General features: G+C 47.6%; 451 protein-coding genes, 1 tRNA gene, 1 other RNA gene and 2 pseudogenes (2 of these 455 running past the window's edge). 200 read left to right on the top strand and 255 right to left on the bottom strand.

What is annotated here, in order from left to right; all coding sequences use genetic code 11:
* Nucleotides 1-475 carry the 3' portion of an alpha/beta fold hydrolase gene (locus tag ACJJIM_RS04720; protein ID WP_444912536.1) on the top strand. It extends 362 nt beyond the left edge of the window, so 475 of the gene's 837 nt are visible here — the last part of the coding sequence; its start codon lies beyond the left edge, outside the window; the stop codon is at nucleotides 473-475.
* A 72-nt stretch (nucleotides 476-547) separates the two neighbouring features.
* Here ACJJIM_RS04720 and ltrA (ACJJIM_RS04715) read toward each other — a convergent pair whose 3' ends face one another.
* Entirely contained in the window at nucleotides 548-1,819 is a 1,272-nt protein-coding gene (ltrA, locus tag ACJJIM_RS04715) for a group II intron reverse transcriptase/maturase (protein ID WP_444911611.1), read from the bottom strand.
* Between the two features lie 646 nt (nucleotides 1,820-2,465).
* Between ltrA (ACJJIM_RS04715) and ACJJIM_RS04710 the strand changes: the two genes are divergently transcribed.
* The 11 genes from ACJJIM_RS04710 (at nucleotide 2,466) to ACJJIM_RS04660 (ending at nucleotide 10,433) form a co-directional block, all read left to right on the top strand.
* Nucleotides 2,466-2,849 carry a hypothetical protein gene (locus ACJJIM_RS04710; RefSeq protein ID WP_444912535.1) on the top strand — a complete coding sequence of 128 codons (384 nt, stop codon included), beginning with the start codon at nucleotides 2,466-2,468 and terminating at the stop codon, nucleotides 2,847-2,849.
* A 132-nt stretch (nucleotides 2,850-2,981) separates the two neighbouring features.
* Nucleotides 2,982-3,329 carry a hypothetical protein gene (locus tag ACJJIM_RS04705; RefSeq protein ID WP_444912534.1) on the top strand — a complete coding sequence of 116 codons (348 nt, stop codon included), beginning with the start codon at nucleotides 2,982-2,984 and terminating at the stop codon, nucleotides 3,327-3,329.
* Between the two features lie 21 nt (nucleotides 3,330-3,350).
* Nucleotides 3,351-3,815, top strand: a complete 465-nt coding sequence (locus ACJJIM_RS04700; protein ID WP_444912533.1) for a hypothetical protein — start codon at nucleotides 3,351-3,353, stop codon at nucleotides 3,813-3,815.
* 1,085 nt (nucleotides 3,816-4,900) lie between these two features.
* Nucleotides 4,901-5,488 carry a GNAT family N-acetyltransferase gene (locus tag ACJJIM_RS04695; RefSeq protein WP_444912532.1) on the top strand — a complete coding sequence of 196 codons (588 nt, stop codon included), beginning with the start codon at nucleotides 4,901-4,903 and terminating at the stop codon, nucleotides 5,486-5,488.
* A 115-nt stretch (nucleotides 5,489-5,603) separates the two neighbouring features.
* Nucleotides 5,604-5,990 (top strand): tautomerase family protein, encoded by a 387-nt coding sequence (locus ACJJIM_RS04690; protein WP_444912531.1) that lies wholly within the window; start codon nucleotides 5,604-5,606, stop codon nucleotides 5,988-5,990.
* A gap of 247 nt (nucleotides 5,991-6,237) precedes the next feature.
* On the top strand, nucleotides 6,238-6,735 hold the full coding sequence (locus ACJJIM_RS04685; RefSeq protein ID WP_444912530.1) for a hypothetical protein: 498 nt from the start codon (nucleotides 6,238-6,240) through the stop codon (nucleotides 6,733-6,735).
* 172 nt (nucleotides 6,736-6,907) lie between these two features.
* Nucleotides 6,908-7,507, top strand: coding sequence for a thiamine biosynthesis protein ThiC (locus ACJJIM_RS04680; RefSeq protein WP_444912529.1), 600 nt, complete (start codon nucleotides 6,908-6,910; stop codon nucleotides 7,505-7,507).
* Nucleotides 7,508-7,600: 93 nt separating this feature from the next.
* Entirely contained in the window at nucleotides 7,601-7,912 is a 312-nt protein-coding gene (locus ACJJIM_RS04675) for a hypothetical protein (RefSeq protein WP_413664992.1), read from the top strand.
* Between the two features lie 339 nt (nucleotides 7,913-8,251).
* Nucleotides 8,252-8,710, top strand: a complete 459-nt coding sequence (locus ACJJIM_RS04670; RefSeq protein WP_413664991.1) for a hypothetical protein — start codon at nucleotides 8,252-8,254, stop codon at nucleotides 8,708-8,710.
* A 144-nt stretch (nucleotides 8,711-8,854) separates the two neighbouring features.
* Complete coding sequence (locus ACJJIM_RS04665; RefSeq protein WP_413664990.1) at nucleotides 8,855-9,712, top strand: AraC family transcriptional regulator; 858 nt, start codon at nucleotides 8,855-8,857, stop codon at nucleotides 9,710-9,712.
* Between the two features lie 91 nt (nucleotides 9,713-9,803).
* Nucleotides 9,804-10,433 carry a LysE family translocator gene (locus ACJJIM_RS04660; RefSeq protein WP_413664989.1) on the top strand — a complete coding sequence of 210 codons (630 nt, stop codon included), beginning with the start codon at nucleotides 9,804-9,806 and terminating at the stop codon, nucleotides 10,431-10,433.
* Nucleotides 10,434-10,447: 14 nt separating this feature from the next.
* Here ACJJIM_RS04660 and ACJJIM_RS04655 read toward each other — a convergent pair whose 3' ends face one another.
* The 3 genes from ACJJIM_RS04655 to ACJJIM_RS04645 all read right to left on the bottom strand — a co-directional run bounded on the left by ACJJIM_RS04655 (nucleotide 10,448) and on the right by ACJJIM_RS04645 (nucleotide 14,470).
* On the bottom strand, nucleotides 10,448-11,692 hold the full coding sequence (locus ACJJIM_RS04655; protein WP_413664988.1) for a cation:proton antiporter: 1,245 nt from the start codon (nucleotides 11,690-11,692) through the stop codon (nucleotides 10,448-10,450).
* A 50-nt stretch (nucleotides 11,693-11,742) separates the two neighbouring features.
* Entirely contained in the window at nucleotides 11,743-12,705 is a 963-nt protein-coding gene (locus ACJJIM_RS04650) for a hypothetical protein (RefSeq protein WP_413664987.1), read from the bottom strand.
* Between the two features lie 481 nt (nucleotides 12,706-13,186).
* Nucleotides 13,187-14,470 carry a hypothetical protein gene (locus tag ACJJIM_RS04645; RefSeq protein WP_444912528.1) on the bottom strand — a complete coding sequence of 428 codons (1,284 nt, stop codon included), beginning with the start codon at nucleotides 14,468-14,470 and terminating at the stop codon, nucleotides 13,187-13,189.
* Between the two features lie 318 nt (nucleotides 14,471-14,788).
* Between ACJJIM_RS04645 and ACJJIM_RS04640 the strand changes: the two genes are divergently transcribed.
* The 3 genes from ACJJIM_RS04640 to ACJJIM_RS04630 all read left to right on the top strand — a co-directional run bounded on the left by ACJJIM_RS04640 (nucleotide 14,789) and on the right by ACJJIM_RS04630 (nucleotide 16,797).
* Nucleotides 14,789-15,244 carry a hypothetical protein gene (locus ACJJIM_RS04640; RefSeq protein ID WP_413664985.1) on the top strand — a complete coding sequence of 152 codons (456 nt, stop codon included), beginning with the start codon at nucleotides 14,789-14,791 and terminating at the stop codon, nucleotides 15,242-15,244.
* A gap of 154 nt (nucleotides 15,245-15,398) precedes the next feature.
* A complete protein-coding gene (locus tag ACJJIM_RS04635) occupies nucleotides 15,399-16,490 on the top strand; it encodes a PA0069 family radical SAM protein (protein WP_413664984.1) in 1,092 nt (363 codons plus the stop codon).
* A complete protein-coding gene (locus tag ACJJIM_RS04630; RefSeq protein ID WP_444912527.1) occupies nucleotides 16,465-16,797 on the top strand; it encodes a GIY-YIG nuclease family protein in 333 nt (110 codons plus the stop codon). The genes ACJJIM_RS04635 and ACJJIM_RS04630 overlap by 26 nt, the downstream gene beginning before the upstream one ends.
* 19 nt (nucleotides 16,798-16,816) lie before the next feature.
* Here the strand turns inward: ACJJIM_RS04630 and tmpT are convergent, their stop codons facing one another.
* From tmpT to ACJJIM_RS04615, 3 genes are all read right to left on the bottom strand, one after another.
* Nucleotides 16,817-17,455 carry a thiopurine S-methyltransferase gene (gene tmpT, locus ACJJIM_RS04625; RefSeq protein WP_444912526.1) on the bottom strand — a complete coding sequence of 213 codons (639 nt, stop codon included), beginning with the start codon at nucleotides 17,453-17,455 and terminating at the stop codon, nucleotides 16,817-16,819.
* A gap of 240 nt (nucleotides 17,456-17,695) precedes the next feature.
* Nucleotides 17,696-18,205 carry a DUF1097 family protein gene (locus ACJJIM_RS04620; protein ID WP_444912525.1) on the bottom strand — a complete coding sequence of 170 codons (510 nt, stop codon included), beginning with the start codon at nucleotides 18,203-18,205 and terminating at the stop codon, nucleotides 17,696-17,698.
* A 360-nt stretch (nucleotides 18,206-18,565) separates the two neighbouring features.
* The gene (locus ACJJIM_RS04615) at nucleotides 18,566-19,261 is read right to left on the bottom strand and encodes an SDR family oxidoreductase (protein ID WP_444912524.1); all 696 of its coding nucleotides are present in this window, start codon (nucleotides 19,259-19,261) and stop codon (nucleotides 18,566-18,568) included.
* Between the two features lie 13 nt (nucleotides 19,262-19,274).
* Here ACJJIM_RS04615 and ACJJIM_RS04610 point away from each other — a divergent pair, with 13 nt between their 5' ends.
* The 5 genes from ACJJIM_RS04610 to ACJJIM_RS04590 all read left to right on the top strand — a co-directional run bounded on the left by ACJJIM_RS04610 (nucleotide 19,275) and on the right by ACJJIM_RS04590 (nucleotide 23,802).
* Entirely contained in the window at nucleotides 19,275-19,637 is a 363-nt protein-coding gene (locus ACJJIM_RS04610) for a DUF3301 domain-containing protein (RefSeq protein WP_413664979.1), read from the top strand.
* A gap of 8 nt (nucleotides 19,638-19,645) precedes the next feature.
* Nucleotides 19,646-19,867: a DUF1653 domain-containing protein gene (locus ACJJIM_RS04605; protein WP_413664978.1), complete on the top strand. Its 222-nt coding sequence runs from the start codon at nucleotides 19,646-19,648 to the stop codon at nucleotides 19,865-19,867.
* 406 nt (nucleotides 19,868-20,273) lie between these two features.
* Nucleotides 20,274-20,759 (top strand): phosphatase PAP2 family protein, encoded by a 486-nt coding sequence (locus tag ACJJIM_RS04600; RefSeq protein WP_444912523.1) that lies wholly within the window; start codon nucleotides 20,274-20,276, stop codon nucleotides 20,757-20,759.
* Nucleotides 20,756-21,829: an MJ1255/VC2487 family glycosyltransferase gene (locus ACJJIM_RS04595; protein WP_444912522.1), complete on the top strand. Its 1,074-nt coding sequence runs from the start codon at nucleotides 20,756-20,758 to the stop codon at nucleotides 21,827-21,829. Before ACJJIM_RS04600 ends, ACJJIM_RS04595 begins: the two co-directional genes overlap by 4 nt.
* A gap of 170 nt (nucleotides 21,830-21,999) precedes the next feature.
* Nucleotides 22,000-23,802 carry an acyl-CoA dehydrogenase gene (locus ACJJIM_RS04590; protein ID WP_444912521.1) on the top strand — a complete coding sequence of 601 codons (1,803 nt, stop codon included), beginning with the start codon at nucleotides 22,000-22,002 and terminating at the stop codon, nucleotides 23,800-23,802.
* 28 nt (nucleotides 23,803-23,830) lie between these two features.
* Here the strand turns inward: ACJJIM_RS04590 and ACJJIM_RS04585 are convergent, their stop codons facing one another.
* The 12 genes from ACJJIM_RS04585 to ACJJIM_RS04530 form a co-directional block, all read right to left on the bottom strand.
* Nucleotides 23,831-25,198, bottom strand: coding sequence for an ATP-binding protein (locus ACJJIM_RS04585; RefSeq protein WP_444912520.1), 1,368 nt, complete (start codon nucleotides 25,196-25,198; stop codon nucleotides 23,831-23,833).
* A complete protein-coding gene (locus tag ACJJIM_RS04580; RefSeq protein ID WP_282931897.1) occupies nucleotides 25,195-25,869 on the bottom strand; it encodes a response regulator transcription factor in 675 nt (224 codons plus the stop codon). The genes ACJJIM_RS04585 and ACJJIM_RS04580 overlap by 4 nt, the downstream gene beginning before the upstream one ends.
* Before the next feature lie 34 nt (nucleotides 25,870-25,903).
* Entirely contained in the window at nucleotides 25,904-26,221 is a 318-nt protein-coding gene (locus ACJJIM_RS04575) for a PepSY domain-containing protein (protein ID WP_282931896.1), read from the bottom strand.
* Nucleotides 26,222-26,286: 65 nt separating this feature from the next.
* Entirely contained in the window at nucleotides 26,287-26,850 is a 564-nt protein-coding gene (locus ACJJIM_RS04570) for a glycine zipper 2TM domain-containing protein (protein WP_444894508.1), read from the bottom strand.
* A gap of 142 nt (nucleotides 26,851-26,992) precedes the next feature.
* Nucleotides 26,993-27,694 (bottom strand): DUF3106 domain-containing protein, encoded by a 702-nt coding sequence (locus ACJJIM_RS04565; RefSeq protein WP_444912519.1) that lies wholly within the window; start codon nucleotides 27,692-27,694, stop codon nucleotides 26,993-26,995.
* Complete coding sequence (locus ACJJIM_RS04560) at nucleotides 27,687-27,926, bottom strand: hypothetical protein (RefSeq protein ID WP_444898060.1); 240 nt, start codon at nucleotides 27,924-27,926, stop codon at nucleotides 27,687-27,689. The genes ACJJIM_RS04565 and ACJJIM_RS04560 overlap by 8 nt, the downstream gene beginning before the upstream one ends.
* The gene (locus ACJJIM_RS04555) at nucleotides 27,910-28,296 is read right to left on the bottom strand and encodes a hypothetical protein (protein ID WP_413664969.1); all 387 of its coding nucleotides are present in this window, start codon (nucleotides 28,294-28,296) and stop codon (nucleotides 27,910-27,912) included. Before ACJJIM_RS04555 ends, ACJJIM_RS04560 begins: the two co-directional genes overlap by 17 nt.
* The gene (locus ACJJIM_RS04550; protein ID WP_444912518.1) at nucleotides 28,293-28,817 is read right to left on the bottom strand and encodes an RNA polymerase sigma factor; all 525 of its coding nucleotides are present in this window, start codon (nucleotides 28,815-28,817) and stop codon (nucleotides 28,293-28,295) included. Before ACJJIM_RS04550 ends, ACJJIM_RS04555 begins: the two co-directional genes overlap by 4 nt.
* 362 nt (nucleotides 28,818-29,179) lie before the next feature.
* Nucleotides 29,180-29,593: a hypothetical protein gene (locus tag ACJJIM_RS04545; protein ID WP_444912517.1), complete on the bottom strand. Its 414-nt coding sequence runs from the start codon at nucleotides 29,591-29,593 to the stop codon at nucleotides 29,180-29,182.
* A gap of 149 nt (nucleotides 29,594-29,742) precedes the next feature.
* Nucleotides 29,743-31,107, bottom strand: coding sequence for an L-cystine transporter (locus ACJJIM_RS04540; protein WP_413664966.1), 1,365 nt, complete (start codon nucleotides 31,105-31,107; stop codon nucleotides 29,743-29,745).
* A 162-nt stretch (nucleotides 31,108-31,269) separates the two neighbouring features.
* Nucleotides 31,270-31,731: a TlpA family protein disulfide reductase gene (locus tag ACJJIM_RS04535; RefSeq protein ID WP_444912516.1), complete on the bottom strand. Its 462-nt coding sequence runs from the start codon at nucleotides 31,729-31,731 to the stop codon at nucleotides 31,270-31,272.
* On the bottom strand, nucleotides 31,649-33,052 hold the full coding sequence (locus ACJJIM_RS04530; protein ID WP_444912515.1) for a YihY family inner membrane protein: 1,404 nt from the start codon (nucleotides 33,050-33,052) through the stop codon (nucleotides 31,649-31,651). The genes ACJJIM_RS04535 and ACJJIM_RS04530 overlap by 83 nt, the downstream gene beginning before the upstream one ends.
* A 172-nt stretch (nucleotides 33,053-33,224) precedes the next feature.
* On the opposite strand from ACJJIM_RS04530, the gene arsC reads away from it, so the two are divergent.
* The 4 genes from arsC (at nucleotide 33,225) to sppA (ending at nucleotide 36,499) form a co-directional block, all read left to right on the top strand.
* The gene (gene arsC / locus ACJJIM_RS04525; protein ID WP_282931887.1) at nucleotides 33,225-33,569 is read left to right on the top strand and encodes an arsenate reductase (glutaredoxin); all 345 of its coding nucleotides are present in this window, start codon (nucleotides 33,225-33,227) and stop codon (nucleotides 33,567-33,569) included.
* Nucleotides 33,569-34,189, top strand: coding sequence for an NAD(P)H:quinone oxidoreductase (gene wrbA, locus ACJJIM_RS04520; RefSeq protein WP_444912514.1), 621 nt, complete (start codon nucleotides 33,569-33,571; stop codon nucleotides 34,187-34,189). The genes arsC and wrbA overlap by 1 nt, the downstream gene beginning before the upstream one ends.
* Nucleotides 34,190-34,199: 10 nt before the next feature.
* Nucleotides 34,200-34,547: a DUF2069 domain-containing protein gene (locus ACJJIM_RS04515; RefSeq protein WP_413664962.1), complete on the top strand. Its 348-nt coding sequence runs from the start codon at nucleotides 34,200-34,202 to the stop codon at nucleotides 34,545-34,547.
* Nucleotides 34,548-34,633: 86 nt separating this feature from the next.
* A complete protein-coding gene (gene sppA / locus ACJJIM_RS04510; RefSeq protein ID WP_413664961.1) occupies nucleotides 34,634-36,499 on the top strand; it encodes a signal peptide peptidase SppA in 1,866 nt (621 codons plus the stop codon).
* A gap of 30 nt (nucleotides 36,500-36,529) precedes the next feature.
* On the opposite strand, the gene ACJJIM_RS04505 is transcribed toward sppA, so the two are convergent.
* From ACJJIM_RS04505 to leuC, 21 genes are all read right to left on the bottom strand, one after another.
* Nucleotides 36,530-36,823 carry a DUF3175 domain-containing protein gene (locus tag ACJJIM_RS04505; RefSeq protein WP_444912513.1) on the bottom strand — a complete coding sequence of 98 codons (294 nt, stop codon included), beginning with the start codon at nucleotides 36,821-36,823 and terminating at the stop codon, nucleotides 36,530-36,532.
* 339 nt (nucleotides 36,824-37,162) lie between these two features.
* Complete coding sequence (locus ACJJIM_RS04500) at nucleotides 37,163-38,383, bottom strand: MFS transporter (protein ID WP_444912512.1); 1,221 nt, start codon at nucleotides 38,381-38,383, stop codon at nucleotides 37,163-37,165.
* Nucleotides 38,384-38,407: 24 nt separating this feature from the next.
* Nucleotides 38,408-40,438, bottom strand: a complete 2,031-nt coding sequence (locus ACJJIM_RS04495) for a transglutaminase TgpA family protein (RefSeq protein ID WP_444913383.1) — start codon at nucleotides 40,436-40,438, stop codon at nucleotides 38,408-38,410.
* A complete protein-coding gene (locus ACJJIM_RS04490; protein ID WP_413664958.1) occupies nucleotides 40,438-41,448 on the bottom strand; it encodes a DUF58 domain-containing protein in 1,011 nt (336 codons plus the stop codon). Before ACJJIM_RS04490 ends, ACJJIM_RS04495 begins: the two co-directional genes overlap by 1 nt.
* A 4-nt stretch (nucleotides 41,449-41,452) precedes the next feature.
* Nucleotides 41,453-42,364 (bottom strand): AAA family ATPase, encoded by a 912-nt coding sequence (locus ACJJIM_RS04485; RefSeq protein WP_413664957.1) that lies wholly within the window; start codon nucleotides 42,362-42,364, stop codon nucleotides 41,453-41,455.
* Nucleotides 42,365-42,512: 148 nt separating this feature from the next.
* Nucleotides 42,513-43,694: an O-succinylhomoserine sulfhydrylase gene (locus ACJJIM_RS04480; protein ID WP_413664956.1), complete on the bottom strand. Its 1,182-nt coding sequence runs from the start codon at nucleotides 43,692-43,694 to the stop codon at nucleotides 42,513-42,515.
* A gap of 183 nt (nucleotides 43,695-43,877) precedes the next feature.
* Nucleotides 43,878-45,365 carry an amidophosphoribosyltransferase gene (gene purF / locus ACJJIM_RS04475; RefSeq protein ID WP_282931878.1) on the bottom strand — a complete coding sequence of 496 codons (1,488 nt, stop codon included), beginning with the start codon at nucleotides 45,363-45,365 and terminating at the stop codon, nucleotides 43,878-43,880.
* 45 nt (nucleotides 45,366-45,410) lie between these two features.
* Nucleotides 45,411-45,905 carry a CvpA family protein gene (locus ACJJIM_RS04470; RefSeq protein ID WP_282931877.1) on the bottom strand — a complete coding sequence of 165 codons (495 nt, stop codon included), beginning with the start codon at nucleotides 45,903-45,905 and terminating at the stop codon, nucleotides 45,411-45,413.
* A 241-nt stretch (nucleotides 45,906-46,146) separates the two neighbouring features.
* Nucleotides 46,147-46,791 (bottom strand): SPOR domain-containing protein, encoded by a 645-nt coding sequence (locus ACJJIM_RS04465; RefSeq protein ID WP_413664955.1) that lies wholly within the window; start codon nucleotides 46,789-46,791, stop codon nucleotides 46,147-46,149.
* Nucleotides 46,772-48,046, bottom strand: a complete 1,275-nt coding sequence (folC, locus tag ACJJIM_RS04460; protein ID WP_413664954.1) for a bifunctional tetrahydrofolate synthase/dihydrofolate synthase — start codon at nucleotides 48,044-48,046, stop codon at nucleotides 46,772-46,774. Before folC ends, ACJJIM_RS04465 begins: the two co-directional genes overlap by 20 nt.
* Nucleotides 48,047-48,123: 77 nt before the next feature.
* Nucleotides 48,124-48,978 carry an acetyl-CoA carboxylase, carboxyltransferase subunit beta gene (gene accD / locus ACJJIM_RS04455; protein ID WP_282931874.1) on the bottom strand — a complete coding sequence of 285 codons (855 nt, stop codon included), beginning with the start codon at nucleotides 48,976-48,978 and terminating at the stop codon, nucleotides 48,124-48,126.
* Between the two features lie 160 nt (nucleotides 48,979-49,138).
* Entirely contained in the window at nucleotides 49,139-49,948 is an 810-nt protein-coding gene (gene trpA, locus ACJJIM_RS04450; protein ID WP_413664953.1) for a tryptophan synthase subunit alpha, read from the bottom strand.
* 92 nt (nucleotides 49,949-50,040) lie between these two features.
* Nucleotides 50,041-51,264: a tryptophan synthase subunit beta gene (gene trpB, locus ACJJIM_RS04445; protein WP_108732438.1), complete on the bottom strand. Its 1,224-nt coding sequence runs from the start codon at nucleotides 51,262-51,264 to the stop codon at nucleotides 50,041-50,043.
* 576 nt (nucleotides 51,265-51,840) lie between these two features.
* Nucleotides 51,841-52,449, bottom strand: coding sequence for a phosphoribosylanthranilate isomerase (locus tag ACJJIM_RS04440; RefSeq protein WP_413664952.1), 609 nt, complete (start codon nucleotides 52,447-52,449; stop codon nucleotides 51,841-51,843).
* 125 nt (nucleotides 52,450-52,574) lie between these two features.
* The gene (gene truA, locus ACJJIM_RS04435) at nucleotides 52,575-53,468 is read right to left on the bottom strand and encodes a tRNA pseudouridine(38-40) synthase TruA (protein WP_413664951.1); all 894 of its coding nucleotides are present in this window, start codon (nucleotides 53,466-53,468) and stop codon (nucleotides 52,575-52,577) included.
* A 132-nt stretch (nucleotides 53,469-53,600) separates the two neighbouring features.
* Nucleotides 53,601-56,984 carry a FimV/HubP family polar landmark protein gene (locus ACJJIM_RS04430; RefSeq protein ID WP_413664950.1) on the bottom strand — a complete coding sequence of 1,128 codons (3,384 nt, stop codon included), beginning with the start codon at nucleotides 56,982-56,984 and terminating at the stop codon, nucleotides 53,601-53,603.
* Nucleotides 56,985-57,181: 197 nt separating this feature from the next.
* A complete protein-coding gene (locus ACJJIM_RS04425) occupies nucleotides 57,182-58,177 on the bottom strand; it encodes an Asd/ArgC dimerization domain-containing protein (RefSeq protein ID WP_413664949.1) in 996 nt (331 codons plus the stop codon).
* A 190-nt stretch (nucleotides 58,178-58,367) separates the two neighbouring features.
* On the bottom strand, nucleotides 58,368-59,483 hold the full coding sequence (asd, locus tag ACJJIM_RS04420) for an aspartate-semialdehyde dehydrogenase (protein WP_413664948.1): 1,116 nt from the start codon (nucleotides 59,481-59,483) through the stop codon (nucleotides 58,368-58,370).
* Nucleotides 59,484-59,582: 99 nt separating this feature from the next.
* On the bottom strand, nucleotides 59,583-60,641 hold the full coding sequence (gene leuB / locus ACJJIM_RS04415; protein ID WP_444908428.1) for a 3-isopropylmalate dehydrogenase: 1,059 nt from the start codon (nucleotides 60,639-60,641) through the stop codon (nucleotides 59,583-59,585).
* A 30-nt stretch (nucleotides 60,642-60,671) separates the two neighbouring features.
* Nucleotides 60,672-61,319, bottom strand: coding sequence for a 3-isopropylmalate dehydratase small subunit (leuD, locus tag ACJJIM_RS04410; RefSeq protein ID WP_444912511.1), 648 nt, complete (start codon nucleotides 61,317-61,319; stop codon nucleotides 60,672-60,674).
* Nucleotides 61,319-62,767 (bottom strand): 3-isopropylmalate dehydratase large subunit, encoded by a 1,449-nt coding sequence (gene leuC / locus ACJJIM_RS04405; protein ID WP_444912510.1) that lies wholly within the window; start codon nucleotides 62,765-62,767, stop codon nucleotides 61,319-61,321. Before leuC ends, leuD begins: the two co-directional genes overlap by 1 nt.
* A gap of 197 nt (nucleotides 62,768-62,964) precedes the next feature.
* Here leuC and ACJJIM_RS04400 point away from each other — a divergent pair, with 197 nt between their 5' ends.
* The 3 genes from ACJJIM_RS04400 to ACJJIM_RS04390 all read left to right on the top strand — a co-directional run bounded on the left by ACJJIM_RS04400 (nucleotide 62,965) and on the right by ACJJIM_RS04390 (nucleotide 65,920).
* On the top strand, nucleotides 62,965-63,837 hold the full coding sequence (locus tag ACJJIM_RS04400; protein ID WP_282931865.1) for a LysR family transcriptional regulator: 873 nt from the start codon (nucleotides 62,965-62,967) through the stop codon (nucleotides 63,835-63,837).
* 162 nt (nucleotides 63,838-63,999) lie between these two features.
* Nucleotides 64,000-64,737 carry a TIGR04219 family outer membrane beta-barrel protein gene (locus tag ACJJIM_RS04395; RefSeq protein WP_282931864.1) on the top strand — a complete coding sequence of 246 codons (738 nt, stop codon included), beginning with the start codon at nucleotides 64,000-64,002 and terminating at the stop codon, nucleotides 64,735-64,737.
* Nucleotides 64,738-64,867: 130 nt separating this feature from the next.
* Nucleotides 64,868-65,920, top strand: a complete 1,053-nt coding sequence (locus ACJJIM_RS04390) for an NAD(P)H-dependent flavin oxidoreductase (protein ID WP_444912509.1) — start codon at nucleotides 64,868-64,870, stop codon at nucleotides 65,918-65,920.
* A gap of 39 nt (nucleotides 65,921-65,959) precedes the next feature.
* On the opposite strand, the gene ACJJIM_RS04385 is transcribed toward ACJJIM_RS04390, so the two are convergent.
* Nucleotides 65,960-66,700 carry a carbon-nitrogen hydrolase family protein gene (locus ACJJIM_RS04385; RefSeq protein ID WP_444912508.1) on the bottom strand — a complete coding sequence of 247 codons (741 nt, stop codon included), beginning with the start codon at nucleotides 66,698-66,700 and terminating at the stop codon, nucleotides 65,960-65,962.
* Nucleotides 66,701-67,022: 322 nt separating this feature from the next.
* Nucleotides 67,023-68,372 carry a 3-carboxy-cis,cis-muconate cycloisomerase gene (gene pcaB / locus ACJJIM_RS04380; protein ID WP_444912507.1) on the bottom strand — a complete coding sequence of 450 codons (1,350 nt, stop codon included), beginning with the start codon at nucleotides 68,370-68,372 and terminating at the stop codon, nucleotides 67,023-67,025.
* Between the two features lie 673 nt (nucleotides 68,373-69,045).
* Here pcaB and ACJJIM_RS04375 point away from each other — a divergent pair.
* The gene (locus ACJJIM_RS04375; protein ID WP_444898081.1) at nucleotides 69,046-69,816 is read left to right on the top strand and encodes a class I SAM-dependent methyltransferase; all 771 of its coding nucleotides are present in this window, start codon (nucleotides 69,046-69,048) and stop codon (nucleotides 69,814-69,816) included.
* Nucleotides 69,809-70,744 (top strand): TauD/TfdA family dioxygenase, encoded by a 936-nt coding sequence (locus tag ACJJIM_RS04370; protein ID WP_444912506.1) that lies wholly within the window; start codon nucleotides 69,809-69,811, stop codon nucleotides 70,742-70,744. Before ACJJIM_RS04375 ends, ACJJIM_RS04370 begins: the two co-directional genes overlap by 8 nt.
* A gap of 378 nt (nucleotides 70,745-71,122) precedes the next feature.
* On the opposite strand, the gene ACJJIM_RS04365 is transcribed toward ACJJIM_RS04370, so the two are convergent.
* From ACJJIM_RS04365 to ACJJIM_RS04290, 16 genes are all read right to left on the bottom strand, one after another.
* Nucleotides 71,123-71,470, bottom strand: a complete 348-nt coding sequence (locus tag ACJJIM_RS04365; RefSeq protein ID WP_444898083.1) for a hypothetical protein — start codon at nucleotides 71,468-71,470, stop codon at nucleotides 71,123-71,125.
* A gap of 564 nt (nucleotides 71,471-72,034) precedes the next feature.
* The gene (locus ACJJIM_RS04360; protein WP_444898084.1) at nucleotides 72,035-72,529 is read right to left on the bottom strand and encodes a DoxX family protein; all 495 of its coding nucleotides are present in this window, start codon (nucleotides 72,527-72,529) and stop codon (nucleotides 72,035-72,037) included.
* A gap of 1,151 nt (nucleotides 72,530-73,680) precedes the next feature.
* Nucleotides 73,681-73,965 (bottom strand): hypothetical protein, encoded by a 285-nt coding sequence (locus ACJJIM_RS04355; protein ID WP_413664936.1) that lies wholly within the window; start codon nucleotides 73,963-73,965, stop codon nucleotides 73,681-73,683.
* 71 nt (nucleotides 73,966-74,036) lie between these two features.
* Entirely contained in the window at nucleotides 74,037-74,552 is a 516-nt protein-coding gene (locus tag ACJJIM_RS04350; RefSeq protein ID WP_444912505.1) for a ClbS/DfsB family four-helix bundle protein, read from the bottom strand.
* 443 nt (nucleotides 74,553-74,995) lie between these two features.
* Nucleotides 74,996-75,334: an energy transducer TonB gene (locus tag ACJJIM_RS04345; protein WP_444912504.1), complete on the bottom strand. Its 339-nt coding sequence runs from the start codon at nucleotides 75,332-75,334 to the stop codon at nucleotides 74,996-74,998.
* Nucleotides 75,335-75,455: 121 nt separating this feature from the next.
* Entirely contained in the window at nucleotides 75,456-75,800 is a 345-nt protein-coding gene (locus tag ACJJIM_RS04340; RefSeq protein ID WP_444912503.1) for a lipocalin family protein, read from the bottom strand.
* Between the two features lie 61 nt (nucleotides 75,801-75,861).
* Nucleotides 75,862-76,212: a hypothetical protein gene (locus tag ACJJIM_RS04335; RefSeq protein ID WP_444912502.1), complete on the bottom strand. Its 351-nt coding sequence runs from the start codon at nucleotides 76,210-76,212 to the stop codon at nucleotides 75,862-75,864.
* 264 nt (nucleotides 76,213-76,476) lie between these two features.
* Nucleotides 76,477-76,899: a hypothetical protein gene (locus ACJJIM_RS04330; protein ID WP_444912501.1), complete on the bottom strand. Its 423-nt coding sequence runs from the start codon at nucleotides 76,897-76,899 to the stop codon at nucleotides 76,477-76,479.
* A gap of 126 nt (nucleotides 76,900-77,025) precedes the next feature.
* Nucleotides 77,026-77,418, bottom strand: coding sequence for a hypothetical protein (locus tag ACJJIM_RS04325; RefSeq protein ID WP_444912500.1), 393 nt, complete (start codon nucleotides 77,416-77,418; stop codon nucleotides 77,026-77,028).
* Nucleotides 77,419-77,517: 99 nt separating this feature from the next.
* Entirely contained in the window at nucleotides 77,518-77,784 is a 267-nt protein-coding gene (locus tag ACJJIM_RS04320) for a hypothetical protein (RefSeq protein WP_444912499.1), read from the bottom strand.
* Nucleotides 77,785-77,890: 106 nt separating this feature from the next.
* Complete coding sequence (locus ACJJIM_RS04315; RefSeq protein ID WP_444912498.1) at nucleotides 77,891-78,277, bottom strand: Imm50 family immunity protein; 387 nt, start codon at nucleotides 78,275-78,277, stop codon at nucleotides 77,891-77,893.
* A gap of 97 nt (nucleotides 78,278-78,374) precedes the next feature.
* The gene (locus tag ACJJIM_RS04310; protein WP_444912497.1) at nucleotides 78,375-78,812 is read right to left on the bottom strand and encodes a hypothetical protein; all 438 of its coding nucleotides are present in this window, start codon (nucleotides 78,810-78,812) and stop codon (nucleotides 78,375-78,377) included.
* Nucleotides 78,813-78,924: 112 nt separating this feature from the next.
* The gene (locus ACJJIM_RS04305; protein WP_444912496.1) at nucleotides 78,925-79,407 is read right to left on the bottom strand and encodes a hypothetical protein; all 483 of its coding nucleotides are present in this window, start codon (nucleotides 79,405-79,407) and stop codon (nucleotides 78,925-78,927) included.
* 128 nt (nucleotides 79,408-79,535) lie between these two features.
* Complete coding sequence (locus tag ACJJIM_RS04300; protein ID WP_444912495.1) at nucleotides 79,536-80,108, bottom strand: suppressor of fused domain protein; 573 nt, start codon at nucleotides 80,106-80,108, stop codon at nucleotides 79,536-79,538.
* A gap of 216 nt (nucleotides 80,109-80,324) precedes the next feature.
* Entirely contained in the window at nucleotides 80,325-80,657 is a 333-nt protein-coding gene (locus ACJJIM_RS04295; protein WP_444912494.1) for a hypothetical protein, read from the bottom strand.
* Between the two features lie 113 nt (nucleotides 80,658-80,770).
* Nucleotides 80,771-81,151, bottom strand: coding sequence for a hypothetical protein (locus tag ACJJIM_RS04290; RefSeq protein WP_444912493.1), 381 nt, complete (start codon nucleotides 81,149-81,151; stop codon nucleotides 80,771-80,773).
* Nucleotides 81,152-81,309: 158 nt separating this feature from the next.
* On the opposite strand from ACJJIM_RS04290, the gene ACJJIM_RS04285 reads away from it, so the two are divergent.
* Nucleotides 81,310-82,251 (top strand): IS110 family transposase, encoded by a 942-nt coding sequence (locus tag ACJJIM_RS04285; RefSeq protein ID WP_444912492.1) that lies wholly within the window; start codon nucleotides 81,310-81,312, stop codon nucleotides 82,249-82,251.
* A 28-nt stretch (nucleotides 82,252-82,279) separates the two neighbouring features.
* Here the strand turns inward: ACJJIM_RS04285 and ACJJIM_RS04280 are convergent, their stop codons facing one another.
* From ACJJIM_RS04280 to ACJJIM_RS04130, 31 genes are all read right to left on the bottom strand, one after another.
* Complete coding sequence (locus tag ACJJIM_RS04280; RefSeq protein WP_444912491.1) at nucleotides 82,280-82,837, bottom strand: DUF6891 domain-containing protein; 558 nt, start codon at nucleotides 82,835-82,837, stop codon at nucleotides 82,280-82,282.
* Between the two features lie 111 nt (nucleotides 82,838-82,948).
* Nucleotides 82,949-83,551, bottom strand: a complete 603-nt coding sequence (locus ACJJIM_RS04275; RefSeq protein WP_444912490.1) for a hypothetical protein — start codon at nucleotides 83,549-83,551, stop codon at nucleotides 82,949-82,951.
* 149 nt (nucleotides 83,552-83,700) lie between these two features.
* Nucleotides 83,701-84,042: a ribonuclease E inhibitor RraB gene (locus ACJJIM_RS04270; protein ID WP_444912489.1), complete on the bottom strand. Its 342-nt coding sequence runs from the start codon at nucleotides 84,040-84,042 to the stop codon at nucleotides 83,701-83,703.
* A 78-nt stretch (nucleotides 84,043-84,120) separates the two neighbouring features.
* Nucleotides 84,121-84,666, bottom strand: coding sequence for a hypothetical protein (locus ACJJIM_RS04265; protein WP_444912488.1), 546 nt, complete (start codon nucleotides 84,664-84,666; stop codon nucleotides 84,121-84,123).
* A 776-nt stretch (nucleotides 84,667-85,442) separates the two neighbouring features.
* Nucleotides 85,443-85,724 (bottom strand): hypothetical protein, encoded by a 282-nt coding sequence (locus ACJJIM_RS04260; protein WP_444912487.1) that lies wholly within the window; start codon nucleotides 85,722-85,724, stop codon nucleotides 85,443-85,445.
* Nucleotides 85,725-85,861: 137 nt separating this feature from the next.
* The gene (locus ACJJIM_RS04255; protein WP_444912486.1) at nucleotides 85,862-86,152 is read right to left on the bottom strand and encodes a group II intron maturase-specific domain-containing protein; all 291 of its coding nucleotides are present in this window, start codon (nucleotides 86,150-86,152) and stop codon (nucleotides 85,862-85,864) included.
* Nucleotides 86,104-87,150: a group II intron reverse transcriptase/maturase gene (gene ltrA, locus ACJJIM_RS04250; protein WP_444912485.1), complete on the bottom strand. Its 1,047-nt coding sequence runs from the start codon at nucleotides 87,148-87,150 to the stop codon at nucleotides 86,104-86,106. The genes ACJJIM_RS04255 and ltrA (ACJJIM_RS04250) overlap by 49 nt, the downstream gene beginning before the upstream one ends.
* A 655-nt stretch (nucleotides 87,151-87,805) precedes the next feature.
* Nucleotides 87,806-88,261 carry a hypothetical protein gene (locus ACJJIM_RS04245; RefSeq protein WP_444912484.1) on the bottom strand — a complete coding sequence of 152 codons (456 nt, stop codon included), beginning with the start codon at nucleotides 88,259-88,261 and terminating at the stop codon, nucleotides 87,806-87,808.
* Between the two features lie 93 nt (nucleotides 88,262-88,354).
* Nucleotides 88,355-88,693, bottom strand: coding sequence for a hypothetical protein (locus ACJJIM_RS04240; protein ID WP_444912483.1), 339 nt, complete (start codon nucleotides 88,691-88,693; stop codon nucleotides 88,355-88,357).
* 93 nt (nucleotides 88,694-88,786) lie between these two features.
* The gene (locus ACJJIM_RS04235) at nucleotides 88,787-89,083 is read right to left on the bottom strand and encodes a hypothetical protein (protein WP_444912482.1); all 297 of its coding nucleotides are present in this window, start codon (nucleotides 89,081-89,083) and stop codon (nucleotides 88,787-88,789) included.
* A 112-nt stretch (nucleotides 89,084-89,195) separates the two neighbouring features.
* Nucleotides 89,196-89,501, bottom strand: a complete 306-nt coding sequence (locus ACJJIM_RS04230; protein ID WP_413662303.1) for a hypothetical protein — start codon at nucleotides 89,499-89,501, stop codon at nucleotides 89,196-89,198.
* Between the two features lie 88 nt (nucleotides 89,502-89,589).
* On the bottom strand, nucleotides 89,590-89,901 hold the full coding sequence (locus tag ACJJIM_RS04225) for a hypothetical protein (protein ID WP_444912481.1): 312 nt from the start codon (nucleotides 89,899-89,901) through the stop codon (nucleotides 89,590-89,592).
* A 103-nt stretch (nucleotides 89,902-90,004) separates the two neighbouring features.
* Complete coding sequence (locus ACJJIM_RS04220; RefSeq protein ID WP_444912480.1) at nucleotides 90,005-90,412, bottom strand: hypothetical protein; 408 nt, start codon at nucleotides 90,410-90,412, stop codon at nucleotides 90,005-90,007.
* A gap of 807 nt (nucleotides 90,413-91,219) precedes the next feature.
* Complete coding sequence (locus tag ACJJIM_RS04215) at nucleotides 91,220-92,569, bottom strand: IS4 family transposase (protein WP_444912479.1); 1,350 nt, start codon at nucleotides 92,567-92,569, stop codon at nucleotides 91,220-91,222.
* 180 nt (nucleotides 92,570-92,749) lie between these two features.
* A complete protein-coding gene (locus ACJJIM_RS04210) occupies nucleotides 92,750-93,088 on the bottom strand; it encodes a hypothetical protein (RefSeq protein ID WP_444911325.1) in 339 nt (112 codons plus the stop codon).
* Nucleotides 93,089-93,130: 42 nt separating this feature from the next.
* The gene (locus ACJJIM_RS04205) at nucleotides 93,131-94,480 is read right to left on the bottom strand and encodes an IS4 family transposase (protein ID WP_444912349.1); all 1,350 of its coding nucleotides are present in this window, start codon (nucleotides 94,478-94,480) and stop codon (nucleotides 93,131-93,133) included.
* 177 nt (nucleotides 94,481-94,657) lie between these two features.
* Nucleotides 94,658-95,026: a hypothetical protein gene (locus tag ACJJIM_RS04200; RefSeq protein WP_444912478.1), complete on the bottom strand. Its 369-nt coding sequence runs from the start codon at nucleotides 95,024-95,026 to the stop codon at nucleotides 94,658-94,660.
* 488 nt (nucleotides 95,027-95,514) lie between these two features.
* Nucleotides 95,515-95,925: a DUF6896 domain-containing protein gene (locus ACJJIM_RS04195; protein ID WP_413662318.1), complete on the bottom strand. Its 411-nt coding sequence runs from the start codon at nucleotides 95,923-95,925 to the stop codon at nucleotides 95,515-95,517.
* Between the two features lie 76 nt (nucleotides 95,926-96,001).
* The gene (locus ACJJIM_RS04190; protein ID WP_444912477.1) at nucleotides 96,002-96,397 is read right to left on the bottom strand and encodes a hypothetical protein; all 396 of its coding nucleotides are present in this window, start codon (nucleotides 96,395-96,397) and stop codon (nucleotides 96,002-96,004) included.
* A gap of 111 nt (nucleotides 96,398-96,508) precedes the next feature.
* Nucleotides 96,509-97,162 carry a LysE family translocator gene (locus ACJJIM_RS04185; protein ID WP_444912476.1) on the bottom strand — a complete coding sequence of 218 codons (654 nt, stop codon included), beginning with the start codon at nucleotides 97,160-97,162 and terminating at the stop codon, nucleotides 96,509-96,511.
* Between the two features lie 56 nt (nucleotides 97,163-97,218).
* Nucleotides 97,219-97,683 (bottom strand): hypothetical protein, encoded by a 465-nt coding sequence (locus ACJJIM_RS04180; protein ID WP_444912475.1) that lies wholly within the window; start codon nucleotides 97,681-97,683, stop codon nucleotides 97,219-97,221.
* 505 nt (nucleotides 97,684-98,188) lie between these two features.
* A complete protein-coding gene (locus tag ACJJIM_RS04175; protein ID WP_444912474.1) occupies nucleotides 98,189-98,470 on the bottom strand; it encodes a hypothetical protein in 282 nt (93 codons plus the stop codon).
* 110 nt (nucleotides 98,471-98,580) lie between these two features.
* Nucleotides 98,581-98,937 carry an Imm8 family immunity protein gene (locus ACJJIM_RS04170; protein ID WP_444912473.1) on the bottom strand — a complete coding sequence of 119 codons (357 nt, stop codon included), beginning with the start codon at nucleotides 98,935-98,937 and terminating at the stop codon, nucleotides 98,581-98,583.
* 51 nt (nucleotides 98,938-98,988) lie between these two features.
* Nucleotides 98,989-99,435, bottom strand: coding sequence for a hypothetical protein (locus ACJJIM_RS04165; RefSeq protein WP_444912472.1), 447 nt, complete (start codon nucleotides 99,433-99,435; stop codon nucleotides 98,989-98,991).
* Nucleotides 99,436-99,547: 112 nt separating this feature from the next.
* On the bottom strand, nucleotides 99,548-99,766 hold the full coding sequence (locus ACJJIM_RS04160; RefSeq protein WP_444912471.1) for a hypothetical protein: 219 nt from the start codon (nucleotides 99,764-99,766) through the stop codon (nucleotides 99,548-99,550).
* Between the two features lie 95 nt (nucleotides 99,767-99,861).
* A complete protein-coding gene (locus ACJJIM_RS04155) occupies nucleotides 99,862-100,155 on the bottom strand; it encodes a hypothetical protein (protein WP_444912470.1) in 294 nt (97 codons plus the stop codon).
* Between the two features lie 470 nt (nucleotides 100,156-100,625).
* On the bottom strand, nucleotides 100,626-100,958 hold the full coding sequence (locus ACJJIM_RS04150; RefSeq protein WP_413663471.1) for a hypothetical protein: 333 nt from the start codon (nucleotides 100,956-100,958) through the stop codon (nucleotides 100,626-100,628).
* Nucleotides 100,959-101,063: 105 nt separating this feature from the next.
* Complete coding sequence (locus ACJJIM_RS04145; RefSeq protein ID WP_444912469.1) at nucleotides 101,064-101,501, bottom strand: DUF4262 domain-containing protein; 438 nt, start codon at nucleotides 101,499-101,501, stop codon at nucleotides 101,064-101,066.
* A gap of 75 nt (nucleotides 101,502-101,576) precedes the next feature.
* Entirely contained in the window at nucleotides 101,577-102,089 is a 513-nt protein-coding gene (locus tag ACJJIM_RS04140; protein ID WP_444912468.1) for an immunity 53 family protein, read from the bottom strand.
* 190 nt (nucleotides 102,090-102,279) lie between these two features.
* Nucleotides 102,280-102,849 carry a hypothetical protein gene (locus ACJJIM_RS04135; protein WP_444912467.1) on the bottom strand — a complete coding sequence of 190 codons (570 nt, stop codon included), beginning with the start codon at nucleotides 102,847-102,849 and terminating at the stop codon, nucleotides 102,280-102,282.
* 114 nt (nucleotides 102,850-102,963) lie between these two features.
* Entirely contained in the window at nucleotides 102,964-103,170 is a 207-nt protein-coding gene (locus tag ACJJIM_RS04130) for a hypothetical protein (RefSeq protein WP_444911337.1), read from the bottom strand.
* 830 nt (nucleotides 103,171-104,000) lie between these two features.
* On the opposite strand from ACJJIM_RS04130, the gene mutS reads away from it, so the two are divergent.
* From mutS to ACJJIM_RS04110, 4 genes are all read left to right on the top strand, one after another.
* Nucleotides 104,001-106,652 (top strand): DNA mismatch repair protein MutS, encoded by a 2,652-nt coding sequence (mutS, locus tag ACJJIM_RS04125; RefSeq protein WP_444912466.1) that lies wholly within the window; start codon nucleotides 104,001-104,003, stop codon nucleotides 106,650-106,652.
* 139 nt (nucleotides 106,653-106,791) lie between these two features.
* The gene (fdxA, locus tag ACJJIM_RS04120; protein ID WP_108732342.1) at nucleotides 106,792-107,115 is read left to right on the top strand and encodes a ferredoxin FdxA; all 324 of its coding nucleotides are present in this window, start codon (nucleotides 106,792-106,794) and stop codon (nucleotides 107,113-107,115) included.
* Between the two features lie 62 nt (nucleotides 107,116-107,177).
* Nucleotides 107,178-107,873: a polysaccharide deacetylase family protein gene (locus tag ACJJIM_RS04115; protein WP_444912465.1), complete on the top strand. Its 696-nt coding sequence runs from the start codon at nucleotides 107,178-107,180 to the stop codon at nucleotides 107,871-107,873.
* A 45-nt stretch (nucleotides 107,874-107,918) separates the two neighbouring features.
* Complete coding sequence (locus ACJJIM_RS04110; RefSeq protein ID WP_282931841.1) at nucleotides 107,919-108,077, top strand: DUF1328 domain-containing protein; 159 nt, start codon at nucleotides 107,919-107,921, stop codon at nucleotides 108,075-108,077.
* A 25-nt stretch (nucleotides 108,078-108,102) separates the two neighbouring features.
* On the opposite strand, the gene ACJJIM_RS04105 is transcribed toward ACJJIM_RS04110, so the two are convergent.
* Nucleotides 108,103-108,645 carry a carboxymuconolactone decarboxylase family protein gene (locus ACJJIM_RS04105; RefSeq protein ID WP_444898118.1) on the bottom strand — a complete coding sequence of 181 codons (543 nt, stop codon included), beginning with the start codon at nucleotides 108,643-108,645 and terminating at the stop codon, nucleotides 108,103-108,105.
* An 82-nt stretch (nucleotides 108,646-108,727) separates the two neighbouring features.
* Here ACJJIM_RS04105 and dinB point away from each other — a divergent pair, with 82 nt between their 5' ends.
* The 4 genes from dinB (at nucleotide 108,728) to ACJJIM_RS04085 (ending at nucleotide 111,686) form a co-directional block, all read left to right on the top strand.
* A complete protein-coding gene (gene dinB, locus ACJJIM_RS04100; RefSeq protein ID WP_444912464.1) occupies nucleotides 108,728-109,804 on the top strand; it encodes a DNA polymerase IV in 1,077 nt (358 codons plus the stop codon).
* Nucleotides 109,805-110,077: 273 nt separating this feature from the next.
* Nucleotides 110,078-110,605, top strand: a complete 528-nt coding sequence (locus tag ACJJIM_RS04095) for an RNA polymerase sigma factor (protein ID WP_444912463.1) — start codon at nucleotides 110,078-110,080, stop codon at nucleotides 110,603-110,605.
* 13 nt (nucleotides 110,606-110,618) lie between these two features.
* Nucleotides 110,619-111,083 carry a hypothetical protein gene (locus ACJJIM_RS04090; protein ID WP_444898121.1) on the top strand — a complete coding sequence of 155 codons (465 nt, stop codon included), beginning with the start codon at nucleotides 110,619-110,621 and terminating at the stop codon, nucleotides 111,081-111,083.
* 75 nt (nucleotides 111,084-111,158) lie between these two features.
* On the top strand, nucleotides 111,159-111,686 hold the full coding sequence (locus ACJJIM_RS04085; protein WP_444912462.1) for a hypothetical protein: 528 nt from the start codon (nucleotides 111,159-111,161) through the stop codon (nucleotides 111,684-111,686).
* Nucleotides 111,687-111,775: 89 nt separating this feature from the next.
* Here ACJJIM_RS04085 and ACJJIM_RS04080 read toward each other — a convergent pair whose 3' ends face one another.
* From ACJJIM_RS04080 to ACJJIM_RS04055, 6 genes are read right to left on the bottom strand one after another with little or no spacing between them, the layout of a single operon-like run.
* Nucleotides 111,776-112,234, bottom strand: coding sequence for a MaoC family dehydratase (locus ACJJIM_RS04080; protein ID WP_444912461.1), 459 nt, complete (start codon nucleotides 112,232-112,234; stop codon nucleotides 111,776-111,778).
* A 49-nt stretch (nucleotides 112,235-112,283) separates the two neighbouring features.
* Nucleotides 112,284-113,060, bottom strand: coding sequence for an SDR family NAD(P)-dependent oxidoreductase (locus tag ACJJIM_RS04075; RefSeq protein ID WP_413664910.1), 777 nt, complete (start codon nucleotides 113,058-113,060; stop codon nucleotides 112,284-112,286).
* Between the two features lie 2 nt (nucleotides 113,061-113,062).
* Nucleotides 113,063-113,839: an SDR family oxidoreductase gene (locus tag ACJJIM_RS04070; protein WP_108732333.1), complete on the bottom strand. Its 777-nt coding sequence runs from the start codon at nucleotides 113,837-113,839 to the stop codon at nucleotides 113,063-113,065.
* 24 nt (nucleotides 113,840-113,863) lie between these two features.
* Complete coding sequence (locus ACJJIM_RS04065; protein ID WP_444912460.1) at nucleotides 113,864-114,916, bottom strand: phosphotransferase; 1,053 nt, start codon at nucleotides 114,914-114,916, stop codon at nucleotides 113,864-113,866.
* Nucleotides 114,909-116,141, bottom strand: coding sequence for an acyl-CoA dehydrogenase family protein (locus ACJJIM_RS04060; protein ID WP_444912459.1), 1,233 nt, complete (start codon nucleotides 116,139-116,141; stop codon nucleotides 114,909-114,911). Before ACJJIM_RS04060 ends, ACJJIM_RS04065 begins: the two co-directional genes overlap by 8 nt.
* Before the next feature lie 14 nt (nucleotides 116,142-116,155).
* Nucleotides 116,156-116,830: a histidine phosphatase family protein gene (locus tag ACJJIM_RS04055; RefSeq protein ID WP_444912458.1), complete on the bottom strand. Its 675-nt coding sequence runs from the start codon at nucleotides 116,828-116,830 to the stop codon at nucleotides 116,156-116,158.
* Between the two features lie 108 nt (nucleotides 116,831-116,938).
* Between ACJJIM_RS04055 and ACJJIM_RS04050 the strand changes: the two genes are divergently transcribed.
* Nucleotides 116,939-117,832 (top strand): LysR family transcriptional regulator, encoded by an 894-nt coding sequence (locus ACJJIM_RS04050; protein WP_444912457.1) that lies wholly within the window; start codon nucleotides 116,939-116,941, stop codon nucleotides 117,830-117,832.
* Between the two features lie 225 nt (nucleotides 117,833-118,057).
* Nucleotides 118,058-120,094: an oxidoreductase gene (locus ACJJIM_RS04045; protein WP_413664906.1), complete on the top strand. Its 2,037-nt coding sequence runs from the start codon at nucleotides 118,058-118,060 to the stop codon at nucleotides 120,092-120,094.
* Between the two features lie 84 nt (nucleotides 120,095-120,178).
* On the opposite strand, the gene ACJJIM_RS04040 is transcribed toward ACJJIM_RS04045, so the two are convergent.
* Nucleotides 120,179-121,444 carry an MDR family MFS transporter gene (locus ACJJIM_RS04040; protein ID WP_444912456.1) on the bottom strand — a complete coding sequence of 422 codons (1,266 nt, stop codon included), beginning with the start codon at nucleotides 121,442-121,444 and terminating at the stop codon, nucleotides 120,179-120,181.
* 638 nt (nucleotides 121,445-122,082) lie between these two features.
* On the opposite strand from ACJJIM_RS04040, the gene ACJJIM_RS04035 reads away from it, so the two are divergent.
* The gene (locus tag ACJJIM_RS04035) at nucleotides 122,083-126,852 is read left to right on the top strand and encodes a CapA family protein (protein WP_413664904.1); all 4,770 of its coding nucleotides are present in this window, start codon (nucleotides 122,083-122,085) and stop codon (nucleotides 126,850-126,852) included.
* A gap of 36 nt (nucleotides 126,853-126,888) precedes the next feature.
* Here ACJJIM_RS04035 and ACJJIM_RS04030 read toward each other — a convergent pair whose 3' ends face one another.
* The 5 genes from ACJJIM_RS04030 to ACJJIM_RS04010 form a co-directional block, all read right to left on the bottom strand.
* Complete coding sequence (locus ACJJIM_RS04030) at nucleotides 126,889-127,800, bottom strand: transglutaminase-like domain-containing protein (RefSeq protein WP_444912455.1); 912 nt, start codon at nucleotides 127,798-127,800, stop codon at nucleotides 126,889-126,891.
* A 12-nt stretch (nucleotides 127,801-127,812) separates the two neighbouring features.
* Entirely contained in the window at nucleotides 127,813-129,069 is a 1,257-nt protein-coding gene (locus tag ACJJIM_RS04025; protein ID WP_413664902.1) for an HlyD family type I secretion periplasmic adaptor subunit, read from the bottom strand.
* A gap of 21 nt (nucleotides 129,070-129,090) precedes the next feature.
* Nucleotides 129,091-131,295, bottom strand: coding sequence for a type I secretion system permease/ATPase (locus ACJJIM_RS04020; protein WP_444912454.1), 2,205 nt, complete (start codon nucleotides 131,293-131,295; stop codon nucleotides 129,091-129,093).
* A complete protein-coding gene (locus ACJJIM_RS04015) occupies nucleotides 131,292-132,722 on the bottom strand; it encodes a TolC family outer membrane protein (RefSeq protein ID WP_413664901.1) in 1,431 nt (476 codons plus the stop codon). Before ACJJIM_RS04015 ends, ACJJIM_RS04020 begins: the two co-directional genes overlap by 4 nt.
* A gap of 146 nt (nucleotides 132,723-132,868) precedes the next feature.
* A complete protein-coding gene (locus ACJJIM_RS04010) occupies nucleotides 132,869-136,282 on the bottom strand; it encodes a BapA/Bap/LapF family prefix-like domain-containing protein (protein ID WP_444912453.1) in 3,414 nt (1,137 codons plus the stop codon).
* A 275-nt stretch (nucleotides 136,283-136,557) separates the two neighbouring features.
* On the opposite strand from ACJJIM_RS04010, the gene ACJJIM_RS04005 reads away from it, so the two are divergent.
* Entirely contained in the window at nucleotides 136,558-138,117 is a 1,560-nt protein-coding gene (locus tag ACJJIM_RS04005; protein ID WP_444912452.1) for a carboxylesterase/lipase family protein, read from the top strand.
* Between the two features lie 10 nt (nucleotides 138,118-138,127).
* Nucleotides 138,128-138,676 (top strand): histidine phosphatase family protein, encoded by a 549-nt coding sequence (locus ACJJIM_RS04000; RefSeq protein WP_444912451.1) that lies wholly within the window; start codon nucleotides 138,128-138,130, stop codon nucleotides 138,674-138,676.
* A gap of 42 nt (nucleotides 138,677-138,718) precedes the next feature.
* Here ACJJIM_RS04000 and pepN read toward each other — a convergent pair whose 3' ends face one another.
* The gene (gene pepN, locus ACJJIM_RS03995; RefSeq protein ID WP_444912450.1) at nucleotides 138,719-141,349 is read right to left on the bottom strand and encodes an aminopeptidase N; all 2,631 of its coding nucleotides are present in this window, start codon (nucleotides 141,347-141,349) and stop codon (nucleotides 138,719-138,721) included.
* A gap of 517 nt (nucleotides 141,350-141,866) precedes the next feature.
* Here pepN and ACJJIM_RS03990 point away from each other — a divergent pair.
* The 3 genes from ACJJIM_RS03990 (at nucleotide 141,867) to ACJJIM_RS03980 (ending at nucleotide 145,570) form a co-directional block, all read left to right on the top strand.
* Nucleotides 141,867-144,857, top strand: a complete 2,991-nt coding sequence (locus ACJJIM_RS03990) for an intermembrane phospholipid transport protein YdbH family protein (RefSeq protein ID WP_444912449.1) — start codon at nucleotides 141,867-141,869, stop codon at nucleotides 144,855-144,857.
* A gap of 181 nt (nucleotides 144,858-145,038) precedes the next feature.
* The gene (locus ACJJIM_RS03985) at nucleotides 145,039-145,233 is read left to right on the top strand and encodes a YnbE family lipoprotein (protein WP_282931815.1); all 195 of its coding nucleotides are present in this window, start codon (nucleotides 145,039-145,041) and stop codon (nucleotides 145,231-145,233) included.
* Nucleotides 145,234-145,243: 10 nt separating this feature from the next.
* Complete coding sequence (locus ACJJIM_RS03980; RefSeq protein WP_282931814.1) at nucleotides 145,244-145,570, top strand: YdbL family protein; 327 nt, start codon at nucleotides 145,244-145,246, stop codon at nucleotides 145,568-145,570.
* Nucleotides 145,571-145,663: 93 nt separating this feature from the next.
* On the opposite strand, the gene rpoS is transcribed toward ACJJIM_RS03980, so the two are convergent.
* The 13 genes from rpoS to ACJJIM_RS03915 all read right to left on the bottom strand — a co-directional run bounded on the left by rpoS (nucleotide 145,664) and on the right by ACJJIM_RS03915 (nucleotide 158,775).
* A complete protein-coding gene (rpoS, locus tag ACJJIM_RS03975; RefSeq protein WP_413664895.1) occupies nucleotides 145,664-146,710 on the bottom strand; it encodes an RNA polymerase sigma factor RpoS in 1,047 nt (348 codons plus the stop codon).
* A 199-nt stretch (nucleotides 146,711-146,909) separates the two neighbouring features.
* On the bottom strand, nucleotides 146,910-147,671 hold the full coding sequence (locus ACJJIM_RS03970) for a peptidoglycan DD-metalloendopeptidase family protein (protein WP_444912448.1): 762 nt from the start codon (nucleotides 147,669-147,671) through the stop codon (nucleotides 146,910-146,912).
* 194 nt (nucleotides 147,672-147,865) lie between these two features.
* Entirely contained in the window at nucleotides 147,866-148,828 is a 963-nt protein-coding gene (locus ACJJIM_RS03965) for a DUF368 domain-containing protein (protein ID WP_282931811.1), read from the bottom strand.
* Nucleotides 148,825-149,496: a protein-L-isoaspartate(D-aspartate) O-methyltransferase gene (locus tag ACJJIM_RS03960; protein ID WP_282931810.1), complete on the bottom strand. Its 672-nt coding sequence runs from the start codon at nucleotides 149,494-149,496 to the stop codon at nucleotides 148,825-148,827. The genes ACJJIM_RS03965 and ACJJIM_RS03960 overlap by 4 nt, the downstream gene beginning before the upstream one ends.
* A gap of 54 nt (nucleotides 149,497-149,550) precedes the next feature.
* Nucleotides 149,551-150,513 (bottom strand): tRNA pseudouridine(13) synthase TruD, encoded by a 963-nt coding sequence (truD, locus tag ACJJIM_RS03955; RefSeq protein ID WP_444912447.1) that lies wholly within the window; start codon nucleotides 150,511-150,513, stop codon nucleotides 149,551-149,553.
* Entirely contained in the window at nucleotides 150,506-150,991 is a 486-nt protein-coding gene (gene ispF, locus ACJJIM_RS03950; RefSeq protein WP_444905990.1) for a 2-C-methyl-D-erythritol 2,4-cyclodiphosphate synthase, read from the bottom strand. Before ispF ends, truD begins: the two co-directional genes overlap by 8 nt.
* Nucleotides 150,991-151,710, bottom strand: coding sequence for a 2-C-methyl-D-erythritol 4-phosphate cytidylyltransferase (gene ispD, locus ACJJIM_RS03945; RefSeq protein WP_444912446.1), 720 nt, complete (start codon nucleotides 151,708-151,710; stop codon nucleotides 150,991-150,993). Before ispD ends, ispF begins: the two co-directional genes overlap by 1 nt.
* Nucleotides 151,707-151,994: a septum formation initiator family protein gene (locus ACJJIM_RS03940; RefSeq protein WP_282931806.1), complete on the bottom strand. Its 288-nt coding sequence runs from the start codon at nucleotides 151,992-151,994 to the stop codon at nucleotides 151,707-151,709. The genes ispD and ACJJIM_RS03940 overlap by 4 nt, the downstream gene beginning before the upstream one ends.
* Nucleotides 151,995-152,089: 95 nt before the next feature.
* Nucleotides 152,090-153,376, bottom strand: coding sequence for a phosphopyruvate hydratase (gene eno, locus ACJJIM_RS03935; protein WP_282931805.1), 1,287 nt, complete (start codon nucleotides 153,374-153,376; stop codon nucleotides 152,090-152,092).
* 129 nt (nucleotides 153,377-153,505) lie between these two features.
* Nucleotides 153,506-154,351, bottom strand: coding sequence for a 3-deoxy-8-phosphooctulonate synthase (gene kdsA, locus ACJJIM_RS03930; RefSeq protein WP_444912445.1), 846 nt, complete (start codon nucleotides 154,349-154,351; stop codon nucleotides 153,506-153,508).
* Nucleotides 154,352-154,406: 55 nt separating this feature from the next.
* Nucleotides 154,407-156,041, bottom strand: coding sequence for a CTP synthase (locus ACJJIM_RS03925; protein WP_252085084.1), 1,635 nt, complete (start codon nucleotides 156,039-156,041; stop codon nucleotides 154,407-154,409).
* Nucleotides 156,042-156,166: 125 nt separating this feature from the next.
* Nucleotides 156,167-157,477: a tRNA lysidine(34) synthetase TilS gene (tilS, locus tag ACJJIM_RS03920; RefSeq protein ID WP_444912444.1), complete on the bottom strand. Its 1,311-nt coding sequence runs from the start codon at nucleotides 157,475-157,477 to the stop codon at nucleotides 156,167-156,169.
* 68 nt (nucleotides 157,478-157,545) lie between these two features.
* A complete protein-coding gene (locus ACJJIM_RS03915; RefSeq protein ID WP_444912443.1) occupies nucleotides 157,546-158,775 on the bottom strand; it encodes a helix-turn-helix domain-containing protein in 1,230 nt (409 codons plus the stop codon).
* A 379-nt stretch (nucleotides 158,776-159,154) separates the two neighbouring features.
* On the opposite strand from ACJJIM_RS03915, the gene ACJJIM_RS03910 reads away from it, so the two are divergent.
* The 4 genes from ACJJIM_RS03910 (at nucleotide 159,155) to ACJJIM_RS03895 (ending at nucleotide 163,342) form a co-directional block, all read left to right on the top strand.
* The gene (locus tag ACJJIM_RS03910) at nucleotides 159,155-159,748 is read left to right on the top strand and encodes a gluconate 2-dehydrogenase subunit 3 family protein (RefSeq protein ID WP_444894562.1); all 594 of its coding nucleotides are present in this window, start codon (nucleotides 159,155-159,157) and stop codon (nucleotides 159,746-159,748) included.
* 11 nt (nucleotides 159,749-159,759) lie between these two features.
* Complete coding sequence (locus tag ACJJIM_RS03905; protein WP_444912442.1) at nucleotides 159,760-161,496, top strand: GMC oxidoreductase; 1,737 nt, start codon at nucleotides 159,760-159,762, stop codon at nucleotides 161,494-161,496.
* Between the two features lie 95 nt (nucleotides 161,497-161,591).
* Nucleotides 161,592-162,674 carry a sugar phosphate isomerase/epimerase family protein gene (locus tag ACJJIM_RS03900; protein ID WP_444912441.1) on the top strand — a complete coding sequence of 361 codons (1,083 nt, stop codon included), beginning with the start codon at nucleotides 161,592-161,594 and terminating at the stop codon, nucleotides 162,672-162,674.
* A 26-nt stretch (nucleotides 162,675-162,700) separates the two neighbouring features.
* Nucleotides 162,701-163,342 (top strand): DUF1349 domain-containing protein, encoded by a 642-nt coding sequence (locus tag ACJJIM_RS03895; RefSeq protein ID WP_444912440.1) that lies wholly within the window; start codon nucleotides 162,701-162,703, stop codon nucleotides 163,340-163,342.
* A gap of 129 nt (nucleotides 163,343-163,471) precedes the next feature.
* Here ACJJIM_RS03895 and ACJJIM_RS03890 read toward each other — a convergent pair whose 3' ends face one another.
* The 3 genes from ACJJIM_RS03890 to ACJJIM_RS03880 all read right to left on the bottom strand — a co-directional run bounded on the left by ACJJIM_RS03890 (nucleotide 163,472) and on the right by ACJJIM_RS03880 (nucleotide 169,335).
* Nucleotides 163,472-164,239, bottom strand: a complete 768-nt coding sequence (locus ACJJIM_RS03890) for an alpha/beta fold hydrolase (protein ID WP_444912439.1) — start codon at nucleotides 164,237-164,239, stop codon at nucleotides 163,472-163,474.
* Between the two features lie 787 nt (nucleotides 164,240-165,026).
* Nucleotides 165,027-167,618, bottom strand: coding sequence for a glycoside hydrolase family 3 protein (locus ACJJIM_RS03885; RefSeq protein WP_413664880.1), 2,592 nt, complete (start codon nucleotides 167,616-167,618; stop codon nucleotides 165,027-165,029).
* A gap of 385 nt (nucleotides 167,619-168,003) precedes the next feature.
* A complete protein-coding gene (locus ACJJIM_RS03880) occupies nucleotides 168,004-169,335 on the bottom strand; it encodes a sugar MFS transporter (protein ID WP_444912438.1) in 1,332 nt (443 codons plus the stop codon).
* Between the two features lie 524 nt (nucleotides 169,336-169,859).
* On the opposite strand from ACJJIM_RS03880, the gene ACJJIM_RS03875 reads away from it, so the two are divergent.
* Nucleotides 169,860-171,032 (top strand): sensor histidine kinase, encoded by a 1,173-nt coding sequence (locus ACJJIM_RS03875; protein WP_413664878.1) that lies wholly within the window; start codon nucleotides 169,860-169,862, stop codon nucleotides 171,030-171,032.
* Entirely contained in the window at nucleotides 171,029-171,868 is an 840-nt protein-coding gene (locus ACJJIM_RS03870; protein ID WP_413664877.1) for a LytR/AlgR family response regulator transcription factor, read from the top strand. The genes ACJJIM_RS03875 and ACJJIM_RS03870 overlap by 4 nt, the downstream gene beginning before the upstream one ends.
* Nucleotides 171,869-172,014: 146 nt before the next feature.
* On the opposite strand, the gene ACJJIM_RS03865 is transcribed toward ACJJIM_RS03870, so the two are convergent.
* The 7 genes from ACJJIM_RS03865 to ACJJIM_RS03835 all read right to left on the bottom strand — a co-directional run bounded on the left by ACJJIM_RS03865 (nucleotide 172,015) and on the right by ACJJIM_RS03835 (nucleotide 181,285).
* A complete protein-coding gene (locus ACJJIM_RS03865; protein WP_413664876.1) occupies nucleotides 172,015-173,277 on the bottom strand; it encodes a sugar MFS transporter in 1,263 nt (420 codons plus the stop codon).
* 553 nt (nucleotides 173,278-173,830) lie between these two features.
* Nucleotides 173,831-174,787 carry an acetyl-CoA carboxylase carboxyltransferase subunit alpha gene (locus tag ACJJIM_RS03860; protein WP_282931792.1) on the bottom strand — a complete coding sequence of 319 codons (957 nt, stop codon included), beginning with the start codon at nucleotides 174,785-174,787 and terminating at the stop codon, nucleotides 173,831-173,833.
* A 93-nt stretch (nucleotides 174,788-174,880) separates the two neighbouring features.
* The gene (dnaE, locus tag ACJJIM_RS03855) at nucleotides 174,881-178,399 is read right to left on the bottom strand and encodes a DNA polymerase III subunit alpha (protein ID WP_444912437.1); all 3,519 of its coding nucleotides are present in this window, start codon (nucleotides 178,397-178,399) and stop codon (nucleotides 174,881-174,883) included.
* A gap of 58 nt (nucleotides 178,400-178,457) precedes the next feature.
* A complete protein-coding gene (locus ACJJIM_RS03850; RefSeq protein ID WP_108732299.1) occupies nucleotides 178,458-178,673 on the bottom strand; it encodes a DUF1289 domain-containing protein in 216 nt (71 codons plus the stop codon).
* Nucleotides 178,666-179,202: a gamma carbonic anhydrase family protein gene (locus ACJJIM_RS03845; RefSeq protein WP_444912436.1), complete on the bottom strand. Its 537-nt coding sequence runs from the start codon at nucleotides 179,200-179,202 to the stop codon at nucleotides 178,666-178,668. Before ACJJIM_RS03845 ends, ACJJIM_RS03850 begins: the two co-directional genes overlap by 8 nt.
* A 98-nt stretch (nucleotides 179,203-179,300) precedes the next feature.
* Entirely contained in the window at nucleotides 179,301-179,822 is a 522-nt protein-coding gene (locus ACJJIM_RS03840; RefSeq protein ID WP_444912435.1) for a methylated-DNA--[protein]-cysteine S-methyltransferase, read from the bottom strand.
* Nucleotides 179,819-181,285 carry an AlkA N-terminal domain-containing protein gene (locus ACJJIM_RS03835; protein ID WP_444912434.1) on the bottom strand — a complete coding sequence of 489 codons (1,467 nt, stop codon included), beginning with the start codon at nucleotides 181,283-181,285 and terminating at the stop codon, nucleotides 179,819-179,821. The genes ACJJIM_RS03840 and ACJJIM_RS03835 overlap by 4 nt, the downstream gene beginning before the upstream one ends.
* Before the next feature lie 702 nt (nucleotides 181,286-181,987).
* Here ACJJIM_RS03835 and ACJJIM_RS03830 point away from each other — a divergent pair.
* From ACJJIM_RS03830 to ACJJIM_RS03820, 3 genes are all read left to right on the top strand, one after another.
* The gene (locus tag ACJJIM_RS03830) at nucleotides 181,988-182,737 is read left to right on the top strand and encodes a hypothetical protein (protein ID WP_444912433.1); all 750 of its coding nucleotides are present in this window, start codon (nucleotides 181,988-181,990) and stop codon (nucleotides 182,735-182,737) included.
* Nucleotides 182,738-182,943: 206 nt separating this feature from the next.
* A complete protein-coding gene (locus tag ACJJIM_RS03825; protein WP_444912432.1) occupies nucleotides 182,944-184,653 on the top strand; it encodes an ATP-dependent nuclease in 1,710 nt (569 codons plus the stop codon).
* Nucleotides 184,650-186,104: a UvrD-helicase domain-containing protein gene (locus ACJJIM_RS03820; protein WP_444912431.1), complete on the top strand. Its 1,455-nt coding sequence runs from the start codon at nucleotides 184,650-184,652 to the stop codon at nucleotides 186,102-186,104. Before ACJJIM_RS03825 ends, ACJJIM_RS03820 begins: the two co-directional genes overlap by 4 nt.
* A 704-nt stretch (nucleotides 186,105-186,808) precedes the next feature.
* Here the strand turns inward: ACJJIM_RS03820 and ACJJIM_RS03815 are convergent.
* Complete coding sequence (locus ACJJIM_RS03815; protein ID WP_444912430.1) at nucleotides 186,809-187,537, bottom strand: transposase; 729 nt, start codon at nucleotides 187,535-187,537, stop codon at nucleotides 186,809-186,811.
* 390 nt (nucleotides 187,538-187,927) lie between these two features.
* Between ACJJIM_RS03815 and ACJJIM_RS03810 the strand changes: the two genes are divergently transcribed.
* The 13 genes from ACJJIM_RS03810 to ACJJIM_RS03750 all read left to right on the top strand — a co-directional run bounded on the left by ACJJIM_RS03810 (nucleotide 187,928) and on the right by ACJJIM_RS03750 (nucleotide 196,768).
* On the top strand, nucleotides 187,928-188,353 hold the full coding sequence (locus ACJJIM_RS03810; RefSeq protein ID WP_444912429.1) for a hypothetical protein: 426 nt from the start codon (nucleotides 187,928-187,930) through the stop codon (nucleotides 188,351-188,353).
* Nucleotides 188,354-188,458: 105 nt separating this feature from the next.
* Nucleotides 188,459-188,902 (top strand): hypothetical protein, encoded by a 444-nt coding sequence (locus tag ACJJIM_RS03805; RefSeq protein ID WP_444912428.1) that lies wholly within the window; start codon nucleotides 188,459-188,461, stop codon nucleotides 188,900-188,902.
* A gap of 461 nt (nucleotides 188,903-189,363) precedes the next feature.
* The gene (locus ACJJIM_RS03800; protein WP_444912427.1) at nucleotides 189,364-189,729 is read left to right on the top strand and encodes a hypothetical protein; all 366 of its coding nucleotides are present in this window, start codon (nucleotides 189,364-189,366) and stop codon (nucleotides 189,727-189,729) included.
* A gap of 64 nt (nucleotides 189,730-189,793) precedes the next feature.
* Entirely contained in the window at nucleotides 189,794-190,192 is a 399-nt protein-coding gene (locus ACJJIM_RS03795) for a hypothetical protein (RefSeq protein WP_444912426.1), read from the top strand.
* Between the two features lie 137 nt (nucleotides 190,193-190,329).
* Nucleotides 190,330-190,761 carry an MAPEG family protein gene (locus ACJJIM_RS03790; RefSeq protein WP_444912425.1) on the top strand — a complete coding sequence of 144 codons (432 nt, stop codon included), beginning with the start codon at nucleotides 190,330-190,332 and terminating at the stop codon, nucleotides 190,759-190,761.
* Nucleotides 190,762-190,849: 88 nt separating this feature from the next.
* Nucleotides 190,850-191,230 carry a hypothetical protein gene (locus tag ACJJIM_RS03785; RefSeq protein ID WP_282931761.1) on the top strand — a complete coding sequence of 127 codons (381 nt, stop codon included), beginning with the start codon at nucleotides 190,850-190,852 and terminating at the stop codon, nucleotides 191,228-191,230.
* Nucleotides 191,231-191,323: 93 nt separating this feature from the next.
* Nucleotides 191,324-191,659, top strand: a complete 336-nt coding sequence (locus ACJJIM_RS03780) for a hypothetical protein (RefSeq protein ID WP_282931760.1) — start codon at nucleotides 191,324-191,326, stop codon at nucleotides 191,657-191,659.
* A 110-nt stretch (nucleotides 191,660-191,769) separates the two neighbouring features.
* On the top strand, nucleotides 191,770-192,096 hold the full coding sequence (locus ACJJIM_RS03775) for a hypothetical protein (RefSeq protein ID WP_444912424.1): 327 nt from the start codon (nucleotides 191,770-191,772) through the stop codon (nucleotides 192,094-192,096).
* 127 nt (nucleotides 192,097-192,223) lie between these two features.
* Nucleotides 192,224-192,469 carry a VF530 family protein gene (locus ACJJIM_RS03770; protein WP_282931758.1) on the top strand — a complete coding sequence of 82 codons (246 nt, stop codon included), beginning with the start codon at nucleotides 192,224-192,226 and terminating at the stop codon, nucleotides 192,467-192,469.
* Nucleotides 192,470-193,006: 537 nt separating this feature from the next.
* Nucleotides 193,007-193,471, top strand: a complete 465-nt coding sequence (locus ACJJIM_RS03765) for a hypothetical protein (RefSeq protein ID WP_282931757.1) — start codon at nucleotides 193,007-193,009, stop codon at nucleotides 193,469-193,471.
* On the top strand, nucleotides 193,468-193,773 hold the full coding sequence (locus tag ACJJIM_RS03760) for a hypothetical protein (protein ID WP_282931756.1): 306 nt from the start codon (nucleotides 193,468-193,470) through the stop codon (nucleotides 193,771-193,773). The genes ACJJIM_RS03765 and ACJJIM_RS03760 overlap by 4 nt, the downstream gene beginning before the upstream one ends.
* 806 nt (nucleotides 193,774-194,579) lie before the next feature.
* Nucleotides 194,580-195,350, top strand: coding sequence for an alpha/beta fold hydrolase (locus ACJJIM_RS03755; RefSeq protein WP_444912423.1), 771 nt, complete (start codon nucleotides 194,580-194,582; stop codon nucleotides 195,348-195,350).
* Nucleotides 195,351-196,129: 779 nt separating this feature from the next.
* Complete coding sequence (locus ACJJIM_RS03750) at nucleotides 196,130-196,768, top strand: glutathione S-transferase family protein (RefSeq protein ID WP_444912422.1); 639 nt, start codon at nucleotides 196,130-196,132, stop codon at nucleotides 196,766-196,768.
* A 301-nt stretch (nucleotides 196,769-197,069) separates the two neighbouring features.
* Here ACJJIM_RS03750 and csrA (ACJJIM_RS03745) read toward each other — a convergent pair whose 3' ends face one another.
* On the bottom strand, nucleotides 197,070-197,258 hold the full coding sequence (gene csrA / locus ACJJIM_RS03745; protein ID WP_444912421.1) for a carbon storage regulator CsrA: 189 nt from the start codon (nucleotides 197,256-197,258) through the stop codon (nucleotides 197,070-197,072).
* Between the two features lie 1,435 nt (nucleotides 197,259-198,693).
* Here csrA (ACJJIM_RS03745) and ACJJIM_RS03740 point away from each other — a divergent pair.
* Together ACJJIM_RS03740 and ACJJIM_RS03735 are read left to right on the top strand one after the other, a co-directional pair.
* The gene (locus ACJJIM_RS03740; protein ID WP_444912420.1) at nucleotides 198,694-198,999 is read left to right on the top strand and encodes a hypothetical protein; all 306 of its coding nucleotides are present in this window, start codon (nucleotides 198,694-198,696) and stop codon (nucleotides 198,997-198,999) included.
* Nucleotides 199,000-199,047: 48 nt separating this feature from the next.
* Nucleotides 199,048-199,458, top strand: a complete 411-nt coding sequence (locus ACJJIM_RS03735) for a DUF4288 domain-containing protein (protein WP_444912419.1) — start codon at nucleotides 199,048-199,050, stop codon at nucleotides 199,456-199,458.
* A gap of 169 nt (nucleotides 199,459-199,627) precedes the next feature.
* Here the strand turns inward: ACJJIM_RS03735 and ACJJIM_RS03730 are convergent, their stop codons facing one another.
* Entirely contained in the window at nucleotides 199,628-200,671 is a 1,044-nt protein-coding gene (locus tag ACJJIM_RS03730) for an AraC family transcriptional regulator ligand-binding domain-containing protein (protein ID WP_444912418.1), read from the bottom strand.
* Nucleotides 200,672-200,849: 178 nt separating this feature from the next.
* On the opposite strand from ACJJIM_RS03730, the gene ACJJIM_RS03725 reads away from it, so the two are divergent.
* From ACJJIM_RS03725 to ACJJIM_RS03705, 5 genes are all read left to right on the top strand, one after another.
* Nucleotides 200,850-202,766 carry a DUF3604 domain-containing protein gene (locus ACJJIM_RS03725; protein WP_444912417.1) on the top strand — a complete coding sequence of 639 codons (1,917 nt, stop codon included), beginning with the start codon at nucleotides 200,850-200,852 and terminating at the stop codon, nucleotides 202,764-202,766.
* Nucleotides 202,767-202,871: 105 nt separating this feature from the next.
* Nucleotides 202,872-203,786 carry a peptidyl-prolyl cis-trans isomerase gene (locus tag ACJJIM_RS03720; RefSeq protein WP_444912416.1) on the top strand — a complete coding sequence of 305 codons (915 nt, stop codon included), beginning with the start codon at nucleotides 202,872-202,874 and terminating at the stop codon, nucleotides 203,784-203,786.
* The gene (locus ACJJIM_RS03715; protein ID WP_444912415.1) at nucleotides 203,776-204,837 is read left to right on the top strand and encodes a HupE/UreJ family protein; all 1,062 of its coding nucleotides are present in this window, start codon (nucleotides 203,776-203,778) and stop codon (nucleotides 204,835-204,837) included. The genes ACJJIM_RS03720 and ACJJIM_RS03715 overlap by 11 nt, the downstream gene beginning before the upstream one ends.
* A 224-nt stretch (nucleotides 204,838-205,061) precedes the next feature.
* Nucleotides 205,062-205,520, top strand: a complete 459-nt coding sequence (locus tag ACJJIM_RS03710; RefSeq protein ID WP_444912414.1) for a GNAT family N-acetyltransferase — start codon at nucleotides 205,062-205,064, stop codon at nucleotides 205,518-205,520.
* A 542-nt stretch (nucleotides 205,521-206,062) separates the two neighbouring features.
* Entirely contained in the window at nucleotides 206,063-209,107 is a 3,045-nt protein-coding gene (locus ACJJIM_RS03705; RefSeq protein WP_444912413.1) for a thrombospondin type 3 repeat-containing protein, read from the top strand.
* A 460-nt stretch (nucleotides 209,108-209,567) separates the two neighbouring features.
* Here ACJJIM_RS03705 and ACJJIM_RS03700 read toward each other — a convergent pair whose 3' ends face one another.
* From ACJJIM_RS03700 to ACJJIM_RS03655, 10 genes are all read right to left on the bottom strand, one after another.
* Nucleotides 209,568-211,085, bottom strand: coding sequence for an MFS transporter (locus tag ACJJIM_RS03700; RefSeq protein WP_444912412.1), 1,518 nt, complete (start codon nucleotides 211,083-211,085; stop codon nucleotides 209,568-209,570).
* 620 nt (nucleotides 211,086-211,705) lie between these two features.
* Nucleotides 211,706-212,518: a NosD domain-containing protein gene (locus tag ACJJIM_RS03695; RefSeq protein WP_444912411.1), complete on the bottom strand. Its 813-nt coding sequence runs from the start codon at nucleotides 212,516-212,518 to the stop codon at nucleotides 211,706-211,708.
* Nucleotides 212,519-212,858: 340 nt separating this feature from the next.
* The gene (locus ACJJIM_RS03690) at nucleotides 212,859-213,890 is read right to left on the bottom strand and encodes a hypothetical protein (RefSeq protein ID WP_444912410.1); all 1,032 of its coding nucleotides are present in this window, start codon (nucleotides 213,888-213,890) and stop codon (nucleotides 212,859-212,861) included.
* A 33-nt stretch (nucleotides 213,891-213,923) separates the two neighbouring features.
* Nucleotides 213,924-215,018, bottom strand: coding sequence for a hypothetical protein (locus ACJJIM_RS03685; protein ID WP_444912409.1), 1,095 nt, complete (start codon nucleotides 215,016-215,018; stop codon nucleotides 213,924-213,926).
* Between the two features lie 106 nt (nucleotides 215,019-215,124).
* The gene (locus ACJJIM_RS03680) at nucleotides 215,125-216,216 is read right to left on the bottom strand and encodes a hypothetical protein (protein ID WP_444912408.1); all 1,092 of its coding nucleotides are present in this window, start codon (nucleotides 216,214-216,216) and stop codon (nucleotides 215,125-215,127) included.
* 106 nt (nucleotides 216,217-216,322) lie between these two features.
* The gene (locus tag ACJJIM_RS03675; RefSeq protein WP_413664842.1) at nucleotides 216,323-217,348 is read right to left on the bottom strand and encodes a hypothetical protein; all 1,026 of its coding nucleotides are present in this window, start codon (nucleotides 217,346-217,348) and stop codon (nucleotides 216,323-216,325) included.
* Nucleotides 217,349-217,458: 110 nt separating this feature from the next.
* A complete protein-coding gene (locus ACJJIM_RS03670) occupies nucleotides 217,459-218,547 on the bottom strand; it encodes a hypothetical protein (protein ID WP_444912407.1) in 1,089 nt (362 codons plus the stop codon).
* A 388-nt stretch (nucleotides 218,548-218,935) separates the two neighbouring features.
* Complete coding sequence (locus tag ACJJIM_RS03665) at nucleotides 218,936-219,730, bottom strand: right-handed parallel beta-helix repeat-containing protein (protein WP_444912406.1); 795 nt, start codon at nucleotides 219,728-219,730, stop codon at nucleotides 218,936-218,938.
* Nucleotides 219,731-220,223: 493 nt separating this feature from the next.
* Nucleotides 220,224-221,858, bottom strand: a complete 1,635-nt coding sequence (locus ACJJIM_RS03660) for a PepSY-associated TM helix domain-containing protein (RefSeq protein WP_444912405.1) — start codon at nucleotides 221,856-221,858, stop codon at nucleotides 220,224-220,226.
* A gap of 4 nt (nucleotides 221,859-221,862) precedes the next feature.
* Complete coding sequence (locus tag ACJJIM_RS03655) at nucleotides 221,863-222,234, bottom strand: hypothetical protein (RefSeq protein ID WP_444912404.1); 372 nt, start codon at nucleotides 222,232-222,234, stop codon at nucleotides 221,863-221,865.
* A 437-nt stretch (nucleotides 222,235-222,671) separates the two neighbouring features.
* Here ACJJIM_RS03655 and ACJJIM_RS03650 point away from each other — a divergent pair, with 437 nt between their 5' ends.
* Entirely contained in the window at nucleotides 222,672-224,732 is a 2,061-nt protein-coding gene (locus ACJJIM_RS03650; RefSeq protein ID WP_444912403.1) for a TonB-dependent receptor, read from the top strand.
* Nucleotides 224,733-224,822: 90 nt separating this feature from the next.
* On the opposite strand, the gene ACJJIM_RS03645 is transcribed toward ACJJIM_RS03650, so the two are convergent.
* Nucleotides 224,823-225,689 (bottom strand): hypothetical protein, encoded by an 867-nt coding sequence (locus tag ACJJIM_RS03645; RefSeq protein WP_444912402.1) that lies wholly within the window; start codon nucleotides 225,687-225,689, stop codon nucleotides 224,823-224,825.
* Between the two features lie 731 nt (nucleotides 225,690-226,420).
* Between ACJJIM_RS03645 and ACJJIM_RS03640 the strand changes: the two genes are divergently transcribed.
* Nucleotides 226,421-227,233, top strand: coding sequence for a NosD domain-containing protein (locus ACJJIM_RS03640; protein WP_444912401.1), 813 nt, complete (start codon nucleotides 226,421-226,423; stop codon nucleotides 227,231-227,233).
* A gap of 309 nt (nucleotides 227,234-227,542) precedes the next feature.
* Here the strand turns inward: ACJJIM_RS03640 and ACJJIM_RS03635 are convergent, their stop codons facing one another.
* From ACJJIM_RS03635 to ACJJIM_RS03600, 8 genes are all read right to left on the bottom strand, one after another.
* The gene (locus tag ACJJIM_RS03635) at nucleotides 227,543-228,355 is read right to left on the bottom strand and encodes a NosD domain-containing protein (RefSeq protein ID WP_444912400.1); all 813 of its coding nucleotides are present in this window, start codon (nucleotides 228,353-228,355) and stop codon (nucleotides 227,543-227,545) included.
* 293 nt (nucleotides 228,356-228,648) lie between these two features.
* The gene (locus ACJJIM_RS03630) at nucleotides 228,649-229,491 is read right to left on the bottom strand and encodes a right-handed parallel beta-helix repeat-containing protein (RefSeq protein WP_444912399.1); all 843 of its coding nucleotides are present in this window, start codon (nucleotides 229,489-229,491) and stop codon (nucleotides 228,649-228,651) included.
* A 223-nt stretch (nucleotides 229,492-229,714) separates the two neighbouring features.
* A complete protein-coding gene (locus tag ACJJIM_RS03625; protein WP_444912398.1) occupies nucleotides 229,715-230,536 on the bottom strand; it encodes a right-handed parallel beta-helix repeat-containing protein in 822 nt (273 codons plus the stop codon).
* Nucleotides 230,537-230,785: 249 nt separating this feature from the next.
* A complete protein-coding gene (locus tag ACJJIM_RS03620) occupies nucleotides 230,786-232,009 on the bottom strand; it encodes a VWA domain-containing protein (protein ID WP_444912397.1) in 1,224 nt (407 codons plus the stop codon).
* Nucleotides 231,997-234,300, bottom strand: coding sequence for a DUF5682 family protein (locus tag ACJJIM_RS03615; protein WP_444912396.1), 2,304 nt, complete (start codon nucleotides 234,298-234,300; stop codon nucleotides 231,997-231,999). The genes ACJJIM_RS03620 and ACJJIM_RS03615 overlap by 13 nt, the downstream gene beginning before the upstream one ends.
* 10 nt (nucleotides 234,301-234,310) lie before the next feature.
* Nucleotides 234,311-235,390 carry an ATP-binding protein gene (locus ACJJIM_RS03610; protein WP_444912395.1) on the bottom strand — a complete coding sequence of 360 codons (1,080 nt, stop codon included), beginning with the start codon at nucleotides 235,388-235,390 and terminating at the stop codon, nucleotides 234,311-234,313.
* 103 nt (nucleotides 235,391-235,493) lie between these two features.
* Nucleotides 235,494-236,993 (bottom strand): DUF5691 domain-containing protein, encoded by a 1,500-nt coding sequence (locus ACJJIM_RS03605; protein WP_444912394.1) that lies wholly within the window; start codon nucleotides 236,991-236,993, stop codon nucleotides 235,494-235,496.
* Nucleotides 236,987-238,375 carry an SWIM zinc finger family protein gene (locus ACJJIM_RS03600; protein WP_444912393.1) on the bottom strand — a complete coding sequence of 463 codons (1,389 nt, stop codon included), beginning with the start codon at nucleotides 238,373-238,375 and terminating at the stop codon, nucleotides 236,987-236,989. Before ACJJIM_RS03600 ends, ACJJIM_RS03605 begins: the two co-directional genes overlap by 7 nt.
* Before the next feature lie 365 nt (nucleotides 238,376-238,740).
* On the opposite strand from ACJJIM_RS03600, the gene ACJJIM_RS03595 reads away from it, so the two are divergent.
* Nucleotides 238,741-239,721 carry an alpha/beta hydrolase family protein gene (locus ACJJIM_RS03595; protein ID WP_444898203.1) on the top strand — a complete coding sequence of 327 codons (981 nt, stop codon included), beginning with the start codon at nucleotides 238,741-238,743 and terminating at the stop codon, nucleotides 239,719-239,721.
* An 83-nt stretch (nucleotides 239,722-239,804) separates the two neighbouring features.
* Here the strand turns inward: ACJJIM_RS03595 and ACJJIM_RS03590 are convergent, their stop codons facing one another.
* The 8 genes from ACJJIM_RS03590 to ACJJIM_RS03555 form a co-directional block, all read right to left on the bottom strand.
* Nucleotides 239,805-240,143: a YnfA family protein gene (locus ACJJIM_RS03590; RefSeq protein ID WP_444898250.1), complete on the bottom strand. Its 339-nt coding sequence runs from the start codon at nucleotides 240,141-240,143 to the stop codon at nucleotides 239,805-239,807.
* A gap of 20 nt (nucleotides 240,144-240,163) precedes the next feature.
* A complete protein-coding gene (locus tag ACJJIM_RS03585; RefSeq protein WP_444906055.1) occupies nucleotides 240,164-240,655 on the bottom strand; it encodes a hypothetical protein in 492 nt (163 codons plus the stop codon).
* 328 nt (nucleotides 240,656-240,983) lie between these two features.
* Nucleotides 240,984-241,640 (bottom strand): glutathione S-transferase family protein, encoded by a 657-nt coding sequence (locus ACJJIM_RS03580; RefSeq protein WP_444912392.1) that lies wholly within the window; start codon nucleotides 241,638-241,640, stop codon nucleotides 240,984-240,986.
* A 406-nt stretch (nucleotides 241,641-242,046) separates the two neighbouring features.
* Entirely contained in the window at nucleotides 242,047-242,871 is an 825-nt protein-coding gene (locus ACJJIM_RS03575; RefSeq protein WP_444912391.1) for a right-handed parallel beta-helix repeat-containing protein, read from the bottom strand.
* A gap of 219 nt (nucleotides 242,872-243,090) precedes the next feature.
* Nucleotides 243,091-244,812, bottom strand: a complete 1,722-nt coding sequence (locus tag ACJJIM_RS03570) for a dipeptidyl-peptidase 3 family protein (RefSeq protein ID WP_444912390.1) — start codon at nucleotides 244,810-244,812, stop codon at nucleotides 243,091-243,093.
* Between the two features lie 66 nt (nucleotides 244,813-244,878).
* On the bottom strand, nucleotides 244,879-246,696 hold the full coding sequence (locus tag ACJJIM_RS03565; RefSeq protein WP_444912389.1) for an ABCB family ABC transporter ATP-binding protein/permease: 1,818 nt from the start codon (nucleotides 246,694-246,696) through the stop codon (nucleotides 244,879-244,881).
* A gap of 225 nt (nucleotides 246,697-246,921) precedes the next feature.
* The gene (locus tag ACJJIM_RS03560) at nucleotides 246,922-247,833 is read right to left on the bottom strand and encodes an alpha/beta hydrolase (RefSeq protein WP_444912388.1); all 912 of its coding nucleotides are present in this window, start codon (nucleotides 247,831-247,833) and stop codon (nucleotides 246,922-246,924) included.
* Nucleotides 247,834-247,844: 11 nt separating this feature from the next.
* Nucleotides 247,845-248,222 (bottom strand): isochorismatase, encoded by a 378-nt coding sequence (locus ACJJIM_RS03555; RefSeq protein ID WP_444912387.1) that lies wholly within the window; start codon nucleotides 248,220-248,222, stop codon nucleotides 247,845-247,847.
* Nucleotides 248,223-248,333: 111 nt separating this feature from the next.
* On the opposite strand from ACJJIM_RS03555, the gene ACJJIM_RS03550 reads away from it, so the two are divergent.
* Nucleotides 248,334-249,218 carry a LysR family transcriptional regulator gene (locus ACJJIM_RS03550; RefSeq protein ID WP_444912386.1) on the top strand — a complete coding sequence of 295 codons (885 nt, stop codon included), beginning with the start codon at nucleotides 248,334-248,336 and terminating at the stop codon, nucleotides 249,216-249,218.
* A gap of 402 nt (nucleotides 249,219-249,620) precedes the next feature.
* On the opposite strand, the gene ACJJIM_RS03545 is transcribed toward ACJJIM_RS03550, so the two are convergent.
* Nucleotides 249,621-249,914 carry a hypothetical protein gene (locus ACJJIM_RS03545; RefSeq protein WP_444912385.1) on the bottom strand — a complete coding sequence of 98 codons (294 nt, stop codon included), beginning with the start codon at nucleotides 249,912-249,914 and terminating at the stop codon, nucleotides 249,621-249,623.
* A 396-nt stretch (nucleotides 249,915-250,310) separates the two neighbouring features.
* Between ACJJIM_RS03545 and ACJJIM_RS03540 the strand changes: the two genes are divergently transcribed.
* Complete coding sequence (locus ACJJIM_RS03540; RefSeq protein ID WP_444912384.1) at nucleotides 250,311-250,826, top strand: nuclear transport factor 2 family protein; 516 nt, start codon at nucleotides 250,311-250,313, stop codon at nucleotides 250,824-250,826.
* Between the two features lie 26 nt (nucleotides 250,827-250,852).
* Here ACJJIM_RS03540 and ACJJIM_RS03535 read toward each other — a convergent pair whose 3' ends face one another.
* The 3 genes from ACJJIM_RS03535 to ACJJIM_RS03525 all read right to left on the bottom strand — a co-directional run bounded on the left by ACJJIM_RS03535 (nucleotide 250,853) and on the right by ACJJIM_RS03525 (nucleotide 256,107).
* Nucleotides 250,853-251,464, bottom strand: coding sequence for a CoA pyrophosphatase (locus tag ACJJIM_RS03535; protein ID WP_444906063.1), 612 nt, complete (start codon nucleotides 251,462-251,464; stop codon nucleotides 250,853-250,855).
* Nucleotides 251,465-251,598: 134 nt separating this feature from the next.
* A complete protein-coding gene (locus tag ACJJIM_RS03530; RefSeq protein WP_444912383.1) occupies nucleotides 251,599-254,772 on the bottom strand; it encodes an efflux RND transporter permease subunit in 3,174 nt (1,057 codons plus the stop codon).
* Nucleotides 254,773-254,784: 12 nt separating this feature from the next.
* On the bottom strand, nucleotides 254,785-256,107 hold the full coding sequence (locus tag ACJJIM_RS03525; protein ID WP_444912382.1) for an efflux RND transporter periplasmic adaptor subunit: 1,323 nt from the start codon (nucleotides 256,105-256,107) through the stop codon (nucleotides 254,785-254,787).
* Nucleotides 256,108-256,176: 69 nt separating this feature from the next.
* Here ACJJIM_RS03525 and ACJJIM_RS03520 point away from each other — a divergent pair, with 69 nt between their 5' ends.
* Both ACJJIM_RS03520 and ACJJIM_RS03515 read left to right on the top strand, forming a co-directional pair.
* The gene (locus ACJJIM_RS03520; RefSeq protein ID WP_444912381.1) at nucleotides 256,177-256,716 is read left to right on the top strand and encodes an NUDIX hydrolase; all 540 of its coding nucleotides are present in this window, start codon (nucleotides 256,177-256,179) and stop codon (nucleotides 256,714-256,716) included.
* A 48-nt stretch (nucleotides 256,717-256,764) separates the two neighbouring features.
* A complete protein-coding gene (locus ACJJIM_RS03515; RefSeq protein ID WP_444912380.1) occupies nucleotides 256,765-257,304 on the top strand; it encodes a DUF4124 domain-containing protein in 540 nt (179 codons plus the stop codon).
* Here the strand turns inward: ACJJIM_RS03515 and ACJJIM_RS03510 are convergent.
* The 5 genes from ACJJIM_RS03510 to nhaA form a co-directional block, all read right to left on the bottom strand.
* Nucleotides 257,301-257,648 carry an NGG1p interacting factor NIF3 gene (locus tag ACJJIM_RS03510; protein ID WP_444912379.1) on the bottom strand — a complete coding sequence of 116 codons (348 nt, stop codon included), beginning with the start codon at nucleotides 257,646-257,648 and terminating at the stop codon, nucleotides 257,301-257,303. The genes ACJJIM_RS03515 and ACJJIM_RS03510 overlap by 4 nt on opposite strands.
* A 71-nt stretch (nucleotides 257,649-257,719) precedes the next feature.
* Nucleotides 257,720-258,574 carry a thioredoxin gene (trxA, locus tag ACJJIM_RS03505; protein ID WP_444912378.1) on the bottom strand — a complete coding sequence of 285 codons (855 nt, stop codon included), beginning with the start codon at nucleotides 258,572-258,574 and terminating at the stop codon, nucleotides 257,720-257,722.
* Between the two features lie 45 nt (nucleotides 258,575-258,619).
* Nucleotides 258,620-259,000: an MmcQ/YjbR family DNA-binding protein gene (locus ACJJIM_RS03500; RefSeq protein WP_444912377.1), complete on the bottom strand. Its 381-nt coding sequence runs from the start codon at nucleotides 258,998-259,000 to the stop codon at nucleotides 258,620-258,622.
* 2 nt (nucleotides 259,001-259,002) lie between these two features.
* Nucleotides 259,003-260,379, bottom strand: a complete 1,377-nt coding sequence (locus tag ACJJIM_RS03495; protein WP_444912376.1) for a hypothetical protein — start codon at nucleotides 260,377-260,379, stop codon at nucleotides 259,003-259,005.
* Between the two features lie 103 nt (nucleotides 260,380-260,482).
* Nucleotides 260,483-261,958: a Na+/H+ antiporter NhaA gene (gene nhaA, locus ACJJIM_RS03490; protein ID WP_282931697.1), complete on the bottom strand. Its 1,476-nt coding sequence runs from the start codon at nucleotides 261,956-261,958 to the stop codon at nucleotides 260,483-260,485.
* 126 nt (nucleotides 261,959-262,084) lie between these two features.
* Here nhaA and ACJJIM_RS03485 point away from each other — a divergent pair, with 126 nt between their 5' ends.
* Complete coding sequence (locus ACJJIM_RS03485) at nucleotides 262,085-262,846, top strand: TlyA family RNA methyltransferase (protein WP_444912375.1); 762 nt, start codon at nucleotides 262,085-262,087, stop codon at nucleotides 262,844-262,846.
* A 298-nt stretch (nucleotides 262,847-263,144) separates the two neighbouring features.
* Nucleotides 263,145-263,648, top strand: coding sequence for a thermonuclease family protein (locus ACJJIM_RS03480; RefSeq protein ID WP_444912374.1), 504 nt, complete (start codon nucleotides 263,145-263,147; stop codon nucleotides 263,646-263,648).
* A 375-nt stretch (nucleotides 263,649-264,023) separates the two neighbouring features.
* On the opposite strand, the gene ACJJIM_RS03475 is transcribed toward ACJJIM_RS03480, so the two are convergent.
* The 7 genes from ACJJIM_RS03475 to ACJJIM_RS03445 form a co-directional block, all read right to left on the bottom strand.
* Entirely contained in the window at nucleotides 264,024-265,061 is a 1,038-nt protein-coding gene (locus ACJJIM_RS03475; RefSeq protein ID WP_444912373.1) for an energy transducer TonB, read from the bottom strand.
* 423 nt (nucleotides 265,062-265,484) lie between these two features.
* Nucleotides 265,485-266,090 (bottom strand): tetratricopeptide repeat protein, encoded by a 606-nt coding sequence (locus tag ACJJIM_RS03470; protein WP_444912372.1) that lies wholly within the window; start codon nucleotides 266,088-266,090, stop codon nucleotides 265,485-265,487.
* Nucleotides 266,091-266,255: 165 nt separating this feature from the next.
* Nucleotides 266,256-266,672 (bottom strand): alpha/beta hydrolase-fold protein, encoded by a 417-nt coding sequence (locus tag ACJJIM_RS03465; protein ID WP_444912371.1) that lies wholly within the window; start codon nucleotides 266,670-266,672, stop codon nucleotides 266,256-266,258.
* Nucleotides 266,673-266,875: 203 nt separating this feature from the next.
* Entirely contained in the window at nucleotides 266,876-267,616 is a 741-nt protein-coding gene (locus ACJJIM_RS03460; protein ID WP_413664802.1) for an NUDIX domain-containing protein, read from the bottom strand.
* Between the two features lie 120 nt (nucleotides 267,617-267,736).
* On the bottom strand, nucleotides 267,737-268,132 hold the full coding sequence (locus ACJJIM_RS03455; RefSeq protein ID WP_413664801.1) for a GNAT family N-acetyltransferase: 396 nt from the start codon (nucleotides 268,130-268,132) through the stop codon (nucleotides 267,737-267,739).
* Nucleotides 268,133-268,214: 82 nt separating this feature from the next.
* The gene (locus tag ACJJIM_RS03450; RefSeq protein WP_444912370.1) at nucleotides 268,215-268,688 is read right to left on the bottom strand and encodes an OsmC family protein; all 474 of its coding nucleotides are present in this window, start codon (nucleotides 268,686-268,688) and stop codon (nucleotides 268,215-268,217) included.
* Nucleotides 268,689-268,843: 155 nt separating this feature from the next.
* A complete protein-coding gene (locus ACJJIM_RS03445) occupies nucleotides 268,844-269,188 on the bottom strand; it encodes a 4a-hydroxytetrahydrobiopterin dehydratase (RefSeq protein WP_108732232.1) in 345 nt (114 codons plus the stop codon).
* Nucleotides 269,189-269,396: 208 nt separating this feature from the next.
* On the opposite strand from ACJJIM_RS03445, the gene ACJJIM_RS03440 reads away from it, so the two are divergent.
* Nucleotides 269,397-271,220 (top strand): DUF885 domain-containing protein, encoded by a 1,824-nt coding sequence (locus ACJJIM_RS03440; RefSeq protein ID WP_444912369.1) that lies wholly within the window; start codon nucleotides 269,397-269,399, stop codon nucleotides 271,218-271,220.
* A gap of 42 nt (nucleotides 271,221-271,262) precedes the next feature.
* Here ACJJIM_RS03440 and ACJJIM_RS03435 read toward each other — a convergent pair whose 3' ends face one another.
* Together ACJJIM_RS03435 and ACJJIM_RS03430 are read right to left on the bottom strand one after the other, a co-directional pair.
* Nucleotides 271,263-272,771: a fumarate hydratase gene (locus ACJJIM_RS03435; protein ID WP_282931690.1), complete on the bottom strand. Its 1,509-nt coding sequence runs from the start codon at nucleotides 272,769-272,771 to the stop codon at nucleotides 271,263-271,265.
* A gap of 152 nt (nucleotides 272,772-272,923) precedes the next feature.
* Nucleotides 272,924-273,682, bottom strand: coding sequence for a hypothetical protein (locus tag ACJJIM_RS03430; protein ID WP_444912368.1), 759 nt, complete (start codon nucleotides 273,680-273,682; stop codon nucleotides 272,924-272,926).
* A 332-nt stretch (nucleotides 273,683-274,014) separates the two neighbouring features.
* Between ACJJIM_RS03430 and sodB the strand changes: the two genes are divergently transcribed.
* From sodB to ACJJIM_RS03415, 3 genes are all read left to right on the top strand, one after another.
* Nucleotides 274,015-274,596: a superoxide dismutase [Fe] gene (sodB, locus tag ACJJIM_RS03425; RefSeq protein WP_108732228.1), complete on the top strand. Its 582-nt coding sequence runs from the start codon at nucleotides 274,015-274,017 to the stop codon at nucleotides 274,594-274,596.
* 235 nt (nucleotides 274,597-274,831) lie between these two features.
* Nucleotides 274,832-276,709 (top strand): DUF885 domain-containing protein, encoded by a 1,878-nt coding sequence (locus ACJJIM_RS03420; RefSeq protein WP_444912367.1) that lies wholly within the window; start codon nucleotides 274,832-274,834, stop codon nucleotides 276,707-276,709.
* 427 nt (nucleotides 276,710-277,136) lie between these two features.
* Nucleotides 277,137-279,023 (top strand): DUF885 domain-containing protein, encoded by a 1,887-nt coding sequence (locus ACJJIM_RS03415; RefSeq protein ID WP_444912366.1) that lies wholly within the window; start codon nucleotides 277,137-277,139, stop codon nucleotides 279,021-279,023.
* Nucleotides 279,024-279,247: 224 nt separating this feature from the next.
* Here the strand turns inward: ACJJIM_RS03415 and ACJJIM_RS03410 are convergent, their stop codons facing one another.
* The 5 genes from ACJJIM_RS03410 to ACJJIM_RS03390 form a co-directional block, all read right to left on the bottom strand.
* Nucleotides 279,248-279,643 carry a cupin domain-containing protein gene (locus ACJJIM_RS03410; RefSeq protein WP_444912365.1) on the bottom strand — a complete coding sequence of 132 codons (396 nt, stop codon included), beginning with the start codon at nucleotides 279,641-279,643 and terminating at the stop codon, nucleotides 279,248-279,250.
* A 272-nt stretch (nucleotides 279,644-279,915) separates the two neighbouring features.
* Nucleotides 279,916-281,733: a DUF885 domain-containing protein gene (locus ACJJIM_RS03405; protein WP_444912364.1), complete on the bottom strand. Its 1,818-nt coding sequence runs from the start codon at nucleotides 281,731-281,733 to the stop codon at nucleotides 279,916-279,918.
* 127 nt (nucleotides 281,734-281,860) lie between these two features.
* On the bottom strand, nucleotides 281,861-282,793 hold the full coding sequence (locus tag ACJJIM_RS03400; protein WP_413664792.1) for a universal stress protein: 933 nt from the start codon (nucleotides 282,791-282,793) through the stop codon (nucleotides 281,861-281,863).
* Between the two features lie 273 nt (nucleotides 282,794-283,066).
* Nucleotides 283,067-283,780, bottom strand: coding sequence for a DnaA regulatory inactivator Hda (gene hda, locus ACJJIM_RS03395; protein ID WP_282931683.1), 714 nt, complete (start codon nucleotides 283,778-283,780; stop codon nucleotides 283,067-283,069).
* 1 nt (nucleotide 283,781) lies between these two features.
* On the bottom strand, nucleotides 283,782-284,879 hold the full coding sequence (locus ACJJIM_RS03390) for a DUF2066 domain-containing protein (RefSeq protein ID WP_282931682.1): 1,098 nt from the start codon (nucleotides 284,877-284,879) through the stop codon (nucleotides 283,782-283,784).
* A gap of 277 nt (nucleotides 284,880-285,156) precedes the next feature.
* On the opposite strand from ACJJIM_RS03390, the gene purM reads away from it, so the two are divergent.
* The 6 genes from purM to ACJJIM_RS03360 all read left to right on the top strand — a co-directional run bounded on the left by purM (nucleotide 285,157) and on the right by ACJJIM_RS03360 (nucleotide 291,914).
* Complete coding sequence (purM, locus tag ACJJIM_RS03385) at nucleotides 285,157-286,218, top strand: phosphoribosylformylglycinamidine cyclo-ligase (protein WP_282931681.1); 1,062 nt, start codon at nucleotides 285,157-285,159, stop codon at nucleotides 286,216-286,218.
* The gene (purN, locus tag ACJJIM_RS03380; RefSeq protein WP_413664791.1) at nucleotides 286,218-286,862 is read left to right on the top strand and encodes a phosphoribosylglycinamide formyltransferase; all 645 of its coding nucleotides are present in this window, start codon (nucleotides 286,218-286,220) and stop codon (nucleotides 286,860-286,862) included. Before purM ends, purN begins: the two co-directional genes overlap by 1 nt.
* Before the next feature lie 101 nt (nucleotides 286,863-286,963).
* Entirely contained in the window at nucleotides 286,964-287,668 is a 705-nt protein-coding gene (locus ACJJIM_RS03375; protein WP_444912363.1) for a DUF3108 domain-containing protein, read from the top strand.
* A gap of 244 nt (nucleotides 287,669-287,912) precedes the next feature.
* Nucleotides 287,913-289,316 carry an OmpP1/FadL family transporter gene (locus ACJJIM_RS03370; protein ID WP_444912362.1) on the top strand — a complete coding sequence of 468 codons (1,404 nt, stop codon included), beginning with the start codon at nucleotides 287,913-287,915 and terminating at the stop codon, nucleotides 289,314-289,316.
* 505 nt (nucleotides 289,317-289,821) lie between these two features.
* Entirely contained in the window at nucleotides 289,822-290,595 is a 774-nt protein-coding gene (locus ACJJIM_RS03365; protein WP_413664788.1) for a type IV pili methyl-accepting chemotaxis transducer N-terminal domain-containing protein, read from the top strand.
* A gap of 2 nt (nucleotides 290,596-290,597) precedes the next feature.
* On the top strand, nucleotides 290,598-291,914 hold the full coding sequence (locus ACJJIM_RS03360; protein ID WP_413664787.1) for a YlbE family protein: 1,317 nt from the start codon (nucleotides 290,598-290,600) through the stop codon (nucleotides 291,912-291,914).
* A gap of 110 nt (nucleotides 291,915-292,024) precedes the next feature.
* Here the strand turns inward: ACJJIM_RS03360 and ACJJIM_RS03355 are convergent, their stop codons facing one another.
* Together ACJJIM_RS03355 and ffs are read right to left on the bottom strand one after the other, a co-directional pair.
* Nucleotides 292,025-293,884, bottom strand: a complete 1,860-nt coding sequence (locus ACJJIM_RS03355; RefSeq protein WP_444912361.1) for a M2 family metallopeptidase — start codon at nucleotides 293,882-293,884, stop codon at nucleotides 292,025-292,027.
* 251 nt (nucleotides 293,885-294,135) lie between these two features.
* Nucleotides 294,136-294,233, bottom strand: an RNA gene (ffs, locus tag ACJJIM_RS03350) — signal recognition particle sRNA small type.
* Between the two features lie 134 nt (nucleotides 294,234-294,367).
* Here ffs and ACJJIM_RS03345 point away from each other — a divergent pair.
* From ACJJIM_RS03345 to ACJJIM_RS03335, 3 genes are all read left to right on the top strand, one after another.
* On the top strand, nucleotides 294,368-295,228 hold the full coding sequence (locus tag ACJJIM_RS03345) for a 6-carboxytetrahydropterin synthase (RefSeq protein ID WP_444912360.1): 861 nt from the start codon (nucleotides 294,368-294,370) through the stop codon (nucleotides 295,226-295,228).
* A 54-nt stretch (nucleotides 295,229-295,282) separates the two neighbouring features.
* On the top strand, nucleotides 295,283-295,999 hold the full coding sequence (locus tag ACJJIM_RS03340) for a 16S rRNA (uracil(1498)-N(3))-methyltransferase (RefSeq protein WP_444894666.1): 717 nt from the start codon (nucleotides 295,283-295,285) through the stop codon (nucleotides 295,997-295,999).
* 247 nt (nucleotides 296,000-296,246) lie between these two features.
* Nucleotides 296,247-297,602 (top strand): substrate-binding domain-containing protein, encoded by a 1,356-nt coding sequence (locus tag ACJJIM_RS03335; protein ID WP_444912359.1) that lies wholly within the window; start codon nucleotides 296,247-296,249, stop codon nucleotides 297,600-297,602.
* Nucleotides 297,603-297,907: 305 nt separating this feature from the next.
* On the opposite strand, the gene ald is transcribed toward ACJJIM_RS03335, so the two are convergent.
* Nucleotides 297,908-299,053 carry an alanine dehydrogenase gene (gene ald / locus ACJJIM_RS03330; RefSeq protein ID WP_413664782.1) on the bottom strand — a complete coding sequence of 382 codons (1,146 nt, stop codon included), beginning with the start codon at nucleotides 299,051-299,053 and terminating at the stop codon, nucleotides 297,908-297,910.
* Between the two features lie 195 nt (nucleotides 299,054-299,248).
* On the opposite strand from ald, the gene ACJJIM_RS03325 reads away from it, so the two are divergent.
* A complete protein-coding gene (locus tag ACJJIM_RS03325) occupies nucleotides 299,249-299,734 on the top strand; it encodes an Lrp/AsnC ligand binding domain-containing protein (RefSeq protein ID WP_282931670.1) in 486 nt (161 codons plus the stop codon).
* Nucleotides 299,735-299,784: 50 nt separating this feature from the next.
* Here ACJJIM_RS03325 and ACJJIM_RS03320 read toward each other — a convergent pair whose 3' ends face one another.
* The 3 genes from ACJJIM_RS03320 to putP form a co-directional block, all read right to left on the bottom strand.
* Entirely contained in the window at nucleotides 299,785-300,249 is a 465-nt protein-coding gene (locus ACJJIM_RS03320; RefSeq protein ID WP_108732210.1) for an Mpo1 family 2-hydroxy fatty acid dioxygenase, read from the bottom strand.
* A 107-nt stretch (nucleotides 300,250-300,356) separates the two neighbouring features.
* Nucleotides 300,357-300,869 (bottom strand): O-acetyl-ADP-ribose deacetylase, encoded by a 513-nt coding sequence (locus tag ACJJIM_RS03315; RefSeq protein ID WP_413664781.1) that lies wholly within the window; start codon nucleotides 300,867-300,869, stop codon nucleotides 300,357-300,359.
* Between the two features lie 152 nt (nucleotides 300,870-301,021).
* Complete coding sequence (gene putP, locus ACJJIM_RS03310; protein ID WP_282931667.1) at nucleotides 301,022-302,488, bottom strand: sodium/proline symporter PutP; 1,467 nt, start codon at nucleotides 302,486-302,488, stop codon at nucleotides 301,022-301,024.
* A 114-nt stretch (nucleotides 302,489-302,602) separates the two neighbouring features.
* On the opposite strand from putP, the gene ACJJIM_RS03305 reads away from it, so the two are divergent.
* The gene (locus tag ACJJIM_RS03305; protein WP_282931666.1) at nucleotides 302,603-303,304 is read left to right on the top strand and encodes a hypothetical protein; all 702 of its coding nucleotides are present in this window, start codon (nucleotides 302,603-302,605) and stop codon (nucleotides 303,302-303,304) included.
* Here ACJJIM_RS03305 and ttcA read toward each other — a convergent pair.
* A complete protein-coding gene (gene ttcA, locus ACJJIM_RS03300; protein ID WP_444912358.1) occupies nucleotides 303,189-304,106 on the bottom strand; it encodes a tRNA 2-thiocytidine(32) synthetase TtcA in 918 nt (305 codons plus the stop codon). The two genes, ACJJIM_RS03305 and ttcA, sit on opposite strands and share 116 nt — an antisense overlap.
* A gap of 120 nt (nucleotides 304,107-304,226) precedes the next feature.
* On the bottom strand, nucleotides 304,227-304,895 hold the full coding sequence (locus tag ACJJIM_RS03295; protein ID WP_282931664.1) for an arylesterase: 669 nt from the start codon (nucleotides 304,893-304,895) through the stop codon (nucleotides 304,227-304,229).
* Nucleotides 304,896-304,940: 45 nt separating this feature from the next.
* On the opposite strand from ACJJIM_RS03295, the gene ACJJIM_RS03290 reads away from it, so the two are divergent.
* From ACJJIM_RS03290 to ACJJIM_RS03275, 4 genes are all read left to right on the top strand, one after another.
* Nucleotides 304,941-305,663, top strand: coding sequence for an ABC transporter ATP-binding protein (locus tag ACJJIM_RS03290; protein ID WP_413664779.1), 723 nt, complete (start codon nucleotides 304,941-304,943; stop codon nucleotides 305,661-305,663).
* Complete coding sequence (locus tag ACJJIM_RS03285) at nucleotides 305,663-308,113, top strand: ABC transporter permease (RefSeq protein ID WP_444912357.1); 2,451 nt, start codon at nucleotides 305,663-305,665, stop codon at nucleotides 308,111-308,113. The genes ACJJIM_RS03290 and ACJJIM_RS03285 overlap by 1 nt, the downstream gene beginning before the upstream one ends.
* Nucleotides 308,114-308,120: 7 nt before the next feature.
* Nucleotides 308,121-309,425, top strand: a complete 1,305-nt coding sequence (gene bioA, locus ACJJIM_RS03280) for an adenosylmethionine--8-amino-7-oxononanoate transaminase (RefSeq protein WP_444912356.1) — start codon at nucleotides 308,121-308,123, stop codon at nucleotides 309,423-309,425.
* Nucleotides 309,426-309,829: 404 nt separating this feature from the next.
* The gene (locus tag ACJJIM_RS03275) at nucleotides 309,830-310,246 is read left to right on the top strand and encodes a DUF6746 family protein (protein WP_108732203.1); all 417 of its coding nucleotides are present in this window, start codon (nucleotides 309,830-309,832) and stop codon (nucleotides 310,244-310,246) included.
* 137 nt (nucleotides 310,247-310,383) lie between these two features.
* Here ACJJIM_RS03275 and csrA (ACJJIM_RS03270) read toward each other — a convergent pair whose 3' ends face one another.
* Entirely contained in the window at nucleotides 310,384-310,572 is a 189-nt protein-coding gene (gene csrA, locus ACJJIM_RS03270; protein ID WP_299583554.1) for a carbon storage regulator CsrA, read from the bottom strand.
* A gap of 1,808 nt (nucleotides 310,573-312,380) precedes the next feature.
* Here csrA (ACJJIM_RS03270) and ACJJIM_RS03265 point away from each other — a divergent pair.
* Nucleotides 312,381-312,629 (top strand): hypothetical protein, encoded by a 249-nt coding sequence (locus tag ACJJIM_RS03265; RefSeq protein WP_353376763.1) that lies wholly within the window; start codon nucleotides 312,381-312,383, stop codon nucleotides 312,627-312,629.
* A 110-nt stretch (nucleotides 312,630-312,739) separates the two neighbouring features.
* Nucleotides 312,740-313,267 (top strand): CbrC family protein, encoded by a 528-nt coding sequence (locus ACJJIM_RS03260; protein ID WP_413662316.1) that lies wholly within the window; start codon nucleotides 312,740-312,742, stop codon nucleotides 313,265-313,267.
* A gap of 85 nt (nucleotides 313,268-313,352) precedes the next feature.
* Here ACJJIM_RS03260 and ltrA (ACJJIM_RS03255) read toward each other — a convergent pair whose 3' ends face one another.
* On the bottom strand, nucleotides 313,353-314,624 hold the full coding sequence (ltrA, locus tag ACJJIM_RS03255; RefSeq protein ID WP_444911611.1) for a group II intron reverse transcriptase/maturase: 1,272 nt from the start codon (nucleotides 314,622-314,624) through the stop codon (nucleotides 313,353-313,355).
* A gap of 643 nt (nucleotides 314,625-315,267) precedes the next feature.
* On the opposite strand from ltrA (ACJJIM_RS03255), the gene ACJJIM_RS03250 reads away from it, so the two are divergent.
* From ACJJIM_RS03250 to ACJJIM_RS03150, 21 genes and pseudogenes are all read left to right on the top strand, one after another.
* Nucleotides 315,268-315,627: a hypothetical protein gene (locus ACJJIM_RS03250; RefSeq protein WP_413662315.1), complete on the top strand. Its 360-nt coding sequence runs from the start codon at nucleotides 315,268-315,270 to the stop codon at nucleotides 315,625-315,627.
* 74 nt (nucleotides 315,628-315,701) lie between these two features.
* Nucleotides 315,702-316,160 (top strand): hypothetical protein, encoded by a 459-nt coding sequence (locus tag ACJJIM_RS03245; RefSeq protein WP_413662314.1) that lies wholly within the window; start codon nucleotides 315,702-315,704, stop codon nucleotides 316,158-316,160.
* 109 nt (nucleotides 316,161-316,269) lie between these two features.
* On the top strand, nucleotides 316,270-316,731 hold the full coding sequence (locus ACJJIM_RS03240) for a hypothetical protein (RefSeq protein WP_413662313.1): 462 nt from the start codon (nucleotides 316,270-316,272) through the stop codon (nucleotides 316,729-316,731).
* Nucleotides 316,732-317,332: 601 nt separating this feature from the next.
* The gene (locus ACJJIM_RS03235; protein WP_157533280.1) at nucleotides 317,333-317,647 is read left to right on the top strand and encodes a hypothetical protein; all 315 of its coding nucleotides are present in this window, start codon (nucleotides 317,333-317,335) and stop codon (nucleotides 317,645-317,647) included.
* A 78-nt stretch (nucleotides 317,648-317,725) separates the two neighbouring features.
* Nucleotides 317,726-318,133 (top strand): hypothetical protein, encoded by a 408-nt coding sequence (locus tag ACJJIM_RS03230; protein ID WP_444912355.1) that lies wholly within the window; start codon nucleotides 317,726-317,728, stop codon nucleotides 318,131-318,133.
* Nucleotides 318,134-318,236: 103 nt separating this feature from the next.
* Nucleotides 318,237-318,587, top strand: a complete 351-nt coding sequence (locus tag ACJJIM_RS03225; RefSeq protein ID WP_444912354.1) for a hypothetical protein — start codon at nucleotides 318,237-318,239, stop codon at nucleotides 318,585-318,587.
* Nucleotides 318,588-318,737: 150 nt separating this feature from the next.
* On the top strand, nucleotides 318,738-319,100 hold the full coding sequence (locus ACJJIM_RS03220; RefSeq protein WP_444912353.1) for a hypothetical protein: 363 nt from the start codon (nucleotides 318,738-318,740) through the stop codon (nucleotides 319,098-319,100).
* Between the two features lie 90 nt (nucleotides 319,101-319,190).
* Nucleotides 319,191-319,775 carry a DMP19 family protein gene (locus ACJJIM_RS03215; RefSeq protein WP_444912352.1) on the top strand — a complete coding sequence of 195 codons (585 nt, stop codon included), beginning with the start codon at nucleotides 319,191-319,193 and terminating at the stop codon, nucleotides 319,773-319,775.
* 78 nt (nucleotides 319,776-319,853) lie between these two features.
* Entirely contained in the window at nucleotides 319,854-320,366 is a 513-nt protein-coding gene (locus ACJJIM_RS03210; protein WP_444912351.1) for a hypothetical protein, read from the top strand.
* Between the two features lie 103 nt (nucleotides 320,367-320,469).
* The gene (locus tag ACJJIM_RS03205) at nucleotides 320,470-320,862 is read left to right on the top strand and encodes a hypothetical protein (protein ID WP_444912350.1); all 393 of its coding nucleotides are present in this window, start codon (nucleotides 320,470-320,472) and stop codon (nucleotides 320,860-320,862) included.
* An 82-nt stretch (nucleotides 320,863-320,944) separates the two neighbouring features.
* Nucleotides 320,945-322,128, top strand: a pseudogene (locus ACJJIM_RS03200) (IS3 family transposase).
* A gap of 184 nt (nucleotides 322,129-322,312) precedes the next feature.
* A complete protein-coding gene (locus ACJJIM_RS03195) occupies nucleotides 322,313-323,662 on the top strand; it encodes an IS4 family transposase (protein ID WP_444912349.1) in 1,350 nt (449 codons plus the stop codon).
* Between the two features lie 39 nt (nucleotides 323,663-323,701).
* The gene (locus ACJJIM_RS03190) at nucleotides 323,702-324,001 is read left to right on the top strand and encodes a hypothetical protein (RefSeq protein WP_444912348.1); all 300 of its coding nucleotides are present in this window, start codon (nucleotides 323,702-323,704) and stop codon (nucleotides 323,999-324,001) included.
* A gap of 163 nt (nucleotides 324,002-324,164) precedes the next feature.
* The gene (locus ACJJIM_RS03185) at nucleotides 324,165-324,548 is read left to right on the top strand and encodes a hypothetical protein (RefSeq protein ID WP_444912347.1); all 384 of its coding nucleotides are present in this window, start codon (nucleotides 324,165-324,167) and stop codon (nucleotides 324,546-324,548) included.
* A 510-nt stretch (nucleotides 324,549-325,058) separates the two neighbouring features.
* Nucleotides 325,059-325,739, top strand: a complete 681-nt coding sequence (locus ACJJIM_RS03180; RefSeq protein ID WP_444912346.1) for a hypothetical protein — start codon at nucleotides 325,059-325,061, stop codon at nucleotides 325,737-325,739.
* 85 nt (nucleotides 325,740-325,824) lie between these two features.
* Nucleotides 325,825-326,124: a hypothetical protein gene (locus ACJJIM_RS03175; RefSeq protein WP_444912345.1), complete on the top strand. Its 300-nt coding sequence runs from the start codon at nucleotides 325,825-325,827 to the stop codon at nucleotides 326,122-326,124.
* A 111-nt stretch (nucleotides 326,125-326,235) separates the two neighbouring features.
* Nucleotides 326,236-326,517 (top strand): hypothetical protein, encoded by a 282-nt coding sequence (locus ACJJIM_RS03170; protein WP_413662308.1) that lies wholly within the window; start codon nucleotides 326,236-326,238, stop codon nucleotides 326,515-326,517.
* 184 nt (nucleotides 326,518-326,701) lie between these two features.
* Nucleotides 326,702-327,712, top strand: a complete 1,011-nt coding sequence (locus tag ACJJIM_RS03165; protein WP_413662307.1) for an alpha/beta hydrolase family protein — start codon at nucleotides 326,702-326,704, stop codon at nucleotides 327,710-327,712.
* 123 nt (nucleotides 327,713-327,835) lie between these two features.
* Complete coding sequence (locus ACJJIM_RS03160; RefSeq protein ID WP_413662306.1) at nucleotides 327,836-328,192, top strand: hypothetical protein; 357 nt, start codon at nucleotides 327,836-327,838, stop codon at nucleotides 328,190-328,192.
* A gap of 278 nt (nucleotides 328,193-328,470) precedes the next feature.
* On the top strand, nucleotides 328,471-329,136 hold the full coding sequence (locus tag ACJJIM_RS03155) for a hypothetical protein (protein ID WP_444912344.1): 666 nt from the start codon (nucleotides 328,471-328,473) through the stop codon (nucleotides 329,134-329,136).
* Nucleotides 329,137-330,536: 1,400 nt separating this feature from the next.
* Nucleotides 330,537-331,178, top strand: coding sequence for a hypothetical protein (locus tag ACJJIM_RS03150; RefSeq protein WP_444912343.1), 642 nt, complete (start codon nucleotides 330,537-330,539; stop codon nucleotides 331,176-331,178).
* A gap of 359 nt (nucleotides 331,179-331,537) precedes the next feature.
* On the opposite strand, the gene ACJJIM_RS03145 is transcribed toward ACJJIM_RS03150, so the two are convergent.
* Nucleotides 331,538-332,125, bottom strand: coding sequence for a hypothetical protein (locus ACJJIM_RS03145; RefSeq protein WP_444912342.1), 588 nt, complete (start codon nucleotides 332,123-332,125; stop codon nucleotides 331,538-331,540).
* Nucleotides 332,126-332,264: 139 nt separating this feature from the next.
* Between ACJJIM_RS03145 and ACJJIM_RS03140 the strand changes: the two genes are divergently transcribed.
* The 13 genes from ACJJIM_RS03140 to ACJJIM_RS03080 all read left to right on the top strand — a co-directional run bounded on the left by ACJJIM_RS03140 (nucleotide 332,265) and on the right by ACJJIM_RS03080 (nucleotide 341,081).
* Complete coding sequence (locus ACJJIM_RS03140; RefSeq protein WP_444912341.1) at nucleotides 332,265-332,531, top strand: hypothetical protein; 267 nt, start codon at nucleotides 332,265-332,267, stop codon at nucleotides 332,529-332,531.
* A gap of 281 nt (nucleotides 332,532-332,812) precedes the next feature.
* Nucleotides 332,813-333,277: a Tse2 family ADP-ribosyltransferase toxin gene (locus ACJJIM_RS03135; protein ID WP_444912340.1), complete on the top strand. Its 465-nt coding sequence runs from the start codon at nucleotides 332,813-332,815 to the stop codon at nucleotides 333,275-333,277.
* A gap of 2 nt (nucleotides 333,278-333,279) precedes the next feature.
* Nucleotides 333,280-333,525 carry a hypothetical protein gene (locus tag ACJJIM_RS03130; protein ID WP_444912339.1) on the top strand — a complete coding sequence of 82 codons (246 nt, stop codon included), beginning with the start codon at nucleotides 333,280-333,282 and terminating at the stop codon, nucleotides 333,523-333,525.
* Between the two features lie 552 nt (nucleotides 333,526-334,077).
* The gene (locus ACJJIM_RS03125) at nucleotides 334,078-334,371 is read left to right on the top strand and encodes a hypothetical protein (RefSeq protein ID WP_444912338.1); all 294 of its coding nucleotides are present in this window, start codon (nucleotides 334,078-334,080) and stop codon (nucleotides 334,369-334,371) included.
* Nucleotides 334,372-334,999: 628 nt separating this feature from the next.
* The gene (locus tag ACJJIM_RS03120; protein ID WP_444912337.1) at nucleotides 335,000-335,242 is read left to right on the top strand and encodes a hypothetical protein; all 243 of its coding nucleotides are present in this window, start codon (nucleotides 335,000-335,002) and stop codon (nucleotides 335,240-335,242) included.
* 786 nt (nucleotides 335,243-336,028) lie between these two features.
* Nucleotides 336,029-336,433 (top strand): ester cyclase, encoded by a 405-nt coding sequence (locus tag ACJJIM_RS03115; protein WP_444912336.1) that lies wholly within the window; start codon nucleotides 336,029-336,031, stop codon nucleotides 336,431-336,433.
* Between the two features lie 64 nt (nucleotides 336,434-336,497).
* Entirely contained in the window at nucleotides 336,498-336,830 is a 333-nt protein-coding gene (locus ACJJIM_RS03110; RefSeq protein WP_444912335.1) for a hypothetical protein, read from the top strand.
* Nucleotides 336,831-336,922: 92 nt separating this feature from the next.
* Nucleotides 336,923-337,390, top strand: coding sequence for a hypothetical protein (locus ACJJIM_RS03105; RefSeq protein ID WP_444912334.1), 468 nt, complete (start codon nucleotides 336,923-336,925; stop codon nucleotides 337,388-337,390).
* Between the two features lie 246 nt (nucleotides 337,391-337,636).
* Nucleotides 337,637-338,164 carry a hypothetical protein gene (locus ACJJIM_RS03100; RefSeq protein WP_444912333.1) on the top strand — a complete coding sequence of 176 codons (528 nt, stop codon included), beginning with the start codon at nucleotides 337,637-337,639 and terminating at the stop codon, nucleotides 338,162-338,164.
* Nucleotides 338,165-338,290: 126 nt separating this feature from the next.
* Nucleotides 338,291-338,806: a hypothetical protein gene (locus ACJJIM_RS03095; protein WP_444912332.1), complete on the top strand. Its 516-nt coding sequence runs from the start codon at nucleotides 338,291-338,293 to the stop codon at nucleotides 338,804-338,806.
* Nucleotides 338,807-338,914: 108 nt separating this feature from the next.
* Entirely contained in the window at nucleotides 338,915-339,250 is a 336-nt protein-coding gene (locus ACJJIM_RS03090; RefSeq protein ID WP_444912331.1) for a hypothetical protein, read from the top strand.
* Between the two features lie 104 nt (nucleotides 339,251-339,354).
* Complete coding sequence (locus ACJJIM_RS03085; RefSeq protein ID WP_444912330.1) at nucleotides 339,355-339,696, top strand: hypothetical protein; 342 nt, start codon at nucleotides 339,355-339,357, stop codon at nucleotides 339,694-339,696.
* A 527-nt stretch (nucleotides 339,697-340,223) separates the two neighbouring features.
* Nucleotides 340,224-341,081 carry a PA4780 family RIO1-like protein kinase gene (locus ACJJIM_RS03080; protein ID WP_444912329.1) on the top strand — a complete coding sequence of 286 codons (858 nt, stop codon included), beginning with the start codon at nucleotides 340,224-340,226 and terminating at the stop codon, nucleotides 341,079-341,081.
* 745 nt (nucleotides 341,082-341,826) lie between these two features.
* On the opposite strand, the gene rho is transcribed toward ACJJIM_RS03080, so the two are convergent.
* Together rho and ACJJIM_RS03070 are read right to left on the bottom strand one after the other, a co-directional pair.
* A complete protein-coding gene (rho, locus tag ACJJIM_RS03075) occupies nucleotides 341,827-342,765 on the bottom strand; it encodes a transcription termination factor Rho (protein ID WP_444912328.1) in 939 nt (312 codons plus the stop codon).
* A 1,103-nt stretch (nucleotides 342,766-343,868) separates the two neighbouring features.
* Complete coding sequence (locus ACJJIM_RS03070) at nucleotides 343,869-344,312, bottom strand: SRPBCC family protein (RefSeq protein WP_444912327.1); 444 nt, start codon at nucleotides 344,310-344,312, stop codon at nucleotides 343,869-343,871.
* Between the two features lie 102 nt (nucleotides 344,313-344,414).
* Here ACJJIM_RS03070 and ACJJIM_RS03065 point away from each other — a divergent pair, with 102 nt between their 5' ends.
* Entirely contained in the window at nucleotides 344,415-345,305 is an 891-nt protein-coding gene (locus ACJJIM_RS03065; protein WP_413664753.1) for a LysR family transcriptional regulator, read from the top strand.
* A gap of 688 nt (nucleotides 345,306-345,993) precedes the next feature.
* Complete coding sequence (locus ACJJIM_RS03060; protein WP_444912326.1) at nucleotides 345,994-347,046, top strand: hypothetical protein; 1,053 nt, start codon at nucleotides 345,994-345,996, stop codon at nucleotides 347,044-347,046.
* Nucleotides 347,047-347,557: 511 nt separating this feature from the next.
* Here ACJJIM_RS03060 and ACJJIM_RS03055 read toward each other — a convergent pair.
* On the bottom strand, nucleotides 347,558-347,785 hold the full coding sequence (locus ACJJIM_RS03055; protein WP_444912325.1) for a hypothetical protein: 228 nt from the start codon (nucleotides 347,783-347,785) through the stop codon (nucleotides 347,558-347,560).
* Nucleotides 347,786-347,986: 201 nt separating this feature from the next.
* On the opposite strand from ACJJIM_RS03055, the gene ACJJIM_RS03050 reads away from it, so the two are divergent.
* From ACJJIM_RS03050 to ACJJIM_RS02955, 20 genes are all read left to right on the top strand, one after another.
* The gene (locus ACJJIM_RS03050) at nucleotides 347,987-348,157 is read left to right on the top strand and encodes an IS3 family transposase (RefSeq protein WP_444912324.1); all 171 of its coding nucleotides are present in this window, start codon (nucleotides 347,987-347,989) and stop codon (nucleotides 348,155-348,157) included.
* A 44-nt stretch (nucleotides 348,158-348,201) separates the two neighbouring features.
* The gene (locus tag ACJJIM_RS03045) at nucleotides 348,202-348,609 is read left to right on the top strand and encodes a hypothetical protein (RefSeq protein WP_444912323.1); all 408 of its coding nucleotides are present in this window, start codon (nucleotides 348,202-348,204) and stop codon (nucleotides 348,607-348,609) included.
* 109 nt (nucleotides 348,610-348,718) lie between these two features.
* Nucleotides 348,719-349,138, top strand: a complete 420-nt coding sequence (locus ACJJIM_RS03040) for a hypothetical protein (RefSeq protein ID WP_444912322.1) — start codon at nucleotides 348,719-348,721, stop codon at nucleotides 349,136-349,138.
* A 66-nt stretch (nucleotides 349,139-349,204) separates the two neighbouring features.
* Nucleotides 349,205-349,597: a hypothetical protein gene (locus tag ACJJIM_RS03035; RefSeq protein WP_444912321.1), complete on the top strand. Its 393-nt coding sequence runs from the start codon at nucleotides 349,205-349,207 to the stop codon at nucleotides 349,595-349,597.
* Between the two features lie 47 nt (nucleotides 349,598-349,644).
* Nucleotides 349,645-349,992, top strand: a complete 348-nt coding sequence (locus ACJJIM_RS03030) for a hypothetical protein (protein ID WP_413664748.1) — start codon at nucleotides 349,645-349,647, stop codon at nucleotides 349,990-349,992.
* Nucleotides 349,993-350,382: 390 nt separating this feature from the next.
* Entirely contained in the window at nucleotides 350,383-351,528 is a 1,146-nt protein-coding gene (locus ACJJIM_RS03025; RefSeq protein ID WP_444912320.1) for a hypothetical protein, read from the top strand.
* A 422-nt stretch (nucleotides 351,529-351,950) separates the two neighbouring features.
* The gene (locus ACJJIM_RS03020; protein ID WP_413664746.1) at nucleotides 351,951-352,286 is read left to right on the top strand and encodes an Imm8 family immunity protein; all 336 of its coding nucleotides are present in this window, start codon (nucleotides 351,951-351,953) and stop codon (nucleotides 352,284-352,286) included.
* An 817-nt stretch (nucleotides 352,287-353,103) separates the two neighbouring features.
* Entirely contained in the window at nucleotides 353,104-353,871 is a 768-nt protein-coding gene (locus ACJJIM_RS03015; protein WP_413664745.1) for a hypothetical protein, read from the top strand.
* Nucleotides 353,872-354,341: 470 nt separating this feature from the next.
* A complete protein-coding gene (locus ACJJIM_RS03010; RefSeq protein ID WP_444912319.1) occupies nucleotides 354,342-354,866 on the top strand; it encodes a hypothetical protein in 525 nt (174 codons plus the stop codon).
* Nucleotides 354,867-355,008: 142 nt separating this feature from the next.
* Nucleotides 355,009-355,266, top strand: a complete 258-nt coding sequence (locus ACJJIM_RS03005) for a hypothetical protein (RefSeq protein WP_413664743.1) — start codon at nucleotides 355,009-355,011, stop codon at nucleotides 355,264-355,266.
* Nucleotides 355,267-355,397: 131 nt separating this feature from the next.
* The gene (locus tag ACJJIM_RS03000) at nucleotides 355,398-355,856 is read left to right on the top strand and encodes a DUF2314 domain-containing protein (RefSeq protein ID WP_413664742.1); all 459 of its coding nucleotides are present in this window, start codon (nucleotides 355,398-355,400) and stop codon (nucleotides 355,854-355,856) included.
* A gap of 617 nt (nucleotides 355,857-356,473) precedes the next feature.
* Nucleotides 356,474-357,358 carry a hypothetical protein gene (locus ACJJIM_RS02995; RefSeq protein WP_444912318.1) on the top strand — a complete coding sequence of 295 codons (885 nt, stop codon included), beginning with the start codon at nucleotides 356,474-356,476 and terminating at the stop codon, nucleotides 357,356-357,358.
* 1,399 nt (nucleotides 357,359-358,757) lie between these two features.
* Nucleotides 358,758-359,171 carry a putative signal transducing protein gene (locus ACJJIM_RS02990; RefSeq protein ID WP_444912317.1) on the top strand — a complete coding sequence of 138 codons (414 nt, stop codon included), beginning with the start codon at nucleotides 358,758-358,760 and terminating at the stop codon, nucleotides 359,169-359,171.
* Between the two features lie 885 nt (nucleotides 359,172-360,056).
* Entirely contained in the window at nucleotides 360,057-360,737 is a 681-nt protein-coding gene (locus ACJJIM_RS02985; protein ID WP_444912316.1) for a DUF6629 family protein, read from the top strand.
* Between the two features lie 948 nt (nucleotides 360,738-361,685).
* A complete protein-coding gene (locus tag ACJJIM_RS02980) occupies nucleotides 361,686-362,102 on the top strand; it encodes a hypothetical protein (protein WP_444912315.1) in 417 nt (138 codons plus the stop codon).
* Nucleotides 362,103-362,196: 94 nt separating this feature from the next.
* Nucleotides 362,197-362,595 carry a hypothetical protein gene (locus ACJJIM_RS02975; RefSeq protein WP_444912314.1) on the top strand — a complete coding sequence of 133 codons (399 nt, stop codon included), beginning with the start codon at nucleotides 362,197-362,199 and terminating at the stop codon, nucleotides 362,593-362,595.
* 145 nt (nucleotides 362,596-362,740) lie between these two features.
* The gene (locus tag ACJJIM_RS02970) at nucleotides 362,741-363,067 is read left to right on the top strand and encodes a hypothetical protein (protein ID WP_413664736.1); all 327 of its coding nucleotides are present in this window, start codon (nucleotides 362,741-362,743) and stop codon (nucleotides 363,065-363,067) included.
* 163 nt (nucleotides 363,068-363,230) lie between these two features.
* On the top strand, nucleotides 363,231-363,542 hold the full coding sequence (locus ACJJIM_RS02965; protein ID WP_444912313.1) for a hypothetical protein: 312 nt from the start codon (nucleotides 363,231-363,233) through the stop codon (nucleotides 363,540-363,542).
* Nucleotides 363,543-363,590: 48 nt separating this feature from the next.
* Nucleotides 363,591-364,052: a hypothetical protein gene (locus ACJJIM_RS02960; RefSeq protein ID WP_444912312.1), complete on the top strand. Its 462-nt coding sequence runs from the start codon at nucleotides 363,591-363,593 to the stop codon at nucleotides 364,050-364,052.
* Nucleotides 364,053-364,179: 127 nt separating this feature from the next.
* Entirely contained in the window at nucleotides 364,180-365,223 is a 1,044-nt protein-coding gene (locus ACJJIM_RS02955; protein ID WP_444912311.1) for an ABC transporter ATP-binding protein, read from the top strand.
* Nucleotides 365,224-365,229: 6 nt separating this feature from the next.
* On the opposite strand, the gene ACJJIM_RS02950 is transcribed toward ACJJIM_RS02955, so the two are convergent.
* Nucleotides 365,230-366,915, bottom strand: coding sequence for an ABC transporter permease (locus ACJJIM_RS02950; protein ID WP_444894865.1), 1,686 nt, complete (start codon nucleotides 366,913-366,915; stop codon nucleotides 365,230-365,232).
* A 122-nt stretch (nucleotides 366,916-367,037) separates the two neighbouring features.
* Entirely contained in the window at nucleotides 367,038-368,069 is a 1,032-nt protein-coding gene (locus tag ACJJIM_RS02945) for a Fe(3+) ABC transporter substrate-binding protein (RefSeq protein WP_282931603.1), read from the bottom strand.
* A gap of 149 nt (nucleotides 368,070-368,218) precedes the next feature.
* Between ACJJIM_RS02945 and ACJJIM_RS02940 the strand changes: the two genes are divergently transcribed.
* The 4 genes from ACJJIM_RS02940 (at nucleotide 368,219) to ACJJIM_RS02925 (ending at nucleotide 371,160) form a co-directional block, all read left to right on the top strand.
* Entirely contained in the window at nucleotides 368,219-368,626 is a 408-nt protein-coding gene (locus ACJJIM_RS02940) for a hypothetical protein (protein WP_444894717.1), read from the top strand.
* A gap of 130 nt (nucleotides 368,627-368,756) precedes the next feature.
* Nucleotides 368,757-369,023, top strand: coding sequence for a PepSY domain-containing protein (locus tag ACJJIM_RS02935; RefSeq protein WP_282931601.1), 267 nt, complete (start codon nucleotides 368,757-368,759; stop codon nucleotides 369,021-369,023).
* Between the two features lie 236 nt (nucleotides 369,024-369,259).
* Nucleotides 369,260-370,705 carry a coniferyl aldehyde dehydrogenase gene (locus tag ACJJIM_RS02930; RefSeq protein ID WP_444912310.1) on the top strand — a complete coding sequence of 482 codons (1,446 nt, stop codon included), beginning with the start codon at nucleotides 369,260-369,262 and terminating at the stop codon, nucleotides 370,703-370,705.
* A gap of 149 nt (nucleotides 370,706-370,854) precedes the next feature.
* Entirely contained in the window at nucleotides 370,855-371,160 is a 306-nt protein-coding gene (locus ACJJIM_RS02925) for a hypothetical protein (RefSeq protein WP_413664728.1), read from the top strand.
* A 97-nt stretch (nucleotides 371,161-371,257) separates the two neighbouring features.
* On the opposite strand, the gene ACJJIM_RS02920 is transcribed toward ACJJIM_RS02925, so the two are convergent.
* The 3 genes from ACJJIM_RS02920 to ACJJIM_RS02910 form a co-directional block, all read right to left on the bottom strand.
* Nucleotides 371,258-372,256 (bottom strand): AraC family transcriptional regulator ligand-binding domain-containing protein, encoded by a 999-nt coding sequence (locus ACJJIM_RS02920; RefSeq protein WP_444912309.1) that lies wholly within the window; start codon nucleotides 372,254-372,256, stop codon nucleotides 371,258-371,260.
* A gap of 18 nt (nucleotides 372,257-372,274) precedes the next feature.
* Entirely contained in the window at nucleotides 372,275-373,048 is a 774-nt protein-coding gene (locus tag ACJJIM_RS02915; protein ID WP_444894871.1) for an SDR family NAD(P)-dependent oxidoreductase, read from the bottom strand.
* Nucleotides 373,049-373,179: 131 nt separating this feature from the next.
* Nucleotides 373,180-373,563, bottom strand: a complete 384-nt coding sequence (locus tag ACJJIM_RS02910) for a zinc ribbon domain-containing protein (RefSeq protein WP_444912308.1) — start codon at nucleotides 373,561-373,563, stop codon at nucleotides 373,180-373,182.
* Nucleotides 373,564-373,597: 34 nt separating this feature from the next.
* Here ACJJIM_RS02910 and ACJJIM_RS02905 point away from each other — a divergent pair, with 34 nt between their 5' ends.
* Complete coding sequence (locus tag ACJJIM_RS02905) at nucleotides 373,598-373,879, top strand: hypothetical protein (RefSeq protein WP_444894873.1); 282 nt, start codon at nucleotides 373,598-373,600, stop codon at nucleotides 373,877-373,879.
* A 201-nt stretch (nucleotides 373,880-374,080) separates the two neighbouring features.
* Here the strand turns inward: ACJJIM_RS02905 and ACJJIM_RS02900 are convergent, their stop codons facing one another.
* The 7 genes from ACJJIM_RS02900 to ACJJIM_RS02870 form a co-directional block, all read right to left on the bottom strand.
* A complete protein-coding gene (locus ACJJIM_RS02900; RefSeq protein ID WP_444912307.1) occupies nucleotides 374,081-374,497 on the bottom strand; it encodes a PaaI family thioesterase in 417 nt (138 codons plus the stop codon).
* Between the two features lie 33 nt (nucleotides 374,498-374,530).
* Nucleotides 374,531-375,181 carry a hypothetical protein gene (locus ACJJIM_RS02895; protein ID WP_444912306.1) on the bottom strand — a complete coding sequence of 217 codons (651 nt, stop codon included), beginning with the start codon at nucleotides 375,179-375,181 and terminating at the stop codon, nucleotides 374,531-374,533.
* Between the two features lie 95 nt (nucleotides 375,182-375,276).
* Nucleotides 375,277-375,768: an NADAR family protein gene (locus ACJJIM_RS02890; RefSeq protein WP_444912305.1), complete on the bottom strand. Its 492-nt coding sequence runs from the start codon at nucleotides 375,766-375,768 to the stop codon at nucleotides 375,277-375,279.
* Between the two features lie 63 nt (nucleotides 375,769-375,831).
* Nucleotides 375,832-376,287 (bottom strand): hypothetical protein, encoded by a 456-nt coding sequence (locus ACJJIM_RS02885; RefSeq protein WP_444912304.1) that lies wholly within the window; start codon nucleotides 376,285-376,287, stop codon nucleotides 375,832-375,834.
* 129 nt (nucleotides 376,288-376,416) lie between these two features.
* Nucleotides 376,417-378,057 (bottom strand): chaperonin GroEL, encoded by a 1,641-nt coding sequence (gene groL / locus ACJJIM_RS02880; protein WP_108732154.1) that lies wholly within the window; start codon nucleotides 378,055-378,057, stop codon nucleotides 376,417-376,419.
* Nucleotides 378,058-378,105: 48 nt separating this feature from the next.
* The gene (locus ACJJIM_RS02875) at nucleotides 378,106-378,399 is read right to left on the bottom strand and encodes a co-chaperone GroES (RefSeq protein WP_020412315.1); all 294 of its coding nucleotides are present in this window, start codon (nucleotides 378,397-378,399) and stop codon (nucleotides 378,106-378,108) included.
* A 215-nt stretch (nucleotides 378,400-378,614) separates the two neighbouring features.
* Nucleotides 378,615-379,100: an FxsA family protein gene (locus ACJJIM_RS02870; protein WP_444912303.1), complete on the bottom strand. Its 486-nt coding sequence runs from the start codon at nucleotides 379,098-379,100 to the stop codon at nucleotides 378,615-378,617.
* Nucleotides 379,101-379,244: 144 nt separating this feature from the next.
* Between ACJJIM_RS02870 and cfa the strand changes: the two genes are divergently transcribed.
* Nucleotides 379,245-380,393 (top strand): cyclopropane fatty acyl phospholipid synthase, encoded by a 1,149-nt coding sequence (cfa, locus tag ACJJIM_RS02865; protein WP_444912302.1) that lies wholly within the window; start codon nucleotides 379,245-379,247, stop codon nucleotides 380,391-380,393.
* A gap of 90 nt (nucleotides 380,394-380,483) precedes the next feature.
* On the opposite strand, the gene ACJJIM_RS02860 is transcribed toward cfa, so the two are convergent.
* Nucleotides 380,484-381,245 carry an SDR family oxidoreductase gene (locus tag ACJJIM_RS02860; RefSeq protein WP_444912301.1) on the bottom strand — a complete coding sequence of 254 codons (762 nt, stop codon included), beginning with the start codon at nucleotides 381,243-381,245 and terminating at the stop codon, nucleotides 380,484-380,486.
* Nucleotides 381,246-381,329: 84 nt separating this feature from the next.
* The gene (locus tag ACJJIM_RS02855) at nucleotides 381,330-382,361 is read right to left on the bottom strand and encodes a DUF481 domain-containing protein (RefSeq protein ID WP_444912300.1); all 1,032 of its coding nucleotides are present in this window, start codon (nucleotides 382,359-382,361) and stop codon (nucleotides 381,330-381,332) included.
* A gap of 241 nt (nucleotides 382,362-382,602) precedes the next feature.
* On the opposite strand from ACJJIM_RS02855, the gene ACJJIM_RS02850 reads away from it, so the two are divergent.
* Nucleotides 382,603-382,908, top strand: a complete 306-nt coding sequence (locus tag ACJJIM_RS02850; RefSeq protein ID WP_444912299.1) for an MGMT family protein — start codon at nucleotides 382,603-382,605, stop codon at nucleotides 382,906-382,908.
* A 20-nt stretch (nucleotides 382,909-382,928) separates the two neighbouring features.
* Here ACJJIM_RS02850 and ACJJIM_RS02845 read toward each other — a convergent pair whose 3' ends face one another.
* The 8 genes from ACJJIM_RS02845 to ACJJIM_RS02810 all read right to left on the bottom strand — a co-directional run bounded on the left by ACJJIM_RS02845 (nucleotide 382,929) and on the right by ACJJIM_RS02810 (nucleotide 393,410).
* Nucleotides 382,929-384,200 carry an AmpG family muropeptide MFS transporter gene (locus tag ACJJIM_RS02845; RefSeq protein ID WP_413664716.1) on the bottom strand — a complete coding sequence of 424 codons (1,272 nt, stop codon included), beginning with the start codon at nucleotides 384,198-384,200 and terminating at the stop codon, nucleotides 382,929-382,931.
* Between the two features lie 236 nt (nucleotides 384,201-384,436).
* Nucleotides 384,437-385,810 (bottom strand): AmpG family muropeptide MFS transporter, encoded by a 1,374-nt coding sequence (locus ACJJIM_RS02840; RefSeq protein ID WP_444912298.1) that lies wholly within the window; start codon nucleotides 385,808-385,810, stop codon nucleotides 384,437-384,439.
* 73 nt (nucleotides 385,811-385,883) lie between these two features.
* Nucleotides 385,884-386,456: a YbhB/YbcL family Raf kinase inhibitor-like protein gene (locus ACJJIM_RS02835; RefSeq protein WP_444912297.1), complete on the bottom strand. Its 573-nt coding sequence runs from the start codon at nucleotides 386,454-386,456 to the stop codon at nucleotides 385,884-385,886.
* A 15-nt stretch (nucleotides 386,457-386,471) separates the two neighbouring features.
* Nucleotides 386,472-387,458, bottom strand: a complete 987-nt coding sequence (locus ACJJIM_RS02830) for a threonine ammonia-lyase (protein WP_444894885.1) — start codon at nucleotides 387,456-387,458, stop codon at nucleotides 386,472-386,474.
* A gap of 113 nt (nucleotides 387,459-387,571) precedes the next feature.
* Nucleotides 387,572-388,999 (bottom strand): aldehyde dehydrogenase family protein, encoded by a 1,428-nt coding sequence (locus tag ACJJIM_RS02825; protein ID WP_444912296.1) that lies wholly within the window; start codon nucleotides 388,997-388,999, stop codon nucleotides 387,572-387,574.
* A 238-nt stretch (nucleotides 389,000-389,237) separates the two neighbouring features.
* Nucleotides 389,238-390,113 (bottom strand): regulatory signaling modulator protein AmpE, encoded by an 876-nt coding sequence (ampE, locus tag ACJJIM_RS02820; RefSeq protein ID WP_444912295.1) that lies wholly within the window; start codon nucleotides 390,111-390,113, stop codon nucleotides 389,238-389,240.
* Between the two features lie 89 nt (nucleotides 390,114-390,202).
* The gene (ampD, locus tag ACJJIM_RS02815) at nucleotides 390,203-390,760 is read right to left on the bottom strand and encodes a 1,6-anhydro-N-acetylmuramyl-L-alanine amidase AmpD (RefSeq protein WP_444912294.1); all 558 of its coding nucleotides are present in this window, start codon (nucleotides 390,758-390,760) and stop codon (nucleotides 390,203-390,205) included.
* Nucleotides 390,761-390,950: 190 nt separating this feature from the next.
* On the bottom strand, nucleotides 390,951-393,410 hold the full coding sequence (locus ACJJIM_RS02810) for a DUF1631 domain-containing protein (RefSeq protein WP_444912293.1): 2,460 nt from the start codon (nucleotides 393,408-393,410) through the stop codon (nucleotides 390,951-390,953).
* Between the two features lie 433 nt (nucleotides 393,411-393,843).
* Between ACJJIM_RS02810 and nadC the strand changes: the two genes are divergently transcribed.
* On the top strand, nucleotides 393,844-394,698 hold the full coding sequence (gene nadC, locus ACJJIM_RS02805) for a carboxylating nicotinate-nucleotide diphosphorylase (protein ID WP_282931576.1): 855 nt from the start codon (nucleotides 393,844-393,846) through the stop codon (nucleotides 394,696-394,698).
* A gap of 27 nt (nucleotides 394,699-394,725) precedes the next feature.
* On the opposite strand, the gene ACJJIM_RS02800 is transcribed toward nadC, so the two are convergent.
* The 10 genes from ACJJIM_RS02800 to ACJJIM_RS02755 form a co-directional block, all read right to left on the bottom strand.
* A complete protein-coding gene (locus ACJJIM_RS02800) occupies nucleotides 394,726-395,475 on the bottom strand; it encodes a sulfite exporter TauE/SafE family protein (RefSeq protein WP_444912292.1) in 750 nt (249 codons plus the stop codon).
* A complete protein-coding gene (ccoS, locus tag ACJJIM_RS02795) occupies nucleotides 395,476-395,661 on the bottom strand; it encodes a cbb3-type cytochrome oxidase assembly protein CcoS (RefSeq protein ID WP_108732140.1) in 186 nt (61 codons plus the stop codon). It abuts the gene before it with no gap.
* Between the two features lie 34 nt (nucleotides 395,662-395,695).
* Nucleotides 395,696-398,128 (bottom strand): heavy metal translocating P-type ATPase, encoded by a 2,433-nt coding sequence (locus ACJJIM_RS02790; protein WP_444912291.1) that lies wholly within the window; start codon nucleotides 398,126-398,128, stop codon nucleotides 395,696-395,698.
* Nucleotides 398,125-398,649 (bottom strand): FixH family protein, encoded by a 525-nt coding sequence (locus tag ACJJIM_RS02785; RefSeq protein ID WP_444891804.1) that lies wholly within the window; start codon nucleotides 398,647-398,649, stop codon nucleotides 398,125-398,127. The genes ACJJIM_RS02790 and ACJJIM_RS02785 overlap by 4 nt, the downstream gene beginning before the upstream one ends.
* Before the next feature lie 85 nt (nucleotides 398,650-398,734).
* Nucleotides 398,735-400,153, bottom strand: coding sequence for a cytochrome c oxidase accessory protein CcoG (ccoG, locus tag ACJJIM_RS02780; protein ID WP_444912290.1), 1,419 nt, complete (start codon nucleotides 400,151-400,153; stop codon nucleotides 398,735-398,737).
* Between the two features lie 139 nt (nucleotides 400,154-400,292).
* Nucleotides 400,293-401,201: a cytochrome-c oxidase, cbb3-type subunit III gene (gene ccoP, locus ACJJIM_RS02775; protein ID WP_444912289.1), complete on the bottom strand. Its 909-nt coding sequence runs from the start codon at nucleotides 401,199-401,201 to the stop codon at nucleotides 400,293-400,295.
* Nucleotides 401,201-401,434: a cbb3-type cytochrome oxidase subunit 3 gene (locus ACJJIM_RS02770; protein ID WP_413664702.1), complete on the bottom strand. Its 234-nt coding sequence runs from the start codon at nucleotides 401,432-401,434 to the stop codon at nucleotides 401,201-401,203. Before ACJJIM_RS02770 ends, ccoP begins: the two co-directional genes overlap by 1 nt.
* Before the next feature lie 18 nt (nucleotides 401,435-401,452).
* Entirely contained in the window at nucleotides 401,453-402,070 is a 618-nt protein-coding gene (gene ccoO / locus ACJJIM_RS02765; RefSeq protein ID WP_413664701.1) for a cytochrome-c oxidase, cbb3-type subunit II, read from the bottom strand.
* An 11-nt stretch (nucleotides 402,071-402,081) separates the two neighbouring features.
* On the bottom strand, nucleotides 402,082-403,536 hold the full coding sequence (ccoN, locus tag ACJJIM_RS02760; RefSeq protein WP_413664700.1) for a cytochrome-c oxidase, cbb3-type subunit I: 1,455 nt from the start codon (nucleotides 403,534-403,536) through the stop codon (nucleotides 402,082-402,084).
* A gap of 155 nt (nucleotides 403,537-403,691) precedes the next feature.
* Nucleotides 403,692-404,912, bottom strand: coding sequence for an argininosuccinate synthase (locus tag ACJJIM_RS02755; RefSeq protein WP_413664699.1), 1,221 nt, complete (start codon nucleotides 404,910-404,912; stop codon nucleotides 403,692-403,694).
* Between the two features lie 319 nt (nucleotides 404,913-405,231).
* Here ACJJIM_RS02755 and pyrC point away from each other — a divergent pair, with 319 nt between their 5' ends.
* The 3 genes from pyrC (at nucleotide 405,232) to ACJJIM_RS02740 (ending at nucleotide 407,429) form a co-directional block, all read left to right on the top strand.
* Nucleotides 405,232-406,263, top strand: coding sequence for a dihydroorotase (gene pyrC / locus ACJJIM_RS02750; RefSeq protein ID WP_444894895.1), 1,032 nt, complete (start codon nucleotides 405,232-405,234; stop codon nucleotides 406,261-406,263).
* Nucleotides 406,264-406,392: 129 nt separating this feature from the next.
* The gene (gene rnt, locus ACJJIM_RS02745) at nucleotides 406,393-407,064 is read left to right on the top strand and encodes a ribonuclease T (RefSeq protein ID WP_444912288.1); all 672 of its coding nucleotides are present in this window, start codon (nucleotides 406,393-406,395) and stop codon (nucleotides 407,062-407,064) included.
* A 170-nt stretch (nucleotides 407,065-407,234) separates the two neighbouring features.
* The gene (locus ACJJIM_RS02740) at nucleotides 407,235-407,429 is read left to right on the top strand and encodes a hypothetical protein (RefSeq protein ID WP_413664697.1); all 195 of its coding nucleotides are present in this window, start codon (nucleotides 407,235-407,237) and stop codon (nucleotides 407,427-407,429) included.
* A 105-nt stretch (nucleotides 407,430-407,534) separates the two neighbouring features.
* On the opposite strand, the gene secF is transcribed toward ACJJIM_RS02740, so the two are convergent.
* The 4 genes from secF to queA form a co-directional block, all read right to left on the bottom strand.
* Nucleotides 407,535-408,536, bottom strand: coding sequence for a protein translocase subunit SecF (gene secF / locus ACJJIM_RS02735; RefSeq protein ID WP_413664696.1), 1,002 nt, complete (start codon nucleotides 408,534-408,536; stop codon nucleotides 407,535-407,537).
* Between the two features lie 11 nt (nucleotides 408,537-408,547).
* Complete coding sequence (secD, locus tag ACJJIM_RS02730; RefSeq protein ID WP_444912287.1) at nucleotides 408,548-410,416, bottom strand: protein translocase subunit SecD; 1,869 nt, start codon at nucleotides 410,414-410,416, stop codon at nucleotides 408,548-408,550.
* Between the two features lie 219 nt (nucleotides 410,417-410,635).
* Nucleotides 410,636-411,754, bottom strand: a complete 1,119-nt coding sequence (tgt, locus tag ACJJIM_RS02725) for a tRNA guanosine(34) transglycosylase Tgt (RefSeq protein ID WP_444898252.1) — start codon at nucleotides 411,752-411,754, stop codon at nucleotides 410,636-410,638.
* 14 nt (nucleotides 411,755-411,768) lie between these two features.
* On the bottom strand, nucleotides 411,769-412,842 hold the full coding sequence (gene queA, locus ACJJIM_RS02720; RefSeq protein WP_444912286.1) for a tRNA preQ1(34) S-adenosylmethionine ribosyltransferase-isomerase QueA: 1,074 nt from the start codon (nucleotides 412,840-412,842) through the stop codon (nucleotides 411,769-411,771).
* Nucleotides 412,843-413,020: 178 nt separating this feature from the next.
* Between queA and ACJJIM_RS02715 the strand changes: the two genes are divergently transcribed.
* The 3 genes from ACJJIM_RS02715 to ACJJIM_RS02705 all read left to right on the top strand — a co-directional run bounded on the left by ACJJIM_RS02715 (nucleotide 413,021) and on the right by ACJJIM_RS02705 (nucleotide 415,832).
* Nucleotides 413,021-413,107, top strand: a tRNA-Leu gene (locus ACJJIM_RS02715).
* A 588-nt stretch (nucleotides 413,108-413,695) separates the two neighbouring features.
* Entirely contained in the window at nucleotides 413,696-414,214 is a 519-nt protein-coding gene (locus tag ACJJIM_RS02710; RefSeq protein WP_444912285.1) for a hypothetical protein, read from the top strand.
* Between the two features lie 484 nt (nucleotides 414,215-414,698).
* Nucleotides 414,699-415,832 carry a hypothetical protein gene (locus tag ACJJIM_RS02705; RefSeq protein ID WP_444912284.1) on the top strand — a complete coding sequence of 378 codons (1,134 nt, stop codon included), beginning with the start codon at nucleotides 414,699-414,701 and terminating at the stop codon, nucleotides 415,830-415,832.
* 79 nt (nucleotides 415,833-415,911) lie between these two features.
* On the opposite strand, the gene ACJJIM_RS02700 is transcribed toward ACJJIM_RS02705, so the two are convergent.
* Together ACJJIM_RS02700 and ACJJIM_RS02695 are read right to left on the bottom strand one after the other, a co-directional pair.
* Complete coding sequence (locus ACJJIM_RS02700; protein ID WP_444912283.1) at nucleotides 415,912-416,166, bottom strand: hypothetical protein; 255 nt, start codon at nucleotides 416,164-416,166, stop codon at nucleotides 415,912-415,914.
* Between the two features lie 30 nt (nucleotides 416,167-416,196).
* On the bottom strand, nucleotides 416,197-416,628 hold the full coding sequence (locus ACJJIM_RS02695; protein ID WP_444912282.1) for a hypothetical protein: 432 nt from the start codon (nucleotides 416,626-416,628) through the stop codon (nucleotides 416,197-416,199).
* 471 nt (nucleotides 416,629-417,099) lie between these two features.
* Between ACJJIM_RS02695 and ACJJIM_RS02690 the strand changes: the two genes are divergently transcribed.
* Nucleotides 417,100-417,531, top strand: coding sequence for a GFA family protein (locus tag ACJJIM_RS02690; protein WP_444912281.1), 432 nt, complete (start codon nucleotides 417,100-417,102; stop codon nucleotides 417,529-417,531).
* Nucleotides 417,532-417,771: 240 nt separating this feature from the next.
* On the opposite strand, the gene ACJJIM_RS02685 is transcribed toward ACJJIM_RS02690, so the two are convergent.
* The 3 genes from ACJJIM_RS02685 to ACJJIM_RS02675 form a co-directional block, all read right to left on the bottom strand.
* A complete protein-coding gene (locus ACJJIM_RS02685) occupies nucleotides 417,772-418,275 on the bottom strand; it encodes a hypothetical protein (RefSeq protein WP_413664688.1) in 504 nt (167 codons plus the stop codon).
* Nucleotides 418,276-418,312: 37 nt separating this feature from the next.
* Nucleotides 418,313-418,777: a hypothetical protein gene (locus tag ACJJIM_RS02680; RefSeq protein ID WP_413664687.1), complete on the bottom strand. Its 465-nt coding sequence runs from the start codon at nucleotides 418,775-418,777 to the stop codon at nucleotides 418,313-418,315.
* Nucleotides 418,778-419,098: 321 nt separating this feature from the next.
* The gene (locus tag ACJJIM_RS02675; protein WP_444912280.1) at nucleotides 419,099-420,028 is read right to left on the bottom strand and encodes a hypothetical protein; all 930 of its coding nucleotides are present in this window, start codon (nucleotides 420,026-420,028) and stop codon (nucleotides 419,099-419,101) included.
* Between the two features lie 872 nt (nucleotides 420,029-420,900).
* On the opposite strand from ACJJIM_RS02675, the gene ACJJIM_RS02670 reads away from it, so the two are divergent.
* Nucleotides 420,901-421,554: a hypothetical protein gene (locus ACJJIM_RS02670; protein ID WP_444912279.1), complete on the top strand. Its 654-nt coding sequence runs from the start codon at nucleotides 420,901-420,903 to the stop codon at nucleotides 421,552-421,554.
* A 239-nt stretch (nucleotides 421,555-421,793) separates the two neighbouring features.
* On the opposite strand, the gene ACJJIM_RS02665 is transcribed toward ACJJIM_RS02670, so the two are convergent.
* The 5 genes from ACJJIM_RS02665 to ACJJIM_RS02645 form a co-directional block, all read right to left on the bottom strand.
* Nucleotides 421,794-422,348 (bottom strand): hypothetical protein, encoded by a 555-nt coding sequence (locus ACJJIM_RS02665; protein ID WP_444912278.1) that lies wholly within the window; start codon nucleotides 422,346-422,348, stop codon nucleotides 421,794-421,796.
* A gap of 319 nt (nucleotides 422,349-422,667) precedes the next feature.
* Nucleotides 422,668-423,345: a DUF7822 domain-containing protein gene (locus tag ACJJIM_RS02660; protein ID WP_444912277.1), complete on the bottom strand. Its 678-nt coding sequence runs from the start codon at nucleotides 423,343-423,345 to the stop codon at nucleotides 422,668-422,670.
* A gap of 515 nt (nucleotides 423,346-423,860) precedes the next feature.
* Nucleotides 423,861-424,109: a hypothetical protein gene (locus tag ACJJIM_RS02655; protein WP_444912276.1), complete on the bottom strand. Its 249-nt coding sequence runs from the start codon at nucleotides 424,107-424,109 to the stop codon at nucleotides 423,861-423,863.
* Nucleotides 424,110-424,151: 42 nt separating this feature from the next.
* Entirely contained in the window at nucleotides 424,152-424,379 is a 228-nt protein-coding gene (locus ACJJIM_RS02650; protein ID WP_444912275.1) for a hypothetical protein, read from the bottom strand.
* Nucleotides 424,380-424,813: 434 nt separating this feature from the next.
* Nucleotides 424,814-425,311 (bottom strand): SMI1/KNR4 family protein, encoded by a 498-nt coding sequence (locus tag ACJJIM_RS02645; RefSeq protein WP_444912274.1) that lies wholly within the window; start codon nucleotides 425,309-425,311, stop codon nucleotides 424,814-424,816.
* 874 nt (nucleotides 425,312-426,185) lie between these two features.
* Between ACJJIM_RS02645 and csrA (ACJJIM_RS02640) the strand changes: the two genes are divergently transcribed.
* Complete coding sequence (csrA, locus tag ACJJIM_RS02640) at nucleotides 426,186-426,365, top strand: carbon storage regulator CsrA (RefSeq protein WP_299588813.1); 180 nt, start codon at nucleotides 426,186-426,188, stop codon at nucleotides 426,363-426,365.
* Between the two features lie 120 nt (nucleotides 426,366-426,485).
* Here the strand turns inward: csrA (ACJJIM_RS02640) and ACJJIM_RS02635 are convergent, their stop codons facing one another.
* Nucleotides 426,486-427,214, bottom strand: a complete 729-nt coding sequence (locus ACJJIM_RS02635; protein WP_444912273.1) for a helix-turn-helix transcriptional regulator — start codon at nucleotides 427,212-427,214, stop codon at nucleotides 426,486-426,488.
* Nucleotides 427,215-427,384: 170 nt separating this feature from the next.
* On the opposite strand from ACJJIM_RS02635, the gene ACJJIM_RS02630 reads away from it, so the two are divergent.
* From ACJJIM_RS02630 to ACJJIM_RS02605, 6 genes are all read left to right on the top strand, one after another.
* Entirely contained in the window at nucleotides 427,385-428,329 is a 945-nt protein-coding gene (locus tag ACJJIM_RS02630) for an alpha/beta fold hydrolase (protein ID WP_444912272.1), read from the top strand.
* 345 nt (nucleotides 428,330-428,674) lie between these two features.
* A complete protein-coding gene (locus ACJJIM_RS02625; protein WP_444894959.1) occupies nucleotides 428,675-429,148 on the top strand; it encodes a LabA-like NYN domain-containing protein in 474 nt (157 codons plus the stop codon).
* A gap of 177 nt (nucleotides 429,149-429,325) precedes the next feature.
* On the top strand, nucleotides 429,326-429,706 hold the full coding sequence (locus ACJJIM_RS02620) for a hypothetical protein (protein WP_444912271.1): 381 nt from the start codon (nucleotides 429,326-429,328) through the stop codon (nucleotides 429,704-429,706).
* A 41-nt stretch (nucleotides 429,707-429,747) separates the two neighbouring features.
* Nucleotides 429,748-430,320 (top strand): hypothetical protein, encoded by a 573-nt coding sequence (locus ACJJIM_RS02615; RefSeq protein ID WP_444912270.1) that lies wholly within the window; start codon nucleotides 429,748-429,750, stop codon nucleotides 430,318-430,320.
* Between the two features lie 20 nt (nucleotides 430,321-430,340).
* A complete protein-coding gene (locus ACJJIM_RS02610; RefSeq protein WP_444912269.1) occupies nucleotides 430,341-430,700 on the top strand; it encodes a hypothetical protein in 360 nt (119 codons plus the stop codon).
* Nucleotides 430,701-430,984: 284 nt separating this feature from the next.
* Nucleotides 430,985-432,001 carry a patatin-like phospholipase family protein gene (locus tag ACJJIM_RS02605; RefSeq protein WP_444912268.1) on the top strand — a complete coding sequence of 339 codons (1,017 nt, stop codon included), beginning with the start codon at nucleotides 430,985-430,987 and terminating at the stop codon, nucleotides 431,999-432,001.
* A 56-nt stretch (nucleotides 432,002-432,057) separates the two neighbouring features.
* Here ACJJIM_RS02605 and ACJJIM_RS02600 read toward each other — a convergent pair whose 3' ends face one another.
* The 3 genes from ACJJIM_RS02600 to ACJJIM_RS02590 form a co-directional block, all read right to left on the bottom strand.
* Nucleotides 432,058-434,004 carry an aconitate hydratase gene (locus ACJJIM_RS02600; RefSeq protein ID WP_444912267.1) on the bottom strand — a complete coding sequence of 649 codons (1,947 nt, stop codon included), beginning with the start codon at nucleotides 434,002-434,004 and terminating at the stop codon, nucleotides 432,058-432,060.
* A gap of 621 nt (nucleotides 434,005-434,625) precedes the next feature.
* Nucleotides 434,626-435,282, bottom strand: a complete 657-nt coding sequence (locus ACJJIM_RS02595; protein ID WP_444912266.1) for a class I SAM-dependent methyltransferase — start codon at nucleotides 435,280-435,282, stop codon at nucleotides 434,626-434,628.
* Nucleotides 435,283-435,627: 345 nt separating this feature from the next.
* The gene (locus ACJJIM_RS02590; protein ID WP_444912265.1) at nucleotides 435,628-436,023 is read right to left on the bottom strand and encodes a DUF4345 family protein; all 396 of its coding nucleotides are present in this window, start codon (nucleotides 436,021-436,023) and stop codon (nucleotides 435,628-435,630) included.
* A 59-nt stretch (nucleotides 436,024-436,082) separates the two neighbouring features.
* Between ACJJIM_RS02590 and ACJJIM_RS02585 the strand changes: the two genes are divergently transcribed.
* The 3 genes from ACJJIM_RS02585 (at nucleotide 436,083) to ACJJIM_RS02575 (ending at nucleotide 440,456) form a co-directional block, all read left to right on the top strand.
* The gene (locus ACJJIM_RS02585; RefSeq protein WP_413664670.1) at nucleotides 436,083-436,850 is read left to right on the top strand and encodes a helix-turn-helix transcriptional regulator; all 768 of its coding nucleotides are present in this window, start codon (nucleotides 436,083-436,085) and stop codon (nucleotides 436,848-436,850) included.
* 1,369 nt (nucleotides 436,851-438,219) lie between these two features.
* Nucleotides 438,220-438,669 carry a hypothetical protein gene (locus ACJJIM_RS02580; RefSeq protein WP_413664669.1) on the top strand — a complete coding sequence of 150 codons (450 nt, stop codon included), beginning with the start codon at nucleotides 438,220-438,222 and terminating at the stop codon, nucleotides 438,667-438,669.
* 632 nt (nucleotides 438,670-439,301) lie between these two features.
* Complete coding sequence (locus ACJJIM_RS02575) at nucleotides 439,302-440,456, top strand: serine hydrolase domain-containing protein (protein WP_444912264.1); 1,155 nt, start codon at nucleotides 439,302-439,304, stop codon at nucleotides 440,454-440,456.
* A gap of 272 nt (nucleotides 440,457-440,728) precedes the next feature.
* Here ACJJIM_RS02575 and ACJJIM_RS02570 read toward each other — a convergent pair.
* Nucleotides 440,729-440,971, bottom strand: a pseudogene (locus tag ACJJIM_RS02570) (helix-turn-helix domain-containing protein); the annotation flags it as partial.
* Between the two features lie 249 nt (nucleotides 440,972-441,220).
* On the opposite strand from ACJJIM_RS02570, the gene ACJJIM_RS02565 reads away from it, so the two are divergent.
* Nucleotides 441,221-441,538, top strand: coding sequence for a cupin domain-containing protein (locus ACJJIM_RS02565; protein WP_413664667.1), 318 nt, complete (start codon nucleotides 441,221-441,223; stop codon nucleotides 441,536-441,538).
* Nucleotides 441,539-441,730: 192 nt separating this feature from the next.
* Here the strand turns inward: ACJJIM_RS02565 and ACJJIM_RS02560 are convergent, their stop codons facing one another.
* On the bottom strand, nucleotides 441,731-442,279 hold the full coding sequence (locus ACJJIM_RS02560; protein WP_413664666.1) for a cysteine hydrolase family protein: 549 nt from the start codon (nucleotides 442,277-442,279) through the stop codon (nucleotides 441,731-441,733).
* Between the two features lie 115 nt (nucleotides 442,280-442,394).
* On the opposite strand from ACJJIM_RS02560, the gene ACJJIM_RS02555 reads away from it, so the two are divergent.
* From ACJJIM_RS02555 to ACJJIM_RS02530, 6 genes are all read left to right on the top strand, one after another.
* The gene (locus ACJJIM_RS02555; RefSeq protein ID WP_413664665.1) at nucleotides 442,395-443,357 is read left to right on the top strand and encodes a GlxA family transcriptional regulator; all 963 of its coding nucleotides are present in this window, start codon (nucleotides 442,395-442,397) and stop codon (nucleotides 443,355-443,357) included.
* Nucleotides 443,358-443,523: 166 nt separating this feature from the next.
* Nucleotides 443,524-443,883 carry a hypothetical protein gene (locus ACJJIM_RS02550; RefSeq protein WP_444912263.1) on the top strand — a complete coding sequence of 120 codons (360 nt, stop codon included), beginning with the start codon at nucleotides 443,524-443,526 and terminating at the stop codon, nucleotides 443,881-443,883.
* Between the two features lie 62 nt (nucleotides 443,884-443,945).
* Nucleotides 443,946-444,323, top strand: coding sequence for a hypothetical protein (locus tag ACJJIM_RS02545; RefSeq protein WP_444912262.1), 378 nt, complete (start codon nucleotides 443,946-443,948; stop codon nucleotides 444,321-444,323).
* A 465-nt stretch (nucleotides 444,324-444,788) separates the two neighbouring features.
* On the top strand, nucleotides 444,789-445,808 hold the full coding sequence (locus tag ACJJIM_RS02540; protein WP_413664662.1) for a cytochrome-c peroxidase: 1,020 nt from the start codon (nucleotides 444,789-444,791) through the stop codon (nucleotides 445,806-445,808).
* A 549-nt stretch (nucleotides 445,809-446,357) separates the two neighbouring features.
* The gene (locus ACJJIM_RS02535) at nucleotides 446,358-447,524 is read left to right on the top strand and encodes a patatin-like phospholipase family protein (protein WP_444912261.1); all 1,167 of its coding nucleotides are present in this window, start codon (nucleotides 446,358-446,360) and stop codon (nucleotides 447,522-447,524) included.
* A 205-nt stretch (nucleotides 447,525-447,729) separates the two neighbouring features.
* A complete protein-coding gene (locus tag ACJJIM_RS02530; protein WP_444912260.1) occupies nucleotides 447,730-448,836 on the top strand; it encodes an acyltransferase family protein in 1,107 nt (368 codons plus the stop codon).
* A 97-nt stretch (nucleotides 448,837-448,933) separates the two neighbouring features.
* Here ACJJIM_RS02530 and ACJJIM_RS02525 read toward each other — a convergent pair whose 3' ends face one another.
* Nucleotides 448,934-449,554, bottom strand: coding sequence for a LysE/ArgO family amino acid transporter (locus ACJJIM_RS02525; protein ID WP_282933969.1), 621 nt, complete (start codon nucleotides 449,552-449,554; stop codon nucleotides 448,934-448,936).
* 130 nt (nucleotides 449,555-449,684) lie between these two features.
* On the opposite strand from ACJJIM_RS02525, the gene ACJJIM_RS02520 reads away from it, so the two are divergent.
* Nucleotides 449,685-450,587 carry a LysR family transcriptional regulator ArgP gene (locus ACJJIM_RS02520; RefSeq protein WP_444912259.1) on the top strand — a complete coding sequence of 301 codons (903 nt, stop codon included), beginning with the start codon at nucleotides 449,685-449,687 and terminating at the stop codon, nucleotides 450,585-450,587.
* An 8-nt stretch (nucleotides 450,588-450,595) separates the two neighbouring features.
* On the opposite strand, the gene ACJJIM_RS02515 is transcribed toward ACJJIM_RS02520, so the two are convergent.
* On the bottom strand, nucleotides 450,596-451,471 hold the full coding sequence (locus tag ACJJIM_RS02515) for a nucleoside deaminase (protein ID WP_444912258.1): 876 nt from the start codon (nucleotides 451,469-451,471) through the stop codon (nucleotides 450,596-450,598).
* Nucleotides 451,462-452,331: a LysR family transcriptional regulator gene (locus tag ACJJIM_RS02510; protein ID WP_444912257.1), complete on the bottom strand. Its 870-nt coding sequence runs from the start codon at nucleotides 452,329-452,331 to the stop codon at nucleotides 451,462-451,464. The genes ACJJIM_RS02515 and ACJJIM_RS02510 overlap by 10 nt, the downstream gene beginning before the upstream one ends.
* A gap of 90 nt (nucleotides 452,332-452,421) precedes the next feature.
* Between ACJJIM_RS02510 and ACJJIM_RS02505 the strand changes: the two genes are divergently transcribed.
* Nucleotides 452,422-452,922 carry a lactoylglutathione lyase family protein gene (locus ACJJIM_RS02505; RefSeq protein WP_282933974.1) on the top strand — a complete coding sequence of 167 codons (501 nt, stop codon included), beginning with the start codon at nucleotides 452,422-452,424 and terminating at the stop codon, nucleotides 452,920-452,922.
* 100 nt (nucleotides 452,923-453,022) lie between these two features.
* Here ACJJIM_RS02505 and ACJJIM_RS02500 read toward each other — a convergent pair whose 3' ends face one another.
* A complete protein-coding gene (locus tag ACJJIM_RS02500) occupies nucleotides 453,023-454,228 on the bottom strand; it encodes a multidrug effflux MFS transporter (protein ID WP_444912256.1) in 1,206 nt (401 codons plus the stop codon).
* A gap of 280 nt (nucleotides 454,229-454,508) precedes the next feature.
* Here ACJJIM_RS02500 and ACJJIM_RS02495 point away from each other — a divergent pair, with 280 nt between their 5' ends.
* The gene (locus ACJJIM_RS02495; protein ID WP_444912255.1) at nucleotides 454,509-455,612 is read left to right on the top strand and encodes a glycosyltransferase family 25 protein; all 1,104 of its coding nucleotides are present in this window, start codon (nucleotides 454,509-454,511) and stop codon (nucleotides 455,610-455,612) included.
* Between the two features lie 11 nt (nucleotides 455,613-455,623).
* Here ACJJIM_RS02495 and ACJJIM_RS02490 read toward each other — a convergent pair whose 3' ends face one another.
* The 4 genes from ACJJIM_RS02490 to ACJJIM_RS02475 are packed head-to-tail and all read right to left on the bottom strand — an operon-like array spanning nucleotide 455,624 to nucleotide 458,977.
* Nucleotides 455,624-456,061 (bottom strand): ion channel, encoded by a 438-nt coding sequence (locus ACJJIM_RS02490; protein ID WP_192879377.1) that lies wholly within the window; start codon nucleotides 456,059-456,061, stop codon nucleotides 455,624-455,626.
* Entirely contained in the window at nucleotides 456,048-456,503 is a 456-nt protein-coding gene (gene tadA / locus ACJJIM_RS02485; protein ID WP_413664653.1) for a tRNA adenosine(34) deaminase TadA, read from the bottom strand. The genes ACJJIM_RS02490 and tadA overlap by 14 nt, the downstream gene beginning before the upstream one ends.
* A gap of 36 nt (nucleotides 456,504-456,539) precedes the next feature.
* Nucleotides 456,540-457,343 carry a putative RNA methyltransferase gene (locus ACJJIM_RS02480; RefSeq protein WP_413664652.1) on the bottom strand — a complete coding sequence of 268 codons (804 nt, stop codon included), beginning with the start codon at nucleotides 457,341-457,343 and terminating at the stop codon, nucleotides 456,540-456,542.
* Complete coding sequence (locus tag ACJJIM_RS02475) at nucleotides 457,340-458,977, bottom strand: GMC family oxidoreductase (RefSeq protein WP_282933980.1); 1,638 nt, start codon at nucleotides 458,975-458,977, stop codon at nucleotides 457,340-457,342. The genes ACJJIM_RS02480 and ACJJIM_RS02475 overlap by 4 nt, the downstream gene beginning before the upstream one ends.
* A gap of 84 nt (nucleotides 458,978-459,061) precedes the next feature.
* Here ACJJIM_RS02475 and ACJJIM_RS02470 point away from each other — a divergent pair, with 84 nt between their 5' ends.
* A complete protein-coding gene (locus ACJJIM_RS02470; protein WP_444912254.1) occupies nucleotides 459,062-459,751 on the top strand; it encodes a class I SAM-dependent methyltransferase in 690 nt (229 codons plus the stop codon).
* 26 nt (nucleotides 459,752-459,777) lie between these two features.
* Here the strand turns inward: ACJJIM_RS02470 and ACJJIM_RS02465 are convergent, their stop codons facing one another.
* Nucleotides 459,778-459,930: a hypothetical protein gene (locus ACJJIM_RS02465; protein WP_413664650.1), complete on the bottom strand. Its 153-nt coding sequence runs from the start codon at nucleotides 459,928-459,930 to the stop codon at nucleotides 459,778-459,780.
* Between the two features lie 165 nt (nucleotides 459,931-460,095).
* Here ACJJIM_RS02465 and ACJJIM_RS02460 point away from each other — a divergent pair, with 165 nt between their 5' ends.
* Together ACJJIM_RS02460 and ACJJIM_RS02455 are read left to right on the top strand one after the other, a co-directional pair.
* Entirely contained in the window at nucleotides 460,096-460,584 is a 489-nt protein-coding gene (locus tag ACJJIM_RS02460; protein WP_413664649.1) for a hypothetical protein, read from the top strand.
* Between the two features lie 88 nt (nucleotides 460,585-460,672).
* Nucleotides 460,673-461,167 carry an RDD family protein gene (locus ACJJIM_RS02455; protein ID WP_413664648.1) on the top strand — a complete coding sequence of 165 codons (495 nt, stop codon included), beginning with the start codon at nucleotides 460,673-460,675 and terminating at the stop codon, nucleotides 461,165-461,167.
* 13 nt (nucleotides 461,168-461,180) lie between these two features.
* Here ACJJIM_RS02455 and lptG read toward each other — a convergent pair whose 3' ends face one another.
* A protein-coding gene (gene lptG, locus ACJJIM_RS02450) for an LPS export ABC transporter permease LptG (protein ID WP_444912253.1) crosses the window boundary here: on the bottom strand, nucleotides 461,181-461,373 show its 3' portion. 869 nt of this gene lie beyond the right edge of the window; 193 of the gene's 1,062 nt are visible here — the last part of the coding sequence; the start codon falls outside the window, past its right edge — the gene reads right to left on this strand; its stop codon occupies nucleotides 461,181-461,183.

Here is a 461,373-nt window from a genome sequence, read left to right as displayed (position 1 = left end):
CGGAGGCCTAGTGGCAAGAGCTTTTACCAACCAAAAACCTGAAGTTGTTAAAGGTATCGTGTTTGTAGATGCGGCACACGAAAGCTGGTATCAGGACATGAAGTCATCAATGTCACGGGAAGGCTGGAAAACCATGGAGTGGATTATGGATTGGGAGCGTAATCATCACTCTTTCGAGGATTTCGAAGAGGCTTCATCACATACATCAATTTATTCAATTCCCAGTGACTTACCTATCACTGTCATGTCTAGAGGCATTCCTCACGTCAGTATTCGGCAGACGAAAATGAGCTATAAAGATGTAGATACATACACTAAATCATGGGATCGGTCTCAAGAAAAACTAAGGGCTATCACTCGCAATGCGGAGGCAGTTACTATGATGTATGCGTCGCACCTTTTTGACGAATCTGACCCATGGATAGTTATTGAGCACATCGAGAAAATGATCTCAAAAATTGAAAACGAAACTTAAATCGGGTAGCCGGTAGTTTCTAGCTACCGGCCCCCACACCACCCATCGTGCGGGTCCGCAATGGGCGGTTCCCTATCCGTAATGAATCTCTACCCAACGATCTCGCAATGAAATCAAACCCATCTCTTCGAAGAACTCATTATTGAGCGCAATATGAATACCCTCAGTTTTTGCGCTTCGCCAGTAACTTTTACCGGACGAGCCGCAGGTAACTGCCAGCGACCCTCTCACACCCATACGCAGTAAATTTCGAACTTTCGTTCTCACTCTGCGCCAATTCTTCCAATAGCTCATTCTTAATCGCCGCCGTATCCAGCAGTCAAGATCTATACATTTTTGATAGCCTTGCGCTATCCCAAAGTAGTTGATCCAACCACGGAGGTATACGGTAAGTTCTTTCAGTTTCTTTTCCATAGAGATACCACGAGATCGCCCTGTAATCTGGCGGACGCGGTATTTAAATTGGCGCAGTGACTTATCATGCCAGACAAGCTTTGCTCCACGGAAAGAAAAACCCAGAAACTTACAACGACTAACGGGGACTACTTGGCTTTTAGTATCGTTAACTTTGAGCTTAAGCTTGCGCTCAACAAAGCGTTTAATACTCGCCATTACCCGTTCACCCGCGCGCTTGGAAGCAACAACAATCACAAAATCATCCGCATAGCGAACAAAATCATGTCGGCGTTTTTCCAGCTCTTTATCGAGCAGGTCGAGTACAATGTTGGAGAGCAGCGGCGATAAAGGGCCCCCTTGTGGAACCCCCTCATGACAGGCTTTCCAGCATCCATCTTCTACACTTCCTGCACGCAAGTAACTTGCGATCAACTTGAGTAAACGCTTATCGCTGATTCTTTGGCCAAGTAAACTCATGAGGAAATTATGATTTACCCGATCGAAGAATTTAGATAAATCGACATCTACGGCTATTCGTTTCCCTCCCTCGATATACTTTCGCAGCTTTTTCACCGCATGATGCTGCGATCGCTTTGGGCGGAACCCATAGCTGAACTTCGAAAAGGTTTTATCGAAACTGGGACCGATGATTTGGGCGATAGCCTGCTGAATAACACGATCAAAGACCGTAGGTATCCCGAGACCACGCTGGCCACCATCTGGCTTGCGAATGTAGACGCGCCTGACGGGAAGCGGCTGGTAATGACCCTGTCGAATGGTCTCGATGAGGTCGTCGCCAACTGCCTTGAAGTGCTGCACAAAATTATCGACAGTAATCCCGTCAATGCCTGCGGCACCTTTGTTGCTTCGCACGTGTTTCCATGCAGCATTAAGATTTTCTTTGCTGAGGATGGCTTCAAGCAGATTTTCATTTGAGTTGAGTGTCATGGCAGTGCGCTACGTCAATTTTATATCCGGCTGGCAACATATCAGTAGGCTAGCCCTGTCTTTTAACTCGTGGATTTTGGGTTCAGGCCTTCACCGTATCCAAGGTGTTAATCTTGGCACTAGGCTACTATGCCGTCGGCTGACTTCTGTTCAATCACCTTGGCCATTACTGACCGAGGCGCTGCTGTGTTCCACCAATTTTGTTTACTCCCGCGATGGTGGCTAGCGGGCTGAGCCTACTTATGAGTCAGCGGCCAAGCTGACAGCTTTACAGCAGCAGGTTGAACAGATCTCCCCAGATAAGAACGTGAACTTTCACTACACAACTGCATCATTTACTCTACCCGTTAGACCACATGGCTTCGGTGTCCTTGGCCACCTCGCCTCCAGGCTAAGCCTTATATGATGTTTCTGTCCGTCAGCTCGTAGCTTTGCTAGCGGCTTCCTCCCCACAAGACCTCGCGGTATTGCAGTTGCCATTCGCTAGTAGTTAGCATTTAATGCAATCCATTAAACGGTGATCCTCCTACAGGGGACTTTCACCCCATTAATTCACGCCCATGCTGGGCGTACCAAGGCCATGCACCAGACTCCGGCGCTATCGCGCCTCCGCTGGTGATGGCGGCGTTATGCACATGGGATGTATATGAAGAAATATCTGACCGTCTTTGTAGTAGTGATATGTACGAATTCACTCGCTAGCATTCAAGAGCAGCTTACATATGAAGAAGCTCAAGACCTTAGTGCTAAACAGTGGAAAGAATATAAGGATAGTAATCTATACAGAGATTACTTTTCGATATGGACGAATTTCAATAACCAAAACAGAATCGATGAAAGAGGTGGTTGTTACAAATTTGGGCAAGAAACAGTAGATTTGGTTTCAATTCAAGGTTCGGATGGCATAATTCGCGAAGTAATCACGAAAAAAGATGATGAGAAGTCTGCCTGCTTTGTAAAGGCTTATAAAGGGGTGAAATTTCCTAAACCGCCTATTTCCCCCTTTTACCATAGGATGCAAATGAAGTAATGCATAACAAACGCAGGCAATCGGACAGTCAAAACTGTCACGCCTTTTGTATTAAAAGACGCGCCATTTTTTCCTGCCTTCGCTACGGGCGTTATGTGACCGAGCTGAACTCATAGATATGGAAATGGATGAATGACAGAAATTAATGTTAGTGTAGAAGCGGAGATGAAAAGCGATAGCGAAGCAAAGGTATTCGCTAAAAACATGAAGTCGGCAGCAAAGAGCAATGAATATGATTTCTATAAAACCATAAATAGTCTGTCTAGAAAATCTATAGAGAAAGATTATCAAGAGCTAACTATTGAAAATATAAGCCGAAGTAAAAATCTAGTGTATATAACCGCATATAGCGGACGGTCTTCATCAATAAATTGGCTAGGAATGTCTATCTCCAAACTAGGAGTAAAAAAGCTATATATGCGAGAGGGCTGGGATGAGGGTAGCTTTAACTACTATTATCTAAATGGCGATGCTGTTTGAAAGAAAACCTTCGATGGAAAAGTGGTACCAAAACTCTCGCCAGAAGATATCGAAATTAATAAAAGACTATTCCTACCTGAAGGCCGTGTGAAAGTTACTGCAACATTAGAGGCATATGAAGAAATATCAGGAGGTAAAGGTAAAAAATTATTGATGGAGTTCTTAACCTCTAGGAATGAGAAGTTCTACTACCAGGGTGAGGGTGAGTTAACGGATCTTGTTTCTGAAGACTATGAAAGCTTGACTGAGTTTAATGCGTCTTTTGAACGAGGAATGCTAAAAGGTGAATATGTGTCTTTTGCTAAACGACTATCAGAAATTGCATACTCATTTAATGAGGAAGTCATGAGACAGAAACACCCAGAAATGTTCCATAAAAGAGTAGAGGATCTACATACTGTAGCTAAATGTCCATTTTGTGGTAGCTCACTTAGGACAGAGAAGGCTAAACAATGTCCAAGTTGTTATAAAAGTTGGAGGGAATGAAATGAGTGAGCACATAAATCGGGTAGCCGGTAGTTTTTAGCTACCGGCCCCTACACCACCCATCATGCAGGTCCGCAATGGGCGGTTCCTATCCGTAATGAATCTCTAACCAACGATAGTGTCGAGCAGATCTTCATTTGAGTTGAGTGTCATGGCAGTGCGCTACATCAACTTTAACCGACTGGAAACATATCAGTAGGCTAGCCCTGTCTTTCAACTCGTGGATTTAGGTTCAGGCCTTCACCCTGTCCAAGGTATTAATCTTGGCATTTGGCTACTATGCCGTCTGCTGACTTCTGTTTAATCAACCTACTCATTACTGAGCGGAGCGCTGCTGTGTTCCACCATTTTTTTCTATCCCCGCGATGGTGGCTAGCGAGTTGGGCCTATTTATGAGTCAGCGGCCACGCTGACAGCTTCATAGCGGCAAGTTAAACAGATCTCCCCAGATAAGAACGTGAACTTTCACTACACAACTGTATCATTTACTCTACCCGTTAGATCACTTGGCTTCGGTGTCCTTGGCCACCTCGCCTCCAGGCTAAGCCTTATATGATGTTTCTGTCCGTCAGCTCGTAGTTTTGCTAGCGGCTTCCTCCCCACAAAACCTCACGGTGTTGCAGTTGCCATTCGCTAGTAGTTAGCATTTAATGAAGTCCATTAAACGGTGATCTTCCTACAGGGGACTTTCACCCCATTAGTTCACGCCCATGCTGGGCGTTATTGTAGCGATCGGTTTTATTGATTTTTCGTAGTAACTGAAGGTTTAGTGCCACTAAATAGCACTCAGTATTGCGCAATTTTACTGATTGCTATTCGAGCAGTTTCGCTCCTAGAGTGTTCGCTCAGGTATTTTAAAAAGAGGCAGTCCGCTGCAATTTTGTAGAGTGCCAGTAAGATAGGAATTGGTTGGGGAAGGTGCGGTATTCTTTCCTCGTAAATATTGGGCAGCGGCCAGCCATAACCAGTCCAGTCAAGCTCGCCCAACCCCTTCGGGGCTGGACAGCCTACGCTCCGCTTCGGCTGCCCTTGCTAGCAGCGTTATATGGCGGGGCCACTAATCAAGAATGTTCAGGGTTTAAAAAATGAACGTGAGTTATAAGCAAGGAACTAAAGTAGATTGTCAACGTATAGCTGAACTTGATTATTTGGCATCTGACGGTGCAGTTGAATATCTTTTTCGCGACTTGATACCGAGTTGTTCTGCTTTGCAGCTACTTTGTGATGGATTAGAACAAGACGTTTATCCTCATACTTTTTGCAGTGCTATTGTGGCTGAACTTGATCAAAAAGTTATCGGAATGGCCCTCTCATATCCAGCGCACTATCACTGCATAACTGATGAATTAACCAACTTTTTACCAGCTAATAGAATTGAAAGGTTCAGAGAGTTTTATACCAGTAGAGTTGAAGGAAGCTATTTTCTCGATGCTATGTGTGTTGAAGAATCGTATCGAGGATTGGGTATTTGTAAGTCATTGATAAATCATACAAAAGAAAAAGCGAGTAATGACGGTTACAATGAACTCAGCCTCATTGTGTTCGCTGACAACATTCGAGCTATTGGCCTTTATAAAAACCAAGGATTTAGCGTGGTGAAATATATTAAATTGGAACCACATGAGCTTATTCCTCATGAAGGAGGCTGTTTGCTCATGAAGGCTGAAATATAAAACCATATAATAAGGTTATGATGTTCGTTCCGGCCCTTTGGGCCTCCACCGGACGGTCGCCGCTTCGCAGCGCCCGTCGCATATCACGGCGTTACACTTCTATGAAGGAGAAAATGTGATCGTAGTATATGGAATCAAGGAGAATCTAAACCCGATAAAGGCAAAATTATCCAATGTCATTCACGGCTGCATGCGGTCCGTTCTTGGAATGCCCGAAGACAAACGTGCTCACAGATTTGTGCCATTGGAGAAAGAAGACTTTTATTATCCCGGTGGCAGAACTGACGCATACACCGTCATAGAAATAAACATGATGGCAGGCCGCAAACCCGAAACCCAAAGATCTCTTATCAAACCTCTCTTTCAAGGGCTTGAAAGCCAGCTTTCGTTAGCCCCAGCCGACGTTGAAATAACCATTAAAGAACAAGCGCCTTATCAATGGGGTTTCAGGGGTATTACAGGTGATGAGGCAAATGATCTCAAGTACAAAGTCAACGTGTAACAAGTCAATGGTGTGGGACTGCCAGTAAGATAGGAATTGGTTGGGGAAAGTGCGGTATTCTTTCCTCGTAAACATTGGGTAGTGGCCAGCCAAACGGTGGCTGGCAAAGAGCAAGTAGGTCGTTCAGTGCGCGCCAGCCATAACCAGGCTAGTCAAGCTCGCCCAAACCTTTTGGAGCTGGGCTGGACAGCCTACGCGTTGCTTCGACTGCCCTTGCTAGCGGCGTTATGCAACTTTAGGATTCGACATGCTAAGCAATGATCAAAAATTGGAGACATATCGAGTTCTAGGTCTAACGGCCATGTTTTCGGGTGGTTCCGAGTATAAGATCGCTTGGGCTATGTACCTACTTGAGTCTGGTATAGAGACAGAAAATTTAGCGGTCCTCGCAACTCTTCTAAAACCCGTTAATGAGTTTGAAGCGGAAGATTACTTTAATCGAGTTTTGTCTGAACTTCGCATAACACGCCCAACCTCGCTTACCGCTATCGAAGGTTATGCCAAAGTTCTAACCAAAGAAATTATTGAAGGTATATTGACCCCAGAAAAGGGGGTGGCAAAGATCTACGAAGCTATTATTCATTTAGATTACCCAGGTTCTCTAGGAGAGTTTACTGCTCTAGAGGATGAATGGTACTGTGAATGCATTAATGGCTGGTCACTAGAGCAAAGAGCCGAAGAAATTGTAAAGGCGAGCAAAGATGCTTATGGGATATTGCGATATCCTAGCTTGTCTGAGGCCTAACAAGTTGCTGCTGTACGTTCCAGCCCTTCGGCTTGCTTTCCTATGACCCGATATAAATATATAGTTAGGTTCGAGCAATCCACATATCCCAATATTTCGATATAAAATAAATAAGGCCAACCCCTATTTTTAGAAGCAAGATCCATATATAGAAAATACGAGACATCTAACTATGAAGTTTACCAATGCGCGAAATATCCAAATCATAGCTTTTCTGCTGTTGGCGCTAGTAGTTACACAGGCACTCTTTACCATGATGTATGTTGCAGAGATTAACCCCTCACGGAAACTTTTCTGGGGGCTGGAGGGCTTGCTATTTACCATTCTTTCAGCTTTTGCTGGAGCGGCCATGGTGCAGGCTAAAAACCACCATGTAGGGTGGTCCGCTATTGCATTCAGCTCTGTATTCAACGTGATGCAAGTGAGCATTGGCGCCACTATGTTTATGCCATTTCGGGAGGTCGCTAGCCAATTAGAGGCGCTTGGAGCTACAGCGGGGGCCGTTGTGGCTTTTTCATTTATGATCTATTACGCGGCGAAATTTTTGCTGGGCTTTGCTGCTCTTATTTTTGGAGTTGCCAAAATGAATGGGAACTCCAAAGTGCTGGGAGGTTTAACTGCCTCAGTTGGCGTTATTGCAATGTTTGCTAATGCTATTTCGATTGCGTTTGGACGTGATTCCTATTTACCCTCTTCCATTGCCGGAGCATCGGGTGTTCTTGCAACCTTACTCTTGGCGATTTGTCTTTTGACTATTGCCCGCGAGGACTGATATACGAAATTCAATCTAACAATCAAGTCAGGCGTGCCTTCACAACAGATTGCTCGGCCGCCCATTTAAGACCTATAGAAAGAGACCTTTATAGTGGATGAACTAATATATAGCAAAGAAGAGATCCTGTCGGTTCTTAGAGATATCAATGAATTCGTGGTCTCACTGGATCAAATGAATAAAGTACACCACGAGTTTGGTGAAGAGGCGTGGAAGAATGAAATTATTGATTATTTTCAGACTGCAAGGGTAAGTGATAGGCTAGCGCAAGTACGCTCGATGCTTTCAAAACCGTTTCCGAGTGAGATTGGACCCGATGATATGGATGAGCTGGAGAGAGAAATGCAGGGGGTACAGTATTGGACTTTTAAGGAGTACCTGGCAAAGAAAAATGGCAAGGCGTAGCGTAGGGCGTTTAGCAATGCATTCGATTACACTGCCCCGGCAATGAAAAACTCACCCTACTTTCCAAAAACCGCTTATCGAATGCGTTAAATTTCGGCAAGGTGATCGGTTGTTAATATATAAGAAAATCGTTCCCAGCCTATCATAGGCTTTCTTAAGGAGCCATCTACAAAAAAGAGGGGCATACTAGTAATGAAATTACTCAAGTAACATCGTTACACTTTACAAGACTAGTCAACGCCACCTACTATGAGGGTTGGATCTCCATTCTTGGGCTTCGAAGGCTTCAATTAAAGAACTCGCCTCCTCACGGGACCCAAAATCATGGCGTTAAGCAATATGAATAAAATTCGAAGAAAAATCCTAACCAAAATCACTTTAATTATTTTCCTAACAGGTATAGTTTTCTATATGTCAATTGTATTCAGGTCAAATAAACCTATAGATTACGCAAGGAAAAATCAATTTAGAGTAGTGCCAATAGATAACTTATTGGTAGATAAGCCAAAGTTATTTGGGCGAGATGAATTGCCAGTCTTTATTTATATTTCCTCTGCTACTGGTGATCCTGTGGTATTGGAAGCTTCTGTTAAATATGATGACTCCGAGTACTATAGATTGATCAGATACAGATCAGGAGTTTATTCAAATGGGAAGAAATATGCCTTCGTTGAGGAGGGTAAAGGTGGTTGGTTTTCTTTGGACGGAACAATGGTTTCAAATCCTGGCTGGTACACGGGTAGGATAAAACCAGTGAGCTATGAAGTAAGAATGGGCAATTTATATTTCGTAAGGTAAATACTTACCAAACAAAGGCACTCGACATCAAAAGTACCACTTCGAACCTCTCCACTATTCAATTGTTACACACCCATCTGTAACTTTGCCTTACCACCCTTTCTTTCTGTAAAGTGATGGTTATTTATCATACGAGGGTTATCAGTGCGAAAGGAATTCTCTAAGGCTTGGCGAAGTCCGAGTCATTGCGGCATAGAGCTTTTTCACGCCTACTTCCATAAGTTTTCCTTTGCCAAGCATTGGCATGATGAACTCGCTATTGGAATCTTCCTTTCTGGCGTAGAAAAGCTCGATTATCGCGGTGAAACAGTGACTATTCCTCAGGGAACCCTTGCTGCGCTTAATCCAGGGGAGATTCATACCGGTTTTTCCGGAAGTGACTCCGGTTGGTACTACCGTATGTTTTACTTTGACACGGCGCTCATTGAGGAAACCCTCAGGGAACACGCTCTACTTAACCAAACACCCGTACCATTTTTGAAGGGGCCACTATTGGATGATCCCGAGCTTTTTCAGCTCCTTTACAAGCTACATAGCAGTCTTGAAATGAACGCTTTATCCCTTTCAACAGACTCTCTACTCACCCTGGCAATTAGCCAGCTCTTTGCCCGTCACGGCGACCAAAAGATCTACCCGAAGTCATCGTCTAACAAACAAGGAGTCTTGAAGGCCCGCGCTTATTTACAGGAAAACTGGCAAAGAAATGTGACACTGGATGAGTTGTGCCAATTAACTGGCATGAGTCGATATCAGCTAATTCGTAGTTTTAATGCCCAGTTTGGCGTTCCTCCACATCAATTCCTAATCCTCCTAAAAACCCAAAGGGCCCGCGCATTATTTCGTACGGGAGCCCAGGTGGCTGAGGTGGCTATCGACTGTGGATTTTTTGATCAGAGCCACTTAAGTCGAAATTTCAAGCGTGCATTCGGTATCACACCTGCTCGCTACTTGAAGTCTGCTCAGCGCAATTTTGTACAAGAACCTTCCTTCTACTCTCTCTAAGCTCACCTATCTCTGGGAAAACAAAGCGCACCGTTAAACGGTGTGAAGCATTTCTCATAGCGATATCTCTTCTACGACATGAGTAATATATATGAGCTTAGAATTTCTATTAGCCTGGCTGGCAGTAATGTTCCCACTAATTTTTAGCCCGGGACCTGCCAATATCACCTTTGCAGCAGCCGGAGCCAGCTTGGGTATTCGTCGCTCCTTACCTTTACTGGCAGGCATAGACATTGTATTTCTAATGAAGGCCTTATTGGTTGGCTTCGGATTTATGAGCTGGCTAATTCACTACCCTATGGTAATGACCATCTTACAGTGGACTGGTGCCATCTACTTAATTTACCTTGCTTACGTTTTTATAAAGCCTAATAGAAAGCCTGGAAAAACTACCACTAAATCGGTAAGTATTTGGCAGGGAATGCTGATTCAAAGTATGAATATTAAAGCTTGGATGATAGTAATTACTATGTTCTCTGTATTCGCACCAAAGCAAGAGGAGAGCAATGAAAGCAGTGTTATCACCTTGATCATTATGATCACCATACTCAACTTTGTAACACATTTCTCATGGATCGCTTTTGGTCGGACCTTATCGAAAGCACTTATCAGCGATAAAAATAGAAATCTGCAAAACAAGCTTTTTGCACTCAGCCTGCTTCTTGTCGCTGTGTGGTTAATTGCTGATAACCCAACCGCTATTAGCCTAAAGGCTGTATGACTTGGAACCTTAGCTCAAAGGTTTAATTTATGAATCAAGCGGCCACTGGTAGTCCCCTGTACCAACAAGGAGAAAAGGACCACGCCAAATACCATAGATTGAATTGTCCACCAATAGGGCAATTCAACTGGAAGAGAAAGCACCAAAGCGACCGCAATAACCCCTCGGAGCCCGCCCCAGCTCATTAACAGACGCCAGGATTTAGGTATCGGGGGGCCAACAAAGCGAGTCAGAGGTGCCACTAAGAATACAGATAATGCTCTAGCTCCTAAAGCAGCCGCTGTAGCAATAAGCATTGCCAGCCATTGGTGGGTAAACATCTCAAAAGTTATCACCAATCCCATAATCACAAAAATAATGCCGGTAAAAAACAACCCCATCCACTCCCAGGTTGGACCCGCATGAATCAAATAGGTGTTATTTTGCTTGCTTAAGCACGCTCGAGCAACAATTGCACATATCATTACCGAAATGATACCTGATACATGAAAGATACTTTCCGCCAAATAGAAACTACCAAATGCAGCGATTACTAAAGTCATTAAAGCCGCACTGGGAGATCGTAGAAACAATATGACAAGAGTGGTTATCAAGCCAAAAATAAGCCCAATCGCAACGCCACCGAAAAATACCATGCAAAAATATAGTGTCACTGAAGTCGCGTCCAACGAAGGAGCTGCAGCCCCCATCGACGAGCTTTCTACAATACCATAGGTAGCTAGCCCTAATACTAACGAATAGAGCACTACAGCTGCAGCATCATTGAAGAGGCTCTCTCCATCCACCAAGGTTAAGAGATCTTCTCCTGTTTTTTCCTGACGCAACTTATTAACTACAGAAACAGGGTCAGTAGCCGCTAAAATAGCCCCGGTTAGCATGGCCGCTACCCAAGGAAAACCCTCCGGATGACCAATGCCGTAATAAGTAATTGCTGCAATAAGAACTGCACAAATAACCAAACCGAGTGTAGAGAATAACAGTACAGGTCCAATCCAGCGCTTTAAGACTTTGGGTTCCAGCTGCCAGGCGGACTCAAAAATTAATACCGGTAAAATGACAAAGAATACCAGCTCTCTGATACTGGTTGCACGCAAACCTGTATCATAGTCAATTATGGGAAGTAGCAAAGCCGCCAGCACTCCTGCGACAAGGCAGCCAAGTGTATTATCAATACGTAAGATCCTTGCAATGCCCAGTCCAATAACTGCAGCGGCAGCGAGATATAACCCCTGCCCTACAACAGTGACTATATCATTCACCTATCCACTCCCATTGCCAGTGCATTCGCACTTCGAATACAGACACACTCTCATTGAACACACTCATCTACAAGTAGAGACTTTACAAGTTTTAAGTATGACTCCACATACAAATGTGCACTCTCATGGCTAGTTAAGGGCTCACAGTATCCAAATACAAAAATGGTATTTCTCGTAATAACTATTAGTAAGTGGGTAACGTGGACTTGTACGACAATACCTGACTCATTTTCAAAGTATTTAAGCCCACCAGATAATCGCTGCATATTACAGGTATTAGAAACACAAATACCAACAGGGAATACAGTGACTTCAGGGAATGTAGGTATACATTGCGCAGCAAAAACGGCAATAGCTTCAGGGGATATCAATTTAAGTGTTGAGTATCCTTTTCTTCCTATAATGGGTACCGCTTGCTCTACTTTCCATTTACTACAGCTATTGGATTTCCGCACATTAAATAGATCGACACCCTTGAATCCAGACAAATTAAAATACTCACCCGTACTTTTTCTTAGTAGTTTAGGTTCTTGGTCAATATAGCCTCCCTCTCTCTCCTGAAACCTGTCTAGATCGCAAAAAAGTACCAATCTTGACTGGCCATCCAATGCAGTATGATTGCTAACAATGATGACCCACTCAACTTCATCATTCACGTTAACTTGCAAGGTAACCCCATAGGCGCAATTTTCTATGTCAACAAATTGATTTTGCTGCCAAAGGTATTCAATCTCATAGCCTAATGATTTATTTAAATGCTTTATGATTAGAGGTACTTTTTCAAATTCAACATCACAAATGCAAGAAGCCTTGGTGCCCTTCTTGGCCCTCGCCCGAAGCATTGGGTGTCTTCTATGGATAAAGGTAAAACCTCTGCAAAATTGCTCGAAAGTAACAGAATCGCGGAGGCGAACACACGATATTAGCTGAGTTCCACCGCGAGACTTATTAGTCAATTCAATAAATAGAGCTTCTTGGGGCCCCAACTCACGTGAGAGCGGCTCATTCTCCATGCAGGCCTCACATTTGCTAATAGGTAGATCACCTGTGATACAAGAAGCACTCTCCTCAGTATAGGAAAATAGTTAGAAACTGTTTGTTGATATTGGCTATTGATACAGAGAGCGGATCACTAAGACAGCCAGCACAATCACAATCTAGTTAACAGTCAATTGATTCCTTCGTCTATACAAATTAAAAGGTTAAAAATACATTGCTAATGGATAGATATCTTATTATCCCTCACTTAAATAGAATTCAACTAACCTTCGTATGAAAATCGATCATTAATAACCTCTACAAGGATTTCTTTTCACCAAACCGTCATCACTACGATGGAGAAACTCACCGCAACCGAGTACAAAATAGCAAATACGCTTAGCAAGCTATGCATTTAAATTGATATTATTAACAACACAATATAAGGAAAATTAAACTTTATTGTAAAACCCTTACATAAAAACAAAAAAGCATCCTAGAAACCCTGATTAAAAATCAACGAATTAGACCACTAATAATATCCATATACCGCTTTATATACAGAAGAGCACTATTTCGACTCAAAAGTGGTTCACAGTAACCAAACACAAAAACTGAATTCTTATTGGTTGTATACGAAATTACCATCAATGGGTTTATTCCATTAGTTTGAGTCACCATTCCTTTTTCGATATCAAAAAATTTCATCCTCCCACCTAATTTATTCAAACTTCCTACATTAGATATGCAAATACCAGCAAAGAAGGATTCAGAGCCAGAGATTGTCTCTCTTGCCATAGCCTCCACCTCAGCAACAGTGTATGCAGACACTATTTTTTTTGCCAACGGACGTTGTTTAGTTAATACCTTGTATATTTGGGACTGTAAATTTTCAGCAAAATCTATAATATCAACCGATGTAGGATCTTCAGGAATAGATAACTGAATAGTTTGCGAAAACGAACCAATATGCTCTAATGGAATCGGGGGGGTACATAAGCCTCTTCCATCCAAAGCTAAAATAATCTCCTCTCCCTTTTTATAGGTTGGTAGGACTACTGAAGCAATGGAAGCAATTGCACAAAGAATTGCGGTTAACTTTACTCCCCGGTCTTTACCTATTTTTGCTAGCTGATGGAGATCTTCAGGACACAATAGTCTCGCTATTGCACCAGCCTGCCGTTTACTTGCCGGTGCAACCTTCTCAACAGGCCAGTTTAATTTTTGATCATCCGCATCATGAAATATATGTTTTTCACCTGCATATCCAGCAGCTTCTAAAATTTTAGCGATACTTTCTCCAAGAGGTTGTGATTCATTGCCTATAAAGGGTTTATTTTTTTGCACTAACTGATCCAACTGTAAAAAAAGAGTCATAATAGAACGACCATCCATAATCGCATGAATGTTGTTGACAATAACCCACTGCACTAAACCTTCATGATTGCAAAATATACTTAGACAATATGCATATCTATCACTATCTATATATTTTCTGGCTTGATTTGAGTATTCTCTCTCAAAATCCATGTCCTCATCTAGCCGGTACACATCTATAGGGATTTCGGAAAAATCCACATCACAAACCCACCGATATTTATTATCTTTCTCGACTCGAGCTCGCAAGAGAGGATGATACTGATGTAGTATTTCAAGGCCAGAACGTAGCGTATCAATTGCTAGAGGCTCACAAATTCGAATAAAAGAAATAAGTTGCAGCCCCCCTTTTGACTGCCTAGACAGCTCTACATAAAGAGCTTCTTGGCGTCCCATCTCCCGAGAGGGTATCTCCGATTTCATGGTTGAAGCTACTGTACCTAAAAGGCATTCATACCAATTATAGAAAATAATAAAACTACATATAAATCAAACAATTACGACATAAAAAGTGAAGTGACACACTATCTCGTAGCTAAGCACACCTAGCGGCTTTGTAGATAAGCTTACTTTCAGTTGATATCATAATGATAGCTTTGAATCTGCTCACTAATGGCAGCGCTAAATATTCAAACAAGTCGCCATTGGTATTCTCAACATACAAAATATAATTAAATATTAACTCAGAGTCGCCAGCCAGATAATCAAAGCTCTCAATTGAAATTAGACAAGGATAAAAATATGAAAAATAATATGGAAATACAACAAGTTATCGATGCATTATATAGTGGAATCTCTGGCCCTTCAGGTTTCCAACGCGACTGGGAAACACAGGCATCATTATTTTCCTCTGATGCGAAAATGATTCGCACATTTGTGGATAGCAATGGCAAGCCCCAGTCTACGATCCTCAGCGTCCAAGAATATCCAGAAAATTTTGAAAATCTAATTGCAGATCGCCCTTTCTATGAAGCTGAAATACACAACATTATCGAGCAATTTGGAAATATTGCTCACGTCTTCAGTATTTATGAGGCCTGGAGCGATAAGGAGAAAACCCAATTCCTAAAAAGAGGGATAAATAGTATCCAGCTATTGAACGATGGCGAATCCTGGAAGGTAGTGCATATGATTTGGGATGACGAAAGACCCGGGCTGACAATGGAATCGAAATATAACCCCGCAGTCACCGCCTAAACAGTATTTACGAGCACAATTAGCCCCTAAGAGGCATTGCCTCTTGGGGAAACCAAATCCAGGCTTATTTTCCTCTCCAGGTAAATCCGCGAAGGCTTGCAATCCTTCAAAATTAAGGCGTAAACTGTACATTAATACAGTTATCGCTAAAAAAATGTCAGATCATCCTTCCACTAAAGCGCCATCCCCATGCAAGGGCCGAGGAACCGCTTCTAACCTCCCTGGGCGCTTTGCTGAACTTTCCAGCTCCCGTGAAACTGATGGCTGGCAAGTGGAGCCTGATCAGCCGGTGAGACTAATAACCTCATCCATTGAGGAAAAGGCGAAAACTATTATCTCGACTAATCAATCTCCAGATATCCCTTTCTCCCAATCGATAAACCCCTACAGGGGATGTGAGCATGGTTGTATCTATTGCTATGCCCGCCCAGCCCATGCCTACATGGATTTATCGCCAGGGCTCGATTTCGAGACCAAGATTTTCTACAAGCCAAATGCTGCTGAGCTTTTAGAGAAAGCGCTACGAAAGAAGAGCTACCAGTGCAGTCCCATCGCTCTGGGAGCCAATACCGATCCCTATCAACCTCTGGAACGAGAGAAAGAGATAACCCGTAGTTTGTTGGAGCTTATGCAGGAGTTTCGCCAGCCGGTAACCATTGTCACCAAAAGCCAGTTAATCTTGCGAGACCTCCCACTGCTGGCAGAAATGGCACAAGATAACTTGGCCCAAGTCGCCATTAGTGTGACCACGCTAGATAATGCCCTTAAGCGTAAGCTTGAGCCAAGGACCGCTGGCCCTGCTGCTCGTCTGCGAACAATTGAACAGCTGAGTACAGCGGGCATTCCTACCGCAGTACTCGCTGCGCCTATGATCCCCGCTCTCAATGACTGTGAACTGGAGTCGATTCTTGCAGCTGCGCGGGAATCAGGGGCTGTAAGAGCCGCATATATCCTATTGCGCCTCCCCTATGAAGTTGCCCCTCTATTTCGGGAATGGTTAGAGGTACACTACCCAGAAAGAGCAAAGCATGTCATGAGCCTGGTGCAGCAAAGCCGTGCAGGTAAGGACTATCAAAGTGAATTTTCCCAAAGGCGAACTGGCACAGGCATATTTGCTCAACTGCTCCAAAGACGCTTTCAAGTGGCTATGAAAAAGCTGGGTTTGGATCATCGGCGCCTTACCTTGGATTGTTCCCAGTTCAAGCCACCGCCTCGCACTAATGAGCAGCAGGATTTATTCTCTTGAATCTATGGGCTATATAAAAAAGAAGGAAGAGCTGAGGGTGAATTGGTTTCTCTACCTTGTTCGAACGGCCAGAGGAACACTCTATACCGGTATAACCAATGATTTGGAGAGGCGTTTTGCTGAGCACTGTAGTGATGGCCCAAAGGCGGCAAAAGCACTACGAGGTAAGGGGCCCCTTACGCTCGTATTCTCTGTGGGGCTACCCGATAAATCAACCGCCTTGAAAATGGAGATAGCCATTAAGAAGTGGCCAAAATCAAAAAAGGAAAAACTAATACTTGGCTCTCATTCCCTGCCAGAAATTTGACCTGCAGAGAAAGCCATTATCACTTTGGTGTTAACAACCATGCCTCTTCTCTTGCAGGAACCTTGCCTTTAAGTCCACCAACAACGTCTCTTGTCGCTAATACTTGTAGGCTATAATCGGCATCATAATATTCATAAATCAAACGGCTCCCAACAGAAAAAGGTGGGCCAGGCATCTGAGTTTGTTCATACTCGAAGGATACGAGGAGTTGAGGTGCGACCTGGGTAATAGCCATTAAGTGTCTGACATATTGCTCACGAATATCTGTGGGGAGGGCTACCAGTGCAGCCCGATCATAAATCGCTACAACCGGCCCCAACTCCTCTCTACCCAAATCGAATATATTGCCAACAAAAATATCGATGTTGGCACCAGAGTAGCACTTCAGATTACCAACCTGGCTTACCTTTGGGATTACTGCCATTTCACTGAAGAGCTGCTTCACGGCCGCCTCATTGAGTTCACAGCCAACGACTGAGATATTCTGTTCTAATAACCAAGCAATATCTTTCGTTTTGCCACATAGCGGCAAGAAAATCCGATCACCCGGAGACAGAGAGAGACTGGAAAAGAACTCTGTCAACAACGAATTGCCGGCCGCCTCGTGAAAGCCAATATCATTTCTTTTCCACTTATCGTGCCAAAATTCTTCCTTCACAACTGGCTCCTACAATCCAAGGTAAAAAAATAGATAAGAAACGAATTACATCAATGAAGAAGTGTTCTGTAGTATTCCATTTCGATACTACTTTCAGACCCATAGGGTTCAGTAAACGCCAAAGCCGTAACAAATACCATTGCTGTAGATAGCAATATACGTTTTACCATTGAACTATACCTCTATTCAATCTTACTGAACCCCTTACAACCCTTTCCCTCAAGCACTCAGATTAATCTTTCAACAAGTCCTTACTGCTCGTTGCTGACGCGGCCATAAAATATCAATCAGGCCGGCAAATACTGCACCGATAGATACCGTTGCAATCAGTTGAAAATAGGCATCCAAGGTAATGTCCAACTGCGCAAGAAACGCAATAATAATACCAATGGCATAGCTGGTGACATTCCGAATACCGGTCACCATTCCCATTGCCCATACACTGATAATCGAGAAAAGAAGTGCAATCGGCCCAACCAGAATACTTGGGTCAATTTGCCATTTATGTGCCGCTGTTTGAGCGCCCAACCCCAACCCCAGCCCGGTCACCACACATGCGAGATTGTAGGCACCTGCCCGCCAATCACGCCCTCTGGAGTAATAGGCAATAACACCCAACACCGCTACCCATATTGGCATTCCGCCCAGATAACCGACGAGTGCCGCAACAATGAGAATTGCAAGGATTGGTGACTTCAGTAACTGGGGGGACAAGCTTTTACGCTTGGTTAAAACACTGGGCCACTTCATGATTTCCACTCCTTCGAGGACACCCTGATAAGAGGTAAGATTCCTTGCCTAAAACGTAAAACCCGCCAACACTCTGAAAGGATCTATCAGAACCATTCCTTGATATGAAGCTATTTTCAGGTAGTTCCCACTCTGGGGGATAGAAAACTTCTTCCGTATTCTTGCCCAATCTTGCAATCAGCAGGCAGTAGCACGAAGCAGACAAAACAGACTCACCCACCGGCCAAATGCAAAAAAGTTGAAATGCATAAATTCGACTGATCAAGGCTACTCAAGCGACCTCGTATTCAGGCCGGCAGAGTGTGGGAGCTGCATTCTATTAGATTCTCAAAGGAGTTTTGTCACAGCCCATTACAAGCGTTACCAGGGAATTTCTGTCCCGTCATAGTTATAAAATCGACCCGTTTTTGCTGGCGTTACTGATAAAAGCAGCTTTTTTAGTCCGCCGACACTTTCCTCAGCAGAAATCAGTGCTCCGGGGCCGCCCATAGCCGTTTTTACCCACCCCGGATGCAAAGCGAGAACCGTGATTCCTCTCGGCTCTAAATCGATAGATAAGCTTTTGACGACCTGGTTTACGGCTGTCTTTGAAGTTCGGTAGATATATCCCCCGCCAGAGCGATTATCAGCGATACTCCCAACCTTGCTGCTCATCACCGCGATTAGCTTGTGCTCGCTGGCCGCAACATTGTCACAAAAAGTTTCTGCCATCATATAGGGGGCGATAGTGTTGGACTCTAAAACTCGACGCCACTCTGCGCGGTCAACAGCGCCAAATCCCACGCCCTTCGGCCCGTAGTAACCTGCATTGTTGAGCAATATGTCTATCGGCTCTCCTTGAAAGGCCTTACCTAGAGAGATCATCTGTTCGTAGTCGGTCACATCTAGGCGAATCAACTGTATCGAGGGGTAGCGTTCTTGCAACACCGCGAGCTCAGCGGCTTTCTTCGGTTCCCGGCAACAAGCCAGGACCTTCCAGCCAATTTCGGCAAACTGGGAACACAACTCAAGCCCAATTCCCCGATTGCAGCCAGTAATTAAAATCGTGCCGGACATTGGTGCTCCTTAAATGGTATTCTTGCGGGAAAGCGATCATAGCAACTGTATAGCAATGTATTACACTCTCAGCGACATACTGTGGCTTTCCCTGTTCTTTGTGGTTCTTTGGTATATCTGGGCCAGTATGGCCGCTAAAGAGCACGTCCGGCGAGCCGCTTCTGATCACTGCCGACAGCTCGGTGTCCAACTGTTAGACGACACCGTGCTTTTGGTTCGTACTCGAATCAAAAAGGATAAGAGGGGGTTTTTCAGCCTTCACCGCAGTTACAAGTTTGAGTTTACTTCTACAGGCGAACATCGCTATTCAGGCACCGCTGTACTTCACGGGAATCGCATCCAACAGTTACAGCTTGCCCCCCACCACGTAAGTTAGAGGTACCCATGCAACGCGGCCTATATCGTCACTACAAAGGAAATCTGTACGAGGTTTTACATACCGCAAAACATAGCGAATCCGAAGAGGTTATGGTTGTGTACCGAGCCCTTTATGGAAGCTATGGCGTCTGGGTGAGACCCCAAAGAACATTTAATGAAACAGTTTCTAAAAACGGCGTTAAATCTCCACGCTTTGAATTAGTCCAGGCATTTGACATAGCTGCCTGACCTGACTGAAATATAATTAATTTTGGAGGGGCCATGCTTCCTCCAAAGTCACTTTATCTGCCTATTATTTTTTCCAATAAGATAAGCAACTTTCTTCAGTTATATCTGCACCCAATCCAACTCAATCTTTTGTCTAACTTGCTGGTACTCAGGTGTACTATCAGCTTACAACTGACCCCGAAAACCCCCAGCGTTTATTAATCGAATTACTTATAATTTTGATTTGGAATAATTTTGCGCCAACTATTCGTTGGATCTTTCAGCCTTTGAAATAAGCTCTTTCATTCTATTCTTCCCGCCTGGTCAAGATTTCATTATTGCGACATAAATCGGTCAAGTCCGTGCAATAATCGATTTGTAACTTGTCGGCATGCGAGGCTTACCGATGAATCTAAAGAGTTTTGATGTGTCCATAGTGCTGTATATGGTTGAGCGGGCATCACGCCCCAGCTCTCGCCGGCGCTATCTGTGGCTATCTAAATCTGGGGATGGGTGGGCAGCCGGGGCACTTTTATTCACCTATGTATGGCTCAATTCAGCCATTCAACTGCTGTACTTAGCATGTACCGCAGTTGCCTTGGAGCGCGGATTGTACTGGGGGATAAAAAACACGACACGACGACTTCGCCCGCCCCAAGCAATCCCGGGCATGCGTCCCGTAATTGTGGCGCACGATCGTTTCAGCTTACCGTCGGGCCACACCTCATGCGCCTTCCTATTTATAACCGCGATGTCTATACAGGTGAGCCCTATGTGGAGCTTCGGTTATATCTGGGCCACCGGTGTCGGAGCCGCCAGGGTTGGCCTGGGAGTTCATTTCCCGTCTGATATTTGTGCCGGCGCTATTTTGGGGACCAGTGTCAGTTTAATTGTGAGTGCTGCCTTTTTATGAAGATACTTTACGGCGTTCAATCCACGGGTAATGGGCACATCAGTCGCTCCCGTGCGCTGGCTAAGCAATTCGAAAAGTATCCAAATCTCGAGGTCCAGTGGTTATTTTCAGGCCGTCCAAGAGAAAGCTTATTTGAGATGTCTTCTTTTGGAGACTATTGGTGGCGGGAGGGAATGACTTTTATCCACAGTCACGGCCGCTTGAATAGTTTCGCAACACTACGAAACATCAATGCAGTAAGATTCATCAAGGATATAAGAACACTGCCGGTTAATAATTTTGATTTAATTATCAGTGACTATGAACCTGTTACGGCCTGGGCAGCGAAATTTAAGAAAAAACGCAGCATCGGTATCGGCCATCAATACGCCTTTGAATTCCCGATCCCTGCGCCTCGAAATAAGTGGGCATCCCGCACAGTACTAAAATCATTTGCCCCAACACAAGAGAGTATCGGTTTGCATTGGCACCACTTCGGCAACCCAATACTACCGCCAATCGTCCCTCAGAAACCTGAACTCTCCCAGGAGTTGGGTGAACATATTCTAGTTTACTTGCCTTTCGAACAGCCTATTCCGATGCTGGACGAACTTTCCAGGCTGCCCTATCGGTTTATCGTTTACGGTATACCCCACAATTTACCTACCTCTAGTAATATTCAAGTTAAGGCCCCCTCAATTAATGGCTTTCAGAAGGATCTGGCAACCTCTAAAGCAGTAATCTGCAATAGCGGATTTGAATTATTGGCTGAAACCCTGGCTCTGGGAAAACCCATTCTCAGCAGGCCTCTCGCCAATCAATTTGAGCAGGAAGCCAATGCCAAAGCGCTCGATCAGCTCAAACTGGCCACAATCGTAAAACAGATAAATGCCTATACGATCGACAAGTGGCTAACCAACTGCCCCCCTCCACTTCGGATAGTTTGGCCTGATGTGGCTCAATCACTGGGCAACTGGATTGCTTCCGGGTGCCGACAAAGCCCAGCTGAACTATCCTCCCAGCTGTGGCGCAAGGTGGTACCAAAGCCCGTTGCAGACGCAGCACCAGTATTTCAAAGAATATCCGAGTAAAAGCACTCTAATAATCGCCAAGTCTATTCATAGAATCAGTCATTGCCCAGTGCACCCTCTCCACGTTTACATATACACTTGAATCGTAGTGTTCCAGCATAAAAATATTCAATGGAAAACTACCTGGAAATTAAACGGATTACCCAAAAAGAATAATGTAAGAGGTAAACATGGCCCATCAGCTGCTCAACGAGCGTGAAATCGATTTTTTGCTTTACGAATTTTTAGATACCGAGGCCCTAATCAATCGCCCTCGGTACAGTGAGCATTCCCGTGAAATTTTTGATGCAACACTGAATACTGCACACACCATTGCAGAAAAATTTTTCGCTAATCACAACGCCAAAGGCGATGAGATTGAACCGAGCTTTGATGGTGAAAACGTCAGCGTTATCGAAGAAACTAAACAGTCCTGGGATGCTTTTGCCTCTGCAGGATTTCTTGCCGCTCACTGTGATGCTGAGGAAGGCGGGCTGCAATTGCCAGAGGTTATTCTGCGCACAGCACTCGCTTACATGGCTGCAGCAAACGTTGCCAGTGCTAGCTACCCGTTCTTGACCATAGGCGCGGCCAATCTGGTACGGACTTTCGCCAGCGAGTCGCTTAAAAAGCAATTCCTTCCACAAATGTTGGACGGGCGTTTTGCCGGGACTATGGCTCTAACTGAACCGGATCAGGGCTCCGCGCTGTCAGACATTCGCACTAGCGCCCTACCAGAAGAGGACGGCAGCTACCGCATTCATGGGCAGAAAATGTATATTTCTGGTGGCGATCAAAACCTCACTGAGAATATCGTTCACCTGGTTCTGGCAAAAATTAAAGGCGCACCCGCAGGTGTGAAGGGAATATCGCTTTTTCTGGTTCCCAAATTCCTTCTGGACGAGCAGGGGAAACCGGCAAAACGCAATGATGTAAAACTCGCAGGCCTGCTACATAAAATGGGCTACCGCAATACCACATCAACGGTTTTGAACTTTGGTGAGGACAGTGGCGCTATAGGCTACCTGATCGGTGAACCCCACCAGGGCCTGAAGTATATGTTCCAGATGATGAATGAGGCTCGTATCAGTGTGGGAGCTGGCGCTTCTGTACTTGGATACCAGGGGTACACTTACTCTCTTGAGTACGCCAAAGGCCGCCCGCAGGGGCGTATGCCCTCTAACCGAGATCCTGAATCCAAACAGGTCCCTATCGTCCAGCATGCCGATGTTCGCCGTATGCTACTGATGCAAAAAGCCTATGCTGAAGGTGGCTTAAGCTTGAGTGTTTATGCCACCTCACTTTACGAGGATGAGCATACAGCCCCTACAGAAGAGCAGCGCAACAATGCTGCAACACTGCTCGATCTGCTAACTCCCGTAGTAAAATCCTGGCCTTCCAAGTACTGCCTAAAAGCTAATGAGTTGGCGATTCAGGTTTTGGGGGGAGCGGGTTATATTCGTGAATACCCGGTAGAGCAGTTGTATCGAGACAATCGCCTTAACGCAATTCACGAAGGTACAGAAGGCATCCATGCCCTGGATTTACTGGCCCGGAAAGTACCGTCAAAAAATCTTGCTGGCTACCAACTGTTACAGGCAGAGATCCGCAATACGATTATGCAGGCCAGGGATAAACCTAAGCTCGAATCGATGGCCAAAATGCTGGAAGAAGCCCTGGAAAAGTTGGATGAGACAAGTTTTGCATTATTCTCCCAGCTTCAGGAAGATGTGGATCGCGGCCTGGGTAATGCCACCCTATACCTGGATTTATTTGGCTGTACCGTAGTCGCCTGGTTGTGGCTACAGCAGGCAGTTATCGCAGAAAAAGCACTGGAAAAGAATCCTAATAGTGAAGCTCAGGATTTTTACCAGGGTAAATTACACACTGCTAAATACTATTTTGAATGGGAGCTACCAAAAACAGAGACAGCTATCGCACTGCTGAAATCAGGCAATAGCGTTCCTTTCGACATGCAGGAAAATTGGTTCTAGTTAAACGACTTGTCGAGCAAAACGGAAATTACAGTTGTACCGTAATTTCCGTACCTGCCTCAGGAAGAGGGACTGCATTTATTTGCCCTTCATAGCTCTCAACAATATCCACTACCACGGCAAGTCCAATACCCTGCCCAGGTTGCTGTTCATCGGCACGAACGCCCCGCTGGGTAACCGCTTGCCATTTCTCACTGTCCAGCCCTGGGCCATTGTCTTTAACCCGAATAGACAGTTTGCGAGTATCTTCCATATTCTCAACGGCAACCGATAATTTCCCCTCACCATATTTATAAGCGTTATCCAGCAAGTTACCCAGGACTTCCATCAGGTCACCTTCGTCACCATAAAACAGGGTGTTTTCAGCACAGGAACTTTCGACATCACACGGCTTACTGCGATACACCTTTTCAAGCGCATCCAGTATTTTATGGAGCAGTGGCGCGACCGGTGTCCCCCTTATAATGGATTTCGGCGAACTGGTTACTGCCCGCTGCAGTTGATAACTGATAATACTGTCCATCCGCTGCACCTGATCCGTTAGCGTCTTGCCGGCGGTTGTTGAATCTCCAGAAAATTTAAGACCTTTCAATACCGCTAATGGCGTCTTCAGGCTGTGGGCCAGGTCAGCTAATGTATGCCGGGTTTTTTCTCTCTGGCGGCGCTCATTTTCAATCAACAGATTTAAGTTATCTGTCAGTGGGCGCAGCTCCCGCGGAAAATTACCCTCCAATCGATCAGCACTCCCACGCTGCATTTCCTGAAGCGCATTAGCCAGGGCTGTCAGCGGGGCAAACCCCCAGCGCAGAACCAACCACTGTGCAAGGATTAATAACAATGCGCCCAACCCCAACCAGTGCCACATGGTTGAGCGAAACTGCCCCACTTGGGCCTGTAGCGGGGCCGCATCCTCGAGCACTGCAAAGGTAAACAAATTTTCATCTTCCAGCCCCCAGGCAACCCCTTGGCGGAAACTGCTATAACTTCCCTCTTCTCCCGGAACCGATACCTGCGAATAGGACTGCTGCCCCTGGGAAAGCGGATAGAACTCCAGCTGCGGCATTGCCAGGGCTGACTCCGAACGCCAGATAATCTCACCCTCCCGATCAATAACAGCGCCCACCAAGCCGGAATCAGGCTGGTTGAAGCGTTGCTCGGGCAAACTCGGGGGCAGAATCAGGGTTTTACCTTCCGGCTCAGCAACCGCCAGCAGGGTGTAAATGTAGACCTGCAGCTCCCGCTGCTTGGCTTCATTCAGGGAGGTGCGATAGGCGTGCTCGAGGACTCCAGAGATAAGAAGAATAAAGCCGACCAGCACAAGACTGGTAACCAGGGCCAGACGCCCCTTTAAGGAACCCAGAATATAGGAAAGCAGGGGGAAATTGATGGATCTCACTGCGGAATCACAAAGCGATAGCCGCGCCCGCGCAGAGTCTCGATAGGCTTAAGCTTGGCTGCCGCATCAATTTTTTTCCGCAGGCGTCCAATAAACACCTCTATCACATTGCTGTCCCGGTCACAGTCCTGTTCATAGATATGTTCTGTCAGGGTGGTTTTTGACACCACCTCATCCGGATGTAGCATCAGGTATTCAAGTACTTTGTACTCAAACGAAGTCAGGTCCAATTCAACTTCATCCACACTAACCCGTTGCGCACTGGTATCCAGAACGATAGGTCCGGCTTTAATCGTCGGCGATGAGAAACCTGCGGAACGGCGCACCAGGGCGTTCAACCGTGCGAGCAGTTCTTCAGTATGGAAGGGTTTTACCAGGTAATCGTCCCCGCCAGCTTCCAGGCCGGAGACCCTTTCCTGCCAGTGTCCCCGAGCCGTTAAAATCAGGATAGGAAAATGCTTCTCTTCACGGCGCAGTGTTTCAATAACCTGAATACCATCAATTTTGGGTAAACCCAGGTCCATTACTGCAACGTCGTAGGGATATTCCCTCCCCAGATAAAGTGCCTCTTCTCCATCGGGGGCTTCGTCAACAGTGTACCCGGCCGTACGCAGGGACTCTGCCAGCTGCTGCCGCAGTAATGCTTCATCTTCAACTAATAGTGCGCGCATAGTAATTACCTTATTGCAGCTCGCAATTATTCTGCTATCGGGATATACGGCCGCTCTGTTTATCGACAAACACCACATAAACCTGGCTTTTGGCCGACAGTCCTTTCACCCGATACACGGCTCGCCCCTGTTTCTTGGTCTCAGAAATGGCGAGAATTTTTCCACCAAAGCGTTGTTTTACGATTGAAGCAGCCCGATCCCTTGAGATTTCTCCCCCTTGAACACGAAGAAAGTGGGGCTGGAAACTCTCCCGCTCATAAGCGGGGTAGCTGTGTACCGTGGCACTGCAGAGCGCCGGCAAAAACACAGCGGTAAAAGCAATAAAGCCAAGTAAGGTACGATTCAGTTTCACGGTGCGGCTCCTGTGGATATCCAATTTTCCACCCTTTATAAACTCCCTGCCGCCCTCAACCGGGCTCAAAGAGCCGGTGAGACATCGACATGGACCCGGATTCTATCGCCCGGATGATGGTCAGTGCGAGTCAAGTAAACTTGCCCATTATACCGATAGCGGACATCGTATCCGACTAATTCCCTTCTTGTAGAGTATTCATCTACAACATGGCAACGGGACTCTGTTGCATAGTGGATTGGAGCATTGGCACGGCTGATCTGGTTACCTACCAGGGCGCCCACCAAAGCCCCTGCGATTGTGGCGCCGCCACGATTGTGACTGCGATGATAACCGTAGCGTCCACGGTGGCCGTGATCGCCTAAGTTATTGCCGATTGCAGCACCTATAAGTCCCCCCACTACAGTACCTGCCGGGGAAGTCGGCTCTCGATAGGCAACCTGTTCATCGCGACACTGAGTCGTCGGTGTAACAACCTGAACATCGGTGTAGACGGGAGTAACCTCGGTAACTCGCGCATAATCATAGCCACCCGCAGCATAGCCTCGGGGGCCCGCGCTGGCAGTAGAACTTAGACCCACCAGTGCCGCAACTGCCGCACCCGCGATTAGCTGTTTGTATAGTTGCACGATATATCTCCCGCTAGTCATCAACGGGAGCCAGATTACTTAAGATGATCTGAATAGACGCTGAATTACACTATCGTACCAGCGTAGCAGCGAGGTAAAACGATAAGCCAGCCTCTCAGGATTGGAATTTGAATGGCAGGCACTATTCAGGAGCCCCAGATGAACTATCAGTCTCCTCATCACCCTCTCGTCGGTCACTGGCCTCTCGATCACGCCTAGGCCGAGAATCCTGGTGCCTTCTCCCCCTTTCGTGCTCCCTTCTGGGCCTATCTCCTCTCGCCCGGTCGCCCCTTGGTCGGTCTTCTCTGTGCCGGTTTCCCCTAGGTCTATTCTCATCGGACCTATCCCTCCTAGGCCCATCTTCCCTGAGTCTATCCCCTTGCGCTCGCTCTCCCCGAGCCCTATCACCTCTGGGCCTTTGCGGTTCACTCCTATCGCCCCTAGCTTCCCGCCAGCGCTCGCGCACTTGCTCTCTCTGTTCGGGGGACATCTGCCGATATCTCTCACGAGCCTCACGGATACTCTCACGCCTGCCTTCCGGCAGGGCACGGTACTGTCGATAAGATTCCCGCAGCTGATTACGGCGTTCCTGGGGCAGAGACTGCCATTTTTCATAGCGCTGCCGAGCATTGTCACGCTGCTCAGGGCTCATTGAGTTCCATCGACGCGCACCCCGCAACAACCTCTCCTGCTGGCTATCAGACATGTTGGGCCAGCGCTCTTCCATGCCCTGTAACAGCTTGCGATCACTATCACTTAGGCTTTTCCACTCCACCGACCACGCCATACCAGCCCAAAGCAGTGAGGCTGCCATCAAACAAGTTGCGACCAGGGTTTTAATCATGACTGTCCCCCAGCCATATATCTTTGCTTTTGGTGCCTTCTTGGGTTTGCCCGGGACCTTGAACCAACTCGGGATCTTCAGGGATAACGACATCACCTTGTTCATCGACCCACTCTTCCAGGAATAACAGGAATTCCTCCGGCAGAGGCTCTGCTTCCTCCGCCTCGGTAGTACCTGGAAATACGAGCGCACACATAGATATGATGAATAAAACACTACGAAGAGTGCCCATCCAACTCCTCCGCCAACCACTGATAAAACTCCATATCCTCAATCATCTCGATATCCATATCTTCATCCAGCAGCCAATCACCACTCACTAGCAGCTCTGTACGACTTTCATTATTGATAACAGAACTGGGCCACCATAGAGCAAGAAATAGCACTGCGGCAGAAGCCGCTGTAACTGGAAGGTATGGATACAAGGTGTTGAGTGAAAAGTACCGTTTTTTATTATTTTGATCTTGCGCTGCGGAGCGGATGCGCCGCAACTCAGCCAGGGTTTCCGTATCGAGCGATCTCTCTCTACGTATAACAGCGGCACTGGCCGCTCCGAGTATACGCTTCTCGTTAGTCGATGAATTGTTTTCTAAATTACTCATTCCATCGCCTCCAAATGAACCCGCAGGCTGCGCAATGCTCGAGAGAGGTGAGTCTTCACACTTCCCTCGCTACAAGCCATAGCCCCTGCTGTCTCACTGACATTAAAGCCTTCAACGCAACGCAACAAAAAAGCCTGCTGTTGACGCAGAGGTAACTTTTCAATGGCGCGGTCAATGGCATCAATCGTACGTTCACCGATTAGGACACTATCCGGGCTGCGGCCGTTGGGGTCGGGAAATTCACTCAGATCCCATTCATCGCCTTCGCTATTAATAGGAAGTTTATCTTTCAACAGCTGCCAACGGGACAGGTTTTTCTTGCGACGATGCCAATCGGTTATGCGGTTATTAAGAATGGTAAAAAATAATGGGCGCCACTCCGCACGGTCTCGGCAGCTATAGCTTTTGACGAGTGCAAGCATAGAGTCCTGAACGATATCCAGCGCATCATCACGGTCCCCTACAGCATATTTCGCCATAGTGAATGCCCGCTTTTCTACTGAAGCGAGAAACTGATCCATAAAAGCCGATTGAGGTCCCTTGACGAGGATGCAATCCTTCTACGGCTATTGCGGAGCCTCTAAATAATTCCGTGATATTTCTTTGGCTGTCAGGGCAGCTCACAGTCTAGGCGCGGCTTCACAGGAGTGTTTAAACCTTTTGAGAAGTCGCAGCACAGAGTATGAACCACTCTGAAATCCCCGTAGGACAGACTTAGAAGGCCCCAGCTACTGCATAGCTCTTGCAAAGGACTAAGGCTTTTATCAGCAGGCTGCGCCTAGCGACTGCAGTCTTCCAAGACTATAGAAATATCACGGAATTATTCAGAGGCTCCTTAGTTTGCCGCAACCCACTAGATAATGCCTGCTAAAACCAACAATCACTAATCGTTATTGTTGTCACGGGATCTACGATGGTGCTTTTTTGTCCGCTCGCCGCGTTCGTTCTTCCGATCGTATCTATTATCTATTCGCTCGCCTTTTTTATCGAGGCGCTCGTTTATTTTCTCACCTTTGTTATCCAGGCGCCTATCGATACGATCACCTTTTTTATCTAAATGTGCAGCTAATTTATCTCTCCCATTAGCGGCAGCCTGCTCAGACCGCTGGTCCAGGCGCTCATTAATACGATCACCTCTATCGTCGAGGCGCTCTTCAATACGATCCCCCTTTCTGTCGAGACGATTTTCAATACGGTCGCCGCGATCATGTCCATCATCCTCACTGCTTTCAGCTTGCAGCGAGAGGGGAAAACCAAGGCTAAGCGCCAGTACTGACAGTCCTATCAGTTTATTCATAAGTTGCTCCAGTTCCGTGAACAAAAAACTCAATGCGTTAACAGCACTGACTATAACGTCAGGCACCAGAGCTGGTTGACAGGACTCCTATGAAAAATCGGCGAAATCAGAAGACAAAAATAATCGGTGCACAAAGTACCATTCTCTGTTCAACCCTCTACAACTTCCGGGCCGGGCACTTCATCGCCGAGCCAGCGTTGTGTCAGGGTGCCAGCAGTCATAGCGCCGTTAACATTCAGCGCGGTTCGCGCCATATCAATCAGAGGTTCAACAGAAATTAGCAGAGCTGCGATAGTAACTGGCAACCCCATTGCCGGCAGTACCACCAAGGCTGCAAAGGTCGCCCCGCCACCAACGCCCGCTATACCGAAAGAACTGATCATTACAACCGCCACTAAAGTAGCAATCCATACTGGGTCCCATACATTGATCCCCATCGGCACTGCCACCATTACTGCCAGCATGGCCGGATAAATACCGGCGCAGCCGTTTTGCCCAATAGTCGCACCGAAAGATGCAGAGAAATTGGCAATTGCTGGAGACGTACGCAGCTGGTCTACCTGAGTCTCGACATTCAGGGGAATAGTTGCAGCACTGGAGCGGGAGCTAAAGGCAAAAACCAGCACCGGCCATACCTTGGTGAAATAGTGCAGCGGATTGATACCATTAATAAGTAGCAACAGACCGTGCACCAGGAACATCAAACCAATAGCCGTAAAGGAGGCCAGCACAAAACTCAATAAGTTAAGAATATCCCCCATACTGGATTTAGCGATCAGGCCTGTAACCAGGGCCATCACGCCGTAAGGGGTAAAAGCCATCACTAGTCGCACCAGCTTCATAACCCAGACTTGAGCCACATGAACGAAGCGCTCAATCGCTGCGCCCTCTTCGGGAAATTCACGGCGAACCGCCAAGGCTGCCAACCCTAAAAGCACCGCGAATATAACCACCGCTATAACAGAAGTAGAGCGAGCCCCGGTCAGGTCCAGAAAAATATTGCGCGGAACAAAAGAGGTAATAATCTCAGGAATGGAAAGGTCCGTGACCTTGCCAATTCGCTCATTCAGCACTTCCACTCGCGCAGCTTCTCTGGAACCCTCAACCAATCCCGCAGCCGACAAACCAAATAGCTCGGCCATAGCCACGCCAATTAGAGCGGCCACCGCCGTTGTTCCCAATAGCACCCCCAGGACTGAAATACTGATTTTGCCCAGCGCCTGGGTATGACTGACTTTAACTACCGCCACTAATATGGAAGTCAGCACCAGGGGCATCACGAGTAAATACAATAGATTTACGTAACTGTCCCCTATCATCTCTACCCAAGGTATCACCTCTGCGGGTGCAGCCCCCCATCCGCGAGACAGTTGCAGGGTGCCTCCAAAGATAACCCCAAGAATCAGGCCAGCCAGCACTGCTGGTGCGAGGGAGTCACGGCCTCGCTGCCAGCGAAAAAGTCCGTATATAAAAACAATAAATAGAAGCAGGAAAGCAAATGAACTGATATGCATAAGGTCTGGGTCCCACCCGGAACAAAAGGGGAAAGTGGCGGCATGCTATCAGCGAACCGCCACAAGCCTATAGATGTGTTAGTTATAGTTTTATAAAGTTTGGGAGCTTCTAATAATCCACTGTTACCCCGCCGGCTTTTACCAGCACTCCATTAGTACTCGCTATAGATTGAGAGCCGAAATGAAGTCGTCTCTATCCTGCGGGCCAACCAATGTTTTATGCCAGCGACCATCGGTACCAATAATGAACGTAGAAGGCAGCACCTCCGGCTTCTCCTGCCCCCAGCGCCCTTGCGGTTCGGCCACTAGAACGGGAAAAGTAATACCCAACTTATCCGCCTGTTTTTGTATTTCCGCAATCGGTAAATTGTCGAAGTTCACCCCAACAACAACGACATTGTTGTTACCGTCGGCCAGTTGGTTAAGGACCGGGATCTCCTCTCGACAGGGCTTACACCACTCTGCCCAATAGTTAACCAGCAAAACCTTACCCGATACATCCAACTCTTCCCCATCAATGGCTAGAAGCGATTTATCGTCTTTAGCGCAGGCGCTTATTCCGCATACCAACAAAAGAAAGGTGACCGCTGCTGCTCTTGTCATCTTCACTTTGACTATTTTCATCAGGCCCACTTTCTCCCCCGGTTTCAGAGTTTGTTTGCTTATCATCAGTCCCGCCGTCGTGACCCAGCTCAAGGGGCTTATCTTCAGCTTCCTTTTGCTCGGCCTCCAGGAACAACTCCCCAACAGTAATACCTAATTGCTCTCGGGTTGACTCTCTGGCATTGGCAAAGCGTTGCTCTACCTCTCCATACCAGGGCAATCCATCCAGACTCGCAGGAATTCCACTGGGCATCCAATCCGAACTCAGCCAGCCTGCCAATTCAACCAGGGACACCGTATTCAGGTCCCTCAGCAAAACATAATCATTGCGATCAGTCTGGGTCACCATACGATTAGCCTGAAGGATATTCCGCAACCTTCGCCACTGAACAAACTTGATTCCCATACGGGAAATATCTCGCTCCTTCAGAGGCCTCCCCTTCGCGCATTTCTTATACATCTGCCAGAGAACAATAAGGAGGGCAACCAGGTCAGAATGCTCCCGCTCCTGGGTCGCAGCTTGATAAACCGATAGTGTGCGCACCAACACACAGCCGGCCAATACCAGTATCCACATCAGATAAATCCAAAGCAGGAACAGGGGAACAACAGCGAATGCCCCGTAGATTGCCTGGACCGAACTCCGCGCTACCAACAGGCCGAATAAGTACTTCATAACCTCGAAAACAATCGAAATTATGATCCCCCCCTCTATTCCGTGGCGCAACGGGACATAGCAATTGGGCACAGCGATGAACAGTAGGGTAAAAACTATGGAGCTGAAAACAAACGGCAGAACCCTGAATAACAACGAAGTTACCTCAAAGGAATCAGCTCCACCCAAGAAAAATTTTTGAGAAAAGACAAAAGTACTTGTCGCCAGTCCCGCCCCTAATAGGATTGGACCGAGACTCAATATCGCCCAGTACAAAAGAAAACTCGAAACGCCGCTGCGGCCTTTTTGGACATCCCAGATAGAGTTAAAGGTCCCCTCGATACCGCGAAGGGTCAAACCCGCAGTAATAATCAGCATCGCGATACCAACGCCAGTCAAACGCTGTGCCTGTTCGGAAAAACTGCTGATATATTTTTGGATCTCGCGCCCACTCTGAGGCAAAAAGTGGGTGAACAGTTGATCCTGTAGCCTACTCTGCAAGCCGGCAAAGTCGGGGAACAGTGACAACATGGCGTAGCTGACCGTCACCAGGGGAACTATGCCAAACAGTGTCAGGTAAGTGAGAGCAGCCGCGCGTTGCCGACAATCCTTTTCATCAAACAGCTTCCACAGCGACGTCGCAAAGCGCAGCCAGTGGTTTCCCCAATCCTTTACGGTGCTTCTCATTGTGATCTCTCTATGCCTGGACATCTCGCCCAGGCCGCAGTATTACTGCCCCAAATAGCCAAGGAACTCCCGAAAACCCCGCAGGACGTTGGGGGAATTATTCAGAAGCGCCTTAGAACTCCGCAACATTCTTCGGTTAGAATACGCCAAACAGTAACAGGATGCCGCCACAATGTGGACGATTTACCACAACCCCCGCTGCTCAAAATCCCGCCAAACCCTACAGCTATTGCAGGATAACGGTATTGAACCGGAGGTGGTTCTCTATCTACAAACCCCACCTTCTGCCGAGGATATTCAGCAGTTGCTGCACAAACTGGATATTGATGCACGACAGTTGTTGCGCACTGGTGAAGAACCCTACAAGCAGTTAAACCTGAAAGACAAAGATCTGGCCGAATCCCAGTTAATTGACGCAATGGCTCAAAACCCTATTTTGATCCAACGCCCGATCGTTATAAAAGGCGACAAAGCAGTGATAGGACGGCCCCCTGAAAATGTACTGGGGCTGATCTGATGGAACGGGACAACGAAGGCTATGTCCTCATCCTCTACTACAGCCGCACCGGTGCTACGGCGCGCATGGCCACCGAACTGGCTCGCGGCGTAGAGGCCAGCGGGATGACCGCTCGCCTGCGCACCGTGCCCGGCGTATCCCCAGACACTGAAGCCAGCGAGCCGCCGGTACCCACCGAAGGTGCCCCCTACTGTACAATCGAGGACCTGCGCAATTGCTCCGGTTTACTGATGGGCAGCCCTACCCGCTTTGGCAACATGGCCTCTCCGCTGCGCTATTTCCTTGACCAAACCAGTGATATTTGGCTCGATGGCAGCCTTACCGGTAAGCCGGCTGCGGTATTTACCGCCACTGGCAGTCTTCACGGTGGTCAGGAAACTACGCTGGTATCCATGATGCTGCCCCTGCTGCACCACGGCATGTTAATCGCCGGCATCCCATACTCCGAAGCCGCCTTAATGCGCACCCGCACTGGCGGCACACCCTATGGTGCCTCACACTGGTCCGGTGAACACGCCACATCGCTTTCCGATGACGAAGTAACCCTGTGCCGAGCACTGGGCAAGCGAGTCGGCAGCCTGGCACAGACGCTGGATAATACACATAACGGCGACAACTAGAGGATAAAGTGTGAACGATTCTGTACAGCGCAAGCTCAAGATAGCGCTGCGAATTAACTGGATTTGTTATATCGGCATGCTCGTACTGTTTGTCGTCTGGAATCTATTCCTCGAAGGCGGCTCATTGTTCCTGTGGTGCTTGCAGACCATACCACTGCTGTTGGTACTACCTGGGTTACTAAAGCAGCACTATCGTAGCTATCTGTGGCTCTGTTTTATTCTTTTGCTGTATATCACTGCCAGTATTGTCGACGTAATGATGCCTACACGCGGCTGGCAGGATGGCGTACTGGTAGTCCTTAGCCTTATCCTATTCTTTTCATCAATGATGAGCAGCCGCTGGCATCGCATGCAATAGCCACCGGCACTACTCACATTGCTAATGATTTTGTAACTGATAAATAGACAACGCTTGCCCCTCAGCGCACTAAGGAGTTTTGAGGTTTGACTGATTCATCCAATGAGAAAGGACTGTTCCGCAGCTTTTTTGGTGCCATTGGCGGCTCAATTACCTGGCTGAGGCGAGTGTTTACCAACCTGGTGTTCCTGTTAATACTGGTATTCCTGGGTATCGCAATTTTTGGCAAGGACGAACAGCTGGTAGTCCCACAAGGCGCGGCCCTGCGCGTGGCTCCGAGTGGATTTCTGGTAGATGAGCTCAGCCAGCCCAGCGGATTACCGATTTTCTTCGGCGGCTCCCAGGGGCCAGCGGAAATCAGGGTTAAGGATCTTGTCGACTCTATCGACAAAGCCGCACAGGACAAACGCATTTCCGCACTGGTGCTGGAGCTCGACAATATGGTCGGCGGCAGTCTCAGCAAGCTCGACGAGATTGGCGCAGCCCTGCAGCGCTTCAAGGCTGCCGACAAGCCCATTTACGCGGTGGGTGATAACTACACCCAGGCGCAATATTTCCTCGCCAGCCACGCCGATAAAGTGTACCTGAATCCAATGGGTTCCGTGATGCTCACCGGCTTTGGCGTCTATCGGAATTACTATAAAAGCGCCCTTGAAAAGCTCAAAGTCAATTTCCACGTGTTCCGCGTTGGCGACTACAAGGATTTTATCGAACCCTATACTCGCGACGACATGTCTCCGGCTTCTCGTGAGAATAACCAGCGCTGGCTGCATGAACTCTGGAGTGAATACACCGAACAGGTGACTGGCCTTCGCAACCTGCCAACTGAGAGCATCGATCTATTTATCGACGAGTTACCCCAGAAACTGCAGCAGCATGAGGGCGACTGGGCACGTACTGCTCTGGCCAATAAACTGGTCGACCAACTCGCCAACCGCAACTTGGCTGTTCAAGAGCTACGCAAAACCATTGGTGAAGATGAGAACGATGAACGCAGTTATAAGGCCATCGATGCCCTCACCTATTTACGCAGCCAAAAGCTCAGCGAAGTCGCCGCCAAGAAAGAACCCAATAAGATTGCCTTAATCACGGCAAGCGGTTCTATTGTCGATGGCCGCGCTCCCGCCGGCAGGATCGGCAGCGAAAGCCTGGGAGAACTAATCGCACAGGCGCGCAAAAAAGAAGTTGATGCACTGGTTCTGCGCATTGACAGTGGCGGCGGCTCCGCCTTCGCGTCAGAAGCAATTCGACAGGAGTTACTCGCTACCCGCGAAGCCGATATCCCTGTCGTTATCTCCATGGGCAGTCTGGCCGCATCTGGTGGCTACTGGATTGCTACCGGCGGCGATCGAATCTGGGCCTCTCCCGCAACCCTGACAGGCTCCATTGGCGTATTTGGTGCCTTCCCGACCTTTGAGGATTCCCTTGAGGCACTGGGTATTTATACCGATGGTGTGGGCACTTCAGACCTGGCCGGCAGCATGCGGTTGGATCGTGCCCTACCCGAGGCAGCCGCCAGTATCCTGCAACAGGGAGTGGATAATACCTACGCCAGGTTCCTGAGAATTGTGGCCGAGTCCCGTGGCAGCACTCCCAAGGAAGTGCACAAAATTGCCCAGGGCCAGGTCTGGACCGGGCGCGCGGCCAAAAACCTGGGGCTGGTAGACGATCTGGGCAATCTCAACGACGCCATTGCCGACGCCGCACAGCTTGCTGAGATCGAAGAATACGATGTAATAGAGATCCAGCGCGAGCTGACTCCCGGCGAAAGATTCCTGCGCGCCCTGAGCGATAATGTGGATGCACGTATCGCCGCCAGCCTTGAGGCAAACCTGCCACTCGGCGCCTGGTTAAACAGCTTACAACCGGTTTTGGCACCAATCGGCGAACTGCAGAGCTTCCGCGACCCGCGCGGACTCTACGTGCGCTGCCTGCCCTGCCTAGCCCCCTAAAAGACTTCATCGCCTCTACCCTGCGCCGGCTCAATGCCGGCGCGGACGCCCATAAAGCTCACGCAATTCATTTTTCGCGGCCTCCAGGATTCTGCGCCTGCGCGCAGGTAAATGGTGGCCCGCACGATTGATATAAAAAGTGAGCATAGACATGGCTGAACGGAAAGGCTCTGATTTGCGCTGCTGACTGGCCTCAGCTGCACTCTTCAGGGATTTGGCTATCGCTTTTGGATCATCCAGGCTAAATACACCGGCTTCAAGGTCCAGCGCATGGCTGTTTGTCGAGACTCTCTGTGACCATTTGGCACTTTTTACTGATACCAAACCCCACCTCCATATCCGCAGTTCCCTGTTAAATATATGGTGGCTCAACCGGATTTGGTCGTTACGGGAATCCTAAGGAGCCCCTGAATAACTCCGTAATGCCTCTGCGGGTCTTGAAGGGTGCAGATGTAAGGCGCAGCTCGCCGCGAATGGCCGTAGCCCTTTGCAAGAGCTGCAACGCAGCAGATGCGGCCTTCAAGGCCCGCCCTTCGGGGCTTGCAGAGCGATTCACACTCCGCGTTGCGACTTCTTGAAAGGTCTAGACATTCCTGCGAAGCCGCGCCTTGATTGTGAACCGCTCTGCATGCCAGAGGTATCACGGAGCTATTCAGAGGCTCCCTAAACCTCGCTATCGGAAATTTTAACCTGCCGTAGAGCCCCACTCAGGGCAACCAGTGCGAATGCCAATAAACTCAGGATTCCCGCCCACAACAGTGTCGTCAGAGGCGCTGCGACCTCGCTCAAAACACCCGCAGCCAGGGCCCCCAGCGCCGCAGAGCCAAATAGGGCAAATTGATAAATAGAGATAATGCGACTGCGATAATCCGCCGGCGCCATCAATTGCACAATGCCTCGCCCCAACCCTGCGGAGGCTGCCGCAACCGCCCCCCAACACAGACACAACAGAATCAAGCCAAACTTTGTTGGCCCCAGGCTGATAGCAATCAAGAGTGCAGCGCTGTAAAGCAAGCACATCAAAATTCCTCGCCCTGGCTCCTGCCCCTGGCCCCGTCTCAACATAGTCACCGTCGCGATCACCGTGCCCGCTATAAATGCCAGCTGCAGGGTCGCGTAGTAACCGGCACCGCGGCCGTAGTCCTCGGCCAGCAGCGGTAAGACCACCAGGAAAACCCCAATATGCACAAAGCCATTGAACGCCATCAATGCTGTCAGCTCCCGCAATACCGGATGTTTCCATGCCTGACTGAGACCATCCAGAATCAGGGTATGGGGTCGCTTCTCTGGTGCCTTTTGACGCTCTTGAGGCTGGCGCAAGGAGAAAAGCAATAATGAAGCCACTAGCACAACGGCAATCTGTACACCCAGCAAGTGCTGCAAGCCCCACTGGTCAAATCGACTCGCTAGCAGCATGCCCACCGCCTGGCCGCCGTACTGCGCCAACATCATCCAGGTTACGGTTTTTTGCACGCCTCGCTCAGTGGCCTGCCCCTTGCGGTTGCGGGCACTGCGCTGCACCAGGTTATCCCGTGCCGGCTGTAAAAAAGCGCTGCACACCCCCAGGCAAATTCCGTAAACCATCAAGGTGGATAAATTCAGGACATGGAAGGTGAAATACAACAACAATGCGGTATGACAAAGCGCCAGGCCCAAACAGGCCAGAGCCGACACCAGAGCCGGGTCTCGCCTATCCGCTAAAGCGCCGCCAAACAGCAGGAATACCAGGTTTGGCAGCAATACTGATGCCTGAATCCACCCCAATTGCAGGGCCGGAAGATCCACGATCGTCAGCGCAATCCAGGGCAGCAATATCACCTGCAACCCGGTTGCCAGGGAGGTGCCGCTATAGCCCAACAGAAACCTTTGCAATTGGGTTGGCATTCTAGATACGAAATAACTCAATGATTAATAACCTGCCAACTCACGCTTTTGCGGCGTCATATTTGCCGAGTGCCGCAACCAGAAATACCAGCTTGATAGCTTCCGAAGTGTTCTTAGCCCAGAGCCATCACCACCATAGGCGGCAGACTCAAAAGCCTCTGTCACTGCTGCGGCATAACCAGACATCTCCGGTTTTTCCTCGGCAATCCGGCGGGCATAGGATCCTGCAGTCTCACCGGAATGCCGCTGGACCCCATTGCGGGCCATGCGCCGGCAAAAGCGCTGGTAGAGCTTCTCTGCAGGCGCCAACTTGGGTCCTCCTGCGGAGCGGGCCGCCCACAAACTGATACCCAACAAAAGCACAAGAATCGGTGCCCCCAGTAATAGGGCGATACGCATTGGAGACAGATCACCAAATAGCCGCTGTAACAAATTCTGCTGCCGATCGGCATCAAAGCTCACTACGGTTTGATACCAACGGTAGTTGATCATATCCCACTGTAAGCGCAACTGGCTGAGAATGCCGATACGGTGTAAAGGAAATAGGGAGTCCTGCATAAACTCTTCACCCGCCGCACTCTCCAGACCGTCGCGCACCCGCTCCGGAGCTACTGCCGCTGTGGGGTCTACACGTTGCCAGCCTTGGTCGTCGAGCCAAATTTCAGCCCAGGCATGGGCGTCGTACTCTCGCACCAATAAGTACTCTTCTCCACTGACCCACTCACCGCCCTGGTAACCAGCCACTACTCGCGCCGGTATCCCCGCTGCGCGCATGGCAAACACATAACTACCGGCAAAGTGCTCGCAGAAGCCCTGCTGGCTATCGAAAAGAAACTCATCAATAGTATCGCCGCCCAGTGCTGGAGGCTTCAGGGTATAAGTGAAAGCACTGTGAAAGTGCGACAGCAGCTGGGAGGAAACCGCCTCAGCACTGAGCCCCTGGTCCCGCAGGGAAGCCATCCACTGACGAGTACGGCTATTGCCGAAACTGGGAAGTTGCAAATTCCTGCGCCGCTCCGCATTGCTGAGAGTAGCACTGAGCGACAGGGTTTCTCTCGGCCAGGAACTTACCTGGTAAGAAAAGCGGTTGAAAACCGGGGTACGTTTTACCAGGCGATCATCCGTTGTCTCTCCCACACCCGCGCTCTCTGAAGCCGGTTTTGCCATAGCGAATAGCCAGGGGCTGCGGCTCGCTTCCTGGATAACCTGGTAGCGATAACGGGGACCCACTTGCGGAAGCACCTGCTCACCACTTCTCCAATACACTCGCCCGCCATTTCGAGGGTCAACACCATAGCCCTGGCGCCAGGTACGCCCATCAAATTCCGAGTACACCAAGCCCCTCCAGTAGCGCTGCTCTGGCGGGGGCACTGGTCCATCAAAGGAGATACGCAAGGTCGGCTTGCTGGATTTGGAAAGCTCAGTAAAGTCTCCCGGGGCCATCGAATCACTGACACCGGTACGCCCAGCGGAGGTATTCTGTGGCACAGACCAAAGGGGCCCCAGCCTAGGCATAACCAAAAACAACAACACCATCAACGGCGTGGCCTGTGCCACCAACCGCAGGGATAATCCCAGAGCCCGGCGCGGGCGCGCACTATAGTGTCCCAGCTGCGCCGCCAGGGCTGCAGTAATTACCAACACACTCAGTAAACCGTAAAGTGCATAGGGAATGGTCTGCTCTTGCACAAACAGAGTGGCGGCTACGAAGTAGGCCAGCAGCAGACTGACAAAGGCATCCCTGCGGCTGACCAGTTCGAGATTTTTCAGGGTGAATGACAGCGCCAAGAGTGCAATCATCGGCTCCAAAGCAAACAAGCGCCGATAGGACAGAGCCAGTCCCGCCACCGTCAACAGGATCACCGTCAGTTTAAGAGCCCGACCGGGTAAATCCCTGCGCCCGCGAAAAACTTCCAGGCGCCAATAAACTGCAAAGGCCCAGGCAAAAGCCACCCACAGTGGCAGCATTGTGAATTGCGGCAATAGGGCGACAAACTGGGCGGCAAAAATCCACAGCAAACTCTCCCTGGGCAATAAATCCTTATTCGCAATCATCACTGGCCTCGCCCTGGGTACAGGGCCAATGCCTGCAAGACCTGCTGCTGATGCTCGGGACCGAGCGAAGGCTCTATTGAAATGCCAGGCAGGCACAAACCGTATGCAATGCCTTGCTTTTCCGCTTGTAGGGTCCAGTCACAGAGATTACTCAGGCGCATCTCTATATCCCTGCCATCGAGTAAACCCCAGTCGAGCCACAAGCGCGTGTCAGTTTTGCGCTCATAGTCCTTGCTGTAAAGATCGCGTCCGGCCGCGTATTGCTTCCAGGCTACATGGCGTAACGAGTCACCCGCTTGATAGGGTTTTAGCGCTGCAAAATCATCCCCCCCCCGCTTCACCTCACCAAACTCCCCCTCGGCAACAGTCTCTCCTAGCGGTAAAGGGCCCGCAGAAATTGGACGGGGGTAAACCAAAAATTCAACATCCAGGTCAATGCGGCTCCAGCAGCGAAATAACCCGAGAGGGAAACGACTTTCAACCCTCAACCGAGGTGCCTGCACTCGCCCACGTTTTACTACCGGCATAGAGATACAAATATCCGCACTTTTCTGCTCGCACAAATCCACGCGACTGCCCTGCTCCGGTGGCCAACTCAGCTCGAGCCATTCCCGCTCCCGCTTGCCCTCACAACTGACATTAATTTCCGCCTCGGCAAAATCACCAGCAAAAGCTGCTCGGGTATCCACAAGGCGCAAGTGCACGCCACTTAAATTGGCAAAGGTGTGTAGTGGTAGCACCGCCAAAATGCTGACCAACAAAAATGTCAGAGCGAAAACCAGATTGTTTTCATAATTGGTGCCCAGCAACCACAATAATGCCACCACTATTAGGAAACCTAAGCCTGCGCGCGTGGGCAGGATAAATAATCGGCTGTGGTTCAAGGTAATCGCTCGGGCCCGCGGTGCCCGGCGACTAAGCCAGCGCTGCATAAGGTTGCGCCAATATTCCACCAGCAGGTGTATCGGATTGCGGGAAGGGTTCCGACGTTGGGGGTGACTTACACTCATCGACTCAGGCCGCAATCACATCCACTTGGCGCATCAGACGCTCAACCAACTGCTCGCCGTTGCTGCCATCGCTCTGTAATCGATGTCCTGCCACCGCCGGCAACACAGCCTGGATATCCTCAGGCAAAACATGGCCACGATTGTGAATCAACGCCCAGGCTTTGGCTGCGCGCAAAAGGGCCAAAGCGCCTCGGGGTGATAAACCCACTGCGCAATCCGGGCTCTGGCGGGTTTGCAAAACCAGTCGCTCCAAGTAATCCAACAGACTGTCAGAAGTTTTCACCTGCGTAACCAGGTTTTGCATTTTTCCGAGTGTGGCGATATCGATTCTGGGCTTTAACTTTGCCAGCTGCTGCCTCGGATCGGCCCCCAAATACAAAGCTCGTTCCGCCTCCCGGGTGGGATAGCCGAGACTAATACGCATTAGAAAGCGATCCAACTGGGATTCCGGCAATGCAAAGGTGCCCGATTGTTGCATCGGGTTTTGCGTGGCAATCACAAAAAATGGCTGGGGCAGTGTGCGGGTCTCACCATCGACACTCACCTGGCGCTCTTCCATGGCCTCTAACAGCGCACTTTGGGTTTTTGGCGATGAGCGATTAATCTCATCCGCCAATAACACCTGGCTAAACACAGGTCCCTCGTGAAAATGAAATTGGCTGGACTCCCGATCAAATATCGAAACACCGAGAATATCCGCCGGCAACATATCACTGGTGAACTGCACCCGCTTATACGTTAGCCCCAGCACCTGGGCGAGTGCATGAGCCAAGGTGGTCTTACCCATACCCGGTAGGTCTTCGATCAATAGGTGGCCTTTTGATAACAAACAGGCCAACGCCAACTTCACCTGGCGCTCTTTACCCAATAAAACGCTGCCGATATCGGACACTATGGCGGAAACTATTTTTTGCACGGCAAATCCATTACTGCTCAATTTTTCTCAAGGGGGCTATTTCTACACACCGGCAGGGGCGCAACAAAATGCAAACGCTACCGGAAGCAGCGAACAGTATTTCACTGTCCGCTAATAATCATAGGTAGCTGGGCGCTTACGCCAGCGCTTATAGTTGGGATAATCCACGCATCAGGTCGCGCTTGAGATCCTCAACATTTTCCAGCCCTACCGAAACACGAATTAAATTTTCGGTAATTCCGGCGCGAGCCTTATCTTCATCACTAAGGCGGCCGTGGGTTGTCGTGGCAGGGTGCACAATAGTGGTTTTTGCATCCCCCAAGTTGGCGGTGCAGGAGAGGATTTTACAATTGTCGATCACTTTCCAGGCAGCTTCGCGACCACCGCGCACAGTAAAACTCAGCACTGCGCCAAAAGCGTCTTGCTGTTCCCGCGCTAGGCGGTGTTGGGGGTGTTTAGGCAAGCCGGTGTAATTTACCTTCTCAACCATCTCCTGCTCATCGAGCCACCAAGCCAAGTCGAGTGCATTGGTGCAATGCGCCTGCATACGCAGCTTTAAAGTTTCCAGGCCTTTGAGGAATACCCAGGCATTAAACGGGCTCATACTCGGTCCGGCAGTGCGCAGGAAAACCACCAACTCATCCATTACATCCTTGCGACCAACAACAACACCGCCCAGGGCCCGCCCCTGGCCGTCGAGGAATTTGGTTGCGGAGTGCACCACAATATCAGCGCCCATGGATAGAGGTCGCTGCAGTGCCGGGGTACAGAAACAGTTATCGACAACCAGCATGGCACCAGCGCTGTGGGCGACCTGTGCCAACGCGCGGATATCGGCTACTTCACACAGAGGGTTGGAAGGCGTCTCCATAAACAGCAGCTTGGTGGAACCATCTACGGCCTGCTTCCAGGCATCCATATCGGTCAAATCGACATAGCTCACCCGCACGCCGAACTTTTCCATATAGCGGCCAAATAAAGCCGTAGTTGTGCCGAAAACACTGCGGGAACAGATAACGTGGTCGCCACTTTTCAGTAGCGCCATACAAATACTGAGAATGGCAGCCATGCCACTAGCAGTGGCTACCGCAGCTTCACCGCCTTCTAGAGCAGCGATGCGCTCTTCAAAAGTGCGTACTGTGGGGTTGGTATAGCGGGAGTAGACGTTGCCGGAGCTTTCGCCAGAAAAGCGCGCAGCAGCCTCTGCAGCAGAGGGGAAAACATAACTGGAGGTGAGGTAAAGTGCCTCGGAGTGCTCTCCTTCCGGTGAGCGAACCTGGCCGGCGCGCACCGCCAGGGTTTCCAGAGCGTAACCGTCGTCTTCAAACATATACCGCTTCCTGGTCAGTATTTTTGGAAGCAGTCATCTTAACCGAAACGATCTTAACTGGCGCCCTCTTCTGCCGCGAGAAAAGGACGCTTACGCTTTTTTACTATTGGCAGGCTACAAAAACGGTTTTTTTGCCGCCCGCCAATCAGATGAAGGATATTTAGATATTCCCCCAAGGGCGAATTACAAAGCGTTGGCGTCGGCCTTTTTACGCTTCGCCGTATCATTGCGCTGAGCGTGCAGATCGTTCAGGTATTCCTCGTCCACATCACCGGTGATGTAATTGCCGTCGAATACAGAGCAATCAAAGCGGTCAATTTTTTGCTTGCCGCCGCTGGAGCTGACCACCAGATCTTCCAGCTCCTGGTAGATCAACCAGTCTGCGCCAATCTCCTCACAGATTTCCTCGGTGGTGCGACCGTGAGCCACCAGCTCAGTGGCGGAGGGCATGTCGATACCGTAAACATTCGGGTATTTTACTGCAGGGGCAGCACTGGCGAAGTACACTTTGGCAGCACCGGCATCGCGGGCCATCTGGATAATCTGCTTACAGGTAGTACCGCGCACAATGGAGTCATCTACCAGCAACACGTTCTTGCCACGGAATTCCAGCTCGATGGCATTGAGCTTCTGGCGAACCGACTTCTTGCGCTGCTTTTGACCGGGCATGATAAAGGTTCGGCCGATATAGCGGTTCTTCACCATACCTTCACGGAATTTCACCCCCAAGCGGTGGGCTACCGTCTGGCCTGCCGTGCGGGCAGAATCCGGGATCGGGATAACCACGTCGATATCGTGATCCGGGCGCATGCTGAGAATTTTGTCCGCCAGATGCTCACCCTGACGCAAACGCGCCTTGTGTACCGATACGCCATCCATAATGGAGTCAGGGCGGGCAAAGTACACATGCTCAAAAATACAGGGAGTCAAAGACGGGTTATCTGAACACTGCTCGGAGTGCACAGTGCCATCCAATTCGATATAGAGCGCTTCGCCAGGAGCGACATCGCGCACCAGGGTGTAACCCAGTACGTCCAGAGCCACGGACTCGGAAGCCACCATATATTCGGTGCCCTTCTCGGTTTCACGCTTGCCGTAAACCAGTGGGCGAATTCCGTTGGGATCGCGGAAAGCAACAATACCGTAACCGACAATCAGGGCAACGCAAGCGTAGGCGCCGCGCACGCGCTTGTGTACAGAGCGCATCGCACTGAAGATATCTTCGGCTTTCGGCTGCAGCTTGTGCAACTTGTGCAGCTCGTGGGCGAACACGTTCAGCAACACTTCCGAGTCAGAATCTGTATTGATATGGCGCAGGTCCTGCTGGAAGATCTCATCGACCACCTCATGCACATTGGTGAGGTTGCCGTTGTGAGCCATGGCAATGCCGTAGGGAGAGTTCACGTAGAACGGCTGAGCCAGCGCCGGGCCGGAGCTACCGGCAGTGGGGTAGCGGACGTGACCAATACCAAAATTACCTTTCAGACGCTCCATGTGGCGCGCGCGGAATACGTCGCGAACCAGACCATTGGCTTTCTGCTGGTTCAGGCGATCATCGTCACAGGTAACGATACCGGCGGCATCCTGTCCCCTGTGCTGCAGCAGAGTGAGCCCATCATAGAGCTGCAGATTGACGTCACTCTTACCGACGATACCGACGATACCACACATATATTTGACCCTATTGACTCGAGAAGAGCGCTTTTGGCGCTCTATTTAAAACAACTTTACGAAGAATTCCTTAACGGAGCCCGCCAGCTCCCGCGCACTATCCTCAAATTCGAGGAAATGGGGAATCAGAACAGACTGACTCCACCAACTGTCCTGTTCCACCGGCACCAATGCCGGGGCCAGGATCAACAGCGCCATCACGACAATGGCTCCCCGCACCAAGCCAAACGCCATTCCCAGCACTCTATCTGTACCGGATAGCCCAGTTGCCTCAACAAAGGCAGAGAGCACCATGTTGAGACCGGCGCCAGCGAGTAAGGTGCCGATAAACAGGATGCCAAAAGCTGCAATCATTTGGAGGGAGGGGGTGTCGACGAGGTTGGATAGCATTGGCGCCAGCTGGTCGCGAAACATCATGGCGACGATAAAGGCGGCAATCCAGGTAAGCAGAGACAAGGTTTCCTTGATGAAACCTCGACTAAGGCCGATAAGCGTGGAGATACCCACAATAGCCAGAATGATCCAGTCAGCCCAATTCATTCAATCCTACCTGCGTGGCGGCTGCTGCCGCGAAGAGCGCGCATTCTAACTGAAGGGACTAAGCGCGTGAAGCCGTAGGCCAACCGATTGGAATTTATTACTTGTAGTACCGCTTTCCCTGGACGTTTGGCACAGTGGCAATCGGTTAATTGCGAATAAAAATGCAAAGTGGAAATCTGCCAGCGAGTTACCACCATCCGCCTCGGGCTGAAATAGTGGCAACCTGAAGTCAAAGGCCCGATCAGGCCTTGAACTGAAGCACGAGGGTCTGGGCTTTCAGAAGGGTATCCAATTCTTTTTTCAGTTGATGGGCATCGGCCTTGTTGACCTTTGGCCCAACAAAGACCCGCACCAGGCGACCCTTGTCTGTATCCACTGCCCGAGTATAGGCACTGTAGCCCTCGTTCATCAGGCGCAAACGCAGCTTGTCCGCATTGGACTCATCCCGGTAGGAAGCCACTTGAACCACCCAGGCCACAGGCAGGCCATAGGCATCTACAAGGGGCGAGGCTCCCTTCTTCGGCGCGGCCAGTTTTTCCTCCGGCTCATCACTCTTGGCGATCTCTGACCGTTCCTCCCCCTCATCAGCTACTGGAGCCTTCGGGTTGGAGAAGTTCTCCGGCAGATCCGGCTGGAAAGCCTCACCGGGCGCCGGTGCAGGCACAGCATCCGCTACCGGTTGCGGCTCGGCAATTTCAATAGGGCGTATATCCGGCTCCGCCGGAATCTGGCTGGTTTCACTGATATTGCCTGCGGCCTCCCGGTCCAACAGGCTGGGCAAGAAAATAACGGCAAGCGCAGCCAAAACCAACGCACCGACAATACGCTGCTTAAATCCGTCGTTCAATCGCCCTCGGCGGGAGGGTTTACCCTCGCAATTCTCCATTACCTTCGTCTCGCATCTGCTGCAGAACCTCAGCCACAGTAAAGAAGGAACCAAATACAAGCAACCTATCTTGTGGACCAATGGTCGGCAGCAGCTGTTGTAAACCATCGGCGACGCTTGGACAGCGGCTATCGGCGTTCGTTGCCTCAACACCTGCTGCGGCCAGACCTTCCAGCAAGGTCTCTCCGCTCGCAGCGCGGCTATTGCCCGGTAACTCTGCGGGGTGCCAGGCATCCACCACATCCCGCAAAGGCGCGAAGAGTCCCGCCAAATCCTTATCGGCCATGGCCGCTACCAGCGCATGGGTCTCACCATCTACAGGGTGATCTGCAAGCCATTTAGCCAAGTGTTCGGCCGCTGCCGGATTGTGCCCCACATCCAACAGCAAGTTACACCCCTGCCATTGAACCTGCTGACAGCGCCCAGGCAGGGCAATTTCAGCCAGTGCAGATTCGACCTCACCTTGGGGCAATACATTGAGCAGAGCCAGCGCGGTAATCCCAGCAGCGATACTCGGGCGCGGCAAGTTGATCGGGGGAATAGCAAGTTCCAACTCACCAAAACGGTAAAGTTCTTTTTTACCCTCTCCCAAATTGAGAGAGAAATCCTGACCTATAAAGTAACTGGAACTGGACAATTTTTCTGCCGCAGACAGCACAGATTGGGTGGGATTGCTATCAGCACAGACAAAAGGCGCCCCAGCACGCAGGATACCGGCTTTTTCACGGCCGATTATTTCCCGGTCACTGCCAAGCCAGTCCTCGTGATCAATGGCAACGCTGGTGATAATAGCGAGATCCGCATCCACCAGGTTGACTGCATCCAGGCGTCCACCCAGGCCAACTTCCAGAAGTGCAAACTCGACGCCTGCCCTTTGAAATAACCAGAGCGCCGCCAGGGTGGTGTATTCAAAATAGGTCAGGCTGGTCTCACCGCGAGCAACCTCGATAGCCTCAAACGCCAGCACGAGATCTTTATCGGCAACCTCTTCACCCCCGATACGCACCCTCTCGTTAAAGCGCAGAAGGTGTGGGGAACTGTAAGCGCCTACGGAGCGCCCCCCCTTACACAGCAGCGCCTCCATAGTCGCCACGCAGGAACCCTTACCATTGGTGCCCGCCACAGTAATCACTGTCGGTGCCGGTTTCTGGATACCCAGTGCATCGGCCACAGACGCGACGCGCTCAAGACCTAATTCAATTTCGGAAGGGTGCAGCTGCTCCAGGCGGGAGAGCCAATCTTGCAGTGAAGGCATAGTTGAAAACATCGATGATGGGGGCTGCAATCAGCGGAAATTAAGCTGATCACAGCATTACCCCAAGGGAATGGAAATCAGTTGCCGGTCAGTTTACCCAATATGCGGGACACTGTAGAGCGCATTTCCTTGCGAGGAATAATCATATCAATTGCGCCGTGCTCCAGCAGGAACTCACTGCGCTGGAAACCTTTCGGCAATTTCTGGCGAATGGTCTGCTCGATAATATTCGGGCCGGCAAAACCAGCGCGCGCTCCGGGCTCCGCCGCGTTGATATCACCCAGCAGGGCCAGGGATGCGGAAACACCACCGTAAACCGGGTCGGTCATAATGGAGATATATGGCACGCCGGCCATCTTCATTTTTTCCAGCACCGCCGAGGTTTTGGCCATCTGCATCAGGGAGATCAGGGCCTCCTGCATACGGGCACCACCGGTAGCAGAGAAACAAACCAGCGGGATACGCTGCTCCAAGGCACGCTGAGCGGCACGGGTAAAGCGCTCGCCGACCACATAGCCCATGGAGCCACCGTGGAAAGCGAACTCAAATGCTACCGCTACCAGGGGGGCACCATTCAGGCTGCCCTGCATGGCGATCAGGGCATCCTTCTCACCAGTGGACTTTTGTGCCTGTACCAAGCGGTCTTTATATTTTTTAACGTCTTTAAACTTCAGGCGATCAACCGGCTGCACATCGGTGGCCAGCTCTTCACGACCTTCCTCGTCGAGGAAGATATCCAGGCGGCGACGGGCGCCGATTCTAAAGTGGTGATCGCACTTGGGGCACACATCCAGATTGCGTTCCAGCTCCGGGCGGTAAAGCATCGCATCGCATTTGACGCACTTCTTCCAAACCCCCTCGGGGACCTTGCTGCTGCCGGTGCGACGCTCTGTGCGAATTACCGCAGGGACAATTTTTTCTAACCAGCTCATCTCGTTTCCAAATCCGGAGGCTTTCTTTGGGCCGGCACATTTTACCGACCAGTGGGTTTCAGGCTAGGAATTAAAACACTAAGCTGAACAACAAACCCGGCCAGATCAGCCGCTATTTTTGGCTTTCTGGCCAACTTTGTGCTTAGACCTGTAGCTGCTTTTAGCGATCCAGGGCTTCGCGCATCTCGCTGACAATAGCTCCAACCGCCGTTTTAGCGGCTTCCAGGTCTGCCGCCGCATCTACTGCCGACACCAGCACGCTACCGACTACAGCACCGTCGCCATGGGCACTGACCTGGCGGGCCGAGGTACCATCTTTGATACCGAAGCCAACACACAGGGGCAGATCGGTAAACTGGCGAATATGGTCCAGATTGTCACGCACTGAATCCAAATCCAGGTGGCCTGCTCCGGTAACCCCCTTCAGGGATACATAGTAAACAAAGCCACTGGCGACATCGGTAATTTCACGAATACGCTCTTCAGTGGTGGTAGGCGTTAGCAGGAAGATATTGCGCAGGTTGCGCTCCGCCAAAAAGGCATTCAGGGAACCGGACTCTTCAGCTGGCAGATCTACGGTCAGGGCACCATCGACACCCGCAGTGGACGCCGCTTCAGCAAACTCCAATTCACCCATACGCTGAATAGGGTTGGCATAGCCCATCAGGATTACCGGGGTGTCACTATCCGACTGACGAAATTCTTTCACCAATGCCAAACATTTGCGCAGCGAAGCCCCATTGGCCAGTGCGCGCTCATGCCCTTTCTGAATTACCGGGCCCTCTGCCATGGGGTCGGAAAACGGCACCCCCAGTTCAATAACATCGGCCCCGCTGGCCACCAACTGATGCATCAACGGCACAGTATTTTCCAAGCCGCCATCGCCAGCGACAATATAAGTTACCAGTGCCTTGCGGCCCTCATCGCGCAACTTGGCAAAGCGGCGATCAATTCTATTTTGTTCTGTCACAGTTTATTCCCTGAGCTACTCCTGGCAAAAAGCCAGCTCAATTATTTGATCTTCACCCATTTTGCCCGCCTCAGAGGCGGGCGGTGATATTGCTACACCTCGATACCGTCGATAGCAGCAACGGTGAAAATATCCTTATCGCCTCGGCCGGAGAGATTCACGAGGACATTCTGTTCAGGGCTCATGGAAGCCGCCAACTTGAGCGCGTACGCGACTGCATGGCTGGATTCCAATGCCGGCAAAATGCCCTCAGTGCGAGTGAGTCGACGGAAGGCATCCAGGGCTTCATCATCATCGGCGGTGACATATTCCACCCGGCCGATATCTTTCAGCCAAGAGTGCTCAGGGCCAACACCCGGGTAGTCGAGCCCTGCAGAAACCGAGTGAGTCTCGATAATCTGGCCGTCGTCATCTTCCATCAGGTAGGTGCGGTTACCGTGCAGAACACCGGGAATACCATCATTCAGTGGTGCAGCATGCTTACCGGAAGCCAGGCCTTCACCGCCGGCTTCGACACCAAACATTTTCACTTCAGCGTCATTCAGGAACGGGTGGAACAGGCCGATCGCATTGGAACCACCACCGACGCAGGCCACCAGCGCATCGGGCAACTGGCCAAAGCGCTCCAAACTCTGGCGACGGGCTTCACGGCCGATAATAGAGTTGAAGTCGCGCACCAATTGCGGATAAGGGTGAGGACCAGCCACAGTGCCGATAATGTAGAAAGTATTATCGACATTGGTTACCCAATCGCGCATGGCTTCATTCATGGCGTCCTTTAGGGTCTTGGAGCCGGATTCCACCGGCACCACTTCTGCCCCGAGCAGTTTCATACGGTATACGTTGGGGGACTGGCGCTTAACGTCTTCCGCACCCATATAAACCGTACACTGCAAACCGAGACGCGCCGCCACGGTTGCCGTAGCCACACCGTGTTGACCAGCGCCGGTTTCGGCAATAACACGGGTTTTACCGCTGTGTTTGGCCAGCAGTGCCTGGCCCACCGTGTTATTTACCTTGTGCGCACCGGTATGGTTCAGGTCTTCCCTCTTAAGCCAGATTCGCGCACCGCCCGCCTGCTCAGTCAGTCGCTCAGCAAGATACAGCGGCGATGGCCGGCCTACGTAGTGCGCCAGATCGTGATCAAAGGCAGCGACAAAATCCGGATCATCTTTCAGGCGGCTATACATTGCCTGAAGCTCATCCAATGCGCTGATCAGCGTCTCCGATACAAAGCGACCGCCGTAGGGACCAAAATGTCCGCTCGCATCCGGGAAGGTGGAAAAATCGATAGCACCTGGCTTACTCACACTCATACTCCGTGGGTCACGTGGGGTTAAAACTTTCTTTCTGTTTACCTACTGTTTGAATAGTTCTCCTTGAACTATTCAAACGTCGCCAGAAAATACTGGCGCAGATGCGTTGATCTGCTGGTATTTGCTGACTCGCGCCGGCCAAGCCGGCAAGCGGCACTTCCCTGTGCCGCTTCAATACTATTAGCCGTAGTTCTCCCTGAACTATTCAAACGTCGCCAGAAAATACTGGCGCAGATGCGTCGATCTGCTGGTATTTACTGGCTCGCGCCGGCTAAGCCGGCGAGCGGCACTTCCCTGTGCCGCTTCAATACTATTAGCCGTAGTTCTTCCTGAACTATTCAAACGTCGCCAGAAAATACTGGCGCAGATACGTCGATCTGCTGGTATTTGCTGGCTCGCGCCGGCCAAGCCGGCGGGCGGCACTTCCCTGTGCCGCCTCAATACTATTAGCCGTAGTTCTTCCCGAACTATTCAAACGTCGCCAGAAAATACTGGCGCAGATGCGTCGATCTGCTGGTATTTACTGGCTCGCGCCGGCCAAGCCGGCGGGCGGCACTTCCGGTACCGCCTCTAAATCTATCTCTTCGCCGCGCTGACAAACGCAAAAACTTTTTCTCGATCCTTGCGTCCCGGCTGACGCTCTACACCTCCGCTCACATCCACCCCCTGTGGGCGCGCAGCTTCTACTGCTGCAGTTACATTAGCGGGATTCAAGCCACCGGCAAGAACGATCGGGCGACTGCTATCTTGGGGAACCCTGTCCCAATCAAAGGTCTCTCCGGTACCACCGGGGACACCAGGCCTGTAGGCATCCAATAGAAAACCCCGGGCTTTGGGGTGCTCAGTCATTGCGGCTTTGACATCGAGGTCAACTTTCATCCGCAACGCTTTGATATAGGGACGCCGGAATTGTTCGCAGAAACGGGCGCTTTCATCGCCGTGGAATTGCAACAGGTTAAGCGGCACCGATTCCAGTACAGCGTCCACCTCACTCTGTGCCGCATCGACAAATAACCCCGTCAGGGTGACAAATGGGGGAACTGCCGCTGCAACTTTAGCTGCCATATCAAGATCGATATAGCGCGGGCTCAGCTTATAAAATACCAGGCCCAACGCGTCGGCACCTGCATCTACAGCCATCAGAGCATCTTCTATACAAGTGATGCCGCATATTTTTACTTGCATCGTGTAACCTGGACTCAGCCGGCTGGCCGATCAAAAGAGGGAACGACGGATACTAGCAGATAGTCAGAAGGCGCGAAATGCACGCCCTCTCCCAGATTTGCTTTAGCCTCGAAAAATTCAGCAGTTTAACTGGATAGCAAAGCACCCAAAGGCTGTGGCACCAGAAGTGGCCCCGGCTCACACTGGGGAAGCTGGAAATGATCCGGGTAGCGCACATCAACGAGATACAGGCCAAACGGCGGTGCAGTCACGCCGCCGGCGGAGCGGTCCCGCTGATCCAGCACCTCTTTTACCCAAATTGGTGGGCGCTCCCCTCGCCCCACGGCCATCAAAACCCCGGTGATATTGCGCACCATATGGTGAAGGAATGCGTTAGCACTAATTTCCAAGGCAATCAGCTGACCCACTGGAGCAATATCCAGGCGGGTAATTTCGCGCACCGGGCTCTTAGCCTGGCACTGAGAGGCGCGGTAGCTGGTGAAGTCGTGGCGGCCGATCAAGTAGCTGGCTCCCTCACGCATCGCGTCCAAGTCCAGTGAGTGCTGGGTCCAGGTTACCTCAGCGGCGCTGTGTGCCGAGCGGGTTGGTGCGCTGTGGATCAGGTAGCGATAACTGCGTGCGTGAGCGGAAAAACGTGCATGGAACTGCGCCGGCATTTCCCGAGCCCAGCGCACCCGCACGGAATCCGGCAACTTGGTATTAACTCCCTGTACCCAGGCGCGGTCCGGGCGCTGCGCTCGGGTATCAAAGTGAATGACCTGGTTGGTAGCATGAACGCCCGCATCGGTACGCCCGGCACAAACCAAGGTCACATCCTCCGCTGCAATAGTGGATAAAGCCCGCTCCAGATGAGCCTGGACAGTCTCCGATGCAGACTTCTGCTTCTGGAAACCGTGCAACTTGGCTCCGCAGTATTCAACGCCCAGGGCTATACGGCGCAGCCCTTCAGGCAGCCCCTCACCTTCAGGGACCTCCCCATTTGGCTTGTAAATATATTCCCTCTGCGTCACCTGACTCATATCACCAAAACCACTTGCTCTCCCCGCTGCGACTGCGCCGGGTAAAAATCACTGCCGGGAACTTCCCGGTAAAAATAAAAAAACCTCGCAACCAGTGCGAGGTTTTTTTCAAAAACGGAATACGCTGCTAGCTTACACCATCCGCTCCAGCATTTCCTCGGCGCGGTCTTTGTGCTCACCGCCACCATCCTGGGCGACCTCTTTGAGGATATCCTTGGCACCCTCTTCGTCACCCATATCCATATAAGCTTGAGCCAACTCCAACTTGGTCGCCATCTCATCGCCGCCTTCCAGCAAACTCAACTCTGAATTGAGGTCGCTTTCCAGGTTGAAGTCAAGGTCACCAAAATCAGAATCTGACGGCTTTTCAACAATCGCCTCAACCTGCTCTGTCGCTTCAGGCTTAGCTTCAACCAGGGGTTCTGGCTCAAGAGTCAAATCACCCTCAGTGGATTCATCGATGAGAGCCAGCTCATCCTCCAGGGAGAACTCCTCTTCGATTGCATCCGCATTGAAGTCCAGGTCGCTAGCCCCGGCCAGCTCCATACCTGCAGCATCGAGAGTATCCAGATCAGCATCGAGGGATAAATCTGCTGCCGGCTCATTGCTGGCCGCGACTACCTCTGCCGAGGGCTGCTCAGTTGCGTTGAGATCCGCAGCAATATCATCCAGGTCGATACCGTCGAGATCCAGGTCGGAATCCAAGTCGCCGCCGATCATCTCCAGATCGCCATCAGAGAAGTCATCCATGGATAACTCTTCTGCAGACTCCTGGGCAGAGGAGACTCCTTCTGTCAGGGAGATTTCCTCGCTCAAACCGCTGTCAACGGAATCCAGTTCCAGAGCATCATCCAATTCAAAGGCCGTATCCAGCTCAACCGAAGTCTCTTCTTCTGTCTGGGGCTGAATCTCTTCCTCCATCATGGAAAGATCCAGCTCAAAATCCAGGCCCGGAACGGAACCACCGCTGGTAGTTGCCTTTTCTTCCAGCTGGGCCTCAACTGAGGCCTCAGAGTTTTCTTCTGCCGCCGGCTCCAAGTCGAGGGAATCCAGATCCAACTCAGAGGTATCGAATTCTATTGGAGCATCGACACTCTCTTCTGTGTTATCAGAAAGCTCAAGCCCCAAATCCTCTTCAATCAAAGCGGGCTCTTGATTACTTGAGCCCAGATCACCCAGGTCCAACTCACCCAAATCAAGTTCATCAAGATTTAAGTCGTTTTCAACTTCTGGTTCCGATACCTCAGCAGTAACTTCTTGGCTGTCTCCGTCGAGAGCACTGTCCAGGTCCAAATCATCCAGATTGAACTCGGTATCCAGCGACTCACTTTGATCTGCGCTCGCCTGCAACGGCTCTTCAAAGCTGCTATCCAACTCCAGGTCCAGGGACAGCTCTTGCTCAGAATCAGAGCTTTCCTGATCCAATGACAGATCCATAGTCAGGTCATCGAGGAGAGAGGTATCGGGCTCCAGCGCGTCACCGCTACCAACCAGTCCCGGCTCGGCGCTGGTGAAGTCATCGTCCAGGGCCGCGCCGATATCGTCGAGCTGCGCCGCTTCGAAGGACTCATTGGAAAGACCCATAGCCGGGGCTTCAAAATCCGGCGCACCAGCAATGGATTCACGCAGGCGGGCGGCGCGATCGGCAGCAGGACCGTCGCTGATGCTGAGCAGCTGGCGGTAGTGATCGTCAAACTTTTCAACGTCCTGGTTGTGGGCGTAAACCTCCATCAACATCAGGCGCGCATCGACTACCTGCGGGTCCTTTTCCAGGCCCAGCAGCAGCTTGCTTTCCGCTTCCTCATACTGCCCCAGGGACAGGTGAATCTCCGCTTCAGAAATTGGGTCATCAGTGCCTACATCGCCGAGATCGCCCAGATCGAAGGTATCGTCTGCCTCCATGCTCTCAACTGCAGCGAGAGTTTCATCGGGTTCGGCAATATCCTCAGGAATATCCAGCGGCTCTTGTTCCATAGCCATCTGCTGTTCAAGTTCCTGCTGCGCCTCTTGTTCAGCCTTGCGGCGACGCCAGGTGAACAGGCCAAATATAGCGGCCAGCAGACCCGCACCACCCAGGCCAATCAGCATTCCGTTATCGGCCAGCTGCTCCATAAAGGTTGGCTTGGGCTTAGTTTGAACTTCAACTACACGGTTACGCGTCTCTGCTGGAGCCGGTTCTGCTTCAACAGTTTCTTCTTCCGTATCAGCAGCAACATCAAACTCTTCGCTGTCTTCAACAGTCAGGCTGTCATCTAAAGACTCTACTTCAACGCCATCCGCCTCAGTGGGGTCGAGCAACACGTCTGACTGCTCCGCGGCGGCCTGCACCGCAGCCAGTTCCTCATTGGAAACATCAATCAGCGTATCCATGGTATCGATCTGCTCGTCGAGCTCGGCGATACGTTCACGCAATTCAGTGTTTTCGAGCTTGGACTTATCCAGCTCTTCCTCAGCTACTGTGAGATCGCCTTCCAGCGCCTCACTGTCATCAGTGCCGACTCCAGAACCGGAAGTAACGGACTCATTGTCCCCCGGTGCAGCCAGGCTAACGCGCCCTTCAACCGTTTCGCTGACATAGGACTCCTCCTCAACCGCACGGGCATCCAGCGGTGCGCCAGTAGCCACTTCCACTTCGGAGCGCTGGCGCCAGGAGTCATTCTGTTGAGCCACCTCAGAAATCGCCTCCGTCATAGTCAGAGTGCGCAAATCCTCGGTGTTGGGCAGGCGCAGCACGGCACCTTTCTTCAACAGGTTGATATTGTCATTAATAAAGGCTTCTGGGTTCAGCCTTTGAATCGCCAGCATGGTCTGCTGAACAGAGAACTCGCGACTGGCGCGATTTTGCAGCGCGATTTCCCACAACGTATCGGAGGAACTTACCGGGCCATATACCTGGCTGTTGCTCTCACTGGTGTCTGTAGTCGTATAACGTGGCTGCGGGCGAGCGGGCTCGCGAGTTTCCGGGGCAGTCCTTTCAGTTGGGGCTGGTTCGGCTGGTGCCTGACGAGCAGCCGGGGCCGGTGTTGTGCGAGGCTGGGGCTGCTGAACTGGGGCTGTGCGACGCACTTGCTGCCGCTCGCGCTCAGCTGCGCGCACGGGTTGCTGCGCAGCCGTTGGGGAAAACGCCGGCAGGTCCATCAGCAGCGTATATTCGCGCAGTAGACGGCCACTGGGCCAGCGAGTTTCAACCAGGAAATTCAAAAAAGGTTCGCGAATGGCATCGCGACTGGAAATGCGGATAACCGGCTTACCACCGGAGTAGTCCACTTCAAAACTTAAAGAAGTAAGGAGGTAAGAGCGCTCGACACCAGCGCGTTCGAATTCTTCAGGACCTGCGAGGCGAACCCTAATTTCGGTATCTTCCAAACCGCGAGTCTGCAGCAGTCCGATTTCCGCATCGAGAGGCTGGTTAAGGGTCGAGTTGAGCTTGATCTCACCTAGTCCAAGCGCCAGAGCCGCGTTGCTTCCCAGTGCACCGACTAGACCAACTGCAAGTGCCAACTTACGCACACGCATATCCGATTCCCTTTATTGTTAGAACCTTCCCAGGGTTTCCGAAAAGCGCGCCTTCAGAATATCCCCATTACTGAACGGTAATCGTTCAACTAATTAGCCGCCGTTTAGGCAGCCGCCAACTATGGCGAATTTTTCGCCAGTCTCAGCCAGGCCAAAGTTAAGATTACACCTTCACTATGGCCGCTAAGTATTAAATATCAGTAGTTTTTTAGCAACAAGTGGGCAATTTGTGCACAGTTTATTGCTACATCTTTACGCAGGTTGTCAGACACCGCACAAAGATTTAACTGTCGCTTGTTGAGTAGACTTTGGCGCAAGCGGCCGATGATTGTCACGTCACTGCCCACCGCACTTTCTGCCGAGGGCTGCTCCGCCATTTTGAGGCCAGCGCCATTTGCCAGCAGCGCACGCACTTTTTCCAGGTCGACATCTTCAGTTAAAGCGACGCCCAAATTAGCTAGCTGACCGTGGAAAACAGAGACCGTATTGATGCTGGTATCAACTGCTACCGCGTCTCCGAATAAGCGGCGCAGGTCGTGAACCAAAGTCAGCTCACTGAGGGTGTGGCCACTGGCGAGCAGAGCCTCGCAGGCACTGAGCTGGTTAAACGCCAATCGGTGGCCAATCTCAGGATCAATTTCTGCGTCCTGGCCGCTAAACATCCGCGCGGTTTGTGCCGCCATAGCATCAATTGCGGCCTTGCCCAGAGCAGACACCGGCTGATTGAGCTGTACCTCTACCGCTTGCAGTTTATCTTTCAGGGGCGCCAGGGCCTCCGCCACCATAGAGGCGCCGGCACTTGGCAGCGCAACAACACGGCGCTCGGCAGAAGCGAGTTCACCGCTGTTAAACATTGGGTGTACCAGGGCAACACTTTCATCGCCACGGGTGTTGTTGGCCACGTCTACAATCCAGGCGCCATTTTGCTCTGCTGCAGCCATGGCGGCTTCAACGGCATCACCGGCGCTCAGCAGAATCACGACCTGCTTATCGTTAAATGTAAATTTCTCCAGGGACTCCACCGGAATATTGCGATTGGCAAATACTTGGGGGTCCACTTCCCGTTCGTCAGTCTCCAGCAAACTCAGCTGCTCGGCGGAAATTACTTCACGCTCTTCGAGTACTTCCAGCAGGGGACCAAAGGCGGCGTTATCAACACCGACAATGACCAGTTCGCGGGTGGCTTCGGACATGGCAAATCACTTCATTGAATTGGAAAGGGAAAAATGAGGGGCGATTATACCCGTGGGGAAAATTCGAAAAAGGCGCTATGACAAACAGTAGCCGTTTTTTACGCGAAGAAGTTCACAGCTTGGCAAAAAGTCCTCCACTAAAGTGGCCTATTTCCACTCTTAGTAGAGGACTTACTCAGGTTCGTACCAGTTACAGTTTGCCGAGTAAAATCAGCAGGATTCTGCGCAGGGGTTCTGCGGCGCCCCAAAGCAGCTGATCCCCTACAGTAAAGGCGTTTAAGTACTCTGGACCAACGCTCAATTTACGCAGTCGACCAACAGGAATATCCAACTTTCCGGTAACTGCTGTTGGCGTCAGGTTCTGCACCGTAGCCTCACGCTCATTGGGCACCACATTTACCCAGTCGTTGGCACCATTTAACAATTGTTCAATGTCGGCAAGTGGCAAATCTTTTTTCAATTTTATGGTGAAAGCCTGGCTGTGGCAGCGCATGGCACCGATACGTACACAAGTGCCGTCCACCGGAATCGGGTTTTCGGTCTGTAAAATCTTGTTTGCTTCAACTTGCGCCTTCCACTCTTCGCGGCTCTGGCCATTCTCCAACTGGGTATCGATCCAGGGCAACAAACTGCCTGCCAGTGGCGCGCCAAATTCTGCCGTGGGGAATTCTGCTGAGCGCATATCTGCTGCTACTTTGCGGTCAATCTCCAGAATGGCGCTGGCGGGGTCGGCCAGCTCTGTTGCCACACCATCGCGCAGCGCACCCATCTGCGAAATCAACTCGCGCATATTGCGCGCACCGGCACCGCTGGCCGCCTGGTAAGTCATGGCGGTAACCCACTCGACCATGCCCGCCTTAAACAGTCCACCCAGAGCCATCAACATCAGGCTCACTGTGCAGTTGCCACCGATAAAGTTTTTCTGTCCGGCATCAATTGCGCGATCAATCACATCGCGATTAACCGGGTCCAGCACGATCACAGCATCGTCCTGCATTCGCAGGCTGGAAGCCGCATCAATCCAGTAACCCTGCCAACCGGCCTCGCGCAAGCGGGTAAAAACTTCCTTGGTGTAATCGCCACCCTGACAGCTGACAATCGCATCCAGCTGGATCAGTGCATCAATATCGTAAGCATCGCCCAGTGGCGGCAGGGGCCTGCCGATGTCCGGCGCCGTGCCTCCGGCGTTGGAAGTTGAGAAAAAAACCGGGTCGGCGATATGGGCAAAGTCATCCTCTGCTCGCATGCGCTCCAGTAATACCGAGCCGACCATGCCGCGCCAGCCGATAAAACCTATTTTTTGCATTGCGGTGTCCTGTATGTGAGGTGGTCAAAGTGCGCCGCCGGGAAAGCGGCGCGATAGTGGAATCGAAAATTGCGGTTTCGAAACTTGTGGAATCGAAACTTAAAGTGCGGCTACAACGGCAGCGCCCATCTCTGCGGTAGAGACTTTCTGGCAGCCGTCGGTATAAATATCGGCAGTGCGCAAACCCTGCTCCAACACCTTGCTCACTGCTGCTTCAATCGCATCTGCGGCCTCATTCATATCGAGGGAATAGCGCAACATCATGGCAGCAGACAAAATAGTCGCCAGCGGGTTGGCGATACCCTGGCCAGCAATATCCGGAGCGGAGCCATGGCACGGCTCGTAAAGACCAAAACCGCTTTCGTTCAAGGAGGCGGAGGGCAACATACCAATGGAACCGGTAAGCATGGCGGCAGCATCGGAAAGGATATCGCCGAACATATTACCGGTTACCATTACATCAAACTGCTTGGGCGCCCGCACCAATTGCATCGCCGCGTTGTCCACGTACATATGGGACAGCTCTACATCAGGGTATTCCGGAGCCAGACGATCCAATACCTCGCGCCAGAGCACTGTCACTTCCAGTACATTGGCTTTGTCTACAGAACAGAGTTTGCCATTGCGCTTTTGTGCCGCCTCAAAGGCAGAGCGGGCAATGCGTTCAATTTCTGATTCGCTGTACACGTAGGTGTTAAAGCCTTGGCGCTCACCATTTTCCAGGGTCTTGATACCGCGCGGCTCACCAAAGTAAATGCCGCCGGTCAATTCGCGCACAATCAGAATATCCAAGCCGGCAACCACTTCAGGCTTTAACGAAGAGGCATCGGCCAGTTGTGGGTAGAGAATCGCCGGGCGCAGATTCGCGTAGAGGCCCAGGCCGCTGCGAATTTTTAACAGGCCTTTTTCCGGGCGAATTTCCCGCTCCAGGGTATCCCACTGGGGGCCGCCTACCGCACCGAGCAGCACCGCATCGCAGTCACCCGCCGCCTTCAGCGTTGCGTCGGTCAGAGGCTCACCGTGGGCATCGATAGACGAGCCACCAATCAGCCCCTGCTCAAAACTGAGCCCCAGATTGAATTTTCCCGATGCAACTTCCAGCACCGCCATGGCCTGTTCAACAATTTCCGGACCAATGCCGTCACCCGGCAGAATCATTACTTTTTTCGTCACAGGAATTTCCTTTAATTACTGAACCGCATCAAAAAGCCAGGGGGCTTTCTCTCGGCGCGCCTGCTCATAAGCGCGAATATCATCGGCGTGCTCCAGGGTCAGACCGATATGATCGAGACCATTTAGCAAACAGTGCTTGTAGAAGACATCCACTTCAAATGGAATCAGCTCGCCACAGGGCTTGCGCACATGCTGCTGTTCCAGGTCGATGGTGAGCGCATAACCCTCCTGCCCGTGTGTTTCCTCAAACAACTGGTGCACTACATCTTCCGCCAGGACAATTGGCAAAAGACCATTTTTAAAACAGTTGTTGAAAAAGATATCGGCAAAGCTGGGCGCGATAATTGCGCGGAAGCCGTGATCTTCCAGTGCCCAGGGTGCGTGCTCACGGCTGGAACCGCAGCCAAAATTCTCCCGTGCAATCAGCACTGAGCCACCTTGGTAGCGGGGGAAATTAAGGGGAAAGTCCAGATTGAGCGGACGGCCAGAACAGTCCTGCCCGGGAACCCCCTCATCCAGATAGCGCAACTCATCAAACAGGTTCGGGCCAAAGCCAGAGCGCTTAATGGATTTCAAAAACTGCTTGGGGATGATCAGGTCGGTATCCACATTGGCCCGATCCATCGGTACCACGAGACCTTCGTGCTGGGTAAACGCTTTCATCAAACCATCTCCTCTTCCAGCTGTACCGGTGCCATCTCTCGCACATCGACAAAGTGGCCGGCAATTGCAGCCGCTGCTGCCATACTGGGACTCACCAGATGCGTGCGGCCACCGTAACCCTGGCGCCCTTCAAAGTTGCGGTTGGAGGTGGAAGCACAGTGCTCTCCCGCCCCCAGCTTGTCCGCATTCATCGCCAGACACATGGAACAGGACGGTTCGCGCCACTCAAAACCGGCTTCAACAAAAATCTCGTGTAACCCCTCGCGCTCAGCCTGGGCTTTTACGGCCTGGGAGCCCGGAACAATCAGCACCTGCTTGACGCTATCCGCCTTGTAACGGCCCTTGGCAACTTCTGCTGCTGCGCGAAGATCTTCAATCCGGGAGTTGGTGCAGGAGCCGATAAATACGCGATCCAGTTTGATATCACTGATATTCTGCCCGGCGTTCAACCCCATATATTCCAGCGCTCGCTCCATGCCCGTACGCTTGGTGGCATCGCTCTCGTCACTGGGAGTAGGCACCTGGGCGCTGATCGGCGCCACCATCTCAGGGGAAGTGCCCCAGCTGACCTGCGGCTCAATATCCTCACCGATCAATACCACGACTTCGTCAAATACCGCATCGTCATCGGAGTGCAAGTGGCTCCAGGCCTCAACTGCCCGATCCCACATTTCGTCTTTCGGCGCGTAGGGCTTGCCTTTCACGTAATCGAGAGTGATCTGGTCTACCGCCACCATCCCCGCGCGAGCACCGCCTTCAATGGCCATATTGCACACGGTCATACGGCCTTCCATGGACATGTTGCGCATCACTTCGCCACCGAATTCAATCGCAAAACCGGTACCGCCAGCAGTACCGATTTTGCCAATGATCGCCAGCACCACATCTTTTGCCGTGACACCCGGGCGCAGCTGGCCGTCGACGCGAACCAGCATATTCTTCATTTTCTTCTGGGTAAGGCACTGGGTAGCCATCACATGCTCCACCTCAGAAGTGCCAATACCGTGGGCCAAGGCGCCGAGCGCCCCGTGGGTCGAGGTATGTGAGTCGCCACAAACCACCGTCATACCCGGCAGTGTCGCACCTGTCTCAGGCCCGATCACATGCACAATACCCTGCCCCGGCTCATTGATGCCGAACTGGACTACATCAAAGTCACGGCAGTTTTCATCCAGGGTCTGTACCTGGATTCGGGAGATATCATCACGAATACCACTGACGCCAGCGGCGCGCTCGGCCGCCTCGGAAGGCACATTGTGGTCGGGAGTGGCGACTAGCGAATCCTTGCGCCAAGGTTTGCGACCAGCCAGACGCAGGCCTTCAAACGCCTGGGGGGAGGTCACCTCGTGAATCAGGTGGCGGTCGATATAGATAAGTGAGGAGCCATCATCACAGTTCTTGATCAGGTGGTCCTGCCAGAGTTTGTCGTAGAGTGTTTGCCCTGCCACAGCCATTCCTCTCATTAGTTAAGAGCCTGAGTCTACCCAGACCCACCAAATAACACCAATTTATATTTATTATCTAAAGTATTCCTAAATGGAATTCGAAAGCCAAACTGGGGTAAGATCCATCTTCTGGCGTCTCGGCCATTTATACAGAGGCTCAATCGGGGCCTTTATCGACAAACCACTTCAGGGGAAACAGCTTGGAACTACAGTGGCTGCGGGCATTTCTGGCAATCGCCGAACAGGGCTCGGTATCCGAAGGCGCCGAGCTGCTACACCTGACCCAGCCCGCCATGAGTAAGCGCCTGGCTGCCCTGGAGCAGCAACTGGGCTCCCCGCTGTTTGACCGCATCGGACGGCGATTGCAGCTCACCGATGCCGGCCGCGCCCTGCTACCCCGCGCTCGCCATATACTTAATGAAATCAGCGACACCGAACGAGAACTCCGCGCATTGAGCAATTCGGTCAGCGGCAGCTTGCGTATCGCCACCAGCCACCACGTAGGTCTGCATCACCTACCCCCGGTGCTGAAAGAGTTCAGTTTCCGCTACCCACAGGTTGCCTTGGACATCGATTTTGTCGACTCGGAACAAGCTTACGAAGCCCTGATGGCCGCCAAATATGAATTGGCCGTGGTCACCCTGGCACTTAAGGAGTATCCGCACCTGAATGCCGAAGTGATCTGGCCCGACCCCTGTGTTGTGGTGGCGGCCCCAGATCACCCCCTGGCAAAGCTGCCGGAACTGGAACTCACCGACCTCGCCAACTATCCCGCCATACTTCCGGATATGAATACCTATACCGGGCGCCTGATCAAAAGAGAGTTTGATGCCCAGGGGTTAAAACTCACCGCGAAGCTGGCAACCAACTATCTGGAAACCATTAAGATGATGGCCTGTGTCGGTCTCGGCTGGAGTGTTCTGCCCCACACATTGGTGGACAGCAGCCTGGCTGTGCTGCCAGTCAAAAAGCTGCAAGTACTGCGAAACCTTGGCGTGATCAGTCACCGGGGACGAACATTGAGCAATCCCGCCAGCGCGCTACAACAGATGTTGTTCGAAGCAGCTATTTAGTGAGGCAGGAAAAAAGCGACCAATTTACTAACAGGCAATACCCAAACGCACCATTTTTACCAGTGCAAAACGTTAAAGATTTGTAAAAATGTGCAACTTAGCCACGGCACGGGAAAAATTTATCTGTAAACTCCGCGACAAATTCATCACGGAGTGAAGTCAATGAAGAAATCCGCACTTGCCTTGAGTACCCTCCTCGCCTGCGGCACCGCAAGCGCAGATACTATCCTCGGCCTTGATGCTACTGCCGGCGCATGGCTGCCAGGCTATAGCGGTAATATCGGTACCGACGAATACAAGCTGGATAACCTGTCCCTCTCGGAAGATAACATTACCTTCCTGCAGGTTGCCCTGGAACACCCCATTCCCCTGGTGCCCAATGTGCTTCTGGCCCACAGTAATATCGATACCGACGGTGACGATACCCTGGCCACCTCCGTTACTTTTGATGATGAAACCTTCACTGCCAATTCAGAAATCCGCACAGATCTGAACCTCACCCATACCGACGCCACCCTTTACTACGAAATTTTGGACAACTGGGTAAACCTGGATGTCGGTTTAACTGCGCGTATGTATGACGGTGAATTTACCGCAGTGAGCGATACCCAGGCAGAGACTGTCGACCTCACGGGCTACCTGCCAATGGCCTATGGCATGGCGCGCTTTGATCTTCCATTTACCGGCTGGTCTGTAATTGCCCAAGGCAATGCAACGGCCTACCGTGGCGATACCCATACCGACCTGACAGCTAAAGTGCGCTGGGATTTTGTACCGGCTGTCGACTTTGCTATCGAAGCTGGTTACCGCGTAATGACTCTCGACCTGGAAGAGCTCGACGACTTGCAGAGCGATATTGAAATCAAAGGACCATACATCGGTTTCAACCTGCACCTGTAAGCAATCCACCTAGGATTGCTGTTCGCGCTCCCCAAAAACTTTTGCAGCAGTAACGCCTGCGAGGTATAGCTACCTCGCACAATCTGCACTAAGGTGGCCCAGAAGGGGAGCGCAACTCACAGGTAGGGCCATGAATCCATTACTCGAAAAGCTCGGAATTTCCCATCCCATTTTTGCAGCACCCATGGCCGGGGTATCCACACCCGCTCTCGCCGCCGCTGTATCCAATGCAGGAGGACTCGGCTCACTTGGACTTGGCGCCTGCTCAGTAGAAAAAGCCGCAGATGAAATTCGTTGTACTCACGACCAGACCGAGCACCCCTTCAATGTAAACCTCTTTTGCCACCAGCCCCCAACAAAAGATCCCCAACGGGAGCAAGCCTGGCTTTCCCATCTCGCCCCACATTTTGCCGCCTTCGATGCACCGGTTCCCAAGCTGATCAATGAACCCTACTCAACATTTATCGGCAATAAGGCCATGCTGGAAGTTTTGCTCGAGCAAAAGCCACCGGTTGTCAGCTTCCACTTTGGCCTACCGTCAGAAGAGTTTATCGCCGCACTAAAAGGTGCAGGGATTATCTTGATGGCCACAGCAACTTCCCCTCAAGAAGCCAAACTTGCTGAGGATGCTGGTATCGATGTTTTAATTGCCCAAGGTATTGAAGCTGGTGGGCATAGGGGGGTCTTCCACCCAGAGGGCGACCAGGAAATTGGAACTCTGGCCTTGGTGCGATTGCTGTGTTGCCACAGCAGCCTACCAATCGTTGCTGCGGGTGGCATTATGGATGGCGCTGGCATTCGCGCTGCACTATCTCTCGGGGCTAGTGCCGTGCAAATGGGAACCGCATTTGTCCTCTGTCCGGAATCTGCGGCCTCCGACAGCTACCGCAGCGCCTTACAAAGTGAGCGCGCACAGCACACAGAGATCACCGCCAATATTTCCGGGCGCCCCGCTCGCGGTATCAGCAACCAATTCTATAAAGCGCTAAGTAAGGGCGCTCCTCCTCTGCCGGATTACCCGATCGCTTACTCCGCGGGCAAAGCCCTGGCTCAGGCAGCTACAAAAGCGGGCAATGACGAATATGCCGTTCAATGGGCCGGACAAGGAGCCCCTCTCGCACGAGCCCTGCCCGCAGCCGGATTGGTGACAGCTTTAGTAGCAGAGCTGGAAGCGAGTAAATGAAGGGAGCTATTGGCAACTACCATTTATAGAGCTGCACAATTAAAGAGATACAATCTCCGAACACCACCCTTCATCATCGCGCTCAACGCAAACTAGTTGGCTGGCTGTATCACTCGCACTGACAATCTCACCTTCGGGGCCCCAAGCTGCACTACAGCCGGCTGTGGAATAACCACCCGTCGGCTGATTAAAGTTCGCAATAGCCACCAATAAATTGTGCTCTAAAGCATAATTTGCCAACTGTTGACTATCCTCCGGGTATCCCATCGGAGTAATCAATACCCCTGCCACATAAACTGAAGCCCCCTGCTTTTCATAGGTGGCAACATGACCTGGGTTACACACATCTGCACAAATAGCCAGAGCTACGGTCTCACCTTCGATGTTCAGTGATAGATATTCAGATCCGGGAACGAACCATTTTTCTTCTCCTGGGTGCAAATGTATTTTCAAATAAACAGAAATCTCACCCTGAGGAGAAAATACGAGCGAACCGATCGCAATACCATCCTTCTGACGAATAGGCACACCCACAACTAGCCAAACACCACAGTCAGCTGCCAAGTCAGCTAGAGGGCTTAACTGTGGATCGTCGATCTTAAGCGCTAATTGTTCAGCCAGATCCGGCTCATATCCAGTTAATGAAAGTTCGGGAAACACCACAATAGAGGCCTTTTTCCTTACTGCGACTTTTACAGCATGGATATGTGACTCAATATTGCGTTCAATATTTCCTTTCACTGACGGCAACTGTGCCAATGCTAATTTAAACTTGCCCATCACCCCACCCTTCAGATCACCATTTAAATACAACATGAATCGACTAAATCATTGTATATGTTGCACCACAAGTAATAAGCATCGATTCTTGATTGTGTTAATTTTTAAGTTTCTTCCAGCTATAGAATCCCTATCTTTAAATAAATAACTTACATTTTCTTCAGGTATCTATTTAAAAATAAAATAGTTGACTGAAAAAATAACAACCAGCCAAGATAAATATTTAGACTCTAATCTTAGAGAGTTTGCATTTAGAGCAGCGGACACAAGAATCAATCCACGGCAGCTAGCACTAACAATTGGGAAACGGCAGGTTACTGAGTCAGCGCTCATTTCCAGCAAGCGTTGCATCAACCATCTCCCCGCATGATCCAAGATAGTTATGAGGGTCAAGAAGCTGATCTAACTCCGCATCAGAGAGAGCCCCTGACACCTTCTTATCTTCCTTTAACAAGTCAGAAAAAGGACGACCCGTCTCCATTGCCTGGCAGCAAATCTGGTAAACCAAATCGTGGGCATTCTCACGCCCCAGTTTAGGTCCCAGTCCCATCATTACAGCCTCAGAGAGCACTAAACCGCCAGTCATTTCCAAATTTCGCATCATTTTTTCTGGAAATACCTGAAGTCCTTCTAGCGCAAAACGTGCCTGGGATAATACCGATGCGGTAAGACAGAATATTTCCGGCAGAACAATCCACTCTATTTCCCACGGGCCCGTAGCCCGCTCATGGTCTTCAACCATCGCTTCCAGCAAAGAGGCAACCTGCTGTCTAACCACTGGGACAGTACCGCTGATAAGAACTGCTGATAGAGGATTGTGTTTTTGGGGCATTGTACTAGACGCTCCCCGGCCAGATATAAGAGGCTCCGCCACCTCCCCGACTTCTGTCTGTGCCATTAGTTTTATATCGAGGGCTATTTTTCCCAAGGTGCCAGTAATCAGCCCCAATAGACAAGCCACTTCGGTAACGCGATCTCTCATCGTATGCCAGGCGATACAAGGGACTCCGAGATCGAGTTCCTGCATGATTCCTCTTTGAACTTCTAGCCCCTGATACCCCAGGGAAGAAAGATTACCCGCCGCACCACCAAATTCCCCTACAAACGCCCGAGACTTTATCTCTTTTAAGCGCATTTGATGGCGATGAATACCAGCCAACCAAACAGCCGCCTTGTAGCCGAACGTTATAGGTACCGCTTGTTGAAGATTGCTGCGCCCAACCATAGGCGTATCCCTGAAACGCTTGGCCAGGCTCGCTAAAGCATCTGCTATCCCATTGACCTCCGTCTCAACAATTTCAAGCGCCGCCCTATTCTGTAAGACGGTTGCCGTATCCGTAATATCTTGAGTAGTAGCCCCCCAATGACACCACTGACCTAAATCTCGACTACACAGTGCCACTAGCTGCTCTACAACACCCAGCACTGGATAACCAATCAGCTCCGTTTGCTCCTTAAGCTTTACAAAATCTATCTGCTTGGCGTCACAGTGTTGAGTAATGTCCTCTGCAGCCTCTGCAGGGATTATTTTTAACCGGGCCTGTACTTTGGCCAGCGCCGCTTCAACATCGAGATAGCGCTGAACACGCTGTTCATCCGAGAAAATCTTCCGCATTGCTGAAGTACTAAAAATATCGCAAAAAACGACCGAATCAATCGCGGTTGCTCTCATATCAAATCACGCTCAACAAGATGCCTAGACGCCAGCAGAATCAAAACCACAATAACATCAGATTAGCCAAGGAAGAGATATCCTAAAAAATTAACCTAAGTATCGAGACGCCAAGAATATGGGGAACTAGAGGCGCCGTTAATCAGGCACAGCAATCCAACCTAAGAGAATTGAATACAACAAGCTAAAACATAACTCCTGATTACATCACCCCCTACCCAAACAGCTTCTTAAGGCGAATTTAATCCATTAAATTCAACCCCAAAAAATAAGTTTTATTTGACATATATCAATTCTAAAAATAACAGTACTGCTAACCTGAGCCGGCATGAAAAATATAAATAAAATATGAGCTATGAATATTCTATCTCAACAAAAAGACTTTGAGGATCCTCCTCCAGCTTTGCATACTCAACCAAGCAACAAAATCAAACAATAAAAAACTGCCAGCATGCCCACGCAAAACAAGCTGCAGAATACAACAAAACACCAAGTGGATTTCCTGGTAATGACTAACTTTATATATTTAAAATGCTAGCCTTATCAAAACAGCAATTAAACTTAAATAATTAAAGCCGCAAATACCTAAAATTTCACCAGCCATGTAGTAAACACTAATACACACACCACTGCATAGCATACTTTATCCCTAAAATTGAAGGAGCAGTTCGGGATGAACTTACCACTATCAACTGAAACCATCTATAACAAACAAGCTCACAGCTGGAACCGCTCGGAGAAAATCCTACTCAGTGATTTCACCGCTCGCCCCAAAGTTTTGGAGGCAATCGGAGATATCTCCGGGAAAAACATATTGGATATGGGCTGCGGTGAAGGCTATGTATCCAGGATGCTACTTGATAAGGGAGCAGGTTCAATCTTTGGTGTTGACTCTTCCTCAGAGATGATTTCCCAGGCAAAGAAAACGGCTTCTGCTGGAAACTTGACGAAAGCAGAATATGCAGTTGGAAATGCCGTTACATTTACAGAATTCCCTAGAGATAAATTTGACCATGCTATCGCTGTATTTCTTTTCAACTATCTAACCATAGAAGAAATGACAAAAGTGATAAGCAAGGTCAAGAATCTACTAAATAAAGGGGGTACCTTTATTTTTACAGTGCCTCACCCTTGCCTTCCGTTCATGAGGGAAGAAGTTCCTCCATTCTACTTTCAACACGGCAACATGACTTATTTAGATGGTATAGATCAAACATTTGAAGGAAAAATATGGCGCAGAGACGGCAAGCCAGTTTCAGTACGATGCGTGCATAAAAATTTTTCACACTATTTTGAAGCTCTGGCACAAGCTGGTTTTAAATCCCTGCCAACCGTTCAAGAACTCTCAGTGACTCAAGAGCACCTCGACCTAGATCCAGATTTTTTCTCACCACTAGCCGGCTATCCACTACACGTATTATTTAAGGTGCAAGTAAATGACTAACTTAGCCCCAAGTGAAGTAGTTCAAGCTCAAGCCTGGACTGCTAATGATATGACCGCAACTTCCAACTGGAAGTTTCTGTGGCCTTCAAACTGGAAATCTGAAGTCGAGGCTTTGGAGAGCTGGGCCAAACAACAAAACAACCCGATTGATAATCTGATCCAAGAATCAGTTGCCACACCTGAGTTCGACCAGCTTGCCAACCAGATAAAACATGAAATAGAACATGGTAGTGGTGTGGCATGGATACAGGGCGAGGAATCATTAAGCAAGCCAACGCTTAACCTACTATTTCTAAAGCTTAGCCTGGCAATGGGCAATACTATAGATACTTATGGCCGGCTTTATGGGATTCTCGACACAGGAAAAGACTACACTAGCGAAGCTATTCCTGTATCTCAGACAAATGCACCCACTGGCGTTCATACTGATAGCTCACAACGTACCGTACAACCAACGATACTTGGATTATGCTGCCTTACTCCGGCAGTTGAGGGTGGAAAATCGAAAATCGTCTCTGCGGCTCAAGTTCATGAAAACTTACGAAAAACTGCCCCACAAAAACTAGAGATCCTGTACAACAACTATATTAGGGATTTAGTTACTCCAGGCAGTGACAAAAACATAAAAAGCATACTTGAGAACTGTTTTCCTATTTTCGAATATTCAAACGAAAAGCTCAGTATTCGTTATATGCGGTACTGGATTGAGAAAGGCCATCAACGCGTGAACCAGCCTTTATCAAAAGAAGTACTTAAGGCTCTGGATATACTAGATAAGGAATTAAACAGTGCGGAGAATACATTAAGCTTCTACATGAACTCTGGAGATATGGTCTTCGTTGACAACACCAAAGTCCTACATGATCGGGATGGATTTATTGATACTCCGGATCAGAAGCGGGTTTATACCAGGGTATGGATTGATTAGGCTCCATCTAATCAACCCATAAACCATATACTCTTTAGCAGAACGCCATCACTTTGTGAGCTAATAATTTGCGAAATGCTGATTGGTAGCCTAAGAAAAACTGGAGAAGTACTTTAAACACTTCTCCAGCTTTAACGGGTGAAAGATTTCCCCGCAAAAATTTCAATTAACTTCCAATTAAACCTAACGATACCGGATACCTACTATAGGCAGGCTAGTCATTTTATTAACACCTCAAACACCGGACTTATGAAGTTGGAGGATTTTTTGGGCAAAACTAGGCCAGCTTTTCAAAGCTTCTTGTTTTAACTTACATGGCTTCCCTTGCCTGATTTTTACCCCTGCATGCAGCACTTGCTGATATGGAGCTACAAGGTATCACAAACGCTGTATTTGAACGTGCTGAATTTTACCGCCATATACAACCACATCTTCCAAGCCGGAATACTCTACTTTTTCTCCAGCATGTGTTTCACCTGTAAAGTTAAAATTGAAATGAACTATCCCGGGTTTGGTTTCTGTAACACTGCATACTTCCCACTCAAGCTTTGAAAACATACCATGATGAAGCCTCTGCATAGACATAATGTCATTCACACCTAAGAATAGATCTCCTTTTCCTGACCTGAATGTGGAGCTTTCACAAAATAGCTTTGTGATTTCATCAAAGTTACTTTCGTTTGAGAGTTTGAAATAATACTCTGCCACTTCCAAAGAACTCATCATCTTTTATTCCTCTCGATTACACATATCTGAGTTGTAGCATAGACCTACTCATAAGCGCAACGCTTTACTCAGGCCATCACCATGGTAAAGCTGCTTTGGTCTACAGCACAAAGCGAGCAGAACATAGGATTCAGCAATTTGTTATGCTTTACTCCAAATAATTGAAAAAACAACCCACATGAATATAGGAGTATTGATTCCTAGTGATAAAACACCAAAATGTTGAAAACATTTAAGCTTGGGCTTCCATCTGCTTTTGTAAATTTTACTAAATCGAAACGGTTCGTCAATTTCCTTACTTGAAATAAACATCGAAGTTATCATTATCAAAGCAGCGACAACCAATATGATTGATTTTATCAAACCACTCAGTTGAGTAAAAATCACAACCCACCAAGAAATCGGAACTACACACCCAACAAAAAAACCTAACGCAAATAATGCTCTATATTTCATCCGACCTTTTAAAAATATAACAATTCAAACACATGTGTGCGTTAGCACGTCTGTCAGATTTGATTTGATTTACTAAAGCTTGGGCAGACCTTACACACAACACCCCAATCAGCCGACTGAATTAGTGGTCGACAGCTTTAAATTGTTATGACCTTTCGCACACAAAAAATATGCCCACGCAATTAGTATGATTTGCAGTGGCGCACGTAATAACAAATAAACAGGCCCCCATTGATGCCCGCCAAGACCAATACCGTTTAATGCCGCATAAATATTTGCAGGAAAGAAAATAATGAAAACTACAATAGCAAGCCATGCAGCATGGAGTTGATATCTTGGCACAAAAAGAGCAATACCTATCAATAGCTCAATCAATCCAGTGAGATAGATTATCGCTAGGCGAAAAGGAACCCAAGACGGTAACATTTCCACCATGCCCTCCGTTTTAACAAAGTGCCCAACGCAGAAGAATATGAAGGTTATTCCCAATCCCCAATAGGCGTACTTTTTAACATTCAGAGGCATGCCGCTAAACTTTGAATAAATAAAAGAGATACCTAAGGGACTAGACAACAGTAAAAGAATAATTATTGGAGTTACCATAGTTTTCTCATAACGCTAAGCTCACCCACAGAGACGCATTCGCGCTGGAGCCGGTGACAGCGCCTTGTGTGGTTGTTCTTGCCCGATTCTGATATTGAAAGTACTTTTCGCTAACGGGTAAATTGGGAGCCATCTTCGGTGGCCACCGAAGACCTTGTTAGTCACAGTTCATTGCTAAACCGATTAGTTTATATAGACCATTAAAGAGTACGAACGTGACAGATATCCGCAAGGCACAACTAAGATAGTTATGTGTATCTCAAGCCCAAATAGCAAGGTAGAGATAGCTTATCGCATGGAACCTCAACTGATCAATATCGGAATTGATACCGGTAATAAATAACTCGATATTCATGTAAGATCTACAGGCCAATTCTTTAGTGTCACCAATATAAATTTCATTAAGTCATTAAGGACGCCTCTCAATCTCAAAGAATATTAGCAGAGTCTACAGAAAGACTCGAATTAGAGTTTATTTGCGCACGGAGAAAGCAGACTCCCCCCCCTAAATACGATCGTGAAAAATAACACCTACCGGGATAAAAGTATGGCTTAAAAAATTGACGAGCAACCATAGTCATTTGCTATGAGGGCCTCTCACTGCGATGTAATCCCAATGACCGAACTGATTGAGAGTGATTGTTTACAGCTGGGGGATACTCCCTCTGAGCAGCAATACTGGATAGTTATCGCCGTATAATAACCCGATGCGGGCATATGAAGTAAAACACTGGGTTGCTCACTGCCGACTTTATAATCCATAGAAGAGCTTGAAATTTTCTTTTTATCAAGCAATAGAAAGGTTTGAACCCGTCCCGCTAAGCAACTTTCGAGTTTGTTAGCAAACTCAAGCTGATATAGAAAAGTATTAACACTTCCAGAATCTATTTTTCCAACTTAATAGACAGCAAGTCAGCATTTACTCGTGTTACTTAAGTATTTTTAGGTGGGCAGAGGCCATACATTCGCCACAAAGCGCTAAAAATAAAAATTTTAGAACATGCTTAAACATAGCTGGTTTAGCTCATAATGGCGGATTCAGGCTCGCCAGGAGCGAAGCGCCACCTGTGTATTAAGGGGAGCGCAGCAACCTTACACTCAAAAGTACGTAGCTTTGGGTGTCGACTGGAACCCCTTGTTGTGTAGGAGGATTACCATATGATACTTGTAATTACTATTACTGCTACAATATACAAAACACCATTAATCGCAGTACGAATAGTTAACGGTGGGTCAGATTCTCTAGCGCTCAATTTCTTATATAGATAAATACTACTTAAGCTAACAAATACACATATCGTAGCAATTACATAATCTTGAACGCTAGGCACTGCCTTGTCTGTAAGAATATATGCAAAAAAAAGCAAAATACCTGATATAGGAAGCCCTATAGCTGTATATGCACTTAGCAGTACATTTTTTGTTTCACTGTTCATTCTTCACCTCGAACAAAACGCTTAAATTAGGTACTTCTTAGGCGTCATCTGGGTTTACAGGTTGTATGAATTCACTTGATATTATTTTGCTTTTTAAACCTGCGCACCTTTGTGCGGATATTTTTCATTGGAGATGAAGTATTAAACTGGATCATCCTCCCAAGGGTGTAACTTTTATACCAACTGTGTCCATAAAGTTCATCATTGCTCAACGAGTCTACAAGCTTCAGTATTTTTTGTATTGTAAACTGGAATTCTGTCAGCAACTGTTTATAAGACCAATCCTTATAGGATGCATGAAAGTGCTGCGCTAGCCTCCCAAGCTCATTCCACCTGTAACCTTTTTTTGGAAAATCTACTTCAAGATTATTTGCCCTAAGCTCATGCCACTTTAGGACAAGATTTCCCCAACCGATCAGGTATGAAATAGTATCAGAAACGCTTATTTCTGTATTTTTTATATTACCTTCGACACCAATCTCTCTCGAAAGCTCCTTGGGGACTCCCATATAATCAGCAAATAAATTTTCATAAGAATTTTCAATCGAGGAGATTAATTCTTCTTTATTTTTCGAAATTGAAGACATAGCTATCAATGGTTACTCGATTACAGAGTATTTACATAACATTCGCACTTGCAGTGGGTGAAGCGTGGCGTAAGCCATTCGACCGCGATAGCGGCAAATAATATGTGCTTGTTCAGTGATTTACACCCACCATCACGGCACCGCCATCTCCACCAAAACCTCCTATATCATCACTGCCAAGGTAAGCGCCAGAGCTAAAGCTAAAGCTAAAGTTCTGGGTTATTCCAAACTTTACAGCTAACCACAGTACACTGGAGATTAGGACGCCAGTAAATACTATCGGGAAAAAACTGAGTTAAGAAAATTTTCGGAAGTAAGATCGATCATATACCAAGATCCGACTAGGCCGAAAAAATTAATTATGAATGATTTCATTTGCTCCCCTTGTACCACTTAACACCTTGCGGAGACCCATAGGGCCGTAAACTCGCTGCCTGTGATTGTTATTTCCGTATACACTCGCCGTCCATATTGTAGCTTATTTTGAGCCTCACGCCATGAACTGGGGCAGTTACACCAATTAATTCCCTAGGCACTAACTTGTATTTCATAAGAGCTTTTCTAGCTGCCTCATCAAATACGCCTTCAGGATAAGAATCTATGATTTTAACATTTTCAAAAAAACCACCAGGCATTACCGTCACTTCGAACTCTACCCAACCCTCTATACAATTTTTAAGTGCCTCTAAAGGATAATTTGGCTTTACATAAATTATTGTTGCCGACGCAATTCCGAACATGAGAGAAATAGTGAGAGTGAATATTATTGGAATGCTCTTCATGTTCTTATTCTCACAACGTTAAGATCAGCGGCGGCTTGCTTAGTAAACATTTAACATACATATTGGAGCGCAGCAACGGTATAAAAAACGCACAAAATAAAACGTCAGCTACATTGCCTTGTTAAGGCTTTTGCCTGCTAAACGTAAATTTATTGCCATTTTCTACCAGCCTTCTAAAGAAATCCTTATCAATCTCGGCAATATGAGCCTTTACCATATAAGAACCATCCATGCGAAGAATGAGAGTGTTACCTATTAACTCCCAAGCTCCTTCAAAAGGTAAAACCAAACAGCCTAGTTTTGGATAGTTTGTACACTTAAAAGTGTTGTCATATCTAAACTCACACTCGTCCCAGCCTGACTCACCACCAAATATGTCCCCACTCCTATCCTCCCAGGTGCCTACTAGATCCTGAGCTAAGCAAGTATTGCTACTTAGTAATATTAGAGTGACGAGCTTATTCATGGAGAACCTTAACACCTTTAGTATGTGCGGCCGCGTAGCAAACGTCACATGTCTAATTTTATTATATGCATTTGCCTACTGCCTTAATTGAAAAATATACTGTACCTGCATGACTTGTCTTTTTGTATAGGCACAGCTCTGAGCCTATTTTTACTTGGCCAGGAGAGCTTACCCCCACATGAGCCAAGTTGCCGTTAGCTAATTTGACCAAGAGCTTAGGCTCATTTCCAGTTTGGCTGCCATCATAAACCTGAGCATGCGCGACACCTGAAACAAGCTCAGTGCTTTTAGGAAAACCGACATATAGGAAGAGCACTCCAATTCCTAGCGTAACCAAGATTGCGAACAGAATGCCTTTGTGTTCGCAATACCAGAGTTCAACTGTCGCAAATATGGCTCGTTTATCTTTCATAGTCTAGACAATGCTGCCATTGCTTGTTAGCTTTTTTACTGAAAGTCCCCACGAGCTTTTAAAATACCATTTTTCTTCAAAAGAAACAGCTTATCGATATAGTTGCCGTAAACTACTACAGCAGAACTTCCCTCTATTTTGCAGTAAGGCTCAGGGAACTCGATCTTCACTGGCTTGATCTTCGTGTTCTTATTATATGAGTGGGCATAGTCATAAGCGGCATATGGAAGCCACGCAGAGGCTGGAACGAACATCACCTACTTGTTAGCCTTTGCCACCAAGCTCGAACTTCTGATGCAACTCATAGATTTGCTCCGTAAGGATATTATTACAATTCTGAACCGAAATCCGAGCGCCTGACTTATCTCCGATAACCACATATCTTACCCCGACTTGAAAGTCGTATTTGCACGTACAGACTGTATCAAGCTTTAGATAGATTTTTTCAATCCTATTTCCATTAAGATCTTCGACCTTATCAAATAGAACTTCAATAGACTCTATTCTTTCTTCATGCCCCTTTTCTTGCGATACGATAGCCTTTCGATATTGAACCTCTCCACGAAAGATAAAATTCGACTCTTCTATTCTTTCAGATAATGTTTTCTTCGTATATTCAATCCAGCAGCTTGCCAGCCCACTTGGTGAGTATATCAATAGAGCTAAGACTACTAAGAATTTATTCATGGCTTAGAGGCTAACGCCGCGCTGAGCCGAGGCTAACTTTGGGCGCTTTATGTGCAAAAATGGGAGCGTAGCGACCGCGCATAAAGTGCACAAAGTTAGACGTCGGCCTGCAGCGCATTGTTAAATTTATTCTCCGCCGGCGCCTGAATCGGAGGCATCTGCACCGGCGGCCAGTATGCGCCCAGGAACCTTACCTACCAGCCACAAAGTATTACAACAATAACAATATTGGTAAATCGGATCTCCAGGGACTTTTCCATGTGGCTCTATCTTCCCTATACGCAATCGGCAATTTGGACACTTAAATACTTTAAATCTGAAATTGTTGATTGCGACCAGTATTGAGAAGAAAGATATTAACAGAAGTACCACCCCTCCAATAAATTTTCCTGCTTCTTGTGGGCCTACATGTGTATAAAGTTGACCCAACAAGAAAAAATGCAAAGCGCCAACAATTGCTATCGCCAGGAATATGGACCCATTACTTTTATTTGCCGTTTTTATTCGTGGTTCGTTCATGGTGGAATTTAACGCTTTGCTAAGGGACAGACAAACCAAAGATTTGGCTGTCCCGCGTGAGCCGCGCCTTTTGCGGCTGGAGTGCACTTCAGCAACTTGTTAAGTGTTGCTCTCAAGCCAATAAACTCCGTCATGTTGCCCAACTAAAATTTTATTGATTGATGGAATAAATATTTCAATATCACCACCAGGTTGATGCTCCTCTTCAATTGCCCCAGCGATAAACTCTTTAAGCTCTCTTCTATCCATTGAGGCTGATTTTCTAATTTCACCTTTATTATGTGGACGCACTCTATCAAAGCTAACAACATCACTACTCAAGGAATCTATTAGTTCGAAAATATCATCCTTATTCAAGTATTCCATATGAATTGACACTTAACGCCCAGCACACGGCCGACCGAAATAAAGCGAAGCGTAATGTAGGCCGTCCTGCCCTGCGCCTTTTGCCGGGCATTCGTGCTGCTGCTTGTTATGCATTTTGATACGCCGAAACCTTTGTAAAGAACAAAACATCGCAAACGCAGCTAAAATATGCACCAGAGGCAGATACAAATTTGAACGAATATAGATCACTTCCCTTAATTTCTTTTACTCTAAATTCGCCGATATTCTCTGACCCCCAATCTTTCATGTGAATCTCTGTACAGGCTCCCAGAACAATTGTTACTTGAACTGTATTAAATTTCTGATCGCTCCACTTTCTTGGGGCGTTCCCTGGCCATTCACGAAGATCAAACTCGATTTTGACATCTCGATCTTCAAATGACATCCGTATAAGCTCTACAACTTCTCCGAATACCTGGTCTTGAAAGATCCTGTCTAGTGCCTCTCTTGAATTAAGATAGTCTAACCACATATGATCACTCTATGGATTACATAATGCCGTTAGCAAGGGCAGCCGAAGCAACGCGTAGGTTGTCCTGCGGAGTGCCGAAGGCCCGTGCCTGGCTTTGTTAACCATTTTTACAATCTGAAGGTTGATGAGAAAGATTGAGGATTTGCTTGCCGGATTTTCCAAGGTATCTGAAATTTACGGTAACTCCGTGATCTACAAATTGCTTCAAATCCGAAGATGAGCAGTAATTATTAAGTACTTTTGGAGACAGATTCTGTTCTAGAACAGATGCATCAATTTCATCAAACGAGTAATTGGTAAGCGTATAAATATATGTGAATGTGTTATTTAAGCCGACAGTGCTGTCTAGGCGCGTTTCTGAATCTATGATCATCGGCAACAGCTTATTTGTCTCTTCGGCTACTTTCTTTAGGCGATCATTCTGATCTACATTTTCTTTAAATAGATCTTTGGCGGCAAAACTTCCTAAGGCAGAACCTATTGCGGTAGCTGCGGTTACTAGGATTATATTCTTTTTGCTTATCTTATTTTCCATTTTTTTCTAATTCACTCACTTCTATGATTAACGCCTTGATCTGCGGCAGGTTGCGCAAAGTGTGGACTGTTCGGTGGAGGCCCGTAGGGCTGGAACAAACAGCATCAACTTGTTATGCACTTTGAACCAATTCTATCCAGCAGTTTTGTTTGTGAGGGTGCTTAGTCAAAGCATCCATTTTTAGTTTTGCATCAGATTCCCAGCGGTAAGTACCAACCAAAAATTGGTTATCATTGTCATCGATACGACACAGTTTGTATTGCTTATGCCGAATAAATGGAGATTCCCAAACAATTGTTTCAGAACTCACTTTCAATTCATAGAGCATTTCTGACAGCGCTTCATAATCAGGTTCGGGATTGAATATCGAATAAACAATAGTCTCGTCTTTATTTTCAAGTAATACATGCTCAAAGCTGATTTGCTTACCAGATCCAAGTTTCGCGCCTGCTATTTTCGTTAGCCCTAATCCATCTTCTTCACAATCTTGAAATATAAAACCAAGCATTCTTTCAAGCTGTTCCCAGCTAAAAGGCAAAACTAAACTATGGTCGTAATGACCTCGAACCCATTCGCTTTCAGCGACCTGCTTCATGCTCTGTCCAATTGCATAACGCCTTTGTCACAGGCTTAATTGTAGTGAAGCCTTTTGCCGTATAATTGCGAAGCAATGGAAAAAGGTGTAACGGAAATTAAGTCCTGTGTACAAACTTGTTATGAGAGCTACACGCATGATTCTCGCCCAACATCAACAACACTTAGATCTGCTGTTTGAATAGCTTTATCGAACCTTTCTAGACCTTCTGCTTTTATTAATTCGTACTCAGAACTATGGATAGGCATAACCCATAATAGGTTGACGTGTTGCGCTCCTACATGGAAGCATGCAAGTTCTTCTGATTCTCCGTAAGGTTCATCAAATAAAATTGCGCTTGGCCAGCCTTTAGGAGCAATAGGGCTTTCAGGTATGGCCATTCCTGATTCAGCATTCCTTCCTAAACGACACAAAAGATAAGCTGAAATGTCGAAGATATAATTCTCTATTATTTCAGCTTGCTCATCAACAATATAACTTGGTACGGCTAGAAACAATTCATTTGTGCATTCTATTCCAGCAGTAGTTTTACAGGAAGAGAGCCCTATAGTTGCATATCGTTGAATCTTTTCACTAGAAAACGTATACAGCTCAACGAGATTGTCTTTTTTTGACATCACTCTTCGGGAATCAGGCATCCCCCATTCTTCAATATACCTAGACAGGAATATAGATCTGCGAATATCAAATTCTAAACTCATTCTCCAGTTTCCTGATTCTCATAACGCCCGTAGTAGGGAAACCCGGAGCGAACAGCGGAGGGGTTTTCCCCTACTACGATGGTTATGTGGGGTTTGTACTACCAACAAATACCATGCCATAACGCCCTGCACTACTACATAAATCGAAGAAACTATACGATAGGGAAATGCTTGATGGAGGTATATGCCGCTGATTTTCTTTTATGTGTTCTGAAATCACAAACACGTACCGTGCGCTTCGATTTCCTGACTCTCGAGCTGACCAGACTTGTCCAAGATGAACTTGGCTCCTACATGCCACTTTGAACACACAATACCATCACCATCTAGTGATTCAACTATTGCAAATAAATAATTATCACGTTCGTCGTAACTTAACTTGAAACCCTGTTTTTCTGCCCAAGTCTCTATATATTTTCGCTTCGCACCAACGGCGATCTCTTTGGATATCTTTTCTTTCCAGAACGAGGTTCTCTCTTCGGAATTCGAACTATTTGACTGACAACCAATAAGAGCGCCAAAAACAAGTAAAAATATAATTCTCTTCATTTGCTGACCATATTCACATAGCGACTACAACAGGGGCGGCTGGAGCGTAGCGTAGGCCGTCCCGCGAAAGGGCCGAAGGCCCGTAGCAACCTGCTTGTACTTGTTAAATGTTTTTACCATGCCCAACTCTCAATTACCTCGATAGCTTTTGGTTTTAAAGCCAATGACACCTCGATGAAGCAGGAGTCAATTGTTGATGTTAGGGTATGTTCAATGCTCTTCGCTTCCAGATATTTGGAAAGCATTTGAGTAAACAAATTATCTTTGTTTGCGATTGAGATGCAACATGGTTCATCTTCAATGGTAGTCACTACCTCAAGTCTATTTTCGAGATCCCAATACTCCCGACCTCCAATCACGTTGCTTTCAGTGGTTTTACGTAAGTTAGCCATGACATTTAACGCCGCAATCAAACGCGGCTTACTTTGTGTGGTTGTTCTTGCCTGATTCTGACGTTGAAAATCCTTTTCGCAAACGGGTAAATTGAGACCCACCTTCGGCGGCCACCGAAGGCCTTGTTTGTCACAGTTCGTTGCTGCGCCGATTTATAAAGACCGTTAACAAGTAGGAACGTGACAGACACTCACTAGGCATAACTCGGATAGTCATGTGGGCCTCGAGCCCGAATAGCAAGGCGGAGATAGCTTATCTTATGGAACCTCAAGAGATCAATGTCGGTATCGATACCAGCAGTAAACAACTCGATATTTATGTGAGACCTACTGGCCAATTCTTTAGTGTTGCCAATGATAAAAATGGCATTAAGGATGCCATTAAACAATTACAACCTCTTAAACCTCAAAGAGTATTAATAGAGTCTACAGGAAGACTCGAATTAGAGTTTGTCTACGCCGCTGACAAAGCAGGATTACCTGTTGTTGTTTGCAACCCTTCACAGATAAGAAGCTTCGCTAAATCCGCAGGGCGCCTAGCCAAAACTGACAAGCTAGATGCAATGGATATTGCACATTTTGGTGAGGCCATGAAGCCAAGACTATCGGAGCTAAAGCCAGAAAAACTTAGGGAGATCAGTGACTTACTGGCGGTAAGAAGTCAATGTTTAGAGATGAGCACAATGCAAAAGAATCGGCTTCAGAGGATGCCTAAATCAGTGCACAAACCTATACAGGCCATTCTAAACACCATCAAGAAAGAGTTACAAGGTATCGACAAGCAACTGGATAAACTGGTTAACAGTGTGTCTGAGTGGCGGCAAAGGCGGGACCTATTGTTGAGCGCTAAAGGGGTTGGAAATGTGTTGGCTTATACGTTGATGAGTGAACTTCCCGAGCTAGGAAAATTGAACCGTAAAGAAATCGCTGCACTTGTCGGTATCGCCCCGATGAACCGTGATAGCGGCAGCTTCCAGGGAAAGAGATATATTCGGGGTGGAAGGCATCGTGTACGAACGGTTTTGTTTGCTTCCATCATGTCGGCCATACAGCATCATCCCAAACTAAAGCCGATGTACAAGCGATTAGTCGACGCTGGCAAACCTAAAAAGGTCGCTCTGATTGCCTGCATGAGAAAGCAGATTACAATCCTGAATACGATGGTGAAAAATAACACCTACTGGGATGAAAGTATGCCTTAAAAACTTGACGAGCAACCATAGTCACTTGTTAGGCTGCTCGCTTTTGCCATTGTATCTCTGGCAAGAATATTCTCGTTTTAATGGTACCGTCCCAATCGACCTTAAAGCCTGCTTTGCTTAAGCTCTCTGCTACGCTTTTACCGGTTTGAATGCTTTTCCCATCGTCATTTTCAAGAGCACCAAATGCAATCATAAGACCTCTACCATTTACTGCACCTTCTACATCTTGTCCATGATAGAAGCAAAAGCTGTGATAATGACCTTTGGGAGCTTCATGAACGGCCTCACTAACATCTTCAAATCCGTCAGACATTGTGTATCCCGCGTTATGAAGAGCACAAATTCCTTCTTCATGTAGCTTATAGAATACTCCGTGAAGGCGATCGAAGTCTGTAACCTCTGGCCATTCCTTTTCCGCTAAATGCTTTTTCTCAATCTCGGGCTCGATTGAAGCCAGCAACATTTCTTCATCGCATCCTTCCTCGAGAATATCGTATATCATTTCACGAATATCGCCTTTGCTATAAAAGCCTGACCATACCCATCCTTTGATTGAATCTAGGATGTATTTTTCTTCTTTGTTCACTAAACTCTCCTTGGCGGCCTAACGCCGCGATAATCGGCTGGCGCTGCATAGCGGCGACAGTCCGGTGGAGTCCTGTAAGGCCGGAACGAAATTCATCGCCTTGTTACACATTCAGCACCAGTAGTTGAAGTCGGTACCATCGATGTCAATGCAATCACCAAAGTCAGATATTTCGAAATCAGTGATCTCTTCCTTTGTATTTTCTGAGAAGGAGAACAAGCGCTGAGATAGCAGTGTAGGTTCGATTTTTTGATCCGATTTAGTAATAGTGTTTGCAGCTTTCAGCAAAATTCTATTAATGTCGTCTTCGCCAGACTCTTCTACTGCATCATGGTAAGAATCGAAATCAACGATTTTTGGATATATAGCCTGGAACTCCGCTGATACCTCAAATAGATCTTCAGGCTCACAGATATTGCAGACAGACTCACCTTTATTCCAAATTTTCAATACAGGGCTTCCATCTGGTAGAAACAGCGAATAACCGACACATGTTTTAGAGCTAACTTCCTCAAGAAATTCATCAAGCACAAATTCATCATATGTATCTTCATCAAACACACACTCAAATATATGATTGTTCGCACCGTCAGCTTTGTAAGAACGCACCATAAAACGAAATTCAGATAACCCAATACTTTCTGACCCGTAGTCGAAGATCATATCTTTCAGCATTTCCGGTGTAGTATCTGACATTATTACTTGTGTTGACATAGTCCTTTACCTCTGAGGATTGTTTATCTTGTGTAACGCCTCAAACACAGGCTGGTGACGGAGCGCTTAATTTTTGCATAAAATGGCGAAGCCATGCAAAAATTGAGTGCGCAGTTACCAGTCCTTTTGTGCTTTGACTTGTTAAGAGTTTACTGGGCATAGCAACCCCAGCCGTCATTGTGGCCATTTAGATCTGATGCATATTTTTGCAATAGATTTTCGTAATCGGTGATTTCTTTGTGCGTTGGGACCATAGCAACTGTGGCAACTATTTCAAATGGGTATTCTTCAGAGTCTTCATTGTCGCAGAGCAATACTTGTTGTCTGTTGAAAAGAAGAATCTCTCCAAACTTTAAAGCCTCTTCTTCAGTTGAAAATATAACAGTAAATTCAATATCCCTCTTCTTGGACAGGTCATCACCTTGCTGCACCATATTCCATAGTGCATCACCATTTTCGTTATCTGGGTATGTGGATTTATCTCTAATCATCGATAACTCTTAACGCCAAGTTTTGCGGCTGGTTTGGAGCGCAGCGGAAAACTAGTCCGACAACAGCGCTTTGTTACATTATTTGGTTTCCTGAGGCAGAGGCCTAAAATCGAACTCTTTAAAATAGCCAGTGCCGTTAAAATCTACTGTATAGGTATGTAAATTAGGATCTAGGCTACAGCGACCAATCATTTCATGCTTATGCCTTTCTCGAGGTGGCGCACTGTGTATTTTGACAATACCCTCACAGCGGGGAAAGTTACATTGAGCGGTTTTTTCATACACCGTATAGTTCCCATCGCTTCCTTTATGCACATACTTTCCATCAATACATCTATCAACATCATCACTTTGTGGCAAGAAAAACATTTTGATAAATAAGCGATAGTTATTTAAATAAAAGCCGCCAATGAGTAACACAGGAAACGCCAAAATAATTAGGAACGGTTCGCGAAAATACAGCCCAACAGCAGCCACGCCTGCTAATGCTAAAATAAACACTATTGCAGACATTAAAAAGTAGCCAGCGTTTTTCATAACCTCTGAATTAGAGTATGAAAATACGCTTTCTTGTATCACCTCATATTCTATATAGTCCTTTTCAACTTTATCCTCTGGAGGCATCCGTGGTGGACCTTGCTGAGCTTTAGCCCTTTTTGGCTTTACCTGTAATCCTCTTTGTATAGCCGAATTTGAGCAGCATCCAATTTGCGATCAAACCCTCCTCTAATCTGCGTTTCCCAATGACAATCAAAACACAATATACATAGGTTTTCTTGACTATTGTTTGCTGGATTTTCATCGATATGATGTATCTGTATACGCAACTTCTCATTTCGGCAAACACAGCAAGTCCTATCGGATTCAAACAAAACTTTGGCAGCAACTTCTTTTGGAATAGGGATTCTTTTCTTACTCAAATTTGATTCCTTTCTATGACTAAATCTAACGAAAATAGATATGCGAAACCGTTAAGAAAGTTGGCAGCGCCTTTGCGCAAGCAAAGGGAATGACAACTTTTAGGTTTCCGCATAATCGGGTTGTTATTTGTTGCTCGTGGCACTGTGTACAAATTCACTACAAATATCTTTCTTTTATTGTCTACCACGATTCGGAGAGAGAAACTAGCAGCACTAGGTTCGCAGCCGCTTCGAAGCTTACATGAAGGTCGAACCGTTGACTATGGACTTTCCCGCCAATACTGTTTTTTTATACAGCAAACTAATAATTACCTGCTATCCTTTATTGAACCCCCGCAAAACTGGAGCGAGTGACCAATAACGCCCCGCTAACCAGCCGGAGCTGTGTTGATGGTTTTGCGGTAGCGTAGCGTGAAACCGCAAAACGAGCAACGCAGCGGAGGTCCAAGCTGCTTTAGCAGCTGATGGTTGAGCGGTTTGTTATGAGTTTTTAACACGCCGAACTAAGCCTTTATAAATAGCGCAAGCAATAAGAACCCCAAATACCACTAAAGAGATTAGAGCCAATGCCAGTGAAGATATTGAGCCTATTGCTGAAATTTTAAATATAAATTCGTAACTTGGATCTAGCATTACTTTTTCATATAGCCACTTCGGCGCTACACCGTCATAACCGCCGACACCACCCAAATCACCAAAGAACATACCGAGATAAGTGAAAAACAAGAAAAACGACAAGGATCCAATAATATATTTTTTCATCGTTGTATCTTATTGCTCGTCTAACTCAGTAGTGGTAGGACAGCCGGTTACCCTAACTGCCCCCACGCAGATCCGGACGTGCGGAACTACCGCATCCGGCTCTTCAGTAATATATTCGCTCGTGTAAAGCACGAACCCTAATACCAGTCCACAAGTATACTGCGTTTGTATACTCGCGGTGGCTTTAGCCCAAAATATCCCAGCATTTCCTTTAGACCATTCCAGTTGTAACTCTTGCGCTGACTCCGCCGGTTGAGCCATTTGTGTATGCTGTGTAAAACATAGCTGTACAAACGGGACAAGCTTCGACTGTTGTCTGGTAGACCGAAGTAGTTCTGGAACCCCTGTAGCTTGCGCTTCAGTGTGGGCAGCCATTCTCTCAGACGCTCACTGCGCTTGGCTTTGATCCAGTGGTAGAGCGCTTCCATTGCGCCCTTCTGTTTCTGTGCGGCAGTCCGGCGCCTGAGCCTGGGGCGTTTGTTGGGTCCAAGCTCCAGTAGAACTCAAAACCCAGAAACTGGAACTGCCGTTTTCGGCCCGGATGGAAGCGGCTAAAGCGCTTCAGGTGCGTTTTCTCGGGGGCTAACTGCAGGCCAAACTTGTTCAGACGCTGCGGTAGTACCCGGTAAAAGCGCTCTGCATCCGTTTTCAATTGGAAAGCCACTACATAATCATCGGCGTACCGGATTAGCATGGCTCTGCCACGCATACGCGGCTTAACCTTCTTCTCGAACCACAAATCCAGGACGTAGTGCAGATAGATGTTCGCCAGTACCGGACTGACCACACCTCCTTGCGGGGTGCCTGCTGCCGCTTTACTGAACTTACCATCTGGAGTTTGCACGCGTACTTTCAGCCACTGCTTAATCAGTGTCAGCAGGGCTTTGTCGTCGATACGAAGGGCTAGCATCCGCAGTAACCAGTCGTGATCCAGCTGATCAAAGAAGCCTTTAATATCGGCTTCAACGATGTAGCCGTAGCCTTTGAATTGCAGATTTAAGCCAAGACTGTGTACGGCTTGGTGGGCGCTTTTCCTGGGACGGTAACCGTAGCTGAAGGGCAGAAAATCCTGCTCCCAGATACTTTGCAGTAGCTGCGCTACGCTCTGCTGCACCAGTTTGTCTTCCACCGTAGGCAGCCCCAGTGGGCGCTGCTTGCCGTTGCCTTTGGGAATCAATACCCGCTTAATCGCCTGGGTGCGGTAGCGTTTGTCACACAGCCGTTGATGTAGGCATTGAATATTTTTCGGCAGTCTTTGCCGGTAAACTTCGGTAGTTACTCCGTCGATACCGGGGCGGGCCTGCTTATTGAGCTGGCCCCAGCTTTGATACAGCAGGTTGGAATTTAGCAGTCCGTATAAATTCTGAAACCTGTGTCTGGGGTGGCTCTGTGCTTTAAATGCGATGGCGTGCAAGGCGGTTGTCATAGTGTCTCCAGCCCTACTTTGTCCGGACTATGTTTCTGTTGCACACCGATATTACTGTCAGCCCCTTCGCCATGTAAGCGGCTTTCCCGCTCTCGGACTACTATGAGCTGATCCGACTTCCGAGTGGTCTTCGTTGGTTTCGCCATTAGGCTTAACGTCTCTACCTGCTCCTTCAGGAACCTGCTCGGATCTCTCAAGTTCTCAATACTTCTCTTTCTACATGCCACGGCTTAATAACCCCGCCGATCCGCAACAACCTTACCATTACGGTTGCATTGCCTGGACTTCGATGGCGTTACACATCTCGTCAATCGGAGCTCACTTTATTATCGGAGCGATACCAGCACTTGAGGATCACGATAATCCCTATGGCCTATAGAATTCTCTGTGTACGCTTCACATAGTTTGTTCACAGTTGAAAAAAAAGATAATTATATTTTCTTTCCCTTCTGTTCCGCCCTACGCGCAACACTCGATACAGGTGGCTGGTTAGGCCTTACCCGACAGGGACTTCCACCCTGCAAGAAGCATCAAGCTTAGCTTGACGCACTAACGCCAAGCTAAACGGCACAAATGGCTGTGGTAGAGTGAAACGAACCACGGCCATTTGTGTCCGGCGGAGCCCAGCAGGGGCGGAGCGAATTTAAGCGCCTTGTTATAAATTTTCACTTTCCAGTCTCAACTTAACAAGCTCTTTATCCTCAAAACTAAAATATGCATCTAGTATTTTACATTCTCCAGTAGATTCACACTCAAGCAGTGTGAATACTTTCCGTTGATCCTGTTGGGTACAGTTGGAGTCGTATGAATATTTATTCTTTTTTACACAGCCATATTTTGGGTTCAGTTTAAACTTCCATAACTTAGAGTTAGACAGCTTGATAATTATATCGGCATCATCGCTCAAGGCCTCGTACTCATATTTTTCCGAAGGTAAACCCAGACTCTCGACTATTATTTGACCATCGTTAACAATTAGGTAATTTTTGTTCCACGGCATTTTCCCTAAAAAAGCGTACGAAGGCTGCCAAACTCCATTGGGCACTTTAGCGGACCCGGCCCAAGAAACTGCTGCAAAAAAGGGTACTAGTATAGTCAGTAATATTTTCATCTTTCGCCTTGGTATTTATAACGCCTGGCGCACAGGCCGGAGCACGCAGTGCGGAGGTCCAGGCAGCTTTGCTGCCGATTGTGCCACCACTTGTTATGAATTTTCACTATTTTTTTTCCATTCACGTAAGACCTCAACAACCAACTGATTTCTTTGTATGTACTCTTTCTTGGCCACCAATGGGTCTTCTCCTTTTAGCAGTCTCGTAGCAGGGACAAGGAAATCACTAGACCACTCTTCATCAGCACTAGGTGCTTCGCTAGCGTATTTGCAGGCCAAACCCATTACCTCTGGGCATTCTTTTAAAAAGCATGCTATTTCGTCAATGGTTTCGCGATTCACTGTAGCAAACACAGTTTGAACCCAAAGTTCTATAGGTAGTTTTTTTCGATTTAGCCTTTCTATTTCTTGCTTAAATTCTTCGATGTTCATCTTGATTCATAACGCCTCAATAACCCGCAGCTGAAACGCAGCGAAGCGGAGTGTAAGCTGTCGGGCGTCGAAGGCGCGTAGTTAATTGATTTGTTAAATGTAAGACCACACTGCACCTATGATAAGTAGAACTATTATTGCCACTTGGGTTTTATTGGCTTTACTTTGTTCAGCTTTGGCTTCAGGTGTATCAGTCACTCCTACCTGATGATCGGACCCTCCTTCATCAAGATCTTCGTTGAAGATGATGAGGCTATTAATCAAAACAGCGATCATTACTAGTAACACTGCTGTTAGCCAGTAGAATCCCGTGAAGTACTGGATACCCAAACCAAATAGAAGGCAAAAAGTAATCATTATTGCTGCGGGCTTTAGGTCAATGCCTTTCATCTTCGAGTACATTTAACGCCGCCATTTGCGGCCGTAATGTAGGCGCGAAGCGCCGAAATGGAGGTCCAGCACCAGCTTGCTGGTGCGATGCAACATGGCCTTGTTATGTGTTTTAGGTGGCATATGCGTAGAACCAAAAACTAAGAGCCAAGCATAGAACAACCGGAACCAATATTAGGCCCACAACCTTAATTGGGATTTCAGCTACGGGATGTCTATATTTTTGCCGACGACCAAATACTTCTGTATGAGTTCGCAATCCAAATGGCGCGAACACCATGAAATATGTCGTAGAGCCAACTGCAATTGAAAAAGCTAGCCAGCCAAAGACATTGGAAACAGTTACCTCTTCAATTGAGTACATCCTGGCAATAAATATCACCGAGACAAAAATTAATGCAAGGCTAATGTTCTTCATCTGTACTTACACATAACGCAGAGTGCAGGGGCGGCAGGAACGAAGTGTAAGCCGTCCCGGCGCGAAGCGCCCTTGCTGCCACGATTTGTTAAGTGCTACTTTTAGCACACTTGGTCTCCGATTTCCCAGGGTGGCTTGTAAATACTAGTTTACTACCAGAATAAACGAAGAAGCTCGCCCCTTTTTCTGTGTTTAATGTGAAAGTTCCATTTTCATCCGTTTTGGTTTCTCCAAGTTTGCCAGGCAAGTGAAAAGGAACCCATTCGTTTTCCCATGCTTCTACTTCTGCTCTAGCAATCGGATTATCTTGGCAATCAGTTACCGTTCCGGTATAGGTTTGTGGTGTAGCGCAACCATTCAAAATTAATGCAAGTAAAGCAATTGCTACTGATGTCTTCATTCTCTCTTGCACTTAACGCCCGGCTCATCGGCGAGCGCAGCGAGTCCGGTGGAGGTCGAAGGCCGGAACGAAATGCAGCCGCTTGTTAGGCGAACAACCTATCTTAGCTACCATAGATTTCTCTGCACTTGCTGCAGTAAAGAACCTCTTTTGTCTTTGCATCTTCAACCCAGCAAGGCCCATAAGCCACAACATTAGCATAAGGGTAGTTTTCATTAATAGTTCTTCGCTCAGCTTTTGTAGGAGATCTTCTTGTACCATAGATGATTTCAGCATGATCCTGCTCAAGCTCTACTTGATGCAAATGGCAGTATTGAAACAACGACCATATTTCTTGGTATGTTTTGTAGCCTAGCCCATACTCACTAACGAATTTTTCCCATTCAAGTTCTTGTTTGAATTTAAGGCGACTATTTTCTTTGTTGGAGCAACAGATAGTAGCCAAAAAGTTCAAATATCTTTCTGTACCAACGAACTCTTCAAACGTTTTTCTAATATCGCTAATTTCCATTAGGGACTCAATCCTCTTGGACGCCTAACGCCGCCAACACGGGCCGAAATGGAGCAGCGAAGCTGCGGAATGTAGGTCCAGCCAGCTTTGCTGGCGATCGTGCTTGACTTTGTTAAGAGTTCTCATTTCCGAAGTGCCCAATAGAAGCAATACTAATTACAAGGAATACAAAAATTACTATGAGCCAAACATATGGTCTGAACCAAAACCAATAGTCCATGCGATTTCCAGTCAAATGAAGATACTTAAAGCCAAAAATATAAACAAGAGTGACGGCTGTTGCTAAGATTAAACTGGCCGGCAGAAACAGTACAACAGTGTCACTCACACCTTTTGAGTTAAAGAAACCCAGAATAAATAGCCCAAAATTCAGATAACCTAAGACCTTTACTACATGTAAAAATAACTCTTTATTAGTACTCATTGAATATCTATGTTTTGACTCTTAACGCCGCCAACACGGGCCGTAATGTAGGGGCGAAGCCCCGAAATGAAGGTCCAGCCAGCTTTGCTGGCGTTCGTGCTTGGCTTTGTTATGGCTTTTAGCTAGAAGCATCCTCGAACCTAGGCTTGTATATGGGGGCGTGTTTGTTGATTTTTTTAAAGCACTTAATGTGACAGAAGAAGCGCTGGAGATCTAGCTTGTCTGCGGGCTGATCAATGTTAGCGATAAGATCGACTGCACATGGATCTAGACCTCCTTGATTATCGATATGCTCACCACATAGAAAGCACTGATATCCTTTATCTTCACTCATAGATATTTATTCTTTAGGGCCATAACGCCGTGCCTGTGTTTTATACACATTACTTAAATCCATTTAACACCTCTGCTGCTTCAATATAATGGAGTAACTTAGCATATCCTTGCCAAACAGTTTTAACCCCTGGCTCGCCATCCCCTTTACGTCCTAGAAATCCTCCTAGACCTGCCAGCATACGCGTTATATCTCTTATGCTCGGAGGTATATTTGGCGGGGAGCTTTTATCTCGCATCATCCATACCATGCGCCATTCTTTTTCAGAGTAAGCACTCGTACATGGTTCATCAGGAAGACTTCTTGCTTGTGTAGTTATCGAATGTAGTCGCCATCCAATAATCATATAGATCGCAATACAGTTCAACATTCGCTGCTCTGTTCTAAAACGATTACTTTCTATCTGGCATCCGCCTTTTACCACCCGAAAATAGGTTTCAATTTCCCACCGGCTTCGATACCACTCAATGATAACTCTCGCCTGCTTATAGTCTTCAACTGGAAGATCAGTTAACAGCATCCACTCAATGCCTTTTTCACCCTCTGGTGGGTTTATTTCTTTAGCCAATACAGCATAGAGAGAAAGTGGTCGTTTAGATTTTCCTTTTCCAAATAGCCGTATCTCAGTAGTGGATACGCTGACTTTGGCTTTTCTTCCAGGTTCCCCATTCCGTTTGGGAATGTCTACCGTGTATAGACCAATAGATTTCTGCTCGTTCATATGATCCCAAAGCAAAACCGTTTCTTCTCCATCGAGCTCTAAAGTGCGATTGGCCTTAGCTCGAACGATATAGCTCGCCCGCCGCTGTTCACTTTGCTCTTCAGCCAGCTGAAACCACTCATGAATATCACCCTCTCTATCAGCAATACTCACAATTGTGCTTTCAGGGCAGTGCTCTTGTATCTGACAAGCCGTTTCGTAATGGTCTAGCCAGCGTCGACTCTCCTTATCCTTTATCGACTTGGTATAGCGGGAATTAGAACTGGACCCCTTATCTCTCTGCCACATACTACCTTCAACAACACCCAAATTAACCCTGGATGGTGTTATCGCGATGGAGGTGTGCAAGAGTTGTTGGTTGGTCTCTTTACGCCTAAGTGTTCCCATCTCTTTACTTTCTAGGTCAGTGGCAAAATTTAGAAAGGTAGTATCTTGTGGGATAAGAACAACAGGCTGCGCTTTGATTCTCTCAAGAGTTGCAGATTTATGGCCGCTCATAATAGAATCAAAATTGACTTTATCATTTTCGATAAAGCGATAAGCTGCAAACGTTTCTGCCCAAGTTTTGTTTGCACAGGGAATGCTATTCTTTGGATCTGAACTTAAACTACTAAGAATATTGGACAAGCGCTTATTCAAGCGTGTATCACCCATAACCTGATTTTTTACTTCCTCCATGACCCAGTCCTGCATAATTATCCAATCAAATCTGTAATTCATGCCAGGTCAAACTGTAACTTATTGATTTACATAATAAAACCGGAAAAACTTGTGTATAAAACTTAGCGCCGTGCACACTGGCAAGCGAAACGCAGTGTAGCTTGTCCGAGCGGCGCAGCCGCGCTGTGCTGCACTTTGTTATGTGTTGACTGAGTTATCATTTAAATACGCTTCTACTTCTAGGCTGATTAGCCCCGGACATCCAGCTTTTAACCAATTCTCGAACTCTTGGTAGCGTGGTGCGTATATTTTACCATTATCATTTACCACGCTTTGTACGAAACCATAGCTGATGACGAATCGCAAATGATCGATAGCACATCCACGCAACTCTTTTTCTTCTAACGTCAGCCTTGTTTCATCACCATCATAATCCCTCAAAGGAATCGTGTATTGGGATTCCTCTAGCAATAGATCAAGAAGGTCCTGTCTTCTTTCACTTTCGTACAAGGCTTTAATTTGGTTCGAATCGATCATGGGTGACCTTACACATAACGCCCGGCCTGTGTTTTATACACATTATTTAAGTCCATTTAGAGCTTCTGCTGCCTCTATATAATGAAGTAGCTTGGTGTATCCCTGCCAAACGGTTTTAACCCCTGGCTCGCCATCCCCTTTACGCCCCAAAAAACCTCCTAAACCTGCCAACATACGGGTTATCTCCCTCATGCTTGGGGGTTCATTTGGTGGAGTAGTTTTATCTCGCATCATCCATATCATACGCCATTCTTTTTCAGAGTAGGCACTTGTACACGGTGCGTCAGGAACTCTTCGTGCATGCGTAGTTATCGAATGTAGCCGCCATCCAATAATCATATAGATCGCAATGCAGTTCAACATTCGCTGCTCTGTTCTAAAACGATTACTTTCTATCTGGCATCCGCCTTTCACCACCCGAAAATAGGTTTCAATTTCCCACCGGCTTCGATACCATTCAATGATGACCCTTGCCTGCTTAAAGTCTTCAACTGGAAGATCCGTCAACAACATCCACTCAATGCCTTTCTCACCCTCTGGTGGGGTTAATTCTTTAGCCAATACAGCATAGAGAGAAAGTGGTCGTTTAGATTTTCCTTTTCCTAGCAACCGTATCTCAGTAGTGGATACGTTGACCTTGGCTTTTCTTCCAGGCTCTCCATTCCGTTTGGGAATATCTACCGTGTATAGACCGACAGATTTCTGCTCATTCATATGATCCCAAAGCAAAACCGTTTCTTCTCCATCGAGCTCTAAAGTGCGATTGGCCTTAGCTCGAACGATATAGCTCGCCCGCCGCTGTTCACTTTGTTCTTCAGCCTGCTGAAACCACTCATGAATATCACCCTCTCTATCAGCAATACTCACAATTGTGCTTTCAGGGCACCGCTCTTGTATCTGACAAGCCGTTTCGTAATGGTCTAGCCAGCGTCGACTCTCCTTATCCTTTATCGACTTTGTGTAGCGGGAATTAGAACTTGATTCCTTATCTCTCTGCCACATACTACCTTCAACAACACCCAAATTAATTCTGGATGGTGTTATCGCGATGGAGGTGTGCAAGAGTTGTTGGTTGGTCTCCTTACGCCTAAGTGTTCCCATCTCTTTACTTTCTAGGTCAGTGGCAAAATTTAGAAAGGTAGTATCTTGTGGGATAAGAACAACAGGCTGCGCCTTGATTCTCTCAAGAGTTGCCGATTTATGGCCGCTCATAATAGAGTCAAAATTGACTTTATCATTTTCGATAAAGCGATAAGCTGCAAACGTTTCTGCCCAAGTTTTGTTTGCACAGGGAATACTATTCTTTGGATCGGAACTTAAACTACTAAGAATGTTGGACAGGCGCTTATTCAAGCGTGTATCACCCATAACCTGACTTTTTACTTCGTCCATGACCCAGTCCTGCATAATAATCCAATCAAATCTATAATTCTTACTAGGCCAAACTGTAACTTATTGATTTACATAATAAAACCGGAAAAACTTGTGTATAAAACTTAGCGCCCGGCTCATCGGCGAGCGTAGCGAGTCCGGTGGAGGCCGCAGGCCGGAGCGTAATGCAGCCGCTTGTTAGGCATTTTCTTTATCTGGCAATGCGGTTTTAAAAGTTACGCCATATTTTTCACTTAAAACATAATTCAAAACACCATCTTGTTGCAGCGAATCTAATCTTTCCAACTTACTTATCGGTGAATTTTCTGTGATTCTCATAATTTGATGCCCGTACTTTTCTATTCGATCTTCATAGAAGACCATGCAGTCGTAAATCAATTCAGCATTATCGTTGTCCTTAATTAGGTCAACGGTCAAAGCATACATGATTTGGGCCCAACATATTTCCAAGACAAGGGTGCCCTCTGAGCAATCTCGCTCAGCTTTCAAATAGTAGGACTCGTCTGCGAACTTCCTTGGGATTTCTTTAACTATCTTCCACTGCATACAGATGCCTAACGTTGCCAGCAAGGGCAGCCGAAGCGGAGCGTAGGCTGTCCAGCCCAGCCTCCGGCTGGGCGATCTTGCCTGGCCTGGTTAAATTTTATGTCCATTGAGGCCACCCCAGCGATTTAAGCCATATTAAAAAACTGATACAGCTCAGATATGGTAAACATTTGTACAGTCTGAATCGCTGCTTGCGATACCACAGAAATAAAATAGCCAAATACGTCGCAGTAAAACCGGCAACTACATGGAGAGCTAGCCTTGCTACGTCACGAGACTCGTTTGAATGGACAAAGCCCATCTCAATGACATACCAGTTTACCCACATAGCCGATAACCATGGCAAAAGTGAAATCACAATGAGAGAGTTATCAATACGGCTCACTTGGAGATTGCCCTTAGAAATTTAACGCCCGCAATAACCGGCCGGAGCGAAGCGAAGGTCCGGCGGAAGCCACACAGTGGCTGGAGCGAAGTTAATTGCCTTGTTATGTGTTTTGCACGAGATAGTATAAATTTCCATATTCTCTCGAATCCAATCTTTCTATTTCTTTAGCCTCAATAGCTTCATGTAACCATTGTTTAATATCACTTTCTTGTACGTACGGATATTGCTTTCTACGAGTACGAATGAAGCCACATAGTCTCCATTCATCAAAGCCATCGGTACGTCCATTGACTCCGTAGTCGAAGTCAATTATGTCCTTCTTGCTAATTTGAACCTTACAGCCAACGCCATGGAAGAAGTATTTATGCTTGTCTCCGAGCGTACCGATTTGGTCAATCGGCGGGGCCCAATTATGAGGTTCGTCAGTTTCAAGATATTTCTTAAGCAGCTCGTTCGCCTCTTCGACTTTTTGCTGAAAGTCGGAAATAATTTTTCGAAGCTCAGTATTCATGATTTACACATAACGCCTTTAGCAGCGGCGGCCGTTAGGCCGTCCAGCCCCGAAGGGGCGATGCTGCCTAAACTTGTTAACTATCCCCCTCGATCCGGTCTATCACTTCAAGTCGTGCACTTTTTGGACAGTAAATCGTGAGGGTTTCTGAGTGAGGGTTTATTGTTCCCCAGTCTCTATCAATCCGCCACTCTGGCATATCATCTGAATTTTCACTTGAAGGGCTTACCGCAAATGACCAGTGGCCTGAGTAGAACACATGAACAAAGATACCTTGAATTTCGCTTGGGACAGTTATTTCAAGAGTACAAACATAACCACCTTCACATAGTTTAGGGTGAGAAGTTACGTTGAACTCATTTTGACTACAATCTATTCCTTTGCAGCAAACTATTCGATCACTTGCCCCCCAAAACACGGCCTTATTGCCGCTAGATTTGGTATCAGTAGATTCTTTCTTTTTGAAAAACACTCCAGATTCCCTAATACAGTTAACGCCTGCTTCAGCCGCGCGCCAACGGCGCGTCGGGTGGAGGGGCGAAGCCCCGGAACGAACTGGAAGCATTTGTTATATTTCGTGTTGCTACTTGGTCAATGCTGAACGCACTATTGTAAATCCTATCATGCCCAATATTGCACCTGTAACTTTATCAATGTAATAAGACAGCTTTGTAAATTGATTACGAACCTTATTGGCTGATAGGAGATATATTATTGCGGTATCCCAAACAAAAACCACTAGAGTCATCCAAATACCAAGCGCAAGCTTAAAATATAAACTTACATCGCTAGTCAGAACTACAGTGAACAAGCTGAGATAGAACAGTAGATTTTTCGGATTTAAAATACCTGACATAAATCCTGTAATGAACTCTTTCATGAAAGTGGTTTTAATAGACTCATTTTCATCATTTGATTCTATGGCTAAATTCGAATAATCACTTTTCTTAGCACGCAATGCCTGGACTGCTAAAAATATTAAAAACAAACCACCAATAATTTTTAAAGCAATCATAACCGGTACAGAGCTGGCTAAAATTGAGCCTACGCCTATCAAGCATAGGGCAATATAAAGAGCATTTGCGCTAGATATTCCAGCGGCTACACCAATTGCTTTACTCCTATCATTTCTTATTGCACTTTTTACAACCAGCACAAAATCAGGGCCTGGACTTAGAAGTGCTAGAAAATGAGCAACAGCTACAGTTACGAACATTCCTATAAGACTAATTTCCATACACAATCTCTCTTTTCTTTATTGTTGGTACGATGTTGAAGAAATATAACGCCGCGCTAATGGGCGCCGTTTTTTGGCGTCCCAGCAGGCGAAGCCTGCGAATTGAGCGCCTTGTTAAATTTTTTGTACAGGTAATAGCAGGTAACTGCTGAAACTATACCTGACAAAATGTAATACAAACCAACTATTGAGAACATTAGCCATTTCCCCGACAGCATAGATATAACCAGGCCACCGCCCACAGCCCCAGCAATAACCACAATTGGCAATGAAAATAGTCGGCTCTTGATTAGGGCAATACCCAGCAGGTAGGCAACTATCACGATGGTTGGCGTCATTACCATAAACAATATTGGCATCCATAAAAATACGGAGCTGAAATTGTAAAAATGAGTAACAACACCATCAGGTGTAATCGTTTTTCCATAGCCTGAAAAAAAAGCCATTACAACGGTGCTCACAATTGCTGAAATTAGCACCGACTTCAAGAGAGCTCCGTGATTAATATGAATATGGCTCATAGAAATTTAACGCCTTGCTAAGGGGCGTATTTGTAGTTGTTTTAATGTGTGGTATTTAACCACACATTGAAGCGACGGAGAATACGTCCCACTTGAGCAACTTGTTATGTGTTTTCATTTAGGCACTCGATTACGGTTTGCTCAGCACTTTGGATTAAGAAGTGGTTGTCAACAAGATAGCCGCCCCTAAAGGTATAAAGGTGGCCGAGCAAACCGCCCGCAACCTCAGTTGTAGTAACCAAGTTCGACTGAATGCAAGCATACCAATCCTTTCTGGGCCCAAGAAGGTCGGCTATTAAAGTTGTGGCCTCATTTTTAATATTGACAGGTGTCGCTGAGCTTAGAACTATTTCGGCTATTTTATGGGATAACTCTTCCATGTTTGATCTGGTATTACACATAACGCCCACAGCAGGGGCGACCGAAGCGAAGCGTAGGGCGTCCCGCGCAGGCCCTACGGGCCGGAGCATTCTGCCTGTGTTTGTTAAGTGAGCTTGCTTGCATCCTATTTAGAACCCAACCACATGATAAACACTGCAAAAATAATCACTAAAGACTGCAGTATGGTGCCCACCTTGACTGAAATACGCAGAGCAATGCCAGGAATCAATAAGCTTAGGGACCCTAGCAATGATACTGAGGCGATGATCCTACCAATACTATGCGGCTCTTGGTGGATTGGCTCTAGAGTAATATTTAGGAACAGCCACATGGAAATCAGCGCAAGTATAAAGCCAAGGCCAATTTCGACGCTCGATATATGCTTTAAAGCCTTTGAACTTTTCATCACAAGCTCACATAACGCTGAGCTAACTGGCAGCCAGTGCGGAGCACGCTTTTGGCTGTCCGACGGAGGCCGCTTGCGGCCGGAGTGTAGTTGAGCGTTTTGTTATGCATTTAGCGCACACCCTCATACTCCCAATGAAAGTGCTTAGCCAGTTGCTCGCTCATACCTGACCACCCTATGTCTTCGCATTCTGCGACAATAGAATGTAGTACATCAAGTACTTGCACCCAACTTTCGTAGTAAGGGACTACGACCATATATTTCTTGTCTTCAATCCTTGATAGGGCCTTGTTCGTTGCGATATGAACTTGGAAATTATCGGCCCCATTTTCTCCAGATAGCCCTATTGCAATGTTGCACCAAAATTCAACATCGGAAGGATCATCGGGAACCCATTCTTCTATGGGGTCATGATCAATACAATCCCAGCCCTTAATCTCAGGTGTCTTCATGACTTCCTTTTTCATAACGCCCGCCTCAACGGCCGGAGGTCCGTTTGCAGGCGCTTGTTAGGCGATTTACTGGCCATACACGGCCTCTATGTCTCGATCTAATGCTCCAGACCAAGATGTTACCCTTAGTTTATTGGCAAAATACCAATCGGTGTTTTTGTTTGTAATTGTTTCTGGACTAACAATATCGCCACCTTGATATTCAGGAATACCTGACGGTACATCTTGCCCCAATGTTTCTGCGAGCTTCTTATCGCAGTAATACTCGATGAATACCAAGTCATCTGAGACGATATCCTTCAAAGTATCGATTGATTCTGAAGCATGGAAAAACTCTAGATTTTTACGGCCAAACTTAATATTGATTCGATCTGAGATAGAAAAGATTAATTTGGCTTCACTTTCTGGTGACGTGACCACAAACTCCCATTCCTTGCCTGGAGTAGATTTCGACAAATCTCCTTTCCATTCGGGGAAAGCTTCTATCAGATTATCTAATGTTCCTTTGATCACTGAAATCTCTCGTAGCGCCTAACGTTGCCAGCAAGGGCAGCCGAAGCGAAGCGTAGGCTGTCCAGCCCAGCCCTCGGCTGGGCGATCTTGCCTGGCTTGGTTATAAACCGAATTACGCACTTGCTTGGCTACTATTACTAATATCTCGTTTGAACATCAAGACCACCACATACACAAGTCCGAACACGGGAACAATTGAGAGTGCAACGCCGATAAACGCTGCAAGTATTGGAGTTTCCGTCTTCCTGCGCCCAAGGTAGTAACTGATAATGCCGATAAAAATTGCAAAGATAGTAATAAACTGACCGATCAATGAAATATTAATGTTCACTCAGGTAATTCCCTTTAGGTTTATAACGCCCGCATTTGCGGCTGGTTTGGAGCGCAGCGGAAAACCAGTCCGACAACATGCGCTTGTTAGGTGGGTTACGCAATGTGATAAACCTCTTCTGGAAAGAGCTCGCCATTCTCAGCGCTTTTACGTATTTTGGAAAGAAGCGTAAAAATAACATGCTCTTCCGGACGGTTGCTAAAAAGCTTTACATCACCAGCCTTAGCCAAAATTTCATATTCTCGCTCTTGCTCGCCCACAAGGCTTGATGGTTTAACCTTAAATAAACCAACTGCCGACTCGTAAGATAGGTAATCAGGGTAATACTCGTAAGTCGCCCACTCACCATCTATAGAAACGAGCTTTCCTTTGTGATGATACGCTGACATTCTTTACACCTAACGTTGCCAGCAAGGGCAGCCGAAGCAAAGCGTAGGCTGTCCAGCCCAGCCACCGGCTGGGCGATCTTGCCTGGCCTGGTTATAGCTGGCGCGCTCTGAACGACCTACTTGCTCTCTGCCAGCCAACTTTGGCTGGCCACTGCCCGATAAATTTACAGGGAAAAATACCATACTTTCCCCACCAGTTAACTAGCTGATTGGCACTCCACAATGGTGCAGCTGGCTTGCAGAACTTGTTGGCTTTAAACGAAGGCACTTGAACGAAACTGCGGTACCAGTTTGAAGGAGAACTCTCTGGCGAAGCGTGTTCAGGTAGAGATTGTTACTTGCAGCAACTACAAACCATCTAAAAAATGACCGCCACAATAATGTCCGGCTTTGGGGAGGACTTGTAGCTGCGAAGCAGCGGAAAGGCCGTCCCAGCCTCGCAGGGGCGACAACAGCCGCTTGTTATGCACTTAGTCATACCACCATGCTTCAGATTGCATAAATGAACAGAACTGTGAAACATGATATTCACGCATAGTGCCTTGGCTGTTTAAGGCATCACGTCTAAGAACATACCCTTCAATTAGCTTTAGTGAGTTGGGCACAGTAATCCATTCATAAACCTTGTCTGTACCCGTAACAATCCCTTGTATCTTTTTGGATGCCTCTGCCGCTCGGTCCTTGGTGAAATATGATTCGGGCATTCTCATATCAGGTTCGACATTTTCGTTTACAGGGCATAAATCTTCTGCCCATGTAGAATGGGCAGATAAAGCCAAAATTATTGGAAGTAAATTTTTCAACTTATACTCCGTAAGAGTGCATAACGTCGCGATAATCGGCTGGCGCTGCGAAGCAGTGACAGTCCGGTGGAGCCCCATTGGGGCGGAACGAAATTCATCGCCTTGTTATACGATTGCAAGCGCTTCATTTTGAATAGTTAGCTCACACCCTTCTTCGGTGGGTAGAATATTAGCTTTGTCTGGCCAAAACATGACTTGTGCTCTAAAAGGCTTACCGTAGTAGTTAACAGCCGTACCTAAATACTCTTTGTACGCGCTGCTACTAATAGGCTTGAACATAACTTCAAAATCACCACCAATAACATTACCTAGCTTTTTGTTTGGCTCCATTGTGACACCGGACTTAATGTCTTCGACAATATCAGCAAGAATCGCGTGAGCGGAATCTTTCTTGAGACCAAATATCATAATCTCTGGATGCTCGAAGCTTTCCTCTAAACCTATGGTGTATGAAAAGTCTTGATGCTCTCCATTTGGATCAAAGACAAACAGGAAGTGCCATCCATATTCTTTGATATTTTCCTGTATTTCTTCTTTGCTCATACTCTTCTCGTATAACGCCTGCCGCACAGGCGAGCAACTTGTTGCGAGTCCAGTGCGCGATTGTGCCGGCACTTGTTAAGCATTTTTTACCCACTTTAGAAAGAGCTTTATCAGCTCGCTTAGTTTGTGAGGGCCACCATAGCCAACAAACTTACCGCCTTCTAGTTTTGTAATAATCCAGTCGTTCCCACTCGCTTCGGCGTCATCACCTACACCGTAGGAAAAACCTTCATATTTCTTTTCTTCTATATCTGTATCGGTGATATCTACCTTTAGAAACCATCCTGGATTATCAAGAGTACCGATTTCAATGCCATAGATATGTTCCCAGTCCTCATTGCACTGAGAAAAATACCATTCTTCAAGTTCTTTGAGAGCTTCCATGTTTTTGATACTTAACGCCGCTAGCAAGGGCAGCCGAAGCAACGCGTAGGCTGTCCAGCCCAGCCCCGAAGGGGTTGGGCGAGCTTGCCTAGCCTGGTTATGGCTGGCGCGCTCGGGACCGACTACTAGCACTTTGCCAGCCATAGTTTGGCTGGCCGCTGCCCAATATTTACGAGGGAAGAATACCGCACTTTCCCTAACCAATTCCTATCTTACTGGCAATCCGCGAAATTGCAGCGGACTGCCTCTTTTTACAACACCCGAGCGAACACTCTTGGAGCGAAACTGCCTGAATAGCAATCAGTAAAATTGCTCAATACCAGATGCTATTTAGTGGCACGAAACCTTCAGTTACCACGAAAAATCAATAAAACCGACCGCCACAATAACGCCGCTAGCAGCGGAAAAAATTACGTAGCGAAGCGAAGAAATTTTTGTCCGACTGCCTAGCTTTGTTGGGAGGTGGCGGCTTCGGAAAATCATTATTTCTGTACAATTTGATATAATCATGGACGCTCCCCCCTTCAAAACATCCATCATCTAAAAATGGCTCATCAATTTCTGGGCAATTCCCGGTAATGTAAAGCAATGTGGAAGCCCCCTTTTCATCCAGCCCCATAAAAACATCACCATTATCAGTTAATGTTTTAGTGAAAACCTCGATGCAGCCAAAATACCTAAGAAAAGCGGGCATATCATCCCAAGAGAAATCATTATTTTCCTCAAAGAAAAAAGATACTTCGGTATCAGATTGTACTGATATATTGTAGATAGACCACTCTGGATCAACATGATATCCCACATCAGATATATCTGATCCTAGCATCGCGAACAACTCAATCAGCTTGGATTTATCATAGCTTGATCCATTTGGAGGCGTTGGAAAATTATTTAAAATGGAGCAAAACCTCTCCTTTAGCTTGGCACCATCAAACTTGCAGTACACCTCAGTGGTTATTTCCATATGGCCTCCTAACGATTACAACAGGGGCGGCTGGAGCGAAGCGTAGGCCGTCTCGCGAAGGGCCAAAGGCCCATAGCAACCTGCTTGTACTTGTTAGAGCTTTTTGCCCCCATGCTAATTTTTAAACGATAATATTTTGAGACCAAAGCACACCAGTGCACCAATAAGAACACCCTGCCCAGCAGCAATGACCGGAACTAGAGGCACAGCCAGAAGCAGATTTTCTGGGGCATCAGGCTGAATTAGGGCAGCAATTAAGATTAGTGGTGTAAATATTACTGAGACACTAGCAGTCCAGCCTTTCCATACTTGTTTGAACATTAAATATCTCGATCCGATTGGAAGCTATAACAGTTAATTCAAAAGCAGCGTCTATATATCACCCTTCTCTATAATTCTACTGCCCTCAATCAAAGCCCGCTTAAAAACCCAATAAAATCAAAAAAATACATTGAGTGGCACGAAACGAAACAAGTAGATATAAAGCAGCGTCTTTATAATTCCGCGCTCTCCCTGCTTTATATCATTTTTCACATCCTTTAAAAATCAACAAGTTATAGAATTTTCCCCAGAAATAGGAGCAGCGTCTTTTGAATTCTGATATACGAAGCAGGACTTAGTTATCAGTGCTGTATTTCATCAGCCTACTATGCACATATGTCCCAGCTGGAGGGATGCGCTACCGCGTAAAGAATTGGCTTGCTTAGTACTCGACCTTACTGAGTCAGGAATCTTTTTTGTTGAGATCAGCAGCAGACTCATTAGAGCAAAGAAAAGTGACGGTCCTTACCTCAAAGAGGAAAACGTCCCGCTTCCCTACAAGGCTCTCATAAAATCACAGGGTCGCTGCAGGCCATCCCACTTGCAGTTGATAATCCATCCATAGTGGTTTGCCCCCCACTCTGCTATTCTGCGCCCCCTATAAAGAAGCCCTTCGAACTTTGGCCTGGACCTTTCTGTTCAGATCTTTCCCGATTGTATGCTTCAGGAACATCAGGTTTGGGCTTGCCGTTCATTATTTGATCGAACGCTTCAGCTTATTAAGCCCCCGAGGAAACCTGCCCCCTACCCCAATCTGAGCCGGCCGCCACTCCTGCGGGGCTCTTGGGGTTTGCGAACACTTTTGTAACTTACTGATTTTCTTAGAAAAAATGCCAAAAACCGCAAACAAGACCAAGGCCGCGAAACCCGAACACACCCCCATGATGCAACAATACATGCGCATCAAGGCCCAGCACCCCCAAGAGCTGGTGTTCTACCGCATGGGGGACTTTTACGAGCTGTTCTTTGATGATGCCAAGAAGGCGGCTGAGCTGTTGGATGTCACCCTTACTGCCCGTGGCAAGTCCGGGGGGGAACCTATCCCCATGGCCGGTATTCCCTACCATGCAGCTGAGGGCTACTTGGCGCGGCTAATTAAAGCTGGTGTTTCCGTTGCCATCTGTGAACAAATCGGTGATCCCGCCACTAGCAAGGGGCCGGTTGAGCGCCAGGTAGTACGTATTGTTACTCCGGGCACGGTCACCGACGAGGCACTTCTCAACGATCGCCGCGATAACCTCCTGGCTGCTATTTCACACTTGGGCGATGTATTTGGCCTGGCACTGCTGGACCTGGCAACCGGTCGTTTTGTGGTTCAGGAAACAGATACTCTGGAAGCCCTGGCCGAGCAGGTGCAGCGCCACAATCCCGCTGAACTGCTTGCGCCGGAAGAGCTTAGCCTGCCGGCTGAAATCGAACGCCGCGCGGGCGTGCGCCGCCGGGCACCTTGGGAGTTCGAGCTGGAGAGCGCTTTGCGTCTGCTCAACCAGCAATTCGGCACCATGAACCTGGAGGCCTTTGGTTGTAGCCATATGCACGGTGCTGTGATCGCTGCCGGCTGCCTGCTGCAATATGCACGGGACACCCAGCGTACCGAGCTGCCCCATATTCGCGGCCTGCTGACGGAAAGTGGTGATGAGACAGTCGCCTTGGATGGTGCCAGCCGCCGCAATCTGGAGATTGATCTGAACCTGAACGGTGGCGATGACAATACCCTCTTGTCGGTCTTCGATAGCTGTAAAACCGCTATGGGTAGCCGCTTGCTGCGCCGCTGGTTTAACAACCCCTTGCGCCAGCTGACTACCTTGCGCAACCGCCAAGATGCCATCGCAGCATTAATTGCCGATTATGGCTTTGAGCCTCTGCGTGATGCCCTCAAACCTGTGGGCGATATGGAGCGAATCCTGGGCCGTTTGGCACTGCGCTCTGCACGTCCTCGGGATTTGGCTCGCCTGGGCCAGTCCCTAGCTCAATTCCCAGAAATCCAGCAACAGTTAGCGGAATCTGACGCAACGTTATTGAATGAATTGTGCAGCCAGATCGGCGAGTGGCCAGAAACCGTAGAGCTACTGCAAGATGCCATTATTGAAAACCCTCCGGTAGTAATTCGCGACGGTGGCGTTATTGCTACCGGCTACGACGAAGAACTGGACGAGCTGCGCGCTATCAGTGAAAACGCCGGCGATTACCTGGTGCAACTGGAGCAGCGGGAAAAAGAGCGCACCGGTATTCCCACCCTTAAGGTGGGTTACAACCGGGTGCACGGCTACTTTATTGAAATCAGTCGCGGGCAAAGCGATAAGGCGCCAGCTGAATACATTCGCCGCCAGACCCTGAAAAATGCAGAGCGCTTTATCACGCCCGAGCTAAAGGAGTTTGAAGACAAGGCGCTCTCCGCCAAGAGCCGCGCGCTAGCTCGTGAAAAGGCATTGTACGAAGAGCTAATCAATCAGCTGAATGAGTCCCTGGCAGAGCTCCAAGCCGCTGCTGCGGGTATCTCCGAATTAGACGTGCTGGCATGCTTGGCCGAGCGCGCTGACGATTTGCGCCTGTGCCGCCCAGAACTGGGCACTGAGCCAGGCCTGCATATTACCGGCGGGCGCCACCCGGTGGTGGAGCAGGTATTGGGTGAGCCCTTTGTGGCCAACGATATTGAATTGCACGACGACCGCCGCATGCTGGTAATTACCGGCCCGAACATGGGCGGTAAATCTACCTATATGCGCCAGACGGCATTGATTGCCCTGTTGGCCCACTGCGGCAGTTACGTGCCCGCCGACAGTGCCCAGATCGGCTTGCTGGATCGTATCTTCACTCGCATCGGCAGTGCCGATGACCTGGCCGGTGGCCGCTCCACCTTTATGGTGGAAATGACCGAGACCGCCAATATCCTGCGCAATGCCACCGAGCACAGCTTGGTACTGATGGATGAGATTGGCCGTGGTACCAGCACTTACGACGGCCTGTCCCTGGCCTGGGCCTGTGCCCACTACCTGGCAGGGGAAGTGCGCGCCTTTACACTGTTCGCCACCCATTACTTTGAACTGACTGACCTGCCCAGCCAATGCTCTGAGGCCGCCAACATCCACTTGGATGCCACCGAGCACGGCGAGGGAATTGTCTTCCTGCACCGCATCCAGGAAGGGCCCGCCTCTAAAAGTTACGGGTTGCAGGTGGCCAAACTGGCCGGCATCCCCAGTGATGTATTGACCGAGGCCCGCGCGCGCTTGGCAGCATTGGAAGCCGGCGCCCAGTCGGTAGATGTGCCAGCTCCTATTGCTACGCCTGCACCGGCCCCCAAACAGGAGCCGGAAGAAGCCGCTGTGCCAATGGCCGCGGGCCCTGGTTCCCCCCAGCAGGTAGATCTGTTTGGCAGCCCAAGCCACCCGGCCGTGGATGCCCTTGAGGAGCTTGATCCGGACGATTTGACGCCACGCCAGGCACTGGAAGCGCTCTATTCTTTACGCAAGTTACTGAAGTAAAAGACCGGGCGACCCTGGTCGCCCAATTCATCCTGTTATAAACAGTGAACTAAATCGACTGAAAAGCCACTACAATTCGCGCCAGTAATTGATAAAATCCGCTGCACGAAGAATTCAGTGGCACTATCGAGGGACAAACATGACATTCGTAATTGGGGAAAACTGCATTAAGTGTAAATACACCGACTGTGTAGAGGTTTGCCCGGTAGACTGTTTTTACGAAGGCCCCAACTTCCTGGTAATTCACCCAGACGAGTGTATCGACTGCGCCCTGTGTGAGCCGGAGTGCCCCGCCAACGCGATTTTCTCTGAGGATGAGGTTCCGGACGATCAGCAGGAATTTATCGAGTTGAACGCAGAACTCGCCGAGGTATGGCCCAATATTACCGAGAAGAAAGACCCATTACCCGATGCCGAGGAGTGGGACGGCAAGAAGGGCAAGCTGGACCAGCTGGAGCGCTAAACAAGTTCAAAGAAAAAAGCCGTCATTGACGGCTTTTTTTCTATCTGTGGAAACCCCAAAAAATGAAAATAATAATTAATGCTATTTGCATTTGGCTTTTTGTATTTTCAATCTGTGCCCAGGCAATTACCGGCAAGGATAAATGGGTAGCGCTTATTTTTGATGAGGGGCCCTTCCCCGGCAAAACCGAGCCACTGTTAAAGCGGCTCGAGTCTTTGGAAGTGACCGCCACTTTTTTCCCTACAGGGCAGGAAATGGAAAGGTACCCGGAGCAGACCCAGGCAATCATTCAGGCTGGACATCAGTTAGGCAACCATGGTTACTCACACACAAACCTTTCCCAGATACCTTTGAGTAGTGCCAAGGAAGAGATTAAAAAAACCTGTCGGCTACTACAAAGTAATGGCTATACCAGCAAGCCCATGTTTCTCCCTCCTCACGGAAAGATGTCTGACGAGCTGGGCACGCTTTTAAGCGATCACCAGTTCAAGATTGCTCACTGGGATATCGATCCTACTGAGCAACTGCAAGCAGGCGGCGCCCAAGTCGCAGCTGACTATATATCCCAAAAGGCAAAAGACGGAAGTGTGATTCTGCTGCATCCCATGTATGGTCAGCACCATCAGGTAATGGAGGCCCTGCCCCTCATTACTGCGCAACTCAGGCAAAAGGGCTTCCAGTTTGCCACACTGGAGCAACTAACCCTGATGAAAGCAGGCGACCATTTGGAACCTGTGGAGCGGGACTCTATCAATTAACGGAACGGGAGCCCAAGGCTCCCTCCACTCTATTGGGAGCCTCTTATGTTGCGCTGGGCTGTCACCTTCCTGGTTATTGCGCTGATCGCCGCCTTCTTTGGCTTTAGTGGCATCGCTTCGACCGCAACTGAAATAGCCAAGATTCTCTTCTTTATTTTCCTTGTGATGTTTGTGCTGGCACTGATTTTCGGCAGACCCAAGTAGAACAGCCGCCCAAGGGCGCCTGTTATTACTTCTTGTGAGGCACTCGGGTCGGCGCCAGGCTGAGTACTTCAGCAATGTGATTGGCCCCCAGTACCATCTCCATTACGCCCAACGCCTCAAGAATCTCATCATCACCGGCACCGAGCTTTCGCGCAGCGGCAATCAGGTGCTCGCGATGGTCATCAGGGGCGCTGTTGGCATTGCGCGCCAAGTCAAACAGGGCGTGCTCTTTTTCAGAAAAGTGCACATGCTTGGGGTCAGTGCGAATCCGCATCACTTCATCCGTTTCCACCCCAAGCATTTGCAGGGACATACTGTGATGGTAAATGCCATAGTCACAGTGGTTATCGGCTGAGACTGCCAGGCCAATGGCTTCTTTCAGCTGCGCCGACAAACAGCCGTGAATCATCACCGTCTTAAACTTGTACCAGTTTGCCTCAAGCAATCCCGGGTGCTGGGCGTAGACACGGAACAGACTGGGGATTCCCCCCAGCTCGTCATCAATCTCAGCAAAAACCCTGGCTACATCATCGGAAGTTGGGTGCTCGACCAACGGAATACTGCTCATTATTCACCTACCTGTCATCGCCGGGTGTCCGAGTGGCATAAATTACTTTCTGGCACGACATAACACTGTATATAATCACAGCATGAGAAAGATTATCCACTGTGATTGTGACTGCTTCTACGCTTCGGTCGAAATGCGTGACGATCCCAATCTCCGTGGACGCCCCTTGGCCGTTGGAGGCAGTAGCGACCGCCGCGGAGTGATCTCTACCTGCAACTATGAAGCCCGCAGCTATGGGGTTCGCTCCGCAATGCCTACCGCCCAGGCCAAGAAACTGTGCCCTGATTTGATTGTAGTACCCGGCAACATGGCTAAGTACCGGGAGGTCAGCGGGCAGATACGGGAGATATTTCTCGACTACTGCGATGATATTGAGCCCCTATCCCTGGACGAAGCTTTCCTGGATGTCACCGACAGTGGCCGCTGCCACGGCAGCGCTACCCTAATCGCTGAGGAAATCCGGCAACGGGTGCGCGACACCCTGGGTATCACTATTTCTGCCGGGGTGGCCCCGAATAAATTCCTGGCCAAAATTGCCAGTGATTGGCAGAAGCCTGACGGATTGACAGTCATTACGCCGAGCGAGGTCGATCAATTTGTTTTGCGCCTGCCTATCAACAAAATACACGGCGTGGGACGGGTGACCGCAGAGAAAATGCATCGACAAGGCATTCGCACTTGCGCGGATTTACGCAATTTTTCGCAAGTTGAACTGAGTAAGAAGTTTGGCAAATTTGGCCGCCGCCTTTACGACCTTTGCCGTGGTGTTGACGATCGCCCGGTAAGCGGCGATGGCTCCCGCAAGAGTGTTAGTGTCGAGCGCACCTTTCGCGAAGACTTATCCAGTTTTGACGAATGGCTGGAACAGCTGACAGAGCTGTATATGCGTCTGCTGGAGCGGCTGGAAAAACTCGGCGATCGTTACGAAGTAAATGGTGCCACCGTAAAAGTAAAGTACGCGGATTTTACTACCAGCACCCACGAGCGCAGCAGCCGTGCCGGGCGTATTTCTGAATTCCGCCAGCTACTGCAGGAGTGTCGAGAAAAACGCCCTTCTCCCATCCGCCTTCTTGGGGTAGGCCTGCGACTCACAGACCTCCGGGCGGGGCAAGGCCCTGTTCAATTGCCACTACCTCTGCCGGAGCAAGCCTCTTTTTGACGTTTGATGGCTTAATTAGGCGCATCATCACTTATTGATAAATCTGGCGTTGGCCCTTACCCGAGCAACCACCTCTCAAACCAGGGGCAACTATACTTCGCAAGCCCGAAGATTCGTATCTGTCGTACCGTGACATCGGCTGAAATTATAAGTACTGGCCAGAGAATAATTGCGACGCAGAACCATACTACAATCTTCTTTATTGACGCCGCATAAACCAATACTCGGCCAGTGGTTCGAGGCGGGATAATTTGCGTACGGAGGCTCAAGACATTGTCTCTCAAAGAGTTACGCCAGCTATCTGACGAGGCGCTATTCCAATACTACAAGGAGTCGCGCAAACCTGCTGTGTTCCGTCAACTCTACGGCCGTCATAAAGATTCCCTGTATCGCTACTGTATGCAAATGGCGCCGTCTTCATCCACTTTACTCTTGCAAAAACTCTGGCGTGGTCTTTTGGAAAATCCGCCAGAATTGCACGGGCGCCTGCTTAAAAGTTGGCTTTACATCCAAGTCAATAAATTGCTCAAGCTTGAGGAATTTTCCAGTTCGAAGAAATCCGCGCAAGAGTCTCCACAGCAGAATAGAATTCTCGCAGCGATTCAAAATTTACCTTCTCAATTGCGCAATGTTTTATTACTGCATATGGAATGCAAGCTGCCACTGGCAACCGTGGCTGATATCGAGCAGCTATCTCTCAATAAATGCCGCACCCTATATCATCGCGCCCGAACCGCACTGGACGAAGCGATATACGGTTCGGAGAGAAGACCTTGGCAAGTAGAAGTTATCGAAGAGTAATCGAGTTAATGCTATGAGCAATTGGGAAAATCAATATTTTAAAGAAGCCGAGACGTTGACTTCCCCGCAGCAGCTGGATGACGATCTATATAAAACAGCCCAAACTTATAAGCCGAAAGTAAACGTCAATCATCTACTCTCTCGTGCAACAGTAAGTTGTAGCCTGGTAACCGCCTTGCTATTGCTTCTTCATCCAGCCCAACACCTAGGTGCCTTCACTCACAAAGCAAATTCCACCGAGCAGCATTTGTACGAGCCGGCGTTAAGGGATTGGAAAGAAACTGTGATGGCAGTTACCCCAGCGCCAGATCCCTGGCTCGCACTACGCAATCAGGTAAATAGTGGCGAGTATGTTGCCTTGTGCCACTATTGGCGGGCAGAACAGCAGGATGCAAGTGAAGAATCCCTACCCGATGAATTACGTAAAAGTGCTAAGCGTCACTGCCGGATTTTATCGAGCACGGCTTCAAGGAGCTAGAAACAACTGATATCAAGTTCAAGCGGCCAATTCGAATTCTCACTCCCTATACAGTCTCAACTTAGCCACTACACTGTGGTGGGCATCTACGGTGCCGGTGGTCCTTCTGCCGGAGAAAATCCAGTACTAAAGTCAGTAATCAACCAACTTCATGGGCGGATATTCTCCCACACACGAAAGCTCACTATTTACCGTTACCTTAAAAATGGGGTTTCGCGCAAAAAAGCAGCGATATTGTTTGGCTACAGCAGAGGGGGAAATGCTGCGATAAAAATCGCCAATGCGCTTGGCCGGCAAGGCATCTCTATACAATGCCTGGTGATATTTGATGCCCACAGCATCAATGACAAAAGAAAATTCAAACTCAAATATGACAATATCAAAAGGGCTTACAACTTCTTTCAAAGAAACCCCAGAACCGCCGGAAAATATGGCTGGTGGGGTATAAACCCCTACTGGGGATGCACCCTATTCTCACCATTTATCGAAGTCCAACAATTTAACTTTACTGGCGAGTACTACAAAAAAGGTATTCCCGCTTCTCACTTGAATATTGTTCGCATGGGTCTCAACACCCTTAAACAACAAGAAACATTTATGTAAACTCGCCTTAAACAACTCTCAAACAGATCGAAACCACCACTTTCCATCACGACTTAGAAAAATGGTGGTCCGGCCTTATACTGACACCACTAGGTAATCTGCAGAAAAATCCACTCAGCAACTAAAGCTGGCTTCGCCTCACCCTCTATTTCCATAGTTACCATCAGCTTAATTTGATACTGGGACTCTTTTTTCTCTGTAATATCCAGTATTTTCCCGGAGACGCGCACCCGGCTACCGGTCTTTACAGGGTTGATAAAGCGGACTTTATCCAAACCATAATTCACCCCCATATAAGCACCTGTAACCGTTATCTGTAGAGCACCTACAAAATAAGGCAGCAGTGACAATGAGAGAAAACCATGGGCAACCGTTCCCCCAAAAGGTGTTTTCGCAGCGGCCTCCGGGTCTACATGAATAAACTGTCGATCCAAGGTGCACTCAGCAAAGCTATCAACTCTCTGCTGGTCAATTTCAAACCAGTCTGTGGGCTCTGTTTCAAAGCCAATGTAATAGCCGAGGCTATCAGGTGAAATTTCTACAGGCATCGAAGGCTCCTTTTCGATTCTCTATTCGCTTTCTCAGCGACTCCCAACCTCAATAGGCCGAGAGGCCGCCATCTACCGCCAATGCCTGCCCGGTAATGTAAGTCATTTTTGGGGAAACCAGCATCAACATGGCCGCTACGACTTCTTCCGGCTTACCCAGGCGTTTCATCGGGCAACCCTCAGCGAGAAACGCTTGAACTTGTTCAGGGCTGGCATCTTCAGTTGCAATATCGGTAACCATCGGGGTCAGACAATAGAAGGGGCAAATCGCGTTTACACGGATACCGTACTTGGCGTTTTCCATCGCTGCCGTTTTGGTCAGGCCGATCACACCATGTTTTGCCGCTGCGTAAGAGGCTATCTTGGGAGCACCGCCCAGCCCCGCCATAGAGGAAACATTCAGTACAGCTCCGCTGGTCATCTTCAACAGGGGCAACTGGTGTTTAAGCCCCAGGAAAACCCCCTTAAGGTTAACGTTGTACTGAAGGTCCATCATGGCCTCATCGGTCTGCTTAAGAGACATCATCGGAGGCGCGATTCCGGCATTGTTAACAGCGATATCCAGCTGTCCAAACTCTGACTGAGCCAGTTGCGCCAAAGCAGCGCAATCAGACTCTTGGGAAACATCACAGCGCTGGGCGCGCACAGCAATATTTTGGCTTCCCAGTTTGTCCGCCAACTGCATCAAGGCCTCTTCATTGATATCTCCCAATACCAAACGAGCACCCCGAGAACCAAGTTCCTCTGCTAGTAATTTTCCAAATCCACTGGCAGCGCCGGTAATCAATGCGACTTTATCGCTAAAATCGAGAATTGGATCATGCATGGTTAAATCCCCCCACAAGAAGTCAAACCACCATCCACAACGACACATTCTCCAGTCGTATAACTGGAAGCATCGGAGACCAAGTACAAAACTGTACCTGCCATCTCCTCCGGCTCCGCATGACGGTGCATGGGAATATGGCCAACCGCAGTTTTATAAATATCCTCGTGGGAAAACAATGCCCCGGCGAATTTGGTTTTTGTAAGCCCTGGTAGTAGAGCATTCACCCGGATATTAAATTGCGCACACTCCTTGGCAAACGCTTTGGTCATATTGACCACCGCCGCCTTGGTAATTGAATAAATACCCTGCCCTACACCCGGTTGCAAGGCATTCACTGAGGCAGTATTTACAATAACGCCACCACCCTGCTCTCGCATCAATTTGCCGGCTTCTACCGACATAAAGAAATAACCGCGTATATTGACCTCTACCGTCTTTTCGAAGGCCGCTAGATCAGTATCCAGAATATGACCAAAATAAGGGTTGGTTGCCGCATTGTTGACCAAAATATCCAAGCGACCAAATCGCTCGCGAATATCGCCAATAACCTGCTGGATATTATCCATATTGCCGATATGACAGGGGATCGCATCGGCACAGCCACCGGCATCTACAATTGCATCGGCTACGGCCTGACACCCTTCAATTTTTCTGCTGGAAACCAAAACATGGGCACCCTGCTCAGCCAAAAGTTTTGCGATGGCCTCACCAATACCTCGACTGGCACCCGTCACCAGGGCAATTTTTCCCGTGAGATCAAAAATATTCTTTGCCATTTCTTATCCTTATAATTTAACAAGTTAACCGTTAGCAGCGATATCCAATGCAGCTTGTGCGAGGGGTTCTACCAGGGCTCCCAGTTTTGCAGCATTTTTATTGGAGGCATTGCCGTCTTTTGCACGCTTCACCACCCCCTGAACAATCGCTGCCAGGCGGAAGAAGCTAAATGCCAAATAAAACGGCCAATTATCAATCCCATCAATACCCATTCGCTGGCAGTATTTGGCCACATACTCTTTTTCGGAGGGGATGCCCAAGGCCTTTATATCCAAGCCTAATAGGCCGGACATTTTGTCTTTGCCAGCGGGCATTCGCATTTGCATACACTGGTAAGCGAGGTCGGCATAGGGATGTCCCAGTGTGGAAAGTTCCCAATCTAAAAGCGCTATGACCTTGGGCTCCTGAGAATGGAAAATCATATTATCGAGCCGGTAATCACCGTGCACCAACGCGATACGCCCATCATCATCCGGTAAAACGTCACCCAACCAGGCCATCAACTCATCCATTGCCGCAATGGGCTCCAGCTCAGAGGCTCGATATTGAGTGCTCCAGCGGTCCAGCTGCCGCTGGAAGTAATTACCTGGTCGGCCGTAATCCGAAAGGCCTACGGCATTAATATCCAAACTGTGCATGGCCGCCAGTACACGATTCATTTCATCGTACATAGCGCTACGCTGCTCGGCGTCAACTTCCGGCAGTGCCGCATTCCAGAATATCCGACCCTCACAATATTCCATTAAATAAAACATAGAACCGATCAGGTCCCGGTCCTCACAGAGGTGCAATACCCTGGGCACCGGCACATTAGTATCGGCGAGTGCCGACATTACCCGGTACTCCCGATCTACGGCATGGGCAGATTTCAATAACTTGCCCGGAGGTTGGCGCCGCAAAACATAAGATCGCGCCGGGGTCTGCAACTTGAACGTTGGGTTAGACTGACCACCGGGAAATTTGGTGACCGTTACAGGCCCATTGAAACCGTCGACTTTGCCGGACAAATATTCTTGCAGTCGCTCAACAGGCAGCTCTTCCACAGAGCTGCGCAAATTGTTTACCGTCTCAGTCACTGAGTCCTCCATGATTTTCCGCGGCGGCATAGTGAGCAGCCAGGTTTCTGCCCAACTGCATCATATGGACTTGATCGGGACCATCCGCCAGACGGATGGTCCGAGCATAGGCATAGTGATGGGCGAGGCTGTAATCCTGCCCCAATCCTGCGGCGCCGTGAATCTGTATGGCGCGATCTATCACCTTACAAGCCATCTGTGGCGCGACAATTTTTATCATTGCGATTAAATCTTTGGCCGCCTTATTACCCAACCGATCCATTTGCGCAGCGGCCTTCAGAGTCAGCAGGCGTGCCTGCTCGATTTCGCAGGCGGATTTGGCAATATCTTCCCGCACCGATCCCTGCTTGCTCATCGGGCGACCAAAAACAATGCGCTGCTCCGCACGTGCCGACATCATCTCCAGCGCTCTTTGAGCCTGGCCAATTAAGCGCATACAGTGGTGTATCCTGCCCGGCCCCAAGCGTCCCTGCGCAATTTCAAAACCGCGCCCCTCTCCAAGAATTAAATGGCTTGCGGGCACCCGGACATTTTCAAAAATCACCTCTGCATGCCCTTCCGGTGCATCGTCATAACCGAATACCGTCATTGGGCGAACTATTTTGACTCCAGGCGTATCGGTGGGTACCAGGATTTGCGATTGCTGCTGGTGACGATTGGGATTTTCCGGGTCGGTCTTACCCATCACGATCATCACTTTACAGCGTTTATTCATCAGGCCACTGATATAAAACTTGTGGCCGTTAATAACGTAACTGTCGCCATCGCGGGTAATCGACGTTTCAATATTAGTGGCATCGGAGGAGGCAACCCGGGGTTCGGTCATAGCAAAGGCAGAGCGAATTTTTCCATCCAGAAGCGGAGTTAACCATTGTTCCCGCTGGGCCTCAGAACCGTACTGAGCCAAAACTTCCATATTGCCGGTATCCGGGGCATTACAATTAAATACCTCCGATGCAAAAAGCACTTTCCCCATTTCCTCAGCCAGGGGCGCATACTCCAGGTTATTGAGCCCGGCACCGTAACGGGAATCCGGTAAAAACAGATTCCAGAGTTCCGCTTCCCGGGCTTTAATCTTTAATTCTGCCAAAATCGCCGGCTCTCCCCAGCGATCCTCCTGCAATTGCTGCATAAATATCGCTTCGACGGGATAGATATACTCCTGCATAAAATTTTGCAGGCGTTCCAGCAGTCCTTTTACCTTGTCTGAGTATTCAAATTCCATCGCTACCTGCCCAATCAACTGTAAGTGATATGTTCGTGACGCCCATCCCGATCCAGGTGCGGCACATGATTGAAACTGTGCAGACTGATATTTTCTGCACTAAAAAATAAACGGCTAACGGCTGTGTTTTGGATTTGCATATTGAGATTGGCGACGGTGGAAATTGAGCCACCCAATATTTGCGTCAACATCATGGCAATGGCACCGCCCGAACTAACAACCAGGGTTCGGCTGCCTTTGGGGCTATCGCAAATGTTTTTAAGCGCATCTGCAATTCTGGCTTCAAAATGCGACCAGGTTTCCGGTGGACTGATCTCACCGGCGGCCCAAGCCAGCATCCCCTGCTTCAGGAATCGATAAAAATCGGCGCGACTGGCACCTGCTCCCGGTGCCCGATCCGGGTATAGCTCGCTGTAATGCTTGGCAACTGCTAGAAAATCAAATTCATTAAGCTGGGGGAGTACACTGCGGGTATTTTCACTGGGGAGTTCCAGCCCCTCGCAAATACCGTCCAAAGTTTGCCGATGCCGGGTTAGGTTGCCACACAGCAGCCGGTCGAAACGAATACCCTTATCCCGCCAGTATTCACCCAACCAGCGCGACTGTTGCCAGCCGGTATCGGAGAGATTGTCATAGTCATCAGCCTCAAATGAAGCCTGTCCGTGACGTACCAGAATAAATTCAGCCACCTACTTCCCTCCCCTTTTGATCTCCCCAACCCTATCTCCAGCATTTGAATCATCAAAGTTTATTATGCGAATATTGAATCATTCATGAGAGTGATGATGGTGACAGCAATGCAATTACAGCGGATCGACATGAACCTCTTTCCCGTGCTGGAGGCGATATACACAACCCGAAACCTGACTCGTGCCGCTGAGCAACTGCATATCACCCAGCCGGCTGTCAGTAATGCCCTGGCGCGACTTCGCCGTACGTTAGACGACCCACTATTCACTCGCAGCCCCACCGGTATGGCACCGACGCCACTGACTGAGAGCATTATGCCGAAGGTCCAGGAAGCTCTTTCTCTACTGGGGGCAAGCCTTAGCGAGCAGCGTCATTTTGTGCCACAGGAAGCCAGAAAAACCTTGCGCCTCTCCATGAACGATATGGCGGAGACTTTCCTTTTACCCAGGCTGCTGGAAGTGCTGGAGCAGGAGGCCCCAGGTATTGCTGTCGAGTCTTTCCAGGTCCCAAGGGAGCAGCTGGTCAAGGAACTGGCCGCCAACACCCTGGACTTTGCCCTGGATGTTCCCGTACCCACTTCCCCACAGGTAAAACAACAGCGACTGATGAACGATCGCTACCTGTGTATGTTGCGCCAGGATCACCCCTTGGCGGATTCCGCCAGCCTTACCCTGGAACAGTACCTGAAGCTGGAACATATCCATGTCTCCAGCCGTCGGAGTGGTCCTGGCCTGGAAGATATTGCCCTGAACAAGTTAGGGCGCCGTCGCAATGTGAAATTGAGGGTCCAGCACTACCGGGTCGCACCGTTAGTGGTATTGAGAACCGACCTGGCACTGACAGTCCCCGCCAGCCTGGCGCGACAGTACTCAGCCCGATTGTTTGAGCTTCCGTTTCAAATACCGCAAATGGACTGGCACCTGCTGTGGCATAAAAATCAACACGACGATCCCGCCAATCAATGGCTGCGAAACAAGTTGGTAAGCTTGGTAGAGGAGTAAATGAGCCTCTGTATACGTCGAGACAGGGAACCCTTAAAAAACACTTTATTTATAGATGAGAATGGGACGCATCAAGGTTAGATGGGGCCCGTAATTGATCACTGAATTCGACCGGTTAAGTCACTGTTTCACAGTGGGCCGTCTTGTTATCCTGCTGGGCAACGATATGCACTTTTTTGCATATACATAAATGAACCCTAAAGGTTACAAGAAGAGAAATTTGCCATGTCCCAAGCCTACCCTAATATGCTTGCCCCCCTGGACCTGGGCTTCACCACCCTGAAAAACCGGGTGCTGATGGGCTCCATGCACACCAACCTGGAAGAACACCCCAATGGCTTCACCCGTTTGGCGGCCTTTTTTGCCGAACGTGCCCGCGGTGGCGTTGGCCTGATTGTAACCGGTGGTATTGCCCCGAACGAAGAGAGTGGCGTATTCCAGGGCGCTTCGAAGATGACCACTTCGGAAGAAGCCCAGCAGCACCGCGAAGTCACCGATGCTGTTCACGCTGAGGGCGGCAAGATCTGTATGCAGATCCTGCACACCGGCCGCTACGCCTACAACGAAAACCTGATCGCACCCTCTCCCATCCAGGCGCCGATCAACCCCTTCACCCCGCGCGAATTGACCAGCGAGGAAATCGAAGGCCAGATCGATGACTATGTACGCTGCGCCACCCTGGCTCGCGAAGCCGGCTATGACGGTGTGGAGATCATGGGCTCCGAGGGTTACTTTATTAACCAGTTCATCGTGAAACGCACCAACAAGCGTACCGATGAATGGGGCGGCTCCTTCGAAAACCGTATCCGCCTGCCGATCGAAGTTGTGCGCCGCGTACGGGAAGCCGTCGGTGAGAACTTTATTATTATTTACCGCCTGTCCATGTTGGACCTGGTAGAAGATGGCAGTGACTTCGATGAAGTAGTGGCTCTGGGCCAGGCTATCGAAAAAGCTGGCGCCACAATTATCAATACCGGCATCGGCTGGCACGAAGCGCGCGTTCCCACTATTGCCACCAGTGTTCCCCGCGCGGCATTTACCGATATCACCGCCAAGGTGAAAAAGCACCTGTCTATCCCGGTAGTCGCCAGTAACCGTATCAATGTGCCGGAAGTCGCCGAAGAAGTTCTGTCCTCCGGCCAGGCTGACATGATTTCCATGGCACGCCCCTTCCTGGCAGACTCTGAGTTCGTCAACAAAGCCGCCGAAGGCCGCGCCGACGAGATCAACACTTGCATTGGCTGTAACCAAGCGTGTCTGGACCACACTTTCCAGCTGAAACTGACCTCCTGCCTGGTAAACCCCCGCGCTTGTCACGAAACCGAATTGAACTACCTGCCTACCGACAACGTGAAAAAGGTAGCTGTAATCGGCGCCGGCCCTGCGGGCATGGCCGCATCTACCGTTGCCGCAGAGCGTGGACACGAAGTAACCCTGTTCGAAGGCAGCGATAAGATTGGTGGCCAGTTCAATATCGCCAAGCAGATCCCCGGCAAGGCAGAATTCCAGGAAACCCTGCGCTACTTTAAGCGCCGCCTGGAAGTCACCGGTGTTGAAGTAAAACTTAATACCATCGCCACAGCGGAAGATCTGCAATCTTTTGATGAAGTGATTATTGCTACCGGTATCGAGCCGCGCACTCCACCGATCCCCGGCATTGAGAGCGATAAAGTCCTGGGTTACCTGGATGTACTGAAGCACAAGAAGCCGGTTGGCGAGAAGGTTGCCATTATCGGAGCCGGCGGTATCGGCTTTGATGTAGCGGAGTACCTAACCCACGATGGGCCCCACTCCACAGAAGATGAAGTGGTCGCCAGCGATAAGGAAGAGTTCTTCAATGAATGGGGTGTCGATATTGCCCTGGAGAATCGCTCCGGCCTGAAGCCACGCGAAGCAGTAAGCTCTCCGCGCCAGGTATATTTGTTGCAACGCAAAACCACCAAAGTGGGTGCAGGCCTGGGTAAAACCACCGGCTGGATTCATCGCGGAAGCTTGCAGCATCGCAAGGTAGAGATGATTGCCGGTGCCCTTTACGACAAAATTGACGATAAAGGCCTGCATATCCGCGTTGGTGAAGAGGAAAAGGTACTGGAAGTCGACAATATTATTGTCTGCGCCGGTCAGGAGCCTGCACGCAAGCTATACGAAGCTCTGCAAGAACGCGGCGTAACCACCCATCTGATTGGTGGCGCTGATGAAGCCGCAGAACTCGATGCCAAGCGCGCTATCGACCAGGGCTCACGTCTCGCTGCCGAGATCTAATTTCCCGGCGATCACAAAATAAAATACCCCCGTTGACCAGAGTTGGCGGGGGTATTTTTTTGCCCTTAAATTCTGTATCCCGTGCTAGGAGACATTGGCGACTCGATCCGCGACTACCGTTCCCTCAGGCTCAGGCCACTCAGGGCGAGACAGATACTCGGTAAGGCGATAGAGCACGAACACAACTCCACATAACGCCACTAACAAGCCGTATAAGGCCGGGCCACTCCACCATTGAATAATCACTCCACCAATTAATGGCGCCATCGACCAGCCAATGGCATAAAAGGAAGAGGCCCCAAAATAGGTACCGCGTAAATGGGATGGTGCCAGCCGGTCAATTTGAATGCTCATGGTTGGAAACAAAATTGCCTCAGCCAGACTCAAAATAAAAGTCGCTCCGAGCCAACCCCAAAACCAATCTACCGGATTTAGGGCATACCAAATCTGGGAGATCGACAAAATACCCAACCCAATCACAATACGGGTGTTAATGGCCAGCGGCCCCATTAACTTCATAATGGGAAACTGCAGTAATACTATCGTCGACGCATTAACAAAGATCATGCTGGATATCAGCTCTACCAATCCCGGCGCTTCAGCGCGGGTGAGGTATTGCACCAAGCTTGAATCCATATGCGCGTAGATAAACAGCGTTAAAATATTCGCAATAATCACCACCAGAAATACCTGATCACGGCGCAATACCGAGAGCGTATTTCCCAGAGATACGCCCGCATCCCTTTGCTTACTCGCTAAACGCCCGCTCTCGGTTCTGGCAAAACCCCAAACAAAGGCCAGGGCTAAGAGTAAGTAGCTGATAGAGGTGAGCCCAAAAGTGGATTGCTGCGCACTCAAACCAGCCCAGACACCCACAATCGGCCCCAGCGCGGCCCCCACATTAATCAGGAAGTAGCGGAATTGCAGCGCCAATTCACGGCTGGCTTGATCGTCAATTAAGTCGCCTATCAGCGCACTCGCCGGCGGCTCCCACACCGCGCGACCAATAGCACACAGGGTCATCGCACAGATAAATCCTACCAAGGTTTGCGTCACAGCCAACAAGGCAAAGGAAAAAATACTCACAATGCAGCCGAGCAACAGCATATTGCGACGCCCATAGCGATCCGATAGCGCACCGGTAAAGAAGCCCAACACAGCAGCACCAACGGCAGATGCACTTAAGATCAAACCAATTTCAGCCGCGCCGAGGTGAAACTTTTCAAATAGAAGGATGGCCAGGAAAGGCCAGACCATAAAATAAGTTCCGCGGCTAAAAAAACTGCCAATTAAAATAATCCAAACTAACGGAGGGAAGCTCCTCAAGCTTCTCCACCACTTCCCATTCATGGTTACTACTCCAATAGATTCACTGCCAACAATTCGATAGAGGCACCTGTCCTGTATGGTTTAAGTTGACTGGTTCCAGATAAAAGAATGGCGCTAAGGCCACTCGGCGAGTCCCCGCAAGATATTGGTACAAATACAAACCCGGAAGGTTCTCTCACTATTCGGCCAAGGTGCCCATCTTTCGGGGGAGGGCAAGCAGCCTACCTCAGAAAATTAAGAGGCAGACAAAGAAGAGTTTCAGTAAGCAAGATGAATTTGAGACAAACAACCTATATTTACCGACAAAAAAACCCGAGATGATAAGATCCCGGGTTTCCTTCTTGGCAGAAAATGCTCCTGCCCTACGGCTAAACCTTGGTATTAATCCACACTGTTAATTACAGGTTAATAGAGAATGATCTGAGCGAGTTGCACAACAATCATTCTGAATACGGTTACCCAATACTATCCGACAAGATTTGTTTTGAAAACCCAAATTGACAGATAAAACAAAAAAAATATTTGCCACACCACCACCCCAGTACAAACCACTAAAAGCAGAATCTTCCCCCCCGTCTATACTCGTTCAGGAAAAGCACCCGAGCCGACCAGCAGAAAAAATACTGCCAAGCTTTTTTAATAGAGAGATAAGTCGCGACATGTCCCTATCCAACATGCTCGTTCAAGTGCGTGCTCAGGTTGAGCAGGCACTGGGTAAGCAACGCCCCCCCTATACCTTGTTTTTTTCAATTAGTGATGCCAAGCATCGCGCCATCGTGAAGCATAAAACGGCGGCGGATATTTCGGAAGCCTGGCAAGCCTTAGCAAAGACAATCCAAAGGGCAGCAAAGTCGCACAAGATGGAACCCTGTTGGTTACGTGTCGATTGGGTCACCCAAAAAAGCACAATGACATTTGCAGGCTTGGAAGAAATCCTTAAAGACACCAAGAGGTCGTATTTCCGCTATGGCCTCGCACTTGATATGGACTGCGAAATAGCATTCCTGGAGCAAGAGCTAAATGCTAATGCCATGCTCTATGGCGGAAATCAGATTGATCATGTCATTATTAATGAGAACAATTTTCTTGCCTACGCTAAGCAAAGATTCGGTATAAATACCGAGCTGGATTTTTCAGAAGAAAAGACTGTGCTTCTGCTTTCAACTCAGGGAGTTTTCTGTGAATCCAAGCGTCAGCCCGTTTGCCTCTACGGACCCGGTTTAGATGCCGGCCGACGTGTCATAGAAAAATTAGATACTAATACTGTCTCTGAATTGATTAGAAACAGCAGTAACTACTTAAGCTCTCAAGTCAAAAAGAATGGCTCCTTCCACTATGGTTGGCACGCCTGTTTCGACCGGAAGATCGACACCTATAACAACTTACGACATGCCAGTAGTACTTATTCGATGATTGAAGCCTGGGAGGTTACTGGCGACAAAGCTCTAATGAGCTCCATACATCGATCACTGGAACACCTTACAACAGAGCTAATTCAGACCGCCACCCTCCCCTCAGGTGCTGAGGGAGCTTTTTTGGTAGAGGCAAATAATGAAATAAAACTAGGGGGCAACGCAGTATCACTGTTAGCCCTGGTAAAGTACTCTGAGGCAACGAAAACCGACAAGTATTCCAAACTGATGGAGCAATTAGCACTTGGGATAGAGTATATGCAGGACTCAATCACCGGGCAGTTCTCCCATGTTCTTGAATATCCAGACCTTCAAGTTAAAGATAAACATAGGGTCATCTATTACGACGGTGAAGCTGCCTTTGGCTTGATGCGCCTCTATGGCTTTACTAAAGATTCACGCTGGCTAAATTTGGTTGAAAAGGCATTTGATTATTTCATTCAAGCCAATCACTGGCGCGCCCACGATCATTGGTTAAGCTACTGCGTTAATGAACTAACCCTTTATCGCCCCGAAGAGAAGTACTACCAGTTCGGTATTCGAAACTTCGCCAGCTATTTGGATTTTGTGGAGAATAGGATAACCACATTCCCTACTCTGCTTGAATTGATGATGGCAGCTGAAAAGATGGTAACTCGCTTGGGCAAAGAGCCCGAGTTCCAATATTTACTTGACCAGGTAGACCTAAAACACTTTTACAGGGCACTACATAAGCGTGCGATGTACCTTCTAAATGGGTATTTCTGGCCTGAATTCGCCATGTATTTCAAGAATCCCAAACGTATATTGGGAAGCTTCTTTATCCGGCACCATGCCTTCAGAATCCGTATTGATGATGTCGAGCACTATCTATCTGGTTTTGTCGCTTATCGAAAGTACCTGCTTACGCCCAAAAATGCACCCGAGGATATTGATGAGGCATACCAAGAGATGACCGTCGAGCCAACTGCCGACTCCCACAAGTCACTACCAGTGCTCGCTTGGGGAGGAGATGTTAACTTAGCCCGGAGGCAGCATTACCGTACGGCCCAATTTGGCACCGAAAAAGTACTCGGCACAGTCATTGCTTTAAAAAATGCAGATATAAGCGTCGTTAACTTAGAGTGTGTAGTCGGAACTGAGGGTGAGCAAGGGATCAGTAAAGGCGAATCGTCCCCATACTATTACCGAGCCCGGCCCGAAATGCTTTCGGTATTAATGGAAGCCGGTATTGATGTTGTTGTCACTGCAAACAATCACAGTGGAGACTATGGCACTGCTGCGTTAATGGAACAGCAGTATTGGCTCAACGAAACCGGTATCGGGCACACAGGCTCAGGCATCAATATCGAAGAAGCTCTGGCCCCAGTATATCGCCCAGCAGGCCGACTTAATGTAGCCATTTTTTCTCTTGATGCTACACAACCCCGATTTGCAGCAGGTCCAAATACTCCCGGATGTGCACACTTGCCACTAACCATGCCCAGTCTCTGGTTCGACAATTTGAAACCTCGAATTGAGGCCGCGCGAGAGAAAGCTCATATAGTGCTTGTCGCTGTCCACTGGGGAGGCAACAGAGAACCCGAGCCCAGCGAAGATGAAATCGCTATTGGACATGCCATTATCGATGCTGGGGCAGATTGTATTTTGGGTACCAGTGCGCATAACCTACAAGGTATTGAAGTCTATAAGAATCGGCCAATTATCCATGATGCTGGGGATCTATTATTTGATGCAGTTCGGCGAAGTTTGGCAGATAGCGGAGTCTTTCGGCTTTACTTAAGTGAAAAAGGAATAGAAAAGGTTGTCTTTGTACCTGTAGGTGTCGGATTTGGCTTTAGCAAGCAGTTGAGTGGAGATAGCGCAAAAGAGCTTACCCAACGATTTTCCAAATCCTGTTCAGCTCTGGGAACAAACCTAGTACCGAATTCAGATGGTAGCGGAACAATTTTGCTTTCGCCTCCAGATAGAAAATACCGTAAATTACCACATCTCTTTAAAACCCATTACAAGCGGGACCCGATTAAGCAGCAGCGTCCATTGAGTCCAAACTGGACAGTAGATCAAGTACCCCTGGATGCACAGATCCCTCCGCTTGAATGCGGACCGCTTAAATTATTAGGTGTCAGGTTTTATCCCCGTGAAATAAAAACTCGCCAGATGCTGTGGGTAGAATCCTTCTGGACTACTGACGAGAAAGTACAGGAAGATTTTCGCCTGGACTTTCGAGCTATCCCTATCAAGGAAACATCTATGCCTTATTGGGGAAAATCGATGGACCATGATCCCTGTGATTGGCAGGTACCCACCACAAAATGGCAGCCGGGGGTAATCTACCGAGACCTGTATGGAATAAGAGCACCGGCCAAGAATGAACTTCAACCTGTACATTTACATTTAGCCGTAGGCCTAATTTCAAACACCACCCAGATTAAACCCATACTCGTAGGGGGAATGATTACCCAACTGAATCTACTGGGGAAGAAGCCCTCCACACGTCCCAGAGTCCCCAATTATATGACCGAGTTCCCATCGGTTATTTATCAACATCATCCAGGTCAAACTTGGAACGAAGAACAAATTAATGCAATTGCAGGCGGCAGATGGTTGGTCCCTCCCCCAAAGGGATGGTTTGTCCGAAGCGTAATCTCAGGGAGTAGCTTTATAGAGGAGTCTCTTGACCCTATTCTATTCGTTGCACACACTAACCTTGATCGAGCTTACCATGAACAAAGCTCAAAAAAGCCAACCAAATTTTGGGATTTCCACCAGAAACTCCCTTCTTTTGCCGATCAAATTGCCGGAGTAATTGTATCCAAACCCGTTGCTGGACTTCCAAAAGATCTCCCTGTACTCCAAGTAAAAGACCCAATCAAAGTTATTGTCGAATTAGGTTTAGCGGCAAGGGAGCGATTTACTGGTGATGTAATAGCGATTACTGGCACTGCGGGGAAGTCAACAACACTCAAGATGATTACCCAAATGCTGGGAACAAGAGAAAAAATACTTTCCAGTATGGGGAACTATAACTCTCGCGTAGGTGCGCCGTCGATGATGGCTAGCCTGAATCAAGATCATGAAGTCGCAGTTATAGAAGTTGCTCAAAGTGCCCTATGGATGAAACGTGGCCCTATTACACATCAAGTAAAACCCACTATTGCCTTAATAACCGAAATTGGAATGTCTCAAACTAGTCACCACGTAAAATGTGTCGAAGATACTGCTCGTTGGAAGTCACGAATTTATGATGGTCTTACTGGCTCCGCTATCGCTATTGCTGGAGAGCATCTAAAGTGCTTTGACTATGTATTGAAGAAAGCCAAGAAACATGCAAAGCGAATCATCATCTTTGGGGAAAGTCCTAATGCTGAAGTTCGTATTCTGGGAGTACGTACCGATGAATCTGGTAGCTGGGTCCAACTGAAATTCCCTAAGAGGGAATTGGAACTTCGCGTTCCTGCTCCAAGTATCGGTATGCTACACAATGCTGTAGCCTCCATTTGCGCAGTCTATGCCTTGGGCAGAGATATCGATGCAGCGGCATTAAAACTACAAGAACTACAGTTAGATGACAGCCACCTACAGCGCACCCGCATAAAAGTACATGGGAAATCCATTAGTCTGATCGATGATAGTTGGAATGCTACGGTTAGCTCAATGCTTAATGCTTTTTCCGTATTTGCACAAACTGAAACTCAAGATAAAGGAAGAAAGATTGCCGTTCTAGGCCGAATCGTGCATCTAGGCGAAAAAGCCAAGGAACTTCATGAGAGCCTTGCTGGACCTCTTATTCAAAGCCAGGTAAATTGGGTAATAACCCATGGCGAGGAGATGGAGTATCTTCGCAAGGTGCTACCTGATGAATTATTGGGCCCTCACTTTTCCGAAGCTCCCGCCTTGGTAAGTTATCTAACAGACTTTTGTCAGGATTCAGACCTTATCCTTTTAAAAGGCTCAAGGCGGGATTCAGATTTTGGCTCTATTCCTGCACTGCTAGATAAACTCCAAAAAACAGGGCAGACCTTGAAAACAGAATAAAATTCAGTCTACAAAATATATCAGAACAAGTAGTCGCTATTGTAAGCTCCACTCAATAGCGACCTTTGTTTGGTCTACATTTCCCCTAAATTCTTTAGGCCACAAATTGGACCACACCCAAGTAAAATCGCGGGTAAGGGTAATTTTACTGAGCTGTCCTCTACCAAATCCATATCCAAATCGAGACTCCTGAGCCAAATTAGGATCTACCGGCATCCAGCGTCCATTCATATAGACCTCAGCAGCATGATGATTGGGTTGTTTAAATTGCTTTCTTTTGGTAAAAAGAAACTCAGACGTGATCCTTGCTGGATAGCCCATTGAACGGGCCAAAGCAACAAAGAGAGCTGCATACTCTGTACAATCGCCCTTTCTTGACTCGAGTGCCGCAAGTGCGCCTTTTGTCGGTTGGATTTTATATTCGATAACAGCTTGAGGTAAGAGAAATGCAGCTCGCAATCGCCCCTCTTCATCAGAAAACGTATTCTGAATTTCCAAGGACAATTTTTTTATTGCCAAAGCATCTGATTCAATATATTTTGCTGGCTGAAGATATTTTTTAGCCGGATAAGGCTCACGACCTCGAGAAATTTTGGCATAATCATAAGAACTCAACAAAAGGTCAAAATGAAATTTTCGCTTAACGACCTTTCCTGCAGGTATGTCTAGCCTTACTTCTAAATACTTGGAATCTCCCTTCTTATGATCCTTGATAACTAAATTTTCAGGGTATTCGTATCTTATCTCTTTTAATGACTGCTGCAATCCAGTTTCAACTGGCATCGACAATCTGTGAATATACCCTATGACATCACGTTCAGAGTGATTTTCTATAGTAACTTCTGCGGACAAGGTAACCTTCTTGCTATCAGCTACTGCACCGCGCCAAAGACCAAAAAGGCCGAGAAAAATACAAAACACCGAAAACGCGATTTTGCTACCAAGCATCAATTCCCACCGCTATCTCTCTCGCAAAGCTTCACTTGCTCTGTTAATCGGCTTTAACAGATAATCAAAGATGGTTTTTGATCCTGTTTTGATATCCACCGTAGCAATCATCCCAGGCACAATTGGGAATTTCTTTCCAACTTTATTTATCAAGGAATCTTTTTCAGTTAGGATAAAAACCCGATAATAATACTCCCCTGGTGTAAATTCATCTTGTATTGTATCTGGAGATATAGTCGTAACCTCACCATCTAAGCCTCCATATACTGCATACTCATAAGCTGTTATTTTTACCTTGGCAGCCTGTCCAGGACGGATAAATGCCACATCTCTAGGTGATATTTTTGCCTCAATTAAGAGCTGATCGTCCAGAGGAACTATCTCCATTAATTTTCCATTGGGTGGCACAACTCCGCCTATTGTTGTAACTTCAATAGCCTTAACGATACCCCTCACAGGAGATCGATGAGTCAACCGGGTCAAGGAGTCAGACCGCCCCTCTTTTACGGAAGAAAGTGACTCAACTTCTGCTCTAACATTGGCAAGCTCTTCTCGAGCCTTGACCATATAATCGGACTTGATTTCCAGAATTTTGGTTTCCAGCTCTGACTTCTGCCGTTGCAGACGCAACACATCGACACTACTAGCCGCCCCGGAATCAAGTAAAGAAGTTGTGATAGTTAGCTCCTTGTTAACCAACTCTAATGTTTCTTTTGAACCACGAAGGGATTCCGCCAGACCTCGCTGTCTTATATCAAATAACTTCTTTTCTGTAGCAATAAGTTCGGTGAACTCTGAAAGTTCTTCCGGGAATTTTATTGGTATTCCATTTACTTCGGCATTCAGGCGGGAAACGCTTGCAAGAGCAGCTCTATATCTTGCTGAAATTTCATCTACATTTGAGCGAAGCTTTGTCGGATCCAGTTGTGCTAACACCTCTCCTTTCTCGACAATATCTCCCTCAGATACTTTTAAATCAGCAAGTATGCCCCCCTCCAAAGACTGAATAATTTGTGAACGTGAAGTTGGCACTACTTTTCCACTACCCGATGACACTTCATCCACTTTAGCGAGATATGACCAAGTCACTGACGCTGCAAGAAGTAGGAAAAATACCCAAACAATTCTTCCAGAACGAACCAGAGATGCATCATCAACATCATCGCCATACTGCTTTTCGTCATTTTGAGAGTCTATATCTAGGAGGGCAACGCGTTTTGGTTCTCGCCGAGGGTGTGATAGCAAATCGTGACCATCTGCGTTTGACATGGCTACCTCGCCAATATTTGTCTATGAAACCTTCTCACCCTGTTGGGTATCTTTGCCTTTTTGTCGTGACAATATGGAAATCGCCTTATCTTTGGGCTCATCTAAAGCAACTCTGCCGCTATCTAAAACTATTACTCGATCCACAAAATGTAGAATACTTGTTCTATGAGTGGCGACTACAACTGTGCGCTCAGCACTCCACTGTGAAAGAGCATGAATAAACCGCTTCTCAGTAGCTTCATCCAGGGCTGACGTAGGTTCATCTAACAAAAGAACATTTGGTTGGCGTAGAAGCAGGCGGGCTAAAAGCAGAGATTGCTTTTGTCCTCCAGAAAGTCCAAAACCTCCTTCCTGGATCAAGCATCCCAACCCTTTTGGAAGCTTGTTAACAAAAGCCTTGGCACCAGTCATATCAAGCGCCCACATAATTTCCTCATCACTGGCATATGGGGCGCCGAGCACCAAGTTTTCATAAATAGTGCCATGGAAAAGGCCAGTTTTCTGACTAAGCAGGGAAACATCACGTCTGACATCAGCAGGATCTATATGGGCAAGGCTCACATCATCAAGCCGCAACTGCCCCCTGGCAGGCTCGATGTATCCCGATAAAGCATGTAAAAAGGTTGACTTCCCTGACCCATTTCTGCCCAGGATCGCAATTCGCTCACCTTGATGTATTTTTAAGTCGGAAATAACCAGTGCCGGTTCAGCAGCACTATCTCCGTAGTTATATACCGTTTGCTGAAAGTGATAATTGCCCTGGATAACTGATTTTTGTACTTTTTTTTCATTCTCAGGATTGTCAACTGGCAGCTGCATAATTTGATCAATACCCTGCATCGCAATCCTAGCCTGCTGCCACCGACTAAGAACTTGGGTTATATTTGCCATTGGCGCCATCATTCTGGAGCCCAGAATCGAGGCTGCTACCAAGGCACCGGTCGTCATACCCCCTTCCATTACCATCGGCGCCCCAAAAAGAACAACAACAGCAAAAACCGATGATTGAACATTGTGTGTCCAACTCAGTAACAGCCCTACCAAATACCGCAATTTAAGACTGGATTCGGCGGTAATTGCATTGAAGTGATTCCACTGCCCTTGAAATCTCTGCTCTGCCTGCATTGCTTTTATATCTTCAAGTCCCTGCACTGTCTCAATTAGCATGGCATTGCGCAGAGCCCCCTCTCTGATTGATTCTTTGGAGAGAGTCGCCAATTTTGGCTGAAGTAGCAAACCAGGAATTATCAGTAGGAAGACTGCTACCAAAGGAATTAATGCCAGGCTTCCTGCAATCCACCACATAACAAACAGAAAAAGTATAAAAAATGGAAGGTCCGCGAGTGCCAGTATTGTCGAGGACGTAAACAACTCTCTTATTCTTTCAAGATCTCTAATTTGTGAAATAAAGGTCCCTGTAGACTTTGGCCTTGCCTGATCTTTGACCCGTATGGCATGGCCAAAGACTAAATCTGACATACGAATATCCGCACGTTTTCCCAACAGATCCGTTACTCTGACCCGCATGGTTCTCATAATGAAATCAAAAACAATGGCAACTACAACACCACTAAAAAGGACATAAAGTGTTGGCAATGATTCGGCGGGAATCACTCGATCATAGACTTGCTTGGAAAAAATGATGCCTGCTAATGCCAATGAATTAGCGATTGTAGTAGCAATCATCACATGAAAGTAGGGTTTTAAGTCCCGTAATATAATACGTCGAAACCAATGTTTATCGTGGGGCTTAATATACTCATCAATTCTAGAATCAGTCGCTGTACGTCTAGGCCGGAATATTGCCAAACTTAAAATTTGACTCTTCAACTCACACAGAGGCACACTCGTTTTTAGGCCTTTATCGCCACAGTAGGTAACACTCAGTTGCTCTTGCTTGGATACAGAATCGATGACAATCAACTGTCCATCTATCGTTTGTGCTACAACAGGCAATCTCCAAGAATTAATCGCAGACTCTGTGAATGGGCAAAATTTAACCGTTAAGCCTGCTTGCCGCGACATCTGACGAATAACACCTTCTACCGAATCACAGCCCCCCCAATTTCCCGCTATTCGCACTCTCTCGGCCGAACAGTCGATACGATAATATCGTGCAATGGCAATAATTGCCTCACACCATGGATCAAAGTCAGATACCATATTGGAGGTATCTAAAGATGAACCCTCACCATCATTAGTACTTTCAATTTGGTTATTATTCAAGGCAACACCTCCACGCCCTGAATTTGAATACCTTCTAGCTTGAAGGCTTCACGCATACCGCCACGACTATGTAAGCAGTCAATTTTTAATAAATGCAAATCAAAAATCGTATTATTTTTTTCCAGGCGGGCAAGGTGTAATTCCTGCTCTGAATTGAGCAAATCAATTAAAGTTCTTGTTCCCAAGGTGGAGTATTGCTGCTTATAGAGATCCCTTGTTTCTGCAATTGCACTTTCCCTGGCACTAAGCGCCCCCAAACTTCGCATTAACCCTTCTGCCTCCTCTTGTGCCTCCCGATACTTTTGGGTTGCTGACAGCTGAGCTGAATCCCGAGCAGCATCCGCTGACTGTAAAGCATAATTAGCGCCTTCTCGACCAGCAGCTATTTTTCCGCCTTGGTATATAGGCATGGAAACATTTAGGAAGATGGCTTTTTCATTTTCATTGAGGGCGTTGGCATCTACATAGTTTTGATCCAAATATTGATTTACATTACCGTCCAAAGTGAATGTCGGCCAAGTGTTTGCTTTTGCCAACTTTAGTTTCGCTTCTGCCTCAGCTCTATCTGCTTCGGCAACCAGAACCTCTGGAACAGAGGACAGATTAAACGATTCAACGTCACAAGCTTGGGCGACATCTTCCGGAACATACATAGCAACCCGAAAAGGGGACTGAAAACCTGTTAATTTTTGTAGCGTGCTACGCCATCGACGCAACAGGGCTTCAACCTGTTGCTTGGCGGCGTGCGCAGCATCTACTCTAGACTGAGCTTGTAAAACATCTGAGCGAGAACTCACCCCTCGTTCTTTTCGAATTTGCACAAGTCTGGCAATAGCAGATACACCTTGAACTTGTGCATCAGAAGTAATTAGAAGTGACTGGTAACGTTGAACTTCAATTGCAGCTTTTGCAGTTCTCCTTGCAACTTCATCAATAGATTGGAGAACTTCAGCTTGCGATCTTTGCACCCCTGCTTGGGCAACAGAAACGCTACTGGATACTTTGCCAAAGTCGTAAACCATCTGTGAAACATTCATCTGAAATGCGTGACCATCACCTTCACGCTTATATTCAGAATCATGTCCAGCCACAACACCAGCACTCAACTGCGGGAAATATCCTGACCTTGCGGAACGGACGCCCTGCCTCTGCTGGTAAAGACTACCTATTGCTTCTGCAATTAGGGGGTGCCAACCCACCGCTTGATGCACGACTTCAAGGATATTAAGTTCATTTCGTTTAATTCCCCTTTCATACTCACTAAACGATAACTGCCTAAGTGAATCATTCACTTCGACATCCATTTTACTTGGACTAATTACTTCAGCTGTGGGAGACGAACCAAAGAGGTCAGCTTCAGCAAGGAGAGCCCAAAATGCCAGAGCAAATAGCATTGACATTTTCCATAGTCGTTTAAACACTTCCACTATGTTCACTTTTCACTGATTATTGGAGAGATAAAACACGCACTCACCGCTAGACATCAACGGTTTCGAAGAGTGGCTACGAAAGTCTAGCCAAAAAAAACCGGGCCTTGCGGCCCGGTAAATAAGTTAATGAAAGGCTATCTGATCTAGGTGTCACTCAAGCCATTTTGTTGCCACATATCTCCAACAGGATCTTCAAACGCCGCTGCATTATCTGTCGCTGTCAGGGCATCAGTGCCACCAACCATGCCACTGGAATCTAAGGTCGGGCTCACACCCTCCTCATTTTCACCCGACTCAAATACCTGAGCATCTTCACTCGTTGACTCAAGTAGCTCATCGATTGACAGGTTAGAACCGGCACCCAGCATACCTTCGCCCGCATCTGCAGTAACGTCGATATCGAGGAACCCATCAGATCCAACGGTTGAATCAGAACCGATATTGATGATGGTGATATCAATATCAATGTCGATATCAAGGTTGATATCTATGTCGATATTTATATCGATGTCTACATCTGCATCAGCGTCTGCATCAGCGTCTGCATCAGCGTCTGCATCAGCATCTGCATCAGCGTCTGCATCCGCGTCTGCATCAGCGTCTGCATCAGTGTCAGCGTCTGCATCTCCATCGGGCACCCAAGCGAACAACGCATCGGACGACGTTCCAGCTTCGCTATCGAGAGCTTCTACATCGCTGTCTTGAAGTTCACCAGGCTCTTGCGAATCCGATCCGATATTGATGATGATAATATCAACGTCAATATCAATATTGATGTCGATATCAATATCAATATTTATGTCGATATCGACATCTGCATCCGCATCAGCGTCGGCATCCGCATCAGCGTCGGCATCGGCATCGGCATCCGCATCCGCATCCGCGTCAGCATCAGCATCAGCATCAGCATCAGCATCAGCATCAGCATCAGCATCAGCATCAGCATCAGCGTCAGCATCGGCATCTGCATCTGCATCGGCATCGGCATCGGCATCGGCATCCGCATCGGCATCGGCATCGGCATCAGCATCAGCATCAGCATCAGCATCAGCATCGGCATCGGCATCGGCATCGGCATCGGCATCGGCATCGGCATCGGCATCAGCATCGGCGTCGGCATCCGCATCCGCGTCAGCATCGGCATCGGCATCCGCGTCGGCATCAGCATCAGCATCGGCATCGGCATCCGCGTCGGCATCCGCGTCGGCATCCGCGTCGGCATCCGCGTCGGCATCCCCATCGGGCACCCAAGCGAACAACGCATCAGACGGCGTTCCGGCACCGCTATCGAGAGCTTCTACATCGCTGTCTTGAAGCTCACCAGGCTCTTGAGAATTTGATCCGATATTGATGATGATAATGTCAACGTCAATATCAATATTGATGTCAATATCAATATCAATATTTATGTCGATATCGACATCTGCATCAGCGTCGGCATCCGCATCCGCATCCGCATCTGCGTCGGCATCGGCATCGGCATCGGCATCGGCATCAGCGTCAGCATCAGCGTCAGCGTCTGCATCCGCGTCAGCATCAGCATCAGCATCAGCATCTGCATCTGCATCTGCATCTGCATCTGCATCCGCATCCGCATCCGCATCCGCATCCGCATCGGCATCCGCATCTGCGTCGGCATCCGCGTCGGCATCAGCATCCGCATCGGCATCAGCATCAGCATCAGCATCAGCATCAGCATCAGCATCAGCATCAGCATCAGCATCAGCGTCAGCATCCGCGTCGGCATCCGCATCCGCGTCGGCATCGGCGTCGGCGTCGGCGTCGGCGTCGGCATCAGCATCCGCGTCAGCATCGGCATCCGCATCGGCATCAGCGTCGGCATCTGCGTCAGCATCCGCGTCGGCATCCGCGTCAGCATCGGCATCGGCATCGGCATCGGCATCGGCATCCGCGTCAGCATCCGCGTCGGCGTCGGCATCCGCATCCGCATCCGCATCCGCATCCGCATCCGCATCCGCATCAGCATCAGCATCAGCATCAGCATCAGCGTCAGCGTCTGCATCCGCGTCGGCATCCGCATCAGCATCAGCATCAGCATCAGCATCCGCATCCGCATCCGCATCCGCATCCGCATCCGCATCCGCATCAGCATCAGCATCAGCATCAGCATCCGCATCAGCATCTGCGTCGGCATCCGCGTCGGCATCCGCATCCGCATCGGCATCAGCATCAGCATCAGCGTCGGCATCCGCATCCGCATCGGCATCCGCATCCGCATCTGCGTCGGCATCCGCATCGGCATCCGCATCTGCGTCGGCATCCGCGTCGGCATCCGCGTCGGCATCCGCATCTGCGTCGGCATCCGCATCGGCATCCGCATCGGCATCCGCGTCGGCATCCGCGTCAGCGTCGGCGTCGGCGTCGGCGTCGGCGTCAGCATCAGCATCCGCATCGGCATCCGCATCGGCATCGGCATCGGCATCGGCATCGGCATCTGCGTCGGCATCGGCGTCAGCATCCGCGTCGGCATCCGCATCTGCATCCGCATCTGCATCAGCATCAGCATCAGCATCTGCATCTGCATCTGCGTCAGCATCCGCGTCGGCATCAGCATCGGCATCCGCGTCGGCATCCGCATCAGCATCTGCGTCGGCATCGGCATCGGCATCGGCATCCGCGTCGGCATCGGCATCCGCATCCGCATCCGCATCTGCATCTGCATCTGCATCTGCATCTGCATCTGCATCTGCATCCGCATCCGCATCAGCATCAGCATCAGCATCAGCATCAGCATCAGCATCAGCATCAGCGTCGGCATCCGCATCAGCATCGGCATCTGCGTCGGCATCGGCATCTGCGTCGGCATCTGCGTCAGCATCCGCATCCGCATCAGCGTCAGCATCTGCATCGGCATCGGCATCGGCATCGGCATCAGCGTCGGCATCGGCATCGGCATCGGCATCGGCATCGGCGTCAGCATCCGCATCCGCATCAGCGTCGGCATCGGCATCGGCATCCGCATCCGCATCGGCATCCGCATCCGCATCGGCATCGGCATCGGCATCGGCATCGGCATCGGCGTCAGCATCCGCGTCGGCATCGGCATCCGCATCCGCATCCGCATCCGCATCTGAGTCAGCGTCGGCATCAGAATCAGGAATAAAAAAACGATCGCCGTTATTGTCATCGTCATCACTAGCCGCGACAGCTATAACAACAACTCCAAGGGCAATTAATGCTGGAATCCACCAAGAAAAACCGGGATTGGCCGGCGCTGGTGCGGGATAAGATGCACCACCAGCCGCAGCAAAGGCGGAGATTAAGTCTCCATTAGAAGCTAACATAAGAGGCTCTTCAGCCCCTGTTAGCACTAGCTCACTATGGTCACCTTCTTCATCTAACAGGTAAAACCCTGAAATAATGATGATTTGACCGGACTTTAAAACAATAACAAGGTCTACTCCGTCCTTGGAAAAAGACGCAATATCCTCAGGATCTGCGGGCATTTCGACAAGACCAGGAGAGGTCAAAGATAGCCCCTCCAGTGATCGCTCGTCGATTGAGCCCGTGGATTTGTCAAAGATTTTCGCAATCATGCTCTCACCAACTTCAAACGGTGCAACTTCCTAAATACACAGTTCATGGCCTGAGCTTAAAGACGGAAAATACCCCACTTTGAGCCCATCCGTGACTAGATTCACTAATACATAGCCTTACTAATTTCCCTCCATAAAAAAACAATTACGCCAGTACGTTTTTACGCGCACTACTTTTGTATGGACGTAATTCAAAACGTTTTCAAGGAGGAGTTAGGCAGCGGCAGGAGAAAAACAGTTTTCGTGCTAACTTCAGCAAGATTAGGAAGTTACAAATGACTACAGACCCGGAAATTGGCAGGCACTTAAACAAAAAACCTACCCCCGTTGTTGATACGCCTGCCGGGCCAATCATCGGAACCACAGATGAGGAAACTGGCGTATATAAATTCTTGGGTATTCCCTACGCTCTCCCTCCTGTAGGGAATTTACGTTGGCTACCACCGCAAGAGTTAGACCGCTGGAAAAATCCTTTCCAAGCGCATAGCTTTGGTTCACCAGCAGCGCAAAACTCATCCGCCCTAATGGAAGTTCGAGATCAAAACGGGAATCTTCCTGAAAGGGAGGAATGCCTCTATTTGAATGTATTCTCTCCCGCAATGTCGCAAGGAAAAAAGCTGCCAGTAATGTTTTGGGTTCATGGCGGCTCTTTTTACATGGGATCAGGATGCCAAGAAATTTACAATGGTAAATACTTGGCAGCTAGCGGTCGGACAATTGTTGTCACTATAAACTACCGTTTAGGCGCCCTGGGATTTCTGCGCCTAAAGGATATTAGTGATATACCATCAACCGGCAATGAAGGGCTTTTAGATCAAATAGCCGCCCTACAATGGGTTCGGAAAAATATCTCAGCATTTGGCGGAGATCCAAACAATATCACTCTTTTTGGCGAATCAGCCGGGGCAATGAGTATTGCCTCCTTACTTGAAACTCCACAATGTAAAGGCCTTATACGGCGTGCAATTGTCCAAAGTGGGCACCCAAGAGCCTCTCACTCCCAGCAAAGCGCTAACCATGTTGGTAAGACTTTCATTCAACAATTTGAGAAAACCTCTGGTGGCATCTCACTAAAAAATTGTCCGACCAAACTTCTTCTGAAAACCCAAAAAGCAATACTCTCTGACACGTCTATGACAGCAAAATGGGGGCAACTGCCATTTAAACCTGTCGCAGACAGGGAACTTTTTTCCCCTAAAAAAAAGCTCTCCCCGACACACCAAACATCCCTTTTGTTAGGGAACAATTTGGAGGAATGGAATCTCTTCAGCGCGATAAACCCTGAAAGCTTTAACATGGACTACCGGCAAATATGCACTCATCTCGAATGGCTTATCCCAGAGTCCGAGTTAAAGCCCCTACTCAGACATTACTATCAACTAGCAAAAAAAATGACAGACAATCCCTGGCCAGAGTGGAGTCGAGCCTGGAACCTTTTGCTCACTGATATGGTATTCACCTTGCCTGGGCTGAGACACCTACAAAGTCATCAGGGGGAAAACTATCACTATCACTTTGCACAACCTCTCGCTGCACAGCCTTTACTAGGGGCCTGTCACGCCGTTGAGCTTGGCTATGTATTTGGAACCCATAGCGATCAGTCCTTGAAAACACTATATGGTGCTGAAGAAAACCCCCATTTATTAAGTGCCTCAATGCAACAAGCTTGGCTGAATTTTGCTGAAACAGGGAAACCCGGCAATGATTGGCCAGAGTTTTCAGGAAAACACAGTAAGCGATTTGGCAATCATCCCTCAGCCAGGGCGTTTAACTCACCAGAGCTTCTCAGTTTATGGCAACATATACCCGACGATAGGTTGAATGGTTATCTTTAGGTTGGCATAGATGGCAAGAATTTTTTTAATCAGGCATGGAGAAGCAGCGAAAGGGGAGCACATCCCCGATCCAATACTCACAAACGAAGGTTACAAGCAGGCAGAAGAGCTAGCCCTAAAACTTTCCTCTCTCGAGAAAGTTCAATTAATAAGCAGCCCCAAACTCCGTGCACAGCAAACAGCAAAGCCCTTGGCCGAAGCTTGGGATATAGAGGTTGTAATTGAAAATGCAGTGACGGAAATACCTACACCAGAGGAAATACCCAAAGCTCAACGCCTAACCTGGTTACGAACATTACTTACTGGAGAGTGGGACCCCTGCGACAGAGAACAAAAAGATTGGCGTGATGGAATAATCAGGTATTTGGAAAATCTTTCAGAGGACACCTTTATCTTCTGCCATTTTATGGTCATCAATTCAGTTGTTGCACATATCCGGAACCACCAAAAAGTACAACAGTTTAGGCCCGATTACACTTCAATCACTGAGCTAAAAAATGATGGAAACAAGCTACATTTAGTCCAGCTAGGCGAAGAAAAAGAAAACAAAATTCTATAAGAAAATGGGGTATGTGCAGCATACCCCAAGCAGGCATTTATTTTAAATCAAGCTTTTGCTGACTACCTCAAACAAATCCTTAGATAGGTCTCCCGAATCAGCAACCCTTTGCAGGGCAACTTTCATCTTCTCTCCCAGGCTACCAGAGTATTTTTTCCAACGAGTGATCGGTATAACCAGCCTTGCTGAAATTTGTGGATTTAGCTTGTCCAAGGCCAGAACCTGATCGGCAACAAACTCAAACCCGCTACCATCGCTCTTATGGAATTGCTTAAAATTACGATTAGCAAAACCGCCTATTACAGACCTTACTTTATTGGGGTTTTTCATTTCAAAAGCAGGGTGATCCATAAGTGCACGAATATTTTCCAATGTACCGCGCTTGGGACTACAACTCTGCTGGCTCAGCCATAGTTCTACGACTTGAGTATCGGTTTTCCAGCGCTCATAAAATTGCTCAATCAACCCCCTGGCTCGGTCTTCCGGTGCATGATTAATAATAACAGCGAGAGCCGCCGCACTATCTGTCATATTACTAGCGCTCTCAAACTGAACCTGGGCTATATTTAAGGCCTCCTCAGTTTCTGTTATGCACATATAGGATAAACAGGTATTTTTGAGTCGTCTTTTCGCAATATCTAACGCATTCGGGCTATAGGGCTTTGTCGTATTCAATTCTAGATAGCGCTTGCGAAATTCATCAAATAATTCACCTGCAATTACCTTCCTTACAAATTCCCTCGCAACAATTATTGCTTCCGCATCAATAGATGATGACTCTTCAGCGATAAACTGCTCACTGGGAAATTGCAAGATCTCTGCGACCAGCGCTAGATCGAGATCAACATCCTGTAAAACCTCTTTATAAGCACTGATTAAACTTGGTTGTACCTGTAGTTCCTCACCTTTACGAAAAGCCACCTGAAGCTCATACAAAGCATTTAATGCTAGGCGCTGACTTGCATCCCAGCGGTTAAACGTGTCCTTATCCTTCCTCATTAAAAACTGAAGCTGCTCATTACTATAGTTGTACTTTATTTTTACTGGAGCGGAGAAGCCTCGCAGCAATGAGGGTAAAGGCTTCTCCGCAAGTCCGGAAAACTCAAAAGATTGCTCATCTTCTGTTAACTGTAAAACAGTTTCAGTATCACCCTGCTCATTGAGTACAAGCTCTGCGCCATCAGCCCCCAGCAATCCAATTCTTATTGGTAAGTGGAAAGGTAACTTCTCTTCCTGACCTGGCGATGAAGGGCAAGACTGGCGAATAGTTAGACTATAAGTGCCATCAGTTTCATTAAAGCTATCTGTCACATCAAGTATCGGCGTGCCTGCTTGGCTGTACCAGTTGCGGAATTGCTTCAGTTCAACCTTGTTAGCATCTTCCATCGCCTTGACGAAATCTTCACAGGTTACCGCGCAACCATCGTGCTGCTGAAAGTACAAGTCACTTCCTTTGCGGAACCCTTCTGCACCTAAGAGTGTATGAATCATCCGTACAACTTCCGCACCCTTTTCATAAATTGTCAGAGTGTAAAAGTTTGAAATTTCTATATAAGAATCTGGCCTGATAGGATGGGCCATAGGGCCGGCATCTTCAGCAAACTGGGTAGTACGCAAAAGGGATACATCTTCAATACGCTTAACCGCTCGGGAATTAAGATCAGCGGAGAACTCCGCATCACGAAATACGGTAAAACCTTCCTTCAGGCTCAACTGAAACCAATCCCGGCAAGTAACCCGATTGCCGGACCAGTTGTGAAAATACTCATGTCCTACAATAGACTCAATCCGCTGAAAAGCTGAATCCGTTGCTGTTTCTGGGCTAGCGAGCACACAGGCCGAATTGAAAATATTCAATCCTTTGTTTTCCATAGCCCCCATATTGAAATGATCAACAGCAACAATCATAAAGATGTCTAGGTCATATTCCTTTCCGTAAGTTTCCTCATCCCAACGCATCGCATTTTTAAGTGAGCGCATAGCATGATCACACTTCCCAATATTTTTCGCTTCCGTAAAGATCTGTAACTTAACCTTTCTACCAGAGGCTGTTGTGAAGCTATCTTCCACATGCTCCAAGTCCCCGCCTACCAACGCAAATAAGTAAGCCGGCTTGGCGAATGGATCTTCCCAAGTTACAAACTGACGACCATCTTCATATCTACCCCTTTCAACTTCATTGCCATTTGAAAGTAGTACTGGGTGGTCCATCGGCGCGACGATGGTGGTGGTAAATTTGGACATAACATCCGGCCGGTCAGGATAGAAAGTAATTTTTCTAAATCCTTCAGCTTCACATTGAGTGCAATACATACCATTAGAGAGATATAATCCCTCTAGAGATGTGTTTTCCTCCGGATTTATCCGATTGCGGATTTCCAGCAGAAATTCTGGTTTCTCTACAGGGATAGACAGGCCCTCAGGTAGAACCTGATAATCAGATGTAGACAACAAAACTCCATCCAAAGAAACCGAAAGTAATTCCAGCTCGACACCATCCAGCACTAAAGGCGGCAGCCCTGCACCCGCTTGCGGATTTCTGCGAATATTCAAACGAGATTTGACCAAAGTTGCCTTGGGTTCCAGCTCAAAATGTAAATCAGTAGCATCCACCAGGTAATCTGGTACTTGATAGTCTTTCAGGTAAATGGTCTTTGGCCGGCTATCTTTCATTATTGAAACACCTTCAGTCATTCTATGCCCTTCCGGGGCAGTATGAATTCGATTAATTGGACCAACAATTTCGTTACCCGGGCTAATACTATTTATCACCCAAGTTAAAAACCGGACTATAGCTTCCCAGCGCGATTGGTGCCACGCATAGATAAGTTAGATTAATACTTGCCCTTGCAGCCTTGCCCACCGGCACTCTTGGTACGTCTGCCCCCACAGACGTGGCGGTAATAGCGGCGGAGAAATCAAAAGCTATCAGTGTAGCTATTTAAATAGATAAAAACTATTAATTAATAGTCGATTATCTATCCATATAAAGCACTTATTGTCTGCCCCGCCCCACAGCACAGTAGATACCCATCAACATGGCGAGAAATTGCAGCCAGTATAATTATCCAATCTGGTAAACTCGCCATAAGGTAGAAGTAAGGGATTAAAGTATTCCTACTCCGCCCTTTTGTAACGAATAATAGATTTAAGTTTGAGCTAATCTCTTGCCGGAACTCCGAGGTTCAGTGTGCGTAAACTCCGTATATCCATCATAACCCTATCTTGTTTTTTAGCTGCGCTCATAGCAGCTAGCTGGTGGAAAAAGGATATCGTTGCTTCTCAGCTAATCAATATTTTCTCAGGAGAGGTAGTTATTCAGGAGCTGACAGGACTACGACTGGGTTTTAAAGAAGTTTCGATCCAGGAAGTTCGCCTAAAGTCCAGTGTAAATAGCATTATCCTCCTTGAGGGAGTAAAAATTGTCTATCCTTTCCATATTATTTATGACCGAGATAACACTCAAAAAATTGAACTATCAATAGAAAAGCTAACCAGGAGCATGGAAGCTGAAGATATCGTTACCAAAGCCCATATCGACGAGCAGCTCCCGGAAAATAATGTCAAGACAAGTAATACATTATCGTTAAGTGCCCTAAGCCAAAGTCTAACCCGCTTTTTGCCAGGCAAGATATCCGTTAAGCAAATAGTACTCGATGGCCAATTGATTGGCGGCCCACTAAATATAGCTCGCGACAACACAAAAATTCATGCCGAAACTCCCCTTAAACACCCCCAGTTTGGCGAGCTTAATTTATATTTTGAGGCTTTTTTAGGTTTGTCAGAAATCAAACTAAAACCCAAAATACTAACTAACAACTCAAAGCTTCTGTCTGAAGCTGATATAACTATTGCTAAACTAGAAACTGATACATGGGTTTTAAACAGTGAACTTGTATCAGAGCTGGAATCTATAGCCCCACTGATAGAGATATTTGAACCTAAAGCTAGCTCTACAACTAAGCCGACAGTATCAGGCAAAATTATAGCTACCACCGCGATTAGCTTGCCAGACAATCTGCTATCTATTTCAAGCTACCGAGAAATTGACATTCAACTTAATGGCAATGATCTAAAGGCCACAATCCCATACGCTCAACTAAACTCCAATATAGAAGCCCAATTATCTATAAGTAATCCAATAAAAATAACACTTGACTCACTATTTCCATTTAAACCTCGACATATCAAGGGGAGTGGCGAGTTTGATATAGCTTTAGGTACTGATAAAAACACCAATACCCCGCTATTAAGTGCGGACTTTAGCTCGAGCACATCGGCGACATCTCCCGAATTAGATATCGAAGGTACTTTTCATCTAACAAGTGCAAATACTATAGTTAATTCCCCCCTATATCTCAGGCACTTGCCAGCACTACCTATAGATAGTGTTAATGGAGATGTGGCATTTAAGGGTAAACTTCAACTAAGTTCGCTTAACAATATTAACTCTCCAGAAGTAAATAGCTTTCAATTAGAATTGATACCAAACCAAACTATTCAATTGGATATTTCAGCTCCCACATCAGGAAAAAACTCGCCTTTAATTACTACCGGATTACATCAGAGCAAGATTCAGGCAAGCATTAAAGATCTTATCTCCATTACAGGTGACCTGACCAATCCCAACAAAAGAGATATTAAGGTCGAACAAGGATCTCTAACTGCAACAATACAAGGCTCCAATGGGGACTCGACAGTACAGTTAACCGCTAGCGGCATACAATGTCACTTCTCTGATATCAGTGCCTGTAACTTTGAGCTGAAGACAAAGGTACCCCAACTTTATGAGCGGGCCAGAGAATTAGCAGTTACCAATCTGAGCTCAACGGCCAAGGCAAAGATTGAAAGCAATCTTAAAGGTCAAAAATTTACTCTAGAGAGCATTAAAGTATCTGGAGAAAAAATAGCAACCAAAACATTGGCGGCTGACAGAGTAAACTTAGATATACCAACAGTACACTGCGAAGTAACAGAACCTACAATCTGCACTCTCCCAGAAATAAGCAGTCAGTTTGGAATTATCAATACCGAGCAATTTTCCCTTTCTGGAGACCTCAATTTTCTTGATAGTATTGTTACCATCAAAAATGGTGCTGCAGCGCTGGACAGTGAATTTAATAGTAACAATTTAGAGATTGAGACATCGAAAAAGTACAAGGTTAACTCTTCAGCCAAAGGCAAGCTATCTCTGCAACACAATAAGCTAACAAGTCATAGTCAAATTAAAGCAGGTGCAATTAAAATTGATTTAAGCGGCTCTTACGACTTAGCAAAATCCTCAGGTGGAGTTGAATTTTCCGTTCCTGAAGTTACCTTTAGTACGGATCCCTCTCTAAACGATACGATCCAGGGGCTTCCCCTCAATATCGTCTCGGGCAGACTTTCTGCCGGTGGTTCTGTGTCTTTGCCCCCCCGGTCCAAAGATAGTATCCATGTTTCATTGGACGATATTGCAGCAACCTATAAGGATAGTTTTGCCACCGGAATCAGTGGAGATCTAAAAGTAGAAAACGAAGATGGGCACTGGATCACACCTACACCATATCCACTATCGATAGAATCTATTAACGCCGGTTTACCAGTGAAAAATATCCAGTTATCACTGCAACTGGATAAACAGAAAGATATTACATTGCATAATTTTTCTGCTGACTTTTTGCAAGGCAAGGTTACTTCATCAGCCCTTATTTGGAATCTCGCTGAAGAGACTCGAAAAAGCATTGTACATGCACAAGGTATTTCTCTAGAGGCTTTAGCTCAGGAGACGGACTCAGAGAACTTTGAGGCCAGCGGGCTAGTTAATTTAGAAATCCCCATTGTAACGGGGCCTGAGGGTATCACTGTGGAAGCCGGTCACCTTCAGGGTGAAGCTCCAGGCGGACGTTTACGCTACTACGGAGCCTTTTCTCCGCAGATGCTGGCAAGCAACCCCCAACTTAAGTTGATAGCCAATGCACTGGAAGATTATGAGTTTCAATCACTGGAAGGCAGCATAGACTATCCAGCCAGCGGAGATCTCCAACTACAGCTAAAGCTGGTTGGTCGAAGTGAGGCTATCGATTCTGATCGAGACCTGGTGATCAACCTGAACCTTGAAAACAATATCCCAGATATGCTGCGTTCATTGCAAGCCAGTCGTGATTTGACTGAAACCCTGGAAAAGCAGCTGGACCAATAGGTCAGGAGTGAAGTAGCCTTTATTGGTATGTACAAGCCTGCTTGGTTCATCACCGGTTAAGGTTGACTCAATAAAATACTTGGGTCTGCCGGCATCCAACTCACCTGCTGAACCAGGCAGGTAACACGGGCTAGGTACAAAAAGTAAAAGGGTACCAAAGAGGTACTGTGAGGAGTGTCAGATGAAAGCCAGCCGACTGATTCCTATGGGGCTGCTATACGCTATGGTTGCTACAGGGTGTACACCCACTGTAGCGGTAAAGGCTCCCAGTGAGCCAATTACAGTAAACCTGAATGTGAAAATTGAGCATGAAATTCGGGTCAAGGTCGACAAGGACCTGGACAACCTGTTTGAAGACAAGGAAGGGATTTTCTAAGGAGGCAAATATGAAGACATTAATGAAAGCCTTTTTGGCACTGAGCTTATTAATCGCCCTGCCTGCAATGGCAATCTCCCTAAATGAAGCAAAAAGTAAGGGCCTGGTTGGTGAAGCCAATAGCGGATACATCGCTATCGTAGATGCCAGCTCACCAGAATTGGAAAAACTGGTCAAAGAAGTGAATGCCAAGCGAAAAGCTGCTTACGCTCGAATCGCTGAACGCAATAAAATTGATATAGCCCAAGTGGCAACACGCGCCGCTGAAAAGTTGGAAGCCCGCTTGTCACCCGGAGAATACTACCAGGACAATCTGGGACGCTGGGTAAGGAAGTGATTCGTAGCCCGAAGACCTCCGCTCAGCAAGGCGGAGTGATAAAAAAACCCCACAGCCAGAAACTGGCAGTGGGGTATTATCAAGGAGTAGAGGCTACAAATTGCCAAATAGTGAATGCCCGTCGAGCCCCTGCTTCTCCATAACCTCTCTTAAACGTTTCAGTGCATCCACCTGTATCTGCCTGACCCGCTCCCTGGTGAGACCGATTTCACGCCCTACTTCTTCCAGGGTACTCGCTTCAAAACCACGCAAACCAAACCGCCTAGAGACCACTTCACACTGCTTGTCAGGTAACTCTCCCAACCAGCGGTTGATGCTGTCAAAAAGGTCCCTGTCCTGTAAAAGCTCTGCTGGGTCAGATTCCTGCTGATCGGGGATGGTATCTACCAAGGTCTTCTCAGAAGAGGGCCCAATGGGAGTATCTACAGAAGTAACCCGCTCATTGAGCCCCAGCATACGCTCGACATCTTCGACTGGCTTCTCAAGGAGGGTCGCAATTTCTTCTGCGGATGGCTCGTGATCCAGCTTTTGCGCCAACTCTCGAGATGCACGCAAGTACACGTTTAACTCTTTCACGACATGGATGGGCAGGCGTATGGTCCGGGTCTGATTCATTATGGCCCGTTCTATCGTCTGACGTATCCACCAGGTGGCGTAAGTGGAAAAGCGAAAACCTCTCTCTGGATCAAACTTCTCAACTGCTCGAATCAGGCCCAGATTGCCTTCCTCAATAAGGTCCAGCAGTGCCAAACCTCGGCTAACGTAGCGGCGAGCAATCTTTACAACAAGGCGAAGATTGCTCTCGATCATTCGTTTTCTTGCCGCAGCATCTCCACGCAAAGCCTTGCGCGCGTAATACACCTCTTCTTCTGCGGTCAATAGGGGGGAGAATCCAATTTCATTGAGATAGAGTTGAGTAGCGTCGAGATTTTTCTGCAAATGGCCATCGCCATCCAATCTACAAACTCTACTTTTCTCTGCCTGGGAGGGTGCGGAACTCTTTTTAGCCGCAGATTTCCGCGTGCGACTAACACCTGCTTCAGTTGAACCTAATTTCTGCTCATCATTTTCAACGTCTAACTCAGGAGGAAAGTCTTCTGCCTGGCCAGCCATAGACTGGTCTTGCCGTTGTGCTTCCATTTCCCCTGCTCCTTGTACTTTGCCAATTTCAGCCGCACAACACACTCGGACATTGATAACACAACTATCAATGCCGCAGGTATGTGGCGACAGCCACTGAATCGGCTGACCCTGGGATGGCCACGATTACAGTGACTACCTCAAGTGGTACTAGTTAAAAGTCCATTTTTATTTGCAGAGCTTTACTGCGGCCGTGAACTTACGGTAAGTAGGCAAGAGGGTCTACTGGCTGACCGTTTTTGCGAATCTCAAAGTGGAGCTTGTTGCGGTCGGTACCACTCGAACCCAGTTCCGCTATCCTTTGCCCCGCCTTTACCCTGCTGCCCTCCTTTACGAGCAACCGGTGATTGTGTGCATAGGCACTGAGGTAAACCTCGTTGTGCTTGACGATCAGCAGCTTTCCATAACCTCTCAAGGCGCTTCCTGCGTAGATCACGGTGCCATCAGCCGCTGCCAGTACAGACTCACCCTTTTCACCCGCGATATCAACTCCCTTACGCAATGGGTCCCCAGAGCGGAAGTGACTAATCACTTTCCCCTTGGCGGGCCAGCGCCAGTTGACCGATCCGCTCCGGCGAGATGCTGTTGATTGGCGCTTTGGGCTTGGTGTTAAAGATTTTTTAGCAGTGGTCGTTTGTATTGTTTTCGGTTTAGCTTTTGCGACTGGCACTTTTTGCTTCTTTTGCGTGCTGGCAGTGCTCTTGGTTGGCACTGAACCCGTCAGCCTGATTCTCTGCCCAGGATATATTTGATAAGGGGAGCGGATACCATTTATCGCCGCCAATTGGCGAAAATCCTTGCCGTAACGCCAGGCTATCGAATAGAGGGTATCCCCTTTACCTACCGTGTGGTGGGTAATTTTGATACTCGGGGGCTGGCGTAGGGAGCTTGAGGGAGCCTTATGGCTGGAACAGGAGGAAACGGCCTGCAGCAGAACCAGCAAGCCTAATATTTTAAACACCCCCCACAAACAATGACCGATTTTAGGGAGCTTGTTCCGCCAACATCGGCGCTCAAAAGGTTGCAAAAGATGACATTCCATTATTCTCTTTTTACATCAGACCACGGCATTTATGGAAAAAGTGTCTAAAGAAAAGCTCCAAAAATCTCTGGAAAAGTTTGATAAAACGCTGCCATACCGAGATTTTCCAGATCTTATTGCGGAGTGGCGCAAGACTTCTCTCTGTGCACCTTGCCAAAGAAGTCTACAGCGAGAACTAAGAGCGCTGCCACTAGAGCCGCAACAATTGCGCCCCCCAAATGAGCACTGTCGCCGGTTTGCTCGACATAAGTTAGCGGAGAAGTGTTGGATAGCAAAGGGGCCAATTTGCTTGATGCTTCGATTTCCCCGGACATTGGCAGTTTCCAGGGCCAAATAATCTTCAAACTACCCAACAAAACCCCGGCAAGAAATGCCAATGTCCTGGCTACATATTTGTGCATCAGCCAAGACAACAAGCGGCTGAAGAGCATCAGCCCTATTGCCGCCCCTGCCGCAAAGCACAATAGGTTTAAAATTTGGAGTTCATGAACTGCAGCTAAAACCTTGGGGTATATCCCAATTAATAACAGCAGGAAAGCGCCGGAAATTCCCGGCAGTGCCATCGCACATATCGCCAAAGCACCTGATAAAAACAGTGTAAGTGGAGTTGCCGGTATCTCCGAAGGCCGCATCTCGCTCACTGTTACTGCAAGCGCAATACCCAGTGCGAGAAAAACCAAAACAGATGGCGACCACCGGGGGATATTTCTCACGATGGGAACAATTGAGGCGAGAACCAAACCGAAAAAGAAAGACCACACAACAATTGGATAATTTTGCAGTAAGCCACTAATCAGGTGGGCCAAGCTAAAAACGCTCAACAATACCCCAAGGAAAAGAGAGAGAAGAAAGCTCCCATTAATATAGCGCCAAGTGGATAGAAACCCCTCCTTCCGCCACACTGTAATACAATGCGGGCCTATTCGACTGAGGGAGTCCAAAAGCTCCTGGTAGATGCCGGTAATAAAGGCAATAGTTCCCCCGGAAACACCGGGCACCACATCGGCAGCCCCCATTGCCATTCCCCGCAGAAGTACTCCGGGGTAGCGACTTTTTAGAACCTCAGTAAATCTCATCGAACCACGCCACCGAGTAAAGGCACGAAACGTACCGCTTCCAACTTTTCCACATCAAACTTATTACTATCCTCACGACGAGTCACCATCGTCAGGTATTGCTGCTCAGCCCCCACCGGAATTACTAAAACTCCATTGGGAGCCAGCTGTTCTCGCAGCTCATCAGGAATCATTGCAGGTGCTGCTGCAGCCAGGATAGCATCGTAAGGACCCTCTTCTTTCCAACCAAAGCCCCCACTGCTGAGCTTATACTCTACATTGCTATAACCCAGCTCCCCCAACCGATGGCGAGCGGTTTCCAATAGAGGTTCGACACGCTCGACGGAATAAAGTTGTTCGACCAAGCGAGCAAGAATGGCCGTTTGGTAGCCAGAGCCCGTACCCACTTCCAGAACTCGGTGTAGAGACTTGGCTCTACTCAGTAGGAGTTCAGTCATACGGGCGACAATGTATGGCTGGGAAATAGTTTGGCCATACCCTATGGGCAAAGCAGTATCTTCATAAGCCCGAATAGCCAGGGCTTCATCCAGAAAGAGGTGTCGAGGAGTGGACGCCATTACATCCAGCACCTCCTCGTTGGATATCCCCTCTTCCCGCAATCGCTGGATCAAGCGATTACGGGTTCGCTGGGAAGTCATCCCCAGACCTTCTTGTCTCAAGCGATCCATATTCTTTTCTTGTCCATGATTTGTGCAACAGCGCCAGTCACCTAAATACAAATTTTATGTGCACTGTTTAACATTGACCAGCTGAGCTATCTCCCGTAGCAAAGCCGTAGCAAAAGTACCCGGTGGCAAGGCAAATTCGACGATTAAATGATCACCTTCCCACTCATAGCGAAATGCCTCCGGGGATAAAATCATGGCCCGGCGCTCCTGGCTAAGACCGCAGTGCTCCAGCCAGTTGCACCAAGGCTGCCACGGAGACAACACTTGCTCTTCCAACTGCCCCAGGGCATCCGTTGACAGGTTTCTGCCACGCCCCCAAAGAGGCCCGGTTGGGTAATCTTCAGGCTCTCCAACGAGGGGGCTCTGCCAGGTTCCGGTGTTGACTCGTTCAGCCAAAACCTGGTTGAACAGCCAGCTACGGGCAGCAGACATGGCGAAGGCCTTTTCGCTTTTGCGGCAACGACCGTCCTCTTCAGCTAAGTTTTTTGCCAAGCTAAGGTTATTGCCATCAATCCCAAAGCGCTGTTCACCGAAGTAATTGGGCACCCCTTTGGGAATCAGCTGAAGTACTTCTTCTGCTTTGTCCTGATCACCTTCTACATTGCGCAGACGAATCTTGAAGCGATTCCCCATATGCTCTCCGCGACGCAACTTGCGTGGCCCCCGGAAGGCCTGGAGCAATGAAATCTCATCGCTGTTAATTTGCGACCAGTCTGCTTCTGGCTTTTGTCCGAGCCATACACTGAACCATTGAGTGGTAACAGCATGTCGGTCTTTCAATCCATAAAAGCTGACATCCCGGCTTTGCACCCCGGCTAACTTCGCCAATTCCTTGGCAACCCAGGCGGTATTTGCCCCGCGCTTTTTAACCTGTAAGTAAACATGCTCACCATCTTTATCAGCCGGTGGCATAGCCAGTTCATCGACAATAAAATCTTCTGGTTCTGTGCGAAAATCGCCAGAAATTACCGCACCCCCAAGCGCTCGGGGCCAATCCAGATTCCAAACTTCAGACATCTTTGCGCTCTAATAAAACAGTAGCTTGCGCGGCGATACCCTCACCGCGACCAGTAAATCCAAGCTTTTCTGTAGTGGTTGCTTTGACACTGATCGCATCGCAATCAACACCACAGTCAGCGGCAATATTGATCCGCATTCCATCGATATGCGGAGCCATTTTGGGGGCCTGGGCAATCAACGTCATATCCGCATTAACCAGGCGATACCCTTTACTATCGATTAATCCAACAACATGTCGAAGCAGGTTTCTGCTATCCGCTCCGGCAAATTGTTCATCGTTATCGGGAAAGTGTTTACCGATATCTCCCAGGGCCAGAGCACCCAATAAGGCATCCGATAGGGCGTGCAGTAAAACATCCCCATCAGAATGAGCTACCAAACCATACCCATAGGGGATTTGTACCCCTCCGAGTACTACATGATCACCAGGGCCAAATGCGTGCACATCAAAGCCCTGGCCTATTCGAAAACTCACTATCGCTTATCCTCAGTCGGGGAGTAGCGCAGACGTAAAATAGTTTCTGCAATTATGATATCGGCGGGGTGCGTCACTTTAATATTGTCACTATCACCCGCAACCAATTGCGGTGAATGGCCAAAAAACTCCAGTGCACTGGCTTCATCGGTTACAGCGACCCCTTGTTCCAGGGCTTTACCAAGGCATGAGTGCAGAGTACTGAGAGGGGCCCGCTGTGGGGTTTGCGCCAACCAAATACTTTCGCGGTCAACCGTTTCTTCCACACAGGCTACACCGCCAGTCATATGACTGCGCTTTAATGTGTCGCTTGCGGGGCGCGCCAAAAGTGCCATCGGTGATACTTCGTCACTGAGTAAAGCGCAAATATCGCGCTCAGACACACAGGGTCGTGCAGCATCGTGGACTAAAACCGGAGTATCGCCGCTTTCTCGCTCCGCCAGGAAATCCAGGGCGGACTGAACAGAGTCTGCTCTCTCAGCTCCACCAATGACGGTGTGTACCAAGGGGTGGTTTGCTTCTTTCAGGTGAGGGAAGTAGGTATCCTGCTCCGATAGCGATACTACAACGCCAGCCAAACCTGGCCACCCAAGAATATTTTTTAAAGTCAGGGATAGCAGTGGTCGCCCGAGCAATGGCAGGTACTGTTTCGGGCGATCAGCCCCCATACGTTTGCCAACGCCGGCAGCGGGTACAATGACCCAATAATCCTTAATCAATTTTCAGCCTCTTCCTTATCCAGGAAGATAAACAGTGTTTCCCCTTCCTTGATCAGTCCCAGGTCATAACGGGCTTTCGCTTCCACACCATCAGTGCCAACTTTCAAACTGCGGACTTCCCTGAACAGTTGACGGTTTTCCCGCACCAGCGCGATATTTTTTTCTTGCTGTTGGGCTAATTGACGCTTGAGACGGGTAACTTCGGCGAGACTACCTTCACCAACCCAAAGTCGGTACTGGGTGGCGAGGAGCATAATGGTGAGTATTGCCAGCAGCCATTTCATACGAGATTACGATATTTCGCTTGTTCGTATTTATAGTACTACAAAGAGGGGCTAGCCCCTCTTTGTAGTACTTGCACGCTAATTCAAATAATGGATTACTTGAATTCAGCGCGGCCGCGATAAGGAGCGGAGCCATTCAGCTCAGCTTCGATGCGCAACAGACGGTTGTACTTGGCTACGCGGTCTGAACGGCAAAGGGAACCGGTCTTGATTTGACCAGCAGCAGTCGCAACCGCCAGATCCGCAATAGTAGTATCTTCGGTCTCACCGGAGCGGTGGGAGATCACAGCGGTGTAGCCCGCATCTTTAGCCATTTTGATCGCATCCAGAGTCTCGGACAGGGAGCCGATCTGGTTGAACTTGATCAAGATAGAGTTACCGACACCTTTCTCGATACCTTCCTTCAGGATCTTGGTGTTGGTTACGAACAGGTCGTCGCCTACCAGCTGTACTTTTTCACCAATTTTATCGGTGAGTACTTTCCAACCGTCCCAATCACTCTCGTCCATACCGTCTTCGATAGACAGGATCGGATAGTTGGCGGACAGATCGGCCAGGTAGCTGGCAAAACCTTCGCTATCGAACTGCTTGCCTTCGCCAGCCAGATCGTACTTGCCATCTTTGTAGAACTCGGAAGAAGCGCAGTCCAGAGCCAGGGTAATGTCATCACCCAGGGTGTAACCGGCCTTCTCTACCGCTTCAGCAATCACTTTCAGCGCTGCTTCGTTGGAAGGCAGGTTCGGAGCAAAGCCTCCTTCATCGCCAACTGCAGTGTTCAGGCTGTTGCTGGACAGTACTTTCTTTAGGGAGTGGAAGATCTCAGCACCTTGGCGCAGAGCTTCGGCAAAAGATTCAGCCTTAACGGGCTGAACCATAAATTCCTGAATATCCACATTGTTGTCAGCGTGTTCGCCGCCATTGAGGATATTCATCATCGGTACCGGCATGGAGTACTCGCCCGGGGTGCCGTTTACCTCAGCAATGTGCTGGTACAAGGGGATTTTTTTGGAAGCGGCAGCTGCTTTAGCGGCAGCCAGGGAAACCGCCAAAATAGCGTTGGCGCCGAAGTTCGCCTTATTTTCAGTGCCGTCGGCATCAATCATCGCCTTGTCCAGGGCGCGCTGATCGGAAGCATCCATACCCTTGAGCAGGTCGGCGATAGTAGTGTTGATATTTTCAACCGCTTTCAGGACACCCTTGCCCAAGTAACGGCTTTTATCGCCATCGCGAAGTTCCAGCGCTTCACGGGAGCCAGTGGAGGCACCGGAGGGAGCGCAGGCGGAGCCAATAGAACCATCCTCCAGGATTACATCGGCTTCAACGGTAGGGTTACCGCGAGAATCCATTACTTCAAAGGCTTTAACAGCGACAATCTTGCTCATTTACAATGGGCTCCGTATTGGTACTTACTGAAAATAGGTTTTCGTAAATCAGACTTTACGCACTTTTTGCTAAATAGCAGAGGGGAAAGTGCCGCGCGCCCAATCAGGGCGCGCAAAAGTATCTCTTTTTTATTTCGTATCCAGCGGCTCGAAACCCTTGATCAGGTCATCTACCGCTTTCATCTGCGCCAGGAATGGCTCCAGCTTTTCCAGTGGCAATGCACTCGGGCCATCACACAATGCTTTGTCTGGACTCGGGTGTGCTTCCAGGAACAGGCCGGCAATACCGATAGCCAGACCTGCGCGGCCCAGCTCAGTGACCTGTGCACGGCGACCACCAGAAGCTGCACCGGAAGGATCGCGCATTTGCAGTGAGTGGGTGACGTCAAAAATCAGCGGGGCACCGCCGGAGGCGTTGATCATGGTGCTAAAGCCCAGCATATCGACAACCAGGTTATCGTAGCCAAAGCAGGCACCGCGCTCACACAAAAGAATATTTTCGTTGCCACACTCAGCGAATTTCTCCACCACATTTTTAACTTGCGGCGGGCTCATAAACTGGGGCTTTTTGACGTTGATCACTGCACCAGTCGCTGCCATAGCGGCGACCAGATCAGTCTGGCGGGCCAGGAAGGCCGGCAGCTGGATAATATCTACGACTTCGGCAACCGGAGCAGCCTGGTGTACTTCGTGGACATCGGTAATCAAGGGAACCTTAAAGGTATCTTTGATTTCCTGAAAAATCTTCAGGCCTTCTTCCATTCCCGGTCCGCGATAGGAATTGATGGAAGAGCGATTGGCCTTGTCAAAAGACGCTTTAAAAACATAGGGAATACCCAGTTTTTCAGTGACTTTTACATAGTGCTCAGCCACCTGCATCGCCAGGTCGCGGGATTCCAGTACATTCATACCGCCAAACAGCGCAAAGGGCTTATCGTTGGCGACCTGAATATTTCCGACTTCAATTGTTTTCACTGTCAGCTCCCTGTCATCTCACCCCCAGTCACAGAGACCGGGGGCGGATTACTGATTAACCCTGGTTTTCACGCTGCTTCATTGCGGCGGCAACAAAGCTTTCGAACAGCGGATGGCCGTCGCGCGGGGTTGAAGTAAATTCCGGGTGGAACTGGCAAGCAACGAACCAGGGATGGTTCGGCAATTCAACCATTTCTACCAGGGTATCGTCTGCAGACCAGCCGCCAATTTTCAAACCAGCTTGCTGCAGGCGATCAACGTAGTTGTTGTTCACTTCGTAGCGGTGGCGGTGGCGTTCTACAATGACGTCTGCGCCGTAGATATCGCGAGCCTTGGTGTCTTTAGCCAAACGACACTCCTGGCCACCCAAGCGCATGGTGCCACCCAGGTCGGACTGCTCGTCGCGCTTCTCGATATTGCCTTCGCTATCGATCCACTCTGTGATCAGGCCAATAACCGGGTGCGGGGTTTTAGTATTGAATTCAGTACTGTTGGCACCTTCGAGGCCGAGCACATTGCGCGCGAACTCGATAACCACAGACTGCAAACCGAGGCAGATGCCCAGGTAAGGAATATTGTTTTCACGAGCGTAGCGAACAGATTCAAGCTTGCCCTCTAAACCGCGTTCACCAAATCCACCGGGAACCAGGATTGCATCGGCATCCTTGATCAGGTCAATGCCGTTCTCACCCTCAACGTCTTCAGCGTTGATAAAGTCGATATCCACTTTGCAGCGATGCTTGATACCCGCATGGGTCAGGGACTCGATCAGGGACTTATAGGCATCCAGCAACTCCATGTATTTGCCAACCATGGCAATTTTCACTTCGTGCTGCGGGTTCAGCTTGCCATCGACCACTTCATCCCACTCGGAAAGGTCTGGTGCCTGGCATTCCAGCTGCAGTTTTTCCACAACGATATCGTCGAGGCCGTAACTGTGCAGAAGACGCGGTACGCCGTAGATGGTCTTGGCATCGGGCAGCGGTACAACAGCGCGCTCTTCAACATTGGTGAACAGTGCGATCTTGCGGCGGGAGTCCTCATCGATCTCACGCTCGGAACGGCACAGCAGAATATCCGGCTGCAAGCCGATAGAACGCAACTCTTTAACAGAGTGCTGAGTCGGCTTGGTCTTGGTTTCACCAGCAGTGGCAAGGAAAGGCACATAGCTCAGGTGGATCAACAGGGCGCGATTGGTGCCCATTTCCACACGCAGCTGACGCACAGATTCCAGGAACGGTTGGGATTCGATATCACCTACGGTGCCACCGATTTCAACAATAGCGACATCGACATCGCGGCCACCTTCTACAACGCGGCGCTTGATCTCGTCGGTAATATGGGGGATCACCTGTACGGTGCCACCCAAGTAGTCACCACGGCGCTCTTTGCGCAGTACGGTTTCGTACACGCGGCCGGTGGTGAAGTTGTTACGCTTGGACATCCGGGTACGGATAAAGCGTTCGTAGTGACCCAGGTCCAGGTCAGTCTCGGCACCATCCTCGGTGACATACACCTCGCCGTGCTGGAAGGGACTCATGGTACCCGGGTCTACGTTGATGTAGGGGTCCAGTTTGAGGATGGTAACCTTGAGGCCGCGGGCCTCGAGAATGGCGGCCAAAGAGGCGGAGGCGATACCTTTCCCCAACGAGGAAACCACGCCACCAGTTACAAAAATATAGCGCGTCATGCAAAACCTTGGTCAGTTGAGCGCTCGATGAATGTCGAGCTTACAGGGCTGGCCCGGGCGGATAATCCAGCTTCTCCCGGTGCCTTTTAGACGGGGCGCCAGGGTAGCAGAAACCCCCTTAACACTCAATCGAAAAACCGCCAGCCGGGTGGTTCATCCGGGATGGCGCAGCCTGCTTTGCATGAAAAGAGCCCCGCGACAGCCACCAGATCATCCCCCAAAAATACCAATGGGACACGATCCCTGAGCCAGGGCTCAAGGGCCCACTCCTGCAAGAGCTTCTTAAGCGTTTGTGACCTGGAGCGATTTACCGGGTGCGCACGCTCCCCTCCTCTGCGATAACACACTCGATAATCGTCCACTGGCCAATCCGACGAGGACCGAAGAATGCCACCCGCTGGCAGAGCCAGATTAGAGCGGCCATCCCAGTGCCAACTTTTATCGGAGCTATTGGCAATTGGCGCCAGCTCAGGGGTCAGGTAAAGGCGATTCCGAAAACGTCGTACCACTCGCCCACCCATATTAACTTCAAGCTGTGCGTCCTCTGCCGCATGAGTCACTTGGAAAAGCGCCTGATTTAATAGGGCTGACTCTGGCGGCTGCCCCCCTTGGCCCAATACCCAATGCCGCATAAGGTTTTTACGGCGCCCCTCGCTAAGGCTGAAGAAGCGAGGCAGGGCCAGACTTTCGCCAAATCGCTCTGCCTTTAAGTCAGCCTCCTCCAGGTCAGCAAGTGCCAACTCAGACAGCAAGTCGGCAGACTCCCTCAGGTTCTCCGCTGCCCGAGCGATCTGGCGACTCACTCCCCAACGTTGGTTGAGCAGTGGAACAACTCGATGCCGCAAAAAATTACGCTCCAAGGCCTCATCCGCATTGCTGTCATCTTCAATCCAGCTCAATCCGTGAGCCTCAGCCCACTGCTCTAGCTCTTTTCGCCCCGCCCTGAGTAGAGGGCGCAGTAAGTACTTATTATCTCCGATAGTTCGACTCTCGGACATACTGGCCAATCCCAACACGCCCGCGCCCCGCATTAAGCGCAGCAGGAAAGTCTCAGCTTGGTCATCCGCGTGGTGACCGAGCAGAATTTGATCACCTTCGGACATCACCTGATTGAAGGCCTCATATCTCGCCCGGCGAGCCCCCTGCTCCAATCCGCCATCTTTGTAATCAACAGTAACCTGGGTGGCTGTAAAGGGTACCGCCAGATTTTCAGCAAACTCTTTACAGTGAGCCAGCCAAATGTCCGCATTTGTATTTAGGCCATGGTGAATATGAAGCGCACGCACGGGAACCTGGCAAGTTACCAGAAGGTGCAGGAGAACAGTGGAGTCCAGACCACCAGAAAACCCCACCCACAACTGGCCGCTGGCAGGGTGGGACTTTAGTAACCCCTTTATCAGAGTTGGGAGTTTTTCAGGGAGGTCTACGGGTTTCACAAGGGGTCGAGCCAGAATCAAATTTTCAAAAGTATACTGCCAAACCCAGCAAAGGCGGCTAGAGCCCTTTAGCTGGGCTCCATAGCACCCATCTCACTGCCAGCCCTGGCTTCGCAATTAAGCCGGCGGTACTCGGTCGGCGTCATACCCACCATTTTCTTAAAAAACGAGTTAAATGTAGCCTTGGTATTAAAGCCCGAGGACAACATTACCTCCATCACGGTGAGCCCCGCATTTTGCGGCTCCCGCAACATCCGTTTTGCCTCATCTATACGGTAACGGTTTACAAACTCGAAGAAGTTGCACTGAAAATGACGATTAATCGTCTGTGAAAGCAACCTGCGTGATACCTGTAACTGCCCTGACAACTGCTCTAGGGTAAGGGCTGGAACCAAGTAAGGTTTTTCTTCCCGCATATAATTTTCAATTTGGGCTGCCAACTCCAGATCAATCTCAGGCTCCCCATTAGCATCCTGTTCCTGGTCAGAACCTACATCTTCCCCGGACTTCTCCACTTTATGCCCATCGCCCTCAAACATTGAGGAGTAACTGAGACTAAAGAAGATCATGGCACTAACCAAAACAAATACGGCGTAGTTACTAAACAGCCCCATCGCTCCAATATCCAACTGGAGCTGCCACTCCTGCGCCAACCCTACCGCCAGGTTAATCATCAGAGCCCAAATACGAACCAGCAAGAAGCCCCAGATCAACACCAACAGCCAAGTCAGGTCAATTTTCTCAATACTGGAATGATTATCTCGAATCTGCCTGCGGCATCGACGCACCTCAAAAAGACACAAAACACCGAAAAGTACCCGAAGCGATTCACGAGCCAATCCCAACAAGTGATCGAACATTGAGCCAGTAGTTAAATTCTCCCCACGCAGCATGGCTGTCTTGGTTTCGCTATCAAATTGCCAGTAGGAGAAATATTCAAACACGACTGCCAGTAAAAAAGGCAGCAAGTACCAAAGGTCCCGCCTGGAAATCCTAAACCCCTCGCGAGTTAAGGAGCGGGTATACCAAAGTAACAAGGGACCTTCTAACCAGTAGGCTGCGCCAAATACAAAAAACAAGTTCGGGGAAGTCTCAATGGACCAACTGCGGAAACCCTCACCAAAATTAATCAGGATATCCAGGGGAATAGCGGCTTGTGAGAACAGAAATAGCGCCAACAAGGTGTTGCTGAAACGCCGCTCACGACGAATCACTAACAACAACAGTGCAAAAAGAGCGCACTGATAACTGGTCATTATCAGAACAATATCGTGGAAATTGAATAGTAAAGCGTCCATTGATACTCAAATAGCCCTTCTACCTAGGGAGCCTCTGAATAACTCCATAATGCCTCTGCGGGTCTTGAAGGCTGCAGATGTTAGGCGCAGCTCACCGCGAATGGCCTAGTCCTTTGCAAGAGCTGCAACGCAGCAGCTGTGGCCTTCAAGGCCCGCCCTTCGGGGCTTGCAGAGGCTCCCTAGAAAGATATTACCACTAAACCACCATCGGCCCGCCCAAATAAGGGTAAAGCTTTAGGTAATACCTGAATTTGTACGTCCAGATTTGGGTATTACCACAAATCAAGACGACGAGCTTGAGCCCCGAAGACAAAATCTCCCTACCAGTATCGATTCACTAGAAAAGAACTAACTCTTCAAGCAACAAGGGGAGACAGGGATGATAAACCGTCGGAAATTTATTCAAGGACTGGCCACTGTGGGCGGGACCTCTCTGGCCCTAACCTGCACAGAGCAGCAAGCTCTTGCGGCAGCAGATAATTTTTTCAAATCGCGAAGAACTGACGCCTACCGGGCACGGCTTTTCTCTATTGAACAACTCACCACCCTGCACAAAATCTGCTCCTACCTGATACCCGCAACGGATACTCCCGGCGCAGCTGAAACAGAGTGCCATTTATTTGTCGATCACTATTTAACCGACTGCATAGAAGAGCAGACCCAGCTAAAAACCAAAAAGCTCTTACATGAGTTGGATGAGCGTGCCACCACCCGGTATGGACACCCCTTTATTCATCTTGCCCCAGAACAATCGGTTGCTCTACTCGAATCACTCGACACCGGAATAGCCCCCTTTAACCCAGACTTACAACAAGATTTCAGGAATCTTAAATTCCTGGTGTGCCTTGGCTACTACACCAGCTTTACCGGAGCCACCCGTGAGCTTGCTTACCAAGCAATTCCCGGTGGGTTCAAAGGTTCAGTTCCATTGGATCAAACCGGGAAGGCCTGGGGTTCACTGCCACGTATTTAAAGGAAAGCACTATGCAAAATGATGAATTATTGGTCCAAAAAGAAAGCCAGATATTTGACGCGATTGTTATAGGATCAGGTATTAGCGGCGGCTGGGCAGCAAAAGAACTAACCGAACGGGGATTAAATACCCTGATGATAGATCGGGGCCGGATGGTAAAACACGGTCAGGACTACCCCACAGAAAACAAGGGACCTTGGGAATTCCCGCTCCGTACTAAAATGAACCTGAAAGAGAAAAAAGAAATCTATCCGATACAAAGTCGTAGTATTTTTCTCAATGAAAGCACCAAGCATTTTTTCTGCAATGACAACGAACAACCCTATTCCACAGAGCCCGGCTCAGACTTTACCTGGATTCGCGGCAATCAAGTAGGAGGCAAAAGCCTTCTCTGGTTCCGGCAGTCATATCGATTTAGTAACCACGACTTTCTCGCAAACAAACGTGATGGCGTAGGAGTTGATTGGCCCATTCGCTACAAGGATATTGCACCCTGGTACAGCAAAATCGAACGCTTTGCCGGAATCAGTGGCAATACGGACAATATTGAGCAACTGCCAGACTCCGAATACCAACCACCATTTGAGATGTACCAGTGTGAACTAGACATCAAGTCCAGGTTTGAAAAGCAGTATCGTGATAAGCATTTCATTATTGGAAGAGCTGCTCACCTGACCAAGCCAAACCGGGAACAGGTAGCCCTAGGCCGATACAACTGCCAGGCTCGTAACCAGTGCCAACGAGGCTGCTCATTCGGCGGCTACTTTTCTACACAAAGCGCCACCATGCCAGCCGCAATGAGTACCGGCAAACTACAAATTGCCAGTAATAGCGTGGTACACAGCCTTATTTACAACTCGCAAAAGAACCGAGTAGCTGGCGTAAGGGTAATCGACAGCGAAACCCTACAACAACGAGAGTATTTTGGCCGAATCGTTTTCCTCTGCGCATCCACATTGGGCTCAACCCAAATACTCCTCAACTCAGCCAACAAGCATTTCCCCAAGGGGCTCGCCAACAGCTCTGGTGTACTGGGCCACTACCTTATGGATCACAATTACAATGCCTCAGCCCACGGCTTTATTGATGGTTATGAAGATGAGTACTTCTCCGGGTGGAGACCAACCGGCATCCTGATTCCCAATTTCCAATATCGCCCCGAACTTTACCGAAAGCACTACAAGCGCGGCTACCAGATTTCAGGAAGCGCCTATCGGCAGGACTGGCGGACAATGGCTGCTTCCGAGGGGATTGGAAAATCTTTCAAAGAAAAACTGCAACAACCTGGGCGCTGGGGATTTTGGATCGGTGCACAGGGAGAGATGTTACCGAGGCACGAAAACCAGGTCAGCCTCCACTCCACCAAAAAAGATAAGTGGGGAATCCCGCAACTACATATCAATTGCCAATGGTCTGAAAATGAGCGCCTAATGATGGAGGATGCCTGTGAGACCATGCAAGCTATGCTTAAGAATTTGGGGCTAAGTGAAGTCAGTGGACAAGTCACTAGTGATAAATATCCCCCTGGAAGTGCCATCCATGAGGTAGGCACAGCACGAATGGGTAGTGATAAAACCAACTCAGTTTTAAATGGGTACAACCAATCGCACGATATACCCAACCTTTTTGTAACCGATGGCTCCTGCTTCACCTCTTCAGCAGTTCAAAACCCCTCTCTAACTTTTATGGCATTAACTGCTCGAGCCGCAAACTATGCAGCCAGCGAACTTTCTGCGGGGAGATTATAAAAGTGATAAGCCTACGAAATTTATCTCGCAATCTGTTTACAGCTCTTCTCTTGACAACTTTACCCACCTTAAAATCAGTCGCAATTGAAGTAAATATGACTACTAAGAAAATTGAAGCCCAACTCGGGGTTCAACTATGGTCTGTTCGCCATGAGTTAAACCGGGACTTTTCAGGCACACTAAAAAGACTAAAAGCAGCAGGTTTTAATGCGATAGAACTGGCTACGGAACTAGGTCCGTACAAAGAAAAGCCAAATGAACTCCGCTCTCTACTGGAGCAATTAAAGCTAAAAGTGAGCGGTGCACACGTTTCTATTACCCAGCTGCTCCCGGAATCAATTGATGCAACGGCCACTTATTACCAGACCCTGGGTGCCGAATACCTAATTGTTGGCTGGGACCCGAGAAGCTGGGACCCTAACGGGGTAGACAAGTTAATATCACAGCTTCGCAGTGCGCAATCCGTTCTTTCCAAGTACGGTTTGAAAATGGGATTTCATAATCACGATAAAGAATTTTCCACTTACCAAAACACAACTTTCTGGGACTATATATCCCAGTCTACTGATGACAATTTCATTTTGCAGTTAGACATCGGCTGGGTTTCTGCGGCAGGCAAAGATCCTATCAACTATCTAAAACGATATCCGGGGCGAACCTATACCACTCACTTTAAATCCTGGGTTCCTGATGAGAATATTAACAATAAAGCTAGGGAGCCTCTGAATAACTCCGTGATACCTCTGGCTTGCAAAGCGGTTCACAATCAAGGCGCGGCTTCGCAGGAATGTCTAGACCTTTCAAGAAGTTGCAACGCGGAGTGTGAATCGCTCTGCGAGCCCCGAAGGGCGGGCCTTGAAGGCTACAGCTGCTGCGTTGCAGCTCTTGCAAAGGGCTACGGCCATTCGCGGCGAGCTGCGCCTAACATCTGCAGCCTTCAAGGCCCGCAGAGGCATTACGGAGTTATTCAGAGGCTCCCTATAATCGGCATGGATCTAATAGATTGGCCTTCAATTATTGAGGCCAGTATCGAAGTCGGCGGCAGCCAGTGGATTATTCTTGAGCAGGAGACTGCGCCAAAGGGTATGGAAACAATAGAGGCGCTTATAAAATCAAAAGCAAATCTTCAGCAATACCTTTCATCGTATATGTCCACTAGAAAGGATATAAAATCATGAAATACCTATTCCCCGCCCTATTGACTTTGATACTTCAAGCCAGCAATTGCATAGCAATGACAGCCGCCCCAGAAATTTACAACTATTTAAGAATTCCTTATCCGCTGGAAAAACAGCACACCATTCAAGAACCAAGTATCGCACCTTCAAAAATCACCATCACCGCCACAAAAGGCAGCGATTTATTCACCAATGCCGACAACTCTTATCAAATAGACAATGCCCCAAGGTTACTTTTCGCACCGAAAACTGACTTTATTTTTTCCGCAAAAGTCTCTGTAGACCTTGAGAAAAACTTTGATGGAGCCGCTTTAATTGTTTATGCAGACGAGGGAAACTGGGCAAAACTTCTACTTGAGAGGTTTAACTCTGGCAAAAATGGCATAGCGTCTACCGTCGTTTATAAAGGTGGTGACGATGCCTACCATATAGAAACCCAGAGGGAATACAGCCATCTAAAAATTGCAAGGAAAGGAACTACATACTTTTTTTATCACTCAGAGGATAGCAGACACTGGTCATACCTTCGATCATTTTCCCTGCAGACCTCCAAGCCCACCAGGATTGGTTTTCTCGCCCAATCACCTACAGGCCCCAAAGTACAAGCTTTGTTTTCTGATATTAACTTTGAGGAAAAAACAATTACAGACTATATGCAGGGAACCTAACGACCCGACTATCGTCTCGAGGAAAAAACTTCGAGAGAACATTAATAACAGCCTTCGAGATACATAGCTATGACAAGCGCAACTTCTGTCATAGCTATGCATCTCGAGCCACCCGGGAAATGCTTGTCATCAAGCAGTCCGCGCCAAGGGCCTGTTTATACCAAGAAGATACCCAGAGAGAAGCTGATAAAATTCTTCAGGCTTTTCCAGCATAGGACTGTGCCCACAATCATACACTTCACAATAATCCAAATTATCATTCTGGGAGGCCAGCGACCGCCAGGATTCAGCCGGTGTTATTTGATCGAAGTCTCCCCATATTAACTTGATCGGGCATCTCACTTTCTTCAGACTGCCATAAACATCATACTTCCTACTTATATTCAGCCATTTAACCACTGATTTAAACGTTTCGTTAGTGGAGAAAATAGTATTGATATCGGCGACGCCCTTTTCGTAGTCCGGTTTCGGCAGGCGGTTAATATCTCGGAAGACCCGCTCACAAAGTATATTTGCTGCTCCAGGTACCGACCCGCGTAAATCAGAAAGGGAAACTCCTGCCTCCAACTCCTCAAGCCCCGGGGCTCCACTGATAACCACCCCAGCTACCAGTTCAGGATATTTTGCGGCAAAATCTAACGTAATAAGCCCACTCATCGAGTTGCCGACCAAAATATTATTATCCATATCTCCATTTAACTGGAGACACTCTCTAATCATTTCGTGCGCCGAATCCAACTTACCCATAAAAACCTCAGGGATAGATGGCTCGAAAACAGTTATTTTATGCCCCTGCTGCCGGCAAGCATCTGCAACCTGATTCCAGATCCATCCACGCGCGAAAAGTCCTGGTAAAAAAACGATATGACAAGGTGCCATTAGTTCCTCCAATTCCATTTCAAGTTAATTTATCCGCACCATCCCCGGCACCACCATGACCGAGGACCTCAAAATGCACAAAATCAAACAGGGAACCAACCCACCATAACCGCCATAATTCAATGGAAGGCCAGGTCTGAAAAGTAAACACTCGAAAAATAACCAGCAATAAGAATGCCAACTATCCAAGAGCCCTAATTTTGAGAGCGAAGTCATACTAACCAGAGTGGAATGGCAGCTTCATTTCAAATCAATTACCTTTCTGTTCCCGAGAAAATGGAACCTGCGCAAAGCCTACCCCACTCCAAAATTTAAATAAGATTAGAAAATAAAATTTATTGAATTATTTATTCGCCTGCACGTTTGCAGTGCCTGACAACTCAATGCAGCACCAACAGCGGCAATAATTTTGTGACAAGTAATACTATGAAGGCGTGAAATAACAAAAATCAGGAGAGGTAGATTTATCGAGGGATAACACTATCCAATATACTAAAGAAGGAAATAATACACTGCGCTCGGGACCCTATGAGGCATGGATGCCGATTAGGAGCTTACAGGGATGTATTCACAGCGTGTCTCGAGTGAAGTGTATTCTTTCCTTCCACCCCAGTAGTAAATCTATGGGATAAAAGAAATAGTAATGTCTGGAAAGAAGAGATTGGCGGGCAAAGAAGTGCCAACGGGATAGAACATCACACTGGCACCGTTCCTGTGAGAACAAATTGTTTCAGCCGCTAACCGGAACCAAAAAACAGGCTCCGGTTAGAACTGAGGGTAATTAGCCCTTTAAGTGTGTTGTAACTTAACCGTCACAACGAATATCAGCAGATACTCCAGCTTCCGGGGTCAACTTAACGTTGGCAACCGCAATAGCCATCGGAGCTTCACTCTCCAGACCAAAGGCACTAAAGACCTTGCCGAAATCCGCACCGGCTTTTACAAAACACTGCAGATCTACAGAAACCCGGGTCCAGCTTTTCTGTTCCATGGATTTCAGCGCAGACTCCAACGGTACCTTGGCAGAACAGCCATCACCACAGTTCATGGTAGCCACCACCGGCTTTTCAATTGGCTGATCGACACGGATATTCAGTGTCAGCGCAGATTTCTCTTCCAGGTAGACATTCAGGTCCTGCATATATTCAGCAGACAACTGAACTGCGCCAGGACGCAGGCCTTTCCAGGTAATCAGTCGAGCATCTTCCTGGGAAGACATATCGATGGAGCTGACAGTAATATTTTTATCGTCTCCACTAACCGCGAAGTTACCGTGTACAGGTACAACCTCTGCCCCAGCTTCAGCAATATTCAACACCCAGGGAGCTTGCGGGCGGGATACCAACAGCCAGGCTTCTTCCAAACCGCCACCGGCACTGGATTCACTGGTCTCCGGCAATTCGTTACTCACCAGGGATTCCTGTTCAGCAGCCAGGCCATAGCCCAACTCAAACAATGGCTCGTAATTCTCGTGGTATGGATTCAGGACATTCTGATAGCTGTGCATTGGCCAGCTGAATGGCAGCTTGCCGGTAAAGTCGTAACGGGCTTCCCCATTGGCGCCTTTAATCAGCACATCCGCAACACCAGCACCTTCAGAGCCAGGCAGCCAGGCGGCAACAAAGGCATCGGATGCATTCAATTCACTGTTAATCCAGAGAGGACGGCCTGAAAGGAACACACTGACTACCTGAACACCCTGCTCGCGTAGTTTTTTCAGCAGCGCCAAATCCTTCTTGTTACCGCGCTGGTATTCCAGGTTGGTAATATCGCCGTGCCACTCTGCATAGGGCTCTTCGCCAAATACAACAACAGCAACCTTGGGTGCCTTACCATTGGCAAAAGTGGCATCTGAGAAGCTGCCATCAGCACTCAATACCGCTTCACCGCCAGCGGCTTTAACCGCCGATGAAATGCCTTCAAAGATTGAAGTGGCACCGGGGAAATCAGCGCGCGTATTGCCGGTACCCTGCCAGGAAATCGTCCAGCCACCACTCTGCTTGGACAAGTTATCCGCACCATCGCCGGCAACCAGAATATTCTGGTCCGCAGCCAATGGCAGCAGCTTGTCATTGTTTTTCAGCAACACCAGGGATTTGCGTACCGCTTCACGAGCGATTGCGCGGTGCTCCGGGTTGCCCAGGATGCCGTCTTTGCCTGCCAGCGGCATATTGCGGTCAAACAGACCTGCACGGATCTTCACTCGCAGGATGCGGCGAACGGCATCATCGATACGCTCCGCACCGATTTCACCGCTTTTGGCCTGGGCCAGGGTGTTGTTGTACAGGGCTTTCCAGTCCGCCGGCACCATAAACATATCGAGGCCGGCATTAATCGCCGCTGCACAGCTCTCTACAGTGCAACCGGGCACGAAACCGTGGCCATTCCAGTCGCCCACAACAAAGCCATCAAAACCGAGGCGCTCTTTCAGAACGGTGGTCAGAAGGTATTTGTGGCCGTGGAGTTTTTCACCGTTCCAGCTATTGAATGAAGCCATAACGGTCTGTACGCCTGCCGGCAGAGATGTCAGGTAACCCGCCGCATGGACCTCTGCCAGTTCTTTTTCCGGAACCGCATTATCACCTCGGTCAATTCCTCGATTCGTACCACCGTCACCGACAAAGTGCTTGGCAGTGGCTACCAGATTTTCGCCGCGCAGGAACTCAGCGCTGGATTTTTCGCCCTGGAGCCCCTTCACCATTGCCTCGGCATAATCCGCAACAATCTTGGGATCTTCGGAATAGCTCTCGTAAGTTCTGCCCCAGCGGTCATCGCGCACTACCGCGACGGTGGGAGCGAAAGTCCAATCGATACCGGTCACTGCCACTTCGCGGGCGGTGGCGCTACCAATACGCTCAATCAGCTCCGGGTCTTGGGCGGCACCCAGACCAATATTATGCGGGAACAGGGTCGCACCGATCACATTGTTGTGGCCGTGAACCGCATCGGAACCCCAGATCAGGGGAATCGCAACACCGCCATCGGAAGTGTCCATAGAAGCCTTAAAGAAGGCGTCAGAAAGGGCCAACCAGTCTTGCGGCGTGGCAAACTTATCGTTGTTCGGGAAGGCGCCACCACCATTCAATACGGAACCCAGGTGATAGGTCTTCACATCTTCAGGAGTAACGCTGCGGATTTCCGCCTGGATCATCTGACCCACTTTCTCTTCCAGAGACATGCGGGACATGATTTCAGTGATTTGGGCTTCCAGCTTTTCATCGCGCGGTAAGGCTGGCTTGAGTTCAGGCCAGTTGTCGATGCCCTCGGCGGCACTGGTGCCAGTATCGGCCTGCGCTTTATCGGCTTTTGGCTCAGTTTGTTGGCTCTCGGAATGACACCCGGCCAGCACAGAAGCACAGAGCACAAAGCCCAGCGAAAATCGCTTACTAAAATTCACGAATAACTCCCAAAATTATTCCACGCTTGTTAACTGGCTCTACGAGTTGCGCTCAGACAAACTTCAGAGGAAATATCTCCAAAGCCCTACACCCAGCGCGACCTACTATCGCCATATTTATTATGCCGCACATCACCTGCCCCGGCAGTTGTGCACGGTCTGCCTCCACCGAGCTGAAATATTAGAGATAACTCCAGATCCAGCTCTCGTCGGAATCAAGTTCTGCTAATGCCGTATTCACCGATCGGCCATAAAACTGAGTCATGGCTACCCAGTGGGCACAGTTCGCAATGACAACAAATTGCAGTACTTGTCTCTACAGGCCAATAGAAATCCGATGGGCTGGTCCAAATTGCAGACAAGGCGGAAAGGATAAATGAAGGTTCTACTCCACTGCGCTACCGCGCAGGGTTCGTGAAAAAGCGCCGTAATAAACGATATAGCAGTAACACACCAGAGGCACCAAAAATGAATACTGTATACCGGCGCTATCAGCCAGCATTCCCTGGAAAAGAGGAATAATTGCACCACCTACAATTGCCATGCATAAGATACCGCTACCCTGGCTGGTATGTTTACCCAGCCCGCGCAAGGCCAGGCTGAATATAGTCGGGAACATAATCGAGTTACACAGACCCACCGCAACTATGGACCAGACCGCGATCGGGCCAGACGTCATCATCGCGATTGCAATAAGTACCACCGAACCCAGGCCACAAACCGCCAGGGTTTTTCCAGCAGAGACAAAGCGCAGCAAAAAGGCCCCGGCAAAGCGCCCAATCATCGCTCCGCCCCAGTAATAAGAGACATACTTTGACGCTTCAAAAGGAGCCATCTTTGCCACTGATGGTTCACCAAAGAAACTCACCAGAAAGCTGCCAATAGCCACCTCCGCACCCACATAGGCAAAAATACCTACAGCCCCCAAGGTCAAGCGGGGGAAACGCCACAGAGAAAACACATCGTGACCATCCGCTCCTCCACCCTGTTGGTGCTCGGGAATAGCCGGCAACCTGATCCAGGAAAAGAAAGCGACCATCACCAGTAGAAGCACTGCCAACCAGAAATAAGGGGTCTCCACCAAAGCCGCTTCGCGGGCCCTGAACTCAATAATACTCGCCGCTGTATCCGGGTCAGCGGTAATAGTAAGTCCCGCAAAGAAAACTGCGCCGCCAATCACCGGTGCCAAGGTGGTTCCCAGGGAGTTAAAAGCCTGGGTAAGATTCAGTCGACTGGGCGCCGTGCGAGCACTGCCCAGCGCGATAACATAGGGGTTTGCAGAAACCTGTAGCAGGGTAATCCCGGAAGCCAGAACAAACAGCCCCAGCAAAAACACTTCGTAGATTTGCAGGCGGGCAGCGGGGATAAAGACCAGACAACCCGCACAAGCCACCAAAAGCCCGAGCACCAGACCAAGCTGATAACCAACCCGCCTTAACAACATGCCTGCCGGCACAGATACCAGGAAATAGGCGGCAAAAAAGTAAAACTGCACCAAGACAGCTTTGGTGTAACTCAACTCAAAAACATTTTTTAAGTGCGGCACCAGCACATCGTTCAGGCCGGTAATAAATCCCCAAATTAGAAATAGGGACGTAAGTGCAATTAAATTGATATAACGCGGGGCAACGCCGGCCGCTACTCCGGCACGGGCATCAGTGTCATATTTAACCATCTCGCTCGAGGAGAACCCCGATTCGGGCAACATCTGGCTCATCGGAAACCGATCCCCAAATCTAAACTATTTCTTTCTAGCGGTTGGTCCATTCACCCGGAATTTTTTCCGCCACCACATCATTTTGCGCAAAAGTTAGTACCACCTCTGCGACTGTGGATTCACTCAAGCCGTTAAAGGCCCTGCACATTTTTACCACAATTATTGGCAACTACCTATCTACTCAACCAAATTTCAAATTACCATTTTTGACCAGATAGACAATCTAATAGTGTCGAGCTGGATAAACAGAAGTACCACTGAACTTTAGTCTCAAAGAAGTCCGGGCTGATTAACTCATGTTTAAAAATAGAGAGGAGTTGTCTTCTGAATCGAGATTGCCGAAAATTACTCGACTATTCACCCCGAAATCAGATAAAAAGGACTTTCTCGGGGACAAGCCGGAAGCGTGGCGCTATCCCCTCTGGCGGGTCACGTTTCTGCAAGGTAATATTCTGCGGATAATAATGAACGCGACGATGAGCGTCTATCCCGTCCTTTTCACAATACTAAATATGCGGGAAATCATGCAGTACTCGACCCGTCTAGATACGAGACCGAACACTGAAATTCAGTCGACCCGCTGGTTTTGGAAACTGCAGCTGGTCAGCTGGGTTGGCATACTGCTGGTCACTTTTCTTTCACTGACCCTGTGGCACTCCCCTACAGAGTGGCCTCACTTCGAGCCTGTCAATACAGTATTCCAGTGCGCTATTGCATTTTTATTATCCCTGTTTCTAAAACCGATTTTTGATGTCGCCTGGGAATCAGAGCTCGCCTTCCGCACCGTGATCTACCTTCTGGCTGTCGCTGTTATTTCGGGAATATGGACCCTGGTTCGAATGGAGGCCTATATACGCCTCAGTGGTGAACACTCAATCTGGTCTGAGTTCGGCGGCTGGTATTACGCTTCTTTATTTGTATTTTTATTCTGGAGCGCCCTGTACTGCGGGGTAAAATATCACTTCCTACTCAATGAAGAGCACAAGAAAATGCTGGAGGTTGCAGCAGTACATGAACGGGAGCAGCTCCGCAGACTTCAAGCAGAGGCCATTGCCAATGAAGCGCAACTAAAAATGTTGCGCTACCAGCTTAACCCCCACTTTCTCTTCAATACGCTCAACTCCATTAACGCCCTAATTCGATTCCAGCAAGCTGATGAAGCGCGGGAAATGGTTGTGCGTCTCAGTGATTTTTTAAGGCTCTCCCTAAAAGAAGACCCGATGCAGAAAGTTGAGCTTGAACGAGAGATCGAGGCGGTATTGCTTTATTTGGAGATTGAAAAAACCCGCTTTGCCGACAGGTTGTCCGTAGACCTGTCGATCGATGAAACCGTGCGCCGCGCACAAGTGCCCAGCATGTTGCTGCAACCACTGGTGGAAAACTCGGTAAAATATGCCATAGCCCCCAATGAAATGGGGGGCACTATCGGTATCCACGCACACAATACTGATGATCGCCTAGTGCTGGAAGTCTACGATACCGGTTGCCCAGATCACTTTGCCAGCGAATGTGACCCGGAATCCTCCTCAACGGGAGTGGGCCTCAAAAACGTACGCGAACGGCTATCGACGCTCTACCCGCAAGATTTCAAAATAGAACAAAACAAGACTCCTGATGGCGGTATGCAAGTACTCATCAATATTCCACTGGAAATTTCCAACCAATCAACCCACCTGACACAGGGAGAAGTTCAATGAGCAAGCTCAGCGTCGTACTGGTGGACGACGAGCCCCTGGCTTTAAGACTACTGAAAAGTATGCTCGAAGAACGCAAGGACCTGGATATTCTCGCCTGTTGTCGCAATGGCCGGGAAGCTGTCCAAGCAGTTTCAGAGCACAACCCAGACCTACTCATTCTCGATGTGCAGATGCCAGGAATGAACGGTTTTGATGTGGTGCGCAACCTGCAGGCTGACACCATGCCCTTGGTCATATTTGCCACAGCCTACGACCAATACGCCCTTAAGGCTTTTGAAGTCCATGCGGTTGACTATGTGCTCAAGCCACTGGACCCGCGCCGACTGGAAACAGCCCTCGATCGGGCCCGCCAGCGCCAGGCACAGATGATATCCAAAGGAGAGGATGGCCATCAGGAAGAGAAAAATCGCCTGATGCGATCTTTCGAAAGCAGTGCCGGCAAAGCATCAAGCGGAGAGAACGCCGCTACTTCAACCCAGCGTCTCGCCATTAAAGACCGGGGCAGTATCACCATGGTTAGCCAACCGGATATCGAGTGGATCGATGCGGCGGGTGACTATATGTGTGTGCATGCCAAAGGGGAAACCCATGTAATGCGCAGCACTATTAAAGACCTGCAAAAACAACTCTGCCCAGACACTTTTAAACGCATTCACAGGTCCACACTGGTTAACCTGAACTTTATTGTACATATCAAGGTTTTAACCAAAGGCGAGTACTTTCTCACCCTGAGCAGCGGTGCAAAACTGAAAGTAAGTCGCAACTATCGCTTACCGATCAAAGAGTTTCTCGACTCCAACAAACAGTCTGATCTAACTGCCCCCCAAGCTTCCTAACCCCCAACCTCTCTAAAACTGGCAGGGATCGCCGGTACCCCCTCCCCCCACAATCAAATACATTTCAAATTGGCCATTTATTCCGGACACAAAAAAGCCGGCATAAAAATGCCGGCAAACGAGCTCAGAAGAGAAGAAAAGAAAACTTAAGCGCGTTTATCTGTACGGTGTCCTGAGAGACCGTAGTAGAGAATATAGAGGTAACAGAAGATCGGCAAAACGAACGCCAATTGGATACCAATTTGGTCAGCCAGAAGCCCCTGTAACAACGGCACAATGGCACCGCCTACAATGGCCAGGCATAAGATTCCGGAGCCCTGACTGGTCGATGGGCCCAGCTTGGCCAGCGCCAAACTAAAGATAGTCGGGAACATAATAGAGTTGCACAGACCCACAGCCAGTACAGCCCACATCGCCAGATAGCCGCTACCCGTAACAGTAATCAACAGCAGTACACAGGAGCCGATAGAGCAGATTGCGAGCACTTTGCCAGCAGAAATAAAGCGCATAATTAACGCGCCGGCAAAGCGACCAACCATAGCGCCACCCCAATACAGGGAGATATAGAAGGCGGCTTCAGACTCTTCCAAACCGGCGATGGAATCCTCAGCGATAAAGTTCACCAGGAAGCTACCGATAGAGACTTCGGCACCCACGTAGACAAAAATAGCGATCGCGCCCAACACCAAGTGACGGTAGCTCCAGGCGGAAGCGGCTTCAGTATTGGAAACAGACTCAGAAGTTGCACTACTGACAATTGCCGGCAAATTCAAAAATGCGAAGACGATAGCCAGGATCGCCAGCGCGGAGGCCAGAATCAGGTAAGGCACTTCAATAACAGCAGCGCTGGCAGCACCCGCTGCAACACCGGCAGCGGGTAAAATCAGCAGTGCACCAAATTGAGGGGCGATAGTGGTACCCAGGGAGTTAAAGCCTTGGGTCAGGGTCAGGCGGCTGGGCGCCGTGCGCTCATCGCCCAATGCTGTCACATAAGGGTTGGCGGAAACCTGTAAAATAGTAATACCGGAAGCCAGAATAAACAGAGCACCGAGGAACAGTGCATAAACTTCCATTCTTTCAGCCGGGATAAATAGCAAACAGCCAACCACCGAAATACTTAAGCCGGTCACAATCCCTTTCTGATAACCAATTTTACTGACCAGGGCACCAGCAGGCAGGGAAACGAGGAAATAAGCACCAAAAAAGCAGAACTGCACCAGCATTGCCTGGGCATAGTTCAGCTCGAAAATTCCTTTCAAGTAGGGAATCAAAATATCATTCAAGCAGGTGATAAAACCCCACATAAAAAATAGTGAGGTCAGCGCCACCAGGGCAAACCTGTGCCCCGACTGGTCACCCGTCGGTATCTGCGCAGCATCCGTTGCTGTATTACTCTGCATTATTGCCATAATTATTAATCCTGAGACTTCAGCTCACAGGCCTCTCCGGTCGATATTTTTATCCGGGCAAACCTGTGCCTATTGCACCAATCTTTATTGTTGGTACTTTCTATCATGGAGGTAGCGCCGCCTCAGAGGGCTTTTCGATAAGGGGGTTCAAAATGGGGGCAGCGTGGACAATCAGCGGCCGCCAGGCTCCAGACTGTCTGCTATCGGGTCAGGCAAACCGCTTTCTCAACGGCTTCCCTCGAAAGAGTAGATCAACCTGTTTTAGTACTTTTTTTCCCTCTAAGGCTTCCCGGGAGTCCAATAACCTAGCTGTTTTGACGAGACTAACCACAAGGCAGCTCTGTAAATAGTGGTTTTTTCAGGCAGAGGGACAGCGAAAGGAAAAACTCAATCGCGCGGAAAATGACACACAAGCGCAAGCATCTATGAGTAGGGAAAGAAGGGACTAGGAAGGAAACACCAACCGCGCACACGGCAATAAATTTATACACTTGGCGCGGCAGGGAAAGGATCTAGGGAGCCTCTGAACAACTCCCTAGAGTAAAAAAGCAGCTTAGGAAACGATATTGCCGTAGCTCATCAGGCGCTGATAGCGCTTCTCCAGCAGCTCATCAATGGGGATGCTGCTCAGCTGGTCCAGCTGCTCGCTGAGACGGTCTTTGAGGTTATTGGCCATTGCATCTGGATCGCGGTGAGCGCCACCGAGAGGTTCGGGGATGGTTTCATCCACAATACCCAACTCTTCCAACACGCTGGAGGTCACCCCCATCGCCTCAGCGGCCAAAGGCGCTTTCTCGACCGTTTTCCAGATAATGTTGGCGCAACCCTCAGGGGAAATTACAAAGTAGGTGGAGTACTGCAGCATGTTCAGCTGGTCACCCACACCGATCGCCAGCGCACCACCGGATGAACCTTCACCAATCACGGTACAAATAATCGGCGTGCGCAGGCGGGACATCACTGCCAGGTTCTGGGCGATGGCTTCACTGATACCGCGCTCTTCACTGTCGATACCCGGATAGGCTCCCGGGGTGTCGATCAGGGTCAGAACCGGCATTTTAAAGCGCTCGGCCATTTCCATAACACGCAGAGCTTTGCGGTAACCCTCCGGCTTCGGCATACCAAAGTTACGCGCAACCTTCTCGTTTACAGAGCGGCCTTTCTCTTCACCAATCACCGCTACCGGCTTGCCATTTAAGCGCGCGATACCGGCGATAATCGCCTTGTCATCACCAAAGTGACGGTCGCCGTGCAGCTCATCCCAATCGGTAAATAAACGCTCGATATAGTCCTTTGAATAGGGACGTTGCGGATGGCGGGCTACCTGTACGACCTGCCACGGGCTCAGGTCGGAGTAGATGGACTCGGTCAAAGTTCTACTCTTCTCCCGCAACCGGGTAACTTCATCGGCGATATTCAGCTCGTTGTCATCACCCACAAGCTGCAGCTCTTTTATCTTGCCTTCCAGCTCTGCAATTGGCTGCTCAAACTCGAGAAAATTAAAATTCATGAAATCTGCGCCTTTAACTCTTTTTGTTACCACCGGGCTATCACAGCGGCATAGCTTAACTGTACAGAACCAGCCAGTCGAGCCCGGTAGATTTTAACGCCGTTGTGCGTATTGAAGCGCCACCTGCTCACGTCCCAACAGTTCCCTGAGGGACTGGACCATCTGGTCGTTTGGTTCTACGTTCCACTGCGGCGGCAGTCGGTACAAGCCCCGGGCATCGTGGCGGGAAACCTCAAGGCTGACCCCGCACTGACCACCGGTATAGGGTTGCAGGCAAGCGGCCAACCGCTTAGCCAACCCCGGTGCCACACTGCCGCTATCCACCCGCAAGCGCACCCCGGTCACCCGGCTCTGGCGCAACTCATCGAGCGTGGAAACGCTATTTACTGTCATCTTCAGGCCGCCGCTGTAATCGTCAGTGGCAACCGGTCCATCCAATACCAGCAGAGCATCCTTGGCCAACTTGTCTCGATGTTCGCCAAAGGCCTCGCTGAACATGGCCGCTTCAATACGGCCACTGCGGTCATCCAGGGTAACAATAGCCATGGAATCACCGCGTTTTGTTTTCATTACCCGCATCGCCACAACCAGACCCGCAACTTTTTGCGATTCCCGGCCGGGTTTCAAATCGGCGATTCGCGCCTTCACCAGGTGTTGTAACTCACCGGCATACTCGTCAATCGGGTGCCCGGTGAGATACAGACCCAGGGTATTCTTTTCACCTTCCAGGCGCTCGCGAATACTCCAGCAGCGTGTGCGGCGGAAATCCTCGTACACATCACCTTCGGATGCCTGGGGCACCACTTCGCCAAACAGGTCCATCATGCCCGCATTGGCATTGGCCTTTTGCTGTTCCGCCGCTTTTACCGCTTCATCCAGCGCGTTAAACAGCACTGCACGGGAATAATCCAAGCCGTCGGCACCATTGGTATCCGGGCCTATGCTGTCCAGTGCTCCGGAGCGCACCAGTGCCTCCAGCGCGCGCTTGTTCACCTTGCGAGGGTCAACCCGCGAGCAGAAATCAAACAAGTCGGTAAAAGGACCGCCCTCTTCCCGTGCCGCAATAATATTTTCAATCGGACCTTCACCCAGGCCCTTAATCGCACCGAGACCGTAGATAATGCGGTTGTCGATATCCACCGAGAACTGGAAGCTGCCCAGATTTACATCCGGCGGCACCAGCACCAGCTCCATGGCTCGGCACTCTTCGATAAAGGTCACCACCTTATCGGTCTTATCCATATCCGAAGACATGGTCGCCGCCATAAACTGGGCGGGATAGTGCGCTTTTAGCCAAGCGGTCTGGTATGACACCAGAGCATAAGCCGCAGAGTGCGATTTGTTAAAACCATAGCCTGCGAACTTCTCTACCAGGTCGAAGATCTTAATCGCAAGTTCGGGGTCAATTCCTTGCTCTTTTGCCCCGTTTTCAAAAGTGGCCCTCTGTTTGGCCATTTCCTCCGGTTTCTTTTTACCCATCGCCCGGCGCAACAGGTCGGCGCCACCGAGGGTATAGCCCGCCAACTCCTGGGCGATCTGCATAACCTGTTCCTGGTAAACAATAACCCCGTAAGTGGGCTCCAGGATCGGTTGCAGTTTTTCGTGCTGGTATTTGGCATCCGGGTAGGCCACCTGGGCGCGACCGTGCTTACGGTTAATAAAGTCATCAACCATGCCCGATTGCAGCGGACCCGGACGGAACAGGGCCACCAGGGCGATCATATCTTCCAGGTTGTCCGGCTGTAGGCGCTTGATCAGGTCCTTCATACCCCGGGATTCCAGCTGGAATACCGCCGTGGTCTCTGCCCGCTTGAGCATTTTGAAGGTTTCTTCATCGTCCAGCGGCAGCGCGGCAATATCCAGGGGCTCCTCACCCACGCGCGCACGGGTCTCGTCCACCATGCGCTTGGCCCAGTCGATGATGGTCAGCGTCCGCAGGCCGAGGAAATCGAACTTCACCAGGCCAGCATCTTCCACATCGTTTTTATCGAACTGGGTTACCAGACCCGCACCGGTCTCGTCACAGTAGAGCGGCGCAAAGTCGGTGAGCTTGGTGGGGGCGATAACCACACCACCGGCGTGCTTGCCCACGTTGCGGGAGACCCCTTCGAGTTGCAGGGCCATCTCCCAGATTTCCTGGCCTTCATCGTCGTGATCGAGGAATTCCCGCAGGATCTCTTCCTGATCGAAGGCCTTTTGCAGGGTCATGCCCACATCGGGGGGAATCATTTTGGACAGCTTGTCGGCGAGGCCGTAGGACTTGCCCTGTACCCGCGCCACGTCCCGCACCACCGCCTTCGCGGCCATGGTTCCGAAGGTAATAATCTGGCTCACCGCCTGGCGGCCATAGTTGTCCGCAACGTAGCCAATTACCCGGTCGCGCTTCTCCATACAGAAGTCGATATCGAAGTCGGGCATCGAAACCCGCTCCGGGTTCAGGAATCGTTCGAACAGCAGATCGTATTGCAGCGGGTCCAGATCGGTAATGTCCAGCGAGTAGGCCACCAGGGAACCGGCACCGGAACCCCGCCCCGGGCCCACCGGGATATCGTGGTCTTTGGCCCACTGGATAAAGTCCATTACGATCAGGAAGTAACCGGGGAATCCCATCTGGATAATGATATCCAGCTCAAAGCGCAGGCGGTCTTCGTAGATCTGGCGGCGCTCGGCATAGTCCGCAGCGGACTTGTCGAGGATGGTGGCGAGGCGCCGCTCCATACCTTCGTAGGAGACCTTTTCGAAGAACTGGTCTTCGGTCATGCCCTCGGGAATCGGGTATTCCGGCAGGAAGTATTTACCCAGCTGGATCGGTGCGGTGCAGCGCTTGGCGATCTCCACAGTGTTTTCCAGGGCTTCGGGGATATCGCTAAACAGCTCCCACATTTCTTCCGGTGTGCGGAAATACTGCTGCGCGGAATAGCGGCGTTCGCGGCGGGGATCATCGAGAGCGCGGCCTTCGTGAATACAGACGCGCACCTCGTGGGCCTCGAACTCGCTCTCGTCCATAAAGCGCACATCGTTAGTCGCGACCACTGGCAAGTTCAGGTTCTGGGCCAACTTCACCGCCGAGTGCAGGTAGTCCTCATCGCCGGCGCGCCCGGTGCGCTGTAACTCCAGGTAGTAGCGGCCGGGGAATAACTCCGCCCACTCCCGTGCCAGCTCCTCCGCCTGAGCGCGGCGCCCCGCCACCAGGGCACGGCCCACATCGCCGTACTTGGCACCGGACAGCATCAGCACCCCTTCGCTGTACTCCTTAACCCATTCGCGTTTGATATAGGCGTTACCGTGGTACTGGCCCTCCATCCAGGCGCGGGAAATCAGCTCGGTAATATTGCGGTAACCATCGGCGTTCATCGCATAGAGAGTGATCAGCGTAGGCTTGCCCTCGCCGCCTTCGCTAAGCCAAAAATCCGCTGCGGTAATCGGCTTGATACCGGAGCCCAAACAGGCCCGGTAGAATTTAATCTGCCCGTAGAGATTGCACTGGTCGGTAATCGCCAGGGCTGGCATTTCCAACTCCTGGGCGCGGGCGATGGCCGGCTTGATTCTTACCAGGCCATCGATCAGGGAAAATTCTGAGTGAATTCTTAGGTGGACAAAGGGTTGGGTCATAGTCGCATTTAGTTCCGGGCCCTGCGAGGCCCGGCCCCGACAAAGCGCTATCGATTGTTTACCAGATTCGGCCCATTTGCCGCGCGCGCTCAGTGCAGAGCTTTAACACTGCACGGCGCTCATCATTGTTCATGGAGCCCCAGCGGCTGATTTCGTTACCACTGCGAAAACAGCCCTCGCACAGGTCCTGCTCATTCAGGGCACATACGGAGATACAGGGGGATTTCACCGGGCGCTCTTTCGGCTCCACGGTTTTTACCGGTTGTTCAGACATCTTTAGCCTCAAGCGGGACCAGTTCACTGGCGAAATGTTTGCCGTTGGCCGCATAGTGATCGCTGCTGGCTTTGAGCAGCTCGTAGGTGGCGGGATCGAGAGATTTTACTACCTTGCCGGGAGAGCCCAGCACCATAGAGTAATCGGGGATTTCTGTGCCCTCGGTCACCAGCGCATTGGCGCCAATGATACAGCACTTGCCGATTTTGGCCCGGTTTAAGATCACGGCATTGATACCAATCAGGCTGTAATCACCAATGGCACAGCCGTGAAGCATCACTTTATGGCCTACGGTGACACCGGTACCGATGGTTAATGGCACACCCACATCGGCATGCAGTACCGAGCCATCCTGTACGTTGCTGTATTCACCGATAGTGATCGGCGCACAGTCGCCGCGCACTACCGCGTTAAACCATACGGAGCTGTGCGCGAGCATACGCACATCTCCAATCACATGGGCACCGGGCGCAATATAGTGGCCCTCACCTTCCAGTTGTGGCTGTTTATCCCCCAATCTGTACAGCATTTGGCCTCCGGCTCGATATGATTATGAACCGCTTATTATCTCGCGCCAAAGAGGCCGTGGCTAGGGAGAGATGATTGCGCTTTTCCCAATATTACCGGCTAGAGTAACTCGCCCTGCTGGACAAAGTTGGCACCCTCAAGAGTGAGCAAGCGCGCTTTCAAAGACAGGCCGCCGGCATAGCCGGTAAGGCTGCCATTGGCTCCGATTACACGGTGGCAGGGAATAACGATGGCAATCGGGTTCGCACCATTGGCCCGCGCTACCGCGCGAATAGCCCGTGGCTGATCCAACCACTGGGCTTGCTGGCTGTAACTGCGGGTTTCGCCAAAGGGAATTTGCAACAGCGCATCCCAAACTCGGCACTGAAATTCAGTACCCTTTGGCGCCAGAGGCAAATCAAAGCTTTTGCGCTGGCCAGCGATATATTCCCGCAACTGCTGGGCGGCCAAATCTGTCAGCTCCGAGGCGCCCCGCTGCCAACCGGCCCCCAAACGCAATGGTCGTTCATCGTCATAAAACTGGAGTGCAACTATACCTCGGGAGAGACCCTCTCCCTCTTGCTCGCAGGCCGCGATGGCAACATCCCCCAATTCCGTGGTGTAACTCTCATAGACAATCATTTTTTCTCTCCAGATTTCAGGGACTGCCACAACAAAATGGCTCCATATGCCCGCCAGGGCCGCCACTGCTCTGCCCGCTCCAGGGCCTGCTTGGGTTTTGCCTTTTCACCATCACTGCCCAAGGCTTGCAGAATACCCAAATCCGACGCGGGGAAAGCATCCGGCATCGACAGGCCCCGCATAGCAATATAATGCGCCGTCCAATCGCCAATACCCGGCAGTGCCGTTGCTTGGCTGCACCAGTCCTCCAGGGACTGATCGGCAAAACTCACACGGCCATCCAAAGTTGCGGCGACAAACTCCTGTAGGGTTTTCACCCGAGCCCGGGTCAAGCCCAGATCGGCAAAGTCCGCCTCAGCGAGACGCTCCGCCGTTGGGAATAAAAACCGCTCTCTGCCAGCATCGTCCACAAACGACTCCCCGTAGCGGGCCACGATACGTCCGGCAATAGTGGTCGCCGCCGCGACACTGATCTGCTGACCGAGAATCGCCCGCAGTGCATATTCGAATGGGTCCCAGGCACCGGGCAAGCGCAGGCCCGGATTCTTCGCCAACTGATCCGCCAGCAGTGGATCTTCATTTAATACCGTCTGGATCTCTTCAATATCCGCATCCAGATCAAACAACCGGCGCAGGCGCTGGTTCAGCAGATATAACCCTGCCCCACCTTCCTGGCCAAATATCTCCACTACCAGGCGATTGCGTTCCGGATCGTGGGAAACCTCCATCACGCCGCGACAGGCATCCAGCTCGAAACTGCGTGAATAGACCTCCCCCTCCACCTGCTCTACCCCGGCCAAAGCGCGAGTTCCCAAGAAAGCCAGGAGTTGTTGCCAATCTAACGGCGGGCGGTAATCCAGGTACAACCGCACCCGAGTCGCACTCGCCTTCTCCGCGCGTTCTGCATGCCCCTCCCTGCGCACCTCGGATGGGGTGCGTTGATAGATCTGTTTGAATACGCCGTTAAAGCGTCTCAGGCTGTTAAAACCAGACTCGTAGGCGATTTCAGCAATAGGCAGGTCCGTATCCCGCAGTAAACGAAAAGCAAACAGTGCCCGCTCAGTTTGCCAAACCGCCAAGGGGCTTACCCCCAGGTGCTCAGAGAACAGACGACGCAAATAGCGGCTGCTGACCCCGAGACGCTCTGCCAGTCGCTCCACGGATTGAGGCTCGCGCTCACTGTGCATCAGCTTTAAAGCGCGCTGCACGGTGGTCGACACCAATCCCCAAGCTGGACTGCCCGGCGCAGAATCGGGGCGACAGCGCAGACAGGGCCTAAAGCCCGCATTGGCCGCCTCCGCCGCAGTCTCAAAATAAGTGACATTGCGCTCCAGTGGTGGCCGAGCGGGACAGATCGGGCGGCAGAAAATGCCGGTTGTTTTCACTGCTGTATAGAAGCGCCCATCAAAGCGTCGGTCTCGGGCCAATCGCGCACTGGAGCAAACTGCTGCATCAATCTTCATAAGTCTCTCTCGTTTCTGACTACCAGTGTATGGATTGGACGGTATCGGAACTAGTCATAAACGGAACTGACCATTTTGGACTGTAGACTTATAAGTCAGGAAGGTGGGGCCCAGAGGGAGAGCAGCCAATTGGGCTCTCTTTAAATATCTCTCTAAGAACACCTCGGTTGAGAAGTCGCACCTAAGGAACCTCTGAACAACTCGTTGATGCCTCTGGCTTACAGAATTACGGTCAAGGTGCAGCTACGCAGAAATGCCTAGGCCGTTAAGAAAGTCGCAATGCGGAGTTGAATCGCTCTGTAAGCCAGAGGCACTACGAAAACATCCAGCGATTCTTTAGCTTTGCAAACAGCCAAGCCGTTGCTTTGCTCAACACCAGCTCTATATGTGTTAGCCCCAGCGGGTAATAAAAAGTTGTACAGAGATATTTTTGATCAGTTTGACTGTTATTTTTTCAGAACGGCTTTAATAGGCGAAAATTTGTTGAAATATAATTGGTTACAAGGTGAGTCTATATTTGAGATATGTAATCAAAGTGATCTTTTTTCACATCTGTCACGATTAATATAAAAGTAAGCAAGCTTTTAATTTGAATAGAATTTTTAAGGCAAGGCGTAAGATTGATTCCAGGGTAGTAATCAGGATAATAGTGATCAGAATGAGCACTATATAAATGTTAGATTCTTACACAGAAGAAGATATATGAATAAATTATCTTTAATCGCACCATATGCAGTCATAGTATCTGTGCTCTATCTTCTTGGATACTGGAGTGTGTTTAGAATAAACATCTTCGAATACGTCAATTTAACAGACATCCTTAAAGTGTCTATTTATCAGCTAGCCTACTATGGTTCATTCTTTGTTATCTCTGGGCTTATCTTTCATTTTTATACAGGAGAGATTCTAGAGCCTGGCGCAGGTGCAGGCACATCGAAAGGTAAATTTTTTAACAAGCATAAAAAAATAATTTTCTCTATAGTTCTTATTCTTGCATTGTATATTGCGCTATTTACTAGTCACCCCACACGCTGGTTTTTATCCACCTGCATTTTGACTCCATTTATTGGAGCATTTGCTTCTAGAGTTACCATTCTTGACCATGTAATCACCAATCATTCATTTCGAACTATGATAGTGACATTCATCATACAGATTCCTATTTTTGCTTTCGGCTGGGGTAACTTATCAGGTGTTTCAGCTAAAACCAGTGAGAGTAAGACTGTTATAATTAATCAAGGCAAAAGTTACCAGAATCTTGGAGTTGCAGGTTCATACATTTTTTTATGGGACAAAAATAGCTCTGAAGTACTAATTAAATCGCTATCTGAAATAAAAGAGCTTAAATATAAGTTGTCCGGTCAAGAGTCATTTTGGGGACAGTTGACAAAGAGTAATGAAGCTAACAAGTCAAGTAACACAAACAACGATAAAGCCGCTGCCGGCTCTTGAGACGTTATACGGTAGGCGTAGTAAGTCCGCTTTCGACCCAAAGCGGTCTCAGGCTCACGATGACTCTGACTCTAATGATTTGCGAATGATTCTCAAGTCAAAGAGGCTACATAAAGACTTTTTATGCATTTAAGTTTGTTTTAGCCTGCATTGTTTAGTGTTAACTTTGTGAGCATGATCACATACAATAACTACATGGAGTATAAATGTACATTCGTACGGTCGAAATTGAAAACTATCGAGCCTTCAAAAACTTCGAGATCCAACTTTCACCTCTCAGTCTAATAATCGGTGAAAACGAAGCAGGCAAAACCAACCTATTCGACGCGTTAGCCTTACCACTTAACAGCAACGACATTAGTTTTAATAAGAAACGTCTCTCAGTTTCGGATATCAACCGTGAAGCAATCAAAGACTTTTACCAAGCTATCATCAATGGCAACGAAGATGATGAGATCAAAGCTTTGATTCCAAAGGTTAGGGTTGAGGTCGAGTTCACTGAGCCAAAGGACTTTATTGAAGAAGGCGTTATTGGTAAGTGGATAATCGGTGGAGAAGCCGACGAAAGCTATAAGATTCGCTACGATTTCAGGCCCAAAGATGCAGACCAATTTGTCAAGACCGCCAAGGACTTACTCGAGGGCATCGAGAGCATCAAAGATACACGCTGGTTCAATCTACCTATAGAGCTGTACGACTACGACGTAACGCAAAGCAATAATGGGTTAAAAGTTAGCTATTCTGATCTAAGTCTTATAGCCATCAATTCGATAAACGCTGAGCGTGACGACTTTGCCGAAAGTAATGCTCAGAAATCAAACGACATTCTGACCAAAATGCTGATTTCCTCTCTCGAGGATTCCGATAAAGCCAAGATTAACAGTGCGTACACCTCTTTCTTTGATGCAATCGAAAGCACCGAGACATTCAATAAGATTGTTACACCTGATCCAGACTTCGAGAATTTCTTCGACGAGATTGTCGACAGGCTTGAATGTATCCCCAACCTACCAAATTTAAAGAGCATCCTATCCAACATCACCTTGAAGTCTGGTGAAAGTTACTTATATCAACGTGGCCTTGGATATCGTAACCTCGTATACATCTACCTGTTATTTGAGTTCTTCAAGGGCAACAAGAATGCTCTCAACCTTTGCTGCATCGAAGAGCCTGAAGCACATCTGAGCGTAAATAACCTGCGCTTCGCAACCGACTTCATCTATAAAAGCACTCAAAAAGGTGACTCTTCTCTTCAAACACTAATAAGCTCCCACAGCCCACAGGTCATCAACAAGCTGGAACTTACTAATGTAATCGTTCTGTCAGGTAATGATGCCATCCAACTAACTGATAGTAAGAAGCGTCTAACCAACTACCTTCGTAAAAGACCAAACTTCGACATTTTAAAACTATTGTTGAGCAACAAGACCGTCCTCGTTGAAGGCACTACCGAGGAAATGCTAATCAACGCCATCCTCTATCGTGACAACGATAACGTCAACAGCCTAGAAGTGATCTCCATCGAGCAAACCGGCTTTACAACATTTATGGACGTCTGGCTGCAAGTCAATAAGGGCAATACCAAGAAGAAGCTAAGTATCATTCGCGATTACGATGACAATGACTCGACCAAAGACAAACATCAAAAATACGATACCGATAACGGCAATATTCGAGTAAGAACCACCACCAAGTATACGCTCGAAGATGACCTTGCAGAGACAGATGGAAACCTTGGTCGCTTAAATACATTGTTCAATAAGAAGTACAAAACCTCTGACGAAATGGCTGAGTTCCTAAAGAAAAGTAAAGCTGAAAGGATGCTCAAGATAGCAGATTCCATCCTAGATAATGAGAACAAAGATCCGATCACGTTACCCAAGCACATTCAAGAAGCCTTGGATTTCATGAAATGATTGAAGTTCAAATAGCCGGAGCTGGCGCAGGTAAGACTTATGGCCTTGCTGAGAAGATCATCGCACACTACGATCCAGCGTCGTATAAAAAGATCTTTGCCATCACTTATACCAACAGTGCCGCGAAGAACATCTCAGAAGCGATCATCAAGCAACTTGGATACTTACCAGAAAATATCGTAGTTTGCACAGTTCATACGTTTCTATTGAATGAGATCATTTACCCTTACTCTCCTTTCGTCCTAAATGAAGTACACACTACATCTTCACGGTGCAAAACATTCTCAAACTTTCCTCCTGGCAAGTCAGTTGCGAAAAAACAAAGAGAAGCCAAGAGCACTATTTCAAGACTAAAGAGAATTGGGGTGATACACGTCGATGAAACCTATGCCGCAGCGTGGAGAGTTGTCGATGAAAACTACTCAAAACACAACAGCCAGAAAAAGAAGTCTAAAGTCAGGAAAATTCACAAGCTGATAAGTAGTGCGATTGATAAGATTTTCCTCGACGAGACCCAAGATCTTGATGACACAGCACTCAAGGCATTTCAGAAAATTGGAGAATATTCTGTTGACATCTACATGGTAGGCGATCCCAAACAAGCAATAGATTACCCAAACGCTTTCAAAGCCTGGTTAGCTGAGAACAAATCTAACGAAAAAGTCAAAGTGCTGGAAAATATAACGACTTCCCGCAGAGTCCCACAGAAAATTCTCGACCTATCAAACACCTTCTGCCCCAAAGGCCAAGAGCAGGAAAGCTTGTCTGAAGTTGAAGGACGCCTAACATACATCACATCAGAAGATGACCATTACGACGAAGTGCTCAGCTTCCACATTGAGAATGGAAGCTTAGTTAGCATCTTCAGAAAAGAAGGTAATTACTCAACCAAACAAGCAGGATCACTACCCGAGTTTGACCCAGAGGTAGAAGAGCTACTTACAGTGAAGTTTCCCAAATATGAAGAGGGCGTGGTCATATACTCATTACAGCGTTTCTTTGCCTCCCTGTTATCCAAGAATGACAACAACAAATCCATACGTAAATTTCTTGGTGAACTGGAGATTCCGTATAACAAAGAGCTGTTCAAAAAACTATGCCGATCAGCTGAGCAATACAGTTCATCCAGGGACAATTCGGCCAAGTACGCAATAAGCAGCATCCAACGAACTAAGGGCTTAGAGTCTAAGGTGTGTGTCTTAGTCCTAACGCCAGTGATTTTCAAGTGCTTAATGCAGGATGGTGTAACCAAGTTCAATAAGACTTGGAATATGGTTTATGTCGCATTAACGAGAGCTGAGTCAGAGCTTGTTGTCGCAGTAGACATGGATTTGCTTGGCAATAAATATAAGCACGATGACATTGTTCAGCGCCTTAAATCTATTGGGTTTGAAGAGCTAAACCCAAATCTTTCAAACCAAGAAACCGAAGAGAAATTAGAGGAAGCGTAATATCAACTAAAGCGAGAAATAGGACATCCATGAGCACAAATAAGCACAAATAGGACACCCATGAATCATACCCAACAGGGTTGGCGGCTTATGCTTTTTGTTCGGTGGGTGTCTAATTCTGCTTTGCTTAGCCATGCCCATGCCGTGCTTGAGCCCTGTTTGTCGGCACCGACAAGCAGCACTTTAGCGAAGCGCAGTCAGCGACATTAATAGCAATCATTGTTTTGCCAACGCCGCCTTTCTAATTGATAAACGAGATTACTGCACAAATAGGACACCCATGAATCATGGGAGAGGAAGAAATCGGCGGAGTAAAAATCCATACTCACCAGAGGGGCATAGAAACACGAATGTACGGAGTATTTTGTCTATTTGTGGCGTGCAGAGCTTTCAGCACACAGGGCGAACAGGTATCGATCGGTGGGATAAAAAATGATTCAATTTAGTTGAGATGAGGGGTAAGAGAGAAACTTCTGGCAATCAAGCACACCTTGAGCCCAGCGTTTATTCAATAAGTTACAGGCTTTCCGTACTGCTTCAACCGCCCCTACCAAACCCTTAAATCGGCTTTCAAAATTTCGGTTGAGGTAAAGCCAGTGCTCAGGTGAAATACCCAAGCGTTCAAGTATGGGAGGGGTATTCTCAGTGATAGTGCCGCGCTTTCTGGGATCTAGATGCCGACCGCTCCAATCCACCAACTCCAATTAATGGCCCAGCTGAAAAGGTAAACCTTTTGGCATATTTAAGCGCTCATCTCCCACAAACGGCAGTAAACTTTTGGGTTGCTCAGCGGTGATTGCAGAGCGAATACGCAGTTGAATAGAGGTGTAATCAGAGTCTTCAAGCGTTTTGGCAATATTAGCGCGGATAGGGTTTAGGTCTACATAGGCCATGCAAGCGGCGAGGGCTTTTTCATCCAACAAAGCCTGGGACTTAAATCGCCCCTCCCAAAAACGGCCTGTACACTTGTCTTCAGCATTGGCTTGTCGAGCAATAGACTCGTTTAAACAGCGCATAAACCAACTGATATCTATTAAGCGTTCCCTCCATATTGCGGTGACTTCTCTTAGCTTTTCCAGCTCACAGTGATCGAGGGTATCGCCTTTGAGATAGCGTAGAGCCAGAGAGGGAGCCCGAAACAGCTTCTCCCAACGGGTAATTACCTCTGTAAGAGACCACTTATCAAAAGCTTTTTTGTCGATGTAGAGTACTACATGGTAGTGATTGCTCATAACCGCAAAAGCAGCAATATCCAGCGCAAAAACCCCGGCCAATTGCTGTATACGATTTTCAATCCATTCGCGCCGATGTTCGTAATCTCTCCCAGATTCACTATCCCGACCACAAAGGAATGCTCGCCGCACACAGCGGGATACGCAGTGGTAATAAGGGGTTGCATCAAGAGATATCTGACTGCTTCGAGGTAGAGTCATCAGCTGAACACACATTAACCTGGATGAAAATCCAGTATTTTCTTGTGTTTCCACCCTTTGTCAATAGAGTTGGCGGCTTATACCTTCTGTTTGGTAGGTGTTTAGATCAACTCTTACTAGGCCACCTCGCCTCCAGGCTAAGACTTATATGATGTTTCTATTCGTCAGCTCGTAGTTTTGCTAGTGGCTTCCTCCCCACAATACTTCACGGTGTTGCAGTTGCCATTCGCTAGTAGTTAGCATTTAATGGAGCCCATTAAATGGTGATTTCCCTACAGGGGACTTTAACCCCATTAGTTCACGCCCATGCTGGGGGTACCAAGAAGCTGCTAGGGGCAGCATTACACTACGCTCCATGCAGCCCCGGGGCCATACGTTATGGTGACAATCATGCTAGCGAAACTTCGTACAAAATTTTCGGAAAACGGAAGTTTTGACTTGCCTACAAAAGAAAACGTAACAAAGTATATCCGTTTAAATAAAGTGCCCAACAGACCGGGAATATATTTAATTTTTGCTGGCCATGGTTGCAAAGGTAATCCAATTTATATTGGCAAAGCTGGGACGTTAACACAAGCGGGGCTTTTCAGGCCGCAAGGTATTGCAAAGCGCTTGGGTGCAAAGCAAAATGGGAAAACCCGCAATTGTTACTTCCAACAGATTATGTGGCAAAAATATAAACAAGGTCTTTCTTTTGCTTGGTTTGTTACATATGGCAATGGTCACTCAACTTTGCCAGCTCTTGCTGAGGCTGAAGAAATCCAAAAGTTTTTACAAAAAAATAGGTGCTTGCCAGCCCTTAATAAGGCGTTCTAGTCATGTCACCATACAAGCTTTTCAAACAACGCCACACATCTTTGGTGTTCCGCAGGACTCGCTCCTGCACCACTCGCCGTTTACAAAAGCGTTATGTGGTTAAGTATGAACAATAAGCGTACCCTGCTAGCTGTACTGCTATCTCCTATTGCATCCTCAGTCTTAATAGTTTCGATACTTGTAGATTCACTTTTCAACGGGCAAAGTTTGGTCTCATTTGAAGGACTTTTGGTTCTAACTTTGTTTGCAATTGGCTCTATAGCTGTATCATATGTATTCGTTTTGCTTGTCGGGCTACCTATTCATTTTGTATTTTCAAAACTGAATATTACATCCTGGCTGGCCTATACATTATCTGGAATAGTTGTCGCGCTTAGCTATCAATATATTCAATACCTAGCTGATGAGATGCCTGCTCAATTACAAGAAGCAGGATATGCGTTGTATGCAGGAGGTGGTTTGATTGTGTCACTCGTATTTTGGTACTTTGCAGTGAAACCACATAACAATAACAGGCAAAGCGACGGAAAAAATGCTCGCGTGCGATAAAGCATTATGTGTGTGCATGTATGACTATCAATGTATACATCAAAGAAACTAATATAGATAAGATTCAGAGCTGGATCTCCTCAGTCTTCGAATCTGTAGAGCAAGTAGACCACGAAGACGATTTGTATATCTATCACGGCAAATTTCACCATGACCGTGTTTTTGTAACCGTCACCATTGACCTAGATGATTTCACGGAATTTTCGTGCCTTTTTCTCGTGTTTGAAGGTGGTGCCAAATGGGGAAATGATCGAGAATGTGCGCTCGACCTACATAAACACTTTCATTGTAAAGTTGTTTGTTCCCACGGAACAAACCAGTACAATCCATATACGTGGCTTCATATCTCCGATAAAGGTGAGGAAATTAGTGATAAAGCTTGGTAAAACGTATAACAAGCATAGGCAAGGGGTGGACAAACCGCTGGTTTGCCCGCACCTAATACAGTCGTTAGGGACCTAATGAGAGTAATCGCACTTTATATAGTTTTATTTTCATCACTAGCAATGGCCACGGAATTTGCACCCCCTAAATGGTACCCACATAAAGACTATACACCGTCAGATAAAGTAATCCTAGCCTTCGATGCCGCTCAGGAATATTATGTAAAGAATGTAGCGAGCACAAACCAACCTATTGATTATAAGTTTCATGCTTATGCAACAGATGGTGGCTATATCGTTTCAATTATGGTGCTTTATCGAGAGAAGGATGGCAGGCATAGCGTGGCGATGGATGGCGAGCACTGTATCTTTTTGAATCAGCAATACATGATAAAAGGATCAAGGCAGTGCATAGCAACAGACCCAAATCCTTTAAAGCAGTGATATCTAACAACCCGCAACAATCGCTCCCGTTCGTTGCTGGACGTTAAGCATACAGAGAAATATCGTGCCACAGTTAAGAAAAATATATATTTATGTAATTGCTGCATGCTTTATGATCGGATGCATTAATCACGTAGCAGATATCGTAAATGGTGGCCCTTTTCCATATACCTTCGCGCCATTCGGTTTTAATGTATTCTGGACTGCATTGTCTGTAATTGATCTCCTTGTGGTGGTTTTGCTTATTGCTAAATTGCGAGCTGGCCTAATTTTCGCTGCCATAGTTATGGTGCTGGATGTTACCTTGAATTCATATGCAATTTACGGTGTAGGAGTGAAGCTTGCATTTTGGCCTGTACAAATTCAAACGATATTTTGTGGCTTTGTTCTTGGAGCGTTACCGGCATTGTGGGACATAGCTCCTCGCCATAGCATGGTGGAGGCCAATGAGATAAGTGCTTAACAACCATAGACACATTACTGCGGGACTTTGGCCCTTCACGGGATGGCCTACGCGATGCTCCAACAGCCCATTTTTGTAGCCGTTATCCCACGTTCAGCTCTCTAACATCAGTAAATAACAAAAAAAGGAATCAATGAATGATTGAAAGTGCCCAAATAATTCAGCCTGTAATTGCCTTGATAGCTTGGTCAATGGTTATGTGGTTGTGGATGTACGCAACACGATTGCCGGCAGTGAAGAAAGCTAAATTAAAGCTTGATCCGAATGCTCCTCGCGGAGAGCAAATGTCAACCCTGCCTCCCCATGTTCGTTGGAAAGCTGATAATTATAATCATCTCATGGAGCAACCAACTATTTTCTATGCATTGGCAATATCGCTTGCAGTCCTTGGCGCAGGAGATGGCATAAATTTTATTCTGGCATGGACATATGTCGCTATTCGAGTAATTCATAGTATTGTTCAAGCAACTTTCAACAAAATTGAAATCAGGTTTTTAATATTTGCTATATCAAACATTCCATTATTGGCCTTAACAGTGAACGCTGTGCGAATCACATTCATGCAATAAAACCAGTGGGCATAACAAGACGTCGGCGTTCGGCAGCAAACTGCCAGGGACGCCTACGGCGCCCCACAACTTCGTGTTAGCACCGTATATGAAAGTACATATACCTTATGAAGAAAGATCTGGAAGAAATCCGGATTTTGTAGTCAAGTACAAGATAGACTTATCTGAAGAGAATAAAAATGCCAAGCCGGGACAAGGAATGAGAGTGGATTTTCTTTATGACGGGGATGATCCGCAAGTTGAAGGTATACACATGATCTGGCCAGAGATTCTTGATGAAAATGGCAGAGTCATAAGAGATACTACTCCAGGTAATATTCCTAATGAAGGCTTTGCCAGTATGTGGATATTAAGTGAAGAGCGCCGTGAGTATCACCATAAAAGGCTTAAGATTGGTACAAAAGGGACTTGGTGGCGCGGTGGTCGCATTGCTAATGTCACGGTAGTTCAGATCAATGCTGTTAAGTAGTACTTACAAATTGTGGCACAATCGCCCACAAAGGATGCGGGATGGACTCGCTACACGTCGTTCCACTCGCCTGTGTATAAGGCGTTAAAAGTTATGAAAATAATCGCAGCATTAATTTTGACTGCCCTATCTTCTAGTGCCTTATCATATCAGGCAGTTTCAATAGCGGTCAGATCTCTATTAGAATCAGGGAATACAGATAGCTTCGTTCACGTCGGAAACAGCACACAGTCAGAATTCAACAAGCGGCGAAGCATTAGCTCGTTATGCACCCTCAACATTCTCGAAGGTGATGCCAAACAACCAATAGGTGCTGGTAGCGCTAGCAATCATGCTCTTATTATCTGCCCTGGCTTTAGAGCTCTCGGCATTCGTTTAAAACCTGAAGAGTCTGGCAAATACCATATATTGGGTTACTGGTCCCAGTAAGCTTTTAACAAGTTGCTGCATCCCACCACCTATACTCCGTTCGCTTTGTGCTGTACGCTACGCTAGCACAGAGCGGTGCCGGTGCAAGGCGTTATGTGTAAGGAAGAATTGTGGATGTAACTACACTGAGAGAAAAGCAGGAAGAGTTATTTCAGTCAGGTAAAATCAACAAGGCTGAATACAATGAGCTCTCATCGATTCACCAGAGGATATCTGAAATATCATCGAAGACTGAAATGAGCCCAGAGGAAGCTGAAAAGATAGGTGAACTATTGCAATCTAGCTCAAATATTCTATTAAAAGATGCTATCGAAACAGATACCACCTTTACTCAAAAGTTAACAAAACGAAGTAATCAAAGATTCAAACAATGTATCACTATATTACTTATATCCACATTTATTAGTATATCAATTATAATTATTAAAGGGCTTTAAACACATAGCAAGTTTAGGGAAAGGGCCGGCAAGCCTGTCACCTAATTTTATTTGCGATTACGCGCCAACTTCATCAGACCATATTCACGGCATTATACCTCATTTAACATAGAGTATTAATTGAAAAATGAGTAAAGATCAACCAAATAATCCGCTACACGGTATTACTCTTGAGAAAGTTGTTACACGTTTGCAGGAGCATTATGGCTGGGATGGTTTGGCAGATAGGATCAATATCAATTGCTTTAAGAGCGACCCATCAATTAAGTCTTCGCTCAAGTTTTTACGCAAAACCCAGTGGGCACGAGATAAAGTCGAGGATCTGTATATCTCAACTTTTGAAAATAACTCTCCGTGGGCTAATCGTAAATAAGCACTATTTGGTCACTACATAGATGTCGCTGTGACAAGGCAGGGACAGGCGCATAAATCGGGTAGCCGGTAGTTTTAGCTACCAGCTCCCACGCTACCCATCGTGCCAATCCGCAATAGCGGCTAGCTGGTCCTATTTATGAATCAGCGGCCACGCTGACAGCTTCACGGCAGCAAGTTAAACAGATCTCCCCAGATAAGAACGTAAACTTTCACTAAACAACTGCATTACTTACCCTACCCGTTAGATCACGCAGCTTCGGTGTCCTTGGCCGCCTCCCCTCCAGGCTAAGCCTTATATGATGTTTCTGTTCGTCAGCTCGTAGTTTTGCTAGCGGCTCCCTCCCCACAAGACCTCACGGTGTCGCAGTTGCCATTCGCTAGTAGTTAGCATTTAATGAAACCCATATAATGGTGACCCTCATACAGGGAGGCTATTACCCGATTAGTCCACACCTATGCTGAGCGTACCAAACACAGGTACGATCGCACACTGCGTGTGCTGGCAACGTTAAGATTTTAGACATGGAATGTGAATATGGAACAGTTTCGGATAATTCAAGATATTCGAGAGTACATTAAAAGTTATGATGCTTTTTTTGCACGACCAACACAAAGAGGTGAGCATCCGACTCTGTATATGGATGATAAACAAGGTAAAACATACAACAATATTCGAGAGAAAGATTACCTTTTTTCACAGTGTAAGCAATGGGTTATACCGCATTCTCAAATGGGGCTATCGTTTTCGGCTCATTGGCAGCACTTAAAGGATCAGTACAAACTAAAAAAGAAACATGCCAAAGGTAGTCCAGTCGATGTATTTTGGGTAATAGAAAAATGTGATTTACCAGAAGGACTTGAATTTATCGCTGACGAGAGGGATAAACAGCATTATTTCTTGACGGTCACTCGAAAAATGACCACAGCCCAATTACATCAAAAGCTCATTTGGCTTGCTGACAGAATGTCGGTTATTAGGGAGGCACAAGACGCTCTATGATCAAATATAGGTTCGAAGAAGAAAAAGATATTATTCTTCACTACGCAAACGTCCTCGACGATCAAAAAACAAGCCTTATAATTTCTAAAGGTATGGTTTCTGATAGAGACGAGGCGTTTCATTTAGCAAAATTCTTCTGGTCTATGGTTGACTTATCTGTAGAGGATATAGAGGAAGAAAGATTAGTTTGTGGCCATAAAGATCTTGAGGCTTGGAACGAATACATAATGAACTCCCTACGTTCATATCTACGCTCAAGTGGCTATGCAGATGAATGGGAAAGAGCTACGGACCAATCTTAAATCGGATAACCGGTAGTTTTTTGCTACCGGTTCCCACACCACCCATCATGCGGGTCCGCAATGAGTGGTTCCCTATCCGTAATGAATCTCTACCCAACGATAGTGTCGAGCAGCTCTTCATTTGAGCTAAGCATAATGGCGGTATCCTACCTCAACTTTATCCGACTGGAAGGCTAGCCCACTCTTTCAACTCGTAGAGTTTAGGTTCAGGCCTTAACTCTGTCCAAGGTATTAATCTTGGCACTTAGCTACTATGCCGTCAGCTAACTTCTATTTAATCATCGTGGTCAATGCTGATTGAGGAGCTACTGTGTTTCACTGCTTTTTGTCTATACCCTCGAAGGTGGCTAGCGGGTTGGGTCTACTTTTGAACTAGCGGCCACACTGACAGCTTCACAGCAGCAGGCTTAACAGATCTCTCTAGATAAGAACGTGAACTTCACCAAACAACTGCATCATTTACTCTACACATTAGATCACAATGCTTCGGTGTCCTTGGCCACCTCCCCTCCAGGCTAAGCCTTATAGGATACTTATATTCTTCAGTCCGTAGTCTTACTAGCGGCTTCCTTCCCACAAAAGTCACGGTGTTGCAGTTGCCATTCGCTAGTAGTTAGCATTTAATGAAGCCCATTAAATGGTGATCTTCCTATAAGGGGCTTTCACCCCATTAGTTCACGCCCATGCTGGGCGGGCGTACCAGGTCAAGGTGTCGGACGCTTCGCGCTGCAGTTTGAGGCATTAACTGCTTTATTAGCAATTTTACCTGTAGGTGGAAAATCAAGAATACAAAAAGAGGAATTTCATTGAAAACTATATTCTCATTAGTAATATTCTTAATATTTGCGACATTTGAAACTGTTGCTGAAGAAGTTGATACAAAAAAAGATTATCACACCTTTGTTTTGGTTCATGGTGCTACAGGCGGGGGGTGGGACTGGAAGGAGGTTGGTAAACACCTTAGCGCTAAAGGTCATACCGTCTACAGGCCAACACTGACGGGGTTAGGTGAAAGGCATCACCTTTCCACTCCTGATGTTAACTTAACCACACATATCAACGATATCGTTAACCTGATTATTTTTGAGAAGTTGAAAAATGTGGTACTTGTAGGTCATAGCTATGGTGGCATGGTAATCACCGGAGTTATCGATCGTATTCCAGAGCGAATTCATCATGTTACATTTTTAGACGCGAAAGTACCTGAGGATGGCATGTCAATGATGGAGGGGCAGACAATACCAGAGGAACATAAAGTGGTAAATGGTCAAGTTCACTTCTCATGGATTGATGTTAATTCCGAATTTCCACGAGATGTTACGCAGCCATTAAAAACACTTACGGAACCTGTATCGTATAAGAATCCTCTGGCCAAAAAACTCAATGTCACTTATGTAGCTTTTATTCCTGAGGGGGTGTCGAAAGCCGATAGAGCTAAAGATCCCTCTTGGCATCGGGCAGTAGAGCGGAAATGGACAATTCGTACATTTAATGGTGATCATGTGATTTATCGGGCCAAGCCCAAAGAATTTTCAGAGATGCTTGAAGAAACCGTAAACGATACAAATAATATTTAAATATTTTGTGGCACGCGGTTAAATCGGGTAGCCGGTAGTTTTTAGCTACCGGCCCCCACACCACCCATCGTGCGGGTCCGCAATGGGCGGTTCCCTATCCGTAATGAATCTTTACCCAATGACAGCGTCGAGTAGCTCTTCATGTGAGTTGAGTGTCATGGCAGTGCGCCACCTCAACTTATCCGACTGGAAACCTATCGGTAGGCTAGCCCTGTCTTTTAACTCTTGGATTTAGGTTCAGTCCTTCACCGTGTCCAAGATATTGATCTTGGCACTTAGCCACTATGCCATCTTCTGACTTCTGTTTAATCACCTTGGCCATTACTGACCGCAGCACTGCCGTGTTCCACCACTTTTCTCTATCCCCGCGATGGTCGCTATCGGGTTTGGCCTATTTTTGAATCAGTTGCCATGTTGACAGCTCCACAGCAGCAAGTTAAACAATAAGAACGTGAACTTTCACTACACAACTGTATCATTGACTCTACCCGTTAGATCACTCGGCTAAGCCTTCTAAGATGTTTCTGTTCGTCATCGCGTTGTTTTTCTATCAGACTCGTTCCCACAAGATCTCACGGTGTTACAGTTGCCATTCGTTAGTAGTTAGCATTTAATGGACCCCATATTTTCCTACAGGGGACTTTCACCCCATTAGTTCACGCCCATGCTGGGCGTACCAAGTTGCTGAAATTCGTTCCTGCCGCGAAGGGCACGCCCTCCACCGGACAGCCCACACTGTGTTCCGGCTGCCGTTTAGCAAACCTAGAAAGGAGAGTTCGTTGTACCATCTGTATTATTATCCTTTAAATGCCAGTATGGCTCCTCACTTTATCCTTGAAGAGCTAAAAGCTGATTTCGAATTAATTACAGTAGATAGAAAAAGTAATGCTCAAAAATCTCAGGATTATTTAGCCTTAAATCCATCTGGAAGAATTCCAACACTAATTGATAATGGACAACCATTATTTGAAAGTGCTGCGATTTGCATTCATTTATCGGAAACAAATCCATCCTCAAACTTAATACCTGAAATAGGCTCCCCTGATCGAGCTTTGTTCTTTCAATGGATGATGTATTTAACTAATACAGTTCAAGCTGAATTGATGGTCTACTTTTATCCTCAAAAGCATACTACAGATGAAAGAGGCGTTAAGAATATAACTCAGGCTCAAGAAATAAGAATTACAGAAATGCTGAAATTACTTGATAACGAGCTTGAGGGTAAAGATTATTTAGTTGGACGATCTATTAGCGCCTGTGATTTTTTCTTATTCATGCTACCAGTTTGGTCAGATGAATTTAAGAGGCCTCCCTTATCGTTTAAAAATTTAGCACGCTATCTCCGAAAACTAGCTCTGCGTGATTCAGTTGTAAGTGTTTGCAAGAAAGAAGGATTAAGCCTTACAGATTATGAGTAAGTTTTTTATAAATCAGGTAGCCGGTAGTTTTTAGCTACCTGTACCCATAACACCCATCGTGCGGGTCCGCAATGAATCTCTACTCAACGATAGTGTTGAGTAGGGATTCATTTGAATTAGAACAATCTTGAGCGCCCATAAATTGGACACCTATTGCATATTGGTAGGTGAGTTCAACACTAACCCAGTGATTACATCCAGCAATTAGGGGGCGCTAGCAAAGGCACCCTATATCAAAACCGCTACATCACCACGGTTTTGACATGGATGCTTTGGGAAATCTGTAGCCACAGCGGGGCTATCAACGATCTCCTCTTCGGAGTGCCCGTTCCTTTTGTACACGTATATATATTTCTTCACGGTGAACAGGTAGGGATTTGGGAGCAAGTATGCCTATCTTCACTTGATTACCTTTAACTTCCAGTACGGTAATTGAGACATTTGCTCCAATCCTTAAGTTTTGACCCGTCCGGCGCTTTAAGATCAACATATTTGTTTCCTCTAAGACTCAAACCATTTGTAGGCCACCCTTAATGGAAGGCTTTGTAAGTAACTTTTTGAGGAAATATGAGGTGGTGCACGAGAACGGTAGGCATAGAAGAAGAAAAGGCGGGTACTACGCTCCCAGAGCTTGGAGAACCTCTCCAAACTGCTCAATACTCTCCAATTTATTGAAGACGAGCGGGTTTCTAGCGTATGATCCATATAGCCATTTTGATAGTGTGTGTATCAATTTGGTTAGCTGGCCCTTGGTGTTCGAGCACCTTGGGTCAGCGCCTTTTACTTGCTTTTACGTCACAATACCGCTCTCCTTTGACGGGCTGATTCTTAGAAAATTATTGACTTGATTAAACTTCTTTGGTAGCTAGATTTTTTAAAAGGCAGCTCAACGCCGACCAAAATACCAATAAGTATCCATTGATTTTACGCAGCTTTGACACTAAAACAAACTTAATAAAATCCAATAAGATTATTTTTGTGCCTATATTTTTTAACTTCACACCGTGAATAATCTGAGCTATTCACAAAACAAATCATTTAGCCTGGTGCTTTTATTAAGATCACACGAAGGAACTAAAAAGAATAGATTACCAATGCTGCCACTTACCACAAGCTCCTTTCTTCTTACAGTCAAAATTTCTTATATGTTTTTAATGTATTACTGAGGGTTTTAGGTAACCATCCTATTAGGAATAGTAATGGCGTTATTTTTATACCCTTTAGGGATTGGACTTTTTGATGCGACACCCCCTAAAAATCTACTTCACTCAAAGGGTGAAACTGTAAATTCTAAATGTTCGTAGGGTATCTCAGAAAGTGGAGCCCAATCGAAATATACGTGTATCGAACCCGTTAATCGTGCCTTAATAGCCAACATACAAAACAGGGAAAGGTAATCCGTACTTTCACCTCCGTGCTTGATGCTAAGAAATTAATGTCACCACTACAGCGCCTACTGAAGAGCCCTCTCCACACCACGATTGAACTCGCTAGGGATGAGATTGTGGAGTAATTGAGGTGTAGCACAACAGTTAGCGGCTAGCGTTTTTATCACTTGAGTACACCAACTCTGGTGCCGCTCATCCAAGGGCAGTGAGCCGATATAAATTCCTATGGAATTCCTAGCTTGTTTGTGTAGGGTACGCCTGTCTACCGCTAGCTTCCATCACTACCACCAATTGTGTTGGTTAGTGTGGGAACTTAGGCTGCAATTGATCCTTTGTTTGGTCTAAAATTGGCTCCAAAGGTGGGGCCCTACCTATCCCCTCGCGATGGACGCGTTAAGATCAAGTTCGGATGAGAGCAACCATACAAGCTTGCGAGGACATGCACTACTTTAACAAACCGGTAAGCCCCCAAAGAAAAGCCCATCACTGGCAAGTTGCCTTAGTTGTTAGCCCGCACTAATTGGAACATCGTATTTTATGAGCAAGAAGGCATTTGGAATTAATGAATTTATTATCCTCACCACCCTGCTGGCAATGCTTGGTTTGTTGGCTATCCGGTTTGTAAACCCAGAGATGCTAAATCTGCCTATTTTCAACACTCGGGCAGGTTCCTTTTTACTTGGCTGCGCATTTTGTTATTTCACTCTAAGTGAGTTTAAGACGGCCATAGCTAAAGATGAGTGGGGCCCAAACAGAATTGCAGGCATTATTCGTGTACCCCTAAATCTCGCCGCTGCTTTATTCCTGTTTTACATGAGCGCAAGTGGAGGAATTAATGCATAATAAGAGATTATTAGCTTCCCCGTCACTGGTGAGTACAAGGCAGTTAAAATGAGTAACCAGAGAATCCCTGACAGAAATAAGAGCCCCTACGGCTGGTGGGTCGCAACAATTATAGAGAGGTTTCAATTTGATGATGAGGAACTCGACAATATGCGGCGGCGCTGCCGGGCATTCTCAAATGTTGTGATACTAAAAGCTGATGATAGAGAGCAAGCTTACCAGAAGGCCATTCAGTACGGGAAGTCCGGCATCGAAGACAAAAGTGACTGGACAAATGATAAAGGGCGTAGAGGTCGCTGGATTTTTGAGGGATTAAGCAGTCTTATTCCCATTTATGATGAACTTGATCCTGAAGGCACTGAAATCCTGTTTGACGATGATAATGGGATTACAGTTGGCAGAGTTAAGTCTTGGGTTCGAAGCAAGGAAGAGCTTGAGGCATTTGATGATACCGAATGAGAAATTCAAGTACTTTATCAGCCCCTTTAAAGCTTAGACCTCCCCTATATTCTCTCGATAACTATAGAATAGTCCAACCAAACCTAGCTGGTCGGTATGTAATATCCAATAGCCCTATAAGTAATTATTGCAAACAAATCGACTCCCCTATTGACAGATAAAGTCGCTCTTAATCTATACAGATTTCTATTGAGGCATCTCTACTATGCTTAGTCCGAAACTCTCGCGGAGATTGCCCAGTCCATTTTTTAAAGCTTCTGGAAAAACTACTGGTATCACCGAATCCCAGTTTGTAGGCGATTGACGTGATCGGAGTATCGTTTTGCTTAAGGTACTGCACAGCCTGATACTGGCGTATTTCATCTAGCACAGTTTGATAACTGGAACCTCTTTCTTTTAGTTTTCTATGCAAACCACGGCAACTAATACCAAGCTCCTTGGCCACGACCTCTTGTGAAAAATTACCTGTAGCCATCAGATCAACAAGCACTCTACTGGTCATGCTAACTATGTCATTCTTCTGCAAACGCTCCAAGTAACCAATTAGGGCTTGCTCGTTGACCCTGACCAGCTCATCGTTCCCCGAAGAGAGCTTTCGATCAACAAACTCTTGTTTAAATCTAATCTCACAAATGTCCGCCGAAAAGTTAATTGGACACTTATACATCAATTGATGCTGCTCAAGAGTGATAGGTCTGGGCCTCTCCAGATTAATTGAAATCAAATGAAGATGTACATCAGGGCATATCTTTCTGATGGACTTTATTAGCAAAGCCATAAAGGCATCTATCGCATGGATACTTGGATCATATGGAAAATTGTCAACTTTTTCCCAGGATACTACTACTTGTTGCCGCTCATCATGAACATTGATTCGCATAGCGGTGGTAACCACTTCTGAGAATCGAGCAGATCTTAGTAAACTCTCCCTGATGGAGCTACTGGCCAAGTGGGCATAACTCAAGGCATAAAGATTTGTATGATTAACATACTTTGTGACTTGCAGGCCGATACAATCATCACCTGATATAGATTCAGCGAGCCCCCATAGTTTTTTCATATTCTCTAAAGGGATTCTCTGGTTCGCATCCACTATGCATTTGGGGTCAATTTCTGCACGCTGCAAAATTTCTTGGGTAGAACAGAATGGTTTTAGGGCCTCAATAATAGGTAATACCCAAGTTGCAATGGTCGTGTGTCCATACTCAGCCATCTACAAGTGTGTCCTAATTGGTCAAGAGATTGGCTTTATTTGCAAAGAAACCTAAAAGCCAAATGATTAGCATCTAATCAATCACTTCCTTATTTACCAAGATTATCCTAACGATCCTGACATGTTAAGAGGATCTAGTCACCTAAAAGATAGCCAACCGACGTTGGTAATTGGAAATATGAAAAATCCCATAAAAAGAATAGCACGTCTGGTAGGGGTTACATTATCCATCACTCACCTTGGTGTTGCTGCTAGTGAGCCCACTCAGGTTTTCTGGGGAGATATGCACCTTCATACCTCCTACTCATTCGATGCCTTCTTAAGCCAAAATTATTCGGCAACTCCAGACACTGCTTATCGCTGGGCCAAGGGACAGCCGGTTATTCACCCCTACACTCATGCGAAAGTACGTATAGACACCCCCCTGGATTTTCTCGTGGTTTCAGATCACGCTGAAGGGCTGGGTGTTATGAGGGCAGTGGTGAATAAGACAGATGAGCTAGACAGCGATATGTCCTTATACCAGTCGATGATGCGCTGGTTTGCCAAGCAGCATATCCGATATAAAGTATCTATGAATGAAGGTATGGATATTTTCAATGAGTTACTGCCCGCTAAGGCTCTCGGCACAGTAGCTCCCACCGACCCTGTCCAGGACCCGGCTAACAAGTTCCCAGAGCCGGTTCTTGGTGATTTGGATAAAACCCGGACAAGTGCATGGAGCGCAATAGTCGATGCTGCAGAGCGCCATAACAACCCAGGCACCTTTACCAGTTTTATCGGCTGGGAATGGAGCTCAACCCCAACAGGGGCCAACTTACACCGGGTTGTGGTCTCCCCTGATGGGGCGGATAAAGCTAAGCAGTATCTTCCTTTTGGGGCTGATCAGAGCCAGTACCCAGAAGATTTGTGGCACTGGTTAGATGAGACATCTAAACGAACTGGCAGTGAATTCATTGCGATTCCCCACAACTCCAATGTATCCAAAGGCTATATGTTTGCAGAAACCACTCTGCGTGGTGAGCCAATTGATACCCAGTATGCACGTACACGCATGCGCTGGGAGCCCCTGGTTGAAATAACGCAAATTAAGGGGGACTCAGAAACCCATTCAACGCTTTCCCCGGACGATCCTTTTGCCGACTTTGAGAATTATCCATTTTACCTACAAGCTGACCCAGAGTCGTACCGTGTTGCCAAAGGTGACTTCGTCCGATCGGCCTTGCGCTCTGGGCTGGAAATACAGAAAAAAATTGGTGTAAACCCTTATAAGCTGGGGTTCATAGGGTCCACAGATTCACATACGGGTATGTCAACTGCGGAGGAGAATAACTTTTGGGGCAAGTTTGCCCACGACTCAGTACCAAGCAGCAAGCGAACTAACACTGTCATTGGCGGAACCAAGGCTACAGGTTGGAATATGTCTGCTTCTGGACTCGCCGCCGCTTGGGCAGAAGAAAATACTAGAGAAAGCCTTTTCGCTGCATTTAAACGCCGTGAAGTATATGCCACTACAGGCCCTAGAATACAGGTGCGTGTCTTTGCAGGCTGGGATTTCCCCAAGCATGCGATAGATGCAGAAAATATTGCTGAGCTGGGTTATTCCCATGGAGTACCTATGGGGGGTGATTTAGTCAAACCACAAGGAACTGACCAGCCAATTCAGCTACTTATACGCGCGACAAAAGATCCCAAAGAAGCAAATCTGGATCGAATCCAGGTGGTAAAATCTTGGTTGGACGCAGCGGGAAAAAGTCATGAGAAAGTAATTAATGTTGCTTGGTCTGGGGAGCGCACTCTTAATAACCAAGGCCAGTTAAAGCCAGTGGGTGATACCGTGAGTCGAGAAACGGGGCAATACACTAACAATATTGGTTCTATTGAGTTATCGACCTTGTGGCAGGATCCAAGCTTTAATGTAAACGAAAGAGCATTTTACTATGTTCGGGTATTACAAATCCCTACTCCTCGCCATTCACTTTACGATGCAGTGGCCGTAAAAGAAATTAACAACGGAAATATTCAGATACCCTCTGAAGGACCCGCTGTTATCCAGGAGCGCGCTTATACATCCCCAATTTGGTATACCCCCTGATACCGATAGGATACCTCGACGCTACAGCAAGCAAATAGCATATCTAAAAAAGTAGCTTGCATACTGATATCAATACTCTCTGCAGGTTTCAATGGAGGAAGCTTCATGCAGCGGAAATTAGAGATTCTGAAAAGGGAGCCTTTGGTACACTTTTCTATTATCGCTTTAGTACTATTCGTTGTCGCAGAGCTGTTAATAGAGGAAAATGGAACCAACTATGAAGATACCTTGCTTATCAGCGAGGACATACTAATTGAACACCTCCAATTCCAGAAAAAAACATTTAACCAGAGTTTTGCACGGCGTTATTGGGAGGGCTTGACTCAGCCAGAGAAGTACAACCTGATTAATGATTACATTAAAGAAGAAGTACTTTACCGTGAAGCCCTTAATCTAGGCCTGCAGAAGCATGATCAGATTATACGACGACGCCTTATTCAAAAGCTGGACTATGTAAATGGTGGCTTTTCCAGTAACACTGATATTAGTGAAGAAGACTTGGAAAACTACTTCCAACTTCATCTCGAAAAATATCGAATTGAAGCATCTATTACCTTCACTCATGTTTTCTTTGATTTTAGACATCACTCTAAAGAAAAGTTAGAGAAGACTGTTAAGCAGAGCTTGAACCACTTAATAAAGCAGTCAGTTCCATTCGAGGAGTCCGCCCTCTACGGAGACAGATTCATCTTTCATCGGAATTATGTAGATCGTACTCTCCATCTAGTAGCCAGCCATTTCGGAGATAATTTGGCAGAAAGTATCTTTCAACTACCATTGAATACCTGGTCCGGTCCATTTGAATCTCCATATGGCCTACATCTAATTTTGGTTAGTGAAAACAAAACAAGCCGTCTACCCAGCTTTAGAGAAGCCTCCCCCTTAGTACTTGAGGATTATCGACGAAATAAAATGGAGGAAAACAGACAACTTAGGATACAAGAGCTATTGGCAGGCTACAGAATAGAGAGGGATGCCTCGATACCATATGTTCCTGTGGACATCACCTATGCCAACTAAAAATCCCTACAAGATCATCAAACCCCTTCTATTCTTATTGTTACTTACAACAATTAGTAGTTTTAGTTTCGCCCATGATGGAAGACCGATATACATTGAGTTAAAAGAGGTCGCAGAAAGCAGATATATCCTTCGATGGAAAGTCCCGCCTATCATGCAGCCAGGCACTGAACCTGAGATACACTTAAAGGGCGAATTCTGCCAAATACAACCAGATATAACGGGGCCTGCCGGATCCAACGTGAAGAGTTACCTATGCAGGAACCCCCACCCAAACAATTTTACAAGGCTATATAATCCCCTAACAATAAAAATCACATACCCCATTGCCAATCCAGCCTTATCGAGCTTAATTCATTTTGAAAAATCAGACGGTGACACTATTAATCTCTTTAATGGCCCCAAGGTCTTAGAGATAAATTTACCTTCCCGCCTAACTATTTGGGATTGTGTCAAACAATATATTGAAGCAGGTTTCTTACATATATTAGAGGGCTATGATCACTTACTATTCGTATTATGTTTAGTCTTTATCGCCAAAAACTTTAGAAGCACTTTAATAGCGATTAGCGGATTTACATTAGGCCACTCCCTCACCCTGGGACTCGCAAGTTTAGACTTATTCACCATAAGAGTAGATGTTGTTGAAGTGTTGATCCCATTGAGCATTATGCTGTTAGCCGCAGAAATTGTATACGCGCATAATGGACAGAGTAAAACGAGCTTAACCCGACGCTATCCTGCGATTGTTGCCACTGGCTTTGGATTACTTCACGGGTTTGGGTTTGCCAGTGCACTAACGGAATTAGGCCTTCCTCACAGCCATAAAACCACCGCATTATTTAGCTTTAATATAGGTGTAGAACTGGGGCAGATATTATTTGTTTTGGTTTTGATTTTCTTATCACCTACAGTTCAGTGGATATTCTCGAACTGGAAGATCTCAATTTTGTATCAACACTTTCTAACACAATCAAAATACGCTATTTATCCAGTTGGAGTAATCAGCGGGTATTGGGCAATTGAAAGGACCGTTGGGCTAATTTCCTAAACAAACAAAGCTTGAATCACAAAAGCTGCTTCAAGACTTACAATCTGCTATCCTCACGCAATCACACAGATCACGGCCTGCAGTAGAGGCCAGATACAAGTATGAATTGACCGCCACTCAATAGAAATTTGTCTAGCTTTGTTAGCCCACACCAAAGTCAAATACAGGCCTTTGTAGAGTTGGAGCAGTTTTCATGACCAAATCTATCACCACTGAAAATAAAGATGTTAAATTTTAGAACAGCACTTATAGAAGACCTTCCTGATTTACTTAAGCTGGAACAGTGTCTTATCGGAGCCGAAAGGCCATACAATTCATCCATTAAAGCTGAATCAGCATTCTATTATGATATGGAAAAGTTGATACTATCTGATGACTCATATCTTCTGGTAGTTGAAATCGAAGGTGAGGTTATTGGAACGGGATATGCCCAGATTCGAAGCTCAAAAATATCCCTTGATCATGAGCGGCATGCTTATCTGGGATTTATGTATGTATCACCAGCGCACCGAGGAAAGGGCATTAACTCAAAGCTAATAGAAAAATTAATTGCATGGGGTAAACAGAATGGAGTTCAAGATTTCTACCTTGATGTTTACTCTCAAAATAGCTCAGCGATAAAAGCCTATGAAAAAGTTGGCTTCCAACCATCACTTATGGAAATGAAGTTAAATCTTAAATAGAAAGTTCACAGCTTATAAACCCAGGTGATGTCGATGCCCTTGGCTCACCTGATTTACACCAGGCGATTTCAAAGAGTGTTATTAAAAAAGCCTTAGCCAATATACTTCGATCTAAATACCTGCCTGCAAGATTTATAATCAACTTGATATGGCGGGGTAATTCCCCATCTTAGTAGCGGCTTAATCAGGCTCAGAATCAGATTCCACTTTAGAAAGAGTCAAGAGCAACAGCAAATTAAGCTGTCAAATTATTTATTCCATTATATTTTATGGCGTAAATTTGTCTTCACTAATTACACGCTTTATCACCCATAAATTATCCCGCCAAAATTTCGCCATTCATCACACTTTTAGTGAGAAAGAACGCATAGTTACCACACTTATAAACGGTTGTGCGCCATAACTTTAGTATTAGAAATATGCACAACCAAAATAATGACATCTATCTAAAAATTAGCCGGAGCCCATGTGCGTCAGCATAAATGATTTATTGCAGGCGTATTTTTTATAGGCCTACTGCGCTTGTCCGACAGATAACAAAAATGGATTTTGTTCGGGAGATTATGACCATGCGTCTACCTTCGCTTATTGCGATACTATTTTCATTGGTGCTTTTAAGTGCCTGCGGTTCTGATGGAGGCCGGGGCGATGCCGCCGATGACTTGCTCCCGCCCCCTGGCGTCACTGACTCAGATGGTGATGGTATCGATGATGATAATGACAATTGTCCGAGTGTTAGTAATTCAGACCAGGATGATTTAGATGGCGACGGCAGCGGTGATGCCTGTGACATTGATGACGATGGCGATTCCCACCCCGACACCTCAGACAACTGCCCACAAACCCCGAATTCAGACCAAGCCGACAGTGATAGCGACGGCATAGGCAATGCCTGTGACAGCGATCTGGATGGCGACAACGTCCCCAACGATTCTGACAACTGCCCTGCTGATTCAAATAGCGAGCAGGGTGATATTGATGGCGACGGCGTCGGGGATGTGTGCGACAACGACCGCGACGGGGACAACTACACCGACAGCTTGGATAACTGTCCGGATGTAGCCAACCCAGACCAATCAGATCAGGACAATGACGGTATCGGCGACGCCTGTGACGAAGATAGCGATACTGATAATGACGGCCACGATGATGGCCAGGATAACTGCCCAGCCGTATCCAACCCAGACCAAGCCGACCTTGACGGCGACGGCATTGGCGATGCCTGTGACAGCGATGACGACGGTGATGGCGTAGACGATCAAGACGACAACTGCCCAACCGCAGCCAACTCCTCACAAACCGACCAGGATGGCGATGGTATAGGCGATGCCTGCGATGACGATGCGGACAGTGACGGCGTCGATAACGAAGATGACAACTGCCCATCCACCCACAACCCAAACCAAGACGATAACGACGGAGATGGCATTGGCGACGCCTGTGACAGCGACGACGACAATGACTCTGTCGATGATGAGGCCGACAACTGCCCCAGCCATAGCAATACCGACCAAAGTGATATCGATGAAGACGGCGTCGGCGATGCCTGTGATAGCGACCAGGATGGTGACGGTATTGATAACGACGATGACAACTGCCCTGCTACCGCCAATTCAGACCAAAGCGATATCGATGGTGACGGGCAAGGCGATAGCTGTGACAGCGACGATGACGGCGATGGTATAGACGATAGTAATGACAACTGTCCGGCCGTTGCCAACGATGATCAAACCGATACCGACGGCGACGGCACCGGCGATGCCTGCGACAGCGATCGCGATGATGACGGCGTTGAAAATGAAAATGACAACTGCCCGCTGGTACCCAACGCAGATCAAACAGATACAGATGGTGATGGTTACGGAGATGCCTGCGATGACAACACCGATGTCGACGGCGATCAGGTACCTGACAGCGTTGACAACTGTGTACTCGTCCCCAACACCGATCAAATAGATCAGGATGGAGATGGTGTCGGGGATGCCTGCGACGAAGACCTGGATGGAGACGGCACCGATAACGATGCCGACAATTGCCCATCAATACCCAACTCAGACCAACTCGATACTGACGGGGATGGCAGCGGCGATATCTGTGATAGCGACGACGACAACGACGGCGTCGATGACACAGCCGATAACTGCCCCACGGCATCCAATAGTGATCAAACAGATACCGACGGGGATTCAGTCGGTGATGCCTGCGATCCAGACCTCGATGGAGACGGCATCTTTAATGACGACGATAACTGCCCCTATGTCAGCAATACACTACAGGAAGACAGTGATAACGACGGAATTGGCGATGCCTGTGACGGCGACAACGATAACGACGGAGTAGACAACGCCTACGATAACTGCCCGGATACTGCCAACAGCGATCAGTCCGATATCGATCAGGACGGCATTGGTGATGTCTGTGACAGTGATAAAGATGACGACAATGTGCCCAATATTTCCGATAACTGCCCGTCTATTCCAAATAGCGACCAAGCCGATCAGGATGGCGACGGCATCGGCGATGTCTGTGATGACGATAGTGATACCGACAACGATGGCCACGACGATGGTGAAGATAATTGCCCGACGACCCCTAACCCAGATCAATCAGACACGGATGGCGATGGTACCGGCGATGAATGTGATAGTGATGCCGATGGCGACGGCATAGACAACACCGATGACAACTGTCCACTAACGCCAAACGACCAAACTGATACTGACGGTGACGGTATTGGGGATGCCTGTGACGAAGACCTGGATGGTGACGGCGTTAATGATGACGTCGACAACTGCCCAATGATTCCGAATCCAGGGCAAGAAGACGGCGATAACGACGGTGCCGGAGACGTCTGCGATAACGACCGCGACGATGACGGTCTTGATGATACCGTCGACAACTGCCCCGCGATTCCAAATCCAAACCAAACCGATACTGATGGTGATGGAGTGGGAGATGTTTGCGATGCAGACCTGGATGGGGACGAGGTAGAAAACGATCTCGATAACTGTCCCCAGACTCCCAATCCCAACCAGGAGGACTCTGATAACGATGGTATCGGCGACGCCTGCGACCTCGAATCAGGCCTGTCCTGTGCAGCGTTTGAAGACTTGGAGATTGTTAACGGTGTAGATGCAGACCTGACTTACGGAATTGAACAGCCCTGTGATGGATGTTCTATTACTGCAGTAGAAAGGGTATTTAACGGTGTCCTATCTGATGCAGCCAGAATGGAAGTTGTCAGCGGTGCAGGCGGCTCTACTCATATTCAAATCAACCACCACTCGGTTAAAGAGGGACGCCATGTGGTCGGTTTCCTGGTAGAGCACACCACACCACTGCTGGATATCATCTACCTGAACACCATCACAATCAGCACTTACTTGGACGGAGTAGCTACAGGGGAGTCCACTAGTGGATATCGTCTCGCTCCATTCAAAGTCAACGGTGCACGCAATCACCGCCTGCTATTAGTCACCACCAATAGTGATTTTGATCAGGTCAGGCTATCTTTGAGCGGCTTGAGCTTTATAAACAACCAACTGGATGTTTACCTGGCCTGCTCAAAACCAGTGAGCCAGCCATAACTAAAAGAAGAAATAAAAAGTCCCGGTACGCCGGGGCTTTTTATTTACAATTAAATTGAAAGGAATAAAGCACATAAAGAAAACTAATTCCAACCATTAAAACAATAAAGAACGCAAACCAAAGAACTTATTTACCCCTCACCTATTGCCCACACACAAAAATTACAAAATCAAAAACCGTAAAAAATAATACTTTTTAAAACAATCAAGATAGGACTGATCAAATTAACAGCGGCGCACCTTGTAGTTAGTGACCAGTAAGTTAACTATATATTGGCCGGCTTATTTTTTAGGCATAATTAACAATTAAACTTATAGTTACTCGAACGCCTCTCAGAAACCATTTCAGCTGCAATTAGACTTTAGAAAATATGGGCTTGCCATTATCAATGGCATGCAGATGTATCTATAGATTCGGAGGTAAAATACTTGACGAGGAACTCCATGGCTTTTTCAATGATTAGCCAACGTCATCAAGTGACTTCCCTGTCATTTCTATCCGGTACCTCCAGGTTATTAATGCGCCAATCAAGGAAGTCACCGCTAGTGCACTAAGCAACATACTTGCGCCAATGTCGCTAAGTAAAATTGGAAAAAAAAATGCGATTGCGACACCCCCGAACTTTGAGACGGATGCGGCCAATCCCGCACCAGCACCACGATAGCGGGTCGGGAATACCTCCCCAGCGATTAGATAAGTCTGAGAATTTGGCCCCAGATTATTCATCAAGTTGAACAACATAAGCCCCCCAAAAATGAATGGTAACTGCTGGCTAGTGTTTAAAGACTCTCCATAGGCGGCAATAAGAAGGCCGAGTGCACAACCAAGGAAGCCAAGAACTTGCAATCGGATACGCCCCACCCTATCCACAAATATAATTGCTAGAATAACGCCAACTACCAGCATTACATCGATTAATGCTGCCCCTTTCGCCGCCTCGACTTTGTTATGGATTAATTCCGAAATGGAGTGTGCATGGGGTGACGCATATCCAAGCACATTCGCTAAAATTACTGGCGTGAAGATACCAACGCCATAGGTTCCCAAATCCTGCAAAAACCAGGGAATAGAAGAGAGTTTGATTGCTTTTCGAGATTTCTTATCCTGAAGTAAATGCTTAATACTCGATAGTTCACCTATCTTTTTCTCATTCGTCTCCGCTGTGGCAACACTCTTCAATAAGAATCTGGACGGGTATGGAGGATCTCTTTTCAACAGTTGGCTGATAGATTTCTCCGCCTCAGGCATCCGACCTTTAGCCAGAAGCCACATCGCACTCTCTGGAATATAGAAACGACCAATCGTGATCAAAATCGCTGGAACAATCGCCGCAGCATACATATACCGCCAAGCTTCCAGAGAGGGGTACCAAGAGAGGACCAAAAATGCGAGACCTGTCCCCACCAAAATTCCAACAGCCTGAAAACTAAAGGCTCCGAGAACTAGCCTGCCCCGCATCCTCGATGCCATGCTTTCAGAGATCATCATGTGAGCTGTGGGATAATCACATCCAAGCGCCAATCCCAGACCAAATAATGAAATAACAATCACGAGATAAGAATCTGCGAAGGTTAATATCACCAGGAAAAAGATAAACATGATCATCTCAGCGATGAACATTTTCCGCCGGCCATAATGATCGCTGAGCCCTCCTAGGGTTATCGCTCCAACCAGAATTCCAAACAATGTCGCCGATGTCACAAAGCCCATACTAAAGGCGGTCAAACCAAATTCTTTAGTAATTAAAGTGTGGGATACCCCAGTCATGAAGACGATCATTCCCTCGAAAAATTTACCAGCTGTCGCAAGCCACCAAATTCGCCACTGCATTGGCGTAAAAATATTCTGCGGAATCGAAGTTCCATCACACCAAACGGGAGTTTCGTCAATGTAATAGTCAGCCGAATGGTGTTCGCTGAACCGGGCATTTTCAGTCAATGACGGATTTGGAGTGCCATCGGGCTCATTTTTCTCCATAACTACTTCTTTAAATACCCCGGTGAATTATGGCGAACACTAGCATAAAGTGATGACAACTAAGTGATCGAAATATCAGCATTAAGAAAGGTTCGAAAGCATGGACTGTTACTACATTAGACTAAGGTGGTCGGTGATGCTTCTGTAGGTAAAGACATACCATAAGGCAGCTATTTATATCAGCCCTTGAAGTGTAGTAGTTCAGACTTGACCTGACAGTTACCGATTTTTCAGAAGGTGTTCTGCCAGGTCAAGTCTGAACTACTACAACTAATCATATAGTGGGCATACTATTATTCAGGTAATTAGTTAACTACGACAAACTACCAACATTAAGGGTTTTGAAACTTTACTAAAATTAAAGGTCGGCACGGTATGGCATCCAGACTGTTCAACTTTTCTTTTGCCTTCACTTCCGCAATTTACAGTTTCACAAGCATACACGGAAATACCATCAGTGAAATTCGTTCCCATATCAATGACAGTCTCATTTTGTCTTCTCCTGATATTAGCCATGGCGCTAAGACAAAAGAGGTTCTAATCAGAGCTATATATAGCTTTGGATGGCATACTTATTGAGCAAGCAACACGCTATTCTCCCACTAATAACAAGAATTCAATTATTCCAAGCAACTTGGGCTAGCTGTATCGAATATGTTACCAAACCAAGTATTACTGGAGAGGCAAGCATCAGGAGTCTCATCTACCAAATCACCTTCACCATTACTACCAGTCACCTGATTTCCAGAAATAATGTAGTTCATTGAGGGTGGATCCACTATATCAAAATCCATCATGATACCGCTATCTGAAGAATTCGATATCACATTCTGTATCACTAACCCATTAACACTTGGAGGCTCTATAATAATTCCAAAAATAGATCCATCAATGGTATTCTGAATAACCTGACTGAAACTACCCGCAATTACAATCCCTGCTATAGCATCACTATTACCACTTAGAGAGTTCCCTGAAATACGACTGAAATCCCCATTGAGTTGAAAACCAATGCTACCAGGGCCACCTGAAAGAAACATTGAGCCATTAATAGAATTGTTGTCACTCTCCACTATAAAACCCACCCCTGGACTATCAGAAATCAAACCTTGAACTGAATGAAATCCATCGCCTTCTAAAAAGACAGAAATTCCACAAGTGTCTATGGTACCTCCTACTAATACAGCTCCTAAACCTTCAAGAGAGATCCCTGCGCTATCACTATCTTCACAAGTAAGTACATAACCGTTCATGTCCAGGCTTCCGGAAGGCCCTTCTATTGTGACCTGTGTTTCAAGGTCACAGGAAATATCCTGACTGAGAATTTCTGCTGTCGTTATCGTATCTCCACACTGAACATCTGCCAGAGAGAAAATTGGCTTTGAAATAAAGATTGTTAATAATGCCAATGATGCACATACCTTCAGGTTCATCTTTTCCTCTAGAATAAATATTTGTCAAAGAGCTTTGATATACGAACAAGAATAACAGCCTATAAGAAATACTTTAAATGGCTCCGAAGACCAACAGAGGAGGATTTTAGTGAAGTGTTAAAGGCCTTCACTCCCTAACAGACTCCTTAAATTGCCAATGTGTACGCTAAAAATTCCTAGCCAAAAGAGTTCTCCGAAAAATTAAGCCAGGTGATGCGCCACTGAGAATCCCCGGGAAGAAAAAAGGCGCATCAGCTGACTAGTTTGATATAGAGCACGCTATTAAACAAAGTTCTTCACAAGCAGAAACCTACCCACCTCTACACATTGAGAGTAAAACTTATTGCAAGCCGAGCACGGTATTATTGTCCCCAAACTGGACGGCGGTGGCCAGATTACTAACCGTTGCCTGACTTAATCTCAACTGATTGGTATCACCATCCTGTATAGCCACTGCGGTATTAAAACTCTGTAGCTGTACTATCAAGGAATCATTAAGCAAACCACTTAACTGTAACGTTTCTCCAAAATTAAACTCATTGCTTTGCACAGTTTCCGCAGTATTAATCCCACCGCGCTGTTCAGTTAGCGCAGTATTAAAAGCACCAATCTGCTCATGTATCACCTCAAGGCTGGTACCCCTCTGCAGGATATAGCTGTCATGACCAAGATTCTCCTGAGTAGAATCAATAGAATTAGTATTCCCACTTTGAAGGGCAAACGAACTAGATCCCGAAGCAGAGTTTTGTGTAATCTCCAAACTCATAGAGTCACCTAACTGAATCCCTACAGCAGAATTATCTATTGCCGACCTTTGATTCATCTGGAAAGTTAAGCTTTCTCCAACTTGAAGCACGAACACCTCATTCTCGGAACTATTTTGAACACCGCCCTGATTGACGGTGCCTCCGTTAGCAACACCTAGCTGAGTAACCGTCGCTGAATTCCCAACTCCATTATTCTGCCCTATACTGACATCGTTACTTATCCCACCCTGAAAAACAAAAGTAGAGCTATCGTCGACATCACCCTGAACTGAAGTTGCCGTATTCCCCTCTCCAAACTGATACTGTACAGCTATTGAGTCAATTGCTGCCTCCAGCTGTTCCGCACTAGCGGATTGATTACTGCCAACCTGTCGCTGGATAATAGTACTGTTTTCAGCAAAAGGACCTTGAGTTGCAGAAGCCCCATTATTAACACCAATTTGTAGTTGAATAATGGTACTTCCATTTACACCAGGACCACTCTGATCAGCTTCTGCCGTATTACCTTCACCAATCTGTATGAGCTGATAGGTATTATCAGCTGCTATCCCTGCTGCACTGGAAATCGAAAACAGAACGCAGGCCATTAGAGAACTGTACTTCATGAGCGGTTACTCCCTTTCATCTGACAATATTGATTACTGAAGTCCTAAAACTGTGTTGTTGTCACCAAACTGGGAGGAATTAGCCAAATTCCCCACTGTAGCCTGACTCAAACGGGTAGAGTTCGTATCCCCAGCCTGTGTTGCAATAGCAGTATTGAATGCCTCCAGCTGCAAAACAAAAGCATTGTTACGAAATCCACTCAATTGCAGCATCTCTGATGTACTAAAATCTCCACTTTGAGCCAACTCAGCAAAATTTAAAGCTCCAAACTGCTGGACTAACCCAGCACTAAAATTACCTATTTGATCCTGCATGGCGTCTAGACCAATACCGTCCTGAACTCCAACACTTAAATTACCTATATTCTCTTGCCTAACTGCATAAGAGTTTGCGGTATTTTTTTGACTCACAAGTGAGGACGAACTCGCAGCTGCACTCTGAGCTACAAAAGAACGCAATTCATTACCCGACTGCACAACAAGAACACTATTGGCCACCCCTAAATTTTGATCAACATTCGAATCATTTCTAGACCCAAACTGAAAATTAACTACAGAATTCTCAAAACCAATATTTTGTGATACTCCACTTCTATTGGAATCGCCAATTATCGTTACTCTTATAGAGTCACTGACACTGCTATCCTGTGTTAAACTTGAGTTATTGCCGTCACCAATTAAAATTGCGCTAATATCTCCAGCTACCACGCCGGCTTGAGACGAACCAACATCGTTATTGGTACCAACTTGTGTAATAGCAATACTCGATTGTGCAGTACCCGTTTGACCGATATTTTCGGCACTATTGTTGTTCCCAATCTGTATAATGGTAATGGTGGACGATATAGCTGCGCTCTGGTTAGATTCGGTAGAGTTACTGGCACCCAGCTGTAACTGATAAATCTCACTAGACTCGGTAAACAACTGCTGCTCACCTGTCACCTCATTGTCATTACCAATCTGTATCTGGCTAATCAGGCTATTACTAACCGTTAAATCACCTTGCGCACCCGTTGCCATATTTCCCGATCCGACCTGTATCAGGTTATAGGTGTTTTCAGCAGCCACTGAAACCGTATTGGCCACAACAGCCAGAATTCCTACTAAAACAGGTTTCAATACAGTCATCATAATTCCCTTAAAAGATCAAACTCAGCTTAAAACCCTGAATCCAGACAACTTCCACAAGAAATGGAAGAGATAGATTTACTTAAGTTGCTTGAAATCAATAAAGTTATTGAAGTCCCAAAATAGTATTACCATCACCAAACTGTGCAGAGGTAGCAAAATTTCCTACTGTAGCCTGACTGAGACGTGTAGAGTTTGTATCACCGGTCTGTGTCGCACCGGCAGTATTAAATGCATCCAGCTGCACAACAACTGCATTATTGAGAATCCCGCTAAACTGCAAGATATCTGAAGTGCTAAAATCACCGCCCTGAGCAAGCTCAGCAAAGTTCAGTCCACCAAATTGCTGGATAAACCCCCTACTAAAGTTACCTATCTGATTCTGAATCCCTTCTAAGCTGGTTCCATTTTGGAATCCAATACTAACGTTACCCACATTTTCCTGACGACTTTCAAAAGAATTATTATTATTATTTTGATAGATGAATGAACGAGAACCATAAGCAGAAACCTGAAATGCCTGAGCATTTAGTGCATTTCCCGTTTGCACTGTAACCTCATTATTACCAGCCCCACCGTTCTGGGTAAGTGATAGAGTATTCATTGACCCAAACTGAAATCCACTTGCCGAACTGACCTGACCAGATTCCTGGGTAATTGTTATATTACTTGAATCACCTAAAGTTATTCCGCTGGCAGAAATATCCACACTGGAATTTTGTATCACATTAGCAGTATTACCATCACCAATGCTCACGATATTTATAATACTTCCTAAAGTGCTATCTTGAACAAGACCGTTGACATTACCGTCTCCTAGCTGTACGGAATCAATGATAGATAGTAAGACCCCATCTTGTGAAATACTTGAAATATTACTCGAACCAATCTGTGTAACTGTGACACTGGTTAAAACAGAAGCGCTTTGCTCAACTTCTGCAGTATTACCTTGACCCAACTGAACTACAACTATTTCGCTAGATTCGGTAAATGATTGCTGCTCTCCAGTAGTATTATTGTTATTCCCTATTTGCGTTTGGCTAATTAGACTATTGGTAACACTGGGATCGCTTTGCTCACCCATTGCTGTATTTCCTGACCCCACTTGAATGAGGTCATAGGTGTTATCGGCAGCTACAGAGGATATACTGACTATCACAAGTAACACACCTACCGAGAGAGGCTCAAATTTAGTCATCACTAAACCCTTTGGGAGGAAAAAAATCGTCTCATATTGTGAGTTTTAGACAGCCTCCCCATATAATAAGGGAGACTGGACCTCCTAATGAACTTAAATCAACAAGTTACTGAAGTCCCAATACCGTATTGTTATCACCATACTGGGCAGAACCTGCAAGGTTTCCGGCTGTTGTTTGGCTAAGCCTTGTAGAATTGCTGGCTCCTGTTTGAACAGCAGCCGCTGTATTAAATCCGCCAAACTGCAATATCAAAGATTCATTAAGTAAACCACTAAACTGGAGTGTTTCTGCAGTGTTAAACCCAACGGTCTGTATCGTTATAGCCGTGTTTATTCCACCAAACTGCTCCGTATACGCTGTACTAAATAGCCCCGTTTGCTCAGTTTCGGCTCCAAGGTTGGTTCCATTTTGAAAAATAAAACTATCATGTCCTAAACCTACCTGACTCGAAATCGCAATATTATTATTCCCACCTGCTTGAATCCCTACAGAATTAGATGCTGAGGCAAAATTCTGGCTAAGAGACATTGAGAGTAAGTTACCAGCCTGAAAACCTGTTGCAGTATTCATCGCACCAGCGTTCTGACTCATAAAAAAGCTGAGGTTTTCACCCGTCTGAACCATCACTCCCACATTACCAGATGCATCCGCCTGAGAGCCAAACCCATTATTATTAACCCCTACCTGGTTAATACTTATGGAATTATTAAAACTACTCGCTTGTTCAACGAACATGGTATTACTGGAACCCGCCTGGAAAATATCACTTACATCTCCCTCCGTATCAAACTGCTGGGAATTACCAGTATTACTTTCTCCATATTGAGCAACTGTAGAGGTCGTAGATATCGCACCTTCCTGCAGCACATCTGACATATTGGCGGTACCAACTTGTCGCTGGATAACTGTACTAGATATAGTCAAGCCTTCCTGTGTTACCTGAGCATTATTAGAATTGCCAATTTGTACCTGAATGACGGTACTGCCAACTACCGTTATCTCACTCTGATCCGCTGACGCGGTATTACCATTACCAATTTGGATAAGCTCATAAGTGTTATCAGCAGCCACTGAAAAAGCGCTAACCATCGCAGCTAAAATACCCACCGAAATAGGCTTAAACGAATTCATTACTAACTCCTTAAAGCAGCAGGCAATTAGGCTTGCCGCCGCTAATTTTTTGCAGAGCCAAAGAGCGTGACAGATATGCCCCTTATCACTTCAGCACTCGAACCTATCATTTACTGAGTCAACAGACCCACATTACCGTCCCCTACTTGAGTAGTAGACACAGTATTATTAGCGTTGGCTTGTGTAAGAGTGATCTGATTTGAGTTTCCTAGCTGGGAAGTGGAACTGGCATTAAAGCTAGCCAGCTGAGTGACCATTACAGAGTTTCCTGATCCCCCTAATTGCATAATATCTACACTATTAAAGGCACCTGCCTGATCGATTTCAGCAGTATTGGTGCTGCCATGCTGTTCCGTATAAACAACACTAAATTCCCCGCTTTGAGTAATATCTACACTGTTTGATTCGCCAAATTGCTGAGAGTATGCCTCGTTGTAGACACCAGTCTGAGAGTGCCAGGCATCCAGGCCTTCGCCTTCCTGGCGAATTTCACTGTAGTGCCCGATAGATTTTTGAAGAGTATTTGCGCTATTGCCTGTACCATCCTGAGTAACAATTGCAGTAGAGTCAAAGGCAAGAGTATGACTTATATTTAACGTATTGGAACTTCCATATTGCTCAGTGGTAATACTATTCCCTATACTTGCAGTTTGTGTCACTGCCGCACTCTGTGCACTACCTTCTTGATGCAAAGAGATAGAGTTTGCTGCTGAGCCAGTCTGCAATACATTCAGAACGTTAGTATCTCCCACCTGAACAATACCAATAAACTCATTCAGTGTATTTGTTTGAGTAAATGAGGCTTCATGATTATCCCCAATCTGCACTATCAAAATAGTACTTAACTCGGCAAACTCCTGCGCAGGTGTCGCTGAGTTATTATCACCAATTTGCTCTACGAGAATGCTTGAAAAAACTGAGCCGGCTTGGGTTGCCTCAATATAATTACTATCACCCACCTGTGATTGCTGAATCAAACTGAAGGAAGTAAATAGGTTCTGGGTTGCATTCACCTCATTATCATCACCCACCTGAACCTGGATAACCGTATCACCAACAGCAGAATTGTCACTTTGATCTGAGTTAGCGGTATTACCCGATCCTACCTGAAGAACATCATAGGTGTGGTCTGCGGCAAGAGCGGCAGTTCCAATCATTGAAAGTAAAACAGTTGCTGCAACAGGTCTGTACATGCTCATCTAATACTCCTTAAAGATGACAGGTCCAGCTCGAAAGCTTTTACGACAATTTTTTCAGGAAAGCAGCATCATTGAGTAAAACAAATATTGAGGTCGTGGCGCATTGCATGAGCCACTTAGGGGCGGGTGGTGACAGTTGAATGACTAGCTTCATAAGTCAAACTCATACTACTTCGCATACAAACAACAATATTGCGATACTTCTTGAGTGATAAAACGATGCTGAATACAGTATTGATAAGAAACAAAGGTTTTTCTATGAGAGATTAGTTGTATGCTAGTGGGAAGAAAGTATCCTGTTTACACAGGCGAGCAATCAGAGAGTGAGTATTTCTTACTAACAAATGAAGGAGCAGCCATACAATTCGACTACTCCATAGATTATTATTTACTCTAAACAACTCGGATCAGCCGTATCAAAAATATTTCCATACCATAAATTGGTAGACATACAAGCATCCGGATTTGAGTCAACTAAATCGCCATCCGGATTTCCTGTTGCTATATTTCCGGTAACCAAATAGTCACTTTGACCCCCTCCCTCCATTGATATTCCAGTCTGCCCATTATTTGTCACTATGTTTTGAACAACCAAGCCACCAGAAGAAGGGTCAATAACTATTCCCTCGCCATTATTGTTATCACAAATATTTTGAGCAACAAATGAGTTATCACCGTTAATCAATATCCCGCTAGAGGTTCCTCCTTGGTTATCTATAAGAAAATTACCAATTACTTGACTGTTAGAACCTTGAATTTCAATCCCTCGATTAAAGAAACCAGTAGCCGTAGAACCATTCACAATATTATTTTCGCTTATTAACCAAATACCGACGTCGATACCATCTTTCACAGTCATCGTTTGAATACTATGAAAGCCATCCCCTTCCACAAAAATACCTATTGCACAGCTATCCACCACTCCATTTGAAAGAACAGCCGCGTTGCCCAGGACGTCAATACCTCTAGAGGATCCACCGCCACACTCCAAGGTGAATCCATTCATATCTAAACTTCCAGTTGGCCCCTCAATCGTTAGCGCCGGCGTACCACTACAATTTAATAGATCTTCAGTGAGAATCTCTGCGCTTGTAATAGTATCTCCACACTCCACCGCAGCCACTGACACAAAGGGAAGAGCCAATATTGCTGACACCAGAAGCTTCACATCCATTAGTTTCATGAGCTAAACCTTTAAGTCTATAAAAACAACAATTAAAAAAAGTTCGCATCCGAAGATTTTACTTTTATCGGAGGCGAAGCATTTTTTAGTCTAGCTACGGTTATTAACTTAACGATAAGAATATTTTCTCATACCTTAAAGTTTGAAATTAAAACAAATTGGCACTGAATAATACTTTCGGCCTAGGGCCTAATAAAACCCAAGCACATCAAACGACGTAATGCCTTTATTTAAATTAGCGCCTTCTATTTAGCAAGTAGCGATGCAAAGCCTATTAGCTTTTAAACGCTCTCTGTCTACTCAGGACCAAAATCTAATAAAAAAGTAATGGGCAGGCTATTCAACTTATTCATAGGCGCATAAGCACAAGAATTAGAGTCAGCCTGTTTAGCAATACCTATAGAGGCATCAGGCATGAACTAAAGGTAAAATAATCATTCCAATAGTACCCATATATCATCAAAAAAGGGGCTCTGAATAGAGCCCCTTTTAATTATCCTGATGCCTGTGGATGGGTATCAGGTAAAGGATTTTGAATACTGCTCTCTACTGCGGGTTTCTCCACAAGTTCAGACCATACACTGTCCGCTTCGATTTTTGCCCGCCGCTTGCGAAGATGAATCAAGAGTAAAACAAATGATGCACCTATCAGTAGCGCAACAACGTCAACCGCCCATACCTGGGTAGCAGCCCCCAACAACTCACCTTTGATAAGTGAGCTAATTGGTATCAGGAAAATACTGGCAATACAGAAGGCAAGAAGCTGTCGAGCAGCAGCCATGGGACGACGTATAAATGCCCAGATCAGCGCAAATAAGAACCCTGTGTAATAAGCGGCTTTCTGCCAAAACTCAATATCCACCTGCGCATGGGGCAGCCATTTAACTGCCAGCATACTAGCGGCGACCCCCAAGATAGTGCCCAACCCAACCCCCACTGTGAGCTTTGCCATTACCACTGATGAGGTTGTTTGTACCGGCAGCGCCCCCTGCCCCCTGCGTTTTTTGCGCCGGCTTTCAATCCACAGTAGATTGCCGGTGAAGAAGATCAGTGCTCCCATAATGCCGAGAATGAAGTAGACCCAGCGCACGGCATTTCCACCAAAACTGCCAAAATGCAGGGAAAAAATGCTTAATACCGTGCCACTATAGCCATTGAAATTATTGGGCAGAATGCTGCTATAGGGAACTTCGCTCAAGTAAGGGTTGCCTAGCACATAAGCATACTCAGCACCTCGCACCACCTCACCATGCATGATTCCACCTACACGCATGCGCGGAGCGCGGGTATCCAGATTCAAATAGAGGATTTCCGCCATCTGGAATTTGGGCTCCCCCTTCTGAATCGCAGCTTCCAACTCTGTGACAGGCACCAACTCAGAGAAGCTCTTCACCTCTGCTGGCGCCGGGCGAGTGAACATGGGGGAATCACCGTAGACCGCCACGCGCAGGGCACCATAAAGCGGATCATGGAAGGCAAATACAAAGGCGGTAAAAGCAATAATCAGGTGAAACGGCAGAGAGGTGATACCCAGTACATTGTGAAAATCCAGCCAGTAGCGCTTGCGGTTCTTACCCTTTCTGAGTACCAATAAGTCCTTGAACCAAGTGGGCAGGAAAACAATCAACCCTGAAATCAATGCAACAAAATACAACGCCGCCACAACACCCAATACATAAGTACCAAAAGCATCGTGGCCCTCACCACCGGGAATACCGGCAGTGCGATGTAAATGATCGACAAATTCGCCAATGGCGGAAACCGTAAAACTTTGAGTGATCAGCTGCCCTTTTTCATCGAAGCTGGCATACCAGAGAGTATGGTCATGGGTTTCTTCATCCTCTATTTCCCAACTCACCGGTGCCGCCTGCAGACCCGCCAGTGGCAATTGGACGGTCATCTGTTTTGCCGCTTCCGGGTGTGCCTGCAGAACTTCGGAAATAAGGCTGTCATACTGATCGATAGAAATACTTGGCAGGGTGGTCTCAGGCTGCAGAGCCCATTGATTGAGGGGCCCTTTAAACATGGTCAGAGCGCCAGCGACAAAAGCGATATACAGAAACAAGCCCGCAAGAATACCGGTCCAGGTATGCACGCTTTTATAAGTTTTAATCAATTCAACGCGCATATTCTTAGACTCCGAATCTCGCTACCCACAACAGGGTAAACAGCACCAAATTTAGCCCCAGGTAGAGAGACAACATACGCCTGACACTAATGAACAGGTAAACCAGACTTACCAAAGTGAGCCAGACAGGTGTGATCAACCACATCACGAATTGACTTTTATCATCGACCACTACATCACCGGGGCCCCACAAAGCAATCAAACCAGCAACGGCAACTGCAATGGGCAATCCGAAGAAAACTGCACACAGGCTTTTTACCCACCAGTGGGGTTTGTAGCCTTCTAACCCTTTTTGAATTCGCTTCTTTTTCTTTGCCAAGACTTTGCCCGGCTTGTCCAATACACCGCTAAAAGGCAGCAGTCCCAGCGCTAACATAAAAGTGCTAAGAAGCGTAAAGGAAGCTGACGTTGCCGAAAAATTTTGGTGGAAAAGTGCCCAGGAAATGACAAGGAGCGCAAAACTGATGAGAAGAGCGGGGTAAAACTGGATTGGTCTCTGCTCACGCCACTGCTGATTGGGACAGCCTAAATAAAGGACAGAAGACGCAAGGAGACAACTCAATAGGCCGAGTCCCGTTAAAACTGAGGAATACATTTCTAGTTTCACTTAAGGGTTAGAAGCACTACCACTAAAGTGGTAGAAAATTGTTTGCCAGGCACTGATTAATCGGTGCAGCTAAGCCGTTGCCAGACCAAATAATAGTGAGAGTTTATTGCGGCAATTCCCTATTTGCAAATAAGAATGATTAGCATTATATTCGCTGCCGATCTTCCTTGTCGTCCTGACTTCTTTACCTTGCTAGGGATTACGCTATGTATAAACGCCACCTGCTCAGCAAAGCCGTTTCACTCACTATTCTTGCTTCGATTGGTGCGACTGCGATCGCCGCAGATGAGAAGAAAGAAGAGTATGCGCCGCAGGCAATGGAAAATGTCATTGTTATTGGCGAGAAAACAGAGCGCTCCCTCAAGGAAACCACGTCTTCGGTATCCGTGATTACCGAAGAAACCTTAAATAGCATGCAACACCTGAGCATTACCGATGCGGTGTCTAATATCTCTAACGTGGTGGTACTTTCCGGCGCTACTCCGGATATTCGCGGTGTGTCCGGTAACGGTTCAGCCACCGGCTTTAACTCCTTTACCGGTGGTGCCAAAGCCCGTGTCTCCACGTTAATTGATGGTGTCGCCGAGCCATTTGTTGCAGACCTCACGGGTGATTCCGGTATTTGGGATGTAGAACAAATTGAAGTATTTCGTGGACCCCAGTCCACCAGCAATGGCCGTAACAGCATTGCCGGCTCTGTATTTATCAAAACCAAAGATCCCAGCTTCGACTGGGAAGGTGCAGCTCGCGTAGGTTACCGCGACCAGGATGGCTACATCGATACTTCTGGCATGATTTCCGGCCCGATTGTTGATGATACCCTCGCCTTCCGCCTGACGGCCCAGCAACTCACCGGCGACACTATCAGTAATGCCCAAGAGTATGAGGGCAACCCCGCTGACTTCGACCTGAACACTCTGGAAACCGAGCGACTGAAAGGCAAGCTTCTGTGGACACCCACTGAAAAGTTAGAGGCATTATTTACTGTGTCCACTAACAGTGAAGAGGGAAATACCGGGCGTATGTACTACACCCTAACCGGTGTTGATGACTACGAAACATACTTCTATCGCGATATGGACACTGAATCCACAACTACCAGCGTTAAAGTGGATTACCAGATCAACGATTATATCTCTATTGAAGTCCTGGCAGCTTATATGGATTACCAGTGGGGCTTTGATTCCTATGAAGAAGAAGCCACCAGCCAACAGTATGTTCGTATGGACGAACAGAACACCACCATCGATGCAAAGTTAAACTTTGGTCTCACCAGTGACACCCTGCACGGCTTTATCGGCTTTGCACACTTCGAAAGAGAGCAAGACTTTAATAGCTCCAACAGCGTTACTTATTTTGGTGACGATGAAAGTACCTCCACCGCTATTTATGGTGAAGTTACCTATGCATTAACTGATAAATTAAATCTGATCAGTGGATTGCGTGTTGAAAATGAAGAGCAAAATCGTAATTTTAACTTCAATAATGGCTTCTTAATTGCAGGTTTGGATACTGATAAAACCATCACCCTCCCTAAACTCGCTTTGCAATACGACTTGACTGAGGACACTATTGTTTCTGCCAGTGCTCGTAAAGGCTACAACGCAGCAGGTGGTGCCCTAGATTTTAGCGCAAGTGACTATTACAACTACGACGAAGAAACCGTTAACACTTATGAGTTAGCAGTACGTAGCTCTTTGGCAAATGGCACCGTCAGCCTAAACGGTAACCTGTTTTTCAATGAATACTCCGGCTATCAGGCACTCAGCTCTACTCGCAAAATTGTTAATATGGATACAGTAGAGACCTATGGTGTTGAACTCGAAGCTATCGCAATGCTGACTCCGCAATGGGAATTACGTGCCGGACTCGGACTACTGGAGACTGAAATCACCGATGCCGGTGCTGATTATGCAGATGCTGACGGCAACGAACTCAATTCCGCGCCAAATGTCACCGCTAATCTAGGCACAAAATACTGGATTAGTGATGCGCTTAGCGTAGGTCTCTCCGCCAACTATGTAGGCGAGTACTACGGTGATTTCACCAATACTGAAGAGCGGGTTGCCGGCGATTACACTCTCGCCCGCCTGAATGTTAACTATGAAGGTGAAGATTGGAGCATCGCAGCCTATGTTAACAATGCCTTTAATGAAGAAGGATTTCTCACTATTGAACCGGCAGTAGAAGGTGGCCACTACCCAGATGGCTACGCAGCCATTGTTGAGCCACGCAATGTTGGTTTATCTGCTACCTACCGATTCTAATTAGCTCCTTTACCAACAGCTAAAAATCCGGCCCTGAATGAGTTTATCTCACACAGGGACCGGAATTCCGATATCGTCCTAAGCCTCGCCCTACTGCACAATTATTACCATATTGCTGTTTCCAATCTGGGAAACATTAGCATTTTGAAAATCGTTAACCTGGCTAACGGTAAACATATTTAAGTTACCCTGCTGTAATGCCGTGGCAACACCATTCGCTCCGCTTTGGATAGTCGAACCCATATTAGTCAAACCGATCTGAGTGGTACTTGCCAAATTAAAGCTGCCAGATTGAGCGTGGATAATAGTGTTAAATTCATTTTGCTGACTAATAGCACTGGTATTATTATTATCTGTTTGATTCACAGTAGCATTATTACTATTTCCCAACTGACTTAATGTGGAAGTGTTAGTGTCGGATACAAATTGCGACACGGTAGCCACATTCAAATTCCCTTGCTGGGCAGTTACCGCCGAGTTTGTCGTGCTGTTGGTTTGAACAACCGTACCGGTGTTGTTGTCACCCACTTGATTAATAACTGCTGTATCAGTAGTACTACTCGACTGTGTAACAGTGGCAAAGTTAACCAGATTGAACTGATTTATAGTTGCAACACTGGTTGTAGATGCCACCTGATTAATTACGCCAATATTAGTATTCCCATTTTGAGTAATAACGGCAGCCACAGTATCAGATGAATTTTGAGCAACAGTGGAAGTATTTAAATTCCCTGTTTGTATCTGATTAACTGTGCTTCCGGTATTTCCGTTTACCTGAGTGGCAGTGGCTGTATTAGTGTCTCCAGTCTGGGTTTGGCTGATAAAGTTAAATGTAACGGTTGGATCACTTTGATCTGCTGTCGCGTTATTACCTACTCCATTTTGGTTCTGAACCGCAACATTGTTGGAAGCAAAAACACCCTGACTTGCAACAGCAAGCAGGACCGCAGCCGCCAACGGGGCACACCTTTTCATATTTATCTCCTTAGAATATGAAATGTCGCTAAATTAAGATTCTTATACTGCATCAACACACAAAATTAATTAGCACCATATGCAACAACATTAAGAGAAAGCAATTTACGATCAGCTGCGCTTAATTTTGCTAAAACAAATACCGGAACTTCAGCATTTATGCTTATAAACTCTTGCTTCTCAAGGACTCAATCCCCAGCTTCCTTCAGGAATCTATGCTTGATGCTGTGTTGAGTCTTATCTCCGATGGCACTTTCAGCAATAGGAGAATAGTGCGGAAAATATAGGAAGAAAGTTCCCCCCCTATTTAGGAAAACAGCCATACTGTAGGCGAATCCATTATTTTTAACGCCATCACTACACACATACAACGAAACCTCTCAAACACACCCTCTCTTAATATCAACCAGGCCACAAACCACTCTAGAAAATCACGCCCTCACTAATTGACACGCCACCAAAGAACAATTATGGAAACACTACGCATATTTGAACCGAAAAGCCAACCTTTAAACTCATCTATAAAACACCAAATAATAAAAATCCAACTCCTCCAGCACATATCCCATCAACATAGTTAATCAATAGGAATTATTCTCCATAAATATGAGAACAACTTCCTATTGTCATCAACCAAACAAAGACCAAAATTCGAGATATTTACACCCTATCAACCACTTCAAATATCAGACAATCACAATAGGAATATATCAATGAAGGCGATTTTAAATATTAAAACATCAATAATCGCAGCAGCAGGTTGTTGTTTAATGAGCGCATCGGGTATAGCCTTATCCGTAAGTTGTGGAGACACGATCTCTACTCCCGAAGTATTAGATACAGATATATCTAACTGCGCAGCCTCACCAGCCATCACAATAATGGGCCCTACCGGTAGTCTCGATCTCAATGGATTTTCATTATCCTGTGATGGCCTGGCTGGCACAGGAATTCTACTGGAAGGAACTACAGCTGTACTTATTAATAGCCAAGCATCCAGTGGCATCATTACATCATGTGATATAGGCGTATCTGTAGAAGGCAGCGGCCTTCACAATGTCATCGGCGTTACAACGCAAGAAAATGGATCTTTGGGAATGTCAGTCAGTAGCAGTCGCAATATTGTCAGCGGCTCAATCAATGACTTTAATTTTGGTAATGGCATTATCGTTCTCGGCGACTGGAATAGTTTTTTTGAAGTAAGCGCCACCAGCAATGGGGAAGGTGGCATTATTATCTCAGGAGATAACAATCAAGTTTTCCAAAGCACCGCCAGAAATAATACTTTTTCTGGAATAGCAATCCAAGATGCAAACTACACCAACATTATACTAAACACTACATCAAGTAATAATGAATACGGTATTTCAGTAAGTAATTTTGGGCAAGTAGGGAATTTCGTAACAGGAAATACTGCTGAATCTAATGATATAGATGACCTGTTTGATGATAATACTCCTGCCTGTGTAGGAACCACATGGTACGGTAATATTTTCAGCTCATCAAATGACGCCTGCATTAACTAGCTTAAAAATAATTGCGGGATTCAAGGCATTAAACTTCTAGCTTTTGAATCCCGCATAAAAACAATTAACGCTTATCTATGCCTTACTTCTGAGAATATCCCTCTATAACTGAACCAGCCTAGCAAACCAAACTCTCCTCTCACTACATCAATCCACACTGGCCAACTGGATATCCCTCAGGAATAAATATGAAAACGAAAATCTAAAGGGAGATCAGGCTTTCAGCAATTACACTAGCTGCAGTATCCGTAATACTGTGGCGACACCATTAAACTGCCTGCAAGCCTATCAACTTATCGTAAAACGCTATTAGTTTGACGTTACACAATCTCCGGAGGTAGTAGCGTCAGGTGAATTCCCAACCCAGCTATTTAAACAGGGTGAACTATTATTATCTTGCAGATCAAAATCTATATTGCTGAAAACAGTATTCCCAACAATCACATTGCCAGACTGCCCCAAAAGTTCCAGTAAGATTCCAGCGGTATTCGCCCCTCCAATCCCACTCATTGAGACGGTATTTTGGGCAACCGTATTACCATCTGCTTTACCAATTAAGATACCATTTAATGTGCTTCGACTGATCTCATTGCTTACAATAAGATTGTTATTACCCTCTAACTGAATACCATTCTCTAAATTATCTAGGATCGAGCTAGAAGACACATTATTATTATCACCAGCTATAAATATGCCGGTGCCACTGTTTTTAAATATTCCTGACTGAATAACAGAGTTAAAACTACTATTAACAGCGATCCCTGATATATCTGTTCCATCTACTCTGATTGCCTGTATATTGTGGGCTCCAGTTCCATCCAACGATATTCCGATGTCACATAGTGTTACCACACCATTTGATAGGAAAGCCGCAACACCGTCAATCTGGATACCAACAGCAGAGCCATCGCACCTAAGGGTGTACTCTGCCATGTCTAGGCTACCCGTAGGCCCCATTATCGTTAGTGCGGGTTCTGTTGAGCACACAAGATCCTGATCAAGTACTTCAGGACTAGTAATTGTGTCACCACAATCAACCGCAAAGGCGGAACTACCTAAAGCAAAGTATAAAATACCAGGTATCACAAAGTGCCTAGCGGATCCCCTAAATTCATACACCATACAATCCTCCTTGAATCACCTTAACAATCATATCCCTCAGCCAACCAAAAGGCTGGGCTATCTCACGCAGACAAAATAACTATAGAATATATCCCTTGTAGACTTAGCTAACCTCACCAGCAAAAAATCACACACAATAATAAAACCTATGGGAAATAGAGATAGACGTAAGGCACCTTAAAAAGACTTGCGGCACGTCTCATGAAATTTTTGTAGAGTAAAGACATTAACTCTAGAGATCTGAAGGCAAATAATGAACTGCCTTCAGATCCAAATTTGCAACTAAATTAATGTTACTGTGATGTCACACATTCACCAGAGGTAGTCGCATCAGGAGAATTTCCTATCCAGTTATTCTCACAGGGTGCAGAGTTGTCATCTTGCAAGTCAAAATCCACATTGCCAGAGACAGTATTGCCTACGATATTGTTTCCAGTCTGGCCAAATAGCTCCATTAAGATTCCTGCAGTATTTGACCCTTGAGTGCCATTATTCTCCACCGTATTCTGGCTGATAAGACAGCTACTGGCGTTATTAATTTGTATTCCAGTTAAAGTATTATCCGATACTGTATTTGACGATATTATTGAACTGCTACCATCTACCTGTATACCCGTTATTTCATTTCGACTTATGTCATTAGAAAACAGATTATTTGTTCCCCCCGCGATTATAATACCTGTACCTGCATTATCCGATATATTTGATATGGTTAGCGTATTATTACTACTAACAAACTCAATACCAGAAGAAGTATTACCAGAGGTGTTCAGGCCGAACAAATTATGAATACCGGAACCTTCTACAGAAATACCTGTATTGCAATTAGATACAAACCCATCCTGTAACACCCCGCCCGATATTATGGCCGCAAAACCATCGACCAAAATTCCCACTGTAGTTCCATCACAACTCAGCGTATAACCATTCAAATCCAGATATCCGGTCGGCCCAGTTACAGTCAAAGCCGGGGTAACATTGCAGAGCAAATCTTGATCCAGTATTACCGGACTGGTTATGGTGTCTCCGCACTCAACAGCACCATTTGCTAGTGAACACAAAGATGCAGACAATAAAGAAGCCGCCAAAGAAGTTATCAATGCCTTGCTTATCACAGATCGAGATATAAAGCTCACGAGAGTCCTCCCAAATAAAGCTCAAATACAGAAAAGATATGTCATGCTGATTTTGAGTCAAAAACTGGTAACAGCCATGGGAAATTTGTCCACAAAATTTAGTAAAATAGTTTAAGCGGGGAATGGAGCATATTGATATACAAGCTACAGGAATATAAATTGTAAAAGATAACACCACTACCGAAGCCACCATAGTGGCACTATCTTTTTATATCCGTATATTTCAATCCAGGCAGCTAGGATCTACAGTATCAAAAGTATTATTTCGCCATAAATTTGTACCATTGCAGGGATCACTGTTTAAATCTTGCGCATCGAAATCTTCATTGAGAATCCCCACATTTAAAATGATCAAATTATATTGCTGATCAAAATCATTCATTAAGATTCCTGCCGTTCCCGCACCTGAAGTGCCATTATTTTCCGATGCATTTTCAACGATCCAGCTATTACTGGAATCATTAATCTCTATTCCTGAGCCCATATTCTCAAAACAGAAATTCTCTGTTATATATGACCGATCACCATCTATCTGGATACCACTCAGGGTATTTTCCTCAAAAGTATTCTGGAAGACATTATTTCTCTCCCCACTAACAATCAGTCCAACCCCTGTATTTTCCTGAGCGGTACAGGCTGTCATATAGTTGCTATTGCTCACTAACTGAAATCCAGCGCTGGCATTTGCCGTGGTCGATACCGCTTGAATATTATGGAATCCATCTCCATTCGCTAAAACACCCACCTCACAATCTGCAACCTGCCCTCCTCGAAGTAGCGCAGCACGCCCCTCTAACAGAACTCCAACTTCACTACCATCACATTGAACCTCGTACCCGGTCATATTCAGGCGTCCATCAGGGCCTATCACAGTTAAAGCAGGGCTGACATCACAAGTGAGATCCTCATCCAAAGTAACAGATGTGGTAATCGTATCCCCACATTCAACATCATCCGCAATCACTGGCTTGGAAATGGAAATGTTGGATATCCCGATCATTGAGACAATGGCGATTTTATAGAGACTTGAACGAGGGAGTTTCATCAAATTTTTCCTTAGCGCTGTGTTCGTTATTCATAGTCCAGGGTCATGCCTAGGTGATTTTGATCCAGCATTAAGAAAGAACCATGAGAAATTATTCCTAATAAAATGGGAATTTAGTTTGGGTTTTATGTTTAATATGCGCCAATACGGCTACGATTTTATGGATTTTATTAAAGAAAGGAGAGTTAGGGAGATGGCCAAATGATGGAGTAGGCGTCGCCCCTGCTCCATCATTTAGCGGATAAGAATTTAGGCTTTTGGCCGAACGGCTTTGATATCCTGATCTGCAGCCCAGTTAAGAACGTCTTCCCGACGCAGCGCCGTTGCCATCAGGTCCGGGAATTGATCCGGTGTACAGGCAAAAACCGGAGAGCCTATCGCAGCAAACTCTTCCGCCAGTGACTGGTCATAAGATGGACGCCCATCATCACTGAGTGCCAGTAAGGTAATCACATTTACATCCTGGCGAACAAGGTTAGCAACCCGTGCTTTTAACTCCTCTTCATTCCCCCCTTCATACAGGTCGGTAATCAGGATTAAATGCGTCTTGCCAGGCCGCTCAATTTTATCCTCACAATAAGCCACCGCCTGGTTAATGTCTGTGCCACCGCCCAGTTGCACGCCAAACAAAACACTGACCGGGTCTTCCAAGTCCTCAGTAAGATCTACTATTGCGGTATCAAAGCAGACCAGTTTGGTTTTCACTGCCGGTATTGAAGCCATTACTGCTGCAAAGATTGAACTGTACACCACCGATGTCGCCATGGAGCCGGACTGGTCGACACATAGAATGACTTCATCCAGGTCCGCAAGCCGGCGACTTTGCCGCATAAAACCAATCAACTTCTCAGGCACCACTGTGTGGTAGTCATGTTGGTAGTGCCTGAGATTTTGCTGAATAGTTCTGTGCCAATCGATATCAGCAAAGCGCGGCCTGAAACTACGTTTTGATTTATTGACAGCTCCCCTAACCGCTTCTGTGGTCTTTCGCTCCAAGCGCTCCATCAGCTCGTCGACCACTTTCTTGATGACCTGGCGAGCAGTCTCAATAGTCTTTTCAGGCATCACAGAACGCAGACTAACCAAGTCTGCGACCAGGTGAACATCCGCTTCAATCGCTGACAAAAACTCAGGCTCCATGAGCATCTGCTTGAGGCCAAGGCGTTCAAACGCATCGCGCTGGACAACTTGTACTACAGAAGTCGGAAAGAACTCGCGGATATCGCCCAGCCAACGGGATACTTGCGGAGACGAGCGGGACAACCCGCCTCGACCTTTTTTACCAGACTCTGAGTCCCCGCTGCCATAAAGCGCACTTAACGCTTGGGACAAACGCATATCCCGCTCAGAAAGCCCGGACTCACCTTCATCAGCCCCTAGCACCAAGCGCCAACGGCGTTCCTTTTGCTGGTCTTTATCGACCGTTATCTCATCGGGTTGTTGCTCTTCAGACACTTCGTTTACTGCGCCCATGTCTTGTCCTTGTGGATTAATTTGCCGATACGCAATAGATGCTCTGACCACAGCGGCAAAACTTCGGGATTAATGGCTTTGGATACCGAGGGATTAGACCGGGCACCGAGTACCAGCTCCATCATGCGCCGACGCTCCATCGCATCGAGACTGGAAAATACGCGTCTGAACAAAGGCAAATACTCAATAAATACTTCTTCGTCCAGATGCAGCAACCAGCGCTGTACCGCTCCCATCAATACCGGGTCGTACAGCAGGCGCTCAACCGCTTCAGCAAAAAAACCCTCGAAAAATCGTGCTGCATCGGCGGCAGCTACCGCTGGAGACAGTGATTTTTCCAGTAATTGCTGTAACCGATGCCCATCAATTCTCTCGGCCTGATACAAAAGACGCGCACAAAGGCCGCTAACTTGCAAACTGGAAAGAGAGCTGTCTACCAGTTGCTCGAAGGCTTGCCACCAGTCCTCCATAACTTCATCACCCAGCTCTGCCAATTGCAGTGCCTGGTGAGCGCTGTGAATACTGTTTCGCAGCCGTAGGGACTCTTCATCGTTAAGATTGCGACAGGCGTACGGCAGGGCCAGGGCAGATTGCATGGCTAATCGTTCTACCAGGCCGGCAACTTGCTCCAACGCTAATTCTCGCGCGGTACCATAGCGCTGAACCTGGATTAACGCCGGCAGGCTGTCGAGAAGCTCGATACCGTCACTGGCCAGAGCCGCTCTCTCGGCCAATCGCTTCAGGCCCGATTCAGAAGCCCGGTGCAACTGAGATTCGAGGGACAGCAAAACCACTTCTGCTAATTTGCCCAAATGACTCTCAGCGGTGATCGCCTCGATAAGTTTATTGTTAGCCGCTTGCTCAATGGTGGAACCGTAAACTAAGTTTTCCACCAACTTAACCGCATACTCCGGCTGCCAGCTGAGCACCCAGTTTTCCCGGAAAGTACCGCGACTTTTTCCGGTATGGGAGGGTTTACCCCAAGGCACTTCCAGCACAGCAAGACGGTGCAGTAACGTAGATTTATTCAGGCCGATATCACTGCGTAAATCCAGGGAAACTTCTTTATCCAGAGCGGTGGGCTTTAGCTTGGTCTTTTTCTGCCAGCGCTGTAGATCCTCCAGCAGGGGCACCAGTGGAGCATCCTCGGGGATAGCCCCAACTTGCTCACCCAGAAGCAACTCTCTCTCTACCTGCTGCCAAATAAGGCGCTCGCCAAAACAGAGGCAGGCCACAGCGGCTTCAATAATTTCTTCAAACCCAGGAGCTGGACGATTTCTTACGGCTGCCAAACTGCGGCTCAGACGCACGGCTTCAATAACCGAGGCCGTGGAGACCACTTGTCCACTTTCGCGCAATGCGCGCACCAGCCGCCCAAACCAAAGCTCCAGCCACTGCTCGCCGGTGCCCTCGCGCCAAATATGCTGATACCACATAGGTGCAGCAACCCCAGCCCCGTAACCGGAAGCCATCGCCAATCGCGGTGATGTCCAGGGAATCCAGGTGGTTTTCACTTTGCTCTTGGGCAATTTTGCCGGCAGCAGTTTAATCAGTGCGCGGTCATCTTTTGCTGTGTGCTTTTCACGAAATGCCGGTAAGTGCCAGGCCCCGCAGACTACAGCGACCTCACCTTCCACCCCTTTCTTTTCTTTGGCAATTTCCAGGCGCATATAGGCTTCGCGCAGTAAATCCCTTTGCGACAACGGCGTAGTTTCAGTTATTTCTCCACGCAGCGCGGTCATCGCCGACTCTACCCGGGAAAATATCTCCGCACTGTCATCGTTATTCTGCTCGATCAGGTCATTCCACCAGGCCTCACCATCTTCATAGCCCGCCAGCTTCGCCAAAAGGCCGATAGGATCAGAGGTATCAGATGGTGGCTCTGGCTCGCCTGCCACCGCAGGGGAATCAGACTCTCCGCCGTTTTGCTCCGCTTCAGGGTCCTGGGCTTCAGATTGGAGTAACTGCGCCAGCTGGATATTAATGGGCAGATCAATGAATTTAACTTCTACCCCCTGTTGTACAGCCCATAGGCAGGCCTGGTACTCAGGGGAGTATTCCACAAACGGGTAGTAAAGGCTGGAGCCGGGCGACTCTGCGGCATAGCCGAGTAGCGCTACCGGCGGCTGCATCTGTGCGCTAGCCAGCAGAGGCAGTAATTCACTGCAATCAGCGGGGCCCTCTATCAATACTTTTTTTGGTTTCAGCTGATCCAACGCGGCGACAAGTCGCCGCGCAGAACCGGGCCCGTGGTGCCGAATACCAAAATAATGACAATCCACCTTGGACACGGGATATCCCTTACAGTACTTCGTTCATGGTGTGGTAGTAACCGGCAAAGTCACGGCGCTTTTTCAGGACCGTTTCCAAATACTCCTCCAATACAGCTTTATCCTGCACTGGATCTTTGACAATGGCGCCGACCAAATTACTGGAAAGCTCTTCTGCACTGAATTTACCATCGCCAAACCAGTTCGCCTGGCTCAATCCACCCACCATTACCGCAATTGCCTCAGCCGTAGACAAGTTACCGGACGGTGTTTTCAGGGTTATTTTTCCATCCAGTGTTTCACCGCCGCGCAGCTCGCGGAAAATGGTCACTATCTTCTCGATCTCTTCGCCGGCATTTGCCGGCACTGGCAACTCCAGGCTCTCACCCATTTCTGCCACGCGGCGAGAAATAATACTGACCTCCTCATTCATATCATCGGGCAGCGGCAATACCACAACATTGAAACGTCGTTTTAGTGCAGAGGATAATTCATTAACACCCTTATCGCGGTTATTGGCTGTTGCAATCACATTAAAACCGCGCTGCGCATAAACAGCATCATTCAGCTCGGGGATCGGCAACATTTTCTCTGACAGCACGGTAATCAATGTATCCTGAACATCAGAACCCATACGAGTCAGCTCTTCCAAACGACACAAGGTACCCTGTTCCATAGCGCGATATAAAGGCGTTGGCACCAGGGCTTCTTTGCTGGGGCCCTTTGCCAGTAGCTGAGCGTAGTTCCAGCCATAGCGAATCTGGTTTTCGTCAGTGCCCGCCGTACACTGGATCACACGGGTACTATTGCCACAGATCGCCGCAGACAGGTGTTCAGACACCCAGGACTTTGCCGTACCCGGCACACCGAGTAACAGCAGTGCACGATCGGTGGCGAGGGTGGCAACGGCAGTTTCAATCAAGCGCCGATTGCCAATATATTTTGCACTGATCTCAGCACCTTCAGTCGTTGTGCCGCCCATCAAGTACTTCACGACTGCCTGCGGAGATAGACTCCAATTCTCTGGTTTTTTTCCGGTGTCTTCTGCTTTTAAGGCATCCAGTTCTGATTGATAGGTAATTTCAGCGGGTTGACGAAGTACGTCACTCATGGGGAATCCTTTTGTTTTACCTGCCCGGAAATTCACTGCTTATTTTATGAGTTTTGTCGGGCAACGATCGGTCTTAAAATTAAATCTGTGTTGGGTGTATGGACTAAAGCCCATCCACGCCGGCAAGCTCGCTATTAAATCGAAGACAGTCAGTTGCGGGGTCTGCCCGTAGCACACCCTGCTCAAAAAGCGCTTCCAGTAACTGCCGTGCCGTCTCTCTGGGTAACATCAAGCCCAATGCGGTCAACTCCCGCTGGAGATAAATAGACTGCAAATAACCGCTCTCACTTAATTCCTCGACAACGAGCTTTAACAGCGCCTTCCAGGGTGACGTTTTTTTCAAATCATCCCAGGAAAGCTCCGTTAACGGTTCGGGCAAAAACTTGAGTAGATCCTGAAAATCAACCTTGGCCTTTTTATTACGCAAAAGTCCAAACATCAATTCGGCACGGCGGGACTGTTCCAGGCGCGGCAATGAACTGTGTAAGAGAGACATACCGGCCTCACCGGTATCCAGGTAGCTCTCAATATTGGTGACCAGCAGGGCAATAGCCTTATCTGGCAAAGTATTTACCGCATTGGTAACAAAACTGTGGTTGTCATAATCGCGATTTTTATCGAGCTGCCAAGCCCCAGCTAAGTCAGCCACGCTGATATCCAGTGCTTCCGCAAGGCTTTGCAGAGATACCTTCTGCAAAAATTCCGAGCGAATGGCTTGCTGTTTTTTGCTCTTGAGCTTACGGGGCAATAGTTGCAACTGCTTCTTTACCAAGCCCACTTTTTTTAATTCGTAAAACTCAGCCAATTCCTGCGCAGAAGACTCTTCCTGAGTATTAGATTCAAGTTCCGATGACAATCCCAATCGGGATAAAAATTGGCTGGCAAGACGCGCCACCTTTTGTGAACGATCTTTAAGCAGGGACTGTAAATATTCCCCATCGGACTCACTCAGCCGGATAGCAAGAACTCGCACCATCCTTAAACGTTTATCAGCGGGTTCGCGCCCGGCGCAGGTCTGGATCAAATTCAAAGCGGCGGCGGGGTTACTGAAGCGCAACTCCCTGAGCTTTGCCAGGCGACCGGAGGGATACCAATCATCCCAGTTTTCCTCAGTTAACGCTTCAGAATCATCAATACTACCTCGCTCATTCGCGGCCCATTGTGACCAGGGTAAATAGACTTCCGGCAAGCCTTCATCATTACTTGAGGGAAGCCAGTCCGCAGGATGGGCAATAAATCCCCGCTGTAACAGCAACTTCAGGAGCAATCCGGTTTGCTCCATAGAGCGGGACTGAACGCTTTCAGTGACACGACGAAAATGGGCCCGCATTGGGTAGGGAAGCACGGGCTTATTCAACTCGGGCAACAAGGGAAATTCGCGTAATTCTGCTGGAGCCTGGGGCTGGTAGAGTGCGCTTTGATGCTGGCTGAGAAGCGCTACCGCCGCTGATGCCAAGCGCTCCTCTTCCAGGCCTTCAAACAATGGACGCCAGGACTCAGGTAAGGCGTCGAGCTCTACGGGCAAATCACTGCCCACCATCCAACGCTGCTGTAGGCGCTCTACCAATAACTGCTCTTCCTGGATTTTCTCAGGCGTTAGCATGCGATTGTCCCCCACTCATCTGTCCGCGCGCTGTGCAGTTCAGCACTGCTTCCATCCCACAAAATAAACGCAGCCTGTAATTTTGAACCCAGTAATAGAGAGGGAATCTGTTCATTGTTGAGCGGTAGCGTTTGCTGCCCAGTCGAGCAGCGCCACCAATAATTGCCGTTGGCACAGCGCAGTAGACGCCCCCCTTCAAGAAGGTGCGGTACCTGCTCTATCCAGGGTTGCTGAGACAACTGCTTTTGGTAGTGGGAGAACACGCTCTCTTGCTGGGCTGGCCATCTCTGATTCACACCATCCTGCACCACTTTAAACTCCACAGGGAAAGCTCTCAGAGGCATGCGACCGGGATAATAAACCAACTCCCCTTCTACACTGGCGCCGATACCAATGCCCACCTCCCTGCGCCCCGCAGAAGCCGGATAGTGATCCAACAACAGGGCAAATACTGGGGTGTCACTATCAAGCTTGAGCAACCAGGAAGCGTGGCTCACCAAACCATCGCGGCGGGTGCTCACTTTCTCTCCTACATTCTGCCAAATGCCCCTTTGTCGGGGGCTGGCTGGGTTTTCCAAGACCTGGTCACGGTTCTCGGCAACGGCAATAGCTCTGCGAGTATCCACATCTTCCTCATCGGTGAGCCAAGCACTGCTGAGCAACATCAATTGCCCCAGCTCCTTGAATACCACTTCCGCCTGTTTCTGTGGTGCAAGCCCCAGGGCCTTGGCTGGAAGCTCATCAACCCTGGATGCCAGGCCGGCGGCTTTGGCGTCTACCAAGCGCGCAGAGATATAGCGGCAGCGCTGGCGAAGTTCCTTGAGAAATCCCACCATGCCAGTACGCAATTGATCCTCAACCCACTGTTGGAATTCACCTAGCCCGGTGGCGATACTCTTGTTGGTTTTAGCGCGCGTCTGTGCTGCCCGCTTAGCCCTGGCCGCTTCCTTTTTTTCCTGTGCCTCTTTACTTTCCGAGGTTTCCTCAGAAATACCGTGAATGTTCTTATTGGTAGAAGCTTTTGTCTCAGCTTGGGCTTCAGGCTTACTCTTACGCCGCCGCCCCAACCACTCCACTACCCACTCCGGTGTTTCAGCCTCAATAAAGTCATCCGGGCCGTCGGCGAATTGCCACAAAAGGGCTAGAACATGCTTGCAGGGAAACTTACGTGAGGGGCAGGTACACTTGTAACCGTGATCTACTGTATCTGCCATGGTGTAATAGGGATTGGCCCCCGATCCTTGGCATTGCCCCCATATACAATTTACAGAAGCCGCTTTACCGCGCAAAGGCCATTTAGCCGGCTTCAACAGTTTTTTGGCTGCGTTTAAAGAAGCCTGGTCTGGGGCCAGTTCTTGTACAACCTCTAGGGAAATATTCATCTCTTGCCTTATACAGCTCAATACTGTACATAAATACAGCAATCGTATCTATGTAGCTATAGTGGCGCATAAAGTATCACGCAGCCCACAGAGATTAAAATCTAATTTCTCAAATTTTGATTTTGCCGTCACTCTTGTTGATTTAAGACAAAAAGTACACTCGGCGAGCATTTATTTGGCACGATCGAACAAGCTCTAAAGAAACAAGGAGTTCTCTCCTGCCAGCATTAGAGGGATTTCGCCTAGCCTCTCTAAATAAGTTACCATTTTCAGGAACTGGCTATATTGGCACCAATTCCAGCCAAACCTAATCGCAACAAGATATCCTTCTCTATACGATTAGGTCCATTGGATATCAACGGCCAGTGAAAAATGCAATTAAACTAAATACGATATTTGCTGTCATTAGCACATGCTTTAGCATGTCTAGCTTCTCTCAGAGAATTGCCAAACTTATTGAAAAATCTGAAAGCTTTCCTTTCAATGAGACAATAACCCAAGAACAAATTAAAGACTTAGGGTTTAAAAAAGGCAGCTATGATATAGAAAAAAGCAAAGAATACATCAGGTATTATCACGCTCCTGCTTCATCTAAAGACGGCATTCATTACTCAGTCAAATATGACACCGACGGCAAAGAAAGCACCGTTAAACTTGATTTACCAAAAGATGCACTGAAAGAAAAATATTCTGGAACAGTGATTTTATTACATGGATTCCGATCATCAAAAGAGTTCATGTTATTTTCTGCTCAATACTTTCGCTTTCTTGGATTTCAAGTTGTAGCTCCGGACCTCCTTGGTCACGGGGAATCGAATAGCACCAAAAAATATGGTGTAGGAGATAGTGAAATCATCAATAAACTTATTGATGCACTAATCAGTAAAGGGGACATCAAGGACAAGCCCTTATATATCGTAGGAAACTCTATGGGAGCCTTAACGGCTCTCTATATCTCAGCCATGAGATCTGACTTAAATGGAATTATTTTACTTGCCCCAATGGTCCCTTTTGATCAAGCCGTGTATAACTACGGTAGGCTCAATCATCCCATACTTAGCCGGGTTATACCCGAAAATAAAATTCGAAAAGGAGCAAATCTGGCTCTGGAGCAGTCTGGTATTGAACCGAGTGATACCAATATACTTCCCCTTCTCTATTCTTCCAAGCTCCCCATACTGCTAATATCCTCCCCCTCGGATCTAATTGCACCCTATGGTAATTATATAGCTTTAGATCAATCAAATATTAATTTGGTGAAAATTCCCAATAGAAGCCACCCAAGCATATCGACCATTGGAAATATTGAACACGAAGCAATTATCAGCTGGCTTAATAAACTGTAAGATATTTACGCGATCCAAGAATTTCTCAGCTTTAAGGATAAATCACAAAGTCACCCTTAAATAAGCGCATAGATTTATCAAATCTAATTGATCATCTGCCTCGGTGAAAACATAATGATAGCCATACCCAGCATTGCTACAGCGGCACCACTCACATCCCAAACAGTGGGTTTAACACCGTTAACCAGCCATAACCACATTATTGAGGAAAAAATATAAATTCCCCCATAGGCGGCATACACCCGGCCCGCTGGAGCCGGATGCAACGTCAATAACCAAGCAAATATCGCCAAACTTATACCGCCAGGTACTAGAAGCCAAATACTCTTGTCCTGCTTTAACCACAAGTAAGCCGTGTAGCAGCCTATTATCTCTGCAAGCGCCGTAGCCAGGAACAAAGCTATAGTTTTTATTTCAAACAGTAGCATGAACGTCTAGGTGTTTAGCTATTTACCGGACAAACATTTTCAAGACGCATTGTGAAGGCTCTTTTCATATATGAAAATTGTTCAATGGTCTCCATATGCTTACTCAGGGAGTTTCTTGCACGTGTGAATTTTCTCTTTTCCGCTGCATTCATTCCCTCGTTAAACATATATAAGCTTTGCAGTGGTGCCATGGCAGTTTTCTCTGTGCGATAAAAAACATCATCAGACATCGCCAAATCAACTTTATCCCGTATGGAGCCATCCGGCATAATTTGTACCGATACGCTGGGAACGTAATTCGCAATAGGGCCGTCAAAGTTAAGAACGGTGGATTCCTTCTCACTCAACTTCTTCGCCACATAAACCTTAAGCTTGTTATTGCGCACTTCCAATTTTACAAACGGTTTAATAATTTTAAACTTCTCCTTATCCTCCTCAAATAGTTTCACGGATGCTTCAAGCATTACCAGGCTTTGAGTATTGATAAAGCGTTCATATTCTTCCAAGTGGCACGATGCCTGTACCCCACTACTCAACAAGAAACATAGACTAAAGGCTAATCTTTTCATTGATCTAAATATTATCCTTAATATTTGATAAATTGATCGCCTCAAACATCAACTGGCGCACTGGTTAACCCAGCACAGTTTAGACCTCATTGGCATCACTATTAGCCAGTGATTGCGCTTGAAACTTTCTTACGATAAAAAATACGTACCCTGCTTCTTTTTCCGATTAATTTACGCCACTAATAGTAAAAAAGGTGAAGCTGGTTCAGCTTCACCTAACGGGTTTAGTCACTAAAGAAATCCTGATCTCTACGGAAGTTAGTCCCTACCGATAATCCGATAGTACTACCGGTGGCAGTTCAGCAGCCTCTGACATCCACTCTTTTACGCTGTCACGCCCCAGCAACCGGTCTATCCACTGTTTAGTAAGCGGCCAGGGCTGCAAATTTGGGGCGTGGGAGAAAATTCTTATCACTGTTGGCACAAAGGCTAAATCTGCCAGGGACAAAGCACCCATCAAGTAAGGGCCACCATTTTGCTCAAGCTCTCCTTCCCAGGCGGCAAATAGGCGCTCCGCATCCATCTCTTCTTCGGGGGTCATTGGGCGTTTGTCGGGGTAAAATGCACTTTCAAAGGATAGGCGTGGACACAACCCGGACAATCCAGAATGTTGCCAGCTAAGCATGGCCCGGGCTCGGGCCCGCATCAATGGATCTTGAGGTAACAGTTCACCAGAACCAATATCATTGGCATATTCCATAATGGCCAAGGAATCAAAAATAATCATATCCCCCTCTTCCAGTACGGGTACTGATCTCGCAGGGGATAGCTCACCGATACGCTGTAAGTTCTGGAATCGCTGTGGCCGGCGAATATCTACAACCACTTCCTCAAATTGAACATCCTGTTCACGCAATGCCAACCAAGCCCTAAAGGCCCAAGTGGATGCATTTTTAGTACCCGAGTACAGAACACGAGACATAATTAATCCATTGTTATAGTTGAATTATATTGATCAATTGGGAGCTTCAATTATACCGCTTAACCGCCAAACAATTAGAATATAGCATCAAATTTATTGTGCATTAACAGAACTACGATTCATAGCCATCAATGCCTCATCACAAACAGCTATTTTTTTGAATCGCCTCACAAACTTAAAGAAACCAAAAGGCGACTCAAGTTTAGGTTAGCTCTCACTATTCAATTGAATCGCCTAAGAGACACAACTTACTACTGGGGTGGAAGGAAAGACTACACCGCACTCGAGACACGCAGTGAACACATCCCTGTAAGCTCCTAATCGGCATCCATGCCTCATAGGGTCCCGAGAGCAGTGTAGTCTTTCCTTCTCCCTTTTTAGTAAGTTTCGAAAATCGCCAAAAAATTCAATCCAGGCAGCTTGGACTTTTAGTAATGGCAACATTAGCGTACCAAGTGTTGGTGCCACTACAATCGGGGTCAACCGTATCATATAAATCAAAGGAAAGATTAAGTTCAGAGAAATTTCCAGTTATGACATTATTAGTCGAACTCGTGAATTCCAAAACGATACCTCCACCATCATTACTTGCTATTAAATTTTGGGAGATTATATTACTGGATGAGCCCTCGATTAGAATTCCTGCTCCACCATTGGATGTGGATATATTATTGAACACATTTGAAAAGCTATCATCTACCTGAATTCCATCAGAGACACTGAGCGATACAACACAAGAAGAGAGAGTATTAAAATCATCATCCATATCAACGCCTACCCGACCACTATCAGTGATTATGCATCCACTAATATTGTTAAAGATACTGTCAATATCAATACCATCGTCAACACTACCAACTAGCTCAGTTCCGACGACCGTGTGATAACCCTCACCGCCTATAAAAATATTGTCAAAACAATCATTAATGGCACCGCCAGTCAACACCGCACCTTGGCCCAGGATACGTATTCCAGCACCGCCAAATCCCGCACCTGTAGCACAGGTCACAGAAAAATCTCCCATACTCAAACTGCCTTCAGGACCAACTATCGTAAGGGCATCAGGCTCAGCGGCAGTAAGGTCACAGAGTAAATCCTGTGTAAGCACTTCGGCGGTTGTAATAACATCACCACAGGATACCTGAGCGGATACTACAAAAGAGTATGACGCTGTAAATAGCCCCATTACGCCTAATATTAATAACTTAATAACTGACTGCTTAATATCCATGTAAAACCTCTGTCAATATTGTATAAGAGCTGGATTTCCTAGCCTGGGATGCAGACTGCCTCCTTAGTTTGGACGTGACTATTAATTCCGCCATAAGAAAAAGTACCTAAAGTACCAAGCTGCAATCAGCGGAGAAATAGCAAATCGAAGGGGGGGTAAAGTTTCGGGGCACAAAAAAACCCGGCAGGCGCCGGGTTTTTTAAACAAAAGGTAAGGAAATTACTTCAAACCAAGTACTTCTTTACCCTGAATAAAGGTAACGTCAACAGGAATATTGGCTTCGGCCAAACGATCCAAATCAGCCTGCAGTTCAGGGCCAATTACGCCTTTGGTCTCCAGCAGTGATTTGGCTTCCTCGTAATCGCCATCACCCTGAATAGTAATGATTAAACGAGACAAGTTGGTCATCGCCTGCTGCATCTTTTCAAAATCAACACTGTATTGACCAGTCTTGGGATCGCGAGTGAAGGCACCCTGCTCCTTAAAGTAGTTAAAGCGCATCATGTTGGCTTTACCGTGAGCACTGGCCGCACCAAAACGTACGCTGCGGAAGATACCCGCCAGGAAGGTCACATAGTTATCCATCAACTGGCCATCTTCCAGCTCACCTTTTTCATGTAAGCGGGTAACCATGTACAGACCCAGGATATCAGCCTTACCTTCTTCCAGGGCAGAAGAGGTTTCCTTCAAAGCCTGGCGAACATTATTACCGCCTTCTACGGTCTTTTTAATTCCCAAACCATGGGCCACTTCATGGAACATGGTATTGGCAAAGAATGCCGGGAAGGTAATATTCTTGCGCTGATCTTCTGCAATCAATACATCGCTAATCGGCACCAGGATCTTGTCAAACTTGGCCTGCATTGCATTCTTCAGCTGCAAACGGCGAGTGCCTTTGGCCAGCTGCACTTCCTCATCATTGGGAAGGTTAATGGCAATAGTCTTGGAGCCCGCGTTACTGTGGCCGGCGTAGAAGAGTACATCGTAGGCATTCAAGTCTGAATCAGTACCGGGCTCTTCAGATTTGTATTTTTCCTCAACTGGCAAACCTTTCTGCAACTCGGGCAGCAGAGCGGCAAACTTGGCCAGTTTTTGACTCCACTCTTTGTCTTTCAGCAGGACGTAGGACTCATAAGCGGTACGATAGGCAAACAGCTGGTCTTCATAGTTTTCAATAGGACCAATAACCACATCGATATCATTCTCCTTCATATCCATCCAGGCCATATCACTGGGGCGGAAATTATCGGAGAGAAGTGCATCGGCACGCATAGTGAGGTAGTTAGCAAATTCTTTGCTCTCAGCCAATTCAGCTGCCTGGCGCAGAATGCTGGCCGCCTTATTCAGGTCCGCATTGTAGGCTTCGTTGTAAGGCACCAGTTCGAGACTGCCAGACTCATTGCGGCGTACCAAGGAGTACAAGCCGTCTTTTCCTGCCTGGTCCCATTTCTCGAACTCTTCGCGGGTCATGTCCGCTGGGTAGAAATTAGCACCCAGGGGCTTATCTCCATAACCAACAATAAACGGCTTGTTGTCGTTAAGGCGATCCCAGGGGCCATAGTTGATATCGGCAAACTTACGAGCACGGTTGTCTTCAATATCCGGCAGCAATTCCTCAGCTGGGCCGTAGGATTGCAACCAGAACAGGCGATCCATAATCTGGCTGGCGTCGATCAGCAGGCCAATCATTTTGCGCTGGTTGTCGGAGAGACCACTCAGGTTTGCGGTAAGCTCAACAGGTACATAGATATCAAAACGCTTGTCCGCATCTTCTACCTTTTGGCCTGAGGGTACAGGTACAGTCTTGGACTCCACAATCTGCGCCTCAGCTTCCGCTTTGGCAACTTCTTCGGGCTGCTGCTCTTTTTTGGAACAAGCGCCAACAAGGGCCAGTGCCAACACTGCTGCCGCTATCTTGGTAGCCTGAAAAGGAATGGTCATATCGCTCTGCCTATCATTTTTTTGTATCGGCGCCACATTAGTCTGGCTGTAGGGATTTATCAACCGTCATGGCGTAGGCACCTCGGCTGCTTGGGTCTCAGTTCCACGCTCCTGTTGCTGCATACGCCAGAGGGCCGCGTAGTGTCCGTCAGCCTGCATCAATTCCCGGTGGGCTCCCTGCTCGACTATTCCGCCCTGATCCATTACCAGAATGCAGTCCGCATCCACAATTGTGGAGAGGCGGTGAGCGATCACTAACGATGTCTGCTCGCGGGCGATCTCCTGCAGGGATGCCACTATGCCCTGCTCTGAGTGGCTGTCGAGAGATGAGGTCGCTTCGTCAAAGATCATAATCGGAGGCTTTTTCAACAGGGCCCGAGCGATAGCAACCCGCTGCTTTTCCCCTCCGGACAATTTGAGACCCCGCTCCCCCACCAGGGTATCAGCCCCCTCTGGCAGTTGCTGAACAAAGCCTTCCAGCTGGGCGTGACGGATCGCCTCATCCACCTCAGTATCTGAGGCATCTACACGTCCGTACCGCACGTTGTCCCGAATCGACTGGTTGAACAACACTGCATCCTGAGGCACAACACCAATAGCCCTGCGCAGCGACTCCTGGGAAACACTGCGAATATCCTGGCCATCAATGGAAATGGAACCGCTGTTAGCGTCATAAAAACGAAACAGGAGCTTAAAGAGGGTGGATTTACCTGCACCGCTAGCGCCAACAATTGCCACTTTTTGCCGTGGTTCCACAGCAAAGCTGATGCCTTTGAGGATCTGGCGATTATCTTTGTAGCCAAACTGGACGTTATCAAACTCAATTCGGCCTTCCATCACGGTGAGGGGGGCCGCCTGGGGAAGATCTTCCACAGCAGGTTTTACCGCAAGTAAAGAGAACATCTTCTCAATATTTGCCAATGCCCCTTTCATCTCCCGGTACACAAAGCCGAGGAAATTTAGCGGTATAAAGATCTGCATCATAAAGGCATTCACCAATACGAAGTCACCGATGGTCATAGTGCCTTTGGTGACTCCTACCGCAGCGAGAACCATTGCTGCACACATAGCGCTGGCAATAATCAGCGCCTGGCCACTATTTAGGCCAAACAGGGACAGCCTGTTCTTACGCCGAGCCTTCTCCCAACTGGCCAGCTCCCGGTCATAGTGACCGGATTCATGTCGCTCATTGGCAAAGTACTTAACGGTTTCATAGTTGAGCAGGCTATCAACTGCACGGCTGCTGGCCTGTGACTCCGCCTCATTCAACTCCCTGACAAAGCGCGTACGCCATTCAGTGGCTACCACAGAAAAGCCGATATAAATAATCACTGCCGCCAGCACTAATAGCGCAAATAACCCGCTGTAATTCCACCAGAGCAACCCCGCCACCATAGCTATCTCTACCAGCGTGGGTACGATATTGAAGACCATAAACCGCATCAGGAACCCGATGCCGCTATTGCCCCGCTCAATATCCCGAGAGAGCCCACCGGTACGGCGGTTCAGGTGAAAATCCAGGTCCAGCTTGTGCAAATGCTGGAACACTTCCAACCCGATCCGGCGCTGGGCCCGCTCGGTGACACGGCCAAAAATCGTGTCTCGCAGTTCGCCAAACAGAGTGCTGGAAAGACGCACAGCCCCATAGGCCAACAGCAGCCCCAAAGGTAATGCCACTGCCTGGGCCATGCCCCCAGCACTATCCAGGTCATCGACAATATGTTTGAGTAAAAATGGCAGGGTAACACCCGCAACCTTGGCGCCAATCAGGCAGAGGATCGCCAAGATCACGGCGCGGCGGAACTCCAATAAGTAGGGGAAGAGGGTTTTGAGTGCACCCCAGTGCACCTCATCCAAAGAGACAGTGGATTTGGGTCTCGGCATAATCTATCCAGGAGGAGAAAACAGGCGCCCATTATAATTCGTCAATAGAACTTATATAGACGCTTGTCTCTAAAGCGCCGCCTCAAAGTAATACCTTGAAGCACCTATCCTCACACCCCTCTGGCAGGCCGTGACACTGATGATTTCGTCAAGGCTACAGCTTAAGCCACCAAATCACAAAACATCATTGCAGACCTGCCTAAGACACAAAGCAATAAATCGTTGTTAGTCTTTCATATGCTCCAGCATATAAGTTAAAACTTCGTCACGGTCATCGACCAACCTTTCTATCAGGTCAAGATGATCCCGATTGTTCGCTAATTTGAAATAACAGGGGTTATCCATTTTCAGCATCTTCTCTTGATACTCTTTGGTCTGCCGAAAAAACTCTGGCGTATCAAATTCAGGCACAATTAAATGCAGCGGGCATTCAGTTGTGTCAATACCAGGCTCTACCAGCTGGGGGCTTACCTTTTCGGCGGATTCCATCGACATATTGATGGCGTCATTGACAAAACTATTGACCAGTGGGCGAATGTCAAATAGTCCCGCCAGGGAAAATGCACCTTTAAACTTACTTTGAGCAGATGTCGGTACACCAAATTGACTCCAATCCGTTTGATGCAACAATGCTACCAGTTGGCCACCTGCCGAATGCCCCACGATGTAGACAGATGGAGCCCCTTTTTCCTCGGCCTCATTCAGCACGCTCGCCACTGCCCACTGTACCTGGGAGACAATAGACTCCATTGGAGTATCATTTTCCCAATCCGGGGCCATACGGTAACCCGGCATATAAACCGCAAATCCCTCTTTATTAAAAGGCTCAGCCAGAAAAGAAAACTGCTCTTTTGAAAACCACTGCCACCAGCCACCGTGAATATAAATTACGACCGGTGCATCCTCAGCAACTTCGTCTGACCTGAAAACATCCATCGAGCCAGCTAAATCACCTTCCCCAAAATTGACAGTTTGTAAACCGTCCTTAATCGCGTTGCGATATGCCGAGCTACGACTGCCAGTAAACTCAGCATGAGAAGGCAGCAGCAGATCGGTTGGAAGGCGGCGGGTCCACAACGTAGGGTTATATTGCTCGTCCGTTTTCTCACGGGTAAAGCTATTCCAAAATTCACTCACGGCTAGCACCTTTACTTTTCGCTAGGATTTATAGCTTCGAACTGGTCATCACGCAGTAGCATAGTACCGTCCTCCTGTAGGACCCAGAGTTCACGAGTAATGACACCTTCTGCGTTGTTCATTTTCCAATTACTTGAGAGTACGGTTGAGGCTTCATCCACTACTTCAATTTTTGCTCCAATATAGGCCACATCCGCAAAACCCTGATCTATCAGATTTTGCCAGAAAGCTTGTATATTCTTTCGACCTTCGAACAGGCCAAAGGGTTTGGCAGTCATCTGAGCCAGCTCTTCATACATGGATGCACACCCAGCTGCATTGCCACTATTGAAGTAAGACTTCCACTGTTCACTGGCAGCTTTTGTTTTCTCAATCAGAATGTCGCTCATATCAAAATCCTCTTCTGTAATAGGTAACGACCTTGTGCCTATAGATTGCCCCATGGCCATGGTTGTGATAAACATCCATTAATTGATATTAGTGTTTAGGGAAATTAAACAATGAAGCCAAGCCTGGAGGATATGCAGGTATTCCTAGCCGTTGTAGAGGCGCGCAGCTTCACACTGGCAGCCGACCGCCTGGAGCGCACCAAATCGGCAGTAAGCCAAGCAGTTACCCGACTGGAGTCTGATATCGGCACCCGCTTGCTTTACCGCAGTACCCGCTCCCTATCTCTCACCGAGGCCGGCTCAGAGTTTTACGCCCATTGCCGGGAGATCAAAGATATTTATAACTCAGCAATAGCGGGCCTTAGGAATAGCGGTGACAAATTGGCGGGCTCCCTATCTGTAACCGCGCCTCACGCACTGTGTGAGCCAGTAATTATTCCTGCAATCATTAAGCTGGCCGAGCAGCACCCGCAACTGAGAATCAGGCTGTTAGCCAATGACTCACCCATGGATTTGATTGAATCGCAGGTAGACCTAGCCATTCGCGTAGGCAATCTTGCACTTCAATCGGCAAAAGTTTCAAAGTTGGGATTGTTAGGAGAAAGTCTCTACGCCAGCCCGCAGCTTATTGAAAAGCTATGCGGCATTCCCTCAGACCTTACTGAACTACAAAATTGGCCGCATATCGCTAATGATTGGCAGGGCATGCCATTAAAGTATGAATTGAATAGTGGGATTCAGGTAAAAGCCACGCCTAAGGTTCGCTGTAACTCCCTACACGATATAGTACAGTTAACCGAAGCCGGAATTGGGATTGCCAGGTTGCCCGATATTATCGCACGAAAAAAAGTGGATACCGGCACACTTTGTCCAATAACATCTGTTGCCGCTGCACCCATTCATTATATGCATCTGTTTTCCAAAAGGCCGCCAACAAAAGTACAGACTTTTATTAAGGCTATTAAATCCGAATTACAAACCTGTAGTAAAAATTAATGGTAGAAGCCGGCTTAGTCTATTTAAAACCATCAAGTTAACCTTATAGCCATCCGAATAGACTTCCATCTCAAACTTTAGCAATGACGAACTTGTCATTTTACAAGGAGCTACAGATAGCCTACTAATTCAATAGGTACAAGGAGGGGCTTATCCATTTCACAAAGAAATGCAAGGCAAAATTGACGTTTGGACCGAGTAGATATTTTACCAAGCAAATCCACATTTAAATGACCAGAGCTGCAAGCTCCAGTCATTTAAACGACTGAGTTCTATTCTCAGTGCTAGCCCAGCCTCCACGCCCTCAGATTCCATATTCTGAACTGTAAGCTTGAGGAGTGGAGGGCTCTATGATTTTTATCTTATTATTTTTCAACTATTTTCAGCAGGCTTCAATTCCAATCAATTGCAGCGAAAGTACTTAAACGTAGAATCCTGAGTATAACGCACCAGTACCTTTCCGCCAGATGTCAGAGAGTACACCTCCTCTGACTTCCAAGCTTCTCCTTCACCCTGCATATTGAAAACCAGATGAAGATTGCCATCACTTTGGCTAGCAGACATCAACTGGCCTGAAGACTCCGTAAATTGAATACGACTATCCGCCAGTGTCATCGAGTCGGCCGATGAAGAAGCGTTACAGGATTCCTCGGTTCCAGCCCATTGTCCCTGATACTTAGGAGGTACAGTGGACATTGCACAAGCCTGGATTAATCCGATTCCCAGCAACACACAGAAAAAAGAGAGAGATCTCATTCAAGCAATCCAATAACGTATATAATAAGAAAAATTAAGGATATAAGAACCTTACAGTATATCTAGTACTTACGTCTCAAATAAATCCCACCATTAGCTAAAACCGTGAAATAGTCACCAAACGACAAAGGATTTTAGGGCTTGGTATTGCTTCACTTTACACAAACAAACACTTCCCGATTTTATTAATAATTCTCTCAAGGTTACTTACAGGATTCCGAGTTAGATAACGGGTTTTGATTAATACTCAATTAATATCCTAGGTGCGCCCCCAAAAACCATCACTAGAAACTATCCTCTTTAATAGCTACTGGCGATAAAGGTCAAGGTGAAGAAATGGATGAGATTCAACAGCTAAAAGATCGACTAGCGATTAGTGATCTACTCGCCCGTTATACATTAACTATCGACAGTAATGATGCCCGAGGCTGGGCTTCATTATTTACACCCAATGGCCGATTTGAGCACGGCAATATTATGATTCGAGGAAGAGAAAAACTGGAGCGCTACGCAGCGGTTCACAGCAAGTTGGGAAGCCGGCATATTACAAGCTCCCCCCTACATTTTATTTCTGAAGATGGGCAATCCGCCTCAGGGAAAGCAACGACCGTAGAAATCATAGCAACACGATCCGGCTATCGCATTTCTGCTGTTGGAGAGTATCGGGACAAACTCGTTAAAATCGATAACAACTGGTTAATCGAATGTCGACGAGGAGAAGAAGTTAAACTTCCTGAAGCCCCTGATTTCCCAATCCTCTGCGCCGACCCTGATGCCGGAAAAATAATGAAAATATTAATCGATGCTTGGGATGACTTAGGTGAGCCAATACCTGAACCTCCCCCAAAATAAAACTAAATCCTATTTAGTAAGCTGAGCTAATTAAGTGCACGCAGCGGCACATCATCGCGACGCCCTATTGATGCCCCTAATATTTTTACTAAAAATTCGGTTAATACCCCTGCAGTAAAGCCCCAGATTTCATAGTTTTCATACATATACGCCGGAAGGTATATTTCCTGGTTATCGATAATAATACGATCAGTGCGAATACGCGGGTCTGCAAGAAAGAAAGACAGGGGGACTCGAAATACCGCATCCAATTCTCCTGGGTTTGGGAACAATTGGATATCCGGTGAAATTATCCCTACCCAAGGAGTCACATGTACTTGCCAGCGAGTAGTGCGAGGCCAAAGGGGGCCGAGTACGCGCACGTCATCCATAGGTAGGCTGACTTCTTCTTCCGCCTCACGCAAGGCGGTAAATTGAAGCGATGGGTCTGTGGCATCCCAGCGCCCCCCAGGGAGAGAAACTTCACCGGAATGTGTTGAGAGATTTGCAGAGCGCTTAGTTAGAATTACTTGAGGGTCCGGCTCTTCTGTCAGGGCAATCAGTACTGCGGCATGGCCTTGCAGGTCAGGCCCTGCCGGAACCCTTGCTTCCAAGTCCTCAATTTGCCCTACGATTTTCTGTTCAATAATCTCTAGCATAAATCTGTGCCCTGCCCCGATCGCTTCGGGGGCTCCATAACATTCATCATACCGTTTTTCAGCGGTAACACTGAGCGATATGCCACAATATCCATTTGTGACTTACCACCCTACCACACAATCAACAGCTTGGCTCAGGTGGATTCAGACCCACCATTCGCGGTCTTATCCTCATCAATTTTGGGGGTATAGCCCCCTTTCAGCTTTTCCCGCACCGTTTGCACCAAGGCGTAATACACAGGCACTAGCAAAGTGGCGAAGAGACTCGCAGCCAACATGCCGCCAAAGACCACCAGCCCCAGGGAAACCCGGCTTACTGCGCCAGCACCGGTGGCGACCAGTAGTGGAATTACCCCTAAAATAAAGGACATGGCCGTCATTAATACCGCGCGGAATCGTAGGCGCGTGGCCGACAGAGCCGCATCCGCAATAGACCGTCCCTTATCGCGTTCCACGCAGGCAAACTCTACTATCAGAATCGCACTCTTTGCTGCCATCCCAATCAGTAATACCAAGCCGATCTGCGTATAGAGATTGTTGATAGACCCCGCGATAAATACCGTAAACATAGCGCCACCAATCGCAATGGGGACGCACAACATCACTGCAAAGGGGATAGTCCAGCTCTCATATTGGGCGACCAAAAACAAGTAGACAAATATAACGGCCAAAGAGAACAGGATTGGGGCCAGATTACCCGCGGTCACCTCCTGTAAGCTGATGCCAGTCCACTCGTATCCATAACCTTCTGGCAACTTTGATGCCAAGTCTTCCATAGCATCCATTGCCTGGCCACTGGAATACCCTGGTGCCGGTGATCCATTGATAGTGACGCTGTTATATAAGTTGTAACGCGTTATTGTTTGGGGCGCGACCACCGGAGTAATAGTTGAGATAGAAGTCAGCGGTACCAAACCGCCACTATTGGCACGAACATAAAAGCCAGCCAGATTTTCCTCTTTATCGCGAAATTGTGCATCGGCTTGAGCGATTACCCGAAATACCTTTCCATATAGGTTAAAGTCATTGATGTAATAGCCACCCAAAAAGGTTTGCAACGTTAAATACACATCCGGCAGGGGGACCCCAAGCACATGCGACTTTTCTTTATCCACCTTTAATTCAAGCTGCGGTGTAGCGGCCTGAAAACTGGTAAAGGCCTGAGAGATTTCACTGCGCTGATTGGCATTGCCCAGTAGGTCAAACAAGACCTGTGACAATTCAGTAATACTGCGCCCCTGTAGATCTTCGAGTACAAATTCAAATCCACCAACGGTGCCAATACCCGGAAGTGGTGGAATGACAAATGGCAGCACTTGCGCATCGGGAATTGCAGATAACTTTTTCTGTACCCGATCCATAATGGCAAACTGGCTATCTTCTCTATTCGTGCGGTCATCCCAGGGTTTTAACACAGCAAACATCATTGCCGTATTGGAAGAAACACTGCTGGTAAGCAGGTTGTAACCGGGCACTCCAACCACATGAGCCATACCAGGCTCTTCCATTAGAACATCGGTCACTTGATTAACAATGGGTCCGGTTCGCTCCAGGGAAGATCCATCAGGCAACTGCACGTGCAACATAAACGTGCCCTGATCTTCATCGGGAATAAAACCGGTGGGGATTCGGGTAAAGAGCAAATAACAGAATAATAAAATCAGAATAATTGAGGCGATACCGATAAGCGGTATTTTGATACAAGCCCTCACCATTCCCACATAAAAACCTGTAGAAATATGCAGAGCTTTATTAAAGAAACCAAAAATACCGGTCTCCTTAATACCGGCAACTTCCCCGTCTTTACTCGGCTTTAACAAGCTGGCACAGAGAGCCGGACTTAGTGTCAGTGCATTCAGGGAGGAAATGGCCACCGCCATTGAAATGGTGACAGCAAACTGCTGATACATTTTTCCCGTAATTCCCGGCATCAACATTACCGGGACAAAAACTGCAAACAAAACAAGGGTCGTAGCAATAACGGGGCCGGTAACTTCACGCATGGATTCCAGCGCGGCTTCCTTTGGCGGGAGGCCATCAGCCATTAACCGCTGGGTGTTTTCCACCACGATAATCGCATCATCTACCACTATGCCGATCGCCAGGATTAAGGCAAACAATGTGATGGTGTTAATCGTCATCCCAAATGCCAGCATTAAGGCAAAGGTGCCTATCAGGGATACGGGAATAGCAATGGCTGGTACCAGCGTAGAGCGCCAATCCTGCAGAAACAAAAAAACCACCAGGATTACCAGTATCAGGGCAATAATCAGTGTTTCCACAACCTCTTTAATTGAGGCCTCTACAAATAATGTGGTGTCGTAGAGAATCTCTGCTTCCAGCCCATCGGGGAAGCGCTTCGACAACTCAGCAACCTTGGCCTTAATGCCATCGGCCACTTCGATCGCATTTGCCTCCGGCAGCTGGTACACCCCAATCACTGCTGAAGCCTGGTTATCCAATTGCCCATAGGAAGAGTAAGATTCACTTCCCAGCTCCACCCTCGCCACATCCTTGACTTTTACCATGGCGCCATCGGGCTTGGCGCGGATGGTGATGTCCTCAAACTCGCTGGGAGAGACCAAGCGCCCCTGCACCAAAATATTGTATTGGAACTGCTGATCTTGGCGGATCGGTGGCGCCCCGATCTGACCGGCAGCTACCTCTACGTTCTGTGCCTGCACAGCAGAGATAACATCCTGGGCGGTGACATCTAACGAGGCCATTCGGTTGGGATCGAGCCAGAGGCGCATGGCGTAATTGCGAGAGCCAAAAATAACAACACTGCTCACCCCCAGTACCCGCGCCAATTCATCTTTTAAATAAATCTCGGCGTAATTTGCCAGAAATAATTCATCAAACTTTTCATCTGGGGAGAACAAATTGACTACTAGTAACAGCGTGGTGCTCTGCTTGGAAACTACCACCCCATCCCTTTTCACATCCTCAGGCAGCTGGGGAGTGGCCTGCTCCACCCGGTTCTGAACATTAACCTGGGCGATGTCATCGTCGTAGCCAGGCTTGAATGTCACTGTGAGACTGTAGGAGCCATCATTGCCACTGGTGGAAGACATATAATCCATGCCCTCCACACCATTAACTTGCGACTCAATCGGCACAGCCACACTATCGCGCACTACTTCAGCGCTGGCACCGGCAAACGTGGCGGCGACATTGATGGTCGGTGGCGTTATTTCAGGGAATTGCGACACCGGCAATTGTGGCAAGGAGAGTATCCCAGCGAGGGTGATCAGTATGGAAATAACAAAGGCGAATCGTGGCCGCCGGATACAAAAGGCGCTAATCATGGGCAGCGACAGCTATTTGTAGTCATCGTCATGCCCCTCAGATTCAGGGCTTGCTGGTGCCGCTTCCCCATCAGTTACCGGTAGCTCTCTCTCCCCTTGACTGTCAGTAGAGCCAGATTTCGCCGCAGAACTACTACTTTGCTCGGCGGGAGGGACTGGTGGCGCTTCAACATCGTAGGGATTTCTAGGGGTATTTTGCGGCGTCACCGGCTTTCCTGCGACAACCCTCTGCAAACCATTAACGATTACAGATTCACCGGCGACAAGCCCGCGATCTACAGCCCACAACTCCCCTTCCCTCTGCCCCAAGGTCAGGTAGCGCTTCTCCGCAATATTATCTTTGCCCAAAACAAAGACATAACGCCCCTGCATATCCTCCATGACCGCTGACTGGGGTACCAGCGGCCTCAGGGCGTCATTGCCGGTGTAGACGCTTATGGAAACTCGGGCAAACTGGCCCTGTACTAATAGTTGGCCTGGATTGGGAAACAGGGAGCGCACCGCTACCGATCCGGTATTGGGATCGATCTGATTATCGATAAATACGATTTTGCCCTTATGGGGGTAGTAATTGCCGTCGGGTAACTCAATGCGGACATCCAGGCGAGTGGGACTTAAACCCTCTCGCTGTCGCCTCTGGGAATCCACCTGCACCGCATAAAGTTGCTCTTCTGGCACTTCAAAGAGCACATAAATGGGATCCATTTTTACTATGGTGGCCAGGGGATCGGTGCTTGGCCCTACCAGGGAACCCACTGGAAATTCTGTACGCCCGATTCTTCCAGTGAGTGGCGCGTAAACTTTGGTATAAGAAAGGTCCAGCTCAGCGCTTTGCACTTTGGCGCGATTGGCATCGACTTGGGATTCCGCTTCCTCAAAATTACCTTCAAGCTCATCCATCTGTACCTGGCTGATAGCCCCAGTGGCCACCAACCGTCGGCCACGGTGGAAGTTACGCTCAGCAACTCTCAGGGAAGCTTGGGATTGTTCCAGGGTGGCGCGCTGATTCGCCAGTTCGGCAATAAAAGGGCGCGGGTCAATTTCAAACAGTAACTGCCCTTTCTGGACGGTTTCCCCCTCGGTAAAATTGCGGCTCTGGATATACCCTTGTACTCGTGGGCGGACTTGATATTCATCAGTTGCCTCTACCCGTCCGACGAATTCAAAGCGGGGGATAACAGGCTCCTCCCTAACAACCAGTACTTCTACTGGCGGGGGAGGTGGCGCCTTTTCCTCTTCGCCTTTACCGCCACAGGCGCAAAGGGCAAGGAGCACTAGTCCGAGCAGAAAAAAATGCGCCATCGTAGGGTAGATACCGCCTTTATACTTCAACATCACTAACAACTATAGGCGTCAACCGGTCCGGAAGCTGGCGCTCAAATCTCGCATGGGTATACTGACGCCATGAAATTTTGCAGCCAATGCGGCAGTAACGCCGTAACACTTTCCATTCCCAAGGGCGATGACCGCCCCCGCCACATCTGTGGCAATTGCGGCGCCATTTACTACATCAACCCCCGAGTTATTGTCGGAGTTGTCCCCTACGTCGGTGATAAGGTGATGTTGTGCAAGCGCGCCATACAGCCGCGCCTGGGGCTTTGGACTCTGCCTGCCGGGTTTATGGAGAGTGGCGAAACTAGCGAAGAGGGCGCTTTACGGGAGTCCTGGGAGGAAGCCCGGGCCAGTATCCGCGTGGACGAGCTCTACTCCGTCTACGATATTCCCCATATCAATCAGGTCTATATGATGTACCGGGGTGAATTGACCGATATGAATTTCGGACCCGGGCCTGAATCGCTCGAAGTTGAGCTATTTCGCGAAGACGAAATTCCCTGGAGGGAGATTGCATTTCCCATTATGCACCGCACTTTGGAGCACTATTTCGAAGATACCCGTATCGGGCAATTCCAGTTACACCGCGGTGTCATCAATCGAAAGCTGTAAACCACTTTACTTAGTTAGTTAATGACCCTGCATTAAAAGGATGTTTGCATGAAATACTTCCCAATGCTCGGTGCCTTGTTACTGGTAGGCGTTGTCCTGCCTATGATTTTACCGGGCCCAGATGGCAAACCCATCATGTCACCCTCCGACTGGCTGCCGCAAAAACCGGATATTTCAGCGATTCGCGAAACCGGTGAGCGAGCTATGCAAAGTGTGCGCGAAACCACCCAGGAATCAGTGTCAAAAATTGAAGAGTTGGCAACTTCCAGCGGGCTTGTATCTCAAGGGGATTCTGCCAAGCAAACATCTGAGGTTTTTACCTGGAAAGATAAAGACGGGAATTGGCACTTCTCAGACACTGTACCGGAGGGATTGGATTCACACGTGCGTATTCACCGCGTCAAGCCTCTAAATACAGTCACTGCCAATGACCCTATTGAGTTGAGATCCGACTCGATCGTTGAAGACAATAGCCCCGCCGAAAATAAACTGCCGACCCATCACACCAGCGTTTCAAAATTACTGGAAGATGCGAAAGCGATCGAGCAAAAAAGCCACGAACGACAAAAAGTACTCGATAGCCTTTAAGAGGCCTCTGCTTTATTTAAGCCGGCACTACTGCAGCGCTCATCCAATCGCCAGAGGTCAAACGCCGGTTCTTCATAGGGGTGGGCTGCTCGCATTGCATTGAGAGCAGCATCCACCAGCTCATCGGCACAGGCCATCTCCACACGGTATTCCATCACAGTCTCTACCAGACCTGACTGACCAATAAATGGCTGACTCCCATCCAGCGGCCTGAACTGCCCCTCTCCCAGGACTTGCCAACAACAACTATCGTAGTCGCCAATACGCCCAGCCCCCACGGAAAATAGCGCTTGCTTTACCGCTTCCAAGTGAGACTCGGGAATATAAACACAGAGCTTATACATAAATAATCGTCCCTCTCTCCCCCAAAAAACAAAGAGGCCTCTTGGGCCCCTTTGTTTACCGGCAGAGTATTTTAAAACATCATAGTCATTAACTTGCGCTGGTACTGAGTGGCAACAGGGTCGCCAGCACCCAAACTTTTTACAATATCCAGGAACGTCTGCTTGGCAGCACCATCGGCAAAACCCATGTCTTTACGCAAAATATCCAGTAATAATTGCAGTGCTTCTTCATGGCGGTTGGCTTGGCTGTACTGCACTGCCAATTGATAAGCAGAATCGCTATCCGCAGGGTTTTCTTCCAGCGCCTTTTGCAGAGCCTGAATTTCCGGAGTTTCCGCTGCCTGTTGTTTCAGCTCCAATTGAGCCATCAGCTGCTGGTATTCTGCATCCTGATCTGCCAGCAGAATTTTACTAAGCACAGCCTCCGCTTCTTGGGCACGGTTTTGATCGAGCAGGATAGCAGCCAGTTGTTTGGCGATATCAGTGCGTTCAGACGATTCCGTATAAGCCTGACGCAACAGAGGCAGGGCTTCCGCCACTTTATCTTCACCGATTAACGCCTGTGCCTGCTGCAACTTTATGTCCCAGGGTTTTGGCAGATACTTATCCAGCATCTCACGAATCTGTGTCTCTGGCTGCACACCGGCAAAGCCATCTACCGGCTGGCCATCTTTTAAAACCATTACCGTGGGCAAGCTGCGTACACCCAGCTGACCCGCCAGCATTTGCTCGGTATCTGCATTGACCTTGGCCAATAAAAACTGACCGCTATACTCATTGGCCAGTTTTTCCAACACCGGCATCAACTGCTTGCACGGCTCACACCAATCGGCCCAAAAGTCCACCACTACCGGGCGCTTCATGGACTCTTCAATCAGAATTTGCTGGGCGTTCTCTGCCGTTACATCGACAATAAATTCGTTCACATCCTCTCCTAGACTAAATCTGGGTATTTCTATTCACAGGGGCCTCTAGCGGTAGAGCAGCTCCGCTCCATAGGCCAGTTCCAAGGACTCCCGCTCAAGCTTGCGAAGCCCCTTAACTACCAGGCCATATGAGCGATCTACCATTCGCTCAATCTCATAATCGGGCACTGTGCCATCCAACAACACCGTATTCCAGTGTTTCTTGTTCATATGGTAACCCGGGATAACACCGGCAAAGATGTCCCTTAAAGCCTGGGCTTCCTCGGGATCGCACTTGAGATTACTGGCGTCCACTCCACGGTAACAGCTTAAGGTAGCAAACATGCGCCCCTTAATCTTAAATACCGCTACATCCGGGCCAAAAGGAAAATCCTCGATAGCTTCCGGTCGCGATAGTAAATACTCTCTCAAAGTGCCTTTTTGCATGATTACCAGTCCAGGGATGATGGCAGGCGCGGCGAGGATAATAAACGGGTAAAGCGCTGCCAGCGCTCTTCATTATTTTGACTGCCCTGCTCTACATAATCAGCAACCAGTGTCTTACCCCAATTGTAATTAATTACGTAGGCGCCGTAGGCATCTACAAAATCCTTCCGCTGTGCCGCCTTGGCGGGGCTCATCAAGGTATATTTCTCAAACAACGCAGGTACCTGCGCGCCCTCAATTTTCCCGTCGATATACTGGCGGGCAATCTCATTGCCGGCAAAGCCCAACTTATCTACCAGGGCCATTACCTGCTCATACTTTTCCGCCGTTTTCGGATCCAGGCCAGCTAGGGGGTAGAGAACTTCCATTTCAAAACGGGTTTTCTCCTCACCGGGGAAAGTCAGCTCTATCCCGTAGTTTGCACTTCCCTCAGCAATCAGTGACTGTGGACTGAAAAGCGGATAAACGCTGTACTCTGCCCAACCCCGTTCCTTGACCAGAGTTTGCTCCAACAGCGCGTTATAGGTGTGATGCCCCGGATACCCTTCGTGACACCCCAGATCAATAGCCCTATCTATCGTAATTGGCAGGCCATTGTTCACCTGTATAAGACTGTGCGAACGCCCCTTATACCAGTTGTAGCCACTCCAGGGTTTGTCGCTGACATACTCCAGAACAAAACTCTCATCCGCTGGGAGCGAAACATACTGCTTAGTGCGCGCGCGGCATTCTTTAATGGCGGCATCAAATACGGCCTGAAGGCGATCGGCAGGAATTTCATAAGCTTTGCGGAAGCTGGCTACCCTCTCACTTAAGGGCTGTTCACCTGGGAGTAATACTTCCAACTCCTCCAGCATGGGTTCAAAACTTTCCAAATCCTGCTGCGGGGGCTCGGTGTCGTAGAGGGTTCGAGCTTCATTGGCGAAGCTTCTCGGGCTCTCTCCTGCCAGACTACGAGCATGGAACACCAGGGCCCGCAACTGTGTCTTCAGGTAATGCATACGCAGGTTTTCGATAGAACCATCGCCGTCGATTACCGCTGGCAGCTCTGCCAGTAAAGATTCACCGCGCCGGGCAATATCTGCAGCGCTCGCCTTACTCTTGGTGGCAGTTTCACGCAATTCAGCCGGACCGTAATAGGCATCGACATAGCTGTCGTCATGATTTCCCAGTTCAAGTACTAGAAGGACATAAGCCTGGGCCAGACTATCCATCGCACTATCTCCATTATCGGATTTGGGATTGGTTGTAGTCGATTGGTTATCAACCCCGACTTCAGAATCGGCTTTTTTATTAGCTGTAGTTTGGCCATCACAAGCCCCGAGCAGAAGGGAAATAGCCAGCACTGATAGCGCCTGTGCCAGTGTTCTCAAATACATAATTCTTATTTCTCTCACGTACATTAACAATCGGAACTGGAAACTAATGGAATCAGGCCCCTCCCGGACCGAGACGCAGTGACATCAGGAACGCTAAAACAACTTAACCCTGGCGACTGGGCTGCTGTTCTACGTCTTTCCCTTCCCCAAGGCTATCGCTGCCACCTTCATCCAGGGGCTCCCCCTCCCCATGAACTTCAAACTCATCGGCCACCGGAGCTTTGCGCAATACCAGGAACCCAGCCACTCCAGCAATTACTGATGCCAGTAGGATACCCGCTTTAGCTTGGATCAACAGCTCATATTCAGAGCTAAAGGCCAGCTCAGCAATGAAGATCGACATAGTGAAGCCAATCCCGCCAAGGAGTGCAACACCGACAATATGTTGGAAATTGGCGGACTTAGGCAACTTGCCCCAACCAAGCTTCCAGCCAATCCAGGTGGCGCCAACGATACCCACCAGCTTGCCCACAACCAAGCCGGAAATGACCCCAAGGGTGACAGGATTTATCACTGCCGAAGAACTGGTAAAACTACTAAAGGGAATACCGGCGTTAGCCAATGCAAAAATAGGGATTATTACGAAACCCACCGGTGTGTGCAGGCGGGTTTCCATGCGCTGTAGCGGCGATTGCGCCAGGTTGACGCCATTTCCCAGCGCCATCACTCGGGCGCGCAACGCATCGTTAGCAATAATCTTATCTCCTGGACGGAAACAGCGGTCAAAGCTGCGAATAATATCCTTTACAAAGGTACTAAAGGCCACCGGGTCATATTTGGGTTTGGCCGGTAGTGCCATTGCCGTAATCACCCCCGCAATAGTCGCATGTACCCCCGCCAGGTAGAACTCATACCAGAGCAGCACACCGACAAATACATAGGCCGGAGAACTGCGAACCCCCGCCGCTTTTAGCAGCCACATAATCACTACCAGGCAACCCGCCGCAATCAGAGCAGTGATATTCACCTGTTCGGTATACCAGATTGCAATCACTAAAATTGCGCCCAAATCATCCACAATGGCTAGCGCAACCAGGAAAGTAACTACCGCACGAGGCACCCGATTCCCCAAAAGGGCAATACAGCCGACAGCAAATGCTATATCCGTGGCCATGGGAATGCCCCAGCCGCGTTCTGCACCACTATCCGCATTAAAAGAAGCGTAAATAAGTGCCGGCACCACCATTCCACCAATTGCCGCCATCACCGGAAGTACAGCCTGGCGAAGGTCGGACAGCTCTCCCACCATAAATTCGCGCTTTAATTCCAATCCCACCAGAAAGAAAAAGATCGCCATCAAGCCATCGTTGATCCAGTGATGTAAGGAGAGAGAGAATTCCCAGTTTCCCGCGCTGAGGCTGATGGGCATGTGCAACAGGTGTTTGTAAGCCTCCTGCAAAGGAGAGTTGGCAATAACCAACGCCGCCAGAGCTGATAGCATCAGCAAAATACCACTGCTGCTTTGGCGATGGATAAACTCTTCAAAGGGAGTTACCAAGCGCCCAAAGGCACCCTCAAGTGGCGCCTCAAAGACCTTTCCCTTGCGAATTTTGAACTTATCCAGAACGCTTTTTGCCATCAGCCAACATCCTCCTTACTAAAGATTAGTCCCACAATTTGCGGAGCCGCACTTCTACCTGCTGGAGCCAGAGGTTAGCATGGGCCCTGTATTCTCAATTATGTAAACAGGATTGCACCGCGAAACATGACCCGATTGGATCAACTGCTTGTACAGAGAGAGCTGGCAAACTCCCGCACCCATGCAAAGAAACTGATTGATGCCGGAAGGGTCATGGTATCCGATGGCGGTACCCTCCAGCCCGCGCGCAAGGCCGGGCAGAGCATTCCAGAAGATTGCGCCCTTGAAGTCACCCCCCTACCGGAAGACCAGTATGTTTCCCGAGCGGGCCTGAAATTGGCCGCCATCCTCGACCAGACAGGACTAAACCCCTCTGGGTGGCACGCACTGGATGTTGGCTGCTCTACTGGCGGTTTTAGCGACTGCCTACTTCAACGGGGAGCAGCATCAGTTGTCGGTGTTGATGTTGGGCGAGATCAGTTGGCGCAGAAGTTACTGGATGACCCCCGTATGCACCTATTTGAAGGGGTAAATGCACGCCACCTGGAAGCTTCCCAAATCTCCCCCCACGGAGACGCAGGTTTTGATGCCATCGTTATGGATGTCTCTTTTATTTCCCAAGCACACATTCTGCCGCAGTTACCCACCTTGCTTAAACCTTCGGGACAACTCCTAAGTCTGGTTAAACCGCAATTTGAAGTGGGCCCGGAGGGGATCGGCAAGGGTGGGCTGGTGCGTGATGCCAAATACTACCCGGAGGTGCGCGAGCGCATCACTGCCTTATGCGAAGATTTGGGACTTGAGGTGAAAGAGTATATTGACAGTCCAATAAAGGGTGGCGATGGCAACCGGGAGTTTTTACTTTGGGCAAGTCCACGCCAAACCTAAAGTACCTTTGAATATATCAACCCTATTTCCAACCCCGATAGTTCTAGAAGATAAGAGCTATCGGACCCGTCAAAATAAAAAATAACGCTACTATCTTAACGCTTACTACCGCTTCATATACTTTTTGCATAGTGCCCAGCAGATGTTTTACCAAATCGTTAAAAGCAACCCTCCCTATTAAAAGTGTGACTTCACTATCCATTTAATAAAAATCCATTTTTTATATCACTATTTATACATAGGGTCGTAACAACTCCTACCTATTCTCCGCCATGCAACTCTATCCAGGATAATCATAATGAAAAAACTACTTATCATGGCGGCCCTATCCACTTCTATACAGGCGGCTCCGCTAATAAACTATCAAGTTATTGATGGCGATACAGTTCACGGTTACGTCGACAGTGAGTACATAAAAATCCGTTTAAACTGCATTGATGCCCCTGAAACCAATCCCAACACCCAATCTTACGGATCCGAAGCCACTCAAACTCTCAGCTACTTATTGTCATTTGGTTCAGTTGATTTCGAATCTACCGGAAAAGATGTCTATGGCCGGGAAACGGGGTACCTGTATGTGAATGGGTACAATATCAATCAAGAAATGGTGATACGTGGGGCTGCCTGGAATTATGAATACTACTGCGGCAGCGAATTTGAACTAGAGCAGGAATTCGCCTACTACTACGGCCTTGGGTTATGGTCGGATGCTGATGCTATAGACCCCTACTGTTTTCGCAAGAACTTGGACTATGATTACTGTTACTACAACCCAGAGCACAACTTAACTTTAGATAACTAGATCAAACGCAATAAAAATCAGAAAAATACTGCATCAAATAACTTGGCGATCTGACTTTAGGAAAACAGTAGAATTTCAGATCACCAAGTTGAGTATAACCATTGAAAACAATAGCTACTTAACTTCTAAAGTAGCGATTCTAATTTGGATTAGTTCATATTTGATCTGACAGTTACTGGTTTTTCTGGAGGTACTCTGTCAGGTCAAGTCTGAATTACTACAATTTGCCAGAAATTTATTAGAGTAATCATTTGACAAACTATTACTATCTGGACCCCCGACAAAGCAGGGACCCTCTTGAATTAAGCCTCTATTTTACAGCGATATACAGCCAACAAAAATAGATACCCAAAGCAATCAAATTGCCCCGCCCTATTAACCTCTAAGCTCGACAATTTCAACTTTAGTGCCTTCCTCACCATAAACATACACGGTACATGCCCCCCAACTTTCCGGTACTTCCCAAGTATTATCCAGCAAAAACTCAAAGACCTGCCTATTCCTATCGCACCTTAATTCAAACTTATCAACACTACCAACTATATTTTGATAATAGAACTTTCTTCTATTGAGCTTATACGGCCAGTTTTCATGCTCGCCAATGGCACCACTAACAGCAATAGGACTATCACTAGCAAGAAAAATTTTGATCTTTTCTTCAATACTGCTTAACTCTAAGATCTTATCCTCATACTTGCCATCCGAAAATTCTTTCATCTTGGAAAAGGTATCCAAGGCATCCGCATAGTAAGCACGCTCAACTTGCGATAGAAATAAAATTTCCAGTGCAGTCATATAAAAATTATCAGGAAGATAAACGCCGTCATAAGCTATCGACTTTAACAGGTTCCCATAAGCTGCCTCTTTGTTCCCCTGTGCCAAATTGTATTGTGCCTTTAACCACCAAAACCAGGAATCCTCATAGTGATTCCATTTCTCACGCTTTCCCAGCTTTTTAATTTTCACTTCGGCCTCATCGAGACTACCATTCTTAATGAGAGAGGTCGCTTCCTTATACCTTAAAACAAAAGAACGCCTTGCCCCAGAGGGTGTCCTTTTCATATTAAAACTAAACTTGCTGCGAGTATAAATTTGCTCTACCGGATTCCCATTTAATGTCGCCGGCTCCCAAGTCCATGTTTTAATATTACTTAACGCACTCCTCTCAAATTGTTTATTGCCGCTAGAATCGACAACTATCGCATCAACTGCAACACCCTCAACCGAAACAACATAACTCAAAACAACCCACCCCTCTCTTTGGGAGCGAGCTTCTGAGGGCGGATACTTAAGCGGGGAACGCTCAATTAATTTTGCGCTAGTAAAAATATCTCCAACCGCCTCATCTTTACTTTCTCCAGAAAATACCCAACCAGAAAAAAGTAAAAAAAACGGGAGAATTATCCTTCTCATTAAACAACCTTACCATAATAAATTGCCCTGAAATTTAAATAGTCAGCTCAAGCTTTAGGGATACCTAGCCACAATCAACTACAACTTCCTTATGGGCACAAACAGAAAATATTCTTTTGCCGATACAATCAAACCTGATTATCACAAACATACTCACAGGTTATACTGAAATAATATCAAATAGATAAGACTACTTCCAGCTAACACAGAACTCATATTGAAAACTCAAATTACAGATCAGTGCACGACTTTTTGAGGACTTAGCTCAAACATTTCTCTTTGAGCGCCAACTGTCTAACCCTTACTCTCAAAAGAGTTTCCAACCTGCTTGTGCGGCAATCAATCGAGCCACTATCAACGAGTCTTTTTCACCACCAACCTAAGGGCAGCACTCGACTATAAGGAACTAGATTTAAATAAAAACTAATATATCAATAACTCAGACATTCTGCTTTTAGCATTTTCATTATCAGGATAAATTAACAATGATTTCCTATAGCAATTTACAGCAAGCTCTTTCTCCCCCTTAACCACATATGCTTCAGCCAAGTTAACCCATGCCTTATATGAACCTGGGTAGAACTGTGTATTCAATTCGAAAAATTCTATTGCCCTATCAACATCTACGCCAAACTGATCATTATAGAGGCGATCAAAGCCAAAAAAACTAATCGCATCTTCACTCAACATAAACCTCCCTCCGAGCTTCCTTGAAAACTCTTCGAAATGTTTTTTAACATTTACTGCTGGGCGAAATCTAGCTTGATCATCGATCATATAACCATCAAAAATTGATCGAAGCCCTCTATAAAAGCTAATAACGGGCATTGTATGATGATTTTCTTCTGTCCCATATGTTACTGAATCTACGTACAGCCCTTTCTTGGGCTTCTCATTTAGCAGCCTAATAAATTCTGCAACATAGTTTTCATCAGGATATACACCTTCCACTCTCTCTGAAGTAGCGATAAACAGCCTGCGCTTCTCAGTTGATTTACCTTGTAGGAATTCAGAATATCGCTTTATCATAATCTGCTCATCCCACCACATACTTGGATCAATAGCGATATACGCATTAAAAGCTTCAGGCGCCGAATATAAGCTATGGATAACAGGTAGACCTGTAAATGAGTAACCTGCAAGAATTTGATACCCGGATGTCGGATATTCTGCGTTTATCTCTGGGATAAGCTCCTATCTTAAGAACTCAAGGAATTGATCAGCGCCCCCTGTATTGGAAAGCGCCTGATTTTTACGCCCGCCATATTCAATTAGCGATCTAGTAGGTGAGCTATCTCTAACACGTTCTTGGCTTACGATACCTACGACAATCATTTCAGGAATTACTGGGGTGGCATCAGAGCTCAGCTGCCGAACCATACCTGTGAAGACATGAAAGAAGCTATTAAAATCTGCATCAAGTAAATAGAGAACCGGGTAATCTTTATATCCACCTTCTTTAAAGGATGTGGGAAGAGAAATCCAGTACTCCCTTTTCTCTTCAAGAGTTTGCGAGGCAATAACCTTGCGCTCACCAATAGTTAACTCTTTGGATTGAGCAGTTAAACTCCAAACTGCAGTAATTAAAATAGCTATAAGTTTGCTTTTCATAGGAACACTCCATCTTTCCACCAGCTAACCATTTAACCCACTAATAATTTAATAATCAGAAGAGGAAGAAATCATACGCCGCGTTCTGGACTCAATGAGAATGAAGAATTCACAATGTGTTTAGAATGCAGTCTAGTCTTTCCCTCTGCCCCCAAAGTAAGTGGTTAAACAGCAATATATACTCAACTAATCATTTGGCCCCTTCAGGCATTAGTCCAAAATATTTCCTGCTTTGCGAAAGGATCCTTGTAAGAGTCCTGGCTGACAGGAGTTAAACCAAGCCTCTGCAAGGACATTTCAGCAACATGTCTATTAAATGCTGAGATATGCCCTCCATTTAAGTAGTGGTCAATATCCACCCAGGAAGCATGCTTAATTTCTTCCGTATCTGTTATTGAAATATCCCGATTTAAGGCACTCAATTCACATACGAAGTAGATATCCGTGTAGCCTAAATTTGTAGGAAATCGGGTGGCAAATCCGAGTACTGAGGAAAACTCGCAGGACACACCGGTCTCCTCATAAACCTCACGAATCACCGCATCGGCTATCTTTTCACCCAGGTCAACGGTTCCTCCAGGCAGCTTCGGGCTCGATGCTGCACTGTGGCCCTGGACACAGAGCAGTTGCCCATCAAGAAGTACGAATCCCCCAACTCCCACCGTATGGGTTGGGTAGAAGGGAACATATGCATCTTCCTGAAGCTTAAGAACCAGCCTTGTAGCAGAATCCCGACAGCTATGAAATGTAAAACCATGCTTTAGGCATATCGGGATAAACCGGGTAAGTGCATCTCGGAGATCTATCCATATCAACTTTCGTCTGTTAACTCTGGATACTTCTATAATGGCTACCAGTTCAACCAAGAACTGATTTTCCGTACCAGAAAAATTCTCGAGATCCAAAGTAACGCAATTAAAGGAATCAACTGTATGATGAAACACAAGCAACCTATTCAACACCTAAATGATTTCAATACCATAAACGATATAGCCAACACTGAATCAATCATTCGTTCATTGATGTAAAGCCAACTTCGAATCCAAAATAATAGCTCTGTGCCATTATTTGATAAGATACATCCCTTCAGTATCTGGACGGCTCAATTCAAATCCAAATTTTCTATAAAGCTCGGGAACATCTGCCATCAACGTAATATATGCTGAAGGAAGGGCTTCTCGATCCAGGTAAGCCATAATGTGCTCCATGATCTGACGCCCCAGGCCAACACCTTGGAATTTGGGATCGACAGCAACATCCACTATCTCAAAATTAAGTGCGCCATCCCCCACTACCCGCCCCATAGCGACAGTTTCAGATTGTCTTTTTATATGGATACCATACAAACTATTTGGAAGGCCTTTTTCCGCTGCTTCACGGCTTCTGGGGGTTAAGCCTGTTATCTCTCGCAGTTTGAGGAAATCCTCGGTAGAAGCTACTTTCTCAATAATTGTGTACATACATCGCCGAAAAAAATAAACAAATTAATAGTGCCGCTAAGCCTACCTAGTACCCAGCGACAACCAAACCGCTATAGGCTCCTTAAATTGGAACTTCCTGGATCTCTGTCACCACTTCAGCTTTCACGGAGTTCGCAATAAAACACTGTTTGTGGGAAAGATGATGTATTTTTTCTAACTGCTCGCGACTGGGTTGTTTTTCACCGGAGAAGCGCACTGAAGGACGCAGGATAACTTTAGTCATAGCAATTCGACCATCCTTATCAGCCCCCATAATTCCTATAGCTTCATCGCAATATTCATCAACCACAAACCCTCGCTTGGCTGCAATCGATAGAAAAAACAACATATGGCAGCTGGAAAGAGCCGCTACAAAAGCTTCTTCTGGATCAACGTTTTCAACTACTGAATAGGGAATGGGTACAACATGGGGGGAAGAGGAGGCTGGGATAGATGCCCCACCATCAAATTGCCAGGTGTGGGCGCGACTGTATTGATTATCGGTGAAAATCTGCTCGTCGCGTTTCCAGGTCACCGTTGAAGTATACTCTGACAAGACTTATCTCCCTTTAGACGACACCCCTAGCCTTGGGGGAAAAGGGGCTAAATTGGGATGCTCACCAGCCCTAAGATTACCAAGAACCGGTGAGTGCTATTTCAAATGGTCCATCGCCTCCCAAAGCCGGATATAGGCGCCACAAGAAATACTAGTTAAGCGGCATCCACCTGCTCATCGGTGCGAGCAGCCATGATAAAGTCATTTTTGTGCAGGCCCTTAGCCTCGTGACTCCACCAGGTAACCGTAACCTTACCCCATTCAGTCAGCAGTGCGGGGTGATGCCCCACCTCTTCAGCAATCGCGCCGACACGGTTGGTAAACGCCAGAGCCTGCTTGAAGTTACGAAACTTAAACACGCGTTCCAGCTGCATAATTCCGTCACGGGTCATCGGCGTCCAGTCGGGAATCTGCCGTAGCAGTCCTGGCAGTTCGTCATCACTCACCAGCGGCGCATCGGCACGACAGGCTTCACATTGTTGTTGAGCTAGTTCGGTCATGAATCGGTCCTCAAAACCTTGTTTATTATCGGCTCAATTGGGCCGGCCTCACTCTACCCGCCCCCCCTTAACGAAACAAGTACAGGGCTCAAAAACGCATTTTATCCGGTTTTACCATCACAAAATGGAACCGCATGCTAAAAATATTGGACGATCTATGGCCACCGCAGCCTTGGGTCGACATCGGCAGATTAACGTGAGGATTGTCATGAAAGCACACCTCAGCCTATTACTACTTCTAGTATCTCTAGGAGCCTGTGAGCGCCAGCAAGTGGATAGAGAGCGCCTTCCTCCACCTGAGAAGGTTATCCTGGAGGAAATGCGCTCCGAGACAAACCTGGCATTCGAGCAGCTCTGTCAGCAATTTATACACGGCCTATGGAATCTATTCCCATCCTGGGCGCTCAGTGAAGGCTACTATGAAGTAGCCAAAGAGCTTCAGGTGCCCGATAAGAGTTATCGTGAATTTGTATTGGATTTTGCTCAAATCTATGAACGCAAATTTGCAGCCTTGGATAAAAGCCAGCTCAATATCAATTCACGCAGTAATCTCGCTCTTATAGAAAATTTTCTGCATCGACTGCAATGGCAATATACCCGCTTTAAGTCATACCAATGGGACCCATCCATATATAATGTTTCCCATTCTTTTGCCCTGATCCTAAACACCGACTATGCGCCACTTCTAAAGCGCCTACATACCGTTAGCACTCGTATGCTGCAAGTGCCCGAGTACTATCAGGCCGCTAAGGCCGCTATCTATCGTCCGGCAGCGCCACAGCTTGAATTAGCAATTCAACAGAGTACAGGCTCATTGGAAGTCTTTGGTGAAGAGCTGGAAAAAACGGTTAAAGAAAGTCAGATGCCTGCGGACGCAAAGGAGATTTTCCTGCGGCGAATGCACGATTCTCGCTTAGCGATTCAAAGCTATATCCACTTCCTACAAAACCTGCAAAAGAAATTGACTAAATCCGGAAAATTCCGTGATTTTCGTATCGGTGAAAAACTCTACGAAGAAAAATTCCAGTTTGATATCAATATTGGAATGAGCGCTGCTGAACTATACCAGCGCGCCATCATAGAGAAGCAGCTAACCCACGATAAAATGACCAAGCTTGCCGATCAACTCTGGCCAAAATACTTTCCTTCTGACTCCCCACCCAACGAGCCACTGGTAAAAATTGAAAAGCTTCTGAACAAGCTTTCCCAATATCATGCCACCAAAGAAACTTTCAAGGAAAAAGTAGAGCAACAGATCCCGGAGCTGGCAAAGTTCGTGACCGAAAAAAACCTGTTAAGCCTGGACAAGGAAAAGCCACTGGTAGTTCGAACAACTCCAGCCTACATGCAAGGCTTTGCTGTAGCTTCCATTAATGCGCCTGGCCCCTACCATAAAAATGCAAATACCTATTACAACGTGATGCCCATAGAGACCTACTCCGATCAACGGGCGGAGAGCTTACTGCGAGAATACAACGACTATATCCTGCAGATACTAAATATCCATGAAGCGATCCCCGGGCACTACACTCAACTGGTCTACGCCAATCAGTCCCCTAGTATCCTGAAAACTATTCTCGGCAATACTGCCATGATCGAAGGCTGGGCAGTCTATGCGGAGCGCATGATGCTGGATGCGGGTTACGGTAATTTTTCCCCCGAGCTGTGGCTGATGTACTACAAGTGGAACTTGCGCACTATCACTAATACCATTTTGGATTACGAGGTACAGGTAAAGGGTATCAGCCAAGCAGAGGCAATGAAGTTAATGGTCAGGGATGCCTTTCAACAACAGGCTGAAGCAGAGGGCAAATGGCGCAGGGCGACCTTAAGCCAAGTGCAGCTCACCAGCTATTTTGCTGGCTTTACAGATATTTTGGCCCTGCGTGAGGAAATCAAAAAGAAAATGGGCAACAACTTTAGTCTCAAGGGGTTCCACGAGATGTTCCTGAGCTATGGCAGTGCACCTATACCAATTATTCGCGAGCTGATGCTGGCGGACTTAGCCAAGCAAGACAATAAATTCCAATAAAAAAGGCCCCTGTTGGGGCCTTTTCTTTAAATGGCGGAAGCGTTACACCTCACCTTCGGCAATCTTGGCTTTCCAGATCAGCGGGCCAGTAGTGTGTACTGACTCACCCTGACTGTCGACAGCCACAGTTACCGGCATATCTTCTACTTCGAACTCGTAAATCGCTTCCATTCCCAGCTCAGGGAAGGCGATTACTTCGGAGCCTTTAATCGCCTGGGCAACCAGATAAGCAGCGCCACCGACGGCCATAAGGTATACCGCTTTATTATCGCGGATCGCCTCAATTGCCATGGGGCCGCGCTCCGCCTTACCGATCATCCCCGCCAAGCCGGTTTCTTCCAGCATAGTGCGAGTGAATTTATCCATACGGGTAGCGGTGGTTGGACCAGCGGGACCAACAACCTCATCGCGCACCGGATCTACCGGGCCTACGTAGTAGATAAAGCGGCCGGTGAGATCCACAGGCAACTTCTCGCCTTTAGCGAGGATATCTACCATTTTCTTGTGCGCCGCATCGCGACCAGTCAGCATCTTACCGTTCAGCAGCAGGGTCTCACCGGGCTGCCAGTTTTGGATATCTTCTGCGGTAATGGTATCCAGGTTTACCCGACGGGTATTGCTGCCCGCTTCGCGGGTAATTTCCGGCCAATCTTCCAGCTTAGGCGGAGTCTGGCGCGCAGGCCCGGAGCCATCCAGGGTAAAGTGGGTGTGACGGGTAGCTGCGCAGTTGGGGATGATCGCCACAGCCTTGTTGGCAGCGTGGGTGGGATAATCCTTGATCTTCACATCCAGCACAGTGGTCAGTCCGCCCAGGCCCTGGGCGCCGATGCCCAGTTTGTTGACGGAATCATAGAGTTCCAGACGCAGCTCTTCAGCGCGGTTAGAGGCTCCGCGCTCTTGCAGCTCCTGAATGTCGATGGGGTCGAGCAGGGATTCTTTGGCCAACAGCATCGCTTTCTCAGCGGTACCGCCAATACCAATACCCAGCATGCCGGGCGGACACCAGCCGGCACCCATCTGTGGAACCATCTTCAGCACCCAGTCAACCACCGAGTCTGATGGATTCAGCATGGCAAACTTGGTTTTGGCTTCACTGCCGCCGCCCTTAGCTGCCACATAAACTTCTACGGTATCACCGGGAACGATTTCATAGTGAATCACCGCCGGAGTATTGTCTCCGGTATTCTTACGAGCACCATCTGGATCTTCCAGAATAGAGGCACGCAGCACGTTGCTGGCATTTTGATAGGCCCGGCGCACACCTTCGTTAACCATATCGGTAACGCTCATGTCCGCTTCCCAACGCACATTCATGCCCACTTTCAACTTCACGGTGACAATGCCGGTATCCTGACAGATTGGGCGGTGGCCCTCGGCACACATGCGTGAGTTGATCAGGATCTGGGCCATGGCGTCCTTGGCCGCCGGGTTGACCTCTTTCTCATAAGCCTTGTTCAGGGCCTGAATGAAGTCCTGTGGGTGGTAGTAAGAAATAAATTGCAGCGCATCGGCCACGCTGCCGATCAGATCATCCTGGCGGATAGTGGTCATTGCCAACTCCGATTAACGTCTCGAGGCCGGCGATTCTACACGAAATGTAGGGTTATTGACCCAGATATTCCCAGAAATCCCATTCACCTAAAGGGAAAACGGAATAAAAAAAGGCGGACACCAGGTCCGCCTTTTTTAACTCAACCGGAAAACTACATGGATGAAGCTGTGGAATCACCGCTGGACTGCAGGGAGCGAATCGCATCGCGAAGCTGCACCAAATCCTTATTCACCGAACGGCGGTAAGCATCGATAGACTCTACAGCCTCTTCATTCGCACCGACACGCATAGTCAGGTCACTGCGCACTGAAGCCAGCTGGCGCTCCAGACGTGCAAGCTTGTCGGTCATCTCACGCTGGGAATCTGTATTGCCCTTGCGCAACTCTGCCAGCGAAGCCTCTACAGCGGCGATTTTCTTCACGCTGGACTCGAGGCCGCTGAGCTTTGTGCTAAGAGCGGCGACTCGCTTTTTGTTAGCCGCGACTGCTGTTTTATTGGCGGAGATACTCTTGCGGTTGGTGTCATAAGCAACACCCCACAGTTTGCGGATCTCCGAGGAGTTTTCCTTGGCTTTTGCATTCAGCACTTCGACCGATGCCGTAGATTCCTCATCGGAGAGGCTAAAGCGCTTCTCCAGTTCAGCAATACGGTTTTCCGCATCGGCAATACGAGTCTCTGCATCACTCAACAGGGTCCGGCTGTCCTGCCACTGCTGGTACAGGAAACCCGAGGCACCCAGGCCACCCATCGCCATAATCAGGGCACATAGCCCCAAGAAAGAGAAACCACCTCGGCGCTCCTCCACGATCACCTGGGGCTCTGGTGAATCACTCCTTTCTTCGCTGGTAGTGAGGTCCAGTGATGGTTCAAGAGCGGCGCTGCCGCCCAGTGTGGGCTCTTTGCGTTGCATGGTTCGATACACCCGATAACTGTGCTGATGAGTCCGGTACCCGCCAGTTCTATGCTGGTCTTTCCGGTACCGTATTTTCAGAAATATATGACAATAGAATCCATTCAGATTCGTCGAATTCTGCGGCAGTTATACCAAAAATTGACGAAAAAGTAAGCGGTCGTCAGTAATAATAGACGACAGTCGAATAGAGCTGACAGCAAAAGCTTCCCCCCTTGTGTTTGAGGAAATCGTCCCAAACTTCCCTAATCCACCGCGCCGGCTTAATTCTGAGATGCGGCACGTGTAGAATGCCCTCACCAATAACCCTCAGACAAAGGAAGGAAAACACCATGGCTTTCGAATTGCCTGAACTCCCCTACGCTAAGAACGCCCTGGCACCGCATATCTCCGAAGAGACTTTGGAGTACCACTACGGCAAACATCATAAAACTTACGTAGACAAGCTGAACGGCCTGCTGGAAGGCACTGCTGACGCTGACAAGTCCCTGGAAGACGTGATCAAGTCCTCTTCCGGTGGTGTGTTCAACAACGCAGCCCAGGTTTGGAACCACACTTTCTACTGGAACTGCCTGAGCCCTAACGGTGGCGGCGAAGCCACTGGCGCGATTGCCGAGGCTATCAACGCAGCCTTCGGTAGCTTCGACCAGTTCAAAGAAGCATTTACCACCAGTGCTGTAAACAATTTCGGCTCCGGCTGGACTTGGCTGGTAAAAAATGCTGACGGCTCAGTCGCTATTGTAAATACTTCCAACGCAGCAACCCCGCTGACTGAAGAAGGCGTTACTCCCCTGCTGACCTGCGATGTTTGGGAGCACGCTTACTACATCGACTACCGCAACCTGCGCCCGAAGTACATGGAAGCTTTCTGGGCCCTGGTGAACTGGGAGTTTGTAAACCAGAACTTCGCTTAATCCCGAAGTCACCAGAAAAAGCGGGTCATGTGCCCGCTTTTTTTATTTCTTTAATGCCCTCCTCCCAATCAAATTCTCCCCACTACTGGCCAAATGCTGCTCCAGTCAGCACAATACCTGCTGATCTGCACTACACATCCCGCATAAAGTGTGGGGGATTTAGGCAATCAACCTAAAGAATGCCACTGGAGTGGCACAAATTAGCAACGAAGAACCGAACACTGGGAATATGCTCATGAAGTTGAAACCAACCCTGATCGCAGCCGCCATAAGCGCGCTGGTAATCAGCGGCTGTGACCGCGGCGCCCCGAACACAGCCGAGCAGAGTGCAACCGCCACAGCCACGGAAAGCACGGCGACTCAAGAAGTCGCAGGAAAAGTGGACCCAGCCGCAGTCAAACGCGTAAACCAGATGTTCGAGGACTTCTTCCAGGAGCACCTCGCCCGCAGTCCAGAGACCAAAACTTTCCTGGGTAAAAAAGAAGACTACGATAAGTGGGATAACCTCTCCCCAGAATTTGCCAAGGAAACCCTGGAGCTCGACAAGCGTCAGCTGGCGGAACTGAATAAAATTGATCCTTCCACCTTGGATGACGCTACCCGCCTGAGCCTGCGCCTGGCAAAACGCAACTGGCAACAGGATATTGATGGCTACAAGTGGCGTAACCACGGCTACCCTGTTAACCAGATGTATGCCACCCATACCAGCGCCGCCACACTGTTGATCAGCCAGCACCGTATTGATGATGTCAGCGATGCAGAAGCCTATATCGCCCGCTTGAACGGCATGCCCAAGTATTTCTCCCAGTTGGAAGAACAACTGAAAGCCAATGCTGCAGTCGGCACAATCGTACCTAAGTTTGTATTCCCTTACGTTATTAGCGATTCCCGCAACCTGATCACCGGTGCACCTTTTAACGGTGAAAAAGACAGCCCACTGTTTGCAGACTTTAAAGACAAAGTAGAAAAGCTGGAAATCAGTGAAGATCAAAAGAAATCACTGGTCAATAAAGCCAGCCAGGCCCTGACTGCAAGCGCCGGCCCCGCTTACGAAAAATTAATCAGCTACCTGCAAGAGCTTGAGAAAAAAGCCAACACTGACGACGGCGCCTGGAAACTGGCAGACGGCGAAGAGTTCTATAAATTCCGCCTCGGTGTTTACACCACTACGGATATGACTGCCGATGAGATCCACCAAACCGGTCTTAAGGAGGTTGCCCGTATTCACGACGAAATGCGCGAGATTATGCGCAAAGTGAAGTTCGAAGGTAACTTGCAGGAATTCTTCGAGTTCATGCGCACCGACAAGCAGTTCTACTACCCCACCACTGAGGAAGGTAAAGCGGAATACCTGGAAAAGGCCACCGCAATTATCGACACCATGAAGGGCCGCCTGGATGAACTGTTTATCACCAAGCCCAAAGCCGATCTCGATGTAAGAGCCGTAGAGGCCTTCCGCGAAAAATCTGCGGGTAAGGCCTTCTACCAGCGCCCGGCTCCCGATGGTTCGCGCCCAGGTATCTACTACGCCAACCTGTACAATATGAACGATATGCCGTCTTACCAGATGGAAGCATTGGCCTACCACGAAGGTATCCCCGGCCACCATATGCAGCTTTCTATCGCTCAGGAATTACAGGATATTCCCAAGTTCCGTAAATACGGTGGTTACACTGCTTATACCGAAGGCTGGGGTCTCTACTCCGAGTTGGTACCCAAGGAATTGGGCTTCTATGAGGACCCCTACTCTGACTTTGGACGCCTGGCTATGGAACTGTGGCGCGCTGGCCGATTGGTGGTAGACACCGGCCTTCACGCCAAGAAATGGACCCGCGAGCAAGCGATCGACTACCTCGTAGAGAACACCCCGAACCCGAAAGGCGATGTGGTTAAAGCGATCGAACGCTATATCGTCATGCCTGGCCAAGCGACCGCATACAAAATCGGTATGCTGAAAATTGTCGAGCTGCGTGAAAAAGCCAAAACAGAACTGGGTGATCAGTTTGATGTTCGCGGCTTCCACGACACTATCCTGGCCAGTGGCCCAGTCCCCTTGGATGTACTGGAAGAACTGGTTAATGAGTGGGTTGCAAAAGTAAAAACCCAACAATAAATAATAGAAGCGACAGATAAGTACCTGATAACTACTTGTCTGTCTTTTTCTTATCGTCAGTAGAGCATTGCAGAAGTAAAAATTCTGTATAGTTTTTACAATACGGCATTTATTGTTTTACAGGGAAGTCCGGAATGACACTCCGGACTTCTTATTAAGCAATCACCAGCTCCCAGCATGATTGGCACTGTGGCCTTATTTCACCCCCCCTATTTTCAGCTCACCTTAGCCGCCACTGTCGTATAAAAGCACCAAAATAAAACATACCCAGTATTCCCCATACCAAAAAAGTGCACCGCTCTTATTTTCTGCTGAATTTATATCCACAAAACCAAATAATGGGATGCTTTTACATAAAAAAGTCCATTAACTGCAAAAATAATGATAAAAAAGTAAGAGCTACTCTTTGAACGCAAGGATTGTACTCATGAAGTTAAAAGTAACTCTGATTGCAGCGGCAGTAAGCTCACTCATCCTCACGGGCTGCAACGATAGTACCAACAATGCAGATGCACATAAGATTGCCCCCTTAGAGGAAAGTGCACTTAATCAGTCACCTCCCCCGAAAGTCAGCAAAGAAATGAGTGAGGCCAGCAAGAAGGTCAATTTGCTATTCGATAAGTTCTTCCAGGAGCATCTAGACCGCAGCCCTGAATTCAAAACATTCTTGGGTCTGAAAGAGGAGTACGGCAAATGGAATGATCTAACTCCTGAGTTTGCGCAAGAAACCCATGAAATTAATAAGCGTCAATTATCCGAGCTGAATAAAATTGATCCCGCTATATTGGATCGACCTACCCAACTTAATCTTCGACTGGCAAAACGCACTTTGCAACAAGAGATCGAAGCCTATAAGTGGCGAAATCATAATTATCCAGTCAACCAAATGTTCGCCACCCATACCGGCGCCGCTTCAACACTTATCAGCCAGCACCGTATCGATAACATCAGGGATGCCGAAGCTTATATTTCCCGCTTAAATAGAATTCCCCAGTATTTCGCACAGCTGCAAGACCAACTGGAAGAAAACGCCAAAGCTGGCACCACTATCCCAAAATTCGTTTTCCCCTATGTTATTGGAGATGCACAAAACCTAATTACTGGTGCTCCTTTTGACAGAAAAAAGGACAGCCCTCTATTTGCTGACTTTAAGGAAAAAGTAGAAAGTCTCGATATCAGTAAAGAGCAGAAAAAGTCCTTAATAGATAAAGCTAAAACAGCACTAAAAGACAACACTGGCCCCGCCTATAAAACCCTAATCGACTACCTGCAAGAGCTTGAGATACGCGCAACTACTGATGATGGCGCCTGGAAACTGGCAGATGGCAGTGACTTTTATAATTTTCGCCTCGGCTTTTACACATCTACCGATATGACAGCCGAAGAAATTCATAGGATTGGCCTTGAAGAAGTGACTCGCATCCATGATGAGATGCGTGAAATTATGCGTAAAGTAAAATTCGAAGGTAAGTTGAAAAACTTCTTCGAATTTATGCGCACCGACCAGCAATTTTATTACCCGACCACTGAACAGGGGAAAGCTGCATATCTTGAGAAGGCTACTACCATTATCGATACCATGAAGGGTAGGCTGGACGAGTTATTTATCACCAAACCTAGAGCGGACCTCGATGTGAGAGCGGTAGAACCATTCCGGGAGAAATCTGCCGGTAAAGCTTTTTACCTGCAACCTGCTGCCGACGGATCACGCCCAGGCATCTACTATGCCAACCTCTACAACATGGACGATATGCCCAGTTACCAGATGGAAGCACTGGCATACCACGAGGGTATCCCCGGCCACCATATGCAGCTCTCTATCACCCAGGAATTACAGGATATCCCTAAATTCCGCAAATATGGTCACTATACCGCCTATACCGAGGGTTGGGGCCTTTACTCTGAAATGGTGCCAAAAGAGATGGGACTCTACCAAGACCCCTACTCAGATTTTGGGCGCCTCGCCATGGAGTTGTGGCGAGCAGGACGCCTTGTAGTCGATACCGGAATTCACACCAAGAAGTGGACCCGAGAACAAGCCATACAATACCTGATGGAAAACACCCCTAATCCTGAGGGGGATGTGATTAAAGCAGTCGAGCGCTATATCGTATTACCCGGCCAGGCAACAGCCTACAAAATTGGCATGCTCAAAATTTTACAGCTCCGCGAGAAAGCCAAAAAAGAACTGGGAGAAAAGTTTGATATTCGCCAATTCCACAATGCAGTTCTGGCCAACGGCCCAGTACCACTGGATGCCCTGGAGGAAATTATTGACGAGTGGATAGCAAACACCAGAACTCCAAAAGTATAACTAAAAGGTTAAAACAGAATTAAAAAAGGCCACTATCTGTGGCCTTTTTTGTTTGAGCTATTAGTGAACACCTAACAATTCGAGAGCCAAATATACACGAGGACAAGCGATATACTTGGTTTACCTGCATTTTTAGAACCCTATAGCTCAAGGTTGAAAGCCCCAGCTAACAGCACGCACTCTTGTACTGCAAACCGCTGCAGCATGTAGAATGATCCTATTTCTTAAGTATCGCATGGCTTAGTGATACTGTGCTCAGTTGGCTGCGGGGTGATAGTCATAACTTTTACTTCGCCAGGTGTTTCAAATCGGTGCCAGATACCTTTTGGTATAACCAATATTTGCCCGGCTGATAATTCGTTCCGCTTCTCATCACCGTTAACGAGAAGAATTAGAGCTGTTTCCCCACCTATAACTTGAACAAACTCATCTCCATTGGTGTGTCTTTCCCACTCGCTATTCCCTGAATAGTGGGCTACGTATATTCCACCATCCCTATACTCGGACAATAAGGCAAATGCATCTTTAGCTTCCTCATCCGTTGTTTCGGGAGTTCTTCCTTTTAGAAATTTAACTCTAGAAAACCCATCATCTATCGTAATAGCTTTTGACTTCGGCACTTACCAACCCCTTACAAGTACTACTCTTACTACTGGGGTGGAAGGAAAGAATACACCGCACTCGAGACACGCTGTGAATACATCCCTGTAAGCTCCTAATCGGCATCCATGCCTCATAGGGTCCCAAGCGCGGTGTATTCTTCCCTTCTCCCTTTTTAGTTACTAAAACCACATAATCCGAGCACCTTCACCCTTTCTAGCGGTAAAGATGCTCAAACTTTTAAGTTACTCTTTTGACGATCCTATAGCCGAATACTCTGCAAAAGTGAACCCTAACTCTTGTTGGTTGCTATCCACTGATCTACCTGCTGCTCCAACACTGCCAATGGCAAAGCGCCATTGGTGAGAACTACATTGTGGAACTGGCGGATATCAAACTGGCTACCAAGCGCTTCTTTAGCGCGTTCACGCAACTCAAGAATCTTCAGCATACCGGTTTTGTAGGCCAGTGCCTGACCGGGCCAAACCATATATCGCTCGATCTCGGTGGTGACTTCGGACTCAGTCATACCGGTCTTTTCCAGCATATACTCAATCGCTTGCTCGCGACTCCAGCGCTTATAGTGCATTCCAGTATCCACGACCAACCGCACAGCCCGGAACATTTCCGCCTGCAACCGACCTAAATCATCATAGGGGTTTTCCTGGAAACCGGCTTCTTTAGCAAGCTTCTCGGAGTACAGTGCCCACCCTTCCGAGTAAGCATTAAACAACCCCATTTTACGGAAAGTCGGCACACCTTTTAGCTCTTGTGCAATTGCCAACTGGAAGTGATGCCCAGGTACCGCTTCATGGTAAGCCAAGGTACGCATTCCAAACTTTTTGGTTTCATGAACATCCCGCAAGTTTGCATAAAATACCCCGGGGCGAGACCCGTCCATTGCTGGAGGGTTGTAGTAGGCTCCCGCCGAACCTTGCTCTTTAAACTCTGGGACTCGGCGCACCTCAACACCCATTTTGGGTTTTAAATCAAAATAGTCACCCAGGCCTGCATCAATTTCATCAATCATTACCTGGTAATCGGCAATAATTTTCTCCCGCCCTAAATCTGAATCCTCATAAAGAAACTGGGGATCATTATTCAGTGCAGAGAAACGTTCGCTAATAGTGCCACTGGTTCTACCAACGGATGAAAAAATTTCATTCATTTCCGTTTCAATTCTTGCAACCTCTACCAACCCAATACGATGGAGTTTCTCCGGTGCAATATCTGTACTGGTAAAGTTGCGTACTTGATAGGCATAGTAGGCATCCCCATCCGGCAATGCCCAAACACCATTGTTCTCTCCAACTTTTAACCGGAGAGTACTGAAATAATCGATTAGCCCTTGATACGCGGCGTAAACTTCTGTACCAATCAGCAACTCAGCTTGGCTGAGAATACGTTCCCGCTCCTGTTTATCCAGCTTTTCAATTTTGTTAAGTCGCTCCAGTAATGAGGTATAAAGTATATTTTCTTTTACCGGCGCGGCGATAAAACCCTGCATTTCCTCTAAAACACTATCGACAACAAAGCGCGGGGGCAGGATATCTTTCTCTTCCCTTATCTTCAGACCATCCAGCAATTGATCAAACTTACGTCCGACCTCTCCCAGACGAGACAAGTAATAATCAGCTTCTTTTACATTGTTGATCTGATGTACTTCAGCGAGAAACTCCGGCAACCTATTCTGCTCACCCGACATTTGGTTAAGCGGGTAATCATGGTGCCTCCAGCGTTCAACTTCCGCCTTTATACTGAGAAGATGCTCTAACACATCATAGGAAATGGCCTGCTGCCCTTCCAAACTTTCGCGATCATAGCTGCGCAATACCGCCAGCTCGCTCTTCATCATTTCAATAACACGCAACTGCTCTTCTTCAGACAAATCATCGAGATGCGCATTGTGTCCATCAATTCCAAATTGTTCCAAAATTCTAATTTGTGAAAGAATTTCCGGACTGCTACTGCCGATTTTTATAAAGACACGTTCAAAAAATACATCTATAGACCAAGGCTTGAAATAAACTGCATTAATAGCAAAAGCAGAAACTGCCAAAACCCCCACAAAAAATAAGCCGCCAAACCATTTGGCAATAGTCTTAATCATTATATTTCTCCCGAATTCTTAGCTGTAATTTTGTCCCGGTATCAGGATCACCTCAACTCCCGCAGCAGAGAATTCCGATAGAGCGATCAGCGCAGGGGCCAAGCTGAATTAGACCCATAATTCACAACTATTTTATCGGCGATACAAAGTCACTGGGCTTCAGAGCCAGCAGGGAGCAACTGACCTTCTGCAATATATTCTCTGCAGTATTCCCCATAATGAAACCGGGAATACCCGCCCGTCCAACAGTGCCCATAACCAGCAAGTCGAGACCTTCTTCATCAATCAGCAATGGAATAAAGTTATCTGGATGGGCAACCACATGGTGAATACGTATTTCCCCCTCAATTCCGGATGCACGTATCAATACATCGAGCTTTGATCGGTGTTGGGCCCGCGCTGATTCAGTGGCCTCATCCAACTCTTCCTCAGAAGCGCTCAAGGGAAAATGGCGCCGCAAGTATTCATCGATATCGAAGTCCCAACAGGAAATAACGTTCAACACCCCACTGCAACTGTCAGCGAGTACTCGCGACCAACGCAGCAACCGGATCGCCAAGTCATAAGTGCTGCCATCCTCGCATTCAGGGTCGAGAGCTACAGCCACCTGAATCTTGTTGCGATGTTCCTTGATTGGGCGGCACAGCCATACCGGGCAGGGACACTTTCGCAGCAGATCCATATCCATTGCCTTGAAGCCCTTGAGCTGGCTGCGACCCTCAACATTCTTGATCACCAGGTCATAGCCCTCAGCCAATACCCGGCGGATCACCCGCTCGGCAGGTCGGGCACCACAATCTGACTCAATCTCCAAATTGGTCCTTTCCGCCGATAACTCCATATGTACGCGGGCCGACTCAATTTCACTCCTGACCCTATCAAGCATTGTCCTCACACAGAGCCGACTAAACTCCTCAAACCCCTCCGGCACCTTCGGACAGACCAGTAAAACCTTAATCTCCGCCTGATGATTGCGCGCCACTGCAAAAGCCTGCATGAGTCCGCTGCTTTCATCCTCAGCAGCATGGCTGACATACAGGATTTTATGAATGTTTGGCATAACGCTGCCCTCAACCAGAGATATTTGGGAGCAAACAGGGGCAAGACTCACCATAAACCCACTCGCTGCCTCAAATTGGTATCGTGAGTAGAGCAGATTTCACACGGAAATACACAGGTGAAGGAGATGGCGCAGGAGCAGATAGGGAAGGTGAAGTGAGTAAACACAAACCATATTAGACGGAAAAAGCGTCAAGTGTCGCTATAACACGAGACAGAGGAGCCCAAATGAGCTCAGGAGCTAAAGCAGGTCGGCCAGAGTCCAATGCTGGGGTCAGATATCCAAAACCTGCTTAACAAAAGGAATGGTGATTTTACGCTTAGCCATAAGTGAAGCCCGGTCCAGCTCCTCCAGACACAGAAAGAGTGCTCGAGTATCCCTCGGGGCGCGGTGCAATATGTACTGGGCCACATCTTCCGGCAGGTCAAAACCGCGCAGACGGCTGCGACGGCGCAGGGCGGCAACTTTATCGCTGTCATTCAGGGTTTTGAGCTGGAACACCAGGGACCAGTGCAGGCGTGACTGCAGATCAGCCAGGGCAATATCCATACCTCGGGGTGACTTGCGAGCCCCCATTAATAACTGCCGGCCGCCATCCTTAACTCGGTTATAGAGGTGGAAAATAGCAGTCTGCCACTCGGGCTGCCCCTCCAACAAATGAACGTCATCTATACAGACAAGGTCCAGTCGTTCGAGTCCGTCGAGAATAACAGCCGGGTCCATGTTCATTAGGTCTGCGAGAGGGAGATAATGGAAAGAGCGACCATTGGCCTCTGCGCACTGACAAGCAGACTGAAGCAAGTGGCTAATGCCACTACCCGCCTCACCCCAAATGTAAATTACAGACTCGGGATTCTCGCCACTGGCAAAAGACTGCAGCAGGGCAACTACCTGTCGATTTGGATCTGAATCCGACAGGTAGAAGTTATCAAAAGTGGCGTCATCCCGCAGGGATACCCCCAGCGGCAATTGTTGCGGAATACTCATCTCAATCCCAGTGATAGCGCAACGGATTCTCAGCGCTGCCCAAGGGTGAACGGTATCCATTCAGGTTAATGGCGTCTCCGTCCGCTTGTGCTCGCAATTTATGGTTTAGAGCCAGGGTATCACGCAAATTGCTCAACCCTGCCGAAGTGACCAGTGCCAGGCGCATTCGGTCCCCTTCAACAGAGAGCAGGTTAGCACTGCTGACCTGTGCCAACCCCTGTAGGTAACCAGATGCCTTGGCATAATCAGCAAAACTGTCGATACCAGATAACTCAACAATCACCGCGCCCAACTGATTGTCCTGGCCATTCGGGGACACCGCATAGCGCTGCGCAAGAATATTGGCCAGCTGGTTAACGCCGCGCAGAGCGACCTCTTCCAGCGAACCTCCGGCGGTATCGAAGGCATAGCTGCGACCGCCGTGAATTAGCAACCAATCTGCCTGCCAGCGATGGCCTGAAGCTTGAAGCACCCGGCCCATCAAAGTGGCATCGGGGCTATAGCGAAAACCCGCCTTCTCAGCTGCTTGCTCATCCTGGGCCCAGAGAGCTCCCAAAGGCATATTGCGCTGGTCATTGAGATCCATTACCGGGAAATCCAGGGGGACACCGCGCTCGATAGCCATTGCCTCAAGTACAGAGAAGAGCTCCGGGGTCGCTTCTTCACTCAGAGCACTGCGGCCCTCTTGCAGGGTATCTACTGCAAGCCACACCAAAGTGCCGGGGCGATTGTTAGGCCACATGGGCAAGTTCATTTGATTAACTTGCCGGGAGATCGCTTGGGGATCAAAGGAAAGGTGCAAGTAGAGCTGATTGTCCTCACGGGTATAGCGATACCCTTGAACAAACTGCTGTGCATTTTTTAATATCGGCTGCACATTTGGGTTACTACCGACAGCGGCATCTCCCGTAACACGTACGAACACCCGTTCCAGGCCGCGACTTCCGGCTGCTGCACGATCCGTGGCTCCGCGACTCGACACAGCCTCGACAACTTCGTACAAATCCGAGATGACTCGAGCTTGGACCGGTAGGGCTAGAACACTGATGATCAGAGCCAGCAACTGCAACACCAATCCCTGCCGGAGCAGCTTGTGCATAGGACTTCTCTCCAAACCTCTTATTTTCCGCCCCTGAGCTTGCAGAAATTATTATCGATGTGCAAGACGCCAGATTTTAGGGCGGACTAAAAATTGCGGCTATTGTATCAGCGTCAGACGTTTCTCTCAGCCCCGAGTTCTCACTATCGGAGTGATTTCACAGTTCAAATGGTGAGAAAATGCCGAAATCCCCCTTCGAGATGCCGTCTGGGCGTGGCTCCCGAGGCAAGACCCAGATAGAATACGCGCCCTTCGAATACCCACCGCAGGAAGAATCATGAGCGATTCCAAGCCGCAATCTACGCAAACATCCCTCTCTTATAAAGATGCCGGTGTCGATATCGACGCAGGTAATGCACTGGTAGAGCGCATCAAAAATGTCGCCAAACGCACATCCCGCCCCGAGGTAATGGGCGGACTGGGCGGATTCGGCGCCCTGTGTGAACTTCCAAGCGGCTATAAAGAGCCGGTTTTGGTTTCCGGCACCGACGGTGTAGGTACCAAGTTACGCCTGGCAATGGACTTGGGCATTCACGACAGCATCGGTATCGATCTTGTCGCCATGTGTGTGAATGACCTGATCGTAGCAGGAGCTGAACCCCTCTTCTTCCTCGACTATTACGCAACCGGCAAACTCAATGTCGATATTGCTGCAGAAGTAGTTACCGGCATTGGCAAAGGCTGTGAGCTGTCAGGCTGCGCACTGGTCGGCGGCGAGACCGCCGAAATGCCCGGCATGTACGAAGGCGACGATTATGACCTGGCAGGCTTCTGCACCGGTGTCGTAGAAAAATCTGAAATCATCGACGGCAGCAAAGTTAAAGCTGGCGACGTATTGATCGGCTTGGCCTCCAGTGGCCCCCACTCCAATGGCTACTCCCTGATCCGCAAGGTTCTCGAAGTCAGCGGTGCCGATCTCCAGCAGGACATCGGCGGTGAAACCCTGGCCAAGGCGCTGATGGCCCCGACCCGTATCTACGTTAAAAACCTGCTGCAATTAATGAAGACCTTCCAGGTGAATGCGCTAAGCCATATCACTGGCGGCGGCTTACTGGAAAACCTGCCCCGCGTACTGCCCGAAGGCTGCAGCGCGCGTATTGATGTCACCAGCTGGGAAATGCCTCCTGTATTTAATTGGCTGCGAGATGCAGGCAATATCGATAGCCGCGAAATGTACCGCACGTTTAACTGCGGTGTTGGCATGGTTATTTGCGTGCCTGCAGAGCAATCCGAGTCGGCACTATCCGCTCTCAAGCAAATGGGCGAAGACGCCTTTGTCGTTGGCACTATCGAAGATGCCAAAGAAGGGGCGGAAGCAGTAGAGCTGGCGGGGCTGTAATGTCTTGTAGAGTTGCCGTATTAATCTCCGGTAGTGGCAGCAACCTGCAGGCTCTGCTGGATGCCGCCGCACAAGAGGACGCGCCTTTTTCCGTGACTGCAGTTGTCAGCAATAAGGCAGATGCCTATGGTCTGACTCGCGCAGAACAGGCAGGCGTTCCCACCTCTGTGGTGAATCACCGGGATTTCTCCAGCAGAGAAACCTTCGATCACGCCTTGATCGAAGAGATCGACAAGTGCAAACCAGATTTGGTTGTACTGGCTGGGTTTATGCGTATTTTGACGCCCGACTTTGTGCGCCACTACAACGGCCGCCTGATCAACATTCACCCCTCCTTACTGCCGAAGTACCAGGGCCTGCATACCCATAAGCGGGCACTGGAAGCCGGAGACAAAGAACACGGCGTAACCGTGCATTTTGTCACCGAGGAACTCGACGGCGGGCCACCTATCGTCCAGGCCATTGTTCCTATTAAGGAGGGAGACACTCCTGAGCTACTGGCAAAGCGAGTGCAGGTTCAAGAGCACATCATTTACCCCATGGCGGTTACCTGGTTTGCCCAGCAGCGCCTGCAAATGGCGGATGATCGAGTTCAGCTGGATGGCGAATTACTACCTCACCACGGGGTTCAGGTTTCCGCATAAAACCAGCCCTTGATAGCTGGCGGGGTAAAAGTCCTTCAATGTACTTTGCGCGCCTCGCCAGCTAGTATTCAAAAGGGTTCAGTTTTTTGTGGGATATCACAGTGCGCCTTTTTGCTACCTCTCTGTTTCTTTTTTTAATTACCGGCCAGGCAATTGCTGCTGAGCTGGAACCTTTCAAAGCCACCTACGCCGCCCGATTTAATGGGATCAGCATTACCGCTACTCGGGAATTGTCCGGACAGGACGGCAACTGGCGCCTGGACTTCGATAGCAGCGCCCTTTTTGCCAGCATTAAAGAGTACTCTCGCTTTACCAGCCAGGATGGCCATATCACCCCCCAACATTACGAATATCGCCGCAAAGGCCTTGGTCGAAATCGCGCCACGGTACTTAATTTCGAACCGTCAAAAGGTATGATCTTTAACGTCCATAATCCGGAGCGGGATCTCAAAGACGCCCCACCCAATACTCTTGACAAGGTGAGCTATCAAATCCAACTGGCACTCGATGTCGCCGCAGGAAAAACAGACCTTCAATACAAAGTTGCCGACGGCAAAAAAATTCGCGATTACAAATTCAGTCAAGTTGGCACTGAAACCCTAAAAACACCTCTGGGTCCGGTGGAGACAATTAAAGTCGCTCGAGTGAGAGATAAAGACTCTGGAAGAGAGACAACTGTCTGGATCGCACCGCAATGGAACTACGCTTTGGTGAAACTTATCCAAAGAGAAGAAAATGGCAAAAGATATCAAATCAACCTGACAAATTTATCCATCAACGGCGAAAAAGTCGCTGCCAGCCAATAAATGGCCACATTTTCGACTGATGAAAAAAAATCCGTCGACTTGGATAGATTTTTGTCCCCATTGTCTTTATAAAGTCACTCCTCTCCCTCACTAGGGCAATGACGTATTGCTAGACTTTTTAGTAAGGGATTTGCTACGGAAGTGGAAGGTACTTATATAAGTCTAAAGGCCTTCCTGCCATGGCAGAGTTTATTCCAACCTGTTTATGGCTTTCAGTAATCAGCAGACTTAGAGATGGGTTCTCATGAATAAAAAATACCTGCGACACGCAGTTCTGGCCGCAGCTATCAGCTCCGTTTCCCAAGGCGCTATGGCTGCAGGTTTCTACTTGCAGGAAACCAGTGCAACAGGCCTTGGCCGCGCATTTGCTGCCGAAAACACTATCGGCGACAACGCTGCGATTCTGGCGCGCAACCCAGCCGGTTCAGCACTATTCAATACTTACACCATTTCTCTTGGTGCGACTTACGTTGACCCCGAAATCGATGTTGATGGTGATGTCACCTACTATGTCGGCAGTGAGGAAACTGGCTACCTGGGATTCGAAACTCCCGCGAGCGCCAAAGACTACGCCACCAGCGCAGTAATCCCCAACGGCTACCTGGCCGCCCCCATCAATGATGAGTGGTCCTGGGGCCTGGCCATGTACACCGACTTTGGCCTGGAAACAGATTTCCCGGATAACTTCCCCGCAACTACGATCGCTAACAAAACCTCTCTGCTGACTGTAAACATCCAGCCATCTGTTGCTTACGATTTTAACGATCAATTCAGCATTGGCCTGGCAGCGAATATTTTCTACGTTGATGCAGAACTGAACACCACCTTCCCCGATGACTTCCTGATCGGTGACGTTGTAGCACCCGCCTTTGGATTTAACCCCTCCGGCGCCACCGTGTTGGACGTAAAAGGGGATGCCTGGGACCTGAGCTGGACCATCGGCGGCCTGTGGCGCATCAGCGACAACACTCGCGCAGGTATTTCTTACCACGCTAAGTACGACCCCAAAATTAAGGGTGAAGTAAGCTCCGACATCGCTCCGAGCCCGCTGGATCCATTTGACGATACTTCCGGCAACCTGACCCTGAACCTGCCTGACACCCTGGAGCTGGGCTTCTACCACCGCTTCAACAATAACTGGGGTGTGGCAGTAGGCTACATGTGGACCAACTGGGACCGTTTCGAGCGCCTCGAAGCCTTTATCCCCTCCGCTGGTGAAGACTACAACCCGCTTCTGCTGAAAGAAGAAAACTTCCAGAGCGGTTCTCGCTTCAGCATCGGTGGTGAATACTACCGCAATGACGAGTGGACCTTCCGCTTTGGTTACGCTTACGACCAAGGTGCTGCCCGCGACGGTTTGAACCGCCATGAAACCGAAGAGCTTTCAGAGCTGGTAAACGAAGACCTTCCGATTACCTGGCGTACCCTGTCTATTCCCGACACTGATCGCCAGTGGCTGACTGTTGGCGGCACCTACTCACTAACTGACAAACTCACTGTTGATGGCGCTTTCGCCTACATCTGGGGTGATGACGAAGTTATCCAGGAAGCTAACAATATTAACGACTCCCTGATTACCTACTTCGATGGTGGCACCACCAAAACCGAAGCTTACCTGTTCAGCTTGGCTCTGAATTACCAGTTCTAAGTCACCTTAGATCTGATGAAAAGAAGGCTCTACCCCTGGTAGGGCCTTTTTTATTCCCAGCTATTATCCTCCTCACCTAAGCCTCCATTAACCCCACAACAATCCACTCCCCAGAAAACTCTCCCCGCCCCCAATCCAAATACCACCAAATCGTTAACATCGAAAAAAAGGGTTAGATATCTCCATCCTTAAATTTGATATAAGGAACGTCAAATCCTAAAACCAGATGAGTTTGCAAAATCATATATCTTAACAACGCATTTAAATTATTTATTTTTGCTCATTTAATGGAATCTGGAGCTTATTTGTTTAACTTATCAATATTGTTCAAAATCGCCTTATTCAGAAAGTAGGCCCCATAAGCTCACACCACTATTACTCAAGGATCTCTGAATAACCCCGTAATACCTCTGCGACCTCTCATTAACTGAGAGGGATCACGCATGCATTGCAAACATCAAACCCACTTAAATTGTGAAGTAAGTCAAACTACAAGAGTAAAATCATGAAGTTGTCAGCAGTATTTATCTTGTTAATTTTAAGCCTGGATGTCGCAGCCTTCTCTATGGGAGATGCCATCAATACGGCTGGTCGACAAAGAATGCTATCCCAACGCATCACCCAGACTTACATCTTGCGCGGCATTCAACCGGATGCAGAGCGCCACGAAAAAGTATTTACCCGATCAATTCATGAATTTAAAAAGAATCACGAGAAACTAAATAATTTTCATGGCGCAGAAAAGATCAGGGATCAACTTGTTAAAGTTGAAAGAGAATGGAAAGCGTTTGAGTCTGTCGCCTTACAACCCGTCAATAAACAAAGCGCCAGCGAATTATTTCAGCGCAGCAACTCCCTTCTTTCTGCTGCCCACACCTATGTAGTCCAACTCCAACAAGTCGCCAATCACAACAGCGCCGAACTCATTAATATCGCCGGCCGCCAGCGTATGCTCTCCCAGAGAATCGCCAAGAACTACGCTGCTAAACTTTGGGAAGTATCCTTGGATGATGCCGAAACCGGGTTGCAGGAAGATCTCTCCGAGTACTCCAACCGACTGAACCAACTATTGGAGAGCCCCCTCAATACACCAGAGATCAATGACAACCTGCGCAAGGCAAAAGATCACCTGAGTTATGCTAGCCGGGGGTTTGAGGGAGATATGAAAATATCTGAAAAGCGCCAGATTCAGGTAATCACCGGCACCACTGATCTGATGCTACGCAATATGAACATCGTTACTGAACAATATGCTGAGTTGTTAAATTCAGGGGAGTAGGAATGAGAACAGACATTGAATTCAGGCCCAGCACCGAAGAAATCCTCCATAAACTGGCAACCCCTGAGTTCCAAGCTCTCAATCAGCAAGCGAATGACGAATCCATTAAGCGCATGAAGCAGGCTGTCCCGATCTTGATCGGGATAGGTAAAGCTAGCGACAACATCCCCGGAATGCGGAAAAATTTAATTTTGCATGCCGGCCCTCCGATAACCTGGCAGCGGGCATCAGGCCCGTTAAAGGGCGCAATAATTGCCGGTCTAATTTATGAGGGGTTCGCTAAAGATAAAGCGGAAGCTGAACAGGTTATGGAGGAAGGCCAAGTTGATCTTGAGCCCTGCCATAACCACAGTGCCGTCGGGCCAATGGCAGGTATTATTACCTATTCAATGTCTGTGTATATTGTCGAAGATAAGCTATCTGGTAATCGCGCTTACTCCAATCTCAGTGATGATCGTGCCGATTACCGCGGCAGCTCTATCCGCTTTGGTGTCTACGATAAATCAGCAATCAATTACCTTCGCTGGATAGAGGACGAAATTGCTCCCGTATTAAATCAAGCAATTCTAGATGAAGGCGGGATTGATTTTATACCGATCATTGGCCGCAGCCTCCTTATGGGGGACGACTGCCATGTCATGACTAATGCCGCAACACTGATTTTCTCCAGAATTTTAATGCCGGGAGTTATTCGGGCTAGTAAAAAGCGAAAAGATATTGAAAAGATTGCGAACCAAATTTACAAGGATGAGACATTCCCGTTGAACCCAATCATGGCCACCTGCAAACTTGTTTCCGATGCAGGCAGCGGTATTCCTCACAGCAGTATTATCACAACCATGGCTCGCAATGGGACGGAATTTGGTATTCAAGTTTCAGGGCTGGACAAGGCCTGGTTTACCGGTTTGGCTGGGGTTGGCCATGGATTATTAATGCCGGGCATCACTCCTGCAGATGTCAATCGAGATATGGGAGACAGCGCCATCACAGAGACTATGGGTTTTGGCGGCACCCACAAAATATTCTCAGGAACATACCAAGATAACATCGACAACATACTGAAAATGTACGATATCTGTCACTCGGAAAGTGACTTTGTCGTTACTCCGGGCATCGAGGGGAGAGGCGCCCCTCTTGGATTCGACCTACTTAAAATTATCAGGACCGGTACAACACCAACAATTAATTCTGGCTTGGCCCACAAAAGCATGAACCGTTATCAAGTCGGTACCGGGTCTCTGCACCCCCCGCTGGAAGCATTTTTAAATGCTGCTGCCAGCTTTCTAAATTCTGAGGAAGAGCAACCCCCTGTCCACTAACAACTGAGCCTCACAACTAATAATATTCAAGAGTTCATAATTCACGTGAGCATAAAACAGAAAAAGGGGCTAAGCCCCTTTTTCTAATACCGACAAACTAAAAGCTCAGATTACCAACCGCACTGACGCCCTTGGTTCTGCTCTTCCAGGTACGCCATCAGCGGCTGGAAGTAATCGATAATGGCGGAAGCATCCAGGTCGCGCTGACCGGTGAGCGCTTCCATAGCATCCGGCCAGGGCTTGCTTGCACCCATTGCCAACATAGCGCGCAGCTTCTTACCAGCCTCATCATTCTGGTAGATGGAGCAGCGGTGCAGCGGTCCGGTTTCACCAGCGGCTTCACACAGCGCACGGTGGAATTGGAACTGCTGGATACGCGCCAGGAAGTAGCGAGCGTAAGGTGTATTACCGGGGATATGGTACTTGGCACCCGGATCAAAGTTCTCTTCGGAACGCTCTACCGGAGCGGCAATGCCCTGGTAATCTTCACGCAGTTTCCACCAGGCTTTGTTGTAGTCTTCCGGCTTCACCTCACCGTTGAATACCTGCCAGCGCCACTTATCAACGAGCAGACCAAATGGCAGGAAGGCAATCTTATCCAGCGCCTGCTGCATCAGGTAGCCGATATCTTTACTCTCATCCGGCACCTCATTCATCAAACCGATTTCCTTCAGGTACTTCGGCGTGATGGAAAGCGCGATGGTGTCGCCAACAGCTTCGTGGAAACCGTCGTTAGCGCCATTCTTATAGAGGAAAGGCTGATCTTTATAGATGCGCTGGTAGAAGTTGTGGCCCAATTCATGGTGGATGGTAACCAGGTCTTCACCCGTTTTATTGATACACATCTTGATGCGGAGATCGTCCTGCCCATCCATATTCCAGGCGCTGGCATGACAAACTACATCGCGATCGCGGGGCTGGGTGAACTGAGAGCGCTCCCAGAAAGTTTCCGGTAGAGGCTTAAAGCCCAGGGAGGTGAAGAACTTCTCCCCCACTTTAACCATGTCTTTTTCACTCATGCCGGAATCAACCACCAGCTGAGTCAGATCATAGGGCGCCTGCATATCGTCGTCTTTGACTATGTCATAGACGTTACCCCACTCCTGGGCCCACATATTACCCAGCAAGTGTGCAGGAATCTTACCCTGAGCCGGCACTACGTCATCGCCATAATGCTCATTCAACTTGGCGCGAACATGGCAGTGCAAAGCTTCGTACAACGGCTTCACTTTACCCCACTGGGTATCCATATCCTCAGCAAAGGCATCCGGGGCCATATCATATTTGGAGCGCCAGAAAACACTCAGGTTGTCATAACCCAGCTCTTTGGTACCCGCATTACCGATCTCCACCTGGCGCTCATACAGAGGCTTCATAGGAGGAGAAACTTTACGCCATCCAACCCACAGATCCTTGAGTAATTCAGGATCGCGATTGGTTGCCATCACCTGCCCCATCTCGGTCAGGGTGTAGCACTTTTCTTCACCGCCATCTTCGCGGCAGTATTTACCGGCACCGTACATGCCCTGCATTTTTGAGCCAATTTGCGCCAACTCAGAAGTTAGTGCCGGATCTTTCGGCGCCGGGAATACCAACCCCTGCTTCAACATGGTCAACTGGCGACGGGTATCCGGGTCCAGGTCCAGGTCGTTAAATTTGGCGGCCTCTGAAGCCAGCTCCACTGCCAGGGTGGTGTATCGCTCTGAAGCCAAAGCCTCTACATATTGGGAATCAATATTGATATAGGTAGAAGCAAGCCAAGCCGCATGACTTGCCTCTTGCCCCATTTTTTCCAAGCGAGCCTGGGCATCATTTAGGAAAGCTTGCGCATCTTTGGCTGTCAGCTGGGAATTATCAGCTGGGCTTTCCGCAGTCGCCTGGGCTACACCAACCGGTTTTACCGTTTGCTGCCCACTGTCACAGGCAGACAGTGCAACGGCAACCGCTATCGAGAGAGCAACTTTTTTCATTTTCTCCTCAAGAATCATTTTTAGATCTGCTTATAGTTGACGCCGTTTATAGCATAAGCCCCACACAATCAGCGACGGCAAGGCCGAAGATCGAGCCAGATCGACACAAAATCCCCTTTTATATCGTCTTTGCGGGAAAAAATTTGGTGAGGAAAAGAGTAAAAACCCAGGACACGGTCGAGCAAAACACTCTCAACGGGGATTTTTCAGGGGATGATTTTTGAAACGAAGAAGGGAGAGATTGGAGGCAGCCCAACCAGCAACACCCTCGGCACATGATACCACTGCTACCGTTGCTCCCTTCCGGGCCTGGCGGAGTTCACAGCTGCTCATTGCGAGGGGACCGGGAGGGCCGCCACAACGATCTTCGGTGCCAGTGCATCCGAAGAGGGCGCGATTATAGAGGCATAAACGAATAAGATCCAGCCCTATTAACAGGTTATAATAAACGACTACTATCTCACCCCCTGCAAAGAGTTACTCATGCACTTGTTTGTCGATAATTTAACCAACGTTGACTTCAGCTACCTCGACTCAAAACGAGGCATCGTAGGCGAGACCTGGCTGGCAAACGCAGCCCTCGATGGCGCCTTGGATGAACAGGGGATGGTTTGCGACTTTGGCATAGTGAAAAAGACCCTGAGGCATTGGCTGGATGATCAAGTCGACCACCGCCTCCTGGTACCTACCCGCTCACCCCAACTGACCCTGGAGCACAATAGAGACCAGGTTAACCTGACCTGGCTACTGGAAAACGGGGCTTCTATTAAAGTGTCAGGTCCAGAACAAGCTTTTGCCTTAGTGGACGCCGAGGTAATTACTCCTGAGAGCGTCGCCGTCTGGTGTGTCCAGCAGCTGGCCAGCCACTTTCCCGATAGCGTGGAGAAGCTCAAACTCAGCTTCCACTGTGAAGTCATTGAAGATGCCTTCTACCACTACAGCCATGGCCTGAAAAAACACCTTGGTAACTGCCAGCGTATCGCCCATGGGCACCGTTCACGTATTCAAATCATGACGGGTGGCCAACGCGATGCAGAGCTGGAAAAGTACTGGGCTGAACGCTGGGAAGATATCTACCTCGGCACTCGTGAGGATCTGGTTTCAACAACTGCCGATGATCGCGGTGAGGAAATGCATAACTTTGCTTACAGCGCACAACAGGGAAACTTCACCCTGTCCATCCCTGCCAAAGTTTGTGAAATTCTTGACTGTGATACCACGGTGGAGCAGTTGGCCCAATATATCGCCAACACCCTGGCGGCTAAAGAGCCTGGGAAAGCGATTACCGTAAGAGCCTACGAAGGTATTGGCAAAGGCGCGATTGCTTCAGCTCAAACCAGCTAGCCCAGCCCCATAGCACCGACACCGTTATAAATTGAAGTACCAAGGCGCCCGACTTTGAACCTGATTGTTTTACAAAAGCACGACTTTATTAGTCCCAATCGCGTCCGCCTTAGTGGACGCCAGCTGGAGCATATCACCAAGGTTCACAGAGCAGCTCCGGGACAACAACTTCGTGTCGGACTGCTCGACGGGCAAATAGGGAATGGCGAGATTGTTACGCTCGACGAGAAGTGCGTCGAGCTTGAAGTGGCATTCGCAATTGATCCGCCCCAGCCATTACCTCTCACACTTATTTTGGCCCTGCCTCGCCCCAAAATGCTCAAGCGGGTTATCCAGCACCTGACTGCACTCGGGGTCAAAAAACTGGTTTTGATCAATAGTTACCGGGTCGAAAAGTCTTACTGGCAAACCCCCTGGTTGCAGGAAGACAAACTCTTTGAGCAATGCCTGCTCGGACTCGAGCAGGCTGTCGATACGCAAATGCCGGAAATTCTGTTGCGCAAACGCTTCAAACCGTTTGTCGAAGACGAACTCCCTTCCCTCTCCAGTGACTCTCGTAAACTGGTGGCTCATCCAGTAGGGGGAACGGCTTGCCCTGTGGACATAAAGCAACCGACCACTTTAGCCATTGGCCCTGAAGGCGGCTTTATCAGTTATGAAGTCGAGAAGCTCCAGGAAGCAGGCTTTCAATCCGTTCACCTGGGTCCACGTATTTTGCGGGTAGAAACTGCACTGCCAGTACTGATTAGCCGGTTATTTCCCGCGTTTTAAATTATCGGACTTTACGAGGCTCTGCTGCATATCCACAGGAGCCTCTGAGTACTTACCCGACGTATTGCTTTTTAAGCTTTTACGAAAGCTTAACTACCCATACTTCAATTGTTCAAATAACCCCCAGTAAAGTTACCTATCTCTTGCGATGAGACAGTTGCACAATTCAGCAATCAATATTTCATCAATTTGTCACAATTAAGTCATATTTTGCGCCCTCGTTTTACCACCTTACGGTCGAATTACTATGAGCGTATTCTTAAGCCGGCTAAAGCAAACCCTTACCTTACTTCTTATTGGGGGGGCACTGGCTGCTGCAACTTCTACAGCCCAAACCCGTTTCCCTCCCGATACAACGGGCCTGCTTTTTACTCTACACGGCTCCAATACTGTCGGTGCAAAGCTGGCACCCAACCTGGTGAGTAATTACCTGGAATCCCGAGGTGGCAGTAATCTGGAGGTTATTCCTCTAGAGAAAGAAAATGAGGTTCGAGTACAGGGGGATCTGGGCAGCAATAAAATTTATGTCGATATTGCGGCACACGGTTCAAGCACTGGATTTAAAGGCCTTGAACGGTCCCAGGCAAATATCGCCATGGCTTCGCGACCAATAAAAGATGCTGAGCATGCAGCGCTGAGTCGCTTTGGAGATATGCGCGGTCAAGGTGCAGAACATGTCATTGCCATCGATGGACTCGCCATTATTGTTCACCCTCAAAACCCCATTACTCAATTAACCCTGCAACAAATAGCAGCAATATTTTCCGGGAAAATTACCGACTGGTCTGAAGTGGGCGGGCGGAAAGGTCGTATCAAAGTTCTGGCGAGAGATAATCAGTCCGGCACCTGGGATACGTTTAAAAGCTTGGTGCTCGGGAAAAAGTACTCCCTTATTACTAATGCAAAACGCTTCGAATCGAATGATCAATTGTCAGACCGTGTTTCGGCGAATCCCAACAGTATTGGATTTGTCGGCTTGGCGTCTATTCGACGAGCCAAGGCCGTATCGGTATCTGACCAGAACACCCAACCGCAAGCTCCAGAGCATCTGACAATTGCAACCGAGGACTACCCCCTCTCCCGCCGTCTATTTCTCTATACCGCAGCTTACAATTTAAAACCCGTCGCCGAAGAGTTCCTGCACTTTGTACAGAGCGAGCAGGGGCAGGAGCTGGTAAAGGCCACTGGATTTGTCGCGCAGACGCCAATGGGTGTAAAACCTGAAGCCAACCGGGAGGGGCCCAGCGAATACCTGAAATTAACGGAAAATGCAGAACGCCTGAGTATTAACTTCCGTTTCTCTGAAGGCAGCGCCTCTTTAGATAACAAGGCAAAACAGGATATACAGCGACTTGTCCGCTTTATGCAAAAGCCTGAGAACAGCCACAAGCGACTGCTATTGATCGGATTTGGCGATGAGAAAGTGAGCGAGGGACGCTCAATCGTTTTATCAAAACTACGCGCAGTTACCGTTCGCTCAGCTCTAAGGGATCACCAGATTAATACAGCACCGGTTCAGGGCTTTGGTGCCTATCTGCCGGTAGCCTCCAACAGCTCCAGCTCAAAGATAAAAAATCGCCGGGTAGAAATCTGGGTTATTTAACCCTAGCCCAAAACCCCTCTCCCTCGTGAGGCGACAAGGAAGTCCCTCAGCATCCTTTCTCTTTTTTCTCTTCCAATCCCCCTTCCCTTTCCCCGGTCTTTTTCCTAAACAACAAATCCAGCCTTATCCAAAGCATAAATAACGCGCATAAAAAAGCCGCGTAAATACGCGGCTATCAATTAGTGGCTATGCCACCAGGTCTCACAGAGAGGAACGCAAAGAGCGCTCCGGGGGAAACTTCCCAACAACAAGCGCGTTACCGCTTATTTACAATGTGGCCGCCCGCAGGCGGCCACCGGGGGCAATTAAGCTACAGCGTCTTCCGCTACTGCTTGTTTTTGCAGAGCCAGTTTGGGATCTACAAACTCGTAACCCAATACGTCGGCTACGGCTTGGTAGGTCACCATGCCAGCGTGAACATTCAGGCCTTCCAGCAGGTTGGAATCGTCCAACAGTGCCTGCTTGGCGCCTTTGTTTGCCAGGGCTACCGCGAAAGGCAGGGTGGCATTGTTCAGGGCCATAGTGGAGGTGCGAGCTACACCGCCGGGCATATTGGCAACACAGTAGTGAACCACACCATCAACTACGTAAGTAGGCTCTTGGTGAGTAGTCGCCTTGGAAGTCTCGAAACAACCGCCCTGGTCAATAGCAACGTCAGCTACAACTGCGCCTTTCTTCATGCGGCTGATAATGTCGCGGGTCAGCAGTTTGGGGGCTGCTGCGCCAGGAATCAGAACCGCACCAACAACCAGGTCAGCTTCCAGTGCGTGCTTTTCAATAGCATCGTTAGTGGAGTACTCAGTGCGAACCGCACCACCGAAAATATCGTCCAGCTGACGCAGACGCGGCAGGGAGCGGTCGAGGATAGTAACGTCAGCACCCATACCCAGGGCCATCTTCGCTGCGTTAGTACCAACAACACCGCCACCGATAATCAGGACTTTAGCGGGAGCTACACCGGGAACACCGCCGAGCAGTACGCCGAGACCACCCTGGGCTTTTTCCAGGTGGTGGGCACCGCACTGTACAGACATACGGCCGGCAACTTCAGACATAGGCGCCAGTAGAGGCAGGCCACCGAAGCGGTCGGTTACGGTTTCATAAGCGATGCAGGTCGCGCCGGATTTCACCAGCAGCTCAGTTTGTTTGGGGTCTGGAGCCAGGTGCAGATAGGTGTACAGAACCTGCCCAGGGCGCAGCATTTCGCACTCGTGGGGCTGGGGCTCTTTTACCTTGACGATCATATCGGCAGTGGCAAAAATCTCTTCCGGAGTATCGATAATCTTGGCGCCGGCTTGAACGTACATCTCGTCGGGGAAACCAATAGCGGCACCACCATCCTTCTGTACGATCACTTGGTGGCCGTGGCCAACCAGTTCGCGAACACTCGACGGCGTCAGGCCAATACGATACTCGTGGTTCTTAATCTCTTTAGGGACGCCAATCAACATTTTCCTTCTCCTCGCTCTGTGCGCTCGGTACTGCCTTAATCAAATAGGAGTACCTAATTTCTATGTTTTCCCCAGTATAAGAACAGATAAGAAGTGGATATTTAGTAGATTTTTGATAAAACTAGTGGAATCCACTAATAACCCTGTCGCCAAGTCTATTTTTTGACCATGTCGACCAATTCGGAGTCAGCAGTTATGCGCAAACGTGCGGGAGAGCTAAGTACCATCGACCGGAACATATTGCGTGTTCTACAAAAGAATGGGAGAACCAGCTATGCCGAGCTGGCCCGACAGGTGGGATTGACCGCGACCCCCTGCGTCGAACGGGTCAAACGCCTGGAAAGTGACAATGTTATTCAAGGCTACACCGCCCTGATCAACCCGGAGTATCTCGATGCTGCCCTGGTAGTTTTTGTGCAGATCAGACTGAATCGATCCGCACAGGACGCCTTTGAGGAATTTCGCAACGCCGTGGCCGCCCTGCCGGAAGTGCAGGAGTGTTATTTGGTATCGGGGAATTTCGATTACTTAATCAAAGCCCGAGTGGCGGATATGAGTGCCTACCGGAAGTTCTACGGCGAAACGCTTTTAACGCTGCCGGAGGTACAGGAGTGCACCAGCTATGTGGTGATGGAAGAAGTCAAAGAGACACTGGAAGTACCGGTTCACTACAACCGATAGCGGGATAGATCGATGAGTGGCCACAGCCACTCATCTGCACAAACCGGCAATCAGTATTGAATGCCCAGTTTCCGGTAAATAAAACCAATCACCCAGGCGGGGCCGATCAACAGGAATTGTAAGTCCTTAAAGAAAGAGGGTTTCTTGCCTTCGATATGGTGGCCAATAAATTGGAACACCCACATAATCACGAATAGGGCCAGTGCCGTCTGCCAGATAGGCACCCCCAGCCGCTCCAATACCGACCAAGCCCACAAACACAGAACAGTTAATCCCGTCATTCCCAGGGCAATGGGAAACGACATCGCGAAATAAAACAGAAGAATCGGGATTGTCACCACGACAGCCCAGTTCAGCCAGGGAATTGTCGCCATAAATTCCGGCTGCGGAACTGCCCACAAAAGTCCGGCCACAGTTGCATAAATTACGGGAACAGCAATCCAATGAATGGATTTGTTGATCGGATTCTGATGACTCTCACCATACTCGGAAAACCACTGCTGGGCACTGCGCATGACAATCTCCTCATTCTTATATTGTTATTGTCAGAGCAATAATAATCCCCAACCCATGGATATCAATCAATGGCCGAAAATACCACGAGGCCTACAAAACGTGGCTTTTAGCGCCTAACGTAGGCATCCAACTGGGATAGATAGAGATCCGCCATCGATTTATCGAAACAACAGAATACAACCTGCTGCGGCGCCCCCTCCTTCTCCTGAAATTGCTGCACCTGCTCTACAGCCACCTCTACGGCCAGCTCCGGGGGGTAGTCGTAAACGCCACAACTGATCGCCGGAAAAGCGATCGAGCGCATATTTTCGCGCCGAGCCAATGCCAAGCAGTGCCGATAACAGCTGGAGAGCAACTCGGGCTCACCCAAACTGCCGCCGCGCCAAACTGGCCCAACCGTGTGGTAGATACGTTTTACGGGAATGGAATAAGCGCCAGTGGCGCGCACTTCACCAACAGGACAGCCGCCCAGACTGCGACAGGCCTCCAGTAGATTGGGCCCCGCTGCGCGGTGTATGGCCCCATCGACACCACCGCCTCCCAAGAGACGGCTGTTGGCAGCATTGACGATTACATCGACGTGCAATCGAGTGATATCACCGAGATGAACTTTGATCACTCAGCATCTCCAACCGCTATTTGAATAATTGCTGCGGATGGAAATCCATTTCACTTCACAACAGTCGCACCTTTGCCAGAGATGCGTCCCTAGCGCGACTGGTCTGTCTCGGCCCGAGCAAGTCGCTCGGGCTCAAGTCCTGCCCTGCCCCCTCAACCAAGCAACTTGCGGTGCTGTGAGGCAACGGCTTCCGGGCACTTCGTCAGCGCGCTCACTAACACGATAGCAGCTGAAGAGAAAACAAAACCCGGCAACAGCTCATAAACATCAAAAATGCCACCGGAGAGTTGCTCCCACACCACAACGGTGAGGCCGCCAACGATAACACCGGCAATAGCGCCACTGCCCGTCATACGAGACCAGTAGAGACTGATCAGCAACGCCGGGCCAAAGGCAGCGCCCAGGCCAGCCCAGGCGTAACTCACCACATCCAGAACCTTGGAATCCGGGTCCATCGCAATCCACACAGCGACCAGTGATAAAGCAACCACCGCCCAGCGCCCCACTTTCACCATGGCTTCCGGAGTGGTTTCACGACCAAACCAAACGTGGTAAATATCCTCCGCCAGTGCAGCCGAGGACACCAACAGCTGGGAATCTGCCGTACTCATAATGGCAGATAGAATCGCCGCCAAAAGAACACCGGCAACTAGCGGGTGGAACAGCACCTGCACCATTTCCATAAATACAGTTTCGCCATCTGGCAGGCTCTGTTGGATTTCCAGGTGCGCAAACAAACCTACCGCCATTGCCCCCAAGAAGCCGGCCAGGGACCAAACCGCCGCAACTGTCGCCGCAACCGGAATATCGTTAGGGCTGCGCACCGCCATAAATCGCGCCAAGATATGCGGCTGACCGAAATATCCCAGTCCCCACGCAAGGGAACTGAGTATCGCCACCAGGCTTAAGGTTTGTCCGGTGTTATCGGTCATCCAGTGGGTCAGCTGTGGCATCTCCGTTTGCAGGCGAGTCCAGCTGGCAGAAAAACCACCCTGGTCAGAAATAACAACGAGAGGCACCGCAATCAGCGCCGCACTCATCAGCAGTCCCTGGAACACATCGGTCCAGGACACCGCCAAAAACCCGCCAAACAGCGTGTAAGAAATAACGGCAACCGCACCGATAATCACCGCCCAGCGGTAATCCCAGCCAAATACCGTTTCAAATAATTTGCCGCCGGCAATCAGGCCCGAAGCCACATAGAAAAGGAAAAATAACAGAATGAATATCGCGCAGACTGTGCGCAGATAGGGGTGCCCCATCTTAAACCGACGATCCAGATAGGCTGGCACCGTCAGGGAGTCGTCCAGCTCATAGGTGTAGATGCGCAGACGCCGGCCCATTGTCACCCAGCTCAGAACGATGCCGGAGAAAAGACCAATTGCGATCCAACCGGCAGAGAGACCCGCTGCATAGGCCGCGCCAGGCAAACCCAGAAGCAGCCAGCCACTCATATCCGAGGCTCCGGCAGACAGGGCCGCCACTGCCGGCGGCAGGGAACGGCCGCCGAGGAAATAATCACTGGCATTTTTTGTACGCATGTAAGCGTAAATACCGATAACAACAATCAACGCCAAATAGGCGACAAAAGTAAGGGCGATCAGCCACTCGGCGGCCATAAGGGATTCCTTCTGATCAAAGTGGGGTGGTACTTGGCGCGGGAATAGTCTGCGTTTTCCTGCTCAATTTTTCAGCGCATTGAGCTATGGAAAGAGCACCACCTAAAAATTGTTATGTTTATTGCGCGTAAATCTACCCATAAGGTGGCGCCGACTCAATCAGCAAACTACATATATGTTGGATACAACTACAGAAAAAAAGACAACACTATGGGCATTTGTCTGGACGAGCTCCGACTCCAGGTTATCCGTCCAACCCTCAAGCACTTGAGAGCCTGGAGCCAGGGCATGGAGAACCTCCTTCTGGGAACCGCCGCCCAGGAGTCGCAATTGGGCTTCCACCTCAAACAGGGACGGCGCCACGGGCTGGGTATTTACCAAATCCAGCCCCACACCCACCGGGAAATCTGGGATCAATACCTGATCGATCACCCAAGCCTCGCCTCAAAAGTGCGGGGGCTGGCGAGCCAGCGGGATTTTCTCGATCACCCCCACAGCGAACTGACCACCAACCTGCGTTATGCCACAGCCATCGCCTGGCTGATTTACCGGTCGGCCGAAGTGCACAAGATCCAGGACGAGGAAACCTCAGACGTGGCCAATATGGCGCGCCTCTGGCATCAGCACTTTCACCATGGACCCAGTGCCAGTCCCCGGGACTTTGAATGCAGCTACGCACAGCTGGTCAGCGGTGCCGATCCTACAGATTCAGCGCCTCGATATACTGGGGCTCCACTTCCTGAGCATCCTCAGGCTCCCAAGAATTCACCTGGCGCTGGATTGAATGGTCAGGACGCTCGACAGCCGACGGCGTAGAGCGATCCAGTTCCAGACTCTCAAAATCGTAGAGGTCCCTGTCCGCCAATTGTGACGGGGACACCCGGGTAATCGCGGCGAAAATATTCTCGCTGCGGCCTGGGAATTTCTTATCCCACTCCCGCACCATCTGCTTGATCGCCTGGCGCTGAAGGTTCTCCTGGCTGCCGCACAGGTTGCAGGGAATAATCGGAAACTGCTTGTACTCGGCGTACTGGGCGATGTCCTCTTCACGGCAATAGGCGAGCGGACGAATCACGATATTGCGGCCATCGTCGGCGCGCAGTTTGGGGGGCATCGCCTTGAGGCGACCACCGTAAAACATATTCAGGAACAGGGTCTCGACGATATCGTCTTTGTGATGGCCCAGTGCCACCTTGGTGGCACCAATTTCTTCAGCAAAGCCATACAAGGTGCCACGGCGCAGACGGGAGCAGAGCCCGCAAGTGGTCTTGCCCTCGGGCACCACTTCCTTCACGACCGAGTAGGTATCCTTCTCGACAATATGGTGGGGAACACCCAGGGACTGCAGGTATTCCGGCAGGATATGCTCAGGGAAGCCCGGCTGTTTCTGGTCCATATTGACCGCCACCAGTTCAAAGTTAACCGGCGCTGTCCTCTGCAAATTCAGCAGAACGTCCAGCATGGCGTAGGAATCCTTACCGCCGGACAAACAGACCATAATCTTGTCGCCCTCTTCAATCATGTTGAAGTCGGCGATGGCGCGGCCCACATGGCGGCGCAGGCGCTTTTGCAGCTTATTAAACTCGAGCCGCTCGCGGCGGTTTTCCAATTCGGGCATGGTGTCTCTCTAACTCATTCGCGACCAGTGACCGGGCCCAGAGTACCGGCACAAAACCTTAAACTTTGGGACCAGAGCCAGGCTTTCCTGTTCCTGGGGGCGCGATTGTACGCATTTCGATCACGGAGTACACGACTCACCAGCCGCCTTCTCCCCCAACAGGGACTTCACGCAGGGCCAGACATGATCCAGCAGGGCCGGCTGCGCCTTGGCGGTGGGGTGGATACCGTCGGATTGCATAGCGCCCTGCTCCAGGGCCACGGTTTCCAACAAGAAAGGCACCAGGGCGACCTCTTCGGCCTTGGCCACTTTGGGGAATACAGCGGCAAAAGCCTCGGTATAAGCGCGGCCGTAGTTGGGCGGGATACGCATCCCCAACAGCAGGACTTCGGCCCCGGAATCCTTAGCCAGCTTGACCATCTGCTGCAAATTGCGCTGCAAACTCTGGGGTGGGTAGCCGCGCAAACCGTCGTTACCGCCCAACTCGACAATCAGCCACTGGGGATTGTGCTCTTCCATCAGGCGCGGCAGCCGGGTCAGGCCGCCTGCGGAGGTCTCCCCACTGATGCTGGCATTGACCACCTTGACCGGGCGCCCCTTCTCCTGCAAGCGCTCTTGCAACAGGTTGACCCAGCCCAACTCCTCATCGATACCGTAGGCTGCACTTATGCTATCCCCTAATACGAGCAGAGTGCCGGGCTTGTTGGCACTCAGTGCCAGATTGGGGACCGACAGCATCAGCACCAAGCCGAACCGAGTCAGTAACTGCCGAAAAAAGGCTGTTGTCATGTCATACTCTCCAAAAATCTCGCGTATCCGCAAAGGGAATACAGTATGTCCGCCATTCTCACGGCAGAAAACCTCTATCACAGGGTCTCCACCAGCGAAGGGCCACTGACCCTATTAAACAATATCTCCCTGAAAGTCGCCCGTGGCGAGAGCCTCGCTGTGACAGGGGCCTCAGGTTCCGGCAAGTCCACCCTGCTCGGCCTGCTGGCAGGATTGGACAAACCTACCGAGGGCAAGATCTGGCTGGCGGGGGACGAGATCACCGCCATGGACGAAGAGCAGCGCGCAGCAGTGCGCGCCCGCTGCGTGGGCTTTGTATTCCAGACTTTCCAGCTGCTACCCGGCCTTACCGCCCTGGAAAATGTGATGCTGCCGAGCGAATTGCGCGGTGAGCGGGGCGCCGCCAAGCGGGCGGAAGAGTTTCTCGCCCGGGTGGGCCTGGAACAGCGACTGCGCCACTACCCGCGCCAGTTATCCGGCGGTGAGCAACAGCGGGTGGCCATTGCCCGGGCCTTTGCCAGCTTTAGCAGCAAAGATGCCATCCTCTTTGCCGACGAACCCACCGGCAGCCTCGACGCCGGCAACGGCGCCAAAATTATCGACCTGCTGTTTAAACTCAACGAAGAGTCTGACACCACCCTGGTGCTGGTGACTCACGAACAGCGACTGGCAGAGCGCTGTGCCTCCCACCTGCATATGTCGGCCGGTGCCGTAGATTCCTACGCTCCCCTTATCGACGGGGACAACCTGTCGGAGGTGTCCGCCTGATGCTGCCACTCAGACTGCTGTTCAGGGACTGGCGCGGTGGCGAGTTAGCGCTAATTGCCTCAGCCCTGGTTTTAGCTGTTACCTGTGTCACTGCGATCGCCCATTTTACCGACCGCCTTACCCGCGCCATGGAGCAGCAATCCCTCACTTTCCTGGCCGCAGAGCGGGTGCTGCGCAGCAGCAAACCCGTGGATAGCGCATGGCTGGAAGAGGCCGACAAAAAGGGATTGGAACAGGGCCAGATAGTCCAGTTTTCCTCCATGATCTCCGCCAACGACCAGTTCCAATTTGTCTCGGTCAAAGCCGTCGACAAAGGCTATCCATTGGTGGGGCAACTGGAAATCAGCAAGGCCCAGGGCGGCCCTAGTGAAGTGGCACCACAAGGACCTCCCCCTGGAGAAGCCTGGGTGGAGTCCCGCCTTCTACCTTTGATGGGAATCCAGCTCGGCGATCCTATCGCCCTCGGCGACACCCAATTAAAAGTGACAGCCATACTGGAGCGGGAACCCGACCGGGGCACCAGCCTGTTTGATATGGGCGCGCGAGTATTAGCCAATACCGCCGACCTGCCCGCCGCAGGTGTGATCCAGCCCGGCAGCCGAGTGCGCTACCGCTACCTGTTTGCCGGTGATGACCAAGTCCTGAAGGATTACTTTGACTGGCTCAAACCTCAACTGACTGAACATCAGCGGATACTGGACCTGCGCGAAGGCCAGCCCCGTGTTGCCTCAGCCCTGGATAGAGCCGAGTCCTTCCTGTTTCTCGCCGCCAGCCTGGCTGTACTGCTCGCCAGTGTCGCCGTCGGCCTGGCAGCAAGGCGCTACGGACTGCGCCATGGCGCCTACGTAGCCGTAATGAAAAGTCTCGGCGCCGGGCGCAATAAAATCCTCGGTATCTACCTGGGGCAGCTGGCCGCCCTCACCCTGATTGCCACTGCTATCGGGCTGGCACTGGGCACCTTTATCCAGAGCCAGGCGGTCAACCTGATGGAAGGGTTCTTCCCGGTTCAACCCCCGGCCACCAGCTGGAGCCCACTGCTGATTGGACTCGCTACCGGCCTCGCCTGCGCCCTGGGCTTTGCCCTGCCACCGCTGTTCCGTTTGGCGCGTACAGACCCGATGCAAACCTTGCGACATGACTGGAGTAATCCGGACAGACGCGAATGGCTCGGGCTGATTCTCGGCCCCAGCGCCATGCTGCTCCTGATCTGGTGGCTTTCCGGCAGCCTGCTTATGACACTCGCCCTGTTTGTCGGCATGCTCCTGTTGGTAGCGGGCAGCGCCCTGGTTAACCGACTCCTGGTGCGCGGCAAATTGGCTTCCCTGGGGGGCGCCTGGCGCATTGCCCTGGGTAGCCTGCAACGCCGAGCCGCGTTCAACACTTTATTGATTGCCGCTTTTGGCACCGGATTATTGGCCATGCTGGCCATGGTCTTTGCCCGCACCGCCCTGGTGGACGAATGGCGGATGCAATTACCGGAAAAAGCCCCCAACCACTTTCTCCTGAATATCGCCCCCCACGATGTTCCAACCATGGAAAACATGCTGGCAGAGGGCGAGGTAAGCAGCACCGAGTTTTACCCCATGGTGCGTGGCCGTTTAGTGGCGATTAACGGCGTCTCGATTAAAGAGAAAAAAGATCGCCCCGGTGGCGTTCGCCGGGAGTTAAACCTGAGCTACACCGACACCCTGGCGCCGGATAACCGCATCTTGGAAGGCGAGTGGTGGGACAAGGCCAGCGAAGGTGTTTCCGTAGAAGTGGAGCTGGCAGCCCAGCTGGAACTGTCACTGGGAGATCAGTTGCGCTTTTCCATCGGCGGACTGGAAGTAGAAGCCCCGGTAGCCAGCTTCCGCTCGTTGGACTGGAACAGCATGCGCCCCAACTTCTATATGATATTTGCGCCAGGCACTATCGATGATTTCCCGGCTACCTATATCACCAGTTTTTACCTCCCACCGGAGGACAAGTTGCTGGTCAACGATCTGGTTCGCGCCTTCCCCAGCGTCAGCGTGATAGAGCTGGATAAGATCATCCAGCGTATCCGCGACACCATTAACCAGGTGTCCTTTGCTATCGAATCAGTTATGGCCCTGATGCTGGTTGCCGGGGTCCTGGTATTAATCGCCGGGGTGCGCGCCAGTATCGCCGAGCGATTGCAGGAAGCGGCAATTATCCGCACACTGGGAGGCCGCAGGCGCTTGTTACTGAGAAGCCTGATACTGGAATTTGGCCTGCTGGGTTTTGCCGCCGGTTTGCTCGCGGCTATCGGTGCTGAAGCCACCTTGGCTGTGCTGTCTTATTGGGTCTTTGAACTGCCGGTGATATTGCACCCAGTCCTTTGGCTAACCGGACCACTCACCGGTGCAGTACTGGTTGGCACCGCCGGTACCCTGGCCTGTTACAGCTCGATCAGCCAGCCCCCGCTCAGAGTACTGCGCGAACTGGCCTAACTGATGAATGTCGGCTCTTGAGAATAAAGATGTAGTTTTTATGGACCTGGATTTCGATCGCAAACATATTTGGCATCCCTACTCCTCCCTGATCGACCCGCCCCCGGTGTACCCGGTAGCGCGGGCCGAGGGGGTAAGACTTTACCTGGAAGACGGGCGCGGCCTGATCGACGGTATGTCCTCCTGGTGGAGCGCCCTGCACGGCTACAATGTGCCCGAGCTAAACCAGGCCATGCGCGATCAGATGGACAAAATGTCCCATGTCATGTTCGGGGGATTGACTCACGAACCGGCGATCGAGCTGTGCAAGAAATTAGTGGAAATCACTCCAGCTGGCCTCAACCGGGTATTTCTTGCTGACTCCGGTTCAGTGTCTGTGGAAGTGGCTATCAAGATGGCCGTCCAATACTGGCACTCCCATGGCAAGCCCGAAAAGAACCGCCTGCTGGCCCTGCGCAACGGTTACCACGGTGATACTTTCGGGGCCATGGCCACCTGTGATCCAGTCACCGGAATGCATCATTTGTTTGCTGAGCATCTGAACCAGCACCAGTTTGCACCCGCTCCGCAAACACCATTTGGCAGTACCTGTAGTGACAGTGATATTGCCGAACTGCGTCAGCAAGTGGAAGAAAACCGCGATCAACTGGCCGCGATTATTTTAGAGCCCATCGTCCAGGGCGCTGGCGGCATGCGTTTTTATTCTGCCGATTATTTGCGCCGGGTGCGCGAACTCTGCAACGAGCACGACGTACTGCTGATCGCCGATGAAATCGCCACCGGCTTTGGCCGCAGCGGCAAAATGTTCGCCTGTGAGCACGCCGATATCACCCCCGATATCCTCACCCTGGGCAAAGCCCTCACCGGCGGCACCATGACCCTCGCCGCCGCCCTCTGTACCGATAAAGTGGCCGAAGGTATTTGCCAAGGGGAAGCCGGTGTATTTATGCACGGCCCCACTTTTATGGGGAATCCCCTGGCTTGTTCCGTCGCTAACGCCAGCATCCAATTGTTACTCAACAGCCCTTGGCAGGAGCGAGTAACTGCGATCGAACAGCAGCTGACCGAACAGCTGGCCCCGTTAAAATCCGCACCGGGTGTCGCCGATGTTCGAACCCTAGGCGCAATTGGCGTGGTGGAAATGCGCGAGCCGGTAAATACGGCAAAGGTGCAGGAAGCCCTAATCGAACGCGGAGTTTGGCTGCGCCCCTTCGGCAAACTGGTCTACGCCATGCCGCCCTATGTGATCTCTAAACAAGACCTTAGCCAATTAACCTCGGCAATGGTTGATGCACTGGGAGAGATTTCCTAGCCTCCGTACCAATTAGTTTGTGAAGCCGGTCTCAATAATCCCGAACTAACCGACTCATCCTATAAATAACCCTCTCTTTGCTACCGCGAAGAGAGGGTTAACAGATCAAATTCCATAACACGGGGGCGCCTCTTCCCGGCTAAAAACCTCCGTTGCCCCTCCCCTGTGCATCCTTTCCAGATTCAATTTTCTTATTCCTTACAAATTTCGATCAGCTTGATAGCAATTTTTACGCGAAGTGTTTTGAGCACCTAAAAATTCCTGTATCATGAATGTTAATGATAGTTATCCTCATTTACGATAGCGATCAAAGTGGTCAAAATGATCACTGATAAATGTTAGGCATTCACCTCGCCCGATCAATGCCTTACCAACCCTTAAAGTTTGGGCGTTAGAGAGGAAAGATGAGAACTTTAATTGCATTACTTTTTGCTGTTACTTTTGCTACCACTGCTCAAGCTAGCCCTGCATCAGGCGAAAAGCCCATCCAGCACTTTAAAGTAGCGAAAGTTACTTCTTTGAAGGATGCGAGAAAGATTTTTGTTGAAACAACAGAAGAAATTAAGGGCAAGAAAAAGCTTAACCCTGCTGAACTTCACGAGATTCATGTCATCACCTACAGACTCGAAAAAAGTGTTGAGTATTTCGCTGAGAACCTGAAGGGTGAAAGACAAAAGCTGGCAAAAGACATCGCCGTTGTTGTGGAAAACATCCACATTAACTCCGAAAACAACCGCCCAGAAAAAACCCGCAAGGATCTAAATCACTACTTTAAATTAGCAGACAAATTTGCTGCTGGATTTAAGCATAAACATCACTAATACAGATCACTTCCGAGCTTAACCTGTGGCACTATCCGCAGCGAAAGGCTCGACTGAAAGCGCTAACTATCAGCAGTTAGCGCTTTCATAGCAACATCACCCGCTTATGGCGACACACCACAATCCCGATCAGATTTTCAACGATTTCCACTGCCCATATTTCCTTCCCTTTTGATCCGCCTATAAATCTCCTCGCGGTGTACGGGCAGGGATTTTGGAGCAAGTATTCCCACCTTTACCTGATTGCCCTTAACTTCCAATACAGTGATTGAGACATTTGCTCCAATCCGTAAGTTTTCACCTGTGCGGCGCTTTAAGATCAACATATTTGTTTCCTACTGATACTCAAACCATGGATAGACCTTCCACAAAGGGAAAGTTTGGATAGAAATGTTTTGAGTAACTGCGAGGTGGTGCGCGAGAACGGTAGGCATAGAAAAAGAAAAGGCAGACGCAACGCACCCAGGGCTTGGAGAAACTCTCCAAGCTGCTGATCGTGCTCCACTTTATTGAAGACGAGCGGGTTTCTAGCGTACTATGCATATAGCCATCTTGATACTTTACCTATCAATTTGGTTAGCTGGCCCCAGGTGTTCCAGCACCTTGGGTCAGCGCCTTTTACTTATTCTTACTTCACGCTACCGTTCTCCTTTGAGGGGATGGTTTTTAGAGAATTCTTGGGTTCTTGATTCTCTCGGTACTCTTGAACCGAGCTGCTTTGATTGTTCCCTTTAGATGGCTTCTTAGTTAAGGCCAAACTACCAATAAATATCTATCGATTTTACGTGGCTTTGACACTAAAACAATCCTAATAAAATCTAATAAGATTATTTTTGTGCCTATATTTTTTGTTGCTCACGCATTAAAAATTTCGATTGCATATAAAAATGGCCGATTAGCTTAATATACCCACCGCTCCCACGCTGGAGTTCAGACAACAATAAATCATCAATGCTTTGATTTAATACGTACTCCACATGTCTACAGAAAAGATCTCTCCATAGACCAAAGTAACTTGCAGACTTTTAGGATATTACTGCGAGATTTAGGAGCCTCTGAATAACCCAGTGATGCCTCTACTTACAGAGTGGTTTAAATAAGAGCGCAGCTTCACAGGAATGACTAGACCTTAGAGGAAGTCTCAACACGGTGCATGAATCGTTATGGAAGCCCTCAGGCCAATCCTTGAAGGCCACATCTGCTGCGTTGCAACGCTTGCAAAGGGCTACGTCCATTCGCGGCGAACTACGCCTAACATCTTTAGCCTTCAAGATCCGCAGAGATATTACAGAGTGATTCAGAGGCACCCTGGATACCTTAATCACTCCCCAACTAATACCAGCCTGTAAAAGTTGGCAAGTGCTAGCTTAGGGATTTACGATCACATTGACCGTGATATTGGAGAACAAGAAGATAAACCCAAAAACAATCATGAAATCAATGGGTTACGGGCTAGCGTAAAAAATTGGGATAGTAGTCAAAGTGATCGTTTTTCCAGTTTGTACGGACGTATCAGAATGCTTTAAGTCTATGGTTTTAAATAAAAATTTAGGCCTTGGCGCAGAAATTGATTCTGAGATAACAATCAGGATAATAGTGGGCAGACTGATTACTATATAGCTGTTAAGCATATGTCCAAGAATATAGTGATTTTGGGGGTAGCGGTTCTTCTTACTCTTTCGGCTGTGTTATTTACACAAATACAAAGTAGTGAGAAGGTTATTGAGGAGGTTTCTTCTAATGACGCTGGTGCCTAGATGGGCGCTGAGGAAGCTAAATCAGATTTCGATCAAGGCTTCATAGTATTCAAAGGCCGTATTGAGAGTAATCGGCTCTATCTCTATGGCTTGGATCGTAAGGATGCACTCGAATTTCTACGCTCACTGGAAGGTGTCTCTGTAAAAATCGGGTATGTCACGGACCCTCTAGGGTGTAAATCTTTAGGGTTAAGTTTGGATCCATCTACGTGCTCTGAGAATGTACATTTTGCAGAAGCATATAACCGTCGAGCATTGGAGCTTGTTAGGTAGCCATGCTTAACAAGCTAATGAACTTCGCGCGCGAAAGGCGCGCGCCGGACAGCCTACGCGACGCTTCGGCTGCCGGTTATTAGAGCGTTATACGGATACTACCTATGGATAGAGAATTAGCTGAAAAAACAAGCTTGCTTGCACTTAAAATAGGGGCTGCAATGGATAATAATCTTGCTCTTATTAAGGATGGATGCTCTGAACAAGAGTTTAAAAACTACCAGCAAGCCACAGGAAAAGTGATGGGTGAACTACTTACTAGCTTCATGAACCCCATCTACGAGCAACACCCGAGCTTGAAGCCCAAGGAAATGGGTGGAGAATATGAAGTTGATCCCAAAATCTACAAATAGCCAGGGTATAACAAGTTTATTAAACATCGTTGCAGCCAGAAAACGGCTGCAACTGGACGCGCTGAAAACGCACGCCGTTTATAAAGGCGTTAACTTTCTGAGGGGAAATCGTGGAACTCCCGAAGTTCAAATATCACCCTGATCCAATTTCTACGGGTGCGATCAAGGAAAGCAGCGAAGTCTGCGAATGCTGTGAACAGGCTAGAGGGTATGTATATACCTCAAGCTTTTACGCTGAGGAAGAAATTGAGTTTATCTGTCCGTGGTGTATAGCAGATGGTTCCGCCGCTCAAAAGTTTGATGGCATGTTCTCCGATGACTACCCGTTACAAGAGGCCGGTGTACAAGATGAGGTGATCTCAGAAGTGTGCGAGAGGACTCCAGGGTATAACTCGTGGCAGCAGGAGGTATGGCAGACGCATTGCAGTACAGCTTGTGAGTTCCACGGAGATGCAGAGAAAGGAGATCTTGTTGAGTTGGCGGGCGAATCGCTCGAAAAGTTTCTACGTGATGAAATGATCAAGCCTGATGTTTGGCAAAATATTCTCGAGCACTACGAAAAAGGCGGAAACCCTGCTGTATACAAGTTTAGGTGCTCTGACTGTAGGGAAGTTATCTACACAATGGACTTTACCTAGTTTTAAAAGTTAAATCGGGTAGCCGGTAGTTTCTAGCTACCGGCCCCCACACCACCCATCGTGCGGGTCCGCAATGGGCGGTTCCCTATCCGTAATGAATCTCTACCCAACGATCTCGCAATGAAATCAAACCCATCTCTTCGAAGAACTCATTATTGAGCGCAATATGAATACCCTCAGTTTTTGCGCTTCGCCAGTAACTTTTACCGGACGAGCCGCAGGTAACTGCCAGCGACCCTCTCACACCCATACGCAGTAAATTTCGAACTTTCGTTCTCACTCTGCGCCAATTCTTCCAATAGCTCATTCTTAATCGCCGCCGTATCCAGCAGTCAAGATCTATACATTTTTGATAGCCTTGCGCTATCCCAAAGTAGTTGATCCAACCACGGAGGTATACGGTAAGTTCTTTCAGTTTCTTTTCCATAGAGATACCACGAGATCGCCCTGTAATCTGGCGGACGCGGTATTTAAATTGGCGCAGTGACTTATCATGCCAGACAAGCTTTGCTCCACGGAAAGAAAAACCCAGAAACTTACAACGACTAACGGGGACTACTTGGCTTTTAGTATCGTTAACTTTGAGCTTAAGCTTGCGCTCAACAAAGCGTTTAATACTCGCCATTACCCGTTCACCCGCGCGCTTGGAAGCAACAACAATCACAAAATCATCCGCATAGCGAACAAAATCATGTCGGCGTTTTTCCAGCTCTTTATCGAGCAGGTCGAGTACAATGTTGGAGAGCAGCGGCGATAAAGGGCCCCCTTGTGGAACCCCCTCATGACAGGCTTTCCAGCATCCATCTTCTACACTTCCTGCACGCAAGTAACTTGCGATCAACTTGAGTAAACGCTTATCGCTGATTCTTTGGCCAAGTAAACTCATGAGGAAATTATGATTTACCCGATCGAAGAATTTAGATAAATCGACATCTACGGCTATTCGTTTCCCTCCCTCGATATACTTTCGCAGCTTTTTCACCGCATGATGCTGCGATCGCTTTGGGCGGAACCCATAGCTGAACTTCGAAAAGGTTTTATCGAAACTGGGACCGATGATTTGGGCGATAGCCTGCTGAATAACACGATCAAAGACCGTAGGTATCCCGAGACCACGCTGGCCACCATCTGGCTTGCGAATGTAGACGCGCCTGACGGGAAGCGGCTGGTAATGACCCTGTCGAATGGTCTCGATGAGGTCGTCGCCAACTGCCTTGAAGTGCTGCACAAAATTATCGACAGTAATCCCGTCAATGCCTGCGGCACCTTTGTTGCTTCGCACGTGTTTCCATGCAGCATTAAGATTTTCTTTGCTGAGGATGGCTTCAAGCAGATTTTCATTTGAGTTGAGTGTCATGGCAGTGCGCTACGTCAATTTTATATCCGGCTGGCAACATATCAGTAGGCTAGCCCTGTCTTTTAACTCGTGGATTTTGGGTTCAGGCCTTCACCGTATCCAAGGTGTTAATCTTGGCACTAGGCTACTATGCCGTCGGCTGACTTCTGTTCAATCACCTTGGCCATTACTGACCGAGGCGCTGCTGTGTTCCACCAATTTTGTTTACTCCCGCGATGGTGGCTAGCGGGCTGAGCCTACTTATGAGTCAGCGGCCAAGCTGACAGCTTTACAGCAGCAGGTTGAACAGATCTCCCCAGATAAGAACGTGAACTTTCACTACACAACTGCATCATTTACTCTACCCGTTAGACCACATGGCTTCGGTGTCCTTGGCCACCTCGCCTCCAGGCTAAGCCTTATATGATGTTTCTGTCCGTCAGCTCGTAGCTTTGCTAGCGGCTTCCTCCCCACAAGACCTCGCGGTATTGCAGTTGCCATTCGCTAGTAGTTAGCATTTAATGCAATCCATTAAACGGTGATCCTCCTACAGGGGACTTTCACCCCATTAATTCACGCCCATGCTGGGCGTACCAAGCGCATGTTGTCGGACTGGTATTCCGCTGCGCTCCAAACCAGCCGCAAATACGGGCGTTAAGTGCTTATGATGGAATCGCGTAAAATTCTAGCTACAAAGTTAGTTGAGTATAAAGCTCCAATAGATGATATTTTGAGAAATCTCAAGTCATACGGCTGGGATTCAGAAATTGACTTGGTAACTTTAAAGCCATCTCACCTGGAAAATGTACTGGAACGTTTTATCTCCGGTGAATTAAGTGATCAAAAAGTCAGAGAATGGGCAAATGCGATCGAACATCGAGAGGACATTGGGCTTCTTAGTCAGTACAAGGATACATTGGATGAAATGATATTTTGGTTAGCTAATCCAGGTATCAATTATCCAATAACAAAAGGCTTAGCTAACCGTGTTATCAAAAATCTACAGTCAAATAATGTGCAGTAAGCACTTGGCAAGCGCCTGCAGTCGGACCTCTGGTCGCTAGGCGGGCGTTATATTTAAAAGAGAAAGCATGTAGCATGTTACGAGTATTATTTGTCACATATGTATTTATTCTGGTTACAGGTTGTACTGTTGTTGGTGAAGTTGATCCAGCAAAAGACATATCGCTTACGCATACAGGTAAAGCGCTTCTAAAAACAGATTCTGAATACAACAACAAAGTTCTAGTAGGATTTGATCAACGAATAAATATTACCGGGCTAGATGGAAAGTCTCTTTACAGAATGGGGCTATTTACTGATTATCCAACAGCACTAATCATTGAGCCTGGTAAACATGAGATAGAAGTGAAATTTAAAGTCACTCCACTTTATGCTTTTTCAAAGTTGTCATTTTTTGCTGAAAAAGAAGAGACATATATCATTCGTAAAGAAATGGATGAAGGTTTAGGTGTTGGTAAACCTATACGGTTCTGGATAGAAAATGCAAAAACCAATGAAATAGTTGGCCAGCAAATTGTAGATGTTAACAAATGATTACAACTATGGTTTTTCTGAGGCAATGTTTAACAAGGCCAGCAATAGCTAAAGATTTTTCCGTCTTTGGCTTCCAAATTTGCGCATTTTGGCAGTGTTATGTTTACTTATGAATAAAGTTTTTCTCGTGATTTTAAGCTTCCTCTCGGTTAGCTGTTTTGCTGTCGAAGAGCCCAATCCATGCCCTAGCCGAGTAGAAGGTACTGAGCATGGGTATAAAATGGATATAGACGCTTACTCAATAAAAAGTGAATTTGATGGCGAGCTTTATTATGTGTCTATTTCCTTGCCTCAAAAATACAATTCAAGAGATTTGAGCAGTATTAATCTGCATAAAAAAGAACAAGGAAAGGTTAAGCTAGCGTCAGAGCTAGCCGTAGAAAACGAAAGAGGTTTTTCCAAAGCAAACTTTTACGCAGCTCCATCTGAAATTGAAACACTAAGCATTAGCGCTGTATATTTTTCTTACTATGAGTGCCAGGGAGAGTTAGTTTGGGACACAATGAGAGGGTATGACCTACCCATAAATATAACAAGGCGATCAATGTCGCCTTCGGCTGGACAGCCTTAAGCGTGGCTTCGCCACAAGGCTGCCCATTACCTTGACGTTAGCTGTGGTAAAGAGAATTATGAGAAGAAAATATACAGCGTCGGAAATATACGAAGAAATTGGGCGGAATTTAGTGAGCTGCTGGATCACTTCATCCCTGATGGGAGTGTTGTTTCTTGGTTCTCTCGCTTCCACAATACTTGGTGGGATTGGTTACGATACGATATTGCTCGTTTTCTCGGGCCTAATTCTGATCCAGGCTATCCGTGGAATTGTAAAGCTAAGAAAACTGCGGGCAAGGCTACAAGCAGACCCTGAGTCAGTTCGTATGTCAGAGGTTTTAACAGCCCCAAGCTTCAAGGGTATATATGCCTTTGTGAGGTAGCAGTTAACAAACACAGGCAATATGCTCCGGCCCTTCGGGCCTCCGCGGGACGTCTTACCTTGTGCACCTTTTGCGCAGGTCGCTACGCTCCCAGTTTTGCGCAAAACGCGCACAAGGTAAGCCGCCCCTGCTGTGGGCGTTAAGCGAAAAATGAAGCACATCATACTGACCATATTAATATTGGCATTCTCTACTGCCAGCCACGCATGCATCATGAGTCCGTTCAAAAGAACCGCCATGGACTCTGATAGAATGCTCCAAGAATATGATGTGATGTTCTTTGGGCGTCTCGATTCAGAAGAGATGATCCAAGATGGGCGAAAACAAGTGGCCACATTCACGGTTATAAAGTCCTACAAAGGTAATGTTTCAGGGGTGGTGGTAATAAACAACAAGCTAAGTTCAAGTTGTTCTCGTGTATTTCAAATACCTAACAGTGCTTTTTATGTGTTTGCTAAATCCGCTGAAACAGAGGGTGTCTATGAAATCTCTGGATTCGCATCGTTTATTCCACTTGGTAATGCAATGGAGTACGAATGGTCACCCGAGTAAAATCGCTTCACAAACGCAGGCTGTCGGAACGCCTTTCCGCTCCGTCGTCGCTACAAATCGTCCGCAGCTGCGGGCGTTATGGCTTCTGAGATGAAAGTACTCTGCACACTGATTTTACTTCTAGCTATGCCAATTAACGGATTCGCCCGGAACTGGGATGAAACTGTTATTGATGAAGAATTCCTCAAAGCACACGAAATGAGCATCACGTCAACCGAGCATATTGTCACCTGCAAAGGAGTTAAGTTTCTTGAAGTTTTTGGCTATCCCAAAGAGTATCAAGGCAATAAGCTAAAGCAGGCAGTATTCCGTACATACAAAGGCTCCCAAGTTATCAGTGAGTTTTACCTAGAGTATGATGTTCCATCCATCATCATGTGCGCCTCAGAATCACAACTATTAAGCTCATCGCTAGAGCTACTGTATATTGGCAAAACCAAAAATAAGGTCTTACGTATAAATGACTTCAAACCGTATATCGAGTAAGGCCATAACAAAACGTGCAATGCACGCCCACTTCGTGGGCTGGACGGCCAAAAGCGTGGCTTCGCCACATGGCTGCCCATTCACTCTGCGTTAAGTTCCGGATATGAAAAAGCAATTAATTACATTTCTGGCAATTCTTTGCTGTTCGTTGTCCGCAAGTGGAGTAGAAAAATTGGATTGGCCATTTGATCAAGCAAAGAATGTTGCCGCGATAACGACCAAGCAGGTCGTTAAGGATTCACTCCCAGTATTAATGATAGTGCACTACGCGGATGATGATTCATGGGCGTTCACATGCGGTACCACTAATAAATCAGAAGATCTAATGATTGTGGGTATGGGCGAGATCACATCGCTTGATCCTACTTTGTATTCAATCGCAGATTTACCTCCTGGCTGGAGCGCCACAAGAACATCAATGAAGTCTCAGTGGGTTCGTACTAGAGAGGAGTGAACTTAACAAGCGCAAGCAGTTTGCTGCGGCCCTTCGGGCCTCCGCGGGACGCCCAACGCTATACACATTTTGTGCGGGTCGCTGTGCTCCCAGTATCGCACAAAATGTGCATAGCATTGGTCGCCCCTGTTGCGGGCGTTATAACTCCTAATGAAGATATTGACAGTAGCACTTTTCCTTCTCTTAACTAGCTTTGCCTCAGCTGAGGAGCTCGTCGTCATTGGAGATCTTGAGTTTCTAAAAGATACAGAAATCACGTCATCCGAGATTTGCTATGAAGACGATAAAGAGAGCTGCCATCCTTGGGCAACATTCTACTTATACAAAATGGAAGTAGTTGCGTCTGTGGATGAGCGTGTGACGCGGAAACAGTTTAATGTCATCTATGGCCGTCACGCCCTTATGAAGAATGACATCCACTCTGTTAAAGTGTCGCTAAAAGAACTACCTGTGGGGAACAAGTTTGGAGCGTCCTATCAGGTCATCGAGATCCATGAGGCTCCGGAATTATAACAAGCGCCGGCACAAATACGCGCTTCGCGCTTTGAACTCGCAACAAGTTGCTCGCCTGTGCGGCGGGCGTTATGCAATCAAGGCATCGAGATGAGTGAGAAAGTACCGTGCGCCGAATGCGGAGAAGCAGTATTACCAAGTACTGCTGAGCGTACTGGTGGATTATGCATGCCTTGCAAAAATGGCACTCGTAAGAATATTGAACAATCTAAAGAGTTTTACAAAAGGGAACGAGAGCTAGATAAAACCTGCCCCTTCCATGCACTGTGGAGGGTGCTTGTCGATAAAGTCTATAAACAACAAGGTGGTTTTGCAGCTCTGTGCGAAGATGAAAAGCTGTACTACTCAGTTAATACTCTCGGAGGCGAAGTCTATAACGGTGGCTTTGTTCAATATTTCGATAATTCATCGGGTGAGACCTATCGTTACGCAGAGCTTGGGCTAGTTCGTTTGGGCGCAACAAACTCTCTAAAGCTGTTGCGCAAAGCCAAAGAAGAGCTTCTCGGGTCAGGCTCTATTCCTAAAGACCAGGCTGAACGCTGGGCTGCAATAAGAAAGCACAGCGATGAGCCAGACTTAGATAGCCTGGATACAGAGTTTTACAAAGATCCAGATCAACTTGATAAAAAGTTGGAGAGCTTTGCAATCGAAGTTGGGCTGGTAAAAAATGCATAACAAAGCCAGCCAGAGGGACCAAAAAACCGCCGCTTCGCTCTGTTTTCTCGGCCCCTGCTGGCGGCGTTAACTTTCACTATGAATAAAGTCACTGCCACAATTTTACTGATATTCCTGAGTTTTGGTTCTCATGCCGATAGCCCTTTGCCAGTTCCCAAAGCAAAGAGGGTATGTAACATCTTCGTTACTTATTGTGCTTATTTGGAGCCTGCGAAAGACACTGTGGTCTACAGCGTGGAGGGTAATTTCGAAACTAAGGAAATATACAAAATAAGTGGCTGGCACAGGTCCTTTCATATTTCTCCAAGTGGTGAGTACGTAGTGGTGGGTTACCCTGGGCTAAATCTTGTTCCAAAATCAGTAACACCTAACCAAGTAATGTTATCCATCTACTTAAATGGTAAGTTGCAACATGCCATTACTCTTAAGCAACTCTTCCACAATTTAGAATCGCTGGAGCCAACAGTTTCACATTATCAATGGGGTTCCATTACAAATGTTTCCAATTACGATGTGCGCCTCGAAACAGTTGAGGGGATTGTCTCGGTAGCTCTAGAGAGTGGAAAGGTCTATCGTGCACCAAAAAGTTAACAAGAGCAGGCACGATCACAAATGCAAGCATTTGCTGGACCTCCGCCGCGTTGCGGCTCCGGCCCGTGCTGCAGGCGTTAGTTGCCCAAGATAGTATCGTGCTATGAAGATTAAAAATATATTGGATGAGCTAAGATTCGCTGACGAAAATGTACAGATGATCTGTGTTGCCCCGAGTGCTGACTTAAGATCGAGAATATACGTGGTAGGTCAGGTGCTAGAAAATATTCTTGGCGTTGTACTCGGAAAACGAGAGCCACACCTCCGAGAAAAAACTGTTGGCACGTTCAGAGAAGAATTGAAAACATTCGGGTCACAATTCGAGGAAAACGACTTTCTTATGGAGTCCATGCATCAGATAAATGAAGAAATATATGAGGTTCGATATTATAAATTAACCCATATAAGGCAAGAGGGCGGCGAAGTCGTGCTTTATTCTGAAATTGGAGAGCTACAAGAGCTAAGGGAAATCCATCAGGAGCCAGAATGTAAGTAAAGCAACTAACAAGCACATGTTGTCGGACTGGTGATCTTGCCCCGTTTTAACGGACACCAAAGTCAAACAGACGAGGCGTCTTATGCCGAAATACAAAAAACCTAGAAAGACTTGGCAGTATTCAAACGAATTCAAAGTGAAAGCGGTAATGCTTAGCTTGATAGAGGATATTCAAGTTAAAGAAGTGGCCGAAACTCTCGACATTCACCCTTTCATGCTGTCACGATGGCGAAAAGAGTTTCAGGAAGGGAAGATTGTGGCAAATAAACCAAGAAAGCTTACTGGTGTAGTCTCTAAAACAGAAAAGGAACTTTCTAGGGTAAAGCGTTTAGAGGCGGAGAATCGTAAATTGAAGCAGGAGCTTGATTTGCTAAAAAAGTGGCAACGGTTTCTTGCGGAGGAACATCAGCAAGATATCGATTCATCCAGAGGTTCGGATCAGAACTAGGTATCAAAAGAACTTGTCAGTGGCTAGGAGTATCACGTAGTGGCTATTATGGCTGGTTGAAGAGGCCGTGATCGCATCGAAAACACCAAGATGATCATCTGAAGGTTCAGATTCAAAAGATTTCAGAGGACTCTGCAGGGCGATATGGTAGCCCAAGAATTTGGAAAGCCCTGCTGACCAAGGGATATGAAGTTAGCCGTAAGCGCGTAGCCAGGCTGATGCAGGAATTAGGAGTTGTAGCCAGAATTACGAGAGTGACACGTAGGGCACCAGGTATAAAGCGTTTCCTAGCCTCTGGGGAGAATCTCAGACCTGATGGAGCTGTGCCTAAAAGCAAGAACCAAGTTTGGGTCGCTGACGTAACCTACCTTAAGGTTAAGGATCAATGGCAGTACTTGTCAGTGGTGATGGATTTGTACTCTCGCCGAGTAATCGGTTGGAGTTTAGATACAAAGAGAACAACAGAATTAACCCGAAGAACCCTGATGAATGCTGTAAGGAAAAGAGGATCACAACCGGGATTAATATTACACACGGATAGAGGTGTAGAGTACAGAGGGTCCGAGTATCAAAAAGAGTTGAGAAAATATGGAAGCCAGCATAGCTTGAGTAGAGCGGATAAATGTACGGACAATGCTCATATGGAGTCGTTCTTCCATAGCTTAAAAGCTGAACTGATTAGAGAAACTAGATTTCAGACAATGAGCCATCTAAAATATGCTTTGGCTCGATATATTAATGATTTTTACAACCGTAAGCGGCTGCATTCAGCTCTAGGCTATCAATCACCAATGGAATATGAGCGAATAGCAGTATGAAAATTAGTGTGTCCGTTTTATCGGGGCAAGATCACTGGTTTTCCGCTGCGCTCCAAACCAGCCGCAAATGCGGGCGCTAAGTTTTATACACAAGTTTTTCCGGTTTTATTATGTAAATCAATAAGTTACAGTTTGGCCTAGTAAGAATTATAGATTTGATTGGATTATTATGCAGGACTGGGTCATGGACGAAGTAAAAAGTCAGGTTATGGGTGATACACGCTTGAATAAGCGCCTGTCCAACATTCTTAGTAGTTTAAGTTCCGATCCAAAGAATAGTATTCCCTGTGCAAACAAAACTTGGGCAGAAACGTTTGCAGCTTATCGCTTTATCGAAAATGATAAAGTCAATTTTGACTCTATTATGAGCGGCCATAAATCGGCAACTCTTGAGAGAATCAAGGCGCAGCCTGTTGTTCTTATCCCACAAGATACTACCTTTCTAAATTTTGCCACTGACCTAGAAAGTAAAGAGATGGGAACACTTAGGCGTAAGGAGACCAACCAACAACTCTTGCACACCTCCATCGCGATAACACCATCCAGAATTAATTTGGGTGTTGTTGAAGGTAGTATGTGGCAGAGAGATAAGGAATCAAGTTCTAATTCCCGCTACACAAAGTCGATAAAGGATAAGGAGAGTCGACGCTGGCTAGACCATTACGAAACGGCTTGTCAGATACAAGAGCGGTGCCCTGAAAGCACAATTGTGAGTATTGCTGATAGAGAGGGTGATATTCATGAGTGGTTTCAGCAGGCTGAAGAACAAAGTGAACAGCGGCGGGCGAGCTATATCGTTCGAGCTAAGGCCAATCGCACTTTAGAGCTCGATGGAGAAGAAACGGTTTTGCTTTGGGATCATATGAATGAGCAGAAATCTGTCGGTCTATACACGGTAGATATTCCCAAACGGAATGGAGAGCCTGGAAGAAAAGCCAAGGTCAACGTATCCACTACTGAGATACGGTTGCTAGGAAAAGGAAAATCTAAACGACCACTTTCTCTCTATGCTGTATTGGCTAAAGAATTAACCCCACCAGAGGGTGAGAAAGGCATTGAGTGGATGTTGTTGACGGATCTTCCAGTTGAAGACTTTAAGCAGGCAAGGGTCATCATTGAATGGTATCGAAGCCGGTGGGAAATTGAAACCTATTTTCGGGTGGTGAAAGGCGGATGCCAGATAGAAAGTAATCGTTTTAGAACAGAGCAGCGAATGTTGAACTGCATTGCGATCTATATGATTATTGGATGGCGGCTACATTCGATAACTACGCATGCACGAAGAGTTCCTGACGCACCGTGTACAAGTGCCTACTCTGAAAAAGAATGGCGTATGATATGGATGATGCGAGATAAAACTACTCCACCAAATGAACCCCCAAGCATGAGGGAGATAACCCGTATGTTGGCAGGTTTAGGAGGTTTTTTGGGGCGTAAAGGGGATGGCGAGCCAGGGGTTAAAACCGTTTGGCAGGGATACACCAAGCTACTTCATTATATAGAGGCAGCAGAAGCTCTAAATGGACTTAAATAATGTGTATAAAACACAGTGCGGGCGTTATGAATAAAAACTATGTCTAATCTCAAAGACCGCCGATGGCGTCGAAAAGGCCTCGATAGAAAAATCGAGACTCCTTCATGGGGGGAGCTTGCTTTTGGGAAAAAGCTTTTCAATTTGCGGCATATGTTACTAGCTGTATTTACTAGTGGCTTCATATCTTTTGCAATGCTATACCAGCTTATAACCTATGGACATTGGGAGGCCAAAGGAGCAAAAGCAGATGGTGCCGTGGACTATGGTGTTGCCTTTTTCTTTCTAGTAATTTTCATAGCCCTACTTATTGCAACTATTAAAGACTGGCGGAGAGGCTAATGCATAACAAAAAGCAGCACGATTGCCCACAAAATATGTGGGCTGGACGGCCTACGCTTTGCTTCGGCCGCCCGTGTGCTAGGCGTTAAGTTTTAATCAGACTATGCGTAGATTTTTAGTTTTAATATTCTGGGTTTCTTTTTCCACTAATGCAGTAGAGGATGTGGCTCGCCCCATTACACATATTGGTATGTCTGGCGAATTTAGAGATCTGAGTTATAAGGTGAGCTTGGAGGTTTCAAGTGTAGAGATATCGACTTACCCGCACAGAGCTCACTATAAACTTGAGGGAGTGAGTTTTGAACTAGGCGGCAAAGAAATCCAAATACCAAAAATAGATTTTAAGCCGGTAACATATATTGATCTTGGCCAAGTATTCGTATTAGGTAGCGCAAATGATATTCTTTATTTGCAACTACCGGTATCACCAGATGATCGTAGTTACGTTCGTCTCGTGTTTCAACATGGTGAATACAAGGGAACCATTGAGCATCTGTATTCAGTTGAACACAAGAATAAAACCAAGGGCGTGAAGTGGTACCAGTAAAACTTAACAAGGCGTTGCAGTGGGACTCCCAAAGCGGTGCACCTTTTTGTGTAGTTCGCTTCGCTCATATTTTGTACAAAACGGTGCACCGCTTTGGTAGCCCTGAACGCAGCGTTATGCCTTATAAATTATGAATCGAATATTTTACGTAGTACTTATATCAATCTTACTCTCAGGGTGTCCCGCAACCTTTAATAGCATCGTCAAAAACGAGTCTGCCCACGAAATTGTAGTCGTATCACCATTCGAAACGGAATTCAGATGGGTAATTGAGTCGGGCTCTGAAGATAAGGTAAATTGGTATCAAGAGTGCGTTACTATAAAAAGCCAGAGTGGCATTCAATATTTTTCAGGCTGGCCAATTCCTGAGAACGTTGTTAGTAACGGTGTCTTTAGCTCTAACCTTGTGGCTGTTTATAAAAGTAACAAGCTGTTTTTTCAAACCAATGAGGGCCAGCTCATTGAAATTAACCAGGTCGCTGTGTGTGCAAAGGCATAACAAGATGCGCAATGTTCGTCCCGGAAAAACAACCGGGGCTGGACTCGCTCTGCTACGCGCCGCTCGCCCATTCGCAAGGCGTTATGGCTATAAGGCTGCATCGTATGAGTAAGCGGATTTCTATTTTTCTAATAGCTTTGTTTTTCTTGTCCATTAACACTGCGGCCACTGTTTATAAGTCGCCCAAAACCTATGGGGTTTTCAGTGAGAACACGGAGTTCATGTCGAGGATCATCCCTGCGTGGCCTGTAGACGATAAATATAAGCCCTATGCTAAAGCTGAGATATATCAACTTAATGGTAATACTTATGAACTTAAAAGGACTTTTCACCTGCTAAATGAGGTTTCCCCACAATCAGCTTACTTAAGCAATGAGGGAGTGCTAGTTACCATGCTAGACTGGGCAAACCCTTTTGCGGGTCATGATCTCGTTATCTATTCTGTTACTGGTAAAGTTTCATTTGAGTTCTCTGGGCTCAATTTCTTCAGTGAGTCAGAACTAAAGAAAATTCAAGATGTGGGCTCCGATGTTTTAAATGGCCCGCGCCCCTGGATATGCTGGCAAGATGAACCATTTCAATTTGAAAATGAGGTTTTTGAATTTACTGATTCCACGGGCCGTTATATATTGATTGATGTAAACACCGGAAAACACACTACTGAATCATCGGGCATAAAATGTGGCGAGTAAAAGCCATAACATGTAAAGGCACCCGACATCAAAACCACCGCTTCGCTTTGGTTTTGTCACAGGTGCTTTAAGCGTTAAGTGAAAAATGAATATCTGGGAACTATACAAAGAAGACGAAAAGTTGGCCGACTTAACACAAACAGACCTTGATCAGCCTTGGTTCATAGGTGTGTTGGTTCCAACTCCGGCTTTTGATGAATACCGTAATCTCTTTGAAAGAGCTCAGCGATTTATAGAAACCGAAGAATTCGATTCTGAAGCATCAGAAGATACCTTTGTCGAAATTGATAATTTAAAACTGCGATTGGTGCGCATGTCGGATAAACGTGTATTTAAAGACGTAATGCTATGTGTATCTGGTGATGAGGTATGGTGGCGTATTTAGTAAAAATATGTGGGTCACTTAACAAACGCAGGCACAATCGCACACTTCGTGTGCTGGACCTCCGGCCTGTGCTGCGGGGCGGCATGTGAATCAGGCCGCTGAGATATAGGCATGGAAGATCTATTGGGGTTTGTGTTAATTGGCTTGTTCTTGGATGTCATATTTTGGGGAATTAGCTATGCTACTGGCGCTGTATTAACTCTAATAATCTCTTTAGGAAGATGGAAGCCAGAAAGTATTAGCCTCAGTAGAGAGGGTGGAGGTAGGCGCAGTAAACAAAACGGATTCACTCTCATAGAAAAAGATGAAGAAGTTTATCTCGGAGCATTAGCAGTTGCGTTTATCGGTCTGGTTTTTTGGGTGGTAGTTATAATTCTGTTGTGTATCACATAACAAGTTTATGTTGTCGCCACTTCGTGGCTGGTAAAGTGCCAATAGGTAGTCCCGAGCGCGCCAGCCATAACCAGGCTAGTTAAGCTCGCCCAACCCCTTCGGGGTCGGGCTGGACAGCCTACACTCCGCTTCGGCTGCCGTTGCTAGCAACGTTAGAAGTTTCAATCACCGACATGGAGTTCATGTGAACAAATACCTATTAATTATCTCTATTGCTATTTCATCTTTTAGCACCCAAGCATCCAATTTGATCAATGATGAACGAATTAAAGATCAACAAAGCTGCTTTACTTGGATTTTCACTGATTACACATCATGGCGTAATGGCATGGAGAAAAAATTCAAAAGGAAAATAAAATCAGAAGAAAAGCTTAATCAAGCTTTATCTCGATTTGATTTGCGTTTCGGTAAGGAAAAGTTCGATTTTTATCAGAGAAATCTATCTTGTTCTACTTTTAAATATCTTGTCGATGGAAATATTGTAAATGGCTATGTGATAAAGCCCAAATCATCGAAAGGTAGATTACCTGTATTAATTTATAACCGCGGTGGAAATGGTAACTTTGGCGGTGTTGTTTTCGGCTCAATGATGCATAACTTGTTTCCTATTGCTAACGAAGGTTTTATTATTATCGGTAGTCAGTATCGTGGAACGTTCACCAAGAATTCTTCTGCTTACGATGAATTTGGTGGAAGTGATGTGAATGATGTCACTGCATTATTAGATTACATCCCACGTATTGAAGGTGCTGATGATCAACGTATTGGAATGTACGGTGCAAGTCGAGGGGGGATGCAAACTCATCTAGCCGTGAAAAAATTAAAAAATATAAAAGCTATAGCAACTATTGCAGGTAATTCTGATTTATTAAAAGGCTTAACTTACCGACCTGAAATGGAAAAAGTATACAAGCACAGAATCCCTGATTATGAGAAAAACAAAGTAGCTGAACTAGAAAAGCGTTCAGTATTAAACTGGACAGCTGATTTATCGCCAAATGTTCCTATTTTACTTCTACACGGCACTAATGATAAACGTGTATCAGTTAATCATTCTATTGATTTAGCAGCTTCGTTAAAAAAGAACAATATTCCACACAAACTTGTTTTATATCCTGACGATAATCATGGTTTAATGAAAAACAGAAAACAAGCAAATAAAGAGCTAGTTAGTTGGTTTCGAGAGTATTTATAAACAACTTCTAACAAGTTACTCAAACGGACGCTAAACAGTTGGCTAGTGCTCGTTCCTAGCAATTTTAGCCAACTATTTTTCGCCGCTTAGTAAGGCGTTAAGCACCTAAAGTATGGAGCAGCAATGCAGCGGAAAGTTGGATTAATTCATCTACTGCTTGCCATTTTCACGTTAGCTTACTGCGTGTTTGCTGTTGTGAGCGGCAAAGTAATTGGTTATAAACGAGCTGGGCTCTCAGAAACAATCAGTATTGATGTTGAACCAGAGAGATTTTGGGGTATCGTGTTGCTTTATGTAGGTATAGCAGTAATTATGGTTATACTGAGTATAAAAAAGTACTTCCCAAAAAAACTTTATGAACTCATTGATTTTGGTATCCACTCCAAACTATCAATTTTGCAAGTTATATTTATAATCAGCTTTACCGCTTTAATGTACATCACTATTTTTTGGTTAGCTGGGGTGTTAGCAAATGCTTAACTAGTGCAAACAGCTTGCTGCGGGCCTTTGGCCCTTCACGGGACAGCCTACGCTCCGCTTCGGCTGCCCTTGCTAGCAACGTTATTGTGGCAGTCGATTTTTAGATGTTCTGTAGCTGCTGCAAACATCAATATCTACCTGAGTACTTTTTTCTGAGAGTTTTCCTGCAATTTGGTACCGCAGTTTCGCTCCAGTGCCATCGTTTTAAGTCAGCAAGCCCTGCAAGCTAGCTACGCCATCATGGAGTGCCAATCAGATAGTTAACCGGTTGGGAAAGTATGGTATTTTTCCCTTTCAATTTATCGGGTAGTGACCAGCCAAAGTTGGCTGGTAGAGAGCAAGTAGGTGGTTCAGTACGCGCCAGCCATAACCAGGCTAGTCAAGCTCGCCCAACCCCTCTGGGGCTGGGCTGGGCTGGGCTGGGCTGGGCTGGGCTGGGCTGGGCTGGGCTGGGCTGGACAGCCTACGCGTTGCTTCGGCTGCCCTTGCTAGCGGCGTTAGATATAATCACTATGACTAAATATTTCACTTTTCTGGTAGCTTTTTTCCTCCTATATCAAGAGGCTAATGCGTGTTCATTTTCTCGTTCAAATGAACAAGAAACTTTCGATCGTGCAGAGCGAGTATTTCGGGCAAAGATAATTGCCACCAAATTAGTGGCGGAGAATCATGATGGAGATTCGCATGAGGTTGTAAATGCTACGTATCAGCTTGTCGAATCTTTCAAGGGTGATAATCCCAAAACGGGCTTGGTAAAAGAAATTCCCTTTTCTCCAGGAAATTGTATGCTTGGCTTGCTAACCGGTATGGAATACGTATTTTTTTTAAAGGACAACCTGTTTGTAACCATGCCAAATGGATCTTGGGCTTATTTCAATGCTGAGGGAACCCAAGTCAAACCTGAGCTGGAAAAGCTTCGCGGTTATGCCGGTAAAAACATGTAACAAGTTGCTCAAATTCGTTCCGGGCGCAAAAAACGCGCCCTCCACCGGACAGCCTACACTACGTTTCGACTGCCGTTTAGCAAGGCGAAATACATGAATGAGCTCCGAGCATGAACCCAAGGTTTCTTGAATGTACAGAATGTAGTGAAAGGCATTATTTCCCTTCAGAGGATAGGGCCTATTTGCTTACAGATGATACGTGTCAGAAAGCCGTTAAGGACTCCGATATATTAAGCATGTTATTAACTCCAGCATGGTGCTTCAGTTGTAACAAGCCATCTTGGGTAGAGGAAATTCCTTCTCTTCGATTTCTCGAAAATCTCTCTATAGTTATTAAATCCGGCGAAAAAATTGAATTTCCCTTTGACAATAGCTTTATGTCCGAACAAGAAGCACTTTCTCTATTAAGAGATTATTGTAGATGGCTCGCAAAGCGGCGCACTAAGGGGAAATGTGTAGAGTGCGCAGGGCAAAAATATTCGTTGCTTGGCGAAGAACATGAAATAAGACTGAAACACGAGCACTGTGATTATGGTGTGTTTAAGCCCGGTTACATGATTTTTAGTAGTAATGGTCCAATGCAAACACGAATGTATAGCGTTGAGGGTAACCCCCTTGGAAGGTTGTCCCATTGGGATGACAATCTAGGTGGGTGGTCCTTCATTAAGGATAATGGCATTGTATAACAAACGCGTGCATTTGACCTCCACTTCGCTGCGGCAAATGACGCGGGCGTTATTTGGCTTCTGAATATTAGATATTTTATGGGGGCTCGATCATTCAAAACCGAGACACAACGGCGGGAAATGCAATAAAAATGCTAACTCATGAAAGTGGGTTTGGTTATTTTGATTCTAAAATACGCACACTCTATCTCATGAAGCGGCATGATATCGATAAAAAATAATTTGGCTTTTTCAATACTTCCAAAGTGATCCGCGCAAGCAAGATTTATCTGATCTACAATATAAATACACCCGGCTCTATTACAGATCATATCAACAGGCGCATAGAAATTATAAAAAACGATGGGACCTTGAATATGATTATATTGAAGTACACCCAATGATGATTACAAACTAGGCAGCTATGGCGTCAATTTTAACTACTATCTATAGACTTGGAGGAATTCTTGTATACTTAGTCCTCTGGGAACGACAGCTGCGTATAATAATTCAAATTTGTATTTAAACATCCCTGTATTCGCTAAAACAAATATCGTAAAACCATCACGATTTTAATGCTTGTCTAAAATATGCTTGCTTGCTCTGCGCCAATCACTTGTGTTTTATTAGAGGTGCCAGTGCACAGGCGTGGCTATAGAGGTCCTAGGCAACGTCGATCAGGTAAAACCAGTCATCCGGATGACGATAGAAAATATCAAAGAAAGGGAAATTATTATGCCACATGTTGATGCAACAGATCTGAAGGTATTTGGCTATAGAGGCATTTCGACCGAAAATCCTTTTGGCTTTTTGCACAATGGTTTTTCTGCAAAACGGGACCCAGTCACTGGAGATCCCGCTCATATGTACTACTTATCTAAAGTCGATGAGGGGCCCAATGCTAGGGCTGGTGATATGCATTCGGGCAGCGCCAATTGTGTATCGAGCAACTTGAAGTCAGCTGCGCTGTTTCCCAACGATGTCAGAGTTAAAGAATGTTGGATATATGGTGTTTATGTGGACAAAGGGTTTAACACCTATGAGCAGCAACAAATGGATGCCTGGCATGCGCTAAGCCATGAACGCGCCGGTGTTTTCGGCACAGAAGCGATGTCTCTGGTCACCTGGCCACTATTTGCCGAGGAGTTTGCCACCGACTCAATTCCCGCCAAGCATGTGGTGGCCTGCGTGAAGTGTACGCGCACCTGGACCAGCACCGACTGGAAAGACGGCGGTACCTTTACGCTGAAAAAGCCCATTTTTTGGAATGTGCGCACTGACCCTGCCCTCCACGACAGAATAGAAGCCTTTAAGGAGCGGTTTACCGCCTCCGTCGAAGAGGTAGATGTGGGGTTACTGCCCATTACACCGGGCTAACCCAACTCGATTATCGACATATCGCCTGCCCGGCTTGAGACAAACACTGTTTCAAGCCGGGTTTTGGCAAAGGTCAGTAGAGGAGAGCCGCTGCGGTACTCAAATAGAAGAGACATAGTTCAAGACCACAGCTTATCCGATTCTAAAATAATTACTCATTTTCCTTTCCATTCAGCAACACTAAGACACCCACAGATTGAAATATGACACAGGAAAAAGTACAGGCCTTCCACCTTGACGGCCATTTCTCCTGATCAGGTATAGGGCAAAGTGAAATACTGAAAAATTATGCTTTAGGTTTAGAAATTGCGTGATTTTGGACAAACCAGAAGGAATAGTATCGAAAGGTTGGAAGGGAACTAGTGGGGCATTGCGGAAAGGAAACGTCGGCAGTCGCCTATGCCATGTACCCAGCGTTTATTGAGCTGAATACAGGCTTGCCGTACAGCCTCTGCTGATCCCACCAGGCCTTTAAAGCGGCTTTCAAAGTTCCGATTAAGATAGAGCCAGTGTTTTGCTGAGATTCCCAGCCGCTCAAAGATAGGCGGCGTCTTTTGAGAAATGGCACCGCGCTTTTTGGGGTCTAAATGCCGGCCACTCCAGTCTACTAACGCCAAATAGTGATCCAATTGAAAGGGCAACCCTTTCGGCATATCAAGGCGCTCGCCGCCCACAAACGGTAGTAGCTCTTTAGGCTGCTCACCTGAGATCACAGCGCGAATACGCTGCTGAATGGACGTGTGATCGGAGTCCTCTGGGGTTTTTGCAGTATCGGCACGGATAGGATTGAGATCGACATAGGCCATGCAGGCCGCCAAAGCTCTTTCATCCAATAGCGCCTGAGACTTGAAACGGCCGTCCCAGAAGCGGCCGGTACAGCGGTCTTCTTCGTTCGCTTGGCGAGTAATAGATTCATTTAGGCAGCGCACAAACCAACTGATATCCATTAATCGCTCCCGCCATAGCTCGATCAGCTCTTTAAGTTTGTTCTATTCACTGCAGTCCAGTTAGGCCTGAATGAAGCGCTGAGCCACATTATTAGCGGAAGAAGCAGAAAGGTTTAGATCAAGATTTTAGGAGGGTTTTATGCAAGAAATCGAATGGAAGGACGGAAACCCTTCACTAGAAGGTTTATATTTTGTAGCGGTTAAAATGGGACCAGCAGCGGGATGTTATGATTTCGCAAACTGGAACGGCGTGTCTTGGGAGAAGAGTATTGAGGGAAGTGTAATCGCTTTTTGTGACGCCGGCAGTTTTATACAACAAATTTCAATTAAATGGCCTTTTGCGGACAACGTGAATATAGACTTCAAACCGACACCTGGCGGAGAGTCGGAGTTTGAAGAAGTATAGCTAAATCGGATAGCAGGTAGTTCCTAGCTACCGCCCTCCACAAAACCTCATGGTGTTTGAATTGTCATTCGCTAATAGTTAACATTTAATAGGGTCCATTAAATGGTGATCTTCCTGTAGGAGACTTTAACCACATGAGTTCACACTCATGCTAGGCGTACCAAGTTAAGGCATGTTCAGCTTCGGCTGGTTCTCCGTCTCGGCACTTTGTGCCCACGCTGCGTGTCCATACTTAAGGCGTTAAAATAAAAACAATTTCAAATATTCAATGGAGTGAATTTATGAAAAAAAGCAAGAAGGAAGAAGAGTTCTTTATTAAAAAGAGGGAACTTGGTGAACTTTTTGACTCCGAATTTAATTTAGACGTAAATTTGTGGAGAGGGCAGCGTAAAGCTGATCGAGGATCGCCTGTTTTGTATCCTATACTAAAGTCTTTTAGGCTTTCTAACGGAAAAATTAGAAATCCTGATATAGACACATACTGGAGCAATGGTGAGTGGTGGGTAGACTGTACTTCAGGGGGTGTTTCATTATTTGATGTGCTGGGGGTACCGGTTTCTCGTTGGGATTATTATAGGCTATCACCAAACATTGTAATCCCTCATGGCCTAGTTATAACGAAGGATTCATATAATCGAAGTTATGAGGCTACACATTACTCAATCCGGCCTCATTGGGATATGCCAGTCGCTAAGTTTTGTATACTCTTAGATGAACTTACTAAAGAAATAGTATTCGAGAATTAATTATGGAACTAAGCCTTTCACATTTGTCACTCATGATCGAGCTAACTGAGTCAGAAATATATCGAATGAAATTGATAATAGATAACCCCTCTTCAACAGAAGAGGAAGTGGATGCCAGTGGAGAGCATTCCATGCAACTATTATCTCTTTCGACAGCACTTGCGGAGTTGTATAAACATAAGTGGAGCGATAACTGTAATTATCCTAGTTATGAAGATTTAGTTTCTTCAGTCCAACTGGAGAACTGAACTCTAAATCGGGTAGCCGGTAATTTCTAGCTACCGGCCACTACACCACCCTTCGTGTGGCTCCGCAATAGGCGGCTCCCTATCCGTACTGATTTTCTATTCAATGATAGTCTTGAGCAGATCTTCAGTTGAACTGAGTGTTATGACAGTACGCTACCGCAACTTTACCCGACTGGAAACATATTGGTAGGCTAGCCCTGTCTTTTAACTCATGAAGTTTGGCTCCAGGCTTTCACCATGTCCAAGGTAATATTCTTGGCGTTAGGTTACTATACCATCGGCTGACTTCCGTTTAGTCACCCTGGTCATTACTGGCAAAAGCGCTGCTATGTTCCACCACTTTTTTCTATCCCCGCGATAGTGGAAAGCGGTTTGGGCCTACTTAAAAGTCAGCGGCCACACACTGTTTCATAGCAGCGAGTTAAATAGGCCTCTCCAGATAAGAAGCACTACCTGATTGTGCAACCAAAAGAATGAGGGTTGAGACTTGGTAAGTAAGTTAACTTGGGTTGCTGATCAGATGTCAGTAATTAAAGAGGCTCAAGACGCACTATGATTGAACATAAATACCCAGAAGAACGCGAGATCCTTATTCACTACGCTGAAAAGATGGAGAATGAAACTGCACTAGATATTCTTAAGAAATGCGTAGTTTCTAATCGAGAGCAGGCATTAGCTCTTTCTCAATTCTATTGGGGAATGATAGACGTTGCTGCTGATGATCAAGGTTCTGGATTCCCTCTGCTGGAGAAAGAAGGAATCGAGCAGTGGATGGAGTATATTTTTCACTCTCTGAATGGCTACTTAGTGAGTAATGGCTATGCAGAAGAGTGGGATCAAGAGTAAGGCTCTGGATCGGGTAGCCGGTAGTATCTAGCTACCGGCCCCCACAGTACCCATCGTGCAGGTCCACAATGGGCAGCTCCCTATCTGTAATGAATTTCTACTCAACGATCACTACTGTTTTCAACCACATTTTTTAACCTACGATAGTGGCTAGCGGATTGGGCCTATTTGTGAGTCAGCGGCCACACTGACAGCTTCACAGCAGCATGCTAAACAGATCTCCCCAGATAAGGGCGTGAACTTTCACTACACAACTGTATCATTTACCCTACCCTTTAGATCACATGGCTTCGGTATCCTTGGCCACCCCGCCTCCAGGCTGAGCCTTATAAGATGTTTCTGTTCGTCAGCTCGCAGTTTTACTAGCGGCTTCTCTCCGCAAGACCTCGCGATGCTGCAGTTGCCATTCGTTAGTAGTTAGCATTTAATGGAATCCATTAAATGGTGATCTCCCTACAGGGGAATTTCATCCCATTAGTCCATGCCCAGGCTGGGCGTACCAAGGGCAGGCACGATCGTAAATGCTACGCATTTACTGGACCTCCGCCGCTTTGCGGCTCCGGCCCGTGCTGCCAGCATTAGGTGCCAGAGCAATCTGGAGCAATATATTTTAAACAAGGATTATAAAATGAAGAAAGGCTTACACATATCCAAGGGCTTTAACGTCAACCTAGAAAATGTAGCGGTTTGGATCATCGAGGAAAATTCGATTCAGCTACAGATGACCGGCATGCAAGAATTAGCCCTCATCGACATTCATCTTGAGTTGCCTGATACTAACCCAATTGATCGCCAATACGGTCATGTAGTGCCAGTGAACGAATTCAAGCGTATAGAGCGAGAAATATCCGAATATATGTCAAAGCCGTAAGCACCTAAATCGGGTAGCCGGTAGTTTCTAGCTACCAGCCCCCACACCACCCATCATGCGGGTCCCCAATGGGCAATTCCCTATCCGTAATGAATCTCTACCCAACGATAGTGTCGAGCAAATCTTCATTTGAGTTGAGCGTCATGGCAGTGCGCTACCTCAACTTATCCTACTGGAAACATATCGGTAGGCTAACCCTGTCTTTTAACCCATGGATTTTAGGTTCAGGCCTTCACCTTATCCAAGGTATTAATCTTGGCATTAGGCTACTATGCTATCGGCTTACTTCTGTATAATCATTCTGACCACCAGTGATCAAGACGCTGCTATATTCCACCACCTTTTTATATCCCCGCGATGGTGGCTAGCGGGTTGGACCTACTTATAAGTCAGCGGCCACGCTGACAGCTTCACAGCGGTAAGCTAAACAGATCTCCCCAGATAAGAACATGAACTTTCACTACACAACTGCATCATTGACTCTACCCGTTAGATCACCCGGCTTCGGTCCCTTGGACACCTCCCCTCCAGGCTAAGCCTTATAGGATATTTCGGTCCGTCAGCTCACATTTTGATAGCGGCTTCCTCCCCACAAGACCTCACGGTGTTGCAGTTGCCATTCGCTAATAGTTAGCATTTAATGGAACTCATTAAGCGGTGATCTTCCTACAGGGGACTTTCACCCCATTAGTTCACACCCATGCTGGGCGTACCAAGTCAATTGACAACGCGCCTTTGGCGCCCGACAGCTTACACGCCGCTTCGTTATGTTTCTGAGGATGAGTAGTGCACAAAAATCAAGTTCGAAGATTTTATGAGGTTCTTTGGGATGCCCACGATAAGAAAGCAATGCCATCGATCCTGCATCAGAGCTTCTCCTTCAGGGGATCATTGGGGCAGGAAAAGCGAGGTCACAAAGGTTTCGCTGAATATGTCGATATGATTCACAAAGCACTGGGTGATTACAAATGCATTATTGAAGATCTCGTAGAAGAGGGAAACAAGGTTTTTGCAAAGATGTCCTTTACCGGATTTCATAGAGATGAGTTTATGGGCTTTTTACCATCACATAAACGCGTAACTTGGAATGGGTGCGCCTTATTTACCTTTGAAGGTGATCGAATCTCTGATGTATGGGTGCTGGGTGATTTAAAGAGCCTTGAAAATCAGCTCAAGAAAAACGAGACATAACAATCTCAGTCAGCAGGACCGTCGCTACGTGCCGACTTCTACTGCAAGGCGTTATGTGTAAAAAATGAAAGAACACCAAATACAAAAAGTAATAGACGAGCTTCCTGATGATAAGAAGATTCAGCTGTTGTGTAATTACGGCCATCAATTAACAATTCATGCCCGTGGTGGCTATGAATTTCAAGGGTCGGGTGTTACCGATCCGAGACTACTGAGAGACTGCAACGAAATTCAACACCGCGTTTTTCAAGCAGTTCGCGAAGTGGCTCAAGATTCAGACAATCAATTTTGTCTCAATAACGTTGGCGGCTGGATATCAGCCGAAGAAAGAAATGAAACAATACGTACAGCTAGTGTTCAAGCTTTTCAAACAGCACTGGCTAAACTCAACACATAACCAGGCACGCAATGCTCGGCCAAGGAAACCTTGGCTTGGACTGTCACTGCTTCATAACGCCAGCCCATTCACTTGGCGTTAAATGTATTTTTATGGACCTATATACGATCAATTTGACAACCAACACACGCAAGATGGTAAATCCCTTTACTGAAGAGGTTTCCTATGCGTCTGTAGATGATCCTATTAGCGCTTCGGCAAAAAGTAACCTAAAGCAGCTCTTGTTAGAATTAGGTGCAACTTCTGAAGAAGAAGATACTTATGTTTATGTGCCACTAGAAAGTAACGCGACACTAAGATTAGGGATACTCAACTTTCTAGAAAATGAATCTCTGGTGGGTATTGCATTCGAGTACGATGATTTAGATATATCGCTTGCTAAGGCCTTGTTTCAAATTTGCAGAGCTGGTGAGTTGGTTATTCGGTCCGGTACTGATGAAGAGCCTGTGGCTGTAGTAGCAGAACTCGCTAATCCTTCGCTGCAATCGCGTTGGTTAAAGCTGGAAAAAATTGGGCGAGCCAAAGAGCTTTTAGCCTGGATGCAGACGAATTTAGAATGAAACAGTTGACAAGGCACTACAACTGATCGCTAACGCGCCGGTTGAGCTTGGCGTTCAGGCTGTAGAAAAACAAATTTATGTCTTTGCTTTCTTGGGTGTGATTGAATATTAAACATAAATGGTAATTCTAAGTGAATTCTGATCTAACTTTCACAGATAAGTAGGCTATTTTTCACGTAGAAGCACAATACGAAAAGAGGGGTGAGTTTTTCTACACCCTCGTTAACACCCTCAAGAGATTGATGTATGTTAGAATCATTACTAAATAAATTTAAAGCAAAGAATGAGAAACATTCTCCTGGAAATATGTCATTCGATTTTAAGTTGTTCTTTGTTTATCACATAGCTATGATGATTTTATTTGGTGGGAGACCTATAGAAAGCCCGTTAAATCAAGCTATGTTTGCAATGGCATTAGGCATAGCCTTAATTGTGGCATCAATCATATATAAAGCTAAATACAATTGGTCGTGGCCTGGACTTTCAGTAACTAGTTTTCCTATTGTAATATTCAATATTATTTTTCTGTATGCTTTTTTCGCTTTTTCAGCATACACAATAGTCTCAAATGGGAATATGCCAGATATTAAAAATACTGATATATTGCTTCTTATTCAAGAATCATGGGGTGTAATATTGCAAGCATTCAATCACCCTGCATTAACTCCTTGGTTCTTGGGTGGAGCGGGTATTATGGTATTCAATACTCTTTCAAGCTTAAATCTTGTTTGTAGTAACAAAGATGAATTTGAAGCTCAATGCAATGTCAGTTAACAAGTTTACCAACGACCACTCAACGGTAGGGCTGTTGGGCTGGACCTCCGTAAGCTGTCGCCAAAAAACAGAGCCATCTTACTCCGGCCCGTTACAAAGGCGTTAGTTTTCATCAGGCTTCAATCAATGAAAGTTATATATCTAACCTTATTAATCATCCTTTATTCTCAGCGAGCCATTTCGTTTGAATATGATCATAAGGATTTAAGCTTTGATTTGAATAATGCCACTGACATTGTTATTGCCAAGAAAATCTCAGGCCGCATCGCGTACGCAGATCTGACACATGAAATTAGCTCATATAACGCAAAGCCTATTGAGTGGCGTGACTCTCCAGCGTGGGAGAGATTGCAAGATCTGAATCGAGGTATCGACTCAACTTTTTTGGTATTGAATTCAATCAAGGGTAATTTTGAAACAGGGGATCGATTTACATTTAATGACTCATCGATACCTGTTGAATTGGGTTCAGTTCAACTGTATTTTCTTTATCGGAAAAACGATCAAATCCAGTCTAATCCGTGTCATCGAATACCAATCGGCGATAACAAACAATCAATCGTCGAGCTTTCTTCAGATCCTAATGGGATTATTGATTTGGTTTTACGTGACAAGCTATCATTTTGCGATTCAAAAAACTGACAAAGCAATGCACTGAACCTCCTGTGCATTGCTTTATTTTGTACTTTAATGGCATAAAATTAACCAACTACTTTCCGGCTAGTGCTTGGGACGTTATGACTTCCAAATATGAAAGAGATTAAAGAAAGAATTATAAACGCGGGATTAGGTGAAAAAGGGTTGCCGGTATTGGCCAGAATGGGTGAAGATCCAGGAAAAGAATATATAGAACAACTGCTGTCTGACTTGCATTCACTATGTCAAAATCTAAAAAGTTCAAGCAGTTTGAGCAAAGAGTTGTCGTACGTCTTGTACTGTATAGGCCACTATCCATATATTGAGTACTCAGCGTGGATTGATAAAGGTGCAACATTTAGAGGCCACCTGATTGACCCTCAGATATTTCAGTTAGAAATGGCCGTTGAAAGTATATTTTGTAATGAATGGTTGGAGTATGTTAATTAATCAAAGTAAAATAATAACAAAAAGCTCTTACGGAAAACCTACGGGTTGCTTCGGCGTCCGTAAAGCTTTGCATTAGTTATCAACAAGGACTAGAAATCAACGAGATGAAATATTTATTTGCAATAATATCTGGCTTAACTTTAATCTCATGCGCGACCCAAAAAACATATTGGGAACATCCTGAATACGGAAAGCTTGATGGGAACAGTCCGATTGTCTCGTCGGATAGAGATTCCTGTGGAGTTAAGGCATATAGTAAAGGAATTACAATGGATGGGACCTTATATACTGATCGAAGTAAAGTTATTTCCAAGGTGGTAGAAGATTCATTAGCGCGAATAAGAAGCGGAAGTCAAGCAGAGCCAGAGTATTGGAGTGAATATCAAGCACTAGAAAAAGAGTCGATTGAGTGCTTTAAAAACAAAGGGTGGACACGAAGTAAATAGCTAAATCGGGTAGCCGGTAGTTTTTAGCTACCGGCCCCCACCCCACCCATCATGCGAGTCATGAATGCTAACCAGTTGGACCTACTTACCAGCCAGTAGCCGCGCTGACAGAATCGCTGAAACAAATTACACACATTCCCCAAGATAAGAGCATAAAATTTCACAAATCAGCTGCATCATTAACCCTATCCATTAGATCACGTGGCTTTGGCACCCTTGGCCTACAGACTAAGCCATATAGGATGTTTCTGTTCGCCAACTCATAGTTTTGCTGGCGGCTTCCTCCCCACAAAGCCTTATAGTATTGCTATTCGCTGATAGTTAGAGGTCATTAAAGGTGATCTTCCTACTGGGGGCTTTCACATGTCAAGTGCTATTCTTATTGCCCCCATCCTTTACGCGGGCATTATAGGGCCCCATAATCGCTCTTTATCCATAAGCAGGATTAGATTTCTTGCCTCAAATACTCATAGAAATATGTCAATAGCATATATGATTAATTGCCGAACACTCGAAGCTGGTATCTAGTGAAAACTCCCAAACGTCTACAGCCTCTCATCGATGATGGCTTAATCGATGAAGTTATCAGCCGCCTAATGAGCGGCAAAGAAGCCGATATATTTATTGTCCGTTGTCGTGACGAAATTCGTTGCGCCAAAGTCTATAAAGACGCAACTAAGCGTAGTTTTAAAAAGGCCGCACAATACCAAGAAGGGCGTAAAGTTCGCAGTGGTCGTCAAGCACGTGCCATGCAAAAACGGTCGAATTATGGCCGCCAACAGCAGGAAGAGATTTGGCAAAATGCCGAAGTTGATGCTTTATCCCGTTTAGCACGCGCTCATGTACGAGTTCCCAAGACTTTTGGTTGTGTTGACGGTGTATTATTGATGGAGTTAATCACTGACGAAGCAGGCAATGTCGCACCACGGCTTGGCGATGTGACAATGTCAGAAGAGCAAGCAATTCAAGATCATGCATTAATGATTCATTACATCATGCTCATGCTTCACGAGGGAATTGTACATGGTGACTTATCCGAATTTAACGTCCTAGTGGATGATTCCGGCCCTGTGATTATCGATTTACCCCAAGCTGTTAATGCCGCTGCCAACAACAGTGCACAAGAAATGTTCACTCGCGACGTCGACAATATGCGTCGTTATTATGGCAGATTTGCCCCCTCTTTATTACAGACTCAATACGCCAAGGAAATGTGGGCACTGTTTGAAGAGGGTAACTTAACGACTAGCTCAACGCTCAGCGGCAAGTTTGATGATGCCGATGACAGCGCCGATGTCGACGCCGTGCTAGAAGAAATCAAAGCGGTGATGCAAGAGGAACTGGAACGGAAAGAGCGCATACGTGAATCTTCAGAAGATGCATAAATTTAGATGAAAGCACCCGGTATAGTAACCTTATTGGTTGCTACGGGTATTGTTTATTGCCCTATTACGCAAATTAGTGCACACACACATTAGGACACCCAAAGGCTGGAGGATGTTGTGAACTGTAGAGCAAGCTCTCTTTCTGGGGGCTCTTACCCTTTGATTTATAGGTAATAGAGATTAAGTTCTGGGAATTGATATACAGATTTTTAGAAGTGCTATTTTGGATAAATGAATGGTAATCGTGTTATAGAGTATTTGGGGTAGGAGTAGATTAGCAGAGTGTGGCTGATAGGGAACGCCGGCAATCCCTATTCCGTGTACCCAGCGTTTATCGAGTTGGATGCAAGCTTGCTTTACCGTCTCCACTGATCCCACCAAACCTTTAAAGCGGCTTTCAAAGTTCCAACTGAGATAGAACCAGTGTTTTGCTGAGTTCCCCAGCCGCTCAAGGATAAGAGGCGTCTTTTGAGAAATGGCAATGCACTTTTTGGGGCTAAATGCCGGCCACTCCATTCTAATAACGCCAAATAGTGACCCAGCTGAAAGGGCAACCCTTTCGGCATATTAAGGCCACATTTCCACTAAGCTCCTCATTGAGCGGTATCTTGTAAAAACACACCAGAGGATTGAGGTGTAAAGCCCTCAACTGAATAACAGCTGTCCTAATAAGGACTCGGTCGCTAAGCAACTAACTCCAAAAATGCTAAGCGGCTAAATACTACCCTTAAATTTAACTAAAAAATTAATGGTCAAGTAACTCCGCATTTGTCGGGTACTTTTCAAGGAGTTCAATAAGCTTTTTAGTGCCATCTACAGGCTTTAGGCTAGCAAGCGTTCTTCGTAAAGCTCTTATCGTTGCAATATCTTTCGAGTTGAACAGGATTTCTTCACGGCGAGTACTGCTTTTAGCAATATCCAAGGCAGGGAAAATTCGCTGTCTCGCAACTTCCTTTGACAATACTACCTCCATATTTCCCGTGCCCTTAAACTCCTCAAATATCACCTGGTCCATGCGGCTTCCGGTATCCACGAGTACCGTTGCCAGAATCGTAAGTGAGCCACCACCTTCTATCTTCCTCGCAGCACCAAACAGCTTTCTGGGTACCTCCATAGCCCTGGCATCGATCCCGCCAGACATCGTACGTCCCCTACCACTCCGCTGCGCATTGTGTACCCGTGAAAGCCTTGTCAACGAGTCAACCACGATCATCACATCCTGGCCCTCACCGGCTTCCTTACAGGCCCTATCATGGAGTTCATTAGCTACTCTCACATGCTCTTCATAGCTATGATCAGAAGAGGACGCATAAACTTCGGCCGGTACACTTCGCTTAAAGTCAGTAACCTCCTCTGGCCTTTCATCAATAAGCAAAGCGTACAGCTTTATTTCAGGGTAAGCCTCTCCCACTGCTTGGCAGATATGTTTCAGGATAGTGGTTTTGCCACAGCCCGGTGGAGCCACAATCAAGCCTCGTTGCCCCTTACCAATTGGCGTAATCAAATCCATCGCCCTTACCGTAAGTTGCTGAGAACCTGACTCAAGGCGAATAGGCTCAGATGGATTAATAGCTACTCCATTTAAGAACCGTTTCTTTGGATCAGAAGTATTCTCTTCCTTTTTATCAGCCTTCTTAGGCTCCGTATTTCTCTTTACCTTTAAGGATAATATTTTTCTGGACATAACATGCTCTTTATAAATCAGTCGAGACCGGGGAGATTATTAATGATTGTCGATGGCTGGACAAAAGGTTAGCGCTCCCCCAAATTGGATACTATAGCCAGAACTTGCGGCTAAGCGATTACCCTACCGAACCCAAGGCAGACAAATAGCCCAATTAAAACCCGAGAATACCGATTAACGTCAGCCGTAACCATCGAAACACCAATCAGAAGGTTGAAAAAAACGAAGAACCGCTACTGATTGAAGGTGCACACTAGGACACCCACAGATTGAAAGGTGACAATGGAAATGATACAGGCTTTCCACGTTAACGGCCATTTCTCCTGATCTGGCTCGGACGAAGTGAAATGCTGAAAAAATATACTTTAGGTTGGAGAATTGCGTGAATTAGCCAACCTAAAAGAATAGCATCGAAAAGCCGGGAGGAAATAGTGGCGTGTCACCAAAAGGAAGCATTGGCAGTCGCCCATGCCATGCACCCAGCGTTTATTGAACTGAATACAGGCTTGCCGTACAGCCTCTTCTGATCACAGCAGGCTTTAAAAGCGGCTTTCAAAGTTCAGATTGAGATAGAGTCAATGCCTGGGCGAAATGCCAAGCCGATCTAGGACAGGGGGCGTTTTTGTGCAATATAACCTCGTTTTCCGATGTCTAAATGTCGGCTACTCCAGTCCACTAGCTCCAAGTAGTGATCCAGCTGAAAAGGTAGCCCTTTCGGCATATTCAAATGTTCAGTGCCGACAACCGGGAGTAGATTTTGGGGCCGCTCATTTGAGGCTGCCGCACGGATACGCTGTTGAATTGAAGTGTAATCAGATTCTCAGGTGTCTTGGCGATATTGGCACGGATCGAGGAGGTCTACATAAGCCATAGAAGCAGCCTGGGCTCTTTCATCCAGTAAGGCTTGGGACTGAAACGGCCTTCCCGAAATCAACCTGTACAAGTGTCTTCAGCATTAGCTTGGCGAGCGACAGATTCATTTAAATATCGCATAAACCAGCTGATATCCGTTAGGCGCTCCCGCCATAGAGAGAGGATTTCTTTATTTCATCACTTCGCATCGGCGCCACTTAGTTAAGGAACAATTATTGGATCAAGTCAGACTAACTAAATCGCCGCTGTAAATTATCGACTGCAATTGAAATTCGCCCACCCAAATTTAATTTTATCTCTTTTATTACATCAGAGTTAGAATCGAGAATGTCACTTCGAGAAAAGTACTTCAGGTTGAACCTGGTTGACTTCGGTGTTTCAGCATTAAACTCCATTAGCATGGCGGGTAATAGAGGGAGAAGATCACCCTCAGTGTAGAAATCTTGATTCAATCGGCTTTTCTTAACTTCTATAACAAGGGTTGCTTCTCCTTCAGGCATGACGATCACTTCTTGATATGTTTTTCCGGTCATGCCATGGGGAAGTTCGTTGTGAGAGGCAATAGAGGTTACCCCTGGGAACCATTCTCCGTAATTTTCCATGTTGGTGACGTACTCAAAGAACGTGTTAATCGGACGTTTAACCGTGATCGCGACTTCCGCTAATAAAATCATTATTTACTCCGGGTTCGTTATTTACGAGTCCACTATATTGTTCTTTTTGAATGACAAAAAGTGACCTATAATGCGATCGGAGTTTCCATTTTGGAAAGTGATATGTCGAAGTTTACCCAGTATGAGTCTTTTGTGGCTGTTGTTGATTCTGGCAGTATTCGGCTTGCCGCTGACAGTCTAAACAAGACGCCATCAGCGCTTAGTAAGCAGATTACAAACCTGGAGTATGATCTTGGCGTGCAGCTATTTGATCGCTCCAATAAGCAAATGGTTCTTACAGAGCATGGCGCAAGCTTTTACAAAAGCAGTGCTGCAATACTAAGGCAAATCAGCGAATCAGAAAGGCGCATTCAGTATGATAACGAGCGCGTCGAAGGGGACCTCAAAATAACGTTATCCCGGTCTTTGGTTGACTCAAGCTTGTCTTCTTGGTTAAGTGAGTTTTCTGAGCGTTATCCAAATGTTAGATATCGGCTGGAGTATTCCGAATCCATTATTAACTTTAGTGATTCCGATCTTGATTTTGCTTTTAGAATTGGTGAGATTGCGGACAGTACACGTTTAATCTCCCGCGAGCTATGTGAGGTTCGACCCACATTTTTTGCAACGACAGAATATCTCGCGACCCATGGTACACCTACTCAAATCTCTGAACTTACTTCCCATCGCGTTGCCATGCCACCTCTCGAGGACCTTTCACCAGAAGTAAGAAAGTGGTTAAAGAACAACAAGTTTAATAATCAGACGTATGCTCACCATAGAATAAATGATGTTCACGCCATTCAAACCATGGCGCTAAAGAATATCTGTATTGGGTTCCAGTTGCATCAGAGTATTATTAAGCTAATTGAGTCGGGACTGGTAATACCTCTTTTCCAAAACAACAAGTTACCACCTAAGAAACTCAGCCTTGTATATCGTCAATCTCAATATAAAGCTAAGCAAATCGAAGTTTTTAAACGATTTATTTTCGAGAAATATAATAAAGAATAAGATGGCGGAGGAGCTAAATGATATTTCCTCTGCTCTAAATTCCCACGATAATCGATATATATCAGCCCACAATAGGGCAACCAAAGACTGGGGGATGTTGCCAACAGTGTCTTATATTATGCTTCTGTTCGTCAGATTGTAGCTTTGCTAGCGGCGCCTCCCCTCATGGATGGCTTTATCCTAGCGAGAGGCGTTGTGCAATTTTTTCCGGGTTCGATCAACTTTAGATGTATAACAAACACTGGTAGCTTTATTCGATCCCTCAGGCCTCCGAAGGAGACCCAATATTATGTATGTTTATGTGGCTCCCTGTGGTCTCAGTTTCGTAAAAAAAGGGACAGGTAATATTTGGTTGCTCTGCCTCAGTGGCCATCAATCAAAACGCAGAAAACCTCTATTCTATTTATTTATAAAAATTTTTTAAATTTAAGTATTTTATAAATTTTAAATTATTAAGTGCAAGTTCGATTTATTTAAATGGGAATCTACCCACTATCACCTTAAAGCAATTATTATTCGATATCGCATAACGTTATTCATCACCTTCCATACGCAAAAAAACACCATTGATACCCTTCAGTCTGCCTTAGGTTATGAGCCCTTGCTATTTTCATTAGCAAGCTTAGTAAGGATCTTAATTGCTTGATTAAGTAAAACTACAGAATATACTTCATGGGGTGGTTAATTTATGGAAAGGGGCTATAAAAATAGTTTTTTAAACACATCTAATAAGGCACTTATAAAGTGCTTCATTCTCACGTGTATGTGTTTGGCTCTAGGCTGCGATAATAGTGGTTCTGACAGCAATGACACACCCAAGGATACCACAACAGCAAGTGAATCGTTGCTGGCGCAATTTGGCGATGCTCAAGGCCGCTTTAGCGAAGAAACAATGCAGGCGCTATTGGAATATGAGGATACGTCGAAAACATTGGCTCTTGTGCAGCTTATCGCCATTAGTGATGCCTATAGTTTTAGCGACTACGAAAGTTCGATTGAATCAGTATGGTCAAGCGTAGGTGGAAGCACTGTCTTTAGGAGCACAGTAGCTGCAACCATGTTCGCTGAAAGAGAATTTAGCGCGATTCGTATCGCCGAATTTCCGAATGTTAATGCACTATTAGAAGCTATTAATTCAGACAATTTTACAACCGCTATTAATACACTATATGAAGCTTCAACTGGTCAAAGTTGGATATTAGGAATACCTGGGAATCTTCCGTTTGAACCTTCCGGTTCATTCTCTGACCCAAGCCTGGATAATCTTGATGAAGACAAAGCCATTGAACTACTTCTCAATACAGGCGCATTAGATGATAGCGGCGAAGCGGTATCGCTTTACACAAATATCGATGTCATGATCGATATGATTGTCAGTGACTCACCCTCCCCATTTTTTATAATGAACCTCATCGACTTTTATGAAACAGCACAATATTCTGACGGCCGAGAAACAGAACTAACTGGCGAAGAAGCTAATAGCATCTATGGTGAAACCATTGGGTTAATACTCTTTTCTTACAACAGCGGCCCTACCTATTCAATGGATGTTGATATTGTTTTGACTGAAGATACTATCGACTGGGAAAAGATTATGATTGTGCGCTACGCCAGTCGTGATGCCTTTTTAAATACTTTCTTAAACCCTGCCGCACAGGAGGCTTTAGAACATAAAGAAGCTGGATTAGAGAATACTTTTGTTTACGTAACAGAGCTAGCTGAAACCGGCACGGAAAATTAGCTATCCTTTTCAAGGCAGTTAAAACCATAACAGGAAAAGCTACTGGATACTTCGTAACAATACTTCCGGAGGGAAACCTCTCTCCATAGAGTAGATGCCTACTATTTGAGCAGGCTACACACTAGAACCCCCATAGATTGAAAGGCGACACCAGAAATAGTACAGCGCTTCTGTCTTAACGACTATTTCTCCTAGCCTGGTGTACGGCAAGGTGGAGCGCTAAAAAATTATACTTTAGGTTTGAAAATTACGTAACTTTGGCCAAGTCGGAAGGAGTAGCATCGAAAGGCTGGGATGCCGAAAGTAAACGTTGGCACTCCCCTATGCCATGCACCCAGCGTTTATTGAGCTGAATACAGGTTTGCCGTACAGCCTCTGCTAAACCCTCCAGGCTTTCAAAGATCCGCTTGAGATAGAGCCTGTGTTTGGCCGAGATGCCCAGCCGTTCAAGGATAGGCGTCGTCTATTGAGAAATGGCATTTCGCTTTTTGGAGGGGCTAGATGGCGAGTACTACAGTCTACTAGTGCCAAATAGTGATCCAGCAAAAAGGTAGCCCTTTCGGCATATTAAGACACTCGCCGCCCACAACGGGAGTAGGTCTTTAGGTTGCTCACCTGAAGTCATAGTGCGAATACGCTGTTGAATGGATATGTGATCGGAGTCCTCTGGGGTTTTTGCAATATCGGCACGGATAGGATTGAGATCGACATAGACCATGCAGACGGACAATAGATTCATTTAAGTAGCGCATAAACCAGTTGATATCCATTAATAGCTCTCGCCATAGCTCGATCAACTCTTTAAGTTTGCTCTCATCAGTGCAGTTCAGTGAGGCACCCTATATGAAGCGCTGAACCAAATTAGAAGCTTTGAGGAACTCCTGCCTGCGGAGAGTAACCTCAGTATTAGATTAAGTACTGGGATAATGCGGCAATAGAATTGCCTGTTATCAGGCTAAAAGTCGAGTTGGTCTGTGCTAGGACATTTGAAAGCAAAGAAACAGTAAAATCTGAGGTGTTAGAAAACATTGAAATTTTCTACAATAGAGTTCGTATGCACTCTGTATTGGGCTATGTAAGTCCAGCAGAGTATGAGCTTAAATATGTATAGTTAGAATGTCTACTTTTTGTGGGCAAGGCCAACGTAGAGAGAGTATGAACAAAAAACAGCTATTAGATAGAGTGATCCACTCCGATTTTCCTGCCAAGAAAGATTTATTGCAATTACTTTCCAAGGACGCGGTACTTGTTAACTCGAAGGATGACGTTCCGCTAAAAGTAAGATCTTTCCTTGGACCAATTAGAAGTAAGATAAAGGTCATGGAAGAGCGGTATGAAGCTACACACTATATTTGTAAGGCTCTGAGTCAGTCAAAGCATCTTATATCTATGTGGAAGGATATTAACGATCAACCGTGTGATACGATACGCCTAGAAAAAAATCAAGATTTTTACTATTTGGTTTTTTACAATCCAGAAAATATTGACGTGTACGGCGCTATTCAATACGTAAATAGCAAATCTAAAGAAGCTCATATTAGAAGGATCTCGCAAAATTTATAACAACTTGCTATGCACGATCACCCACACTCCGCTCGTTTTGTATTGTACGCTATGCTAGTAAAAAGTGGTTCCATCCCGGTGGCGGCTGAGCAAGGCATCATGGCAACTAGTGAAAGAACGTAAAATGGACAATTACAAAAAAGAAAAAGACATACTTAGGACTCTAGAAAGCAAAGAGAGTTTATGGGGCATGCTAATTGCCACCATTATTGGCTCTATTCCAACTATTGCCATCTTCTATTCTGCTCCAGAATTATTCATATCAGTACTTGGCTGGGTTATTCCTGGAGTAGTATTAGGCGGATTTGTCCGTCTGGCAATAAGTGTTCACAGCTTGAAATTACGCCTAATACCCGCCATTTTAATATTTCTACTTGGGCCCATGCTATTCTATGTAACCATGAATCCGTTTACACTATTCATTGGCTTGATGAACATGTTCATAGTTTTGCTGATAACTAGGCCTAATCTCTCAAAAGAGGAAGAGCGCGCACTTTGGTTGCAGAGGCAAGGGAAGCTCCAGCCATAACAATGCTAGCCAGTATACTACGAGCCATCGGCCTACGCGGGACAATAACCATAAGGTCGTTTTAGATTGAGAATCTATGTATTTTTAATAATTATGTTTTCTGCTCAGGCCGCGCTCGGTTGCTATTGCGTAGAATCTCCACTTAAGGAGAGATATCTGGAGTCTGACTATGTCTACCTTGGCCAGGTTCGCTCTTCTACTCTCGGCGACGATGGTGTCGTCACAAACAAATTAGTTGTACTTGAGAAATTAAAGGGCACTGCAGATACTTTGGTAGTAAAAAACACACTGTTTGCCGATGACATGTGCGCATCCCACATGGTGGTCGGGTACCAATATTTGGTTTTTGGAGAATTTGGCTCAACACCTAAGATTCACTCATGCTCACATACTCGTTTGCTCGGGGACATTGGCAAAGAAGGGTTGGCTCTAGTCCGAGAAATGTCTAGCAAGCAGTAAGCTACTATCGGCTGGGCCTTCGCATGACGTTACTTTTCAAGAGAAATATGAAATATATACCTCAGATTTTAGCTTTCGTAACAGGTATAGCTATTACTGTAGGATCAGGATTATATTTTCTTAAACGAGAAGTCGCTTCACAAGCAGCTTACATGAATGCTTTAGCGATCTACCAGATAATCGATGGGCTCGAAAAAGACAGAATTACAAGAGCTCCGAAAACTGAAGAGTGGTTATGTCATATCGCATTTAGAATGGAGCACAACCTAAAGTCAGTATGGCCTAAAGTGGCAAAAGAATATGTCTTTCCCGCTAAAGCCAAATTGGTATCACATAGGAAAAACGTGGGATTACAAAAGTGTGAGAATCAACAAAGCAATCAAAGCAAGTTATAGCTATGCCGTAAGAAGCCTTCCCCATCGAATAGATGCTTACCTTATTTGCTCTACCTACTAAAGCACATAGCTTCACCGCCTCTGAACGCCCCGCTTCCAGGCTGGGCCTTATAGGATATCTCTGCTCTTCAGCCCACAGCTTTTTGCTTGCAGCTTTCTCTCCACAAGACCTCTCGATGTTACAGTTGCCATTCGCTAGTAATTAGCATTTAATGGACTCATTAAACGGTGATTTTTCTACAGGGGAACTTCACCCCATTAGTCTCCGCCCGTATTGAGAGTACCAAGTGGTAGCAATCCGACATTTATTCCTATACATGTTTTTGCTCTATGTGGTTATGGTTGTGGTAAGCGTTAAGCGATTACGGTTTTGAATAGGATATATATAGAGTGAACTTATTAGATGATATAGAAGTTAGCGTATCTACAACTGGCATATACAAAGGATTCGAAGATCAAATCTTTGACATTGGTGAAGTAAATAAATTAGCTATAGCACTTAAACAAGGAAGAGAGCAAGAGTTAATTGAGTATATTACTAAAAAAATAGCTGAAAAGCCAAGTTATATACTATCTATACTCGATTGGTCACTCGATGCATGCGTCCCTGATATGGGTCACCTATCCCGTTGGATTTTTACGCAAGATAGTTTCTTCCCTATAAATAAGAATTTATTAAACTTCGGACTTCGCCTCTCTGTCGCAAAATGGAGTTCTGATGGAATCAAAAAATTCTTAAGCCTGGGTGCTTGCCCAAATCAAGAAGTAATTCCTGAGAGAAATTTATATGATATCTGTTTGAATAGAAGTCATCACATATATCGTTATCATTTTAGAGATAATGCCGATGTAGTTACTGATGCTATACAAATATTGGATGAATATAATGCGAAGAGATATTTGATTGAGAAATATGAAACAACAATACCATGCTTAAATACCCTAAACTCAATCTCAATCCACGACAGCTGGTGTGAAGTTTTTATTAAGAGCATTATTCATGATGATGATCGCACCCAAAATCTATGGTGCAGTTTATTAAATAAGTGCCTGAATAAGGCAAAGAAACCTAGTAAGAAATGGCTTAAAGATTGTAAAGAACTCGTTGAATCTATAGGTGTAAATTCATTTAGTGAGCGAGCTAAACTCATTTTAAAAGAGTCACACAATAGTAGAAGAACTATGATCTATGGCAAGCCAGAGGGCCTAAGCTCAGACTCCACAAAGGAGTCATTCGACCTATGGAAAATAACAGAAAGTAGTAGTTATATTCTTAAAAGTCTTATGTGGCTTCTGATGCACATTAATACCAAAGACAGTATCGAAACTGTTTTTGAAACTTGTAAAGTAATGTATCAAACACATTATCTTCTGGGTATAAGAGACATAAAATTAGCTGGCGCCTGCTTTTCATCTCTATTAGATTCAGAAAAAGGATTAACATTGGCCCAATCTTTATTTGACGAAGCAACACACAAACCAACGATTAACAAAATGAAAATACTTTTTAACGCAAATAAAAAAATAGCTGGGTAGTATGCTTCAATCCGGTAGCCTGTAGTTTCTATCTACCGGCTCCCACACCATCCATAGTGCGGATCCACAATGAGTGCCTTCCAGGCCCCAATAAATTTTTCCTCAACAATCACTACTGTGTTCCATCACTTCTCTCTATTCTCATGATGGCGGATATCCGATTGGGCCGACTTATGACTCAACTGACATGCTGATAGGGGCATAGCTAAACGGTTTACTCCAGGTAAGGGTGTGAATTTTCACTACACAACTGAATCATTTACTTTGCCCATTGATTCACATCGCATCCGTTTCCTTAGCCACACCTCCTACAAGAACTCGCGATATTGCAGTTGCCACTTGCTAGTAGATAGCATTTAATGGGGCCCATTAGACGGTGGTCTCGCCACAAGAGACTTTCGCCCCAACCTTTAAGAGAAATGATGAAAGCCACCATCAACAGCTATGATTGTGTTGACCATGATCCAATTGACCAGTGGGTGCCAAATGACCCATATGATGTGGATATATGGGTTAATTTTAGAATTGGGCCTGATACCGAAAGCGGGGATAACTTTCAAGTTCATATCGTTACACCAAACAACCTCCACGGCAAAGGTTCTACCAAATACGCCATCATTCTTTATGAATACAGTTGGAAGAAGGTGCTTCGCACGGTAGAGTCAATGCTTGAACAATGTCAATGTACAAGCTGGATAGGTATTAGCAGGCAATTGGCTAATCTTATGCACTGGGAATATGAAAATTACAAGCCATAAGTAAGGGCTTAGCCGTGTTACTGCATAACATAGCAGTGCATCATTTCCCACTACGTGGACAGGGTATCCATTTCACAGCTCCACTACTAAATAACAGCAGATGCTTACCGTACTAGGTTTTCAAATGTATCAAGAAAGTCATTCGCTATTAAGGAAAGTAATTTTCGATTGTGTGTTCCTAGCACTCAATTCAGTTTTACTTCTCTGTGGCTCACTACTCTCAATGAATTTCTACCCGGCGACAGCCTCAAGCAGGCCTTAACCATGTCCAGGGTAATAATCTCAGCATTAGGCTATTAGGCCATCAGCCAACGTCTGATTAATCACCTTGATCATAACTGACCTAGGCGCTGTTATGTTCCAGCACTTTTTTTATCCCTTCGATGGTGGCTAGTGGGTTGGGCCTATTTATGTAATCAGCAGTGACAACTTAATTGCAACAAGCTAAGCATAAATTCCTAGATAAGAGCGTGAACTTTCACTACACAACTACATCATTTACTTTACCCATTTTATCACTTGGCTTCGCTGTCTTTGGCCACCTCGCCTCACGGCTAAGCTCTGTATGACATTCTCTTTCGTCACTTCATAACTTTGCTAGAGACTTCCTTCCCATAAGACCTCACGGTGTTTCAGTTGCCATTCGCTATTAGTTGGCATTTAATACCCTCCTTAAATGGTGATCTTTCTACAACGGACTTTCACCTCATTAGTCCGTACCCATACGGCAGTACCAAGACAGCATACTGTGTGCCCTCGGCCCCGGACAGCTTACGCTTTGCTACGGGTTACTCAGGCGTTAAATGCTAAGGAAACTATGAATATTACATTACGCTCAACCGGGTTATTTGGAATTCTATTTTTTGGAATTCTATTCTCTATTACATTCTTGTCGCCTGAGAGCATAGAAGAATCAGCAAAAGGATTTGTAAAATACCAAATAGAGAAGGAGGTTCGAGAAAAACAGCATCTTGTAAGCGAATCTACAGTTGCAAATCAAGCGCTGAGCATTGCTAATAGACTTGGACTGGAGTCGGAAAAAATTAAAGAAGACTTAGATAACAATCTACCGCAAAAAATAGCAAGTGTAATTGCCTCTATGTGTGGTTATGACTGTGAAAGACAAAAGACTTTGGCTCAGTCTATCACAGCAGGCTACCTCGATCGCCTTAAGAGCATTAAAGTTGCGCAACATACACTCGGCGATCTTATTAAGGGAAAGTACCTTGAGATAGTGGGAAATTTAAAACTTGACCTTCGTATATTCCTTGGGTCAAATTTTCTAATGTTTCTTATCCTCTTGGCCGTATCTTTCGTCAAACCAAAAGCAATAGCTCACTTGTTCTTACCTGCAGTGCTTTTGTTTGTTGCTACCATCATATCTTCCGCCATATACACATATGGTCAAGATTGGTTTTATACCATCTTATACAATGACTATATGGGTTTTGGATACCTGGCCTATATCTCTGTCATTTTTGGCTTGCTGGTTGACATCGCACTTAATAAGGCACGAGTCACAACTGAGCTAATAAATGGTATAGCAAACGCCTTGGGCTCGGCGCTTTCAGTACTTCCGTGCTAAAAATGTATTAAAATCGGGCAGCCGGCAGTTTCCAGCTTCTGGCTACCCACTATCTATCGTTCGGCTCTATAGTGTGCGATTCTCTATCCACAATGCATTCCGACTCGCAGACAATTATCTGTTTTGGGATAAACAGGCATCCCCCCGAGTAAACCATGCATCCATGCGTTTATCCAACCCAGAACAGACTAAACGTTTGAATTGGCTTTTAGAATTTCTGATTTAGGTAGAACTGGAGATTATATGCCTAATCTGCTTGAACGTATTTTTGATAAAAGACTAAAAGGCCTGAAAAGCTTTTATATTACTGAGTGTTTAGGGACCGCTCATACACAAGGAATAGTAGCCAAATCGCTGTAATCGTACTTAACACCATCGCTACAATTTAGATATAACCCACTGATTCTTAATGGTTTTTGAGTGCTTTTATGGTAGATTGCCCCTTGAATAGTATAAAGCGGTAGTAAAATATGAAAAGTAAATTTTTGCTTTGTGGTTTAGCTGTTTTAGCTTTGCCTTTTGTTTTTCATCAGAAAATAATTGAATTTACCTTTGTAAATCCGTATGCAGAGTGGGCTGAAAAAATTGATACTGAAGGCCTTCAAGTTGGTCACCCTCTAGATCAGAAGCACCTTGATATTGCGAAAGAGATAGGCATTAAGAACCCTGAAAAAATAAGACTGGTTTATGTGGATGAAGTGCCATTTCCACGTGAGAATTCACTTCTAAAGTTTATTGGCGAGAAAGCCGGACTTATAGGCGACGGAGTTGTGAATAACGCACAAGTATTTGGTTATTCTATATACATAAGAAAGGGATTCCAGATGGATACTCCGGAGTTAGCACATGAGCTTGTTCATGTTTTGCAAGTAGAGCGAGCTAGCTTTAAGGACGTCCTTTCTGGTCATTTGTTAGGTGTGTTAGAGCATGGGTATGAGGATTCCCCAATTGAAGCCGAAGCATTTAAAGCAAATGTTAAATACAGAGAATACTAGTAAGAAATTATAGAAAGTTAATCCAGTGGATGCTTTGAGGTCCACTTTGTTTTGGGCGGGAATTTCTAGCGTAGCCAAAACTACGCTACCGTCCAATGAGCCGCTAAGCAATGCATTTTACGTATCAACAAGGAAGGTAATTATGGATGAGTTAATTGGGGAGATAGGTAGGGGATTTCTCCGAGGTATAGGATATATCTTAGCGGAAATATTCTTCGGCACCATCTGCTACTGGACTGGCTGGCCCATCTGTAAACTAATCACTCTCGGCCGCTACCCTTCACCAAAACAAACTGTCTATCTAGATAGTTATAACGGCAATAGTCACGGTTTTTGGTGTAGTGCCACCGGCCTTGTTGCAATAGTTATAGCGGGCTTATTTGCTGCTAGACAGTTTTAACACGTAAAAAATACATAACAAACAATAGCGCGTACACTCTTAAAAAATACTGAGTTGGACTGCCTACGTACTACTTCGCCCTGCTTTGGTCGCTGATATACTGGGCGCAAATAGGCAAGGAAAAATCGATAATGATCGAACCGTTATTCAAAATCACGCATAATCAAGATCAAGAAATGCTTAAGGCATTCGCTCAAGCATCGAACACTATTGCTGATTTCATCGATCTTGTGAAATCCGGTCCTAAAGCCATTTACGCAGCAAAGCTAAGGTTTAGATATCTGGATTTATCTGAAAAGCTTGGAGAAGACCGGTTTCTATACCTTTGGCTGTCAAATGTATATTTCCATGTCGAAGAAAACTTCCTTTCAGGAGTATTCTTCGAAGTCCCAGAAGAGCTTACAAAGTGGCATCAAGTAGGTGAGCGACTTGGTTTCGGTCCAGAAGATGTATTTGATTGGATAGTGATTGAAAACGGGCATGTAAAAGGTGCTTACACCTTGCGGGTAACAAGAGAGCAGCTTGGTTCGGAAAGAGAAAAACAGGAATATGACTCATATATTGGAATTTCATCATATGAGCCAATTTAGAAGGCAAGGGCCTAACTAGCGAATGTCGTTCGTTGCTATCGCGACCAGACAGCTTACGTCACACTCCAGCCGCAGCAAATTCTAACTTCATATCGGCCACCCAGTAATGAATCGTTAAACAACTAGCCATATTCGCCCAACGATTTCTCAGGACCTGATTTTTTTAGCTGGTGGTCGATTTACACCGATATGGCAGAGTTGAGTTTGGTGTGTTTAAAGCTTGGTGCTGGCGCTACAACATCCATAGTGGGTACTCTCGGCACAGCAGCGAGAGGCGACCTTATACCCTTGATGGCGGCACTATGCGATGCTCCAGACTAAAGATTTCAGTCTCGTAAGCGCTTCAATCTAGTATCCTTCTTTCAAGGACAGCTGGTTGGTACGGATTCCCACGATCTTACTGCCCTAGATATTTGAAAGCTGACCAGTCTACAGTGCCCAGCTGCCGGTCTTTACTTTTGCCAAGTGTGTTGGTTTTTGTGCACTTTAGATTTAAAAGTTTGGTGCCGTCAGCTCAAAATCATTTAAAAATCATAAGTACTTCAGGTGTTTTCATCTTGAACTGATTAAATTGTCCGCAGTTCATTTATTCGTTGATGTAAAAACAAGGACAAGCTGTGAAGCATTTTTGTAGTTTTATCATACTCCTGATCTCTCTTCTTGCGGTGAGTAGCCACGGTTGTAGCCAAGAAGCACTTCCCCTGCTGGAAGGCCCCTACCTTGGGCAAACACCACCGGGACTAACACCCCAAATATTCGCGCCGGGCTATGTCGCAACCCGGCATCGTGACTATAGCGGCTCTTTCACACCAGATATGACCGAGTTTTACTTTAGCCGAATGGATGTCGACACTGAAAAGTGGTTGCTCATTCGTTTCAAGCAGATAGGTAACCAGTGGCACGAATCCGTTGTTGGCCCAAGGGTCGGCCGCCCTCTACTCGCCCCAGATGGCAAAACCATGCACTTGGGGAACAAGTACATGGTGCGTACCGAATCAGGCTGGTCAGATATTAAAAGTATGGGGACGATGTTCGACCGCAAAGATTGGGGCATCATGCGTCTGACGTCTTCAGCTGATGGCACCATAGTATTTGACGACTACAAAAGCGATGACGTGCTACGTATTTCAACCGTTAGAAACGGCAAGCGGCAGCCACCTGTATTATTAGGGCCGCATATCAACTCTGGTAAGTGGACAGCCCACCCCTTCATTGCCGCCGATGGCTCTTACCTCATCTGGGACAGCGAAAAAGACGACGGTTACGGTGACAAAGATCTCTACATCAGTTTCCGCCAACAAGATGGTTCCTGGGGTAAGGCAATAAACCTGGGAGATACCATAAACACCGCCGGCAATGAGGCCAGCGCGTATGTGTCACCAGACGGTAAGTATCTGTTCTTCAATCACAACCCCATTAAGAGAGAAGATGATGTCGATCCTGAGGGCGATATCTATTGGGTAGATGCCCAAATCATCGAAAAACACAGACCCAAATTCTAATCCGCGCAATACAAAGATACAGCCAGCCTAAATCGGGTAGCCGGTAGTTTCAAACTACCGGCTCCAACACTACTCTCTTATGAGTCAGCGGCCACACTGATAGCTTTATAGTAGCTCGCTATATAAGAATATGAACTTTCACAATACAACCTCCGCATTCACGATCATATAGTTTTGGTGTCCCTTACCACCTCACCTACAGGTCAAGCCTTATATCGTTTTCTGTTCGTCAGCTCGTTACTTTTATAGGGTGTCTTTCCCTCAGAATCTCGCCGTCTTTTGGTTGCCATTCTTTAGTAGTTGGCATTTAATGGGAGTCATAAACGACGGTCTTGCTAAAGGGGATTTCATTCCATTAATCCAAGCTCAGCCAGAGGAAATTCCACTTCTCTGCGGCCACTGCTGGCGGGTATTATTCCGTTCTGTGGAGTATCAGATTTTGAAGAGAAGATATTGCTTACTAGTTACCGCTGTATTGCTGACTATTGGTGTTAGAAAGGCTTCTTTGGGGTGATGCCGAATGTGATGATCAAGAACCAAAGTGGAATATAGGTAGACTCGGCAGTTGTTCAGCTTCCAAGCAATAGACTTAGGTTTGGTGCTGTAGCACCAGATGAGTCCCGGACAATTTACTGGTCATTGAGCAAAATAATGGAAGCTACAAATACACAATTGCTTTGAACTCTGGTGTAAATTTGTCTGGGGAATGTGGTTACTTCACTGCGAGTGAGTTTTTCACCAACTTCGTATTTGTTGTTGGGGTGGCAAACGATGTGTCCAGTTCAAGCTGAGCGGCATTACAATCAAATGAACCAGGCATTCGTTGCTACGGTCCTTACGGTGGCAGGTACGATAAAGCTCTGGAGCCGCTGCACTTGCCCATTATATAGACGCTATGCTTCATCATAATTGGAACTAATTTTTATGCTCTTTAAGGGATCGTGTAAATGTAACCGTTGGCATATTGAAGTTCAGTTAGCAAAGCCGATCGAAGCTTTGAATCCGCGCATTTGCGATTGCAGTTATTGCCAAGCCAATCCTTCCCCAATTATAAGTGACCCAACTATGTCTGCGGTTTTCATTGGCGATGGAATTTCAACTAATCAAAATGGAGATCAGCTTGCAGTTTTCTACCATTGCAAAGGTTGTAATCAACTGCTAGCCGTAGGCTGCAATATAAATAGCCAGCTTCGCGGAGCAGTAAATCTCAACTTATTGAAAGGTGTAGATCAACTTGGCGACCCTATTCAAGTTCAGCCAAGGCTATTGAGCCCTGATCAAAAGCTAGAACGGTGGGGTAAGTTGTGGGGTTTCCTTAGTGGGCTATAAAAACATAACACGTCTAAATTTTCAGACACTTCGCTCCGCATCTCAAGACGTTAAGCGCTAAGGTGATCACTTGCTAGTAACCGTTGCTAGATTCTCATTTCCATATGAAGCGCAGATTGCAAAAGCACGACTTGAGTCTGAAGGAATACACGCTTTCATTGCAGATGAGCACACCGTCAATATGCAGTGGCTATATTCTAATGCTATGGGTGGAATCAGGCTTCAAGTGTCGGAAAGAGACCTTGATGAAGCCAATAAAATACTAAATCAAGACCGTTCCATTCTTGTAGACCAAGAATTAGGGCATGATGAAGAAAGAGTATGCGAGTCCTGCTCATCACGAAATGTCGAGCCGTTTACCAAGGGGAAAAAGCCCGCATTTTTGGTTTTCCTACTTTTGGGGATGCCTTTATTTTTCTATCAACATGGAGTTAAGTGCAAGGACTGCGGCCACTTCCAAAAGCTTGATAATCAGCGATCATAAAATAATGACCCATTAATGTTGAACACGACGTCAATGCCCCGCCCCATACTCTTTGTTAAAAGCCTATTGATTTGAATATGTGTTTTAGACTAAACAAATAAGGTATATCCATTCGGCCAAGCCGCTGATTTAGACATTGGCTGCCTCATTTACAATCAACGCGAACAAGACAACATCATTTTAAACACCCCAATCATTCTTATATGGCCGATCATCTGAAAAAATAAGGAATTAAATGGACGTGATTGCCAGCCCTATCCGCAATGTCCAAAGTGAGTCGTAAAGTATGGCAAGGATACCGAGGGCTATGGAATTGAAAACCTATGACTGTCAGTTCTAGTTTACGGTAGATAGGCTTATTCGTGGCACACATCTGAAATCTAAGATGTCTTGAGTAAAAGGCAATTACTCTGGTATCAACGATTTAATAGCGATCTCTGATAAATGTGCTCATCGTAAATGACCGGTGAGTATCGCTAGGATTAATACCCCCAATGTATTTAATTTAAAGGACGTATTAAGACTGTTAAGCGTAAATGCCAATCCCAAGAAGCAAAAGTGAGACCCACTTTGATTAGCTGAATAGATAATGCAACCACCACAGCAACATTACACTTGCTTATTTAACCCTTTCGGCATAGATTCTACGCATATAGGTATCGACCTCCATAAGTAAACTCAATATAGCTTTATTAGTCTTTTCAGCTTAACTCATAAGATGAATTGAAAGCATTGAAGTAGATTTAGTCTTCACAGATAAATTAAGTAGCTTAGTACAAATTAGCGAAGTCAACTGATTTTCTTGATTAAGGGTATTGTTATGTTGCGTATCAAGTTATAAGACCTTGCTTTTAATTAGAATATCTTACATATAGAGAAATCATTATGTGTTTTTCAGCCACGGCATCGTTCGGATCAGCAGCTCTGCTTATTGTCGGTGGTGCTTTGTGTACAACACATGCTATGAAAAATGATAAAACCTATTTATTACTCGCAGTTACCCCCCTCCTTTTTGCGTTACAGCAAGCAAGCGAAGGGGTAGTATGGATTGGATACAACGAAAATTTAGTGTCATTGACGGCAGCGTCTTCTATTTTTTACTTATTTTTTGCTCTATTTTTTTGGCTTGTCTGGATACCAACCGTTGCCTTTAGTCTTGAGACAAAAAAATGGAAAAGAATTTTCTTTATTACATTAATAATCATAGGTTTTATTTTTGGCTTATATCTTTGGGTACCGATCCTATTAGAAACAGGGCCAAGACACTTGATAAAAACGAGTGTATGCGGACATAGTTTATGCTATATCACTTCCGATTACAGCTTGTTCGCCATTACAACTGGACATATTATTTATTCTTTACTCGGATTTTTATTTTTATTGTCGAGCAATATGGTTTTTAGGAAGTTTTGGGCGCTTGTCATGGCACTCGGTGTTATCGTCTACTTTACCCAGCGTGAAACATGGGTATCAACCTGGTGTTTCTTTGCTGCAATATCAACTTTATGGATATATTTTCTATTGCGAAATAATCATAAAGCAAACATAACAAAACAAGCCTCATGATTACCACACAAAGCCAATATTAGTCACGACATTAGGAGAGATACAATTTTTCCATAGTTAGCAGTTATTATTGAATATATTCATATTGAATATCTATAAATGAAAACTTAAGAACCAATTTAAGTTTTCTTCTCAGAGAGTAATCCACCCAAACTCTAAACTAGCACTAATTCCAACGGACAAACATCAACTATCTATTTTCAAACTGCCTACCAAATCCCTATCCTCTTTTGGCATACTTAACCTCTGGGTCTTCAATAGCTCCGCAGGGATTGCAGATGCTAATTAATCTATAGTCACCCCTGCCGTTATTCAGAGGTCCGCGTAGGAATATGGGAAAATAATCTGAAGGTGAAAGAGTTACAGTTTGATATATAGAATGGGATAGCAGCCAAACTGATAGTTATTATATTCTTTACAACCGAGCTAGATAGATTCATCTCTATTACTTTAAAACAATGTTTTTGTTTAGCAGAGCGATTACTCCTGAGGTAGCAATTAAGATAATGGTGGTATCGTAAGGACAATCTTTTTATCGGAGATAAATTAGCCCCTTCGAGATCAATGATCGCACTCTTGTGACACTCTGTGAGACCCAAAGGTTGGTAGTAGCGAGTACAAAAACTTAGTTTTCTCTTTGTTCCGAGATAAATCATTGACTAATGACAATCTATCCGCTCAGCAACCTGAGAACTTGAAATATTTTATTTTCTTATCACAGAAAGGAGATATTTTTTCTCCCTTGTGATCCGATAACATTTCATGTACGCAATCACTCCTGAGTGAGAGCAAAAACATCTGAAATTAAGAGGCATCTCTTTATTTTTGGAGTATGTCACATTTGGTTTGTGAATTTTGAAGATAAAATAGGCTATAATTTTCACCACTTTGTAGCAGAATACTCCTACTGCTCCAAATATGGATATGTTCTTAGCTAGGATAGATAAATTGAAAGTAGCATTTAAAAGTTTAGTTGGTATATTCGTTGGATTTATTGTTGCGCTAGTTACAATAATGGTTCTCTCATTCTTTAGTATTTTTATATTCTCTTACCTTATTGTTGATAAGGCCCCAATGGATATACTGATGACCTCAGTTGAGCCTTTGGTATATTCATTGTTCACAATATTTGTTGGTATTGTTATTGGTATTTACTTGTCGGCTCAAATATCGGGAAGTCCAAATATAGTAAATGCGATATTAGTCGCAGCCATGTATGGTAGTTTTATGTACTATATTGGCCAATCTCCATCGAATCTAGATAAAGAGTACCCCATTTGGTATGAAATAGCATCGAATATAGTTTTGGTACCTTCGTTCATAGCAGGGTACTTTCTTACTCTAAAAGCAAAATCAAATACCTGATGAGGCGGGTTATGCCCAACCAATTCACTTCCTTGCCGCCCTGTACGTTAGTACGCCCTCGTATTAGTGCACTCGTACTATTTTGTGCATCGAAATGAAATATCGAAAAGCTGAAATAGAAAGACTCAACTTAAGTGTTCGATGGCTTAATTCTAAGAATGCCAAAAATGCTTACGATTTTACAGCCAAATACTGTGCGACCGACTTCTATGGGCTAAATAGTGAAGTCGTTGAATCAATTTTTAGACTTAAGATTGAGAGTAATACCATTACAGACGCTTGGCTAAAGAGTAATTTCAACACTGAGGGAACAGTTCAGGTGGTATTTAGCGAGAATGAAGTTTTTATTCTAGCAACCAGTATCTTCCTTGATGCTTGGCAGGATATATTTATGCCTGCCAGAGATGATGCAATAGTTCTGCACAATGATTCAAACAAAATTTTATTCTATTCTCATGAGCATGTACTTGAGATAGGACAAAGGGAAATATAATAGAAAGCTATATTGCAGCACCTAGTCACTTCGCGTTAAATATTTGGTCAAGTTTAATGCTGTATATAATTAGGCGGGGAACCAACCTCAAGGCCATATAAATCAAACCTGAAAACTGGAAACCTTAAACTAAAAGGAATATAAAATGAAGAAAATTGTACTAGCAATTATTATTGCTTCAACTTCACAAGTTACCAATGCCTACGAGGCAAATGAACTTAATGGTGCTTGGTGCTTTTACGAACAAGAAGCAGCAGGAAATGTCGCCGCTGAAAATGTCACAATTACTTTCAAGAAAGATGGCTCCTATAAGTGGGTCGATAGTTTTTGGAAGCAGGATGGCACTTGGTCTGTTGAAGACGACAAGCTGATAATGTCAAATGTTGGGACACATAAACTTTTATCAGTTACCCCAAGCAAAGTTGAAATGGTTCGCGGAAGTACAATGAGAATGCGTAAAGGTCCATGCTAATAGAAAATCAATAGGGTCGCCTTATAGCTTGCACGCGGATTTTAAATGCGGTCAGCGTGCCAACTACACTGGGCTTTGATTATCAGAAGCCCAGCATTTAGCTCGCTACTATGGTATATTGCTGGTAATCCTATACAGGCCAACACCTACCAGTAATAATTTTATGAAACTCGAATTTATTTTACCGAACATGAAGAGTTTATTTTTTATACTGTCCGTTTTATTTATTTCCGGGTGTGCCTCAACCCCAAACATATATGAAAGAAACGCGAAAGCTAACGAACTTGAAGCTCAAGCAGAGGAAGCTAGGGTCCGCAATAACTATTCTATGGCTACACAACTAGACAGAAAGGCCGAGAACCTAAGAGAAAAAGACATTATCAACAAAGAGGATATCGTTGCAGATATTTTCTCCGGGCTTTTTCGGCGATTGCTGGGGGGAAGTTCCAAGAGTGACAAAAATGCTTGGCAATAAAGCAACGCACTAGTACATATCGTTGTCAGTAAGCGCTAGGCAGTTCACTTGATAAAGTACCTACCTGTATTAATTTTTGCTATTTCACCTGCTATAGCGTATACAACTCAAGATCTCTATGCCGAGATTCTAAACACAAGAGTAAGCGGAAGTTTAATTAGCCCCTTCAAAGAATTTTCGCTGCAAATTTCCCTCACACCAGATGATGATTCCGTTAGTTATATCGACCTCAGTATTGATGAACGACCCGTGAAGATATCCCTCCCTGAAAAATTTAATGTAAGAAATGTATCGTTATCTTCTCTCGAGATCACTCATAGTCCGATACATGCACCAAATGCGGGGGCTGATGGTATAATCGGAGTTGGGCCGGCTTATCTTAAAATCAAATATCGTTACTATTCAGCTGAGCACTGTGAATCTGGAACAGGCGAGATTTCAATATCCACGAGAATGGATACCTTAGTATACGAGGTTGATGGCGAGTGTTTAGATAATTCACTCGTCTAAAAAACATCCAACACTACTGCACAGCTAAAAGTATACTTCACTCTGGACTGGCTACCGGTTAGTGTAGTGATAACTATGAACCCGAAAGCTGCCCTAATCGTTTACAGGCCAAACTACCGGAAGACCCGTGCTCCCTATACTCTCTATAGAAAACCTGCAATGCCGCTACGGTGAGCAGGTAGTTATCGAATCGGTTTCCTTTGCTTTACAAGCGGGAGAAATTGCCTGTTTGTTGGGCCCTAGCGGCTGCGGTAAGACAACTCTGCTACATGCCATTGCCGGCTTCCAGCCAATCGCTGAGGGGAATATTCAGCTATCTGGAGAAGTAATCTCTTCTCCTGAATTACAGATTCCCGCAGAGCAACGGAATATTGGGGTGGTATTTCAGGACTACGCCCTCTTCCCACATCTTACCGTTGAACAGAATATTGCCTTCGGTATCCAGTCAATGCCGAAAAGCAAGCGGCAATCCCGCACCCAGTCTTTGCTAAAGTTAGTGCGTCTGGAAGGCTTCGGGCAACAGTATCCACATCAGCTCTCTGGCGGTCAGCAGCAGCGTGTCGCTCTGGCTCGGGCACTGGCACCGCGCCCCAAGCTGTTACTCCTGGATGAACCCTTCTCCAACCTGGATACCGAGTTGCGCCGCAGTCTCGCCGCCGAAGTCCGCCATATACTGCGCGAAGAGAAGATCCCTGCAATTATTGTTACCCACGACCGCCATGAGGCTTTTATTGCCGGAGATAAGCTGGGAGTACTCAGCCAGGGACAATTACAGCAGTGGGACAGCCCTCAAGACACTTATCAAACACCTAGAAACTTGGCAGTTGCAAGGATTGTTAGTGAAGGGAATATCATTTCCGGTACTGTTGTGGGCAATGACCTGATTAGCACCCCTCTGGGGGAAGTGAAGGTGCCAACAGCTGCATACGAAAGTGGAGATCAGCTCGAACTGTTTGTGCGCAGTGAGGATATTGCCGCAGGCGAACATCCCGGTGCTGTGATGGCTCAGGTTGTGGAAAAGAATTTTCTCGGCAACCAGGTGAGCTATCGCTTTCAGCTAGCCGCAGGGGAAACTGTCGAGGCCGCTTTGAATGCAGATGTTCAAGCGGCTCCCGGTGATAAACTTCCCCTGCACCTTTCCTCTGCTCTGGTGTTTGACCAGGCCCGATAAAAGCTATCAGGACAGGGCGGGCGCTTCTGAGTCCGCCACGGCTGTGCGCTCCTCACCTCTGCGCCAACCAATGGAACGGCTTAGTAAAATCACCGGTATCAACCCCACCAGGACAATCAATAAAGCCCCCAGGGCCGAGCGTTCCAGCATCTCATCGGAAGCGAACTGGTAAACATAAGTCGCCAGGGTGTCAAAGCCGAAGGGGCGCAGTAGCAAAGTCGCCGGCAGTTCTTTCATACAATCCACAAAGACCACCAAGCCCCCCGTTAGTAGGCCTGTACGCACCAAAGGTAGATGTACAGCCCACAGGGTTTGCCAGCTATTGCGCCCCAGGGAGCGGGCAGCGCGATCCATTGAAGGGGTTACTTTCTCCAGGCTGGATTCTATGGCCCCTGTGGACACTGCCAGGAAGCGCACTGTGTAGGCAAAAATAATGGCGAAAATACTGCCGCTTAACAGCAGCCCTATGGAGATATCAAAGTGTTCACGTAAAAAACCATCCACCGCATTATCAAAAGCGGCCAGGGGAATCAGGACACCAATCGCCAGTACTGCCCCGGGCATTGCATAACCCAGCTTGGAAAAGCCGACCAAGACCCGTACGGATCTTTTGGGTTGCAGTCGCTTACCGTAAGCCAACAGCAGGCCCAGCAGTACAGAGACCAGTGCCGCTGCGATTGACAGTAACAAGCTATTGCTGGCGATCTGTATAAAATCTTCGCTCCAATAACTGGAGAAGTTGCTGAGTGCGTAACCTCCCAGAACCAGCAAGGGAATAATAAAACCGGCCACCAACAGTAACCCGCAGAACAATAGGGCTACACCGGATCGCCAGCCGCGCAAATCATAGCGTTCACGCTGGGAATTTGGCGATTGTACAAAGTGCTTCTGTCTCGCCCGCCCCATTCGCTCCAGCGTAATTAACAGAACAACAAAAATCAGAGTGCTACAGGCAATTTGCGCCGCGCCTCCTAAATTGCCGTGGCTCAACCAGGTATCGTAAATTCCGACACTCAAGGTGCGTACGGCAAAGAAGTCCACTGTGCCGAAATCATTCAGGGTTTCCATCAATACCAGTGATAAACCCACCGCAATTGCCGGGCGTGCCATTGGCAGGGATACGCGCAAGAAGCTCTGCCAGGGCGTACAGCCCAATGACCGGCTCGCGGCACGTATACTGCCGCACTGCTCGATAAAGGCTGCTCGCGCAAGCATATAGACATAAGGGAAGAGCACCAGTGACAGCATGGCAATCGCCCCACCCATGCTGCGGATCTCCGGGAACCAGTAATCCCTGGCTGTCTGCCAACCAAACCAGGCGCGCAGGGACTTTTGCACAGGGCCCGCATATTCCAGCAAGTCCGTGTAAACGTAGGCAATCACATAGGCGGGAACAGCAAACGGCAATAACAGCCCCCACTCAAACAAACGACGCCCGGGAAACTGGCACATGCTCACCAGCCAGGCACTGCCCACGCCTGTTATCAGCGTTACCAAACCGACACCGCCAGCCAGAATCAATGTGGAGGACACATAGTGAAACAACACCGTGTCCACCAGGTGCGGCCAGATATTTTCTTCAGGGAAAAATGCCAACCAAAAAATGGATAGCACTGGCAGAGCTACCAGTAGGGAAATAGTAGCTACCAGTAGCAGCCAGCGGGAAGCTGATAAGTTGGCTCGGTTTAGCATGGATTAAGGAATCAAAAGCTCATTATAAAAGAACGGCCCTGGTCTCTCGACAGGGCCGTTCGAATAAGGCTGAGATAGTGCTGCCAGTTTATTCTGCAGCAATTCCCATTCAGTTAACCATTCTAAAAGTCAAAGCGTACTTCATCAACCATACGGGAAGCCGCTGGAACGTAGGAACCGATCTCCGTGAGACTCAGATCGTCTTCCTTAAACTCACCCATATACTCCTTAATCAACTCAGAGCGGGCAGTGCCAGGGCGTACCGGGAACTCAAAGTTTTTCTCGGCGTAAGAGTATTGAGCATCGGCGCCGCTGAGGAATTCCAGCAGCTTAACGGCATTTTCACGGTTGGGGGCATGCTTGGTCAGCGCCGCACCGGAAATAAACATATGGGTACCGCGATCTTTCTGGTTAGGGAAGACCAGATTTACAGACTTGGCCCAATCCACCTGCTCCGGCTGCTCCTTATTGGTAATCATTTTACCGAAGTAGTAGCTGTTACCCAGGGAAAGGTCGCAGACACCTTCGCTAATCGCTTTAACCTGAGCGCGGTCATTGCCCTGGGGCTTACGTGCCAGATTCGCTTTCACACCTTGCAGCCACTCTTTGGTTTCTGCTTCACCGTGATGGGCGATCATGGAGGCGATCAGGGACAAGGTATAGGGGTGCTTGCCGCTACGAGTACAGATTCGGCCCTTCCACTTAGGGTCTACCAACTCTTCGTAGCGAGTAATTTCACCGGGCTTAACGCGGTCTTTGGAGGCGTAGATCAAACGCGCCCGGGTGGTCAGGCCGAACCAGTTGCCGGCCTTATCACGAAATTGTGATGGGATATTGTCTTCCAGGATTTCACTGCTTACCGGTTGGGTCAGCTGCTTATTAAGCAGATCCATCAGGCTGCTGGTATTGGAAGTCAGGACCAGGTCAGCGGGGCTATTGCGCCCTTCCCTTTGCAAACGCTCGTTCAAGCCTTTGCTGGCGTAGACCACTTTGGCCTCAATACCGGTTTTTTCGGTGAACTCCTTTAAGATCGGCTCTATAAGGAAAGGCTGTCGGTAGGAGTAGATATTTACCTGCTCGGCCGCACTGGCACCCACAGCACCCAACAAGCCGGCTACAGCCAGCACTTTTTGAAATAGAGCTCTGGTAGACATTATCGTAGATCACCCTTGGATTAAACGAGAAACATTCTCATTTGATTTAATGGCAATGTCAATAAAAATACATATGACCTAAGGCGATAAGGCAAAGTCGTCAATTTCCTCCTATGCTTAGGCTTGATACCGCCACCCATAGAGGTCCTATGTACCGCTTTGGCCCTTTAATAGCACTGATCTTTGTCCTCTGCAGCTGTGGGGGCCCGAAGGACTCCAAGTCACCTGCAACCCCTCCTGCAGATGAGTCGGCTACCAGCGCCATGAAGGAGCCCATTGCCCCACCGGGCAATGGAGCGGAAGCGGAAAAGAAAGCTGCAGCTATATGCACCCCGGAATGGTTTGCCTGGGTTCAACAGCAAGTGCTTGCCCAGCAAAATGGCGATATGGCGAAACTATACCCATCCGGTATGCCGACTACCGGTAGTGAGGAATGGTTCACAGCCATCACCCGGCTCAGCGGAGCCAATACCAACGGTCTCAAACCCGGAGGAATGGAGTGGTGCGAGGCTATCCAGAAGCATCTTACCGAGGGCAGTCCACAAAACCCGTTGTAAGTGCCTGGAGACCAAACGCAGACGCATCAGTTTTTATTTTACAGTTTGGAAATACCGTTCGCTCGGTTAAGGGAAGATTTGATTCATAGGATACTGCGATTTAGCAAATAGACAGCGAGGTAATAGCACCATGCAGCCTATCAGCAAGTTGTTGCTGGCCTTTATCGCCGCAACAGCACTACCCTATGCACTCGCCAAAGAAAAGCCCCCACCCGGAGCTATGGCCCTTTCCACCGTATTGACCAAATTGGAACAGCAGGGCTACACCCCAATTGTTGAGGTCGATCTGGACAAGGGTAAGTGGAAGATTGAGGCCTATAAGGGTGACCAGAAGTACGACTTGCACGTAGACCCCAACTCTGCGGAAGTTTTGTCGGAAAAACCGGACAACGATTAAGGATTAGCGTCCTCATTCCAGCTATCCTGCCTGGGCCGGCTGCCAAAGCCGGCCCTAACCTATTCTGCTTGAATATTGCGATGTAATCCGCGCCATAAATTGCGATGGCAAAACAAACTTGGCCATACCCCGGATAAAATTTGTTATCCGATCATCAAAGGAATTTACCGGATTGGTCAATCACTCCGATTCAATTTCGTTTAGTCTTTCTGAGATCAACGCCACAGGATAATAAAATGACAACACAAACCCTGACCCGGCAGGATGCAGACAAAGCGGTACTGCAAAACTATCTGGACAAACAGCGCAGTGCCTACCTGGCCAACCCGGCTCCCAGCTATCAGCAACGTGTGCAGGATCTTAGAACCCTTGCCCAGCTCCTGCGAGAACAGCAGGAACCCATTATCCAGGCGATCAGTAACGACTACGGCAATCGAGCCCGGGAAGAGATACTGCTCTACGATATCTACCCAGCGCTCTCCGGCATTAAAGAGACTATCAAGCGCTTAAAGAAGTGGATGAAACCCAGAGGGCGCCATACAGATTTTAAATCCTATCCCCTCTCTAAAAATCGTGTGGTCCCACAACCTCTGGGGGTAATTGGCGTCATAGTGCCGTGGAACTTCCCAATAAACTTGAGCTTTTCACCACTGACCAATATTTTCGCCGCAGGCAATCAGGCGATGGTCAAGATGTCCACCAATTCCAAGCACCTTGCAGAATTACTCAGTAAAGTCTGTGAACAATACTTCCCGGAAGAAAAGCTGGTTTTTATTCCCGATGCCGATGAAATAGGCCCAGTATTTTCCAGCCTTAAATTCGATCACTTAATCTTTACTGGCTCCAGTAATACCGGCCGTGCAGTAATGCGCTCCGCCGCAGAAAACCTGACTCCAGTCACATTGGAGCTTGGAGGTAAATCACCGGCAATTGTTGGCCCCGATTACCCGGTTAAGAAAGCCGCCGAGCAACTAATTTACTGGAAGCTGGTAAACGCCGGGCAGATCTGTGTCAACGTGGATTATCTTTTCTTGCCGGAGGAGCATCTCGAAGAGTTTATCGAGCACGCAAAACATTATGTTCAGAAGCGCTACCCCAACTTAGATGGCCAGGATTACACTTCTATTATCGACGACACATCTTACCAGAGAATCTGGGCAACCCTGGATGACGCCAAGGCTAAGGGTGCTAATACCATAGATTTAAGTGCTGGCAAATTGGATAGGGACAATAAACTGCGAAAATTCCCTCCGCATATCCTGACCAATGTAGACGGCGAGATGCTGGCAATGCAGCGTGAGATTTTTGGCCCTCTATTGCCGATTATCACTTACTCCAAGCCAGAGGAAGTTATTGATTATATTAATGCTCGCCCCAGACCCCTGGCGATTTACCCTTACACTCACGACAAAACCTTACAAGATTTATATATCAACAAAGTAATGTCTGGGGGCGTGTCGGTAAATAATTGTGTACTGCACGTTGGCCAGCACGATATTCCATTTGGCGGCGTTGGTGAAAGCGGTATGGGCCACTATCATGGCTACGAGGGATTTTTGACCTTCTCTAAACTTCGCCCCATCTTCTATCAGGGTCCAATCGATCTATTAAAATTACTGCGGCCTCCCTATGGTAAACTCTCAACTCGAGTTATCGACTTTATGCTAAAACTTACCCGCTAGTATTTTTATGGCCCGGCTACACCCTGTAGCTGGGCCATCCACTGCTATAATCGCGCTCAGGTAAGACCGAAATCACTACAGCCCGCTGGCACTGCGATAATCCCTAGTCCAAACTAAAACTATGGCTTGTTAGCAGTATGGAGCCGTAGATGATTTTTCTTACCGCCATAGCTTTAGTTGGCAATCTCACTAACCCAATCCCCCCCGGCCTCGATCCCAATAAACCCGCCCCCATCTACGACAGCCCCGACCTTTACGGAGCAGAACCCTCAGTCATTGCCTTGGACTTATCCACTATTAAAGCGAAACTGCATGGTCTAGGGTTCAACCCCATCACGCATATCGAATTTGTGGGCGGAAGATGGAAAATCCAGGCGGTCTACGGAGGAGAATTGAGGGCTCTGGAGGTGAATCCGGACAACGGAATAATTATTGCTGACCGACCAGCCAATTAATCGCTGTTTGAATGTTAAAACTAAACCTCTAGGTCCAAACGGGTCACAAAAATTTACAGTGATATGCAAACATTGGTTTTTTAACTAAGGGATCTATTCAGTGAATAGAGTCCCGGTATTGCAATGGTGTCATTCCTTTCCAGCCCCGGTAGGCCCGAATAAATGAATTGGGTTCTTTAAATCCCAACATAAAAGAAATCTCTCCCAGATGAAGGCTGGATTTGGCGAGGTAGTGATCAGCCAAACTTGACCTAACACCCTGCAATACTGTCTGGAAGGATTGATTTTCCTCCCCCAGTTTCCGCTGCAAAGTCCTTTTACTGATAGCCAAGCGTTCAGACACCGCTTCGACAGAACTCTCTCCGGCCGGTAGTAACTCCATCAATACTGAACCTACCCGCTCTCCCATTGTGGCTTCGCTATCCAGATCCTTGAGCTGTTGGCTCAATTTACCTTCAAAGAAATCCCACATAGGGGCATTGGCAGTCAGAAATGGCTTTTGTGCATCTTGCGCTGAGAAACAAATCCTCACCCGGTCTGACTGCTTAATTGAACAACCAAAAAACTCCCGATAAGGCGTTTGATCTTCAGGCAGCTGCGGTAGCGCCAATTCCAATGGTTGAATTTCCTCCCGGGTTCCCAACCGAACCAGGCGGATATAGAAAATTAATTCGCTCAGGCCCAAAGCTTCAGGAATATTTCCATCACTTCCATAGCACTCTAAATTGAGCTTGGTGTACTCATCAGTAATATCCAAGTGCAATTCCATGGGACCGATCAGTGGTTTGTATTGCTGTATCCGCAGTAGAGCTTGATTCAGATTTGCACTGCACAGGCTCGCAAATATGGGAGGGTCAAACGACTCAGCCGAAAGGTGCTCCGCCAGTAAAAGTGGTAATGGCCGATCCTTAGAGGCCCGATCAATACCACACCAAAAACGGAAATATTCCACCGGAGAGAGTGTCACAGCCTCCCGCTGTAACAGATCCGCAGGTAACCCGGCATAGGCAAGAGCCAGCGCTGTATCGATATTCATATCGTGTAATATCAACTTCCAGCTGGGAGGTACCAGGAATTTCGCTGCACGTTTGATCATTACCGGACCTGCCTGCAATTAAGACTTTTCCATCGTCTGACGGGAAAACTTCAGTACCATTTTACGTGGCAGTAAAGGCATTATCCAATTCAGAAACAACTTGAGCCGTGTCTCATTAAAAGCAACCAGATCTCCCCGCTCCATTGCCTGATAGCCACATCTGGCAACAGACTCAGCCGAACGGGCATTTTTCCAAATATCGACACCCTGAAGATCACCAGCGGCCACAAACCCTGTTGCAACAGCACCGGGGCACAAAGCCGTTACTGTTACACCTGTGCCTTTCAACTCTTCCGCCAGTGCCTGGCTAAATGAAGTTACATAGGCTTTAGTTGCGTAGTAAACCGCCTGTAAAGGGCCGGGAATAAAAGAGGCTGTAGATGAAACATTAAGAATATGTCCACTATTGCGGCCAACCATCCCCTTTAAATACAGGTGGGTGAGATTGGTAAGGGAAACCATATTCACCTGCATCATACCCTGCTCAGCTTCCAAATCCCTCTGATGGAAAAGACCATGACCACCAAAACCCGCATTGTTAATTAGAGTGCCAATCTCCACACCCTCACTTTGGGTTCGCTCAAAAATTCTCTGCGCGGACATGGGGTCAGAAAGGTCCTCGGCAATAACCATTGCCTGGATACCAAACTCCTTCTCCAGCTGCTGTTTGAGTGCTGAAAGCTTCCCTTCAGACCGGGCAACCAGAACCAAGTTGCCACCCTTAGATGCATGTATCCTGGCCAGTTCAAGGCCGATGCCACCAGAGGCCCCAGTAATAAGTGCCGTTTCCATCTATCTGTCTCCCAAGCGTTAATCTTGAAATCAGTATATGATCAGAAGGCGCCAACTAAGAATCCGATGATGCCAAGTGACTATCCAAGTATGCCAAAACCACATTGGTAGTTCTTTCATCAAGTGGGAAATTAATCAGTCCGCTTTGAGTCCATAAACGGGCTGGATAAAGTCAACTCCGTTCCACACCAGTAACAATTTGCCCTTTGCTTTCTCACCTTATGGCCACAGGAAGGGCACTCTTTCAAGTTACCCGTTGTTATTTTTCCATCGCGCTTACCATCTCGCAGATCAATCTGCCCCATCTTTTCAATAAGCTCAGCCTCGGTTACCCCTAATTTTTCCGATAGAAGCTCCCACATAGCCTGATTCGCCAACACTAATGTATCTATACGCCCCTGAATATCACCGACTTCCAGTTCCAGGTTAGCGGCCATCTGCTTTGCATTTTGAGCTCGATATCTCGCATCATCGATTTCTCGCTGCTGAAAATAATCCCAAATAGTGTCTAACATTTATTTCACTTTACTTAACAAATCAGAATAAAAAATGGATCAAATCTGCATTTACGATTTTCGTTTAATCAAAATTATTAACAGATATATCAAACCAAATAATGTCCCAAACGGAAAAGAGCCAATCCAAATCAGTGAGAGTATTAAAGAATACCAGAATAACCACTTAGCTCGAAAAGACGATAAAAACAAAGCAGTACAGGAAATCAACAAACCTGGAGCAGACAATAGACCTCCTATAACAAAATTAGAGATGGATTGGCTCATCATGCCTGCCATTACTTCAGGGGATGTATCAAGTGATTGGGCGATCTGAGAAGTTTCCCAAAAACTCAACATCCCCAAATAAAAGAACACAATAATCGGGGTTTGAAGAGCAGTACCCAATATAGAAAGAACGCTCCCCAACCTAACCCGCTTATTTCCCTCCGGGCAAAGCTCACTTTCCGGGGAGCTATATATGCCTTGTTCAAAACTCATTTTTACCTCAGAAAACATCACATCCTTCATCAAGGATTTATAAATTTTGTCCCTTTATTAAAGCGGTAGCGGTTGCCCTAGCAATTAGTTTCCCCTCTTGAAGAAGCTCTCCTTCCAGAAAGCAGACAGTTCCACCTCGAGATACAACTCTGCCAACACCCTCAACTGGCCCCACTTTAGCTGGGCGAACAAATTGAGTCTTTAGCTCTAGTGTCGGAGCAAACTGACCAATATTCAGTGAAAATACAAGTGCAGGACTCATTACGTCGTCGAGCATTGCACATAGAAACCCACCCTGTATTGTTCCCGCAGGGTTTAAGAATGACTCACTGGCAAAAAATCGGGCTTTGATCTCCATTTTTTCACGTGAATAGCTTATTAACCCAAATCCCAGAGTTTTCGCACACTCAGGTACTGGCAGATCTCCTGACTCTACCATTTCGTAGATGTCCATATTTCCTCACTAAGCCTATTCCATGTTTGCTACTTAAACTTCAATCGAGTTCACCATCGCCTGCCAGTCCTTCTCTACTCGATCCCGCCCTCGACTATTTTGGCCTAATGCTCCGGTATGGGCCTGACAGCAAACCCTGATACCGGCAATATCAAATGAAGATTGCAGCGCTTCCGCTAAATTTTTACAAGATTTTAGACCAACTGCTTTTCGTATGGCATTAAAGGTTTTCAACCCCAAGCATATAACAATTGTTGGTGCCACCACTTCAATCTGAGGAACTGCAAATTTCTGAGCAGCCCAGACCATATCTTTCGCTGGGACATCTGCACTTAAATTCCCATACTTAATTAGTGGAAAAACATTAGTTGCGTAAATATCGCTAAGGGATAAGCCAAAATGCCGCTGCAACAGATCCTTAAGTCTTTTATTCGTGGGCAACGAGGGAATCTGCCCGAGATCTACAGCATCCTGGATAATAGACCCGGATAACTTATCTACCCCCAACCAATCCTGTAAAAGAACCATAACAGAAGCATCGATATTATTAGCGGATTTCGTATAAGGAGAGACATAATCACAATCATAAATTCCATTATGGAAATCACCGATATTCTTATACCCCTCTTTCTTTACTTGCTGCCTTTCCTTTGCCAACGCGGCCAACCTTAACGATTTTTCCATATAAAGCCTACACTACAAAGCAATAAAAAATGCTCAATATATTTAAAACCACTAACTTAACAAAAATTGAAGAATTTCAACCTGAAAAAACCATCTCAGAATTCTAACACCAAGCGGATTGAGGAACGTACGGACATAAGGACTTTGCCCAACAAATTCTGCCCTCGCCAATTCGCCTCATCTAGAATTTCAACAGAATCAGAACTCCAACCAACGCCCCACACAAGATCATAAGGAGATGCTTCCACCAACGTCTTATCACCGGTATCTATTAATCGCTCTGCCAAATCAATATGCTGAGTAAATTTTAAGTAATTACCGTACCAAACAATACCAATCTTATGAAGGTTCCAAACACTAGAGTTATACCCGACAACATTTCGCCCTAATCGCTGCTGAACCTCTGGATCAGTTTCTACAAGAATTCTCTCTGAAGTCTTTAAATCACCGAACAATATCGCTTTCTTATACATCATATATTGTTCACAGCAATTAAACTTAACGCCATCTGGATCAGTAATATCTCGCTTAGTCCACTGTCCAAATTGGTGCTTCCAGAAGAAATAGTATTTCTCTGTTTCTCTCATGCTATTTCTTACCATCTGTAAGTCATAATTAATCAGCTGAAAGTAAATCGATCTACCATCGCACTAAAGTTTCTTTCCTATATCTCCCCCTGTAACCCTAACTCCAGCAACCGAGTATTGCTCAACTTCACCAGGAACATCATCGGTTGAGCGCCTAGGGAAGGGCTTTGGCTCCCCCAGAATCAGATTTGAAATCAAGAAATCCAACAACAATACATCATAGCGATTATCAGTCTCTCGATATTGACTCGGATCCCTGTTAACCCGCGTATTTTCTGCAGAGCAACCACTTTCAGTCTCCACCAAGTCAAGTTCATAAATACAAACACCCGTCCAACTTCGACAAAGATAAAAACGCCCATCATGAAAATAGCCGTTCCATTTCTCATCCATGCTTCTCGCAGTCAACCCCTGCTGTAATTGCTTATATTCACCATGAGAAAATTGGCGGTGGTATTCAATCAACTCACTTTTCCCAGAGAGCGTCTTGATACTAGAGAACCTATCGCTACCAGTCACTCGCCTACACCCTGAAGATAAAATTGAAAACTATATTGATAACTAAAAGCAGATCCTAGTAAACCACTTTCCACAAGGCAAAAAAAAGCCCCGCAATTGCGGGGCTTTTTAGATAGGCTTAAGGCCGGCTTACATCATGCCGCCCATACCGCCCATGCCACCCATACCGCTCATGTCAGGAGCAGCCGGCTTGTCTTCCGGGATTTCTGCAACCATGGCTTCGGTGGTGATCATCAGGCCAGCGATAGAAGCTGCCGCTTGCAGAGCAGAGCGGGTTACTTTAGCTGGGTCCAGGATACCCATTTCCAGCATATCGCCGTACTCACCAGTAGCAGCGTTGTAACCGAAGTTGCCTTCGCCTTGCTTGATCTTGTCAACAACTACGGAAGCTTCGTCACCAGCGTTGGAAACGATTTGACGCAGAGGCATTTCCATAGCGCGCAGGGCTGCTGCGATGCCGTGGTTCTGGTCTTCGTTGTCGCCAGTTACAGAGATAACCTGGGTAGCGCGAACCAGTGCGGTACCACCGCCAGGTACTACGCCTTCCTCTACTGCGGCGCGGGTAGCGTGCAGCGCGTCTTCAACGCGGGCTTTCTTCTCTTTCATTTCCACTTCAGTAGCGGCGCCTACTTTGATTACCGCAACACCGCCAGCCAGCTTGGCTACGCGCTCTTGCAGCTTCTCTTTGTCGTAGTCGGAAGAGGACTCTTCGATCTGTGCACGGATCTGGCTAACGCGAGCTTCGATGTCTTTAACATTGCCAGCGCCATCAACGATTACAGTGTTTTCTTTGGACAGGGTTACGCGCTTAGCAGTACCCAGGTGCTCCAGAGTGGTACCTTCCAGCTCCAGGCCAACTTCTTCAGAAATCACGGTGCCGCCAGTCAGGATAGCGATGTCCTGCAGCATGGCTTTACGACGGTCGCCGAAACCAGGTGCTTTAACAGCAGCAACTTTAACGATGCCGCGCATGCTGTTTACAACCAGAGTTGCCAGCGCTTCGCCTTCTACGTCTTCAGCGATGATCAGCAGCGGCTTGGAAGCTTTAGCTACTTGCTCCAGCAGGGGCAGCAGGTCGCGGATGTTGGAGATTTTCTTGTCTACCAGCAGGATGAACGGATTGTCCAGCTCGGCAGTCATGTTCTCTTGGTTGGTGATGAAGTAAGGAGACAGGTAGCCGCGGTCGAACTGCATACCTTCTACTACGTCCAGCTCGTTTTCCAGGCCGGAGCCTTCTTCAACAGTGATAACGCCTTCTTTGCCAACTTTTTCCATGGCTTCAGCGATGATGGTACCAACGCTCTCGTCGCTGTTAGCGGAGATAGTACCTACCTGAGCGATAGACTTGGTGTCAGCACAAGGAGTGGACAGGCCAGCAATGTGGTCAACAGCTGCGGTTACCGCTTTGTCGATGCCGCGCTTCAGGTCCATTGGGTTGAAGCCAGCGGCTACGGATTTCAGACCTTCGGTTACGATAGCCTGGGCCAGAACGGTAGCGGTGGTGGTGCCGTCACCAGCGGTGTCAGAAGCTTTGGAAGCAACTTCTTTAACCATCTGTGCGCCCATGTTTTCGAACTTGTCGCTCAGCTCGATTTCTTTCGCTACGGAAACACCGTCTTTGGTTACGGTAGGAGCGCCGAAGGACTTGTCCAGAACTACGTTGCGGCCTTTAGGACCCAGGGTAGTTTTTACAGCGTCTGCCAGGATGTTTACGCCTTTCAGCATTTTCTGACGAGCGTCGTCACCAAAAATTACGTCTTTAGCTGCCATGATTCTTATTCCTCAAATTCTTTTTGCGAGTAAAGTTAAAGGCTGGCCTTAGCCTTCCAACACGCCGTAGATGTCACCTTCGCTCATGATGATCAGCTCTTCGCCTTCCACCTTGAGGGTATTGCTGTCGGCATAGCGACCGAAAACAACAGTGTCACCTACCTTCACAGACAGTGCGCGAACGTCGCCATTGTCCAGCTGCTTGCCCTCACCCACGGCTACCACTTCACCTTGGTTCGGCTTTTCTTTGGCAGCGCCTGGCAGCACGATACCGCCAGCTGACATCGCTTCTTCTTCCTTACGGCGTACTACGACGCGGTCGTGTAAAGGACGAATTTTCATGGATAAGTTCTCCATTGAGTCGTTTTAATGGTTTCCAACATGGGCGGCACTGGCCCTTTGGGCCGGTAACCTCACCCCTCTCTGATCCTCAGAGGCGGGGCTTAATTCTCAGTTGAACCCTATCTATGGGCGGGAATAAGGATTTCAACACCATCAGGTGAAAAAACTGCAAAGCAAATTCTCACGACGGGCATTTTGTCCACTTTTTGATCTAATTAAGGCTTGGGGCGCTTGTCTTCAACGGAGTGTTTACCTTCTCCCGGACGCTTTTCATCCCGCGAATACTCCCCCTCGATAATGTCGTCACCACGCTTGTGATTTGGCGACTGGTTAAAATTCTGCGGGGGAACCACTTTGACATGGCGAAGGATAAAACCGAGCAACAGGTTCCTGAGCCCCGGTATCAAGCAGATAAAGCCGAAGAAATCAGTGATAAAGCCCGGGGTGAGCAACAGCACACCACCCACCGCGAGGAATATCCCCTCAACCATCTCTTTGGCGGGAATATTTCCAGCCTGCATCTTCTCCTGGGCCCGCATCAGGGTAGAGATCCCCTGGCGGCGAAGCAGTGTCACTCCTACCACTGCGGTCAAAATGACCAGGCCAATCGTTGGCAGGGCGCCAATTTCACTCCCTACGGCAATCAACACCCACATTTCGAGTACAGGTAGGGCTATAAATAGAAGTAATAATGGGCGCATTGCGGAAATTCCTAGTTAACCAGCTTCGCTGAGAGCCGGGACGATCATGGTTTTTTCAATATGCTGTAGTAAATGGAGTGGGGAGGCAAATTATTCAAGGGCGCCTTATTCCACCCCACAGTAACTGGAGAGAGGAAGGATTGAATGGCAAGCGAGCAACAGGATGCTATAGAAGTGCCAGCCATCGGACGCAGTCGCCACTTAGTGGACGATATATTGGCGAAAGCGGACATTCAAATTAACGGGGAAAGACCTTGGGACCTGCAACTCCACCGGGAAGCAGCCCTTGATGAGGTCATCGCCCGGCACAGCTTGGGCCTGGGTGAGTCCTATATGCGCGGCGATTGGGATGTCCAAGACCTGGATCAATTCTTCCACCGGTTACTCAGTGCTGAGATTCATCACAGTATCAAGAACTGGCGCTACTTTTGGCGCGCCACACGCAGCTATCTGATGAATCTACAGAGCAAAAACCGCTCGTTTAATGTGGGAGAGCAACACTACGACCTGGGCAACGAATTCTATAGTGCCATGCTCGACAATCGGCTTACGTACAGCTGCGGCTATTGGAAAGAGGCTGAAACCCTCGACCAAGCCCAGGAAGCCAAGCTGGACCTGATTTGCCGCAAGCTGGAATTGAAACCCGGGATGCGCTTGCTGGATATTGGCTGTGGCTGGGGTAGCCTGGTTAGCTATGCCGCGCAAAAGTATCAAGTGGAGTGTGTTGGGATTACGATTTCCCGAGAGCAAAAAGCCTATGTGACAGAGCGCTATGGTGAACTGCCAATTACTGTTCGCCTTCAGGACTATAGAGAACTCAAAGAACCCTTCGACCGCATCGCCAGCGTAGGGATGTTTGAGCATGTCGGCCGCAAGAACTACCGAACATTTATGGAAACAGCAGCGCGCTGTCTGAACAAAGATGGGTTGATGATGTTACATACGATCGGCAACAACCAGCGCACCGCATCTACGGACTTGTGGACAGAAAAATATATATTCCCAGGTGGTGAGCTACCTTCCGTAGGACAGCTGGGCGACGCGACCGATCGCTTGCTAGTGTGCGAAGACCTGCACAACTTTGGATACTACTACGATAAAACCCTAATGGCCTGGCATGAAAACTTTGAGAAAAACTGGCCGCGCTTTGCCGATCGCTACGGCCAGCGCTTCTACAGGATGTGGCGCTACTATCTACTATCTTACGCCGGTGCATTCCGGGGGCGCACACTTCAGCTATGGCAGCTAATGTATTCGAAGTTCCGCGCCGATGGTGTTACGCGTTTGAGTTAAAGCACTATTTGCTGTAAATCAAGAAACTAATTGCGGAATCAAAAAAGGGTGAACTCAGTTCACCCTTTTTATGCTGGGAAAGAGGGAAGCTTACAAGCGCGCTCCGCCATCAATATCTATCACTCGACCGGTGACGTAGTCGTTCTCCAGAATAAACGCTACTGTCGAGGCGATCTCATCCTGCTCACCCAACCTGCGCAGGGGCACTTGTTTTACCAGACTCTCAAGAATCTCAGGGCGCATCTGCGCAACCATATCGGTGCCGATAAAACCCGGGGCAATCCCGGCAACACGCACGCCGTAGCGCGCCAGTTCGCGTGCCCAGGATACCGTCATCGCTGCAACACCCGCTTTACTGGCGGAGTAGTTGGTCTGCCCCATATTGCCCGCACGGGACAAACTGGAGATATTGACCATCACCCCACCCTTACCGCTCTCCGCCATAATGCCCGCTGCAGCACGGCCACAAAGGAATACACCGGTAAGGTTCACATCGATCACAGACTGCCACTGTGCCAGGGACATGCGATCTGTCACTTTGCCGTCTTTACACTTGAGCAACATGCCATCGCGCATAATGCCGGCGTTATTAACCAGAACCTGGAGCCCGCCAAAGTCTGCTGCGATTTTCGCAAAACCGGAGTCCACCGCTTCCTCATCGGCAACATTGATCAAGTAGCTGCGAGCCTCAGCACTGAGCTTTTCACAAGCTGCAACGCTGTCTTTCAGGCCTTCCTCATTAACATCGATCAGGGCCAGGCGGGCGCCTCGCGCAGCCAGATACTCGGCCATAGCTCGGCCCAACCCCTGGCCCGCACCGGTAATCGCAACAATACTGTCAGCGATTTGCATATTGAACTCCTCGTCGTCGCTCGTTTTTTAGATTTATCGTTTATGACTGCCTTCGATCCTGCCCTATGCAGGCTCGAGGGGGAATTACCATTCGTAACCGACACCAACGGTCACTTTGGTATCTTCTTTTTCACTTTCCAGGGAGGGCGTATTGTCGTACTGCCACTCGTAACCGATCTCCATCAGCACGCCTTCAACCAGCGGTGTGCGCACCCCCAGCTTGGCGTTAGCTTCGTAGTCGTTACTGTGATCAAAGGATTGTAAGGTTTCCTGGTCGAAATAAATTTCCGGCCCAAGGGAAAACTTGTAGCGGTAGTTAAGTGCAATTCGACCGGCGACATAGCGCTCATCCTGGTCTTCACTCAACTCTTCATCGATAAAGCTCTCATGCAGGCTACTCACACCACCTTCGAGGGAAAAAGTGGTTTTACTAGTATCGTAAAACAGATAACCCATACCGAGACCGAGCGTAGTTCCCAGGTCTAAGTTCTGAGCCTCCTCCCTTTCCAGCTCACTATTAGCCGCGGCAAACCACTTCTCAGCAAATATCCAGCGAAGATCATAATTGAGCTGGTATTTTTCCAGGTCACCATCTTCTTCACTTTCCTGGTTCTGGTAAACCGCCCCCATCAAGTGGTTAAAATCTCCATGGCGGATATCCAAGTTTATACTGGCATCGAGGTCTTCACGCTCACGGTTACCGCTCTCAAATACGCCCCCGGCGGTAACATCACCGCTGAATAACACCGGACTGGTGGTAAATGTACTGTAGGGTTCTGCCCGCTCAATACCGGGGAAATCGATCAACCAACCGCGCCCTTCAGCGCAGTACACTTCCCAACGCTCCTGGCGGTGGCCGGCTAAGGTACAGGGTTCATCCCTGCCTGCAATTTTGATATCGGTATCGATGTCCATCGACACCACTTTGGATTTGTCGACTTTAACCTCACCAAAAGTCTCTGACTTCCAAGTAACCTGATCCTTCTCTACCAGCACCAACTCGCCCTGAATACGATCGCCATTTTCCAGGGTCAGCACACCGGCATAGGCCTGGAAGGGCACAAGAAATAAGAGAGTTCGAGCAAAGAACCTGGGGAGTCGTGTCGATAAAACCACTAAGAAACCTTGGACTTTTTAGGAGTATGAACGGTGCAAACAGCTTCAACAATCGCACCATGATGCCACAACTAGAATCATGTGGCACGCCGTCACAGCAGAGGCTTTCGCGCCCTGGGGACTGTGACCTTGCGAGCTGGTAAAGTATCCATAAATGGCGAATAAAAATCTCATTTTCTGGAGATTACAAAGTAAAAAATTGCGCCCAATTGGCGTGATTCGCCGATATTTAGAGCTTTTTATGGAAAAACAGAACTCCCTGGAAAGAATATGCCAAGCCTTGGCGGCAATCCCCAAAGGGCGGGTTGTCACCTACGGGGACTTGGCTGAGATGGCCGGCTACCCACGCGCTGCGAGACTTGCAGGTCAGACTCTGCGTAAATTACCCCGGGGTACCAAGCTACCCTGGCACCGGGTGATTAACGCCCAGGGGCGCATCTCCCTGCCGGAACCCGGCGCCAGCCGCCAGCGTGAAAAACTGGAAAGAGAGGGGGTCATACTGCTGAAAGGGCGAGTGGATATGGGCAAATACCGCTGGAAACCTTAGCCCCAATCGCAGACAGAAAACTACGCTACCTCATCAGCCCCCCAGGGCGCGACCCAAAATAACAGGATCATTCCAGGCACCGCCAGAACGGCACACAGGAGAAAGAAATGTGTCCACCCCATTCCCTCCACCAAATAGCCAGTGGAGGCATTGGCGAAGGTGCGCGGGAGCGAGGTCAAGGCAGTAAACAAGGCAAATTGAGTCGCGGTGTGCAACTTGCTGGTAGTTCGGGCGATAAATGCAATAAACACCGCTGTCCCCAACCCCACCCCAAGATACTCAAAGGCAATTACTATCGCCAATAGCCAGAGGCTCGGATTGAAATCTGGAGTGCCCACCAGCTCGCCATTCACTTCAGACAAAATCATAAATCCGAAAATTGAAACCAGCTGTACCACCCCGAAAATCCATAGGCACTTATTAATCCCGATCTTCACAATTAATAAGCCGCCAAAGAAACCGCCAATTACCGCAGGCCACAGACCGGCATTCTTTGCCACTATGCCGATATCCGTATTGGAATATCCCATATCCAGGTAATAAGGCGTCGCCAGTGCCGTAGCCATGCTATCGCCGAGCTTGTACAAAAACATAAAGGCCAGTACGAGCACCGCCTGTTTTACGCCATTGCGATTAAAGAATTCGACGAAGGGTAAAACAATGGCCTCGCGCAAAGATTTAGGACGACCTGCTGGATGGTCTGGCTCAGCGACCATCAAGGTCATAAAGACGGCAATCAACATAAAGGCCGCAGTAATCATAAACACCTGGTCCCAGGCCAGGTGGTCCGACAGGATCAAGCTGAGGGATCCCGGAATCAAGCCGGAAATACGATAGGCGTTGGCGTGAAAGGAATTGCCCAGGCCCAACTCCTGGTCTGGCAGAATCTCGCGTCGGAAAGCATCCAGGACTATATCCTGGCTGGCGCTAAAAAAAGCCACGGCAAAGCAAATTGCGGCAATTGACCAAATATCAAACTGGGGACTGAACATCCCCAGGACGCCAATGGAAACAATCAGTAACAGCTGCATTACCAGCATCCAGCCCCGCCGGCGGCCTAGCATCGGGAATGCGTAGCGCTCCATCAATGGAGACCAGATAAATTTCCACGTATAGGGCAATCCGAGCAATGCAAAAATACCGATAGTGGCCAGATCCACGCCTTCGGTACGCAGCCAAGCGGGCACCAACTGTATCAATACAAAAAGAGGCATCCCCGAAGAGAAACCGGTGCCAATACAAATCAGCATGCGCCGATTAAACACCGCCTCCCGGATGGTTTCGTGGGCCATAGTTTGTCGCTTTTATTCGCTGAGCATCATCTACCAGTGATACCCGACCCAACAGGCAACAGACACACAATCGAACATAAGGGCGAGTCTATGGAGGGGTGGGTTTCACCTTTACAACCACCATAGACACAAGCCGGGCAGAATGCCCGGCGAAGAGTTTTGATATGACATAGGGATTTAGAAAAGAGCTGAATTCGGGATGTACTCTTAGAGAGGAAATAGCATCCCTGTAAACCTTAGGTAGTGCCCGCTCCCGGCTGAACTTCTTCTCCCGGCCAGTCGCGCTGCTCGCGGCGCCAGAAATAAATGGACAGCACAATGGCTGGTATTCCCATAAGCGCCGCATAAATAAAGAAGTAGGCATAACCCTGAGCATCCACCACTATGCCGGAAAAACCACTGATAAATTTCCCCGGCAAGGTCATCAGGGAGCTAAACAAAGCATATTGAGTGGCGGTATAAGCTTTATTGGCAAGACTGGAGAGAAACGCGATCAGTATCGCATTGGCAATTCCTCCACTGATGTTGTCCGCACTAATTACCAGCGCCAACCAGGCTTTATCGGGACCGATCACAGCGAGTTGGGCAAATAACAGGTTGGTGCAGGCGACCATAACCGAACCCAGTATCAGCGGACGCACAACACCGTATCGCACCACTAACAGCCCGCCTAGAAAGGAACCGATAATGGTACAGAAGAAGCCAAACAGCTTACTGATTTCAGCAATTTCCGTTTTGGTAAAACCCAGATCCAAATAGAAAGGGTTGGCCATCACCCCCATCGCAATATCACTTAAACGGAAGATGCCGATAAATAACAAAAGAATGATTGCAAAGCGGCCATTGCGCTGAAAAAACTCGATAAAGGGGCAGGCCACGGCGCGAATAAACCACTGTTTCAAGCGACCGTGCTCCCCCTTGCCCAACAGACGCTGGGCCCACTCGCTTTGCAGCTCATCGGCTTCTTTGTTTACCTTGCTGTGATCGGGCTCGGCAATAATCAGGGTGGTAATCAGGCCCACCCCCATCAATCCAGCCATCGCAAGATAAGCACCGGACCAGCTAAAGATATCCGCAATAAACAGGGCGCCCGCTCCGGCTATCAGCATTGCCACCCGATAGCCAAATACATAATTGGCAGCCATAGCGCCCTGATAGTCGTCATCCATGGCCTCAATTCGATAGGCATCAATCGCCACATCTTGAGAGGCCGAACAGAAAGCCACCCACAGGGCCAGTAGGGCTACGTGCATCAGGGAGAGCTGGGGATTTACACTGGCCATACCTATCAGGCCAATCGCTATCCCGATTTGGGATACCAGCATCCAGCCCCGACGCTTGCCCAATTTGTCCGTGAAAAAAGGCAGACGCAGCTGATCGACAATAGGGGCCCAGAGAACCTTGATCGAAAAGGTAATCCCCACCCAGGCAAAAAACCCGATGGCAGTACGGCTGACACCGTAGTCCCGCAGCCAGGCAGTCAAAGTAGAGAAAACCAGCAGTAATGGGAGGCCGGCGGAAAAGCCGAGGAAAAACATGGTGAGTACACGGGGCTTCAAATAAGCGGCCAGCGCTTGCCCCCATGTCATTTGTTTTTGTAAGTTGGTCAAGCGCGGGCCTCCAGAGCCTCAGCCGCTGCAACAGGTGTTCCTGCACAGCGGAGTATTAAATTAGTTTATTTACTCAGTGGCCCCACAAAACTTCCAGCTCCGCTTCGGCCAACTTATTGGCATTGATATTGAAGCCAACTTTAGCAGGAGAAGTGTTTTCATCCAGCGGCAGGGATTCCACTTTCAGGGCATAGACACGAAAACGATAGCGATGATCCCCGTGCCCCTTGGGCGGGCAGGCACCACCGTAACCGGAATTACCATAATCATTGCGCCCCTGCACTGCTTCTGGAATCAGGCCGTTTTTCAGGTCACCGGCCCCTTCCGGAAGATTGGTAGTATCCACTGGGATATTAAATACCACCCAGTGCCACCAACCACTGCCGGTGGGCGCGTCGGGATCGTAAGCGGTAATAGCAAAACTCTTTGTGCCCTCCGGTACCCCACTCCAGCTCAATTGGGGAGACAGGTTCTCACCGCCGCAGCTGCCATAAACATGAGCCATGGGCATTTTCTTTCCAGCTTGTAAGGAGCTGGATGACAGTGTCAGCTTCTCAGCAATCGCGTTGGTTCCAGTCAGTGACAGCGCAGCAGCACAAAGCAACCCGGCCAAACCCCGGCCGCCCTTTTTCAATAAATGGCTCATATCCCAGTTCCCCTTTTAGTTTTCTTCACTGGACAGCAGTGGGCCTACTTTGTCCAGATCCATATTTCCGCCGGTCAGAACAACCACGACATTCTTATTGCGAAAGCGCGCGCTGTGCTCAATGATCGCAGCGAGACCCACCGCAGCCGACGGTTCTACCAGCTGTTTGGTTCGCGTCCACAATAGCCGCATCGCATTGACGATACCAGCTTCGCTGACTGTCACAATATCCCGCACCGTGCGCTCAATAACGGCGTAATTTTTGCCGCCCAATGTTGTGCGCAGACCATCGGCGATCGTATCGGGTTGTTGTGTGGTGATATGAACGCCACCGCGCAGTGAACGCTGGGCATCATCCGCTCCGGCGGGTTCCGCACCAATTACCAGGATATCGGGGGCAAGCGCAGCCATAGCCAATCCCACGCCGGACAAAAGTCCACCGCCTCCCACTGGCGCCACAATAACGTCTGGAGCAAAGCCCTGTTCGCGACTTTGCTTGAGCACTTCCATGGCTACAGTGCCCTGCCCTGCAATAATGCGCTTATCGTCATAGGGCGGGACTTCGTGCGCACCGGTTTCCTCAAGTACCTTTGCCAAAGTGGATTCGCGATCAGCCAGGCTGGGGCCCGAAGTCACCACTTTGGCACCATACCCCTCAACCGCCATGCGTTTTGTCTTGGGAGCCGTTTCGGGCATCACCACCGTGCAGGCCAATCCCCGCTGGGCTGCTGCCCAGGCGAGCGCCGCACCGTGATTACCGGACGAATGGGTGGCAACTTCCTCGACCCCGTCCGGGAGTAGCGAAAGCGCATTAGCCGCGCCCCGCGCTTTAAAGGCGCCCACTTTCTGCAAGTGCTCACACTTAAACCACAAATTGGCGCCCGTCAGCTCGTTCAGCTGCCGAGAGCTGAGCAGAGGGGTCTCGTGTACCATGCCTGCAATATTTTGTGCGGCACTAAATACATCCTCACTGGCAGGTATCTCGTTGCGATCCAGGGGCATAACACTGTGTATCCTTTTCGACTACATGGGAATAATCCAGCTTATCCACCGCCGATAACATCCAGTGTTCTACGGAGCAGGCACAGTGGAAAACCGTGCCTGTCGATAAGGAATTATTTGCTGAGCATACGCAGGAATTTCATTTTCCTGTCGTTGAAGGGTGCATATCGTATATCGATATCTAGGATATTTCTGCGCCGCATGACGGCCTTGTAATGACTGAAGGTGCGGAAGCCATGCTCTCCATGGTAGGACCCCATACCGCTGGCACCGACGCCTCCAAAAGGCAGGTCCTGGGCCAGCATAAACATCATACAGTCATTCACACAGGCGTTGCCGGAGCTGCAACGGGATAGAATCCGATCCGCCAATGCTTCATCCTGGGTAAATACATACAGGGCCAGGGGCTTCTCTCGCTCATTGACAAACTCCTCCGCTTTGGAGAAATCATCCAGTTCAATAATGGGGAGTATCGGACCAAAGATCTCCTCCTGCATAACTCCCGCAGAGAGATTGATGTTGCGCATTATGGTGGGCGCCATATAGCAGTCGTCCACATCGACTTCACCGCCAAATACCACCTCTCCATCCCCCAGGTAATCCGACAGGCGAAGGGTGTGCTGGCTGTTAACAATGCGCCCATAGTCAGCAGATTCTCGCGGATGCTCCCCATACATTTCCCAGAGCACCCGCTGCAACATGGGGGTGAACCGATCGGCTGTCCGCCGACTACAGAGAACATAGTCCGGGGCGATACAAGTCTGCCCCGCATTGGTAAATTTACCCCAGGCAATTCGCCGTGCAGCCACTTCCAAGTTGGCATCATCGGCAACAATACAAGGGCTCTTTCCGCCGAGTTCCAGGGTTACCGGAGTCAGGTATTTAGCCGCCGCACTCATTATGATTTTGCCGACCCGGCCACCGCCGGTGTACATAATATGGTCCCAGCGCTGCTCCAGCAGCGCCGTGGTTTCTGCCACACCACCTTCGACACACGCAAAGGCATCATTGTCGAGGTAACGCGGTAATAGTTCTGCGATTAACCGGGAGGTTGCGGGGGATAACTCAGAGGGCTTTACCACCGCACAATTGCCGGCGGCAATCGCCGGTACCAGCGGCGATAACAATAATTGCAGCGGATAATTCCAGGCACCGATAATCAGCACAACACCCAGCGGCTCCGGTTGCACATAGCTCTTGGCCGGCTGGGTCATCATCGGCGATTGGACCTTGCGCGGGCGCACCCATTTCTTCAGGGACTTCAAGGTGTGATCGATATCGTTGTAGAGAAATGAAATTTCAGTGAGGTAGCTTTCCTGGGGAGCTTTGCGCAAATCATCGTGAAGGGCTTGGACAAAATGTGCCTCGTTCTCGGAGATCATCTTGCGCAGCTGAGACAGTTGCTTGCGCCGCCAACTCAATTCAGTGGTGCTGCCGCTGCGAAAATAGGTTCGCAAGCCCGCCACTAATGTGGCTGCGTTCCAATCGTTTGCCCTAGCCAGATCTGACAACATTTGCGGTTCCAATACCGAAACTTCCAAACCTTACTTCCTCCAATGAGTATAAGCCGTCGCAGGCAATGACTAGCTTCGCTTTATTGATATGGCAAAGCACCGAAGTCCGGCCGCTGGGGCGCGCAATTTCGTAGGAAGGGGGGGATAAGTCAAGATAGGAAGGAGAGAAAATTTTGAAAATGGCGACAAATTCAACAATCGCCCCAAAAGACAAAAGTAGCTCTGGGGCGATAGTGCGGGCACTACGGAATTATTCAGAGGCTCCTTAGATAAACAGAACCAGAAGGGCCAAACCAGTGATCCACAGAAGCAAGGTTCGGGATAGCAGCGCTTGCAGCCCCTCAATCTCCGCACCACTTTGGCGCTGCATCTGAGACAGATCGGAGCCACCACTGCACTCACTGGCGTCAATACCACCGAGAGCCCCCTCCAGGTAAGCCTCGAGAACCTGATCGGTATGGCTCTCACGACACATCAACACCCGGCGCCAGGCGCGGTAACAACCGGCAAAGTTACCCACAATGGCAAAGCTCAGCCCCATCACACGGACCGGCAGCCATTCCAACAACCACAACCAACGCGCCGCCGTCGCTTCTTCGGAGGAGCCCCGGGTATTTTCTGCGTACAAAGCACTCAAGCGGAAGAGTACAGCCCCGGGAATACCCAGCAAAATAAACCAGAACAGCACGGCGAAGAGTCTCTCAAAGGCGCAGTAGGCAGCGCCGCGAAATACCTGCTCATGCAAACAAGTGTCATCGGAGGGCGCTTCGTGTAACTCGCGCAAAATGGGCGCCGCCGCTTTGGTGGCACCTTCCAGGTCTCCGCTATACCAGTGGCGCAGGTAGTTTGCGACGATATCGTTGAAGTTGCCGCGACCGAGACAATAGAGCAGCAGTGGCACCCCCAACAGCAAGTAGCCCAGACCGCCCGCAGCGCCCTCTGCCAGCGTCATCGCAATTGCAGAGATCAATACTGGAACCAGGATAGTGACACCAAGCAGCAGACCATTATTGCTATTAATGCTGGGCAACGCCTGTAAATACTGACTCCAGCGACTGAACCAACCATCGCGATGTAACGGAGCCCCTGAACCCCAGATTTGCACCAGGGCAACGGTGATCAGAACAATTAACAGAGTCATAAATAATCCGGGACTGTTTCAGTTATCAAAATCGTGCTGCGGCTTCTATTACAGAAACTCTTCCCACTTTTAAAGTCCGCTACTGGGTATCAGACGATTTCTTTCAGCTTGTTGAGGTAGCGCTCCCAGTCAAACCCCGGGCCCGGGTCCAATTTCCTTCCGGGAGCAATATCCGAATGACTGGCAATTCTATCGATATCAATAGCGGGATAAGCTTGCATAATCGCAGCACTCACCTCGGCAAGTGCGTGATATTGGGAGTCGGTGTAAATATCGGTATCCAAACCTTCCAGCTCAATACCAATGGAAAAATCATTGCAGTTAGCGCGACCTTTAAATTCGGACTTGCCCGCGTGCCAGGCACGCCGATCAAGGGGCACGTATTGAGTCACCAGGCCATCGCGGTCGATCAAAATATGCGCGGACACCTGTAACGCAGCAATATCGGCAAAATAGGGGTGTGCATCGATATCCAACTGCCCCAGGAAAAAGGCATCAATGTAGGGGCCGCCATACTGTCCGGGCGGCAAGCTGATACTGTGAATCACCAATAGATCCACCGCACAGTCTTCCGGGCGGCTATTGCAATGAGGACTCGGAACCCGGCGCGCGCCCGCCAACCAGCCAGACTCCACTTGATATTTCAATCTGCGATCTCCGCTGCAACCTATTGATAGCCCCGGTATCGCCCGAGGCTTCAGCAGTTACCATTCTATGGAAGCGTTGATCGATATGCCAATCTGATCGGAGCAGTATCGCGACATAACTTGCGGAAAACCACTGGCCACTGAGTATCCCTGCTAAATACTCAACGTCCGCTCGTTACATTCCTGAAAATTAGCGCTGCTCACTGCGCTTCTTGCGCACATTGCCAATTACGGACTGCAGCGCCCGCTCAAACAACATGCCGTCATCTAGCGGCAACAGTTGCGCCGAACGCAGCGCATGGGCCAGCTCTAGTCGGGCGAATTCAGCGACTTTGGCGCCATTGCGATTAACGAAGATAAATTGGTCGATATCGCGAATTACCGCCGCCAGACGACAACGGAACTGCTCGTCCTCAGAGCGCTTCAGCTCGAACCAACTGCCCTGTGCCAGGCGGAAGGTCATCTGCCAGTGGGGATCATCTTCGTCAAGGGGGGCCAGTCCACCCTGCTCCGGTGCAGCCACCTCTGCTTCAGCAACTGCCTGCTCAAGCTCTTCCATCTGCGGCACGGCCACTTCCTGGGGCTCGGCTTGGACAGCTTCAACAGGAACTTCAGCTGGCTCATCTGGAAGTTGGTCTTCGGCAGTGTCTGAAATCACTTCCTGGGTAACCACGGCTTCTGCAATAACCGCTTCAGTCACTGCAGCTTCATCAACCGTAGCTTCAGTAACATCAGCGAATCCAGCATCAGCAGCAGTTTCCTGCTCCACGACAGGGGCAACAGGCTTGTCAGCAACATTAGGCTCAGCAGATTTCGCTGCGCGCACTTCGCGGGCAACCTGCTCTGCCACTTCACGTTCACGCTGCTCCGCCAATTGCTGGGCCAGGGCAAAGCGCTCGCGATAAACTTCTTTGAGGCCGGTGAAAAGGGTACGCGCTTCGAAAGCGTTATAGGAAAGCGCCTCAATTCCCTCGCGCAATCTCTCCTGCAAAACAGGCAGTAAGCTCAATAACTGTTTGCGGGAATCCGGCATTGGGGCCTGCACACTCCACACGAGATCTCTCGCTGTGCGCACGTCGCGGTTCCAGGCGTCGCTCTCTGTCCCCTCTTTGACACAGGTCAGGAACAGCACGTTGTTCCAAACTTTGTTCAACCAATCCTGCACCACCTGTGGCAGATCCCGCTCTGCAACCAAGGCATCCATTACTGCGGCAACCCGTGCGCGGGCAGCTTGGGTTTTAGCCCGACCATCAGCCTCATCCACCACGCGGCGCTCCAACATCTCGGCACGCTTGCGCTCGCGGACGATAAATTCGCGCAGGGATTCCAGCAAAACGGCAAAGATATTGATATCCCGATCAAACTCATTAAGCACGCGCTCAACAATTTCGGATATCTCTTTGTACAGGGGATCGGATTCGTAGTTATCCCCCGCCTGCCATCCGGTAGCGGCATCGGCCAACTCGTTCAGCAATTTGCGCGCAGGGTGGCCGCCTTTACTGAAAAATGATTTGTCTGCAATGGCTACTTTCAACAGCGGCAGTTGCAGGCGGCCCAGAAGTGATTTGATTTGGGTGGCAAGGCTGCGGTCCTCCAGGATAAAGGAAAACAACATCTCTACCAGCTTGATCACATCGCTATCGACTTTTGCCAGCGAAGCAGCTTGGTTGGAATCCACCAAGCGCTGCTGTAGCAATTCGCCCACATTCAAAAGCTGTACCGCACTTCCACCTTGATAGTGGCTGCCACTTTGCAGCGCGCCCAAGTGGGAAAGCAGATCCCCTGCAGGCATTGGAGTAACACCTGCGGCTGCGGGCACCAATCCTGGAGGGAAGTGCCCCGTAGCTGCGACTCCACCTTGTACTGGCTGGCTGCCAGCCTCTACACCGCCGGCACTACCAGTGGGGGCACTGGCGGCGTGGGGAGCACCGTTGTAGGCCGAGCGCTGCCTGGCTACTCGCTGCTGCTCACGCAGAGATGGCAGTACGCCCTGCTCTACAAGTAATTGGTTACAAAATTCATAGAAGTCCCGCAGCTGCAGCATGACCACCTGCTCGAACTTTTTCAGCAGGGTGAGGCGAGCGCGGATAAAGAGGTCCAGATCCTGAATCGCCTCTACAAAGGCGTCACAGATTACGTCTGGCCCCAGAGGGTTGTTCTTGTCGTACACCTTGACGGAGTATAGCGTATCGAGCCTCATGCACAGCTCGGTAAGGGGCTCGGCGAAATCGCGCTTGGCATTGGCCACCATGGTATCGGCAGCGACCAACTGCTCCAGGTCATCGTTGTGAACCAGCGACAGGTTATCTGAGGCGAAACTGCTTTCCGTCTTTTCTTCCTGGCGGACCTGAAAAGCGCGGGAGACGTTCTGGATAAAGTGCTCGGCAATATTGCGGCGCTCAACGCGCAGCAGGCGCAGTGCCTGGAAAAGCCCATCCTGCTCCTCCTGGCCATGAGCTCGCTCGGCCATTGCAAACAGGGAATCATCCACCTTGCCAAACAGCGCTTTAATCCGCTCCAGCAGCTGTGCCGTCGCTTTGTCTTTCAGCATTGTTACTGCGGCGGGCAGAACAGGGGGCTTACCTGATGCAGAAATATTTCGCGCTCCACTTTTCTCTGAGAGGGAAACTACCTTTCTGGATTCACTCATTTCCAAGAGGTCCTTCGAATGCCGTCCGACTTGTAGCGCTGAGGCCAAAAGCAAAAATTAGTGAGTGGAAAAGTGGTCTCCCAAGCGGGAACGGGGGCTTTCTGTTCCCCGTTAACCACATTCCCAAACTGTTGAAATCCCGCCGCGATCATGCGCGAAAAATCTGCCGAAGTTCTTGATTTCACTCAAGTTTTGACCGCGAGAGAACAGCGTTTACCGGCCCTGCTCTGAAACAATTCAGGCTGCGATCAAGCCTAACTCTTCGGTCATTCTACTCGCGTTATAGGACTGTTTTACACAGTTCTGCGACATATTTGAGACACTTGTCACAGCTATTCGTAGAGCCAACTGCTACTTGCCAATGACTGAGTTGAGCAGTCAAAACCCCGAGTGTTTTGGTAAACTGCGCCGGCGTTAATTTCGAGGTTTCCCAATGCGACCACAAGACACGGCTATTCCCAATATCACTGCCGACCTGCAACGCTCAGTTCAGGTGGCCCTGGAAGAAGATATTGGTAGTGGCGATATCACCGCCCAGCTGATCCCAGAGGACCGCAATGCGCGGGCCCGGGTAATCACCCGCGAAGATTGCACTCTGAGTGGTCGCGCCTGGGTAGAGGCTGTATTCCACGCCCTGGACCCGGAGCTCGTCCTCACCTGGCACTTCGAGGACGGCGACCGTATCAGCGCCAATGCCGTTATTTTTGAGCTGGAAGGCAATGCCCGCGCTATCCTGACCGGCGAGCGCGCCGCACTGAATTTCCTGCAAACCTTATCCGGTACTGCCACAACCGCTGCGGAGTTCGCCGCGCGAGCTGAAGGCACTGAGGTGAAGATTCTCGACACCCGCAAGACCATTCCCGGTCTGCGCAGCGCACAGAAGTACGCCGTACTTTGCGGTGGCTGCCACAATCACCGCATCGGTCTTTACGACGCCTTCCTGATCAAAGAGAACCATATCTTCGCCGCCGGAGGCATTGAACACGCCGTCGCCCAAGCGCGAGTGATCAAGCCGGAAGCCCTGATTGAAGTCGAAGTGGAAAATATTGAAGAGCTGGAGCAGGCGCTCGCCGTCGGTGTGGACGTGATTATGCTCGACGAATTCAATGATGAAGACACTAGAACGGCCCTGAAACTGGCCAAAGGCAAAGCCAAAATTGAGCTTTCCGGCAGTGTCGACCGGGATCGCATCGCTCAGTTAGCCGAACTGGAAGTGGACTATATCTCTTCTGGTAGCCTGACCAAGCACCTGCGCGCTATCGATCTATCCCTGCGAATCGATCTCTAGCGCCCACAAGACCCATCATCACTGTACTTAGTGATGGTGATGATGGTGTCCCTGCTCTTCCGTGTCTTCGGCGGGAGTTTCCATCCCACTCATCTGCCCGTGGTTGGCGTGGTCTCCGTGTCCACCGTGGCCCATAGCCCCCCAAATGGTCCAGATACCAAACAGCAAAATCGCTGCGGCGAAACCATAGCGAACCCCCGGCTTTTGCACTATGCCGCGCACCTGCGCCGCCGCAGCACCAGTAGCCAGCATGGCGGGCACGGTGCCCAAACCAAAAGCAAACATAGCCAGGGCAGACCGCTCGGCACTGCCCTGGGCCAGGGCGAACGTCAGCGCGCTATAAACCAAACCACAGGGCAACCAGCCCCATAGGGAGCCCAGTGCTAATGCCTGCCCCGCTGAGCGAACCGGCAACAATTTGGCCGATAGTGGCTGCACATAGCGCCAAAGGTAACGGCCCCCTTTTTCAATCCAAGCCAATCCCTGCCAGATACCGCCGATATACAGCGCCATCAGGATCAGCATGATCCCTGCAGCAAATCGCAGTGGAGTTAGAGCGGGCAATATCGCCGCACCAAGGGCACCGGCGAGCGCTCCCATCAGCGCATAGCTACCCAGGCGACCCAATTGGTAAGAGCCCAGCTGCACCCAAGCAGTCTTTTTCCCCGGTGTCGCCATACCCAGCGCTCCGGAGATTCCCCCACACATACCGATGCAGTGACTGCTACCCAAAAAACCGATAGCTAGCGCCGCCGCTAAAAAACCCCAGTCCCCCACTTACTTCTCCTGCTTCCTTTCCGCGTCAGATTTATCCTGCTGAACATCATCGTCATCAAACAAAATGCGACGACCTTCCGTTTCCAGGTCATCGTACTGCCCGTTATTCACGGCCCAGAAAAAGAGCTTCACCGCAAAGCCAACCAAAATCACCGCAATGGGAATCAGGAAATACAGACTTTCCATCAGTTACACCTCCTCTCTTTCTGTGAGCACGGGATTAAGCCGCGGCGCCCACAGGGTTTTCGTCGACTTCCTGTCCACGGGACAGACGCAACGCATTTAGCACTACGATCAGAGAACTCAGGGACATACCGATTGCCGCAGCCCAGGGCGGCACCAGACCGCAAAATGCCAGCGGCAGGGCAATCACGTTGTAGCCCAGAGCCCATGCCAGGTTTTGCCGCACAATTCGGCGGCATTTGTGCGCCAGCTCTATAGCCTTGGGCAGCACTTCGAGATCTCCGTTCAGCAAAATGGCATCGGCGCGGGACTGGGCCAGATCCGCCGCTGACATCATCGCCACAGAGGCATCAGCACCGGAGAGCACTGGCACATCATTGATGCCATCCCCCACCATCAACACCTTCTCACCATCGCTTTGCAGCTGCTTCATATGGCTGAGCTTGTCCTCTGGTGAAGCACCGGCGCGGTAGTTGTCGATACCCGCTCGCCCTGCCAGCCGCTCAACTTCCGCAGACTGGTCACCACTGAGCAGTTCCACTGAAAGACCTTGCTCAGTCAAACCCTCAACAGCGGTGGTTGCCGAGTCCCGTAATTTATCCCCCAACGCAATCCAGCCAACAGGACCCAGGGAGTCGCCGAGCAGCAGCCACTGCCCCTCCCCTTCGGGCGTGGAAATTTCCTCACTGGAGACAAAGCTCGCCTTACCCAGCCGGTAACTGTCCCCCTCGATCTGCCCTTCCAGGCCGGCTCCGGTATGGACTTTCAGATCACTGGCGATGAGATTGCCACGCCAGGCGCGGAAGGCCCTGGCCAGGGGATGATTGGTCTGGGATTCCAGGGCGGCGGCAACATCCTTAACCCGCTGCTCGGTCCAGTTGGCCCGCAGCAAATCAATATGCAGGATTCTCGGTTCACCGCGCGTCAGGGTACCGGTCTTGTCGAACAGCACCCGGCCGATACCCGGCAGCGTTTCCAGTAGGCTGCCTCCAGCCACAAGAAGCCCCAGCTGCTGTAAACGCAGGGTGGCGGAAGCCAGGGCAGCAGGGGTTGCCAGCGACAGTGCGCAGGGGCAAGTCACCACCAGCACAGACAGGGATACCCAAAAAGCGCGACTGGGATCGATTTGCCACCAGACAACAAACGCCGCCAGTGCCGAGAATAAAACGACACCGACAAAAATACCCGCGACCCGATCTGCCAGGGCCACTTGATTGGGTTTATCTAATTGCGCCCGCTCTACCAGGCGCTCAATAGCGGACAAACGAGTCGACTGCCCCGCTGCCGTAATTCGAATAGTCAGGGTGGAATCGCCGTTGACACTACCGGCATAAACCGGGCTGCCTGCAGACTTCTGTTGCAGTGCCGATTCACCGCTGAGCAGGGATTCATCCACACCACTAACGCCCTCCAGCACCTCCCCATCGGCGGGGATAGTGTCTCCCGGGCGCAACAAGACTTTATTCCCAGCGACCAATGCGGCCACCGGTACATGGACAATATCGTCCCCTTGGTATTTGGCCGCCGTCATCGGCAACAACTGGGCCAGACCACCGCTGGCTAAGCCCGCCCGGTGGCGGGCACGCATCTCCACCGTTCGTCCCAACAACAGGAAGAAGGTGAACATGGAGATAGATTCGAAGTACACCTCGCCGGTGCCGAACACCGTGGCGTAAAAGCTGGCGACATAGGCCATACCAATCGCCAGGGACACCGGCACATCCATACTCAGGTGGCGGGCGCGCAGACTGCGCAAAGCGGCACTGAAAAATGGGCGCGCCGCGTAGAAAACCACTGGCGTTGCCACCAGTAGGGAAACCCAGCGGAAGTAGCGCTCAAACTCGCCGACGCCCTCTTCCGCGGCAGCACCGAAATACAGGGCGATGGCAAACATCATCACCTGCATGGTGCCGAGTCCGGCGACACCCAGGCGGCGCAGGGCGGCGCGGTGCTCGCTCTGGATCACACTTTCCTGGTTGGCCGCAGTAGCCGGGGCCGGCCGGTAGCCAATCCGTTCCAGTTCGCCAAACAGCTCACTGGGTTTGATCTTGTCGGGATTAAAACCGATCTGGGCACGCTGGGTACTGGCGTTGACAGAGACCTTCTCAATCCCGTCCAACTGCCCCAGGTGCTTTTCTATCAACCACACACAGGCCGCACAGGTAATACCGCTAATCAACAGCGAGGCAATCTTGTTGCCGTTATCCCAATCGTGAACAAACTGCTGCTGCACTTCCGGCAAATCGTATGCCGCCCAGCGGTCCTGGGGTTGAGCTTCCTCCGGCCTGTCACTCTCCTTCTCCCGGAAGCGATAAAAGCCATCCAGACCACCGGAAACGATAGCGCTGGCTACCGCCTCACAGCCTGGACAACACATATCCCGGGCGACCCCATCGATCACCACCGAGTGGTTGCTGCCGGGAGGGACTGGGAGTCCGCAGTGATAACAGGAGGAGGAAGACGAAGTCATTGAGTTACTGCGTTCAGTGGCGCGGCATTGCCGAGATCGAAGTTGATTTCACCTTTCAGGCGCCAGTTAGCGTCCTGATGCGCATCGGGATCAAGCTCCGGCATCAAGCGCAGATACCAGCGATTCCCAACGCCTTCAGGCAAGGTGCCCTGGTAGCGACCCACGGAGAGCTGGGAGAGCTCGATATGCTTGTCGAGGTCAGACTCCACCGGGTGGCTCAATGTGAGCAGTAAGGCCTTGGGGTAGTCGAGGTCGCCATTCAGCTCCACGACAACCGATTTTTCAGACGGCTGAAACTGGACCAAAGCGGCCAGACCCAGCTCTTTCGCGCGCAAGTCCTGCTCGGCGCTGAAGTGATACATGCGGCTGTCTTTGTAGTAAGTATCACTGACTTTATCGTCAGCGAAGCGCACCGCTATCGAGACTGTAATTGTGGAGACAACCACCACTGTAATCAGTGGGGCCAGTACCATCCACGCCCAAGGTTCCCGGTACCAGGGTTTTGGGGTTGGTTCATTCATCGCGTTACCAAAAAGTTACCGTTTGTGCACAAAAGTCGAGCCCGCCTGGGCGGGCCCGTACTTTGCAACGGGATTGGCGTCCCGTCTACTGCTTTGGACCAATAAACACCGTTCGGTGCTTATCAATCAGCTCAGGATTGTCGACTGCTTGGACAACAATCTCGATATCGTGCTTGGTATCCTTCAGCTGGTCTCTGGGAACGCTTACCCGAATGGGAACGGAGAACATCTCTCCAGGCACCAGGTAAATCGTCTTCGGCTTGCGAATGGAGTAATCGTATTCAGGCTTACCTTCCACCTTGATGGTGAATTCGTGGGGAGCCTGATCCATATTGTTGATTTTTACCGTGTAGACGTTTTGCACCTGTCCCTGGGACTCACGGAACATACGAGCACCGCGGTCGCGAGTGATTTCTGCCTCGATAGGGCTTCGAGTCATCACTTGCTGTGCAAACAGGCCGGTCATCGCAACCAGTATCAACGCGTAGCCAAATAAGCGCGGGCGCAGGAAGCGGGTCTTTCCACCCTGCAATTCGTCCTCAGAGGTGAAGCGAATCAAGCCCTGCTCATAGCCCATCTTGTCCATCACGCTGTTGCACGCATCGACACAGAGGCCACAGTTGATACATTCATACTGCATGCCGTCGCGGATATCGATATCCACCGGACACACCTGAACACACCAGTAGCAGTCGATACAGTCGCCCATACCTTCCGCCTTGTAGTCCACGTTCTTTTTGCGCGGACCACGGGTCTCACCCCGCTTGGCATCGTAGTAAACCGCCAGCGTATCCTCGTCGTACATCACCGACTGGAAACGGGCATAGGGGCACATGTATTTACACACCTGCTCACGCAGGAAGCCGGCGTTCATATAAGTGGCAAAAGTGAAGAAAGCGACCCAGAAAACACCCTGCGGGTGCGCGTTAAACGTCGCCAGATCTACGACCAGCTCGCGCACACCGTAGAAATAACCCACAAAGGCCAGTGCAGTTGCCAGTGAGATCAACAGCCAGATGGTATGTGTGCCGCCCTTGCGCAGAACTTTTTCCAGGTTCCAGGGGGCCTTGTCGAGCTTCATTCGCTTGTTGCGATCGCCTTCACAAACCCTTTCTGCCCAGATAAACATCATGGTCCAGACAGTCTGCGGACAGGTGAAGCCACACCACACCCTGCCCAGCAACGTGGTGACCGCAAACAGCGCGAAGGCGGCAATGATCAGCAGCCAACCTAGAAGGAAGCCGTCCTGGGGGCCGAAAGTAGTCCAGAAAATATGGAATTGGCGGGTGGGGAGATCAAAGAAGACCGACTGGCGCCCGTCGATATTGATCCAGGGTAGGAAGAAGAAAGCCAGCAGCAAAGGCAGGCCGGTATATTTGCGAACACGGGTGAAAACACCCTTGATATGTCGGATGTAGACTTTGTCTTCCGACTCATACAGCATGCGATAGCGAACTTCGCCATCACCTTCCTGTTCCTCACGGGTTGGAATTAAATCACTCACACAAACCTCACTCTCGCACGGGCACATCTTGTACGTGGGCCAGGTAGCCCCTTATGTTGAGGCTTTTTTCTCCGTCCCTGCAGCGCCCGGAGTCCCTTGATAAAACAAGGCCCAGCAAATGCCGGGCCTCAATAGTTAATTACTGCTTTTCTTCTTCCTGCTGCGACAGGCTGTAGACATAGGCCGCTACGAGGCGGATTTTGTCTTCACGCAGTTTATCTTTTTGCGCGGGCATCATATTTGTACGACCACCGCGAATAGTGTGTTGGATCTGTTCGCGATTGCTACCGTACAGCCAGATGTCGTCGGTCAGGTTCGGCGCACCCAGCATTTGGTTGCCTTTGGCATCCATACCGTGACAAGCCATACACACGGTGTTGAATACCTTCTGACCTTCGGCGGCCATGGCGGTGTCATGCTCCAGGCCGTTCAGGGAGAGAACATACTCTGTCGCATTTCTAACACCTTCTTCACCGATCACCGGACCCTGAGGAGGCATCATGCCCTGACGACCGTTGTACAGGGTTTCCAGGATTTTTTCCGGAGTGCCGCCGTACAGCCAGGCGTTATCAGTCAGGTTCGGGAAGCCGAAGTTACCGCCGGCATCTGCACCGTGACATACCGCACAGTTGTTAGCGAAGATCCGGGAACCCATCTTGAGAGCTTCAGGGCTCTGCGCAATCTGCTCGATAGGCATATTTTCGTACTTACCGAAGGTCTCGTGGAATCTCTCCTGAGCCTTAGCCTGGGAAGCTTCCAATGCACCGACAGAAGTCCAGTTGCCGACACCTTTGAAGTTACCCAGACCCGGGTAAACCACCAGATATCCCGCAGAGAACACCAGGGTGGCGACGAACAACATGAACCACCACTTGGGCAGCGGGTTGTCGTATTCCTCGATGCCGTCGTAAACGTGGCCCGTGGTTTTGTTTTCCGGTTCAGCCTGGTCATCCACCGCCACCTTTCGGTTGGCGAACAGCACCCAGGTAATCAACGCCAGATTGGCGAGGGTGAGCACAATTACCCACACACTCCAGAATGTACTCATTACTTATCCTGCCCCTGTTTTCGATTGGCTCCGGGTTTATCCCCGGAATTGGATTCGTCCTGCTGAGCGGCCGACTTGTCCTTGTCGGCTTGTCGCTCTTCATCGGCAAATGGCAAATTGGCATCTTCTTCGAAGCGCTTCTTGCGCTTCGGAGAGAAGGCCCACCAGCAGATAGCCAGAAAAGCCACAGAGCCCAGAACCAGACCGATTTCCCGCAAAGTTTCAATAGTCACGAGTTTCCTTCCTCGCTATTAGCGTTTTTGGGTAACCAGGGTACCCAGCTGTTGCAAGTAAGCGACCAGCGCGTCAATTTCCTTGACCTTGCCACCTTTGAAAGGCTCAGCGGCGTTGGCGATGTCGTCATCGGTGTAGGGCACACCGACGAAGCGCAGCGCTTCCATCTTACGTGCGGTGTATTCGCCAGTTACCACATTGTCGAACAACCAGGGGTAAGCGGGCATGATTGACTCAGGCACAACGCTGCGCGGGTTGTACAAGTGCGCGCGCTGCCATTCATCAGAGTAGCGTCCACCTACGCGCGCCAGGTCTGGACCGGTACGCTTGGAGCCCCACAGGAAGGGGTGCTCGTAAATGGATTCCTGAGCCATGGAGTAGTGGCCGTAACGCTCAACTTCCGCACGCAGAGGACGAATCATCTGAGTGTGGCAAACGTGGCAGCCTTCGCGAATGTAGATATCGCGACCTTCCAGCTCCATTGCTGTCAGCGGCTTCTGCCCCGGCAGCGGCGTGTAGTTATCCTTGGTAAAGAACTGCGGAACGATCTCAACCAGGGCGCCGAAACTGATGGCGATAATGGTGAAAAAGATCATCCAGCCGATGTTTTTTTCTACGAGGTCATGATTCTTCACGATCTAAACTCCTATGCCGCAGGCACTGCTCGAACGGTGTTATCGGCTTCGGCATCGTTTACCTTCTCGGTAATCGTGCGGTAAACGTTGTAAGCCATCAGCAGCATACCCACCAGGAACATGGCGCCGCCCAACCAGCGAACTACATAGCCCGGATGGCTGGCTACAACACTCTCTACGAAGCTGTAAGTCAGGGTGCCGTCGGCGTTAAATGCACGCCACATCAAACCCTGGGTAATACCGTTAACCCACATAGCGGCGATATACAGAACAGTACCTACAGTGGCCAGCCAGAAGTGCGCGTTGATCAGCTTGGAGCTGTACATTTCGCGGCGTTTCCACAGAACCGGAACCAGGTGATACAGAGCACCGATAGAGATCATGGCAACCCAGCCCAAAGCGCCGGAGTGTACGTGTCCAACGGTCCAGTCAGTGTTGTGAGACAGGGCGTTTACAGTCTTGATGGACATCATCGGACCTTCGAAGGTAGACATACCGTAGAAGGACAGGGATACCACCAGGAAGCGCAGGGTCGGGTCGGTGCGCAGCTTATGCCATGCGCCGGACAGGGTCATGATGCCGTTGATCATACCGCCCCAGGAAGGTGCCAGCAGAATCAGGGACATAACCATCGCCAGGCTCTGAGCCCAGTCGGGCAGCGCTGAGTAGTGCAAGTGGTGACCACCAGCCCATACGTACAGGGAGATCAGTGCCCAGAAGTGAACGATAGACAGCTGGTAAGAATAAACCGGACGACCAGCTTGCTTAGGTACGAAGTAGTACATGATGCCGAGGAAGGCAGCAGTCAGGAAGAACCCTACTGCGTTGTGGCCATACCACCACTGGATCATTGCGTCCTTAGTGCCCGAATAGATAGAGTAGGACTTGAACGGGCCAACAGGAATCTCCAGGTTATTAACGATATGGAGAACAGCAATAGTTACGATGTAAGCACCGAAGAACCAGTTCGCCACGTAGATGTGAGAAGTCTTACGCTTCATGATGGTGCCGAAGAACACCAGCGCGTAAGCAACCCAAACCAGGGCAATCAGGATATCGATAGGCCACTCGAGCTCAGCGTATTCCTTGGTGGAAGTGAAGCCCATCGGCAGAGTAATTGCCGCGGCGACGATAACGGCCTGCCATCCCCAGAAGGTGAAGGGGATCAGCCAGCCACCCCAAAGGCGGACCTGACAGGTACGCTGTACCACATAGTAAGAAGTGGCAAAGAGAACACTACCACCAAAGGCGAAAATTACCGCATTGGTGTGCAGGGGCCTCAAGCGCCCAAAGTGCGAGAAGGGCTGCCAAAAGTCGTTGAGTTCAGGCCAGGCTAGCTGGGCTGCGATCAATACGCCCATGCCCATACCAAAAATGCCCCAGACCACGGACATGATGGTGAACTGGCGCACGATATTGTAGTCATAGTCCGGCACAGGGCCGGTCTTTGCCACCGTTGTCGTCATGTTTTTACTTCCGTTGCTTTTAAGATTCGGTTCCACTGTGCGGGACTGGCCCACCACAGAAGGTGTGTAACCACAATGTGTGAGGCACTGTGGTTACTATTGGCCGGATAAGGATTTAAGCGCATCCTTGCCCGGTGATTGCTGATCTAAATCAACTAAATCAATTTTCTTCCTTTACCTGCGGCAATGCGCAGACGCAGGGCGTTGAGCTTGATAAAGCCCTCCGCGTCCTTCTGGTCGTAAGCGCCAGCATCGTCTTCGAAGGTCGCGATACGCTCATCGAAGAGGCTGTCCGCAGAGCGACGGCCCACAGCACTCACGCTGCCTTTGTACAGTTTCAGGCGAACTTCGCCGTTAACCACATCCTGGGACTCATCGATCGCAGCCTGCAGCATGCTGCGCTCCGGGGACCACCAGTAACCGTTGTAAACCAGCTCGGCGTAGCGCGGCATCAGGGAATCCTTCATGTGCGCAACTTCGCGATCCAGGGTAATGGACTCAATGGCGCGGTGCGCCTTCATCAAAATGGTGCCGCCCGGTGTTTCGTAGCAGCCGCGGGACTTCATTCCCACGTAGCGGTTTTCCACGATATCCAGACGACCGATACCGTTGGCTCCGCCCAACTTATTCAGCTTCTCAAGCAAAGTAGCAGGGCTTAAGCGCTCACCGTCGATAGAAACGGGATCGCCCTTCTCAAAACCCAAAGTAATGTAGGTGGGTTCTTCCGGAGCCGCCTCGGGGCTCACACTCCAGCGCCACATATCCTCTTCGGCTTCCGCCCAGGGATCTTCGAGGTTGCCGCCCTCGTAAGAGATGTGCAGCAGGTTGGCATCCATGGAGTAAGGGGATTTCTTCTTGCTGGAAGAGAAGTCCACCGGAATATTGTGCTGCTCGCAGTACTGCATCAGCTTTTCGCGGGAGTTCAGGTCCCACTCGCGCCAGGGAGCGATTACCTGGATGCCCGGCTTCAGCGCGTAAGCGCCCAGTTCGAAGCGCACCTGGTCATTACCTTTACCGGTAGCACCGTGGGAAATGGCATCGGCGCCAGTCTCGTTGGCAATCTCAATCAGGCGCTTGGCGATCAGCGGGCGCGCAATAGAGGTACCCAGCAGGTACTCCCCTTCATAAATCGCATTGGCGCGGAACATCGGGAAAACGAAATCGCGCACATATTCTTCGCGCAGATCGTCGATATAAATCTCTTTAACCCCGAGGGCCTCGGCCTTGGCACGGGCCGGTTCCACCTCTTCACCCTGGCCGATATCAGCGGTGAAAGTCACCACTTCACAACCGTAAGTCTCCTGCAACCATCGCACGATTACTGACGTATCCAATCCACCGGAGTATGCCAGTACCACCTTTTCGATTTTGCTCATTGCTGTCCTCTGCTGCCGGAAATACGCCGCCGCGACAAAAACGCGGAGACGGGGAATGCCACTACGCGAAACTAGTGTCGGTCTGGGGGAGTTATTCTTGGAGATATGCCCAGGATCGGTAAATTGCGGGCACAACAATACCCACACTCTTTGTCGGGGCGCGATTGTAGCGCCTAAGCTCGCGATCGACTAGCGCCAAGGCGCGAGTAAGCACAATTGATTGATTTTTAACCTTTTCGTGCATCGCAATTTTGTACAGCTTCGGGTAGCATTCGCGCCGCACAACGACTCACTACGCTAAGAAGCTTTACGGAGTACCATGACGGAGCAAATTACCCTTCGCGCCCCCGACGACTGGCACATTCACCTGCGCGACGGCGCCGCTCTCGGGCGCACCGTGCCCGATGCCGCAAAACAATTCCGCCGCGTGATTGTAATGCCCAACCTGGTACCCCCTGTGACCGATGCCGAAAGTGCAGTGGCATATAAGGAACGTATCAACGCCAATGTTCCCGCCGACACCCCTTTCGAACCCTTGATGGTGATCTACCTCACTGACAAGACCGACGCCGCCGTTATTCGCAAGGCCCATGAAGCCGGCGTTATCGCCGCCAAACTGTACCCAGCGGGCGCGACCACCAACTCAGATTCCGGCGTTACCGATATCGCCAACATCTACCCGGCCCTGGAAGAAATGCAGGCCTGCGGTATGAAGCTGCTGGTACACGGTGAAGTGACCACCAGCGATATCGATATCTTCGACCGCGAGCAGGCTTTTATCGAGAAAACCCTGTCCCGCCTGGTAGATGATTTCCCCACGCTGAAAGTGGTGTTTGAACATATCACCACCGCCCAAGCAGTAGAGTTTGTACAAGGCGCCCGCGAAGGCGTTGCCGCAACCATCACCGCGCACCACCTGCTGTACAACCGCAACCATATGCTGGTTGGTGGTATCCAACCGCATTTTTACTGCCTGCCAATCCTCAAGCGCGGCTACCATCAAAATGCACTGATCGAAGCGGCCACCAGCGGTAACCCGAAGTTTTTCCTCGGCACCGACTCAGCCCCCCACGCCCACCACAAAAAAGAACACTCCTGTGGTTGCGCCGGCTGCTATACCGCCTACTCCGCTATTGAGCTCTACGCAGAAGTATTCGAGCGCGCGGGCAAACTGGACAAGCTGGAAGGCTTTGCCAGTGAGTTCGGTCCCGACTTCTACGAGCTGCCGCGCAACGAGGGCACCATCACCCTGGTCAAGAGCCCCTGGACCCTGCCAGAAAAACTGGATATGGGTGGTGAAAATCTGATTCCCCTCGCAGCCGGTGAAACCTTAAACTGGCAACTTGCGTAATCGGCGAGTGCCCTGATTACAGCGCCTGCGGGAGAACACTCCCGGCAGGCGCCGCAATTCGAATACAATACCCTGCCCCACCAGCGCCAAATGCTGCTGGCCTGAAGACAAGATTTACAAGGAACCACCGTGACACCCGCCGAAGAACCCACAGGACCAAAAAGCCCTCTCGCCCAGCGATTCCGAGGCTTTCTGCCCGTGGTCATCGACCTTGAAACCGGCGGCTTTAACGCCCGCACCGATGCACTGCTGGAAATTTCTGCGGTTATCCTCGACATGGATGACTCCGGCAACCTCTTCCCGCTGGAGACCCACAGTTTCCACCTGGAGCCTTTTGAGGGCGCCAACGTTGAGCAATCCGCTCTCGACTTTATTGGCATCGACCTGGAATCCCCGGACCGCGACGCCTGGCCGGAAGAAATCGCCATCCCCGAGCTGTTCCGCAAGATTCGCAGCGCCGTGAAAAAGCACAGCTGCACCCGCGCCATCGTGGTTGCCCACAATGCCCACTTCGACCTGGGCTTCGTCAATGCAGCTGTTGAACGCACCGGCATCAAGCGCAACCCATTCCACCCGTTCTCCTGCTTCGATACCGCCAGTCTCGCCGGCCTCGCCTACGGCCAGACCGTATTGGCAAAAGCTTGCCAGGTTGCCGGAATCGAGTTTGATAACAACTGCGCCCACTCCGCCGAGTACGACGCAGAAAAAACCGCAACCCTGTTTTGCGGCATCGTGAACAAGTGGAAAGAGATGGGCGGTTGGCCGCTGGAAACCGAAGAAACCACAGAAGAAGCCGAATAACGCACTACCTTCCGGGCTGCCTCAAAGCGGCCCGATTTATCCAAAAACGACAAAATTATTCGAAAGCTGTCGACAAAACACCCGCTATGTGCAGACTCTGGCCACTTGGGTGATTTTTTGTGCAAGCCGTGCTAATATGGCCCGCTTACACATAAAAACCGGATAGCGCCGTGGCCAAGAAACCTTCCTCTTCCTCCAATCGCAAACAAGCCGCTCCCCTCGAGACCAGCGAAAGTATCGAGGAGCAGGTAAAGGCGTTCCTCGCCGGTGGCGGTGAGATCGAGCAGGTGCCCAAAGGGGTGAGCGGCCAGACCAATACTTCCGGCCCCAAGCACATCACCCTCGGCAAAAAGCCCAGAGCCTAAACTCCGCGCAATAAAAAACCCCGACGGCGCTCCGCTGATCTGCAGCAAAGCGCGGCCGGGGCCGCTCGAATATGGCCGCGTCAACGCAGCCACTTCTCATTCACATCAGGGCATTTCTTCCAGTTCCGCACCCTCTTTCACCGGCGGCATCAGATCTTCTTTGTTGATATTCAAAGCCATCAGCACGTTGGCAGCTACGTAAACAGAGGAGTAAGTACCCACAACCACACCCACGATCAAGGCCAGGGAGAAGTTGTGGATCAATTCGCCACCGAAGAACTGCAGCGCCCACAGCACCAGCAAGGTGGTGAAGGACGTCATAAAGGTACGGCCCAAGGTCTGGCTGATAGAAATATTGATAATTTCCTCAGACTCAGCCTTGCGCACCTTGCGGAAGTTCTCGCGGATGCGGTCCGATACCACAATGGTATCGTTCAGGGAGTAACCGATCACCGCCAACACGGCCGCCAGTACGGTTAAATCGAAGTCCAATCCCATCACCGCAAAGAAGCCCAGCACGATAATCACATCGTGGCCCAGAGCCGCTACAGCGCCGAAAGAGAACTTGTACTGGAAGCGCAGGGCAACGTAGATCATCACCATAAACAGGGCCAGCATCATGCCCAGGCCGCCGTCGTCGCGCAGCTCGGCACCTACCTGCGGGCCCACCATCTCGACACGACGCAGCTCAACATCACCCTCACTGCCCTCTCTCAGGAGAGCCACAACCTTGTCACCGATCGGTGTCGTTGTTTCCTGATCGGTAGCGCTGATCTGGATTTCCTCCTCGGTCACCACAGGGGGCAACTTGATCAGCAGGTCCTTTTCAGAACCAAAATTCACTACCGTGGCACCGTCGTAACCCGCTGCTTCCAGCTGATCGCGCACGTCGCTAATAAAAGGCGTTACCTCATAGCCCACTTCAACCTGGGTACCACCGGTAAAGTCCAGGCCGAACTTCAGGCCGTTCATTGCCAGTGCGGCGATGGAGGAAAGTACCAGCACCACCGAGACAATCCCGGCGATCTTGCGCCAGCGCATAAAGTCGTAGACGCGCTTGCCCATGTACTCGGTAATTTTGCCATTATCCACTTTGGTCTCACTCATGACCGTCTCCCTTAAATCCTGAGCTTCTGCACACGGCGACCGCCGTAGAACAAGTTAACAATTGCTCGCGTACCCATGATGGCACTGAACATGGAGGTGAGAATACCGATAGACAGGGTTACCGCGAAGCCCTGTACCGGGCCGGAGCCGATGGCATACAGGATCACCGCCACAATCAGGGTGGTGATGTTCGCATCCACAATGGTGCTGTAAGCATTGTCAAAACCGGCACTAATCGCTGTCTGGGGAGGCATCCCATTCCTGAGCTCCTCCCGTATTCGCGAGAAGATAAGCACGTTGGCATCCACCGCCATACCCACGGTCAATACGATACCGGCGATACCAGGCAGCGTGAGGGTTGCACCCAACAGCGACATCACCGCCACCAGCAGGATCATATTCACCGCCAGGGCCAGGTTCGCGGCCAAGCCAAATACGCGGTAGGAAATCAGCATACAGATAATCACGGCCAGCAGACCGATCTGTACGGATTGCACACCCACCTTGATGTTATCGGCACCCAAAGATGGGCCGATCACACGCTCTTCCACAAAGTACATGGGCGCAGCCAGGGCGCCAGCACGCAGCAGCAGGGCCAGTTCCTGAGCTTCAGCCGGGCTGTCCAGACCGGTGGTGCGGAACTGCTTGCCCAAGGCACTCTGTACCGTGGCCAGATTAATAATCTTCTTCTCTTCGGTGCGCTTCTGCACGGTAACTTCGTTACCGTTTTCGTCGATCTCGGTTACCGGCTCAAAGCGAGTCTCGATAAACAGGGTACCCATACGGCGACCGACATTTTTCCAGGTAGCGCGGTGCATCATCTCGCCGCCACGGGCGTCGAGGGTGATATTTACCTGCGGGAAACCGCTCTCGTCGTAACCGACGCGGGCATTGGTAACGCTGTCACCCTTGATAATGATCTGGCGCTCCAACCAGGCACCACCATACATCTGCGCCTGGCGATCATCGCGGTACTCGAAGTATTCCTTGTTGGAAACCAGCTCATCCGGGCGAGCTTCCATACGGTATTCGAGGTTGGCAGTTTTACCGATAATACGCTTGGCCTCTGCAGTGTCCTGTACACCGGGCAGCTCCACAACGATACGGTTGCGGCCCTGGCGCTGTACGATCGGCTCAGCAACACCCAGCTCGTTCACCCGGTTGCGCAGGGTGGTGAGGTTCTGGGTTACGGCGTAATCTTCCAGCTGCTTGATTTCCTGATCGGTCAGGGTTGCGCGGATCTCCAGGTTTTCACCGCTGCCGGACTCGCGCAGTTGGAGCTGCGGGAATTCCTTCCGCAGAGTGGACATCGCCCGGCTGCGCAGCTCATCGTTGCGGAAGCGGGCAATAATCTCGCGATCATCCACCAGCTCCACATTGCGGTAACGAGCCTTGGCTTCCCGCAGTTTGCTTTTCACTTCCTGCTCGTAGCTTTCCATGTTGTTCTTGACGATGGTGTTGGTGTCGACTTCCATCAGGAAGTGCACACCACCAGCCAAGTCCAGACCGAGCTTCATCGGGCTAGCGCCGATATCTTTCATCCACTGGGGCGTGGTGGAAGCCAGGTTCAGGGCGACAACATAGTTGGTGGTACCAAGCGCTTTTTGAATCGCCTCTTTAGCCGGCAACTGCTCCTCCATGGAGTTCAAGCGGATCAGTACTGACTTGTCCCCAACTTCGCCGCCGAAGTGAGCAATTCCCGCTTCATCCAGGGCTTTTTGTGCATTCGCAAGGACATCGGGGCCGATGGTGAGTGCACTGGATTGCCCGGAAATCTGCACGGCAGGGTCCGGCTTGTAGAGATTGGGCGCGGCGTACATCAGGCCAAAGGCCACAACCGCGAGAATCAGAAAGTACTTCCAGATCGGGTAGCGATTCATGCTGTTCTCATTGTTCTAGTGTGACCCCGAGGGCCGGTAAATCTTGGCAATCTGCCTAAGCAATTTGCCTGGATATGCGGGCAGTATACGCAGAATGCAAGGTACACCGCCCCCAATAAAAGTGGGGGCTGATTATACGGGGATCGTGGGAACGGACAAATTACAGGGGTGCCGCAATGAGACGGGCAGCACCCCAGGCAGGGTAAAAGCGACGCCTGATCAGGCCTCCAGCGCTGGAACCTCGCGCCCCAGACCACGGTAGAACTCGGCGACATAAGCCTCCAATTCATTGGCGGCAATGGCATCGCGCAGCTTTTGCATCAAGCGCTGGTAGTGGCGCAAATTGTGAATCGTATTTAGCTGCGCACCGAGAATTTCACCGCAGCGATCCAGGTGGTGCAGGTAAGCGCGGGAGAAATTCTCACAGGTGTAACAATCGCACTCTTCCTCCAAGGGACCCGTATCGTGACGGTGCCTGGCGTTGCGGATTTTCACCACACCTTCGAAGGTAAACAGGTGGCCGTTGCGCGCATTGCGAGTGGGCATGACGCAGTCGAACATATCCACACCGCGGCGCACCGCCTCGACAATATCCTCCGGCTTGCCCACGCCCATCAGGTAGCGCGGCTTATCTTCCGGCATCTTGTGAGCCAGGTGATCCAGCACCTTGATCATCTCATCTTTCGGCTCCCCCACAGACAGGCCGCCAATGGCATAGCCATCGAAACCAATCTCAGTCAGGCCGCGCAGTGACACATCGCGCAACTCCGGGAACATACCGCCCTGCACAATTCCGAACAGCGCCGACGGGCTATCGCCATGAGCTTTCTTGGAGCGCTCCGCCCAACGCAGGGACAACTCCATAGATTTGCGCGCTTCGTCAGTGGTGGCCGGATAAGGGGTGCACTCATCGAAGATCATGACGATATCGGAACCCAGGTCCCGCTGAACGCGCATGGACTCCTCTGGGTCCAGGAATACCGGGCTGCCATCGATAGGCGAGCGGAAAGAAACCCCCTCTTCCGTAATCTTGCGCAGTTCACCCAGGCTAAACACCTGGAAACCGCCGGAGTCGGTGAGGATCGGGCCGGACCACTGGGTAAAATCGTGCAGATCACCGTGGGCTTTAACCACTTCGGTGCCCGGGCGCAGCATCAGGTGGAAGGTATTGCCCAGAATAATCTGTGCACCGATCCCTTCGATATCCCTCGGCAACATGCCTTTCACGGTGCCGTAAGTGCCCACCGGCATAAACGCCGGGGTTTCCACCACACCGCGAGGGAAACGCAAGCGGCCGCGACGGGCCTTGCCATCAGTGGTATCCACTTCAAACTGCATAAAACATTCGCGGCTCACTGGGTATCTCCTTTCGCTGGTGCTACTTCTTCTTTTTTGGCATTGGGATCGCGGGTAATAAACATGGCATCGCCGTAACTAAAGAAGCGATAGCGCTCCTCAACTGCGGCCTTATAAGCGGTCATCGTATGCTGGTACCCCGCGAAGGCACTCACCAGCATCAATAAGGTGGACTCCGGCAGGTGGAAGTTGGTGATCAACTTATCCACAACCTGGAATTCATAACCGGGATAAATAAAGATATCTGTCTCCCCCACCGTGGCCTGTAACTGGCCACTGCGCGCCGCACTTTCCAGCGCGCGCACACTGGTGGTACCCACCGCAATCACGCTGCCATTGCGAGCGCGGCAAGCAGTTACCGCATCCACCACATCCTGGGAGACATCCAGCACTTCGCTGTGCATCTGGTGCTCATAAATATTGTCCACGCGCACCGGCTGGAAAGTACCCGCACCCACATGCAGGGTCACGAAGACAACCTCGACACCTTTATCCCGCAATGCACCGATCATTTCATCATCAAAGTGCAGCCCCGCCGTCGGTGCCGCCACAGCACCGGCATTGCGGCCGTATACGGTTTGGTAGCGCTCGCGATCGCTGGCATCGTCTTCACGATCAATATAAGGAGGTAGCGGCATATGGCCCAGGTGATCCAAAATCGCCAGCACACCCTCTTCTTTTGGGAAGGACAATTCAAACAGTGCGTCCTTGCGGCCGGTCACCTCTATACGGGTACCGTCCTCAAGAACAATGGTGGAACCGGGCTTAGGCGACTTACTGGAGCGCACGTGGGCCCAGATATCCGTCTCGTTGAGCACCCGCTCCACTAGGATTTCCAACTTACCGCCGGTCTCCTTCTGCGCGAACAAACGCGCCGGGATCACCCGGGTATCGTTAAAGACTATCAGGTCACCAGCTTGGACCTGATCGAGAATATCTGGGAACTGCCGATGTGCAATGGCCCCGCTGGGCCCATCCAGACACAAAAGACGGCTGCCACGGCGCTCCTCGGTGGGCGCGCGGGCGATCAGCTCATCGGGCAGATGAAAGTCAAAGTCCTGACGCTGCATGGAATCCTGGAAATCTAGAAACTATGGAGAGGTCGCGAAGGTTATAGGAAATTTTAGGAGCTGTTAACTGGGACGACAGAAAATGCGCTAAGTTATTGAAATCACTGGTTGACCCAAGCGAAAGCATTGCTATAATCACGCCCTCTTCGCACCGACCTCAAGGTCGAGCAGCGAAAGTGCCAGAGTGGTGAAATTGGTAGACACAGGGGATTCAAAATCCCCCGCCCTTAAAAGCGTGCCGGTTCGAGTCCGGCCTCTGGTACCATATCTCAAACCCGCGTCAGACCTAGCTTTCGCGGGTTTTTTAATTCTGATTTACCTTCCCTAAATTTTGAAGAATGGCGCTTAAAAGATCCAAAGTGTCCACATTGTGTCCACACAGGATTTTTTTGACTCTCCCCTGCCCACATGTGGACACCATCAATCTATTGCTTTCCTCCTGTGAAACTCCTCTTCATTTCTCTTCCAATCTCTTCAAAGTGTGAAATCCAAAGCATTCCCAAACCCCACACCAGCTCAGGCCCTGGCCGCTTATGCCATTTCATCAACTAAAAGAACGCCCAAAATCGGCAGGCGTGGGGAGGAGTGACCGAAAGCCCCTTTTAATGCGCAAATAATAGTCATCAAGATTTTAATTGAAGGTACACCGCTATTTATAAAGAGTTTTGGCCACCAACAGTCAACTAGTACGATCGTTCTGTAGTGGGTTAACTACGAACAGAAATGAAAAGCGCAAAGTCATTTTTTCTGAGGGTTTCCAAAGTGATATGAATGAATGAAAATATTAAAACCTACGGAAGCTTCTTGAATGAACCTTTACAAGTCTCTCTTTATTTGAATACGGATATTTTGAATGAAAGATTTTTTATTTGAATTTATTTCATCCAACTCAACGCTATTAGTAACCTGCCTCGGAATCTTAGCTGCATTATTTACAATATCAATAATGAGAAAGATTCATCAAAAAAACCTACGTGATAGATCCTATGATGAACTGAAATCAAGCAGCCTGTATCAAATTGAAGAAAATCTTAAAGACATCCAAAGAGTATTCGATAAGCCTATTAAATGTGAAAATGGCGATGGACTTGAAAGAACTCTTAGCCAATTGCTAATTGACCCTACCAGCCCTCGAAACGAAGAGGCCATTAAAGAAACGCTATCCAAACTGTCACCACTGTTTGCTGAGTTCTGCTCAAACCTAGATAAATACCATGACAACATAATGTCCAGTAAGGACTACTGCCCAATATTTCAAGAACACGGAAGGAAAGCCATAAAATATCTCAGGCTATTTGAGCAATCAAATTACGATGACATCCCTCTTCGTTTTGCTAAACTCCACCTTGAGAGTGCAGACATTACTTATTAAAAATCATAGGGGACTGGTTATGCGAATTCTTTGGAAGCTTTTATAGCTAGGACATGTTTGTCAGCCTCGACCAGCTGTCAAGACACAATGAAGAAATATGAAATCTATCCCGCAGCAGATACCCAAATGGAGATTGACGTTAACTGGCTAAAGATTATGGAAGCATGCAACCTCCATACGAGAACCCAAATCATCATCTGTGAATCCCCTAATCGCATTTGTAAAGTTTCTGTCGTCAACGCCAGCTAGCAAGACGAAATTGCACTCAACTCAATTGAGACTAAAATAGACTGATAGCCAAATATTTTTGGAATGACATGCGATATATTTAGGCAAGAAATTATCATACTACCGTAGCATTAAGTATGGGTAGAATTGCCACTATAGATCTGCAATTAATTGATACAAATAAAAGTAATAACTTAACCCTTACTGCAATACAAAAAATTAAAACTGTTTATTAAAATATTAAAGTCAGGTGGAAATGCTTCTCTCCAAAATAAAAGCCAAAATTAAATCCTTATTTGACCTAAAGCACTTAAAAGGCGCGAAGTGTGAAGCCCCGAAAGAGGAACAAACAGCTTCCAAGGAGGCTCAGACCCCAGAGTCAAAACCAAAAAAGGAAGTTACACTGTACGAATATAAGCCCTTTAAATATACTCTGTGGCTTGGGGGAGCATTACTATTAATCTTCCAAATAGCAATATGGATTTCACTTAAAGACTACGAAATTTGCCCTTCAAGCAAATGCTTAAACAACTACTTAATTTATCATCAACCAATAATCAAAGTCGCAACAGCTCTAATCGCCATTGCAACCATAATTGGATTAATATTTAGAACCAATCAAACAGCCTACCAAATGGAACATGAGCACAGGAAAACTATATTTAGCCATTATTTCGAACACAAAAAAATGTTTTTTGACGCTCTAAAAAATTTGGAAAAAGAACACGGGATAAGATTCAAAGAAAAAAATAGTCTATACAGCCTTTGGTTTACAAAAAATGCCATTGATAACTTTGACATATCTCTAATAGACTCTATAGGCCCATTGTATGTCGCAAATAGATTTGAAATCTTAAGGTATAACACTAGGAAGATATATAGAAATAGAATATTATCAGAAGAAGATCTGATGCTAACACAAAAAGAACTAACTATATTCCTCATAATTTTACGTATTGAATACGACAACCTACCAACACATGAACTGTATGAAAGCTTTGATAACTTTAAAAGAGTTACACGAGTGATTATCGATATAAGCAATACAATAATTTCACTTTCCGACAGTGATAAGACTGCAAGCCAATTTTCACGACCAATTTCCGATATTTTCTGCAAGGCAAACAGTTTTATTAAAGAAAAAAGAGCAAGGAGAAAAGATAGTATAAACCCACTTAGGGATTACCTTTACATATGTACATTCGGCGAGAAAAATGAAAATAATACCTACAAAGTATTAGGCATTAAAGATTACGGGATAAAGGTTCATCTTTGCCCATTCAAAGTACGAGATAAAGAACTTAATATAGAACTTAGACACCTATTCGAAGAAGAAGTGAAGAGAAATCGACCTGCAAACAGCAACAAACTAGAACCTTCCTTAACCTAAAATAAAAGTTGCCCTCTCCGACATCTCCTCTTAATTTATTGCGCATGAGAATGTCACGAGGGCAACAGTCATTAGCCACTCAACAAGTGTATTCTAGACATCGTTCTACCAATACCCCACCCCTCTCAATCGAATACTCAGTAAACTCACCCGTCACAATATCCAGAATTTGTAGCCAGGAATAAAACAGCGCTTTTTTAGATTTAGCAATTTTCTTTGCCAGTTCTTTTGCAGCCTCTTCAGTTGGCGCAGAGCCTCTAAAGCTCTTAGCTCCGCCATTCATCAAGTGAACCCGCTCCGCGAAAATGGCGTACCTGTTTACTCTATTATTCATAACTTCTCTCCTTTTAAGTGTATAACCAGCTTAAGCCCGCACCGCGCTAAGCTGAGATTTCAAAGTATCCGCACTGCTCTTGTGCCCATTAATTGCCGCCTCTTGGGTTGGCTTCTGGCCATTCCCTGGGTGCGAGTGCGTCGCCAGGGTGGCGGCCAGGGCAGACACTACGCCTATTAAATCCTCTAGCACTTTCAGTACGTTTAAAGATTCACTGCCTAACCAAACCTTGCCGCCGTCTTTTACTTTGATGGTTTGGCGAACCTTGGCCACTGATTCGCGAATGTTTCCGATTTGTTTCTTTATGTCGCGGCCCGCTGAAATATTAATATCACTGGCTGTTGTAATATTTAGATTATCCAGCGCGGATAAGTTCAGGCCGCCAGCAGATAAGAAACGTAAAGCTCCAGGGACTTCAATTATTTTTACGCCGGACACCTCTTCTACGGAGTGTTCCCGCACTTGCCGGTGTTCGCTATCGCAGCTCGCTTTGACTTCAGCAGACTTTGTAATTCTGCGTAACTAGTTCTCCCGTATATCACAGTGAGTTTCCCGGCTCCATTCTGCACTGGCGTCCACCATTTGCCGCAGTGATTTGCATTGCTGCCAAATTAAATCTTCACGGTCGAACGCTGGGAGTCCTACCCTGTGTGACAGCACCGTGCGAATAAATGGCTTATCCGCCATTGCCTGCATAGTGCAACGGTAACAGTATGAAAAATGGCAAGCGATCAAGTAACAAACCACTACCATCTCGTAACTTATATCGACAAAGAACTGATAAATAACTAGCCAAGCTATCAATATTTATGTTTACATCACTTAATTAGACTAGCATTTATAATTTAAACAAAAAATCTTATAGATGATAAAAAGGCATTCTTAATTTAGATTCTTATTTTTAAGTGAACATTTGCCTCTACAGGCCATTATATGAATAGCAAGAATAAAATCACTTCCGGTGGCTGCTTGTGTGGAGCTGTGCGATATGAGGTTAAAGGGCCACTACGCAACGTAGTTAACTGTCATTGTAGTATGTGTCAAAAACTACATGGAAGTTTCGGCCCGCATACCAAAGCTCGCAAGGTCAACATTAAAATAACAAAAGATGACGGGCTGGCGTGGTATAAAACATCAGAAGTAGCCCGCAGAGGCTTCTGCCAGCAATGTGGTTCAAGCCTATTCTGGGAACCATTTAATCTCGATGCAACTGGAATTATTGCAGGATCACTAGATGGCCCAACCGGGTTGAAAACTATGGGGCATATTTTCACTGGCGAAAAATCTGATTTTTACGAAATTGATGACGAACACCCTCAATTCAAGGAGTCATCTGATGGGCAACTAGTCAACGACTACAAGTAGGTTATTATTATTTGAAAGAGAGAAACAGGGGGGGGCAATGCTTCTTCCACGCAGTACTCAAATCTAATCAGAGGCCACTCCCTATTACCACTGCGGCACCCGCTGTGTGCTATGAGAGTTTTTATGTAACAGAGATTTACACTATTAGAAACACTGTGTAAATCTCCCTAGTCAGACTTACTAGTTTTTAGTTAAGCCCCGCCCCGGCAGGAGCCAGCCTTAATAATCTTCACAAAACTTTTATTCTTTTATCAAAAAATCACCATATCCTCTAGCATACTCAAGGGAAAGTATCATTCCAAATTTAGCACAACCTCCATTATTCTTTGGTGCATTTAGCTCCGCTTTCATATTTGAAAAGATCTTCCGTAATTTTCCAGATATATTATCATCATCAACTTCTAGTAACACTATTTTTTCAATTTTACCCCAATGATTAATCACTACTGAAATCCTGAATTCCATATTAGGAAAAAATGATTTATTTAATTCAAGCTCAAGCAGTTTCGGCAGCTTTGCTGCCGCATAAGCAAAATATTCTTGCTCATTTATAGTTTTTTCACTGAGGTGAGCAAACCATTTAACTGGGCATTTTTTTCGCAAATGCTCATATTGCAACCTCTGGCTCTCAAGCCGACTCTCTAAAGCACGAAGAGTTCCCAGTGAATCTTGATTGGAATCTACTGCTAAAACACTAACGTTTACTACACATAACAATAAAGTGACAATAATTTTCCTAGACACCAACGGCCCTCTCAACCTCAACGAGGCACATATCAAATCAACCTTTGCCGAGCAAATCCAAACCTTGCTTAAAATACGTATAAAGACAATCACTTGTCCCCATAAAACCACCGCGCCCAACATCTATATTTTTTTCAGGCCAAATTAATTTCATCGGCAGCCCCCCAAATTTTACGGACTCAATATTATGAACAAGCCCCACTTGTGCATAAAATATGCCTTCTGATTTCAGGTAGATATAAAATTCAACTACCTCCCCACCAAATGCCGTTCCTTTATTGTTTGCCTTATGAAAGCAATTCGCAAATTCAGCATAGTATTTAGGCAACAACTCAAATTCCTGACCTCTCGCTAAAAATACTACACCTTCTATGCTTTCAGCATCTATTAGTTTTGTATTATCAAAAAATACTTGCCGGGATTGCTTTGTCGACCAAGAAAGATAAAAAATAAAAGCAGAGAAACATAAAAACAAAGCGATCCTAAAATCCTTGCCACCCATAAAAACCTCTAACGTGAAAGGCTTGAAGATCACAATAATAGACCTTAATAACCCCTAAAGCACTTACCAAAGGTATACTATACAGTACTATTAATATTCAGCAAAGCCGCAAACTTGGATTGAATAACAATTCTGGATATCCACAAAATCAATAATTTTAATCGCAGGCCATATTGATATCAGACAAATTGCTATAGATAGGCTACTAGATAGAAGATAACAAATGCCACTTCCATGCGGCTCTTAAAATTCACTAGAACCTCCTATCAAATCTACGGATGCCCAATTTTTTCAGGCCCATATATTATTTAATTCGTATACCTAGTGGGCACTTAAGGATCTAACTGAGATAAACCCACCTCTTCTAATATCCTTCAAATTAGAACCTCCGCCAAATACAACCAGTAGAATTCCAGCCCCAAGTATTGGCAAATGCCCTATCAATTCATGAACACCAAGAATAGACGCGGTCAAAATGAAGAAACTCAATACCGTAATAGTTGCCAACCGTGTTGACCACCCGAGCAAGATAACCAAACCAAAGCAGAATTCAGCCATTCCCGCAGAAAAAACGAAGGTCAAATCGGAGAAAGAGTGCCACCCCAGATTAGACATGAAGTTCCAATGATAGTGCTGCAGAAATTCAAGACCCAAGTGAGGATTGAGCCACTTATTGTGAACTGCCAGAGTCATAAGCTGAAGGCCTAGCCCACAACGTAAAGCAAGCAATCCAAGACCTGGCTTTTGATACAATATAAATGCTAGTGAAAGCCCTAAAAATTCAAAGCCATAGTCAATCCAGATTGAGAATGGGTAAGTAGCCATTATTGAGAGCAAAAGCGCGAAGATTAGATATCCGGAGCTTCTTAGGCTGACATCTAAAATTAACACAATACCAATTACCAGCTGAAACTCATTAACAAGACTTTGCGTGGCAGAGAATTCCAGGTTTGGGGCCAGTAATACACCCGAAAAATAATTAAAAACAAAGGTCAACCCAATCAAGGCAGACGTGATATGCCAAATTTTGTGGCGGCCAATGTCGGACCAGAGGTTGGGAAATTTATTAGATACTCTGTGAACAGCTACTGTTTCAAGCGACTGTAAGGATCTATTCACCATACAGTATAGAAAGCCCCCCAAAAGAACTAACGCATATATCCAATTCCACTCAAACTCAACTGCATTACCATCGTTTTGTACAAACCAGCGTACATGAGACCACGCAGGAGGCGAAGCAAAGTAGCTCATAAAAGCTATAACCAGTAGAAAGCTGTAAGACTTCCTCCGTGTAAACATAATTATTACCTCAATGAATACTGCTTTTAGCCTACAAAAACCTATGCAGGCAGATCTTGCACCTGATCATATATAGTTCACGTATTTAGAGTAAATAAGGTAGCGTTCACATTGCTAGGTACTTAACAAATGTGAAAAAAATAGCATTCTGAGGGGATTCTTTGTCAACCAAAAAATTTCTTAGGATAACTTCACAGAAAATAAAATTATCGACCTTTGGTGGAACTACTTAGTTAATCTTAACTGAGTTTCATACTTCAAGAGAATCTAGTTGCTGTTCAAATTTCTACTGGATGTAAAATAAGATACTGATTATTTATCTTGATTTCGGATAATAAGTGCAGTTGGTAAGGGAGTACTCAACTGGTAGAGTCGGCGCCTTTACCAGCTAAGAGTCACGACACAACACTTGTTTGCTAGGGTACCACCCATGGCAAGCACATAAGCTTACTAAGCTTTTCTAACTATGATTGAACGCAAGTGGCACCTACTTTTATTATTACATTGATAGAAAAACGTTCAACCTTGCTGGCTGAAGTGCCTATTAGTTAGGCAAGGAGCTTCAAAGATTAAATCACAACAATTATCTTCGACAAACGTCTTGAATTGAGTTTACAGCATAAAAAGATTGCAGTTATTACTTGAAATCAAGGCATACACAAAAGTCGAGACTGTATGTTATCCACATCAATGAAATATAAACCTAAAGATAACCACATAAGCAGGCAATCGCTCTAGCCCAATTAGATGATTTAGATTACCATACTTATGTGCATACCTTTTAATCCGAGGTAATCACGTTTTGTATTCAAAGAGAAATATATATGAACTGGAAAATATTCTCAATTGCAGGATGGGTATCTTGTCTAGGCTTAGCCACCATTATCTACTTTAAAGACCCAGCTATTACAGCCAAGGAGGAATTTAAAGTTAATGCTCAACCAACCAAACTAGAAGGGCTTTCACCAAAGTCCATTAAGGCTGATAAGACCTACAATACAGGAAGCATTGCTGCCGAGGATGCCATAGAAATAGCAGTAAATGACCTTCAACTAGAGCCCGTTGCAGCCAAAGAAGTTATACATAAAAACATTTCTACATTTGAATCTACAGAGATCTTTGACCGAGTTAGGGAACAAATGTCTAACGAAGCACTATTTAGCTTAGACAATATTGAAAGTTTCGAATGTAACAAAGGCGAATGCAATTTTGTAACAAACTTTACTTCGGATGAATTGAACCTTACCTTTCATAGAGCAGAACACATACAAAATCTTGCCAGAGCATCTGCCAAAGAGGTTTTAGGACCTGAATACAGTCCATTTATAAGCATAGATAATATAGAAACAGCCGGCGATGGCAATACTCGAGTGGAGTATCGACTATTTGCCCATCGCTTAGTGGACCAAGATCATGTTCAGAATGTTTTGGATGCTCTTGAAGCCGCTCAAAAGCTAGAGGCAGCTAACCCTCAATAGTATACCCTTCGAATGGATAAGAAATCATAAGGCGACTTATATAAAGTATCATTGGCCACCACAGAAAGTTACAACCCCTAAGACACTCTACAGCCACAAAAGTACTAGATCAAAGACGGAGGTATTTATACTCAAAATACCGATTTTTAACATTTAAAATTTTTTAAATTAATTCAGCACCAGCTTAAAAAGCTCACCAATTACCACTGCGAAAAAGAAAGTTAAAAAGGGTGATCTCGCTATCCTCCAACCTTGACTGGATCAAGATTTAATTTCTTTATTCTTATGCTATCCAGTATTTTCTCTACCATATTTCTGTCTGCTTCAATTTCCCTATTGCTACGTTCCTCTATAACAATGAAAGACCGGTCTCTTGCATGAATAAGATACAAGGTAGTTCTCACAGTATTAACCTTATAAAAACCATCAGTTTTATAAATATTGATAATACCTGGAACCATCCTACCATCTATAGGGGTAATGGTTTTGCGCGTTTCCTTTTCAAGCACTTCTATTCTGCTGTATTCTTCTAGCATAACCCTACTAATATTTTCGGCTAGATCTGGCAGTGGCAATTCAACTGGATATGGTGTTACAGTAATAAATACTGACGTACGGTTTGGACCATCAACAAAGATCTCCTTGAATCCATCTTTATCTACCTCATAACTTACACTGAAGCTGTCAGGATAAAATAAAAATAGATGTTCGTCTTCGTACTTCTTTAACTTATCGGCAAGGGAATGGGCGCTAAACGCTAGCAACAACACTAGCACTAGAAGATTTCTAAACATTAAGTTTTACTGAAATGGTTTGTAGTTGATAGTGCTAAATAATATATGAATTTTGCACTTTAAGTTGTGAACTTTAGATGCCTGATGTCATCTTATGAAAAGTTATATAAACAATGTCGCCAAATGGTAACTTGACTGGGATTGGTATGGGATACCGGAAAGTTGGCTATTAATACCACCTCATAAGCACTATCAAGCAATCATCTTCATATCGACAAGAGTGAAGTGCTGAACCAATTCAATACATTTGGAAAGACACAGGAGCCTCTAAAACTAGCCCAGCATTTCTTTAAGTGGAAATAAGAGTTTCGATATTCAATTATTCAAGAGACTCTTCAAATTCCTTTTTGCTCTCTAATTCGTAATAAAGAACATCACTCCAATACAAACCCATCGGAGGCTCACTCTCAACGTTGTCAAATTTATCATTGAACTGGAGCCCATAAAATGGACTTAAAGCAGATTCTGAATTGTTTTCTGCCGCACTCTTTACAATATCAGCCGAGACCTCTGGGTCTTCAGGAAGTGCATCAATAGCTGCTCCAGCTTCACAGCAAGCGATAATTTCGGATTCAACGTAGCCACGCAGAACTGACTCTTCAGAGTCATCCATACAGTCCAGCTCGATAGTCTCAAGCAGTAGATACCTATCTTTATGCTCTTGAAGGAATTCTAACGTTTCATTTAGCATTGAATCCGGCAGATCCGTAATGTCTTTGCTAATAACTCGCAGAACTTCAACAAATTTCTTTAACCGCGCAAATCCTGCCTCAAAGTCACTACTAATAGCATAAAGTTGAGTTTTATCATCAGGTGAATCGTCCTCAAAGCCATCTGAGACCAATGACGCGCACAGATTGGGATTCCCGGACATTAGTACACGGTAGGTGAAGGGAATACTATATGGCCATTCAGATAAGCCTGAGATAGTCTCGGGGCGGTCTGAATAGGATTTAGGTTGATTACTAAGGCTATAAAGATAAGAACGATTTGCCATTTTGAGGCTCCCTATAAATACTGCCAACGGCACGACCTTATCGTTGTCATGCCTTTTTTGATTAAGAAAAATATTAGATGGAAACTTTCTGGGCCAAGAAAGTCGAGTGTAAAGTTAACTTTGTGTGCCAACCATCCAGTTAGTTGTTAATAACAATCGATTTGTTCGCAAAATTAAGTAGATAGATAAGTTAGGTACTGACCGCCAGAGTTCTATTTATGTTAGAACTAGACTCTACCACTACTGAGCCTGATTATGTACAAAGGGGCTTTATTTTAATGATATTTTTCAGAAATTGATTTTAATCAATTTCAGCTTGGAGTTTTTCTAACGGTGCTGTAGCCAGAGCTATTCAACTTTACCCCTGCAAATAGCTCTGGTCACTCGGGAGATTATCAAACCACAACCTGCCTTAACCTGAACTTTAAATTACTCACACTATACATGTAACTGTTACTTACTTTTCCTACCCTCTGTCTTCGTTCATTAAGTCTATCTTAGTTACCAGGCTCCTATTATTCTGGGCACTCCCTTTCTTCCAATACCCCACCCCTCTTGATTGAGTATTCTGTATAACTACCAGTCATTATATCGAGAATTTGTAGCCAGGAATAAAACAGCGCTTTTTCAGATTTAGCAATTTCTTCTGCCAGTTCCTTTGCGGCTTCTTCTGTGGGTGCAGAATCCCTAAAGCTTTTTGCACCTCCATTCATTAAATGAATCCGCTCTGCAAAAATTGCGAACCGATTGATTTTTCTTCCCATAATTTTCTCCTTATCCATAAAACAGCTTAAGCCCTTATACTCCTAAGCTGATACTTCCATCCAATTTATACTTCGCTCAACTCCTCGCATTTGCGCCAGGGTCAGTTCTAACTCCTCGCGTAGATTCATCTTCACCGATACCGAAAAGCTGCGCACGTATTTTGTATAGTTAAGGATACAGATAGCGTACATTGCCCGGTTGTTATAACCCGATCGGTAACGGCAGATCCGGATCGGCTCCCCGTCAATAGTGATATTTCTGGCTCCCATTGCTACCTCTACTCAAGATACTGTACATGCATACAGTATACGGTAAGAGGTTCAGGAACTGTCAAGTCACTATTGCCGCCAGTCCAGAGCCCACTCCGCCCATATCGCCCTTCTGCACGCGAAATTACCAGTGTTATCAAGGAGTTTGGTACGAGGGTAATCACCGTTTACGCCATAGCCGCAGATATACACTTCCTGTGTATTGGCAACCCAGTCGTATAAAGTGCTGGGACAAGCCATAGACTGTATAAGAAACGATCAGTGATCTATTTTTTGATTAAAAAATGATTAACAAAGCTTAAGGTGAGGGAACACCGGTGAGTAGTACATAGGCTACACCGCTCAACTCAATGCAAGGGAGAAGCAGAGGGGTTGTCGTAGAACAATGTGTATCCTGCTAGCTAGCAGGAGTATTTTGAGGAAAGCTGTGGTAGTCAGCCCTTAGGAGGGTTTTGCGGTACTTCTAAGCTCTCGATGCTTTTAGCCAGCCAGTCTTCATACCAGTTAAGATAGCTACTAGACCAAGGCTGTGGCTCCCGGTAACTCTGAGTAACCCATACTTCCCCACGATGAACACCGTTAATAACTAACATAAATTCAATACCACAGCCTATTTCTGCAATATCAATGGTGCCTTCTGACATCGGATATTCATCTTCATCATCCTGGTAGTAGTGCGGAAGACCCTCTACGTTAGCACCATAAGAATCCGCAGCCCCAAAACCAATCTCAAGAAGAAAGGCTCGAAACTCCTGCGGTAAAGAAATGTTGTACTGTTTCTCGATACCGTTAACTTCTTCCTCCGAAAACCGACGGAAGTTATATTTCCAGCGCTCTGCACCAAAGAGAGAACAATCCTTATCCAAACCACTCAGCTGTTTAAGTTGTTGTTTGATGCCCAGAAGTCGGCTTTCTATATCTTGCGTACTCATACCGTCTATATTTTAAATATTGATAAGTTTCAATTCTGTCTAGATTATAACTTTTAACTCAACAGCTGAAGTACCCACTCCACATCCTGCTGCACTGTAACCTAACGAAGAGTGAGATTACTTCACTTTGTGCCATTTCGTTAATCTAAATTCGCAGCCATAATTACTGCAATAAGAGCCCCACAAATAAAATAGAAAAATAAAAACCACCCTTGAACTAAGACACCTACGTGTATACAAAAATTAAAAGCAACATTTATGATTTAGACTATTGATTTAAGTCGTTTTGATCAATTCAATCTCGACCAACTATGACCCAACAATATCAAACTCCAACAGCAGCTAACATATTTTAAAATTGCAAATACAGCTAAAAAGATAGGCGCTGAAATGATCTTATTGGAATTTATTCAGATTGTTTTCAGCAACAAAACTGCGTAAGGTAAGTGAATATTTCTCGATATTTTGATCACTGCCGAGCAGCGTTATTTGTGAGTAAGTCGAATTCAAAATATTGCAGAACTTTATAAATAGCCTATTCCCTCAAAGGAGAACGGTAGCGTGACATAAAAGTAAGTAAAAGTCGCTGACCCAAGGTGCTACCAACACCAGGGGCCAGCTAACCAAATTGATACACTCACTATCAAGATGGCTGTATGGATGATACGCTAGAAACCCGCTCGTCTTCAATAAAGTGGAGCACATTCAGTAACTTGAGGCAATTACTCAGGTTCTGGCAGCGTTGTGTCCGTCTTTTCTACTTTTATGCCTACCGTTCCCGTGCCCCACCCCGCATTCACTCTTCAACTTTCTTTCTAAGCTTTCCCATTGCGGAAAGGCTATCCATGGTTTGAGTATCATTAGGGAATAACATATGTTGATTTTGACTCGCCGAATTGGCCAAAACCTCAGAATTGGGGCTAATGTCTCAATCACTGTATTGAACGTTAAAGGCAATCAAGTACAAGTAGGAATAAAAGCCCCCAAATCTTTAGCGGTTCACCGCGAAGAAATTTATAACCGTATCCAGAGGGAACAGAAGATAGGCAAGTAAAATCTGTGAGCGGAAAACCTGGACCAATTATTGGGGGCAGAGTCGAGTAAGCTAATGGGTTACACTGCCACCAATTAATGCCTTTCGCGGAAGCAATCATACTTACCGTCAAGAACCCAATCATCTTGAAACTTTGGGATTATCACGAATTGGAGATACGCCATCTTCGAAGACTATATGTCGTCTTCGAAACTTCTTGTCCTGAAGGTATTCAGGTTGGCTAATCCGATCCATTCGAAAATGACGAAAGTCATTGCGAGCAGGGTCCCAAGCTACCAGATACCATAAGGGTGGTAAGATCAACATAGCTTGCGGTTCAACAACCCGGCTAGTTACTGCCCCTTTCGCATCACGATATTGGAAGCTCAGGTACAGTCGCTGAAGAAAAGCCGTTTCAAATGTAGGCAGTAGTAAGGGCGACATCTCTCCAACATTAGATATGTCTACCTCCGGTGAAAGCTTACCGATGTACAGGCAATCCATAAACCTGCGTAAATCACGCACCTTATCAATGGGTAAAGCCTTCTCTATTTTTGCCAGCCCGGCATCCGCAAGATCCGAAAAGGGCAACCCCCCTGTTGCACGCACGGATGCAACGCTGATAAGCAGCGCAAAAATCTCAGCGACCGAGAGCCGAGCCGTAGTTTGAACCGATTGCGGATCAAGTTGCAGGCCGCCTCCAGGACCAGGTTCAGAACGGATAACAAAGCCCTCATCCCGCAACGAGCTGATATCACGCAGCACGGTGCGCCTGGATGCGCCAACTTCAGCGGCTAAATCGGCAATCGTCAAAGTGCCCTTTCGGCGAAGGCTTCGCACTATGGCGTCTTGTCGGAGACGTACATTCATTTTACACAGACATTAATAAATGGTGACAGTTTTTGGCACCATTAGATTCTAGCCTATGCACTCACGATCCAGCAAAGGGATGTTGAAGTTGGAACAACCCTTAAGGATAGAAAGCGGAGCCTGTTGGTAAATAGCAGCTCTCAAGACCTCCCCAAAAAAGAGGAAGTAAATTGTCTAGAATACCCGATTTCCCCACACCTACTCTTATCTCAGTGAATGGCATAGAGCTGGAGGTCTTTGAAGCGGGCCAACAGAACACAGGAAACCCCGTTGTGCTTTGTCACGGATGGCCGGAACATGCCTTTTCCTGGCGCCACCAAATACCCGCTCTCGCCGCAGCGGGCTACCACGTTATCGTTCCCAATCAGCGAGGCTATGGCAACTCATCCTGCCCAACGGAAGTAACCAGCTATGACATCGAACAATTAACCGGCGATCTAGCTGCACTTCTGGATCACTACGGATACCAAGATGCCACCTTCATCGGTCATGATTGGGGTGCAATGGTCGTTTGGGGAATAGCGCTATTACACCCAAACCGCGTAAATAAAATTATAAACCTCGCACTGCCCTATCAAGCCCGAACAGAGAAACCTTGGATCGAGTTTATGGAGGAATTCCTTGGGAGCGATTATTATTTTGTGCACTTCAATAGTCAGCCAGGTGTTGCGGACGCAGTGTTAGACAAGAACGCTTCCCAGTTCCTTCGCAATTTGCTCCGCAAAGACGTACCTCCTTCACCGCCGGAGCCTGGTATGGTAATGATCAATCTCGCGAGAGCAGCATCACCGCTTGGTGCCCCCTTGCTGAATGATAGTGAACTGGCTGTATTCGTTTCCGCATTTGAAAAAACGGGTTTTACAAGTAGCATAAACTGGTATAGAAACCTGGATCGCAATTGGCATATCCTGGCAGATGTAGACCCAGTTATCCAAAAGCCGACCCTTATGATTTACGGCGATCATGATTTGATACCTAGGTCTCCAGATATCAAAAATTTCGTTCCCAATGTAGATGAGGTGAACCTTAATTGCGGCCACTGGATTCAACAGGAAAGACCGGAAGAAACCACTCAATTGATTTTAAACTGGCTGGAACAACAATCCGCTACTTAGTATCCATTTCTCTAGGAAATTCCCTTTCAATTTATCCACACAGAACCCCGCAAAAAAAGGGCGTTCACGGTAGGATACCCACTGTAAAGTGGCCATCTGGGGATAGCATGTGCATATAAGCGAGACATGCTACTTCATAAGGCCACTGCTCAACACTATATATCTCGATACAACTCATCAGATACTGATAAATTGGCTTTGCTGCCGAGATGTTCCTCACCGCTAAATATGGCTGACAATCATCGCTTAAGTATGTAAAACTAGCGGCTTAATGCATCCACCCTGGTGCAGGCAGATCATAACTTCACTGTCAATTTTAGAATTTTATAATAACTGGATTCCCAAATGGAAAAGGTTGCCATATTTGTTGATGTGCAAAATGTTTATTACACATGTCGACAAATCTATAAACGAAACTTTGATTACAACAAGTTTTGGCGGGAGGTGACAGGGGGTAAAAAAGTTGTTAAAGCCATAGCTTACGCAATCGACCGTGGTGATAGAAAACAGTATGAATTTCAAAACATCTTAAGGTCGATTGGTTTTGAAGTGAAGTTAAAGCCCTTCACCCAAAGATCCGACGGATCAGCTAAAGGCGACTGGGATGTGGGCATCACTATTGATGCTATGGAATATTCAAGCTCGGTAGATACAGTGATTTTAGTGTCAGGAGATGGCGACTTTGACATTCTTGCCCATAAGCTCAGGTTAGATAGAGGCAAGAAGGTTGAAGTATATGGTGTTCCGGAATTGACGGCTGGAGCATTAATTAATGCGGCGAGCAAATTCACTCCAATTGAAGATAGGTTATTGCTGTAATAACTACCAAGGCTACTAACTGGTGTTCAGTGGCCTTAAAGAAATTTCGCTCAAAATAACCATCTAGTCACTTATGTGATTTTAGAACAAATACCTATGCTATTAGTCAACAGACAAGTCTATTATTGGCTTTTATACTATCTAATAACACCTTAGTAAGGCTCAAGGCGTCAACAAATGAAGAACTCATTAGTTATAATTTTGACCCTATTCTCTATGGCTTCTATAGCAAGAGGGGATGTAAATAATTGCCCTAAATTAAATCTCAACATTCCTGAATCTAAAGCCAACCCAGTAATAAAGGTCGCACCACTGCGTCCGATAGGCACTAACAGGAACTTACCCGTATGCGTAGTCGTATCCTTTAGACTGGTGGAGAAAACGACGTCTGAAGGTGGAGGTCTTGTTCCTGGGGAAATAAAGATCGAAGGTTCATCTGATAAAGCATGGGATACCCCCGTTAAAGTCGCCGTATCAAGATGGCTTTACCTTTCAGAAGGTATCGACTATCGTGGGCGTCAGTATGTGATCTATAAGATTCCCTCACAATCCCCATAGTCAAAAACTAGAAAAACTAAATGGTACCGTTTAGAGATTTTATGCGTATATTGGTACTCTTGATTACACTTATCCCCGCAGCAGTTTTTGCAGGAGGTATAAATTGTACTAGCGACGGAGATTCAGATCGCTATAAAAGTCAGCTCAAAAAATTCAATGCTCAGCTACTATGCGGCCTAAGTCCTGAGTATGTTGCAGGATTTCGTATTGTTTTTGCTCCATCATTCGGACAAGCCAAGATAACAACGGTTTACCAACGCCATGACGGGACACTAGATGTAAATGATAAATATCCTCTATCGTTATCCCAGTACAAAGACATGGTTTCCCAATTTAAGGATCTCAACCTCTTTAAATTAGAAAGTTATGATAGATTAATTGATTTGTACTGTGCCAAGCCTCCAAAATTATCAACGAAAATAGATTCCACCGAACCTAATAAATGCCCTTTGGGGTTCGATGGGGAGACCGTTTATATTGAGGCTGCCTATGGAGGCCAAAAAAGGACCGTTCAGCGCTGGAATGGACTAAGTGTTGCTCCCGATGTGGAAAGGGACTTTAGTAAAACTGCAAATTTTCTCCTAAATATACTTGACTCTGAAATTAAGGAATAATTTATTTTTATATATACTCAATGAGAACACTCAAGATTCTATTATTTTACTTTAGGGAGTGGAAAGGATTTAGCCTAATAGTTCTCCTTCTATTACTGGTGTTACTTCATGTTATTAACCTGGCCAGTAACACCGAGAAGGTTGTAAAGCAAAATGGTACAATCAAATCAAAATTTTATATTGGTCGCTCCAATGCCGCTCACATACCAAAATACCAATATCAAGTAGAGCTGAAGAATCGCAAGGTGATTGATGTGGGCAGCGATATGAACCTACACCCAGGTGATACGGTTTGTATTGCAAGCATCACTTATAAAAATAGCTTGAGAGTCGCCAAATATACCATAGAGACTTCAAACGGCTGCACCGGTGCACAGTAATCGGCGTTGTGTAAGAATCTAATTTTATGTTCCTACTAACTCCACGAGACTCTAGCCGTTGAGCTTTAGGCGTCAGCTCAGAGACCCGCTAATTCCCATGCCTATCAATCATTATATTAGTTTCTTTACCTTAACCATATTAATAAACTCAGCATGGTGATAGGTGCGCCTAACTTATTGATATTATATGCTTTTTTAGTGGTATTCAGGGTATATGAAGTATTACCCCTGTTACCAAATGCTATGTTTCTAGAGTCGCGTACAATCTACGGAACCAGAAGGCAATGGCTATCAGAATCCTTTCTATCGATGGTGGAGGAATCCGGGGAATCTTGCCTGGCCAGATACTGGTGTCCCTTGAGCACAAGCTAAAGGTGAAATCAGGCAATCCTGACGCCAGGATAGGCGAGTACTTCGACCTGGTGGCCGGAACAAGTACCGGTGCAATATTAGGTGCCGCCTACATCTGCCCTAACAAGCAAGGAAAACCAAAATTTTCTGCCCAGGATGCTGTCAGCCTCTACCTTAAGGAAGGCGAGAAGGTATTTGGCTCAGGCTCATGGCCTTTTCTAGAAAAGTTAAAGTTATTGAAGGAGGAAAAGTACTGTTCCATGGAGTTGGATAGGGTTTTATCGCAATTCTTTGGGAAAATGAAACTTAGTAATCTATTAAAGCCCTGCTGCTTTGTTTCCTATGATATCAAAAAGCGGGAACAAATCATTTTTAGGCAACATTGTGCCATAGTAAAGAATGAAGACTTTCTGGTTAAAGACCTTCTACTGGGAAGCACCGCGGTACCAACCTACTTTGAGCCAGCACGCATCTTTTCACTACCTCCATCCAACAATAAATATGTCTTAATTGATGGTGGCATGGTAGCTAGTGATCCTGCTTTATGCGCCTACTCCGAAGCCATCAAATTCAGCGGGGTCTCTGGGATGAAGGATATGGTTATTGTATCTCTGGGTACTGGCAGGCAACTTTCAGGATACAAATACAAGGAGGTTAAAGATTGGGGGATACTCAATTGGGCAAGGCCCGCCATTGATATCGCCGTAAATGGAAGCTCGCAAATGGTTCATTACTATATGAAGCAAATTTCTTCTACCGTAGAGAATTCAAATTACTACCGGATACAACCAAAGCTTTACGCTGCTGACTCATCTATGGACAATGCGACACCAGAAAACCTGAAGAAGTTAAAAAAAGCGGGAGAAAGGAATGCAGAGTATTTTGATAAAGAGCTGGAAGAAATAGCTACTATATTAGTCAACAACCAAGGGAGCCATAGGTATCAGTAATACTACCGATCGGGACCAGCGCTGACTTTATCAAATTACAGCTATAGAAAGTCATACTACTTATTAGAGCTTAGGTATTTTTCTCTTACCTGATTAATCATACCTCCTGCTTCCAACACTTCAATTTCGTCCTTAGCCAAATCACTCCGCAAGTTAATACATTCTCCTGATGATTTAATTATTAATTTAATTGAACTGCTTGACTTTATCTGTGCAATTGGATTGTCAATTTCAAGAGCTACCCCCTGTTGAAGAAGATTGTAATCATCAAAATTCTCAAATAGCAATGGCAGCACACCGAAGTTAATAAGATTACGCCGGTGTATACGGGCCATACTTTTTGCAATTATGCACCTTACCCCAAGAAAGCGTGAAGATACTGCCGCATGCTCACGGCTGGAGCCTTGTCCATAATTCTCACCACCGACAACAAAACAGTCTCCATTGAGCTTCACTGCCCGATCATAAAACGATTCATCGATTCGTGAGAATGTATAACGGCTGATGGCAGGGATATTTGAGCGCAGCGGTAAGATTTCTGCTCCAGCAGGTAATATTTCATCAGTGGAAACATTGTCCCCTGCTTTCAGCAATAATGGGCCAGTTAAAACTTCCGGTAGTTTTTCGAAATCAGGGAGGGGCTTGATATTTGGTCCTTTTATCAACTCAACTGCTACTGGGATTTCTTGAGGTGGCTGTAATAACGGACGTATATCAGGTAGATATTCCGGCTCATGGAAGCTGGGGTAGTCCATATCCAGGTCTCGAGGGTCAGTGATCACTCCTCTTAACGCACTGGCAGTGGCCACTTCGGGGCTGCATAAATAGACTTGATCGTCTGCGGTGCCTGAGCGGCCACGGAAGTTACGAGGGACCGTACGCAAGCTTATACCACCACTGGCAGGGGCCTGCCCCATGCCGATACAGCCACCGCACCCGGTTTGATGCAAGCGAGCTCCCGCTTGTAGCAATTTTGTCAGATCTCCACTCCGACTGAGCTCTTCGAGTAACTGACGTGAGGTTGGGTTGATGTCAAAGGAAACGTCATCGGCTATTCGGCGACCTGAAACCATGCGTGCAGGTATCGCAAAGTCTCTCAACCCTGGGTTGGCAGAAGAGCCAATATAGCTCTGATAGATAGGACGGCCTTCCACTTCACGGACCGTCACAACTTTGTCTGGGCTTGATGGGCAAGCAATTAGCGGCTCGAGATTTGATAAATCGATAGTATCTTCTTCGTCATAACCCGCGCCTTCATCGGCCTTCATTTCGACAAAGTCGTTTTCACGATGCTGCTGCTTTAGGAAAGCCCTTACTGCTTCATCGGCAGGAAAAACGCTGGTGGTAGCGCCCATTTCCTGCCCCATATTGGCGATCACATGGCGATCCATCGCTGTCAATTTAGCCAGGCCGGGACCGTAATATTCAACAATCTTGTTAACACAGCCCTTAACAGACTGCCGACGCAACATTTCTAGAATGATGTTCTTAGCGCTAATCCATGGCGGCAGCTCACCTTCGAGCTTCACACCGAGTATTTTGGGCATTTTCAGTGCAAAAGGGACGCCTGCGATGGCCATTGCTACCTGTAAGCCACCGGCTCCAATCGCCAGCATCCCCATAGAACCCGCTGCACAAGTATGGCTATCGGCGCCAAGTAATGTCTTACCAGGCACATCGAAACAAGCCATCTGTACTGGATGGCTGACACCATTACCGGGCCGCGAAAACCAAATTCCAAATTTACGACAGGCACTTTGCAGGAATATATGATCGTCGGCGTTTTTAAAATCCGTCTGTAACAGGTTATGGTCTACATATTGTGCTGAAAGCTCGGTCTTGATTTGAGACAAACCAAGCGCCTCAAGCTCCAACATGATAAGTGTTCCCGTCCCATCCTGAGCTAGCGTCTGATCGATCTTTATCTCTATTGGGCTGCCAGGCTCCATTGATCCACTCACGAGGTGGCTTTGGATAAGTTTCTGCGCAAGATTCATAGGCATAAAGGGATACCCGGTGAGTGAGCTGGAGCTTTCTAGTATTGATGTAACTAGATCTTGATCATTGTAGCTCTAGGGAGCCTCTGAATAACTCCGTGACACCTCTGGCATGCAGAGCGGTTCACAATCAAGGCGCGGCTTTGCAGGAATGTCTAGACCTTTCAAGAAGTCGCAACGCGGAGTGTGAATCGCTCTGCAAGCCCCAAAGGGCGGTCCTTGAAGGCCACAGCTGCTGCGTTGCAGCTCTTGCAAAGGGCTACGGCCATTCCCGGCGAGCTGCGCCTAACATCTGCAGCCTTCAAGGCCCGCAGAGCCATTACGGAGTTATTCAGAAGCTCCCTAGCTTCCTCGACTGAAGCACCGTTGTAGTTGCAGGACTATGTAAGCGCCAAGGCTATATCCCCGGACTCTTAGTAGCCCTACCATGCGCTAGCACTACCTGAACCGATTGCTTCCGCAGTTTTGTAATCTCTGACAAATGACAGAGTATATGCTGCTACATATACTCGATATCGGGGTAATCACTATTAGATAGGGATTTAATTAAATCCAGAACTTCTATTTAATTAGTCAAAATAAAAAGTGTTCTTCGGAAAGATACAATTTCCCAAGATTGGCTATTGCTTATGGATTCAGCTCACACACAACTATATTAAGTTTCTTCTCCACAAGCTGCCCTGTGTTACTTTCTCCATACTCACTATGCTTCCCGCGGGATACAACTTTAAATCCAGCGTCAGACAATTGGGCACAAATATCACCCTCACCAAACAGCCTGAATCCATATTGAGTGAATGGTAGATTTTGCATAAAAGATTTATCGCCAAAAGCCAGGCATAACTTTCCTTTAGGTGCTAGTACTCTGGAGATCTCTGCAAGATGAGTTTTTAGGGTGTCCCAAAAATATATTGTGTGTACGGCTAGAACCTTATCGAATTGTTTATCGGCAAATGGCAGGCTTTCTGAGTTACCAACTAAAAAATCCATTTGACCCGACTCTATATATTCAAAATTTAGACCCTTTGCGGTTGCAACCATATCGCTTGACCAATCAATACCGGTATAGCGGACACAAGATCCCTTACGAATTACGTCGACTGCAAATTTGCCATTGCCCGGACCAATTTCTAGAACAGAATCACCATCTACCACATTGAGAGCTGTTAAAGCGGCAAGATTCGTTGCTTCATTCGCTTTGTTCATTTGTTGCGCGGTTTCTGAAGCCAATGTACCAGATGGTTTTCTAAGCTGCTCAGCAATGAGCTTTGGATCTTTTGACATTTCTATTCCTTCAGCGTCAAAAATAAAGCACTAACCAGATAATTTATTCTTTAAATTAACCAATCACTTCCTAGTTAACCGTTTTGTTTTGAATACAGATGTAAAATACAACTTATCCTACCTACTATATTGCCCAATATCTATATCGATTATGTTAGGCAAAAAATAGGTACAGGCAGAATACTTATTAAGATATTCTGCCTGCGTATCTCAGTATTTCCTGCAATGCGGATTATTTCAATATGAAAATTTGTTTTTTAAGTATCCCTCTCCAAAATAGATTGCAAATTAAGCAAACTAGAACTTGTTATCTTTAATTTGGTTAGATTGTACTTAAAACGATATTTAAACATCCGCAGTATGTGCCATGAGCTTGCAAGCAATTATCATGATGACAGCGGCCACAATTGTTGGGACCACTGTAGGGATAAATTCTGGATAAGATCCATCAATAAAATAGCCTACTAATCGGCCAACTAGAACCAACATCAATGCAATAAATCCAACCATAATATGGTCAACGTTAGATCTTATCGCTCCAAGAAGAACAATTGCCCAAATTGCGATTGTTGTCCCACCCCAAAGAGAGCGAATACTCGATAGCCCACGCACAGAATCAATAGGCCCGATAAATGTGTGGGCCAGCATGACAGATGGACTAATCATAAGCACCAATCCAGTCCCCATAAAAAACAGGGCTAAGATACCTAAAATACAGCGTCCAATAGTTGCCTTCGCCATATACCCAAAACCTCCAATCAATTTGTAATCATTCAATATCACCGAACGAGACATAGGTTATGGATAAATATGCCACTATATGGCATATTTTGATAACTATGCGAACATCTACCCTCTCACGAATAGATAGACTTGAAGTTATCACCGCCCGATTAAAGTCGGACGAACCCATCACGATTGGTGAAATTGCCAAGGAAGTGGGCGTTAGCATTCGAACGCTGAATCGAGATATAGAGGTGTTGAGAAGCCGAGGCTTGCCGATTGAAACAGATGTGGGGCGCGGTGGTGGAATCCGTTTGGACCAGCGCTGGGGCGTTGGTCGTGTCAACTTAAACTATACAGAGGCTGTTGACCTGATGATCAGTTTGGCTATTGCTGAACAGATGAAATCCCCCCTCTTTATGGCACACTTAAGTAGCATCCGCCACAAGGTAATGGCTTCCTTTTCACCGTCCATGAAAAGTAAAGTGAATGGTATAAAGGCACGTATCATCATCGGAAAATCGGCTTCCGAGGTTGTGCTCTCAAATTTCTTAACTCCAAAGCGTAAAACTGTCGAGAAGCTCCACCAGGCTTTCTTAATGCTTCAACGCATAAAGATCACCTACTGTGACGAAAGCGGAAAAGAAACACTACGAACTATTGAACCCCACTACCTCTTTCTTAGTTATCCCGTATGGTACATCCTAGCCTGGGACAAGCTCCGTGAGGATATTCGGGTATTTCGCTGTGACAGGATTAGCAAAATTCAGGCTCTGAATGAAGACTTCAAGCTAATTCCACTTATTAAATTTAAAAATAAGAGAGATAAAATACCTCCATCTTAAGGTCATTTTGTTTGAACTTCATCGAAAACTATCTTAGAGCAGTATAAGTAATAAGCCTTATATTTAGCCAAGGGCGATAACAAATAAATTGTATACGTTACTATATGTACTGACGATACAAGTCCAAGAAACCCACAGAGTTGACCTATTAATTTGACTTGTAGCGAGATACATATTTGCATAGCTCTATAAGTATGGCTAGGATGGCTGCCAACCATTAACTCCATCGCCTAAAACAAAGAAGCCTCTTAATTTAGGTATAGGTACATGAGGATAGCCATTTGAATCCTAGGTCACTTTTCTTTTGGTTCTGCGGCTTATCGACAATCATTATTCTTGGATTCACACCAAGTTATGTTATGGCTTACCGAAACCTATCCACAATGCATCATATCCATGGAATAGTTTCCCTTCTATGGATTGGAATCATGTGCTTACAGTCTTATTTAATGCTCAAAGGGAGCACATCTCTTCATAAATATCTAGGTTGGCTGTCAGTTGTCGTTGCCACATTATTTATAGGCACTTCATACTGGGCATTTTTCAGCACTATTGAATCAACCTTAGAGAAAAGTGAAATATTTAAACTTGTATATTGGGTTGACCTATTCTTATTACCACTTTTTGTGTTCTCTCTGTTATCTGGGTTCCAATACCGAAAGTCTCCCCAAAAGCATATGCTCTGCATGATGCTGAGCTTGGTAGCTATACTACCGCCGGGACTAGGAAGGCTTATCTACGGTTTATTTCTATTTCCCTTCAATGCTCCTATTAGGTATTTTTACGAGCCTATGATGCTAACCACCATAGGAATACTAATCTACTTAGGAATTCGTGAGCAATGGAGATTTGGTCAAATAAAGGTAGCTCTTGGAGTAATGATATGCTCATTTATCACTTCCTATTGGGTAATCAACATGGGATTTTTTGAGAGTGGATTAAGATGGATTTTGAGCACTTAATTTTTATTCCATTTTGTTCCACTAACTATTTATCTCATTAAATATTTGGTTATTAATGGCAGCATGCTACTTCTTAATTAGACGGATAATTAGCACGCTATTTCCAAAACTCCGTCCTTTCGCATAGCAATAGAAAAGAACAAACCAAAAGAGCAATTACAAAGTTAGTAAAAATAGTCTTGGAACTATTAGGATGGTGATTTACTCTACCTATGAGACCTTTGGCCTAAAGCTATTTTATACGCACTCAACAAGGAAGCAGAGATGCCAGGCAGTTACCCAAGTAAAAGTAAGGAATTACCTCTCTACGATGGTCGCTTTGATACTTAGTAGCCTACAGTCAGCTGGCCTCTCTCGCTATTACCAAGTGTGCCAGTTGTTATGGAAATCTAGGGGCTGGTTAATTTATGCACGGTACTTTGCCGGCCATTTTTTTACTCTCAGCCATTATTCTGGCAAACGGTGGACGTCCGCTGGGGGTAGACTCACTGTTTAGCACTGATATCCCTAAGTATGCTTGTTCAATATGCCAATGCCAGGTAAAGGCTAGTAACTGGGCACTGAATCCAGAATTAGCCGTACGGAGTGAACTTCCAAGAGAAATTTGCCTGCTCTGCGCTGAAAGGCGCGACCATGCCGCAATAATGGCATCTCCACAAGAAGCGTTGTATGCAGCAACATTACGCTATAAGCCCCTTATTAAACAGCTGGGCAGTGAACCCCAAGCATCCTGGGCAACCACCGAGCAGGTAGTTCCTTCCTCTTGGCTTCCGCTGATCCAGAAACTGAAAACTCTGATAGGGCCGCCCAAGGTCTTTCAGGTGATCGCTCCGATAATTTTGGCCGTTTTAGCCTGACCCAGTATGAAACGTGCCATTATTGCTAATAACACCAAAGAATCAAAACTACGTTCTGACTACTCCGGTTGGCGCAAAGCCCAAATTGAGCAAGAACTGGGCTTAGACTGAGCAATTACTTTTTAGTGCTGCCTTCGGGCAGCTGGCTTTTACAAGCATCCGGCTTCCTCACTCTCAAAATCTATCAATAAGAAAAGTTCTAGAAGACTCTTAAAGTTGTACGCAGGTATTTCCTAGTGCGGCTTATCTGGTTTAGATATAGCAGACCATCAACAATTTACTATTTCCAATAATCTTATAAACGCATGACTTAAATGAATTATTTGATATTTTTTTAAAAGACACTCTATCAAATGCTTTTTTTCCTATTTATACCCTCAACTTCTTTTACAAGCTTTGTACAAACAGCTTCTTGGTATTGGAAGGTTATAAATATCATGATTACGGCATAAATTACTTAAAATAATTTTTTGTATAGATTTTTTCCCAACAATTACATATTTTTAGGAACTTAAACAAAACGGTCCAGTCAGAAATCGAAGTTGTACGTCAATAACTCGAAATTTCGTACTACTTTTAGCGGCAACTAAGATCTGACCCAGTTTTCAAGTTACTTTTAATACAGGCTTATCATGATACATAGTCGGCACACAAAAATTATTTCAAAAATTTTTCTTACAATCGCACTCTTAGCAGTAACCGTTGCTGTACGTGCAGACGAAGCGCTGCAGACATTTCTCGAGCAGACACTTACCACAGCACGTAACAAAAACGATCTTCCAGCCGTCGCCGCGCTGATTCAAATCGATGGCAAGACCGCTGCTATAGCTGCAGACGGTTTTCGTGCACATGGTCATATAGAACCAGCCACTATCGACGATCGTTGGCATATTGGATCGAATACCAAGGCGCTAACTGCAACAATGATCGCACGCTTAGTTGAGCAAGGTGTCATGCGATTTGAGGATACACTCGCTGATTCTTTTCCCGCTTTCGCAAAAAATATGGACCCCGCTTACCGCAATATTACGATCACGCAATTGCTCAGTCATACCGCAGGCTTACCATCTCTGACCGACGATAATGAATTTCCTCAATTTGAAGACTTAATTGAGTCGGTAGCCAGTATTTGGGCGCAGCGTATTGCTGTTGCACGCAGTTACCTTGCAATGCAACCTACATCCGCAACTGGTTCATTTAAATACTCCAATCTCGGTTACATTATCGCGGGTGCCATCGCCGAGGCACGAACAGGCAAGACTTGGGAGGATCTCATCAAGGAACAGGTCTTTACTCCGCTCGGCATAAAAAATGCTGGATTTGCTGCGCCCGGATCCTCTGGCAAGTTGGACCAACCGCGCGGTCATAAAAAAACCTGGTGGGGCAAGCTCGTACCACTCGATCCCGCTGACATACAAAGTGATAATCCTCAAGCGCTCGGCCCCGCCGGCACAATCAATATTTCTCTTAAAGATTGGATTCTCTTCGCAGAAGACCAACTCAATGGCGTACATGGCCGCGGTAAATTATTGAAGTCCGAAACTTATCGCAAACTACACTCACCCGTAAATGGTAATTACGCACTGGGCTGGGGGGCATTTTACGATCCAGAGTTATTGCTGCTTACACACACCGGTAGTAACCTCTATTGGCTCACCGAAGCACATATCATGCCGAAGAACAACATAATTTTTCTAATCGCGATGAACTCCGCTGATGATACTGCAAAAAAATCAATGGAAGATATCCGCAACCTTCTTATGGAGCGCCTAAAACCATTTGAGTGAACCTAAAAAGCAGACTTGTCTTGACATGTCCGCAATCCAGCGGCTACTGGGATATATATTTGATAATTAATTAAAGTCGGCAGCGCGAATCAGAAATATCTATGCGCTTTGGAAAAAGCTTTACGCCTGCATCAGAACTTGCCCGTTTACAATAAGATTTGGCTTTCCTTGGCAGACGTGACCTCCAGTTAAGTCGACGGATCCAGCGATAAATTGTTGAACAGCTAACCGCTTTAGTACACCGTTCAAGCCGCATTCGCCCAGTGATCTGTTCAGGGCTTGCATTTTTTTAGCTGGAAGTCGATTTGTACCTGCATGGCAAAGTCTAGCTTGCTGTGCTTAAGAGCTCCGTGCCACCGTTGCAGTGCCTGACGATGGGCACTCTCGGCACAGTAGGGGCTGCAACGATCAAGCTCGCGAGAGATGGTCTTATTGGATCTATGGAGGTGTTGTGCAATGGCTCGAGCTGAATAGCTCTGCCCATTAAGAGCCTCATTCTGGTATCGTTCTTTTAAGGTTAGCTGGTTGGTACGGGCTCCCTTGAGGTTCCTGGCTTGTTTGTGTGGAAGCTTACTAGACTACAGCCAGCTAGCCTCCCTCGCTTTTGCCAAGTGTGTCGGTTGTTATGGGAATCTAGGAACAGATCAAAAATCCAACTACAAAGATAATAAAGATAGTCTTGGAACTATAAGGGCGGTGATTTACTCTACCTACAGGACCTTTAGCCCAAAACTATTTTATACGCACTCAACAAGGAAGCAGAGATGCCAGGCAGTTATCCAAGTAAAATTAAGGAATTACCTCTCTACGATGGTCGCTTTGATGCTTACAAGCTTAAGGCAGAAAACAGTGATGTTCTTTTCGCATCATATCCAGCTGGAACGTTCATTCCACCCCACACTCATGACACAGATAATCATGGCGTTATCACAAAGGGGGAACTAATACTCACCATGAATGGTGCCACCCAACGGATTGGTATTGGACAGTGGTACCACGTACCGGCAAATGTAGAGCACTCCGCGACTTTTGAAGTCGAAACAGATGAAATTGAATTTTGGTTTAAAGATAAAACAAGCTAAATCTCTACACGCACATAAACTAAGAGCTTTAAAAGCCTAGTCGGAAACCTGTAGATGCAGTGTAATTTATCATGAAATAGAGCTGAACATGCAGCTTGAAGAAAGACTTTAGGCTTATAATGCCTAAAGTCCTTATCGATAAAGGTATAGCAGTATCGTGTGTGGCTTAACGCTAAAGTGCAGGCGAGTTAATTACTGCGTTAAGTATTCGTCAGCACTGATAACCTCTGCATAAGCAAATTGTAGTGCTGCCATATAAGCTGCATGTATATGTGCAGCGGGAACATCGACACCATTGAAGTACATGTCCCGACTAGCGCAGGCATCATGAATAACGGTATTTTCATATCCAAAGTCACTTGCCGCTCGGGTGATAGCATCGATACACATATGGCTCATCGCACCGACAATGACCAATTTATTAACACCTAGCTCATCCAAGTGCTTTTTAAGATCCGTACCTTTGAAGCTGTTAACTTCATTCTTGAGTACTACCGGCTCACCTTCAACAGGCAGAAGGCTTTTGTGAATTTTCGCACCCTCACTACCGGCAATAAAGAATGGAGCATCCTCACTGAGAAATTCATGGCGAACATGAATAACTGGCCACTGCTTTTTGCGAAACTCAGCCAGCACTTTTGCGGCTTGGTCTGATGCTTGGCCAATGCCTTCAAGAGTCCACTTTCCGCCTTCAAAGTAGTCGTTTTGCATATCGACGACGATTAGCGCTGTCTTGCTCATAAGATTGTCCTTTGGTTGTGTCTTTGAAATGTACAAGCGCATGTTAGGGCGATGGGCTAAGATACAGGCGTGGCAAGACCGACATAAAACAGGCAAGAACTGACAGGGGGGGCTAGTGACCCAAACAATCCACATTGCAATACTGATGATCCCCGGAGCCGCTCAGTCGGCAACTTATGGCCTAATCGACCTGTTCCAAACCGCAAATCACATCTGTCAGGAGTCAATCCCAGAACCCAAGGCCCTATTTGAGGTATCACGCTGGCTAATTAATGACGGAAAAGTCATACCCGAGAAAAAAGGGGCTGCTAAAGACCCAAATATCGTTATTGTACCGCCGGTACTGGAAGGTCAGGAGTACATGGAGCCACCGAAGGATGTCAGTACCTGGTTGTTAAAGCGGCACAAAGAGGGGGCCGTAACCTGTTCCGCTTGTGCTGGGGCTTTTATGTTGGCCGACGCAGGACTATTAGATGGACGCCAGGCGACCACTCACTGGCGACTGGCCGATGCTTTTAAGCAGAAGTTCCCGGATATAGAGCTGAATATCGATTCCATCCTGATTGCAGACCCGGATGTTGTCACCGCAGGAGGTGTAATGTCTTGGATTGACCTTGGGTTACACCTGGTCGGACGATACATGCCTCCCCATATAGTTATGGAGTTGGGACGTTTCTTGTTGGTGGATACGGGAACCCGTTACCAAAGTTATTACCGCAGTTTTCTACCCCCTGTAGATCATGGTGATAAAGCAATTTTAAAAGTACAGCAGCAAATTCACCGGGATTATCAACAACCAATCTCTGTTGCAGAGATGGCTCAACTCGCCAATCTGGGCGAGCGCACCTTTCTACGAAGATTTCAAAAGGTTACCGGCTATAGACCCGCCGAATATCTTCAACAGCAACGCCTGCAAAAGGCTCGCGAACTATTGGAAACGGGCACATTGCAAGTCGAACAGATCGCTTGGCAAGTGGGGTATGAGGATGTCAGCGCATTCCGGAAAATGTTTCACAAACAGACCGGCCTCTCCCCTAGGGAATATCGACAGAGATTTTCAGGTGGCTCTAAAATGTAATTCTCAGGAAAGGTTGAGTCTTGTACGTTCCAAATGCCTTAACTCACTGAGAAGTGATTAATTTAACCATATAGCATCGAGTTTAGAGGAGTACTTAAAAAAATCGAAAAAAACTTGAATCTGTAATATCCTATCAACAAACACCCATTATTAAACATGAGTAAATATGACAGTTGGATACTCACTTGTAAATAATACAAAAAAAGAGCAGATTATATTCCTTCATTTACCCGTCAATACTATGGGTGAAATTCTTAGTAACCCCTTATCTGCTTATATAGTAAAGTGGTACAAGGCTCAACATCACAATGATAACGTGGATTTTGTATCAGATACATACGACGACTGGTCTTTTATCAACGGATCGCGAAGCGACCTTAAGTACTATAAAGAAGTAACAAATAAAGTTGTTGATTCTTTGATAGCTCAAGGAATCATTCTTGATAAAGGCATTGCCTGGAGAGATGATGATGATCCAGATACAATATTCATCAGAGACCTTTCTCTTGTCAGTAGCCCTAAGTAATTCGACAAAGATAACTTTATCCATTTAAAGCAAAATAGAGTTATAAAATAACTTAGAAAGATATGTGGAAATTCATACTAAATTATATAAATGGTGCTCTAGGTATAAGTTCCATTGAAAGCGGCGAAAGAATATCCCCAGAGGAAGAACGCTTTCCAACAGACGGAATTGTACGCGCACCCTCTTTTGATTCGATTCCACACAAACAAGAACCTTTGACCGGCTCAGTCCGCCCAAAAGAACTTGGGGAGGTAGTAGAAGTCATGGTTGGTGTTGATTATCCAATTTACGGTGGACAAACGATACTCGTTGCTGATTTTGGAACTTACACAATTGAGCTGCCCAGCCCTTGTAGCGGAATAATCGAAGAGACTCTTATTAAGCCCGGTAGCTTGATAGGTAGCAAAACACCTCTATTTAGAGTGCGTAGACCAATATAAACTTTAACAAGATATAACAATAAGATTAATAGCTTCCTAAAATCTAAAAACTCTAACTAAGAAGTTAACCACATTCAGATAATTAAGGAGTCATTTACCGTTCAAGCAGATATTACACCGCCAACCGGTTAGCAGAAATACGAATCATTTCTCTTCAGAGATACTGATAAGTATCTTCCGTATCCTACACTTTCTCTCCATCTCAGAAATTGCCCTGCAATTTTCAAAGGCAAATAGCAAGACTTCAATCTCTCCAAATCCAGTGCACTCAATGTATAGTCCGAGTTCTGAATAATATCTGAAAAAGTATTTTGTGAACGATTCTGGATATTCTAAAAATACACGGCTTTTTTTGTTAAATCATGGTATCAGCCGAACGAGCTTCCCTATATAGTGGCGCCGCCTAACTTTGATTAAAAATAGGTTAGTTGTCATTGTTTTTTGAGATGTGGGAGAGATACCAAAGTGATTAAGAAAATTTTTTCGAAAAGAGATCTCAAGCTTCCAATCATTGGCGGCTTGATAGCGGCAGCAAGCTTACTATCAACAACTGTATCGGCAGCGGCCGAAGTTGATATAAATCAATTACGTCAGCAATCCAAAATTATGTTCGGCACTCTCTCAGAAACTATGCCAGGCAGTGAGAATGACACCCCAGCGATGGTTGAGCTTGGAAGAACACTGTTCATGGACGAACGGCTTTCAGTCAATGATAGCCAGTCCTGTAACAGCTGCCATCAAGTAGGGAACTACAACGGCTCGGGCGTTGACAATGAAGCGACATCACCGGGAGCCTTACCTGGCACCAAGGGTGACCGAAACTCTCCAACGGTCTGGAATTCCGGGTTCCAGGTGGCTCAATTTTGGGATGGTCGCGCAGAGGACCTGAAGGAACAGGCCAAAGGTCCAATTCTAAACCCTGTAGAAATGGGAATGCCTTCAGAAGAGGCTGTTGTGGCAAAGATTTCAAAAATTGCCGAATATCAAGAAAGTTTCAAACACGCCTTTGGTAAAGAGAATGCTATCTCTTACGACAATATTGCTGGGGCCATAGCTGCGTTTGAGCGCACACTGATTACAAATGATCGTTTTGATGATTTTATAAATGGTGATGATCAGGCTATGACAAAAAGCGAGTTAAAGGGCCTGCAAACCTTTATCAACACTGGTTGTTCAGCATGCCACAATGGAGCAACCTTGGGTGGAAACATGTACCAGAAGATGGGGCTGGTCAACCAATATCCACACCAAGAAGATTTAGGTCGTTATAAAGTTACAGGCCTTGAAAACGATAAAATGATGTTTAAAGTTCCAATGTTACGCGACGTAAGTAGAAGTGCTCCTTACTTCCACGATGGGCGTGTAGAAACCATTGAGCAGGCAATTTACGATATGGCTTGGTACCAATTGGGACAGAAATTGAGCACACAACAGGTAAACGATATTGCAACTTTCCTAAACGCTTTAGAACATCAAGCTCATTAAACTATTTCCCACCCTTCGGGGTGGGCATCTTTCGCTCTAATCAATTTTGGCTGAGCTCACGGGTTTCCAGTCACTAGCTCATTGATAACTTGTAACCATTCAACCCTGCGGTTACTTTGTGTATAAGACACAACAGTCAGTAGACTAAACGGTTTCCTGATTACCGACCAACTTATAATTTCTAGCGCTCCACCAATACTTATATCAAGCCCGTAAAATAAAGTCCGAAGGGAAATGTGCAGTCTTCAGCCGCCGACTTGAGAGAGTTCCATTAAATTACTGTTCAATACCTGGACATTCAGTCATCAGATTACTTTATGTGCTTTTCGCTTTATAGATAGTGAAATTTTCCATAAGTTACTAAGAGAATAGAAATTACGATTTTTTTTCTCATTCGAATAAGAACCCCCAATAGTGCTTAATTTCCTATCACAGTCCCAAAGCAAGATAAGAAAACAGCCTTAAGTAACTTTTAAATAACCCAAAGAAATAAAACTAATCTGATTTGCCACACTCACTGTATTAAGAGTTTAGCGTTCAGGAAGATCAATGAAACTTCGGCTAGCGTCAGCCCTCACCATACTAGTTATCGTAGCGTTTTTAGGCTTGGTGTACGTCTACAATTATCGACTGACCCAAAGTATTCAGTATGACGCCCACCCTGTTACTAAAGAGTTTATTAAGAGTAATGCTCCCCTTAAAGACAAAGATACTATCAACATCCTTATCATAGATGGCGGTGGAATACGTGGTTTGATACCGCTCTATGTTATTCAACATATTGAAGAGCAGACCGGCAAACCTATTGATGAATTGTTTGATGTTTTTAGTGGAGTATCCACTGGTGCCATTATCGCTACTGGCCTCAATGTGACTCAAGAATCATTTGACGATGATCATCCAGGGATTGAAAACCTTAAATCCCAAAGTGATAAAATTATTGATATTTATAAACAAGATAGTAGATACGTATTCTCCGTACCCTGGTATCACAAATTACTAACCTTTAATGGTTTTATCTCTCCTCGCTTTAGCGGTGAGCGTTTAAGCGAAACCATGGAAAAGCATTACACTGAAAAATTGAAGTTTACGAGTTTGAAGAACTACGTCATCATCCCCTCTCTCAATATTCATATGGGCCAGCTTCAACTATTCAAAAACCGTGGTGAAGCAGTCAGTAAACTACCCACAGACACACTGTATCAACTTGTAACAGCGGCAGCTAGTGCGGAGACTCTATACCCACCTGTCGAGTTCGTAACTACTGGACGGGACATTCATCAGCGCTATTATGCCGACGCTGGTATATATGCAAATAATCCAGCCAGTATTATTTTACGCGAAATTATTAGAGAGTTTCCTGAAAAAAACTACTATGTGCTAATTCTCGGGGCCGGAACTTCTCCACTGAGTACAATGGAAGCTAACTACAGAAACTTAAAAAACTGGGGAAGAATTAATTGGGTGAAAGACCTTATATCTAATGTACAGAGGTCCATGGATGACCAACAAGTATACACTTTGGAAATCGCACAATCCCTTAGCCCTAAAGGGCGAATAAAATATAACTACTTAAATGTAGAGCTTGTTAATCCATATGTTGACCCATTTGACTATAAAGCAAGTAAGAAGCTGAAAGTTCTAGCAGATAGGCTTCTTGAGGAAAATAAAACGGAGGTTGATCAGGTAGTAAACACCCTCAAGGACAAAGGCTAACTATAACGCTGGAGAATACTTCACCTATTCAGTTGAGCTCGCCATTCAGCGTTGCCTTGGATGAAAAGCCATTAATGGATTTGCATGCATGAAAGCCCGAAGATTTGAGTTGAATCACACAGAATACAGATAGTGTGTTCAACTTAGGCAAGGTAAGATCATGCCCATACCTTCTTGGATTGACCATGGATATAGGTCGTTAGCAATGAACACACGCCTTCTTAATCTCGATGTACTACGGGGGCTGTCTGCAACTTTGGTTGTCTGGCAACACAGTAGTGAAGTATTTATCCGCACCCCATCCATCGCCCAGCACGGCTCGGCACTGGCTGAATTTATCAGTCAACTGGATTTTGGCAGGATAGGTGTACTTTGCTTTTTCCTAATATCCGGCTTTGTCATTCCCCACAGTCTTCTTGCATCTAACCGTACTCTCAAGAGCTTTGCTATCCGCCGCTTCTTCCGCTTGTATCCCGCTTACTGGTTATCTCTGACTGCAATTATCGGACTTACATGGTTGCTCGCTGACCGAACATTCTCTGCATCTACTATTCTTGCCAATACCACAATGCTGCAAGGCCTAATGGGGTTTGAAAGTGTTCAGATTCTATATTGGACTCTCACTGTAGAGCTGCTTTTTTACTGTCTCTGCGCACTGATGTTCACCCTTCAACTACTAGGGAATCCCAGATATCTACTCTTAGTGTGCTGGGGGGCACTATCGGTATTTGTCAGCATGCAACTTTTAGGGCAATCATCCACTCCAATTTCCCAGCTTCCCGCCACCACTACTTACCTCCCCTTTGCTATCGCAGTTATGTTCTGCGGAACCCTACTCAGGTATTGCTACGAAACAAGGCGCGGTTATCGTTATATGCTTTGGGGCCTGGTTTCGACTTTCTCGATACCACTACTCGTTATGGCCATGCACCTACTAGGTAGGTCGATCAGCGAAACTCCCCTCCGCTTTGTATCATCTCATTTCATCGCTTTAGCTATCTTCCTCGTTTTTGTATTACTTCCACCAAAGCCAATACGACATTTAGCCACTCTGGGGACTATCAGCTATTCCATTTACCTGTTTCATTTAATCGTTGTCTTTCTCGTCAGCTGGGCCATAAGCCAACCTTGGGGACAAGGGATTATAAGTATTTCTCTATCCACGTTGCTTGTGGCAGTAACACTACTTAGCTTCGCTTTGGCGGCAGCCATTTATTGGTTGGTGGAGAGGCCTTGCATGCAATTTGGGCGCTTTTTGAGCGATCGAAACGGCGGGTTAAACAAGTCAGGGGGAATGTTAAGGGGGAGTTAGTGTGGAAAACTATCGGAATAAGTTAGGGGCCTGGAAGCAAAAAAATAGCCGTAGACTTATTAGTCTACAGCTATTTTTAGCAGCCATTATTGAGTGTCTACTGCGCCCACAACAAGCTGATAGCAATAGTCCACATCATAATGCCCACCAGTACATCGAGTACCTGCCAGGTTCTGGGGTTCTTAAATAGCGGCTGCATCATACTGCCACCCACTGAAAGAAGGGTGAACCATAGCAGGGATGCACTACATGCCCCCAGCACAAAAAACCAGGTTCCATTGCCAGCATACTGCGCCCCTACTGAGCCAATCAGTACAACCGTGTCCACATACGCGTGTGGATTAAGCAGGGTTAAGGCTACTGCGGTAATCAATGCAGAGCGGCGGGATTTCATCCACTCTTTTTGCTCTCCAAGACCTTTATTAGTGAAGGCCGAACGGAAAGCCATAGCACCGTAGGAGAACAGGAAAGCAGCACCGAGCCAGGTCAACCAGATCATCCAGTCGCCACCCGCTTGTGCGAGGTTTGCAACCAGGAACACACCGCCTGTGATCAAGGCAATATCCATCAGTACGCATAAAGCCGCGATACTAAAGTGATATTGTCGACGGATACTCTGCGTCAGCAGAAACGCATTCTGCGCTCCGATCGCCATAATCAAACTGATGGTAGTCAAAAAACCTTTTGCGAGCGGCGCCAGCAACAACCCTGAGAACACGATGCCTCCTGTGTTTCATTCTCTAATTTGGAAGTGCCCGCAGGGCTGCGGGCCTTAATAGTGGCGCGAGATTAAGAGTCAAACTAGAATAAGTAAACTTAATTATACTGATCCCTCATAAGAAATTCTTATGCTAGACCTAAAGCAACTCCAGGCCTTTGCCTTTGTCATAGAGGAGCGCAGTTTTGACAAGGCTGCCGCCCTACTCCATGTCAGCCAGTCTGCGATTTCCCAACGAATCAAAGCCTTAGAAAGCCAGGTTGGCCAAGCCCTATTGATACGCTCCAACCCTTTGCGACCCACTGAAGCCGGCCTCAAAGTGTTGGGGTACTACCAGCAAATGCACTTGTTACAGCAAGAGCTTCTCACTGATATCGATCCAGAGGGAGGCAAGACCCGCTATAGCAACCAGAATAAGGTTCGTATCGCACTGAATGCAGATAGTTTGGATACCTGGTTCCTGGCCGCCATCACACCATTGATTCGATCCCAGCAGTTGCTCGTGGATCTAAAGGTCGACGATCAGGACGCTACCCATGAACTGCTGAAGAATGGTGAAGTCATTGGCTGTATCAGTTCAACAACCAGTAACCTCCAGGGCTGCCAATCAGTACTGCTCGGTCATATGGCCTATTACCCGGTATGCACCAAGGCTTTTAAGAAGAAGTTTTTTTCAGACCCGATTAAGGTTGAAGAGCTCCACTACGCTCCCACAGTGGAGTTCAACTATAAGGATCAATTGCAGAGTCGTTACCTTAAACAGTTTTGGGGCGTGGAGACCGGTCAGTACCCATCTCATGAAATCCCCTCTTCAAAGAGCTTCCTCAGTTTCTTAACTCTGGGGCTGGGTTGGGGAATGGCGCCAGATATTCAGATAGCCAGCCTGCTAAAAAGTGGAAAACTGGTGAAACTCGCTGAAGACCAGTATTTGAAGATTCCTCTTTACTGGCATGTTTGGAATTTAAAATCGAAATTGATTAAAGAGATCACTATCAATCTCACAGAACATGCCCGAAAAGCACTAAACCAATAGTCGAATAGTTAGTGATGGTGCGACTGCCAGGATGGACAGTAATCCAGCTGCAGTTCACCAGTTTCCAGCTGTTTTAGGGTTGAAAGTGCTTGGCGATATATATACTGATTTTCCTTATGCCTAATATCCAGGTTTTTGAAGTTCCGAAAAGCTTCCTGATAAATTTCTTTAGCATCGTCACTCAATAGGAAGCTAACAATATAGTCTCCGTGTAGTAATTCATAATTAAAGTAAGCCCCATCCAGCTTCTCTTTCTGTAAAAGCTTCGATGGTTCTGAAGTTATACGGCGAGTGTAATAATTTCCCGGTTTATCTACGATACACTGAGAATGTTCATAGCCACAATTTTTGTCAAAGCTTTGCTTAAGTCGTTCGATGCTTTGACCATAATCTGGATCAGTTTGCCCGTATACAACACCTGAAACGCCCAAAAAAATCATCATTCCGCTACACATCATACAGGGCTCTAAAGATGTGTAGATCGTAACATTGGCCTTGGTCAAATATTGGCTTTTTTCTCCGAGACATTTCTCTGATAGACACTGCTGCATTAAACGCACTTCAGCGTGTTGAGTTTTGTCATCGCAACGCAAAACTGAATTTAGTTGGGCCCCGACTATCTTCCTGGCATCATTATCAAATAAAACCGCACCAATATTATGGCCTCTTTTATTTTTATCAGTAGGCCTGACCCAGTCCTGGAATACTATAGAATAAGCCAACAACATCAGTATCTTATCTTGCTCATCCTTAACACTCTCAGCTTTAGCTATTCCCACAAGAGAAAGTTGTGATAGAGCCAAAAATAACAGGAAGCGAAACAACCCGGTATTTTTACCAAAACTGTTCAGCTTTTTGATACTTAGGAGCCCGATTACAGCCATTTCTCCATTTCACCAATAATAAACCTGACTCTGGCGGGTACAAGTTGAGTGCGCCTAAGCGCCAAATACAGTGTCTCACTAACGGGATGTTCAAGGCTATGTGCCTTAATCAATTTCGGCTTTCGAAATGCACTTACCGCATAGGCGGGTAAAACTGTGAAACCCAAACCCATACTAACGGGCTCCAGTATTAAGCTTATCTGATTGGAGAACCCTTTTTGTTGAAAAGCTTCAAGACTTCTAAATTGTGGGAAGTTCGCTCCCAATAATAGACTCGCATGGTGTATACCGTCCGGGTGGCCTATGTAGCCCAGCACTAAAAGCTTCTCCCAGTCAGGAGTTTTTACTTCAGCCGGCGTCACTAGCAACAACCTTTCACTGGCGATCGGCCGACTATCAAGCTCCTCTGCTTGTGGCGGGCTGGTCATTAACCCAACATCAGCGCCGTTTTCTGCAATGGCCTTCTCCACATCCAGGTTGGGTGCGAAGCGGCAGCTCATCGATAAACCCTGGTGGATTTTCTGCAGGGATAGCAACTTAGGATAGAGCTTAAGCCCCACGCTTCCGGGGCACATTACTCGTACATCCCCATGGTGGGGAGGGTCTTCACCAACAATTTGCTCCAGGCTGGAAAGTTTCTGAATAATCCCCTGCCCTTCCCGATAGAGCCGATCACCAGCATCTGTTAGCGTGAAGTGTTTACCCTGCCTGACTAACAAAGCGACACCTAAGTACTCCTCTAACTTGCGTATATGCTGACTGACCCCAGACTGAGTCATATGCAAGCGATCCGCCGTACGAGTGAAGTGCCCCTCTTCAGCTAAAGTACAGAAGCTTCTTAACCACACTGGATTTATCATTACGAATGCTACTTGAAAATATTACAAATGATAATTATACGTAATGAATCAGAAGCTGTAACTTAACCGCATTCAACAAAGGAGACAGCTATGAGTAACGCATACCCGAGAACCTTTTCTCATATCGGTATTTCAGTGCCAAACCTTGAAGAAGCTGTGAAGTTTTACACCGAGGTACTTGGTTGGTACCTGATTATGAAGCCCACAGATATCACAGAGGACAAAAGCGCTATCGGTGAAATGTGCACCGACGTATTTGGCCCAAACTGGGGTAGTTTCCGCATTGCTCACTTATCGACAGGGGACCGGATTGGCGTAGAACTATTCCAGTTTAGCAATCAGGAAAACCCAGAAGATAATTTTGAATACTGGAAAACCGGGATCTTTCACTTCTGCGTACAAGACCCCAACCTGGAAGAACTGGCGGATAAGATTGTGGCGGCCGGTGGTAAAAAACGTATGCCGGAGCCCCGTTATTACTATCCCGGTGAAAAGCCTTATCGCATGATTTATATGGAAGATCCTTTTGGCAACATTCTGGAAATTTACAGCCACAGCTATGAGCTGATCTACAGTGCTGGTGCCTACTGATCTTAAGCACTCCAGAATTCACTCAGCATCACTCGAACGATGCTGAGTGAAATGCCAGCACAGAGTTATTCAGAGGCTCCCTAATTTATTTTGGTATTACTCAATCGCTCTGGTCTGCTGTGATGCTGACTACATTACGCAAAACCAACCAGGAAACCACAAAGGCCAAAATTCCACACACCGCAATTACCCCAGCAAGCGACCCTGGTGTTCCATTAAATACCAAACTGGTTATCAGGATAGCTACAGCCCCGATTGACAACTGCATAGTACCAGCCAGAGCAGAAGCCGTTCCCGCTATAGGGCCATGTCTTTCCATGGAAAGAATAAATGCCGTCGGAAGAACCAAACCAAGAAACATATTACATACGATAAGCATGCATATCAGTAGTACGAGATGATCAAAACCGGCCTCTATCACTAAATACATGGTAACCGAGCTTATTACAAATCCAGTCACACCCCACTTCACCAGCTTCACCATCCCTAAACGGGCACCGAAATTTGCCGAAAATTGACTCGACAAGAAGAAACTAAGCGCATTTAGAGCAAAAGCAAGACTAAATTCGGTTGGGGTCAATCCGTAGTAATTCGTATATAAGAATGAAGCTGCCGCAAAAAAAGCAAGTACACTAGCGAAGCCAAACCCTCCTATACAAGTAAGCCCTATATAGATGGGGTCACGTAGCAATATCGAATAAGACTCAAGCAGCGCACCTATTTTAAATGGTATGCGCTTATCCACTGGTAAGGTTTCGTGAAGGCTTGTAATAGCAAGTATCAAACTTAAAAAAGTAGCAATGGATATCCCCCAAAATATGCTGCGCCAACCAAACGAAATTAATAGCAGACTACCAATTAATGGCGCCAACATAGGAGAAATTGAAAGGACAAGAATTGCTGTGGTAAGAAGGCGAGTTGCTTGAGTACCCGTATAAGAATCTCGAATTATTGCTCGGGGAATCGACATTACCGAAGCGGCACCCACTCCTTGCAGGAAGCGAAAGGCAATTAACCACTCGATAGTGGTTGCCAGGGCACAACAAATAGATGCGAAAGTAAAAACCAGCAAACCAAAATAGAGCGGCGGTTTGCGGCCAAACATATCGGAAGCGGGGCCATAAAAAATCTGACACACCCCGAACGCAATAAAATAGGCCATCAGCGTATAAGACGCGACCTGGGTTGAGGTGTCGAGGGCCTTTGTCATCGCAGGCAATGCAGGCAGATACATATCAATGGCCATAGGACCAACAGAGCTCAAAAGCCCCAGGATCAACGCCATTTTTATAAAGCCTGAGTTCATCCACAGCCCCTATTGAACCAACTCCACCTTGGCACCTCTACAAGACACCTCTCACAATTACTAAAAAGGGAGAAGGAAAGAATACACCGCGCTTGGGACCCTATGAGGCATGGATGCCGATTAGGAGCTTACAGGGATGTATTCACAGCGTGTCTCGAGTGCGGTGTATTCTTTCCTTCCACCTCAGCAGTAAGTTCCCTCATCCTTTTCGGACTGGCAGGTCAAACCTTAACCTTCAATCGTAGCAACTTAATTTAGGACCATAAGATCAGGGGAGTTAATGGCCCATGACGCTTCTATACCGCCTGCAGACGGTATAACTAAAGGTGTTTCAGCCCTGACCTCCAAGCGTCCAGGAGGCTCCTGTGGTGCCCGGCTCTTCTTCAACACCTCTTGGTGGAAAAGCCCTGTCATTCTAGCAACTGTGATAGCTCAGGAATTTTTGCCTGGCCTGCTGGCTGCTACCAGCCACAAGCCCAAGCGACACCCGCTTTCCCCACCAACAAGACCACGTCGCCGCCTCCCTTTAAGCTCCAGACGCCCAATTACCTCGCGTGGCCGCCGTCAGCGACCCTATATCGCCAATACCCCCTGTTGGATTATCACTCTGCAACCAAACAGTGATGACGTTGACCTATTACTCAGCGCCGGGAAAATGCAGCGACTGCATATCAACACAATTGAAGGGATTGATGGGCGCTCAGGCACCCCAGAACTGGAAGAAGGTGAGCATATCGCGAGTAACGTCACCCGGTGGCGCCACTTGTGCGAACTCAAGAACTCCGAAATTGGGTGCTATCTCGCCCATTTGAGAGCAATTCGCCGGGCATACCGCTCCGGCTTGGACCGGGTCTGTATTCTGGAAGATGATGTACAGCTAGAACCCTCATTTGGCCGCGTCTTAGCGGAGTTAGAGCAACTCCCTGAAAATATCGAGATGATTCGACTGATGGGACTTAAAGTCCGCAAGCGAAAAGTCGTGCAAACCTTGAATGACGGTGTTCATCAGTTAGTGCGGCCAGAGCGGGGGTGGTGTGGAGCACAGGGATATTTGATTAACCGGCGCGGTATGGAGAAAGTCTTAAAATATGCCAGCCGTATTTTCGAACCCATCGACAAGGTATTCGATCACTTCTGGCAATTTGACCTAAAACTATATGGCGTTGAGCCCCACCTTTTGTGGGAAAACGAACACATCTCCAACATTGTTAAATCCAATATCCACCGCACGAAAGTCGCCCGGTGGCTCTATTGGCTGCACCCTTTCGGAAAACTTTGGCGCAGTGTGGGCAGGCACTTTTATTTAAGGCTCCACTCAAAAGAGTTCTATCCAGCAGAAAAACCCACACAGCGCACAGGGCGTACGGCGCGAATTAAATCTTAAGAACCCTGCGATCAATTCTCCCAATAACGCTGCATTTTTAAAAACATAAAAGAAGCGGTCCAAGTAATCATTACCAGTCCCGTAAGGGCTTCAAGGCCAGCGGTAAAACGCAGATGCCCCAGGGGCTCAATATCACCGAAACCCAGAGAGGTATAAGTGGTGAATGAGAAATAGGCGCAGTCCAGCAGGCTGCCATTAAAGTTGCCCACCAAAGTACCAAAATAAGGCGAATTCACCATAAAGTAGTAGCAGTAGGCAAACAGCCATATTTCAGCCACGTGGGCGATCAGAGCGCCAAACACCCCCAAGACAATCGCCAGGTTATGCTTGATCGGAATCCAGCGGCCAATCCGGGCAAGGGCACTCAATACTTCGTGGTGAATCAGGACGACGGTGGCGACAACTATTGAGTTCACCACAAAAGCAAATGCCAGATCAGCGTCGATCATGAAAGAACTCGCGCACTAAATTGCTTGCCTCTTCCGCCATGACTCCCGACTCCACCGTAATCTTGTGATTGAAAAAGTTGGCTTGTGCCAATTCCAGCTGGCTCTCAACAACACCGGCCCGGGGTTCGGTAGCGCCGTATACCAGCCGCCCTACCCGCGCATGTACCATTGCGCCAAAGCACATAGTACAGGGCTCAATCGTCACATATAAAGTGGTGTTTGGCAGGCGGTAGTTTTGTTGTTTATCTGCCGCTTGCCGCAGGGCTACGATTTCCGCATGGGCACTGGGGTCACAATTCCCAATCGGGCGATTACTGCCCTCCCCTATGATTTTTCCATCCTGGACTAAAACCGCACCCACCGGTACTTCACCGCGCTCAGCAGCGAGTTGTGCAAGCTCCAGGGCTCGCCGCATAAATCCAAAGTCTCTGGGAGTCGCCATAACGCTGCTCTATTACCTCTACCTAGCAAATGCCTGTTATTTATGTTTAATAAAACGACGAATAACAAAGTCCGCTTCCAGCTCCAGGCTGTCGCGCTCTTCGAGTTTCTGTCGTTCTTCACGGTTGCCCTTCCAGGCAAAAGGCGTCATAGCGAGAAAATCTGCAATGGCCTGCTTGCCCTTCAATACGAAAGGGAAACAGCAACGCATATCGACTTCCGGGGTCAACTTCTCAATCACTTTTGGTGCGGGATGTTTACGCGGCTCTTTATAGAGGTACTTCTTTAGTGACCACAAGTGATCGGGGCCAGGGGATACGTCTACCAAATGGCCACCGGTTTTGATTACCCGCTCCATTTCATGATCGGGGGCTGGGGCAAAGATCTTCAGCAGGTTATCCACCGACTCCGAGACCACCGGCAAATTCACATTGCTGGCAACCACAAACTGAGCGCCACTGTCGCGCTTGGCCGCCATACGCACGCCGGATTTTGAAATGTCGATACCGGAAAGGCCGTGGCCATGCCAGCCAGCGGACTCAAGCTCTCGCAGGTAATACCCCTCACCGCAACCGATATCCAGTAAACGGCGGCCGGGCTTGTAGGGCAAGAGCGCCGAAATACTATCAACCAGAGGCCGATAGTAACCGGCGTGAAGAAAGCGCCGCCGCGCGTGAAGCATCTCCGAAGAGTCACCGGGATCTTTGCGGCGCTTGCGATAAACGGGCAACAAATTGACGTAGCCCTCACGCGCGCGATCAAAACTATGTCGATTGGTACAGTGCCAAGTATCTTTTCCTAAAGTTAAGGGGGCAGCACAAAGCGGGCATTGCCAAATCATTCAACTTCCTGAGTGTGTCTATTCTCTTTTACAAACGAGCGCGAAGACCGCTGCATAATCAAATCTGCCGCCTTCTCCGCAATAGCGATCACAGGCGCATTGGTATTGCCACTGATCAGGGTGGGCATTATGGAGGCGTCCACAACCCTCAGTCCATCCACACCGTGTACTTTTAGCTCGCTGTCCACTACAGCCAATTCATCACTCCCCATTCGACAGGTACCTATCGGATGGTAGATGGATTCTGCATGCTGGCGAATATAGTGGATGATTGACTCTCTATCACTCAACTTCTGCTCTGGACGCAAGGACTTTTTCTTGTAGCGACTCAGTTCCTCCTGGGCGAGGATATCCTGTGCCATTTCAAATGCCTCCACCATTACCTGCAGATCCTCGGGCTCACTCAGGTAGTTGGGTTCAATTCTGGGCAGTTTGCGTGGATCGGTGGAGTCCAAAGTGATCTCACCGCGACTCTTAGGCCTCAGGGCACAGGCGTGAAGGGAGTAACCGTAGCAGGTGCGCTTATTAAACCCATGCTGGAAAGTTGGAACTGCCGTCATGTGGAACTGAATATCCGGGTTGCCACCCGCCAGACTGGAACTGGCAAAGCCCCCCGCCTCGGCCACATTGCTGGTTAAGGGCCCTTTATTTAAAAAGATCAGTTCTGGCAGGCGCATTGCGGTGAGGAGCTTCGGCCATAGTGCCTCGGAAAAGCTAACCGCTTCAGAGGCTTCCACTACTTGTATGATATCCAGGTGGTCCTGCAGGTTTTTTCCAACACCGGGAAGGTGCGCTTGCGAAGTCACTCCAGATTTACGCAATTGGTCCTGATCCCCAATACCGGACAGCATTAATAGCTGTGGCGACTGGATAGCACCGGCACTTAAAATCACTTCCTTGTTCGCCAGGATTTTAGTGCCATCAAGCAATTCGACGCCGGTCGCCTTCTCTCCCCTGAGAATAATCCTCGCCACCTGACTGTTGGTACGGACATGTAGATTAGAGCGGCTAGAAACTGGGTGCAGATATGCTGTAGCGGCAGAGCAGCGGCGCCCGCGCCGTTGGGTTACTTGGTAAAAGCCCACGCCATTTTGCTGGCTGCCATTGAAGTCGTTATTCGGCCGGTGTCCCAGGGACTCAGCTGCGCGTAAAAAAGCATGCCCCGATCGGGTTTTCCACTTTAAATCCGAGACCGACAGAGGGCCGTAGCCACTGTGGTGCGCATCAGTACCCCGTTCATTGCCCTCCGACATTAAGAAGTAAGGCAACAAACCTTTCCAGCCCCAACCGGGATTACCCTCTGCTTCCCAGGCATCGTAGTCATCGCTATTGCCACGGATATAAACCATGGCATTTATAGAGCTACTACCCCCGAGGGTCCTGCCCCTCGGCCAGAACAATTTCCTGTCATTCAGGTGCTTTTGTGGCGTGGTATGGTGGTGTAGGTTATAGCGAGTACCCGGTAGCAACTCGCCAATACCCACAGGAATGGAGATCAAGGGGCTCCGATCTTTAGGACCCGCCTCCAGAAGACAAACTCGATTCTGCTCTTCGGCACTGAGCCGATTTGCTAAAACACAACCGGCGGAGCCGGCACCTACGATCACATAATCAAAAATCATTTGAGTGGACATGGGACCTCAGCACCTTTGTAGCTGGATGGTCCACTGACGGTACACTCAAGCTGTGAATAATGACAGGCTGGAGGTCACCCAAGCATGCCCAATTCCGAATTCAGTGATGATCAGGTACTCACCTGCTGGCATAAGAATGCTCATGAGTGGACTAAAGTAGTAGACAATGCCGCCATTCCCAGCCGCCGACTGGTCACTGATGCCGCCATTGTCAGCACAATCATGGCGTACCAACCTGCGAGCATTTTAGATATCGGTTGCGGTGAAGGCTGGCTCAGTAGAAAACTGGCGGAGCAAGGTATTCGAGTCTGTGGTGTCGATGGCGTTAAAGATTTAGTGGATATTGCCAGCGCTCGAGCAGGCGCCAATGAGTCCTACCGGCAATTGCAATACGAAGAAATTTGCGCCGAAAAACTGGAACAGCAGTTTGAACTTATCGTGTGTAACTTTTCCCTTATCGGAAAGGAATCTGTCGAGCAACTGTTCAACAATGCACAAGAGTTAATGCTGCCCGGTGGGTACTTTGTCATCCAAACTCTTCACCCCCATCAGGCCTGCGGTAATGAGCCCTATCGAGATGGATGGCGCCCGGGATCTTGGGAAGGTATTGACGGAGATTTTGAAGAGGCCGCTCCCTGGTATTTCCGCACCCTGGAAAGTTGGGTCCAGCTATTTCGCAACAACAGCTTTGCCATAGAAGCGATTTACGAACCCAGAGCCGATAGCCAACCAACCCCATCCTCACTGATTATTTGTGGGAAAATTTTGCGGTAGCGCATTTTGGAACTCTTTCCTGGCACCTAAGCCCCGATCCGGTGGAAAGAGGAGCTATTCAAGACAATTTTTTCATCAGCATTGGCACAGAAATACCAAAACAATAATAAAAAAACATTGGCGGGCTCCTGCTCACGCTCGCGACCACTTAGACAAAAATGAAAAAGTATCCATTTCATGCGGCCTCCAAGGAAAGAGATGACTTTTTCGGACTGTCCAGTAAGTGGAGTTGCATCAGCCGCCTAATTAATTCGAAAAAATGCTTTGTTAAGGGTGACCCATAATAAATTCAACGACCGCTTGCGGCCATCGAAATGAGAAGTTGACACCCAGGGGTAAACAGAATGCTACTCTGCAGTTTCCGATTCAGCGCCAATCAACTAGTGCCAAAAACCGTTGGCCTATTTCTTCTGCCCGCGTGCTGCGTCTGTTCTGCCGATGAGTTATTTATCCCGGATTCCCATGAAACCCTGAATATGGAATCCGGCAGTCTGTTTTTCTCCGACAGTGCATTTGCTATGGATAACGAAGCACTGGTCCAGGCCGCCGAGTACTTGCGCACCAATAGTATGAGCAACGTACAGCGACGCCTGAATTACCAGTGGCTGCAGATGCACACCAATCCAGATAAGTTTAAGCCCCTGAAAGGTGGCAAGGCATTATCCAAAATCCTGCGAATGGGTCTAGAAACGTACAAAACACAGAACTCCCGCGCCGCACGTACAGGCTTGCTCAGGTACACCAACAACGAGGGCAAGATTGGCAGCTCGGTGGACTATGGCATCTCTCTGTCCGACGACAAATTCAAGTTCTCTTTTGAGCTGGAGTTTTAGGGAGCCCCTGAACTCAGGCGCGCTACCTCTCCTTCCCCGTTTACAGGTTTGTTAGAATCTCCGCCACTTAAAACCGGCGGAGATAACCGTGAGTAGCTCGAACACCCCCAAATCCTTTCCTGAACTCCCTGTTGCCGGGGTGGGTCCACGCCTGGCCGCACTGCTCTACGACACCCTGATACTTATGGGCCTACTGGTGGTTTACGGCTTTATCGCGCTGATGGTTGCCTCTACCGTGGTGGGCCTCAACTGCCAGCCCGAGGCAAATGACTACAACCCCTGTGTCAGCGGACCATTCTTCCAGCTGGGCGCTCTAGCGGTTATCGTAGGGTATTACTTCTGGTCCTGGAGGGCTGCGGGTCAAACTGTGGGGATGCGCGCCTGGCGTCTGCTGCTGGCGAGTCCAAACGGAGCCCAGCTCACTTGGCGCCAGTGCATCCTTCGCGCCATCGTAGCGCCACTGTCTATTGCTTGTTTGGGACTCGGTTACTTCTCTGCCTGGGCCAGATCCGACAAGGCCACGTGGCATGACCTTATCTCCGAATCCGAGGTGCGCGTACTTCCCAAGAAGTCTAAAAAGTAGAAGGCCAGGGGCCCTAACGGGCCCGCTGCAGTAGATACCATCCCGCGCCAAAGCACAGCAATATCGGTAGCAGCACCGCGAGGAAAGGCGGGAAGCCAAATACCAGGGAAGATGGCCCCAGCATATCCTGGACAAACTGGAACACCAGGCCAACCACCAATCCGGTAAACACACGCAGTCCGGTGGTTACTTCACGCAGAGGGCCA

It is taken from the genome of Microbulbifer maximicatervae (SeqCode), assembly GCF_052467615.1.
The sequence above is the reverse complement of the archived record's forward strand: the minus strand, read 5'-3'. Positions and strand labels throughout refer to the sequence as shown.

What these genes read in the sequence shown, in the direction of transcription:
- ACJJIM_RS03695 (WP_444912411.1), bottom strand. Translation starts at nt 212,518, where the DNA reads ATGAACCTGAAGGTATGTGCATCATTGGCATTATTAACAATCTTTATT.
- ACJJIM_RS03210 (WP_444912351.1), top strand. Translation starts at nt 319,854, where the DNA reads ATGAATAAAGTCACTGCCACAATTTTACTGATATTCCTGAGTTTTGGT.
- cfa (WP_444912302.1), top strand. Translation starts at nt 379,245, where the DNA reads ATGGCAAGCGAGCAACAGGATGCTATAGAAGTGCCAGCCATCGGACGC.
- ACJJIM_RS04115 (WP_444912465.1), top strand. Translation starts at nt 107,178, where the DNA reads ATGAAAATAATAATTAATGCTATTTGCATTTGGCTTTTTGTATTTTCA.
- ACJJIM_RS04145 (WP_444912469.1), bottom strand. Translation starts at nt 101,501, where the DNA reads ATGAGCAAAGAAGAAATACAGGAAAATATCAAAGAATATGGATGGCAC.
- ACJJIM_RS04425 (WP_413664949.1), bottom strand. Translation starts at nt 58,177, where the DNA reads ATGTCCGAAGCCACCCGCGAACTGGTCATTGTCGGTGTTGATAACGCC.
- ACJJIM_RS04490 (WP_413664958.1), bottom strand. Translation starts at nt 41,448, where the DNA reads ATGAGTGTAAGTCACCCCCAACGTCGGAACCCTTCCCGCAATCCGATA.
- ACJJIM_RS04595 (WP_444912522.1), top strand. Translation starts at nt 20,756, where the DNA reads ATGAAGATACTTTACGGCGTTCAATCCACGGGTAATGGGCACATCAGT.
- ACJJIM_RS02520 (WP_444912259.1), top strand. Translation starts at nt 449,685, where the DNA reads ATGCTAGACCTAAAGCAACTCCAGGCCTTTGCCTTTGTCATAGAGGAG.
- ACJJIM_RS02890 (WP_444912305.1), bottom strand. Translation starts at nt 375,768, where the DNA reads ATGAGAGAAACAGAGAAATACTATTTCTTCTGGAAGCACCAATTTGGA.
- ACJJIM_RS04365 (WP_444898083.1), bottom strand. Translation starts at nt 71,470, where the DNA reads ATGATGAGTTCTTTGGAAGTGGCAGAGTATTATTTCAAACTCTCAAAC.
- ACJJIM_RS04650 (WP_413664987.1), bottom strand. Translation starts at nt 12,705, where the DNA reads ATGGAGAATGAGCCGCTCTCACGTGAGTTGGGGCCCCAAGAAGCTCTA.
- ACJJIM_RS02895 (WP_444912306.1), bottom strand. Translation starts at nt 375,181, where the DNA reads ATGGAAAAATCGTTAAGGTTGGCCGCGTTGGCAAAGGAAAGGCAGCAA.
- ACJJIM_RS03445 (WP_108732232.1), bottom strand. Translation starts at nt 269,188, where the DNA reads ATGACCGAACTAGCTCAACAACAATGTGAAGCCTGTCGTGCCGATGCG.
- ACJJIM_RS04535 (WP_444912516.1), bottom strand. Translation starts at nt 31,731, where the DNA reads ATGAAAATAGTCAAAGTGAAGATGACAAGAGCAGCAGCGGTCACCTTT.
- putP (WP_282931667.1), bottom strand. Translation starts at nt 302,488, where the DNA reads ATGGCCGCCGAGTGGCTGATCGCCCTTACTTTTGTCGCCTATTTGGCG.
- ACJJIM_RS02930 (WP_444912310.1), top strand. Translation starts at nt 369,260, where the DNA reads ATGACAACACAAACCCTGACCCGGCAGGATGCAGACAAAGCGGTACTG.
- ACJJIM_RS02845 (WP_413664716.1), bottom strand. Translation starts at nt 384,200, where the DNA reads ATGGCCCACGAAACCATCCGGGAGGCGGTGTTTAATCGGCGCATGCTG.
- ACJJIM_RS03190 (WP_444912348.1), top strand. Translation starts at nt 323,702, where the DNA reads ATGTCTAATCTCAAAGACCGCCGATGGCGTCGAAAAGGCCTCGATAGA.
- leuB (WP_444908428.1), bottom strand. Translation starts at nt 60,641, where the DNA reads ATGATTCTGCCGGGTGACGGCATTGGTCCGGAAATTGTTGAACAGGCC.
- ACJJIM_RS03015 (WP_413664745.1), top strand. Translation starts at nt 353,104, where the DNA reads ATGAATATTACATTACGCTCAACCGGGTTATTTGGAATTCTATTTTTT.
- ACJJIM_RS02585 (WP_413664670.1), top strand. Translation starts at nt 436,083, where the DNA reads ATGGATAAATATGCCACTATATGGCATATTTTGATAACTATGCGAACA.
- ACJJIM_RS03790 (WP_444912425.1), top strand. Translation starts at nt 190,330, where the DNA reads ATGATTGAAAGTGCCCAAATAATTCAGCCTGTAATTGCCTTGATAGCT.
- ACJJIM_RS04275 (WP_444912490.1), bottom strand. Translation starts at nt 83,551, where the DNA reads ATGTCAACACAAGTAATAATGTCAGATACTACACCGGAAATGCTGAAA.
- ACJJIM_RS02965 (WP_444912313.1), top strand. Translation starts at nt 363,231, where the DNA reads ATGAAACTCGAATTTATTTTACCGAACATGAAGAGTTTATTTTTTATA.
- ACJJIM_RS03370 (WP_444912362.1), top strand. Translation starts at nt 287,913, where the DNA reads ATGAATAAAAAATACCTGCGACACGCAGTTCTGGCCGCAGCTATCAGC.
- ald (WP_413664782.1), bottom strand. Translation starts at nt 299,053, where the DNA reads ATGTTGATTGGCGTCCCTAAAGAGATTAAGAACCACGAGTATCGTATT.
- ACJJIM_RS04195 (WP_413662318.1), bottom strand. Translation starts at nt 95,925, where the DNA reads ATGAATACTGAGCTTCGAAAAATTATTTCCGACTTTCAGCAAAAAGTC.
- ACJJIM_RS04615 (WP_444912524.1), bottom strand. Translation starts at nt 19,261, where the DNA reads ATGTCCGGCACGATTTTAATTACTGGCTGCAATCGGGGAATTGGGCTT.
- ACJJIM_RS04240 (WP_444912483.1), bottom strand. Translation starts at nt 88,693, where the DNA reads ATGAACATCGAAGAATTTAAGCAAGAAATAGAAAGGCTAAATCGAAAA.
- ACJJIM_RS03835 (WP_444912434.1), bottom strand. Translation starts at nt 181,285, where the DNA reads ATGAAGATTGATGCAGCAGTTTGCTCCAGTGCGCGATTGGCCCGAGAC.
- ACJJIM_RS04110 (WP_282931841.1), top strand. Translation starts at nt 107,919, where the DNA reads ATGTTGCGCTGGGCTGTCACCTTCCTGGTTATTGCGCTGATCGCCGCC.
- ACJJIM_RS02610 (WP_444912269.1), top strand. Translation starts at nt 430,341, where the DNA reads ATGAGAACACTCAAGATTCTATTATTTTACTTTAGGGAGTGGAAAGGA.
- ACJJIM_RS03635 (WP_444912400.1), bottom strand. Translation starts at nt 228,355, where the DNA reads ATGGTGTATGAATTTAGGGGATCCGCTAGGCACTTTGTGATACCTGGT.
- ACJJIM_RS02920 (WP_444912309.1), bottom strand. Translation starts at nt 372,256, where the DNA reads ATGATCAAACGTGCAGCGAAATTCCTGGTACCTCCCAGCTGGAAGTTG.
- ACJJIM_RS02645 (WP_444912274.1), bottom strand. Translation starts at nt 425,311, where the DNA reads ATGAGTACGCAAGATATAGAAAGCCGACTTCTGGGCATCAAACAACAA.
- ACJJIM_RS03825 (WP_444912432.1), top strand. Translation starts at nt 182,944, where the DNA reads ATGTACATTCGTACGGTCGAAATTGAAAACTATCGAGCCTTCAAAAAC.
- ACJJIM_RS02755 (WP_413664699.1), bottom strand. Translation starts at nt 404,912, where the DNA reads ATGAGCAAAATCGAAAAGGTGGTACTGGCATACTCCGGTGGATTGGAT.
- ACJJIM_RS04590 (WP_444912521.1), top strand. Translation starts at nt 22,000, where the DNA reads ATGGCCCATCAGCTGCTCAACGAGCGTGAAATCGATTTTTTGCTTTAC.
- csrA (WP_299583554.1), bottom strand. Translation starts at nt 310,572, where the DNA reads ATGTTGATCTTAAAGCGCCGCACAGGTGAAAACTTACGGATTGGAGCA.
- nadC (WP_282931576.1), top strand. Translation starts at nt 393,844, where the DNA reads ATGCGACCACAAGACACGGCTATTCCCAATATCACTGCCGACCTGCAA.
- ACJJIM_RS04300 (WP_444912495.1), bottom strand. Translation starts at nt 80,108, where the DNA reads ATGAGTTTAGAATTTGATATTCGCAGATCTATATTCCTGTCTAGGTAT.
- ACJJIM_RS04580 (WP_282931897.1), bottom strand. Translation starts at nt 25,869, where the DNA reads ATGCGCGCACTATTAGTTGAAGATGAAGCATTACTGCGGCAGCAGCTG.
- ACJJIM_RS02945 (WP_282931603.1), bottom strand. Translation starts at nt 368,069, where the DNA reads ATGTCTACCAGAGCTCTATTTCAAAAAGTGCTGGCTGTAGCCGGCTTG.
- ACJJIM_RS03215 (WP_444912352.1), top strand. Translation starts at nt 319,191, where the DNA reads ATGAGTGAGAAAGTACCGTGCGCCGAATGCGGAGAAGCAGTATTACCA.
- ACJJIM_RS02530 (WP_444912260.1), top strand. Translation starts at nt 447,730, where the DNA reads ATGAACACACGCCTTCTTAATCTCGATGTACTACGGGGGCTGTCTGCA.
- ACJJIM_RS04330 (WP_444912501.1), bottom strand. Translation starts at nt 76,899, where the DNA reads ATGAATAAATTCTTAGTAGTCTTAGCTCTATTGATATACTCACCAAGT.
- ACJJIM_RS04235 (WP_444912482.1), bottom strand. Translation starts at nt 89,083, where the DNA reads ATGAAAGGCATTGACCTAAAGCCCGCAGCAATAATGATTACTTTTTGC.
- ACJJIM_RS02550 (WP_444912263.1), top strand. Translation starts at nt 443,524, where the DNA reads ATGACAGTTGGATACTCACTTGTAAATAATACAAAAAAAGAGCAGATT.
- ACJJIM_RS02615 (WP_444912270.1), top strand. Translation starts at nt 429,748, where the DNA reads ATGCGTATATTGGTACTCTTGATTACACTTATCCCCGCAGCAGTTTTT.
- ACJJIM_RS02675 (WP_444912280.1), bottom strand. Translation starts at nt 420,028, where the DNA reads ATGAGCTACTTTGCTTCGCCTCCTGCGTGGTCTCATGTACGCTGGTTT.
- ACJJIM_RS03550 (WP_444912386.1), top strand. Translation starts at nt 248,334, where the DNA reads ATGAAGCCAAGCCTGGAGGATATGCAGGTATTCCTAGCCGTTGTAGAG.
- ACJJIM_RS03360 (WP_413664787.1), top strand. Translation starts at nt 290,598, where the DNA reads ATGAGAACAGACATTGAATTCAGGCCCAGCACCGAAGAAATCCTCCAT.
- ACJJIM_RS04180 (WP_444912475.1), bottom strand. Translation starts at nt 97,683, where the DNA reads ATGAGCCATATTCATATTAATCACGGAGCTCTCTTGAAGTCGGTGCTA.
- ACJJIM_RS03135 (WP_444912340.1), top strand. Translation starts at nt 332,813, where the DNA reads ATGAAAAAAAGCAAGAAGGAAGAAGAGTTCTTTATTAAAAAGAGGGAA.
- ACJJIM_RS03095 (WP_444912332.1), top strand. Translation starts at nt 338,291, where the DNA reads ATGAAAGTTATATATCTAACCTTATTAATCATCCTTTATTCTCAGCGA.
- truA (WP_413664951.1), bottom strand. Translation starts at nt 53,468, where the DNA reads ATGAGTCAGGTGACGCAGAGGGAATATATTTACAAGCCAAATGGGGAG.
- ACJJIM_RS02650 (WP_444912275.1), bottom strand. Translation starts at nt 424,379, where the DNA reads ATGGGAGCCAGAAATATCACTATTGACGGGGAGCCGATCCGGATCTGC.
- ccoP (WP_444912289.1), bottom strand. Translation starts at nt 401,201, where the DNA reads ATGAGTACATTCTGGAGTGTGTGGGTAATTGTGCTCACCCTCGCCAAT.
- ACJJIM_RS03725 (WP_444912417.1), top strand. Translation starts at nt 200,850, where the DNA reads ATGAAAAATCCCATAAAAAGAATAGCACGTCTGGTAGGGGTTACATTA.
- ACJJIM_RS04010 (WP_444912453.1), bottom strand. Translation starts at nt 136,282, where the DNA reads ATGATTGCGAAAATCTTTGACAAATCCACGGGCTCAATCGACGAGCGA.
- asd (WP_413664948.1), bottom strand. Translation starts at nt 59,483, where the DNA reads ATGCAAAAAATAGGTTTTATCGGCTGGCGCGGCATGGTCGGCTCGGTA.
- ACJJIM_RS03610 (WP_444912395.1), bottom strand. Translation starts at nt 235,390, where the DNA reads ATGAGTGACGTACTTCGTCAACCCGCTGAAATTACCTATCAATCAGAA.
- ACJJIM_RS02625 (WP_444894959.1), top strand. Translation starts at nt 428,675, where the DNA reads ATGGAAAAGGTTGCCATATTTGTTGATGTGCAAAATGTTTATTACACA.
- ACJJIM_RS04060 (WP_444912459.1), bottom strand. Translation starts at nt 116,141, where the DNA reads ATGGAATTTGAATACTCAGACAAGGTAAAAGGACTGCTGGAACGCCTG.
- ACJJIM_RS04565 (WP_444912519.1), bottom strand. Translation starts at nt 27,694, where the DNA reads ATGATTAAAACCCTGGTCGCAACTTGTTTGATGGCAGCCTCACTGCTT.
- ACJJIM_RS04660 (WP_413664989.1), top strand. Translation starts at nt 9,804, where the DNA reads ATGAGCTTAGAATTTCTATTAGCCTGGCTGGCAGTAATGTTCCCACTA.
- ACJJIM_RS03070 (WP_444912327.1), bottom strand. Translation starts at nt 344,312, where the DNA reads ATGATTTTATTAGCGGAAGTCGCGATCACGGTTAAACGTCCGATTAAC.
- ACJJIM_RS03620 (WP_444912397.1), bottom strand. Translation starts at nt 232,009, where the DNA reads ATGGGCGCAGTAAACGAAGTGTCTGAAGAGCAACAACCCGATGAGATA.
- eno (WP_282931805.1), bottom strand. Translation starts at nt 153,376, where the DNA reads ATGAGCAAGATTGTCGCTGTTAAAGCCTTTGAAGTAATGGATTCTCGC.
- ACJJIM_RS03430 (WP_444912368.1), bottom strand. Translation starts at nt 273,682, where the DNA reads ATGCAACGCAAAGAGCCCACACTGGGCGGCAGCGCCGCTCTTGAACCA.
- ACJJIM_RS02790 (WP_444912291.1), bottom strand. Translation starts at nt 398,128, where the DNA reads ATGACTTCGTCTTCCTCCTCCTGTTATCACTGCGGACTCCCAGTCCCT.
- ACJJIM_RS04000 (WP_444912451.1), top strand. Translation starts at nt 138,128, where the DNA reads ATGGCAAGAATTTTTTTAATCAGGCATGGAGAAGCAGCGAAAGGGGAG.
- ACJJIM_RS03515 (WP_444912380.1), top strand. Translation starts at nt 256,765, where the DNA reads ATGAAATACTTCCCAATGCTCGGTGCCTTGTTACTGGTAGGCGTTGTC.
- ACJJIM_RS03700 (WP_444912412.1), bottom strand. Translation starts at nt 211,085, where the DNA reads ATGGAGAAAAATGAGCCCGATGGCACTCCAAATCCGTCATTGACTGAA.
- ACJJIM_RS02580 (WP_413664669.1), top strand. Translation starts at nt 438,220, where the DNA reads ATGCACGGTACTTTGCCGGCCATTTTTTTACTCTCAGCCATTATTCTG.
- ACJJIM_RS04075 (WP_413664910.1), bottom strand. Translation starts at nt 113,060, where the DNA reads ATGCATGATCCAATTCTCGATTTTAGCGATAAAGTCGCATTGATTACC.
- ACJJIM_RS03155 (WP_444912344.1), top strand. Translation starts at nt 328,471, where the DNA reads ATGGTATTTTTCCCTTTCAATTTATCGGGTAGTGACCAGCCAAAGTTG.
- ACJJIM_RS04210 (WP_444911325.1), bottom strand. Translation starts at nt 93,088, where the DNA reads ATGATCGATTCGAACCAAATTAAAGCCTTGTACGAAAGTGAAAGAAGA.
- ACJJIM_RS03225 (WP_444912354.1), top strand. Translation starts at nt 318,237, where the DNA reads ATGAAAAAGCAATTAATTACATTTCTGGCAATTCTTTGCTGTTCGTTG.
- ACJJIM_RS03570 (WP_444912390.1), bottom strand. Translation starts at nt 244,812, where the DNA reads ATGACCATTCCTTTTCAGGCTACCAAGATAGCGGCAGCAGTGTTGGCA.
- ACJJIM_RS04310 (WP_444912497.1), bottom strand. Translation starts at nt 78,812, where the DNA reads ATGGAAAATAAGATAAGCAAAAAGAATATAATCCTAGTAACCGCAGCT.
- ttcA (WP_444912358.1), bottom strand. Translation starts at nt 304,106, where the DNA reads ATGCCCGAATTGGAAAACCGCCGCGAGCGGCTCGAGTTTAATAAGCTG.
- dinB (WP_444912464.1), top strand. Translation starts at nt 108,728, where the DNA reads ATGAGAAAGATTATCCACTGTGATTGTGACTGCTTCTACGCTTCGGTC.
- ACJJIM_RS03720 (WP_444912416.1), top strand. Translation starts at nt 202,872, where the DNA reads ATGCAGCGGAAATTAGAGATTCTGAAAAGGGAGCCTTTGGTACACTTT.
- ccoS (WP_108732140.1), bottom strand. Translation starts at nt 395,661, where the DNA reads ATGGAAAGTCTGTATTTCCTGATTCCCATTGCGGTGATTTTGGTTGGC.
- ACJJIM_RS02575 (WP_444912264.1), top strand. Translation starts at nt 439,302, where the DNA reads ATGATACATAGTCGGCACACAAAAATTATTTCAAAAATTTTTCTTACA.
- ACJJIM_RS03685 (WP_444912409.1), bottom strand. Translation starts at nt 215,018, where the DNA reads ATGACTGTATTGAAACCTGTTTTAGTAGGAATTCTGGCTGTTGTGGCC.
- ACJJIM_RS03555 (WP_444912387.1), bottom strand. Translation starts at nt 248,222, where the DNA reads ATGAGCGACATTCTGATTGAGAAAACAAAAGCTGCCAGTGAACAGTGG.
- ACJJIM_RS04430 (WP_413664950.1), bottom strand. Translation starts at nt 56,984, where the DNA reads ATGCGTGTGCGTAAGTTGGCACTTGCAGTTGGTCTAGTCGGTGCACTG.
- ACJJIM_RS02620 (WP_444912271.1), top strand. Translation starts at nt 429,326, where the DNA reads ATGAAGAACTCATTAGTTATAATTTTGACCCTATTCTCTATGGCTTCT.
- ACJJIM_RS02605 (WP_444912268.1), top strand. Translation starts at nt 430,985, where the DNA reads ATGGCTATCAGAATCCTTTCTATCGATGGTGGAGGAATCCGGGGAATC.
- ACJJIM_RS03290 (WP_413664779.1), top strand. Translation starts at nt 304,941, where the DNA reads ATGTCCGCCATTCTCACGGCAGAAAACCTCTATCACAGGGTCTCCACC.
- ACJJIM_RS04670 (WP_413664991.1), top strand. Translation starts at nt 8,252, where the DNA reads ATGAATAAAATTCGAAGAAAAATCCTAACCAAAATCACTTTAATTATT.
- ACJJIM_RS04560 (WP_444898060.1), bottom strand. Translation starts at nt 27,926, where the DNA reads ATGGGCACTCTTCGTAGTGTTTTATTCATCATATCTATGTGTGCGCTC.
- ACJJIM_RS04335 (WP_444912502.1), bottom strand. Translation starts at nt 76,212, where the DNA reads ATGAAAGATAAACGAGCCATATTTGCGACAGTTGAACTCTGGTATTGC.
- ACJJIM_RS03800 (WP_444912427.1), top strand. Translation starts at nt 189,364, where the DNA reads ATGAGAGTAATCGCACTTTATATAGTTTTATTTTCATCACTAGCAATG.
- ACJJIM_RS04155 (WP_444912470.1), bottom strand. Translation starts at nt 100,155, where the DNA reads ATGTCAGCGTATCATCACAAAGGAAAGCTCGTTTCTATAGATGGTGAG.
- ACJJIM_RS03400 (WP_413664792.1), bottom strand. Translation starts at nt 282,793, where the DNA reads ATGCCAAACATTCATAAAATCCTGTATGTCAGCCATGCTGCTGAGGAT.
- ACJJIM_RS02655 (WP_444912276.1), bottom strand. Translation starts at nt 424,109, where the DNA reads ATGGGAAGAAAAATCAATCGGTTCGCAATTTTTGCAGAGCGGATTCAT.
- ACJJIM_RS02535 (WP_444912261.1), top strand. Translation starts at nt 446,358, where the DNA reads ATGAAACTTCGGCTAGCGTCAGCCCTCACCATACTAGTTATCGTAGCG.
- folC (WP_413664954.1), bottom strand. Translation starts at nt 48,046, where the DNA reads ATGCCTTCACTGCAAGATTGGCTCTCCCGCCTGGAGCAGCTGCACCCT.
- ACJJIM_RS03710 (WP_444912414.1), top strand. Translation starts at nt 205,062, where the DNA reads ATGTTAAATTTTAGAACAGCACTTATAGAAGACCTTCCTGATTTACTT.
- ACJJIM_RS03085 (WP_444912330.1), top strand. Translation starts at nt 339,355, where the DNA reads ATGAAATATTTATTTGCAATAATATCTGGCTTAACTTTAATCTCATGC.
- ACJJIM_RS03440 (WP_444912369.1), top strand. Translation starts at nt 269,397, where the DNA reads ATGAAAGCACACCTCAGCCTATTACTACTTCTAGTATCTCTAGGAGCC.
- secD (WP_444912287.1), bottom strand. Translation starts at nt 410,416, where the DNA reads ATGAATCGCTACCCGATCTGGAAGTACTTTCTGATTCTCGCGGTTGTG.
- ACJJIM_RS03770 (WP_282931758.1), top strand. Translation starts at nt 192,224, where the DNA reads ATGAGTAAAGATCAACCAAATAATCCGCTACACGGTATTACTCTTGAG.
- hda (WP_282931683.1), bottom strand. Translation starts at nt 283,780, where the DNA reads ATGAGTATTCCGCAACAATTGCCGCTGGGGGTATCCCTGCGGGATGAC.
- bioA (WP_444912356.1), top strand. Translation starts at nt 308,121, where the DNA reads ATGTCGGCTCTTGAGAATAAAGATGTAGTTTTTATGGACCTGGATTTC.
- purM (WP_282931681.1), top strand. Translation starts at nt 285,157, where the DNA reads ATGAGCGATTCCAAGCCGCAATCTACGCAAACATCCCTCTCTTATAAA.
- ACJJIM_RS04255 (WP_444912486.1), bottom strand. Translation starts at nt 86,152, where the DNA reads ATGGAAGCGCTCTACCACTGGATCAAAGCCAAGCGCAGTGAGCGTCTG.
- secF (WP_413664696.1), bottom strand. Translation starts at nt 408,536, where the DNA reads ATGAGTGAGACCAAAGTGGATAATGGCAAAATTACCGAGTACATGGGC.
- ACJJIM_RS03580 (WP_444912392.1), bottom strand. Translation starts at nt 241,640, where the DNA reads ATGTCTCGTGTTCTGTACTCGGGTACTAAAAATGCATCCACTTGGGCC.
- ACJJIM_RS04355 (WP_413664936.1), bottom strand. Translation starts at nt 73,965, where the DNA reads ATGAACAGTGAAACAAAAAATGTACTGCTAAGTGCATATACAGCTATA.
- ACJJIM_RS04480 (WP_413664956.1), bottom strand. Translation starts at nt 43,694, where the DNA reads ATGTTTGAAGACGACGGTTACGCTCTGGAAACCCTGGCGGTGCGCGCC.
- fdxA (WP_108732342.1), top strand. Translation starts at nt 106,792, where the DNA reads ATGACATTCGTAATTGGGGAAAACTGCATTAAGTGTAAATACACCGAC.
- ACJJIM_RS04465 (WP_413664955.1), bottom strand. Translation starts at nt 46,791, where the DNA reads ATGGAGAATTGCGAGGGTAAACCCTCCCGCCGAGGGCGATTGAACGAC.
- sodB (WP_108732228.1), top strand. Translation starts at nt 274,015, where the DNA reads ATGGCTTTCGAATTGCCTGAACTCCCCTACGCTAAGAACGCCCTGGCA.
- ACJJIM_RS02910 (WP_444912308.1), bottom strand. Translation starts at nt 373,563, where the DNA reads ATGTTAGACACTATTTGGGATTATTTTCAGCAGCGAGAAATCGATGAT.
- ACJJIM_RS02665 (WP_444912278.1), bottom strand. Translation starts at nt 422,348, where the DNA reads ATGTTTAGAAATCTTCTAGTGCTAGTGTTGTTGCTAGCGTTTAGCGCC.
- tadA (WP_413664653.1), bottom strand. Translation starts at nt 456,503, where the DNA reads ATGGCGACTCCCAGAGACTTTGGATTTATGCGGCGAGCCCTGGAGCTT.
- ACJJIM_RS04170 (WP_444912473.1), bottom strand. Translation starts at nt 98,937, where the DNA reads ATGAAAAAGGAAGTCATGAAGACACCTGAGATTAAGGGCTGGGATTGT.
- ACJJIM_RS03120 (WP_444912337.1), top strand. Translation starts at nt 335,000, where the DNA reads ATGAAGAAAGGCTTACACATATCCAAGGGCTTTAACGTCAACCTAGAA.
- ACJJIM_RS03805 (WP_444912428.1), top strand. Translation starts at nt 188,459, where the DNA reads ATGAACAATAAGCGTACCCTGCTAGCTGTACTGCTATCTCCTATTGCA.
- ACJJIM_RS03285 (WP_444912357.1), top strand. Translation starts at nt 305,663, where the DNA reads ATGCTGCCACTCAGACTGCTGTTCAGGGACTGGCGCGGTGGCGAGTTA.
- ACJJIM_RS03845 (WP_444912436.1), bottom strand. Translation starts at nt 179,202, where the DNA reads ATGCTGTACAGATTGGGGGATAAACAGCCACAACTGGAAGGTGAGGGC.
- ACJJIM_RS04070 (WP_108732333.1), bottom strand. Translation starts at nt 113,839, where the DNA reads ATGGCAAAGAATATTTTTGATCTCACGGGAAAAATTGCCCTGGTGACG.
- ampE (WP_444912295.1), bottom strand. Translation starts at nt 390,113, where the DNA reads ATGACTCTGTTAATTGTTCTGATCACCGTTGCCCTGGTGCAAATCTGG.
- ACJJIM_RS04040 (WP_444912456.1), bottom strand. Translation starts at nt 121,444, where the DNA reads ATGAATGGGAAGTGGTGGAGAAGCTTGAGGAGCTTCCCTCCGTTAGTT.
- trpB (WP_108732438.1), bottom strand. Translation starts at nt 51,264, where the DNA reads ATGAGTGTGAGTAAGCCAGGTGCTATCGATTTTTCCACCTTCCCGGAT.
- ACJJIM_RS03105 (WP_444912334.1), top strand. Translation starts at nt 336,923, where the DNA reads ATGGACCTATATACGATCAATTTGACAACCAACACACGCAAGATGGTA.
- ACJJIM_RS03150 (WP_444912343.1), top strand. Translation starts at nt 330,537, where the DNA reads ATGCCACATGTTGATGCAACAGATCTGAAGGTATTTGGCTATAGAGGC.
- ACJJIM_RS03730 (WP_444912418.1), bottom strand. Translation starts at nt 200,671, where the DNA reads ATGGCTGAGTATGGACACACGACCATTGCAACTTGGGTATTACCTATT.
- ACJJIM_RS02565 (WP_413664667.1), top strand. Translation starts at nt 441,221, where the DNA reads ATGCCAGGCAGTTATCCAAGTAAAATTAAGGAATTACCTCTCTACGAT.
- ACJJIM_RS02470 (WP_444912254.1), top strand. Translation starts at nt 459,062, where the DNA reads ATGCCCAATTCCGAATTCAGTGATGATCAGGTACTCACCTGCTGGCAT.
- ACJJIM_RS04500 (WP_444912512.1), bottom strand. Translation starts at nt 38,383, where the DNA reads ATGCCAACCCAATTGCAAAGGTTTCTGTTGGGCTATAGCGGCACCTCC.
- ACJJIM_RS03665 (WP_444912406.1), bottom strand. Translation starts at nt 219,730, where the DNA reads ATGAAACTAATGGATGTGAAGCTTCTGGTGTCAGCAATATTGGCTCTT.
- ACJJIM_RS04220 (WP_444912480.1), bottom strand. Translation starts at nt 90,412, where the DNA reads ATGGAAATTAGCGATATTAGAAAAACGTTTGAAGAGTTCGTTGGTACA.
- ACJJIM_RS02870 (WP_444912303.1), bottom strand. Translation starts at nt 379,100, where the DNA reads ATGCGCCCATTATTACTTCTATTTATAGCCCTACCTGTACTCGAAATG.
- ACJJIM_RS02600 (WP_444912267.1), bottom strand. Translation starts at nt 434,004, where the DNA reads ATGCCTATGAATCTTGCGCAGAAACTTATCCAAAGCCACCTCGTGAGT.
- ACJJIM_RS04130 (WP_444911337.1), bottom strand. Translation starts at nt 103,170, where the DNA reads ATGTTCAAACAAGTATGGAAAGGCTGGACTGCTAGTGTCTCAGTAATA.
- ACJJIM_RS03235 (WP_157533280.1), top strand. Translation starts at nt 317,333, where the DNA reads ATGGACTCTGATAGAATGCTCCAAGAATATGATGTGATGTTCTTTGGG.
- ACJJIM_RS04135 (WP_444912467.1), bottom strand. Translation starts at nt 102,849, where the DNA reads ATGGAAATAACCACTGAGGTGTACTGCAAGTTTGATGGTGCCAAGCTA.
- ACJJIM_RS03780 (WP_282931760.1), top strand. Translation starts at nt 191,324, where the DNA reads ATGAAAATAATCGCAGCATTAATTTTGACTGCCCTATCTTCTAGTGCC.
- ACJJIM_RS02690 (WP_444912281.1), top strand. Translation starts at nt 417,100, where the DNA reads ATGAATAGCAAGAATAAAATCACTTCCGGTGGCTGCTTGTGTGGAGCT.
- ACJJIM_RS04270 (WP_444912489.1), bottom strand. Translation starts at nt 84,042, where the DNA reads ATGATTAGAGATAAATCCACATACCCAGATAACGAAAATGGTGATGCA.
- ACJJIM_RS04340 (WP_444912503.1), bottom strand. Translation starts at nt 75,800, where the DNA reads ATGAATAAGCTCGTCACTCTAATATTACTAAGTAGCAATACTTGCTTA.
- ACJJIM_RS03010 (WP_444912319.1), top strand. Translation starts at nt 354,342, where the DNA reads ATGAAAAGTAAATTTTTGCTTTGTGGTTTAGCTGTTTTAGCTTTGCCT.
- ACJJIM_RS03600 (WP_444912393.1), bottom strand. Translation starts at nt 238,375, where the DNA reads ATGAATATTTCCCTAGAGGTTGTACAAGAACTGGCCCCAGACCAGGCT.
- ACJJIM_RS03480 (WP_444912374.1), top strand. Translation starts at nt 263,145, where the DNA reads ATGAAAAAACTACTTATCATGGCGGCCCTATCCACTTCTATACAGGCG.
- ACJJIM_RS03090 (WP_444912331.1), top strand. Translation starts at nt 338,915, where the DNA reads ATGAAAGAGATTAAAGAAAGAATTATAAACGCGGGATTAGGTGAAAAA.
- pcaB (WP_444912507.1), bottom strand. Translation starts at nt 68,372, where the DNA reads ATGAGAGCAACCGCGATTGATTCGGTCGTTTTTTGCGATATTTTTAGT.
- ACJJIM_RS04005 (WP_444912452.1), top strand. Translation starts at nt 136,558, where the DNA reads ATGACTACAGACCCGGAAATTGGCAGGCACTTAAACAAAAAACCTACC.
- purF (WP_282931878.1), bottom strand. Translation starts at nt 45,365, where the DNA reads ATGTGTGGTATCGTCGGTATCGTCGGTAAGAGTGACGTCAATCTGCAG.
- ACJJIM_RS03830 (WP_444912433.1), top strand. Translation starts at nt 181,988, where the DNA reads ATGAATAAATTATCTTTAATCGCACCATATGCAGTCATAGTATCTGTG.
- ACJJIM_RS03000 (WP_413664742.1), top strand. Translation starts at nt 355,398, where the DNA reads ATGATCGAACCGTTATTCAAAATCACGCATAATCAAGATCAAGAAATG.
- ACJJIM_RS02985 (WP_444912316.1), top strand. Translation starts at nt 360,057, where the DNA reads ATGTGTTTTTCAGCCACGGCATCGTTCGGATCAGCAGCTCTGCTTATT.
- ACJJIM_RS04030 (WP_444912455.1), bottom strand. Translation starts at nt 127,800, where the DNA reads ATGCTTGGTAGCAAAATCGCGTTTTCGGTGTTTTGTATTTTTCTCGGC.
- ACJJIM_RS04390 (WP_444912509.1), top strand. Translation starts at nt 64,868, where the DNA reads ATGAATCCATTACTCGAAAAGCTCGGAATTTCCCATCCCATTTTTGCA.
- ACJJIM_RS03475 (WP_444912373.1), bottom strand. Translation starts at nt 265,061, where the DNA reads ATGAGAAGGATAATTCTCCCGTTTTTTTTACTTTTTTCTGGTTGGGTA.
- ACJJIM_RS03870 (WP_413664877.1), top strand. Translation starts at nt 171,029, where the DNA reads ATGAGCAAGCTCAGCGTCGTACTGGTGGACGACGAGCCCCTGGCTTTA.
- ACJJIM_RS02860 (WP_444912301.1), bottom strand. Translation starts at nt 381,245, where the DNA reads ATGCAAATCGCTGACAGTATTGTTGCGATTACCGGTGCGGGCCAGGGG.
- ACJJIM_RS02505 (WP_282933974.1), top strand. Translation starts at nt 452,422, where the DNA reads ATGAGTAACGCATACCCGAGAACCTTTTCTCATATCGGTATTTCAGTG.
- ACJJIM_RS03160 (WP_413662306.1), top strand. Translation starts at nt 327,836, where the DNA reads ATGCAGCGGAAAGTTGGATTAATTCATCTACTGCTTGCCATTTTCACG.
- ACJJIM_RS04045 (WP_413664906.1), top strand. Translation starts at nt 118,058, where the DNA reads ATGTCCCAAGCCTACCCTAATATGCTTGCCCCCCTGGACCTGGGCTTC.
- ACJJIM_RS04205 (WP_444912349.1), bottom strand. Translation starts at nt 94,480, where the DNA reads ATGGACGAAGTAAAAAGTCAGGTTATGGGTGATACACGCTTGAATAAG.
- ACJJIM_RS03840 (WP_444912435.1), bottom strand. Translation starts at nt 179,822, where the DNA reads ATGATTGTCTATGAGAGTTACACCACGGAATTGGGGGATGTTGCCATC.
- ACJJIM_RS03240 (WP_413662313.1), top strand. Translation starts at nt 316,270, where the DNA reads ATGAATAAAGTTTTTCTCGTGATTTTAAGCTTCCTCTCGGTTAGCTGT.
- ACJJIM_RS03485 (WP_444912375.1), top strand. Translation starts at nt 262,085, where the DNA reads ATGACCCGATTGGATCAACTGCTTGTACAGAGAGAGCTGGCAAACTCC.
- ACJJIM_RS03345 (WP_444912360.1), top strand. Translation starts at nt 294,368, where the DNA reads ATGCACTTGTTTGTCGATAATTTAACCAACGTTGACTTCAGCTACCTC.
- ACJJIM_RS03575 (WP_444912391.1), bottom strand. Translation starts at nt 242,871, where the DNA reads ATGGATATTAAGCAGTCAGTTATTAAGTTATTAATATTAGGCGTAATG.
- arsC (WP_282931887.1), top strand. Translation starts at nt 33,225, where the DNA reads ATGTGGACGATTTACCACAACCCCCGCTGCTCAAAATCCCGCCAAACC.
- ACJJIM_RS02830 (WP_444894885.1), bottom strand. Translation starts at nt 387,458, where the DNA reads ATGCCCCTGGATCGCAACGAGATACCTGCCAGTGAGGATGTATTTAGT.
- ACJJIM_RS02515 (WP_444912258.1), bottom strand. Translation starts at nt 451,471, where the DNA reads ATGGCTGTAATCGGGCTCCTAAGTATCAAAAAGCTGAACAGTTTTGGT.
- ACJJIM_RS03865 (WP_413664876.1), bottom strand. Translation starts at nt 173,277, where the DNA reads ATGGCAATAATGCAGAGTAATACAGCAACGGATGCTGCGCAGATACCG.
- ACJJIM_RS03245 (WP_413662314.1), top strand. Translation starts at nt 315,702, where the DNA reads ATGTTACGAGTATTATTTGTCACATATGTATTTATTCTGGTTACAGGT.
- ACJJIM_RS03170 (WP_413662308.1), top strand. Translation starts at nt 326,236, where the DNA reads ATGGAAGATCTATTGGGGTTTGTGTTAATTGGCTTGTTCTTGGATGTC.
- ACJJIM_RS03100 (WP_444912333.1), top strand. Translation starts at nt 337,637, where the DNA reads ATGTTAGAATCATTACTAAATAAATTTAAAGCAAAGAATGAGAAACAT.
- ACJJIM_RS04545 (WP_444912517.1), bottom strand. Translation starts at nt 29,593, where the DNA reads ATGAATAAACTGATAGGACTGTCAGTACTGGCGCTTAGCCTTGGTTTT.
- ACJJIM_RS03640 (WP_444912401.1), top strand. Translation starts at nt 226,421, where the DNA reads ATGAAGGCGATTTTAAATATTAAAACATCAATAATCGCAGCAGCAGGT.
- ACJJIM_RS03860 (WP_282931792.1), bottom strand. Translation starts at nt 174,787, where the DNA reads ATGAATTTTAATTTTCTCGAGTTTGAGCAGCCAATTGCAGAGCTGGAA.
- ACJJIM_RS04375 (WP_444898081.1), top strand. Translation starts at nt 69,046, where the DNA reads ATGAACTTACCACTATCAACTGAAACCATCTATAACAAACAAGCTCAC.
- ACJJIM_RS03545 (WP_444912385.1), bottom strand. Translation starts at nt 249,914, where the DNA reads ATGTCCACTGTACCTCCTAAGTATCAGGGACAATGGGCTGGAACCGAG.
- ACJJIM_RS03760 (WP_282931756.1), top strand. Translation starts at nt 193,468, where the DNA reads ATGATCAAATATAGGTTCGAAGAAGAAAAAGATATTATTCTTCACTAC.
- ACJJIM_RS03940 (WP_282931806.1), bottom strand. Translation starts at nt 151,994, where the DNA reads ATGAAATGGCTGCTGGCAATACTCACCATTATGCTCCTCGCCACCCAG.
- ACJJIM_RS03020 (WP_413664746.1), top strand. Translation starts at nt 351,951, where the DNA reads ATGAAAGCCACCATCAACAGCTATGATTGTGTTGACCATGATCCAATT.
- ACJJIM_RS03675 (WP_413664842.1), bottom strand. Translation starts at nt 217,348, where the DNA reads ATGAATTCGTTTAAGCCTATTTCGGTGGGTATTTTAGCTGCGATGGTT.
- leuD (WP_444912511.1), bottom strand. Translation starts at nt 61,319, where the DNA reads ATGAAAGCGTTTACCCAGCACGAAGGTCTCGTGGTACCGATGGATCGG.
- ACJJIM_RS03740 (WP_444912420.1), top strand. Translation starts at nt 198,694, where the DNA reads ATGAGCAAGAAGGCATTTGGAATTAATGAATTTATTATCCTCACCACC.
- ACJJIM_RS03250 (WP_413662315.1), top strand. Translation starts at nt 315,268, where the DNA reads ATGATGGAATCGCGTAAAATTCTAGCTACAAAGTTAGTTGAGTATAAA.
- ACJJIM_RS04200 (WP_444912478.1), bottom strand. Translation starts at nt 95,026, where the DNA reads ATGCAGTGGAAGATAGTTAAAGAAATCCCAAGGAAGTTCGCAGACGAG.
- ACJJIM_RS03535 (WP_444906063.1), bottom strand. Translation starts at nt 251,464, where the DNA reads ATGCTAGAGATTATTGAACAGAAAATCGTAGGGCAAATTGAGGACTTG.
- ACJJIM_RS02970 (WP_413664736.1), top strand. Translation starts at nt 362,741, where the DNA reads ATGAAGAAAATTGTACTAGCAATTATTATTGCTTCAACTTCACAAGTT.
- ACJJIM_RS02710 (WP_444912285.1), top strand. Translation starts at nt 413,696, where the DNA reads ATGAAAGATTTTTTATTTGAATTTATTTCATCCAACTCAACGCTATTA.
- ACJJIM_RS03875 (WP_413664878.1), top strand. Translation starts at nt 169,860, where the DNA reads ATGCAGTACTCGACCCGTCTAGATACGAGACCGAACACTGAAATTCAG.
- ACJJIM_RS02670 (WP_444912279.1), top strand. Translation starts at nt 420,901, where the DNA reads ATGAACTGGAAAATATTCTCAATTGCAGGATGGGTATCTTGTCTAGGC.
- ACJJIM_RS04315 (WP_444912498.1), bottom strand. Translation starts at nt 78,277, where the DNA reads ATGTGGTTAGACTATCTTAATTCAAGAGAGGCACTAGACAGGATCTTT.
- ACJJIM_RS03985 (WP_282931815.1), top strand. Translation starts at nt 145,039, where the DNA reads ATGAAAGCCAGCCGACTGATTCCTATGGGGCTGCTATACGCTATGGTT.
- ACJJIM_RS03520 (WP_444912381.1), top strand. Translation starts at nt 256,177, where the DNA reads ATGAAATTTTGCAGCCAATGCGGCAGTAACGCCGTAACACTTTCCATT.
- queA (WP_444912286.1), bottom strand. Translation starts at nt 412,842, where the DNA reads ATGCAGCGTCAGGACTTTGACTTTCATCTGCCCGATGAGCTGATCGCC.
- ACJJIM_RS02495 (WP_444912255.1), top strand. Translation starts at nt 454,509, where the DNA reads ATGGCCCATGACGCTTCTATACCGCCTGCAGACGGTATAACTAAAGGT.
- pepN (WP_444912450.1), bottom strand. Translation starts at nt 141,349, where the DNA reads ATGAAAGATAGCCGGCCAAAGACCATTTACCTGAAAGACTATCAAGTA.
- ACJJIM_RS04215 (WP_444912479.1), bottom strand. Translation starts at nt 92,569, where the DNA reads ATGGAGGAAGTAAAAAATCAGGTTATGGGTGATACACGCTTGAATAAG.
- ACJJIM_RS03660 (WP_444912405.1), bottom strand. Translation starts at nt 221,858, where the DNA reads ATGCGCGTTGAATTGATTAAAACTTATAAAAGCGTGCATACCTGGACC.
- ACJJIM_RS02835 (WP_444912297.1), bottom strand. Translation starts at nt 386,456, where the DNA reads ATGAGCCATTTATTGAAAAAGGGCGGCCGGGGTTTGGCCGGGTTGCTT.
- csrA (WP_444912421.1), bottom strand. Translation starts at nt 197,258, where the DNA reads ATGTTGATCTTAAAGCGCCGGACGGGTCAAAACTTAAGGATTGGAGCA.
- ACJJIM_RS03625 (WP_444912398.1), bottom strand. Translation starts at nt 230,536, where the DNA reads ATGAAACTCCCTCGTTCAAGTCTCTATAAAATCGCCATTGTCTCAATG.
- ACJJIM_RS03365 (WP_413664788.1), top strand. Translation starts at nt 289,822, where the DNA reads ATGAAGTTGTCAGCAGTATTTATCTTGTTAATTTTAAGCCTGGATGTC.
- ACJJIM_RS03815 (WP_444912430.1), bottom strand. Translation starts at nt 187,537, where the DNA reads ATGACTCTACCTCGAAGCAGTCAGATATCTCTTGATGCAACCCCTTAT.
- ACJJIM_RS04090 (WP_444898121.1), top strand. Translation starts at nt 110,619, where the DNA reads ATGAGCAATTGGGAAAATCAATATTTTAAAGAAGCCGAGACGTTGACT.
- ACJJIM_RS02850 (WP_444912299.1), top strand. Translation starts at nt 382,603, where the DNA reads ATGGAAAAACAGAACTCCCTGGAAAGAATATGCCAAGCCTTGGCGGCA.
- pyrC (WP_444894895.1), top strand. Translation starts at nt 405,232, where the DNA reads ATGACGGAGCAAATTACCCTTCGCGCCCCCGACGACTGGCACATTCAC.
- dnaE (WP_444912437.1), bottom strand. Translation starts at nt 178,399, where the DNA reads ATGACCCAACCCTTTGTCCACCTAAGAATTCACTCAGAATTTTCCCTG.
- ACJJIM_RS02500 (WP_444912256.1), bottom strand. Translation starts at nt 454,228, where the DNA reads ATGAACTCAGGCTTTATAAAAATGGCGTTGATCCTGGGGCTTTTGAGC.
- ACJJIM_RS03715 (WP_444912415.1), top strand. Translation starts at nt 203,776, where the DNA reads ATGCCAACTAAAAATCCCTACAAGATCATCAAACCCCTTCTATTCTTA.
- ACJJIM_RS03320 (WP_108732210.1), bottom strand. Translation starts at nt 300,249, where the DNA reads ATGCGCAGTGCCCAGCAGTGGTTTTCCGAGTATGGTGAGAGTCATCAG.
- ltrA (WP_444911611.1), bottom strand. Translation starts at nt 1,819, where the DNA reads ATGACACTCAACTCAAATGAAAATCTGCTTGAAGCCATCCTCAGCAAA.
- ACJJIM_RS04605 (WP_413664978.1), top strand. Translation starts at nt 19,646, where the DNA reads ATGCAACGCGGCCTATATCGTCACTACAAAGGAAATCTGTACGAGGTT.
- ACJJIM_RS02590 (WP_444912265.1), bottom strand. Translation starts at nt 436,023, where the DNA reads ATGGCGAAGGCAACTATTGGACGCTGTATTTTAGGTATCTTAGCCCTG.
- ACJJIM_RS04245 (WP_444912484.1), bottom strand. Translation starts at nt 88,261, where the DNA reads ATGAAAATATTACTGACTATACTAGTACCCTTTTTTGCAGCAGTTTCT.
- ACJJIM_RS04320 (WP_444912499.1), bottom strand. Translation starts at nt 77,784, where the DNA reads ATGGAATACTTGAATAAGGATGATATTTTCGAACTAATAGATTCCTTG.
- ACJJIM_RS02975 (WP_444912314.1), top strand. Translation starts at nt 362,197, where the DNA reads ATGAAATATCGAAAAGCTGAAATAGAAAGACTCAACTTAAGTGTTCGA.
- ACJJIM_RS03390 (WP_282931682.1), bottom strand. Translation starts at nt 284,879, where the DNA reads ATGCACAAGCTGCTCCGGCAGGGATTGGTGTTGCAGTTGCTGGCTCTG.
- ACJJIM_RS04540 (WP_413664966.1), bottom strand. Translation starts at nt 31,107, where the DNA reads ATGCATATCAGTTCATTTGCTTTCCTGCTTCTATTTATTGTTTTTATA.
- ACJJIM_RS03690 (WP_444912410.1), bottom strand. Translation starts at nt 213,890, where the DNA reads ATGAAGTACAGTTCTCTAATGGCCTGCGTTCTGTTTTCGATTTCCAGT.
- ACJJIM_RS04710 (WP_444912535.1), top strand. Translation starts at nt 2,466, where the DNA reads ATGAAGAAATATCTGACCGTCTTTGTAGTAGTGATATGTACGAATTCA.
- ACJJIM_RS04385 (WP_444912508.1), bottom strand. Translation starts at nt 66,700, where the DNA reads ATGGGCAAGTTTAAATTAGCATTGGCACAGTTGCCGTCAGTGAAAGGA.
- ACJJIM_RS03765 (WP_282931757.1), top strand. Translation starts at nt 193,007, where the DNA reads ATGGAACAGTTTCGGATAATTCAAGATATTCGAGAGTACATTAAAAGT.
- ACJJIM_RS04495 (WP_444913383.1), bottom strand. Translation starts at nt 40,438, where the DNA reads ATGATTGCGAATAAGGATTTATTGCCCAGGGAGAGTTTGCTGTGGATT.
- ACJJIM_RS03055 (WP_444912325.1), bottom strand. Translation starts at nt 347,785, where the DNA reads ATGAATCTATTGTCCGTCTGCATGGTCTATGTCGATCTCAATCCTATC.
- ACJJIM_RS03325 (WP_282931670.1), top strand. Translation starts at nt 299,249, where the DNA reads ATGCGCAAACGTGCGGGAGAGCTAAGTACCATCGACCGGAACATATTG.
- ACJJIM_RS04360 (WP_444898084.1), bottom strand. Translation starts at nt 72,529, where the DNA reads ATGGTAACTCCAATAATTATTCTTTTACTGTTGTCTAGTCCCTTAGGT.
- ltrA (WP_444912485.1), bottom strand. Translation starts at nt 87,150, where the DNA reads ATGACAACCGCCTTGCACGCCATCGCATTTAAAGCACAGAGCCACCCC.
- ACJJIM_RS03065 (WP_413664753.1), top strand. Translation starts at nt 344,415, where the DNA reads ATGTCGAAGTTTACCCAGTATGAGTCTTTTGTGGCTGTTGTTGATTCT.
- ACJJIM_RS03670 (WP_444912407.1), bottom strand. Translation starts at nt 218,547, where the DNA reads ATGAGCATGTACAGACCTGTTGCAGCAACTGTTTTACTTTCAATGATT.
- ACJJIM_RS04470 (WP_282931877.1), bottom strand. Translation starts at nt 45,905, where the DNA reads ATGAATTGGGCTGACTGGATCATTCTGGCTATTGTGGGTATCTCCACG.
- ACJJIM_RS02635 (WP_444912273.1), bottom strand. Translation starts at nt 427,214, where the DNA reads ATGAATGTACGTCTCCGACAAGACGCCATAGTGCGAAGCCTTCGCCGA.
- ACJJIM_RS04610 (WP_413664979.1), top strand. Translation starts at nt 19,275, where the DNA reads ATGGTATTCTTGCGGGAAAGCGATCATAGCAACTGTATAGCAATGTAT.
- ACJJIM_RS03295 (WP_282931664.1), bottom strand. Translation starts at nt 304,895, where the DNA reads ATGACAACAGCCTTTTTTCGGCAGTTACTGACTCGGTTCGGCTTGGTG.
- tgt (WP_444898252.1), bottom strand. Translation starts at nt 411,754, where the DNA reads ATGCAGTTTGAAGTGGATACCACTGATGGCAAGGCCCGTCGCGGCCGC.
- ACJJIM_RS03915 (WP_444912443.1), bottom strand. Translation starts at nt 158,775, where the DNA reads ATGGACGCTTTACTATTCAATTTCCACGATATTGTTCTGATAATGACC.
- ACJJIM_RS04080 (WP_444912461.1), bottom strand. Translation starts at nt 112,234, where the DNA reads ATGCCTGTAGAAATTTCACCTGATAGCCTCGGCTATTACATTGGCTTT.
- ACJJIM_RS02545 (WP_444912262.1), top strand. Translation starts at nt 443,946, where the DNA reads ATGTGGAAATTCATACTAAATTATATAAATGGTGCTCTAGGTATAAGT.
- ACJJIM_RS03335 (WP_444912359.1), top strand. Translation starts at nt 296,247, where the DNA reads ATGAGCGTATTCTTAAGCCGGCTAAAGCAAACCCTTACCTTACTTCTT.
- ACJJIM_RS02560 (WP_413664666.1), bottom strand. Translation starts at nt 442,279, where the DNA reads ATGAGCAAGACAGCGCTAATCGTCGTCGATATGCAAAACGACTACTTT.
- ACJJIM_RS04230 (WP_413662303.1), bottom strand. Translation starts at nt 89,501, where the DNA reads ATGAAGAACATTAGCCTTGCATTAATTTTTGTCTCGGTGATATTTATT.
- ACJJIM_RS02940 (WP_444894717.1), top strand. Translation starts at nt 368,219, where the DNA reads ATGTACCGCTTTGGCCCTTTAATAGCACTGATCTTTGTCCTCTGCAGC.
- ccoN (WP_413664700.1), bottom strand. Translation starts at nt 403,536, where the DNA reads ATGACGACAACGGTGGCAAAGACCGGCCCTGTGCCGGACTATGACTAC.
- rpoS (WP_413664895.1), bottom strand. Translation starts at nt 146,710, where the DNA reads ATGGAAGCACAACGGCAAGACCAGTCTATGGCTGGCCAGGCAGAAGAC.
- ACJJIM_RS02460 (WP_413664649.1), top strand. Translation starts at nt 460,096, where the DNA reads ATGCTACTCTGCAGTTTCCGATTCAGCGCCAATCAACTAGTGCCAAAA.
- ACJJIM_RS03900 (WP_444912441.1), top strand. Translation starts at nt 161,592, where the DNA reads ATGACTACTAAGAAAATTGAAGCCCAACTCGGGGTTCAACTATGGTCT.
- ACJJIM_RS04685 (WP_444912530.1), top strand. Translation starts at nt 6,238, where the DNA reads ATGCTAAGCAATGATCAAAAATTGGAGACATATCGAGTTCTAGGTCTA.
- ACJJIM_RS02925 (WP_413664728.1), top strand. Translation starts at nt 370,855, where the DNA reads ATGATTTTTCTTACCGCCATAGCTTTAGTTGGCAATCTCACTAACCCA.
- ACJJIM_RS03420 (WP_444912367.1), top strand. Translation starts at nt 274,832, where the DNA reads ATGAAGTTGAAACCAACCCTGATCGCAGCCGCCATAAGCGCGCTGGTA.
- ACJJIM_RS03265 (WP_353376763.1), top strand. Translation starts at nt 312,381, where the DNA reads ATGGATAGAGAATTAGCTGAAAAAACAAGCTTGCTTGCACTTAAAATA.
- ACJJIM_RS03500 (WP_444912377.1), bottom strand. Translation starts at nt 259,000, where the DNA reads ATGCAAAAAGGCACTTTGAGAGAGTATTTACTATCGCGACCGGAAGCT.
- ACJJIM_RS03735 (WP_444912419.1), top strand. Translation starts at nt 199,048, where the DNA reads ATGAGTAACCAGAGAATCCCTGACAGAAATAAGAGCCCCTACGGCTGG.
- groL (WP_108732154.1), bottom strand. Translation starts at nt 378,057, where the DNA reads ATGGCAGCTAAAGACGTAATTTTTGGTGACGACGCTCGTCAGAAAATG.
- ACJJIM_RS03785 (WP_282931761.1), top strand. Translation starts at nt 190,850, where the DNA reads ATGAAAGTACATATACCTTATGAAGAAAGATCTGGAAGAAATCCGGAT.
- ACJJIM_RS02595 (WP_444912266.1), bottom strand. Translation starts at nt 435,282, where the DNA reads ATGTCAAAAGATCCAAAGCTCATTGCTGAGCAGCTTAGAAAACCATCT.
- accD (WP_282931874.1), bottom strand. Translation starts at nt 48,978, where the DNA reads ATGAGCTGGTTAGAAAAAATTGTCCCTGCGGTAATTCGCACAGAGCGT.
- ltrA (WP_444911611.1), bottom strand. Translation starts at nt 314,624, where the DNA reads ATGACACTCAACTCAAATGAAAATCTGCTTGAAGCCATCCTCAGCAAA.
- ACJJIM_RS04025 (WP_413664902.1), bottom strand. Translation starts at nt 129,069, where the DNA reads ATGTCAAACGCAGATGGTCACGATTTGCTATCACACCCTCGGCGAGAA.
- ACJJIM_RS03205 (WP_444912350.1), top strand. Translation starts at nt 320,470, where the DNA reads ATGAAGATTAAAAATATATTGGATGAGCTAAGATTCGCTGACGAAAAT.
- ACJJIM_RS04350 (WP_444912505.1), bottom strand. Translation starts at nt 74,552, where the DNA reads ATGTCTTCAATTTCGAAAAATAAAGAAGAATTAATCTCCTCGATTGAA.
- ACJJIM_RS03275 (WP_108732203.1), top strand. Translation starts at nt 309,830, where the DNA reads ATGAGAACTTTAATTGCATTACTTTTTGCTGTTACTTTTGCTACCACT.
- ACJJIM_RS04550 (WP_444912518.1), bottom strand. Translation starts at nt 28,817, where the DNA reads ATGGATCAGTTTCTCGCTTCAGTAGAAAAGCGGGCATTCACTATGGCG.
- wrbA (WP_444912514.1), top strand. Translation starts at nt 33,569, where the DNA reads ATGGAACGGGACAACGAAGGCTATGTCCTCATCCTCTACTACAGCCGC.
- ACJJIM_RS04395 (WP_282931864.1), top strand. Translation starts at nt 64,000, where the DNA reads ATGAAGAAATCCGCACTTGCCTTGAGTACCCTCCTCGCCTGCGGCACC.
- ACJJIM_RS03405 (WP_444912364.1), bottom strand. Translation starts at nt 281,733, where the DNA reads ATGATTAAGACTATTGCCAAATGGTTTGGCGGCTTATTTTTTGTGGGG.
- ACJJIM_RS03880 (WP_444912438.1), bottom strand. Translation starts at nt 169,335, where the DNA reads ATGAGCCAGATGTTGCCCGAATCGGGGTTCTCCTCGAGCGAGATGGTT.
- ACJJIM_RS03030 (WP_413664748.1), top strand. Translation starts at nt 349,645, where the DNA reads ATGAAATATATACCTCAGATTTTAGCTTTCGTAACAGGTATAGCTATT.
- ACJJIM_RS02475 (WP_282933980.1), bottom strand. Translation starts at nt 458,977, where the DNA reads ATGTCCACTCAAATGATTTTTGATTATGTGATCGTAGGTGCCGGCTCC.
- ACJJIM_RS04295 (WP_444912494.1), bottom strand. Translation starts at nt 80,657, where the DNA reads ATGAAGAGAATTATATTTTTACTTGTTTTTGGCGCTCTTATTGGTTGT.
- ACJJIM_RS03525 (WP_444912382.1), bottom strand. Translation starts at nt 256,107, where the DNA reads ATGTTGAAGTATAAAGGCGGTATCTACCCTACGATGGCGCATTTTTTT.
- ACJJIM_RS04345 (WP_444912504.1), bottom strand. Translation starts at nt 75,334, where the DNA reads ATGAAGAGCATTCCAATAATATTCACTCTCACTATTTCTCTCATGTTC.
- ACJJIM_RS03510 (WP_444912379.1), bottom strand. Translation starts at nt 257,648, where the DNA reads ATGTATAAGCTCTGTGTTTATATTCCCGAGTCTCACTTGGAAGCGGTA.
- ACJJIM_RS03965 (WP_282931811.1), bottom strand. Translation starts at nt 148,828, where the DNA reads ATGAGATTTACTGAGGTTCTAAAAAGTCGCTACCCCGGAGTACTTCTG.
- nhaA (WP_282931697.1), bottom strand. Translation starts at nt 261,958, where the DNA reads ATGGCAAAAAGCGTTCTGGATAAGTTCAAAATTCGCAAGGGAAAGGTC.
- ACJJIM_RS03890 (WP_444912439.1), bottom strand. Translation starts at nt 164,239, where the DNA reads ATGGAATTGGAGGAACTAATGGCACCTTGTCATATCGTTTTTTTACCA.
- ACJJIM_RS04325 (WP_444912500.1), bottom strand. Translation starts at nt 77,418, where the DNA reads ATGAACGAACCACGAATAAAAACGGCAAATAAAAGTAATGGGTCCATA.
- ACJJIM_RS02915 (WP_444894871.1), bottom strand. Translation starts at nt 373,048, where the DNA reads ATGGAAACGGCACTTATTACTGGGGCCTCTGGTGGCATCGGCCTTGAA.
- ACJJIM_RS03195 (WP_444912349.1), top strand. Translation starts at nt 322,313, where the DNA reads ATGGACGAAGTAAAAAGTCAGGTTATGGGTGATACACGCTTGAATAAG.
- ACJJIM_RS03470 (WP_444912372.1), bottom strand. Translation starts at nt 266,090, where the DNA reads ATGATAAAGCGATATTCTGAATTCCTACAAGGTAAATCAACTGAGAAG.
- ACJJIM_RS04370 (WP_444912506.1), top strand. Translation starts at nt 69,809, where the DNA reads ATGACTAACTTAGCCCCAAGTGAAGTAGTTCAAGCTCAAGCCTGGACT.
- ACJJIM_RS03530 (WP_444912383.1), bottom strand. Translation starts at nt 254,772, where the DNA reads ATGATTAGCGCCTTTTGTATCCGGCGGCCACGATTCGCCTTTGTTATT.
- ACJJIM_RS03910 (WP_444894562.1), top strand. Translation starts at nt 159,155, where the DNA reads ATGATAAACCGTCGGAAATTTATTCAAGGACTGGCCACTGTGGGCGGG.
- ACJJIM_RS02900 (WP_444912307.1), bottom strand. Translation starts at nt 374,497, where the DNA reads ATGGACATCTACGAAATGGTAGAGTCAGGAGATCTGCCAGTACCTGAG.
- ACJJIM_RS03960 (WP_282931810.1), bottom strand. Translation starts at nt 149,496, where the DNA reads ATGGATCGCTTGAGACAAGAAGGTCTGGGGATGACTTCCCAGCGAACC.
- ACJJIM_RS03465 (WP_444912371.1), bottom strand. Translation starts at nt 266,672, where the DNA reads ATGAAAAGCAAACTTATAGCTATTTTAATTACTGCAGTTTGGAGTTTA.
- ACJJIM_RS02785 (WP_444891804.1), bottom strand. Translation starts at nt 398,649, where the DNA reads ATGAATGAACCAACCCCAAAACCCTGGTACCGGGAACCTTGGGCGTGG.
- ACJJIM_RS04050 (WP_444912457.1), top strand. Translation starts at nt 116,939, where the DNA reads ATGCAATTACAGCGGATCGACATGAACCTCTTTCCCGTGCTGGAGGCG.
- ACJJIM_RS03705 (WP_444912413.1), top strand. Translation starts at nt 206,063, where the DNA reads ATGGATTTTGTTCGGGAGATTATGACCATGCGTCTACCTTCGCTTATT.
- ACJJIM_RS04185 (WP_444912476.1), bottom strand. Translation starts at nt 97,162, where the DNA reads ATGGAAATTAGTCTTATAGGAATGTTCGTAACTGTAGCTGTTGCTCAT.
- ACJJIM_RS02700 (WP_444912283.1), bottom strand. Translation starts at nt 416,166, where the DNA reads ATGAATAATAGAGTAAACAGGTACGCCATTTTCGCGGAGCGGGTTCAC.
- ACJJIM_RS03455 (WP_413664801.1), bottom strand. Translation starts at nt 268,132, where the DNA reads ATGTACACAATTATTGAGAAAGTAGCTTCTACCGAGGATTTCCTCAAA.
- ACJJIM_RS02875 (WP_020412315.1), bottom strand. Translation starts at nt 378,399, where the DNA reads ATGAAAATTCGTCCTTTACACGACCGCGTCGTAGTACGCCGTAAGGAA.
- ACJJIM_RS02680 (WP_413664687.1), bottom strand. Translation starts at nt 418,777, where the DNA reads ATGGGTGGCAAGGATTTTAGGATCGCTTTGTTTTTATGTTTCTCTGCT.
- ACJJIM_RS03810 (WP_444912429.1), top strand. Translation starts at nt 187,928, where the DNA reads ATGCTAGCGAAACTTCGTACAAAATTTTCGGAAAACGGAAGTTTTGAC.
- ACJJIM_RS04555 (WP_413664969.1), bottom strand. Translation starts at nt 28,296, where the DNA reads ATGAGTAATTTAGAAAACAATTCATCGACTAACGAGAAGCGTATACTC.
- ACJJIM_RS03045 (WP_444912323.1), top strand. Translation starts at nt 348,202, where the DNA reads ATGAACAAAAAACAGCTATTAGATAGAGTGATCCACTCCGATTTTCCT.
- ACJJIM_RS03605 (WP_444912394.1), bottom strand. Translation starts at nt 236,993, where the DNA reads ATGCTAACGCCTGAGAAAATCCAGGAAGAGCAGTTATTGGTAGAGCGC.
- ACJJIM_RS04705 (WP_444912534.1), top strand. Translation starts at nt 2,982, where the DNA reads ATGACAGAAATTAATGTTAGTGTAGAAGCGGAGATGAAAAGCGATAGC.
- ACJJIM_RS04630 (WP_444912527.1), top strand. Translation starts at nt 16,465, where the DNA reads ATGAGCAGCAGGATTTATTCTCTTGAATCTATGGGCTATATAAAAAAG.
- ACJJIM_RS04440 (WP_413664952.1), bottom strand. Translation starts at nt 52,449, where the DNA reads ATGCAAGTAAAAATATGCGGCATCACTTGTATAGAAGATGCTCTGATG.
- ACJJIM_RS03230 (WP_444912355.1), top strand. Translation starts at nt 317,726, where the DNA reads ATGGCTTCTGAGATGAAAGTACTCTGCACACTGATTTTACTTCTAGCT.
- ACJJIM_RS03415 (WP_444912366.1), top strand. Translation starts at nt 277,137, where the DNA reads ATGAAGTTAAAAGTAACTCTGATTGCAGCGGCAGTAAGCTCACTCATC.
- ACJJIM_RS03125 (WP_444912338.1), top strand. Translation starts at nt 334,078, where the DNA reads ATGATTGAACATAAATACCCAGAAGAACGCGAGATCCTTATTCACTAC.
- ACJJIM_RS03435 (WP_282931690.1), bottom strand. Translation starts at nt 272,771, where the DNA reads ATGACCACTATCCGCCAGGATGATCTGATCGGCAGCGTGGCCGATGCG.
- ACJJIM_RS04305 (WP_444912496.1), bottom strand. Translation starts at nt 79,407, where the DNA reads ATGAAGCAGGTCGCTGAAAGCGAATGGGTTCGAGGTCATTACGACCAT.
- ACJJIM_RS03495 (WP_444912376.1), bottom strand. Translation starts at nt 260,379, where the DNA reads ATGTATTTGAGAACACTGGCACAGGCGCTATCAGTGCTGGCTATTTCC.
- ACJJIM_RS04635 (WP_413664984.1), top strand. Translation starts at nt 15,399, where the DNA reads ATGTCAGATCATCCTTCCACTAAAGCGCCATCCCCATGCAAGGGCCGA.
- ACJJIM_RS02490 (WP_192879377.1), bottom strand. Translation starts at nt 456,061, where the DNA reads ATGATCGACGCTGATCTGGCATTTGCTTTTGTGGTGAACTCAATAGTT.
- ACJJIM_RS03060 (WP_444912326.1), top strand. Translation starts at nt 345,994, where the DNA reads ATGGAAAGGGGCTATAAAAATAGTTTTTTAAACACATCTAATAAGGCA.
- ACJJIM_RS04645 (WP_444912528.1), bottom strand. Translation starts at nt 14,470, where the DNA reads ATGAAATCGGAGATACCCTCTCGGGAGATGGGACGCCAAGAAGCTCTT.
- ACJJIM_RS03980 (WP_282931814.1), top strand. Translation starts at nt 145,244, where the DNA reads ATGAAGACATTAATGAAAGCCTTTTTGGCACTGAGCTTATTAATCGCC.
- ACJJIM_RS03820 (WP_444912431.1), top strand. Translation starts at nt 184,650, where the DNA reads ATGATTGAAGTTCAAATAGCCGGAGCTGGCGCAGGTAAGACTTATGGC.
- ACJJIM_RS03925 (WP_252085084.1), bottom strand. Translation starts at nt 156,041, where the DNA reads ATGACGCGCTATATTTTTGTAACTGGTGGCGTGGTTTCCTCGTTGGGG.
- ACJJIM_RS02510 (WP_444912257.1), bottom strand. Translation starts at nt 452,331, where the DNA reads ATGATAAATCCAGTGTGGTTAAGAAGCTTCTGTACTTTAGCTGAAGAG.
- ACJJIM_RS03355 (WP_444912361.1), bottom strand. Translation starts at nt 293,884, where the DNA reads ATGAAAAAAGTTGCTCTCTCGATAGCGGTTGCCGTTGCACTGTCTGCC.
- ACJJIM_RS04530 (WP_444912515.1), bottom strand. Translation starts at nt 33,052, where the DNA reads ATGAGAAGCACCGTAAAGGATTGGGGAAACCACTGGCTGCGCTTTGCG.
- ACJJIM_RS02935 (WP_282931601.1), top strand. Translation starts at nt 368,757, where the DNA reads ATGCAGCCTATCAGCAAGTTGTTGCTGGCCTTTATCGCCGCAACAGCA.
- ACJJIM_RS04680 (WP_444912529.1), top strand. Translation starts at nt 6,908, where the DNA reads ATGAAGTTTACCAATGCGCGAAATATCCAAATCATAGCTTTTCTGCTG.
- ACJJIM_RS04695 (WP_444912532.1), top strand. Translation starts at nt 4,901, where the DNA reads ATGAACGTGAGTTATAAGCAAGGAACTAAAGTAGATTGTCAACGTATA.
- ACJJIM_RS03905 (WP_444912442.1), top strand. Translation starts at nt 159,760, where the DNA reads ATGCAAAATGATGAATTATTGGTCCAAAAAGAAAGCCAGATATTTGAC.
- ACJJIM_RS02905 (WP_444894873.1), top strand. Translation starts at nt 373,598, where the DNA reads ATGGATCAAATCTGCATTTACGATTTTCGTTTAATCAAAATTATTAAC.
- ACJJIM_RS04640 (WP_413664985.1), top strand. Translation starts at nt 14,789, where the DNA reads ATGAAAAATAATATGGAAATACAACAAGTTATCGATGCATTATATAGT.
- truD (WP_444912447.1), bottom strand. Translation starts at nt 150,513, where the DNA reads ATGTCTGAAGTTTGGAATCTGGATTGGCCCCGAGCGCTTGGGGGTGCG.
- ACJJIM_RS03680 (WP_444912408.1), bottom strand. Translation starts at nt 216,216, where the DNA reads ATGACTAAATTTGAGCCTCTCTCGGTAGGTGTGTTACTTGTGATAGTC.
- ACJJIM_RS02480 (WP_413664652.1), bottom strand. Translation starts at nt 457,343, where the DNA reads ATGATTTGGCAATGCCCGCTTTGTGCTGCCCCCTTAACTTTAGGAAAA.
- ACJJIM_RS04105 (WP_444898118.1), bottom strand. Translation starts at nt 108,645, where the DNA reads ATGAGCAGTATTCCGTTGGTCGAGCACCCAACTTCCGATGATGTAGCC.
- ACJJIM_RS03175 (WP_444912345.1), top strand. Translation starts at nt 325,825, where the DNA reads ATGAATATCTGGGAACTATACAAAGAAGACGAAAAGTTGGCCGACTTA.
- purN (WP_413664791.1), top strand. Translation starts at nt 286,218, where the DNA reads ATGTCTTGTAGAGTTGCCGTATTAATCTCCGGTAGTGGCAGCAACCTG.
- ACJJIM_RS04260 (WP_444912487.1), bottom strand. Translation starts at nt 85,724, where the DNA reads ATGAAAAAATATATTATTGGATCCTTGTCGTTTTTCTTGTTTTTCACT.
- ACJJIM_RS03145 (WP_444912342.1), bottom strand. Translation starts at nt 332,125, where the DNA reads ATGGATATCAGTTGGTTTGTGCGCTGCCTAAATGAATCTATTACTCGC.
- ACJJIM_RS03305 (WP_282931666.1), top strand. Translation starts at nt 302,603, where the DNA reads ATGTTTATTGCGCGTAAATCTACCCATAAGGTGGCGCCGACTCAATCA.
- ACJJIM_RS03650 (WP_444912403.1), top strand. Translation starts at nt 222,672, where the DNA reads ATGTATAAACGCCACCTGCTCAGCAAAGCCGTTTCACTCACTATTCTT.
- ACJJIM_RS02465 (WP_413664650.1), bottom strand. Translation starts at nt 459,930, where the DNA reads ATGAAATGGATACTTTTTCATTTTTGTCTAAGTGGTCGCGAGCGTGAG.
- ACJJIM_RS03850 (WP_108732299.1), bottom strand. Translation starts at nt 178,673, where the DNA reads ATGTCTGAACAACCGGTAAAAACCGTGGAGCCGAAAGAGCGCCCGGTG.
- ACJJIM_RS03655 (WP_444912404.1), bottom strand. Translation starts at nt 222,234, where the DNA reads ATGTTAGCGCTGGGACTGCTGCCTTTTAGCGGTGTATTGGACAAGCCG.
- ACJJIM_RS03180 (WP_444912346.1), top strand. Translation starts at nt 325,059, where the DNA reads ATGTTCGTCCCGGAAAAACAACCGGGGCTGGACTCGCTCTGCTACGCG.
- ACJJIM_RS02660 (WP_444912277.1), bottom strand. Translation starts at nt 423,345, where the DNA reads ATGGCAAATCGTTCTTATCTTTATAGCCTTAGTAATCAACCTAAATCC.
- ACJJIM_RS03110 (WP_444912335.1), top strand. Translation starts at nt 336,498, where the DNA reads ATGAAAGAACACCAAATACAAAAAGTAATAGACGAGCTTCCTGATGAT.
- ACJJIM_RS04035 (WP_413664904.1), top strand. Translation starts at nt 122,083, where the DNA reads ATGTCCCTATCCAACATGCTCGTTCAAGTGCGTGCTCAGGTTGAGCAG.
- ACJJIM_RS03140 (WP_444912341.1), top strand. Translation starts at nt 332,265, where the DNA reads ATGCAAGAAATCGAATGGAAGGACGGAAACCCTTCACTAGAAGGTTTA.
- ACJJIM_RS04225 (WP_444912481.1), bottom strand. Translation starts at nt 89,901, where the DNA reads ATGAAGACATCAGTAGCAATTGCTTTACTTGCATTAATTTTGAATGGT.
- ACJJIM_RS04175 (WP_444912474.1), bottom strand. Translation starts at nt 98,470, where the DNA reads ATGAAAAGTTCAAAGGCTTTAAAGCATATATCGAGCGTCGAAATTGGC.
- rho (WP_444912328.1), bottom strand. Translation starts at nt 342,765, where the DNA reads ATGTCCAGAAAAATATTATCCTTAAAGGTAAAGAGAAATACGGAGCCT.
- csrA (WP_299588813.1), top strand. Translation starts at nt 426,186, where the DNA reads ATGTTGATTTTGACTCGCCGAATTGGCCAAAACCTCAGAATTGGGGCT.
- ACJJIM_RS03130 (WP_444912339.1), top strand. Translation starts at nt 333,280, where the DNA reads ATGGAACTAAGCCTTTCACATTTGTCACTCATGATCGAGCTAACTGAG.
- ACJJIM_RS03540 (WP_444912384.1), top strand. Translation starts at nt 250,311, where the DNA reads ATGGATGAGATTCAACAGCTAAAAGATCGACTAGCGATTAGTGATCTA.
- ACJJIM_RS04620 (WP_444912525.1), bottom strand. Translation starts at nt 18,205, where the DNA reads ATGAAGTGGCCCAGTGTTTTAACCAAGCGTAAAAGCTTGTCCCCCCAG.
- ACJJIM_RS02705 (WP_444912284.1), top strand. Translation starts at nt 414,699, where the DNA reads ATGCTTCTCTCCAAAATAAAAGCCAAAATTAAATCCTTATTTGACCTA.
- ACJJIM_RS02950 (WP_444894865.1), bottom strand. Translation starts at nt 366,915, where the DNA reads ATGCTAAACCGAGCCAACTTATCAGCTTCCCGCTGGCTGCTACTGGTA.
- ACJJIM_RS02810 (WP_444912293.1), bottom strand. Translation starts at nt 393,410, where the DNA reads ATGAGTGAATCCAGAAAGGTAGTTTCCCTCTCAGAGAAAAGTGGAGCG.
- ACJJIM_RS03005 (WP_413664743.1), top strand. Translation starts at nt 355,009, where the DNA reads ATGGATGAGTTAATTGGGGAGATAGGTAGGGGATTTCTCCGAGGTATA.
- mutS (WP_444912466.1), top strand. Translation starts at nt 104,001, where the DNA reads ATGCCAAAAACCGCAAACAAGACCAAGGCCGCGAAACCCGAACACACC.
- ACJJIM_RS04285 (WP_444912492.1), top strand. Translation starts at nt 81,310, where the DNA reads ATGGAACCTCAAGAGATCAATGTCGGTATCGATACCAGCAGTAAACAA.
- ACJJIM_RS04265 (WP_444912488.1), bottom strand. Translation starts at nt 84,666, where the DNA reads ATGCCTCCAGAGGATAAAGTTGAAAAGGACTATATAGAATATGAGGTG.
- ACJJIM_RS03565 (WP_444912389.1), bottom strand. Translation starts at nt 246,696, where the DNA reads ATGCCGAGACCCAAATCCACTGTCTCTTTGGATGAGGTGCACTGGGGT.
- ACJJIM_RS03220 (WP_444912353.1), top strand. Translation starts at nt 318,738, where the DNA reads ATGAAGATATTGACAGTAGCACTTTTCCTTCTCTTAACTAGCTTTGCC.